Annotated in this window: 327 protein-coding genes, 1 tRNA gene, 5 pseudogenes and 1 riboswitch; of the genes and pseudogenes, 132 read left to right on the top strand and 201 right to left on the bottom strand. The window is 73.1% G+C overall.

Annotated features, from left to right (window positions below; genetic code table 11):
• Positions 1-47: 47 nt before the first annotated feature.
• The 6 genes from ACFVZH_RS05945 to ACFVZH_RS05970 all read right to left on the bottom strand — a co-directional run bounded on the left by ACFVZH_RS05945 (position 48) and on the right by ACFVZH_RS05970 (position 5,620).
• The gene (locus ACFVZH_RS05945; RefSeq protein WP_384893672.1) at positions 48-620 is read right to left on the bottom strand and encodes a GAF domain-containing protein; all 573 of its coding nucleotides are present in this window, start codon (positions 618-620) and stop codon (positions 48-50) included.
• Complete coding sequence (locus ACFVZH_RS05950) at positions 617-1,240, bottom strand: ATP/GTP-binding protein (RefSeq protein WP_384893674.1); 624 nt, start codon at positions 1,238-1,240, stop codon at positions 617-619. Before ACFVZH_RS05950 ends, ACFVZH_RS05945 begins: the two co-directional genes overlap by 4 nt.
• Entirely contained in the window at positions 1,218-1,589 is a 372-nt protein-coding gene (locus ACFVZH_RS05955; protein ID WP_384893676.1) for a DUF742 domain-containing protein, read from the bottom strand. The genes ACFVZH_RS05950 and ACFVZH_RS05955 overlap by 23 nt, the downstream gene beginning before the upstream one ends.
• A 2-nt stretch (positions 1,590-1,591) precedes the next feature.
• Positions 1,592-2,026 (bottom strand): roadblock/LC7 domain-containing protein, encoded by a 435-nt coding sequence (locus ACFVZH_RS05960; protein ID WP_384893678.1) that lies wholly within the window; start codon positions 2,024-2,026, stop codon positions 1,592-1,594.
• 7 nt (positions 2,027-2,033) lie between these two features.
• Positions 2,034-3,974 carry an ATP-binding protein gene (locus ACFVZH_RS05965; protein WP_384893680.1) on the bottom strand — a complete coding sequence of 647 codons (1,941 nt, stop codon included), beginning with the start codon at positions 3,972-3,974 and terminating at the stop codon, positions 2,034-2,036.
• A gap of 374 nt (positions 3,975-4,348) precedes the next feature.
• Complete coding sequence (locus tag ACFVZH_RS05970; RefSeq protein ID WP_384893682.1) at positions 4,349-5,620, bottom strand: MBL fold metallo-hydrolase; 1,272 nt, start codon at positions 5,618-5,620, stop codon at positions 4,349-4,351.
• Positions 5,621-5,751: 131 nt separating this feature from the next.
• Between ACFVZH_RS05970 and ACFVZH_RS05975 the strand changes: the two genes are divergently transcribed.
• Together ACFVZH_RS05975 and ACFVZH_RS05980 are read left to right on the top strand one after the other, a co-directional pair.
• Positions 5,752-6,930: a Glu/Leu/Phe/Val dehydrogenase dimerization domain-containing protein gene (locus ACFVZH_RS05975; protein WP_384893684.1), complete on the top strand. Its 1,179-nt coding sequence runs from the start codon at positions 5,752-5,754 to the stop codon at positions 6,928-6,930.
• Positions 6,931-6,997: 67 nt separating this feature from the next.
• Positions 6,998-7,630 carry a TetR/AcrR family transcriptional regulator gene (locus tag ACFVZH_RS05980; protein WP_384893686.1) on the top strand — a complete coding sequence of 211 codons (633 nt, stop codon included), beginning with the start codon at positions 6,998-7,000 and terminating at the stop codon, positions 7,628-7,630.
• A 299-nt stretch (positions 7,631-7,929) separates the two neighbouring features.
• Here ACFVZH_RS05980 and ACFVZH_RS05985 read toward each other — a convergent pair whose 3' ends face one another.
• From ACFVZH_RS05985 to ACFVZH_RS05995, 3 genes are all read right to left on the bottom strand, one after another.
• On the bottom strand, positions 7,930-8,700 hold the full coding sequence (locus ACFVZH_RS05985) for an SIMPL domain-containing protein (protein ID WP_384893688.1): 771 nt from the start codon (positions 8,698-8,700) through the stop codon (positions 7,930-7,932).
• A 196-nt stretch (positions 8,701-8,896) separates the two neighbouring features.
• Positions 8,897-9,943: a DUF6745 domain-containing protein gene (locus ACFVZH_RS05990; protein WP_384893690.1), complete on the bottom strand. Its 1,047-nt coding sequence runs from the start codon at positions 9,941-9,943 to the stop codon at positions 8,897-8,899.
• Between the two features lie 40 nt (positions 9,944-9,983).
• On the bottom strand, positions 9,984-10,310 hold the full coding sequence (locus ACFVZH_RS05995) for a hypothetical protein (RefSeq protein ID WP_384893693.1): 327 nt from the start codon (positions 10,308-10,310) through the stop codon (positions 9,984-9,986).
• A 208-nt stretch (positions 10,311-10,518) separates the two neighbouring features.
• Here ACFVZH_RS05995 and ACFVZH_RS06000 point away from each other — a divergent pair, with 208 nt between their 5' ends.
• The 5 genes from ACFVZH_RS06000 to ACFVZH_RS06020 are packed head-to-tail and all read left to right on the top strand — an operon-like array spanning position 10,519 to position 15,790.
• Complete coding sequence (locus tag ACFVZH_RS06000; RefSeq protein WP_384893695.1) at positions 10,519-11,478, top strand: STM4015 family protein; 960 nt, start codon at positions 10,519-10,521, stop codon at positions 11,476-11,478.
• A complete protein-coding gene (locus ACFVZH_RS06005) occupies positions 11,475-12,734 on the top strand; it encodes an STM4014 family protein (RefSeq protein ID WP_384893696.1) in 1,260 nt (419 codons plus the stop codon). The genes ACFVZH_RS06000 and ACFVZH_RS06005 overlap by 4 nt, the downstream gene beginning before the upstream one ends.
• Before the next feature lie 11 nt (positions 12,735-12,745).
• Positions 12,746-13,567: an STM4013/SEN3800 family hydrolase gene (locus ACFVZH_RS06010; protein WP_384894261.1), complete on the top strand. Its 822-nt coding sequence runs from the start codon at positions 12,746-12,748 to the stop codon at positions 13,565-13,567.
• Positions 13,564-14,901: an STM4012 family radical SAM protein gene (locus tag ACFVZH_RS06015; protein WP_384893698.1), complete on the top strand. Its 1,338-nt coding sequence runs from the start codon at positions 13,564-13,566 to the stop codon at positions 14,899-14,901. The genes ACFVZH_RS06010 and ACFVZH_RS06015 overlap by 4 nt, the downstream gene beginning before the upstream one ends.
• Positions 14,902-14,911: 10 nt before the next feature.
• Positions 14,912-15,790 (top strand): STM4011 family radical SAM protein, encoded by an 879-nt coding sequence (locus tag ACFVZH_RS06020; RefSeq protein WP_384893700.1) that lies wholly within the window; start codon positions 14,912-14,914, stop codon positions 15,788-15,790.
• On the opposite strand, the gene ACFVZH_RS06025 is transcribed toward ACFVZH_RS06020, so the two are convergent.
• Both ACFVZH_RS06025 and ACFVZH_RS06030 read right to left on the bottom strand, forming a co-directional pair.
• Positions 15,777-16,571, bottom strand: a complete 795-nt coding sequence (locus tag ACFVZH_RS06025; protein WP_384893702.1) for an SGNH/GDSL hydrolase family protein — start codon at positions 16,569-16,571, stop codon at positions 15,777-15,779. The genes ACFVZH_RS06020 and ACFVZH_RS06025 overlap by 14 nt on opposite strands.
• 151 nt (positions 16,572-16,722) lie before the next feature.
• On the bottom strand, positions 16,723-17,700 hold the full coding sequence (locus ACFVZH_RS06030) for a peptidoglycan DD-metalloendopeptidase family protein (protein ID WP_384893704.1): 978 nt from the start codon (positions 17,698-17,700) through the stop codon (positions 16,723-16,725).
• 4 nt (positions 17,701-17,704) lie between these two features.
• Positions 17,705-17,890: riboswitch (cyclic di-AMP (ydaO/yuaA leader) on the bottom strand.
• A 360-nt stretch (positions 17,891-18,250) separates the two neighbouring features.
• Here ACFVZH_RS06030 and ACFVZH_RS06035 point away from each other — a divergent pair.
• Positions 18,251-19,072, top strand: a complete 822-nt coding sequence (locus tag ACFVZH_RS06035; RefSeq protein ID WP_384893706.1) for a tyrosine-protein phosphatase — start codon at positions 18,251-18,253, stop codon at positions 19,070-19,072.
• 6 nt (positions 19,073-19,078) lie between these two features.
• On the opposite strand, the gene ACFVZH_RS06040 is transcribed toward ACFVZH_RS06035, so the two are convergent.
• From ACFVZH_RS06040 to ACFVZH_RS06125, 18 genes are all read right to left on the bottom strand, one after another.
• Positions 19,079-19,234 (bottom strand): DUF6126 family protein, encoded by a 156-nt coding sequence (locus tag ACFVZH_RS06040; RefSeq protein WP_167534180.1) that lies wholly within the window; start codon positions 19,232-19,234, stop codon positions 19,079-19,081.
• A 34-nt stretch (positions 19,235-19,268) separates the two neighbouring features.
• Positions 19,269-19,898: a helix-turn-helix domain-containing protein gene (locus tag ACFVZH_RS06045; protein ID WP_384893708.1), complete on the bottom strand. Its 630-nt coding sequence runs from the start codon at positions 19,896-19,898 to the stop codon at positions 19,269-19,271.
• Positions 19,899-19,972: 74 nt separating this feature from the next.
• Positions 19,973-21,358, bottom strand: coding sequence for an aspartate aminotransferase family protein (locus ACFVZH_RS06050; protein ID WP_384893710.1), 1,386 nt, complete (start codon positions 21,356-21,358; stop codon positions 19,973-19,975).
• Between the two features lie 13 nt (positions 21,359-21,371).
• Positions 21,372-22,394 (bottom strand): adenosyl-hopene transferase HpnH, encoded by a 1,023-nt coding sequence (hpnH, locus tag ACFVZH_RS06055; RefSeq protein WP_384893712.1) that lies wholly within the window; start codon positions 22,392-22,394, stop codon positions 21,372-21,374.
• A 7-nt stretch (positions 22,395-22,401) separates the two neighbouring features.
• A complete protein-coding gene (locus tag ACFVZH_RS06060; protein ID WP_384893714.1) occupies positions 22,402-23,073 on the bottom strand; it encodes a 1-hydroxy-2-methyl-2-butenyl 4-diphosphate reductase in 672 nt (223 codons plus the stop codon).
• Entirely contained in the window at positions 23,073-25,058 is a 1,986-nt protein-coding gene (gene shc / locus ACFVZH_RS06065; protein WP_384893716.1) for a squalene--hopene cyclase, read from the bottom strand. The genes ACFVZH_RS06060 and shc overlap by 1 nt, the downstream gene beginning before the upstream one ends.
• A 107-nt stretch (positions 25,059-25,165) precedes the next feature.
• The gene (locus ACFVZH_RS06070) at positions 25,166-26,266 is read right to left on the bottom strand and encodes a polyprenyl synthetase family protein (protein ID WP_384893718.1); all 1,101 of its coding nucleotides are present in this window, start codon (positions 26,264-26,266) and stop codon (positions 25,166-25,168) included.
• Positions 26,263-27,591 carry a hydroxysqualene dehydroxylase HpnE gene (gene hpnE, locus ACFVZH_RS06075; protein WP_384894263.1) on the bottom strand — a complete coding sequence of 443 codons (1,329 nt, stop codon included), beginning with the start codon at positions 27,589-27,591 and terminating at the stop codon, positions 26,263-26,265. The genes ACFVZH_RS06070 and hpnE overlap by 4 nt, the downstream gene beginning before the upstream one ends.
• Positions 27,592-27,907: 316 nt before the next feature.
• Entirely contained in the window at positions 27,908-28,858 is a 951-nt protein-coding gene (gene hpnD, locus ACFVZH_RS06080; RefSeq protein WP_384893720.1) for a presqualene diphosphate synthase HpnD, read from the bottom strand.
• On the bottom strand, positions 28,855-29,766 hold the full coding sequence (gene hpnC / locus ACFVZH_RS06085) for a squalene synthase HpnC (protein ID WP_384893722.1): 912 nt from the start codon (positions 29,764-29,766) through the stop codon (positions 28,855-28,857). The genes hpnD and hpnC overlap by 4 nt, the downstream gene beginning before the upstream one ends.
• A 313-nt stretch (positions 29,767-30,079) precedes the next feature.
• A complete protein-coding gene (locus ACFVZH_RS06090; RefSeq protein WP_384893724.1) occupies positions 30,080-30,727 on the bottom strand; it encodes a TetR/AcrR family transcriptional regulator in 648 nt (215 codons plus the stop codon).
• Between the two features lie 119 nt (positions 30,728-30,846).
• On the bottom strand, positions 30,847-31,632 hold the full coding sequence (locus tag ACFVZH_RS06095; protein WP_384893726.1) for an ABC transporter ATP-binding protein: 786 nt from the start codon (positions 31,630-31,632) through the stop codon (positions 30,847-30,849).
• Positions 31,625-32,554, bottom strand: a complete 930-nt coding sequence (locus tag ACFVZH_RS06100; RefSeq protein WP_384893728.1) for an ABC transporter permease — start codon at positions 32,552-32,554, stop codon at positions 31,625-31,627. Before ACFVZH_RS06100 ends, ACFVZH_RS06095 begins: the two co-directional genes overlap by 8 nt.
• A 50-nt stretch (positions 32,555-32,604) precedes the next feature.
• Entirely contained in the window at positions 32,605-33,489 is an 885-nt protein-coding gene (locus tag ACFVZH_RS06105) for a glycosyltransferase family 2 protein (RefSeq protein ID WP_384893730.1), read from the bottom strand.
• An 8-nt stretch (positions 33,490-33,497) separates the two neighbouring features.
• Complete coding sequence (locus tag ACFVZH_RS06110; RefSeq protein WP_384893732.1) at positions 33,498-34,277, bottom strand: CDP-alcohol phosphatidyltransferase family protein; 780 nt, start codon at positions 34,275-34,277, stop codon at positions 33,498-33,500.
• Positions 34,255-35,316: an iron-containing alcohol dehydrogenase family protein gene (locus ACFVZH_RS06115; protein ID WP_384893734.1), complete on the bottom strand. Its 1,062-nt coding sequence runs from the start codon at positions 35,314-35,316 to the stop codon at positions 34,255-34,257. Before ACFVZH_RS06115 ends, ACFVZH_RS06110 begins: the two co-directional genes overlap by 23 nt.
• Positions 35,304-36,041 carry a sugar phosphate nucleotidyltransferase gene (locus ACFVZH_RS06120; RefSeq protein WP_384893735.1) on the bottom strand — a complete coding sequence of 246 codons (738 nt, stop codon included), beginning with the start codon at positions 36,039-36,041 and terminating at the stop codon, positions 35,304-35,306. The genes ACFVZH_RS06115 and ACFVZH_RS06120 overlap by 13 nt, the downstream gene beginning before the upstream one ends.
• A complete protein-coding gene (locus tag ACFVZH_RS06125; RefSeq protein ID WP_384894265.1) occupies positions 36,038-37,852 on the bottom strand; it encodes a DUF5941 domain-containing protein in 1,815 nt (604 codons plus the stop codon). The genes ACFVZH_RS06120 and ACFVZH_RS06125 overlap by 4 nt, the downstream gene beginning before the upstream one ends.
• Positions 37,853-38,276: 424 nt before the next feature.
• Between ACFVZH_RS06125 and ACFVZH_RS06130 the strand changes: the two genes are divergently transcribed.
• The 3 genes from ACFVZH_RS06130 (at position 38,277) to idi (ending at position 41,451) form a co-directional block, all read left to right on the top strand.
• The gene (locus tag ACFVZH_RS06130) at positions 38,277-39,218 is read left to right on the top strand and encodes a cation diffusion facilitator family transporter (RefSeq protein ID WP_384893737.1); all 942 of its coding nucleotides are present in this window, start codon (positions 38,277-38,279) and stop codon (positions 39,216-39,218) included.
• A 198-nt stretch (positions 39,219-39,416) separates the two neighbouring features.
• A complete protein-coding gene (locus ACFVZH_RS06135; protein WP_384893739.1) occupies positions 39,417-40,679 on the top strand; it encodes a GNAT family N-acetyltransferase in 1,263 nt (420 codons plus the stop codon).
• Between the two features lie 151 nt (positions 40,680-40,830).
• On the top strand, positions 40,831-41,451 hold the full coding sequence (gene idi / locus ACFVZH_RS06140) for an isopentenyl-diphosphate Delta-isomerase (RefSeq protein ID WP_384893740.1): 621 nt from the start codon (positions 40,831-40,833) through the stop codon (positions 41,449-41,451).
• On the opposite strand, the gene ACFVZH_RS06145 is transcribed toward idi, so the two are convergent.
• Positions 41,417-41,935 (bottom strand): ATP-binding protein, encoded by a 519-nt coding sequence (locus ACFVZH_RS06145; protein ID WP_384894267.1) that lies wholly within the window; start codon positions 41,933-41,935, stop codon positions 41,417-41,419. The two genes, idi and ACFVZH_RS06145, sit on opposite strands and share 35 nt — an antisense overlap.
• 307 nt (positions 41,936-42,242) lie before the next feature.
• Between ACFVZH_RS06145 and ACFVZH_RS06150 the strand changes: the two genes are divergently transcribed.
• Complete coding sequence (locus ACFVZH_RS06150; RefSeq protein ID WP_384893742.1) at positions 42,243-42,986, top strand: enoyl-CoA hydratase/isomerase family protein; 744 nt, start codon at positions 42,243-42,245, stop codon at positions 42,984-42,986.
• Positions 42,987-42,989: 3 nt separating this feature from the next.
• On the opposite strand, the gene ACFVZH_RS06155 is transcribed toward ACFVZH_RS06150, so the two are convergent.
• Both ACFVZH_RS06155 and ACFVZH_RS06160 read right to left on the bottom strand, forming a co-directional pair.
• Entirely contained in the window at positions 42,990-43,628 is a 639-nt protein-coding gene (locus ACFVZH_RS06155) for a DJ-1/PfpI family protein (protein ID WP_384893744.1), read from the bottom strand.
• Positions 43,629-43,742: 114 nt separating this feature from the next.
• A complete protein-coding gene (locus tag ACFVZH_RS06160) occupies positions 43,743-44,714 on the bottom strand; it encodes a GlxA family transcriptional regulator (RefSeq protein ID WP_384893746.1) in 972 nt (323 codons plus the stop codon).
• Between the two features lie 125 nt (positions 44,715-44,839).
• Between ACFVZH_RS06160 and ACFVZH_RS06165 the strand changes: the two genes are divergently transcribed.
• Together ACFVZH_RS06165 and ACFVZH_RS06170 are read left to right on the top strand one after the other, a co-directional pair.
• The gene (locus ACFVZH_RS06165; protein WP_384893748.1) at positions 44,840-45,703 is read left to right on the top strand and encodes a hypothetical protein; all 864 of its coding nucleotides are present in this window, start codon (positions 44,840-44,842) and stop codon (positions 45,701-45,703) included.
• A 107-nt stretch (positions 45,704-45,810) separates the two neighbouring features.
• Positions 45,811-48,243 (top strand): Tex family protein, encoded by a 2,433-nt coding sequence (locus ACFVZH_RS06170; RefSeq protein ID WP_384893750.1) that lies wholly within the window; start codon positions 45,811-45,813, stop codon positions 48,241-48,243.
• 239 nt (positions 48,244-48,482) lie between these two features.
• Here the strand turns inward: ACFVZH_RS06170 and ACFVZH_RS06175 are convergent, their stop codons facing one another.
• The 4 genes from ACFVZH_RS06175 to ACFVZH_RS06190 are packed head-to-tail and all read right to left on the bottom strand — an operon-like array spanning position 48,483 to position 51,774.
• A complete protein-coding gene (locus tag ACFVZH_RS06175; protein WP_384893752.1) occupies positions 48,483-48,884 on the bottom strand; it encodes a hypothetical protein in 402 nt (133 codons plus the stop codon).
• The gene (locus ACFVZH_RS06180; protein ID WP_384893754.1) at positions 48,881-49,606 is read right to left on the bottom strand and encodes a 2-phosphosulfolactate phosphatase; all 726 of its coding nucleotides are present in this window, start codon (positions 49,604-49,606) and stop codon (positions 48,881-48,883) included. The genes ACFVZH_RS06175 and ACFVZH_RS06180 overlap by 4 nt, the downstream gene beginning before the upstream one ends.
• On the bottom strand, positions 49,606-51,243 hold the full coding sequence (locus ACFVZH_RS06185) for an ABC-F family ATP-binding cassette domain-containing protein (RefSeq protein WP_384893756.1): 1,638 nt from the start codon (positions 51,241-51,243) through the stop codon (positions 49,606-49,608). The genes ACFVZH_RS06180 and ACFVZH_RS06185 overlap by 1 nt, the downstream gene beginning before the upstream one ends.
• 33 nt (positions 51,244-51,276) lie before the next feature.
• Positions 51,277-51,774 carry a hypothetical protein gene (locus ACFVZH_RS06190; RefSeq protein ID WP_384893758.1) on the bottom strand — a complete coding sequence of 166 codons (498 nt, stop codon included), beginning with the start codon at positions 51,772-51,774 and terminating at the stop codon, positions 51,277-51,279.
• A gap of 70 nt (positions 51,775-51,844) precedes the next feature.
• Here ACFVZH_RS06190 and ACFVZH_RS06195 point away from each other — a divergent pair, with 70 nt between their 5' ends.
• Positions 51,845-52,810, top strand: coding sequence for an NAD(P)/FAD-dependent oxidoreductase (locus ACFVZH_RS06195; RefSeq protein ID WP_384893760.1), 966 nt, complete (start codon positions 51,845-51,847; stop codon positions 52,808-52,810).
• Between the two features lie 107 nt (positions 52,811-52,917).
• On the opposite strand, the gene ACFVZH_RS06200 is transcribed toward ACFVZH_RS06195, so the two are convergent.
• The 3 genes from ACFVZH_RS06200 to ACFVZH_RS06210 all read right to left on the bottom strand — a co-directional run bounded on the left by ACFVZH_RS06200 (position 52,918) and on the right by ACFVZH_RS06210 (position 56,709).
• A complete protein-coding gene (locus tag ACFVZH_RS06200; RefSeq protein ID WP_384893762.1) occupies positions 52,918-53,220 on the bottom strand; it encodes a hypothetical protein in 303 nt (100 codons plus the stop codon).
• A 118-nt stretch (positions 53,221-53,338) separates the two neighbouring features.
• Positions 53,339-54,652 carry a M14 family metallocarboxypeptidase gene (locus ACFVZH_RS06205; protein ID WP_384893764.1) on the bottom strand — a complete coding sequence of 438 codons (1,314 nt, stop codon included), beginning with the start codon at positions 54,650-54,652 and terminating at the stop codon, positions 53,339-53,341.
• Positions 54,649-56,709: a Xaa-Pro dipeptidyl-peptidase gene (locus tag ACFVZH_RS06210; protein WP_384894269.1), complete on the bottom strand. Its 2,061-nt coding sequence runs from the start codon at positions 56,707-56,709 to the stop codon at positions 54,649-54,651. Before ACFVZH_RS06210 ends, ACFVZH_RS06205 begins: the two co-directional genes overlap by 4 nt.
• Before the next feature lie 218 nt (positions 56,710-56,927).
• Between ACFVZH_RS06210 and ACFVZH_RS06215 the strand changes: the two genes are divergently transcribed.
• Complete coding sequence (locus tag ACFVZH_RS06215; protein WP_384893766.1) at positions 56,928-58,481, top strand: M1 family metallopeptidase; 1,554 nt, start codon at positions 56,928-56,930, stop codon at positions 58,479-58,481.
• A 25-nt stretch (positions 58,482-58,506) separates the two neighbouring features.
• Here the strand turns inward: ACFVZH_RS06215 and ACFVZH_RS06220 are convergent, their stop codons facing one another.
• Both ACFVZH_RS06220 and ACFVZH_RS06225 read right to left on the bottom strand, forming a co-directional pair.
• A complete protein-coding gene (locus tag ACFVZH_RS06220; protein WP_384893768.1) occupies positions 58,507-59,388 on the bottom strand; it encodes an oxygenase MpaB family protein in 882 nt (293 codons plus the stop codon).
• Between the two features lie 118 nt (positions 59,389-59,506).
• Positions 59,507-59,992: a hypothetical protein gene (locus ACFVZH_RS06225; RefSeq protein ID WP_384893770.1), complete on the bottom strand. Its 486-nt coding sequence runs from the start codon at positions 59,990-59,992 to the stop codon at positions 59,507-59,509.
• Positions 59,993-60,161: 169 nt separating this feature from the next.
• On the opposite strand from ACFVZH_RS06225, the gene sph reads away from it, so the two are divergent.
• Positions 60,162-61,151, top strand: a complete 990-nt coding sequence (gene sph, locus ACFVZH_RS06230) for a sphingomyelin phosphodiesterase (protein WP_384893772.1) — start codon at positions 60,162-60,164, stop codon at positions 61,149-61,151.
• Positions 61,152-61,159: 8 nt separating this feature from the next.
• On the opposite strand, the gene ACFVZH_RS06235 is transcribed toward sph, so the two are convergent.
• Both ACFVZH_RS06235 and ACFVZH_RS06240 read right to left on the bottom strand, forming a co-directional pair.
• Complete coding sequence (locus ACFVZH_RS06235) at positions 61,160-61,651, bottom strand: hypothetical protein (RefSeq protein WP_384893774.1); 492 nt, start codon at positions 61,649-61,651, stop codon at positions 61,160-61,162.
• Between the two features lie 91 nt (positions 61,652-61,742).
• Positions 61,743-62,225, bottom strand: a complete 483-nt coding sequence (locus tag ACFVZH_RS06240) for a macro domain-containing protein (RefSeq protein WP_384893776.1) — start codon at positions 62,223-62,225, stop codon at positions 61,743-61,745.
• 124 nt (positions 62,226-62,349) lie between these two features.
• Between ACFVZH_RS06240 and ACFVZH_RS06245 the strand changes: the two genes are divergently transcribed.
• Complete coding sequence (locus ACFVZH_RS06245; protein WP_384893778.1) at positions 62,350-63,087, top strand: MerR family transcriptional regulator; 738 nt, start codon at positions 62,350-62,352, stop codon at positions 63,085-63,087.
• Between the two features lie 71 nt (positions 63,088-63,158).
• On the opposite strand, the gene ACFVZH_RS06250 is transcribed toward ACFVZH_RS06245, so the two are convergent.
• Genes ACFVZH_RS06250 through ACFVZH_RS06265 form a run of 4 tightly spaced genes read right to left on the bottom strand, consistent with a single transcriptional unit; the run spans position 63,159 to position 68,929 of the window.
• Entirely contained in the window at positions 63,159-65,333 is a 2,175-nt protein-coding gene (locus tag ACFVZH_RS06250) for a 3-hydroxyacyl-CoA dehydrogenase NAD-binding domain-containing protein (RefSeq protein ID WP_384893780.1), read from the bottom strand.
• Positions 65,334-65,371: 38 nt separating this feature from the next.
• The gene (locus ACFVZH_RS06255) at positions 65,372-66,586 is read right to left on the bottom strand and encodes an acetyl-CoA C-acetyltransferase (protein ID WP_384893782.1); all 1,215 of its coding nucleotides are present in this window, start codon (positions 66,584-66,586) and stop codon (positions 65,372-65,374) included.
• Between the two features lie 46 nt (positions 66,587-66,632).
• Positions 66,633-67,775: an acyl-CoA dehydrogenase family protein gene (locus ACFVZH_RS06260; protein WP_384893784.1), complete on the bottom strand. Its 1,143-nt coding sequence runs from the start codon at positions 67,773-67,775 to the stop codon at positions 66,633-66,635.
• Positions 67,772-68,929 (bottom strand): CaiB/BaiF CoA transferase family protein, encoded by a 1,158-nt coding sequence (locus ACFVZH_RS06265; protein ID WP_384893786.1) that lies wholly within the window; start codon positions 68,927-68,929, stop codon positions 67,772-67,774. Before ACFVZH_RS06265 ends, ACFVZH_RS06260 begins: the two co-directional genes overlap by 4 nt.
• Positions 68,930-69,109: 180 nt before the next feature.
• Here ACFVZH_RS06265 and ACFVZH_RS06270 point away from each other — a divergent pair, with 180 nt between their 5' ends.
• Complete coding sequence (locus ACFVZH_RS06270; RefSeq protein ID WP_384893787.1) at positions 69,110-70,441, top strand: saccharopine dehydrogenase family protein; 1,332 nt, start codon at positions 69,110-69,112, stop codon at positions 70,439-70,441.
• A 76-nt stretch (positions 70,442-70,517) separates the two neighbouring features.
• Here the strand turns inward: ACFVZH_RS06270 and ACFVZH_RS06275 are convergent, their stop codons facing one another.
• The 3 genes from ACFVZH_RS06275 to ACFVZH_RS06285 all read right to left on the bottom strand — a co-directional run bounded on the left by ACFVZH_RS06275 (position 70,518) and on the right by ACFVZH_RS06285 (position 71,827).
• Positions 70,518-70,889, bottom strand: a complete 372-nt coding sequence (locus ACFVZH_RS06275; RefSeq protein ID WP_384893789.1) for a VOC family protein — start codon at positions 70,887-70,889, stop codon at positions 70,518-70,520.
• The gene (gene mmpA / locus ACFVZH_RS06280; protein WP_384893791.1) at positions 70,886-71,020 is read right to left on the bottom strand and encodes a morphogenic membrane protein MmpA; all 135 of its coding nucleotides are present in this window, start codon (positions 71,018-71,020) and stop codon (positions 70,886-70,888) included. Before mmpA ends, ACFVZH_RS06275 begins: the two co-directional genes overlap by 4 nt.
• A 111-nt stretch (positions 71,021-71,131) precedes the next feature.
• Positions 71,132-71,827 (bottom strand): endonuclease V, encoded by a 696-nt coding sequence (locus ACFVZH_RS06285; protein ID WP_384893794.1) that lies wholly within the window; start codon positions 71,825-71,827, stop codon positions 71,132-71,134.
• 94 nt (positions 71,828-71,921) lie between these two features.
• On the opposite strand from ACFVZH_RS06285, the gene ACFVZH_RS06290 reads away from it, so the two are divergent.
• Positions 71,922-72,224 (top strand): YciI family protein, encoded by a 303-nt coding sequence (locus tag ACFVZH_RS06290; RefSeq protein WP_384893796.1) that lies wholly within the window; start codon positions 71,922-71,924, stop codon positions 72,222-72,224.
• A gap of 22 nt (positions 72,225-72,246) precedes the next feature.
• Here the strand turns inward: ACFVZH_RS06290 and ACFVZH_RS06295 are convergent, their stop codons facing one another.
• A complete protein-coding gene (locus ACFVZH_RS06295) occupies positions 72,247-73,320 on the bottom strand; it encodes a WD40/YVTN/BNR-like repeat-containing protein (RefSeq protein ID WP_384894271.1) in 1,074 nt (357 codons plus the stop codon).
• 142 nt (positions 73,321-73,462) lie between these two features.
• On the opposite strand from ACFVZH_RS06295, the gene ACFVZH_RS06300 reads away from it, so the two are divergent.
• On the top strand, positions 73,463-73,918 hold the full coding sequence (locus tag ACFVZH_RS06300; protein ID WP_384894273.1) for a (4Fe-4S)-binding protein: 456 nt from the start codon (positions 73,463-73,465) through the stop codon (positions 73,916-73,918).
• Between the two features lie 143 nt (positions 73,919-74,061).
• Entirely contained in the window at positions 74,062-74,478 is a 417-nt protein-coding gene (locus ACFVZH_RS06305) for an SsgA family sporulation/cell division regulator (RefSeq protein WP_384893797.1), read from the top strand.
• A 76-nt stretch (positions 74,479-74,554) separates the two neighbouring features.
• Here ACFVZH_RS06305 and ACFVZH_RS06310 read toward each other — a convergent pair whose 3' ends face one another.
• Complete coding sequence (locus ACFVZH_RS06310; protein ID WP_384893799.1) at positions 74,555-75,280, bottom strand: hypothetical protein; 726 nt, start codon at positions 75,278-75,280, stop codon at positions 74,555-74,557.
• 429 nt (positions 75,281-75,709) lie between these two features.
• On the opposite strand from ACFVZH_RS06310, the gene ACFVZH_RS06315 reads away from it, so the two are divergent.
• Positions 75,710-77,353 carry an ABC-F family ATP-binding cassette domain-containing protein gene (locus ACFVZH_RS06315; protein WP_384893801.1) on the top strand — a complete coding sequence of 548 codons (1,644 nt, stop codon included), beginning with the start codon at positions 75,710-75,712 and terminating at the stop codon, positions 77,351-77,353.
• Here ACFVZH_RS06315 and ACFVZH_RS06320 read toward each other — a convergent pair.
• The gene (locus ACFVZH_RS06320; RefSeq protein ID WP_384893803.1) at positions 77,350-77,823 is read right to left on the bottom strand and encodes an ATP-binding protein; all 474 of its coding nucleotides are present in this window, start codon (positions 77,821-77,823) and stop codon (positions 77,350-77,352) included. The two genes, ACFVZH_RS06315 and ACFVZH_RS06320, sit on opposite strands and share 4 nt — an antisense overlap.
• A 178-nt stretch (positions 77,824-78,001) precedes the next feature.
• Between ACFVZH_RS06320 and ACFVZH_RS06325 the strand changes: the two genes are divergently transcribed.
• The 3 genes from ACFVZH_RS06325 to ACFVZH_RS06335 all read left to right on the top strand — a co-directional run bounded on the left by ACFVZH_RS06325 (position 78,002) and on the right by ACFVZH_RS06335 (position 80,415).
• Complete coding sequence (locus ACFVZH_RS06325) at positions 78,002-78,853, top strand: helix-turn-helix domain-containing protein (RefSeq protein WP_384893805.1); 852 nt, start codon at positions 78,002-78,004, stop codon at positions 78,851-78,853.
• A 9-nt stretch (positions 78,854-78,862) separates the two neighbouring features.
• Positions 78,863-79,099: a hypothetical protein gene (locus ACFVZH_RS06330; protein ID WP_384893807.1), complete on the top strand. Its 237-nt coding sequence runs from the start codon at positions 78,863-78,865 to the stop codon at positions 79,097-79,099.
• Positions 79,100-79,440: 341 nt separating this feature from the next.
• The gene (locus ACFVZH_RS06335) at positions 79,441-80,415 is read left to right on the top strand and encodes an acyl-ACP desaturase (protein ID WP_384893809.1); all 975 of its coding nucleotides are present in this window, start codon (positions 79,441-79,443) and stop codon (positions 80,413-80,415) included.
• 73 nt (positions 80,416-80,488) lie between these two features.
• On the opposite strand, the gene ACFVZH_RS06340 is transcribed toward ACFVZH_RS06335, so the two are convergent.
• The 7 genes from ACFVZH_RS06340 to ACFVZH_RS06370 all read right to left on the bottom strand — a co-directional run bounded on the left by ACFVZH_RS06340 (position 80,489) and on the right by ACFVZH_RS06370 (position 86,772).
• Positions 80,489-80,734 carry a WhiB family transcriptional regulator gene (locus ACFVZH_RS06340; protein ID WP_384893810.1) on the bottom strand — a complete coding sequence of 82 codons (246 nt, stop codon included), beginning with the start codon at positions 80,732-80,734 and terminating at the stop codon, positions 80,489-80,491.
• A gap of 125 nt (positions 80,735-80,859) precedes the next feature.
• The gene (locus ACFVZH_RS06345) at positions 80,860-81,963 is read right to left on the bottom strand and encodes an LLM class flavin-dependent oxidoreductase (protein WP_384893812.1); all 1,104 of its coding nucleotides are present in this window, start codon (positions 81,961-81,963) and stop codon (positions 80,860-80,862) included.
• A 4-nt stretch (positions 81,964-81,967) separates the two neighbouring features.
• Positions 81,968-82,831: an ABC transporter substrate-binding protein gene (locus tag ACFVZH_RS06350; protein WP_384893814.1), complete on the bottom strand. Its 864-nt coding sequence runs from the start codon at positions 82,829-82,831 to the stop codon at positions 81,968-81,970.
• Positions 82,828-83,601 (bottom strand): ABC transporter ATP-binding protein, encoded by a 774-nt coding sequence (locus tag ACFVZH_RS06355; protein ID WP_384893816.1) that lies wholly within the window; start codon positions 83,599-83,601, stop codon positions 82,828-82,830. Before ACFVZH_RS06355 ends, ACFVZH_RS06350 begins: the two co-directional genes overlap by 4 nt.
• Positions 83,598-84,524, bottom strand: coding sequence for an ABC transporter permease (locus ACFVZH_RS06360; protein ID WP_384893818.1), 927 nt, complete (start codon positions 84,522-84,524; stop codon positions 83,598-83,600). Before ACFVZH_RS06360 ends, ACFVZH_RS06355 begins: the two co-directional genes overlap by 4 nt.
• Positions 84,521-85,543 (bottom strand): ABC transporter substrate-binding protein, encoded by a 1,023-nt coding sequence (locus ACFVZH_RS06365; RefSeq protein ID WP_384893820.1) that lies wholly within the window; start codon positions 85,541-85,543, stop codon positions 84,521-84,523. Before ACFVZH_RS06365 ends, ACFVZH_RS06360 begins: the two co-directional genes overlap by 4 nt.
• A 185-nt stretch (positions 85,544-85,728) precedes the next feature.
• Positions 85,729-86,772 carry an ABC transporter substrate-binding protein gene (locus tag ACFVZH_RS06370; protein ID WP_384893822.1) on the bottom strand — a complete coding sequence of 348 codons (1,044 nt, stop codon included), beginning with the start codon at positions 86,770-86,772 and terminating at the stop codon, positions 85,729-85,731.
• Between the two features lie 697 nt (positions 86,773-87,469).
• On the opposite strand from ACFVZH_RS06370, the gene ACFVZH_RS06375 reads away from it, so the two are divergent.
• Both ACFVZH_RS06375 and ACFVZH_RS06380 read left to right on the top strand, forming a co-directional pair.
• A complete protein-coding gene (locus ACFVZH_RS06375) occupies positions 87,470-88,264 on the top strand; it encodes an IclR family transcriptional regulator (RefSeq protein WP_384893824.1) in 795 nt (264 codons plus the stop codon).
• A gap of 91 nt (positions 88,265-88,355) precedes the next feature.
• Positions 88,356-89,027 (top strand): TetR/AcrR family transcriptional regulator, encoded by a 672-nt coding sequence (locus ACFVZH_RS06380; RefSeq protein ID WP_384893826.1) that lies wholly within the window; start codon positions 88,356-88,358, stop codon positions 89,025-89,027.
• A 172-nt stretch (positions 89,028-89,199) separates the two neighbouring features.
• On the opposite strand, the gene ACFVZH_RS06385 is transcribed toward ACFVZH_RS06380, so the two are convergent.
• From ACFVZH_RS06385 to ACFVZH_RS06395, 3 genes are all read right to left on the bottom strand, one after another.
• A complete protein-coding gene (locus ACFVZH_RS06385) occupies positions 89,200-90,099 on the bottom strand; it encodes an alpha/beta fold hydrolase (RefSeq protein ID WP_384893828.1) in 900 nt (299 codons plus the stop codon).
• 189 nt (positions 90,100-90,288) lie between these two features.
• Entirely contained in the window at positions 90,289-90,603 is a 315-nt protein-coding gene (locus ACFVZH_RS06390) for a putative quinol monooxygenase (RefSeq protein WP_384893830.1), read from the bottom strand.
• 15 nt (positions 90,604-90,618) lie between these two features.
• On the bottom strand, positions 90,619-90,936 hold the full coding sequence (locus tag ACFVZH_RS06395) for a putative quinol monooxygenase (RefSeq protein ID WP_384893832.1): 318 nt from the start codon (positions 90,934-90,936) through the stop codon (positions 90,619-90,621).
• A gap of 208 nt (positions 90,937-91,144) precedes the next feature.
• Between ACFVZH_RS06395 and ACFVZH_RS06400 the strand changes: the two genes are divergently transcribed.
• A complete protein-coding gene (locus ACFVZH_RS06400; protein ID WP_384893834.1) occupies positions 91,145-91,978 on the top strand; it encodes a helix-turn-helix transcriptional regulator in 834 nt (277 codons plus the stop codon).
• Positions 91,979-92,001: 23 nt separating this feature from the next.
• On the opposite strand, the gene ligD is transcribed toward ACFVZH_RS06400, so the two are convergent.
• A complete protein-coding gene (gene ligD, locus ACFVZH_RS06405) occupies positions 92,002-93,156 on the bottom strand; it encodes a non-homologous end-joining DNA ligase (RefSeq protein ID WP_384893836.1) in 1,155 nt (384 codons plus the stop codon).
• A 52-nt stretch (positions 93,157-93,208) separates the two neighbouring features.
• Here ligD and ACFVZH_RS06410 point away from each other — a divergent pair, with 52 nt between their 5' ends.
• The 3 genes from ACFVZH_RS06410 to ACFVZH_RS06420 all read left to right on the top strand — a co-directional run bounded on the left by ACFVZH_RS06410 (position 93,209) and on the right by ACFVZH_RS06420 (position 97,224).
• On the top strand, positions 93,209-94,267 hold the full coding sequence (locus ACFVZH_RS06410) for an ATP-dependent DNA ligase (protein ID WP_384893838.1): 1,059 nt from the start codon (positions 93,209-93,211) through the stop codon (positions 94,265-94,267).
• 577 nt (positions 94,268-94,844) lie between these two features.
• Complete coding sequence (locus tag ACFVZH_RS06415) at positions 94,845-95,039, top strand: hypothetical protein (RefSeq protein ID WP_051034050.1); 195 nt, start codon at positions 94,845-94,847, stop codon at positions 95,037-95,039.
• Positions 95,040-95,124: 85 nt separating this feature from the next.
• Entirely contained in the window at positions 95,125-97,224 is a 2,100-nt protein-coding gene (locus tag ACFVZH_RS06420; RefSeq protein WP_384893839.1) for an MDR family MFS transporter, read from the top strand.
• 71 nt (positions 97,225-97,295) lie between these two features.
• Here the strand turns inward: ACFVZH_RS06420 and ACFVZH_RS06425 are convergent, their stop codons facing one another.
• Positions 97,296-97,739: a YchJ family protein gene (locus ACFVZH_RS06425; protein WP_384893841.1), complete on the bottom strand. Its 444-nt coding sequence runs from the start codon at positions 97,737-97,739 to the stop codon at positions 97,296-97,298.
• Between the two features lie 113 nt (positions 97,740-97,852).
• On the opposite strand from ACFVZH_RS06425, the gene ACFVZH_RS06430 reads away from it, so the two are divergent.
• Positions 97,853-99,196, top strand: coding sequence for a 6-phospho-beta-glucosidase (locus tag ACFVZH_RS06430; protein ID WP_384893843.1), 1,344 nt, complete (start codon positions 97,853-97,855; stop codon positions 99,194-99,196).
• A 69-nt stretch (positions 99,197-99,265) separates the two neighbouring features.
• Positions 99,266-101,158 carry a M64 family metallopeptidase gene (locus ACFVZH_RS06435; RefSeq protein WP_384893845.1) on the top strand — a complete coding sequence of 631 codons (1,893 nt, stop codon included), beginning with the start codon at positions 99,266-99,268 and terminating at the stop codon, positions 101,156-101,158.
• Between the two features lie 67 nt (positions 101,159-101,225).
• Here the strand turns inward: ACFVZH_RS06435 and ACFVZH_RS06440 are convergent, their stop codons facing one another.
• The 3 genes from ACFVZH_RS06440 to ACFVZH_RS06450 all read right to left on the bottom strand — a co-directional run bounded on the left by ACFVZH_RS06440 (position 101,226) and on the right by ACFVZH_RS06450 (position 103,219).
• The gene (locus ACFVZH_RS06440) at positions 101,226-102,032 is read right to left on the bottom strand and encodes an SAM-dependent methyltransferase (protein ID WP_384893847.1); all 807 of its coding nucleotides are present in this window, start codon (positions 102,030-102,032) and stop codon (positions 101,226-101,228) included.
• 74 nt (positions 102,033-102,106) lie between these two features.
• On the bottom strand, positions 102,107-102,343 hold the full coding sequence (locus ACFVZH_RS06445; protein ID WP_384893849.1) for a DUF397 domain-containing protein: 237 nt from the start codon (positions 102,341-102,343) through the stop codon (positions 102,107-102,109).
• A complete protein-coding gene (locus tag ACFVZH_RS06450; protein WP_384893851.1) occupies positions 102,344-103,219 on the bottom strand; it encodes a helix-turn-helix domain-containing protein in 876 nt (291 codons plus the stop codon).
• 272 nt (positions 103,220-103,491) lie between these two features.
• Between ACFVZH_RS06450 and ACFVZH_RS06455 the strand changes: the two genes are divergently transcribed.
• From ACFVZH_RS06455 to ACFVZH_RS06465, 3 genes are all read left to right on the top strand, one after another.
• Entirely contained in the window at positions 103,492-103,923 is a 432-nt protein-coding gene (locus tag ACFVZH_RS06455; protein WP_384893853.1) for an ATP-binding protein, read from the top strand.
• Positions 103,924-103,928: 5 nt separating this feature from the next.
• Positions 103,929-104,441 carry a hypothetical protein gene (locus tag ACFVZH_RS06460; RefSeq protein WP_384893855.1) on the top strand — a complete coding sequence of 171 codons (513 nt, stop codon included), beginning with the start codon at positions 103,929-103,931 and terminating at the stop codon, positions 104,439-104,441.
• Positions 104,442-104,546: 105 nt separating this feature from the next.
• Positions 104,547-105,263: a class I SAM-dependent methyltransferase gene (locus tag ACFVZH_RS06465; RefSeq protein WP_384893857.1), complete on the top strand. Its 717-nt coding sequence runs from the start codon at positions 104,547-104,549 to the stop codon at positions 105,261-105,263.
• A gap of 141 nt (positions 105,264-105,404) precedes the next feature.
• Here ACFVZH_RS06465 and ACFVZH_RS06470 read toward each other — a convergent pair whose 3' ends face one another.
• The 5 genes from ACFVZH_RS06470 to ACFVZH_RS06490 all read right to left on the bottom strand — a co-directional run bounded on the left by ACFVZH_RS06470 (position 105,405) and on the right by ACFVZH_RS06490 (position 108,983).
• On the bottom strand, positions 105,405-105,764 hold the full coding sequence (locus ACFVZH_RS06470) for a zinc ribbon domain-containing protein YjdM (protein WP_384893859.1): 360 nt from the start codon (positions 105,762-105,764) through the stop codon (positions 105,405-105,407).
• 104 nt (positions 105,765-105,868) lie between these two features.
• Positions 105,869-105,956 (bottom strand) — tRNA-Leu (locus tag ACFVZH_RS06475).
• Between the two features lie 383 nt (positions 105,957-106,339).
• The gene (locus ACFVZH_RS06480) at positions 106,340-107,122 is read right to left on the bottom strand and encodes a class F sortase (protein WP_384893861.1); all 783 of its coding nucleotides are present in this window, start codon (positions 107,120-107,122) and stop codon (positions 106,340-106,342) included.
• Positions 107,123-107,226: 104 nt separating this feature from the next.
• Positions 107,227-107,763, bottom strand: a complete 537-nt coding sequence (locus ACFVZH_RS06485) for a hypothetical protein (protein WP_384893863.1) — start codon at positions 107,761-107,763, stop codon at positions 107,227-107,229.
• A 263-nt stretch (positions 107,764-108,026) separates the two neighbouring features.
• On the bottom strand, positions 108,027-108,983 hold the full coding sequence (locus ACFVZH_RS06490) for a beta-ketoacyl-ACP synthase III (protein ID WP_384893865.1): 957 nt from the start codon (positions 108,981-108,983) through the stop codon (positions 108,027-108,029).
• Positions 108,984-109,231: 248 nt separating this feature from the next.
• Here ACFVZH_RS06490 and fdhD point away from each other — a divergent pair, with 248 nt between their 5' ends.
• On the top strand, positions 109,232-110,059 hold the full coding sequence (gene fdhD / locus ACFVZH_RS06495; protein WP_384893867.1) for a formate dehydrogenase accessory sulfurtransferase FdhD: 828 nt from the start codon (positions 109,232-109,234) through the stop codon (positions 110,057-110,059).
• Between the two features lie 151 nt (positions 110,060-110,210).
• Here fdhD and ACFVZH_RS06500 read toward each other — a convergent pair whose 3' ends face one another.
• The 3 genes from ACFVZH_RS06500 to ACFVZH_RS06510 all read right to left on the bottom strand — a co-directional run bounded on the left by ACFVZH_RS06500 (position 110,211) and on the right by ACFVZH_RS06510 (position 112,351).
• Positions 110,211-110,594: a (2Fe-2S) ferredoxin domain-containing protein gene (locus ACFVZH_RS06500; RefSeq protein ID WP_384893868.1), complete on the bottom strand. Its 384-nt coding sequence runs from the start codon at positions 110,592-110,594 to the stop codon at positions 110,211-110,213.
• Complete coding sequence (locus tag ACFVZH_RS06505) at positions 110,591-111,112, bottom strand: isochorismatase family protein (protein ID WP_384893870.1); 522 nt, start codon at positions 111,110-111,112, stop codon at positions 110,591-110,593. The genes ACFVZH_RS06500 and ACFVZH_RS06505 overlap by 4 nt, the downstream gene beginning before the upstream one ends.
• A 78-nt stretch (positions 111,113-111,190) precedes the next feature.
• Entirely contained in the window at positions 111,191-112,351 is a 1,161-nt protein-coding gene (locus ACFVZH_RS06510; protein WP_384893872.1) for a bile acid:sodium symporter family protein, read from the bottom strand.
• Between the two features lie 158 nt (positions 112,352-112,509).
• Between ACFVZH_RS06510 and ACFVZH_RS06515 the strand changes: the two genes are divergently transcribed.
• The 3 genes from ACFVZH_RS06515 (at position 112,510) to ACFVZH_RS06525 (ending at position 116,462) form a co-directional block, all read left to right on the top strand.
• Positions 112,510-113,376, top strand: coding sequence for a LysR substrate-binding domain-containing protein (locus tag ACFVZH_RS06515; protein ID WP_384893874.1), 867 nt, complete (start codon positions 112,510-112,512; stop codon positions 113,374-113,376).
• Positions 113,377-113,671: 295 nt separating this feature from the next.
• Positions 113,672-115,501, top strand: a complete 1,830-nt coding sequence (locus tag ACFVZH_RS06520) for an AMP-dependent synthetase/ligase (protein ID WP_384893876.1) — start codon at positions 113,672-113,674, stop codon at positions 115,499-115,501.
• Between the two features lie 166 nt (positions 115,502-115,667).
• Entirely contained in the window at positions 115,668-116,462 is a 795-nt protein-coding gene (locus ACFVZH_RS06525) for an aldo/keto reductase (protein WP_384894275.1), read from the top strand.
• A gap of 49 nt (positions 116,463-116,511) precedes the next feature.
• On the opposite strand, the gene ACFVZH_RS06530 is transcribed toward ACFVZH_RS06525, so the two are convergent.
• Complete coding sequence (locus ACFVZH_RS06530) at positions 116,512-117,786, bottom strand: SUKH-4 family immunity protein (RefSeq protein WP_384893878.1); 1,275 nt, start codon at positions 117,784-117,786, stop codon at positions 116,512-116,514.
• A gap of 130 nt (positions 117,787-117,916) precedes the next feature.
• Between ACFVZH_RS06530 and ACFVZH_RS06535 the strand changes: the two genes are divergently transcribed.
• On the top strand, positions 117,917-118,381 hold the full coding sequence (locus tag ACFVZH_RS06535) for an RICIN domain-containing protein (protein WP_384893880.1): 465 nt from the start codon (positions 117,917-117,919) through the stop codon (positions 118,379-118,381).
• A 24-nt stretch (positions 118,382-118,405) separates the two neighbouring features.
• Here ACFVZH_RS06535 and ACFVZH_RS06540 read toward each other — a convergent pair whose 3' ends face one another.
• Together ACFVZH_RS06540 and ACFVZH_RS06545 are read right to left on the bottom strand one after the other, a co-directional pair.
• Complete coding sequence (locus ACFVZH_RS06540) at positions 118,406-119,407, bottom strand: class I SAM-dependent methyltransferase (protein WP_384893882.1); 1,002 nt, start codon at positions 119,405-119,407, stop codon at positions 118,406-118,408.
• A 136-nt stretch (positions 119,408-119,543) separates the two neighbouring features.
• On the bottom strand, positions 119,544-120,479 hold the full coding sequence (locus ACFVZH_RS06545) for an AraC family transcriptional regulator (protein ID WP_384893884.1): 936 nt from the start codon (positions 120,477-120,479) through the stop codon (positions 119,544-119,546).
• A 121-nt stretch (positions 120,480-120,600) separates the two neighbouring features.
• Here ACFVZH_RS06545 and ACFVZH_RS06550 point away from each other — a divergent pair, with 121 nt between their 5' ends.
• Complete coding sequence (locus tag ACFVZH_RS06550; protein WP_384893886.1) at positions 120,601-121,464, top strand: NmrA family transcriptional regulator; 864 nt, start codon at positions 120,601-120,603, stop codon at positions 121,462-121,464.
• Between the two features lie 103 nt (positions 121,465-121,567).
• On the opposite strand, the gene ACFVZH_RS06555 is transcribed toward ACFVZH_RS06550, so the two are convergent.
• Both ACFVZH_RS06555 and ACFVZH_RS06560 read right to left on the bottom strand, forming a co-directional pair.
• On the bottom strand, positions 121,568-122,302 hold the full coding sequence (locus tag ACFVZH_RS06555) for a class I SAM-dependent methyltransferase (RefSeq protein ID WP_384894277.1): 735 nt from the start codon (positions 122,300-122,302) through the stop codon (positions 121,568-121,570).
• Positions 122,303-122,357: 55 nt separating this feature from the next.
• Positions 122,358-122,663: a 4a-hydroxytetrahydrobiopterin dehydratase gene (locus ACFVZH_RS06560; RefSeq protein WP_384893888.1), complete on the bottom strand. Its 306-nt coding sequence runs from the start codon at positions 122,661-122,663 to the stop codon at positions 122,358-122,360.
• 93 nt (positions 122,664-122,756) lie between these two features.
• Between ACFVZH_RS06560 and ACFVZH_RS06565 the strand changes: the two genes are divergently transcribed.
• Positions 122,757-123,563: a helix-turn-helix domain-containing protein gene (locus ACFVZH_RS06565; RefSeq protein WP_384893890.1), complete on the top strand. Its 807-nt coding sequence runs from the start codon at positions 122,757-122,759 to the stop codon at positions 123,561-123,563.
• Here ACFVZH_RS06565 and ACFVZH_RS06570 read toward each other — a convergent pair.
• Positions 123,553-123,969 (bottom strand): hypothetical protein, encoded by a 417-nt coding sequence (locus ACFVZH_RS06570; protein WP_384893892.1) that lies wholly within the window; start codon positions 123,967-123,969, stop codon positions 123,553-123,555. The two genes, ACFVZH_RS06565 and ACFVZH_RS06570, sit on opposite strands and share 11 nt — an antisense overlap.
• A gap of 259 nt (positions 123,970-124,228) precedes the next feature.
• Here ACFVZH_RS06570 and ACFVZH_RS06575 point away from each other — a divergent pair, with 259 nt between their 5' ends.
• Entirely contained in the window at positions 124,229-125,437 is a 1,209-nt protein-coding gene (locus ACFVZH_RS06575) for a low temperature requirement protein A (RefSeq protein WP_384893894.1), read from the top strand.
• A gap of 112 nt (positions 125,438-125,549) precedes the next feature.
• Here ACFVZH_RS06575 and ACFVZH_RS06580 read toward each other — a convergent pair whose 3' ends face one another.
• The 3 genes from ACFVZH_RS06580 to ACFVZH_RS06590 all read right to left on the bottom strand — a co-directional run bounded on the left by ACFVZH_RS06580 (position 125,550) and on the right by ACFVZH_RS06590 (position 129,479).
• Positions 125,550-125,702 carry a hypothetical protein gene (locus ACFVZH_RS06580; RefSeq protein ID WP_384893896.1) on the bottom strand — a complete coding sequence of 51 codons (153 nt, stop codon included), beginning with the start codon at positions 125,700-125,702 and terminating at the stop codon, positions 125,550-125,552.
• A gap of 1,083 nt (positions 125,703-126,785) precedes the next feature.
• The gene (locus tag ACFVZH_RS06585) at positions 126,786-128,954 is read right to left on the bottom strand and encodes a phage holin family protein (protein WP_384893898.1); all 2,169 of its coding nucleotides are present in this window, start codon (positions 128,952-128,954) and stop codon (positions 126,786-126,788) included.
• A 120-nt stretch (positions 128,955-129,074) separates the two neighbouring features.
• Entirely contained in the window at positions 129,075-129,479 is a 405-nt protein-coding gene (locus ACFVZH_RS06590) for a hypothetical protein (RefSeq protein ID WP_384893899.1), read from the bottom strand.
• A 136-nt stretch (positions 129,480-129,615) separates the two neighbouring features.
• Here ACFVZH_RS06590 and ACFVZH_RS06595 point away from each other — a divergent pair, with 136 nt between their 5' ends.
• Both ACFVZH_RS06595 and ACFVZH_RS06600 read left to right on the top strand, forming a co-directional pair.
• On the top strand, positions 129,616-130,395 hold the full coding sequence (locus ACFVZH_RS06595) for an MBL fold metallo-hydrolase (RefSeq protein WP_384893901.1): 780 nt from the start codon (positions 129,616-129,618) through the stop codon (positions 130,393-130,395).
• Between the two features lie 17 nt (positions 130,396-130,412).
• Positions 130,413-131,201 (top strand): DedA family protein, encoded by a 789-nt coding sequence (locus tag ACFVZH_RS06600; RefSeq protein WP_384894279.1) that lies wholly within the window; start codon positions 130,413-130,415, stop codon positions 131,199-131,201.
• Here ACFVZH_RS06600 and ACFVZH_RS06605 read toward each other — a convergent pair.
• The 3 genes from ACFVZH_RS06605 to ACFVZH_RS06615 form a co-directional block, all read right to left on the bottom strand.
• Positions 131,181-132,332, bottom strand: a complete 1,152-nt coding sequence (locus ACFVZH_RS06605) for an MBL fold metallo-hydrolase (protein WP_384893903.1) — start codon at positions 132,330-132,332, stop codon at positions 131,181-131,183. The genes ACFVZH_RS06600 and ACFVZH_RS06605 overlap by 21 nt on opposite strands.
• 70 nt (positions 132,333-132,402) lie before the next feature.
• Entirely contained in the window at positions 132,403-133,635 is a 1,233-nt protein-coding gene (locus tag ACFVZH_RS06610) for an aminotransferase class I/II-fold pyridoxal phosphate-dependent enzyme (RefSeq protein ID WP_384893905.1), read from the bottom strand.
• Between the two features lie 82 nt (positions 133,636-133,717).
• Positions 133,718-134,944: a sulfite oxidase gene (locus ACFVZH_RS06615; protein WP_384893907.1), complete on the bottom strand. Its 1,227-nt coding sequence runs from the start codon at positions 134,942-134,944 to the stop codon at positions 133,718-133,720.
• Positions 134,945-135,120: 176 nt separating this feature from the next.
• Here ACFVZH_RS06615 and ACFVZH_RS06620 point away from each other — a divergent pair, with 176 nt between their 5' ends.
• Both ACFVZH_RS06620 and ACFVZH_RS06625 read left to right on the top strand, forming a co-directional pair.
• The gene (locus tag ACFVZH_RS06620) at positions 135,121-135,639 is read left to right on the top strand and encodes a GNAT family N-acetyltransferase (protein ID WP_384893909.1); all 519 of its coding nucleotides are present in this window, start codon (positions 135,121-135,123) and stop codon (positions 135,637-135,639) included.
• Between the two features lie 90 nt (positions 135,640-135,729).
• Positions 135,730-136,566 carry a methyltransferase domain-containing protein gene (locus ACFVZH_RS06625; protein WP_384893911.1) on the top strand — a complete coding sequence of 279 codons (837 nt, stop codon included), beginning with the start codon at positions 135,730-135,732 and terminating at the stop codon, positions 136,564-136,566.
• A gap of 336 nt (positions 136,567-136,902) precedes the next feature.
• On the opposite strand, the gene ACFVZH_RS06630 is transcribed toward ACFVZH_RS06625, so the two are convergent.
• Entirely contained in the window at positions 136,903-139,080 is a 2,178-nt protein-coding gene (locus tag ACFVZH_RS06630) for a DUF5107 domain-containing protein (protein WP_384893913.1), read from the bottom strand.
• 179 nt (positions 139,081-139,259) lie between these two features.
• Here ACFVZH_RS06630 and ACFVZH_RS06635 point away from each other — a divergent pair, with 179 nt between their 5' ends.
• The gene (locus ACFVZH_RS06635; RefSeq protein WP_384893915.1) at positions 139,260-139,592 is read left to right on the top strand and encodes a DUF6204 family protein; all 333 of its coding nucleotides are present in this window, start codon (positions 139,260-139,262) and stop codon (positions 139,590-139,592) included.
• Between the two features lie 206 nt (positions 139,593-139,798).
• On the opposite strand, the pseudogene ACFVZH_RS06640 reads toward ACFVZH_RS06635, so the two are convergent.
• From ACFVZH_RS06640 to ACFVZH_RS06650, 3 genes and pseudogenes are all read right to left on the bottom strand, one after another.
• Positions 139,799-140,338: pseudogene (locus tag ACFVZH_RS06640) on the bottom strand (GNAT family N-acetyltransferase); the annotation flags it as partial.
• A 335-nt stretch (positions 140,339-140,673) separates the two neighbouring features.
• Positions 140,674-141,024: a hypothetical protein gene (locus ACFVZH_RS06645; RefSeq protein WP_384893917.1), complete on the bottom strand. Its 351-nt coding sequence runs from the start codon at positions 141,022-141,024 to the stop codon at positions 140,674-140,676.
• A complete protein-coding gene (locus tag ACFVZH_RS06650) occupies positions 141,021-141,269 on the bottom strand; it encodes a lipopolysaccharide assembly protein LapA domain-containing protein (RefSeq protein ID WP_384893919.1) in 249 nt (82 codons plus the stop codon). The genes ACFVZH_RS06645 and ACFVZH_RS06650 overlap by 4 nt, the downstream gene beginning before the upstream one ends.
• Before the next feature lie 190 nt (positions 141,270-141,459).
• Here ACFVZH_RS06650 and ACFVZH_RS06655 point away from each other — a divergent pair, with 190 nt between their 5' ends.
• Both ACFVZH_RS06655 and ACFVZH_RS06660 read left to right on the top strand, forming a co-directional pair.
• Positions 141,460-142,287, top strand: a complete 828-nt coding sequence (locus ACFVZH_RS06655) for a GntR family transcriptional regulator (protein ID WP_384893922.1) — start codon at positions 141,460-141,462, stop codon at positions 142,285-142,287.
• 207 nt (positions 142,288-142,494) lie between these two features.
• Positions 142,495-143,583, top strand: coding sequence for an adenosine deaminase (locus ACFVZH_RS06660; RefSeq protein ID WP_384893924.1), 1,089 nt, complete (start codon positions 142,495-142,497; stop codon positions 143,581-143,583).
• Positions 143,584-143,636: 53 nt separating this feature from the next.
• On the opposite strand, the gene ACFVZH_RS06665 is transcribed toward ACFVZH_RS06660, so the two are convergent.
• The 5 genes from ACFVZH_RS06665 to ACFVZH_RS06685 all read right to left on the bottom strand — a co-directional run bounded on the left by ACFVZH_RS06665 (position 143,637) and on the right by ACFVZH_RS06685 (position 150,669).
• Entirely contained in the window at positions 143,637-144,599 is a 963-nt protein-coding gene (locus ACFVZH_RS06665; protein ID WP_384893926.1) for an LD-carboxypeptidase, read from the bottom strand.
• Positions 144,596-146,599 (bottom strand): prolyl oligopeptidase family serine peptidase, encoded by a 2,004-nt coding sequence (locus tag ACFVZH_RS06670; protein WP_384893928.1) that lies wholly within the window; start codon positions 146,597-146,599, stop codon positions 144,596-144,598. Before ACFVZH_RS06670 ends, ACFVZH_RS06665 begins: the two co-directional genes overlap by 4 nt.
• Positions 146,600-146,634: 35 nt before the next feature.
• Complete coding sequence (locus ACFVZH_RS06675) at positions 146,635-147,969, bottom strand: M20/M25/M40 family metallo-hydrolase (protein WP_384893930.1); 1,335 nt, start codon at positions 147,967-147,969, stop codon at positions 146,635-146,637.
• Positions 147,962-148,795, bottom strand: coding sequence for a M55 family metallopeptidase (locus ACFVZH_RS06680; RefSeq protein WP_384893932.1), 834 nt, complete (start codon positions 148,793-148,795; stop codon positions 147,962-147,964). The genes ACFVZH_RS06675 and ACFVZH_RS06680 overlap by 8 nt, the downstream gene beginning before the upstream one ends.
• A 95-nt stretch (positions 148,796-148,890) precedes the next feature.
• A complete protein-coding gene (locus tag ACFVZH_RS06685) occupies positions 148,891-150,669 on the bottom strand; it encodes a hypothetical protein (RefSeq protein ID WP_384893934.1) in 1,779 nt (592 codons plus the stop codon).
• Positions 150,670-150,835: 166 nt separating this feature from the next.
• On the opposite strand from ACFVZH_RS06685, the gene ACFVZH_RS06690 reads away from it, so the two are divergent.
• Entirely contained in the window at positions 150,836-152,056 is a 1,221-nt protein-coding gene (locus ACFVZH_RS06690; RefSeq protein WP_384893936.1) for a hypothetical protein, read from the top strand.
• A gap of 92 nt (positions 152,057-152,148) precedes the next feature.
• Here the strand turns inward: ACFVZH_RS06690 and ACFVZH_RS06695 are convergent, their stop codons facing one another.
• Both ACFVZH_RS06695 and ACFVZH_RS06700 read right to left on the bottom strand, forming a co-directional pair.
• Positions 152,149-154,617, bottom strand: a complete 2,469-nt coding sequence (locus ACFVZH_RS06695; RefSeq protein ID WP_384893938.1) for an MFS transporter — start codon at positions 154,615-154,617, stop codon at positions 152,149-152,151.
• Between the two features lie 239 nt (positions 154,618-154,856).
• The gene (locus ACFVZH_RS06700; RefSeq protein WP_384883262.1) at positions 154,857-155,300 is read right to left on the bottom strand and encodes an SRPBCC family protein; all 444 of its coding nucleotides are present in this window, start codon (positions 155,298-155,300) and stop codon (positions 154,857-154,859) included.
• A gap of 301 nt (positions 155,301-155,601) precedes the next feature.
• On the opposite strand from ACFVZH_RS06700, the pseudogene ACFVZH_RS06705 reads away from it, so the two are divergent.
• The 3 genes and pseudogenes from ACFVZH_RS06705 to ACFVZH_RS06715 all read left to right on the top strand — a co-directional run.
• A pseudogene (locus ACFVZH_RS06705) lies at positions 155,602-155,781 on the top strand (radical SAM protein); the annotation flags it as partial.
• Between the two features lie 129 nt (positions 155,782-155,910).
• Positions 155,911-157,599 carry an alpha/beta hydrolase gene (locus ACFVZH_RS06710; RefSeq protein WP_384893939.1) on the top strand — a complete coding sequence of 563 codons (1,689 nt, stop codon included), beginning with the start codon at positions 155,911-155,913 and terminating at the stop codon, positions 157,597-157,599.
• Positions 157,600-157,679: 80 nt separating this feature from the next.
• On the top strand, positions 157,680-158,132 hold the full coding sequence (locus ACFVZH_RS06715; RefSeq protein WP_384893941.1) for a RidA family protein: 453 nt from the start codon (positions 157,680-157,682) through the stop codon (positions 158,130-158,132).
• A 96-nt stretch (positions 158,133-158,228) separates the two neighbouring features.
• Here the strand turns inward: ACFVZH_RS06715 and ACFVZH_RS06720 are convergent, their stop codons facing one another.
• The gene (locus ACFVZH_RS06720; RefSeq protein WP_384894281.1) at positions 158,229-158,798 is read right to left on the bottom strand and encodes a HEAT repeat domain-containing protein; all 570 of its coding nucleotides are present in this window, start codon (positions 158,796-158,798) and stop codon (positions 158,229-158,231) included.
• On the opposite strand from ACFVZH_RS06720, the gene ACFVZH_RS06725 reads away from it, so the two are divergent.
• From ACFVZH_RS06725 to pssA, 10 genes are all read left to right on the top strand, one after another.
• Positions 158,700-158,909 (top strand): hypothetical protein, encoded by a 210-nt coding sequence (locus ACFVZH_RS06725; RefSeq protein WP_384894296.1) that lies wholly within the window; start codon positions 158,700-158,702, stop codon positions 158,907-158,909. The two genes, ACFVZH_RS06720 and ACFVZH_RS06725, sit on opposite strands and share 99 nt — an antisense overlap.
• Positions 158,910-159,182: 273 nt before the next feature.
• Positions 159,183-160,964: a 3-hydroxyacyl-CoA dehydrogenase family protein gene (locus ACFVZH_RS06730; RefSeq protein WP_384893943.1), complete on the top strand. Its 1,782-nt coding sequence runs from the start codon at positions 159,183-159,185 to the stop codon at positions 160,962-160,964.
• A gap of 115 nt (positions 160,965-161,079) precedes the next feature.
• Positions 161,080-161,898 carry a TetR family transcriptional regulator gene (locus ACFVZH_RS06735; RefSeq protein ID WP_384893945.1) on the top strand — a complete coding sequence of 273 codons (819 nt, stop codon included), beginning with the start codon at positions 161,080-161,082 and terminating at the stop codon, positions 161,896-161,898.
• 429 nt (positions 161,899-162,327) lie between these two features.
• Positions 162,328-163,665, top strand: a complete 1,338-nt coding sequence (gene ccrA / locus ACFVZH_RS06740; protein WP_384893947.1) for a crotonyl-CoA carboxylase/reductase — start codon at positions 162,328-162,330, stop codon at positions 163,663-163,665.
• Between the two features lie 14 nt (positions 163,666-163,679).
• A complete protein-coding gene (locus ACFVZH_RS06745; RefSeq protein ID WP_384893949.1) occupies positions 163,680-165,716 on the top strand; it encodes a protein meaA in 2,037 nt (678 codons plus the stop codon).
• Positions 165,713-166,678: an HpcH/HpaI aldolase/citrate lyase family protein gene (locus ACFVZH_RS06750; RefSeq protein ID WP_384893951.1), complete on the top strand. Its 966-nt coding sequence runs from the start codon at positions 165,713-165,715 to the stop codon at positions 166,676-166,678. The genes ACFVZH_RS06745 and ACFVZH_RS06750 overlap by 4 nt, the downstream gene beginning before the upstream one ends.
• Before the next feature lie 5 nt (positions 166,679-166,683).
• Positions 166,684-167,208 (top strand): MaoC family dehydratase, encoded by a 525-nt coding sequence (locus ACFVZH_RS06755; RefSeq protein ID WP_384893953.1) that lies wholly within the window; start codon positions 166,684-166,686, stop codon positions 167,206-167,208.
• Between the two features lie 2 nt (positions 167,209-167,210).
• Complete coding sequence (locus tag ACFVZH_RS06760) at positions 167,211-168,416, top strand: acyl-CoA dehydrogenase family protein (protein WP_384893955.1); 1,206 nt, start codon at positions 167,211-167,213, stop codon at positions 168,414-168,416.
• A gap of 170 nt (positions 168,417-168,586) precedes the next feature.
• Positions 168,587-169,243 carry a phosphatidylserine decarboxylase gene (locus tag ACFVZH_RS06765; protein ID WP_384893957.1) on the top strand — a complete coding sequence of 219 codons (657 nt, stop codon included), beginning with the start codon at positions 168,587-168,589 and terminating at the stop codon, positions 169,241-169,243.
• The gene (gene pssA / locus ACFVZH_RS06770; protein WP_384894283.1) at positions 169,236-170,102 is read left to right on the top strand and encodes a CDP-diacylglycerol--serine O-phosphatidyltransferase; all 867 of its coding nucleotides are present in this window, start codon (positions 169,236-169,238) and stop codon (positions 170,100-170,102) included. Before ACFVZH_RS06765 ends, pssA begins: the two co-directional genes overlap by 8 nt.
• A 72-nt stretch (positions 170,103-170,174) precedes the next feature.
• Here pssA and ACFVZH_RS06775 read toward each other — a convergent pair whose 3' ends face one another.
• Positions 170,175-171,176, bottom strand: coding sequence for a GNAT family N-acetyltransferase (locus tag ACFVZH_RS06775; RefSeq protein WP_384893959.1), 1,002 nt, complete (start codon positions 171,174-171,176; stop codon positions 170,175-170,177).
• A gap of 59 nt (positions 171,177-171,235) precedes the next feature.
• Between ACFVZH_RS06775 and ACFVZH_RS06780 the strand changes: the two genes are divergently transcribed.
• Positions 171,236-172,072: an NAD-dependent epimerase/dehydratase family protein gene (locus tag ACFVZH_RS06780; protein WP_384893961.1), complete on the top strand. Its 837-nt coding sequence runs from the start codon at positions 171,236-171,238 to the stop codon at positions 172,070-172,072.
• On the opposite strand, the gene ACFVZH_RS06785 is transcribed toward ACFVZH_RS06780, so the two are convergent.
• The 5 genes and pseudogenes from ACFVZH_RS06785 to ACFVZH_RS06805 all read right to left on the bottom strand — a co-directional run bounded on the left by ACFVZH_RS06785 (position 172,060) and on the right by ACFVZH_RS06805 (position 176,955).
• Positions 172,060-173,325 (bottom strand): ABC transporter substrate-binding protein, encoded by a 1,266-nt coding sequence (locus ACFVZH_RS06785; protein ID WP_384893963.1) that lies wholly within the window; start codon positions 173,323-173,325, stop codon positions 172,060-172,062. The genes ACFVZH_RS06780 and ACFVZH_RS06785 overlap by 13 nt on opposite strands.
• A pseudogene (locus ACFVZH_RS06790) lies at positions 173,322-174,304 on the bottom strand (branched-chain amino acid ABC transporter permease). Before ACFVZH_RS06790 ends, ACFVZH_RS06785 begins: the two are co-directional and overlap by 4 nt.
• Positions 174,305-174,428: 124 nt before the next feature.
• Positions 174,429-175,319 carry a branched-chain amino acid ABC transporter permease gene (locus ACFVZH_RS06795; RefSeq protein ID WP_384893965.1) on the bottom strand — a complete coding sequence of 297 codons (891 nt, stop codon included), beginning with the start codon at positions 175,317-175,319 and terminating at the stop codon, positions 174,429-174,431.
• On the bottom strand, positions 175,316-176,140 hold the full coding sequence (locus ACFVZH_RS06800; protein WP_384893966.1) for an ABC transporter ATP-binding protein: 825 nt from the start codon (positions 176,138-176,140) through the stop codon (positions 175,316-175,318). The genes ACFVZH_RS06795 and ACFVZH_RS06800 overlap by 4 nt, the downstream gene beginning before the upstream one ends.
• Entirely contained in the window at positions 176,137-176,955 is an 819-nt protein-coding gene (locus tag ACFVZH_RS06805) for an ABC transporter ATP-binding protein (RefSeq protein WP_384893968.1), read from the bottom strand. Before ACFVZH_RS06805 ends, ACFVZH_RS06800 begins: the two co-directional genes overlap by 4 nt.
• A 196-nt stretch (positions 176,956-177,151) precedes the next feature.
• Between ACFVZH_RS06805 and ACFVZH_RS06810 the strand changes: the two genes are divergently transcribed.
• Complete coding sequence (locus ACFVZH_RS06810) at positions 177,152-178,351, top strand: PucR family transcriptional regulator (RefSeq protein ID WP_384893970.1); 1,200 nt, start codon at positions 177,152-177,154, stop codon at positions 178,349-178,351.
• A 552-nt stretch (positions 178,352-178,903) separates the two neighbouring features.
• On the opposite strand, the gene ACFVZH_RS06815 is transcribed toward ACFVZH_RS06810, so the two are convergent.
• Positions 178,904-180,055 (bottom strand): glycerate kinase, encoded by a 1,152-nt coding sequence (locus ACFVZH_RS06815; protein ID WP_384893972.1) that lies wholly within the window; start codon positions 180,053-180,055, stop codon positions 178,904-178,906.
• A 112-nt stretch (positions 180,056-180,167) separates the two neighbouring features.
• Between ACFVZH_RS06815 and ACFVZH_RS06820 the strand changes: the two genes are divergently transcribed.
• Both ACFVZH_RS06820 and ACFVZH_RS06825 read left to right on the top strand, forming a co-directional pair.
• Complete coding sequence (locus ACFVZH_RS06820; protein WP_384893974.1) at positions 180,168-180,545, top strand: hypothetical protein; 378 nt, start codon at positions 180,168-180,170, stop codon at positions 180,543-180,545.
• Complete coding sequence (locus ACFVZH_RS06825; RefSeq protein WP_384894285.1) at positions 180,476-181,474, top strand: ADP-ribosylglycohydrolase family protein; 999 nt, start codon at positions 180,476-180,478, stop codon at positions 181,472-181,474. The genes ACFVZH_RS06820 and ACFVZH_RS06825 overlap by 70 nt, the downstream gene beginning before the upstream one ends.
• A gap of 183 nt (positions 181,475-181,657) precedes the next feature.
• Here the strand turns inward: ACFVZH_RS06825 and ACFVZH_RS06830 are convergent, their stop codons facing one another.
• The 8 genes from ACFVZH_RS06830 to ACFVZH_RS06865 all read right to left on the bottom strand — a co-directional run bounded on the left by ACFVZH_RS06830 (position 181,658) and on the right by ACFVZH_RS06865 (position 188,259).
• On the bottom strand, positions 181,658-181,861 hold the full coding sequence (locus tag ACFVZH_RS06830) for a type II toxin-antitoxin system VapB family antitoxin (RefSeq protein WP_384893976.1): 204 nt from the start codon (positions 181,859-181,861) through the stop codon (positions 181,658-181,660).
• Between the two features lie 21 nt (positions 181,862-181,882).
• Positions 181,883-182,386 (bottom strand): methylated-DNA--[protein]-cysteine S-methyltransferase, encoded by a 504-nt coding sequence (locus ACFVZH_RS06835; RefSeq protein ID WP_384893978.1) that lies wholly within the window; start codon positions 182,384-182,386, stop codon positions 181,883-181,885.
• 6 nt (positions 182,387-182,392) lie between these two features.
• The gene (locus ACFVZH_RS06840; RefSeq protein ID WP_384893980.1) at positions 182,393-183,880 is read right to left on the bottom strand and encodes an AlkA N-terminal domain-containing protein; all 1,488 of its coding nucleotides are present in this window, start codon (positions 183,878-183,880) and stop codon (positions 182,393-182,395) included.
• Between the two features lie 99 nt (positions 183,881-183,979).
• Positions 183,980-184,720 (bottom strand): DUF4232 domain-containing protein, encoded by a 741-nt coding sequence (locus ACFVZH_RS06845; protein WP_384893982.1) that lies wholly within the window; start codon positions 184,718-184,720, stop codon positions 183,980-183,982.
• Between the two features lie 84 nt (positions 184,721-184,804).
• Complete coding sequence (locus tag ACFVZH_RS06850; protein WP_384893984.1) at positions 184,805-185,425, bottom strand: L-threonylcarbamoyladenylate synthase; 621 nt, start codon at positions 185,423-185,425, stop codon at positions 184,805-184,807.
• Between the two features lie 9 nt (positions 185,426-185,434).
• Positions 185,435-186,838, bottom strand: a complete 1,404-nt coding sequence (locus tag ACFVZH_RS06855) for a phytoene desaturase family protein (RefSeq protein WP_384894287.1) — start codon at positions 186,836-186,838, stop codon at positions 185,435-185,437.
• An 81-nt stretch (positions 186,839-186,919) separates the two neighbouring features.
• Positions 186,920-187,756 (bottom strand): inositol monophosphatase family protein, encoded by an 837-nt coding sequence (locus tag ACFVZH_RS06860; protein WP_384893986.1) that lies wholly within the window; start codon positions 187,754-187,756, stop codon positions 186,920-186,922.
• 86 nt (positions 187,757-187,842) lie between these two features.
• Positions 187,843-188,259 (bottom strand): VOC family protein, encoded by a 417-nt coding sequence (locus ACFVZH_RS06865; RefSeq protein WP_384893988.1) that lies wholly within the window; start codon positions 188,257-188,259, stop codon positions 187,843-187,845.
• A 231-nt stretch (positions 188,260-188,490) separates the two neighbouring features.
• Here ACFVZH_RS06865 and ACFVZH_RS06870 point away from each other — a divergent pair, with 231 nt between their 5' ends.
• The gene (locus tag ACFVZH_RS06870) at positions 188,491-189,300 is read left to right on the top strand and encodes a serine protease (RefSeq protein WP_384893989.1); all 810 of its coding nucleotides are present in this window, start codon (positions 188,491-188,493) and stop codon (positions 189,298-189,300) included.
• On the opposite strand, the gene ACFVZH_RS06875 is transcribed toward ACFVZH_RS06870, so the two are convergent.
• A complete protein-coding gene (locus tag ACFVZH_RS06875; protein ID WP_384893991.1) occupies positions 189,254-190,795 on the bottom strand; it encodes an NCS1 family nucleobase:cation symporter-1 in 1,542 nt (513 codons plus the stop codon). The two genes, ACFVZH_RS06870 and ACFVZH_RS06875, sit on opposite strands and share 47 nt — an antisense overlap.
• A gap of 118 nt (positions 190,796-190,913) precedes the next feature.
• Entirely contained in the window at positions 190,914-191,540 is a 627-nt protein-coding gene (locus ACFVZH_RS06880) for a hypothetical protein (protein WP_384893993.1), read from the bottom strand.
• Positions 191,541-192,059: 519 nt separating this feature from the next.
• Between ACFVZH_RS06880 and ACFVZH_RS06885 the strand changes: the two genes are divergently transcribed.
• Together ACFVZH_RS06885 and ACFVZH_RS06890 are read left to right on the top strand one after the other, a co-directional pair.
• Entirely contained in the window at positions 192,060-200,471 is an 8,412-nt protein-coding gene (locus ACFVZH_RS06885) for a DNRLRE domain-containing protein (RefSeq protein WP_384893995.1), read from the top strand.
• A gap of 13 nt (positions 200,472-200,484) precedes the next feature.
• Positions 200,485-201,006 (top strand): SMI1/KNR4 family protein, encoded by a 522-nt coding sequence (locus ACFVZH_RS06890; RefSeq protein ID WP_384893997.1) that lies wholly within the window; start codon positions 200,485-200,487, stop codon positions 201,004-201,006.
• Between the two features lie 59 nt (positions 201,007-201,065).
• Here the strand turns inward: ACFVZH_RS06890 and ACFVZH_RS06895 are convergent, their stop codons facing one another.
• Complete coding sequence (locus ACFVZH_RS06895) at positions 201,066-201,770, bottom strand: substrate-binding domain-containing protein (protein ID WP_384893999.1); 705 nt, start codon at positions 201,768-201,770, stop codon at positions 201,066-201,068.
• A 75-nt stretch (positions 201,771-201,845) separates the two neighbouring features.
• Between ACFVZH_RS06895 and ACFVZH_RS06900 the strand changes: the two genes are divergently transcribed.
• The 7 genes from ACFVZH_RS06900 (at position 201,846) to ACFVZH_RS06930 (ending at position 208,932) form a co-directional block, all read left to right on the top strand.
• Entirely contained in the window at positions 201,846-202,610 is a 765-nt protein-coding gene (locus ACFVZH_RS06900; RefSeq protein ID WP_384894001.1) for an IclR family transcriptional regulator, read from the top strand.
• Between the two features lie 104 nt (positions 202,611-202,714).
• Positions 202,715-203,929, top strand: a complete 1,215-nt coding sequence (locus tag ACFVZH_RS06905; RefSeq protein ID WP_384894003.1) for a 4-hydroxybenzoate 3-monooxygenase — start codon at positions 202,715-202,717, stop codon at positions 203,927-203,929.
• 24 nt (positions 203,930-203,953) lie between these two features.
• Positions 203,954-204,979, top strand: coding sequence for an amidohydrolase family protein (locus tag ACFVZH_RS06910; RefSeq protein WP_384894005.1), 1,026 nt, complete (start codon positions 203,954-203,956; stop codon positions 204,977-204,979).
• Positions 204,980-204,996: 17 nt separating this feature from the next.
• Positions 204,997-205,686 (top strand): 4-carboxy-4-hydroxy-2-oxoadipate aldolase/oxaloacetate decarboxylase, encoded by a 690-nt coding sequence (gene ligK / locus ACFVZH_RS06915; protein ID WP_384894007.1) that lies wholly within the window; start codon positions 204,997-204,999, stop codon positions 205,684-205,686.
• 2 nt (positions 205,687-205,688) lie between these two features.
• A complete protein-coding gene (locus tag ACFVZH_RS06920; protein WP_384894009.1) occupies positions 205,689-206,609 on the top strand; it encodes an amidohydrolase family protein in 921 nt (306 codons plus the stop codon).
• Positions 206,610-206,651: 42 nt separating this feature from the next.
• Positions 206,652-207,956 (top strand): protocatechuate 4,5-dioxygenase subunit alpha, encoded by a 1,305-nt coding sequence (gene ligA / locus ACFVZH_RS06925; RefSeq protein ID WP_384894011.1) that lies wholly within the window; start codon positions 206,652-206,654, stop codon positions 207,954-207,956.
• Between the two features lies 1 nt (position 207,957).
• Positions 207,958-208,932, top strand: a complete 975-nt coding sequence (locus ACFVZH_RS06930) for a Gfo/Idh/MocA family oxidoreductase (RefSeq protein WP_384894013.1) — start codon at positions 207,958-207,960, stop codon at positions 208,930-208,932.
• A 40-nt stretch (positions 208,933-208,972) separates the two neighbouring features.
• Here ACFVZH_RS06930 and ACFVZH_RS06935 read toward each other — a convergent pair whose 3' ends face one another.
• From ACFVZH_RS06935 to ACFVZH_RS06965, 7 genes are all read right to left on the bottom strand, one after another.
• Positions 208,973-209,989 (bottom strand): TIGR03842 family LLM class F420-dependent oxidoreductase, encoded by a 1,017-nt coding sequence (locus tag ACFVZH_RS06935; protein ID WP_384894015.1) that lies wholly within the window; start codon positions 209,987-209,989, stop codon positions 208,973-208,975.
• 10 nt (positions 209,990-209,999) lie between these two features.
• Complete coding sequence (hydA, locus tag ACFVZH_RS06940; RefSeq protein WP_384894017.1) at positions 210,000-211,403, bottom strand: dihydropyrimidinase; 1,404 nt, start codon at positions 211,401-211,403, stop codon at positions 210,000-210,002.
• 26 nt (positions 211,404-211,429) lie between these two features.
• Entirely contained in the window at positions 211,430-212,710 is a 1,281-nt protein-coding gene (locus tag ACFVZH_RS06945; RefSeq protein ID WP_384894018.1) for an aspartate aminotransferase family protein, read from the bottom strand.
• The gene (locus tag ACFVZH_RS06950) at positions 212,707-213,549 is read right to left on the bottom strand and encodes a nitrilase-related carbon-nitrogen hydrolase (RefSeq protein WP_384894020.1); all 843 of its coding nucleotides are present in this window, start codon (positions 213,547-213,549) and stop codon (positions 212,707-212,709) included. Before ACFVZH_RS06950 ends, ACFVZH_RS06945 begins: the two co-directional genes overlap by 4 nt.
• Positions 213,550-213,897: 348 nt before the next feature.
• On the bottom strand, positions 213,898-215,232 hold the full coding sequence (locus ACFVZH_RS06955; RefSeq protein ID WP_384894022.1) for a UL36 very large tegument protein: 1,335 nt from the start codon (positions 215,230-215,232) through the stop codon (positions 213,898-213,900).
• A gap of 109 nt (positions 215,233-215,341) precedes the next feature.
• Positions 215,342-215,722 (bottom strand): PPOX class F420-dependent oxidoreductase, encoded by a 381-nt coding sequence (locus tag ACFVZH_RS06960; RefSeq protein WP_384894024.1) that lies wholly within the window; start codon positions 215,720-215,722, stop codon positions 215,342-215,344.
• 85 nt (positions 215,723-215,807) lie between these two features.
• Complete coding sequence (locus ACFVZH_RS06965) at positions 215,808-216,059, bottom strand: helix-turn-helix domain-containing protein (RefSeq protein ID WP_384894026.1); 252 nt, start codon at positions 216,057-216,059, stop codon at positions 215,808-215,810.
• A gap of 32 nt (positions 216,060-216,091) precedes the next feature.
• Here ACFVZH_RS06965 and map point away from each other — a divergent pair, with 32 nt between their 5' ends.
• Entirely contained in the window at positions 216,092-216,859 is a 768-nt protein-coding gene (gene map, locus ACFVZH_RS06970) for a type I methionyl aminopeptidase (protein WP_384894028.1), read from the top strand.
• A 77-nt stretch (positions 216,860-216,936) separates the two neighbouring features.
• On the opposite strand, the gene ggt is transcribed toward map, so the two are convergent.
• Positions 216,937-218,754 carry a gamma-glutamyltransferase gene (gene ggt, locus ACFVZH_RS06975; RefSeq protein ID WP_384894030.1) on the bottom strand — a complete coding sequence of 606 codons (1,818 nt, stop codon included), beginning with the start codon at positions 218,752-218,754 and terminating at the stop codon, positions 216,937-216,939.
• Positions 218,755-218,858: 104 nt separating this feature from the next.
• Between ggt and ACFVZH_RS06980 the strand changes: the two genes are divergently transcribed.
• Positions 218,859-219,590 (top strand): hypothetical protein, encoded by a 732-nt coding sequence (locus ACFVZH_RS06980; protein ID WP_384894032.1) that lies wholly within the window; start codon positions 218,859-218,861, stop codon positions 219,588-219,590.
• Here ACFVZH_RS06980 and ACFVZH_RS06985 read toward each other — a convergent pair.
• Entirely contained in the window at positions 219,556-220,797 is a 1,242-nt protein-coding gene (locus ACFVZH_RS06985; protein WP_384894034.1) for a cytochrome P450, read from the bottom strand. The two genes, ACFVZH_RS06980 and ACFVZH_RS06985, sit on opposite strands and share 35 nt — an antisense overlap.
• A 132-nt stretch (positions 220,798-220,929) precedes the next feature.
• Here ACFVZH_RS06985 and ACFVZH_RS06990 point away from each other — a divergent pair, with 132 nt between their 5' ends.
• Both ACFVZH_RS06990 and ACFVZH_RS06995 read left to right on the top strand, forming a co-directional pair.
• Positions 220,930-222,186 carry a hypothetical protein gene (locus ACFVZH_RS06990; RefSeq protein ID WP_384894036.1) on the top strand — a complete coding sequence of 419 codons (1,257 nt, stop codon included), beginning with the start codon at positions 220,930-220,932 and terminating at the stop codon, positions 222,184-222,186.
• Between the two features lie 90 nt (positions 222,187-222,276).
• The gene (locus ACFVZH_RS06995; RefSeq protein WP_384894038.1) at positions 222,277-223,833 is read left to right on the top strand and encodes a CocE/NonD family hydrolase; all 1,557 of its coding nucleotides are present in this window, start codon (positions 222,277-222,279) and stop codon (positions 223,831-223,833) included.
• Positions 223,834-223,977: 144 nt separating this feature from the next.
• Here ACFVZH_RS06995 and ACFVZH_RS07000 read toward each other — a convergent pair whose 3' ends face one another.
• From ACFVZH_RS07000 to ACFVZH_RS07035, 8 genes are all read right to left on the bottom strand, one after another.
• Complete coding sequence (locus ACFVZH_RS07000; RefSeq protein ID WP_384894041.1) at positions 223,978-224,421, bottom strand: DUF6278 family protein; 444 nt, start codon at positions 224,419-224,421, stop codon at positions 223,978-223,980.
• A gap of 79 nt (positions 224,422-224,500) precedes the next feature.
• The gene (locus ACFVZH_RS07005; RefSeq protein ID WP_384894043.1) at positions 224,501-225,280 is read right to left on the bottom strand and encodes an exodeoxyribonuclease III; all 780 of its coding nucleotides are present in this window, start codon (positions 225,278-225,280) and stop codon (positions 224,501-224,503) included.
• A 72-nt stretch (positions 225,281-225,352) separates the two neighbouring features.
• A complete protein-coding gene (locus ACFVZH_RS07010) occupies positions 225,353-225,985 on the bottom strand; it encodes an MBL fold metallo-hydrolase (protein ID WP_384894045.1) in 633 nt (210 codons plus the stop codon).
• 9 nt (positions 225,986-225,994) lie between these two features.
• Complete coding sequence (locus tag ACFVZH_RS07015; protein ID WP_384894047.1) at positions 225,995-227,290, bottom strand: alpha/beta fold hydrolase; 1,296 nt, start codon at positions 227,288-227,290, stop codon at positions 225,995-225,997.
• Between the two features lie 59 nt (positions 227,291-227,349).
• Positions 227,350-231,513 (bottom strand): tetratricopeptide repeat protein, encoded by a 4,164-nt coding sequence (locus ACFVZH_RS07020; RefSeq protein WP_384894049.1) that lies wholly within the window; start codon positions 231,511-231,513, stop codon positions 227,350-227,352.
• A gap of 16 nt (positions 231,514-231,529) precedes the next feature.
• On the bottom strand, positions 231,530-232,534 hold the full coding sequence (locus tag ACFVZH_RS07025) for an AAA family ATPase (RefSeq protein WP_384894051.1): 1,005 nt from the start codon (positions 232,532-232,534) through the stop codon (positions 231,530-231,532).
• Positions 232,531-234,693, bottom strand: coding sequence for a trypsin-like peptidase domain-containing protein (locus tag ACFVZH_RS07030; protein WP_384894053.1), 2,163 nt, complete (start codon positions 234,691-234,693; stop codon positions 232,531-232,533). The genes ACFVZH_RS07025 and ACFVZH_RS07030 overlap by 4 nt, the downstream gene beginning before the upstream one ends.
• 1 nt (position 234,694) lies before the next feature.
• Positions 234,695-235,015, bottom strand: coding sequence for a trypco2 family protein (locus ACFVZH_RS07035; RefSeq protein WP_384894055.1), 321 nt, complete (start codon positions 235,013-235,015; stop codon positions 234,695-234,697).
• Positions 235,016-235,248: 233 nt separating this feature from the next.
• Here ACFVZH_RS07035 and ACFVZH_RS07040 point away from each other — a divergent pair, with 233 nt between their 5' ends.
• Positions 235,249-237,273 carry a DUF4139 domain-containing protein gene (locus tag ACFVZH_RS07040; protein WP_384894058.1) on the top strand — a complete coding sequence of 675 codons (2,025 nt, stop codon included), beginning with the start codon at positions 235,249-235,251 and terminating at the stop codon, positions 237,271-237,273.
• A 7-nt stretch (positions 237,274-237,280) separates the two neighbouring features.
• Positions 237,281-238,843, top strand: coding sequence for a mucoidy inhibitor MuiA family protein (locus tag ACFVZH_RS07045; protein ID WP_384894059.1), 1,563 nt, complete (start codon positions 237,281-237,283; stop codon positions 238,841-238,843).
• Positions 238,844-238,933: 90 nt separating this feature from the next.
• Here ACFVZH_RS07045 and ACFVZH_RS07050 read toward each other — a convergent pair whose 3' ends face one another.
• The 6 genes from ACFVZH_RS07050 to ACFVZH_RS07075 all read right to left on the bottom strand — a co-directional run bounded on the left by ACFVZH_RS07050 (position 238,934) and on the right by ACFVZH_RS07075 (position 244,472).
• Entirely contained in the window at positions 238,934-239,548 is a 615-nt protein-coding gene (locus ACFVZH_RS07050; RefSeq protein ID WP_384894061.1) for a hypothetical protein, read from the bottom strand.
• Complete coding sequence (locus ACFVZH_RS07055) at positions 239,545-240,720, bottom strand: ROK family glucokinase (protein ID WP_384894063.1); 1,176 nt, start codon at positions 240,718-240,720, stop codon at positions 239,545-239,547. The genes ACFVZH_RS07050 and ACFVZH_RS07055 overlap by 4 nt, the downstream gene beginning before the upstream one ends.
• 58 nt (positions 240,721-240,778) lie before the next feature.
• Positions 240,779-241,597 carry an ATP-binding cassette domain-containing protein gene (locus ACFVZH_RS07060; protein ID WP_384894065.1) on the bottom strand — a complete coding sequence of 273 codons (819 nt, stop codon included), beginning with the start codon at positions 241,595-241,597 and terminating at the stop codon, positions 240,779-240,781.
• A complete protein-coding gene (locus ACFVZH_RS07065; protein ID WP_384894067.1) occupies positions 241,594-242,649 on the bottom strand; it encodes an ABC transporter permease in 1,056 nt (351 codons plus the stop codon). The genes ACFVZH_RS07060 and ACFVZH_RS07065 overlap by 4 nt, the downstream gene beginning before the upstream one ends.
• Positions 242,646-243,665, bottom strand: coding sequence for a sugar ABC transporter substrate-binding protein (locus ACFVZH_RS07070; protein WP_384894069.1), 1,020 nt, complete (start codon positions 243,663-243,665; stop codon positions 242,646-242,648). The genes ACFVZH_RS07065 and ACFVZH_RS07070 overlap by 4 nt, the downstream gene beginning before the upstream one ends.
• A gap of 87 nt (positions 243,666-243,752) precedes the next feature.
• Complete coding sequence (locus ACFVZH_RS07075; protein ID WP_384894289.1) at positions 243,753-244,472, bottom strand: GntR family transcriptional regulator; 720 nt, start codon at positions 244,470-244,472, stop codon at positions 243,753-243,755.
• A 154-nt stretch (positions 244,473-244,626) separates the two neighbouring features.
• Here ACFVZH_RS07075 and ACFVZH_RS07080 point away from each other — a divergent pair, with 154 nt between their 5' ends.
• Entirely contained in the window at positions 244,627-245,622 is a 996-nt protein-coding gene (locus ACFVZH_RS07080; RefSeq protein ID WP_384894071.1) for a Gfo/Idh/MocA family oxidoreductase, read from the top strand.
• A gap of 67 nt (positions 245,623-245,689) precedes the next feature.
• On the opposite strand, the gene ACFVZH_RS07085 is transcribed toward ACFVZH_RS07080, so the two are convergent.
• Positions 245,690-246,868: a cytochrome P450 gene (locus tag ACFVZH_RS07085; protein ID WP_384894073.1), complete on the bottom strand. Its 1,179-nt coding sequence runs from the start codon at positions 246,866-246,868 to the stop codon at positions 245,690-245,692.
• 94 nt (positions 246,869-246,962) lie between these two features.
• Here ACFVZH_RS07085 and ACFVZH_RS07090 point away from each other — a divergent pair.
• A pseudogene (locus ACFVZH_RS07090) lies at positions 246,963-247,478 on the top strand (transposase); the annotation flags it as partial.
• 18 nt (positions 247,479-247,496) lie between these two features.
• On the opposite strand, the gene ACFVZH_RS07095 reads toward ACFVZH_RS07090, so the two are convergent.
• The gene (locus ACFVZH_RS07095) at positions 247,497-249,767 is read right to left on the bottom strand and encodes an MMPL family transporter (protein WP_384894075.1); all 2,271 of its coding nucleotides are present in this window, start codon (positions 249,765-249,767) and stop codon (positions 247,497-247,499) included.
• A 175-nt stretch (positions 249,768-249,942) separates the two neighbouring features.
• Here ACFVZH_RS07095 and ACFVZH_RS07100 point away from each other — a divergent pair, with 175 nt between their 5' ends.
• Complete coding sequence (locus tag ACFVZH_RS07100) at positions 249,943-251,115, top strand: sensor histidine kinase (protein WP_384894077.1); 1,173 nt, start codon at positions 249,943-249,945, stop codon at positions 251,113-251,115.
• The gene (locus ACFVZH_RS07105) at positions 251,090-251,752 is read left to right on the top strand and encodes a response regulator transcription factor (RefSeq protein WP_030832911.1); all 663 of its coding nucleotides are present in this window, start codon (positions 251,090-251,092) and stop codon (positions 251,750-251,752) included. The genes ACFVZH_RS07100 and ACFVZH_RS07105 overlap by 26 nt, the downstream gene beginning before the upstream one ends.
• Positions 251,753-251,998: 246 nt before the next feature.
• Here the strand turns inward: ACFVZH_RS07105 and ACFVZH_RS07110 are convergent, their stop codons facing one another.
• Both ACFVZH_RS07110 and ACFVZH_RS07115 read right to left on the bottom strand, forming a co-directional pair.
• Complete coding sequence (locus tag ACFVZH_RS07110) at positions 251,999-252,670, bottom strand: response regulator (RefSeq protein ID WP_384894079.1); 672 nt, start codon at positions 252,668-252,670, stop codon at positions 251,999-252,001.
• Positions 252,667-253,878, bottom strand: coding sequence for a sensor histidine kinase (locus ACFVZH_RS07115; protein ID WP_384894081.1), 1,212 nt, complete (start codon positions 253,876-253,878; stop codon positions 252,667-252,669). The genes ACFVZH_RS07110 and ACFVZH_RS07115 overlap by 4 nt, the downstream gene beginning before the upstream one ends.
• A gap of 145 nt (positions 253,879-254,023) precedes the next feature.
• Between ACFVZH_RS07115 and ACFVZH_RS07120 the strand changes: the two genes are divergently transcribed.
• Complete coding sequence (locus tag ACFVZH_RS07120) at positions 254,024-254,245, top strand: hypothetical protein (protein ID WP_384894083.1); 222 nt, start codon at positions 254,024-254,026, stop codon at positions 254,243-254,245.
• 63 nt (positions 254,246-254,308) lie between these two features.
• On the opposite strand, the gene ACFVZH_RS07125 is transcribed toward ACFVZH_RS07120, so the two are convergent.
• The 3 genes from ACFVZH_RS07125 to ACFVZH_RS07135 all read right to left on the bottom strand — a co-directional run bounded on the left by ACFVZH_RS07125 (position 254,309) and on the right by ACFVZH_RS07135 (position 256,344).
• Entirely contained in the window at positions 254,309-254,662 is a 354-nt protein-coding gene (locus ACFVZH_RS07125) for a hypothetical protein (RefSeq protein ID WP_384894085.1), read from the bottom strand.
• Between the two features lie 11 nt (positions 254,663-254,673).
• Positions 254,674-255,621 (bottom strand): DMT family transporter, encoded by a 948-nt coding sequence (locus tag ACFVZH_RS07130; RefSeq protein WP_384894087.1) that lies wholly within the window; start codon positions 255,619-255,621, stop codon positions 254,674-254,676.
• A gap of 114 nt (positions 255,622-255,735) precedes the next feature.
• Positions 255,736-256,344 (bottom strand): dihydrofolate reductase family protein, encoded by a 609-nt coding sequence (locus ACFVZH_RS07135; protein ID WP_384894088.1) that lies wholly within the window; start codon positions 256,342-256,344, stop codon positions 255,736-255,738.
• 170 nt (positions 256,345-256,514) lie between these two features.
• Here ACFVZH_RS07135 and ACFVZH_RS07140 point away from each other — a divergent pair, with 170 nt between their 5' ends.
• On the top strand, positions 256,515-257,255 hold the full coding sequence (locus ACFVZH_RS07140) for an SDR family NAD(P)-dependent oxidoreductase (RefSeq protein WP_384894090.1): 741 nt from the start codon (positions 256,515-256,517) through the stop codon (positions 257,253-257,255).
• Positions 257,256-257,426: 171 nt separating this feature from the next.
• Here the strand turns inward: ACFVZH_RS07140 and alc are convergent, their stop codons facing one another.
• Complete coding sequence (gene alc / locus ACFVZH_RS07145; protein ID WP_384894092.1) at positions 257,427-258,554, bottom strand: allantoicase; 1,128 nt, start codon at positions 258,552-258,554, stop codon at positions 257,427-257,429.
• Between the two features lie 3 nt (positions 258,555-258,557).
• Positions 258,558-259,892: an allantoinase AllB gene (gene allB, locus ACFVZH_RS07150; RefSeq protein WP_384894094.1), complete on the bottom strand. Its 1,335-nt coding sequence runs from the start codon at positions 259,890-259,892 to the stop codon at positions 258,558-258,560.
• 326 nt (positions 259,893-260,218) lie between these two features.
• On the opposite strand from allB, the gene ACFVZH_RS07155 reads away from it, so the two are divergent.
• Positions 260,219-261,028: an IclR family transcriptional regulator gene (locus tag ACFVZH_RS07155; RefSeq protein ID WP_384894095.1), complete on the top strand. Its 810-nt coding sequence runs from the start codon at positions 260,219-260,221 to the stop codon at positions 261,026-261,028.
• 43 nt (positions 261,029-261,071) lie between these two features.
• Positions 261,072-261,671 carry a hypothetical protein gene (locus ACFVZH_RS07160; protein ID WP_384894097.1) on the top strand — a complete coding sequence of 200 codons (600 nt, stop codon included), beginning with the start codon at positions 261,072-261,074 and terminating at the stop codon, positions 261,669-261,671.
• 9 nt (positions 261,672-261,680) lie between these two features.
• On the opposite strand, the gene ACFVZH_RS07165 is transcribed toward ACFVZH_RS07160, so the two are convergent.
• Positions 261,681-262,349, bottom strand: a complete 669-nt coding sequence (locus ACFVZH_RS07165; RefSeq protein WP_384894099.1) for a response regulator — start codon at positions 262,347-262,349, stop codon at positions 261,681-261,683.
• Positions 262,346-263,473, bottom strand: a complete 1,128-nt coding sequence (locus ACFVZH_RS07170; RefSeq protein ID WP_384894101.1) for a sensor histidine kinase — start codon at positions 263,471-263,473, stop codon at positions 262,346-262,348. Before ACFVZH_RS07170 ends, ACFVZH_RS07165 begins: the two co-directional genes overlap by 4 nt.
• Positions 263,474-263,686: 213 nt before the next feature.
• Here ACFVZH_RS07170 and ACFVZH_RS07175 point away from each other — a divergent pair, with 213 nt between their 5' ends.
• On the top strand, positions 263,687-264,094 hold the full coding sequence (locus ACFVZH_RS07175; RefSeq protein ID WP_384894103.1) for a DUF6223 family protein: 408 nt from the start codon (positions 263,687-263,689) through the stop codon (positions 264,092-264,094).
• 77 nt (positions 264,095-264,171) lie between these two features.
• Here the strand turns inward: ACFVZH_RS07175 and ACFVZH_RS07180 are convergent, their stop codons facing one another.
• Both ACFVZH_RS07180 and ACFVZH_RS07185 read right to left on the bottom strand, forming a co-directional pair.
• Positions 264,172-264,852: an ABC transporter ATP-binding protein gene (locus ACFVZH_RS07180; protein ID WP_384894105.1), complete on the bottom strand. Its 681-nt coding sequence runs from the start codon at positions 264,850-264,852 to the stop codon at positions 264,172-264,174.
• On the bottom strand, positions 264,849-265,928 hold the full coding sequence (locus ACFVZH_RS07185; RefSeq protein ID WP_384894106.1) for an ABC transporter permease: 1,080 nt from the start codon (positions 265,926-265,928) through the stop codon (positions 264,849-264,851). Before ACFVZH_RS07185 ends, ACFVZH_RS07180 begins: the two co-directional genes overlap by 4 nt.
• A gap of 112 nt (positions 265,929-266,040) precedes the next feature.
• Here ACFVZH_RS07185 and ACFVZH_RS07190 point away from each other — a divergent pair, with 112 nt between their 5' ends.
• Both ACFVZH_RS07190 and ACFVZH_RS07195 read left to right on the top strand, forming a co-directional pair.
• On the top strand, positions 266,041-267,270 hold the full coding sequence (locus ACFVZH_RS07190; protein ID WP_384894108.1) for a sensor histidine kinase: 1,230 nt from the start codon (positions 266,041-266,043) through the stop codon (positions 267,268-267,270).
• The gene (locus ACFVZH_RS07195) at positions 267,267-267,893 is read left to right on the top strand and encodes a response regulator (RefSeq protein ID WP_384894110.1); all 627 of its coding nucleotides are present in this window, start codon (positions 267,267-267,269) and stop codon (positions 267,891-267,893) included. The genes ACFVZH_RS07190 and ACFVZH_RS07195 overlap by 4 nt, the downstream gene beginning before the upstream one ends.
• A gap of 16 nt (positions 267,894-267,909) precedes the next feature.
• Here ACFVZH_RS07195 and ACFVZH_RS07200 read toward each other — a convergent pair whose 3' ends face one another.
• Both ACFVZH_RS07200 and ACFVZH_RS07205 read right to left on the bottom strand, forming a co-directional pair.
• Positions 267,910-268,443, bottom strand: a complete 534-nt coding sequence (locus ACFVZH_RS07200; RefSeq protein ID WP_384894112.1) for a GNAT family N-acetyltransferase — start codon at positions 268,441-268,443, stop codon at positions 267,910-267,912.
• A gap of 69 nt (positions 268,444-268,512) precedes the next feature.
• The gene (locus tag ACFVZH_RS07205) at positions 268,513-268,827 is read right to left on the bottom strand and encodes a DUF5955 family protein (protein WP_384894114.1); all 315 of its coding nucleotides are present in this window, start codon (positions 268,825-268,827) and stop codon (positions 268,513-268,515) included.
• 188 nt (positions 268,828-269,015) lie between these two features.
• Between ACFVZH_RS07205 and ACFVZH_RS07210 the strand changes: the two genes are divergently transcribed.
• The 3 genes from ACFVZH_RS07210 to ACFVZH_RS07220 all read left to right on the top strand — a co-directional run bounded on the left by ACFVZH_RS07210 (position 269,016) and on the right by ACFVZH_RS07220 (position 272,823).
• Positions 269,016-269,630 (top strand): NTP transferase domain-containing protein, encoded by a 615-nt coding sequence (locus ACFVZH_RS07210; RefSeq protein ID WP_384894116.1) that lies wholly within the window; start codon positions 269,016-269,018, stop codon positions 269,628-269,630.
• Positions 269,631-269,855: 225 nt separating this feature from the next.
• Complete coding sequence (gene aceB / locus ACFVZH_RS07215; protein WP_384894118.1) at positions 269,856-271,478, top strand: malate synthase A; 1,623 nt, start codon at positions 269,856-269,858, stop codon at positions 271,476-271,478.
• Between the two features lie 199 nt (positions 271,479-271,677).
• Entirely contained in the window at positions 271,678-272,823 is a 1,146-nt protein-coding gene (locus ACFVZH_RS07220; RefSeq protein WP_384894120.1) for a GDSL-type esterase/lipase family protein, read from the top strand.
• Positions 272,824-272,838: 15 nt separating this feature from the next.
• Here the strand turns inward: ACFVZH_RS07220 and ACFVZH_RS07225 are convergent, their stop codons facing one another.
• The 3 genes from ACFVZH_RS07225 to ACFVZH_RS07235 all read right to left on the bottom strand — a co-directional run bounded on the left by ACFVZH_RS07225 (position 272,839) and on the right by ACFVZH_RS07235 (position 276,998).
• Positions 272,839-274,662 carry a hypothetical protein gene (locus ACFVZH_RS07225; RefSeq protein ID WP_384894122.1) on the bottom strand — a complete coding sequence of 608 codons (1,824 nt, stop codon included), beginning with the start codon at positions 274,660-274,662 and terminating at the stop codon, positions 272,839-272,841.
• Positions 274,663-274,817: 155 nt separating this feature from the next.
• Positions 274,818-275,903, bottom strand: coding sequence for a hypothetical protein (locus ACFVZH_RS07230; protein WP_384894125.1), 1,086 nt, complete (start codon positions 275,901-275,903; stop codon positions 274,818-274,820).
• A gap of 123 nt (positions 275,904-276,026) precedes the next feature.
• On the bottom strand, positions 276,027-276,998 hold the full coding sequence (locus ACFVZH_RS07235) for a fibronectin type III domain-containing protein (RefSeq protein ID WP_384894127.1): 972 nt from the start codon (positions 276,996-276,998) through the stop codon (positions 276,027-276,029).
• Positions 276,999-277,140: 142 nt separating this feature from the next.
• Between ACFVZH_RS07235 and ACFVZH_RS07240 the strand changes: the two genes are divergently transcribed.
• The gene (locus tag ACFVZH_RS07240; RefSeq protein WP_384894129.1) at positions 277,141-277,791 is read left to right on the top strand and encodes a hypothetical protein; all 651 of its coding nucleotides are present in this window, start codon (positions 277,141-277,143) and stop codon (positions 277,789-277,791) included.
• Positions 277,792-277,975: 184 nt separating this feature from the next.
• Here the strand turns inward: ACFVZH_RS07240 and ACFVZH_RS07245 are convergent, their stop codons facing one another.
• The 9 genes from ACFVZH_RS07245 to ACFVZH_RS07285 all read right to left on the bottom strand — a co-directional run bounded on the left by ACFVZH_RS07245 (position 277,976) and on the right by ACFVZH_RS07285 (position 285,967).
• Entirely contained in the window at positions 277,976-278,623 is a 648-nt protein-coding gene (locus tag ACFVZH_RS07245; RefSeq protein ID WP_384894131.1) for an aspartate/glutamate racemase family protein, read from the bottom strand.
• A gap of 59 nt (positions 278,624-278,682) precedes the next feature.
• Positions 278,683-280,131, bottom strand: coding sequence for a nucleobase:cation symporter-2 family protein (locus ACFVZH_RS07250; RefSeq protein ID WP_384894133.1), 1,449 nt, complete (start codon positions 280,129-280,131; stop codon positions 278,683-278,685).
• A gap of 291 nt (positions 280,132-280,422) precedes the next feature.
• Complete coding sequence (locus ACFVZH_RS07255; protein WP_384894135.1) at positions 280,423-281,811, bottom strand: 8-oxoguanine deaminase; 1,389 nt, start codon at positions 281,809-281,811, stop codon at positions 280,423-280,425.
• A gap of 48 nt (positions 281,812-281,859) precedes the next feature.
• Positions 281,860-283,266, bottom strand: a complete 1,407-nt coding sequence (locus tag ACFVZH_RS07260; RefSeq protein WP_384894137.1) for a nucleobase:cation symporter-2 family protein — start codon at positions 283,264-283,266, stop codon at positions 281,860-281,862.
• Between the two features lie 71 nt (positions 283,267-283,337).
• Complete coding sequence (pucL, locus tag ACFVZH_RS07265; RefSeq protein WP_384894139.1) at positions 283,338-284,261, bottom strand: factor-independent urate hydroxylase; 924 nt, start codon at positions 284,259-284,261, stop codon at positions 283,338-283,340.
• Positions 284,262-284,266: 5 nt separating this feature from the next.
• The gene (uraH, locus tag ACFVZH_RS07270) at positions 284,267-284,656 is read right to left on the bottom strand and encodes a hydroxyisourate hydrolase (protein WP_366309385.1); all 390 of its coding nucleotides are present in this window, start codon (positions 284,654-284,656) and stop codon (positions 284,267-284,269) included.
• Positions 284,653-285,177, bottom strand: a complete 525-nt coding sequence (gene uraD, locus ACFVZH_RS07275; protein ID WP_384894141.1) for a 2-oxo-4-hydroxy-4-carboxy-5-ureidoimidazoline decarboxylase — start codon at positions 285,175-285,177, stop codon at positions 284,653-284,655. Before uraD ends, uraH begins: the two co-directional genes overlap by 4 nt.
• A 155-nt stretch (positions 285,178-285,332) precedes the next feature.
• Positions 285,333-285,671, bottom strand: coding sequence for a helix-turn-helix domain-containing protein (locus ACFVZH_RS07280; protein WP_384894291.1), 339 nt, complete (start codon positions 285,669-285,671; stop codon positions 285,333-285,335).
• Positions 285,672-285,715: 44 nt separating this feature from the next.
• Positions 285,716-285,967: a hypothetical protein gene (locus tag ACFVZH_RS07285; RefSeq protein ID WP_033204009.1), complete on the bottom strand. Its 252-nt coding sequence runs from the start codon at positions 285,965-285,967 to the stop codon at positions 285,716-285,718.
• A gap of 140 nt (positions 285,968-286,107) precedes the next feature.
• Between ACFVZH_RS07285 and ACFVZH_RS07290 the strand changes: the two genes are divergently transcribed.
• The 3 genes from ACFVZH_RS07290 (at position 286,108) to ACFVZH_RS07300 (ending at position 289,540) form a co-directional block, all read left to right on the top strand.
• The gene (locus ACFVZH_RS07290; RefSeq protein ID WP_384894143.1) at positions 286,108-286,959 is read left to right on the top strand and encodes a TIM barrel protein; all 852 of its coding nucleotides are present in this window, start codon (positions 286,108-286,110) and stop codon (positions 286,957-286,959) included.
• Between the two features lie 44 nt (positions 286,960-287,003).
• Entirely contained in the window at positions 287,004-287,894 is an 891-nt protein-coding gene (locus ACFVZH_RS07295; protein WP_384894144.1) for a 2-hydroxy-3-oxopropionate reductase, read from the top strand.
• A gap of 188 nt (positions 287,895-288,082) precedes the next feature.
• A complete protein-coding gene (locus ACFVZH_RS07300; RefSeq protein WP_384894146.1) occupies positions 288,083-289,540 on the top strand; it encodes a catalase in 1,458 nt (485 codons plus the stop codon).
• A 472-nt stretch (positions 289,541-290,012) separates the two neighbouring features.
• Here ACFVZH_RS07300 and ACFVZH_RS07305 read toward each other — a convergent pair whose 3' ends face one another.
• Positions 290,013-291,272, bottom strand: a complete 1,260-nt coding sequence (locus ACFVZH_RS07305; protein ID WP_384894148.1) for an MFS transporter — start codon at positions 291,270-291,272, stop codon at positions 290,013-290,015.
• 76 nt (positions 291,273-291,348) lie between these two features.
• Here ACFVZH_RS07305 and ACFVZH_RS07310 point away from each other — a divergent pair, with 76 nt between their 5' ends.
• Entirely contained in the window at positions 291,349-292,326 is a 978-nt protein-coding gene (locus tag ACFVZH_RS07310) for an ArsR family transcriptional regulator (RefSeq protein WP_384894150.1), read from the top strand.
• A 234-nt stretch (positions 292,327-292,560) separates the two neighbouring features.
• Here ACFVZH_RS07310 and gcl read toward each other — a convergent pair whose 3' ends face one another.
• The gene (gene gcl / locus ACFVZH_RS07315) at positions 292,561-294,348 is read right to left on the bottom strand and encodes a glyoxylate carboligase (protein ID WP_384894152.1); all 1,788 of its coding nucleotides are present in this window, start codon (positions 294,346-294,348) and stop codon (positions 292,561-292,563) included.
• 234 nt (positions 294,349-294,582) lie between these two features.
• On the opposite strand from gcl, the gene ACFVZH_RS07320 reads away from it, so the two are divergent.
• From ACFVZH_RS07320 to ACFVZH_RS07330, 3 genes are all read left to right on the top strand, one after another.
• Entirely contained in the window at positions 294,583-296,184 is a 1,602-nt protein-coding gene (locus ACFVZH_RS07320) for a hypothetical protein (RefSeq protein WP_384894154.1), read from the top strand.
• 150 nt (positions 296,185-296,334) lie between these two features.
• Complete coding sequence (locus ACFVZH_RS07325) at positions 296,335-297,132, top strand: TIGR04222 domain-containing membrane protein (RefSeq protein WP_384894156.1); 798 nt, start codon at positions 296,335-296,337, stop codon at positions 297,130-297,132.
• Between the two features lie 182 nt (positions 297,133-297,314).
• Positions 297,315-297,830: a GNAT family N-acetyltransferase gene (locus ACFVZH_RS07330; protein WP_384894158.1), complete on the top strand. Its 516-nt coding sequence runs from the start codon at positions 297,315-297,317 to the stop codon at positions 297,828-297,830.
• A 115-nt stretch (positions 297,831-297,945) separates the two neighbouring features.
• Here ACFVZH_RS07330 and ACFVZH_RS07335 read toward each other — a convergent pair whose 3' ends face one another.
• On the bottom strand, positions 297,946-299,559 hold the full coding sequence (locus tag ACFVZH_RS07335; RefSeq protein WP_384894160.1) for an AMP-binding protein: 1,614 nt from the start codon (positions 299,557-299,559) through the stop codon (positions 297,946-297,948).
• On the bottom strand, positions 299,556-301,241 hold the full coding sequence (locus ACFVZH_RS07340) for an AMP-binding protein (RefSeq protein WP_384894162.1): 1,686 nt from the start codon (positions 301,239-301,241) through the stop codon (positions 299,556-299,558). Before ACFVZH_RS07340 ends, ACFVZH_RS07335 begins: the two co-directional genes overlap by 4 nt.
• A 156-nt stretch (positions 301,242-301,397) precedes the next feature.
• Here ACFVZH_RS07340 and ACFVZH_RS07345 point away from each other — a divergent pair, with 156 nt between their 5' ends.
• A complete protein-coding gene (locus ACFVZH_RS07345; RefSeq protein ID WP_384894164.1) occupies positions 301,398-302,213 on the top strand; it encodes a response regulator transcription factor in 816 nt (271 codons plus the stop codon).
• A gap of 112 nt (positions 302,214-302,325) precedes the next feature.
• On the opposite strand, the gene ACFVZH_RS07350 is transcribed toward ACFVZH_RS07345, so the two are convergent.
• A complete protein-coding gene (locus tag ACFVZH_RS07350; protein ID WP_384894166.1) occupies positions 302,326-303,465 on the bottom strand; it encodes a winged helix DNA-binding domain-containing protein in 1,140 nt (379 codons plus the stop codon).
• 215 nt (positions 303,466-303,680) lie between these two features.
• Between ACFVZH_RS07350 and ACFVZH_RS07355 the strand changes: the two genes are divergently transcribed.
• Positions 303,681-304,787: a magnesium and cobalt transport protein CorA gene (locus tag ACFVZH_RS07355; RefSeq protein ID WP_384894168.1), complete on the top strand. Its 1,107-nt coding sequence runs from the start codon at positions 303,681-303,683 to the stop codon at positions 304,785-304,787.
• Positions 304,788-304,886: 99 nt separating this feature from the next.
• Here ACFVZH_RS07355 and ACFVZH_RS07360 read toward each other — a convergent pair whose 3' ends face one another.
• The 4 genes and pseudogenes from ACFVZH_RS07360 to ACFVZH_RS07375 form a co-directional block, all read right to left on the bottom strand.
• Complete coding sequence (locus tag ACFVZH_RS07360; RefSeq protein WP_384894170.1) at positions 304,887-305,225, bottom strand: MerR family transcriptional regulator; 339 nt, start codon at positions 305,223-305,225, stop codon at positions 304,887-304,889.
• A 229-nt stretch (positions 305,226-305,454) separates the two neighbouring features.
• Positions 305,455-305,685 (bottom strand): annotated as a pseudogene (locus tag ACFVZH_RS07365) (SCO5918 family protein); the annotation flags it as partial.
• Positions 305,686-305,734: 49 nt separating this feature from the next.
• Complete coding sequence (locus tag ACFVZH_RS07370) at positions 305,735-307,246, bottom strand: DEAD/DEAH box helicase (RefSeq protein WP_384894172.1); 1,512 nt, start codon at positions 307,244-307,246, stop codon at positions 305,735-305,737.
• A gap of 304 nt (positions 307,247-307,550) precedes the next feature.
• On the bottom strand, positions 307,551-307,754 hold the full coding sequence (locus ACFVZH_RS07375; protein WP_030939356.1) for a cold-shock protein: 204 nt from the start codon (positions 307,752-307,754) through the stop codon (positions 307,551-307,553).
• 453 nt (positions 307,755-308,207) lie between these two features.
• Here ACFVZH_RS07375 and ACFVZH_RS07380 point away from each other — a divergent pair, with 453 nt between their 5' ends.
• Complete coding sequence (locus ACFVZH_RS07380; RefSeq protein ID WP_384894174.1) at positions 308,208-309,038, top strand: glycoside hydrolase domain-containing protein; 831 nt, start codon at positions 308,208-308,210, stop codon at positions 309,036-309,038.
• A 10-nt stretch (positions 309,039-309,048) separates the two neighbouring features.
• On the opposite strand, the gene ACFVZH_RS07385 is transcribed toward ACFVZH_RS07380, so the two are convergent.
• Positions 309,049-309,969, bottom strand: coding sequence for a LysR family transcriptional regulator (locus ACFVZH_RS07385; protein ID WP_384894176.1), 921 nt, complete (start codon positions 309,967-309,969; stop codon positions 309,049-309,051).
• A gap of 143 nt (positions 309,970-310,112) precedes the next feature.
• On the opposite strand from ACFVZH_RS07385, the gene ACFVZH_RS07390 reads away from it, so the two are divergent.
• Positions 310,113-311,165, top strand: coding sequence for a YncE family protein (locus ACFVZH_RS07390; RefSeq protein WP_384894178.1), 1,053 nt, complete (start codon positions 310,113-310,115; stop codon positions 311,163-311,165).
• Positions 311,166-311,184: 19 nt separating this feature from the next.
• On the opposite strand, the gene ACFVZH_RS07395 is transcribed toward ACFVZH_RS07390, so the two are convergent.
• Positions 311,185-311,829, bottom strand: coding sequence for a dihydrofolate reductase family protein (locus ACFVZH_RS07395; RefSeq protein ID WP_384894180.1), 645 nt, complete (start codon positions 311,827-311,829; stop codon positions 311,185-311,187).
• 227 nt (positions 311,830-312,056) lie between these two features.
• On the bottom strand, positions 312,057-313,859 hold the full coding sequence (locus ACFVZH_RS07400; protein ID WP_384894182.1) for a S8 family serine peptidase: 1,803 nt from the start codon (positions 313,857-313,859) through the stop codon (positions 312,057-312,059).
• A 194-nt stretch (positions 313,860-314,053) separates the two neighbouring features.
• On the opposite strand from ACFVZH_RS07400, the gene ACFVZH_RS07405 reads away from it, so the two are divergent.
• On the top strand, positions 314,054-315,007 hold the full coding sequence (locus tag ACFVZH_RS07405; RefSeq protein WP_384894184.1) for a helix-turn-helix domain-containing protein: 954 nt from the start codon (positions 314,054-314,056) through the stop codon (positions 315,005-315,007).
• Positions 315,008-315,139: 132 nt separating this feature from the next.
• Positions 315,140-315,538: a molybdopterin-binding protein gene (locus tag ACFVZH_RS07410; RefSeq protein ID WP_384894186.1), complete on the top strand. Its 399-nt coding sequence runs from the start codon at positions 315,140-315,142 to the stop codon at positions 315,536-315,538.
• 12 nt (positions 315,539-315,550) lie between these two features.
• Here ACFVZH_RS07410 and ACFVZH_RS07415 read toward each other — a convergent pair whose 3' ends face one another.
• Positions 315,551-317,080, bottom strand: a complete 1,530-nt coding sequence (locus ACFVZH_RS07415) for a PucR family transcriptional regulator (RefSeq protein ID WP_384894188.1) — start codon at positions 317,078-317,080, stop codon at positions 315,551-315,553.
• 335 nt (positions 317,081-317,415) lie between these two features.
• On the opposite strand from ACFVZH_RS07415, the gene ACFVZH_RS07420 reads away from it, so the two are divergent.
• The 5 genes from ACFVZH_RS07420 (at position 317,416) to ACFVZH_RS07440 (ending at position 321,748) form a co-directional block, all read left to right on the top strand.
• Positions 317,416-317,913 (top strand): molybdopterin-dependent oxidoreductase, encoded by a 498-nt coding sequence (locus tag ACFVZH_RS07420; protein ID WP_384894190.1) that lies wholly within the window; start codon positions 317,416-317,418, stop codon positions 317,911-317,913.
• A 110-nt stretch (positions 317,914-318,023) separates the two neighbouring features.
• Positions 318,024-318,413 carry a molybdopterin-binding protein gene (locus ACFVZH_RS07425; protein WP_384894191.1) on the top strand — a complete coding sequence of 130 codons (390 nt, stop codon included), beginning with the start codon at positions 318,024-318,026 and terminating at the stop codon, positions 318,411-318,413.
• 91 nt (positions 318,414-318,504) lie between these two features.
• Entirely contained in the window at positions 318,505-319,326 is an 822-nt protein-coding gene (gene modA, locus ACFVZH_RS07430) for a molybdate ABC transporter substrate-binding protein (RefSeq protein WP_384894193.1), read from the top strand.
• Between the two features lie 159 nt (positions 319,327-319,485).
• Entirely contained in the window at positions 319,486-321,585 is a 2,100-nt protein-coding gene (locus ACFVZH_RS07435) for an ABC transporter permease (protein WP_384894195.1), read from the top strand.
• 40 nt (positions 321,586-321,625) lie between these two features.
• Positions 321,626-321,748 (top strand): hypothetical protein, encoded by a 123-nt coding sequence (locus ACFVZH_RS07440; RefSeq protein WP_384894197.1) that lies wholly within the window; start codon positions 321,626-321,628, stop codon positions 321,746-321,748.
• Positions 321,749-321,835: 87 nt separating this feature from the next.
• Here the strand turns inward: ACFVZH_RS07440 and ACFVZH_RS07445 are convergent, their stop codons facing one another.
• Positions 321,836-322,255 carry a molybdopterin-binding protein gene (locus ACFVZH_RS07445; protein ID WP_384894199.1) on the bottom strand — a complete coding sequence of 140 codons (420 nt, stop codon included), beginning with the start codon at positions 322,253-322,255 and terminating at the stop codon, positions 321,836-321,838.
• A 958-nt stretch (positions 322,256-323,213) separates the two neighbouring features.
• Here ACFVZH_RS07445 and ACFVZH_RS07450 point away from each other — a divergent pair.
• The 3 genes from ACFVZH_RS07450 (at position 323,214) to ACFVZH_RS07460 (ending at position 326,329) form a co-directional block, all read left to right on the top strand.
• Positions 323,214-324,680 carry a fibronectin type III domain-containing protein gene (locus ACFVZH_RS07450; protein ID WP_384894201.1) on the top strand — a complete coding sequence of 489 codons (1,467 nt, stop codon included), beginning with the start codon at positions 323,214-323,216 and terminating at the stop codon, positions 324,678-324,680.
• Positions 324,681-324,867: 187 nt separating this feature from the next.
• Positions 324,868-325,671, top strand: a complete 804-nt coding sequence (locus ACFVZH_RS07455; protein WP_384894203.1) for a thioesterase family protein — start codon at positions 324,868-324,870, stop codon at positions 325,669-325,671.
• 106 nt (positions 325,672-325,777) lie between these two features.
• Positions 325,778-326,329 carry a helix-turn-helix domain-containing protein gene (locus tag ACFVZH_RS07460; protein WP_384894204.1) on the top strand — a complete coding sequence of 184 codons (552 nt, stop codon included), beginning with the start codon at positions 325,778-325,780 and terminating at the stop codon, positions 326,327-326,329.
• A gap of 7 nt (positions 326,330-326,336) precedes the next feature.
• Here the strand turns inward: ACFVZH_RS07460 and ACFVZH_RS07465 are convergent, their stop codons facing one another.
• Together ACFVZH_RS07465 and ACFVZH_RS07470 are read right to left on the bottom strand one after the other, a co-directional pair.
• Positions 326,337-326,729 (bottom strand): VOC family protein, encoded by a 393-nt coding sequence (locus ACFVZH_RS07465; RefSeq protein WP_384894206.1) that lies wholly within the window; start codon positions 326,727-326,729, stop codon positions 326,337-326,339.
• A complete protein-coding gene (locus ACFVZH_RS07470) occupies positions 326,726-327,577 on the bottom strand; it encodes a DUF4239 domain-containing protein (protein WP_384894208.1) in 852 nt (283 codons plus the stop codon). The genes ACFVZH_RS07465 and ACFVZH_RS07470 overlap by 4 nt, the downstream gene beginning before the upstream one ends.
• 482 nt (positions 327,578-328,059) lie before the next feature.
• Between ACFVZH_RS07470 and ACFVZH_RS07475 the strand changes: the two genes are divergently transcribed.
• The 4 genes from ACFVZH_RS07475 to ACFVZH_RS07490 all read left to right on the top strand — a co-directional run bounded on the left by ACFVZH_RS07475 (position 328,060) and on the right by ACFVZH_RS07490 (position 336,920).
• Positions 328,060-332,418 carry a molybdopterin-dependent oxidoreductase gene (locus ACFVZH_RS07475; protein ID WP_384894209.1) on the top strand — a complete coding sequence of 1,453 codons (4,359 nt, stop codon included), beginning with the start codon at positions 328,060-328,062 and terminating at the stop codon, positions 332,416-332,418.
• A gap of 240 nt (positions 332,419-332,658) precedes the next feature.
• The gene (locus ACFVZH_RS07480) at positions 332,659-333,498 is read left to right on the top strand and encodes an FAD binding domain-containing protein (RefSeq protein WP_384894211.1); all 840 of its coding nucleotides are present in this window, start codon (positions 332,659-332,661) and stop codon (positions 333,496-333,498) included.
• Positions 333,495-336,275, top strand: coding sequence for a molybdopterin-dependent oxidoreductase (locus tag ACFVZH_RS07485; RefSeq protein WP_384894213.1), 2,781 nt, complete (start codon positions 333,495-333,497; stop codon positions 336,273-336,275). The genes ACFVZH_RS07480 and ACFVZH_RS07485 overlap by 4 nt, the downstream gene beginning before the upstream one ends.
• A 174-nt stretch (positions 336,276-336,449) precedes the next feature.
• Positions 336,450-336,920 carry a hypothetical protein gene (locus ACFVZH_RS07490; RefSeq protein WP_384894215.1) on the top strand — a complete coding sequence of 157 codons (471 nt, stop codon included), beginning with the start codon at positions 336,450-336,452 and terminating at the stop codon, positions 336,918-336,920.
• A 101-nt stretch (positions 336,921-337,021) separates the two neighbouring features.
• On the opposite strand, the gene ACFVZH_RS07495 is transcribed toward ACFVZH_RS07490, so the two are convergent.
• Positions 337,022-338,575 (bottom strand): MFS transporter, encoded by a 1,554-nt coding sequence (locus ACFVZH_RS07495; RefSeq protein ID WP_384894217.1) that lies wholly within the window; start codon positions 338,573-338,575, stop codon positions 337,022-337,024.
• Positions 338,576-338,734: 159 nt separating this feature from the next.
• On the opposite strand from ACFVZH_RS07495, the gene ACFVZH_RS07500 reads away from it, so the two are divergent.
• The gene (locus ACFVZH_RS07500; protein WP_384894219.1) at positions 338,735-339,460 is read left to right on the top strand and encodes a TetR/AcrR family transcriptional regulator C-terminal domain-containing protein; all 726 of its coding nucleotides are present in this window, start codon (positions 338,735-338,737) and stop codon (positions 339,458-339,460) included.
• Here the strand turns inward: ACFVZH_RS07500 and ACFVZH_RS07505 are convergent.
• The 6 genes from ACFVZH_RS07505 to ACFVZH_RS07530 all read right to left on the bottom strand — a co-directional run bounded on the left by ACFVZH_RS07505 (position 339,409) and on the right by ACFVZH_RS07530 (position 344,538).
• Positions 339,409-340,905, bottom strand: a complete 1,497-nt coding sequence (locus tag ACFVZH_RS07505; protein WP_384894221.1) for an MFS transporter — start codon at positions 340,903-340,905, stop codon at positions 339,409-339,411. The genes ACFVZH_RS07500 and ACFVZH_RS07505 overlap by 52 nt on opposite strands.
• Before the next feature lie 168 nt (positions 340,906-341,073).
• Positions 341,074-341,433, bottom strand: coding sequence for an ArsR/SmtB family transcription factor (locus tag ACFVZH_RS07510; protein WP_384894223.1), 360 nt, complete (start codon positions 341,431-341,433; stop codon positions 341,074-341,076).
• A 29-nt stretch (positions 341,434-341,462) separates the two neighbouring features.
• Complete coding sequence (locus ACFVZH_RS07515) at positions 341,463-341,645, bottom strand: cold-shock protein (RefSeq protein ID WP_384894225.1); 183 nt, start codon at positions 341,643-341,645, stop codon at positions 341,463-341,465.
• A gap of 238 nt (positions 341,646-341,883) precedes the next feature.
• The gene (locus ACFVZH_RS07520) at positions 341,884-342,477 is read right to left on the bottom strand and encodes a TetR family transcriptional regulator (protein WP_384894227.1); all 594 of its coding nucleotides are present in this window, start codon (positions 342,475-342,477) and stop codon (positions 341,884-341,886) included.
• Between the two features lie 269 nt (positions 342,478-342,746).
• A complete protein-coding gene (locus ACFVZH_RS07525) occupies positions 342,747-343,838 on the bottom strand; it encodes a LysR family transcriptional regulator (RefSeq protein WP_384894229.1) in 1,092 nt (363 codons plus the stop codon).
• Positions 343,839-343,989: 151 nt separating this feature from the next.
• Positions 343,990-344,538: a carboxymuconolactone decarboxylase family protein gene (locus tag ACFVZH_RS07530; RefSeq protein ID WP_384894231.1), complete on the bottom strand. Its 549-nt coding sequence runs from the start codon at positions 344,536-344,538 to the stop codon at positions 343,990-343,992.
• Between the two features lie 203 nt (positions 344,539-344,741).
• Between ACFVZH_RS07530 and ACFVZH_RS07535 the strand changes: the two genes are divergently transcribed.
• Entirely contained in the window at positions 344,742-345,320 is a 579-nt protein-coding gene (locus ACFVZH_RS07535) for a TetR/AcrR family transcriptional regulator (protein WP_384894233.1), read from the top strand.
• 134 nt (positions 345,321-345,454) lie between these two features.
• Here ACFVZH_RS07535 and ACFVZH_RS07540 read toward each other — a convergent pair whose 3' ends face one another.
• The 7 genes from ACFVZH_RS07540 to ACFVZH_RS07570 all read right to left on the bottom strand — a co-directional run bounded on the left by ACFVZH_RS07540 (position 345,455) and on the right by ACFVZH_RS07570 (position 354,997).
• On the bottom strand, positions 345,455-347,392 hold the full coding sequence (locus ACFVZH_RS07540; RefSeq protein ID WP_384894235.1) for an AMP-binding protein: 1,938 nt from the start codon (positions 347,390-347,392) through the stop codon (positions 345,455-345,457).
• Positions 347,389-350,817, bottom strand: coding sequence for an FAD/NAD(P)-binding protein (locus ACFVZH_RS07545; RefSeq protein ID WP_384894237.1), 3,429 nt, complete (start codon positions 350,815-350,817; stop codon positions 347,389-347,391). Before ACFVZH_RS07545 ends, ACFVZH_RS07540 begins: the two co-directional genes overlap by 4 nt.
• Positions 350,814-351,287, bottom strand: a complete 474-nt coding sequence (locus tag ACFVZH_RS07550) for a cobalamin B12-binding domain-containing protein (RefSeq protein WP_384894239.1) — start codon at positions 351,285-351,287, stop codon at positions 350,814-350,816. The genes ACFVZH_RS07545 and ACFVZH_RS07550 overlap by 4 nt, the downstream gene beginning before the upstream one ends.
• Positions 351,288-351,396: 109 nt before the next feature.
• Positions 351,397-351,822 (bottom strand): cupin domain-containing protein, encoded by a 426-nt coding sequence (locus tag ACFVZH_RS07555; RefSeq protein ID WP_384894241.1) that lies wholly within the window; start codon positions 351,820-351,822, stop codon positions 351,397-351,399.
• The gene (locus ACFVZH_RS07560; protein ID WP_384894243.1) at positions 351,815-352,720 is read right to left on the bottom strand and encodes a sulfurtransferase; all 906 of its coding nucleotides are present in this window, start codon (positions 352,718-352,720) and stop codon (positions 351,815-351,817) included. Before ACFVZH_RS07560 ends, ACFVZH_RS07555 begins: the two co-directional genes overlap by 8 nt.
• Positions 352,721-352,790: 70 nt before the next feature.
• Entirely contained in the window at positions 352,791-353,330 is a 540-nt protein-coding gene (locus ACFVZH_RS07565; protein WP_384894245.1) for an HPP family protein, read from the bottom strand.
• Between the two features lie 116 nt (positions 353,331-353,446).
• Positions 353,447-354,997 (bottom strand): vanadium-dependent haloperoxidase, encoded by a 1,551-nt coding sequence (locus ACFVZH_RS07570; RefSeq protein WP_384894247.1) that lies wholly within the window; start codon positions 354,995-354,997, stop codon positions 353,447-353,449.
• 523 nt (positions 354,998-355,520) lie between these two features.
• Between ACFVZH_RS07570 and ACFVZH_RS07575 the strand changes: the two genes are divergently transcribed.
• Positions 355,521-356,066 carry a hypothetical protein gene (locus ACFVZH_RS07575; RefSeq protein ID WP_384894249.1) on the top strand — a complete coding sequence of 182 codons (546 nt, stop codon included), beginning with the start codon at positions 355,521-355,523 and terminating at the stop codon, positions 356,064-356,066.
• A gap of 148 nt (positions 356,067-356,214) precedes the next feature.
• Entirely contained in the window at positions 356,215-356,847 is a 633-nt protein-coding gene (locus tag ACFVZH_RS07580) for a ScbR family autoregulator-binding transcription factor (RefSeq protein ID WP_384894251.1), read from the top strand.
• 37 nt (positions 356,848-356,884) lie between these two features.
• Here ACFVZH_RS07580 and ACFVZH_RS07585 read toward each other — a convergent pair whose 3' ends face one another.
• Genes ACFVZH_RS07585 through ACFVZH_RS07595 form a run of 3 tightly spaced genes read right to left on the bottom strand, consistent with a single transcriptional unit; the run spans position 356,885 to position 359,636 of the window.
• Positions 356,885-357,649, bottom strand: a complete 765-nt coding sequence (locus ACFVZH_RS07585; RefSeq protein WP_384894253.1) for an SDR family oxidoreductase — start codon at positions 357,647-357,649, stop codon at positions 356,885-356,887.
• A 42-nt stretch (positions 357,650-357,691) separates the two neighbouring features.
• Entirely contained in the window at positions 357,692-358,657 is a 966-nt protein-coding gene (locus tag ACFVZH_RS07590; protein ID WP_384894255.1) for an NAD-dependent epimerase/dehydratase family protein, read from the bottom strand.
• Positions 358,658-358,670: 13 nt separating this feature from the next.
• The gene (locus ACFVZH_RS07595) at positions 358,671-359,636 is read right to left on the bottom strand and encodes a ScbA/BarX family gamma-butyrolactone biosynthesis protein (RefSeq protein WP_384894257.1); all 966 of its coding nucleotides are present in this window, start codon (positions 359,634-359,636) and stop codon (positions 358,671-358,673) included.
• Positions 359,637-359,749: 113 nt separating this feature from the next.
• Between ACFVZH_RS07595 and ACFVZH_RS07600 the strand changes: the two genes are divergently transcribed.
• On the top strand, positions 359,750-360,409 hold the full coding sequence (locus ACFVZH_RS07600) for a ScbR family autoregulator-binding transcription factor (protein WP_384894259.1): 660 nt from the start codon (positions 359,750-359,752) through the stop codon (positions 360,407-360,409).
• A gap of 157 nt (positions 360,410-360,566) precedes the next feature.
• A partial coding sequence (locus tag ACFVZH_RS07605; RefSeq protein ID WP_384894294.1) for an acyl-CoA dehydrogenase family protein occupies positions 360,567-360,685 on the top strand: 119 nt, incomplete at its 3' end.

Raw genomic sequence — 360,685 nt, forward strand, 5'->3', positions numbered from 1 at the left:
GTGCGGCGATCGCCGCACCGGGGCTCCGGCGTCTCCCGCGGGGAGGGTCAGAACATGCTGTCCTCGCGGCGGTTGATCTGCTCCATCAGCTCGGCCGCCATCCCCTTGATCGTCTCGAGACCGGCGCGCCCCCACGGCCGGACGTCGGTGTCGACCACGCAGATGGTGCCCAGCGCGACGCCGGTACGGTCGATCAGCGGCGCCCCCATGTACGAGCGGATGCCGATCTCGTCCACGACCGGGTTCCCCGCGAAGCGCGGGTAGTCGCAGACGTCCTCCAGGACGAGGGCCTTGCGCCGGACCACGACGTGCGGGCAGTAGCCGTGGTCACGGGCCATGAAGCGGCCGACGCCGCCCCCGCCCGCGGCGGCCGCGCCGAGGTCGCTGCCCGAGTGGGTGCCCTCGGGGGTGTGCAGTCCGGCGAAGAACTGCCGGTTCTCGTCGATGAAGTTGACCATCGAGAACGGGGCACCGGTCACCTCCGCGAGCCGGTGGGCGAACTCGTCGAACGCCGGGTCCGGCCGCTCCCCGAGACCGAGTTCGCGCAGCCGCTGGACACGGGCCGGCGCCTCCTTGTCGATGGGGGTCAGCAGGAGGTGACCGGTCGGGTCGTAGGTCATGGCGTGGCTCCGTAGCTCGGCACGGTGTCCGGGATGTTGGTGAGGAGGTGCTGCACGAGGGTGAGCAGGGTGCGGATGCCGGAGCTGGAGATCCGGGCGTCGGTGAGGACGACCGGCACCTCCGGCCTGAGGTCGAGCGCGGCCCGTACCTCGTCCGGCTCGTAGCGGTAGGCGCCGTCGAACTCGTTGACCGCGACGACGAACCGGATGCCCCGCCGCTCGAAGAAGTCCACGGCGGAGAAGCACTCCTGAAGCCGGCGGGTGTCGGCGAGGACGACCGCACCGAGCGCGCCTTCGGAGAGCTCGTCCCACATGAACCAGAAGCGCTCCTGCCCCGGCGTGCCGAACAGGTAGAGCACATGGCGGTCGTCGAGGGTGATGCGGCCGAAGTCCATGGCGACGGTGGTCGTCGTCTTGGACTCCACGCCCTCCAGGCTGTCGGTGGCGGCGCTGACCGAGGTCAGCAGCTCCTCGGTGCTGAGCGGTTCGATCTCGCTGACCGCGCCCACGAGGGTCGTCTTGCCCACGCCGAATCCGCCCGCCACCAGGATCTTGAGTGCGGTGGGGAAGGGATCGGCCGTGGAGCCGTCGTGGCGCTCAGAGCCGTTGTCGTAGGCCATCGAGCACTGCCTCCAGCAAGGAACGGTCGGTTGGGTAGGCGTGGAAGCGGGGCGCTCGGGCGGTGATCGCCCCGCAGTCCACGAGGTCGGAGAGCAGGACCTTGGTCACCACGGCAGGGAGCCGTAAGTGCGCCGCGATCTCGGCCACCGAGGTGGGTCCGTCGCACAGTCCGAGGGCCAGGCTGTGCTCGGGCCCCATGTGCGTCTGCGGTGACGATCCGGTCGCCATCACCATCGACAGCAGGTCGAGCGCCGTGGTCGGCTGGGTCCGGCCACCGCTGACGGTGTACGGGCGGATCAGCCGGCCGGCGGCGTCGTCGAGCCAGGGCCCTTCCTGAGGGGTCGTCACGTTCACTGCCCGAGGCCACCGACCACGCCGGCGGCCTGCCGGGCGGGGGTGACCAGGTACGGCCGGACGCTCTTGACGAGCATCGCCATCTCGTATCCGAGGACGGCGGCGTCCGCCTCGCGTCCGGCCAGGACGGCCAGGCACGTGCCGGAGCCCGCGGTGGAGACGAACAGGAGGGTGGAGTCGAGCTCCACGACCACCTGACGGACCTCGCCGCCGTCGCCGAACCGGGCGCCCGCGCTGCGGCCGAGCGAGTACAGCCCGGAGGCGAGGGCCGCCATGTGGTCGGCGGCGTCGGGGTCGAGGCCGTGGACGGATTTCACGAGACCGTCGGAGGAGAGCAGAACGGCGTTGCGGGTGTACGGGACCCGCTGGACCAGTCCGCTCAGCAGCCAGTCGAGGTCCGAGGAATGGCCGGTCGGCACATTGCTCGCCATGGTGCATCTACTCCTTGTGCGCGTCGCCTGGACGCAGCGCTTCTTGGGGGGCGGGCTGGGACTCGGCGAGGCCGATTCCACGCTGGAACGCGGCCATCAGACCGGGGTCGTGCAGGGCGTGCTCCTCGGGCCTCCGGGCCACGGGCTCGTCGCGCAGCTGCGGGACGAGGTGCTCCTGGGCGCGCCGCTTGGGGAGCAGCGGGCGGCCGGTCTCCTCGGCACGGGGGGCCGGGGGGAGCGGTGAGACCAGGGAGGCGGGCGGGGCCGAGTGGTCGGCGCCGCCCGACGGTTCCGATATCACGGGGGCGTGATCGAAGTTCGCGTACACGTTCGACTGCACGCTCGTACGGGGGTACGTGAGTGCGCCGGACCCAGGGGCGGGCTCGTGGCGGGCGGCGGCCCGCTCCGCGAAGGGCGCGGACCGCGGTGCGGGGGCGGCGGGGGCCGTCCCGTGCGGCGCGGCGGGCTCGGATGCCGTGGCGTGGGCCGGGGAGGGCGCCGCCACCGGGCTCGGCATCGGGGCCGTGAGCGGGTTGTGGACCGGAGCCGTCAGCGGGTTCTGCGCGGGGACCGGGGCCGGGGCCGTCAGCGGCGCGGCGGACGGCGGCGCGGGCTGCGGCTGCATCTGCACCTGGCCGGGCGGGACCGCGGAGGATCCGGCGGTCGCGGCGGTCTGGCGCTCGTGCTGCGCGAGTCCCTCGGGGTCGGCGCCGAGAAGGCCCTGCGGGAGGACCAGGACCGCCTGGACACCGCCGTAGATGTTGGACTGCAGGCGGACGGCGATGCCGTGCCGCCGGGCCAGCGCCGAGACGACGAAGAGTCCGATGCGCCCGTCCTGGAGCAGGTGCGCGACATTCACCTGGTCGGGGTCGGCGAGCAGGGCGTTCATCTTGTTCTGCTCGGTGACGGGCATGCCGAGACCGCGGTCCTCGACCTCGATCGCGAGGCCGGCCGTGACGTACTGGGCGCGCAGCAGCACCGTGGTGTGCGGCGCGGAGAACAGCGTCGCGTTCTCGACGAGTTCGGCGAGGAGGTGGATGACGTCGGCCACGGCATGGCCCCGGAGCGTACCGTCGATCGGGGGGACCAGCTTCACCCGCGGGTACTGCTCGACCTCGGCGATGGAGGAGCGCAGCACCTCGGTCATGGTGACCGGGTTCGACCACTGGCGGCGCGAGATGGCGCCGCCGAGGACGGCGAGGTTCTCGGCGTGCCGGCGGATGCGCGTGGCCAGGTGGTCGACGTGGAACAGGCCCTTGAGCAGCTCCGGGTCCTCGACCTCGTTCTCCAGCTCGTCGAGGAGCTGGATCTCGCGGTGGACCAGGGACTGCAGGCGCCGGGCGAGGTTGACGAAGACCTCGACCTTCTGTTCGTTTCCGACGCTGCTGGAGAGTCGGGACGCCTGGACGACGGCGGCGACGGCGGCCTCGTGGGACCGGTTCAACTCCTGCGAGAGGAGGTCGAATTCGTCACCCGTGACGGCGCCGGTCGGCAGGGCGGGGCGGGGCGGGATGCCCTCTCCCTTGCGCAACTGTTCGACGACGGTGCGCAGTTCGCTCTGACCGCGGGCGCTGCTGCGGCGCAGGGCGTTGCAGCGGTCCAGGACCGCCTTGGCCGCCCGGTCGGCGCCGAGCGCGGCGGCCGTCACGGAGGCGACCGTGAGGGCGGCCGCGCCGGTGAGCGCGGCCCAGAGGCCGGGGGTGGGGCTGGCTCCGGTGGAGCGGATGGTGAAGAGGACGGCCGCCGCGCCGCCGAGTGCCACAGCGACGGCGGGGAGCACGGAGGTGCGCAGGAGTTGGGGGCGTATGCGGGCTTCCGTGGAAAGCGGCGCGGGGGGCTGTGCCGGCGCGGTGCTGCTGGTGCCGGAGGCGGAGCGGGCGCCTGACCGGCCGTGCCGCCCGCCCTCGCGTCGGTCGGACCGCGAGGCGGGTGCGCGAAGTTGAGACATGAGTGTCCTTGGTACGTGCCCGGGAATCGGCGTACTGCGGGAGTGTTCTACGGGGGTCTACGGGGGTCTACGGGGGTGTTCTACGTGGGGGGTGCGATGAGCCTACCGATGATCATCAACCACACACTGTAGTCGTCAACCGTTCATGTGCGGTGCGCAGTTGGCAAACTTACCCGTAGTCCGGCCCGGTCTGGTATCGCCCCCCACACGACAGGCCGAGAAGCATCGGCCGAAAAACGACGGTGGCGGCCCGGGGTGCCCGCTGAGCAGGAACGGAAGAGGGCGGAGGCGTTCCCACGCCTCCGCCCTCTGCGGAAATCGTTCCGTAACGGAATCCCCCGGAGGGGGTGAGGACCGTCAGGTCCGCCCGCTCGCTACGGCGTACGCGCCGCCTCCGGCGCGCCCCGCCCGCTGTCCGCTCCGGGGTCCCCGGGCGGCCGACCGGTCTCCGGAGCCGCGTGCGCGCCCTCGGCGCCCGCAACCGGACGGTGACCGTCGGTGAGAGCGGAACCTCCCCAGCCACCCTCGGGGACCCGGGCGACCGGACGCCACCAGGGCGTGTCGGGCAGCCGCTCGGCGCCGGGCTCGAAGGGCTCGCCGGGGATCGGCAGGGCGATCCGCTGGGCGGCCCCCGTCGCGGCCTCGACCGTGCCTTCGCCCGGCTCGGCCCACGGGTGCGGCGCCAGGTTGAAGGTGCCCCAGTGGATCGGCAGCATCACACCGCCGGGCCCGCCGCCCTGGAGGTCCAGGTGGGCCCGCATCCCCTCCTCGGGGGTCATGTGGATGTCGGTCCAGAACTCCGAGTACGCGCCGATCTGGATCATGGTCGCGTCGAAGGGGCCGTGGGCCGCGCCGATGTCCTTGAAGCCGGAGAAGTAGCCGGTGTCACCGCTGTGGAAGATCCGGTGGGCGGGCCCCGCCACCACCCAGGAGGCCCAGAGCGTCATCTGCCGGTTGCGCAGTCCGCGGCCGCAGAAGTGGCGGGCCGGGGTGGCCGTGAGCGTCAGCTCGCCGATCTGGGTGGACTCGTTCCAGTCCAGCTCGCGCAGGCGGGAGGCGGCCACGCCCCAGCGCTCCAGGTGCGCGCCGACGCCCAGCGGCACCGCGAAGACGGTGTCGGTGGTGGCGAGCGCCTTGATCGTCGGCAGGTCGAGGTGGTCGTAGTGGTCGTGCGAGATCACCACGACGTCGACCGGGCCCAGCGCGGCGAGCGGCAGCGGCACCGGGTGGAGCCGCTTGGGACCGGCGAAGGGGAAGGGCGAGCAGCGGTCGCCCCAGACGGGGTCGAAGAGGACCCGGTGGCCGTCGATCTCCGCGAGGACGCCGGAGTGCCCCATCCAGGTGAGGCGCAGCCCGGTGGCCGGGGGCTTGGCCAGGTCGGCCAGGGTGGTCGGATGGACGGGGATCGTGCCGGTGGGGGCGCGGCGCGTGCGTCCTTCCTTGTCGAAGTAGATCTTGGCGAACTCGACACCGGAGCCGGAGGGGCCGCGTCGGGCCGGTTCGGGGTTCTGGAAGATCCCGTCCGCGAAGTTCGGCGAACGGAGGATGCGGGCGAGGCGCGCTCCCGTGGGATCCGCGCCGAAGGACTCGGGGCGCAGCGCGCGCAGCCGGGCGCGCGGCGAGCGGTCGGAGCCGGTACCGGTCACAGGACCTCCTGATCTCTGGGGGTCGTTCCATTATGGGCGGCCCGCGCAGCGAACGGCCGGGACGGTCGTCCATACTGAATCGCTGTTCAGTAAGGCCGCCCGGCCGACCGTCCCTCCCGAGGAGCCTCCCGATGCGTACCGACCCCCTGCTTTCCGTCGGCTGGACCGACCACGTGACCGGCCGCCGGGGCCACCTGGTCGTCGACCGGCTGGTGCGCGGCGTGGCCAGCGGCGGCCTGCGGATGCGGGAGGGGTGCACGGCGGAGGAGGTGGCCGGGCTGGCCCGCGGGATGACGATGAAGGAAGCCCTGCACTACGACCCCACGGCCCGGTACGTGCCCCTGGGCGGCGCCAAGGGCGGCATCGACTGCGACCCCCGCTCCCCGGAGGCGTACGGCGTCCTGGTGCGCTACCTGCGCGCGATGCGGCCCTACGTGGAGCGGTTCTGGACCACCGGGGAGGACCTGGGGCTCACCCAGGAGCTGGTGGACCGCGCGGTGGCCGAGGTGGGCCTGGAGTCCTCGGTGCAGGCCGTGTACCCGCTCCTGGAGGACGAGGACGCGGCCCGGAAGCGGCTCGCCGACGCGTTCGCGATCGAGGTCGACGGCATCGGGCTCGACGAGCTGGTCGGCGGCCTCGGGGTGGCCGAGTCCGTGCTCGTGGCCCTGGACCGGGCCGGCCACGCGTACGCCGGGACCCGGGTGTCCCTCCAGGGCCTCGGGACCATGGGCGGGGCGACCGCCCGGTTCCTCGCGCGGGCCGGGCTGCGGGTGGTGGCCGTGGCCGACGTCCGGGGCACGATCGTGAACCCCGGCGGGCTCGACGTGGAGGCGCTCCTCGCCGCCCGCGACGCCCACGGCGCCGTCGACCGCTCCGCGCTGCGGCCCGGGGACCGGGAGGAGCCGGCGGACGCCTGGCTGTCGGCGGAGGCGGAGGTGCTCGTCCCCGCGGCCGTCTCGTACGCGATCGACGCCGGGAACCAGGCACGGATCACGGCCCGCTGGATCGCCGAGGCGGCCAACATGCCGGTCCTTCCGGAGGCGGAGGAGGCGCTGTCCGCCCGCGGGGTGACCGTACTGCCGGACGTGGTCGTGAACTCCTGCACCAACGCCTGGTGGTGGTGGACGCTCTTCGGCGACATCGAGGCCGACGCCGACCAGGCGTTCGACCGGGTGCGCGGGGCGATGCGGACACTGGTCGGCGGGATGCTGGACCGGGCGGCGACGGACGGCACGAGCCCGCGCGCCGCGGCGCACGCGCTGGTGGCGGAACGGCTGCCGGTGATCGCCGAACGCTACGGCTGGTACTGACCCGGCCACCGCCCGGCACCGAAGTTGATCATGCCCGTGTCATGTGCAGCTGTGTAGGCTGCACGGCGTGGCGAGAGTGCGGTTGAGCGTGGCGGAACGGCGGGACGAGCTGCTGCGGGCCGCGGTCGAACAGATCGAGGCGCGCGGTGTCGCGGCCGTCCGCGTCTCCGACGTCGCCACCGCGCTCGGCGTGAGCAACGCCCTGGTGCTCTACCACTTCTCCACCAAGGAGAAGCTGGTCGCCGCCGCCTTCGCCCACGCCGCCGAGGCTGACCTCGCCCACCTGCGCCGGCTGCTCGGCCGCCGCGCCACGGCTGTACGGCGGCTCCGGGCCGCGGTGCGCTGGTACGCCCCGACCGGCCAGGCCAAGGGCTGGCGGCTGTGGATCGAGGGCTGGGCCGCCTCGCTCCGCGACCCCGGTCTGCGCCGGGTCGCCGCCTCGCTCGACCAGGAGTGGAAGGCGGCGCTGACCCGCGTGATCGCGGAGGGGGTCGCCGCCGGCGAGTTCTCCTGCCCGGACCCGGCCGCCGCCGCCTGGCGCCTCACCGCCTTCCTCGACGGCCTCGCCGTCCAGACCACGGCCTACGCCGGATCCCTCTCCCGCACCGCCATGCTCCGCTGGGCGGACGCCGCCCTCGCCCGGGAACTCGGCCTGCCGGACGACCAGCCGGACCCGACCCCGGAACCCACGCCACGGTAAGTCCGCGACACCCGGCGCCCTGCCCGGTCCGACCTTGGCCCCCGCACTCTGGTGACCGACCGCCCCGGTACCTTGCCCGGCCCGACCCCGGCCCGCCGCCCGGACCCGCGTCCGTGATGCCGGCCCGGCAGGCGGACCGCCCCTCGGCGACCGGCCCGGGCCCCGGCCCCGCATCGCGGTGACCCGCCGTCCCGGCACCCTGCCCGGTCCGACCCCGACCCCGGCCCCGACCCGCCGACCGACCCCGGCCCGCCGACCGGACCCGCGCCACGGTGACCGGCTGCCCGGCAGTTCTCCTGTCAGACGAGCTCGAAGACCGCCGAGACCGTGACCTGCTCCTCGATCTCGCCGGGGGCCAGGGGCACGCTCGGCTCGTCCGCGGCGATGCCGGGCATCGCGCCGGCGCCGGGCCGCACGGACTCGCCCTCGCTCAGCGAGACCAGCCGGCCGAGCCGGTGGCCGCTGAGCCGCGCGTGCTGAGCGGCCTTGTCGTACGCGTCCTGGTAGGCGGCCTCGCGCGCCCTCACCCGCAGCGCCGAGGGGTCTGCGACGTCGAAGACGACACCGTTGATACGGCCCGAGTCGCCCGTGGCGTCGTTGACGGCGCCGACGACCTGACCGGTCTTGTCGATGTCGCGGACCTTCACCGAGAAGGACTGCCCGGCCTGGTACCCGGTGACCTTGCTCTCGCCCGCCGCGTTCTGGGTGTACACGGGGGACAGGGAGAGGCTGTCGGTACGGATGTCCCGGTCGGGGATCCCCTGCCGGTGCAGCACGTCGAGCAGGGCCTCGGCCCCCGTGCCCTGCGCCGCCATCGCCTCCTTCGCCGTCTTCCGGGTGGCCTCGACGCCGACGGAGAGGATCGCCAGATCCGGCGCCGAGGACGCGCGCCCCTGCCCGGTGACGGTGACCGTCGCGGGCGCGGGCTCCTGGGCGGCGACGGGCACGGCCGTCCGCGCGGGCGCCGCGGCCAGGGCGGGAGCCGCGGTGCCGACGAGGAGGCCGCCGAGTACGGCGGTGGCGGCGAGCAGACGGGCGGTGCGGGCGGCGCTGGGTCGGCGGATCGTCACGGGCGGTCCCTTCGGGAGTGGCTGCCGGTGCTCCGGCGGGCACATCCCAGCACCCGGCGGCGCCGCCTCCGCCACGCCACTCCTGACCGCCGTCTCCCTTCACCTCTCCGTACCAGCCGGGGCCGCCCCGGCGGGCCGTGCCAGGCGATGTCCTGCCGATCACGCAGCGAGCCCCACCTGGCCGACAAGACACCCCCTAGGTCTGCACGAGCGGCGCGTACGCCTCGGGGCGCAGTCCGAAGGTCCAGGCGACGCCCTCCCGGGCGGTGCGGGTCGTGGGCGGCACGCGGAGCCAGTAGGTGCGGTGGCTGCCGTCGGGCTCGGGCGTGGAGTTGACGACCTCGACCATCACCACGTCCTCGTCGTCGGCCAGGTCGATCCGCCAGAGGACACCGGTCTCGTCGCGGTGCTGGTGCCGGGCGTCCGAGGCGGTGAGGTAGCGGTCGTAGCCGTAGTACTCCAGCATCACGCGGCGCAGTTCGGCGTTCTCCTCGTCCCGTATCCGCTCGGGGGTGAGGTCCGCGAGGCCGGAGAGGAACGCGGCGGGCACGGACATGCCCCGCCACGCGTGCAGGGCGAAACCGTCGGGGAAGGCGAGCGCGGGCCCGTCCCCCCGGTCGAGCCGTCCGGCCTCGTCCCGGTGCAGCTCGACCGGGCGCTCGCAGACCACGGCGACGTCCTCGTACGGCCACCACCAGCCGGCGTGCGCGGCCACGGCGGCGAGACCCGCGAGGCGCTCGCCGTGCCCGTCGAAGGCGGCGAGCCAGGCGGCGTCGTGCTGGCCGAGCACCGCGTCGAGCAGCAGCAGCCGCACGCCGGCCGCGGTCGCGTCGGCCGCCGTGCCGTCGGGATCGCCGGACACCGCGACCGCTTCCGCCACGGCCTCCGCCACCGCGGCCCGTATCCGGTCGGCGAGGGCGCGGGTGGGATCCCACAGGGCCGCCCCGGTCCGCTGCCAGTGGTCGGCCCAGCCGGCGGGGCCCAGCACGTCGTGGACACGGCGCCGTTCCGCCGCCCACGGCCGGGTGCGCACCTCGTCCCGCACCGAACGGCCCTGGTCCGTCAGGCCCCGCAGGAGCGTGACGGCCGCGAGCGGCGAGTCGGCCCAGAGGACCCGGCGCGGCTCGGCGAGGCCCGCGGTGCGGTAGGCGAGCCGGAGGCCGGCCTCGGCGGCGGCGCGATCGGCCGGTCCGGTGGCCGCGGCGACGGCCCGCCACCTGTCCCGCACGGTGGTGTCGTTCATGTCGGTCTCCCCCACGTCCTTCGTTCCTCTCCGGCGGACGTCAGTCCGCGATGATCCGGTACGCGCCGGGCACGTACTCGCGCTGGCGCACCACCCGGTACCAGCCCTTGGGCAGCGGAATCGGGGCGTGCTCCTCGTGCACCACCCGGCCGCCCTCGGGAAGTTCGAGCAGGAACGGGCCGAACGGCCCCTGTTCCCGCACCAGCCGGCCGGGGCCGGGAACGGCGTGGGCGTGGCCGGTGACCTCGCCGAGGGCGAGGACCAGCCGGCCCCTGGCGTCCCTGGGCTCCCCCGCCGCGGTCCTCGCCCGCGCCGGAACGGCCGTCTCCTCGACGGGCGCGATGAGCACGTCTCCCTGCCGGTACATGGCTCTCCCCTCGCCGTCCGGCTCGGTCAGCCGAACACGGGAACGACGCTAGAGGGAGGCACTGACAACGGGCCCGCGGCGGCACCCGGGCGGGCCGGCGGCGGGCCCGGGCCGCACCGGGGCGACCCGGCCACGGGCGTTGTCGGTGGCACTTGGTAGAACTCTTTCCGTCAGCCGACCCCTCTCGTCCGTTGTCTGGAGCACCGTCATGACCGTTGGTCACCACCTGCAGGAATTCCACGGCCTGCCCGTGTTCGACTTCCCGGGCGCCGACGCGCGGGGCGAGCTCCCCGACGCCGACCGGGTCGCCTGGCGGATCTCCGCCCCGACGTACTCCGACCCCGGGGACGAGCTGTGGGAGCCGCAGTTCGAGCGGTTCCTGAAGACGGTCGACACCGGACGGGTGCGCGCGCTGGTCGTCGGCGGGTGGGACGAGGCGTACGAGAACTCGTCGGCCGACATCGTCACCGCGCTGATGGGCGCCAACAACCGGCTGACGGGCCTGGCGGCGGTGTTCCTCGGGGACATGACCGGCGAGGACTGCGAGATCTCGTGGATCGTCCAGTCCGACGTGACGCCGCTGCTCGCCGCCTATCCTGCGCTGCGCGAGTTCGGTGTGCGCGGGGGTTCGTCCCTGGCCTTCCCGTCGGTGCGGCACACGGGTCTGGAGACCCTGGTGGTGGAGACGGGCGGCCTCCGCGCCGAGGTGGTGCGCGGCATCGTGGGCAGTGACCTGCCCGCCCTGGAGAACCTGGAACTCTGGCTCGGCACCGACGAGTACGGCGGCGACAGCACCCCGGAGGACCTGGCGCCGCTGCTCGCCGGCACCGCCTTCCCCGCCCTGCGCCGGCTGGCCCTGCGCAACAGCGTCGTCCAGGACGCGGTGGCCGCCGCCGTGGCGGGCGCGCCCGTGGTCGCGCGGATCGAGCGGCTCGACCTCTCCATGGGCGTGCTCACCGACGAGGGGGCGGCGGCGCTCCTCGACGGGCAGCCGCTGACGCACCTCGCCCACCTGGACGTCTCCCACCACTACCTCTCCGAGGCCATGCGGGAGCGGGTCCGTGCCGCGCTCGTCCCGCACGGCGTGACCGTCGACCTCGGCGACGCCCAGGAGCCGGAGGACGACGGGGACGGCGAGGTCTACCGGTACGTCGCGGTCGCCGAATGACCGTCGGCCCGCGTCCCGTCGCCGCCGGCCCCCGCCCGGTGGTCGTCGGCCCGCGGCCGGTGGTCGTCGGTGATCCGGCGGGCCGCCGCGTCGCGTTCCTCCAGGACGCGCTGCGGGCCGCCGGGCTGCCCGGGGCGCGGGTGGTGTCCTGGCCCGAGGTGCTGAGCGGCGGGGCGCGGTTCGACGCCGGCGAGACCGTACGGCTGGACTCGCCCGGCGAGGACCCGGCGGCCGACCGGCTGCTGCGCGACGTCGACGATCCGGCCCGGGTCGAGGGCAGCGGCCTCTGGTACGCGCGGTTCACCGCGGCCGTGGCGGGCCTCGCCCGGACCGTCGCGGAGGCGGGGGCGGCCCTGGTCGACGACCCCGGCGAGCTCCCGGTCCTCTTCGACAAGCGGCTGAGCCACGACCGGCTGCGGTCCGCCGGGGTGCCGGTGCCCGGATCGCCGACGTCCGGTCCCTCCGCCCCCGCCGTGCGCGGCTGGGCGGATGTCCGGGCACTGACCGAGCGGCCGGGTCTGCGCCGGGTGTTCGTGAAGCTCGCGCACGGCTCCTCGGCCTCGGGGGTGCTCGCGGTGGAGACGAACGGCGCGGGCCGGTTCCAGGCGACCACCTCGGTGGAGCGGGGACCCGGCGGGCGGCTCTTCAACTCCCTGCGGGTACGGCGCTACACGAGCGAGCGCGAGATCGCCGCGATCGTGGACGCCCTGGCCCCCGACGGCCTGCACGTCGAGCGCTGGCTGCCGAAGGCCACCCAGGGCGGCCGGGCGGCCGACCTGCGGGTGGTGGTGGTCGACGGGCGGGCCACCCATGCCGTGCTCCGTACCAGCCGTTCCCCCATGACCAATCTGCATCTGGGCGGCGCCCGGGGCGATCTGACGGCCGCCCGGGCCGCGATCGCCGCCGCCGGGGGACGCTGGGAGGACGCGCTCGGCGTGTGCGAGCGGGCCGCCGCCGCCTTCCCCGGCACCCGTTGCGTGGGTGTCGATCTGCTGCCCGCGACCGGCTGGCGCCGCTTCGCCGTGGGCGAGGTCAACGCCTTCGGCGATCTGCTGCCCGGCCTCACGGGCCTGCCGGGCAGCCCCGCCGAGGGCCTCGACACGTACGCGGCGCAGGTCGCGGCCGTGTTCCCGGGCACCCACGCCACCGGGACGACCGGAACCCCCCGCACCACCGGCACCACCTGCACTACCGGCACCCCCGGAACCACATCGGCCTCCGGAACCCCCCGCACCACAGGAACGAGCACCACGTGAACCAGCCCGACATGAACGCGATCGTCGGCAGCCACGACCTGCTCCTGGTCACCCTCGACACACTCCGGTACGACGTGGCCGTCGAGCTGGTGGCCGAGGGCCGCCTCCCGAACCTGGCCCGCCATCTGCCCGGCGGCGGCTGGGAGCGCAGACACGCGCCCGGGAGCTTCACGTACGCCTCGCACCAGGCGATCTTCGCGGGGTTCCTGCCGACCCCGGCCTCCCCCGGACCGCACCCGCGCCTGTTCGCGGCCCGTTTCGCGGGGAGCGAGACGACCGCCGACGGCACCTTCGTGCACGACACCCCGGATCTGGTCTCGGCGCTCGCGGGCGAGGGCTACCGGACGGTCTGCGTCGGCGGGGTGGGCTTCTTCAACCGGCAGCCGCCGCTGGGCACGGTGCTGCCGGACCTCTTCCAGGAGAGCCACTGGGAGCCCTCCTTCGGGGTCGCCTCGCCGACCTCCTTCGAGTCTCAGGTCACGCGCGCCGAGGAAGTGGTGGCCGGGCTTCCCCCCGAGCGCCGGCTCTTCCTCTTCGTCAACGTCTCCGCGCTGCACCAGCCCAACTGGTTCCATCTGCCGGGGGCGACCCGCGAGGCGGGCGACTCCCGGGAGACGCACGCGGCCGCCCTGGAGTACGTCGACCGGCACATCGGACGCCTCTTCGCCGCGATGAGCAGCCGCCGCCCCTGCTTCGCGATCGTCTGCTCCGACCACGGCACCGCGTACGGCGAGGACGGCCACACCGGCCACCGGCTCGGCCACGAGGTCGTGTGGACCGTGCCGTACGCGCAGTTCGTCCTGCCGGGACCCGACCGGGAGGCCGCCGCGTGAGCACCCCCACCCCCCGCCCGTACGGCGGCTACGTCTACGCCTACCCGCACAAGACGGCCTACCGGGCGCTCCCCGGGCGGCCCGCCCTCCGCGGCCTCTGGGCGGACGAGCCGAAGGACGCGCTCTCCCTCTACGCGCACATACCGTTCTGCGAGGTCCGCTGCGGCTTCTGCAACCTCTTCACCCGGGTCGGCGCCCCGGACGAGCTGACGACCCGCTACCTCGACGCCCTCGACCGCCAGGCCACGGCCGTGCGCGAGGCCCTGGGCGACGACGGGCCGGTACGGTTCGCGACGGCCGCGTTCGGCGGCGGCACGCCCACCTTCCTCACCGCAGGCGAGCTGGAGCGGCTCTGCGACATCGCCGAGAAGCGGATGGGCGCGGACCTGCGGGCGGTCCCGCTCTCGGTGGAGACCTCGCCGTCGACCGCGACCGCCGACCGGCTCTCCCTCCTCGCCGAGCGGGGCGCGACCCGGCTCAGCATCGGCGTGCAGAGCTTCGTGGAGGCCGAGGCGCGGGCAGCCGTCCGGCCGCAGCGCCGCGCCGACGTGGAGGCGGCGCTCGGCCGGATCCGGGACACCGGCGTCCCCGTGCTGAACATCGACCTGATCTACGGGATCGACGGGCAGACGGAGCGGTCCTGGCAGGTCTCGCTGGACGCGGCCCTCGCCTGGCGGCCCGAGGAGCTGTACCTCTACCCGCTGTACGTGCGCCCGCTCACCGGTCTCGGCCGGATCCAGGATCCCGCGGCCGCCGACCGCGCGTGGGACGAGCAGCGGCTCCTCCTCTACCGGTACGGCCGGGACCATCTCCTCGCGCACGGCTACGAGCAGGTGTCGATGCGGATGTTCCGCCGCGCGGACGCCGCACCGCTCGGGCCCGACGACCACGCCTGCCAGACGGACGGCATGATCGGCCTGGGCTGCGGGGCCCGCTCGTACACCTCGGCGCTCCACTACTCCTTCGACTACGCCGTCGACATGCGGGAGATCCGCTCTCTCATCGACGCCTACACGGAGACCGAGGACTTCGCGCACGCCGAGGTGGGCCGCGCGATGGACGGGGACGAAGCCCGGCGGCGCCATCTGCTGCAGTCGCTGCTCCAGGCGCAGGGCATGCCGCTCGCCGGGTACGAGGAGCGGTTCGGCACCTCGCCGTTCGAGGACCTTCCCGCGGAGCTGGGCCGGTTCGAGGCGTTCGGCTGGCTGGACGGGGACGCCCCGGCGGGTCTCCTGAGGTTGTCGCCGGAGGGCCTCGCGCACTCCGACGGGCTCGGCCCCGAGCTCTTCTCCCCCGCCGTGCGCGCCGCGATGGCCGCGTACGAGGCGAAGTAGCGGGCCCGGCATGGACCTGACCGTGCTCTACCGGGGCCCGCTCTCCTCGTGCGACTTCGACTGCCCGTACTGCCCCTTCGCCAAGCGGCGGGACAGCCCCGAGCTGCTGCGCGCGGACCGGGCGGCGCTCGACCGGTTCACCGGGTGGGCCGCCGGTCAGGCCGGCGACCGGCTGCGGATCCTCTTCACGCCGTGGGGCGAGGGGCTGGTGCGCTCCTGGTACCGGCGGGCGCTGGTCGAGCTGTCCCGGCTGCCGCACGTCGAGCGGGTGGCGATCCAGACCAATCTGAGCTGCCGCACCGGCTGGCTGGCGGAGGCGGACCCGGAGCGCGTGGCGCTCTGGTGCACGTACCACCCGGGCCAGACGCCGTACGAGCGCTTCCTCGGGAAGTGTCTCGACCTCGCCGAGCGGGGCGTCCGGTTCAGCGTGGGCGTGGTCGGCCTTCCCGAGCACGGGGAGGACGCCCGCCGGCTGCGCGCCGCGCTGCCGCCGCACGTCTACCTCTGGGTGAACGCGGCCGAGGGACACACGTACACCGACGCGGAGGCGGCGCGGTGGACGGCGCTCGACCCGCTCTTCCCGTACAGCCGGCATCCGCACCGCTCGGCGGGGCTGCCCTGCCGCACCGGCGAGTCGGTGATCTCGGTGGACGGCGAGGGGACGGTGCGGCGCTGCCACTTCGTCAGGGCCGAGCTGGGGAACCTGTACGACGGCTCGTACCGCGCCGCCCTGCGTCCCCGTGCCTGCCCCCTCGCCGTCTGCGACTGCCACATCGGCTATGTCCACCTGGAGACGCTGCCGCTGTACGACGTGTTCGCCGGCGGGGTCCTGGAGCGGATCCCCGCCGGCCCGGCCACGCCGGTCCTCCCCGGACCTACAGGGGCATGAGGTCGGGGCGCTTGGCCTCTACGTGGTCGCCGGAGCTCTCGCCGCGCAGCCGTCGCCCGATCCACGGCACGAGGTACTCCTTCGCCCAGTGGATGTCGTCCCGGCGCACCTCGAGTGCGCCGCGCGGCGGGACCGGCGGCCAGGGCTGGTCCGGGTCGGCGGGCACCGGCAGGCCGAGGACCTGCGCGGCGCGCAGGGCGACACGGGTGTGGCCGTCCGGCGAGAGGTGCAGCCGGTCGTCGTCCCAGGCGCGCCGGTCCTGGACGGACTTCAGCGACCAGAGGTCGAGGACCGGGCAGCCGTAGCGGTCGGCGATGGCCCGGACGTGCCCGTTGTAGGTGGCGATCTTCCCCCGCAGGTGCTTGAGGAGGATCACGTCGCGGGTGTCGAAGCCGGTGGTCACCATGACGGTGCCGACGGCGGAGGTCAGTTCGGCGACGGCGCGCTCGAAGCGCTCGGCGACTTCGTCGGGGTCCGTGCCGGGGCGGATGATGTCGTTTCCGCCGGCGCAGAAGGTCACCAGGTCGGGGGCGAGTTCCTTCGCCCGGGGGACCTGTTCCGCCACGATCTGGTCGAGGAGGCGCCCGCGCACGGCCAGGTTGGCGTAGCGGAAGGCGTCGTGCTCCGGCAGCTGGTCGGCGAGCAGGACCGCGAAGCGGTCCGCCCAGCCGACGTACGTCCCGTCGGGCCCGGGGTCTCCGACGCCCTCGGTGAAGCTGTCACCGATCGCCGCGTACGACCCGAATGCGTTCTTGTCTCTTGATCTCGAATCGTCTGCCACGGGAGCACATCCTTCCCTTTGGGATGTGACCTACGCGACCGTAAGGAGGGGTTGACGGCGGGTGATATATGCCACCGATAAAGATTCTCCCAAGGCCGGAATACGGCGACGGCCCGGCACATACGTGCCGGGCCGTCGGAGTGCGTCCGCGTCAGACGGAGACGCCGTGCTGGCGCAGGTAGGCCAGCGGGTCGACGTCGGAGCCGTAGTTCGGGGTGGTGCGGATCTCGAAGTGCAGGTGCGGGCCGGTGGAGTTGCCCGTGGAGCCGGAGAGGCCGATCTGCTGGCCGCCGGAGACGGTCTGGCCGGACGAGACGGAGAGGGAGGAGAGGTGCGCGTACTGCGAGTAGTTGCCGTCGGCGTGCTGGATGACGACCTCGTTGCCGTAGGCGCCGCTCCAGCCGGCGGAGACGACCGTGCCGGCGCCGACGGCGCGGACGGTGGTGCCGGAGGAGGCGATGAAGTCGACACCGGTGTGGTAGCCGGAGGACCACATGGAGCCGGAGGCGTGGTACGGGGTGGAGAAGCCGCCGCCGGCGACGGGCGCGACCCAGCCGGAGGCCGAGGTGGAGGAACCGGACGACTGCGCCGTCTGGGACGACTCGGACGCGGAGTTCTCCGAGGTGGCGGCGACCGGGGCGGAGGAGCGCTCGCTGCTGCGGGAGGCGCGCTGGGTGTCGCCGTTCTTCTCCGAGCTCTTCGTGCTCTGGGTGCTCTTGGGGGCGGCGGCCTTGTGCGCGGCCGGCGCGGAGCCCTTGGCGCCGAGGGTGAGCTTCATGCCGGGCAGGATCAGCGAGGGGTTCTCGCCGACGACCTGGCGGTTGTCGGCGTACAGCTTCTGCCAGCCGCCCGCGAGGTGGTGGTCGGCGGCGATCTTCGACAGGTAGTCGCCCCGGACGACGGAGTACGTCTTCGGCGCGGCCTTGGCGGCGGCGGGCGCGGCCTGGACGGCGGCGGCCTTGACCTGGGCGGCGGCGGTGACGGCGGCCGGAGCGGACTGCTCGGCGGCGTGGGCCCCGGTCGCGCCGAGGAGCGGGAGGGCGACGACGGCGCCACCGGTGCCGGCGACGACGAATCCACGCGTGATGGGGTTGATCCTGGTACGGCGGTGCTTACCCTTCGCGGGCATGGCGAATTCCTCTCCGGCGCCTGCGAGGTGAGCTGTCGGGTTCGGGCGGGAGATGCCCGGCCGCATTCTCACGCGGCTTCACCCCAAGCCGTCCTGCATCGCGGGACCGGCGTAGTACCTGGGTCCCCCGCTCCTGCCACACATGGGTGAGTGAATTCCGGACGGTGGCAGGATTCGGCGGTCCGACCGGATTGACGGTGACGCTAGACGAGCGGGGTCGGCGCGAACAACCCACCGTTTTCCAAGGCCATTCCGCGGCACGTCATGCGGCTCGAATTCCGGTCACCCTGTGTGGATGACGGTCCCTCGATCTCCTTTTTCCGTACGGCAATTGCTCCGGGCCGTCGGCCACGATCCGTCACCTTTATGACGCTGCTCACGCGCCCTGCCCCATCTCGCCTGTAACCAGGGCGCGTTATACCTAACGCCTTAATTCGGACAGATCGCCCATTCCCGTCCGAGGGGGTGCGCCGCCCCCGCCCCGCCTGGATGATTGCCCCTGGAACCGATCTCGCGTCGGGCACCCGAACGACGACACCCAGGAGCATCCGTGACGCAGCAGCTTCCGCAGGTACCGCCCACCGAAGCGAACGAGCCCGAGCTGGCGGAGGTCCGCAACTTCCGGGACGTGGGCGGCCTGCCGACGACGGACGGGCGCGCCGTGCACCCCGGCCGCCTCTTCCGCAGCGGACACCTCGCCCACGCCACCGAGAGCGACGCCGCCTTCCTCGCCACGCTGGGACTGCACACCGTCTTCGACTTCCGCAACGAGGCCGACCGGCGGGTCGAGGGCGCGGACGTCGAGCTGCCCGGCGTACGGAACGTGAACATACCGCTGAACGACCCGGCCGACGGCAAGGAGTTCTGGAGGCTGGTGCGCGACGGCGAGATCGCGCAGCTGCGGGAGATCCTCGGCGACGGCAAGGCGGCCGCCAGGATGTCCGACTCGTACCGGAAGATGGTGGTCGAGCGGACCTCGGAGCACAGCCGGATCCTGCACTCCATGGCCGAGGAGAGCGTCCCCGCCCTGATGCACTGCGCGGCGGGCAAGGACCGTGCCGGGCTCGCCATCGCGATCACCCTGCTCGCCGTCGGGGTCGAGCGCGAGGCGATCGAGGCCGACTACGTGAAGTCGAACGACCCGCACCGCCGCTACAAGGTGCGCCGCAGCTCCACCGCCCCCGACGCGATGTCGCCCGAGGTGATGGAGCTGCTGAGCCCGCTCTTCGACGCGCGGGCGGAGTACCTGCGGGCCGCCTTCGAGACGATCGAGGCGACCTGGGGCACGGTGGAGACCTACCTCACGGAGGGCCTGAAGCTGGCCCCGGAGACCCGCGAGCGGCTGCGGGAGCGGCTGCTCACGGAGGCGTAGTCCCGCCTACTGGTTCTGCCCGCCCAGCATGAAGAGCAGGTAGAGGAACCCGGCGAAGAGGTGGCCGGCGATCAGATAGGCGAAGAGGCGCAGCACGAGACCCTTGGGGAACTTGCCCTCCCCGCGCTCCTCGCCGGTCACCGGTGCGGACTTCTCGGACATGTCGGTCCTTTCTTGTCGGACAGGATCAGGCGCGTCAGCGCAGGTGCGGGGTTCCGTCGCCGAGGCACAGCTCGGCCGCGGGGCTCTGCATCAGGGTGTGGACGAAGAGCAGCTCGGCCCCGCCGGGGGTGGCGGCGCCGATCCGGTGCGGGGTCAGCGAGTCGAAGTGCGCGCTGTCCCCGGGATCGAGGACGTGGACGGCCTCGCCGAGCGCGAGCCGCACCCGGCCCTCCAGGACGTGGATCCACTCCTCGCCGGCGTGGACGCGCACGATGTCGGCCCGGGTGGCATACGGCACGTGGACGCGCAGGCACTGGAGGGCGCGTCCGGCGCCGCCGGCCTGGCGATAGATCCAGCCGCCGGCCTCGACGGGCTCGGAGCGGTCGGCCCGGACGACGGGGTCGCGCTCGGGCGGCGCCTCGCCCAGGAGCTCGGAGACCGTCGTACCGTAGATACGGGCGAGGGCGAGCAGCATCGGCAGCGAAGGCTGTCGGTTCCCCGTCTCCAGTCGCGAGAGGTGGGCGGGCGAGAGGGCGGCCCGCTGGGCGGCGGCCTCCAGGGTGAGCCCCCGGCGGCGGCGCAGGGCCCGCAGCTGCGGGGCGACGTCGGGCAGGACGCCGGAGGCGGCGGGGTCCGGGGAGGTTTCCCCGGGGACGTGGTCCATGCCTCCATTCCGCCAGGATCGTGCCTCTGAGGCAAGTTTCTTGCCTCAGAGGCAAAACCCGGCGGGCGATCCGGTCAGCGCTGGGCGACCGCCTGCTTGACCAGGGTCTTCCCGAAGTCCCACATCAGTCCGCCACCGCCGTGGGCCTCGTCCATGACCGCCGTGAAGGCCGTGACGAACCGGTCCACGTCCGCCTCGTCGACGACCAGCGGCGGGATCAGCTTGATCACCTCCAGGTGGTCCCCGGAGACCTGGGTGAGGATCCGGTGCCGCTGGAGCAGCGGGACGACGACCATCTGGGCGAAGAGACCCTTGCGGGCCGCCTGGAGCATCGTCCAGCGGCCGCGCAGCCCCAGCGAGGACGGCCGGCCGAACTCGATCCCGATCATCAGCCCGCGCCCGCGGATCTCGTGCAGCAGCTCGTACCGGGGCACGAGCTCCTTCAGCCGGCCGGAGAGCAGGCCGCCGATCCGGCGGGCGTGCGCGACCGTCCCCTCGGTCTCCATGACCGAGAGGACGGCGAGGCCGGCCGCCATGGCCTGCGCGTTCGAACCGAAGCTCGCCGAGTGGACCAGGACCCGGTCCATCGACGAGTAGACCTTCTTGAAGATCCAGTCCTTGCCGAGGGTGGCGCCGACCGGCACGTAGCCGCCGGAGAGCGCCTTGGCGACGCAGACCAGGTCCGGCTCGACGCCCTCCTCGTGCTGGTAGGCGTAGAAGTCGCCGGTCCTGCCGAGGCCGGTCTGCACCTCGTCCGCGATGAGCAGGGCGCCGTGCCGGTGGAGCAGCTCCTGGGCGGCGCGCAGGAAGCCCGGCGGGGACTCGTGGACGCCCTTGCCCTGGATGGGCTCCACGACGAAGGCGGCCACGTCGCCCTTGCGCAGTTCCCGCTCCAGGGCGTCGAGGTCGCCGAGCGCGATCGCCGTGTCGGGCAGCAGCGGCGCGAAGCCGTCCCGGAAGCCGGCCTCGCCGTTGACGGAGAGGGAGCCGGTGGTGAGGCCGTGGAAGGCGTGGGAGCAGTAGACGACCCTGGGCCGCCCGGTGGCGTACCGGGCGAACTTGAGGGCGGTCTCCACGGCCTCCGTGCCGCTGTTGCCGAAGAAGACCCGGTCGAGGTGCGGGCTGTGGGCGAGCAGCCGTTCGGCGAGCAGCCCGGGGAGCGGCTGGCAGTCGAACCGGGTGAGGTCGGCGAGCTGGGCGTCCAGGACGTCGTGGAGGGCCTTGCGGACGACGGGGTGGTGCCGTCCGAGGCCCATCACGCCGAAGCCGGCGAGCATGTCGAGGTGGTCGACGCCGTCGGCGTCCCAGAAGTGGGCGCCCTCGGCCCGCTCGTACACCTTGTCGAAGCCGATGGTGTGGAGCATCCGCGGCAGCTGGTGGTTGAGGTACCTGGCGTGCAGCTCGTAGCGCTCGCCGCCGCGCTCGGCGAGCAGCGCCCGCAGGTCGAACTCCCCGCTCATCGCTCCCCCGTCCTCACCCGTTGTTCCCGGAGACGGTCTCCCTGATGGCGCGCAGGGACTCCTTGAGGGAGCCCATGGTGGCGAGGACGGCGGTGGGCTCGTATCCGCAGTGCGCCATGCAGTTGGCGCAGCGGGGGTCCTTTCCGCGGCCGTACTTGTCCCAGTCGGTGTCCTCGACGAGTTCGCGGTACGTGGGGACGTAACCGTCGCTCATCAGATAGCAGGGCCGCTGCCAGCCGAAGAGGGAGTAGTTCGGAATGGCCCAGGCGGTGCAGGGGAAGTCCGCCTTTCCTTCCAGGAAGTCGAGGAAGAGCGGCGAGTGGTTGAGCCGCCAGCGGCGCCGGTTTCCGCCGGCGAATGCCTTCTTGAAGAGTTCCCGGGTCTGTTCGACGCCGAGGAAGTGCTCCTGGTCGGGAGCCTTCTCGTACGCGTAGGCGGGCGAGATCATCATTTCGTCGACCTGGAGGTCGTCGTTGAGGAAATTGAGCACCTCGATGATGGTCTGCGGGGTGTCGGTGTTGAAGAAGGTCGAATTGGTGGTGACCCGGAAGCCGCGCCGCTTGGCCTCCTTGATGGCCGCGACCGCCTCGTCGAACACCCCTTCCTTGGCGACGGATTCGTCGTGCCGCTCGCGCAGGCCGTCGATGTGCACGGCGAAGGCGAAGTACGGGGAGGGCGTGAAGTCCGCCAGCTTCTTGCGCAGCAGCATCGCGTTGGTGCAGAGGAAGACGTACTTCCGCCTGGCCACCAACTGGCGCACGATCTCGTGGATCTGAGGATGCATCAGGGGCTCGCCGCCCGCGATGGACACCATCGGCGCCCCGGACTCCAGGACGGCCCCGACCGCCTGCGCGACCGGCATGCGCTGCTTGAGGACACCCGCCGGGTGCTGGATCTTCCCGCAGCCCTCGCACTTGAGGTTGCAGGCGTAGAGCGGCTCCAGCTCGACGATCAGCGGGAACTTGTCCCGCTTGCGGAGCTTCTGTTCGATGAGGTAGGTTCCGACCCGGATGGACTGACGGAGCGGCATGGCCATAACTCGCTCACCTCCTGGGGAGCAGCAAAGAACGGTGCCATTCGAAGAATGCGGGAAGGACGGCGCGAAGGACGCGGAAGGCCGATATTCCCCCGCGTACCGTGCCGATCCGGACCAGTTCATGTTCTGGAGCGTCCACGACCACCCGGACGGCCGCAACCGGGCGGGCGTCCGGACCGTCCCCGAGCCCGCCGACCGCCCGGGCGGTCCGCAGGGTCTCGGCGGACTCCATGTCGACGGCGATCGCCCCGCCGGCCCGCAGCGCGGTCCGCTCGGGGCCCCGCACCACATGGTCGGAGCCGGTGAGCGGCCCGGTGTGCACGGCCCGCCCGGGGACCGCCCTGGCGAGGGCCTTCACCAGCAGGTCGGTGCCGGTGCAGAGGGTGGTGCCGCCGGACCCGCGGGTCTCGTCGGCGACGATCAGGTCGCCCGGGTGCATGCCCGGGGCCAGCCCGGCGCAGAAGCCGGAGGCGATGACGGCGGCGTCCCGCCACCGCTCCTCGCCGAGCGTCCGGGAGACGGCCCGCCGGGCCCGGTCCGGCCCCATGCCGGTGCGCACCACGGTGACCGGGCCGGGGGCGCCGTCGCGGTCCCCGCTGCGCAGGGCGAACTGCTCGATGCCGAGCGCGCAGGCGATCAGCAGCGGCGGGGTGGCGCCGGAGCCCGGCTCGCGGCCCATCAGCGGTCCTTGTGGGGCGCGGGCTCCCCGTACACGTAGCGCCCGAGCGCGGTGAGGGGGAACACCTGGCGGTAGAGGTGGTAGTTGATGGAGAAGTCCCAGGGGAAGCCGGTGCCGGTGAAGTACGGCTCGTCCCAGGAGCCGTCCTCGCGCTGGGTCCCGGTGAGCCAGGCGACGCCCCGCCGGACGGCCTCGGACTCCCGCTCGCCCGCGGCCAGCAGGGCGATCAGCGCCCAGGCGGTCTGGGAGGCGGTGGAGGCACCGCGCCCGACCCATGCCTCGTCCTCGTACGAGCGGAGGTCCTCGCCCCAGCCGCCGTCCTCGTTCTGGACGGTCCCGAGCCAGCCGACGGCCCGGCGGACCGCCGGATGGGAGACGGGGAGCCCGGCCGCGGTCAGCGCGGGGAGCACCGACCCCGTCCCGTAGACGTGGTTGACGCCCCAGCGGCCGAACCAGGCGCCGTTCGGCTCCTGCGCGGCGAGCAGCCACTCGATGCCCCGGCGGGTACGGGGGTCCTGGACGCGGCCCTCGTACGCGAGCATCTCCACCACGTGGGCGGTGACGTCGGCGGACGGCGGGTCGATCACCTCGCCGAAGTCGCAGAAGGGCAGCTTGTTGGGGAACACACTGGTGTTGTCGGCGTCGAAGGCGCCCCAGCCGCCGTCGCGCGACTGCATGCCGAGCGTCCAGCGCGCGCCGCGGGCGATGGCCTCCTCGACCCGGGCGGGGTCGGGGTGGCGCACCCGGCGCAGCGCCAGGAGCACCTCGGCGGTGTCGTCGATGTCGGGGTAGTTGTCGTTGTGGAACTCGAACGCCCAGCCGCCCGGCGGGAGTCCGGGGCGGCGCACCGCCCAGTCCCCGGTCCGGGTGATCTCCTCGTCCAGCATCCAGTCGACGGCCTTCACCAGGGCCGGGTGGTCGGGGCGGAGTCCCGCGTCGGCGAGCGCGATGGTGGCGAGGCAGGTGTCCCAGACGGGTGACTGGCAGGCTTCGATCATGCGCGAGCCGTCCTCGCGCCGGACCGCGAACCGGTCGAGCGACTCCAGGCCCGCCCGCATGACGGGGTGCTTCAGGTCGTAGCCGAGCAGGTGGAGGGCGATGATCGAGTAGACGGCCGGCGGCTGGATGCCGCCCCAGCAGCCGTCGTTCTCCTGGCGCTCGACGATCCAGCGCGCGGCGACGTTCATGGCGGTGCCGCGCAGGGCGCGCGGCGCCAGCCGGTGGTAGACGTGCAGTGCCTTGTCGAGCCGCTGGAAGATCCCGTCCCAGCCGGTCGCGGGGGCGAGGGGCCGGGGCGGGTTCGGCCGGGCCGGGTCGGTGTGCAGCTCGTCGAGCGGGAAGGGCGCGGGGCGGACGGGGCGCTTCGCGGAGACGACGGTCAGCGGCACGATCGTCTGGCGGGCCCAGCAGCCGAAGTCGTAGATGTTGAGCGGGAACCACTTCGGCAGGAAGAGCAGTTCCGGGGGCAGCTCGGGCAGATCCTCCCAGCGCCACCAGCCGAAGAGGGCCAGCCAGATCCGGGTGAAGACCCGGGCGGCGGCGATCCCTCCCCTGGCGCGGACCCAGGCGGCGGCGCGGGCCATGTGCGGGGCTTCGGGCGGGTCTCCGGCGAGGCGCAGGGCCACATACGCCTCGACGGTGGCGGAGAGCTCGCCGGGTCCGCCGTAGAAGGTGGCCCAGGCGCCGTCCTCGCGCTGTTCGCGGCGGATGTGGAGGGCCGAGGCCGAGGTGGTGTCGGCGTCGAGGATGCCCAGGAACTGGCGGAGGAGGAGGTCCTCGGCGTCCATGGTGACGTTGGTCTCCAGGTCGCCCTTCCACCAGCCCTCCGGATCCTGCCGGGCGAGCAGGTGCTCGACGGCCCGTTCCGCGGCCCGTGCGGCGGTCCCGTCGAGGTCCGGCGCGTCGGCGCCGGTGTCGTGCGTGGTGCTGGCCGAGGCTGCCCGGGGGCCCACGGCCCCGGCGTTTCCGTCGGTCGTCGCTGTCATGGCTTCCCCTTTGCGCAGTCGGATCCTTCTGCTTCTACGGGTCTGCCGTCGGCCGGCGCCGGAGGGCACCGGCCGGCGACTGCGAGGTCATATCAGGGTGATGGTGATCATCTCTTCCGTACGACGACGAAGTCGGCCAGGGCGGTGAGCTGCGCCCGCACCTGGGCGGGCATGTCCACCTCGTCCAGGGCCGCGATCGCGACGGCGTGCTGGCGGCGGGCCTCCTGGGAGGTCCACTCGCGTCCTCCGGCCTCCTCGATGAGGGCGGCCCGGAAGGCGAACTCCTCCTCGGAGAAGGTGTCGAAGTCGTTGGACTTGGCGTCGGCGGCGAGCAGTTCGCCGAGCCGCTCCGACGCCTCGCCGCCGGCGGCGAGGGCGGCGACGACCGGGAGGGACTTCTTGCGCTGGCGCAGGTCGCTCCAGGTCTGCTTGCCGGTGGCCTCCGGGTCGCCCCAGATGCCGAGGAGGTCGTCCACGGCCTGGAAGGCGAGGCCCAGGTGGTAGCCGTACTCCTCCAGCTTGTCGGCGGTGCGGTCGTCGGCGCCGCCGAGGACGGCGCCGATGGAGACGGCGCAGGCGAGCAGGGCGCCCGTCTTGTTGCCCTCCATCTCCAGGCACTCCTCGACGGTGACCCGCTCGCGGTGCTCGTAGGAGATGTCCTGGGCCTGGCCGTCGATGAGCTTGCGGCTGGCGGTGGTGAGCCGGCGGGTCGCCCGCCCGGCCTCCACGGTGCCGATCTCCAGCAGGATCTCGTTGGCCAGGGCGAACAGCGCGTCGCCCACCAGGATGGCCTGCGCCGGGCCGTGCACCTTCCACACGGTGTCGCGGTGGCGGCGCTGCTCGTCGCCGTCCATCAGGTCGTCGTGGAGCAGCGAGAAGTTGTGGACGAGCTCCACGGCGACGGCGCCGGGGACCCCGACCTCGGGCGCGGCGCCCGCGGCCTCGGCCGAGAGCAGGGCGAGCGCCGGGCGGACGGCCTTGCCGCCGTCGCCGTCGGCGGGGTTGCCGTGGGCGTCGATCCAGCCGAAGTGGTAGGCGGCCACGGTGTCCATGGGCGACGCGAGGCGGTCGACGGCCGCCCGCAGTACGGGGGTGGACAGGGTCCGCCCCCGCTCCAGCAGTGCGGACACGTCCGCGGTGTCGACGGCCGGATTACCCGGCGGCACAGTCGGCACGGTCTCTCCTCTTGTTCCGGTACTCACACTCATGCCGCCTCCTGTAGCGGATGGTCATGGCGGCGGCCGAAAGCGGAGAGCGCGGCGCCCGCGGCGCTGAAACCACTGCGGACGGCACCCTCCATGGTCGCGGGCCAGCCGGTGGCGGTCCAGGCCCCGGCCAGAAACAGCCCCGGGGCCCTGGTGCGGGCGCCGGGGCGGAGCCGGCCGACGCCCGGGGTGGGGGCGAACGTGGCCGTCCGCTCCCTGGTGACGAAGAAGTCGCGGACCCCGGCGCCGCGGGCGGCCGGCAGCAGCCGCTCCAGTTCGGGCAGGTACTTCTCGCGCAGGGCGGCGACGGGCTCGTCGATCTCGTCCTGGGCGGCGGACTGGGAGACGGCGAGGTACTGGCCGCCGCCGGTGAGTCCGGAGGAGTCGGTGCGGTCGAAGACCCACTGCACCGGGGAGCCGAGAGCGGTGAAGAACGGCCGCTTCAGCACCTTGCGGTCGTAGACCACGTGCAGGTTGAGGATGGGCGCGGTGGCGATGTCGAGGAGCCGGTCGGGATCGTCGAGGGCGCCCTCGGGCAGCAGGGCGTGCGTCTCCTGCTGCGGTACGGCGAGGACGACCGCGTCCGCCGTGAGCGTCTCGCCGGGTACGGCGACGGTCCAACGCCCGTCGTCGGTGCGGGAGATCCGCTCGGCCTTGGTGCGGAGCAGGGTGCGGACGCCGAGGGCGTCGAGCTCCTTCGCGGCCCGGGTGTCGTGGAGTTCGCCGAGCGGCACGTGGGCCCAGCCGATGTCGGCGGCGCCGGGCTCGGAGAGGAGACCGGTCTTGAAGACCATCGCGGCGAGCCCCATGGACGCCTGCGGCGCGGGGGCGTTGAGGGTGGGGATGCCGACGAGGTCCCACAGGGCCTCGACGGTCCGCGGCGACTGTCCGTGCCGGCCGAGCCAGGTGGCGAAGTCGATGCCGTCGAGGGCCGGGTCGGCGGGGTCGAGCCTCTTCAGGGCGAGGGCGGCCCGGCCGACGGAGGCCCGCTCGGCGAGGGAGAGGTGCGGGTAGGTGGCGAGGCTGCGCGCGAGGTGCAGCGGCACGGGGAGGCTGTCGCGGCGGATCCGGCCGAGCCGGGGGCCGCGCGGGTGGCCGACGTCGAGGACGGGCACGTCGAGGCGGTCCTGGAGCGGCGCGAGCCGGGCGCCGTCGATCCGGTCGAGGAACCAGCGGTAGGCGGTGCAGCAGCGCAGGTAGACGTGCTGGCCGTTGTCGACGGTGAGGTCGCCCCGGCGGAAGGAGAAGGCGAGGCCGCCGAGGCGGGGCCGCCCTTCGAGCAGGGTGACGCGGACGCCCGCGTCGGCGAGCTGGAGCGCGGCGGTGATCCCGGCGAGCCCGCCACCGACGACGACGGCATGCCGCCGCCGGTCCCCGTCCGCGCCGGTGCCGGCCGGTGTGCCGGGCCGGCCGGTCCCGGGAGCCGGGTCGGTGTGCGCGGCCGGTGCGTCGGTGTCCGGCCGGGCGTCGCGCTGGGTCGGGTCGGTCGTCACACGGCCTCCGTTCGGGTCGTCGCGGTCCGGGTCCGCGGGGACCCGGTGGCCGGGGCCGTCGGCGGCAGGGCGGTCGCGGATGCAGCCGCCCCGTCCAGGGACGCCGGAACGGTCCCTCGGGTTGCCCGGCGGGCGGTGGCGTACGGTCGCATCAGGCACGCCTCCTGACGGTACGTCGGGCGATGGTGCGGGTGTCGAGGCCGGAGAGGCCGCGCACCGCGACGTACGCCTTCTCGCGGCCCGGCAGCGAGACGCGGCCGCGCAGCACGGCCTCGGGGTCGCGTTCGATCCGGTCGAGCAGGCGCCGGTAGATGCCGGCCATGGCGGCGACGCAGGCGCCGCTGCGCCGGTCGAGCAGGGGCAGCAGCCGGTAGCCCTCGGCGAACAGGGCGCGGGCGCGGCGCACTTCGAAGTGGACGAGCCCGGCGAAGTCGGAGCCGGGGGGCGGGGTGGGGCTGCCGAAGCCCTCTCCGCAGCCGAACTTGGCGAGGTCGTCGGCCGGCAGATAGGTGCGCCCGTTCCCGGCGTCCTCGCGCACGTCCCGGAGGATGTTGGTGAGCTGGAGGGCGAGGCCGAGGGTGTCGGCGTACTCGGGGGCCCGGTCGGCGCCCGGGGCGCCGGGCTGGGTGCCGAAGACGCCGAGGGAGATCCGCCCGATCGCCCCGGCGACGCACCGGCAGTAGATCTTGAGGTCGTCCCAGGTCTCGTACGTCGCGCCGCGCACGTCCATGAGGACGCCGTCGATGAGCTCGTCGAGGCCGCCGAGCGGGATCGGGAAGCGCCGGGCCGTGTCGGCGAGGGCGACCGCGACCGGGTCGGTGTCGTCCTCCTCGACCTCTCCCGCGCGGACCCGGTCGAGCAGGGTCCGGGTGGCTTCGAGCCGCTCCCGCTTGGCCTCGGTCGCGAGCGTGCCGTCGCCGATGTCGTCGACCCGCCGCGAGAAGGCGTACAGCGCGGACATCGCCTGGCGCTTCTCGGTCGGCAGCAGCCTGATCCCGTAGGCGAAGTTACGGGCCTGCTGCCCGGTGACCGCCTCGCAATAGCTGTAGGCGGCCAGTACCGGTGCGGACGGCTGGGGCTGTCCCTCCACGGTCGCGCTCACCCCTCTTTCCGCGCCTGGAGCAGAACCGCTCCCACCTGGCGCATCAGGCTCGGCTTGGTCGGCTTCGGCGGGCCGGTGAGCACGTCGAAGCCGGCGTCGGTGACGGCGTCGAGCGCCGCGAGTCCGCCGCCGGTGAATCCGGCGAGGAGGAGGCGCAGCCGCCCGTGGACGCTGCCGACGAGCGGGATGCCCGCGTGGAGCAGCTCGCGGGCCCGCTCGGCCTCGAAGGCGATCAGGGCGCGCACGGAGGCTCCGGCGGTGGGCCGCGCGAGGTCGTCCTCGGTGACGTGGAAGCGCTTGAGGTCCTCGGCGGGCAGGTAGATCCGGTCGTTGCCGAGGTCCTCCGCGACGTCCTGGAGGTGCTCGACGATCTGGAGCGCGGTGCAGATCTCGTCGGAGCGCCGGATCCGCTCGGGGGTGGCGGTGCCGGTGATCCCGAGGACGAGCCGGCCGACGGTGTTGGCGGAGAGCTCGCAGTACGCGAGGAGGTCGTCGTACGTCTCGTAGCGGCGGACCAGCTGGTCCTGGCGGTTGGCCTCGATCAGGCCGAGGAAGGGCTCGGGGGTGAGCCCGCACCGCCGGACGGTCGGCTGGAGCGCGCGGAGCAGGGGGTGACGGGGCGTGGAGTCGTAGACGCGGTGGAGGTCGGCCTCGAAGGCGTCGAGGAAGGCGAGCCGGTCCTCGGCCCGCTCGGGGTCGACGCCGAGGTGCCGGGCGTCGGCGCCGCCGGGGGCGAGGTCGCCGTCGCCGATGTCGTCGACGAGCCGGGCGAAGCCGTAGACGGCCATGAGGTCGTCGCGCCAGGCGCGGGGCAGGAAGAAGGGGGCCACGGGGAAGTTCTCGTCCGCGGCCTTGCCGAGTGTGGCGCGCGAGGAGGCGTCGGGGCGCGCCTGCCGGGTGTCCGTCACAGGTCACTGCCCGACGGAGGGACGGCGACACCCTCGTGGAGCTGGAGATTCTGCGTCATGGCCGTCACGTCTCCCGTTCTACACTGCCGATCCAATCCATCCTATTTCGGACACGCCGCCGACCCCTGCCCGTAGAGCCACCGCCCGGAGGCCCGATGGCGGTGGGGAATGGCCCTACTTGCCGCGAATCAGACCGGTCCAGCTTACGTTGTACGACGACCGTCGCCATTCCGGGGTGGCGGACACCCCGCACCTCACCCGTACGGGTCGTCAACCACCCCGCACCGCAAGGGAGTTCGGCCCGAAGCGGACCTCAGGGGACACGCGTGCCGGAGACGACCATGGCGAGGGCGGTCTCGACGACGGCGTTCCGGCGCTGGGCGGGAAGCCGGCGGAGCGGGCCGTCGAGCAGCAGGAGTGACAGTCCGTGCACGGCCGACCACGCGGCGGCACCGGCGGCCGGGCGGACCTCCCGCCGGGGGGCTCCGGCCCTGGCGAGCGCGTCGAGTGCCTCCCCGAACAGGGTGAACGCGCGGACCTCGGGCTCGGGGACCCGGCACTCCGGCATCGACACCTCCGCCCCGGTCTGGCGGGCCGCGCAGAACGCGGCCCGGTAGAGGCCCGGCTGGGCCATCGCGAAGGCGATGTACCCCCGGCAGAGCGCCGCCAGCCGGCGCTCGGCGGCCAGGGCGGGGTCGTCGGCGCCGGGCTCCCGGGCGGCGGCCCGCTCCATGGAGTCGGCAAGGGCCCGCTGCGCGTGGATCCTGACGGTCCGGAACAGCTCGCCCCGCCCGTCGAAGTGCCGGTAGGCGGCGGTGGGCGAGACGCCGACCCGGCGGGCCGCCTCGCGCAGGACGACCCGTTCGGGACCGCCCTCGACGGCGAGGTCGACGGCCGCGCAGATCAGCGCGTTGCGCAGATCGCCGTGGTGGTAGTTCTTTCCCCCCGAGATCGCTGCCATGGGCTCATCCTGCCCGATGTTGACCGCATGAACATTCCAGGTGGCGGCGCGACGCGCGGAAAACGGAAGAGCCCCCGCCGGGGTGCTCCGGCAGGGGCTCCGCGAAGACCTTCGGGGGCCTAGCGCGCGGTCTCGCGTTCGTACGCCTTGAGGACCTCGTCCGTGGGGCCGTCCATCAGGAGCTGCCCCTTCTCCAGCCAGAGCACCCGGTCACAGGTGTCCCGGATGGACTTGTTGCTGTGGCTCACCAGGAAGACCGTGCCGGCCTCCTTGCGGAGCTCGCGGATGCGCTCCTCGGAGCGGATCTGGAACTTGCGGTCACCGGTCGCCAGCGCCTCGTCGATGAGGAGGACGTCGTGGTTCTTGGCGGCCGCGATGGCGAAGCGGAGCCGGGCGCCCATGCCGGAGGAGTACGTGCGCATGGGCAGACTGATGAAGTCGCCCTTCTCGTTGATGCCGGAGAAGTCGACGATCCCGTCGTAGCGGGAGCGCACCTCCTCGCGGCTCATGCCCATCGCGAGGCCGCCCAGGATCACGTTGCGCTCGCCGGTGAGGTCGTTCATCAGGGCCGCGTTGACGCCCAGGAGCGAGGGCTGGCCGTCGGTGAAGACCTTGCCGCTCTCGGTGGGGAGCAGTCCGGCGATGGCGCGCAGCAGCGTGGACTTGCCGGAGCCGTTGGAGCCGATGAGGCCGATGGCCTCGCCCCGGTAGGCGGTGAAGGTGACGCCGCGGACCGCGTGGACCTTGCGGACGCCCCGGGTGACCTCGGCCTTGCCCTTGCCGAGGATCCGGCTGAGCGCCGCGGTGGCGCTGCCCCTGCCGCCGCCGCCGGCGTTGACCCGGTAGACGATGTGGACGTCGTCGCAGATGACGGTGGGAACGTGGGACTGGTTCGGTTCAGCCACGGCCGTACCTCTCCTCGGCCTTCCAGAAGTAGACGAAGCCGCCGATGCCGAAGACCAGGGCCCAGCCGAGGGCGGTGATCCAGACGTGCGAGGGCAGGTTCTCCGCGCCGTAGCCGTCGATGAGGGCGTAGCGGATGAGATCCATGTAGACGGCCGCCGGGTTGTACATGAGGACGTCGGCGATCCACGCGGGCTTGTCGGCCAGCATCGCGGAGATCGAGAACATGACGCCCGAGGCGTACATCCAGGTGCGCATGATGAACGGCATCAGCTGGGCGAGGTCGGGCGTCTTGGCGCCCATCCGCGCCACGATCATGGCCAGGCCGGTGTTGAACACGAACTGCAGGAACAGCGCCGGGACCAGCAGCAGCCAGCGGAGCGAGGGGTAGCTGCCGAAGGCGATCGCGACCGCCACGAGCACGATCATCGAGAACAGCAGCTGCTGGAGCTGCTGGAGCGAGAAGGAGATCGGCAGGGTGGCCCGGGGGAAGTGCAGGGCCCGGACGAGGCCCAGGTTGCCCGAGATCGCCCGGACGCCGGCCATGACCGAGCTCTGGGTGAAGGTGAACACGAAGATGCCGGTGACCAGGAACGGGATGTAGACGTCCTTGGTCATGCCGCGGCCCGCGCCCAGGATGAGCCCGAAGATCAGGTAGTAGACCAGGGCGTTGAGCAGCGGGGTCGCCACCTGCCACACCTGGCCCAGCTTCGCCTGGCTGTACTGGGCGGTCAGCTTGGCCGAGGAGAACGCCAGGATGAAGTGGCGCCGGCTCCACAGATCCCGGACGTACTCGAACAGTCCGGGCCGGGCGCCACTGACCGAGAGGCCGTACTTCGCGGCCAGCGCGGCCGAGGACAGGCCCTCGTCTACGGACGGAGGCGCGCTCGTCGCGACCGCCCCGCCCTGGTGTGTGTCACTCACAAGTCGAAACTTTCGTGTTCAAGATGCGCGGCACGTCGGGTACCACGATGTCAGACGACCGGGGGGCGACCCAGCCGGGTCAGCCGCCACACCGTACGCCACCTCATGGGACGACGTGGTCCGCAGGGGGTCGTCCAGCCTTCGCGGAATCCGCCGAACCATGCCTTCAGCGCGGGGAGCGAGGGCCGCCGGGCCAGGGTGAGCAGGAGCCAGACGCCGAGATAGACCGGCACCAGGGGCGCGGGCAGATTGCGACGTGCCAGCCACACTCGGTTGCGAGCCACGTTGAAGTGGTACGAAGCGTGACGGGAGGGGGCGGTGGTGGGGTGCAACAGCACCATGTCGGAACGGTAGTCGATCATCCAGTCGGCGTCGAGCGCCCGCCAGGCGAGGTCCGTCTCCTCGTGGGCGTAGAAGAACTCGTCCGGAAGACCGCCGACTTCGGCGAAGACCTTGGTGCGGACCGCGTTGGCGCCGCCGAGGAAGGTGGTCACCCGCGAGGAACGCATCGGATCGGCGGCGCGCAGCCTCGGCACGTGCCGCCGCTGCGTGAGCCCGGTCTCCGGATCCGCGATGCGGAAGCTGATGATGCCCAGGCGCGGGTCGGCGGTGAACGCCTGGCGGACCAGTTCGGCGGTGTCCGCGTGGGCGAGCAGCCCGTCGTCGTCGAGGAAGAGCAGGATGTCGACGTCGGTGCCACCGGGGCCGAACGCCTCGATGCCGACGTTCCGGCCGGCGGGGATGCCGACGTTCTCGGGCAGGTCGACGGTGCGGACCCGGTCGGGCACCCCGGTGACCGGGGTGCCCTGGCCGACGACGACGACCTCGACCGGGTCGCCCTCCTGCTTGGCGACCGAGTCGATCAGCGCGCGCAGGTCGTCGGGGCGGTTGCCCATCGTGATGACGACGGCACCCACCTTGAGCGGCGTACTCACGGCCGGCCTCACTTCAGCCTGCTGGAGACCATGATCGACACCAGGTGCAGCACGGTCTGGAGCAGGGCGATGCCGGCCAGCACGGCGACGCCGAGCCGGGTGAAGAAGAGGTCGCCCCGCACCTGGTCCGCGATCGCCAGGACGACGATGAGCAGCGACGCCTCGATGCCGAGGACGAGCCGGTGGAACTTCAGCGCCCCGGCGGCCCGGCGGGCCAGCGCCATGCCGGAGGAGCGCGGCTCGGACGCCGACTCCTTGACCGGCGGCAGCCCGCCCTGGTGACGGGCGACGCCGACGAGGTCGGTCTCGGCCTTGATCAGGATGGCGCCGAGCGCGGCGAGGGTCCCGAGGAACGCCCAGAGCCAGTCGATCCGGCCCGAGCCCCACGGGTCTGCGGCGCGCAGGCCGAAGCCGACCAGGACGGCCGCGTCGCACAGGTAGGCGCCGACCCGGTCCAGGTACACGCCGGCCAGCGAGAACTGCTTCTTCCAGCGGGCCACCTCGCCGTCGACGCAGTCGAGCAGCAGGTAGAGCTGGACCATGAGCGCGCCGAGCAGCGCCCCGGGGATCCCGGGCACCAGCAGGGCCGGTGCCGCGAGGACGCCCGCGACGGTCATCACGTACGTGAGCTGGTTCGGCGTGACCTTGGTGCCGACGAGCCGCCGGGTGATCCTGAGCGAGATCTCCCGCATGTACAGGCGGCCGCCCCAGTGCTCACCGCTCCGCCGGTCCTTCACGCCCGGGGGGTGGACGACCGGTCGGAGCTCAGCTACCGATGGCTTTTGCATAGTCGGCGTACGCGTCCCTGATCTCGTCGTCGGACAGGTCGAGGTGTTCGAGGATGGTGAAGCGGCCCGGCCGGGTCTGCGGGGCGAAGGACACCGCCTGGACGAACTCGTCCACGGTGAAGCCCATCTCCTCCGGCCGGACGGGCAGTCCGTGCCGGCGCAGGGTCTCGACCATCAGCGCGGAGGCGTCGGACGCACCACGCAGGTGCATCGCGAAGGCCGCGCCGAGGCCGCACTGCTCGCCGTGGCTCGCGGCGCGGGCCGGGAAGAGCAGGTCGAAGGCGTGGCTGATCTCGTGGCAGGCGCCCGAGGAGGGGCGGCTGTCGCCGCTGATCGACATGGCGATGCCGGACATCACCAGGCCCTCGGAGAGGGTGACGAGGAAGTCGTCGTCACCGACGCCGCCGGGGTGGCGGAGCACGGCCTCGCCGGCGCTGCGGGCCATGGCGGCGGCCAGGCCGTCGACGGGCTCGCCGGTCTCGCGGTGGGAGAGCTCCCAGTCCGCGATGGCGGAGAGGTTGGAGATCGCGTCGCCGATGCCGGAGCGGACGTAGCGGACCGGGGCGTCCCGGATCACGTCGAGGTCGATGACCAGCGCGATCGGGGTGGGGACGCCGTAGGAGCCGCGGCCGTTGTCGTTGTCCAGGGTGGAGATCGGCGAGCAGATGCCGTCGTGCGACAGGTTGGTGGCGATGGCCACCAGCGGCAGCCCGACCCGGGCCGCCGCGTACTTCGTCACGTCGATGATCTTGCCGCCGCCCAGGGCGACCACGGCGTCGTACCGCTTGCCGCGCATGGCGTCGGCGAGCTTCACGGCCTCGTCGATGGTGCCGCCCGAGACCGGGTACCAGTCGGCGCCCGGCAGCTCCGGGGCGAAGTGGTCACGCAGCTTGAGGCCCGAGCCGCCGCTGATGGCGACGGCGATCTTGCCGTTGCTGGAGATCCGCTGGTCCGCGAGGAGCGCGGACAGGTCGTCCAGCGCTCCCCTGCGGATGTCGACGACGACCGGCGAGGGGATCAGCCGGGTCAGTACTGGCACGCGATCTCACGGCCCTTCGCGAGGTCGTCGTGGTTGTCGATCTCGACCCACTTGACGTCGCCGATGGGGGCCACATCGACGGTGAAGCCTCGGTTGACCAGCTCCTGGTAGCCGTCCTCGTAGTAGAGGTCGGGGTCGCGCTCGAAGGTGACCTTGAGGGCGTCGGCGAGCTCCTCGGCGGCCTCGGGCTCGATCAGCGTGACGCCGATGTACTCGCCGGTGGCGGTGGCCGGGTCCATCAGCTTGGTGATGCGCTGGACGCCCTTGCCCTCGGCGGTGATGACCTTCATCTCCTCGTCGGCGAGGTTCTTCACCGCGTCGAGGGCGAGGATGATCTTCTGGCCGTTGCCGCGGGCCGCGAGCAGGGTCTTCTCGACCGAGACCGGGTGGACGGTGTCGCCGTTGGCGAGGATCACACCGCGCTTGAGGACGTCACGGGCGCACCACAGGGAGTAGGCGTTGTTCCACTCCTCGGCCTTGTCGTTGTCGACGAGGGTGATCGTGAGGCCGTACTTGGCCTCCAGGGCGTCCTTGCGGTCGTAGACGGCCTCCTTGCGGTAGCCGACGACGATCGCGACCTCGGTGAGGCCGATCTCGGCGAAGTTCTTCAGCGTGAGGTCGAGGATCGTGGTCTCGCCGTCGACGGGCACGAGGGCCTTCGGAAGGGTGTCGGTGTAGGGGCGCAGACGCCGTCCGGCACCGGCTGCGAGTACGAGGCCGATCATGCTGTTTCTCCTTCGTCGTGAACGGCGGGTGCTCCGGAGGAGACCCAGAAGCGGATGGACTCCACGAGCACCACGAGCGCGACGGCCGCCGCGAGAGCGGTCAGTGCCAGGGTGAAGTCGTCACCGCGGTCCGCCAGCAGGGCGGCGAGGACGGTCACCAGGAGCGTGCGCCCCTCGTGTCCGCCGGTGACGCGCACCAGCCACGCGGGCGGCGCGCCGGTGCCGCCGCGAATGCGGTACACCGTGTCGTAGTGATGGTAGGCGACCGCCGCGACCAGCCCGAACGCCGCCGGGAGGGCGTGCGCGGAGTCGGAGCGGGCGGCGAGCACGAGGACGGTGGTGTACTCGGCGGCGCGGAAGAGCGGCGGGACCAGCCAGTCGAGGGCGCCCTTGAGGGGGCGGGCGACGGCCGCTCCGGCGAAGACCACGTAGAAGACCGCGACGACCACGTCCTGGCGGTCGCCGAAGGGCCGGGCGAGGACCGTGGCCAGCAGCGCGCCGGTGGCGACGGCGGCGAGGACGACGCCGGGGAGGCCGCGCAGGCCGGTACGGGCGACGGCGCGGGCGGCGAACCCGGCGAGGGGGCCGGAGTCCGCGAGCTCCGCGAGGGCCTGGGCCGCCCGGTCCGTCCGCTTCGCCTTGCGGGTCAGCGAGCGCAGGACGCGGCCGGCCGTGGTGTAACAGGCACCGAACGCGCAGCCGATGATCAGCGCCCAGAAGACGATCCGGGGGGTGGTGACGGCGGTGAGGACCGCGATCATGGCCCAGCGCTCGCCGATCGGCAGGATGATCATGCGGCGGGCCCAGACGGTCCAGCCGAGGCTGTCGAGCCGGTCGGAGAGGGCCGCGGTGGGGCTGGTGTTGGCCGTGGCGTCGTGGTTGGCCTCGTTGAACGAGAAGTCCACGACATGGCGGCAGGTCATGAGGATCATCGCGCCGAGCGCGAGCGCCCAGACGTCGTCGCCGTTGCGGGCGGCGCCGAGCGCGAGGCCCGCGTAGAAGGCGTACTCCTTGGCCCGGTCGAAGGTGGCGTCGAGCCAGGCGCCCATCGTCGAGTACTTCAGCGCGTAGCGGGCGAGCTGCCCGTCGGTGCAGTCCAGGACGAAGGAGACGAGGAGGAGGACGCCGGCGGCGATGTATCCGCCGCGCTCGCCGGTCGCCGCGCAGCCCGCCGCGACCAGGGCGGTGAGCAGCGAGGCGGTGGTGACCTGGTTGGGGGTCAGTCCGCGGCGGGCGCACCAGCGGGCGATGTACCGGGAGTACGGGCTGATGAAGAAGGTGGTGAAGAAGCCGTCGTGCGCCTTGACCGCCGAGCGGAGGCGGACGGCCTCGTCGTCGACCGCGTCGACGGCGGCGCGCGCCTCGTGGCGGGCCTCGGCGTCGGCGGGCACGGTGGCGACGAGGGTGCCGAGCGCGGGCCGGTGCACGGCGACGCCGTCGGCGTCGAGGGCGTCGGCGAGCGTGCCGGTGAGGTCGTCGGTGAGCGTGCCCGTACCGGCGGCCGCGGGGGCGCCGGCGACGGCGGTCAGCGCGCGGACGAGCGCGGGGCGGGCCGCGCTCTGCGCGGTGAGTGCGCCGGGCGCCGCCGCGGCCGGGAAGCGGGGGTCGGTGAGGGCGAGGCGCAGCGCGTGCAGGTGGCCGACGAACCGGGGGTCGACGAGCGCGACGCGCTCACCCGTCGGGACGGTGGCCAGCAGGGCGCCGGTCTCCTCGGCGTCGGAGGCGATCCGGACGTCGAAGCCGAGCGACCGCAGATCTCCGTCGAGCGAGGATCCGGGTGCCGGCGGGCCGGTGAGGATGGCGGTCGACAGACGAACTCACTCCTTGGAGCTGACGGAGGGCCGGCGGGGCTCATGGCGGCCCCGGGCGCGGCCGTGCCGCCCGGCACCGGGCGGCGACACGTCGGCTGAGGCTATCGGATGAACAGAAGCGCGAGTTCACCGAGGCTTCGCGGGCAGGACTCCCCCGGGCCCTCCCGTGTCCGCACGGATACGCCGCTCCTGTCGTGATCATCATGGGCGATCGGCGGCCCGCCTCACAAACCACGGTCGGATCGCGCTCGGGAGCACCTCGGGGGGCACTTCGGGCCATGGCTGAACGGCCTCGAATATCCGCAGGTCAGAGCATATGACAACGGTGTTCAGTACCGTGTTGCACATACCCCCCACCCGTAGTTCACTTGCGAATCGGGAACCATCGGGCGCACGACGGACGACACGACCGGGAGGCCATGTCATGGGGGCTGGACACGACCACGGGCACAGCCACGGGGGCCCTCCCCCCACGGGCACCGCGGGGGCCGCGTACCGGAACCGGCTGCGGATCGCACTCGGCATCACGCTCTCCGTGATGGTGATCGAGATCATCGGCGGCGTGGTCGCCGACTCGCTCGCGCTGATCGCCGACGCGGCGCACATGGCGACGGACGCGGTCGGCCTCGCGATGGCGCTGCTCGCCATCCACTTCGCGAACCGTCCGCCGTCCGGCAACCGCACCTTCGGGTTCGCCCGGGCCGAGATCCTGGCGGCGCTGGCCAACTGTCTGCTGCTGCTCGTCGTCGGCGGCTACGTGCTGTACGAGGCGGTCCAGCGGTTCCTGGAACCGGCCGAGACCAAGGGCGGTCTGACGATCGCCTTCGCGGTGGTCGGCCTGGTGGCCAACATGATCTCGCTGTCGCTGCTCGTGCGGGGCCAGAAGGAGAGCCTCAACGTACGCGGGGCGTACCTGGAGGTCCTCGCGGACGCCCTGGGCTCGGTCACCGTGATCGTGGCGGCCGGGATCATCCTGGCCACGGGCTGGCAGTACGCCGACCCGATCGCCTCGATCGTGATCGGCCTCATGATCGTGCCGCGGACGCTCAAGCTGCTGCGCGAGACCCTCGACGTCCTCCTGGAGGCGGCTCCCAAGGGCGTCGACATGGCGGAGGTGCGGGCGCACATCCTGGCCCTGCCGGGGGTGGAGGACGTGCACGACCTGCACGCGTGGACGATCACCTCGGGGATGCCGGTGCTCTCCGCGCACGTGGTGGTGGACCAGGCGGCGCTGGACTCGGTCGGCCACGAGAAGATGCTGCACTCCCTCCAGGGATGCCTGGGGTCGCACTTCGACGTGGAGCACTGCACCTTCCAGCTGGAGCCGGTGGGGCACGCGGAGCACGAGGCGAAACTCTGCCTCTGAGCGGCCGCCTCCTGTTAGTCTTTTCGTACGAACACGTGTGGAGAGGAGCTGAGGTTGATGACCGTCGCGATGGAGGCTGCCCAGTGCGGCAGCGCCCGGTCCAGCTTCAGCTTCCGGGTCTCCGGCTGACCTGATCCCGGTACTCCCACCGGTCCGTCACGTCGTCGGCCGGGACCCTTTCACCAAGGGAATCCCACGTTGTCCGACAACGCTCTGCACGACTCCTTCTTCGCCTTGCACCACGGTCTGCCGCGGCAGGGCCCCGGCTCCGACACCACCACCCGTCGGCTCCTCGCGCTCACCGGACCGCTTCCGGAGCGTCCGCGCGTCCTCGACCTGGGCTGCGGCCCGGGCCGCAGCGCGCTGCTCCTGGCCGCCGAGGCGGGCGCCGAGGTGACCGCCGTCGACACCCACGAGCCGTTCCTCGCCGAGCTCCGCGCCGCCGCCGCGGCCCGCGGGCTCGACGGCTCGGTCCACACCGTGCGCGCCGACATGGGCGCGCTGCCGTTCCCGGACGGCTCCTTCGACCTGGTCTGGGCCGAGAGCTCGGTCTTCGTCCTCGGCTTCGACCGGGCGCTCGCCGAATGGCGCAGGCTCCTCGCACCGGGCGGCACGCTGGTCCTCACCGAGTGCGTCTGGACCACCGAGGAGCCGGGCCCGGTGGCCCGCGCCTTCTGGGAGGAGCACTACCGGCTCCGTACCGTCGTCGGGAACGCGGCGGCGGCGGTCGAGGCCGGCTACCACGTCCTGGGCACCGTCGCGCAGCCCGAGAGCGACTGGGACGAGTACTACGTCCCGCTCGCCGCCCACGCCGACGCGGCGGACACCGCCGTGCCCGGCATGGCGGAGGCGGTGGCGGGCGCGCGGGCCGAGATCGCGCTGCGGCGCGAGCACGGCTCCGACTACGGCTACGCCGGTTTCGCGCTGCGTCCGGCCGATCCGCGCTGGCGCACCCGGACGGAGACCGCCGGGGACGCGGCGGCGATCCGGCGGGTCGTGTCGACGGCCTTCGGTTCGGAGGCCGAGCCCTCCGCGACCGAGGCCGATCTCGTCGACGCGCTCCGCCGGGACCCCGACGCCTGGCTACCCGGCCTGTCGTTCGTGGCCGAGGCCCCGGACGGGACGGTCGCGGCGCACGCGCTGATCACCCGCTGCCGGGTGGGCGGTGCCCCCGCGGCGGCGCTCGCGCCGGTGTCGGTGGCTCCGGCGTACCAGCGGACGGGGGCCGGCCAGGCCGTCGTCCGGGCGGCGCTCGACGCGGCCCGGCTGCGGGGCGAGCCGCTCGTGCTCGTCCTGGGCCATCCGGAGTACTACCCCCGCTTCGGGTTCGTACGGGCGTCCGAGTACGGAATCAAGCCAGGTTTCGAGGCTCCGGACGAGACGATGATGGCGCTCGTCCTGGACGGCTCCGTGCCGGTTCCGGCGGGCACCCTCGTCTATCCGGCGGCTTTCGGGGTCTAGGCGCCTCCCGGGTCCTCCCGCTCCCGCCGCACCGGCTCCGCTCCGGTGCGGCGGGAGCGGCCACGTCCGGCCGTCGAAGTACGGACAAGCCGGTTTTGTACGGCAGACTGTGGGAGCCCCACCGGGCCGAGGACCGAAGCGAAGGATGGGTATGCCGACCACACCAGCCACCGCGGCTCAGATCTCGCCGGAGATCATGTCGAACGGCGTCCAGCCGTCCGGAGCCCCGGCGCCGATCATGCTCGAACTGGTCGACGAGGAGGGGAGGACCATCGGCACGGCGGAGAAGCTCGCCGCCCACCAGGCGCCGGGTCAGCTCCACCGCGCCTTCTCCGTCTTCCTCTTCGACGAGGAGGGGCGGCTGCTGCTCCAGCGCCGGGCGCTCGGCAAGTACCACTCCCCCGGTGTCTGGTCGAACACCTGCTGCGGGCACCCCTACCCGGGCGAGGCGCCGTTCGCGGCGGCGGCCCGGCGGACCTTCGAGGAGCTCGGCGTCTCGCCGACGCTGCTCGCCGAGGCCGGCACGGTCCGCTACAACCACCCCGACCCCGCGTCGGGCCTGGTGGAGCAGGAGTTCAACCACCTCTTCGTCGGTCTCGTGCAGGCCGAACCCCGGCCGGACCCGGAGGAGATCGAGGACACCGCCTTCGTGACCGCCGCCGAGCTGACCGAGCGTCACGCCGCCGCGCCGTTCTCCGCCTGGTTCATGACGGTGCTCGACGCGGCGCGTCCGGCCGTCAGGGAGCTGACGGGTCCGTCCGGGGGCTGGTGACCGCCGGCAGGGTGACGACTCCCGGCCCCGGTGCCATCGGGGCCAGGGGCAGCGCCGCCCAGATGATCTTGCCGCCGCCCGCGGTGTGCTCGACGTCGCAGGCACCGCCGGCCTCCTGGGCGATCTCCCGGACCAGCAGCAGCCCGCGGCCGCCGGTCTGCCCGTAGTCCGCCTCAAGGGCCTTGGGGCGGTACGGGTGGTTGTCCTCGACGGACACCCGGATCCACTCGGGGCCGATGGCCACCTCCACCGCTATCTCCGGGGACAGCAGCGCCGCGTGCCGCACGGCGTTGGTGACCAGCTCGGAGACGATCAGCAGCAGGCCGTCCATGATCTCCTCGTGGAGGGGGACGCCCTGACGGACCAGCAGGTCGCGTACGGCGTGCCGGGCCTGCGGGACGGAGACGTCGACCGCGGCCGCGGTGAAGCGCCAGACTCCTTCGAAGGACGGTTGCCGGGTGGGGACGCCTCCGTGGGTGTCCACGGTCCCGTTCCCACCCTCGTGCTCGATTCTCGCCACGGATCGAGTCTTGGCAATCCGCGCGGGCAGACCGACCTACTGACCAGAAGTCGACACTTATCGGCCATCTTCCGATCGGCCGAGTATGCCAAAGTCAGTTGTTCGACCGCTCTTGCACGCTTTCTGACGACTCCGGAGGCGTGCCGGTCCCCGGCACCGAGCCACGCCGTCGACCGGCCGGAAGAGCCCGGCGGCCGGGGAGAGCGGCGAGGCCGTCCGGTCGACCCCCTTCCTGATCGTACGTTCGGGTCCGGTCGGTAGCATCCGGCCCATGGAGCCGCAGCTGAAGGACACCGTCAGGGACGGCATCGCCACCGTCGTCATCGCCAACCCCGCCAAGCGCAACGCGATGAGCGCCGGCATGTGGCGCGCCCTGCCCGGTGTCCTGGAGCGGCTCGCCGCCGACCCGGCCGTCCGGGTGCTCGTCCTCACCGGCGAAGGCGACACCTTCTGCGCCGGCGCCGACATCTCGACGCTGCGGGAGCCCGGGGACGAGCAGCAGACGCTCGCGGTACGGGCCGAGGACGCCCTCGCCGCCTTCCCCAAGCCGACTCTGGCGGCGGTCCGGGGCTTCTGCGTCGGAGGCGGCAGCCAGCTCGCCGCCGCCTGTGACCTGCGGTTCGCCGAGGAGGGCAGCCGCTTCGGGATCACGCCCTCGAAGCTCGGCATCGTCTACTCGTCCTCGTCGACCCGCCGGCTCACCGCGCTCGTGGGCCCGTCGACCGCCAAGTACCTGCTGTTCTCCGGCGAACTGATCGACGCGGAACGGGCGCTGCGGACCGGCTTCGTGGACGAGCTCCACCCGGCGGGCGAACTGGACAAGCGGGTGGCCGATTTCGTACGGGTCCTCGCCTCGCGGTCCCTGCTCACCCAGACGGCGGCCAAGGAGTTCGCCGACGGACGCCTCGACCGGGACGCGCACTGGGCGGAGCAGGCGCGCGGCAGCGGCGACACCGCGGAGGGGGTCGCCGCCTTCCTGGAGCGCCGCCCGCCCCGCTTCACGTACGGGCTCTGAGGCTCAGCCCTCCCGCACCGGCACCTTCCCGCCGCGCCAGTGCGCGACGATCTCGGCCGGGGCCTTCTCCGGGGAGCCCGCGTCGTACGGCGGCTGCGGGTCGTACTCGGTGAGCAGCTGGATCGTCTGGGCGACCTCGTCGCCGGCGATCCGGCCGAGCAGGTGCAGCGCCATGTCGATGCCGGACGAGACGCCGGCGGCGGTGACGTACTTGCCGTCGAAGACGACCCGCTCGCCGGTGGGCTCGACTCCCTGGGCCCGCAGTTCGTCGAAGGCGAGCCAGTGCGTGGTCGCCCGGCGTCCTTCGAGCAGGCCGGCGGCGGCGAGGATCAGCGAGCCGGTGCAGACCGACGTGGTCCAGGTGCTGGTGGCGTCGGCGGTACGCAGCCAGTCCAGGATCTCCGGGTCGCCCATGGCCACCCGCGCGTCGGGCCCGCCGGGGACGAGGACGATGTCCGGGCGCGGCACCTCGGCGAGGGTCTTGTCGGCGACCAGGGCCAGGCTGCCCTGGTCGTTGCGGACCGGGCCGGCCTCCTTGGCCACGAAGACGGTGTCGGCTCCGGGGAGGCGGGCGAGGAGCTCGTAGGGCCCGACGGCGTCGAGGGTGGTGAAGCGCTCGTAGAGCAGGACGGCGATCTGCATGGTGATCCCTCTCGGTGGTGTGGTCGTTCGTCGTGGAGTCGTCCGCGGTGGAGTCGTCCGTCGTGAGTCGTCCGTGGTGGGGGCGGGTCGGGTGAGGCGGCGGAGGCCGACGGGTCAGCCGAGAACGGTGTGGAAACGGCGGCGGTACTCGGCCGGGCCGGTGCCCAGCGCCTTCAGGAAGGCGCGGCGCATGGCCTCGGGGGTGCCGTAGCCGGAGGCGCGGGCGACCTCCTCGACGCCGCGCGAGGTGTCCTCCAGGAGGCGGCGGGCGTGTTCGAGCCGGACCCGGTCGACATAGCGGCCCGGCGGCGTGCCGGTCTCCGCGTGGAACGCGCGGGCGAAGTGGCGGGGCGACAGCCGGGCGCGGGCGGCGAGCGCCCCGACGGAGAGGTCCGCGTCGGGATGCTCGGTGATCCAGTGCTGGAGGTCCCGCAGCGGCTCGCTGCGCGCGGTCTGGGCGGACAGCTGGGCGCTGAACTGGGCCTGGTTGCCGGGGCGGCGCAGGAAGACGACCAGGTGGCGGGCGACCGTCAGGGCCGTGTCCCGGCCGAGGTCCTCCTCGACGAGGGCGAGGGCCAGGTCGATGCCCGCCGTGACGCCGGCGGAGGTGGAGAGCCGGCCGTCCCGGACGAAGATCGGGTCCGGGTCGACGTCGACCTCCGGAAAGCAGCGGGCGAGGTGGTCGCAGGCGATCCAGTGGGTCGTGGCCCGGTGCCCGTCGAGGAGCCCGGCCTCGGCGAGCAGCAGCGCCCCGGTGCAGACGGAGACCAGACGTGCGGCGTGCGGGGCGTGGGCGCGCAGCCAGTCGATCAGGGCCGGATCGGGCGCCCGGGTGCCCTCGCCGCCGGGGACGACGAGGGTGTGCGGCGGGCCGTCGGCGACCGCCGCCTCGAGGGTGGTGTCGGGGAGCAGGCGCAGCCCGCTGTGCGTACGGACGGGGCCGCCGTCCAGGGAGGCCGTCCGGATCGGGTACGCGGCCGGGTCCCCCGCGGCGCGGCCGGCACCGGCGAACACCTCGACGGGGCCGGTGACGTCGAGGCTCTGCACGCCGTCGAAGAGGACGACGAGTACGGGTCGCTGCGTCATGCCTCCATCCTTCGCGGGACCCGCGGCGTCCGCAACGACGGGGAACCCACCTTTCCTGCCATCGGCCGGAGCGGGACGGGTACGGCCGTTCCCGTCGTACCGACCAGTCGGTAACGTTCGGGTGCATGACGACTGCACTGCCTCCGCGCGCCGGACGCCGCTGCCACAACGCCCTCAACCCGCTGCACTCCACGCTCTACTTCTCGCCCGACCTCGACCGCGAGTTCACCGCCCTCGGCTTCACCGACCAGAGCGCGATGCGGCTCGCCGCCCGGAGCGCCGCCCTCGGCGCCGTCGGCGCGGGCACGGTCGCCGCGACCTTCTACAACTACAACCACGAGCTGCTCGCCCGGCACCTGCCCGCCGTCTGGGAGACCGCCTCCCCCGCCGACGTCCTGGACGCGCGGCTGCGCACCGCGGACGCGACCCTGCGCCGGCTGCTCGGCGACGCCGCCACCTCCCCGGAGATGACCGAGGCCGCCGGGCTCGCGCTGCGCGCCACCGAGGCGTGCACCCGGCATGCCCGGCCGCTCTACTCGGCCCACGCGGACCTGCCGGTGCCCGAGGAGCCCCACCTCGCCTACTGGTACGCCGCCACCCTGCTGCGCGAGCACCGGGGCGACGGCCACCTCACGGCCCTGCTCTCCGCCGGTCTCGACCCCGTCGAGGCCCTCGCCTCGCACACCGCCACCGGCAAGGGCATGGCCCCGCGCTGGGTCCTCGGCTCGCGCGGCTGGCGGCGCGCCGACTGGGACGCGGCGGTGGAACGGCTGCGCGAGCGCGGGCTGCTGGACGCCGACGGCGAGCTGACCGAGGCCGGCACCGCCCTCCGCGCCGAGCTGGAGGAGCACACCGACCGGCTGGACTCGGCCCCGTACGAGCACCTCGGGGCGGCCGGTGTGGAGCGCCTGACCGAGCTGGGGCGCGGCTTCCTGTTCGCCGCGGCCGCCGCGGGCGCCTTCCCCGCGGACCTCACCGGCAAGGGGTGACGACAGGTCCGGCGAACCGCCGGGACGGGTCGGTTACCGCGTCCGGGTGACCGACCCGGCACAATGCACTCGCAAGCTTGAGGCACGAGAAGGCGAGTCGGGACACCGTGACGACGTCCATCGAAGCAAGGATCGCCGAGGAGCTCGGCGTACGCGAGCGACAGGTGAAGGCAGCCGTCGAGCTCCTCGACGGCGGTTCGACCGTGCCGTTCATCGCGCGCTACCGCAAGGAAGCGACCGAGACGCTCGACGACGCGCAGCTGCGCACCCTGGAGGAGCGACTGCGCTATCTGCGCGAACTGGAGGACCGCCGCTCGGCGATCCTCGAATCGGTACGCGAGCAGGGCAAGCTGACCGCGGAGGTCGAGGCCGACATCCGGGCCGCGGACACCAAGGCGCGCCTGGAGGACATCTACCTGCCCTTCAAGCCGAAGCGCCGGACGAAGGCCCAGATCGCCCGCGAGGCCGGCCTCGCGCCGCTCGCCGAGGGGCTGCTCGCCGACCCGTCCGTCGAGCCCGCGGCCGCCGCCGCGGCCTTCGTGGACGGGGACAAGGGCGTCGCGGACGCCGCCGCGGCCCTGGAGGGCGCGCGGTCGATCCTCGCCGAGAAGTTCTCCGAGGACGCCGACCTCATCGGCGAGCTGCGCGAGCGCATGTGGGGCCGCGGCCGACTGGTCGCCAAGGTCCGCGACGGCCGGGAGGAGGCGGGAGCCAAGTTCGCCGACTACTTCGACTTCGCCGAGCCGTTCACGGCGCTGCCCTCGCACCGGGTGCTCGCCATGCTGCGCGGCGAGAAGGAGGACGTGCTCAGCCTGGACCTGGAGCCGGAGGAGCCCACCGAGGGACCCTCCTCGTACGAGGGGATCGTCGCCGGCCGCTTCGGGGTCGCCGACCGGGGCCGCCCCGGTGACAAGTGGCTCCAGGACACGGTCCGCTGGTCCTGGCGGACCCGCATCCTCGTCCACCTCGGGATCGACCTGCGCCTGCGGCTGCGGACGGCGGCCGAGGACGAGGCGGTCCGGGTCTTCGCGGCGAACCTGCGCGACCTGCTGCTCGCCGCGCCGGCCGGCACCCGCACGACGCTCGGCCTCGACCCCGGTTTCCGTACCGGTGTGAAGGTCGCCGTCGTCGACGCGACCGGCAAGGTCGTGGCCACCGACACGATCTACCCGCACGTCCCCGCCAACAAGTGGGACCAGGCGCTCGACCGGCTCGCGCGGCTCGCCAAGGAGCACGCGGTCGAGCTGGTCGCGATCGGCAACGGCACGGCCTCTCGCGAGACCGACAAGCTGGCGGGTGAACTCCTGTCCAAGCACCCCGAGTTGAAGCTGACCAAGGTGATGGTCTCGGAGGCGGGCGCGTCGGTCTACTCGGCCTCCGCCTTCGCCTCGCAGGAACTCCCCGAGCTCGACGTGTCGTTGCGCGGCGCCGTCTCCATCGCGCGTCGCCTCCAGGACCCGCTGGCCGAGCTGGTGAAGATCGACCCGAAGTCCATCGGCGTCGGCCAGTACCAGCACGACCTGGCCGAGGGGAAGCTCTCCCGCTCGCTCGACGCCGTGGTCGAGGACTGCGTGAACGGCGTCGGCGTCGACGTCAACACCGCCTCCGCGCCGCTCCTTTCGCGGGTGTCCGGCATCAGCGCCGGTCTCGCCGAGAACATCGTCACCCACCGGGACGGCAACGGCCCGTTCCGCTCCCGCCGGGCGCTCAAGGACGTGGCCAGGCTCGGTCCGAAGGCGTACGAGCAGTGCGCCGGCTTCCTGCGCATCCGGGGCGGCGACGACCCGCTCGACTCCTCGTCGGTGCACCCCGAGGCGTACCCCGTCGTGCGCCGCATGGTGAAGGCGACCGGCGGCGAGGTCGCCGCGCTGATCGGTGACACCGGCACGCTGCGCTCGCTGCGCGCGGACGACTTCGTCGACGACACCTTCGGTCTGCCCACCGTCACCGACATCCTCCGCGAGCTGGAGAAGCCCGGACGCGACCCGCGGCCCGCGTTCAGGACGGCCACCTTCAAGGACGGCGTCGAGAAGATCGGCGACCTGGGCTCCGGGATGGTCCTGGAGGGTGTCGTCACCAACGTGGCGGCCTTCGGGGCGTTCGTGGACATCGGTGTGCACCAGGACGGCCTGGTCCACGTCTCCGCGATGTCGAAGACCTTCGTCAAGGACCCGCGCGACGTCGTGAAGCCCGGCGACGTCGTCAAGGTGAAGGTCCTGGACATCGACATCCCGCGCAAGCGGATCTCGCTCACCCTCCGCCTCGACGACGAGCCGGGCGCGGACGCGACCGGCGGCGCGCCCAAGCGCGAGCGGGGTGAGCGCGGTGACCGCGCCGAGCGGGGCGACCGTTCCGGCCGGCCGCCGCAGCAGCGCCAGGGCGGCGGCGGACGCCGTGCCGAACGCGGGGACCGTACCGAACGGGGCGGTGGCGGCGCCGCTCGGGACCGTTCCGCGGCTCCGGCCCCCTCCAACAGCGCGATGGCCGACGCCCTCCGCAAGGCGGGCCTGCTGGGCGAGGGCGGCGGCAAGCGCCGCTAGGACGGACGTACGGCCGGGGCGTCCAGGCGGACGCCCCGGCGGTACACGGGGAAGCGTGCGGCGCCAGGACGCCCCGGCGGTACGCGGAGGACACCCGGCCGGAGGCGCCAGGACGCCCGGCGCCGGGCGGAGCAGGCGCGGCCGGACGTACCAGAACGACGGCCGGGCGCCCTGGCACGCCCGGCGGTACGCGGGGAAGCGTGCGGCGGACGCTTCGGGGTGCGGCGGTGTTCCGGGTGTTACGGGAGGAAGCGCATGGCCCAGTCGGCGCGGTGGGCGACGGAGAGGTCGTCGTCGTCGGTGAGGGGCTGGAGCAGCTCGCGGGCCGCCTTGGGGTCCGCCTGGACGAGCTCGACGATCTCGGCGGCCAGGCCGTCCTGGTCGTCGCCGAGATCGACGGCCGAGGCGCGGATCAGGGTCGGCAGGGCCTCCGGGCCGCCGATGGCGGCGAGGACGCCGCCGAGGAGCTCACGGGCGTAGGCGTTCCGGTCCGCGAGGGCGCGGTCCAGCTCCGACTGCAGGCGCGGCAGGAGCCCGGCGTCGCCCGAGGCCGCGATCTCGTCGGCGAGGTCGATCGTCTCGTCGACGTCCGCGTCCAGATCGTCCAGCATCTCGGTCAGCCGGGTCAGTAGGTCGGTCATGCTGCTGCCTCCTGGAAAGCGCCGTCCACGAGAACGGGAACGGTCGTCGAGCTGTCGGTCTCGGCGGCCACGGCCACGTCCTGCGGATAGCCGTACTCGTACAGTTCACGGCCCGAGTCGCAGCCGTGCAAGGCGGCGACCGGGTCCTCCGTCGCCGACCACAGCGTCGCCGCCGCGGTCGCCTCCGGGGTCATGGTGTTCGTGCCCCCGAGGGCCGAGAGCACCGCTCCCGCGCCCAGCAGGTCCTCCAGCGCCGGGCGCAGCGAGCCGTCGGGCCACCGCTCGCCGGAGGCGACGACCGCCAGCGGGCGCTCCGCCGTGCCGTACCCGCGGTCCGTGAGCCAGCGGGCGACGGCGGTGCGGTTGCGCAGGGAGGCGGCGACGACGGTCGCGCCGCCGGCCTCGGCCGCGATCGTGGAGCCGTTCGGGGACGGCAGGACCAGCCGTGCGGGGACCGGGGCGGCCCGCAGGGCGGCCGGGGACAGCGACCAGGGGTGCTCGGGTGTCGCCTCGCGGCGGCCGACGGCGAGGGTCGCCCCGACACGGGCCGCGTAGGCGGCGGCCGAGGCGTCCCGCCACCGGTAGGGGTGGACGGCCGCGCCGGCCTCGACGGCGACACCGACGGCGGTGGTGAACGACAGCACGTCGACCACGACCACGCAGGCGGCCGCCGGGGCGAGGGCCCGCGCCTCGACGGGCCCCCAGCCGAACGCGACCGTCATCAGAGTTCGGTCACCTTGCCGTCGGCGACCTCGATGCGGCGGTTGGTACGGACGGCGTCGAGCATGCGCCGGTCGTGGGTGACGAGGAGCAGGGTGCCGGTGTACGAGTCGAGGGCCGACTCCAGCTGCTCGATGGCCGGCAGGTCGAGGTGGTTGGTCGGCTCGTCGAGGACGAGCAGGTTCACGCCCCGGCCCTGGAGGAGGGCGAGTGCGGCGCGGGTCCGCTCGCCCGGGGAGAGCGTGGTCGCCGGGCGCAGCACGTGCTCGGCCTTGAGGCCGAACTTGGCGAGCAGCGTCCGGACCTCGGCGGGCTCGGTGTCGGGCACGGCCGCGCAGAACGCCTCGAGGAGCTTCTCGGTGCCGTGGAACAGCTTGCGGGCCTGGTCGACCTCGCCGACGACGACGCCCGAGCCGAGGACGGTGTCCCCGGAGTCCAGCGGGAGACGGCCGAGCAGGGCGGCGAGCAGGGTCGACTTCCCGGCGCCGTTGGCACCGGTGACCGCGACCCGGTCCGCCCAGTCGATCTGGAGGGTCACGGGGCCGAAGGAGAAGTCGCCGCGGCGGACCTCCGCCTCGCGCAGGGTCGCCACGACCGAGCCGGAGCGCGGTGCGGAGGCGATCTCCATGCGCAGCTCCCACTCCTTGCGGGGCTCGTCGACGACGTCGAGACGTTCGATCATGCGCTGGGTCTGGCGGGCCTTGGCGGCCTGCTTCTCGCTGGCCTCGCTGCGGGCGTTGCGGCCGAGCTTGTCGCCGTCGGTGGCCTTGCGGCGGGCGTTCTTGACGCCCTTGTCCATCCAGGAGCGCTGCATGTGGCCGCGCGCCTCCAGGGCGGCCTTCTTGCCCGCGTACTCCTCGAAGTCCTCGCGCGCGTGGCGCCGGGCGGTGTCCCGCTCGTCGAGGTAGGCGTCGTAGCCGCCGCCGTACAGGGTGATCTGCTGCTGGGCCAGGTCGAGCTCGAGGACCTTGGTGACGGTGCGGGTGAGGAACTCGCGGTCGTGGCTGATGACGACCGTCCCCGCGCGCAGCCCCTTCACGAACGCCTCCAGGCGCTCCAGGCCGTCGAGGTCGAGGTCGTTGGTGGGCTCGTCGAGGAGGAAGACGTCGTAGCGCGAGAGGAGGAGCGAGGCGAGGCCGGCGCGGGCGGCCTGGCCGCCGGAGAGCGAGGTCATCGGCTGGTCGAGGCCGACGGTCAGACCGAGGGAGTCGGCGACCTCGTCGGCGCGCTCGTCGAGGTCCGCGCCGCCGAGGTTCAGCCAGCGCTCCAGGGTGACCGAGTACGCGTCGTCGGCGCCGGGCGTGCCGTCGACGAGGCCCTGGGTGGCCTCGTCCATGGCGGCCTGGGCGGCGGCGACGCCGGTACGCCGGGCGAGGAACTCGCGCACGGTCTCGCCGTCGCGCCGCTCCGGCTCCTGCGGGAGGTGCCCGACGGCCGCGGTGGGCGGCGAGAGCCGCAGCTCGCCCTCCTCCGGCGTGTCCAGCCCGGCGAGCAGCCGCAGCAGCGTCGACTTGCCGGCGCCGTTGACGCCGACGAGGCCGATGACGTCGCCGGGGGCGACGACCAGGTCGAGCCCGGCGAAGAGGGTGCGTTCGCCGTGGCCGGCGGCGAGGTCCTTGGCGACGAGGGTTGCAGTCATCAGGGGATGAATCTTACGGGGGCGTCCGCCCGGTCACGCCGCCCGAGGGGTCCGCACCGCCGCGGCCCCGTCCGCGAGGACGTCGGCCGGCCCGCCGGGCGCTTCCCCGAGCAGCCGGTGGAGGACCGCGCGGTACACGGCGCCGGGGAAGCGGTACGGGCCGACGCCGGGATAGACGTCCCGCTCCGGGTCGACGGCGGGGCCGGTCTGCCAGGCCAGGTCGCGCCAGACGACGTCCTCGCCGACCCTCTCGACGACGGCCGTGACGGCTCCGCAGCCGGGATCCTCGCAGCCGGGGCAGGAGTGGATCACCCGGCGGGTGCCGTCGGCGCGCAGGAGGCGGCGGGCGTCCGCGGCGCGGACGGTCGGCGGCAGGTCCGCCGCGAGCGGCGAGACGGCGTCGACGCCGTCGACCTCGTCGAGCCGGTGGAGCAGCGCCCGGCCGTCGACGAGGAAGTCGTGGCGCGGGGCGGGGTCACCGTCGGGACGGGCGGCGCCGACGAGGTCGAGGGAGGTGTACGGGACCGGCATACGTCGAGTATTTCCGCCTTCCGTGGCCGCCCCGTCCCGGAAATGTCCCGGTCCCGGTACGGTCCGGGCCATGGAGAGCGATGTGAACGACGTGATCGTGGTGGGCGGCGGCGTCATCGGTCTGACGACGGCGGTGACACTGGCCGAGCGCGGACTCCGGGTGCGGGTCTGGTCCCGGGACGACGTCACGGCGACGACCTCGGCCGTGGCGGGCGCCCTGTGGTGGCCGTACCGGATCGAGCCGGCCGTCGAGGCCGGTGCCTGGGCCCTCGCCTCCCTGCGCGTGTACGGGGAGCTGGCCGCCGATCCGGAACGGACGGGCGTGCGCTGGGTGCCGGGGATCCACGCGGACACGGACATGGACGGTCTCGGCCCCTGGGCGAGGCAGGTGCCGGGTCTGCGGCGGCTGTCCGCCGGCCAGGTTCCGGGGCCGTACGGCGCGGGCCTGGCGGCGCGGCTGCCGCTGATCGACATGCCGGTCCATCTGGCCTGGCTCCGGGACCGGTTCGAGGCCGCGGGCGGGCGCTTCGAGCGGCGCGCGGTCACCGGCTTCGACGAAGCGGCGGCACGGGCCCGGGTCGTCGTCGACTGCACCGGCTCCGCCGCGCGTGAACTCGTACCGGATGCCCGGCTGCGGCCGGTGCGGGGCCAGTTGGTCCTGGTCGAGAACCCGGGGATCGACGAGTGGTTCACGGCCGCCGACGCCGGGTCCAGCGAGACGACGTACTTCTTCCCGCAGCCGGGCCGGCTGGTGCTCGGCGGGACGGCCGAGGAGGGCGACGAGCGCCTCACCCCCGACCCCGCGACCGCCGCCGCGATCGTGGCCCGGTGCGCACGGGTCCGCCCGGAGATCGCGGGGGCCCGTGTCCTCGGCCACCGCGTCGGACTGCGCCCCGCGCGCGCGGGCGGCGTACGGATCGAGGCGGTACCGCTGCCCGGCGGCGGACGCCTGGTGCACCACTACGGGCACGGCGGCGCCGGGGTGACCGTCGCCTGGGGCTGCGCGGAGCGCGCGGCGGAGCTGGCCTGCGGCTGACGGGCGACGGAGCCGGCCCGGTCGGGGCGGCTCCGGCCGGCCGGGGCGGCGGGACAGCAGCACGGCGGTCGGCCTCCTCGGGGAGGGCGACCGCCGTGCGGGGCCCGCTACTTCCAGAGCGGCGGCTTGCTGTTCTCGTCGGCGTCGGCGCACTGGCGGGCGCGCCGGTCGAGGGCGTCGGCGTGGGCGAGGGCCTTGCGGGCCTCGGCGGTGGCGCCGAGGCGCTTGAGCTGGGCGGCGCGGGCGCGCTCCTTGTGGGCGTCGGCGCGGAGCTTGCCGATGTTGCAGGTGATGGTGCCGGCGGCCGCGGGTTCGGCGGTCGCGGTCTGCCCGAGCAGCACGCCCCCGGCGAGCAGCGTCGTGGCGAGCAGGGCCGTGAGGGCACGGCGTGCGGGCTTGATGTGGCGCATGGTGGTTCTCCAACTCCGGGGCCGTGGGGACCCGTTCGAGGCATGGTCAGTACCAGCAGGTAACTTTACCTCGGCAAACATCCGGATCACGCCACGGCCGCCCTGGGTCACCCGATCGTCAACACCCCTCCACAGGACTCCCACTGACGAGGCGATAGGTGGCGCGCGGGTCCAGGAGGAGTGGGACGAGGGCGCGTCCGGACTGCCTCAGCGGCACGAACACCCCTGTCCCGTCCGGGCGGACGGTGATCCCGTGCAGGTCGAGCTCGTCTCCCACCTCGGCGTACTGGGCGGCGTCCAGGCGGTAGCCGCACGGCGGATCGGCGAGGATCTCGGCGGGCTCGGCCGGGTCGTTGTCGGCTCCGCCGAGGTACACGGGGCCCCGGTCGGCGAAGCCGGTGAACCGGGCGGCGGCGGTCGCCGCGGTGAGCGGCCCCCGTCGCTCCTTCACGTAGGCGAAGGCGCCCTTGAGCGCGGCGTGCTGGGTGGAGACGCGCCGCCGGTGGTTGCGGGCCGTGTCGTGCTCCTCGGCGTCGTCGAGCGCGTCGACCCGGGTCTCGACGAGCAGTCCGACCGCGTGCTTGATCCCGGCCGTGTTGCGCAGGATCCGTTCCTGCCCGTCGCCCGCGACCTGTCTGACCGGTTCGCCGGTGACGGGGTCGGTCCAGACGCCGTAGATGCCGCTGCTGTACCCGGCGAGTCCGGCGGTGGGCCGGACATAGGACTCCGAGAGCGTCCGGGACTCGTCGTGGACCCGTGCGTCGGTGTCGAGGCTGCGGGGCCAGAGGGCGAGCAGGTCCTTGTCGTAGTACCGGGGGGTGGCGCCGTACTCGTGCAGGTCGTAGACGAGTTCGGGCCGCCGGTCGCGGATGACGGCGGCGAGGGCCCGCGCCTCGGCGGTCCGCAGCGCGATGTGGTCGCGGTTGATGTCGATGCCGGCCCCGTTGCCCCGGGTGTCGGCCTCCCGGCCGTCGGGGTTGGCCGTGGGGACGACGAGGAGGGTCGTACGGGCCAGGAGGTCACGGGTGTCCCGGTCCTCGGCGAACGCGAGGTCGCGCACCGTGCTCAGGCATGCCTCGCGGCCGGCGGGTTCGTCGCCGTGCTGGCTGCAGACGAGCAGCACCGTGGGACCGCCCCGGCCGGTGCCGAGGGTGAGGAGCCGGAGCGGACGGCCTTGTGCGGTGGTGCCGATCACGCGCAGCGACACGCGGTCGCTCGCCCGGTCGACGGCCGCGAGGAAGTCCCGCTCCTCGGCCTCGCCGGTCCAGCGGGCTCCCCGGCTCGTCTCGAAGCCGGTCCGCGGCGGCGCCGGGGCGGGCACGCCGTCCGCCGCCTTGGCGGGCACCGTCACGAGCGGCAGGCCGAGGGCGGCGGCCCCCGCCACGAGGGCGAGGGCGCGCCGCGAACTCCGGTACGCGCGACGGAGCCTCACCGGCCGGCTCCCGCCGCGGGCAGCCTGGGTCCGATGACGGCGGCCGGCGGCACGGAGCCGCTCAGGGACGGCACGGCGGCGGGCTGCGACGGCAGGGCCGGGGCCGCTCCCGTGGTGGCCCGAACGAACGCGCCCGGCCCGCCGACGAGAGGCAGCTTCGCCCAGGTGCGGGCGAGGTCCAGGGTGAGGGTGGGCGTCGTCGACGGCGGGTCGAGCAGGTCCCTGTCGGTGCCGCCGACGATCAGGGCGAGGCGGTGTCCGGCCGGGACGACGTGATCGGTGGCGGCGAGGTCCAGGGTGAGGGTGTACGCCCTGCCGGGGGTCAGCGGGCGTTCCCGGCCGGGGTCGGCCCAGGTGCCGAGGTCGGCCCAGCCGCGGCTGACGACCGTGAGTCCGACGTCCGCGGTACGGGCCGCGGTCTCCTTGAAGCAGGCGCTGTCACCGGGGGTGCTCGCGCCCCAGCAGGTGCGGTCCGCGAGGGTGGTGATGCCCTCGCCCGCCGCCCCATAGTCGCGGATCGTGTCCGGGCCGAGGTCGACGAGGACGGCGGACAGGTGCGCCGTGGAAGTGGTCGGGGTGGCGGTGACCGTCACCGTCGAGGATCCGGAGATCCGCAGGTCCCGGGAGAGCGGGCGGGTGACGAATCCGGCCTTCTCGGGGGTCGCGGAGTCGATCCGGGCCGCCCAGTCCAGCTCGCCGAGGCCCGGGTCGTCGGTGAAGGTCGCGGTGGAACCGGGGGCGGCGGGCGCGCGGCCGAGGATTCCGGGGCCGGCGGCGGTGCCGGGCGCGGGGCGCAGGGTGGTGGTCGTGGCGGCCCGCGGCGGCCACTGGCGGTCGGTGGTCCAGTGGTCGGGGGCGCGCTCGATGTCGGCGACCGGTTCGCGGTCGATGCCGTTGTCGTAGCCGAGCAGGTAGTGGTCGAACCAGCGGTGGAGGGTGCGGACCCAGTCGGCGCGCCGGAAGTCGAAGGGGTCGACGTGGCCGGTCTGCGAGAGCCAGATCTTCCGCTCGACGCCGTGCGCGGCGAGCGCGTCCCACCACTGGCCGAACTGGTTGGCGCGGACGTTGAGGTCCTGCAGGCCGTGGACGACGAAGACGCTGGCCTTCACCTTGCCGGCGTCCTTCACGTGGTCGCGCTCGCTCCAGGCCGGGGTCCGGTCGCCGCTGTACGGGGTGGCGGCGGCGATCCGCTCCTGCACGGCGCCGCAGCGGGCCTGCGCCTCGGGGCTGTTGACGTACTCGGAGAGCCAGCTCGGGTTGGCGTTGTAGAGCGGGGCGCCCTGGGAGTGGAAGTAGTCGTACCAGGAGGAGATGGCGCCGATCGGCACGATCGTCCGCAGCCCTTCGACCCCGGTGGCGGCGACGCCGTTGGCGATGGTGCCGTCCCAGCTCTTGCCGATCATGCCGACGTCGCCGGTGCTCCAGCCGGTGGCGCGGGCCGGGGCGGTGCCGGTGCGGGTCGTGTAGCCGCGGGCGCGGCCGTTGAGCCAGTCGACGACGGCCTTGGCGGACCGGACGTCGGAGCGGCCGCCGACGTCGTCGCAGCCGTCGGAGCGGCTGGTGCCCGCGAGGTCGACGGCGGCGAAGGCGTAGCCGCGCGGGACGAAGTAGTTGTCGTAGAAGAGCGGGAGCTGTACGGGGCGGCCGTCGGCGTCGTACGTCTTCTTCTGACCCTCGTTGCCGCGGCCGCAGCAGGCGTAGTACGGGCTGGCGTCCATGATGACCGGGATCTTCCGGCCGGCCGCGGCGGTCTCCCGGGGGCGGACGATGTCGACGGCGACCCGGTCGCCGCGGCCGTCGCCGTCGCCGTCGAGTCCGGTGTCGACCCAGACGGACTCGCGGACGGCGTCGACGTACGAGTAGACGGGCCGGGACTCGCGGCCGGAGGAGGCCGCGGGCGCGAGGGACCGCGTGGACGGTCCGGCGGGCGCGGCCGGTACGGCGGGGTCCGGCTGCGCGCCGGCCGGGGTGACCAGGGTCGCGAACAGGGCGGCCGTGGCCGCGGCGACGAGGGGTCCGTACGACAGTCGGGCTCCGCGGGTTCTCCGCTTTCGCATCGGCATGGGCCGGAACGTACCCCGGTCAACTCCCGCGCAAAAGAGTGCCGGAGGGAATCCAGCGGGATTCGGGTGGCGGAGGGTTCATGTCGGCCGAATGGCGATCGTGTGACAGGGGATCCACGAGGCGTGACGGTGCGTCGGGGCGCTGCCTAGGGTCGTCGGAAAGGACCGACGCCCACCCTCGCGTCGTACGTTTCTTACGACTTGGAGCACCCGTGCACCGCAGAATCATCGTTCCGAGCGCCCTCGCGGCCTCCCTGCTGCTGGCGATCCCGGCATCGGCGGCCGACTTCGTCCCCGGCGCCCCGGGCATCGGCGACTCCTACTACCCCGCCAGCGGCAACGGCGGTTACGACGTCTCCCATTACGACCTGCGGCTGAAGTACCAGCCCGCGACGGACCTGCTGGAGGGCACGGCGACGATCCTCGCCACCACGCAGCAGAACCTGTCCCGGTTCAACCTCGACCTCGGCCTGAAGGTCTCCGAGGTCCGGGTCAACGGCCGGCTCGCGAAGTTCACCGCCTCGGGCGACCACGAGCTGGAGGTCACCCCGGCCGCCCCGCTCGCGAAGAACACGCCGGTCACGGTGGTCGTCCGCTACGCGGGCAAGCCCTCCGAGTTCACGATCGACGGATGGTCGGCCTGGGCCCGGACGCCGGACGGCGCCGTCGCCGCGCAGGAGCCGGATTCGGCCGTCTGGTGGTTCCCGTCCAACGACCACCCGCGGGACAAGGCCACCTTCGACGTCTCCGTCTCGGTGCCGGACGGTCTCCAGGCCATCAGCAACGGCGTGCTGCAGTCGCAGTCCTCGCGGCTGGGCTGGACCCGCTACAACTGGCGCTCCAACAAGCCGCAGGCGACCTATCTCGCCACGCTGGCCGTCGGCAGGTTCGACATCACGACCGACCGGACGGCGAACGGGCTGCCGGTCCTCAACGCCTACAGCAAGGACCTCGGCGACAACGCGGGCGCGGCACGCGCCTCGGTCGAGCGCACCACCGAGGTCGCCGAGTGGCTGGAGTCGGTCTTCGGGCCGTACCCCTTCAACGCCCTCGGCGGTTACGTGCCGAACGTGACCAGCGGTTTCGCCCTGGAGACGCAGACCCGGCCGTTCTACAGCCCGCGGCAGTTCGCCAACGGCGCGAACGTGTCGGTGGTCGTCCACGAGCTGGCGCACCAGTGGTACGGCGACAGCGTGTCCGTCCGCGACTGGAAGGACATCTGGGTCAACGAGGGCTTCGCCCGCTACAGCCAGTGGCTCTGGTCGGAGAAGGAGGGCGAGGGCACGGCGCAGGAGCTGGCGGACTACGTGTACGCCGCGCGGCCGGCCGAGGACCCGTTCTGGACGGTCAAGCCGGGTGACCCCGGTGCGGAGAACCAGTTCCACGGCGCCGTCTACGACCGGGGCGCGCTCGCCCTCCAGGCGCTGCGCAACGAGATCGGCGACGAGGACTTCTTCGCGATCCTGAAGGGCTGGCCGCAGGAGTTCGCCTACGGCAACGCGCGGGTCGCCGACTTCGTGCGGTACGCGGAGCGCGTCTCCGGCAAGCCGCTGGCCGGACTCTTCGACACCTGGCTCTACCAGCCGTCGAAGCCGTCCGCGCCGACCGCGGCCGTGTCCGGTGCGACGGCCCGCTTGGCCGCGCCGTCCGCCGCCGCTGCGTCCGGCACGTCCGGGAAGGCCGGCCGGGCGGCGAAGCCCGCGCAGCCGAAGTCGTGGAAGAAGATCGCGGCGACGAACACGATCCACGAGCACGACGGCCGCTGAGCCGCGCCGTGCCCGGGGCCGTCCGTCAGCGCCGTGCGCTGCGGGCGGCCTCGCGTGCCTTCCGGGCCAGCGGCAGATAGCGGAGCCGCTCGGGCAGGACGGGAACCACGGCCCGGACGACCCGGGCGAGCCGGCGCAGGGTGCGTTCCTGCGCGTCCGTCCACTCCAGGCCGATGGCCTCCCTGGCGTCCGGCGGCATCATGCCGACGGTCAGGAAGGCGCGCAGCCGCAGGAAGGGGCGCCGCAGCACGGGCCACAGGAGCCGGAGGACGAAGCGCACCGGCAGCGGGCCCCGGTCCGGCGGGGGCAGCGGCAGGTCGGTGTCGAGCAGCTCCCGCACGACGGTGGTGGCCTCGATCTCCTCGGCGAGGACTTTCCGGTAGTAGGGCCAGAACGCCTCGACGGTCTGCGGCATGTCCCGGTCGTGGATGCCGAGGATCCGGCCGACCTGGAGCCACTCGGCGTACAGCTGCCGCTCCTGCGCCTCGGTGAGGGGGCGGACGAGGAGGCGGAGCCCGTGCCGGTAGACGGGGAAGCCGGTGGCGTGCACCCAGGAGTAGTAGGCCGGGGTGAGGGCGTGGTAGCGGCGGCCGTGCGCGTCGGTGCCCTGGATGGTCCGGTGCAGCTCCCGGAGCCGGCGGCCCTCCCGGGCGGCTTCCTCGCCGCCGTAGATCCACAGCTGGACCGAGCGCAGGGAGCGCTCGCCCCGGCCCCAGGGGTCGGTCCGGAAGACGGAGTGATCGTCGACACCGGCGCCGATCGCGGGGTGGGCGACCTGCAGGGCGAGGGCGGCGGGCAGCATCAGCAGCGCCCGGACGTCGCCGGCGACGGTCCACAGCACCCCGCCGACGGGCGGCGGCACCGGGTCGTCGGCCGGGGTCCGGTCGGGGCTCGTCCCACGCGGCATGGTCTTCTCCTCCACTGTTCCAGGCTGCCACCCTCTCCTACCCGGTGCCGCCCACGACGAAGGGGCCGCCGCCCGGGCTCTCACGGCCCGGGCGACGGCCCCTCTGCGATGGGTGCGGTCAGCCGCGGTCGGCGCCGACCGGCTCGCCGACGATACGGGCGGCGAGGGCGTGGGCCCAGGCGTCGACGTCCGCGGTGAGCTCGCGCTCGGCGGCGGCGCGCTCGGCGGCGATCTTCTCCACACCGGCGGCGACGATCACGTCACGCTCGGCGTTGCCCTCGGCGCGGGCGGCGGCGATGGCGGCCGAGCCCTCCTCGGTGGCCTTGGAGCGGATGCGGGCGGCCTCGTGGCGGGCCTCGGCGAGCTCCGCCTCGTACTGGGCGCGGATCTTGGCGGCCTCGGCACGGAGGTCGTCGGCGCGGTCGGTGCCGCCCTCGATGGCGTCGTCACGCTCGTCGAGCGTGCGCTTGATCTTCGGGAGGATGGCCTTCGCCATGATGAGGAAGGTGAGTCCGAACAACACCAGGCCGAGGATGAGCTCGGCCCAGACCGGGTTGAGCGGACCGAGGTCCATCTTGAAGACAGTGGAGTTCGCGAGGGTCATGCGCGCATTCTACCTGGTTCAAACAAGGACAATTCCGACACCGGACCGAGAGTTGGCGTGATCGTGCTTGCACGGCAAGATTCCCGGCACCCAAAGGCTACCGGAAGGTAACCACGGCTGATTGTATGTGCGCGCCAGTCCAACCCCCCACGTCCCCATGGGAGTTCACGTGTCGTTCGCCGCGTTCCGCCGCGCCCCCGGCGCCGCCCTGTCCCTCGCGCTCGCCGCGGCCACCCTGGCCGCCGCCGCCCCCGCCGCGACCGCGTCCTCCGCGACCGCCGCCGAGGCCCCGCGACTCAAGGTGCTCACCTACAACACCTTCCTCTTCTCCAAGACGCTCTACCCGAACTGGGGACAGGACCACCGGGCCAAGGCGATCCCCGCCGCCTCCTTCTTCCAGGGGCAGGACGTCGTCGTGCTCCAGGAGACCTTCGACAACTCCGCCTCCGACGCCCTCAAGGCCAACGCCGCCGCGCAGTACCCGCACCAGACCCCCGTCGTCGGCCGCAGCAAGAGCGGCTGGGACGCCACCGGCGGCGCCTACTCCACGACCACGCCCGAGGACGGCGGCGTGACGATCCTCAGCAAGTGGCCGATCGTCCGCAAGGAGCAGTACGTCTACAAGGACGCCTGCGGCGCCGACTGGTACTCGAACAAGGGCTTCGCCTACACCGTCCTGGACGTCGCCGACAGCCGGGTCCACGTCGTCGGCACCCACGCCCAGTCCACCGACCCGGGCTGCTCGGCGGGCGAGGCCGCGCAGATGCGCAGCCGCCAGTTCAAGGCCATCGACGCCTTCCTCGACGCGAAGAACATCCCTGCGAACGAGCAGGTGATCGTCGCCGGCGACATGAACGTCGACTCGCACACCCCCGAGTACGGCACCATGCTCGCCGACGCGGGCCTGGCGGGGGCCGACGCCCGCACCGGCCACCCGTACTCCTTCGACACCGAGCTGAACTCCATCGCCTCCGAGCGCTACCCGGACGACCCGCGCGAGGACCTCGACTACGTCCTCTACCGCGCCGGAAACGCCCGCCCCGCCGGCTGGACCAACCACGTGGTCCTGGAGCAGAGCGCCCCCTGGACGGTCTCCAGCTGGGGCACGCGCTACACGTACACCAACCTCAGCGACCACTACCCGGTCACCGGCTTCTGAGCCCCGGCTCAGACCCCGGTCCCGCCGAACACGCTGTAGAGCCAGGCACCGAGCACCGCGACGACGCAGAGCAGGACGAACCAGGAGCCCGGGCTCGTGTGCCGCTCCCTCCGGGGGCGGCGGCCGGGGCGGACGGCACCCGCCGCCCGCCCCGGCTTCTCCTTCCGGCCCCGCTTCCCCGCGCCGCCCGACCCCGGAGCCGGCTCGGCCGCCGCCGCGACGTCGGCCAGCAGCCGCCGGCAGACCGTCGCCAGCTCCGCCGTCCCCACCGTCAGGTCGACGACCACCTCCGTCCGCGCCGGCGCCGTCGTCCCCCCGTCCAGGATCCGGCCCGCCCTCAGCAGCGCCCGGTCCTTCCCCCCGGTCGGCGCCAGGCTGATCCACCGCCGGACGTGATCGCCCCTGATCACCACGCCACCGCCCCGCTCCCGGTACACGGTGTGCTCCCGCCACAACGTCCCGGCCAACTCCACGGCCGTCTCCCTGAGTTGCGCGTACATCCCTCTCCCCGTTCCCTTCCCCACCTTCGAACAGCCGCCGACTCTAGCCCCCGCCACCGGCCGCCCCCACCACCCCCCGCACCCCCGCCCCTTACGCGCCGAAGTCGTACACCGTGACCGGTATCCCCCGCTCCACCAGCCGCCGCACGATCAACGGCTCGACCCTCCCCCACGAACCCCCCGCCAGCCCGCACCCGATACGCGGCATGTGCACGGACGCCCCCAACGCGACCGCCTCCTCCGCGAGCAGCCCGAGGGCCGCGTCGATCGCCTCGTACCGCACGGGCGCGCCGGTACTGCGCGCCGTGCGTATCCCGCGCTGCCCCACCAGGTTGGCCACCCAGACGTACGGCTCGACCTTCACGAACTGGGCCGCGCCCAGGCCGAAGTCGTTCCGCGCGCGCTCGCGGTGCCACCGTCGGAACGCGGCCTCGGGCTCCGGCCAGCGGCGGGAGACCGCGAGGACGAAGCCCCGTCCCCAGCCCCCGAGGTCGTTGCAGACGTGCGCGATGATCTTGACGCCCTTGGCGTGCGGGGCGGTCGCGTCCCCCCGGACGTACGTGATCCCGTTCATGACGATCACGCTACGGGGTGCCACTGACAGTGTCGGTGGTCTTTTACAGGGGTGGTGAGACAGCAATACTGTTCAAGTGACCCGGACCGGCGGGTCGGTGGTTCGGGGAAGCGAGGCGGCTCGGATGGGCGTGGGGAGTGGTGGGGAGGGCGGGCCCAGCTACACGGTGGACGAGCTGGCGGCGCGGGCCGGGGTGACGGTGCGGACGGTGCGGTTCTACGGGACGCGGGGGCTGCTGCCGCCGCCGGTGATCGGGGCCCGGAGGGTCGGGCACTACGGGCCGGAGCATCTGTCGCGGCTGGCGTTGATCGAGGAGCTGCAGCGGCAGGGCATGACGCTGGCGGCGATCGAGAGGTACCTGGAGCAGTTGCCGCCGGACCTCAGCGCGCAGGATCTGGCGGTCCACCGGGCGCTCGTGGCCTCGTGGGCGCCCGAGTCGGCCGAGACGATCACGCGGCGGGAGCTGGAGCGGCGTGCCGGGCGGGAGCTGACCGGGCGGGACGTCGAGCGGCTGGCCGCGATGGGGGTGCTCGACCGGACGGACGACGCCGACACCTTCCGCCTCGACGGCTCGCTGCTGCGGCTCGGTGTGGAGCTGCTCGACGTGCCGATCGACCACGAGACGATCCTGGCCTCGCGGACCGTACTCCTGGAGCACGCGCGCGCTGCGGCGCAGGAGCTCTCCCGCCTCTTCCGGGACGAGGTGTGGAGCCCGTACCGGGAGAGCGGGGAGGACCCGGACCACCTGAGCGCGATGAAGTCGCTCTCGGCGCACATGCAGCCGATGGTGGTCCAGGCCCTCCTCACGGCCTTCCAGCGCTCGCTGAGCGAGGAGCTGAGGACGGCGTTCAGGAGCCCGTAGGACGGGCCGGGAGCCGGTGGGCTTGGAGCGACAGCCCGTGGGCCCACGGGCTGTCCGACGGTCGGGTTCGGTCAGGCGTCGGTGAAGACCTCGCCGCGTTCGGCCTTGGCGACCAGGAGGGCGGGCGGGGCGAAGCGCTCGCCGTAGGTCTCGGCCAGCTCGCGCGCGCGGGCTACGAAGCCGGGCAGGCCGCCCTCGTAGCCGTTGACGTACTGGAGGATGCCGCCCGTCCAGGCCGGGAAGCCGATGCCCATGATGGAGCCGATGTTGGCGTCGGCGACCGAGGTGAGGACGCCCTCCTCCAGGAGGCGGACGGTGTCGAGGGCCTCGGAGAACAGCATCCGCTCCTGCATGTCACGGAAGGGGATCTCGTACCCGGGCTTGGCGAAGTGCTCGCGCAGGCCCGTCCAGAGCTTGCCGCGCTTGCCGTCCTCGCCGTACTCGTAGAAGCCGGCGCCGCCGCTGCGGCCGGTGCGGCCGAACTCGTCGACCATCCGGTCGATGACGGCCTCGCCCGGGTGGGTGACCCAGGTGCCGCCGGCCTCCTCGATCGCGCGCCTGGTCTCGTTGCGGATCTTGCGCGGCAGGGTGAGGGTCAGCTCGTCCATGAGGGAGAGGACCTTCGCCGGGTACCCGGCCTGGGCGGCGGCCTGCTCGATCGACGCGGGCTCGATGCCCTCGCCGACCATCGCGACGCCCTCGTTGATGAAGTGGCCGATCACCCGGGAGGTGAAGAAGCCGCGCGAGTCGTTGACGACGATCGGGGTCTTGTTGATCTGCCGGACCAGGTCGAAGGCGCGGGCCAGTGCCTCGTCGCCGGTCCGCTCGCCCCTGATGATCTCGACGAGCGGCATCTTGTCGACCGGCGAGAAGAAGTGCAGGCCGATGAAGTCGCCCTGCCGCTCGACGCCCTCGGCGAGGACGGAGATCGGCAGGGTCGAGGTGTTGGAGCAGAGCAGCGCGTCGGGCGCGACGACGTGCTGGATCTCCTGGAAGACCTTGTGCTTGAGCGCGGTGTCCTCGAAGACCGCCTCGATGACCGCGTCGCAGTCGGCCAGGTCGGCCACGTCGCCGGTCGGGGTGATCCGGGCGAGGAGGGCGTCGGCCTTCTCCTGGGTGGTGCGGCCGCGGGAGACGGCCTTGGCGCAGAGCTTCTCGGAGTACGCCTTGCCCTTCGCGGCGGACTCGGCGGAGACGTCCTTCAGGACGACCTCGATGCCGGCGCGGGCGCAGGAGTAGGCGATGCCGGCGCCCATCATGCCGGCGCCGAGGACGGCGACCTTGCGGACGGGGCGCTTCGGCACGTCCTTCGGACGGCTCGCGCCCGAGTTCACCGCCTGGAGGTCGAAGAAGAACGCCTGGATCATGTTCTTCGCGGTCTGGCCGATGACCAGCTCGGTGAAGTAGCGGCTCTCGATGGTCAGCGCGGTCTCGAAGTCGACCTGGGAGCCCTCGACGGCGGCGGCCAGGATGGCGCGGGGCGCCGGGTAGGGCGCGCCGTTCAGCTGCTTGCGCAGGTTGGCCGGGAAGGCCGGGAGGTTGGCGGCGAACTTCGGGTTCGACGGGGTGCCGCCGGGGATCCGGTGGCCGGGCACGTCCCAGGGCTGGCGGGATTCGGGGTGCGCGTCGATGAAGGCGATGGCCTTGGCCATCATCTCCTCGGGGGTGGCGGCGACCTCGTGGACGAGGCCGTTGTCCAGGGCGCGCCGCGGGTTGTACTGGGTGCCCTGGAGCAGCACCTTGAGCAGGGCGTCGGTGATGCCCATGAGGCGCACGGTGCGGGCGACGCCGCCACCGCCCGGGAGGAGGCCGAGGGTGACCTCGGGGAGGCCGATCTTGGAACCGGGCGCGTCGAGGGCGACGCGGTGGTGGGAGGCGAGCGCGATCTCGTAGCCGCCGCCGAGGGCGGCGCCGTTGATCGCGGCGACGACGGGCTTGCCGAGGGTCTCGATGCGCCGCAGGGCGTTCTTGATCTCGATGGCGGAGTCGAAGATGTCCCGGGCGTGCTCGGGGCCCGCCTTGATCATGTCCTTGAGGTCGCCGCCGGCGAAGAAGGTCTTCTTCGCGGAGGTGTAGATGATGCCGCGGATGGAGTCCTTCTCGGCCTCCACGCGGTCGGCGATCGCCTTGACGGAGGCCCGGAACGCCTGGTTCATGGTGTTGGCGGACTGGTCGGGGTCGTCGAGGACGAGGGTGACGATCCCGGTCGCGTCCTGCTCCCAGCGGATGGTGGTGCTCTCGCTCATGGCTCTGCTTCTCCGTAAGAGGGGTTCGGACGGGACGGTCAGACGCGCTCGATGACGGTGGCGATGCCCATGCCGCCGCCCACGCAGAGGGTGGCGAGGCCGTAGCGCTTGTCCTGGCGCTCCAGCTCGTCGACGAGGGTGCCGAGGATCATCGCGCCGGTGGCGCCGAGCGGGTGGCCGAGCGCGATGGCGCCGCCGTTGACGTTGACCTTGTCCAGGGTGGTGCCCATGTCCTTGACGAAGCGCAGGACGACGGCGGCGAACGCCTCGTTGATCTCGATCAGGTCGATGTCGTCGATGGTGAGGCCGGCCTTGGCGAGGGCCTTGCGGGTGGCCGGGGCGGGGCCGGTGAGCATGATGGTCGGCTCGGATCCGGAGACGGCGGCCGAGACGATCCGGGCGCGCGGGGTCAGACCGTACCGCTCGCCGACCGCCTTGGAGCCGATGGCGACGAGGGAGGAGCCGTCGACGATGCCGGAGGAGTTGCCGGCGTGGTGGACGTGGTCGATCTCCTCGATCCAGTGGTACTTCTGCAGCGCGACCGCGTCGAAGCCGCCGAGCTCGCCGATGTCGGCGAAGGAGGGCTTGAGGCGGGCGAGGGAGTCGGCGGTGGTGCCGGGGCGCATGTGCTCGTCGTGGTCGAGGACGACGAGGCCGCTGCGGTCCACGACGGACACGACGGAGCGGTCGAAGCGCCCGTCCTTCCAGGCCGCGGCGGCGCGCTCCTGGGAGAGCTCGGCGTACTCGTCGACGTCGCGGCGGGTGAAGCCCTCGATGGTGGCGATGAGGTCGGCGCCGATGCCCTGGGGGACGAAGTTGGTCTCCAGGTTGGTCATCGGGTCGGCGAACCAGGCGCCGCCGTCGGAGGCCATCGGCACGCGGGACATCGACTCGACGCCGCCGGCGAGGACGAGGTCCTCCCAGCCGGAGCGGACCTTCATGGCGGCCATGTTGACCGCTTCGAGCCCGGAGGCGCAGAAGCGGTTCTCCTGGACTCCGGCGACGGTGTCGGGCAGGCCGGCGGCGATGGCCGCGATCCGGGCGATGTCGGAGCCCTGGTCGCCGACGGGGCCGACGACGCCGAGGACGATGTCGTCGATGGCGGCCGGGTCGAGCCCGGGGTTGCGGGTCTGGATCTCGCGGATGAGTCCGACGACCAGGTCGATGGGCTTGGTGCCGTGCAGGGAGCCATTTGCCTTGCCGCGTCCGCGCGGGGTGCGGATCGCGTCGTACACGTACGCTTCGGTGCTCACGGGAAGCCTTTCGCGATGAGGGTGGGAGAAGACGGGCGGCGGGAGGTCAGCCGAGGAGAGACCGGCCGATGATCTCCTTCATGATCTCGGTGGTGCCGCCGTAGATGGTCTGGATGCGGCCGTCGGTGTAGGCACGCGCGACCGGGAATTCGCTCATGTAGCCGTATCCGCCGTGCAGTTGGAGGCAGCGGTCGGCGACGCGCTTCTGGAGTTCGGTCGCCCACCACTTGGCCATGGAGGCGTGTACGGCGTCCAGCGCGCCGCTCGCGTGCTCCTCGATGCAGCGGTCGACGAAGGTCCGGGTGACGGCGCACTCGGTGGCCATCTCGGCGATCTCGAAGCGGATGTGCTGGAGCTTGGCGAGCGGGCGGCCGAACGCCTCGCGCTCCTTGACGTACCGGGTGGTGAGCTCCAGGAGGTGTTCGGCCCCGGCGATGCCGGCGACGGCGATGGCGAGGCGCTCCTGGGCGAGGTTGGTCATCAGGTGGATGAAGGCGCCGTTGAGCTCGCCGAGCAGGTTCTCCTTGGGGACGCGGACGTCGCGGAAGAACAGTTCGGCGGTGTCCTGCGACTTCTGGCCGATCTTGTCGAGGTTCCGGCCGCGCTCGAAGCCCTCCGCGCCGCGCTCGACGACGAGCAGGGAGAGGCCGTGCGCGCCGCCGTCCGGGGTGGTGCGGGCGACGACGACCACGAGGTCGGCGAGGATGCCGTTGGAGATGAAGGTCTTGGAGCCGTTGAGGATCCAGTGGTCGCCGTGGTCCCCGGCGGTCGTGCGGATGCCCTGGAGGTCGGAGCCGGCGCCGGGTTCCGTCATGGCGATGGCGGTGACGGTCTCGCCGGAGCAGAAGCCGGGCAGCCAGCGCCGCTTCTGCTCCTCGGTGCCGAGCGAGGTGAGGTACGGGCCGATGATGTCGTTGTGCAGGCCGATGGCGAGTCCGGGCGCCCCGGCGCGGGTGAACTCCTCGGCGAGGACGGCGCCGTAGCGGAAGTCGGGGTTGCCGCCGCCGCCGTACTCCTCGTCGACGGCGATGCCGAGCAGACCCTGCCGTCCGGCGGCGAGCCAGACCTCGCGGGAGACGATGCCGTCCTTCTCCCACTGCGCGTAGTGGGGCAGCACCTCCTTCTCCAGGAAGGTGCGGACGACCGCGCGGAATGCCTCGTGGTCGGCGGTGTAGAGCTGGCGCTTCATGCTTCGGTCTCCAGGGTCTGGGTCGGGCTCTCCAGCGCGGGTACGGACCAGTCGCGGGCGACCTCGGCGGTGTCGGCGCCGGGCAGGGCGGGGCCCGTGCGGAGGGTGCCGGGCGTGGCGGAGAAGCGGGGTGCGGGGGCGGGCTGGGCGATGCCGTCCCGCTCGGTGAAGGTGGCGCGGGCGGCGAGGTGCGGGTGGGCCGGGGCCTCGCGCAGGGAGAGGACGGGGGCCACGCAGGCGTCGCTGCCGTCGAAGACGGCCGTCCACTCCTCGCGGGTACGGCTCCGGAAGCGGTCGGCGACGGCCTTGCGCAGTTCGGGCCAGCGGGCGAGGTCGCGGCGGGCGGGGGCGGCCTCCTCGACGCCGAGGAGGCGGACGAACTCCGCGTAGAACCGCTCCTCCAGGGCGCCGACCGCCATGTGGCCGCCGTCGGAGGTCTCGTAGACACCGTAGAAGGGGCAGCCGCCGTCGAGCAGGTTCACGCCCCGGCGGTCCTGCCAGCCGCCGGCCGCGAGCATGCCGTGGATCATGGTGGTGAGGTGCGCGGTCCCGTCGACGATGGCGGCGTCGACGACCTGGCCCTCGCCGTGCGCGCGGGCGTGCTGGAGGGCGGCGAGGACGCCGATGACGAGGTAGAGGGAGCCGCCGGCGTAGTCGCCGACGAGGTTGGCGGGGATGGTGGGCGGGCCGTCCGGGTCGGGGCCGATCATGCCGAGGGCGCCGGTGAGGGCGATGTAGCCGATGTCGTGGCCGGCGGTGTGGGCCAGCGGGCCGTCCTGGCCCCAGCCGGTCATCCGGCCGTAGACGAGGCGCGGGTTGCGGGCGAGGCAGGGCTCGGGGCCGACGCCGAGGCGCTCGGCGACGCCGGGGCGGTAGCCCTCGACGAGGACGTCGGCGCGGGCGACGAGGTCGAGCACGGTCGCGGGGCCGTCCTCGGCCTTGAGGTCGACGAGGACGGAGCGCTTGTTGCGGTTGGTGAGGTCGCGGGCCGGGTCGATGCCGAGTCCGGGGCCGCCGGGGCGGTCGACGCGGACGACGTCGGCGCCGAGGTCCGCGAGGAGCATGGCGGCGAAGGGCCCGGGGCCGATGCCGGCGAGTTCGACCACGCGCACCCCGGTGAGCGGGCCGTTCCCGGCGGTGTGCGTCGTGGTCATCGAGCCCCCAGGAGTATGTGACACCAATGATGTAACACCGGAGATGCTAGGAACGTGTTCCACTCGGCACAAGCCCCCCGGCCGAGCAAGCGCTTGGAAATTGCCCGCCGCCGACTTCCGCTATCCTCCGCCGACGACAACCGCGCACGGCGGCGCGGTACGGCCGAGACGAGGGGCTGGATGGACACAGGAGCGGACAGGGGACGCGAGGCCGGATCGGGACCGGAACCGGAGCACGGAGCCGGGGCCGGGGCCGGCGGCTCCAGGGCGGGCAGCTCCGGGGCCGACGGCTCCGGGGACGGGTCCACGGGTTCGGCGGCCGGGGCGGCGGCGGAGGCCGGGGCGAGGCCGTACGACGTGGTCCTCTTCGGGGCGACCGGGTTCGTGGGCGAGCTCACCGCGGAGTACCTGGCCGAGCACGCCCCTGAGGAGTGCCGCTGGGCGCTCGCGGGCCGCAACCGGGCGGCGCTCGCCGCCCTGCGGGACCGGCTCGCCGCCCGCTGGCCGCGCTGCGCCGATCTGCCGCTCGTCGTCGCCGACGCCGACGACGCGGACTCCCTGCGCGACCTCGCCGAGTCGACCCGGGTCGTGGCGACCACCGTCGGCCCCTACGTCTGGTACGGCGACGGACTCGTCGCCGCCTGCGCGGAGGCCGGCACGGACTGTGTGGACCTCACCGGCGAGGCCGAGTTCGTCGACCTGACGTACGTCCGGCACGACGCGCGCGCCCGGGAGACCGGCGCGCGGATCGTGCACGCCTGCGGCTTCGACTCCGTCCCGCACGACCTGGGCGTGTACTTCACCGTCCAGCAGCTCCCCGAGGGCGTGCCGCTGCGCGTCGACGGCTTCGTCCGGGCCGGGGCCGCCTTCTCCGGCGGCACCTTCGCCTCCGCGCTCACCGCGCTGGGCCGCGGCCGGGAGATGCTGCGCGCCGCGCACGAACGACACCTGTACGAACCGCGGTTGGTGGGCCGCCGGGCCCGCGCGCCGCTGGGTGCACCGCGGTTCAGCACCGAGACGGGCACCTGGGCGCTGCCGCTGCCGACGCTCGACCCGCAGATCGTGGCGCGCTCGGCCGCCGGCCTGGAGCGGTACGGGCCGGACTTCCGCTACCGGCACTACGCCTCCGTGAAGACGCTGCCGATGGCCCTCGGCGGCACGGCCGCCGTCGGCGCGAGCGTCGCCGCCGCCCAACTGCCGTCCGTACGCGGATGGCTGATGGAGCGCTACTCGGCGGGCGAGGGCCCTTCGGCGGAGCGGCGTGCCCGCAGCTGGTTCTCGGTGCGGTTCGTCGGCGAAGGCGGCGGGCGACGGGTCTTCACCGAGGTGTCGGGCGGCGACCCGGGATACGACGAGACGGCGAAGATGCTCGCCGAGTCCGCCCTCTGCCTCGCCTTCGACCCCCTGCCGAAGACCGCGGGCCAGGTCACCACGGCGGTCGCGATGGGCGACGCGCTCACCGCCCGGCTGCGCTCGGCGGGCATCCGATTCCGGGTGGCCCACCGGGGCTAGCCGGCGGCCGGGCCCCGCGGACCGGCGCCATCGGGGCCGGCCGGGGGCTCGGCCCCGCGGACCGGCGGGGCCGGGCTCAGAGCCGTACGAGGCGGAAGGGGTGACCGGCCGGGTCCGCGTAGACCCGCCAGGCCGGGTCGGCGCCCCCTCCGCCGAGCGGCGTCGCCCCGAGCGCGACGACGGCCTCCTCGGCCGCGCCCAGGTCGTCGACCCGCACGTCGACGTGGAACTGCTGCTCGGGCGCGCCCCAGACCGGCGGGCGGTGGTCGGCCACACTCTGGAACGCGAGTACGGGCCCTCCGTCGCCGCGCAGCACCACACACCCGTCGCCCACAGCCCACCGGGGATCCGGCCCCTCCACCTCACCGCCGACCAACCGTCGGTAGAACGCGGCGAGTTCACCGGCATCCGGGCAGTCGAGCACGACACACCACGCCCGCCCGATCACGCCAGCACCCAGGCCGCGACGACGTAGAGCATGGCGCAGACCCAGGCCGACGCGAGCATCCCGGCCGCGGCGAGGACAAGGGCGAGACCACGCCCGGCGGAACGCGGCGGTACGGAAAGGGGTGTTGTCATCCCCCCACCCTGCCGGGCGGGGCAACGGGCCCGATATCCGTACAGGTACTCAGCCGTACAGGTACTCAGGCGGCACGTGGTGCCCTCCTTCCCTGCGCTCCGCGGTCGTGCTCAGGCGTCGGCGCGTGCCTGTTCGAGGGCGCGGCGGCAGAGGGAGTCGGCGTGGCGGGTGGTTTCGGGGAGGCGGTAGCGGGGGGCGAGGTGGAGGGTGTGGGCGCAGGCGGTGGGGAGGGAGATGCGGTGGCCGACGGAGACGAAGACGGGTTTGACGCCGCTTCGGGTGCGCAGGGCACGGCCGACCTCCTCGCCGTCGGCGAGGAGGGGGGTGGTGTCGCCGCGGGCGTCGCCGGGCTGGTCGTAGGTGAAGGTGAAGGGGTTCTTGGCGACGCCGACGGAGGGCCGTCCGGTGAGGACGCCGAGGTGGCTGGCGAGGCCGAAGCGGCGAGGGTGGGCGAGGCCGTAGCCGTCGCAGACGAGGAGGCCGGGGTCGGCGGTGAGGGCGTCGAGCGCGGCCAGGACGGTGGGGATCTCGCGGAAGGCGAGGAGCCCGGGGACGTACGGGAAGGAGACCCGGCCGACTGCCGTGGCCTCCTCCACCACGTCGAGGGTCCGCGCGTCGAGGACGACGGCCGCGGCGGCGACGAGGTCGCGCTCGTCGTCGTACGCCACGTCGAGTCCGGTGACATGCCCCTCGCCCACCGCGGGCCCCGCCTCGTCGAGGAGGAGCCGCCCGCGCAGCTCCCGCTGGACGGCCAGGGCGGCGGTCTCGTCGGCGGGCCAGCCCGCCGGAATCCCGATGATCGTCATAGTGCAGTCACCCTACGGGCCCGGCTCGGGGGCCCGGTTCCGAGGACCGGAACGCCCCGGCGGTGTCCGGCCGGGGCCCGGTAGCCTGACGATCATGTTCGTACTGGAATTGACCTACACCGCCCCCGTCGAGCGGGTCGACGCCCTCCTCGCCGCGCACGTCGAGTGGCTCGACGCGCGGTACGCCGAGGGCGTGTTCCTCGCCTCGGGCCGGAAGAACCCGCGGGACGGCGGGGTGATCCTGGCCGCCGGGGTCGACCGCGCGGAGATCGAGAGGATCGCGGCGGCCGACCCGTTCAGCGTCGAGGGCGTCTGCGCGTACCGGATCACGGAGTTCTACGCGACCAAGACGGCCGACGGCATCGCCGCGTACCGGGAGCAGCTGCCCGCCCAGTAGCCCCCGGTCCGGCGGAGCCGGGTCAGCGGCGGGTCAGGCGGGCGATCCTGCCCTTCTCGCCGGAGGCCCAGCAGGAGCCGTCGGCGGTGCAGTCCACCGTGTCGTACGAGCCGGTGTCGACGGTCCGCCAGGTGCGGCCGCCGTCGGTGGTCAGGTCCGTTCCGGTCGGGCCGACGGCGAGGGCGGCCGACTTGCCGTGCGGGAGCCAGGCGACGCCGGAGCGGTAGGCGGGCGGCGGCGCGGCCGAGGGGCGCCAGGTGCGGCCCGCGTCGGCGGTGACGGCGCCGGCCTGCGGGGACGGCTGGTCCTTGCGGTAGTCGCCGCCGACGGCGATGCCGTGCGTGCGGTCGCGGAAGGCGAGTCCGAAGACGCCCTTGGCGGGGTCGCCGGCCGGGATCGGCGTGGTGGTGGCGGTCCAGGTCAGCCCCCGGTCGGCGGAGTGCAGGACGCGGGCCGTGGCCCCGCCGCCCGTCGCGAGCCAGACGTCCCGGGGGCCGGCCGAGACCAGGCACTGGCCGCTCGCCGCGAATCCGGCCTCGCCGGGGAGCGCGTCCGGCATGCCGCCGGTCGGCAGTACCTGCCAGGAGCGGCCGCCGTCGCGGGTGGAGAGGATGCGGTACTTCCCGTCGACCGGGTCGCTCATGGCGAGTCCGTGGCGGCGGTCGAAGAAGGTCATGCAGTCGTAGAAGGCGTGCGGATCGGTGTTGCGGAAGGACTCGGTCCAGGTGGCGCCGCCGTCCTCGGTGCGCAGCACCCGCGACGCCTCGCCCTCGCCGATGGCCAGGACGACGGCCCGGCGGGCGTCGAACGCCTCCACGTCGCGGAACTCCAGCTCGCCCGCGCCGGCCGGCGAGACGTTGCGCCAGCTCCGGCCGCCGTCGGTGGTGCGCAGCACCGTTCCCCGGGAGCCGGCGGCCCAGGCGGTGGAGCGGTCGACCGCGGCGAGCCCGCGGAAGCGGGCGTCGGTGCCGGTCGGTGTCAGTTGCCAGCCGGCCGCGGCCGTGGGGGTCTCCCCGGCGCGCGCGGGTGCCGCGAGGGTGAGCGCGAGCGCCGCCCCGATCAGCCCCACCGACATCATTCGTCTCGTCTTCCCCATGGACGTCATGGCGCCGGAAGCTAGTGCCCCGGGCCGGTCCCCGTCCAGGGTGCGTCCCGCGCCGGGCGTTCCTAGGCTGGATCCCATGACCGACCGTACGGGCGAGGCGCCGGTGGCCCCGGGGGAGCCGGGGCGCGAAGAGATGCCGGGCACAGAGGCGGAGAATCCCAAGCTCAAGGAGTACGAGGGCGAGGGCATCACCGTCACGTTCGAGCCGCGCCGCTGTCTGCACGCGGCCGAGTGCGTCCACGGCCTGCCGCAGGTCTTCGACCTGTCCCGGCGCCCCTGGGTACTGCCCGACGCGGCCGAAACCGGTCTGGTCGAGCAGGTGATCCACCGTTGTCCCTCCGGGGCGCTCCAGTACCACCACCGTCCGGCGGAGGGCTCCGCCGAACCGCCCGAATCCCCCACCACCGTGCGCCGCACCCCGTCCGGGCAGCTGGTGCTCCGCGGCGACCTGCTCGTGACCGGGCCGCACGGGGACCGGCACGAGACGCGGGTGATGCTCTGCGGCTGCGGAGCCTCGGGGAACCAGCCGTACTGCGACCACTCCGGCCCGTGCGCCGAACCGGACGACGACGTCGCCGACGAGCGGTGATGCCGCCCCGCCGCCCGGCGGTGACACAGCTCACGTAGGACCGGAGTGCACGTTCCGGCCGTCCCGCTCGTCCTTCCTGGTGTCAGGTGCCCTGGTGTCGGGGAGACGCTCAGGATCCGAAGCCCGCGTGAGAGGAGACGGCCGTGCCCGCCGTCATCGAACAGTCCCTCCAGGCCCGTCTGGTCGCATCCGCTCCCCGTATGGAGACCGTGCCCGCCACCCTGCGCTACGACCGCGGGGACCCCTACGCCGTCAGCATGGCCTTCCCGCCGCCGGCGACGCTGGAGGGCGTCGAGGTGTCGTGGGCGTTCGCCCGCGACCTGCTCGTCCAGGGTGTCGAGCGGCCCGCCGGCGTCGGGGACGTACGCCTGCGCCCGTACGGGTACGACCGGACCGTCGTCGAGTTCCACGCCCCCGAGGGGGTCGCCATGGTCCATGTCCGAACCTCGGAGCTGCGCCGTTTCCTGGAGCGGTCGGAGCACCTGGTGCCGGCCGGGCGCGAGCACCAGTACCTGGACTGGGACCAGGATCTGGCGGAGCTGCTGCGCGAGCGCCCGTAACGGCGGCGCTCGGCGGCGGCCCGCGCGCGAGGCCGCTCCGGCCGGCGGTGTCGTCGGCGGGCCGAACCGATCGTCGTCAGTTCGTACTGATGCCGGGACCCCTGGCGAGCACCACGGCGGTGGTGTCGTCGCGATAGCCCTCCGAGTCCCCCCGTGCCGCCGCGACCAGCGCGTCGGCCAGGACCTGGGGCTCGGATCCGTGACTGCGGCACAGGGCCTCGACGGTGTTCAGGCCGACATGGTCGGGGACGCCGTCCGAGACGAGCAGGACCAGACCGACCTCTTCGGGGATCTCCACCTGCCGGCACGTCGCCGCCGACGCCTTGGCGAGGCCGAGCCTCGACCAGTTGTCGTGGTTCTCCGCGATCTCCACGGGAACCCCGCCGTTGACCCGCAGCCATTCACCCATCGTCTGGTCGGTACTCCACTGGGTGAGCGCGGTCCCGTCCCACCCGTACGCCCGGCAGTCGCCGATCCAGTGCACCACCGTGGGCACGCCCGGCCGCATGCAGGCGAAGACGGCGGAGGCGTGCGGGGGCTGCTCGTACGCCTTCGCCATCTGGCCGGCGGTCATCAGGGCGGCCAGCCCGTCCAGGGACATCCCCAGATGGGTGATGACGGCCGGAGCGATGCGCGCGTACCGGACGGTGTCCGCACGGTGCCCGGCGCCGTCCACGACCGCCGCGCACACCTCGTCGCCCCGCCGCTGGACGTCGACGCCGTCCGCGCACGGGGGGTTCGTGCCGGGACGCTGCGCCACTCCCACGCCCACGGCCCCGGTGTCCTTCACTGCCTGGTTCATCGGTCTCTTTCCTGGAGGGATGCCACTCGGCCGGAGTGGTTCCTCGGTGCCGCCGGCGGGCCGCCTCATCGGCCCGGTGGCGGGGTGCCCGACCCTAGCGGGATGCGTGCCCGGCGTGGCGACGACCGGCACCGGGTGGGCCCGGCCCCACCGGACCGGCTGTCTCCTTTCCATCGTTCGCCGTCCGCCCGGTCCCGTTTTAATCGTTTGCCGTCCGCCCGGTCCCGGTCGTAGCGTCGTTGACGGACCTGTTGTCACCTGATCGGAGAAGGACGTTGCTCGTCTGAGGTTGCGAGACACCGAGCCGCGCGTGCCCCCTGTGCCGCGTGTGCCGTTCTCGACCTCGGCGTACGAGCCGTTCGTTCCGACTGCCCGCGCCCCGGTGTCTCTCGCGTTGCCCCATTCCACGCTCGCGACCGGGAGGCCCCCATGGCGCATCACCCCACCTTCATCACCTGCTCCTCTCTCTCCTTCTCCTGGCCGGACGGCACCGAGGTCCTCGACGACTTCCGGCTCGCGGTCGGCCCCGGCCGCACCGGGCTCGTCGGCCTCAACGGCTCCGGCAAGTCCACGCTCCTGAAACTGATCGCCGGTGAGCTGAAGCCGGTCTCCGGCACGGTCCAGATCACCGGGGAGCTCGGCTACCTCCCGCAGAACCTGGTGCTCGACACCTCGCGGCGGGTGGACGAGATCCTCGGCATCGCCGAGAAGCGGACCGCCCTGCACGCCATCGAGGCGGGCGACCCCTCGGAGGAGCACTTCACCGCCCTCGCCGACGACTGGGACGTCGAGGAGCGGGCCCGGGCCACGCTCGACCAGCTCGGGCTGGACGGCGTCGGTCTCGACCGGACCGTCGGCGAGGTGTCGGGCGGCGAGTCCGTCCTGCTGCGCCTCGCCGCGCTGCTGCTCGCCCGGCCGGACGTCCTGCTGCTCGACGAGCCGACCAACAACCTGGACCGGCACGCCCGCGGCCGGCTGTACGAGGCCGTGCGGAACTGGTCCGGTGTCCTGGTCGTGGTGAGTCACGACCGTGAACTCCTGGAGCTCGTCGACCAGATCGCCGATCTGCGGGACGGCTCGGTCACCTGGTACGGCGGCACCTGGTCCGCGTACGAGACGGCGCTCGCCGCCGAACAGGAGGCGGCGGAGCGGATGGTACGGGTCGCCGAGGCGGACGTGCAGCGCCAGAAGCGCGAACTCTCCGACGCCCAGACGAAGCTGGCGCGGCGCAAGAGGTTCGGCCAGAAGAGCTACGAGAACAAGGTCGTCCCGAAGATCGTGGCGAACGGGCGCAGAAGCGATGCCCAGGTCGCCGCGGGCAAGCACCGCACGCTGCACACCGAGCGCCTCTCGGAGGCCCGGGAACGGCTCGACGCCGCGGTGGAGGCGGTGCGGGACGACGACGAGATCCGCGTCGAGCTGCCCCGCACCTCGGTGCCGCCGGGGCGCGAGGTGCTGCACCTGCGGGAGCTGGAGATGCGGTACGGGGCCCGGGTCGCGGGCGAGTTCGAACTGCGCGGTCCGGAGCGCATCGCGCTGGTCGGCCGCAACGGGGCCGGGAAGACGACGCTGCTCCGGACGATCGCCGGCGAGGTGGAGCCGCTGTCGGGCGAGGCGGAGGCACGGGTGCCGCTCCGCTTCCTGCCGCAGCGGCTCGACGTGCTCGACGACGGGCTGAGCGTGGTGGAGAACGTGGCCCGCTTCGCGCCCACGGCGACGGGGAACGCGATCAGGGCGAGGCTGGCACGGTTTCTGTTCCGGGGGGCGCGGGCGGACAGGCCCGTGGGCACCCTGTCCGGCGGGGAGCGGTTCCGGGCGACGCTCGCGGCGCTGCTCCTGGCGGAGCCGGCTCCGCAGCTGCTGATGCTGGACGAGCCGACGAACAACCTGGACATGGCGTCGGTGCGGAAGCTGACGGCGGCCCTCGACGCGTACGAAGGGGCGCTGATCGTGGCGAGCCACGACGTGACGTTTCTGGAGTCGCTGGGGATCACCCGGTGGCTGCTGCTCGACGGTGAGCTGCGGCCGACGACGGCGGAGGAGGTACGGGGGACGGTGGCCGCGGAGCGCTAGCGGTGGAGTAACGCCCAGGACTTGGTGCCGCCGCCGGGCGAGAGGACGGGGGTGAGCCCCCAGTCCCCGCCGTGTGCCTCGACCGCCGCTGCCAGCAGCCACATGCTGCGGCTGCGGCGGTCTCTGCATTCCTCGGCCGCGGCGGGCGCGGCATGGGCCGGATGCTGGTCGTAGAGCACGATCCGCAGCGCCTCGTACTGCCAGCGGACGCGCAGGATCATCTCCCGGTCGGGGGTGAACCGGTAGGCGGCGGCGACGAGTTCGGATGCGGCGAGGGCGGCGGTCTCGCAGAGGTCGGACAGGCCGTGCCGGGTCAGGAGCGTGGTGACGGATTCGCGCGCGAGTCCGGCGCAGTAGGCGCCTCCGGGAAGGAGTAACGAGTAGCTGAGGTTCTCGGTGGCGGGAGGTATGGGCCCGGCCGCGACGGCGGTCGGGAGGCAACGCAGGGCGCCCTTCATCGGGTTGCTCACATTTCCTGTGCATGGGGGGTACCTGCACACGGTCACCGTAGCCCCGTGTGAGACTTGCGCTACCGACCGTAGCCTACGAGCGGAGCACAGTGCTACTACTTGCAGGTACTCATGCCATTTCGGCCATATCGACGCCCCACCGTGCCGTCGTGGTCACGGACTGAAGGGAAGACGGACGGTGCCACCCAGGAGCAGCCCGACCGCACGACAACAGCGACTCGGGAGCGAACTGCGCAAACTGCGCGAACAGTCGGGCATGTCGGCCCAGCAGGCCGCCGCCCTCCTGGGCGTCGACCGCACCCGCATCCCGCACATCGAGGCCGGCCGCTTCGGCATCAGCGCCGAACGCGTCCGCACCCTCGCCTTCAACTACGGCTGCCCGGACACCGCACTCGTCGACCTGCTCGCCGCGATGGCCCAGGAGCGCGACCGGGGCTGGTGGGAGGGACACCGCGGACTACTGCCGCCCGCCCTCATCGACATCGCCGAACTCGAATTCCACGCGGCCGAGTTGAGCACCTCCGTCACCACCCACATCCCCGGCCTGCTGCAGACCGAGGAGCACGCCCGCGCCGTCTTCGACACGGCCGTCCCACCGCTGCCCGAACCCGACCTGGAAGCCCGGCTCGCACTGCGGCTGCGCCGGCAGGAGGTGCTGGACCGGGACCGGCCCGTGCGGTACGCGGCGGTGATCCACGAGGCGGCGCTGCGCATGCAGTTCGGCGGACCGAAGGTCACGCGGAACCAGCTGGAGCGCATACTGGCGCACACCGACCGGGACACCGTCTCCGTCCGCGTCATCCCCTTCGCGGCGGGGGGTTTCCCCGGGGCGGGCCAGTCGTTCACCTATGTGTCCGCGCCCGTGCCGCAGCTCGACACCGTGCAGCTCGACTCCTCCCACGGCTCACTCCTCCTCGACACCTACATGCAACTGCGTCGATACCGCGGCCTGTTGGACCGACTGCGCGGGCTCTCCCTGCCCGCGGAGGAATCCCGCGCGCTCATCCGCACCATCGCCCAGGATCTGTGAGAGGCCCCCATGAACGTCACCACCGAAGTCGTCCCCGCCACCCCCTCCCGCGGCGCCGCCGCGATCGACTGGAGCGATGCCTTCTGCAGCGAGGGCGCCAACTGCTTCCGGTTCGGACTCGACGACTCCGGCCGGGCCTACATCGGCTCGACGCTCCGCCCCGGCGAGTACGTCAGCGACTCGGTGGAGGCGCTGCGGGCGCTGATCTCCGCGGTGAAGGCCGGCGCGGCCGACCACCTGCTGTGAGCCGCGCGCCGTCCGCCGCGCGCCACGCCCGGCCCGCGGAGCGCCGCACGCCGTCTCGCCCTGCCGCGCCCGCCGCCCTCGCGCTCCCGGCCGCGCGCCGCCGTGAGCCGCTCTGAGCCGTCGAGCGCCTGCGCTGCGTAGTCGACCCGGTGGCCGGTGACCGGCCCACCCGACGTGACCTGCGTCTCCGGCACCCCACCCGAGCAGCGCACATAACGGAACGTAACCGGACATCGCCGGGACGGGCTTGGCCGACGCCTTACGGAGCCTTAACCTACGGTCTCGTAACCTACGAATCCGTAGGTACGCCCGTTTGCCCCTCTCCGTCCCCAGGAGTCCCCGTGACGCTCACCTCTCCCTCCCTCGGCAGCTCGGCAGGGTGGACCGACGCACGGCTGCTCTACGCACTGGAAGAGGTCGTGGAGACGGAGCTCAACCGGCACCTCAAGGTCACCAAGGACTGGATGCCGCACGAGTACGTGCCCTGGTCCGACGGCCGCAACTTCCCCGGCTTCTTCGAGGACGGCGAGGCATGGGACCCGGCGCAGTCCAAGGTGACGGACATCGGCAAGATCGCCCTCGTCGTCAACCTGCTCACCGAGGACAACCTCCCGAGCTACCACCACGAGATCGCCAGCCTCTTCGGCCGCGACGGCGCCTGGGGCACCTGGGTGCACCGCTGGACCGCCGAGGAAGGCCGGCACGGCATCGTGATGCGCGACTACCTCCTCGCCTCGCGCGCCGTCGACCCGGACAAGCTGGAGCAGTTCCGGATGTCGCACATGAGCGAGGGCTTCGAGTCCGACAACCGGCACTCGATGCTGCACTCCGTGGCGTACGTCGCCTTCCAGGAGCTCGCGACCCGCATCTCGCACCGCAACACCGGCCACCAGTCCGGCGACCCGGTCTGCGACCGCATGCTCGCCCGCATCGCCACCGACGAGAACCTGCACATGGTCTTCTACCGCAACCTGCTGGGCGCGGCCTTCGAGATGGCCCCCGACCTGACCATGCAGGCCGTGCGCGACGTCGTGGTCAACTTCCGCATGCCCGGACACGGCATGCCGGGCTTCGAGCGGGCGGCGGCGCAGATGGCGATCGGCGAGATCTACAACATGCGCATCCACCACGACGACGTCCTCCAGCCCGTCCTCCGCTTCCTCAAGGTCCTCCAGATCGACGGCCTCGGCCCCGACGGCCTGCGCGCCCAGGAGGAACTGGGTCTCTACATGAACGGTCTGGACAGCGAAGCCAGCAAGTTCGACGAGAAGCTCGCGGCCCGCAAGGCCCGTATGGCGGCCCGAGCCGCCGGCTGAGCCCACCCGCCGAGCCCCACGCCCGGGGCCGAGCGGCCGAGCACCACGCGGCGGGCCCCTGCCCGCCGCGTCCTCAGCCCCGCCCGCGCTTCAGCCGGAACCGCTCCTTCTCCGAGAGCCCGCCCCACACGCCGAAACGCTCGTCGTGCGTGAGCGCGTACTCCAGGCAGGCCACGCGCCCCTCACAGGCGCCGCACAGCTGCTTCGCCTCGCGGGTCGAGGACCCCGGCGCCGGAAAGAAGAACTCCGGGCCGGCCTGGGCGCACAGCGCGTTCTCCTGCCAGGTCATGTCGGGCTCCGGTGCGGTCAGTACGCTCATGTCGGTCTGCATGCCGTACACGCTGCCGCAGGGTCGTAAACGAGCCATCAACGTTCGATCAATGCGGCGCGCCGAAAGGGTTCGCACGCGGTCACCGGCTCCTCACCGAGCGCACTCCGAACCCCTCAGGGGGTGACGCCGAGGGCCGGGAGGACCGTCTCGGCGACCCGGTACGCCTCTTCGAGGAGGGGGTTGCCGGAGAGGATGAACGTGTCCACGCCGAGGTCCTGGTATTCCTTGAGGCGGTCGACCACCTGGGCCGTCGAGCCGACGACGGCTGTTCCGGGGCCGGGGCGGAAGAGGCTCATGCCGGGCCAGAGGTTGGGGTGGGTCTCCAGTTCGCGGGCGCGGGCGGGCACGCGGCCGCCGTGCTGGCGGAATTGGCGCTGCCAGCCGACGCCGTCCTCGCCGGTGCGTTCGCCGAGCTGTCGGGCGTAGGTGGCCTCGCTGGTGACGTCGAGGAGCCGGTCGGCCGCCGCCCATGCCTCGTCCTCGGTGTCGCGGACGATGAGGTGGAGGCGCAGGCCGATGCGGAGGGTGCGGCCGTGGGCGGCGGCACGTGCCCGGACGTGGTCGAGCTTCTCCTTCAGCAGCGCCGGGGGTTCGCCCCAGGTGAGGTAGACGTCGACGTGTTCGGCGGCCATCTCGATGCCGGGCGCGGACGAACCGCCGAACCACAGCGGGATGTGCGGTTCCTGCACGGGCCGCAGGTCCCGGAAGGAGGCGCCGGCGTCCTTGAGGTCGTAGAAGCGCCCCTTGTGGTCGAAGACCTCGCCCGCCGTGAGGCGCTTGACGATCGACCAGTACTCGGCGCTGAGCGCGTACCGCTCGTCGTGCTCGACGTGGAGGCCGTACTCGCGCAGGGCGTTCGTGGAGCCGTTGACGACGTTGAACCGGAGCCGCCCGCCGAAGAGGTTGTCGAAGCTCAGGGCCATCTTGGCGAGCAGGGTGGGCGCGATCAGACCGGGGTGGACGGCGAGAAGCGGCTTGAAGCGGGTGCTCGTGGCGGCCGCGAGCGCGGAGCCCAGCGGCCACACGTCGTAGAGGTCGGTGGCGAGCAGCGCGCCGGTGTAGCCGAGGCGCTCCACGGTGCCGGCGAGGTGGGTGAGGTAGCCGAGGTCGACGGGGCGGCGGCCCGCCGGCTCCCACGGGTAGGCGCCTTCGCGCGGGATGACGTACCAGAGGACTTCGGGTGCCGAGGTGGACGCCGGGGCGTTCTGCGGGGCCATGGGATCAGACCTTCCGGGGCAGGGCGTCGGCGACGGTGACCGCGCGGTCGACGAACCCGGTGCGGTGGAAGATGTCCGCCGCCTGCTGCTGCTCGGCGATGAACTCCTCGGTCACCGCCTCGATCGTCCACGGCAGGGCGCGCAGCGCGGTCTCCCAGTCGTCGGCGGTGCCGCCCTGGTCGGCCGCGGCGATCTCGGCGGCCTCGCGCGGGTGGGCGGCGGCCCAGTCGTCGGCCCGCCGGAGCGCCCGGGTGAGGGCCTCGACGAGCTCGGGCCGCTGCTCGGCCAGGTCGCGGCGGGTGAAGAAGACGGACCGGTCGGTGATGACGTCGCCGGTACGGATCAGGGTGCGCAGGCCGCCGGCGCGGCGGGCGGCGGCGAGTTCGGCGCCCTGCGCCACCCAGGCGGTGATCTCACCGGCGCGGAGCTTCGCCTCGCTGCCGGAGTCCCCTCGTGCGGGGGTGATGTCGGTGGCGTACGAGAGTCCCGCGTCGTCCAGCGCCTTGGCCACGAGGTGGGTCTGCCAGGAGCCGACGGCGAGGTGGACGGTGCCGTCCTTGAGGTCCGCGACGGTGCGGACCGGGCTGTCCTCGGGCACCAGGAGGGCGCCGTGGTCGGGGCGGGGCGCGGAGACGGCGGTGTAGACGATGTCGTGGCCGGCGGCCTGCGCGGTGACCGGCGGGGTGGAGCCCGTGCCGCCGAAGTCGATGGTGCCGTCGGCGAGGAAGGCGCCGGTGCGGACGCCGTCGGTGTACGGGTGCCAGGTCACGGTCTCGCCGAGGGCGGCGAGCTCCTCCTCCGCGTAGCCGAGACGGGACAGGTGGTAGAGGGACGGGTTGCTGCGGTGGACACCGATGACGACGGTCATGCGGACGCTCCTTCGATGGTGGCGGGGGCCGGGGTGGACGGGAGTGCTTCCTCGGGTGCGTGGACGCCGAGGTCGGCGAGGAGCCGGCGGCGCAGGGCGACGAACGCCGGGTCGCCGGGGTCGCGGGGCCGGGCGACGGTCACGGGTTCGTCGGTGACGAGCCGCCCGTCCCGCAGGACGGCGACCCGGTCGGCGAGGCGGACGGCCTCGTCGACGTCGTGCGTGACGAGCAGGACGGCGGGCCGGTGGATGCGGCGCAGCTCGCCCACCAGGTCCTGCATGCGGAGCCGGGTCAGGGCGTCGAGGGCGGCGAACGGCTCGTCGAGGAGGAGGAGTTCGGGTTCCCTGACAAGCGCTCTTGCCAGCGCGACGCGTTGGGCCTCGCCGCCGGAGAGGGTGGCGGGCCAGGCGTCGGCGTGACGTTCGAGCCCGACCTCGGCGAGGGCCCGGAGCCCGGTCGCGCGGGTCGCCGCCCCGCGCGGCAGGCCCACGGTCACATTGGCGAGCACCTTCTTGGAGGGGATGAGGCGGGGTTCCTGGAAGACGATCGTGCGGGCGGCCGGGACGAGGGCCTGCCCTCCGTCGGCGCCGTCGAGGGCGCCGAGGATGCGGAGCAGGGTGGTCTTGCCGCTGCCGCTCGCTCCGAGCAGGGCGAGGAACTCGCCGCGCGCCAGGGTGAGGTCGAGGCCGTCGAGGACGGGGCGGGTGCCGAAGACCCGGCGCAGCCCCCGCACCCGTACGGCCGTCCGCGTGTCGGTGGACTCGCTCATCGGGCTCCTCCCCCGGGGCCGGCCGTGCGCCAGGGCATGAGGACCCGCTCCAGGCCCCGGACGAGCACGTCGGCGGTGAGGCCGAGCAGTCCGTAGACCAGGATGCAGACGGCGAGGATGTCGGTGCGGGCGTAACTCTGGGCCTGGGACATCAGATAGCCGATGCCCTCGGTGGCGTTGATCTCCTCGGCCGCGATGAGCGCGATGACGCTCAGGGTCATCGAGAGCCGCAGTCCGGCGAGGAGCGAGGGCAGGGCGCCGGGCAGGACGACCTGGCGGACGATGGCGAGCCGGCCGAGCCCGAAGCTGCGCATGGCCTCGACGAGTTTGCGGTCGGTGTTGCGGACGCCGCCGGTGGTGGAGACGTACATCGGGAAGGTGGTGGCGACCGCGATGAGCAGGATCTTGGCGGTCTCGTTGATCCCGAACCAGACCATGAAGAGGGGGACGAGGGACAGGAACGGGATGGTCCGCAGGGTCTGCAGCGAGGAGTCGAGCAGTTCGTCGCCGAGCCTTGTGAAGCCGGTGGTGATGCCGAGGGTGAGCCCGGCCGCGAGTCCGATGACGAGTCCGACGCCGGAGCGGGTGAGGGAGGTGGCGAGCGCGTCCTGGAGCTGCCCGTTGCCCCACAACTCGCCAACGGCGTCGATTACTTGTGGAGGAGATGCCAGGACGTCGGGGGTGAGGAGGCCGGTGGCGGAGGAGACCCACCACAGGGCGAGGAGGACGACCGGGCCGAGGGCGCGGGCGATCACGGAGTACGTACGGGAGCGGGGGCGGCTCGCCGGCGGGCGCGGGGCGACGAGCCCGTCGGCGGGCGTGTCGGCGCGTGCGTCGGCGCGCACCTCCTCGGCGGGCGCGGTCCCTGGGGCGGCGGCGGGTGGCGATGCCGTGCCCGTGGCGGCGGCGGCGGTGGCCGTCATGACAGCTTCTCGATGTCGAGCAGATGGGCCGCGATGTCGACCTTGTTCGGTGTGACCTTCTGGTCGGCGTAGAACCGGGCCACGGTCTCGAAGCGCTTGACGTCCTCGGGGCCGATCGGGTCGACGGTGCCTCCCTTGCCGGTGAAGGCGATCTGGACGTCCTTGGCCCGGCCGTTGACGGCGGTGGGGCCGGCGTCGGTGAAGACGTTGAGGTAGGCGGCGGGGTCCCGCTTCTCCTTCGCGCTGTTGTCGTGGAGGTAGGTGTAGAGGGCCTTGACGACCTCGGGGTGCTGGTCGGCGAACTCCGAACGGACCGCGTTGAGGCTGTAGTTGTCGGAGCCGATGGCGGTGCCGTCGGCGACGAAGTGGGCCTTGCCCGCGCCGATCTCGGCGACGGCGTACGTCGACCAGACCGCCCAGGCGTCGACCTGCCCGGCGTTGAACACGGCGGCGGTCTGGTCGGGGCGCAGATAAACGCGCTCGACCTTGTCGGCGGGGACACCGGCCTTGGCGAGGGCCTTGAGGAGCAGGTACTCGCCGGTGCCGCCCTTGTTGACGGCGACCTTGCGGCCGACGAGGTCCTGGACGGAGGTGATGTCCGAGCCCTCGCGGACGAGGATCCCCTCGCCCACGGGGTCGGGGTCGGTGGCGGTGAAGAAGGCGAAGCCGGGGCTCTGCGCGAGGGAGGTGATCCCCGAGGTGATCGAGCCGGTCGCGATGTCGAGCTGGTCGGCGTTCATCGCCTGGGCCGCGGGGGCGAACGGGCCGGCGCTGCCGGTCCACGCCACCTTGGCACCGACGGCGGCGAGCGCCTTGTCCAGGCTGCCGTCCTTCTTCCCGCGGGCGAGGACGCCCGCGTTGCCGGGATCGGGGATACGGACGGTGACCGTGCCCTTCCCTCCCCCGGAACCACCGCTCCGGCCGGTGGCCGAGTCCGCGGCCGGGCTGCCTCCGCAGGCGGTGACGGTGGAGAGTGCGGCGAGGGCCGCCAGGGCGGCGAGCGGGGTGAGTGGGCGCATGGCGGTCGTCCTTCGAGGAGGGTGTCGGGCGGGCGGAGAGCTGCCGGGACGCGGTGGCGCCGGGCATCAGGCGCCGGGCATCGGGCGCCGGGCGCCGGGCGCCGGGCGTCAGGCGCCGGGCGTCCGGCGTCAGGCGTCCGGCGTCAGGCGTCAGGCGCCGGGCGTCCGGCGTCAGGCGTCCGGCGTCAGGGCCGGGCGGCGGAGAGGGAGGCGGTGGTGGGTGACGCGGTGGTGGGTGAGGCGGCGGCGATCTGTCGGGCGCGGCGCAGCGGCTCCGGGTCGGCCCAGGTGCGTACGTCCACGGCCTCGGGCAGGAAGCCGTGGGCGCGCAGGGCCTTCTCCTGCTGAGCGAGCAGGTCGAGCCGGGTTTCGGACAGGTCGGGGTGGAGGGTGCGGTGGGTGCCGGCCCGGTAGGCGCCGGCGACGCCCTCGGCGCCCGCGCCGGTCTCGGCGCCGAGGATGCGGGCGACCTCGGCGGGTTCGCCGGCGGCCCAGTCGGCGGCGCGCAGCAGGACGGCGAGGAAGCGGGCCACGAGGTCGGGGTGCCGGTCCAGGAGGTCCTGGTGCACGGTGAGGGGGCGCGGGGTGCCGTTGTTGACACGGTGCGCGGGGTCGGGGAGTTCGTCGAGACCGACGGCGACCTCGGCCCCGGCGCGGCGGGCCGCCTCGACGGCGAGGGCGCCCTTCACGTAGACGGCGTCGACCTCGCCCCGGCGCAGCGCGTCCAGCTCGGCGGCCCACTGGCCCTGGTGGCCGTCGGCGGGTACGTCGACGAGGACGGCGTCGCCGAGTCCGTACCCGGCCGAGGCGAGGGCGCCCTCGAAACCGCGCAGGGCCATCGCGCGCCAGAAGTCGATGGGGACGGAGTGGCGGGGTACGGCGAGACGGAGGCCGCGCAGGGCGGCCGCGCCGCGCACCGGGGAGCCCGGGGCGACGAGGATCGCCTGGTGTTCCTCGATCCAGGTGAGGCCGATCAGCCGGGTGCGCTCGCCGCGTGAACGGGCCCACAGCGCGGGCACGTTGCCGCCCTCGCGGAAGAGACCGGGCAGGGCGTGGGTGAAGTGGGCGGCGCGGTCGGCGCCGGGGTCGGCGTCCTGGAGCGAACGGACGGCGATGCCGTCCGCGGCGAACTCCTCGGCCAGCCAGCCGCGGTCGGCGGCGACACCGGTGGCGGTGGGGACGGGGCAGCGGGTGAACCAGAGCGTGTCGGGAACGCGGGCATGCGTCATGGAGGGTTTCCCGGGGTGTGTGGTGGGTTCGGGGGCACGGCGGCGGAGCGCGGCGCCGCCCTGCGGCCGGGGCGGTGGCCGACGGGCGGCGCGGCGCGTCCCGGAAGGGGTGGAAGGGGCGGATCGGACCGATGGCGCCACGACGGGTTGCTCCGTCACGGATGGCTCCGTGACGGGTTGCTCCGTCACGGGTGGCTCCGCGACGGGCTACTCCGTCACGGGTGGCGGTCCCGGCGTGGGAAGGGTGTCGGGGTCCGGCGGACGCCGGCGCGGCCTGGCCTCGGCGCCGAAAGGCACCGCAGGGTGGTGCGGCCTCAGCGCGGAAAGGCGGGGAGCGCCCTCAGTGCCGTGCGGTACCGGACCGCGCCGCGGCCGTGGACGGTGTCAGCGACAGCCGCCGCCGGCGACGCGCGCCAGGTCGATGTGACGGCGCCTGGTGAGCGCGAGCGGTGTGGGGGAGACGAGAGGCCTGCGTCGTACGGTGCGTCCTGCGTGCGTCACGGTCCTGCTCCCTCCGGCTCGGGGTTCCTGTGGTGCGTTGGCCGGAACCTTGCCATGGATCTCGGGCCGCCCACAACTCGCCTCCCACGATGTGGGATTGCTTATGAACGCAGTGTTTCCGACCTGGCCGGAGCCCTGATTCGGCTCCCGCCATGTGGGAGCGTGGGAGCCCGACGACCCACGGGGAGCGAACCCTATGACGACCGAGGCCGACATCGCCCGACCCCCGGCGGGCGCCCAGGCGGTCCGCCGCGCACTGGATGTGCTGCACTGTTTCCACGACAACGGGCCCGACCTGAGCGCCTCCGACCTCGCGCGCCGGCTCGGGCTCTCCACCTCCACGGCGCACCGGCTCGCACGGACGCTGCTCGGCGCGGGCTTCCTGGAGCAGGACGCCAGGACCGCCCGCTACCGGCTGGGGCCGGCGATGACGGAACTGGGCCGCCTCTCGTACCACCAGCGGGGGCTTCACCTGGCAGCGCCCGAGCTGTCCGACCTGGCCGAACGGACCGGCGCGACCGCCGACTTGGCGCTGCGCAGCGGGCCGCACGTCGTGATCGTGGCGGGCGGCTCGGTGACCCCGAAGGTGGGCCTGCGCCGGCCGCTGCACTCGACGGCCCTGGGCAAGGTCCTGCTCGCGTGGCCCCGGGCGGGCGAGGGCGGCCCGCGTTCACTGCCGCCGCTGTACGCGTTCACCGAGCGGACGATCGTCGAACCTCCGGCTTTGGCGGCCGAGTTGGCGCGCGTACGGGAGGCGGGGTACGCCCTCAACGACGGCGAGTCGGCGCTCGGCGTGCGGACGGTGGCCGTACCGGTCCTGGAGCGGACGGGGCACGCCCGTTTCGCCCTGGCCGTCCGCGCGACCCCGGAGCTGATCACCGACGCCCGCCTCGACTGGTACCTGGCCCAGGCGCGGTCCTGCGCCCGCGCCCTGGAGGTGCTCCTCCTCAGCCCGGCGGAGCGGCGGGACCCGGCGGAGCGGGCCGGCTAGCGGGACGACACGGCGGCGCGGCGGCGGGACGGCGGGACGGCGCGGCGGCGCACAGATTCCCGCACGGTCGTGCGTTCAGTACGATGGGGGGATGAGCGGCGACACCGGAAGCGGCACCGGGACCAAGACGGACGGGCGCGTCGAGCGCGGCAACCAGACCAGGCGCCTGGTGCTCGGTCGGACGATGGACATCGCCTCCGTCGAGGGGCTCGAAGGGCTGTCCCTGGGGCGGCTCGCCACCGAGCTCAAGCTCAGCAAGAGCGGTGTCTTCGCCCTCTTCGGCTCCAAGGAGGAGCTCCAGCTCGCCACGATCCGCGCCGCCGTCGCCGTCTTCACGCGCCAGGTCGTCACCCCCCTCGCCGACACCCCGCCGGGCGCCCGGCGGGTGCGCGACCTGTGCCGGAACTGGCTCGCGTACTCCTCGGGCCGGGTCTTCACCGGCGGCTGCTTCTTCTACGCGGTCGCGGCCGAGTTCGACGCCCGTACGGGCCCGGTCCACGACGCCGTCGCCCGGACCCGGGTCGACTGGAACACGTACATGGAGCAGTCCCTGGCGGAGGCGCGCGCCGCGGGCGACTTCACCGAGGACCTCGACGTCGAACAGCTGGCCTTCGAGGTGATCGCCCTCATGGAAGCCGCCAACGCGCTGTCCGTCCTCCACGGCGACACCTCCGCCTACGCCCGCGCCGAACACGGAATCACCGCCCGGCTCGGCGCCGTGGCCACCGACCAGGGCCGGGCCGCGCTCACCGATCCGGCCTGAGCGACGCCCCGGGACCGGGACTCGGCGGGCGACGCCGGCCCGGGGCGCCGCCTGCACCCGGCGCCTCGAAGAGGCCACCTCGATCAGCGTCGACGACCGGCACGGTGCCGCCGCGTTCCGGCCGCTCGCCGACCTGGCACGTCGATCGCGGCGGGCCTCGTGCCGGCTTCGGTCAGCCCGCTGCGACCCTGTCGTCGGGCGTCGTGACCGCCGGCTCCGTTGCGGCGTCGGCGGTGGCGAACTCCACGGCCGCGGCGACGACTTCGGGGTTCTTGAGGATGCGGCGGTGTCCGAGGCCCTTGGTCACGACGAGCTTGGCCCGGTCGCCGTGGGCGCGTGCGAGCAGGCGCGCCTGGGCGAGGGGCACCATGTCGTCGGTCTCGTCGTGGAACAGCAGGACGGGCGCGTCGAGTTCACCGGGGTTCCGGTCGGCGCCGAAGCGGTCCCAGATGCCGGGCTCGTCCGGGGCGAGCCGGCGTTCGACGTGGTCGCGCATGCACCGGATCACCCGCTCGTCCACTCCGAGGCCGGCCCGGAAGCCCGCGAGCAGCAGGTCGAAGGAACCGACGGCGCCGAGTCCCACGAAGCGGGCCGTACGGACGCCGTCCCGCAGCGCGAAGAGTGCGGCGAGGGCGCCGAAGGAGTGGGCGACGACGGCGTCGAAGTCGCCGTGCCGGGCGTGCAACTCCCTGATGATCTCGCGGTATTCGAGGATGTTGCTGGCTCGGCCGGGCGCCTCCCCGTGGCCGGGGGCGTCGAAGGCGACCGGGCTGTAGCCGCGGGCGATCAGCGCCTCGGCGAAGGCGGTGAGGCGCGAGGCGCGCGAGGACCAGCCGTGGACGAGGAGGACGGGCCGCCGGCCGTCTCCCCAGGCGTAGGTGACGACCTCCTTGCCCCGGACCCGGAGGCGTCCGGTGCGGGCGGTGGCGAACAGGTCCCGTTCCTCGGGCTTGAGCCTTGCGCGGCCGAGCGGACGCACGAAGAGGTGGAAGGCGAGACGGCCGGCCGGCCCGGGGGCGACGCGGGCGGCGGTGTTCAGGGTGGTGCGTACGAGCGGAGCCATCGGGTACATGCCGGTTCTCCTCGGTCGTCCTGGCTATGCAAAAATGCTAGCACGATCGTTCGTGTTGTTTTGGGGTCGGAGAAACGGCGGGGCGGTTCCGACCCGGATGCCCTTTGACAGCGAAGTGTGCTTCGGGGGCGACGGGCTCGCCGGCACCCCCGAAGTGCTTCCGCAGCCGGCACGCGGCTGGCCGTCGCGCTAGTCGGTCTCGGCGGCCTGCGGAGCGGCCGCCGGTGTCAGGTAGCGGATCGTGAACGGCTCGGCGAGCACCCGGTCGAGGACTTCCGCCACGTGTGCGAAGTGCGGCGTGGTGAAGTGCAGGTCGAGGGCCTCGCGGCCGGTCCATTCTTCGATGATGACCATTCTGGACGGCCGGTCGGGGTCGGCGTACGGCTCGTACGCCAGGCAGCCCTCTTCTGCGACGGAGGGTTCGATCATGGCCTCCAGCGCGGTCCGCAGGTCGTCCTCCCGGCCGGGCTTGGCCTCGAAGCCGGCGATCACGGTGAGTGTCATGGTGTGTGGCTCCTGTCAGGCGTTGTGGGAGGTGGCGGCGGGGTCTTCGACGCGGGTGCCCTTGATGAGCCAGACCGGCCCCTCGGCGAACTTCTCGATGATCGCGAAGAACTTCTCGAAGTGCTCGCCCTTGCAGTGCGCGTCGAAGGCCGCCTCGTCGTCGTACGCCTCGTTCAGGTAGAAGCGCTCCGGGTCGTCCGCGTCGGTGATCAGCTCGAAGCGTCGCGTACCGGGCTCGTCGCGGGCGGAGTTGCGGCCGTCCTCGAGCGCGGCGGCGATGAACGTCTCCCGGTGCTCGGCGGGGATGTCGAAGGAAACGGCGATGTGGTACACGGAGTTCTCATCTCTGGAGCCTGTGCAGCTCCTGGGGTTCGTGGTGCATCTGGAGTTGTTGTCATGCGGGCGTCCTCGGGAGGGTTTCCCTGTTCGCTGCCCGCTGTGTGCTCCATCCTGTTGCCGCGCCGCACGGCCACCCAGGGCTGCGCCTTTACCGGGAACCGGGCAACCTGGGTACTGCCAGAACCCCTTTAGGGTGTGTGGCATGGACGGCAGAGCTGAACTGGGAGCTTTTCTCCGCTCGCGCCGGGCGCGCATCAAGCCCGAGGACGCGGGCCTCTCCCGGTACGGCGAGCGCCGTCGGGTCCCCGGGCTGCGCCGCGAGGAGCTCGCCCAGCTGGCGGGCGTGAGTGTGGACTACTACGTGCGGTTCGAGCAGGGCCGCGGCGGGAACGTCTCGGATGCCGTGATCGACTCGGTGGCCACGGCCCTGGCCCTGACCGGGACCGAGCGGATCCACCTGTTCAACCTGGCCCGCGCCCTCGCCCCGCGCCCCGCCGCCGCACCGCAGCGCCAGCGACTGCGCCCCGGTCAGCAGGCCCTGCTCGACTCGATGACCGCGACGCCCGCCTACGTCGTCGGCAGACGCACCGACGTCATCGGCTTCAACGCCCTCTACGCCGAGCTCCTCGGCTCTTTGGCCAACGTGCCGCCCGCGCACCGCAACACGGCCTGGCTGGTCTTCCTCGACGACGAGGTGCGCGGCCGGTACGTCAACTGGGAGACCAAGGCCCGCAATGTCGTCGCCTACCTGCGCATGGATGCAGGGCGCCACCCCGGCGACCCGGCCCTGGCCGCTCTGGTCGAGGAACTCACCGACCGCAGCGAGGAATTCCGCCGGCTGTGGACCGATCACGAGGTCGCCGACCGCACCCACGGCGGCTATCACATGCGCCACCCCACCGCCGGTGATCTCACCCTGAACTACGAGAGCTTCCAGGCCGGCGACGATCCCGATCTCAGCCTGATCGCCTACAGCGCCGAGCCCGGCTCACCCTCCCACGCGGCCCTGCAGGCCCTCGCCTCTTCGACCGCGTAAGCCCCATGTGGACCTGGGCTTCGCTACGTTGAGCGTGCACCCTTTCCCCCGGCCTTCCCGTCGGCCTTTCCGGCGGTCTTTCCACCGGCCTTCCCGTCGGCCTCCCCCTCGGCCTTCGCCGCACCCTTCCCCTCGGCTTCCCCCTCGGCCTTCTCCCCCGCCGGCGCCTTCTTGGCCCGGCTCGGCTGCACCCGCTTCGGTTCGCCCGGCATCTTGGGGTACTCGGGCGGATACGGCAGGTCGCCGAGGCCGTGTTCCGCCTCGTCCCGCCGGGCCAGTTCAAGCAGCGACTCCAGGCTGAACCGCTCGTCGTCCATGTCCGCGTGGACGTCGCCGACCTCGGCGTACCGGGTCGGCATCGTCCTGATGTCGAAGTCCCCCGGCACGGCGTCGTCGACCTCCTCCCACCGCAGGGGCGCGGAGACCGGGGCGTGCGGGCGGGGGCGTACGGAGTAGGCGGAGGCGATGGTGCGGTCCCGGGCGGTCTGGTTGTAGTCGACGAAGATCCGTTCGCCGCGCTCCTCCTTCCACCACTTGATGGTGACCCGCTCCGGCATCCGTCGTTCCAGCTCGCGGCCGCAGGCGATGGCCGCCCTTCTGACCTGGGTGAACGTCCATTCGGGTGCGATCGGCACGAAGACGTGGAGGCCGCGCCCGCCGGAGGTCTTCGGCCAGCCGCGCAGCCCGTGCTCGTCGAGGACGGCGCGGAGCTCGTGGGCGGCGCGGACGGCGTCGGCGTAGTCCGTGCCGGGCTGCGGGTCGAGGTCGATGCGGAGTTCGTCGGGGCGGTCGGTGTCGTCCCGGCGTACCGGCCAGGGGTGGAAGGTGACGGCTCCGAGGTTGGCGGCCCAGACGACGGCCGCCGGCTCGGTCGGGCACATCTCGTCGGCCGACCGGCCGCTGGGGAAGGTGATGTGCGCCGTCGGGATCCAGTCCGGCATGTATGTGGGCGCGCGCTTCTGGAAGAAGGACTCGCCGGTCACCCCGTCGGGGTAGCGCTCCAGGGTGGTGGGGCGGTTCCGCAGGGCGCGGGTGACGCCTTCGCCGACGGCCAGGTAGTACTGGACCAGGTCCATCTTGGTGTAGCCGGGTTCGGGGAAGTAGACCTTGTCGGGGTTGGAGACCCGCACGGTCCGGTCGCCGACTTCCAGTTCCACCGCTGCCGCCTTGCCTGCCATGCGGGTCAGCCTAGGGCTCGCCGACAACTCCCGCATACCGGACAATCACCCCATGGATCTTCCGGTGATGCCGCCCGTGAAACCGATGCTCGCCAAGGCCGTGAAGCGGATCCCGCCCGGGATGCAGTACGAGGCGAAGTGGGACGGCTTCCGTGCGATCGTGCACCGGGACGGGCCGGAGCTCGTCATCGGCAGCCGTACGGGCAAGCCCCTCACCCGCTACTTCCCGGAGCTGGTCGAGGCGCTCGCGGACCGGCTGCCGCAGCGGTGCGTGATCGACGGCGAGATCGTGATCGAGCACGACGGGCACCTCGACTTCGACCGGCTCACCGAGCGGATCCACCCGGCGGCCTCCCGGGTCCGGATGCTCGCGGAGACCACTCCGGCCCGGTTCGTCGCCTTCGACCTGCTCGCCCTCGGCGAGGTGTCGCTGCTCGACGTCCCGCTGGGCGAGCGGCGGACGGCCCTGGAACGGATCCTCGACGGGGTCGACGCGCCGCTCCATCTGGCCCCGGCGACCCGGGACGCGGAGCTCGCCGCCCGCTGGTTCGAGCAGTACGAGGGCGCGGGCCTGGACGGGGTGATCGCCAAGCCGCTGGATCTGCCGTACCGGCCGGACGCCCGTCTCATGTACAAGATCAAGCACGAGCGGACCGCCGACGTGGTCGTGGCCGGCTACCGCTTCCACAAGAGCGGTCCGGTGGTCGGCTCGCTGCTGCTCGGCCTGTACGACGACGGAGGCGCGCTCCAGCACGTCGGTGTCTGCGCGGCGTTCACCGCGGTGCGGCGGGCCGAGCTGATCGAGGAGCTGGAACCGCTCCGGATGGACCCGCCGGACGGGCATCCCTGGGCGGCGTGGACCGAGGAGTCCGCGCACGAGGGGGCGCGGCTGCCCGGGGCGCCGAGCCGCTGGTCGGGCAAGAAGGACCTGTCGTGGGTGGCGCTGCGGCCGGAGCGGGTCTGCGAGGTCGGCTACGACCACATGGAGGACGACCGCTTCCGCCACACGGCCCAGTTCAAGCGGTGGCGTCCGGACCGGACGCCGGAGTCCTGCGGTTACGGGCAGCTGGAGGAGCCGGTCTCGTACGACCTTGCCGAGATCCTCACGTAGACCCCTCGCGCCCAGTTCGCCTCACGGGCCCTGTGGGGCCGCCCCGGACACGGGGGCCACCCCGGACACAGGGAGCCACCCCGGACGCCGGGGGCCACCCCAGGCGCAGTGGGCCACCCCGGACACAGGGAGCCACCCCAGGCACAGCAGGCCGCCCCAGGCACAGGACCGGCCCGACCGGAAGCCTCTGAACCGGGGAGTGAGATCCTTCACATTCACCGGGTGATCAAGCAGGCCCCACAGCCCTGCGACGGCAGTGTGTTCGACGAACATTCGAGCGATACACAGGGCCGGTGCACCAAGCCCGGCACGCCCGCGCACCCCCGCACCTGCGGGAACGCCCACGCCGCCGGGCGACGCCGCCGGGCGGTCGGCTCCCCCGGTCCCGCCGTGTTCGAGCGGGCGCCCAGTGCGCTGTTGCCCCGTCGCGACCGAGCCGTACCGGAACCTGTACCGCGATCCGGTACGTATTGGAGAGGAGAACCTTCCGCACTCTTCCCGGACCGACTAGGACTGACCCGTGATCACCTCGCCCTCGCCTCTCGTCCCCGTCCCGATCCCCGACCGTGTGGCCGCGATGATCGGCTCCTGCCTCCCGCTGCACGTCCTCCAGGCCGAGGTCGACGCGGACTGCGCGGCGCGCGAGGTGTACCGCTTCCGGGGACCGCTCTGCGCGGAGGACCGGGCGGACCGCGAGCACGCGCTCGCCGCACTGGCGCGTGCCAACAAGATCCTCGCCAAGCACCACCCGCAGCTCCCCGTCACCCCCTGACAGGGCTCGTCGGGGCGACGGTGCAGTACACCTGTTCGGCCGTCCCCCGCATGCACGCCCCTGGTGCCGGTGTGACGCTGCGAGAGTGACCACGACCAGCGACGCAGCGCCCGCGCCCTCGGCCGCCACCGAGCCACCCGTGCTCGACAGCCGCCGCCGCAACATCGTCTTCGGCACGATCATGCTGGGTGTCCTCCTGGCCGCCCTCGACCAGACGATCGTCGGCACCGCCCTGCCGACCATCGTCTCGGATCTGGGCGGCGCCGCCCATATGTCGTGGGTGGTCACCGCGTATCTGCTCGCCGAGACGGTCGCGACCGTCCTCGTCGGCAAGTTCGGCGACCTCTTCGGCCGCAAGGTGATCTTCCAGATCTCGGCGGTCGTCTTCATCACCGGCTCGTTCCTCTGCGGACTCGCCACCAACATGACGCTGCTGATCGTCTGGCGCGGCCTCCAGGGCATCGGCGCCGGCGGTCTGATGGTCACCTCGATGGCGCTCATCGCCGACGTGATCCCGCTGCGGGAACGGGGCAAGTACCAGGGCGCCATCGGGGCGGTGTTCGGCGTCTCCACCGTCATCGGCCCGCTCCTCGGCGGTCTGTTCACCGACCACCTGACCTGGCGCTGGGCGTTCTACGTGAACGTGCCCATCGCGATCCTCGTCGTCATCGCCGCCGCCCGCACCATCCCCTCGGTGCGTTCCGCGAGCCGCCCGGTCATCGACTACGCCGGCATCGCGCTGGTCGCCGTCGGCGCGAGCGCCCTGATCCTGGCGACCAGTTGGGGCGGCAACGAGTACGCCTGGACCTCCGGCGTCATCATCGGGCTGTTCGTCGGCGGATTCGTCGCGCTGGCCCTCTTCTGCTGGGTGGAGACCCGGGCGGCCGAACCCATGCTGCCCATGCGGCTGTTCTCGAACCCGGTCTTCACCGTCTGCTCCGTACTGAGCTTCGTGGTCGGCTTCGCCATGCTCGGCGCGATGACGTTCCTGCCGACCTACCTCCAGTACGTCGACGGGGACTCGGCGACCGTCTCGGGCATCCGCACCCTCCCCATGGTCATCGGTCTGCTGATCGCGTCGATCTTCAGCGGCAACGTCGTCAGCAAGACCGGTCACTACCGGATCTTCCCCATCGTCGGCTGTCTGGTGATGGGCCTCGGGCTCTACCTGCTCTCCCTCATGGAGCCCGAGACCAGCACCTGGCTCGCCTCGCTGTACATGTTCGTCCTCGGCGTCGGCATCGGCCTGTGCATGCAGGTCCTGACCATCGCCGTGCAGAACACCGTCGAGTACGCCGACCTCGGCACCGCCACCTCCGGGGTCACCTTCTTCCGCACGCTCGGCAGCTCGTTCGGCACCGCCGTCTTCGGCACGATCTACGTCAACTCCCTCAAGCCCAACCTGACGGCGGGGGTCGCCGAGGCCGCGGCCGTCGCCGAGAGCCTCGGGGTGGACCCGTCCGGCCTCGCGGAGGCGTCACAGAGCCCGGCCGGGGTGCACGGCCTGCCGCCGGAGATCGCCGAGCCGATCGTGCACGCCTACGCGGACACCCTCCACACCGTGTTCCTCTGGACCGTGCCGGTCGCGGCCGTCGGCTTCGTGGTGGCCCTCTTCCTCAAGCAGGTGCCCCTCCGCGACTCGGCGCGCGAGGCCGCCCCCGACATGGGCGAGGGCTTCGGCTCCCCCACCACGTCCGGCGACTCGGCGAAGCTCCTCGAACTGGCCGTCGGCCGGATCCTGCGCCGCACCGACCTGGACACCGTCCGGCGGATCGTCGCCACCTCCGACACCCGCCTCGACACGGCCGGCGCCTGGGCCGTGATGCAGGTCGAGCTGTTCACCCGGACCGTCGGACACGCCAGCCTCGGTCTGATCGCGGCGGGCCGGCGGGTCCCGCCGGAGGTGCTCCTGCCGGTCTTCGAGCGGATGGTCGAGGAGGGGTACCTCACCCGTGACGGGAACCTGCTCTCCCACACGGCGGCGGGCCGGCGAGAGGCCGACGTCATCACGCACGCCTGGGGCGACTGGCTCTCCGACACCATCGAGCAGGAGCGCGGCCGGCCCAGCGGGCCCGAGCTGCGGGTGGCGACGGACGCCATCGCCAAACGGATCGTCGCCGAGGACCTCGCCCACGGGATCCCGCGGGAGCGCACCGGCGAGCGGGCCGTGGCCGTCCGCGGCTGAGACCGGCCGACGGGGCGCCCGGGCTTCCCGGTGCTCCGCGACTCCCGGGCTCGCCTGCGCCCTTGCTCCCGCTACTCGATGAAGTCGCCGTCCACGTACACCCAGGCGCCCTCGTGGCGGGCGAAGCGGCTCCGCTCGTGCAGGGCCCCCTGCTCGCCGCCGTGTGCGTAGCGGGCCGTGAAGGTGACGGTGCCGTGCTGGTGGAAGGCGGTGCCCTCGGTGGTGCCCTCGATCTCCAGGCCGGACCAGCGCAGCCCCGGGTCGAAGTCGACGTCGTCCGGCCGGGTCTCCGGCGCCCAGGTGCGCAGCAGGTAGCCCTCGTCGCGGACGACGAAGGCGCAGTAGCGGGAGCGCATGAGGAGTTCGGCGGTGGGCGCCGTGCCGCCGGTCCCCGTGTGGAACCTTCCGCAGCATGCGCCGTACGCGGCGTCGAGGCCGCACGGGCAGGGGGAGGCCGCGGTCACGGCGGGCGCGGCGGCCGGGGCCGTACGGGGGCGGGTCTTGCGTCGGGACATGCCGTCATTCTCCCCCACCACGGGTGCGGGGCGGCGCCCGGCATCCGGACGCCCGCGTGGACACCCGTCGGCGATCCCGCTGCCCGGAGAGGGCGCGCGAGTAGCGTACGAGCATGAAACTGACGATTCTCGGAGGCGGCGGATTCCGGGTGCCGCTGGTGTACGGCGCCCTCCTCGGCGACCACGCCGAGGGGCGGGTCACCCGGGTGAGGCTCCACGACCTCGACGAGGCACGGCTCTCGGCGATCGCCCGTGTCCTCGCGGAGCAGGGTGCCGGGGTGCCGGACGCGCCCGTCGTGACGGCGACGACCGACCTGGACGAGGCGCTGCGCGGGGCCGACTTCGTGTTCTCCGCCATCCGGGTCGGCGGTCTGGAGGGCCGGGCGGCCGACGAGCGGATCGCCCTCGCCGAGGGCGTGCTCGGGCAGGAGACGGTGGGCGCGGGCGGGATCGCGTACGGGCTGCGGACCGTGCCGGTGGCGACGCACATCGCCCGGCGGGTCGCCGCACTCGCCCCGGACGCCTGGGTCATCAACTTCACCAACCCGGCGGGCCTGGTCACGGAGGCGATGTCGCGGATCCTCGGCGACCGGGTCGTCGGCATCTGCGACTCCCCGGTGGGCCTGGGCCGGCGGGTCGCCCGTGTCCTCGGCGCGCACCCCGACGAGGCGTGGATCGACTACGTGGGCCTCAACCACCTGGGCTGGCTGCGCGGTCTGCGGGTCGGCGGCCGGGACCTGCTGCCCGGGCTGCTCGCCGACGAGGCGGCGCTCGGCTCCTTCGAGGAGGGCAGGCTCTTCGGGCCCGAGTGGCTGCGCTCGCTCGGCGCGATCCCCAACGAGTACCTGCACTACTACTACTTCAACCGGGAGGCGGTGCACGCCTATCGGACGGCGGAGCGGACGCGCGGCGCCTATCTCCGTGACCAGCAGGCCGGTTTCTACCAGGAGACGGGCAAGCCGGACGCCTCGGCCCTGGACGCCTGGCACCGTACGCTCGCCGACCGCGAGGCGACCTACATGGCCGCCAACCGGGAGGCCGCCGGGACCGGGGACCGCGACGAGCAGGACCTGGAGTCCGGCGGTTACGAGAAGGTGGCGCTGGCGCTCATGCGGGCGATCGCGCGCGACGAGCGGGCCACCCTGATCCTCAACGTGCGCAACGGCTCGACGCTGGACGCGCTGGACGCGGACGCGGTGATCGAGGTGCCCTGCTCGGTCGACGCGAACGGCGCCCATCCGGTCTCGGTGGCCCCCCTGCCGTACCACGCCGCCGGTTTGGTGACCGCGGTGAAGGCGGTCGAGCGGGAGGTCCTCGCCGCGGCGGAGAGCGGCTCGCGGGCGACGGCGGTCAAGGCGTTCGCGCTGCATCCGCTGGTCGACTCGGTGGCGGTGGCCCGCCGGCTCGTGGACGGCTACCGGGCTGAGCACCCGGGTCTGGCGTACCTGCGGCACTGAAGCGTCGCGGAACCGTACGACCGACGAACATCTTTACGGCGCCGGGGGCGCGGCCTAGGCTCGCGCCCCATGACCTCACAGCGCAATGGAGCACGAAGAGGCCGCCTGGCACGGCTCGTCGCGGTCTGTCTGCTGGCCGCCGGACTCGTGGGAGCGGGACCGGCGGCCGCGGAGACCCCGACGACCGGTGACGGTCCCGTCGTCGTCCCCGTCCAGACGACCGGGCCCGCCGACCGGCGGTTCAACCTGGTGTTCATGGGCGACGGCTACACCGCCGCGGAGCTGCCCGCCTTCCGGGCCGACCTCGAACGGCACCTGAACACGCTGTGGAGCATCGAGCCCTTCGCCTCCTACCGCTCGTACGTCAACGTGTGGGCGGTGGAGGCCCCTTCGGCCGAGTCCGGTGTGGACTGCGACCCCGGACTGGCCGCCCCCGCCCGTGACACGGTGCTCGACATGGGCTTCTGGGGCGGCTGCAACCCGGACAGCGTGCAGCGGCTGCTCACCGTCGACAGCCGCAAGGCGGCGGCCCTGGCCGATCTCGTGCCGGGCACGACCCGCGCCAACCGGCAGATCGTCGCCCTCGCCCACAGCTCCACCTACGGTGGCGCGGGCGGCAGTTACGCCACCGCCTCCGGCGGCAACGCGCTCTCCTCCCTCATCACCCCGCACGAGATAGGCCATTCGCTCGGCGGCCTCCAGGACGAGTACGACTACTACGCGCGCGGTGTCCCGGGCGAGGCGTACTCCGGTCCCGAGCCGGGCTCCGTCCATCACACCCTCCTGACGGAGGAGCAGATGAGGGAGCAGCGGGCGAAGTGGTGGCGCTGGCTCGGCGAGGAGAGCGAGTCCGGCGGCGTCATCGGCCGCTTCGAGGGCGGCCTGTACAGCACGAAGGGCGTCTGGCGCCCGAGCCGGCACTCCCTGATGAAGACCCTCGGCTACGCCTTCGACCAGGTGGAACGCGAGGTGATGGTCAAGGCCATCTCGGCGAAGGTGAACCTGGTCCAGGACCACACGCCGAACGGCACGCCGATCGGCGCGGACCGGACCGTGTGGGTGGACACCCTGCACCCGGTGGGCGGTGAACTCGCCGTCACCTGGCGGCTGGACGGCCGGACGCTGCCCACCCGCGGTGCACGCGTCCTCGATCTGCGGAGCCTCGACGTCTCCCCCGGCGCGCACACGCTCACGGCGACGGTCACCGATCCGACGCCCTTCGTCCGCGATCCGGCGGTCCGCGCCTCGGCCGCGCTGACCCGTACGGTCGGCTGGACGGTGGACCCCTCGCTCACCACCCGGGCGGAGCCGGTGGAGGCCGCGTTCACCGGTCACACCCCCACCGGTCGGCCGGTCGGCGCCCGGGCGGTCGTCCACGCGGACACCACCCACCCGGGGGACCGCACGCCGGCCGTCCACTGGCGCCTCGACGGCCGCCCCGTCCGCCCGGTGAGCCGCAACGACCGTGACCTGGACCTGGGTTCGCTGCGCCTGTCCCCCGGTACGCACACGCTGACCGCACGCATCCCGGGCACCGGCGAGGCGCTGAGCTGGGCGGTGGACGCCCGCCCGGCGACGGCCGCGTACGAACTGTCCACGCCGCTGCGCACGGTACGGCGCCCGGGCCGCCCCGTGGAGTACGTCTACGACGGGCCGTTCACCCTGCGGCTGACCGCGCGGGACGACCAGGAGGGCGCCGTCGTCAGCCAGTTCCGGGTGGACGGCGACGGCTGGTACACGTACTACGGCTGGCCGACGGACGCCGGCGCGCCGTTCCGGTTCTCGCCGGGCGGCACCGTGATCGACGACCTCGTGTACGGGAAGCTGGGGCGGAGCCGCGCGGTGCCGTGGGACGACGCCACCCCGGACCTCGGCACCCACACGGTCGAGTACCGCACGATCGACGCGGCCGGCAACGTGGGCCGCGCGCAGCGCTTCCTGGTGACGCTGGTGCGGCCTTAGGACAACGGGAAGGGCCCGCGGACCGGGTGCGGTCCACGGGCCCTTCCGGTGCTCCGTACGGTTCGGGTCAGAGCTTGCGGGCCACGCCGGCCCACCCCGGGATCGGGTCGTCGCCCTGCACCGGGACGGGCTCGCCCAGCTCCGGGTGCCACTCCGCGGTGAGGGCGACACCGGGCTCGACGAACTCCATGCCCTCGAAGAACGCGGCCAGCTCGTCGCGCGAGCGGGGCCGCAGGGTCAGCCCGCGCGCCCGGTACATGGCACTCGCCTTCGCCGCGCCCTCGGGGTCGAAGTCCCCGGTGACGTGGGAGAGGACGAGGTAGCTGCCCGGCGCGAGCTTCTCGACGATCTTGGCGACCAGTTCGTACGCGCCGTCCTCGTCCCCGACGAAGTGCAGCAGGGCGAGCATCGACAGCGCGATCGGCTGGTCGAAATCAAGGACCTTTCCGGCCCTTTCGAGGATGACCTCGGGCTCGCGGGCGTCCGCCTGGATGTACTCGGTGGCCCCCTCCGGGGTCGAGCGCAGCAGGGCGGCCGCGTGCGCGAGCACGATCGGGTCGTTGTCGCAGTAGACGATGCGGGACTCCGGCGCGGCCTCCTGCGCGATCTGGTGCAGGTTGGGCTCGGTCGGGATGCCCGTGCCGACGTCCAGGTACTGCCGGACGCCGTGGGCGCTGAGCCAGCGGATGGCGCGGTGCATGAAGGCCCGGTTGACGCGGGCCATGTCCCGGCCCCGGGCGTCGACGGTGAGCAGCTGGCGTGCCATCGCCTCGTCGACCGGGTAGTTGTCCTTGCCGCCCAGGAACCAGTCGTACATCCGCGCCGGATGAGGCTTGCTGGTGTCGATCCGTACGGATGCGGGGTCCTGGGTCATCGGCTCTCCTGGTCGGGATGAACGGCTGGCACTACAGCAAGAGTTACGCGATGGTAGGGGTGGGACGGAAGGGTTCAGGTGAGCAGAAAGTCAGCCTGACCGGATTTGGCGCCCAGGATGAAAGCGGCGATCTCCCCGTGGGTGTAGATGAGCGCTGGTCCTTCAGGGTCTGCGGACTGTCGCACGGCGACTCTGCCGTCGGCCAGCTTCATGGCCTCGACGCAGTTGCCCCCGTTCCCGCCGCTCCAGGGCTTGTGCCAACCCTCGGCACCGAGCTCAGCGGCGGGCATGCCGTTGTATATGCGATCCATTCACAGCTCCTTGCGGAGATTCCGGAGAACCTCCTTCGTGCGTTGTGCAGTCGCGGCCTGAGCCGCCATGCGGTCCATGACCTCCAGGTGGGATGCCACCTCGGGACGCGCGTCGAGATAGACGGCGCCGGTCAGGTACTCGCTGTAGACCATGTCCGGCAGTTCGGGCATGGCGAAGCGGAAGAGGACGAACGGTCCGTAGGTGCCGGGATGGTGGCCGGACGCGAACTCCGCGATCTGCAGGGTGACGTTCGGCGACTCGGACGCTTCGAGCAGCCGGTCGAGCTGGTCGCGCATCACCTCGGGCCCGTCGCCGACCGGTCGGCGGAACACCGTCTCATCCATGATCACCCAGAACTTCGGGGCGTCCTCCCTGGTCAGCAGGGACTGACGCTCCATCCGTAGGGCTACATGACGCTCGGCGTCCTCGTCCTTGCCGGCATCGCTGCCGCCACCGACCGCCCCGCTGCGCAGAATGGCACGGGCGTACGCCTCGGTCTGGAGGAGACCGGGCACGAACTGGGGTTCGTACGCCCGGATGAGGCTCGCCGCCCCCTCCAGGCTCACGTACATGGAGAACCAGCCGGGCAGCACGTCATGGAACCGCTGCCACCAGCCGGGGAGGTTGGCCTCCTCCGCGAGGGCGACGAAGCCCTCGGCCTCGGAGTCCGTGATCCCGTACTCCTTCAGCAGGAGCTGGACGTACGGGATCTTCAGCGCGACCTCGGCGGTCTCCATCCGCCGGATGGTGGCCGGGGCCACCCGGAGAACCCTGGCGGCCTCTTCCCTTCTCAGGCCGGCCCGCTCCCGCAGATCCTGCAGGCGCCTGCCGAGAACGACCTGTCCCACCGTGGGGGCGGACCGCGGCTCGCTCACTCTCAGACCTCCCCGACGCACTGTTTCGACGAGTGTGCCACGAAGCCGCGCCAGTGAGAACAAGGCACTCTGCAATTTTCAGAGTGCCACTTGCCAAGTGTCCGGCGCAGGAGGACAGTGTTCCGGTGAAACCAGTACACGCTGCCGCCGTGCGCCATCGCGCCACGGCGACAGTGGCGTACGGCAGTCCTGCCCACTGTTGTGAGGAACCGGTCGTGGCTTCTGGTAACGCGCAGCCCTCAGGTCTCATGAGCCCGCGAGCCCCTCGGGTCATGGCCCAGCGCCCACAGCAGCACACCGATCCCGTCCGCCGCTTCGCCTTCGAGCTCCCGGCGCGCACCGCGTCCGTCGCACGCGCCCGCCGGCTCGCCGAGGAACGGCTCATCCTCTGGGGCTGCGGCCCCGACATCCGCGACACGGTCGCCCTCGTCGTCTCCGAACTCGTCACCAACGCCGTCGTGCACACCGCCAGCGACCGGGTCGTCTGCGAGCTCCGCGAGGACGAGGAGACCCTGCGCATAGCGGTCCGCGACGAGGGCGGCCCGGCCGGACCCCGAATACGCGACTGCGGCGAGGAGGAACGCGGCCGCGGACTCCTCATCGTCGACGCCCTCTGCACCGCCTGGGGCGCCGACCGCACCGGACACGGCACGGCACAGGTCGTCTGGGCGGAGCTCGCCCACGGCATGGGGGAACCATGCTGAGGTCGATGGCCTCCCGCATGCTCCCGCGGTCGGCCCGCAAGCCGCCGGAGAACCTCACCGTCCCGCGCCAGCGCGGCATCTCCGACCCCCGAGGACCGCAGCCCGGAGGAATCGGCTCGATCTCCCCCGGCTCCGGGACGCTCGACTCCGCGGAACTCCGCGCCACCCGTCTCGCCGTCCCCGTCGGCCTCCACACCGGTCTCGGCTGCGACGCCGTCGGCGTCCCCGCCCGCTTCGGCTTCAAGATCCTCTCCCGCCTCCCCGCCAAGGGCTGCGTCTACGCCGACTCCGACTGGTGGTGGTGGCTCGTCCCCGCCGGCTCCGACCTGGACCTCACCTGGCCGCTGCCCGCCTGCTACGCCCCGGACGCCGAGATCCCCGACCGCGCCCCCCGCCTCATCCACCACCCCGACGGCATCTCCCCCTACACCCCGCCGATCCCGCTGTACCTGCTGGTCTGCCAGCTGACGGGCATCGCCCCGGCCTGGCCGACGCCCCCGGTGGGCAGCGCGCTCTGACCCGCCTCCGCGTACCGGCCTCTCGTACCGGCCCGCGGAGTACCTCCTCGTACCGGTCCGCGGAGTACCGCGTGCGGCGGACCGTCACGGCATAGGGTCGGAACCATGTTCACCCCGCAGGGCCCCAGCCTCCGCGAGCTGACCGTCCAGGCCCTCTCCTCCGTCGAGCACGGCTACGACCTGCTCGCCGGCAAGTTCGACGCGACCCCGTTCCGCACCTCCGACCGCCTCCTGACGGCGGTGGCGCACACCCTGGAGACCCTCGGCCCCTTCGACTCGGGGCTCGACGTCTGCTGCGGCACCGGCGCCGGACTCGGCGTCCTGCGCTCCGTCTGCGCGGGCCGCGTCACGGGCGTCGACTTCAGTACGGGCATGCTGGCCCGGGCCCGCGCCGCCCACCCCACCGCCGACCTGGTCCGCGCCGACGCCCTGGCCCTGCCCTTCGCCCCCGCCTTCGACCTGGCGGTCAGCTTCGGCGCCTTCGGCCACTTCCTCCCGGCCGCCCAGCGCACCCTCTTCACCCAGGTCCACGCCTCCCTCCGGCCCGGCGGCACCTTCGCCTTCCCGCTCCCCGCCCCGCCCCCCGTCGGGTCCCGCCTCTACTGGACCCTGTGGGGCTTCGACGCCGCCATGCGCGTCCGGAACGCCGTCCGGCGTCCCCCCTTCGTCATGTACTACCGGACCTTCCGCCTCGCCGACGTCCGCACCCGCCTCGCGGACGCGGGCTTCGACGTCTCCCTCACCGCGATCGACACCCTCGGCCACCGACCGGACGGCAGCCCCCACTGCCGCCTCGTGGTGGCGCGCAAACGCGCCGCATGACCGGCGCCGGTCGGCAGCTTCGTCACCGCGCCCCGCCCCCGCCCCCTCCGGCGGCAGCGTCGTCTTCACTCGCGGTGTCCGCCTGTCCTCAGGCCGGCTCGCCGCCTGCAACTCCCTCTGAACCGGCGAGCCCGACGCCGGTCATGCCTTCTTGACCACGCTGGACTTCAGCTGCATCGCCCCGAACCCCTCGATGCGGCAGTCGATGTCATGACCGTCGACACCGTCGACCAGTCGGATGTTGCGCACCTTGGTGCCGGCCTTGATCCCGGAGGGATTCCCCTTCACCTTCAGGGCCTTCACGACCGTCACCGTGTCCCCGTCGCTGAGCACGTTGCCGACAGCGTCCTTGACGACCCGCTCCCCGCCCGCCTCCGCGTCCGCGTCACCCTCGGCGCCCGGCACCCACTCGTGGCCGCACTCCGGGCACACGACCAGGCTGTTCATCTCGTAGGTGTACTCGCTGGAGCACTGGGGACACGGGGGAAGGTTCTCGCTCATTTCCCCAGGATAAGGGCCTCCCGCCCCCGCCCTGGGTGCCCGCCGACCCGTCGGCGGGCATACGAAAAGTGCCGGTCGATTCGAGATCGACCGGCACTTTCGTGTGGTGTCCGAGGGGGGACTTGAACCCCCACGCCCGATAAAGGGCACTAGCACCTCAAGCTAGCGCGTCTGCCATTCCGCCACCCGGACTAGGTGTCTGTCGCTTTGCGGTTTCCCTCGCGGCGACAGATGTAACTCTACCAGGGGTTTGAGGTGCCGTTCACCAGCGTTTCCCGTGGTCAGTGGGGTGGAGGGAGGGGGCCGCGCGGGATTCCGGACGAATTGTCCGGCTGGGTTCACGTTCTGTCGTCGAGCGTGAGCGCAGCGTGGGGAGTGGAGAGGGGGAATGCCGTGAAGTGCCTGGTGGAGGGGGTGGGGGGCTGCGCGGGGCGGCCCGGCGAGGAGGGCTGCGGGCGGCCGCGGTGGGGTGTGGGAGCTCGACGCCCCCCGACGCCGGCTCCGTGGGGCCACCTTGGCGACGGTGGCGTGGTCCAGGCCAATGGGGCGGGGGGAGTCCGTCAGGTCGGGGGTGGTCAGCGGACGGTGACGAGGCGGGCGGAGACCACGACGTTGCCGGTGTAGCCGTCGGCCTCGGTGAAGGCGCCGCCGCAGGTGATGAGGCGTAGCTCGGGGTGGCCGGAGTCCGCGTAGACCCGGGCGGCGGGGAAGGCGGCCTTGGGGACGACCTCGACGCCGTAGACGGCGAAGACGGCGGTGCGGCCGTCGCGTCGGTCGATCTCGACGCGGTGTCCCTTGGCGAGGGCGCCGAGGTCGTAGAAGACGGCACGGCCGCCGGGGGTGTCGACGTGGCCGACGACGACGGCGGTGCCCCGCTCGCCGGGGGTGACCGCGCCGGTGAACCAGCCCGCGAGCCGGTTGCCCTCGGGGGGCGGGGCTTCGATCCAGCCGTCGGCGTCGAGTCCGACGTCGGTGACGGGCGCGTCGATGCGGACGGCGGGGACACGGACCCGGAGCGGGGTGGAGGGGGGCAGCGGGTCGGGGGCGGAGACGGGGGTGAGCGCGGAGGTGCCGGCGCGGGTGGCGCCGTCGGGGGCGGCCGCGGCGAGGGGCTGCGGTGGACCGTCGGCGCGGAGCTCGTCCGTACCGCCGCGTACGAGATGGACGCCGACGAGGAGGACGACGGCGATGACGCCCCAGGCGCCGTGGCGTCCGGCGCGGTGGTGTGCGGGGCCGTGGGACCGGGCCCGTTCGTCCGATCGGGCCTTCTCGCCTGACCACGCCTCTTCACCCCAGCGCGCTTTGTCACCCGGCCGTGCCGTTTCGTCCGACCGCGTCGTGGCGTCCGACCGCCCCACGTCCCGCCCTCCTCGGCAGCGTCCCGCAATGGTGGCGCCCCTCCGTCCCGGACCTCGTCATACCGGGGCGGAGGGGCCGTTTCAGGTCCCCCTGGTCCCGGCGGTCAGGCGCGGCGGCGGGTGAGGGCGACGGCGGCGCCGAGCGCGCCGGCGATGAGCAGGGCGCCGGTGACGACCTCGGTGGTGCCGAGTCCTTCGGAGCCGGTGGCGGAGGCGGTGCCGAAGCCGGCCTTCACGCCCTTGTGGGCGCCGGCGGGCAGGTCGGTGTCCTGTCCGTCCGGCTTCGGGCGGGGCTCGCCCTGGGCGATGGTGAGGGTGGTGGTGCCGCGCTCGCCCTTGCAGTCGAAGGTGATCTCGTACTGGGTGCCGGCCTTGGCGTCGACGTCCACGGTCGCGTTGCCCGAGCGGCCCTCGGTGAGGGTCACGGTGTCGAACACACCGGAGGTGACGGTCACGGACGGCACTTCGCAGCCGTCGGAGGTGAGGGTGACGGTGCCGCCCGGGGCGATCGTCGCGGGGGTGACGGAGAAGCCGAACGACGTGATGTTCCGGTCGACTTCGTCCGCCAGGGCGAGGGGCGCGACCGTGACCACGGCGACGGCGCTGAGCAGGGCGGCGGAAGCGGCACGTATCGCGCGCATGGACGGTCCTCCGGTTCACGCGAGGGTTCGGACGCGGAGCGATTCCGTGTCCGAGGCGAAACGACCCTCACCGTGATCGAAGCTAGGTCCGCCCCCGGCGCGCCGCCACCGGGCTCCGCCGAACGGAGCACGGGGCCGTGCGGGGCGCCAAGGCCGGGCGCGGAGGCCGCGCGTGGTGGCCGGGCTCGGAGGCCGCGCGCGGCACGGTCTCCCGGCGGCGCGCGGACCGGGCGGCCGCCGGGAGGCGGAGTGCCGGGGCCGCGTCAGGGGACGCGGACGACCTGACCCGCGTACGAGAGGTTGCCGCCGAAGCCGAAGAGCAGGACCGGGGCGCCGGAGGGGAGCTCGCCGCGCTCGACGAGCTTGGCGAGGGCGAGCGGGATGGAGGCGGCCGAGGTGTTGCCGGAGTCGACGACGTCGCGGGCGACGATGGCGTTGACGGCGCCGATCTTCGCGGCGAGCGGCTCGATGATCCGCAGATTGGCCTGGTGCAGGACCACGCCGGCGAGCTCCTCGGGGGCGATGCCGGAGCGTTCGCATGCCTTGCGGGCGAGCGCGGGCAGCTGCTGGGTGGCCCAGCGGTACACGGCCTGCCCCTCCTGGGCGAAGCGGGGCGGGGTGCCCTCGATGCGGACGGCGTGGCCCATCTCGGGGACCGAGCCCCACAGGACCGGCCCGATGCCGGGCTCGTCGCCCGCGTCCGCGTCCTCGACGGCCTCGACGATCGCGGCGCCCGCGCCGTCGCCGGTGAGGACGCAGGTGGTGCGGTCCGTCCAGTCGGTCACGGCGGTCATCTTGTCGGCACCGATCACCAGGACCCGGTGGGCGCCGCCGGCCCGTACCGCGTGGTCGGCGGTGGCCAGGGCGTGGGTGAAGCCGGCACAGACCACGTTGAGGTCCATGGTCGCGGGCGACGTCATGCCGAGGCGGGCGGCGACGCGCGCGGCCGTGTTCGGGGAGCGGTCGATCGCGGTGGAGGTGGCGACGAGGACGAGGTCGATGTCGTCGGGGGTGAGGCCGGCGGTGGCGAGGGCCTTGCCCGCCGCGTGCGCGGCGAGCTCGTCGACCGGCTCGTCGGGCCCGGCGACGTGCCGGGTGCGGATGCCGACCCGGCTGGTGATCCACGCGTCGTCGGTGTCGACGATCTCCGCGAGGTCGTGGTTGGTCAGCACCTTGGCGGGCTGGTAGTGCCCGAGCGCGGCGATGCGAGTGCCCGTCATGCCAGGGACCCCCTAGGTGGTTCGTTCGTACGGCAGGACCCCCCAGTCTTGCCAGCGACTGATGGGTAACCGATGACGTAAACCACCAAGATTCCCCCGTACTGCTTGGCCGACCGTGACAACGACCCAGGTGGGGACCGGCTCCCGAACGGCCGCGGGACCGGGTGTGGACCCGGTGCGGGTGGAGGAGAATGGCCCGGCCGGGGCCTTCCCGGCCGTCACTGCGGAGAGAATCGAGAACGGTCACGATGGGTCGGGTCACCGAGCGACGGCGTGTGCTGCGGATCCGTGGCGGTGCGGTCAACGCACGGCCCGACACCCTGGTGGCCGAGGAGCCGCTGGAGATACGCCTGAACGGGCGCCCGATCGCGATCACCATGCGCACCCCGGGGGACGACTTCGCGCTCGCCGCCGGGTTCCTGGTGAGCGAGGGGGTCCTCGCGGCCGCCTCGGACGTGCGGAACATCGTGTACTGCGCGGGGGCCACGGACGACGGCGGCAACACGTACAACGTCGTGGACGTCCAGCTGGCCCCGGGGGTGGCCGTCCCGGACATCAGCCTGGAGCGGAACGTCTACACGACCTCGTCGTGCGGCCTGTGCGGGAAGGCCAGCCTGGACGCCGTCCGCACGACGGCGCGCTTCCCGATCGCCGACACTCCCCCGGTGCGGCTCGCCCCCGAGCTGCTCTCCCGGCTGCCCGAGCGGCTGCGGGAGGCGCAGCGGGTCTTCGACACGACCGGCGGGCTGCACGCGGCGGCGCTGTTCACCGAGGACGGCGAGCTGCTCGACGTACGGGAGGACGTCGGCCGGCACAACGCCGTGGACAAGCTGGTCGGGCGGGCCCTGCGGGAGGGGCTGCTGCCGCTGGAGCGGGTGGTGCTGCTCGTGTCGGGGCGGGCCTCGTTCGAGCTGGCGCAGAAGGCCGTGATGGCCGGCATCCCGGTGCTCGCGGCCGTGTCCGCCCCGTCCTCGCTCGCCGTCGACCTGGCCGCCGAGACGGGCCTGACCCTGGTGGGCTTCCTGCGCGGGCCCAACATGAACGTGTACGCGGGAGAGCACCGGATCGCCGTGTGACGCGGCCTGGTACCGGCTGACCGCCATGTGACGCGACCCGGGACCGGCCTGACCGCCGTGTGACGCGGCCCGGGGCCGGACCCGACGACCGTGCGACGCGGCCCGGCCCCGGGCCGTGTCACCGTCCGGCGGGGCCGTGATCCGGCCGGGCTCAGTTCTTCGGCGGGTCGATCATCTGGAGGGCGAGGGTGGCCGGGGGCGGGGCGAGGCCCGGGCCGCCGGCCGCGGTCCAGCCGAGGATGTCGTCGAGGCAGTCCTCGTCCAGGGTGAAGCCGATCCATGCGGCCCGTCCGCCGCGCCGACGGCCCTCGGTGGAGGGCTGGACGACGACGATGTTGGCCTGGGCGCAGGGTCCGAGGCAGTCGCTGGTACGGACGACGAGCCGGCCACCGGAGGCCGCGGCGGCCGCGCGGAGGCGGGCGAGCTGGCCGGCGTGGTCGGTGCCGGGGTTCTTGCGGGCGTCGCCGCAGCAGCAGCCGCGGCAGACGACGAGCGAGCAGGGGCGGGCCCCGTACCGTATCGGGACCGGGGTCACTCCAAGCCGTCCAGCGTGATCGCGTCGACGGGGGCGACCGTGCCCAGGCGCGGGAAGTCGAGGTCGACGGAGGCGCGGTGCTCGTCGGCGGTGAGGGCCGACATCGCGTCCTCGGCGAAGACGAGGTCGTAGCCGAGGTCGCAGGCGGCGCGGGCGGTGGACTCGACGCCGAGGTTGGTGGCGATGCCGCCGAGGACCAGCGTGGTGGCGCCGAACCCGGAGAGCAGTTGGTGGAGCCCGGTGTCCTGGAAGCCGCCGATGGTCCGCTTGACGACGACGGACTCGCCGTCCCGGACCAGGTCGGCGACGAGCTCGCTGCCGGGCGGCTGGCTGTCGACGTTCGGCCGCTCGACCCGGATGTGGACGACGGGCGCGCCGGCGGCCCGGAACGTGTCGGCGAGGCGGGCGGACGCGGCGAGGACGTCGGTGCCGGGGCGGGGGGCGAGGGGCAGCGCGACGATGCGTTCCATCAGGTCCACGAGGACGAGCGCGGTGCGGCCGGGATCGAGTGCGGGCATGGGAGCACCGTAGCGGCCCCGATGATCATCGCGGGGCGGCCGGGGGTGTGATCCGGCCGACGGAGGGGGCGCACGGGGTCACCGGCCGGTCGCATCACCGGGGGCGGGTACGGGTTCGGGGGCGGCGGCCGGTGGAACGGCCGAGCCGGGAGCGGCGGGCTCGGAAGCCGCGGAAGCGGAAGCGGCGGCCTGAGGAGCCGCGGGCTCCCCGTCGTGTGAGCGGCGCTTCGCGATGACGGCGCAGACCATCAGCTGCATCTGGTGGAAGAGCATCAGCGGCAGCACGGCGAGCGAGGCGTGCGGGCCGAAGAGGACGCTGGCCATGGGGAGCCCGGCGGCCAGGCTCTTCTTCGAGCCGGCGAACTGGATGGCGATCCGGTCGGCCCGGTCGAAGCCGAGGAGGCGGGCTCCGTACCAGGTCAGGGAGAGCATCACGGCGAGGAGGACGGCCTCGGCGGCGAGCAGCAGGGCGAGCCGGGCGGGGGTCACGAGGGACCAGATGCCGGCGACCATGCCCTGGCTGAAGGCGGTGTAGACGACGAGGAGGATCGAACCGCGGTCGACGTACCCCAGGGCCTTCTTGTGGCGGACGAGGAAACCCCCGACCCAGCGGCGCAGGAGCCGGCCGGCGAGGAACGGCACGAGCAGCTGGAGCACGATCCTCAGGAGCGCGTCGGCGGAGAGGCCGCCCGCGCTGTTGCCGAGGAGGAGCGCCGCGAGCAGGGGGGTGAGGACGATGCCGGCGAGTGAGGAGAACGAGCCGGCGCAGATCGCGGCGGGCACGTTGCCCCGGGCGATCGAGGTGAAGGCGATGGACGACTGGATGGTGGACGGCACCAGGCAGAGGAAGAGGAACCCGCCGGCGAGCTGGGGGGTGAGCACGGTCGGAGCGAGGCCCTGCGCGGCGAGGCCGAGGAGGGGGAAGAGCAGGAAGGTGCAGCCGAGGACGGTGAGGTGGAGCCGCCAGTGCCTGAGGCCGTCGAGGGCCTCGCGGGTGGAGAGCCGGGCCCCGTAGAGGAAGAAGAGCAGGGCCACGGCGCCGGTCGACGCGCCCTCGGCGACGTCCGCCGCCGCGCCGGATGCGGGCAGGAGCGCGGCGAGGGCGACGGTGCCCAGCAGCGCCAGGACGTACCCGTCGACGGGCAGCCAGGACGGCAGGCGCGGGCCCGTGCGGGCGGTGCGGCCGGGGCCGACCGGGCCGGCGGGACCGGCGGTGCGGCGCGGGGTGGGGCGGGTCATGGTCTCCACTGCTCTGTGCGCTGCTGGGGTGGCGCGGTTCCGTGCGGGGCGCACTCTCATCCTGCTCCACGCCTCGGTGATCGGGAATCCCGGACAGCGCTCTGACTGTCATCGCCGTTCGTGATGAGCGACGGACCCGGCCGCGATAGCGTCGACCCGTGTACGAGCCCACCCAGCTGCGCACCTTCCTCGCCGTGGCCCAGACGCTGAGCTTCACGCGCGCCGCCGACCGGCTCGGGCTGCGCCAGTCGACCGTCAGCCAGCACGTGCGGCGCCTCGAGGAGGCGACGGGCCGGCCGCTGTTCACCCGGGACACGCACCGGGTGGAGCTGACGGAGGACGGCGAGGCGATGCTCGGGTTCGCCCGCACGATCCTCCAGGCACACGAGCGGGCGGCCGCGTTCTTCGGCGGGACCCGGCTGCGCGGGCGGCTGCGGTTCGGCGCGTCGGAGGACTTCGTGACGACCCGACTGCCGGAGATCCTGGAGTCGTTCCGGCGCGAGCACCCCGAGGTCGACCTGGAGCTGACGGTCGAGCTGTCGGGGACGCTCCAGGCCCGGCTCGCGGCGGGCCGGCTCGATCTGATCCTCGCCAAGCGGCGCGGGGAGGAGAGCGGGGGCCGGCTCGTCTGGGAGGACTCGCTCGTCTGGATCGGGGCGCCGGGGCTGCGGCTCGACCCCGACCGGCCGGTGCCGCTGATCCTCTACCCGCCGCCGGGGATCACCCGGGCGCGGGCCCTGGAGGCCCTGGAGGCGCAGGGCAGGGCGTGGCGGATCGCGTGCACGAGTTCCAGCCTCAGCGCGAACGTCGCGGCGGCGCGTGCCGGACTCGGGGTGATGGCGCACACGCGGGGCCTGGTGCCGCCGGGGCTCGTCCCCGTACCGGCCCGGGCCGGGCTGCCGGAGCTCGGCGAGGTCGGCTTCGTGCTGCGGTCGGGGCGCCGGGGCGGGGCGGTGCAGGAGGCGGCCGACGCCCTGGCGGAGGCGATCCTCGCGGGCGGCGACCGGCTGCACCGGCCTCGCTGACCGGTCGGTGCGGCGGGGTCGGGGGCGCCCCGGAGGCGGCGGCGCGGGGCCCGCGCGTGAGCGGCCGGTATGGATTCCGTGGAGATTCCCGCCGGGTGGACGTACCGCGCGGTCCGTAACGGCCCCGGAGTGCCCGTGACTTGGCCACCTCACCGGCCCTGACCTGTGAGAACGCGGAATGTCCCGGCTTGGTGAAGGCCCTCCCGCCGGGCAGGCGGGTGGGGTACCGTCACCCGCGCCGTACGGAGCGCGACAACGAGCTTTTCCAGCCATCGAGCCGCCGAGGAGCAGGTCAGTGCGCGAGTTCACCGTGCCGCCCGTCGAGGCGGCGCCTCAGGTCGGCGGTCTGGCGGACGCCGTGTTCGACCACGCGCTCGCCGAGCCCGGCCGGATCGCGTTCGGCCGGAAGGATCCCGGCCCGGACGGGCAGTGGCGGGACGTGACGGCCGCGCGGTTCCGGGACGAGGTCCTCGGGCTCGCGAAGGGGCTGATCGCGGAGGGTGTGCGGTTCGGCGACCGGGTCGCGATCATGGCCCGTACCCGCTACGAGTGGACGCTGTTCGACTTCGCGCTGTGGGCGGTGGGCGCGCAGCCCGTGCCGGTCTATCCCACCTCCTCGGCCGAGCAGGTCTTCTGGACGCTGTACGACTCCGAGGTCACGGCGTGCGTGGTGGAGCACGAGGACCACGCGATGACGATCGGCTCGGTGATCGACCGGCTGCCCCGGCTCCAGCGGCTGTGGCAGCTGGACGCGGGCGCGGTGGACGAGCTGACGGCGGCGGGCGCGGACATCGACGAGGAGGTCGTGCACCGGCACCGGCGGGCGGTCACCCCGGAGACGGTGGCGACGGTCATCTACACGTCGGGGACGACCGGCCGTCCGAAGGGCTGTGTGATCACCCACGCGAACCTCATGTTCGAGACGGACATGCTGGTGGGGCGCTGGGAGCCGGTGTTCCGGTCCCGGCCGGGGGACGAGGCGTCGACGCTGCTGTTCCTGCCGCTCGCGCACGTCTTCGGGCGGATGGTGGAGGTCGCTGCGGTCCGGAGCGGCGTGAAGCTGGGGCATCAGCCGGTGATGGCGGCCGCGGAGCTGCTGCCGGACCTGGTGGCGTTCCGGCCGAGCTTCGTGCTGGCCGTTCCGTACGTCTTCGAGAAGATCTTCCGCGCGGCCCGGCGCAAGGCGGAGAGAGAGGGGAAGACCGGCCCCTTCGACAAGGCCGTGGAGGTGGCCGTCGCGTACGCGGAGGCGGTGGAGCAGAAGGCGTTCGGGACGGGTCCCGGGCCGTCGGCGGCGCTGCGCGTCCAGCACCAGTTCTTCGAGAAGACGGTGTACGGGAAGGTCCGGGCAGCCCTCGGCGGGCGGCTCCGGCACGCGATGTCGGGCGGTTCGGCGATGGCCCGCCGGCAGGGGCTGTTCTTCGCGGGCGCGGGGGTCACGGTCTTCGAGGGGTACGGGCTGACCGAGTCGTCGGCGGCCGCCACCGCGAATCCGCCCGGGCGGACCAAGTACGGCACGGTCGGGCAGCCGGTCCCGGGGACGACGGTGCACATCGCGGAGGACGGCGAGGTGTGGCTGCACGGCGGTCAGGTCTTCTCGGGCTATCTCAACAATCCGGAGGCGACCGCCGCCGTCCTCAACGACGGCTGGCTGGCCACCGGGGACCTCGGCGCCCTCGACGCGGACGGCTATCTGACGATCACCGGGCGGAAGAAGGAGATCCTGGTGACCTCGGGAGGCAAGAGCGTGGCGCCCTCGGGTCTGGAGGAGCGGGTGCGGGCGCATCCGCTGATCGCCCAGTGCATCGTCGTCGGCAACGACCGGCCGTACGTCGCCGCCCTGGTCACCGTCGACCAGGAGGCGGTGGAGCACTGGCTCGCGATGCAGGGGCGGGCGCCGCTCGCGCCGACCGAGCTGGTCCGCGACCCGGCCCTGGAGACGGAGATCCGGCGGGGCGTGGTGGCGGCGAACACGCTGGTCTCGCAGGCCGAGTCGATCCGGACGTTCCGGATCCTCGCGCATCCCTTCAGCGAGGAGCACGGCCTGCTCACGCCCTCGCTGAAGCTGAAGCGGAAGGCGATCGAGCGGGCGTACGCGGCGGAGGTCGAGGCACTGTACGGCTGAGCCGCGCCCGCAGGAATGCGGAGCGGCCCGTGATCGTTGAACGGGGGAAGTGCCCGTACGGCCGGCAGGGGCGTACGGCCGTCACGACCCGAGACAACGTAAGGATCCACTCCACGTGAGCACGGACAGCAAGGTTCCCTCGATCACCCTCGCCGACGGCGTCCTGATGCCGCAGCTGGGCTACGGCGTGTGGCAGGTGCCGGACGACGAGGCGGCGACGGCCGTGGCGACCGCTCTGGAGGCCGGCTACCGCTCGATCGACACCGCCGCGATCTACCGGAACGAAGAGGGCACGGGCCGGGCCGTCGCCGCCTCCGGGATCCCCCGCGAGGAGCTCTTCGTCACCACCAAGCTGTGGAACAGCGAGCAGGGCTACGACTCGACCATGAGGGCCTTCGACGCCTCGCTCGACAAGCTGGGGCTCGACTACGTCGACCTGTACCTGATCCACTGGCCGGTGCCGGCGAAGGACGCGTACGTCGACACGTACCGCGCCTTCGAGAAGATCCACGCCGACGGACGGGCCAGGGCGATCGGCGTCTCGAACTTCCTGCCGGAGCACCTGGAGCGGCTGATCGGCGAGACGTCGGTCGTGCCCGCCGTCAACCAGATCGAGCTCCACCCGCAGCTGTCGCAGCAGGCGTCCCGCGAGGTGCACGCGCGGCTCGGCATCGCGACCGAGGCGTGGTCGCCGCTCGGCCAGGGCCGCGGGCTCCTGGAGGTCCCGGCGATCGTCGCGATCGCCCGCAAGCACGGCCGGACGCCGGCCCAGGTGGTGCTGCGCTGGCACCTCCAGCTGGGGAACGTGGTGATCCCGAAGTCGGTCACCCCCTCGCGGATCCGCGAGAACATCGACGTCTTCGACTTCGAGCTGGACGCCGAGGACCTGGCCGCGGTCGCCGCCCTCGACGAGAACCGCCGTCTCGGCCCCGACCCGGCCGAGTTCCACGTCGGCGCCTGAAGGAGACGGAGGGGGTGGGGGCGGCGCGCCGCCTCGGCGGTGCGGCGGCTCAGTAGCCGTGGACGCCCAGCTCGGTGACCGAGGCGAAGAGGTGCTCCCACACCTCGGCGCCGGGCGCGCCCTCGGCCAGCGCCTCGGCGTCCACCTCCGCCATCGCCCGGAGGAACGCCTTCACGCCGTCCTCCCCCTCGTACGGGTCCCAGCACGCGCCCATGTACCGGCGGACGCCTTCCAGGAACCGGACGAAGGCGTCCAGGTCGCGGACGAGCGGGAAGACGGCGTCGCCGCCGGGGCCGTGGCTGCCGTCCGGCTGGCGCAGGCCGACCGCGCCGGTCACGGGATGGAGGAAGACCTCCCCCGCGTCGCAGTAGCCGAGGTCGAACGAGCCGATGCTCAGCAGGCCCTCGGGGCCGGGTCCGAGGAGGGCGTCCGCCACGGCGAACGACGTGACGCCGGCCGCCCAGTGCCGGGGCAGGCCGGCCTCGGCGAGCAGGGTCCGGGTGGAGGCGTGGGTGAGGGCCGCGGGCTGCTCGTCGGCCGGGACCCGGACGACGCCGGCGGGCCCGAACACCCCGTCGAGGCGGGCCGCGGTGAGGGGGCCGGCGGTGTTCCTCGTACCGGGGCGGAACCACGGCCCGCCGTCCGGCGGTGTCCGGTCCGACGCGTCGGCGCCGCCCGTCGGCCAGTCGGCGAGGGCCGCGTCGTTCTGTTCGACGACGACGACACCGCGCGCGTCGTGGAAGACGTACCGGCCGCCGGCCAGCGGGACCGGCTCCTCCCAGCCGTCGGGAGCGTGCAGCGACCAGGACTCCTCGTCGGCGTCGAACAGCCAGGGCCCGTCGGGCTCCTCCTCGTCCAGGGGCTCGGCGGGGGCGGCGGCGGGGGCGGGGCGGACCTGTCCGGTGGCCGGGTCGAACCAGGTGTCCGGGCACCAGAGGGCCCAGACCTTGAGCAGCGGCGTCCCGTCGACCTCGCACATCTCGGCGGAGCGGTCGCCGCTGAGGTTGGGCTCGGCCTCGTAGGCGCCGACCGGCCGCCACCAGGACCACACCGTCCGCCACGGCAGCCCCGGTTCGGCGGCCGCCACCCGCTCCGCGTACGCGGGGTGACCGAGGACGGTCGCCGCGAAGTGCAGCCACGAAGCGAACTCGGCGGACGTCACGTGGGCGCCGCCGAAGACGGCTTCGGCCTGGGTGAACACCTCGCGGCCCACCCCGCCGTCGTCCTCCGGCAGGGCGTCGATGCGGGTGCGGAGCTCGGCGCGGTCGTGGCGCAGGACCCGAGCGGGGTCGTCGAGCAGGGAACGGAGATCGGAATCGGTCACCGGCCCCATGGTGTCAGGCCGGGCTCGCTGTCGTACCCGGGACGTAGAGTCGGTGACGGCCTCGCGGGGGCCACCCCGTGGCCCGTGCGCCGCGCGTCCAACTGACGGGTGAAATGAAGGAGTCGGTACGGTGAGCGGTGCTCCGGGACCCGTCGAGGAGGGCCTCTACCGGGTACGGAACGTGGCCAGCGGGCTGCTGCTGGAGGTGTACCAGGGGTCCAGCCGCAGCGGCGCGAACGTACAGCAGGGCACCGAGAACGGCAGCGCCGGACAGCACTGGCACATCACGCCCGTGCCGAACGGCGGCGGCCTCCACCATCTCGTCAACGCGGCGAGCGGGAAGCGGCTCGACGTCGCGAACGCGTCCACGGAGAACGGCGCCAACATCCAGCAGTGGAAGGCGAACAACTTCGGCGCGCAGGAGTGGATCATCGAGCAGGACCTCCAGTCGCCGGGGACGGTGGCCCTGGTGAGCTTCGTCAGCGGGCTGTTCCTGGAGGTCGCCGACGCGTCGCGGGAGGACGGCGGCAACGTGCGGCAGTGGGAGGACACCGACTCCCCGTTCCAGTGGTGGCGACTGGAGCCGGTGTCCTGACGTACGGCGCCGGGCGCCGCGCCGTCAGCCCTTGCGGGCGGTGTGGACCGTGCGGGCCGTCAGGTGGAACAGATCCGTGCGGTGGTGCAGGGACAGCGCGTCCGCCGGGTCGAGAAGCCGGTCGAGCGTCGCCTTGTCGTCCGCGTCGAGCCGGCCGGCGCAGCCCTCCCGCAGGCGTGTGTAGTGGGCCACGGCCAGCTCCCGGACGACCGGGGACACCGGCGCGGGGACGTCGGTGAGGAAGGTGCGGGTGCCGGCGGGGGTGAGTCCGGCGCCGGCGAGGAGCGCCCGCCAGTCGTCCGGCTCGTCCTTGGCGTCGGGGAGTTCGGCGCGCATCTCGCCGAACCAGTCCGCGTGAGCGGCGTCGAGCCTGGCCTCCAGGCCCGGCCGGCCGATCCCGATGTGCCACGGAAGATGACGGGTGGGCAGCCCGCCCTCGACGAGGACCATCAGGCCGCCGGGGTTGAGCAGTTCGGCGAACTGCGCGAGCGCGGCGCCCTGGTCGCCCATGTGGTGCATGGAGTTGCCCGCCCAGATGAGGTCGGCACGCCCCAACGAGCCGATCGCCTCGGGGAGTTCGGCGTGCACGGTGCTGACGCGCGCGCCGATTCTCCGGACCTCGGCGCGCGCCTGCGCGAGGGCGAGGAGCTCGGGTGATCCGTCGACGGCGACCGCCTCGGCGGCCGGGAACGCCTCGGCGAGCAGGCTGGTGACCACGCCCGGGCCGCTGCCGACGTCGAGGATCCGGCGTACCCCCGGCACCGCGGCGAGGGTGCCGAGCCAGGCGGCGGCGTCCGCGTAGGCCGGGCTCGCGATCTCGGCCTGCAGTTCCAGGAGCGAGGCCAGCTCGTTCCAGTCCAGGTGCGTGCCGTCGTGGTGGTGACCATGCCCGTGCCCGTGCCCTGCGGTGTGGCGGTGTCCGTCGGTGTGCGGGCTGCCGTCGGTGTGCGGGCCGGCGTCGGTGTGCCGGCCGCCGTCGCCCTCGCCGTGCGAAGGGCCGTGCTGGGATGCGCGATGCTGGGTCATGGCCCCAGCGTGCGACGAGGCGGACCGGAGCGCGAGAAATGTTGCCGGTACGGCAAACCGGTCCCGTGGCCGGTGGACCACGGGCCTCGCGCCTCCGGTCGCGGACCGCAGGTCCAGGGCCCCGACCCCGGTGCCGTCACTCCCGGGCGGTCCGGTGTTCCTGCGGGCTGATCCCCCGGACCCGCTTGAAGGCGGCGCTCAGGGCGAAGGCGCCGCTGTAGCCGACCCGCCGGGCGACGGCCTCCACCGTGGCGTCCGGCTCGCGCAGCAGGTCGGCGGCGAGCGCGATCCGCCAGCCGGTGAGGTACGCCATCGGCGGCTCGCCGACGAGGGTCGTGAAGCGGCGGGCGAGCGCGGCCCTGGACACGCCCGTCTTCGCGGCGAGCGAGGCGACGGTCCAGGGGTGGGCGGGGTCGTTCTGGAGCAGTCGGAGCGCCTGGCCGACGACCGGGTCGCCCATGGCCCGGTACCAGGCGGGGGCCTCGGCGCCGGGCCGGGCGAACCAGGCGCGGACGGCGGCGATCAGCAGCAGGTCGAGGACCCGGTCGAGGACGACGCTCTGGCCGGGCTCGTCACGGGAGATCTCCTCGTCGAGGAAGGGCATGAGGGGGCAGTTCCACACGTCCGCGGGCAGGTGCACCAGCGTCGGCAGGGCGTCGAGGAGCCGGCGCCCGACCTCGCCGTCCATCAGGTAGGTGCCGACGAGGACCGTGGTGCCGCCGTCGGGGGCGTTGCCCCAGGTGCGGACGCCGAGCCGCATGGACTGGGAGAGGGGCTCGCCGGTGAGGGTGGTGCAGGTGCCGTCGGGGCCGATCCGGGCACGGGGCGGGGCGTCGGGGGTGTCGGCGACGGTGTACGGCTCCGGGCCGCGCGCGATGGCGATGTCCCCGGGGCGCAGGAGGACGGGTTCCCCGGTGTCGGGGACGATCCACGCCTCGCCCTCGGTGACGCACATCAGGCAGATCGGGGCCTCGTCCTCGATCCGCACGGACCACGGCGGCTCCATGATCATGCGGAGGAGGAAGGCGCCCTTGGCGCGTGGCCCGTCGAGGAGTCCGGCGAGTGCGTCCATGGTCCGCAAGGGTAGAGCGTGCGGGCCCGTGAGACGGAGGCGTAGGTCCGTGAGACGGAGGCGTAGGTCCGTGAGACGGCGGAGCATGGGCGACGGCGCCCGTGGGCGGGAGTCTTGAGCCATGACGACGCACACGCAGAACACGCAGACCGCACCCACCGCCCCCGCCGCGACGGTCCTGGTGACCAGCGCCACCGGAAAGACCGGCCGGCGGGTGGCCGAACGGCTCGCGGCGCGCGGCGCGACGGTCCGCGCCGGGTCGCGCACCGGAGCGACGCCCTTCGACTGGGAGGCCCCGGAGACCTGGGCCCCCGCGCTGCGGGGCGCGGACGCCGCGTACGTGGCGTACTACCCCGACCTGGCGGCCCCGGGCGCGGTCGAGGCGATGGAGACCTTCGGCCGACTGGCCGTCGAGAACGGCGTAGGGCGGCTGACCCTCCTCTCCGGTCGCGGGGAGCCCGAGGCGGTCCAGGCGGAGGAGTCCCTGCGCGCGGCGGCCTCGGGAGCCGAACTGACCGTCGTACGCGCCTCGTTCTTCGCGCAGAACTTCTCCGAGGGGCTCCTCGCGGAGGGGGTCGCCGAAGGCGCGGTCGTCTTCCCCGCGGGAGACACGGCGGAACCGTTCATCGACGCGGACGACCTCGCCGACGTCGTCGTGGAGACCCTGACGGCGGACGGTCACGCCGGCCGGGTGCACGAGGTGACGGGCCCCCGGCCCGTGGCCTTCGCCGAGGTGGCGGCCGAGATCTCCCGCGCCTCGGGGCGCCCGGTGGCCTACCTGCCGGTCTCCGAGGCCGACTACGCCGCGATGCTCGCCGGTTTCGGCCTGTCGGCCCCGGAGGCGGAGTGGCTCGCCGCCCTGTTCGCGACGCTCCTCGACGGCCACAACGCCTCCGCGACGGACGGCGTGAAGCGGATCCTGGGCCGCGAGCCGCGCTCCTTCGCCGCGTTCGCTTCGGAGACCTGGGGCGGCCCGGCGGCCTGAGCACGCTCGGGGCGTGCCCCCGCGCCACGGTCCGGGAACGGTCGGGACGCGGCCTGTCGAGAGCAGGCTTCGGCCCGGCCGATCCTGGCCGCGGTACGGGAGTTCAGCCGCGCCGGACGAAGCGGGCGAGCCGGTAGCGCGGGTCGGCGCGGGGGCGGTCCTGGTCGGGGAGGGCCGCGAGGGAGGCGGCGAGGGCTTCGATGTCCGCCGCGTCCCCGCGGAACCAGGAGGCGTAGTAGCCGCCGCGCAGCTTACGGAGGGTGTCGCGCGGGGAACTGCCCTGGCCGTGGCCGGTGAAGTCGGCGCCGGGGGTGGGGGCGAGGCCGTGCAGGGCCGCGTGCGCGGTGATGTGGGCGGACGTGTCGGAGCCCACGTGGGCGGAGCGCCGCGGGCGGAGGATCGCGTCGATGTCGCTGCCGACGTCGTGGGCGGCGTCCTTGTCCACGGTGGCGATCAGGACGCCGCCGGGGCGCAGCACCCGGGCCGCCTCCGCGACGATCTCCGGCGCGAAGGGGACGAGATGGAGCAGCCAGACGGCGCTGACCGCGTCCACGGCGGCGTCGGGCAGCGGCAGTCGTCGCGCGTCGGCGCGCACGGTCCGGCCGGGGAGGCGTCCCTCGGCCACCCGCAGCATGGCGTGGGCGGCGTCGGCGCCGTACACGCTCAGGCCGGGCCTGACGAGCCGTTCGGTGACGAGGCCGGTTCCGCACGCGAGGTCGAGCAGGGTGCGGGCGCCGGGCGGCACGAGGGACAGGACGGCCTCCGCCGCGGCCCGGGCCCGGGGCACTCCGCCCCGGGTACGGTCGTAGTGCGCCGCCTCGGCCTCGTAGTCGAGCAGGGTGTTCGCCATGCCGGTGATCCTATGGGCGCTCCGGCGGGTGGCCGACGGGTGGTCAGTGGGCGCCGTGGCCGGGGGCGATCCCTTCGACGCGCTCGGCGAGTTCGAAGTCCTTCTCCGTGACGGCGCCGCCGGCGGAATGGGTGTTCACGGAGAGGGCGACGGAGTTGTAGCCGAGGGTGAGGTCGGAGTGGTGGTCGAGCTCCTGCTGGATCCGGGCCACGTGGACGACGAGGGCGGTCGCGGCGAAGTGGTCGGCGAGCCGGTACGTGCGGGAGAGGCGGTCGCCGTCGGCGGACCAGCCCGGAAGCTCCCGCAGTCGGTCCTCGATCTCCTTCTGCGACAGCGGCTGTGTGGGCACGGCGGTGCTCCCTCCGGTCGGGTGGTGCGGGGTGACGGACAGGGGCCCTGGGGGAAAGGTACCCGGGGTCCCCCTCTGGGATACCGTCTGGCCATGACGACTGTCGTGAGCGACACGGGTGTGGGGGCGTTGCTGCGCGGGTGGCGTGAGCAGCGGAGGCTGAGCCAGTTGGAGCTGGCGCTGCGTGCCGACTCGTCCGCGCGGCACATCTCGTTCGTGGAGACGGGCCGGTCCCGGCCGAGCGAGGAGATGGTCCTGAGGCTCGCCGAGCACCTGGACGTGCCGGTGCGGGAGCGGAACGCGCTGCTGCTCGCCGCCGGGTACGCCCCCCGGTACACGGAGTCGCCGCTCGACGCCCCGCGGCTGGAGACGCTGCGGGAGGGCATCGAGCGGCTGCTGGAGGGGTACGACCCGTTTCCCGCGCTCGTGGTCGACGGCTCGTACACGGTGGTGGCCGCCAACCGGGGCATCGGGCTGCTCCTGGAAGGGCTGCCGGAGCACCTGCTGACGCCGCCCCTGAACGCGATGCGGATCACCCTGCACCCCGAGGGTCTGGCCCCCCGGATCCTGAACCTGCGGGAGTGGCGAGGACACCTGCTCGCCCAGATGGAGCGTCAGATCGCCCTGGCGCGTTCGGAGTCGCTGCGTGCGCTGTACGAGGAGGTGGCGGCGTATCCGCTGCCGCCGGGCGCCGAGGCCGACGACTCCCCCGCGGAGGAGCCGTATCCGTACTTCGCGCTGCCGATGAGGATCGCGCACGACGGGCAGGTCCTGTCGTTCGTGTCGTCGATCTCGACGTTCAACACCCCGATGGACGTGACGGTCGCCGAGCTGGCCATCGAGACGTTCCTCCCGGCCGACCCGGCGACGGTCGCGTACCTCCGGTCGCTCAGCGCGTAGCGGCCCGCAGCGCCGCCCACTGGAGGCCGGCGAACCCGGCGACGGTGGCCGCCTGCATCGGCGTCCACAGCAGGCCCGCGGTGGTCGGCTCCAGCCAGGCGACCAGGGCGACGACGCTCAGCACGGCCCACAGCACGTTGGCGTCCACGACCGCCTTCACGGCGAGCGCCGACGGCTCCGGACGGCTCGCCAGCCAGGCCACCCCGGCGGCGAACGCCGTGAGGAACAACCCGAGTTCGAACAGCAGGCCCGCGTCCACCCCGAGCAGTTCCCCGAGGGGACCGGACGCGGCCAGGTACGCGATCCCGTTGGCCCCCGTCACGACGGCGTCGAGAGCGAGGAACCGACGCACCGCCGACTGGGGCCGGGTGGTGCGGGCGAGACCGGCGAGCAGAGCCTGGGACATGACGGATCACCCTCCAAGGGGGACGTTCGTGCTGGTCGTGGACCCGGAGCCCGGTCGGAGTGCGCCGCCCGGGTTCCGGTGTCCACGAGCATGCCGTCCACCGCCCGGGGGGTCGATTACCCCGGAGGTAAGGAAGTCCGGGGCGGGGCGTGATGCCTTACGTGGTGCCGGAGTTCGGACAGCGTGCCGCCGGCGGGCGGCCGTGGGTATTCTTCGCGCCGGGGTGGCCGGGACCGGTCCCCCGGAGGGGGAGACAGCGATGGCGTGGAACAGGGAACGGGCCCGGATGGTGGCCACCGCGGACGACCACAAGGTGACGCCCGCGGAACTCTTCTTCGACCTGGTGTTCGTGTACGCGATCACGCAGGTCACGGCCCTGATGGCGGCCGCGCCGTCGCCGGTGCGGATGGTCGGCGGCATGGTCGTGCTGGCGCTGCTCTGGTGGTGCTGGTGCTGCTTCGCGTGGCTCGGGAACGTCGTACGGGCCGACTCCGGCGCTGTGTTCGCCGTCCTCGTCACCGTGATGGCCACGGTCCTGATCGTGTCGCTCGCGGTGCCCCATGTCTTCGCGGACACGCCCGGCGGGCTGTCGGCGCCCCTGCTCTTCGTACTCTGCTACGGGACGGTCCGCATCCTCCACCTCACCTCGTACTGGATCTCCAGCCCGGGTGACCCCGGCCTGCGCGCCACCCTGCGGCGCACCGCCATGGTGTCGGTGGCACCGCCGCTGGTGCTGCTGCTCATCGGGAGCGCGTACAGCGGCCGCATCCAGCTCCTCCTGTGGCTGGGGGCCGTGGCCATCGACTACGGCGGCGTCTACGTCACCGGATCCTCCGGCTGGCGCGTCAACTCCCCCGGTCACTTCGCCGAACGCCACGGACTCATCGTCATCATCGCGCTCGGCGAGTCCATCGTGGCGATGGGCGTCGGCGTCTCCGACTTCCCCCTCACCTACGCCGTCCTCGGCGCCTCGGCCGCCGGACTGCTCCTCGCGGCCGGGCTGTGGCGGCTGTACTTCCGCCAGCTCGGCGAGGCGGCCGAACACCACCTCACGTCCCTCGACGGCGACGACCGCACCCGTTTCGCCCGCGACGTCTACACCTTCCTGCACCTTCCGCTGGTCGCCGGCGTCGTCCTGTGCGCGCTCGGGATGAAGAAGGTCCTCCAGCAGGTCGCCGACACCGGCCACTACGGTCTCGCCGAACCCCTGCACGGCGTCGTGGCCTGGTCGCTCACCGGCGGTGTCGGCATCTTCCTGCTCGGCGCCGCCGCCATCGTCCTGCGCACCTCGGGCCGCCGCCCCACCGCGCTCGCCGTCGGCGGCGTCTGCTGCCTCGCCGCCGGCCCGGTGGTCGCCCTGGTCCCCGCCCTCCTCGCCCTCACCGCCCTCGCCACCGCCGCGGCAGCCCTCGTCGGTCTGCACTCCCGCCGCACCGCGACACCCGTCGGGGCACCGGAACCGGCCTGAACCCGGCCCCTGCCCTGGCCCGGGTCGGCGCGCCGGACCGCCCGGCGGTCGACGAGTGCCGGACGCGGGGCCCGGCCCGACCCTGAACCCGGCCGGACGCGGGCCCGGTGGTTCAGCGGGGCGGGTTCTCGCGGGGTGCGCGCGACTCGGGGGCGGGAGCGGGTGCCGGGGCGGGCGGTTCGGCCGTGGAGCGGTCGGCGCGCTGGGCGCGCGACGCCTCCGCTCGCAGGAGGGCCTGAAGGACGGCATACGGGTCGACGGGCATGACGGAACTCCTCGCGGTGCGGGGGATGGTGACGTCGTTCGGCTGCGAAGGCACGTGCCTCTCAGCAGCGCATCACCACGCGCCGGAGGGCGTCACCGCGCGGAGCGGGGACGTCGGGAACGGGCGTCCCCCGGCACCCGCGGGCGCCATGCGGCCGGAGTCCGGTCCTGTCCGGGCGCAGCCCCCTGCGATGCCGACGCGTCCGGCCGGGGAGCCCGGCCTCGGTGGAGGCCAGATCGTGGGTCTCCCCGCCCGGGTCGGAGGCAGGAGAGGCAGGAGAGGCAGGAGAGGCAGGGGAGGCAGGGGAGCCTGGCGAGACGGGAGATCCCGGGGGAGCCGGGGAGCCCGGGGAAGCCGGGGAGCCCGGGGAAGCCGGGGAGCCCGGAGGGACCGAGGATGCCGGAGGGATCGGAGATCCCGGGAAAGCCGGAGATCCCAGAGGCACTGGGGAGTCGGGGAATGCCGGCGGAGCCGGAGGTCCCGGGGAGACCAGCGAGCCCCAAGAGACCGGCGAGACCGGCGGAGCCAGGAAAGCAGCGGAGGCGGAGGCTGTACGAAGCTCGGCGCCCCCGCCGGACAGGGCAGCCGCGGCCCCGGCGCCGAACAGCGCGGCGAGGACGAGGAGCAGCGCGATCCAGCGGTGCCGGGCCCGCTCCGGGCGCACCCGGCGCCCCGCCGGGGAGGCGGGTGCGGCGGTCGGTCCGGACGCGGGGCTCACGGAGATCCGTACTGCCCCGTCCGGGTGCCCGGGCGGCGGTCGGGACCCGAGTTCCGCCCGGGCGGCCTACAGCGGGGGCACCGGATTCACCGCCCCGGCGGTGGAGTGGGGGGACCGGCCCCGCAGGGGCCAGGGGCCCGGCGTCCGACCCCACCCGGGGGCCAGAGGCAGAGGGCCTGCGTCCCCACCCACCCGGGCCGCGCCCGGCATCCGACCCCGCCGGGGCCAGAGGCCCGGCGTCCGACCCCACCCGGGGCCAGGGGCCAGGAGTCCGGCGTCCGGCCCCACCGGCGGCCAGGGCCCGTTGTCCGTGGTCGTCGCGCGCGCCGTCGGTGGGCCGGGATCACCGTGGGCGGGACGAGGAGTCAGTGGTTGGTGTCCGGTACGACGGGGTCGTCGACGGGCAGAAGGGGTTCCGGTGCGCTCGCGGGTGGGGAGAGTTCCAGCGGCACCTGCGGGCCGGAGGACTCGCGGAGCCAGCGCCGCAGTACGTGGTGCACCCGCTCCGCGCCGACCAGTTCCTCCCCCGTGTCGACGGGCGGCGAGAGGTCCGGCGGGGACAGCAGGAAGGGGTGGGACTGCTCGCCGCCGAGCCCGCCGTGCGAGCCGATCTGCTCCTCGAAGGCGTGCACGGTGCCGGTCGCGGGGTCGTACATCGAGTTGACCATGATGTCGGCGACGTGCGGGAACCCGTCGGTGCGCCGTACCGCCGCCGCCGCGCCCCGTCCGAAGACGGCGAGCGGCCCTCCGTCCACGAGTTCGTCGACCGGCACCTCGACGCCGTCGCGGGCCAGCACCACGGAGCCGTGCTCGGCGCTCGCGACGAGCACGAAGCCGATGCCCGGATGGTTCGCGAGGGTGCGCAGGAGCGCCGGGTGGCGCCGTTCGATCTCCTCGCGGGTCATCCGGTGGGGCACGTCGGGGAAGGAGACCAGGCCGAGGTTGCCCGAGGCGAGGACCAGCGGTTCGGACGGCCGCGCGGGCAGCTCCCGCGCCGTCTCGACGGTCTCGTCCACCGGCCGGTGCAGGGCGCTGCGCAGGGCGTCGCGGGCCGCGTCCCGCGCCTCCGAACCTCCCCCGGACTCCGTCAGGGGGTGCCCCCAGCGGGTGCGCCGCACCCGGCGCGGCACGGGAAGCCCGCACCCGGCCCGTACGAGGTCCTTGAGCGTCAGCCCGTACGCCCCTTCGAAGGTCTCGCCGGGGCTCTGCCCGTGGTCGGAGAGGAGCACGATCCGGTACGGCCGCGGGGCGTGCTCGGCGACGGTGGCGATGAGCGCGATGGCGCGGTCGAGGCGGCGCAGGACCTGGTCGGTGTCGCGGCCGTGCGGGCCGGAGTGGTGCGCGACCTCGTCGTAGGCGACGAGGTCGGCGTAGACGGCGGTGCGTCCGGCCAGCATGTCGCCCATCACGGCGGAGACGACGACGTCCCGCTCGACGACGGTGGCGAAGGCGCGGACGAAGGGGTACGTGCCGCCGCGCGACACCCTCGGGGTCTCGCGGCGCAGCAGGGCCCGGGTCGACTGGTACATCTCGCGGACGCACTCGGTGACGAGCGATCCGGCGGTGCGGACGGCGTTGGCCGGATCGGAGAAGTACGCGAAGTAGCCGGCCCGGGAGCGGTTGCGCCTGCCGCGCCGGGCGGCCATCGACAGGACGAGCGCGAGCTGGTCGGCGCCGCCGCTGAAGAGGTTGCCGCGGGAGGCGCCGTCGACGGTGAGCAGTCCGGCGTCGCCGGTGCGGCGCACGGCGCGTCGCTGGAGTTCCACGGCACTGGCCGGACGGTTCGACACCATGAGCCGGCCGGTGTCCTTCTCGTACCAGCGGAAGGCGGGCACGTCCTCGTTGGAGCCGTGCAGGATGCCGAGCTGGCTGGCGCCGGTCTGGCTGGACCAGTCGGTCCGCCAGGGGGTGAGCCGGTGGCCGGTGTCCAGCCAGTCGGCGACGGTCGGCATGAGGCCGTCGGCGACGGCGCCGCGCAGCACGTGGTGGCCGACGCCGTCGAGCTGGAGGAAGACCGTCCCGGGGTCGGCTTCCGGCGGGTCGCCGGGGTCGCGCGGCCGGGTGCGGCCGGTGAGCCGGTAGAGCCGACGGCGGTAGGCGTCGTCGTCGCGGACGGCGAGGGCCGTGGAGGTGGCGGAGGCGACGGCGGACATGACGGCGGCGACCACGACGGCCGTCTCGGGGTCGGCGGCGCCTCGCCCGTCGGGGATCAGCCAGAGCGCGACGAGCAGCATCGAGCCGTTGAGGAAGAAGACGAGCAGGCCGAGGACGAGGGCCGGGACGAGCAGCAGGGCCCGGACGATCAGCGGCCACACCAGCGCGCCGAGCAGACCGAAGGCGCCCGCGGCGGTGGCGGCGGTGAGGGCCGTTCTCGTGAGGCTGTCGCCGTCGGCGGACTGGAGCTCGAAGTCGGGCAGCAGCCCGGCGAGGGCCAGCATCGTGAGGGTGGACACCGCCCAGACCGCGACCACCCGCGCCACTGTCCTGCCCGCGGACCGCCAGCGTTCGGCGCCACCCCATCGCCCGTCACCCACGCCCGCTTCACCTTTCGCCCGTTACCTGCCCCAAGCGTGGCACAACGCCCACGACGGGGCCGGTGAACGGGTGACGGCGGGCTGCCCGGGTGTGTCAGGTCCGCGTCGGCCGGCGGCGGGTCAGGAGCCGTCGTAGCCCGCGGTCGGCATGGAGAGCCGCCGGTGGACACCGGCCTTGGCCGCCGCGTCATAGGCCGGTTCGTCGGGGCGGACGGTCTCCACCCGCACCCCGCGCCGCTCGCACTCGGCGCGGAATTCGGGCACGGAGGTCAGCGCGCGGGCGAGGACCCGTTCGTTGGCGGCGACGAAGAGGTCGACCGCCCCCGCCTCCACGTCCGCCCACAGGGCCTCGTGGTCGGGCCGGATGCCGTAGAACAGCAGCCGGCGGGCGACCACGTACCCCATGTCGTCGGCCCAGCGCGCACAGATCGCGTGCTGGCCGCGCGTGTCGACAAGGAAGGGGTCGCTGTCCAGCTCTTCGAGCGGGGTGAGGCTGGCGATCGCCGCCACCCGAACGTCGTCCATGGACCGACCCTACTGGGGAACCGGACGGCCGAACATCCTCCGGAGCACGCTCCGGACATTTACCCTCGTTAACGGAGTTACGGAACGGCCGCGGACATCGGGCGCGGCGGCCGCGGCCCCGAGGACGGAAGGCGGCATGCCGGTGGAGGTCACCTGGTGGGGTCACGCGACCTGCACGGTCGAGGACTCCGGGGTCCGCTTCCTCACCGACCCGCTGTTCGCACGCCGGCTCGCCCATCTGCGCCGTCGGCGCGGCGCCCTGCCGCCGCCGGGGGCCGCCCGCGCCGAGGCGGTCCTCGTCTCGCACCTGCACGCCGACCATCTCCATCTGCCCTCGCTCGCCCTGCTCGCGCCCGGGACACGGATCCTCGTGCCGCGCGGGGCGCCCGCCGCCGTACCGGGACTGCGCAGGCTCGGCGCGAACGGGCTGCGGCTGACCGAGGTGGAGCCCGGTGACACGGTGACGGTGGAGGGCGTGACGGTACGGGCCGTTCCGGCGCTCCACGACGGGCGCCGGCTGCCGGTCGGGCCGCACCGCGCCCCCGCGCTGGGGTTCGTCGTCGAGGGCGAGGCACGGACGTACTTCGCCGGGGACACCGGCCTGTTCGACGGGATGGCGGACGCGGTGGGGCCGGTCGACGTGGCGCTGCTGCCGGTCGGTGGCTGGGGTCCGTACCTCGGGCACGGCCATCTCGACGCGGCGCGCGCGGCCGAGGCGCTCGCCGCGCTCTCCCCCGCGGCGGCGGTGCCGGTGCACTACGGCACGTACTGGCCGATCGGGCTCGACGGGGTCCGGCCGCACGAGTTCCACGCCCCGGGGGACGAGTTCGTGCGGCACGCGGCGCGGCTCGCGCCGAAGGTGGCGGTGCACCTGCTCGGCCACGGCGAGCGGGTGCGCCCGGAGGTCGCCCGGTGATCGGTGGGTTCACCGGCATGGTCACGGCGGTGCGGGAGCTGCCGCCGGAGTCGACGCAGCAGGCGGTCGGTTATCCGTCGCTGTTCCTGCTGGTGGCGCTCGGCGCGCTGGTGCCGATCGTGCCGACCGGTGCGATCGTCAGCTCGGCCGCGGTGGTCGCCTTCCACCAGACCTCGCCCGTGGCGCTGCTCCACGTCTTCCTGGTGTCCGCGAGCGCGGCGTTCCTCGGCGACACGGCGCTGTACTGGCTGGGGCAGCGCGGGATCCGCTCCCGCAACGGCTCGCGGTGGCTGGCCGCGCTGCGCGGCCGGGTCACCCCGGAGCGGCTCGCCCAGGCCCAGGAGCGGCTCGAGACCCATCAGGTGTCGGTGCTCGTGCTGTCCCGGCTGGTGCCGGCGGGCCGGATCCCGGTGATGCTGGCGTGCCTGCTCTCCGGGATGCCGCTGCGCCGGTTCGTCCGCGCCGATGCGGCGGCCTGCCTGGCCTGGGCGGCGACCTACCAGCTGATCGGGATCCTGGGCGGCTCGCTCTTCCCCGAGCCGTGGCAGGGGGTCGTGGCGGCGATCGGTCTCACCGTCCTGGTCAGCGCGGTCCCGGGGCTGTGGCGGCGGATCCGCGGTACGCGCCGGACCGAGGGCGGACGGGCCGAAGGCGAGCGGGCCGCGGGGGAACGGACCGAAGGCGAGCGGGCCGTGGGGGACGCCGCACCCGGGAACGGGGCACCGGAGCGCGAGGCGCCGGGGAACGGGATGCCGGGGAACAACGGGATGCCGGGGAACGGTGTGTCAGGGCACGAGCACCCGTGAGGCGCCGACCGGCAGGTCCCACAGTGCCTCGCGGGGCAGTCCGGCCTTCTCCCAGGCGGCCCGCACCCGGGTGAGGGGTTCGAGGACGGGCTCGGCGGAGAGGACGAAGGTGGCCCAGTGCATGGGGGCCATCCGCCGTGCCCCGAGGTCCTGGTGGGCCCGGACCGCCTCCTCCGGGTCGGTGTGGACGTCGCTGAGCCACCAGCGCGGGTCGTACGCCCCGATGGGGAGCAGCGCGAGGTCGATGGCGGGGTAGCGGCGGCCGATCTCGGCGAACCAGTGGCCGTAGCCGGTGTCCCCGGCGAAGTGGACGCGCCGGCCGGACCGGTCGGTCAGCACCCAGCCGCCCCACAGCGACCGGCAGGTGTCCAGGAGGGTGCGCTTGGACCAGTGGTGGGCGGGGACGAAGTCGAAGCGCACGCCGCCGAGTTCGGACGCCTCCCACCAGTCGAGCTCGGTGACGCGGTGGAAGCCTCGGCGCGCGAACCAGCGGCCGAGTCCGGCCGGGACGAAGACCGGGGTGTGCCGGGGCAGCCGTTTCAGGGTGGGGGCGTCGAGGTGGTCGAAGTGGTTGTGGCTGATGACGACGGCGTCCACGGGCGGCAGGTCCTCCCAGCGGACGCCCACCGGCGTGAGCCGGGCCGGGGTGCCGAAGATGCGCCGCGACCAGACGGGGTCGGTGAGCACGGTGAGCCCGCCGATGCGCACCACCCAACTCGCGTGCCCGGCCCAGGTGATGGAGAGCGTGTCCGGCCCGGCGGAGGGCAGCGGACCGGGTTCGAACGGCAGCAGGGGGATGTCCCGGAGCCCTTCGGCCCGGGGGCGCACGGCGCCCTCGCGGGCGAGCCGCGCCAGGGCCCGGACGCCGGGGAGCGGTGCGGTGAGCCGGTCGGCGAACGTGCGGGGCCAGTCGAGCCGGAGTCGGCCGACGGGCTGGAGCACGGGGGTGGGGGCGGGGGCCGTCGGGGGCGCGGCGACCCGGGCCGCGGCGGTGACGGGTGCGGGCCCCGTGGGCGGCGGGGCGGGCGGGGCGGGGGCCGTCGGGGGCGGGGCGGGCGCGGGAGCCGTGACGGGGTCGGGAGCGGACGGGGCCTGGGCGGCCCGGGCGGGGCGTGCCGTCCGTTCGGTCATCTGCGAGCTCCGTTCTGCGCGGCTCGTACGGGCGGGGCGGGGTGCCGTCGGGGGACGGGGGCGGGCGGGGTCACCGGAGTTCCTCCAGGGCCCCTCCGAACTCCGCCAGTTTCCGGGCGACATGGGGCAGCTCCAGGGGGTCCCGCGCGTCGAGGGTCTCGGCGCGCTCCTCCTCGGTGGCGCCCAGGAACACGACGGTGCCGAACCTGACGCGCAGGGCGCCGAGTTCGTCGCCGAAGCGGTGGCCGCCGGCGGTGGGCGCGCCGAGCCGCGCCGTGAGGTGGCTCTCCAGCTCCAGGGAGTCGGTCACGCCGCGGGCGGCGAGTCCGGACCGCAGCGGGCCGAGGTCGGCGTAGAGGTGGCGGCCGGCCTGCGGGGGCCGGGCGAGGGCCCCGGCGGAGAGGACGGCGCGGTGCGCGGCGGCGGCGAGCCGCCCGTGGACGGCGGCGGCGCGCCGGGCCCGTACGGTGACGTCCTCGGGTTCGTCGAGGGCGTGGGCGGCGGCGGGGGCCACGGGCCCCGGGACGACCGCTCCGAGGGCGGTGAGCACGTCGAGGACGCGGGCCCTGCGGTCGGTCCAGCGGTCGGCGCGGGACGGGTCGGTGGGCGGGAAGCGGGCGACGGCGCAGGGCCAGGCGGCCGGGGCGAGGGCGCCGCCGAGGTCGCTGAGGACGGTGACGTCGTCCGGGCACATCTCGGCGGGGCCGAGGAGCACGGTGTCGTGCGGGTGGTGGAGGGTGTCGCGCCAGGTCTCGTCGCTGATGATGTGCAGCCCTTCGGCGACGGCGGCCTCGCACGCCTCGCGGACGGTCTCGGGCGGGGCGACGGTGGCGGTGGGGTCGTCGGCGACGGAGAGGAGCAGGACCCGGGGGTCGCCGCCCTCGGCGCGGACCCGCCGCACGGTCTCCATCAGGGCGTACGGGTCGGGGACGCCGCCGCACTCGGCGGGGGTGGGCACGTGGTACGTCGGGCGGCCGAGGAGCCGGGCCTGCGGGGTCCACCAGGCGGGGCAGGGCCGGGGCAGCAGGACGTCGCCGCCGTGGGCGGCGAGCAGGGCCAGCAGCAGGGCGGGGGCGCCGGGGGCGGCCACCACGTCCTCGGGATGGGTGCGCAGGCCACGGCGCCACCAGTAGCCGGCGGCCGCCTCGCGCAGGACGGGTCCGCCGCCGGGCGGCTCGGGGGTGGTCCGTCCGGCGGCGGCGGCGAGGAGCCCGGCGAGCACGGGCAGGACGGGCAGACCGGTCTCGGGCGCGGGAGGGCCGTAGCGCACGGGGCCGCGGCCTTCCGGAGCCTTCTGCCGCATGTCCCGTACCTCCTGAGCGCACGGGGGCGCCGGGCAGGCACCCCCGTGCCCTTTATACGAAGGTTCGGGCGCTTCTGCCCCTTCAGGCGACGGTGACCGGGTGACGCACGACCGCGTTGAAGAGGTACCCCTGCGTGTTGTGGACGGCCCGGTCGGGCTGGGTGTTGCCGGCGGCGTCGGTGGTACGGGAGAGCAGGGTGGCGGGTCCGGTGGTGTGCGGGCGCCACGGCACGGTCCAGCGGACCCAGCCGCCGCGCCGCGGGGTGTCGAGGAGCCGGGCGTGACGCCAGTGCTCGCCGCCGTCGGTGGAGACCTCCACGCTCCGCACGGGCGCGAGGGCGGACCAGGCGCGTCCGGTGAGCCGGTGGACGCGGCCGGACTCCAGGGGGGCGCCGAAGGGCAGCTGGTAGGCGGACTTGAGGGTCTGGCGGCTGATCGGGGCGCTGCCGCCCTCGGGGTGCGCGGCGCCGAAGAGGCGGTACCAGTCGGTGGACCAGGGCGAGCTGAGCGGCCGGGTGGAGACCTCGATGTCGCCGAGCCATTTGATGGAGGCGATGCCGACCCAGGAGGGCACGACGAGCCGGACGGGGTAGCCGTGGTCGTACGGCAGCGGCTCGCCGTTCATCTCGTAGGCGAGGATCACGTCGTCGAGGGCCTTGGCGACCGGCAGCGGGCGGCGGACGCGGCCGTAGTCGACGCCGCCGGAGACGTAGGGGTCGTCGAGGCCGCGCGGCTGGAGGTCGACGGCGTCGCGGGCGACGCCGGCGCGGCGCAGCACGTCAGAGAGGCGGACGCCGCGCCAGTGGGCCGCGCCGACGGCGCCGAGGGTCCAGGCGGTGCCGGTGACCGGCTCGCCCTGCTGGCTCGTGTAGAGGCTGCGGCCGTTTCCGGCGCACTCGATCAGGGCCGTCCGGGTGACGGAGGGCAGATCGCGCAACTGGCCGTAGGTGAACGTGACGGGGCTCCGGCCGTGGAGTCCGTCGCCCCAGAGCGTCAGCCGCCAGTCGTCGGCGTCCAGGACGGGGGTCGAGGTGTGGTTGCGGACGAAGAAGCGGTCGGCGGGGGTGAGGAAGCCGGTGTCCGCGAAGCTGTCGAAGCGCGCCTCGGCGTTGGTGCCGCGAAGGGTGAAGTGTTCGGTCGGGAGCGCCTTGACGATCCCCGGCGCGGCGAGCGGCACGGCGGGGGCCGCGTGCGCGGGCGCGGCGGCGGCGAGCCCTCCGACGGCGGAGACCGCCGGGCCCGCTGCGAGCAGCTTCAGCAGGGAGCGGCGAGCGGGCGCGGGCGAGTACGGCACGGGACTCCTCGGCATGTGGGAGAGGCGAGCCACCGGGCGGCGGCGCGCCGATCCTAGGGGCGCGGACCGGGTCCGCACGGGCCGTTCACAGTGCTGCAATACATGGATTCGTCAGGTCGGTTCGCCGTCGGGCCGGGCGGGGCGCGGTAAATGCGCGGGCGGGTGCGCCGCCTTCGGGCCGAGAATGCGGCATGCCGATACGTGAAGCAGTGCCCGAGGACGCGGCGGCGATCGCCTCCGTGCACGTCAGCTCCTGGCGGGCCGCCTACCGCGACCTGCTCCCCCACGCCTGGCTCGACGCCCTGGATCCCGTGGAGCGGTCCGCCGTGTGGCGTGCGCGGCTGACGGCCGCTGACCGGCCCACGGTGCTGGTGAGCACGGGCACCGACGGGAGGCCGGTCGCCTTCTCCTGCTTCCGGGCGTGGCCGGGCGCGGACCTGGATCCCGGGACGACGGCGGAGCTGGCGGCGCTGTACGCCCTGCCGGAGGCGTGGGGTACGGGCGTCGGGCGGGCGCTCCTCGCGGCGTCCGTCGAGGCGCTCGCGGCGGCCGGGTTCGCCGAGGCGGCGCTGTGGGTGCTCGCGGGCAACGCCCGGGGGCGGAGGTTCTATGAGGCGGCGGGCTGGCGGCCGGACGGCGAGGTCGCCCGCGAGGAGACCGGCGGGGTGATGCTCGACGAACTGCGCTACCGGCGGGGCCTGTTCGACTGAACGGGTGTCCATATCTCAAGACGCGTATCTCAATATTCGGCGGCCGTGCGTACGGTGGAGGCACGCACCCACACCGAGGGAGTCGCTTCCATGACGCACGCCTCCGCACCGTCCACGGCCCACGAGACCGCCGTCTACACCCACGGCCACCACGAGTCGGTCCTGCGCTCGCACACCTGGCGGACCGCCGCCAACTCCGCGGCCTATCTGCTGCCGGAGCTGCGCGCGGGCCTGGACGTCCTGGACGTGGGCTGCGGGCCCGGCACCATCACCGCCGACCTGGCCGCCCTGGTGGCGCCGGGCCGGGTGACCGCGGTCGACGCGGCCGAGGACGTCCTGGCCAAGGCCCGCGCCGTCGCCGCCGAACGCGGCCTGGAGAACGTCGAGTTCGCCGTCGCGGACGTCCACGCCCTGGACTTCCCGGACGACTCCTTCGACGTCGTCCACGCCCACCAGGTACTGCAGCACGTCGGCGACCCGGTCCAGGCGCTGCGCGAGATGCGGCGGGTGTGCCGGCCCGGCGGCGTCGTCGCGGCCCGCGACAGCGACTACGGGGCCTTCGCCTGGTACCCCGAACGGCCCGCCCTGGACGGGTGGCTGGACCTGTACCACCGGGTCGCGCGCGCCAACGGCGGCGAACCGGACGCGGGACGTCGGCTGTTCGCCTGGGCACGGCGGGCCGGTTTCACCGACGTCACCACGACGGCCGGCACCTGGTGCTACGCCACTCCCGAGGAGCGGGCCTGGTGGAGCGGCCTGTGGGCGGACCGCACGACCGCCTCCGTCTACGCCGAACTGGCCGTGTCCGGCGGCCACACGACCGCCGATGAGCTGACGTCGATCGCGGAGGCGTGGCGGGAGTGGGGCACACAGGAGGACGCCTGGTTCATGGTCCCCCACGGCGAGATCCTGTGCCGGGTGTCCTGACGCCCGCGGCGGATCCCGGCGCGCCTCGGTCCCGGAAGAAGTCGTGGAAGCCCAGACAGTCCGGATCCTGGAACGGGCAGCCCGGATGCGGGGTGCGGTCCGGCTCCGGCGAGGCGGGCCCGGAGTCGGGGTCGGCGGAGCCGGCCGCCGCCGGCGGCATCTCGAACGCGTCGCACAGGCAGCCGCCGCAGGCGCCGGAGAACCGGGGCTCGGCATGGCGGAAACGCGGGTGTCCGCACCGGCACTCGGCCGTCGCCCAGGACGCCATCTCCGGACCCCCGCCCCTCCGTGACCCTCGCCGCGCGGCCCACGGTACCGCCGCCCGGCGGCCGCCCGTCAGCTCGGACGCATCCTGAACTCATAGACGTCCGGCAGGGGTTCGTCGGTGAGCTCCGCCCACAGCTCGCCGAGGACCTCGGCCCCCTCCCGCAGATCGGCGACCTCGAAGCCCGCGTCGAAGACGGCGCGGGCTTCGCCCGTCCTGCCCTCCGCAAGGAGGATCCGCGCCTCCAGGAGGCGGAACGCCCCTCTCTCCCTGATCTCCTCCGGCAGCCGCGCCCACACCTCCCCGGCCGTGCCGGGCCGCCCGGCGGCGAGCAGCGCGGCGATCGCCTCCCGCCCGAGAGCGGCGGCCACCGCGACACCTTCGGCGGCGCGCGAGGCGGGCCCGGCGCCGGTGGTGCGAGAGTCCGCGGGGCGGGCGTCCGTGGACCGGGCATTCCTGGACCGGGGGTCCGTGGACCGGGCGTCCGTGGATCCGGCGCCCTGGGGACGGAGTCCCGCGGGCCGGATGTCCGCGAGCCACGTCTCCGCATGGCCGGCGCCCGCGTGGCCGGCACCCGCCTGCCCGATGCCGGCGTCGCCGATGTCCTCCCGGCCCGCGCCCGCGTGGTCGGTGAACGCCTCCGTGAAGCGCTCGGCGGCCCGGGCCGGGTGGCCGTCCTCGCGGTCGGCGACGGCCAGGCAGTACAGCAGGGGCCAGCGCACCTCGGCCTCCCGCAGGCCGCGCTCCCAGCTGCGTACCGCCTGGGCGCGGTCGCCCGCGTGCCACTGGGCGATGCCGAGGTGGTACTCGGTGGACGGGTCGGCCGGGGCGGTCTCCAGCATGTCGCGCCAGGGGGCGGCGACCAGCGGCGGGCCCGGAGCGGCGCCCTTGGCCGGGGCCGGCAGGACACCGGTGCGCAGCAGTTCGCGCCAGGGCTCCTGGTCCGGCCCGATCGTCGACTCGGGGAACGGCGTGCCGGGCAACTCGAAGCGGCCGCGCAGCACTTCGAGGGCTCCCCAGCCCGAACCGGCCGCGAGGGGCGTCCCCGGGGCGGTGTCGGCGGCGGCTTCCCGCCAGGCGGTGTAGGCCGCGTCGACCGTGGCGCGGGGAAGCGATCCGGCGAGGACGCCTTCGACGTCGGCGCGGGCCGCTGTCCAGTCGTCGCCGAGCGCCGTTGCGGGGTCGGCGGCCAGCGGCCCGTACGCCTCCAGCCAGCTGAACTCCTCGCCGCCCGCGAGCTCCAGGTGCTCCAGCTGGGTACGGGCGAGCCCGGCCTGGATCTCGGCGTACCCGGGGGTGCCGGGCTCGGTCAGCCACTCCTGCCAGCGCCGGCCGCCGCGCTCGGTGCCCCACACGAAGAGCTTGCGGCCGCGCAGCGCGTCCGTGGAGGTCTGGACGAGGCCGGTGCCGTCGGCGTCGAGGGCGGCGATCCAGCGGCGCTGCCCCTCGGGCAGGTCGTAGAACCAGTCGGCGGCGTGGGCGCCGTTCAGCGGGTACGACCGGTCGGTGCCGTCCTCGCCGACCGGCACGGGCAGCCGGCTCAGGCCGCGCTCGTAGCCGTGGTGCCAGGCCGCGTCGGCGGGCGCGAGAACCCTGCGGTCCTCGGGTACGGCGGTGTTGGACCACCAGTAGACGGGGGCGGTGCGCTCGTGGGGATTGCGGACGCGGATGCCGGCGTAGAGGAAGTCGGAGCCGTCCGGGAGCCACAGGTCGACCTGGAAGGGAAGGTCGCGCAGCCGCTCCCACTCCCAGAGGCGGAGCATCGGAACGCCGTCGGGGGCGGGGACTATCGCCGCGTGGAGAGGCGAGCAGGACAGGGCGGTGTGGCCGGTGGCCCCGATGTTCCACTCGACACCACCTGAGTACCAGGCACCGTTGAGCGCGAAGGCCGCGGGCTGGAACACCGGGTTGCGGTAGAGGAGTTCACGGCCGGTGGGCTTGTGGTGCAGAGAGTGGATCCGGCCGCCGAGGCCGGGGAGCACGGTCACCCGGAGCCGGTCGTTCTCGATCACGATCGCGTCGAGTTCCGTGGCGGTGCGCTCCCGCCCGTAGCCGTCGCGCACCGGAGCGGGCAGCAGGCTGCGCAGGGGGTCGCGGCCGATGCCGCGGGCCATGTCGCGCGGGAGAGTGGCGAGAGTGGGCGCGTCGACCGCGTGCGTCCCGTCGTGGGGGCGCAGGGCGGGCAGCGGGTTGTCCGGGCCCAACGGGGCCGCGGGCAGCGTCAGTACGGCACGTCGTACGGTCGTCATTGCCCCATGGAACACGCCGGGGCCCGTCCTGACCAGGGGTTCTCCGCGTCAGGCTTCGGTAAAGGAGCGGCGGCGCGGAGGGCCCGGATATTCCCGGCGGCGCGGCGCCGGCCCCCGTACGGTGGAAGGTCGGCGCCGCCTCGGCGACCGAGGGAACAGCGGCACAGGGAGTACGAGGAATGGGCACGCAGCACACCTACCGGGTCATCGTGCGCGGTACGTTCGACGGCCTGTCGGAGGAGAGCCGGACGCGGCTGCTCGCCGAGGCGGACGCGCACGGGCTGACCGCGATGCAGTTCACGGACGAGGGCTCGCTCACCTACGACCGCACGCTGAAGCACTTCTCGTACCGCCTGGTCGTCGTCTCCGACGCGGCGGACGGCGACGAGATGGCGGGGGCGCTCGCGGAGGACCGCGTGGAAACGGCCCTCAAGGAGCTCGGCCACGGGTACCGGGGGCTGCGCTCGACCGTGACGGACCTCGACACGATGAAGATCAACTACAAGCGCTGAACCGGGCCGGAGGTATCCGGGGTATCCCGGGTGACCGGGGTGTCCGAAGTGGCAGGCTCCGGGGCGGCGGTCTGCGGGGCGGTGACCCCCGGGGCAGTGGCCTCCGGGGCGGTGATCTGCGGGTCAGCGGTCTGTGGGGCGGTGATCTGCGGTGCGCTGATCTGCGAGCCCGTCGCCTCCCGGGCCGCGGATTCCCGGGCGGCGGCCTCGGGGGCCGTGATCGCCCAGCGTTCGTGGTCGCGCCAGGCGCCGTCGACGAACAGCATCGCCGGGGAGAACCCCTCCAGACGGAAGCCCGCGCGGCGGACGAGCGCGCGGGAGGCGGCGTTGCCCGGCTGGATGTTCGCCTCCAGACGGTGCAGGTCCATCGGCCCGAAGGCGTACGGCAGGAGGACCGCGAGAGCCTCGGTGAGCAGCCCGCGACCGGCGGCGTGCGCGAAGGCGCCGTAGCCGAGGGCCCCGCTGAGGAAGGCGCCCCGGACGATGTTGTTGATGTTGACGAACCCGGCGATCCGGCCGCCGTCGCCCCGCTCGCACACCAGGAACCCCTCGCGCGCCGGGTCCCCCAGAAGCGCGCCCGCGTACGTCCCGTACCCCTCCGCCGTGCACGGCGGGAAGAGCCAGGGCCGGTGGAGCTCCCGGCTCTCCCGCGCGCGGGCGGTGAACTCCGCGGCGTCGTCGGGCGAGAAGGCACGCAGGCCCACCCGGGGGCCCACGGCGAGATACCGGCCGAGATCGTCGGACATGGGGCCAGGCTAGGCGCTGCCCGGTGCGGAGGCCACGGGTCCCGGCGGCGGGCCCAGTGGCACGGGGTCCCGGCACGGGGTCCCGAAGGCGGGCCCAGTGGCACTCAACTGCGGGCACGGCGCCGGATCAGCGGCGCCGGGGGCGGCGCGCGCTCAGCGGCGGGCCCGGCCGCAGGCCAGGCAGGCACTCGGCCGCGGGCACGGGCACGACGGCAGGCCCGGCAGGCACTCAGCGGCGGGCACAACGGCAGGCCCGGCAGGCACTCGGCCGCGGGCACGACGGCGGCCCCCGGCCGCGGGCGCGGCGGGCGCTCAACGCCGGGCGCGGCTGGCGCTCAGCGGCGGGCGGTCCGGACGCGCGGGGGGCAGCTCTCGCCCTTCCGGACGACCCCGATCATGACGGTGGTCCGGCGGTCGAGGCCCGTGCCCGTCGCCGGGTACTGGGTGCAGACCTGCCAGTTCGGGGGCCAGATCACCCGCCGGTCCCGCCCGCTCACGTCGTGGACGTCGAGCCGGGTCCGGCGGGGAAGGCGGGTGAAGACCCGCCACAGCCCGCGGTCGAGGAAGTCCGGCATCGGCCGGGCCCCCGTGTCGTCACCGGGGGCGGCGGCCTCCCCTGCCGAGGTGACCGCGACGGCCGCGAGCGCGAGGACCGCTCCCGCGCCGACGACGGCGGCCCGCCTCACTTCTGCCTCCGGGTGGCGGCGGCGTAGCCGCAGGCGGCGCCGAGGAGGGCGGTCGCGAGCAGGGCCACGTAGAGCGGCATGGTCACTTCGGGGATCAGCAGCCGGATCTTGACCTCGCCGGTGTTCTCGAAGATGAAGACCAGGGTGAGGATCGCGACCACCGCCATCGCGACCCGGCCCGGCGTGAGGGCTCCGGTGAACCGGGACGTGCCCCTGCCCGATGGTCGTGGCTCCTTGGCACTCATGCCCGGCCCCTCTCCTCCGTCGTGCCGTCGGTCGTACCCGGCCGACCGCCGTGGGACCAGAATGGGGCGAGCGGGGCCCGACCGTACGGGTGAGGAGAGCCGTACGGGTGACTTGTCAGACAGCTCGGGCCGACTACCGTGGGTACGGAACACCGGCGGAGACCCGGCCGGAACGAGGCGAGGAGGGGCCGTGGCGGTCAGCGGACAGCGGCGGCGGCCGGTCGTGGCGCTCTACGAGCGGATCGCGGACGCGGTCCACGACGGCACCTACCCGCCGGGCTCCACGCTCCCGTCCGAGCCGAAGCTCGCCACCGAGCTGGGCGTGAGCCGGCCCGCTCTGCGCGAGGCCCTGCTGCTGCTCCAGGAGGACGGTGTCCTGACCGTACGGCGAGGGGTCGGCCGGACGGTCAACGACCGGCCGCCCCGGCGCGGGTTCGAGCACGTCCAGCCGCTGGAGGAGCTGATCGGGGCGGGCACGCCGCTGCGCGTGCGGGCCCTGCTGCGCACCGTCGAGGAGCCGACCGACTTCACCACCCAGCACCTGCTCGCCCCCGCCCGTGCCGAGCTGCGCTTCTGGGAGTCCGTGCTGACCGGCGAGGGCACGGCGGCGGCCCTCAGCCACGAGTGGGCGGCGCCGGACGACCTGCTCGACCGGACCCACCCCGAGTTCGCCCGGGCCCTGCGGGCCACCGGGACGGATGCCCCCGCGGAGGCGGGCACGCGAGCCGGGGACGTGCGGGGCGGGGCGTCCGGCTCCGCGGCGGGCGCCGGACGCGGGGCCGCCGTCTCCATGCTCTCGGTCCTCGTCGGGGCCTCCCGCGACACGGCTCTGAGCGCGCACAGCGGCATCACGGCGACGCTGCTCGGACGGCGGCGCGGGGAGCAGCTCGGGCGTCCGGCGGACACGCCCGCCGTGCTGGTCACCCAGGTCGTACGGGTCGGCGAGACCCCGATCCTGGCCGCCAAGCACATGCTGCCGACGGGTGCGCCCGCCCTGCCGGTGCTCCAGTCCCACTGAGCCCGCCGATGCTCCAGTCGCACCGAGTCCTGCCGCCACTCCGGTCCCGTCGAGCCCCGACAGTTCTCCAGCCTCACTGAGCCCCACCGCCCCTCCGTCCCCCACGGCCGCCGGAGAGCGCGCGCCGAGGGGGCTGTCCGCGGGCGCCGAGGGGGTTGTCATGGCCGTCACAGCACGTGCCCCGGGCGTGGCGTACACTTCCCGGCCATGCACTTGTCTGACAACTCTGCCACGTCTGCCGCCGCCACCGTCTCCGAGTGGATACGCCAGGCCCCCAAGGCCGTCCTCCACGACCACCTCGACGGCGGGCTGCGCCCCGCGACCATCGTCGAACTCGCGCGGGAGTGCGGCTACACCGCGCTGCCGACCGAGGACCCGGCCGCGCTCGCGATGTGGTTCCGGGACGCCGCCGACTCCGGTTCGCTGGAGAAGTACCTGGAGACCTTCGCCCACACCTGCGCGGTGATGCAGACCCGCGAGGCGCTGACGCGCATCGCGGCCGAGCGCGCCGAGGACCTGGCGGCCGACGGCGTCGTGTACGCCGAGATCCGGTACGCCCCCGAGCAGCACCTGGAGGGCGGGCTGACCCTCGACGAGGTCGTCGTGGCGGTCAACGACGGCTTCCGCGAGGGCGAGCGCCGCGCCGGCGGCCGCATCACCGTCCGTACCCTGCTCACGGGCATGCGCCACACCGACCGCTCCCTGGAGATCGCGCACCTCACGGTCGCGCACCGGGACAACGGCGTGGCCGGCTTCGACATCGCCGGCGGCGAGATCGGCAACCCGCCGGCCCGCCACCTCCCCGCCTTCCAGCACCTGAAGCGGGAGAACTGCCACTTCACGATCCACGCGGGCGAGGTCGTCGGCGCGGAGTCGATCCACGAGGCCGTGCAGGTCTGCGGCAGCGAGCGGATCGGCCACGGCGTGCGCATCACGGACGACATCGCCGAGGACGGCACCCTGGGCCGGCTCGCCTCGTACGTCCGGGACAACCGCATCGCCCTGGAGGTCTGCCCGACCTCCAACCTCCAGACGGGCGCCGCGAAGGACTACGCCTCGCACCCGATCGACGAGCTGCGCCGCCTCGGTTTCCGGGTCACCCTGAACACCGACAACCGCCTGGTCTCCGGCACCACCATGAGCCAGGAGTTCCAGCACATGGCGGACGCCTTCGGCTACGGTCCCGAGGTCTTCGAGGAGTTCACGGTCGCCGCGCTGGAGGCCGCGTTCCTGCCGCTGCCGGAGCGGCGGCGGCTGATCGACGACGTCGTCCGCCCGGGGTACGCGGCGCTCTAGGCCGTCTCCTACGGATCCGGCCGCGTCCCGCCGGGGGTGTCCCGGTCCCGCGCTCAGCGCAGGGCCGGGACGTCCAGGGTGAGCGTGCCCGCCTCCGCGTCGAGCACCCCGGGTATGCCGAGCGGCATGGTCAGCGCGGTCGCGCTGTGGCCGAAGCCCAGCTCCTCCACGACGGGGACCCCGAGCCCGCCGAGCCGGTCGGCGAGCAGGGCCCGCACGGCCTCGTAGGGGCCGCACTCCTCCCAGGAGCCCAGGGCGATGCCGGCGACGCCGTCGAGCCAGCCGGAACGGAGGAGCTGGGTCAGGATGCGGTCGAGCCGGTACGGCTCCTCCCCCACGTCCTCCAGGAGCAGCAGCCCGCCGCGCGCCGAGGGGCGGCCGTGCGGGGTGCCGAGGTCGGCGGCGAGGAGGCTGACGCAGCCGCCGAGTGTGACGCCCCGGGCGCGCCCCGGCACCAGGCTCCGCGCCGTGTCCAGGCCGAGGGTGCGCACCGTCTCGGGCTCGAACAGCGTGGCCCGCAGGGATTCCTGGGTGGACGGGTCCGACAGGAACGTCCCCGCGGCGGCCATCGGACCGTGCAGGGTGGCGAAGCCCGCGCGGCCGGCGAACGCCTCGTGGAGGGCGGTCACGTCGCTGTAGCCGACGAACACCTTGGGCCCGGCCTCCCTGACCGCCCGCCAGTCGACGAGGTCGACCATCCGCTGCGCCCCGAAGCCGCCGCGGGCGCAGATCACGGCGGCGACCGAGGGGTCGCACCATGCCTCGGTCAGGTCGCGGGCCCGCGCCGTGTCCTCGCCCGCGAGGTATCCGAGCGCGGGATGGGTGTCCCGGACGTGCGGGGCGACCACGGGTTCCAGCCCCCAGCCGCGCAGGACGTCGAGCCCCGCCCGGAGCCGTTCCTCTGGGATGGGTCCGCTGGGGGCGACGACGGCTACCCGCGCCCCGGGCCGGAGCCGCTCGGCCCGGATCAGGGGCGCGACGGCGGCGGGCCGGGCCGGGGGGAACCGCGGGCTCACGTGCGGTACTCCAGGTCGGGCACGTCCGTCCGGCCGAGGCCGAAGACATGCACGTACAGGGCGAGTTCGGCCTCCAGTGCCCGGACCATCGTGTCGGCCCTGCGGAAGCCGTGCCCCTCGCCCTCGAAGGCCAGGTAGGCGTGCGGGACGCCCCTGCCGGCCGTGCGGGCGAGGAAGCGCTCGGCCTGCGCGGGCGGGCAGATGACGTCGTCGAGTCCCTGGAGCAGCAGGAAGGGGACCGTGACCCGGTCGACGTGCTCGATGGGCGAGCGCTCCTTGTAGCGGGCCGGCACCTGGTCGAGCGGTCCGATCAGTCCGTGGAGGTACTGGGACTCGAAGTCGTGGGTCTCGTCGGTCGCCCAGCCCCGCAGGTCGAGGATGGGGTAGATGATCGTGCCGCACGCGTACACGTCCGTGGCGGCCAGGGACGCCGCCGTCGTCCAGCCGCCGGCGCTGCCGCCCCGCACGGCGAGGCGGTCCGGGTCGGCCGTGCCCTCGGCGGCGAGCGCCGCCGCCACGGCGGCGCAGTCCTCGACGTCGACGACGCCCCACTGTTCGCGCAGCCGCTCCCGGTACTCCCGGCCGTAGCCGGTCGACCCGCCGTAGTTGACCTCGGCGACCCCGATGCCCCGGGAGGTGAAGTAGGCGATCTCCAGGTCGAGGACGAGCGGGGCGTGGCCGGTGGGACCGCCGTGCGCCCAGATCACATAGGGCGGCCGTTCGCCGGGTGGGCCGGTGAAGCCGGGATGGCGGGGCGGGTACACCTGCGCGTGGATCTCCCGTCCGCCGGGCCCGGTGAAGGTGCGGACGCGGGGCTCGGGGTAGTACGCGGGGTCGACGGCGTCCGTGTGCGCGGCGCCGACCACCCGGGTGCGGCCGGTGCGGGTGTCCAGCTCGACGAGCTCGTAGGAGGTACGCGGCCCGGCGGCGACGCCGACCACACGCGTGCCGTGCGCCGCGAGGGTCGAGGCCCACTCGGTCCAGGGGCCCGGGGCGTCGGCGAGGGTGCCGCTGCCGGGGTCGAGGATGCCGAGGGTGGTGGTGCCCCGGCCGTGGACGACGGCGATCAGCCCGTTCTCCAGGGGGGTGAACCAGCGGAGCCCGATCTTCCAGAGCGGGCCGCCGAACTCCTCGGGGCGGGGGCAGAGCGCGACGGGTTCGCCGAGCTCGCCGTCGGCCCCCCACTCCGCCCGGTAGAGGTTCCACCAGCCGGTGCGGTCGCTTGCCAGGAGCAGCCTTCCCGCCGGGTCCCAGTCGACCTGCGGGACCGACTCGGCGGTCCCGCCCGCGACGGTCCTGACGTTCCCGAGGGTGCCGTCGGGGGCGATCTCGGCGAGCCGGACCTCGGTGCCGTCCCAGGGCATCCGGGGGTGGTCCCAGGCGATCCAGGCGGCGTGCCGCCCGTCCGGCGAGACGCGCGGTCCGGTGACGAACCGGTGCCGCGTGTCGGAGAGTTCGCGTACGGCGGTGCGGTCCGCGGCGGCCGATCCGTCCAGCGGCACCGCGGCGAGCACCCGGCGTACGTCGGTCGGTGCCGGTCCGGTGAACTCCTCCAGGACGCACCACACCTCGCCGAGGTCCGGCCGGATCACCGGGTCCACCCAGCGCAGCCCGTCCCCGGTCGTCGAGACGGGGGTGAGGGGTCGCGGCTCCGAGCCGGGCGGGGCGTCGGGCTCGTACACGTACAGCCGCTGGTCGGGGAAGTGGGCGAAGACGAGGAGCGGTCCGCCCGCGGCCCGCCCCTCCGCCGCCCAGGGCTGCCCGCCGTACTCGATCACCCGGCTGCGGACGTTCCACGGCGCGGGCAGCACGCTCTCCTCGGTGCCGTCGGCGCGCCGCCGGACGAGCGCGCGCCGGCCGCCCTCGGCGGGGCGGGGCGCGGTCCACCACAGTTCGTCGCCGACGGCGCCGAGGTACTCGGGCCGCCCGTCGTGCGCGGCGGTGAGCGCCGCGTCGACGGGTGACGGCCAGCTGCCGTGCGCGGCCTCGGTCGGGTCCATCTCCACTCCCCCTGTCACAGGTCCGTCTCCTCCGCCTACGCGGACCGCAGATAGTGGTCGAGCACCCGGACACCGAAGTGCAGGGCGTCGACCGGGACGCGTTCGTCGACGCCGTGGAACAGCGCGCCGTAGTCGAGGTCCGGGGGGAGCCGGAGCGGCGAGAAGCCGTAGCCGGTGATCCCGAGCCGGGAGAACTGCTTCGCGTCGGTGCCGCCGGACATCGTGTACGGCACGACGTGCCCGGACGGGTCGAAGCGCTCGACGGCGGCCCGCAGTTTGGCGAAGGTCGGCGAGTCGACCGGCGCCTCCAGGGGCACCTCGCGGTGGTGGAACTCCCAGGTCACGTCCGGCCCGGTGAGCAGGTCCATGGTCGCGGCGAACTCCTCCTCGGTGCCCGGCAGCATCCGCCCGTCGATGTGGGCGACGGCCTGGCCGGGGATCACGTTCACCTTGTAGCCGGCGTGCAGCATCGTCGGGTTGGCGCTGTTGCGGACGGTCGGCTCGACGAGCGCCGCGGCGGGGCCGAGCTTGTCCAGGAGCAGGTCGACGTCGAGATCGGGCGCTTCGGTGTCGATGTCGATGCCGTACAGCGCGGCCAGTTCGGTGAGTGCGGCACGGACGGTCGCGGTGAGCCGCACGGGCCAGGTGTGCGCGCCGATCCGGGCGACGGCGGAGGCGAGGCGGGTGACCGCGTTCGCCGTGTTCACCTTGGAGCCGTGACCGGCCCGGCCGTGGGCGGTCAGCTTGAGCCAGGCGGTGCCGCGCTCCCCCGCCGCGATCGGGTAGAGGGTCGTGCCGGGCGTGGGGTGGAAGCTGAACGCGCCGGACTCGCTGATGCCCTCCGTGCAGCCCTCGAACAGGTCCGCGTGCCGGTCGGCGAGGAAGCCGGAGCCGTCCTCGGCGCTGGCCTCCTCGTCCGCGGTGTACGCCAGGACGATGTCGCGGCGCGGCCGGACGCCCTGGCGGGCCCAGGAGCGGACGGCGGCCAGGACCATCGCGTCCATGTTCTTCATGTCGACGGCGCCGCGCCCCCACACGAGGCCGTCGCGGACCTCGCCGGAGAACGGGTGCACGGACCATTCGGCGGGGTCGGCGGGGACGACGTCCAGGTGGCCGTGGACGAGGAGCGCCTCGGCCGAGGGCTCGGTGCCGGGAATGCGGGCCACCACGTTGGTGCGGCCGGGGGTCCGCTCCAGGAGGGTGGGTTCGATGCCGGCGGCGGCGAGCCGTTCGGCGACGTACTCGGCGGCGGGCCGCTCCCGGCAGTCGCCGCCGCCGCGGTTGGTGGTGTCGATGCGGATGAGCTCGGAGGTGAAGGTGACCACCTCGTCGAGCGCCGTCGCGTCCGGTCCCCGGACCTCCTCAGCCATACTGCTCCTCCACCGCGGCCGAGACGATGGTCGTGACCGCCTTGAACGTCCGAATTGCCTCGTACATCGTCGCGCTCGTATAGGAGACGCGCCGCTCGCCGCTCCGCGCCACGCCGGGAACCACCGTGGCGGCCGCGCCCAGATGCTCGGCGTCGAACTCCAGCTCCACGGTGAAGGGTCCGCCGCGGACCGGCTCGTGCCGGACGGCGAGCGCGGCGGCGGCCTTCGCCGCCTCCCGGATGTCGGCGGCTGTCCTGGCCGGGGGGCGGCACACCGCCGCGTACCGCGAGACGTGGTCCTTGACGGCGACCTTGGGCGCCTCGGGCGCGTACCCCAGGGCGTCCTCGCAGGTGAGGTCGTCCCCGGTGACGAGGACGACCGGCACGCCGTACTCGGCGACCACATGGGCGTTGAGCACGCCCTCGCTCGCCCGCTCGCCGTCGAGCCAGACACCCGTGATGGAGTTGGCGAGGTAGGTGTGGGCGAGGACGCCCTCGGCGCCGGCGCCCGTGTGGTAGCCGACGAAGGCGATGCCGTCGACATCCCCGTGTTGCACGCCCTCGACCATGGAGAGGGCCTTGTGGCGGCCGGTGAGCATCTCGGCGCGCTCGTCGAGCCGCTCCAGGAGCAGGTTCCGCATGGACGAGTGCGCTTCGTTGATGAGGACCTCGTCGGCGCCGCCGTCGAAGAAGCCGAGCACGGCGGCGTTCACGTCGGAGGTGAACATCGCGCGGCACCGCTCCCACTGGGGCGTGCCGGGCAGTACGTCGGCGGGCCAGGTCACACCGGTCGCGCCCTCCATGTCGGCGCTGATGAGGATCTTCATGTCTGGCACCGTACGCGCCGCCCGGCGGCCCTACCACCCCTGTGGATAACCTCCGTTGGAGTGGACCAATGACGCCCGCCGGACGGCGGTACGGCTCATCCGGACGGTTCCGGATACGTCCTGGGATCCTCCTCCGCCAGCCGGCGCAGCGCGGCGGCGGCCTGCTGCTCGGGCGGGGTGCCGTCGTCCGGGATCCGCCACAGGTACTGGCGGGCGGGCTGCTCCGTTTCGGGGGTGCCGTCGGCGGTCACGGGCGGCCCGTCGAAGGTGACCACGGTGGTGTCCGGTGCGGGGAAGTCGGTGGAGATCCATCCCCTCCCGAGCCCCCACCGGGCGAGCAGCTCGGGCCGCTCGCGCAGCCCCGCGCTGATCAGCCGGGCGGTCCGGCGGGCCGGCCAGGTCCAGCTCCGGTCCTGCTCGGCGCGGGCGACCTCGGTGTCGTACGCCTCGGCGTCGAAGCGGTGGGCGTCGGGCAACGGCGGGAGTCCCGGCGGTGCGCACGGCCGCTGCCAGCCGTCCCAGACGACGTGCGCGCCCTCGCGCCGCACGGTGACGTACAGGGCGCCGCAGCAGCCCTCGGTGCAGTACGCCTCGGCAAGCCGTACCTCCCGGGGTTCGGGACCGGCCCGCAGGACGCCGCTGTCGAGGAGCCGCTCGGGCGGGTCGCCCGGCCCGCGGCCGAAGGCGGCCGGGACGAGGGGGCGGCCGTTGACGAGGAAGCGGGTCTCGACGACGTCCGGGTCGCCGGGGTCGGCGACGGCCACCTCGATCCGCAGGCGGGGAGACCCCGAGGGCGCCGAGGGCGCGGCCTCGCGGAGCTGCCGTACCGTGCGGCGGATCCAGTCGGCCCTGCGGCGCCCTTCCCGGTCTGGAGGGGTGCCGGGCTCCCCGACGGCTGCCAGGAGCGTGGCGATCACCGCCCGGCGGCGGCCGGGCGGCCAGGGCAGGAGGTGGGCGGCGCCGCTGTGCAGGGCGACGGCGAGTGAGACCAGGAGGGCCCGGTGGTCGAGGAGCGGCGGCAGCTCGTGGGCGCGGGCGGCCACCGCTTCGCAGAGGTCCACGGCTTCGTCGTACGCGAGGATCTCGGATTCGTAGCCGCGGCCGCTGCACATGCGGGTGAGCAGGCGCAGCGCCGCCGCGAGGTGCCCGGAGTGGTCCGGCCGCCGCCGGAGGAGCTCCGACAGGCCGACGGCCTCGGCGATGCGGCGCGCCTGCTCGGGACCCGTCTCCCGGGGTGCGGTCGGCAGCTCCGGCAGCAGGTCGTGGGCGGCGGCCTCGTCACCGGCGGCCAGCGCGTCGACGAGTCCCCGCAGGGCCGCCGCCCGGGCCCGGTGGACCAGCCACACCACGGCGGCGGACTTCCGGTCCAGGGGTGTCAGTGTCTTCACGACGGCCATGGCGAGCCCGTCGAGGAGCCCGAGGACGCGCAGGTACGGCACGTCCTCGGGCTCTCCGAGCCGGCAGAGGAGTCCGAGCCCGGCGGCCACGGTGACGGTGGTCGTCCCCTCGCGGGTCAGACGACGGCCGAGGTCCCTGGCCCGGGCTTCGGCGACGGCTCCGCCGGGCGTCGGACGTTCGGCGACGGCGGCGAAGACGGTGCGGTCGGGGACGCCCGTCGAGGCGAGCGCGCGGGGGACCTCGGCGGCCGCACGCCCCGTGTCGGCGTCGGCGATCAGCGGGGCGAGGGCCTCGGTGACGGCCGTACAGGTCTCGCGATAGGTGCGGCGAACGTCTCGGGGCGCCGGTGCGCGGGCCGTCTCGGGCAGCGCGTACCCGCCCCTGGGCAGGGGCGCGTCGGGTTCGGCGGTCCGGAGGTCCCGGGCGTACGCGTACAGGGAGGGTGCGAGCGTCGGGCGCTCGTGGGAGGCGCTCAACGCGCGCGGTGGAGCTCGATTCCGTGAGTCATGGGGGCATGCTGCCCACCGGGGCGCAGGTCCCGCCAGCGATTTAACGCGGGTCCGAATAGGGCGAAACATCGTCAACGGGTGCGTATAGGCTGTCGGCCGCAGTTGTCGCACCCGACCTTCCGGAGAGCTCTCGGTGACCATCGCCTTCACCCCGTCCGAAACCGCGCCCGTCGAGTCCGTCGCGTCCCTCGCGTCCGGGTCGTTCGTGCCCGCCGAGCCCGCCGAGCCCGCCGACTCCGCCGACTCCGTCGTGCCCGTCATGGCGGAGGAGCCGGAGTTCTGGGAGCCGTCGGCGTCCGAGCCGCAGGCCGTACAGGACGGGGACGACGAGGCCGACACGGACGGCCACGCCGACGAGGAGCACGACCCCGTCGTCGTCCGTGACGCCCATGACTTCGGCGTGTACGCGCGGACCGGCGGCTGGGCCTTCGCGCTCAAGGTGGCCCGGAGCGTGCGGCCCGGCGGCCAGGCCGCCGAGGGGACGGCGCGGACGAAGGTCTCCGCGAAGGCGTTCGCCCGGCTGGCGGGGTGCTCGCCGGAGCGGGTCATGCGGTACTACAGGGCCTGGGACATGGCGGCGGACGACGGCCTGGTCCCGCAGTTCGAGGTCCTGGTGCCGGGCGCCGACATCGAGCTGCCGGAAGCGGACGTCTGGCTGTCGTACTACACCTCTCGCAACAGCGCGTCCTCGGTGCGCGGCCAGGCGATCACCGCCGCGGCCGAGGCGGAGGGCATCCGGCCGACGAAGGCCCTGGAGGTCGCCGAGAACCCGACGGCGCTTCGGGCCGCGATCCTCGCGGACCCGGGTACGGCGGAGGCCGCCCGCGGCGCGCTCCTCGACCGGATGAAGGAGGACCCGGCGCTCCAGACGGAGATGGCCCGGGCCATCGCGCGCACCGACGACCTGAAGAAGGCGGTGGCGAGCGAGGCGAAGGCGGCCGACCGCATCGGGTACGTGCGCCAGATCGTCGAGAACGGCCAGATCAAGACCCCTGCCGGGCAGACCGTGGAGGCGCCGGCCGAGCTGCGCGCCGAGGCCGAGCGGCACCTCTCGCTCCTCGACGAGCTCGACGACTCGGAGGAGGCGGGCGAGTGGGCCGGTGAGGCGTACGACGCGGTGAAGGGCCTGGTCGCCAAGGCGGTCGAGGAGGACCCGGCGCTGCGCGTCCAGGAGCGGCGGACGAAGTTCTACAACAGCCTGCAGAAGGCGACGAAGGTCTTCGAGGAGCTGACCCTGGACGAGGTGATGGAGGAGGACATCTACGAGGCCGACATGCTCCAGCGCCTCGAAGCCCTCCAGGAGGCGATCGGCACCTGCATCAGCGCGCTGCGCAAGGCGACGACCACCCCCTGAGGAACGCCTCCTGAGGAACGCCTCCCGAGGACGGCCTTCCGAGGACCGCTCCCGACGGGCCCCCACCGCCCCGGCCGCCGGCCGCGTGGGCCTCAGTCCTGGTGGCCGAGCTGGAGGTCGCGCTCGGTGCGGCCGCCGCCGGCCATCTGGAGGACGGTGGCGACGGGCGGGTACCCGGCGGCGATGACCGTGTACTCGCCGGAGGACAGGTCGACGAAGCGGAAGGCGCCGTCGGCACCGGTGGTGAGGGTGTCGACGACGTTGCCCGCGGCGTCGAGCAGGGTGACCCGGGCGTCCTCGACGGGTCGCCCGCCGCCGCCGCGCACCGTGCCGCGCAGCACCGCGCCGCCGGCCAGTTCGATGTCCTGGCGAGTCTCCCGGGAGGACTGGACGCTCACCGGGAGCGCGGCGGGGCGGAAGGCGGGGGCGCTGGCGGCGAGTGTGTACTCGCCCGCGACGAGCTCGCTGATGACGTACCCGCCCTCGCGTCCGCTGCGGGTCGAGGCGACGACCTCGCCGCGTACGTCGGTGAGGGTGACGGCCGCGTCCCGTACCGGCGTGCCGTCGGCCGTGACGACGCTGCCCGCGAGCCGCCCGGCGCCGCCGAGGACGACGTCGAGCTCGACCGGCCGGTCGCCGACGGTGACGGACACCGCCTGGGGCTGGTGTCCGCCGGCCGCCGCGATGAGGACGTACGCGCCGCCGCCGGGGACGCTCAGCGCGTACCGGCCGTCCTCGCCGCTCGCGCCGCGGCCGACCTGCCGCCCCTGGACGTCGATGAGGGTGAGGGCGGCGCGGGGCACCCGGCTGCCGTCGTGGTGCTGGACGGTGCCGCAGACCGGCACTCCGGAGTGCTGCGGGGCGGCGGGGACCGGGGCCGCCTGGTTCGGGGCGGCGTGGCGGGCGTGCGGGACGGCCTGGGCGGCGCCGAAGTCGTGGGCCTCGGTGGCCTCGGTGAGGGGGCTGTGGTGGGACACCAGCGGTTTCTCCTTGAGGAAGAAGGCGAGGACGAGGCCGAGCGCGAGGACCGGCACGAGGTAGAGGAAGATGCGCGGCATCGCGTCCGCGTACGCCTGGACGTACGCGTCGCGGAGCACGGGCGGCAGGGTGTGCACCGTCTGCGGGGTGAGGGACTCGGCGGGCGGCAGGGCCGCGCCGCCGCCGGAGAGGACGCCGGCGAGCCGGTCGCCCAGGGCGTCGTCGAGCCGGGAGGCGAAGAGGGTGCCGAAGACCGCGGCGCCGATGCTGCCGCCGATCTGCCGGAAGTAGTTGTGGGCGCTGGTGGCGGTGCCGAGGTCGGCGGGGCGTACGGAGTTCTGCACGGCGAGCACGAGTACCGGCATGACCAGGCCGATGCCGGTGCCGAGGACGGCCTGCCAGAGGCTGTGCTGGAGGCGCGGGGTGTCCGTGTCCATGCGGGAGAGCAGCCACATGCCGAGGACGGAGACGGCTCCGCCGACCACCGGATAGATCTTGTAGTGGCCGGTGCGGCTGATGAGCTGGCCGGAGACGACGGAGGCGATGACGATGCCGCCCATGAGCGGCAGCATCAGGAGGCCCGATTCGGTGGCGCTGGCGCCCTCGACCATCTGCAGGAAGCTGGGGAGGTAGCTGGCGGCACCGAAGAGCGCGATGCCGACGACGGCGCCGACGAGGGCGGTGACGGTGAAGACGGAGTCGCGGAAGAGCCGGAGCGGGATGAGGGGTTCGGGCGCGAAGTGCTCGACGACCAGGAACAGCAGGGTCGTTCCGGCGGCTCCGCAGGCCAGGGCGAGGACGACCCGGGAGTCCCAGGCGTACTCGGTGCCGCCCCAGCTGGTCAGCAGGACCAGGCAGGTGGAGGCGGCGGCGAGGAGCAGGGCGCCGAGGACGTCGAAGCGCGCGCGTGCCGTGGGTTTGGGCAGCTTGAGGACGGCGGCGACGACGGCGAGGGTGACCAGGCCGAACGGCACGTTGAAGTAGAAGCACCAGCGCCAGGAGACGTGGTCGGTGAAGAAGCCGCCGAGGAGGGGGCCGGCGACGGAGGCGAGGCCGAAGGCGGCGCCGATCAGGCCCATGTACCGGCCGCGCTCCCGGGCGGGGACGATGTCGGCGATGATCGCCTGGACGCCGATCATGAGCCCGCCCGCGCCGGCGCCCTGGAGGGCGCGGAAGGCGATGAGCTGGTCCATGGTCCGGGACCAGCCGGCCAGGCCGGAGCCGATGACGAAGACGACGATGGCGAAGAGGAAGACGCTCTTGCGGCCGAGGAGGTCGCCCAGCTTCCCGTAGACCGGCAGGCCGATGGTGGAGGTCAGCAGGTAGGCGGTGATCGCCCAGGACATCCGGTCCAGGCCCTGGAGTTCGCCGACGATCTTCGGCAGGGCCGTGGCGACGATCATCTGCTCCAGCGCGGCGAGGAGCAGCGCGAGCATGAGGCCGCAGAAGACGAGCCGGACGCGGCGGGGGTCGAGGGCGGCCGGGCCGGGGTCCGGGGGCGGTGCGAGGTCGGTGTGCGGGCCGTCCGCGGCGAGCGGTTCCGCGCCCTCCTCGACGTCCTTCACGATGGTGATCGCACCCACGGACCTGCTCCCCTCGTCACGGCGTCTGCGCCGCGCCATTCTTCGCATTGGGCGCGAAGAGGGAGCAAGTCGGGCGGTACGGGCGACAGGTGGCGCTCCGGGGCGCGAACGCCCCGGCGTTACGGCGCACTTGGGTCGCTCATCAGCGCGTTTACGAGAAGGCCCGCGCCCCCTCGGTGCGCGGGGGCTCCGGTGCGGGGGCGCGGGCGATCCACTCGAATCGGTGAACGCCCAGGGCGTTACTTCTCGACCTCGTCCGCCAGCTTGGCGAGGACGGCGTCGTAGATCCGGCCGAGGCCCTTGGGCGCGAAGGTCTTCTCGAAGAAGCCGCCGATGCCGCCGGCGCCGTTCCATACGGTGGTGACGACGGCGCGGGACTTGCCCTCGCCGGCGGGGGTCACGGTCCAGGTGGTGACCATGGAGGAGTTGCGGTCCTTCTCGACGAGCTGTCCGTCGGTGGGCTCACTGACCTCCAGGAGGCAGTCGCGGACGCGCTTGCTGGTGGCCTGGAGCTTCCAGTGGACCAGGGTGCCCTCGCCGTCGCCGCCCTCGCGCACCTCGTACTCGCTGAAGTGCTCGGGGAGCAGCTTCGCGCGCGTGCCGCTGTAGTCGGCCAGCGCGTCGAACACCGTCTCCGCGTCCGCGGCGATGATCCGTTCCGTGGTGGCCTCGACCTGCGCCATTGACTTCCTCCAGCTTGTGGTTCCTCGGGGGTGTGGGCCAAGCGAACCACGTGGGGTGCGGGGGGCGAAATCCGGGTTGCAACGATCAAGGGAACAGGTGTTCTATTCTGGGCGCACGGTCGAAGCCGCTACCGAGGAGGCGTCCATGCGCTGGGACAATCTGGGCGACACCCCGGGCAGCCCGGCCGCACCCGCCGACATCGCCCTGTTCGATGCGGACGCGGTCACCACCCGCACCTTCGACACCCCGGAGTTCCGCGGCATCACCTTCCACGAGGTGCGGGCCCGCTCGATCCTCAACCGGATGTACGCGGCCGGGGCCTACGCGCCGACCTGGTACCAGCGCCGGATCACCCGTCAGGTGCACGAGCTGGCGGCGGAGTTCGGCATCGGTCCCGCCCACCGGGGCGCGCCGCGCCGGATTCCCGTACCGGAGGACCCTGCCGTCGCGGCCGCTCCGGAACAGCTCACCCTGCTCTGACCACTCGGCTCCGCGTTTCCGCTCCGATCATCGGACCGGTCGCCTGACACGCCGTCGGATCCTCCTCTGTTCGGGTCAACTCTCGCCGAAACAGGTCCTTTCACGTCCCCGGCGGGACACAAAGGCCCTATGACCCCACGCGCAGGAATGCTGATCGCCGCTGGAGCGCTGGTCGCCGGGACGGTCACCGTCCTGCCCGCCGCTCCCGCGGGCGCCGGCGAACCGACCCCCCGCCCGCTGCCGCGACTCACCTGGACCGGCTGCGCCACCAAGACCTATCCGAAGCTCCAGTGCGCCACCCTGAAGGTGCCGCTGAACCACGACGACCCGGCCGGGCGGAGCATCACGCTCGCGCTCACCCGGGTCCCGCACACCGCGAGGACCTTCCAGGGCCCCCTGCTCGTGAATCCGGGCGGGCCCGGCGGCAGCGGGCGCGGCATGGCCGGGTACGTGGCGGCGTCGCTGCCCCCGAAGGTGGCCGCCGAGTACGACGTGATCGGCTTCGACCCGCGCGGGGTCGGCAAGAGCGAGCCCGCGCTCGACTGCAAGCCCGGCCACTTCGCGCCGGTCCGCGCCGACTCGGTGCCGACCGGGGCCGAGGCCGAGCGGGCGGGGGTCGCGCGGGCGCGGTCCTTCGCCGAGGCATGCGGCAGGAAGTACGCCGACGTGCTGCCGTACATCGACACCGTCAGCACCGCGCGGGACCTGGACGCCATCCGCGGCGCGCTCGGGGCCCCGCAGGTCAACTACCTCGGATACTCGTACGGCACCTACCTCGGCGCGGTGTACGCGCGGCTGTACCCGGACCGGGTGCGCCGGATGGCGCTGGACTCCGTCGTCAACCCGCACGGCGTCTGGTACGAGGACAACATCGCCCAGGACTACGCCTTCGACACCCGCCACAAGGACTTCATGGCCTGGGTGGCCCGCCAGGACGCGGTCTACAGGCTGGGCACCGACCCGGCGGCGGTCGAGGCGGCCTGGTACCGGATGCGGGACGCGCTGCGCGAGACCCCGGCGGGCGGGAAGGTCGGGCCGGGCGAGCTGGAGGACACCTTCCTGCCCGGCGGGTACTACGACGGCTACTGGCCCCGCCTGGCGAACGCCTTCTCCGCGTACGTCAACGACGGCGACCCGGCGCCGCTGAAGGAGGCGTACGAGCGGTACGGCGAGGCCGACGCGGCCGCGGACAACGGCTACTCGGTCTACACGAGCGTGCAGTGCCGGGACGCGGGGTGGCCCCGCGACTGGAACGTCTGGCGCAAGGACAACTGGGACGTGCACGCCAAGGCGCCCTTCTCGACCTGGAACAACGCCTGGTACAACGCACCCTGCGCGTTCTGGCCGGTGGAGCCGCTGACCCCGCCTGAGGTGAGCAACGACCAGGTCCCGCCGGTCCTCATCCTCCAGGCCACGGACGACGCGGCGACGCCGTACGAGGGCGGGGTCGCCCTGCACCGGCTCGTCCGCGGCTCCAGCCTGGTCGTCGAGGAGGGCGGCGGCAACCACGGGGTGACCCTCGGCGGCAACGACTGCCTCGACGACCACCTGGCCACCTATCTCGCCACCGGCAAGGTCCCGCGCGCCGAGGGCGACGCCGAGGTCGACGCGGTCTGCGCCGCGCTCCCGGAGCCGGAGCCCGAGCCCGTGGCCCCGGCCGCGAAGAAGAGCGAGAAGACCGACACGGCCGAGAAGGCCGAGGAGACCGACAAGAGCGACCAGAGCGACCGGAGCGAGAACAGCGGCAAGCGGGCCGGCGCCCAGCGGGCGGAGCCGGCCGGGGTCGCGCTGCACGGGTTCCTCGGCCACGTGCGCTGAGACGCCCGACCCCACGGCCGACAGTGCCCGCGACCCCCGGGTCGCGGGCACTGTCAGTGGCATGGGCGAGGATGTGGGACATGACGAGCCACCTCACTCACGTCCCCGCCCCCGACGGTCTCGCGCCCAGCCCCCAGTACAGCCACGTCGTCTGGGGCACCGGCCGGTTCGTCGCGATATCCGGGCAGTGCGCGTTCGACGCCGACGGCTCCGTGGTCGGCGAGGGCGATGCGGCGGCACAGGCCCGCCAGGTCTTCGCGAATCTGGACCGCTGCCTCGCGGCGGCCGGCGCCGGGTTCGGGGACGTGGTGAAGCTGACCTACTTCGTCACGGACGTGGCCCACCTCCCGGCGGTACGGGACGCGCGGGACGCCGCCTTCGCGGGGGCGCCGCTCCCGGCCAGCTCCGCGGTCCAGGTGTCGGCGCTGGTCCGGCCGGAACTGCTGGTGGAGATCGAGGCGTTCGCCCTCGTCCCGGAGCGGGCGGCGACGCCGTCCGGCGAAGCGGGGGCGGAGCTCCGTCCGCTCCGCTGACGGGCACGCTCCTCTTCCGCCCGCGGGGGGCCGGAGATCCGACGGCCGTGCCCGCCCGGTCGCGCTGTCCCCACGCCCCCGAGGAGCACCGTCCGGTCAGTCCACCGGGCCGAGCCGGGCCAGTGAGCGTTCGGCGGCGGCACCGAGCCTGGGGTGCGGGAGGGCGGCTTCCAGCGCGGGGCGGGCCATGGGGTCGCCGAGCGCGCCGAGACCCTCGACGCAGGCGAGTCCGACCCGCCAGTGGGGGTCGTCGGCCGGAAGTCGCCGTTCGAGGACGGTGATCAGCGCCGGCACGGACTCGGGCGCCCGGAGGGCGGCGAGCAGCCGGACCGGCAGGAGGGCGTAGGCGACGCGGAGTTCGTTGGTCGCGAGGGTGGCGGCGGCGCGCGCGGTGCGCGGGTCGCCGAGCCGGGTCAGGGCGTGGGCGGCGGTGACGCAGCGCTCGGGGTCCCGGTGGTTGAGGAGGAGGACGAGCGCCTCGAAGGCGCGGGGGTCGCCGGCGACCCCGAGCCCGTAGGCGGCGATCTCGCGGGCCCAGAGCGGCTGTCCGGGGGCGGTGAGCACGCGGTGCAGTTCCTCGGGATCACCGGTTTCCGCGAGGTGGCGGAATGCGTCCGGGACTTCTCCGGTGTCATTCTCGATCTCGTCACGCAATCGATCGATCATCGAGCAGAATTCCGGATCCTCGGCGTATTCCATGAAACCGAGCCTATCCGCGATCCAGATCACATCGCCGTCAACTTCCCGGGGCTGGCGCGCTCGTTACCGGCCGGTTAGTCTCAGGTGAGCGGGCCACCACCCGCACTTCGCACAACGGCCTGGTGACGCAGCCGTTGTGTTGTTCGTCGGTTCGGCAGTTTTCGACGTGACCCGGGACAGGGTCCGTCTCCCCTTTCACCGGGCACAGCCTTTTCCCGGGCGTTCTCGCGCTTTCTTCCTCGCGCGACTCGGCGGCACCCCTCGCGTGCGCACCGCACGCTCAGCCGCACCCGATCTCTCACATTCCACGCACTGCCCTCAGTCGTCACTCTTCCTCCCTGGAGTCCCCTGATGGACACCCCTCTCTCCACCATCGCCGTCGTCGGTCTCGGCACCATGGGCGCGGGTATCGCAGACGTTCTCGTCCGGGCCGGCCGCGAGGTCATCGGCATCGACATCAGCGACACGGCCGCCGCCCGGGCCGTCGCCGCCCTGGAGACCTCCACCGCCCGCGCGGTGGCCCGTGAGCGGATCACCGAGGAGGAGCGGCAGGACGCCCTGGCCCGCTTCCGTACCTTCTCCGACCTCCAGGCGGCCGCCGAGGCCGACCTCGTGATCGAGGTCGTGCCCGAGTCGTACGAGGCCAAGCAGGAGGTGTTCCGGGCCCTCGACGCGATCGTCCGCCCCGGCACGATCCTGGCCACGGGCACCAACGCGCTCTCGGTCACCCGGCTCGCCGCCGACTCGGCCCACCCCGAGCGGGTGCTGGGCCTGCACTTCTTCGCCCCGGTCCAGGCCATGAAGCTGGTCGAGGTGGTCTCCTCCGTCCTGACCGACCCGCGGGCCGTCGACGCCGTCACCCGGCTCGCCGAGGACCTCGGCAAGGAGCCGGTGGCGGTCGGCGACCGGGCGGGCTTCATCGCGGACGGGCTGCTCTTCGGCTACCTGAACCAGGCCGCCGCCATGTACGAGGCCAAGTACGCCTCCCGCGAGGACATCGACGCGGCGATGAAGCTGGGCTGCGGCCTGCCCATGGGGCCGCTGGCGCTGCTCGACCTGATCGGCGTGGACACGGCCCGTACGGTCCTGGAGGCCATGTACGCCTCCTCGCACGATCGCCTGCACGCCCCCGCCCCGATCCTCAAGCAGCTCAGCGAGGCCGGCCTGACCGGCCGCAAGGCGGGCCGCGGCTTCTACACGTACGAGGCTCCGGGCTCGGGCGAGGTGGTGGGCGACGCGCTGACCCCCTCTGCCTCCGCCGAGGCCGGCGCGGCCCGCGAGGTCCGCTCGGTCGGCGTCGCCGGCTCGGGCACGATGGCGTCCGGCATCGCCGAGGTCTTCGCCAAGGCGGGCTACGAGGTCGTCCTCGCCGCCCGCTCGCAGGAGAAGGCGGACACGGCCAAGGCCCGCATCGCGAAGTCGCTGGCCCGCTCCGTCGACAAGGGCCGGATGACGGGCGAGGCCCGTGACACCACGCTGGCCCTGATCACCGCGGCGGGCACGCTCGACGCCTTCGCCGAGGTCGACCTGGCCGTCGAGGCGGTCGCCGAGGACCTGGAGATCAAGCAGGAGCTGTTCGCGCGGCTCGACAAGATCTGCAAGCCGGGTGCGGTGCTCGCCACCACGACCTCCTCGCTGCCGGTCGTGGCCTGTGCCCGCGCCACCACGCGCCCGCAGGACGTCATCGGCATGCACTTCTTCAACCCGGCTCCGGCGATGAAGCTGGTCGAGATCGTCCGTACGGTCCTGACCGCCGACGACGTCCACGCCACGGTCCGCGAGGTCACCACGAAGATCCGCAAGCACCCGGTGGACTGCGGCGACCGGGCCGGGTTCATCGTGAACGCGCTGCTCTTCCCGTACCTGAACAACGCGATCAAGATGGTCCAGGACCACTACGCCACGCTGGACGACATCGACGCGGCGATGAAGCTCGGCGGCGGCTACCCGATGGGCCCGTTCGAGCTGCTCGACGTGGTCGGCCTGGACGTCTCGCTCGCGATCGAGCAGGTCCTGCACCGCGAGTTCCGCGACCCGGGCCTCGCCCCGGCTCCGCTCCTGGAGCACCTGGTGGCGGCGGGCTGCCTGGGCCGCAAGACGGGTCGCGGCTTCCGCGAATATGCCCGACGCTGAGCCCCGTCAGGCCGGCTGGGGCGGTCTGCTGAGCTCCCCGGGCACCGTCGGTGCCCCGGGGGGCTCCCCGCCCCCACCTGGGCACACTCCCACGGCGATGCAGTACGTTCGGACCATGCCCAAGGCCGCGAAGACACCCCGTGCCACGTCCACGTCCGACGCTCCGGAGAGCGCGGCGGGCACCCGCGCCGCCGCACAGCGGCTCAAGATGCGCCGGGAACTCGCCACGGCGGCGATGGAGCTCTTCGCCACCAAGGGATACGAGGCCACCACGGTCGACGAGATCGCGGCCACGGCCGGGGTCGCGCGGCGGACCTTCTTCCGTCACTTCCGCTCCAAGGAAGAGGCGATCTTCCCCGACCACGACGACACGCTGGTGCGGGCGGAGGCGGTCCTGAACGCCGCCCCGCCGCACGAGCACCCGCTCGACACGGTGTGCCGGGGCATCAAGGAAGTCATGAAGATGTACGCGGGGTCGCCCGCGGTCTCCGTGGAGCGCTACCGGCTCACCCGTGAGGTGCCGACGCTGCGGGAGCGCGAGATCGCCTCGGTGGCCCGCTACGAGCGGCTGTTCACCCGCTATCTGCTGGAGCACTTCGACGAGGGCGACCATCACGACGGCAACGACGACCCGCTGCTGGCGGAGGTCGCCGCGTCGGCGGTCGTCACCGCCCACAACCACGTGCTGCGCCGCTGGCTGCGCGCGGGCGGCCAGGGGGACGTGGAGGCGCAGCTCGACCATGCCTTCGCGATCGTCCGGGAGACCTTCGGCACGGGCATAGGCGCGGGCCGCCCGGCCCCTTCCCAGCAGGCCGAGGCGGCGCCGGCCGCCCGGGTCTCCGCGGCGGGTGACGTGGTGGTCGCCGTGGCCCGGACGGACGCCCCGCTCGACGAGGTCATGCGCACGATCCAGGAGGCGCTCAAGGGCGCCTGAGCACGTTCCACGAGGAGGGCCGCCCCCGGTTTCCGGGGGCGGCCCTCCTTGCGTTCGCCCAGTTCAGGGGCCATTTCGATCGATCATCGCTCATCCGTGACGGGCAGATTGCATCTGAGTGAAATTGTTGGCACGCAGTGCCTTGTCAGGTGACACGGCGTGCCATACGTTGATGTTGTCCGGGCGGCCGGCGCGCAGCGAACACACCTCGCGCACCGGCTGTCCCCACAAGCCTCCCCCACGCTCTTCGAGCAGGGGGGACCCCCGGCTCGTGCGCCCGGACGCCTGCGTCACAGGCACCCCGCGCTCCACCACACAGCGCCGCCACCGCACCACCGAGCCGAACCGACGGCACACCTCCACAGCAGCACCCACCGCCGTAACCCTCAGGCGTCCCTCCCTCAGGACGCTCACCGCCGGAGGCAACCCGTGAAGGAAATCCTGGACGCGATCCAGTCGCCGGACTCCACGTCCGCCGACTTCGCGAACATCAAGCTCCCCGAGTCGTACCGGGCCGTCACCATCCACAAGGACGAGACGGAGATGTTCGCCGGGCTCGCCAGCCGCGACAAGGACCCGCGCAAGTCGCTGCACCTCGACGAGGTGCCCCTGCCCGAGCTCGGCCCGGGCGAGGCCCTGGTCGCCGTCATGGCGAGCTCGGTCAACTACAACTCGGTCTGGACCTCGATCTTCGAGCCGGTCTCGACCTTCGGCTTCCTGGAGCGGTACGGACGCCTCTCCGACCTCACCAAGCGCCACGACCTGCCGTACCACATCATCGGCTCCGACCTGGCCGGCGTCGTGCTGCGCACGGGCCCGGGCGTCAACGCCTGGCGGCCCGGCGACGAGGTCGTCGCGCACTGCCTCTCGGTCGAGCTGGAGTCCTCGGACGGCCACAACGACACGATGCTCGACCCCGAGCAGCGCATCTGGGGCTTCGAGACCAACTTCGGCGGCCTGGCGGAGATCGCCCTGGTCAAGTCGAACCAGCTGATGCCGAAGCCGGACCACCTCAGCTGGGAGGAGGCCGCCGCCCCCGGCCTGGTGAACTCCACCGCCTACCGCCAGCTGGTCTCCCGCAACGGCGCCGGCATGAAGCAGGGCGACAACGTCCTCATCTGGGGCGCGAGCGGCGGCCTCGGCTCGTACGCCACCCAGTTCGCCCTCGCCGGCGGCGCCAACCCGATCTGTGTCGTCTCCTCCCCGGAGAAGGCCGACATCTGCCGGGCCATGGGCGCGGACGCGGTCATCGACCGCAACGCCGAGGGCTACAAGTTCTGGAAGAACGAGCACGAGCAGGACCCGCGCGAGTGGAAGCGGTTCGGCTCGAAGATCCGTGAGCTCACCGGCGGCGAGGACGTGGACATCGTCTTCGAGCACCCGGGCCGCGAGACCTTCGGCGCCTCGGTGTACGTCACCCGCAAGGGCGGCACGATCGTCACCTGCGCCTCCACCTCGGGCTACAACCACGAGTACGACAACCGCTACCTGTGGATGTCCCTCAAGCGGATCATCGGCTCGCACTTCGCCAATTACCGCGAGGCGTGGGAGGCCAACCGCCTGATCGCGAAGGGCAAGATCCACCCGACGCTCTCCAAGGTCTACTCCCTGGAGGAGACCGGCCAGGCCGCCTACGACGTCCACCGCAACCTCCACCAGGGCAAGGTCGGCGTGCTGGCCCTCGCCCCGCAGGAGGGCCTGGGCGTGCGCGACCCCGAGATGCGCGCCCAGCACATCGACGCCATCAACCGCTTCCGCAACATCTGAGCCCGGGACCATAGATGACTGAGCGCCAGAAGGACCGGCCGTGGCTCATGCGGACGTACGCCGGTCACTCCACCGCCGAGGCGTCCAACGAGCTGTACCGACGCAACCTCGCCAAGGGTCAGACCGGCCTCTCGGTCGCCTTCGACCTGCCGACGCAGACCGGCTACGACCCCGACCACATCCTCGCCCGCGGCGAGGTCGGCCGGGTCGGGGTCCCCGTCTCGCACCTCGGTGACATGCGCCGGCTGTTCCAGGACATCCCCCTGGAGCAGATGAACACCTCGATGACGATCAACGCCACGGCGATGTGGCTGCTGGCGCTCTATCAGGTGGCCGCCGAGGAGCAGGGTGCGGACATCACCAAGCTCCAGGGCACCACCCAGAACGACATCGTCAAGGAGTACCTGTCGCGCGGGACGCACGTCTTCCCGCCCGGCCCGTCGCTCCGGCTGACGACGGACATGATCTGCTACACGGTCAACAACATCCCGAAGTGGAACCCGATCAACATCTGCAGTTACCACCTGCAGGAGGCCGGGGCCACGCCGGTCCAGGAGATCTCGTACGCCATGTCCACCGCGATCGCCGTGCTCGACTCGGTGTTCGCGTCCGGCCAGATCCCCGAGGACCGCAAGGGCGATGTCGTCGCCCGCATCTCGTTCTTCGTGAACGCGGGCGTCCGCTTCGTCGAGGAGATGTGCAAGATGCGCGCCTTCGGCCGCATCTGGGACCGCATCACCCGCGAGCGGTACGGCATCGAGGACCCCAAGCAGCGCCGGTTCCGCTACGGCGTGCAGGTCAACTCGCTGGGTCTCACCGAGGCCCAGCCGGAGAACAACGTCCAGCGGATCGTCCTGGAGATGCTGGCCGTCACCCTCTCCAAGGACGCCCGCGCCCGGGCCGTCCAGCTCCCCGCCTGGAACGAGGCCCTCGGCCTCCCCCGGCCCTGGGACCAGCAGTGGTCGCTCCGTATCCAGCAGGTGCTCGCCCACGAGTCCGACCTCCTGGAGTACGAGGACATCTTCGCCGGCTCGCACGTCATCGAGGCCAAGGTCGACTCGCTCGTCGAGGAGTGCATGGCGGAGATCGGGCGGATCGAGGAGATGGGCGGCGCGATGGCGGCCGTCGAGTCCGGCTACCTCAAGTCGCAGCTGGTCTCCTCGCACGCCGAGCGGCGCGCCCGGATCGAGGCCGGCGACGACAAGATCGTCGGCGTCAACATCTTCCGGACGACCGAGGAGAACCCCCTCACGGCCGACCTGGACACCGCGATCATGACGGTCGACCCGGCGGTCGAGGCCCGGGTGGTCGGCTCGCTGAAGACGTGGCGGGACAACCGCTACCAGCCGCCGTTCAACCACCCGCGCCCCTGCAAGGCCCTCGAACGCCTCAAGGAGGCCGCCCAGGGCACCGGGAACCTCATGGAGGCCACCCTGGAGTGCGCGCGCGCCGGTGTCACGACCGGCGAGTGGACCGGGGCGCTGCGCGAGGTGTTCGGAGAGTTCCGGGCGCCCACCGGTGTCTCCTCCGCCCCCGTCGCGGTGACCGCCGAGTCGGGCACGCCGCTCGCCCTCGTACGGGAGAAGGTGGCGCGGACCGCCGAGGAGCTGAACTCCGGGCGGCTGCGGCTGCTCGTCGGGAAGCCCGGCCTGGACGGCCACTCCAACGGCGCCGAGCAGATCGCCGTACGCGCGCGTGACGCCGGTTTCGAGGTGGTCTACCAGGGCATCCGGCTGACCCCCGAGCAGATCGTCGACGCGGCCCTCGCCGAGGACGTGCACTGCGTGGGACTGTCGATCCTCTCCGGCTCCCACTCGGAGCTGGTCCCCGACGTCCTGGACCGCCTCCGCGACGCGGGCGCCACCGACATCCCCGTCATCGTCGGCGGGATCATCCCGAACGCCGACGCCGCAGAACTGAAGCGCGCGGGTGTCGCCGCCGTCTTCACACCGAAGGACTTCGGTATCACGGAGATCATCGGACGTATCGTCGACGAGATCCGCACAGCTCACAAGCTCAGCCCTTTTGAAAGCACGGAGGTCCCCGCATGACCAGCCCTGTGAACCGGCTCCGCCCCCGCCGCTCCTGCCTGGCGGTCCCCGGCTCCAACCCGCGCTTCCTGGAGAAGGCCCAGGGCCTCGCCGCCGACCAGGTCTTCCTCGACCTGGAGGACGCCTGCGCCCCGCTGGCCAAGCCGGACGCCCGCCACACCATCGTGAAGTTCCTGAACGAGGGCGACTGGACCGGCAAGACCCGCGTGGTCCGCGTCAACGACTGGACGACCCACTGGACGTACCGCGACGTCGTCACCGTCGTCGAGGGCGCCGGCCAGAACCTCGACTGCATCATGCTGCCGAAGGTCCAGGACGCCCAGCAGATCGTGGCGCTCGACCTCCTGCTGACCCAGATCGAGAAGACCATGGGCTTCGAGGTCGGCAAGATCGGCATCGAGGCGCAGATCGAGAACGCCCAGGGCCTCACCAACGTCAACGCGATCGCGCAGGCGTCCCAGCGCGTCGAGACGATCATCTTCGGCCCGGCCGACTTCATGGCCTCCATCAACATGAAGTCGCTGGTCGTCGGGGAGCAGCCGCCCGGTTACCCGGCGGACGCCTACCACCACATCCTGATGAGCATCCTGATGGCCGCCCGCGCCAACAACCTCCAGGCGATCGACGGCCCCTACCTGCAGATCCGCAACCAGGAGGGCTACAAGGCCGTGGCCCGGCGCGCCGCCGCCCTGGGCTTCGACGGCAAGTGGGTGCTCCACCCGGACCAGGTCGCCGCCGCGAACGAGATCTTCTCGCCGTCGCAGGAGGACTACGACCACGCCGAGCTGATCCTCGACGCGTACGACTACTACACGTCCGAGGCCGGCGGGAAGAAGGGCTCCGCGATGCTCGGCGACGAGATGATCGACGAGGCTTCCCGCAAGATGGCCCTGGTCATCTCCGGCAAGGGCCGCGCCGCCGGTATGCAGCGCACCACCAAGTTCGACATCCCGGAGGTCTGAGAGCCATGCAGTTCGGCCGTACCTACGAAGAGTTCGAAGTCGGTGCCGTCTACAAGCACTGGCCCGGAAAGACGGTCACCGAGTACGACGACCACCTCTTCTGTCTGCTGACGATGAACCACCATCCGCTGCACATGGATGTGAATTACGCCGAGAACACGACGGACTTCGGCAGGAACGTCGTCGTCGGCAACTACATCTACTCGCTGCTGCTCGGCATGTCCGTGCCGGACGTCTCCGGCAAGGCCATCGCCAACCTGGAGATCGAGTCGCTGCGGCACGTGGCGCCGACCTTCCACGGCGACACGATCTACGGCGAGACCACGGTCCTCGACAAGACCCCGTCGAGGTCGAAGAACGACCGCGGCATCGTCTACGTGGAGACCAAGGGCTACAAGCAGGACGGCACCCTCGTGTGCGTCTTCCGCCGCAAGGTGATGGTCCCCACCGAGACGTACATCAAGGAGCGCGGCGGCGAGCAGCCCGGCCGCCCCGAGCTCATCGAGCCCGCCAAGAAGACGGAGAAGTAGCCATGGCCCGACTCGCCCAGACCGCCGGGCTCACGGACGTCCAGCAGGAGATCCTCAAGACCGTCCGGGACTTCGTCGACAAGGAGATCATCCCGGTCGCCACCGAGCTGGAGCACCGCGACGAGTACCCCCAGCAGATCGTCGACGGGCTCAAGGAGCTCGGCCTCTTCGGTCTGATGATCCCCGAGGAGTACGGGGGTCTGGGCGAGTCGCTCCTCACCTACGCGCTGTGCGTGGAGGAGATCGCCCGTGGCTGGATGTCGGTCTCCGGCATCATCAACACGCACTTCATCGTGGCGTACATGCTCAAGCAGCACGGCACCCAGGAGCAGAAGGACTACTTCCTTCCGCGGATGGCGGCCGGCGAGACGCGCGGCGCGTTCTCGATGTCGGAGCCGGGCCTCGGCTCGGACGTCTCGGCCATCACGTCCAAGGCGGTGAAGGACGGCGACGAGTACGTCCTCAACGGCCAGAAGATGTGGCTGACCAACGGCGGGACGTCCACGCTGGTGGCCGTTCTCGTCCGGAGTGACGAAGGACACCCGGAGGGCACCGCCCCCCACAAGTCGATGACGACCTTCCTCGTCGAGAAGGAGTCCGGCTTCGGAGAGGTCCGCCCCGGCCTCACCATCCCGGGGAAGATCGACAAGATGGGTTACAAGGGCGTCGACACGACCGAACTCATCATGGACGGACTGCGCATTCCGGCCAATCGGGTGCTCGGCGGGGTCACCGGCCGAGGGTTTTACCAAATGATGGACGGCGTGGAGGTCGGCCGCGTGAACGTGGCGGCCCGTGGCTGCGGCGTCGCTCAGCGTGCTTTCGAACTGGGTGTCTCGTATGCCCAGCAACGTCACACTTTCGGCAAGCAGATCGCCCAGCACCAGGCGATTCAGTTCAAGCTCGCCGAGATGGCTACCAAGGTCGAGGCCGCTCATGCCATGATGGTGAATGCAGCACGCAAAAAGGACTCCGGGGAACGAAACGACCTCGAAGCAGGGATGGCGAAGTACCTCGCCTCCGAATACTGCAAGGAGGTCGTCGAGGATGCCTTCCGCATTCACGGTGGTTACGGGTTCTCGAAGGAGTACGAGATCGAGCGTCTCTACAGGGAGGCGCCGATGCTGCTCATCGGTGAAGGTACCGCCGAGATCCAGAAAATGATCATTGGTCGTCGGCTGCTCGAGGAGTACCGATTCCAGGGTTGATTGTGGCTTTTGAGTCGGTTCGGCCGCGAAGAAGATCACACCCTGTGTTCGTCTTCCGGCCGTCGACTCGGTTCCTGGCTTGCCCAGTTGCGCCCCGCAACCGATAGCATCGCCGGAAAGCCGCCGTCCCCCCGTTGCCAGCGCGGCATCATCCGCTACGAAGGTCATCCATGCCCCACAGCCAAACCTCTGCACACCGCGACAGCCTTGCCGGCGTACGCCTCGCGCGCGGAGCATCGCCGTGGCTCCTGCCGACCGTCGCCACCGCGGCGCTCAGTCTCGTGCGCGCGCGCAAGTCGAAGCGTGCCGCGGCCATCGCCGTGCCGACCACCGCTCTCGCGGCCGGCATGCTGTGGTTCTTCCGCGACCCCGAGCGCGAGATCGCTCAGGGCCGGGTCATCTCCCCCGCCGACGGTGTGGTGCAGAGCATCATGCCGTGGAAGGACGGACGCACCCGGGTCGCCATCTTCATGAGCCCCCTGAACGTGCACGTCAACCGCGCGCCGCTGGCCGGCACCGTGACGTCCGTGGAGCACATCCCCGGCGGGTTCGTCCCGGCGTTCAACAAGGAGAGCGAGAACAACGAGCGCGTTGTCTGGCACTTCGACACCGAGCTCGGTGACATCGAGATGGTCCAGATCGCGGGTGCCGTCGCACGGCGCATCGTCCCCTACATCCCGCAGGGCACGAAGGTCGAGCAGGGTGACCGGATCGGTCTGATCCGCTTCGGCTCGCGGGTCGACATCTACCTCCCCGAGGGTGTCGAGGTCGCCGTCGAGGTCGGACAGGCCACGACCGCGGGGGTGACTCGCATTGACCGTGATTGATCCCGACACACGGGCCGCCGACTGGGTCGCCGAAGCCGAGGCGGAGGCGGCCGAAGAGGCCGAGGAGATGCCGCTGTCGCTGAGGCTGTCCATAGCGGACGCCCTCACGCTCGGTAACGCCACGTGTGGCTTCATGGCGGTGTACTTCACCACCACGGGCATCCTGATCCCGCACCTCACCGGAAGCACCGAGACCGGTATGGCGCGCAACAGCGCCGCCACCGCGGTGATACTGATGCTGTGCGCGGCGATCTTCGACCTCTTCGACGGCATCGTGGCGCGCAAGCTCCGCAGCTCGCCGATGGGCGCCGAGCTCGACAACCTGTCGGACCTGATCAGCTTCGGTCTGGCCCCGGCCTACTTCGTACTCGTGTACGGCATGGTCGCGGACGACGCGCAGCAGAAGGTCTCGGCCGTGGCCGCGATCGTGGTGCTGCTCGCGGTGGTGCTCAGGCTCGCGAGATTCTCCTGCGTGACGATGAAGGACGGCATGTTCCAGGGCATGCCGAGCCCCTTCGGCGCGCTGACGGTGGTCTCGATCGTGCTGCTGGAGCTGCCGTTCATCCCGACGCTGCTCGCGATCATCGGGGTGGCCTGGCTGATGGTGAGCCGGGTCGAGTACCCGAAGCCGCGGGGCATCCTCGCGGTCGCGATGCTCAGCTGGATCGTCGGCGCGATGGCCATGCTGGCGGCCTGGGCGTTCGACGCTCCGGGCGGGGCGTTCCTGCTCCAGACCGGCTGCGCGCTCCAGGTCGTGCTGGGCGCCGTGATCCCCCTCTTCGCGACGGCCCGCCGGGTGAACACCTTCCGCGGCAACCGGCGTGAGAGCCGGGAGGCGCGGGCGGCACAGCTGCCGTAGCGGACGAAGCCGTACGACAAGGGCCCCGGGAGGCGATTCGCCTCCCGGGGCCCCTTGCGTGTGCCCGGCGGGCTAGCCGAGGCGCTTGTAGTAGAGCGTGGTGGGGCGCAGGACGCCCGCCGGGTCGGTGGCGAAGTCCGGGATCGTGCCGGCCGCCGTCCAGCCGGCGGCGCGGTAGAGGCGCTCGGCGGGGCTGTCGGTCCGGGTGTCCAGGACGAGCAGGGTGAGACCGGTGGCGGCGGCGTGGGCCTCGGCCGCGGCGAGCAGCCGCCGCCCGAGACCCCGGCCCCGTGCGGAGCGGTGGACGAGGAGCCGGGCGATCTCGCCGCGGTGCCGGCCGTTGGCCGTGGCGGTCCGGACGAGGGTGACGACGCCCGACGGGCGCCCGTCGGGGCCGTGGGCCACCCAGACGTCCCGGACGCCCTCGGCGGCCTCGTCGGCGACGCGGGACCACCAGGCGGCCGCCTCCGCGGGATCCAGGGGCGCCGGGAAACCGACGGAGGCGCCGTCGTCCACGGCGTCCACGAGGAGTTCGGCGAGACCGTCGGCGGCGTGGGCGCGGACCGCCTCGGGCGCCAGGCGCTCGACGGCGTCGAGCCGCTTCTCCAGACAGAGGAGGTCCGGCCGGTCGTCCCAGGGGGCGACGGTCGCGAAGCCGAGGGCGCGGTAGAGGGCGAGCGGCTCCTCCCGCCAGGACCAGACCGTGAGGCGCACGGTGGGCGCTCCGGACGCGGCGGCCCGGCGCAGGGCCTCGGCCATGAGCGCCCTCGCGAGGCCCTTCCGGCGGGCCCCGGGCGTCACCCAGAGCCGCTTGATCTCGGGTGCCCGGCCGTCGCGGGGTGCCTTGAGGACGACGCAGCCGGCCGGGGCGTCGGCGCCGGCCGGGGTGGCCAGCAGGACCGTGTCGGCGGCGAACGCGCCGGCCGGGTCCTCGGCCTCGGCCCGGTATACGGCCGGGAGCTCGGCGACCGCCGCCACCGCCGTCCCCTTCTCCGCCTGGTTGACCAGGTGGTAGTCGCCGAGCAGGTCGGCGAGGCGGGGATGCGCGCGGTTCTCCTCGATGCGTGGGTTCATGGGCCCGAGCTTCACATTCCCGTGTTTCCGGCAGGTGAAGATCTCTTACGCTGGGGCGCATGCGCGTACTGGTAGCGGGCGCCACGGGCGCCGTGGGCCGTCGGCTCGTCCCCCTCCTGGAGGCGGCGGGGCACGAGGTCGTGGGCATCTCCCGGCGCGGGCCGCGCCCGGTGGACGTGCTGGACGCCGGAGCCGTACGCCGGGCGGTGACCGAGGCCGCGCCCGACGCGGTGGTGCACCAGCTGACGGACCTGGGCGCCGCGGACGGCGCCGCGAACAACCGGGTACGCGTCGAGGGCACCCGGAACCTGGTCGACGCGGCGCGCGCGGCGGGCGTCGGCCGGATCGTCGCGCAGTCGATCAGCTGGGCTTACGCCCCCGGGGACGCGCCCGCCGACGAGTCCGTACCCCTCGACGGGACGGAGGAGGCGCCCCGGTCCCGGATCGTCGCCGGGGTGCGTGCCCTGGAGGCCGCGGTGGCCGAACTGCCGGAGGCCGTCGTCCTGCGGTACGGGATCCTCTACGGGCCCGGCACCTGGTACGCGCCGGACGGCGCGGTGGCCGCCGCGCTGGCCGGGGACCCGGAGGCCCGGTTCCTCGGCGGCACGGCGGCCGACGCGTCGGTGAGCTCCTTCGTGCACGTCGACGACGCCGCCGAAGCGGCCTTCCGGGCCCTGTGCTGGCCCTCGGGCGCGTACAACGTGGTGGACGACGAACCCGCCCCCGGTCACGACTGGCTGCCGGTACTGGCGGAGGCGCTGGGTGTCCCGGCCCCGGAGCGGACCGGCGGCCGGGCGCCCTGGGCCCGCGGCGCGGTGAACGCCCGGGCCCGCGCTCTGGGCTGGGCCCCGGCCCGCCCGACGTGGCGGGCCGGGTTCGCCGATCAGGGCGTGTAGCTCTTCGCCGCGTCCGAGACGAACGGCGGCCGGACCGTGCGCATGCCGCCCGGGACCGACTTGTCCGGCTGGATGATGACGGACTCGCGGGACGACGGCGCCTTCGGGTCGCCCAGGTCGTGCGTCATGCCGAAGCCGGCGTCGTGGGCGGTCATGGTCAGCAGGGCCTTGTCGACGCCCTCGCGCGTGAGGTCCTTGTCCGCGCACGCCTTCTTCAGGGCCTCGCCGAAGACGCTCGCGGCCGTCCAGCCGGCGACGATGCCGTTGTCGAGTCCGTCGCCCGGGTACGCGGCCTGGTAGTCGGCGACCAGCTTCTTCGCGGTCGGGGTGTCCGCGCCGATGGGCAGGCTCGGGGAGGCGAACCAGTACATCTTCTCCAGGGCGGGCCCGGCCTGGGTGCCGAGGAGCTGCGGGGCGAAGGCCGAGTTGTTGCCGACGACCGGCACCTTCAGGCCGGTGGCGGCGGCGACGCCGACGAGGGAGGCGGCCTGGCGGGGGCCCGCACTGATGACGACGCCCTTCACGCCCGCCTGCTTCAACGCCGCGACCTGCGCCGACATGTCGTTGTCGGTGGGCTTGATCTTCTGCTCGACGACGGTCAGGCCCGCCTTCCCCGCCGCGTACTTCGAGCCCTTGAGCGCGTTCTCGCCGTAGTCGCCCTCGAAGTAGACGTGGCCGAGCTTGTCCCCGGCCTTCAGGCCCTTCTCCTTGACCAGGAAGTCCACGGCGTTGATCGTCTCGACGTCGTACGTCGCACCCAGGACGCGGATGTACGGGGAGCCGAGCAGCGAGGCCGACCATGCCTGCGGCAGGACGAGGCCCTTGTCCTGGCCGTCGACGCGGGGCTTGACGGCGGCGACGAACGGGGAGCCGATGAACTGGGTGTAGCCGACGACCTTCGGCTCCAGCTCGGTGTAGGCGGCGAGCGCCTTCTGCGGGTCGTAGCCGTGGTCGCGGACCGTCAGCTCCAGCTGCCGGCCGCAGATCCCGCCGGCGGCGTTGACCTGCTTCACGTACAGCTGCTGGGCCTGGGTGACGCTCTTGCCGAGGGTCGCGTACACCCCGGTCATGTCGGTGAGCGCGCCGAGGGCGATCGTCTTGTCGGTGACGCCCTCGCCGGTCTTCACCCCGCCCGCGCCGGTCTGCTTGCCGTCGCCGGTCTTCGCCTTGGAACTGCATCCGGCGGCGGTGAGCGCGACCAGTGCGGCGAGCGCGGCGGCCAGGCCCCGCACGGCCTGTCGTCGGTGGTTCATCGTGCCTCCCCTGAGGGTTCGGTGGAAGAAGGTGGAGCGGGGGTGTGCGTGGGGTTCGGGGGTTTGCGCGCGGCGAGGCGGACCAGGCCGCCGGGCAGGAAGAGCACCACCGCGACGACGGCGGCGCCGTACAGGTAGCGCGCCGCCTCGCCCGGCGCGATCCCGCCCGTCCCGGGGGCGGAGACCAGCGGCAGCGCGTCGCTGTACCGGGTGAGGAGCTGCGGCAGGAGCGAGACGAAGACGGCTCCGGCCACCGCTCCGGCGACCGAGCCGAGGCCGCCGATGACGATCATGGCCAGGTATTCGAGGGAGAGCGCCATGCCGAAGTACTCCGGCACGGTGCGCTGGAAGACCAGGGCGAGCAGGACGCCGCCAGACCCGCGTACATCGACGACAGGACGAACACGGCGGCGCGGTAGCGGGCCACGGGGATGCCCATCACCCCGGCGGCGATCCGGTGGTCCCTGATCGCGTTCATGGCACGCCCGGGGCGGCCCGCGAGGACTCCGCGGGCGAAGAGGACCCCGCCGAGGAGCAGGACCAGACCCAGGTACCAGAGCTTCTCGACGGCGCCGAACGGCACCTGGGCGACGAGGAGTTCCGTGTCGTCGAAGGTGAGGCCGAAGAGGGAGAGCGGCGGGACGGCACGGCCGTTGTAGCCGCCGGTGACGTCGTGGGCGTTGAACAGCACGTGCTGCCCGATGAAGATCAGCGCGAGCGTCGCGATGCCCAGGTACGCGCCGCGCAGCCGCCCCGCGATGGGGCTGAACACCCCGCCGGCCAGACCCGCGAGGGCGACCGCGAGGACGGCGGCGAGCCAGCCGGGCAGACCGAGACCGGCCAGCCCGTCGGCACCGTCGCCCGCGAAGGCGCAGTAGCCGTAGGCGCCGACGGCGAGGAAGAAGGCGTGCCCCATGGAGAGCTGGCCGGTGGCGCCGGTCAGCAGGTTGATGCCGACGGCCCCCAGGGCCGCCGCCATCGCGAACAGCCCGGCCTGGAGCCAGAAGCGGTCCAGGTAGAACGGGAGCGCGGCGAGCAGCACACCGGCCGCGGACCAGCCGTACACCCGGGTACGGACGCGCAGGACGGGACGGGTGAGGGTCTCAGACACGGGCCAGCTCCTTCGTGCCGAAGAGTCCGGCCGGGCGGATCAGCAGCACCACGACCATCACCAGATACGGGGCGACGTCCCCGATCCCCCGGCCGAGGAACGCCAGATCGCCCTGGTAGCCGGTGGCGAGGGACTCGGTGATCCCCACCAGCAGACCGCCGACGAGAGCTCCCGTGGTGGAGTCGAGACCGCCGAGGATGGCGGCCGGGAACGCCTTCAGCGCGGCCAGCGAGGTGGCCCGCTCCAGGCCGGGGGTCGGGAAGACCGTGAGGAACAGGGCGGCGACGGCGGCGAGCGCACCGGCGACCGCCCAGGCGCCGAGCGAGACCCGGCCCAGCCGGATGCCCATCAGCGCGGCCGTCTCCTGGTTCTCGGCCGCGGCCCGCATCGCGACGCCCCAGGACGTGTACCGGAAGGCGAGCAGGAACGCCGTGATGAGCAGGGCCGCCGCGAGGAGCGCCGCGATCCGGGTCTCCGCGATCGTGACCGGTCCGACGGTGACGACGGCGTCCCCCCACGGATCGCCGAGGGCGAGGATGTCGGTGCCGATCCGCCGGGTCAGCTCGGTGGCCAGCAGGATGTCGACGCCGATGGTGACGATCGCCAGGACGCTGTGGTCGCCGCCCCGGTGCCGCCGCATCACGAAGAACTCGACGGCCGCGCCCACCACCGCCGCGCCCGCGATCCCGGCCACCAGCGCGGGCCAGAAGCCGATCGTGTCGTGCAGCACGGCGGTGACGTAACCGCCCGCGAGCAGCAGCGAGGCATGGGCGAAGTTGACGACCTCCGTGGCGCGGAAGATCACCACGAACCCGAGGGCGATGAGGGCGTAGATCGAGCCCAGTGAGACGCCGTTGATCAGGAATTCGGCGAAGGTGCTCACGCGGCGGCCTCCTCTCCGAGATAGGCGCGGACGACCGCCGGGTCGTTCTGCACGTCGGCGGGTGCCCCGTCGGCGATCCGGCGGCCGAAGTCGAGGACGGTGACGGAGTCGGCCAGCCGCATCACCAGACCCATGTCGTGCTCCACGAGGAGCACCGAGATGCCGAGGCTGTCGCGGACCCCCGCGATCACCGAGGCGGTACGGCGCCGCTCGTCGGCGGTCATGCCCGCGACCGGCTCGTCCAGGAGCAGCAGCTGCGGCTCCATGCACAGGGCACGGGCCAGCTCCGCCAGTTTCTGCTGCCCGTACGGCAAGGAGCCCGCGGGCCTCGCGAGCTGCTTCTCCAGTCCCACGAAGGCCGCGATCTCCCGGACCCTGGCCCGGTGCCGCGCCTCCTCCCGAGCCGCCGACGGCAGCCGCAGCCCCGCGGCCAGGAAGCCCGTGCGGGTGAGCCGGTGGCGGCCCAGCATCAGACTGTCCTCGACCGTGGCACGCGGCGGCAGCGCCAGGTTCTGGAAGATCCGCCCGACCCCGAGGTCCGCGATCCGGTGCGGCGCCAGCGCGGTCAGCTCGTGCGGGCCGAACCGCACGGAGCCCTCGGTGGCCCGGTACACACCGGAAAGCACGTTGAAACACGTCGACTTCCCTGCCCCGTTCGGACCGATCAGCGCGTGGACGGTCCCGGGCCGGACGGTGAACCCGACCCCGTCGAGAGCCGTGAGCCCGGCGAACCTGACCGTGACGTCCCGGACTGCCAGAACGGCGGGTGTCGAGCCCCCGGCGGGTGTCGGGTCCCCGGCGGGTATCGGGTTCCGTGTCATCGGGTTTCCTCCCAGCGGGACAGGACCGGGTGCGCGGCCCGCGCCTCGGCGGCGTCCGCGGCGGCGGTCTCGTCGACGACGCCCAGATAGCGGCGGCGGACCTCGTCGGAGGCGGCGAGCTCGGCGGCGGGGCCGGAGAGCGTGACCTCGCCGACCTCCAGGACGTACGCGAGAGAGGCGAGCCGCAGGGCCAGCGCCGCGTTCTGCTCGACGAGGAGCACGGCCGTGCCCTGCGCGTTGATCTCGCGGACGGCGTCGGCGATCCGGGCCGCCATCAGCGGGGCCAGGCCGAGAGAAGGCTCGTCCAGGAGCAGGAGCCCCGGCTCCGCCATGAGCGCGCGGCCGACGGCGAGCATCTGCTGCTCGCCGCCGGAAAGCAGCCCGGCCTGCTGACGGGCACGATCGGCCAGCACGGGGAACAACTCGTGCACACGCCGCAGCGCCGCCGCCTTCCCGGCGCGGCCGCCACGCCTGCCGAGCGCGCCCGCACGCAGGTTGTCCTCGACCGTCATGCGGGCGAAGACCTGGCGGCCCTCCGGCACCTGCGAGACGCCGGCCGCGACGACCCGGTCGGGCGTCAGCCCGTCGAGCGGGCGGCCGTCACGGCTCACCGACCCCGAGACCACGGCGCCGCCGTGGAAGCGCAACGTGCGCGAAACCGCCCGCAGCAGCGTGGACTTGCCGGCTCCGTTGCCTCCCAGGACCGTGACGACGGCGCCCGCCGGCACGGTCAGCGATACCCGCCGCAGCGCGTGCACAGGTCCGTATCCCGCCGTCAGGTCCGTCACCTGGAGGGCGGGTGCGGTACCTCCCATGGTTCCCCTTTCCCCGGCCGCCCTTGTTACTCGGCCGTTCAGTGGCGCTCACCCCAGCACCGCCCCGGACCGCGCGTCCACGTTCCGCGGCCGAAACGCTGCCGGTGACCAGCCGACGCGGCGACGGGCTGTGCATGCGCACAACGCTGCGCGTCAGGGCTGTGCGCGGGGGCCCGGAGCGGTGGATCCTCCCGGCATGGGACGGCGCAGACGGCGGACCGGCGACGACTGGAAGGTGCTCGCCCAGGCGTGCACGACGCTTCTGGAGCGGGTGCCGGAGCTGGTGGACGAACATCTACGGGAGCTCCACGCGTACGAGCCCGCCTACGGGCGGATCCTCCCGTACGACCAGCACTGGCAGGAGGCCCAGCAGGCGATGCGGATCGGGATCGAGATGATCTCGGCCCCCCGCGACTCGCCGCGGCGAGACCTGGAGCACGCGGACGAGATGGGCCGACGGCGGGCCGCGCAGGGCATGCCGCTGGAGCTCGTCGTCCACGCGTACCGGCACGCCGGGCACCTCGTGTGGGACGCCCTGATCGAGAGCGCGGGCGCCGACACGGCCCAGCTGGCCGCCCTGATGCAGTCCGCGACCACCGTCTGGTCGGCGGTGGACGCGCAGGCCGACACGGCGTCCGAGGCGTACCGGTCCGCCGAACTGGAACTGCGCCGCCGCACCGACGAACAGCTCCAGGCCCTCCTCGACGCGCTCCTCCAGGGCCAGCGCTCCCCCGAACTGGTCTCACGCGCCGCCGCGGGCCTCGACCTGCCGGAACAAGGACGGTACGCGGTCGTCGTCCTGCGCTACGACCGACGCGAGGAACGCGAACCGTTCCACCGGCAGGTCCAGGGCGAAGGCGTACGGTTCCTGTGGCGCATGGGCGCCGACTGCGAACTGGGCGTGGTGGCGCTCGCCGGGGACACCGGCCTCGACGCCCTCTCCGAACTCCTCGACGGCCGCTGCCCCGGACCCGGCGGCATCAGCCCCGTCGTCGTCGGCCTCACCGAACTCGGCCGCGCCCGGCGGCTCGCCGAACTGGCGCTCCGGACCTGCCCGCCCGGCAGCCGCGAGATCGTCCGCCTCGACCGCCGGATGGCGGCCGCGCTCGTCGTCTCCCAGCCCGAGATGGCCGGCCTCCTCGTCTCCGACGTCCTCGGCGGCCTCCTCGAACTCGATCCCGCCGACCGTGCCGTCCTCCTGGAGACGCTCGACGCGTGGCTCGACTGCGAGGGGTCCGCCGGGCGGGCGGCCGGCCGTCTCTACTGCCACCGCAACACGGTCTTCAACCGCCTCCGCCGCCTCGAACAGCTGACCTCCCGGTCCCTGTCCCGCCCCCGCGACCTCACCGAGATGACGCTCGCCCTCGACGCCTTCCGCCTCACGTCACCGGGATGACCCCGTCTTGGACCGCCCCCGCCCTGCACCACGCGGCCGCGCCCTGTGTGGGCCCGCGCCATGCGGCCGCGCCCCGCCCTGTGGCACCGCCGTGTGGGCCGCCGCCATGAGACCGCGCCTCCACCCCGCGGCACCCCCATGTGGGCCCGCCCCATGAGACCGCTCCCCGCCCCGTGGCACCGCCCTGTGGGCCCGCGCGCCTGCTGGCCGGGCCCTCGCCCCGTGTGGGCAATCGTCCCGCTGGGGCGGGACGGGTGGGCACACGGGACGGCGCCCTTGGCGGCGCCTCCGCCCCTTGCGCCTGGACCCGCACCGACAGCGTGACGCGCAACAGGTGCGGGTTCGGGCGCGGAAGCCTAGGCCCGGCAACGGGCACCGTTCCGTTGTGCCCACCCGTTCCGCCCCAGCGGAACAGTTGCCCACAACGTGGGGGGGGTGGCCCGGACCGGCCGCACCCGCAGCGGGGGTGGGGCCGGGGGGCCGCATTCGCGCGGCGGAGGGCCCGGCCGCGTTCGCGGGGGGCCTCGACGGGGCCCGGGCCGATCGGCGCGGCTAGGAGAGGAAGTCGTGGGCGATGGCGGCGGCGGTGGATTCGAGGAGGGGGCCGGCGTTGGCGATGCACTTGGCGGTGTCGGGCTCGAGGGCCGTGAGGGGGTAGGCGCGGCGGATGCCGGCGGCGCCGAGGGCCTCGGGCGGGAGGGCGAGGCGGCCGCAGACGGCGACGACTTCCTTGCCGGCGGCGCGCGCGGCGGCGGCGACGCCGGCGGGGGCCTTGCCGTGGAGGGTCTGCTCGTCGAGGGAGCCTTCGCCGGTGATGACGAGGGTGGCGCGTTCCAGGGCGGGGGCGAAGCCGAGGACTTCGAGCATGAGCTCGATGCCGGGTCGGAAGCTCGCGCCGAGGATGAGGGCGCCGTAGCCGATGCCGCCGGCGCCGCCGGCGCCGGGAGCGGCGGCGGCTTCGGCGGCCTTGGGGCCGATGGCCTTCTCCAGGACGGTGGCGAAGTGGGCGAGGGCCGCGTCGAGGGTGCGGACGTCGTCGGGGGTGGCGCCCTTCTGGGGGCCGTAGACGGCGGGGGCGCCCTTGGGTCCGGTGAGCGGGTTGTCGACGTCGCTCGCGAGGATGAGGTCGATGTCGGCGAGGCGGGGGTCGAGGCCGGTGAGGTCGGCGGTGGCCAGGTCGGCGAGGGGAGCGCCGCCGGGGCCGACGGGTTCGCCGGCCGCGTCGAGGAAACGGGCGCCGAGCGCGGCGAGCATGCCGGCGCCGCCGTCGGTGGTGGCGCTGCCGCCGACGCCGAAGACGACGGTGGTGGCGCCGGCGTCGAGGGCCGCGCGGAGTAGTTCGCCGGAGCCGTACGTGGTCGCGGTGAGCGGGGCGAAGACGCCGCGCGGGAGGAGCTGGAGGCCGGATGCCTCCGCCATCTCGACGACGGCGGTGGTGCCGCGCAGCGCGAACGCCGCGGTGACCTGTTCGCCGAGCGGTCCGGTCACGCGCACGTCGCGGCGGTCGAATCCGGCCGCGACGGCGGCCGCGACGGTGCCGTCGCCGCCGTCGGCGACGGGGAGCGTCTCCACGGTGAGTCCGGGGAGGACCCGTCGCAGTCCTGCTGTGACCCGCTCCGCGACCTGTACGGCCGTGAGCGAGCCCTTGAACTTGTCAGCCGCCACGAGCACGTGAGCGACCTGAGTTGCTGCTCCGTCCGTCACCTTGCATCCCTTGCTTTCGAACGTGCAGTCGCGCCGAGCCTGACCCTATCCGTACCGCCAGACGGCGTGCCACCCCCTGATGAGGCGATATTCCGCACCATAGTGGGGTCACATGAGTGCGGAACCGATCGAACGGGCCTCGCGTGAGCGGCACGATCCCGATGGCAAGGTCATCGGGATCGGGGTCGTGGCCGTGGTGGCGGTCGTCGGCTGGGCGGCGCTGGGCGAGGACTCCTTCGACGGCGCGTCGTCGGCGGCGCTGAAGTGGCTCCAGACGGCGAGGATCCTGGTGGCGCTGCCGTTCGTGGTGGTGATGCTGGTGCTGTGCTTCGCGCTGCTGAAGGAGTTGAGATGGGTCTCGCGCGTCGGGAGCTCGCGGACCGGATCCTGGGCGGCTGGACGGGCCGGATCGCGGGGAACATGCTCGGCAAGCCGGTGGAGCGGGGTGACCACTGGACCCGGGAGCACATCGACGCGTATCTGCGGCTGACGGGCGCGCTGCCGCTGACGGACTACCTGCCTCCGCCGCCGCCCGGCGCGACCGGGTTCGAGCTGCGGCCGGAGTGGCCGCGGTGTGTGCGGGGCGGGGTCGACGGCAGCTGCCGGGACGACGACGTGGACTGGTCGGTGCTCGGGCTGCACGTCCTGGAGACGCGCGGCTTCGGCTTCACGACGGAGCAGCTGGGCGAGGAGTGGCTGCTGCGGCTGCCGTACCTGCAGACGTTCACGGCCGAGCGGGTCGCCTACCGGAACCTCGCGAACGGGCTGCGGCCGCCGCTGACGGCCACGTACGAGAATCCGTACCAGGAGTGGATCGGCGCGCTGATCCGGGCCGACGTCTACGGCTGGACCTGTCCGGGCGATCCGGTCCGGGCGGCCTCGCTGGCCCGACGGGACGCGGTCCTGTCGCACACCGGGAACGGGGTGTACGGGGCGATGTGGGCGGCGGCCGTCGTCGCGGCGGCGTTCACGGCGCCGGATGTCCGGTCCGCACTGGAGGCGGGGCTCGAGCGGGTGCCGGCGAGCAGCCGGCTGGCCCGGACGGTCCGCGGGACGATCGCCCTGTACGAGTCGGGGCTGGGCTGGTCCGCCGCGCTCTCCGAGCTCGCGGAGCGCACGGCGGGGCTGGGCTGGATCCACACGGTCCCGAACGCGGCCGTGCTCACCGCCGGACTCCTCTACGGGGAGGGGGACTTCACCCGCACGATCGCCCTGACCGTACGCGGTGGCCTCGACACGGACTCGAACGGCGCCACGGCGGGTTCGGTGGCCGGGGTGATGTGCGGGGCCGCCGCGATTCCGCCGCAGTGGTCGGAGCCGCTGCGGGACCGGGTGCGCAGCGCGGTGTTCGGTTTCGACGGCGTCCGGATCAGCGAACTGGCGGAACGGACGCTGCGGTTGGCCGTGCCGGCCGTGTGACGGGCGGGGAGGCGGTCGGTTCGGCGGCGGGCTGCTTGGGATCCACCGGGTGGTGGAGGGAGGACATCGCCGCGGAGAAGAGCAGCAGGGCGCCGACGACCAGGACGAGGGACCCGACGAGTACCCAGAAGCATCCGCCGATCAGCAGGCGCGCGCGCCGGTCGGACGCCTCGGACACCGGGGTCAGCCCTGCTGGGGTTCGGGCGGGACGATCCGGCCGGTGCGGTGCGGCTCGTCCCGGCTGACGGCCCGGGCCTCGGTGCGGTGGCCGCGGGCGATGTAGTCGCGGACGACGGCCTCGACGGCGTCCTGGGGGCTGCCGATGCCTGCCAGGACCATGACTTCCACGACGAGTTCGGCGTCGAGCGCGATGTTCACCTTGGCCATGGCGGGAACCTAACACCTCGTTCAGAAAAGGGCGTCCGGTTCCGTCGCACCGGATTCGAAGGCGAGGAGACGCTGCTTGCGGTCGAGTCCGCCGCCGTAGCCGGTGAGCCCGCCGCCGGCGCCGATCACCCGGTGGCAGGGGACGATGATGCTGACGGGGTTCTTGCCGTTGGCCAGGCCGACGGCCCGGGAGGCGCCGGGGTTGCCCAGTTCCTCGGCGAGTTCGCCGTAGGTCCGGGTCTCCCCGTACGGGATGCGGAGCAGCCGGTCCCAGACCCGCAGCTGGAACGGGGTGCCGATCAGGTTCAACGGCAGCTCGAACGTGGTGAGTTCACCGGCGAAGTAGGCGTCGAGCTGGCGGACGGCCTCGTCGAAGGGGCGGGGGTCGGGCTCGCCGAAGGTGTCCTCGGGCGGGCGGTGGCGCTGGCCGGTCATGTGGACGCGGCTGAGGACGCCGTCGACGGCGACGAGCGTCAGCGGGTCGTACGGGCTGTCCACGACGGTGTGCCGGACGGTGGGGGCCATGGGGGTTCAGTGTCCTTCGCTGGGCAGGTGGTTGACGGGGTGGTCGTCGGTCGCCCAGAGGTACTGGACGGCGTAGGCACGCCACGGGCGCCAGTGCGCGGCGCGGTCGGTGAGCGCGGCGGGTGTGCCGGGCAGGCCGAGTCCCTCGGCGGCGCGGCGGACTCCGAGGTCGCCGGGGAGGAAGGCGTCGGGGTCGCCGAGGGCCCGCATGGCGATGATCTCGGTGGTCCAGGGTCCGAAGCCGGGCAGGGCCAGCAGCCGGGCGCGGGCCTCCTCCCGGTCCTCGGCGGGGCCGAGGCTGAGCGAGCCGTCGGCGAGGGCCCGGGCCAGGGTGAGGAGGGTGGTGCGGCGGCTGCGCGGCAGGGCGAGCGTCTCGGGGTCGAGGGCGGCGAGCGCCTCGGGGCCGGGGAAGAGGTGGGTGAGGCCGCCTTCGGGGTCGTCGACCGGGACCCCGTGCGCGGTGACGAGCCGGGCGGCGTGGGTGCGGGCGGCGGCGGTGGAGACCTGCTGGCCGAGGACGGCCCGTACGGCGAACTCGGCGGGGTCGACGCTGCCGGGTACCCGGCGGCCGGGCGCCGCGTCGACCAGCGGCGCGAGCAGCGGGTCGGCGCGCAGCCGCTCGTCGACGGCGACGGGGTCGGCGTCGAGGTCGAGGAGCCGTCGGCAGCGGCTGATCGCGTGGGCGAGGTCGCGGGGGTCGGTGAGGGAGAGCCGGCAGGCGATGTGGTCGGCGCGCGGGGAGAGGGCGACGATGCCGTGCCCGTACGGCAGGCTCAGCGTCCGGCGGTAGGCGCCGGCGCGCCATTCCTCGACGCCGGGGACGGCGGTCGCGGCGAGGTGGCCGAAGAGGTTGGAGGGTTCCAGCGGCGCGCGGAACGGCAGCCGGAGGCTGATCCCCCCGGGGGTGGCGGGTGAACCGGCCGGGGAGCGGCGGGCCGCCCGGGCGCGGAGTTCGCCGGGGGTGAGGGCGAAGACCTCGCGGATGGTGTCGTTGAAGGTGCGGATCGAGGAGAAGCCGGCGGCGAAGGCGGCCTCGCCCAGGGGCATGGGGGTGGTCTCGATGAGCACGCGGGCGGTCTGTGCGCGCTGGGCGCGGGCCAGGGCCAGGGGCCCGGCGCCCAGTTCCGCGAGCAGCTGGCGCTCGATCTGGCGGGTCGACCAGCCGAGGCGCCGGGCGAGCCCGGGTACGCCCTCCCGGTCGACGACGCCGTCCTGGATGAGCCGCATGGCGCGGGCGACGGCGTCGGCCCGGACGTTCCACGCGGGCGAGCCGGGGCTCGTGTCGGGCCGGCACCGCTTGCAGGCCCGGAAGCCGGCCCGCTGGCAGGAGGCCGCGCTGGGGTGGAACTCCATGTTCTCGGGCTTGGGCGGGACGACGGGGCAGCTGGGCCGGCAGTAGATCCGGGTGGTGCGGACGGCGGTGAAGAACACGCCGTCGAAGCGGGCGTCCTTCGAGTGGACGGCCCGCACGCAGCGCTCGGTGTCGGTGTGCATGGGTCCAGGATCGGGGACGGACGGCTCCCGGGCTGGCGAGAAAACGACATGGTCGTCCGCCCTCGCTCGGACCCGGGCGCCGGGGTCGGGGCGGCCGGGTCAGTTGCCGCCGACGGGGCCGACGTACGTGCCGGGGTGGGTGGCTCCGTCCTGGAGCAGCACCGAGGAGAAGTCCCAGGTCAGCGTGGTCGAGTGGGTCTCGCCGGGCGGGGTGACGACGATCCGCTTCGGGGTGAGCTCGACGCCGGAGCCCTCTTCGTACGACTGGTAGGTGAGGGTGAAGGTCGTCGTGGCCCCGGGCTTCAGGGTGACGGGTCGGGGCGTCTGGGACGTCTGGCGGGGCAGCGACCAGGTGGTGTCGCCGACGAGGTCGACGCCCGGGTAGCCCTTCAGGGTGCAGGGGGCGCCGCTCTTGTTGGTGAGCCGGACGACGACCGCGCCCTGTTCGCCGACGGCCTGGGCGCCGCTGCCGGGCGCGATCGCGAAGCCGAGTCCGGCGGTGCGGCAGGGCCGGGCCGCCGCCGGGGCGCCGGACTCGGTCGCCGTGCCGCCGGAGGCCGAACCGCCCGAGGAGGCCGAGGGGGACGAGCCGCCCGAGGAGGCCGTGCCGCCGGACGCCGTACCGCCCGAGGAGGACGAGCCGCCGGAGGCCGACGAGCCGTCCGACGACGGGCCGCCGGCGCCGTCCGAGGAGGAGGGTGCCGGGGCCGAGGTCGCGCCGGGGGTCGAGCCGCCGCTCGCCGAGCCCGAGGTCGTGCCGCCGGAGCAGCCCGTCAGGACGAGGCCGCACACGAGCGCGGCGGCGGACAGGGCGGATGTGCGAAGACGACGCCTGGACATGGTGGAACTCCCCCGTTGTGGTGCCTAGTCGGAACGGCACAGGATCACATGCCGGTACGCGGCCCGGCCCGTCGGCGCGCCGTCCTACTCGAACCGCGTGGTGTCTCCCGCCCCGCGGCGCACGATCTCGGGCTCGCCACTGGAGAAGTCGACGACAGTGGTCGGTTCGGTTCCGCATTCGCCGGAATCGAGGACGGCGTCGACCTGGTGGTCGAGCCGTTCCTTGATCTCCCAGCCCTGGGTCAGCGGCTCGGCCTCGTCGGGCAGCAGGAGGGTGCTGGACAGGAGCGGCTCGCCGAGTTCGGCGAGGAGGGCCTGGGTGACGACGTGGTCGGGGATGCGCACGCCGACCGTCTTCTTCTTCGGGTGGAGGAGCTGGCGCGGCACCTCCTTCGTCGCGGGCAGGATGAAGGTGTACGCCCCGGGGGTCGCCGCCTTGACCGCACGGAAGACGTCGTTGTCGATGTGCACGAGCTGGCCCAGCTGGGCGAAGTTCTGGCACATCAGGGTGAAGTGGTGCCGGTCGTCGAGATCGCGGATCGCCCGGATGCGGCTGATGCCGTCACGGCTGCCGAGCCGGCTGCCCAGTGCGTAGCAGGAGTCGGTGGGGTACGCGACGAGCGCCCCGTTCCGGATGCTGTCGGCCACCGCGGCGATCGTGCGGTGCTGGGGGTTGTCGGGGTGGACGTCGAAGTACTTGGCCATGGGGGCAGTCTATTTTCGCAGCCGCCGCCATACCGCCTTCGCCGCGTTGTGGCCGGACATGCCGTGGACGCCGGGGCCGGGCGGGGTGGCGGAGGAGCAGAGGAAGACCGCCGGATGCGGGGTGGCGTAGGGGCGCAGCGAGAGGGTGGGGCGCAGCAGGAGCTGGAGGCCGCGGGCGGCGCCGCAGGCGATGTCGCCGCCGACGTAGTTGGCGTTGCGGGCGGCGAGTTCGGGCGGTCCCGCGGTGGCGCGGGCCAGGACGCGGTCGCGGAAGCCGGGGGCGAAGCGCTCGATCTGGCGCTCGACCGCCTCGGTGAGGTCGCCCCGCCAGCCGTTGGGCACGTGGCCGTAGGCCCAGAAGACGTGCTTGCCCTCGGGGGCGCGCGAGGGGTCGACGAGGCTGGGCTGGGCGGTGATGAGGAAGGGGGCGTCGGGGGCGGTGCCGGAGGACGCCTCGCGCAGCGCGGTGTCGATCTCGCCGGCGGTGGGGCCGATCTGGACGGTGCCGGCCCGCCGGGGTTCCTCGGCGGTCCACGGCACGGGGCCGTCCAGGGCGTAGTCGATCTTGAAGACGCTCGCGCCGTACTTGTAGTGGTCGTAGTGGCCGCCGAAGCCGGCGATCCGGGCGAGGGCGGTGGGCGAGGTGTCGAAGACGTAGGCACGGGCCGGCGGCAGGTCGTCGAGGCGCTTGACCTCGAAGTCGGTGTGGACGGCGCCGCCGAGGTCCTTGAGGTAGGCGGTGAGGGCGTCGGAGATCGACTGCGAGCCGCCCCGGGGCATCGGCCAGCCGCCCGCGTGCGCGGCGAGCGCGAAGACGAGACCGACGGCTCCGGTGGCGAAGCCGCCGAGCGGGGCGATGACGTGGCCGACGAGTCCGGCGAAGAGCGCGCGGGCCTTCTCGTCCTGGAACCTTCGCATCAGCCAGGTGGAGGGCGGCAGTCCGGCGAGGCCGAAGCGGGCGAGGGTGACCGGGTCGCGGGGCAGCGCGGTGAGCGGCAGCTGCATGAAGTCCCGCGCCAGGGTGTCCCACTTGCCGACGAAGGGGGCGACGAGCCGGCGGTACGCCCCGGCGTCGCGCGGCCCGAAGGAGGCGGCGGTCTCGGCGACGGACCGGGCGAGGACGGCGGCGGTGCCGTCGTCCCAGGGGTGGGCCATGGGCAGTTCGGGGTGGAGCCACTCCAGGCCGTACCGGTCGAGCGGCATCGTCTTGAAGACCGGCGAGCCGGCTCCGAGGGGGTGTACGGCGGAGCAGGGGTCGTGCCGGAAGCCGGGGAGGGTCAGCTCCTCGGTCCTCGCGCCGCCGCCCACGGTCGGCTCGGCCTCGAACACGGCCACGGAGAAGCCGCGCCGGGCCAACTCCACGGCGGCGGTCAGTCCGTTGGGTCCCGCCCCCACGACGACGGCATCGAGCATCGACGTCTCGTTCGTCACCTTCGGACTCCTTCGTCAGCCGATGGCCAAGGCTCCCAGGATAGGCCGGTGGCCCGGCCGGGCTCACCGCCCCCCGAGGAGTCCGCGGATCCGCTCCGCGGTGGCCGCGTCCCGGGCCGCCGTGAACGGCAGCGCGTTGCCCCCGGTGATCCGGAACGGCTCCCCCGCGACCGTCGTGTCGGTGCCGCCGGCCTCGGTGACCAGGAGGAGCCCGGCCGCGTGGTCCCAGGCGTACTCCCAGTTGAAGGCGGTGGCGTCGAGGGCTCCGCGCGCCACGGCGAGGTACTCGAGTCCGGCCGAGCCGCAGGGGCGGGGGCGCACCCCCTCGGTACGGAGGCCGAGCAGGGCCCGCTTCTGGTCGGGGGTGGTGTAGTCGGGGTGCGAGGTGGCGACCTCCAGGACCGCGCCGGGGGCGGGCGAGCCGGAGCGCAGGGGCCGTCCACCGAGGGTGGCGCCCCGGCCGCGCACGGCGACGGCGAGCTCGTCCAGGGCGGGGGCGAAGGTCCAGGAGGCCAGTACCTCGCCGTGGTGGGCGAGCGCGACGAGGGTGCAGAAGGCGGGGTCGCCGTGGACGAACTGGCGGGTGCCGTCGACGGGGTCGACGATCCAGACCGGGGCGTCGCCGCGCAGCGCCTCGTAGACGGCGGGGTCGGCGTGGACGGCCTCCTCGCCGACGACGACGGAGCCGGGCAGGAGGGCGGTCAGGGAGGCGGTGAGATGGGCCTCGGCCTCCCGGTCCGCGACGGTGACCAGGTCGTGCGGCCCGTTCTTCTCGACGATCTCCTCGACGGCGAGCTGCCGGAAACGCGGCATGATCTCGGCGGCGGCCGCTTTGCGGACCGCCTCCTCCACCTCGCCCGTACCACCGTCGAGGACGTGCTCAAGGAAGTCTCCGATCATGTCTCCCAGCTAAGCACGCGGCGCTGACAACCGGTACGGCGCGCACGTCACCCGCCGTTCCCCCGGGGAACACCCGCCGGCCGGGTTCACCGCTCGGGGCAGAGGAACTCCAGACGGTTCTCGTGGCAGTCGGTGGTGTAGAAGCGCCGGTGGCCGGGGAAGTTGTCGTCCCAGGTCACCTTGGCCCCCAGCGCGGTCAGCCGCTCCGCCAGGCCGTCGAGGTCGGCGACCAGGATCCCGGGGTGTCCCTTGCGGGCCGGCCGGAAGTCCTCCTCGACGCCGAGGTGGATCTCCAGGGCGTCGAGGCGTACCCACAGGCCGCCGCGGGCCGCGAGCACCGGGGGCTTCTCGATCTCCGTCATGCCCAGCACGTCGACGTAGAACCGGCGGCACGCCTCCTCCTCGCCCGGCGGCAGGGAGAGCTGTACGTGGTGGAGCCCGAGCCCGAAGGCCGACGTCGCCTCCGCGGTGTCGTAGGGCAGTGCGCGCTGACGCTGACTCATGGGATCGGACCCTTTCATCCTCGGTACGGGGCCGTCGCCCGGCCCGGGTCACCGTACGTCCGCGGGGGCCGACGCCGCCCGGGGGCCCGGGTCGTCGTCAACGGTCCGTGACCCGGTACCGCCTTGATCGTTGACGACCCGATGGGCCGGGCCGGCCGCGTGGACGGGCAGAGGAAACGTCTCCGCATCCCGGACGGCCCGGGACGACGCGGTCGACGGTTCGGAGACTTCATGGGATGGGCGAGGAAGATCACGGCGGCGGTGGCGGGGGCGGTCGCGGCCGTCTGTCCGCTCGGGCCCGTGCCGGCGCACGGGATCGTGGGCGGGCAGGAGGCGCAGCCGCACCAGTACCCGTACATGGCGGGACTCGTGGACCTGGAGGAGCGGTGGGTGATGTGCGGCGGGGCGCTGATCACCGAGCGGTACGTGCTCACCGCGGCGCACTGCGTGACGGGCTCGTACAGCAGCACCACGCGCGTGGGCGTCCTCCTCGGCGACCACGACCTGACGTCGGAGGCGGACAGCCCGGACGCCGTGCTCGCGGCCCCCGCCCGCTTCTCCGTGCACCCGGGCTACGACCCCGGGACCCAGGTGAACGACATCGCGCTGATCCGGCTCGCGGAGCCGGTCGCGTACCGCCGGGCCGTGAGCCCCGTCGGGCTGCCCGTCTCCTTCCCTCCCACCGCGTTCGACCACACGCGGGTGGAGGCGCCGGGCTGGGGCACCACCTCGTTCGGCGGCCGCACCTCCGACGTCCTGCGGACCGTGGTCCTCGACACGATGAGCAACACGACGTGCGTGCACCGCGGGATGAGCCGGGTGACGTCCGCCCAGATCTGCACCTACGCCCCCGGGCGGGACACCTGTCAGTTCGACTCCGGCGGCCCGCTCGTCCACCGGGAGGGCGGCCGGCCGTACCTGGTCGCCCTGGTGTCGTACGGGAGGGGGTGCGCCACCGACGCCCCCGCGGTGAACACGCGCGTCGCGTCGTACCTCAGCTGGATCGAACGGACGGTCGGGAGGCTCCCCCACGCCTCATGAGGACGGTGTAGAGGAGGAGGGCGGCCGCGAGACCGACGGCCCAGCCGTAATCGGCGAGGGGCTTGAGGAACGGGATCAGGCCGTCCTCGGGGAACGGTCCGGTGCCGGGGGCCGAGTGGGAGCCGCCGACGGCCAGGACGCCACCGACCACGAAGGCGAGGACGGCCACCGGGTTCCAGCCGCCCCGGTACCAGTAGGGGCCGTCGGCGCGGTAGAGCCCCTCGAGGTCCAGGACCGTCCGGCGCACGAGCCAGTAGTCGGCGATGAGGATGCCGGCGACCGTGCCGAGGAGACCGCCGACCAGGCCGAGCCAGGTGAAGATGTACAGCTCGGGCGTGGCGGTGAGCTTCCACGGCATGATGACGACGCCGACGACCCCGGTGATCAGCGCGCCCGTACGGAAGTTCACCAGCTTCGGGGCCAGATGGGCGAGGTCGTACGCCGGGGACACGACGTTGGCGGCGATGTTCACCGACAGGGTGGCGACGAGGACCGTGACGAGGGCGAAGAGGAGCCCGAAGACGTTGTCGGTCTTGGCGGCGAGCGCCACCGGGTCCCAGACCGGTGCCCCGTAGACGGCCTGCGAGCCGGAGGTGACGAGCACCGAGAGCAGTGCGAACAGGGTCATGGTGGTGGGCAGGCCCAGGGTCTGCCCGAGGACCTGGGCGCGCTGCCCGGCGCCGAAGCGGGTGAAGTCGGGGATGTTCAGGCTGAGCGTGGCCCAGAAGGCGATCATGCCCATCAGCGCGGGGAAGAAGACGGGCCAGAAGTCGGCGCCCCAGCCGAGCCGGGAGGGCTGGTCGAGCAGCGGGCCGAGGCCGCCCGCCTTGACCGTGATCCAGACGAGGAGGGCGAGCGCGCCGACGATCACGAACGGCGCGGCCCAGTTCTCGAAGCGGCGCAGGGCGTCCATGCCCCGGTAGATGACGGCGAGTTCGAGGGCCCAGAAGAGGACGAAGCAGAGCCACAGGGTCCAGGGCCGGCCGCCGATCCGCGACGCCTCGGCCCAGGCGCCGCCGAAGACCTTGTCGAGCAGGACAAAGACGCCCTGGCCGCCGATCCAGGTCTGGATGCCGAACCAGGCGCAGGCGACCCCGGCGCGGACGAGGGCGGGCAGGTTGGCCCCGCGCAGTCCGAAGGAGGCGCGGGCGAGGACCGGGAAGGGGATGCCGTACTTGGGTCCCGCGTGGCCGGTGAGCAGCATCGGGAACAGGACGACGACGTTGGCGAGGGCGATGGTGAGGACGGCCTGCTTCCAGTCCATGCCGAGGGCGACCAGACCGGAGGCGAGCATCCAGGAGGGGATGTTGTGGGCCATGCCGACCCAGAGCGCCGCGAAGTTGTAGGTGGTCCAGCGGCGTTCGGCCACGGGGACGGGCAGCAGGTCGTCGTTGACGAAGCGGGGGTCGGCGGGGGTGGTGCCGGGCGCGAGCTCGGCACGGTCGTCGCGGACCTCCGCGACGTCGGGACTTCCGGAGGGTGCTGTTGCGGTCATGGACGGAACCCTTCGTTCGGGGACGGGAACGAGGCCGTGCGGGCGTGGGGTTCTTGACCGTGCGGAGTCTTGTCCCAGGGGACAGGGGCGTCAAGGGAGATGACGTCCCGTCAGCGGATCACGAGCCGTTCCCGGCGGCCGCGGTGGCGTCCGGTGCGGTGTCCGGTGCGTCCGGTGCGGTGCCCGCAGGGCCCTCAGGTGCGGCGGCGGTGGCGTCCCGGGCGGGGACCTCGCCCCCGCACGTCGTACGGCCGAAGGCGCCGGTCGCGGTGGCGCGCTGCACGTGGCGGCCGTGGACGGCGAGGGTGCAGCTCGCCGTGCCGCCCTTCTCCCCGAGAGTGACACGGACGGCAGGAGCGGCGCCGGCCGGGACGCTCACGGTCTTCCGCCACGGGAGCGGAGCGCCCGTGACCACGGCCGTCCCGTCGGCTCCGGGGCCGCGGTAGGAGATGTCGGCGGTGCCTTCGCCGAGCACCTCGTAGGTGACGTCGACGGGGGCCGCGGCGCCTGCCGGCGCGCCGTGCCGAGGCGCCGGACCGCCGTCTGGGCCGGAGGTGCCGTACGCGAGGGCGGCGGCGGCCGCGCCGCAGGCGAGCAGCAGTGCCGCCGCGACGGCGAGGCCACGGCGGCGGGGGCCGCGACGGCCCGCGGCGTCCCCGCCGGCGGCCGGGGAAATCCCTTCGCTTTCCGGCCCTTTGGGGTCTTCCGGCCCTGCCGGTTCTTCCGGTACTTCCTTCGTTGACATGGCCGCGCTTTCGGTCGACGGGAATTCGACCCGGGTTATACACCATCGGATTCCCTGAATGCCAGGCGGCCGACAAGTCCGGCATGGCATGTTCAAGCTCCGCATCCCGCCCCTTGAAATGCCCCAATTGCCGGGGCACTTGACGGGGTGTCGGTCCCGTGATGAACAATCCCCCCGCCATGATCCGCTCACCTCAGGCGAGGTCGCTTCCCACACACGGGAGGTGGCCTGTTTTGGCATGCCCCGAGGCGTTCAGGTCGAGGTCAGATCCACTGCGCCACGGAAGGAATTCGCGTGAGACTGAAATACGGGCGGGCGATAGCCTGCCTCGTGGTATCGGCTTTGGCCGGTACCGCACTGCCACAAGTCGCTTATGCGGCACCGGTTTCGGGTGAGAGTGACGAGGGTATCGTCGGCGCTCTCTCGGGCTGGTTCTCCGATGACGACGACAAGGCCGAACCGGCCACGCCGCAGGAGTGGCCGACCGGCGGGACTCCGGTCCTGCCGGACCGCGAGAAATTGCCGCCGGGCAAAGCGGCGGGGAAGGCGAAGCGCCTCGCGGAACTGACGCGCAGCCGCACGGAGAACGCCCGGTACTGGATGCTCTCCGACGGCCGGGTGCAGGCCGAGGTGTCGGCCGTGCCGACCGGCTACCGGGCGGGGACGTCCTGGAGGGACATCGACCCGACGGTCACCCGGAGCGGCGCCGAGGGCTACGCGTTCTCCAACACGACGAACGCCGCCGGCAGCTGGTTCGGCGCGGACGCCCGCCGGCTGCTCCGCTTCCAGGCCGGAACCGGGCCCGCGGTGACGCTGGGCCTGGAGGGCGCGGGCGCGCTCACCCCCGTCGCCGCGGGCAACACGGTCACCTACAAGGACGCGGTGGCCGGCGCGGACCTGTCCTACGAGGTCGGTCCGGGCCGGGTGAAGGAGAACATCGTCCTCGACCGGAAGCCCGCGGGCCCGGTCTCCTTCACCTTCACCCTGGACGCCGGCGGGCTGACGCCCCGGTCGGGCGCGGACGGCTCCGTCTCCTTCCACGGCGAGGGCGCCGATCCGGTCCTGGTGATTCCCGCGGCGTTCATGACGGACGCCCGGAAGGACGCCCGGGCCCCGTACGGTGCGGCGTACAGCGGGAACGTCCGCCAGGAGCTGACCCGGGCCGGCAAGGGCTGGAAGCTGACGGTCACGCCGGACGCGAAGTGGCTGGCCGCGCCCGAGCGGACGTACCCGGTCACGATCGACCCGACGATCTCGATCGCCCCGACGCCGACCACGGCGCAGGACGTGATGATCTCGTCGGACGGTCCGGCGACCAACTACGACGACAACTGGCGCCTGTCGGTCGGCAACACCAGCACCGGCGCGTCCCGCGCCCTGCTGCGGTTCCCGGTCGGCAGCGTCCCGGCCGGCACCAGGCTGGACTCGGCCGACCTGAAGCTGTACTTCGACCAGACGCACACCACCGGCGACACCGAGGTCCAGCTGGAGGCGCACCGCGCCACCCAGCCGTGGACCGAGGCCCAGGCCACCTGGAACAACGCCAACGCGATCACCGGTGAGCTGTCGGGCACGTCGGTCGTGGTCGACGACGGCGACGCCGGGAGGACGGCCGCGGTCGGCGCCTGGCCCGCCTCCGGGAACACCGCGTACACCCAGTACGCCGTCAACCAGGACTACCTGTACAACAAGGACGCGGCCGCCGGTGACACCTACACCTGGCAGCCGAGCCTTCCGGAGGACGGCACCTACCAGGTCGAGACGCACTACGTCCCCGCCTCGGACCGCGCCACGAACACGCCGTACACCGTCACGTACGACGGTGGGACGAAGGCGTACACGGTCGACCAGCAGGCCGGCACGGCCGGTGTCTGGAAGACCCTCGGCTCCCACCCGTTCAAGGCGGGCACCCTGGGCAAGGTCGTCCTCGGCGACGGTCCGGCGTCGACCGCGACCTCGGTGATCGCGGACGCGGTCCGGTTCACCAAGGGCGGCGTGGTCACCAAGCCGGCGGGCGAGCTGAACACCTGGCACACCTTCCCGGTGACCAGGACCGTCCAGTCCTGGATCGACGGCACCAACACCAACAACGGCTTCGTGATCAAGGCCGGCGACGAGAGCGCGAGCGGCCCCAAGGGCGGTCCGCGCTACGAGGGCAGCGAGTTCGGGTACGGCGGCGAGACGGCCAACTACCCGCGTCTGGTGCTGACCTTCGGCCGGCAGGGCGTCGACCTCGCCGCCCCGACCACGATCCACGACACGGGCGCGGAGCTGTCCTGGTCGGCCTACCAGGACCGGGACCCGATCGGCACCGGCGACGACCTCGTCGAGTACCAGGTCCACCGCTCGGTCGGCCAGACGTTCACGCCGTCGGCCGCGACGCTGGTCTCCCCCGTCGCGCCCGGCACGACGTCGTTCACGGACACCTCCGCCACGCCGACGAAGGCGGACGACCCCGACCCGTTCGGCCGCGCGTACTACTACATGGTCGCGGTCAAGACGAAGGACGGGCAGGTCGTCGCCGCCCCGACGCAGCTCGTACGGCTGCCGAAGGCGGGCCGCACGACCAAGGTGCTGACCGCGACCCAGGACACCACGCTGTCCTCGGCCCGCACGACGCTCACGCACGACACCATCGACGACGGCGGCCCGAAGAACTGGCTGAGCGTCGGCAACAACTCCGCGACCTACGGCGACACCCGCGCCCTGCTGAAGTTCCCGGCCCTCGGCATCCCCGCCACGGCCCGGGTGCTGGACGCCAACGTACGGCTGTGGAGCACGCAGACCGCCCAGGACACGACGGGCGCGGTCTACGAACTGCGGCCGCTGACCCGCGACTTCGACGAGGCCGCGGCGACCTGGGTGAAGGCCGACGCGACCGCGAACTGGACGACCCCGGGTGGCGACTTCGGCGCGGTGGCGGCCGACACCGGGGCGAAGACCAACGACCCGGCCCGTCACGACTGGAACGTGACCTCGCTCGCGCAGTCCTGGGTGACCACCCCGGCCTCCCAGCGGGGCGTGGTCCTCAGGATGGCGGACGAGGCCGCCGCGCAGGAGCGGACGCTGTTCCTGTCGTCCGAGGGCGCGGAGCCGCGGCTCCACCCGAGGATCGTCGTCTCGTACGTCGACTCCACCACCGAGTCGACCTACTACGCGCCGCAGACTCCCGCGCGCATGACCCCGAACACCGACTACACGGTCGACTTCACCCTCACCAACACCACCGCGGCCGCCTGGACATCGGCCGATCACGTCCTCACGTACAGGTGGGCCCTGCCGGACGGCACGGACGTCACCACCGGCGGCAACCAGGTGCGGACGGCGCTGCCGTCGAACGTCTCCCCCGGTGACAGCGTCTCGCTGCAGGCGCTCGTGAAGACGCCGGTCAACTCGGACAACGGCAACAAGCGCACCGACTACGTCCTGACCTGGGACGTCTACGACAAGACGGCCGGCACCTGGGCCTCGGGCACCGCGGGCATCCCCGGCCTGAAGCAGAACGTGGCGGTGGAGGACCCGACCTCCAACCAGCTCGGCATGGAGAAGTTCTACGTCTACACCGGCAAGAACACCGGTGCCGGCTCGAACGTCATGAACAACCTCGCGTCGGGCAACACCGTCTGGCAGTACAACGCGTTCACCAACCCCGGCCGCGGTGTCACCACCTTCGCCCGGTTCGCGTACAACAGCCTCGACACCTCCGACACCGTCTCCGGCCCCGGCTGGTCCTTCCAGGCCGCCGGACCGATCCGGCTCGGCGCGCCGCTGGAGTTCCACCCCAAGCCGCACCCGACCGAGATCAGGCTCCCGGACGGCGACGGCACCACGCATGTCTTCCGTGAGCAGCCCGACGGCTCCTGGAAGGCCCCGGCGGGCGTCCACTACAAGCTGTCGGCCAAGCCCGGTCTGGACTGCACCCCGCTCAAGGACCCGGTCCCCGACGCCTGGACGATGACCCGTCCCGACGGGACCCGGTTCGTCTTCGGCTGCGACGGCTACATGACGTCGATCGTCGAGAAGAACGGAAACACCCAGACGTACACCTACGAGGAACGGAAGTCGAACAACAAGCCGACCAAGTTCCTCCGGTACATCACCGACCCCGTCGGCCGCCAGTCGCTGACGGTCGACTACTACTCCAAGTCCGACGTCAACAACCCGAAGATCATCGACCACGTCAAGTCGATGACCGACATCTCGGGCCGCAAGGTCGCCTTCGAGTACTCCGACAAGGGCCTGCTCACCAAGCTCACCGACGGTGCCGGCGCCGCCCAGCCGAAGGTCTTCGGCTTCGAGTACGACGCCACCCAGGGCAACAAGAACGTCAAGCTCGTCGGGATCACCGACCCGCGAGGCAACGCCACGGCCCTGGCGTACAACTTCCCGCGGACCGGCGACGACCCGAAGTACCACTGGTGGACGAAGACGATCACCGACCGTCTCCAGGGCGCCACCGGCTTCACGTACGCGGTGGACACCGGCAACACCAAGTTCACCGACACGAAGGTCACCGACGCCGAGTCGCGTGCCGGCGACTACGTGACCGACGACTTCGGCCGCGCCGTGCAGACGACGAACGCCGTGTCGCAGACGATGAAGCTGGCGTGGGACGCCGACAACAACGTCACGTACATGGAGGAGAACAACGGCGCCAGGACCGCGTACTGCTACGACCAGAAGACGGGCAACCCGCTCTGGAAGCGCGACGCGGAGAACAACAAGGCGGGCGTGCCGGCCCAGAGCGAGTGCGCCCCGGGCGTCTACCCGGCGAACTCCACCCGGTACGCCTACCAGACCCGTGCCGACGGCTACGCGACCGACCTCTTCACCAAGACCTCGCCCGAGGGCCGGAAGTGGCAGTTCGGCTACGACACCTTCGGCAACCTGAAGACGGTCACCGACCCCAAGGGCGTCGCCACCCCGGCGGCGGGTGACTACACCACGTCGTACGAGTACGACGCCTACGGCCAGCTGACCCGGGCGACGGACGCCAACGGCAACGCGGACACGAACAGCGGCTTCGGGCCCGCGGGCTTCCCGACGACGATGACGGACGCGCTGAACAAGTCGGCGACGTTCGTCTACGACGAGCGCGGCCAGGTCACCGAGGTCACCGACACACTGGGCAAGAAGACCACGCAGACGTACGACGTCTACGGGCGCCCGCTGGTCAAGACCGAGCCCAAGGACCAGGCGACGGGCGACGTGATCACCGCCCCGGCCCCGGTGTACGACGCCAACGACAACGTCACCACGTCGACGGCACCCAACGGCGCGGTGTCCACCGCGGTGTACGACGCGGCCGACCAGACCACCTCGGCGACCGCGCCGAAGTACACCACGACGTCGGACGAGCGGCGGACGCTCTACACCTACGACAAGGTCGGCAACCTCAGGACGACGACCGAGCCGAAGGGGACGCTGACCACCGCCGACGCGACGGACTTCGTCACGACCAACAACTACAACGAGATCTACCAGCTCACCTCGGTCGTCAACGCGGACGGGAACAAGGTCAGTTACGCGTACGACGACGCCGGCAACACCACCAGGGTCGTCGACCCGAAGAAGAACGCCACCGCCGACCCCGCCGACTACAGCTCCCTGTCCGCCTACGACCTGAACCACCGGGTCACCGCGGCCACCGACGCCCTCGGCAAGACCACCCGGAAGACCTACGACAAGGACTCCCTGGTCGTCTCCACGACGGACGCCGAGAACAACACCACGCTCGTCACCTACGACGAGCGCGGCAAGCAGACCGAGGTCAGGGTCCCGCGCAGCGGCACCTCGCCGATCACCTACCGCACGACCCGGTACGAGTACGACCAGGTCGGCAACACCACCAAGGTGATCACCCCGCGTGCCGTCGAGGCGGGCACGACCACGGCGTTCACCGCCCGCACCGAGTACGACGCGCTGAACCGGCCCACCCGCCAGTACCAGCCGTACGACCCGGCGGACGCGCGCCACAACGACCCGAACGTCTACACCGAGACCGTGTACGACGCCGCGGGCCGGGTCGCGAGGACCTCGATGCCGCCCTCGGAGGGGCAGACGGTCCGCAACGACACCCGGTTCACCTATTTCGACAACGGCTGGACGAAGAGCTCCACGGACCCGTGGGACATCTCCGCCACCTACGACTACGACGACGTGGGCCGGCAGACGGCCAGGACCCTGACATCGGCGGGCGGCTCCTCCAACCGCACGATGACGTGGTCGTTCTACCCGGACGGCAAGCTCAAGGCCCGCTCCGACGACGGCGTGCCGGTCGGCAGGTCGGTGGCCCTGGTCGACAACTCCGACACCCAGCACGTCGCCGCCACGGGTACCTGGGCCACCGGGAACATCACCGGGCAGCAGGGCTACGACCACCGCACCCACGCGGCCGGTGCGGGCACCGACGCCTTCACGTGGACGCTCGACATCCCCCAGGACGGCACGTACACCGCGTACGTGCGGTACCCCAAGGTGACGGGTGCCGCCACGACCGCGAAGTACACGCTCGTCCACGGCACGACCACCGAACCGGCCGTCACCAAGGACCAGAACGCCGGCACCGGCACCTGGGTCGCTCTCGGCTCCTACGCCCTCAAGCGGGGCGAGGACACCCGGCTGAAGCTGGACCAGAACAGCGCCGGCATCGTGGTCGCGGACGGGGTCAAGCTCGTCCGTGACAACTCCGCGGAGACCGACACCGAGAAGCGGACCTTCGGCTACGCCTACGACGTCAACGGCAACATGACGTCGCTCGACGACACGTCCTCCGGGGCGAAGGTCGACGGCTACACCGTCACCTACACGGGCCTCAACCAGGTCCAGAAGGTGACCGAGTCGCTCGCCGGCGTGGAGAAGAAGGCGACGTCCTACACGTACGACGCCAACGGGCAGTCGGACACGGTCACCCACCCGAGCCAGTTCTCGCGGTACACGTACGACCTGCGGGACAAGGTCAAGACGGTGTCCGTCGGGAAGTCCGCGACGGACGGCGACCCCAAGGTCACCTCGTACACGTACACGGACCGCGCCCAGAAGCTGAGGGAGACCAAGGCCAACGGCAACACCGTCGACTACGCCTACTTCCTCGACGGCTCGCTGAAGACGACGACGGAGAAGAAGGCGGACGGCACCACGCTGGTCGCCTCCCACACCTACGCCTACGACGCCAACGGCAACAAGTCGCAGGACGTCGCGAGGAAGATGAACGCCGACAACCGCTCGGCGTACCTCGACTCCACGACCGACCTCGCGTACGACCCGGCCGACCGGCTCGTCACGTCGGTCAAGACGGGCAACGGCGCGGGCACCGAGACGTACGTCCACGACGACAACTCCAACGTCGTCAGCCAGACCGTCAAGGGTGCCTCGACCTCGTTCCAGTACGACCGGAACAGGCTGCTGACCGCGACGACGTCGGGCGTCACCGCCTCCTACACCTACGACCCGTTCGGCCGCCAGCAGTCGGTCGGTTCGGGCGGCAAGGTGATCGAGCGCAGCGTCTACGACGGCTTCGACCACATCGTGGAGTCCCAGAAGGCGGACGCCGGCGGCACGCTGAAGTCGACGACGTACGTCTTCGACCCGCTGGACCGCACCGCGTCGAAGACGGCGGACGGCAAGACGACCGACTTCGAGTACCTGGGCCTGTCCGGCGAGGTCCTCGACGAGAAGGTCGCCGGCGCGCTGACCAAGTCGTTCCAGTACAGCCCGTGGGGCGAGCGCCTGTCGCAGAGCAAGCACAACACGGACGGCTCGACCGAGGACGGCTACTACGGCTACAACAGCCACACCGACGTCGAGACCCTGACCGACAGGAACGGCGACACCAAGGCCACCTACGGCTACACCGCCTACGGCAACAACGACGCCACCGAGTTCACCGGCATCGACAAGCCCGAGGCCGGCCAGCCGGACAAGGAGGAGTACAACCCCTACCGCTTCAACGCCAAGCGCTGGGACGCCCAGTCCGGCACGTACGACATGGGCTTCCGCGACTACGACCCGGGGCTCAACCGCTTCACCACCCGGGACATGTACAACGGCGCCCTGTCCGACATGAGCCTGGGCGCGGACCCGTACACCAGCAACCGGTACGCCTTCAGCGGCGGCAACCCCACCAGCCTCGTCGAGCTGGACGGCCACTTCGTCTTCGCGATCCCGGCCATCTACTGGGCCGCCGCGGCACTCGGCGCGGCGCTGTACGCATCGACCCCGCAGGGCCAGCAGAACCTGGCGGACGCGTCGACGGCCCTCGGCAGCATGCTGATGCCGTCCGCCGACGACACGACCTCCAGCAACTCGTCCGACGAACCGCGTCCCGGTCCCACTCCCCAGCCGTCGCCGGGCCCGCAGCCCAGGCCCGCGCCGCGGACGACCGACACCAACAACCCGACGTGCAGCCCGATGCCGCTGATCGACGGCGGCCGGTACTACGGCGGGCTGGAGGAGTACACCGATCACACGGGCAGGAAGGGCTGCAGGGCGACCGGCGCCTACGCCTTCCTCACCAAGGACGACCGCAGGTCGCGCACCGGGGCGGGCGGTCTGCCCAGGTGCCCCGAATGCGAACCGTCCGTCGATCCGGAGGGAATGGAGGAAATCCGGGCAGGAGGCGGGGAGCCGCAAGCAGGCCACCTGATAGGTTACTGGGGCAAGGGCACCGGTCAGGATGTCCGAAACCTGGTCGCTTTGCACGGAAGTGCAAATAGAAGGATGGCCAGCAAGGTGGAACGCTTCGGCTGGAAGCACCTGACCGGGGACAACAAACTGTTCATGTCGGTCGTACCCATCTACGGTGACCCGCACTCGGCTGTTCCCACGATCGTCCAGGTGGGCATGACCGCGTACGGACCCGGGGGAGATGTCGTGGAGTCCTATTCGTGCACCGCGATCAATTCCCCCACCGGAATCGGCTCGACGTGCTAGAAGGGGGCCGATGATGGCAACGCTTTCCGAGATACGGGCCCTGTTGGGCGAATCCCGTTTCCATTGGTCGGATCCGGCACCGTGGATCTCACTGGAGCAGGAACTCGGTATCGAATTCCCTGCGGACTTCCGCGAGATCATCGACGCCTACGGCTCGATCGTGATCAACGGGCAGTTGTATCTGAAGCATCCCGCCGGCCACCTTCTGCACGATCTGGGGACGATGCTCAGAAGGGATCTCGACCTCTGGCGCGAAGAGGACATGGCGGAGTTCCTGCCGGGTCCGGCCGGATCGAACCCCGGCGACGTCCTGCCGGTGGCGACGGCCACGACGGGCGAGGCGGTCTTCCTCCGCGTTCCCGAGGAACCCGCGGCGCCGTGGCGCGTCGTGGTGCAGGAGATGGACAGTCCCTCGTGGACCCTCTACGAGATGACGTTCGGCGAATGGCTGCTGGCGTATCTCCGGGGCAGGGACGTGACGTTGTGCGCCCGCGACCGCGCGCCTGACGGACCGTCGTACGAGTTCCTTCCCTGAACCAGGGCCTGACCGACGGAGCCCCGCCCCTCAACGGGCGGGGCTCCTGTCGTCCGTCGTCACGAGCCGGACCCCCCGGCCGCCCGCATGCCCCTGGCGCGGGCGGTCCGCGCCGCCGTGCCGGAACCGAGCAGGGCAAGCACCTCACGCGCACGGTCCGGCCGCGCGGAGGAGGCCAGTACGCCCCCGCTGAACAGCGAATCGATCGCGGTGTCACCCGGCAGCGGGCCCACGACCACGACACCCGGCAGATCCATCAGCTCGCTGTGCTGCTGGAACGCCAGGTCGGCGCGGCCGGAGGCCAGCAGGCTGCCCGCGGGTACCCCCGGGGGCGCCTGCACGAGCCGGTCCCCGAGCACGTCGGCGAGTGCGAGACGGCCGATCAGCTCCGCGAGAGCCGTACCGCTGGGACCCGTGGAGCAGGCGATCCTGTCCGCGGCGAGCAGGGCGGCGCGCAGGTCCGACTCCGAGCCGAGCGCCGGAACCGGTACGCCCTCCGGCACGGCGGCGACGACCTGCGAGACCCACAGCGGTCGCGTCGTCCCCCCGAGGACGTGCCCTTCCCTCTCCAGCCCGGCCAGCGCGCCGGCGGCGAGGACGATCAGGTCGGCCTCGGCGCCCTCGCGCACGCGCCGCGCGATCTCGACCCCGCCGGCGGACTCGAAGCGCACGGGGAGCCCGTGGGCCAGCCGGATGTGCGCGGACAGCTCGGCCAGTACCGGCCGGGTCGCCATCGACGACAGCCCGGAGATCTCTTCTTCCACAGCGCCTCCTCGGTGTCCGGCAGATCGTACGGCGTGCGCCCGGGTGCCCCGACGCCCCTCTGCGAGACTGGCGGCGTGAGCACAACCCGGAGCACGGCCGCTGGAAAAGTCCTCGAGGTCCTCTCGGCCTTCGACCGCGAGCACTCTTCGCAGACACTGTCGGAGATCGCCCAGCGCACGGGCCTGGCCGTGAGCACCACGCACCGGGTGCTCACGGAGCTGGCGGCGTGGGGGGCCCTGGAGCGGGGCGAGGACGGGGCGTGGCACGTGGGGCTGCGGCTGTGGGAGATCGCCTCGGGCTGTCCCCGGACGCAGATCGTCCGCGACGCGGCGCTGCCGTTCATGCAGGACCTCTACGAGGTCACCCACGAGAACGTGCAGCTCGCGGTGCGGGAGGGCACCGAGCTCGTGTTCGTGGAGCGGATCGCGGGGCACCGGTCGGTGGAGCTGCTCACGATGGTCGGGAGCCGGTTCCCCCTCGTGTCCACCGGGATGGGCCGGGTGCTGCTGGCGCACGCGCCGCGGGACCTCCAGGAGGAGGTCCTGGAGTCGCCGCAGCGGGCGTGGACCCCGCACACCGTCACCGACCCGAAGACGCTGCGGACGCAGTTGGACCGCATCCGGCGCGAGCAGGTCTTCGTCAGCGACCGGCAGCTCTCGGAGAGCACGGTGGCGGTGTCCGCGCCGGTGCGGATCGGCCGGACCGGGCCGGTGAGCGCCGCGCTGGGGATCGTGCTGACGGCCCAGGGCGCGAGCCGGGCGCACGCGCTGCGCGAGCCGCTGCTGCGGGCGGCGTACGGAATCTCCGACGAGCTCGGCAGGCGCACCCGCACGGGGTGAGATCCGGACCCGTTTCCGCCTGACGGAAACGCCGCAGACCGGCCGCCGGACAGGCTGTCAACGTTCGAGCAGTTCGAAACGTTCACAGCTGCTTGGGAGATGCCATGGCCGACGCCCCCGTCGACTCCGTCGCCTCGGTCCCGGTCGCGGTCGTGGGTGCCGGGCCGGCGGGACTGATGCTGGCGCACCTGCTCGGCCGCGCCGGCGTCGAGACGGTCGTCGTCGACACCCGTACCCGGCACGAGATCGAGACGACCCAGCGGGCCGGCATCCTGGAGGCCGACAACGCCCGGGACCTGGTCGAGACCGGGGTCTCGGACCGGATCCTGCGCGAGGGGTACGAGCACGAGGGCGTCGAGCTGCGGTCGGCCGGGCGGCCGTACCGCGTCGACTTCAAGGAGCTCGTCGGCGCGTCCGTGTGGCTCTACCCGCAGACCGACGTCTTCACCGACCTCGCCGACGCCCGCGAACGCGACGGCGGTACGGTCCACTTCGGCATCCGCGACACCGAGGTCCTCGACGTCACGACCACCGCCCCCCGGGTCCGCTACACCGCGCCCGACGGGTCCCGCCACGAGATCCGGGCGCGGTACGTCGTCGGCGCCGACGGGTCCCGGAGCATGTGCCGCGACCTGGTGCCGGAGGACCGGCGGGTGCGGTACGGCAAGGAGTACCCCTTCGCGTGGTTCGGCATCCTCGCCGAGGCGCCGATGAGCGCGCCCGAGCTGGTCTACGCCCACTCCGCGCACGGATTCGCGCTGATCAGCCAGCGCACCGAGGCCGTGCAGCGCATGTACTTCCAGTGCTCCCCCGACGAGTCCGCCGACGCCTGGTCCGACGAACGCGTCTGGGAGACCCTCCAGGCGCGGGTGGCCGGCGAGGACGGCTTCCGGCTGACGGAGGGGCCGATCACCGAGAAGGCGGTGCTGCGGTTCCGCTCCTTCGTGCAGGAGCCGATGCGCTGGGGCTCGCTGGTCCTGGTCGGCGACGCCGCGCACACGGTGCCGCCGACCGGGGCCCGCGGACTGAACCTGGCGCTGCACGACGTGAAGGTCCTCGCCGACGTGCTGCCGAGGGCCCTCGGCGCCGAGGGCGACACCGCCCTGGACGACTACCAGCCGCGGGCCCTCCGGCGGATCTGGCGGGCGCAGCACTTCTCGTCCTGGATGACCCGACTGCTCCACACCGCGCCCGGCGCCTCGGCGTTCGATCTGCGGCGCCAGCTCGGCGAGCTCGACAACGTGGTGGGCACCCGCGCCGGACGCGCCTACCTGGCGGAGCAGTACACCGGCTGGCCCACCCGCGGCCACGACCACTGACCCGGACGATTGCGAGACCTTCCCATGATCATCGATTGTCACGGTCACTTCACCACCGCCCCGCCGCAGCTGGCCGCCTGGCGCGACCGGCAGATCGCGGCGGCCGCCGGCCGCGGCCCCGTCCCCGACCCCGACGAGCTGGTCATCGGCGACGACGACCTGCGTGCGGCGATCGAGTCCAACCAGCTGCGTCTGATGGACGAGCGCGGCAGCGACCTCACGATCTTCTCGCCGCGCGCCAGCTTCATGGCCCACCACATCGGCGACTTCGCCGTCTCCTCGGTGTGGGCCCGGATCTGCAACGACCTGGTCCACCGGGTCGCCACCCTCTACCCCGACCGGTTCGCGGTGGGCGCGATGCTGCCGCAATCCCCCGGCGTCGACCCCGCGACCTGCGTGCCCGAGCTGCGCCGCGCGGTCGAGGAGCTGGGCGCGGTCACGGTCAACCTCAACCCCGACCCGTCGGGCGGACGGTGGACCGCGCCGCCGCTGACCGACCGCGGCTGGTACCCGCTCTACGAGGCGATGGTCGCGTACGACATCCCCGCGATGATCCACGTCAGCACCTCGTGCAACCCGGCCTTCCACACCACCGGCGCGCACTACCTGAACGCCGACACCACGGCGTTCATGCAGCTCCTCCAGGGCGACCTGTTCACCGACTTCCCGACGCTGCGGTTCGTGATCCCGCACGGCGGCGGGGCCGTGCCGTACCACTGGGGCCGGTTCCGCGGTCTGGCGATGGCGCTGGGCGGGCCCGACCCGGAGACGCTGCTGGACAACGTCTTCTTCGACACCTGCGTCTACCACCAGCCCGGCGTCGACCTGCTGACCCGGGTGGTCCCCAGCCGGTCCGTCCTGTTCGCCAGCGAGATGATCGGCGCGGTCCGGGACGTGGACCCGCGCACCGGTCACCACTTCGACGACACGAAGCGGTACGTGGACGCCACCCCGCACCTGTCGGACGAGGAGCGTGCCGCCGTGTTCTCCGGCAACGCCCTGCGCGTCTACCCCCGACTCGCCGCCCGCCTCGCCGCGGCCGGCCGCTGACCCCAGGAGAAGTACGCATGGAACACACCGAGATCGGCGTCGTCCACACCAAGGTCGACCGGGCCGACCCCGAGGCCGTCGCCGCGCTGTCGGCGTACGGCGTCGCCACGATCCACGAGGCCATGGGACGGGTCGGGCTGATGCGCCCCTATCTGCGCCCGGTCTATCCGACGGCCCGGATGTGCGGCACGGCCGTGACCGTGCTGCTCCAGCCCGGCGACAACTGGATGCTCCATGTCGCGGCCGAGCAGGTCCGGGAGGGGGACGTCGTCGTCGCGGCCTGCACGACCGAGAGCGAGGACGGCTTCTTCGGCGAGCTGCTCGCCACCTCGCTGCGCGCCCGGGGCTGCACGGGGCTGGTCATCGACGGCGGTGTCCGTGACGTCGTCGACCTGGAGCGGATGGACTTCCCCGTCTTCTCCCGCGCGGTCAACGCCAAGGGCACGGTCAAGGCCACTCTCGGCTCCGTCAACGTGCCCGTGGTCTGCGGCAACGCCCTCGTGCGGCCCGGCGACGTGGTCGTCGCCGACGCCGACGGCATCGTCGTGGTGCCGCGCGAGCGGGCCGCCGAGGTGGCCGCCGCCTCGGCGGCGCGGGAGGCGAACGAGGAGGGCAAGCGGGCGCAGTTCCGGGCGGGCACGCTCGGCCTCGACCTCTACGGCATGCGCGGCCCGCTGGCCGAGCTCGGGCTGCGGTACGAGGACTGACGATGACGACGAGCTTCGAGAAGACCCCCGGCTGGCTGGACTGGTACGCCGAGCCGAGCCGGCCGCGGCTGCGGCTCCCCGCCGGCGCCGTCGACGCGCACTGCCACGTCTTCGGCCCGGGCGCCGAGTTCCCGTACGCGCCCGAGCGCAAGTACACGCCGTGCGACGCGTCCAAGGAGCGGCTCTTCGCCCTCCGCGACCACCTCGGCTTCGCCCGAAGCGTCGTGGTGCAGGCGACCTGTCACGGCGCCGACAACACCGCCATGGTGGACGCCCTGCGGGCCTCCGGCGGGCTGGCCCGGGGCGTGGCGACTTTGCGGCCCGACGTCACGGACGCGCAGGTGCGGGAGCTGCACGAGGCGGGCGTCCGCGGGGTGCGGTTCAACTTCGTCAGACGGCTGGTGGACGCGGCGCCTCGGCGGGACCTGTGGGACGTCGTCGAGCGGATCGCGCCGTACGGCTGGCACGTCGTCGTCTACTTCGAAGCGGCGGACCTCCCCGGCCTGCGGGACTTCCTCCTGTCGATCCCGGTCCCGCTGGTCGTCGACCACATGGGCCGGCCGGACGTCTCCGCGGACCCGGAGGGCCCCGCGTTCGAGGCGTTCCTGGACTTCCTGCGGGCCCGGCCCGACATCTGGTGCAAGGTGACGTGCCCGGAACGGCTGTCGGCCGGCGGTCCGCCGGCGCTCGACGGGGAACGGGCGGCCTACCGCGACGTCGTCCCCTTCGCGCGGCGCGTGGTCGAGGAGTTCCCCGACCGGGTGCTGTGGGGCACCGACTGGCCGCACCCCAATCTCACCGACCACATGCCCGACGACGGGCTGCTCGTCGACTTCGTGCCGCACATCGCGCCGACGCCGGAGCTCCGGCGCAAGCTGCTCGTCGACAACCCGATGCGCCTCTACTGGCCCGACGCCTCCTGACCCGCACCCGATTCCCGACCCGCCCTCGATGGGAGCCTCAGCATGTCGCTGGACAAGACCTACAAGCTGGTTCCGGGGACGACCGTCTTCGACTCGGAGCAGTCGGCCAAGGGATACCACCTCAACCAGTTCTGCATGTCGCTGATGACGGCGGAGAACCGCGCGAGCTACCTCGCCGACGAGCGCTCCTACCTGGACGCGTGGCCGCTGCGGGAGGAGCAGAGGCAGGCGCTGCTCGACCGCGACCTCAACGCGGCGATGCGCGAGGGCGGCAACATCTACTTCCTCGCCAAGTGGGGTGCCACGCTGGGGCTTTCGTTCCAGCAGATGGCGGGCTCGATGACCGGCATGACCGAGCAGGAGTACCGCGACATGATGGTCCGCGGCGGCCGCTCGGTCGAGGGGAACCGGATCGACCACGCCGTCCTCCAAGCGGCCCACGCCCCGGCGGCCCCGGCCCGGCACGCCGAGATCACCGGCGCGGTCTTCACCTCGCACGTGCCCGCGATCGGCGCGGCGCTGGACCACGGAAAGACCGAGGAGCCCTACTGGCGGCCGGTCTTCGAGGGATACGAGTACTCCAGGGAGTGGGAGCGGGAGAACGTCCCCGATGTGATCTTCCTGGTCTACAACGATCACGCCAGCGCCTTCGACCAGTCGATGGTCCCCACCTTCGTGCTCGGCACCGGCGCCTCCTACCCCACCGCCGACGAGGGGTACGGGCCCCGCCCCGTGCCCGGCATCGAGGGCGATCCCGACCTGGCCGCCCACATCGCGCACGCGCTGATCCGGGACGACTTCGACCTCACCCTCGTGAACGAGATGGCCGTCGACCACGGTCTGACGGTCCCGCTGTCGCTGATGTTCGGCGACGTCGGGAAGTGGCCGTGCAAGGTCATCCCGTTCCATGTCAACGTGGTGCAGTACCCGGTCCCCTCGGGCGCCCGCTGCTTCGCCCTCGGCCGGGCCCTGCGCAGGGCGATCGAGTCGTACGACCGGCCGCTCAAGGTGCAGGTGTGGGGCACCGGCGGCATGAGCCACCAGCTCCAGGGCCCGCGTGCCGGCCTGATCAACCGGGAGTGGGACAACGCCTTCCTGGACAGGCTGGTCGAGGACCCGGCCGGCCTCGCCGGGGTGCCGCACCTGGAGTACGTCGAGGAGGCCGGCTCGGAGGGCATCGAGCTGGTCATGTGGCTGATCGCCCGCGGCGCGATGAGCGACGTCGACGGCTCCGGCGAGGTCGAGGTCAAGCACCGCTTCTACCATGTGCCGGCGTCCAACACCGCCGTCGGCCACCTGATCCTGGAAAACCGCCCGCGGGTCGACGCACCCGCCGTGAAGGAGTGACATGACTGACGACCGGACCCTGCGGATCGCCCTGGTCGGCGGCGGCGCCTTCGGCGCCAAGCACGCGGCCGCGCTGAAGCGCATCGACGGCGTCGAGGTGACCGCCGTGGTGAGCAGCAGCCTCGAGAGCGCGCGGAAGTTCGCCGCGGAGCAGGGCGTGGGCCGCGCCGTCGCCTCCCTGGACGAGGTGCTGGCGATGGACGACGTCGACGCGGTCGTCCTCGCCACGCCCACCCCGATGCACGCGGCGCAGACGCTGGCCTGCCTCGAAGCGGGCAAGCACGTGCAGGTCGAGATCCCGCTCGCCGCCTCCCTGGAGGACGCCGAGGCGTGCCTGGCCGCGCAGGAGCGCACCGGGCTCGTCGCGATGGTCGGCCACACCCGCCGCTTCAACCCCAGCCACCAGTGGGTGCGGCAGCGGATCGCGGCCGGCGAGTTCGGCATCCAGCAGATGGACGTCCAGACGTACTTCTTCCGCCGGAAGAACCTCAACGCGCTGGGCCAGGCCCGCTCCTGGACCGACCACCTGCTGTGGCACCACGCCGCGCACACCGTCGACCTGTTCGCCTACCAGACGGGTTCGCCGATCGTGCAGGCCAACGCCCTGCAGGGCCCCATCCACCCCGAGCTCGGCATCGCGATGGACATGTCCGTCCAGCTGCGGGCGGCGAACGGCGCCCTCTGCACCCTGTCGCTGTCGTTCAACAACGACGGGCCGCTCGGCACGTTCTTCCGCTACATCGGCGACACCGGCACCTACATCGCCCGGTACGACGACCTGTTCACCGGGAAGGACGAGCCGATCGACGTGAGCGGGGTCGACGTGTCGATGGACGGCATCGAGCTCCAGGACCGCGAGTTCGTCGCCGCGATCCGCGAGGGCCGCGAGCCGAACTCCTCCATCGCCCAGGTACTGGCCTGCTACCGCACGCTGGCGTCCCTGGAGGAGCAGCTGAACGCCGTCGCGGGGCCGTGACCGGGGCGCGGGGCGGGTGCCCCGCGCCGGTCGGCCGGTATCAGGAGGCGACGACCGGGATGATGTCGCTGCCGTAGGCGTCGATGGTGCCTTCGCGGTTGTCGTGCATGTTGTAGACGGCGAACTGGTCGACGCCCAGCTCCTTGAGATGGCGGAGCTTGGCGATGTGGGCCTCGGCGGGGCCGAGGAGGCAGAAGCGGTCGACGATCTCGTCGGGGACGAAGTCGGTGGACGGGTTGTCGGCGCGGCCGTGGTGGCTGTAGTCGTAGCCGTGCCGGTCCTTGATGTACGCGGTGAGCTCCTCCGGGACCATCTCGGAGTGCTCGCCGTACTTGGCGACCAGGTCGGCGACGTGGTTGCCGACCATGCCGCCGAACCAGCGGCACTGCTCGCGGGCGTGGGCCAGGGCTTCGGGCGAGTCGTCGGCGGTGACGTAGGCGGGGGCGGCGACGCAGACGGTGAGGGCGTCGGGGTCCCGGCCGGCGTCGGTGGCGGCCTGCCGGACCGCCTTGACCATCCACTCGGTGAGGAACGGGTCGGCGAGCTGGAGGATGAAGCCGTCGGCCTTCTGTCCGGCGAGGGCGAGCGCCTTGGGACCGTACGCGGCCATCCACACGGGCAGTTTCCCGTCCTTCACCCACGGGAGGCGGATCGGGCTGCCGTCCACGTCGGCCTCGCGGCCCTCGGCGAGGTCGCGGATGACGTCGATGGCCTCACCGAGCCGGGCGAGGGTGTTGGGCCGGCGGCCGGCGACGCGCATGGCGGAGTCGCCGCGGCCGATGCCGCAGACGGTCCGGTTGCCGAACATGTCGTTGAGGGTCGCGAAGGTCGAGGCCGTCACCTCCCACGTCCGCGTTCCCGGGTTGGTCACCATCGGACCGACGTGGAGCTTGGTGGTGTGTTCGAGGATCCGGCTGTAGATGACGAAGGGTTCCTGCCAGAGCACGGCCGAGTCGAAGGTCCAGCCGTAGCGGAAGCCGTTGCGCTCCGCCCGGCGCATGAGCCCGACAACCTCCGAGGCGGGCGGGTCGGTCTGCAGGACGAGTCCGAAGTCCAACGTCGATCTCCTAGTTCAGGTACTGACAGGTGGAGCGGGGGGTGAAGGCGCCGTGTCCGGCGCGGCCGGTGAACTTCCGCTGGTCGATGACGAGTTCGCCGCGCGAGAGGACCGTCTCGACCTGGCCGGTGATCGTCTTCCCCTCGTACGCGGAGTAGTCGACGTTCATGTGGTGGGTGGCCGCGGAGATCGTCTGGCGGGCGTGCGGGTCGTAGATGACGATGTCCGCGTCGGCGCCGGGCGCGATCGTCCCCTTCTGCGGGTAGAGGCCGAACATCCGGGCCGGGGTGGCGCAGGCGATCTCGATCCAGCGGCGCCGGGAGATGTGCCCGTCCACGACGGCCTGGTGGAGGAGGTCCATGCGGTTCTCCACCCCGGGCAGGCCGTTGGGGATCTTGGAGAAGTCGCCGCGGCCGAGGTCCTTCTGGCCGGTGAAGCAGAAGGGGCAGTGGTCGGTGGAGACCACCTGGAGGTCGTTGGTGCGCAGTCCGCGCCAGAGTGCCGCCTGGTGCTCCTTCGGCCGCAGGGGCGTCGAGCAGACGTACTTGGCCCCCTCGAAGCCCGGCTCCGCGAGGTTGTCGGTGGAGAGGAAGAGGTACTGCGGGCAGGTCTCGCCGAAGACCGGGAGCCCCTTGTCGCGGGCGGCGGCGATCTCGGCGACGGCCTCCTCGGCGGAGACGTGGACGACGTAGAGCGGCGATCCGGCGACCCGGGAGAGCTGGATGGCCCGGTGGGTGGCCTCGGCCTCCAGGAGCGCCTTGCGGACCTCTCCGTGGTAGCGGGGGTCGGTCTCGCCGCGGGCGAGGGCCTGTTCGACGAGGACGTCGATCGCGATGCCGTTCTCGGCGTGCATCATGATCAGCCCGCCGTTGTCGGCGGAGCGCTGCATGGCGCGCAGGATCTGCCCGTCGTCGCTGTAGAAGACGCCCGGGTAGGCCATGAACAGCTTGAAGGAGGAGATGCCCTCCTGGACGAGCCGGTCCATCTCCTTGAGCGTGTGCTCGTTGACGTCGGAGAGGATCATGTGGAAGGCGTAGTCGATCGCGCAGTTGCCGTCGGCCTTGGCGTACCAGGTGTCGAGGCCCTCGCGCAGGCTCCGGCCGACGCTCTGGACGGCGAAGTCGACGATGGTGGTGGTGCCGCCCCAGGCGGCGGCGCGGGTGCCGGTCTCGAAGGTGTCGGAGGCGGAGGTGCCGCCGAAGGGCAGCTCCATGTGGGTGTGGGCGTCGACGCCGCCGGGCAGCACGTAGCGGTCGGTGGCGTCGACGGTCCGGTCGGCGGTCCAGCCGGCCGCCACGTCCGAGCCGTGGGCCGCGAGGGCGACGACGCGGCCGTCCTCGATCAGCACGTCGGCGTGGACCTCGTCGGCGGCGGTGACGACGAGACCGCCCCGGATCAGGGTTCGGGTGCTCACGGGACTCTCCCTGCTTGAGGGGGCGGTTACAGGGTTCCGAGCGCCTGTTCGAGGAGGGCGGCGCCCTCCTCGGCCTCGGAGACGGTGAGCGAGAGCGGCGGGGCGATGCGGAGGGTGCTGGTGTTGTGGCCGCCTCCCTTGCCGAGGAGCAGCCCGTTCTCCCGGGCGGCCTCCAGGACGGCGGCGGCCGCGTCCGGGTTCGCCCGCTCGGTGCCCGGCTCGGTGAGCTCGATGCCGATCATCAGGCCGCGGCCGCGGACCTCCCGGACCTCGGGCACCTTGGCGCAGGCGGCCCGGACGCGTTCGATGAGGAGACCGCCGACGCGCCGCGCGTTGCCCTGGAGGTCGTGTTCCAGGAGGTACGAGAGGTTGGCGAGCCCCGCGGCCATGGTGATCGGGGAACCGCCGAAGGTGGAGATGGAGTTGGCGTCGAGACAGTTCATGATCTCGGCGCGGGCGACGACTCCGCCGACGGACATGCCGTTGCCGATGCCCTTGGCGAAGGTGAGGATGTCGGGCGGCCCGGCCTGGCCGTGGGCCTGCCAGCCCCAGAAGTGCTCGCCGGTGCGGCCCCAGCCGGTCTGCACCTCGTCGGCGATCCAGAGGATGCCGTGCCGGTCGAGGACGCGGCGGAAGGCGGCGTACAGACCGTCGGGCGGGGAGGTGAAGCCGCCGACGCCCTGGATCGGTTCGGCGATGAGGGCGGCGACCTCGCGGGTGTGGCCGAGGAGGTCCTCGAGGTCGGCGACGCACGCCTCGATGAACCGGTCGTCGGTGAACTGGGCGTACGGCCCGCGGGTGCGGACGCCGCCGTGCACGTAGAGCGTCTGGAGCGGGGAGAGTCCGGTGGGCGACCAGGCGCGGTTGCCGGTGATGCCGACGGTCGAGAAGGACCGGCCGTGGTAGCTGTTCCGCATGGCCAGGATCTGGTTCGAACGGCGGTACACGGTGGCCAGCAGGAGGGCCGTGTCGTTGGCCTCGGTGCCGGAGGTGGTGAAGAAGACGCGGGCGTCGGGGATGCCGGAGAGGCCGGCGATCCGCTCGGCGAGTTCCACCATCGGACGGTTGAGGTAGAGCGTCGAGGAGTGGATGATGCGCCCGGCCTGCTCGGCGACGGCCTTGGTGACCTCGGGCAGCGCGTGGGCGGTCATGGTCGTGAGGATGCCGCCGAAGAAGTCGAGGTACCGGCGTCCGTCGGCGTCGAAGACGTGGCGGCCCTCGCCGTGGGTGATCTCGATGGGGTCGCGGTAGTAGAGCGCGACCCAGTCGGGGATGACGGCCTTGTGCCGGTCGAAGAGACTGCTCACGGCCGCACCAGCCCGTCGTACGCGTCGGGGCGGCGGTCCCGGTAGAAGGCCCACTGCTGGCGCACCTGCTCGATGAGTCCGAAGTCGAGGTCGCGGACGACGAGTTCCTCGCTCTTGTCGGAGGCCACGTCGCCGACGAACCGGCCGCGCGGGTCGACGAAGTAGCTGGTGCCGTAGAAGTCGTTGTCGCCGTACTCCTCGACGCCGACGCGGTTGATCGCGGCGACGAAGTACTCGTTGGCGACGGCCGCGGCGGGCTGCTCCAGCTGCCAGAGGTGGGAGGAGAGGCCGCGGTGGGTGGCCGAGGGGTTGTAGACCAACTGCGCCCCGTTGAGACCGAGTTGTCGCCAGCCTTCCGGGAAGTGGCGGTCGTAGCAGATGTACACCCCGACCTTCCCGACGGCGGTGTCGAAGACCGGCCAGCCGGCGTTGCCCGGGCGGAAGTAGTACTTCTCCCAGAAGCCCTTGACCTGCGGGATGTGGTGCTTGCGGTACTTGCCGAGGTAGGTGCCGTCGGCGTCGATGACGGCGGCGGTGTTGTAGTAGAAGCCCTCGCTCTCGACCTCGAAGACGGGGACCACGATCACCATCCCGGTCTCGCGGGCGAGGTCCCGCATCCGGGAGACGGTGGGGCCGTCGGGGACGGGCTCGGCCCAGCGATAGTGCTCGGGCTCCTGGACCTGGCAGAAGTAGGGGGCGTTGAACACCTCCTGGAAGCCGATCACCTTGGCACCCTGCCGGGCCGCCTCCCGGGCGTGTTCCTCGTGTTTGGCGATCATGGATTCGGTGTCGCCGGTCCAGGTCGCCTGGACGAGTGCGGCGCGTACGACGTCGGTCATGAGCTGCTCCTTCGGCACGGCGTCAGAGAGCCTCTACGCACGTAGACGCGGTGCGTAGGAGGAGAACGTAAGCCCCGTCACACCCCGGAGCAAGACCACCGCCGCGAAGCGGCCGGGTCGATCATGTTTCATACCCGAGTGGTCCACGTCGGACACGTACCGACACGTACGGACCCGTCCCGACCCGCGCGGAGACGCAGGACAGAAGGCCCCCCCACCAGGGCACGGCAGCCCCTTGTCGTACGTGTCCCCGGCGGCGAGCACCTCGCCGACGATCCGCCCGGGATACCGGAGGGCGCCCGCCGAGAACAGCCGGCCAGGCCCCGGGCCCGCGCCGGGCCCGGGGCGTCAGACCCCCGCGAGACCCGCCACCCGGAGGGCGTGCAGCAGGTCGCGCTCGCGGGCGGCGGACACGGCGCGGGCCGCGTCCAGCAGCTGGGGAACGAGGCCGCGGGGGTCGGCGCCCGCGAGACGCGCGGCGTCCTCGGGCGAACGGACGCGGACGAAGGCGGTGAGCAGGGCGTGCGCCTCACGGTGGTGGCCCTCGGCGCGCAGTGCGGCGCACGCCCCGGCGAGCTCCTCCACCGGCCGGGCCACGCCCTGCCGCAGGAGCTCCTCGCAGTCGGCCGCCCGGCCCGCGTCGGCCAGCGCGCCCGCGACGGCGGCGAGCCGGCCGGGCGGCAGCGAGGCCGCCTCCCAGAGCAGGGTGCTCCAGTCGGCGCCGAGACCGGCCCGGTGCAGCTCCGCCGCGAGGGCGGGGAGCCGGGCGGGCGGTCCGCCGAGGGCCTCGCACAGCAGGGCGTGCGCCTCGCCGCTGCGGCCCTGCGCGCGCAACCGCCGCAGCGCGTAGACCGCGTTGCCCGCCGCCCGCACGGCCCCGGGCGGATCCGCCGCGATCACCGGGGCCGCGCCGCCCGTCCCCTCGGCCGGTCCGGCGCCGCCGAACCGGGCCCCGCGCGGCGCCGCGCCCCCCGCAGGGAGCACGACGGCCGCCTGCTCCTCCTGCCCCTCGGTACTCTCCTCCAGCCAGGCGTACCGGGCCCCTCGGGGACGCCGCTTACCCCTGGGAGCGGGTGCGGGTGCGGGTGCCGGCCCAGGTGCGGGCGCGGGCCCGGCTCCCGACACGGGTGCGGCCGACCCGCCGTCCGGCCGCGTCCCCGGCTCGCGTCCCGGCTCGCGTCGCGGCTCTCCCAGGCGGGCGAGCCTGACCGTCAGCTCCCGGACGCGGGCCGCCGCCCGGGCGTGGTCGTCGCGGGTCCAGGCCAGGTCGTGCTCCAGGCGTGCGGTCTCGTCGGGTCCCGGCGCCGGGGCGGCACGGAGGCGTCCGCCGAGTTCACGCGCGCGGGATTCGGCGTACCGGCGTTCGCGTTCCATCACCTCCCGGCGTTCGGTGAGCGCGACCGCCCCGCCGGGCCGGCGGTCGTGGGCGGCGGCGGCCGTCGCGTACAGGGTGCGGCCCCGGGCGGCGAACGTGCCGTCGGCGGCTTCGCCGGCGTCCTGGAGGAGGGACTCGACGACGTCCCGGGGCAGGATCTCCGTACCGTCGAAGCAGGCGCGCATCCCCTCCGGGTCGCGGTCGGCGAAGACGCCGTACCAGCCGACGCCCGGCCGGAGGCGGGTGGCGAGTTCCGTCAGCCACCCCGTGAAGGAGCTGACTCCCACCGGGAGTTGATACACCGTCATGCGCTAAGCACCTGCCCCGCGGTCGACTGGAACCTTCCGGTCCGCGGGTATTGGACCGCAGTCGTGTTACGGGACGACTACGGACCGTTTTCGGTTGGGTGCGCGAGCGTCAGAACGTGACGACGATTCCGGTGTGCGGCCGCTTCCCGCGCCGGGCGATCATGGCGGGCACGTCGGTCAGCCAGAACTGCCAGGTGTACTTGCGCGAGAGCAGCCCCCGGATCCGGCGCAGCTCCTCCCCCGTCACGAGCCGCCCCTCGCCGTGCACGCGCTCGGCCCCCTCGCGGACGTTCCCCCGCACGTCGCAGACGGCGACGACCACCCGGGGGTCGTTCCGCAGCCGCTTGACCTTCCAGGAGTCGGTGCGGGTCCAGGCGTACAGCTCGGAGCCCTCCACCGCGTACCAGACGGGGGTGGCGACGGCGGTGCCGTCCTTCCGGAAGGTGGTCAGGCTGACATAGCGGCCGCGCCGCAGCTCTTCGGAGATCACGCCCGGATCCTAGGGCCTGTCGTCACCTTCCCGTCGTCGCCCGAAGGGCGGCCCGGCGGCGTCCGGTGCGTGCTCTCGGCGTGACTCAGAGGGGTACCGGGGCGCAGAGCGCCACGAGCTCGTCCATGGAGAGTTCGAGGACACCGGCGAGGGCGGCGACGGTGAAGAAGGCCGGGGTCGGGGCCCGGCCCGTCTCGATCTTGCGGAGGGTCTCGGCGGACAGTCCGGCGGCGGCGGCGATCTCGGCCATGGACCGCTCGCCGCGCGCCGCGCGCAGGAGGATGCCGAGGCGCTCGCCGCGCTCGCGCTCTTCTGGGGTCAGGGGTGTGCGCACCATGCCACCATTCTAATACCGGTATAGTAATTGGCATGGTGGAGATCAAGACGAACGCATCACTGGACGCCATGCGCGAGGCGGGACGGGTGGTCGCACGCGCCCTCGCGGCCGCGCGGGAGGCGGCGGCGCCGGGCGTCGCCCTGGCCGAGCTCGACCGGGCCGCGCGCGAGGTCCTGGCCGAGGCGGGGGCCGGTTCGCCCTTCCTCGGCTACCGCCCGGAGTGGGCTCCGGTGCCCTTCCCCGCGGTCGTGTGCCTCTCGGTCAACGACGCGATCGTGCACGGGATCCCGGGCTCGGCCCGGCTGGCCGACGGCGACCTCGTGTCCGTGGACTGCGGCGCGACGCTGAACGGCTGGGTCGGCGACGCGGCGGTCAGCTTCACGGTCGGCCGCGCCCGGCCGGAGGACACCCGCCTGATCGCCACGGCGGAGCGGGCCCTGGAGGCCGGCATCGCCGCGGCCGTCGTCGGCAACCGCATCGGCGACATCGCGCACGCCGTCGGCCGGGTCTGCCGCGACGCGGGGTACGGCATTCCCGACGGCTTCGGCGGCCACGGCATCGGCCGCACCATGCACGAGGACCCGGGCGTGCCCAACGAGGGACGCCCGGGCCGCGGCATGCGGCTCCGGCACGGCATGGCACTCGCGATCGAGCCGATGCTCATCGGCGGCGGCACCGACGACCACTACACGGCGGGCGACGGCTGGACGATCCGCACCCTGGACGGCTCACGTGCCGCCCACGCCGAGCACACGGTCGCGATCACGGACGCCGGGCCGCGGGTGCTGACCGCCCTGTAGCCCGCCGTCCACCCGGCCGGCCCAGGGCGCCCACCCGCTCCGGACGCCCTTCCGCTCCCGTCCGCCCGGCGCCCCGGTTACTCCCCGCCGCCCGCCGGCCGGACCACCATCGCCGAGCCGCCGCCCCGGCGGACCGTCTCCGCCGCGGCCAGCCAGCGGCCGTCCGGGAGGCGCTGGACGCCGGTCGCGGCGCCGATCTCCGGGTTCTGCCGGAATCCGTGGCCGATGCCCTCCAGCTCCGCCCGCAACGGGCTGTTCCACAGCGCGGGTTCGAGTTCGGTCGTCGTCTGGTTGCGCTGGCTCGCCCGGGGTGCGGCGATCGCGTCGACGAGCGGGAGGCCCCGGTCGACGACGCCGGTCAGCGTCTGGAGGACGGTGGTGATGATGGTCGCACCGCCCGGGGAGCCGAGGGCGAGGACGGGCCGGTCGTGACGGTCGAGGACGATCGTCGGGGAGATCGAGGAGCGCGGCCGCTTGCCCGGGCCGGGCAGGTTCGGGTCGTGCACGGCCGGGTTCGCCGGGGCGAAGGAGAAGTCGGTCAGCTCGTTGTTGAGCAGGAAGCCCCGGCCCGGCACGGTGATCCCGCTGCCGCCGGTGGACTCGATGGTCAGGGTGTAGGCGACGGTGTTGCCCCACTTGTCGGCCACGGTCAGATGGGTCGTGTTCTCGCCCTCGTACGTGGTCGGGGCGGCCGTCCCGCCGCTCGCGCACGGCACCGGGCTCGCGGGGTCGCCGGGCGGGAGCGGGCTGGTCAGGACGGCGTCGTCACGGATCAGGCAGGCGCGGGAGTCGGCGTACCGCTGGGAGAGCAGTCCGCGCGTGGGCACGGACTCGAAGGCCGGGTCGCCGACCCAGCGGCCCCGGTCGGCGAAGGCGATCCGGCTGGCCTCGATGTACCGGTGCAGGTATCCGGCGGGCGAGGCGGCGGCGAGGTCGGTGCCCTCCAGGATGTTGAGCGCCTCGCCGACGCTCGTACCGCCGGAGGAGGAGGGGGCCATGCCGTACACGTCGAGCCCCCGGTACGAGACCTTGGTGGGCTTGCGGAACTCCGTGCGGTACGCGGCGAGGTCACGCTCCGTCAGGTCGCCGGGGCGGACGGTCCGGGTGGCGCCGTCGCGGACCGGGGGCGTACGGACGGTGTTCACGATGTCCCGGGCCAGCGGCCCCCGGTAGAGGGCGCCGACGCCCTCGCGGCCGAGCTTTTCGTACGTGCGGGCGAGGTCGGGGTTCTTGAACGTGCTTCCGACCACGGGCAGTTGCCCGCCGGGCAGGAAGAGCGCGGAGGTCGCCGGGAAGTCACGGAAGCGGGCCTCGTTGGCCGCCGTCTGGGCGCGGAAGGTGCTGTCGACGGTGAAGCCGCCGCGGGCCAGGCGCTCGGCGGGCTCCAGGAGGGTGCCGAGCCGCTTGCTGCCCCAGGCGTCGAGCGCGGACTGCCAGGTCGCCGGGGTGCCGGGGGTGCCGACGCCGAGCCCGCTGGTCTGGCCCTCCTCGAACGGGATCGGCTTGCCGTTCTCCGTGAAGAGGCCCGCGTCGGCGGAGCGGGGCGCCGTCTCGCGTCCGTCGATGGTGTGCACGGTACGGCTCTTCGCGTCGTAGTACACGAAGTAGCCGCCGCCCCCGATGCCCGCCGAGTACGGCTCGGTGACGCCGAGCGCGGCCGCGACGGCGACGGCGGCGTCCACCGCGTTGCCGCCCTTGCGGAGCACCTCGACACCGGCCGCCGAGGCGTCGGCGTCGACGCTGGCGACGGCCCCGCCGTATCCGACGGCGACGGGTTCCTTGACGGGTGGCGGCGGCGCGCTCGGCGGGGACGGGGCCGGGGCGGCGGCACCCATCGAGAGCACCGTCGCCGCGACGGCGAGTGCGGAGACCTTCCCAGCGGCGGAGCGACGCATTCCTACCTCCAGTCAACAGCCGTCCGCGCAGCGTAACTTCCTCCGGCCCCTTCCGTCAGGACCGCCTCGAACAAGAGGCCGGTCGGCCGCTACCATGCCCGCCCATGAACGAAGACGTGCGGAACATCGTGCTCGGAGTCCTGGCGACCGGGGTCAGCGCCTCCTTGGGCTGGCTGTCCCGCACCTACCTGTGGCGCCGTCGGCTCCGCCGCAAGCGGGCGTTCTTCGGCCTGCCCGGCGGCTCGGAGTGCCTGCTGGTGGTGAACCGGGAGGCGGGCGGCGACAACGTCGTGCACCGCTTCGACGTGTTCGCGATGCTCGAACTGTCCGCCCTCATCAAGGACTGCGGGGCGCAGGCCCGCATCCTCGCGCACGACGCGTCCCACCAGGGCTTCGGCGACCGCACCGAGTTCTGTGTCGGCGGGCCGTACTCGAACCGCCGGATGGCCGCCCATCTGTCCACCCTGCTGCCCGGCGTGACCATGAACGTGGACGTCCAGCCGTCCGAGGACCGGGGGTCGATCACGGTCGGCACCGAGCGCTACCCGATGGACAAGGGAATCACCGAGTACGTGATCCTCGCCCGGCTCACCGCCGGCGAGGGGGGCCGGCCGGTCTTCCTCTTCTGCGGGCAGCGGGCCATCACCAACCAGGCGGCGACCCGCTACCTGGCGCGCCACCACGAGTCGCTGGCCCGCGCCCATCGCTCGGGCTCGTTCGTGCTGCTGCTCAAGGTGGTCAACACCCAGGCGTACGGCCCCGACGTGGTGGAACTCGTGGCCGACGTGACGCGGCTCGCCCTCACCGCTCCCGCGGCCGCACCGGCAGCGACTTGATCCCGTTGATGAAGTTCGAGACGAGACGCCGGGGCGGCCCGGCGAGTTCCAGCCCGCCGCACACTCCGCGCACCTCCTCGTGGAGGACGCGGAGCTGAAGCCGGGCGAAGTGGGCGCCGAGGCAGACGTGCGGGCCGTCGCCGAACGACACGTGCGGGTTCGGCGTCCGCCCCAGGTCGAGGCGGTGCGGGTCGACGAACACCCGCTCGTCGTGGTTGGCCGAGGCGTGGAACACCACGACCTTCTCCCCCGCTCGGATCTCCGTGCCCGCCAGCTCCGTGTCGCGGGACGCCGTGCGCCGGAAGGACAGCACGGGCGGGTGCACCCGGAGCAGTTCGTCGACCGCCGTGTCCACGCGGACCTCGCCGTCCCACAGCCTCCGCTGTTCGTCGGGGTGTTCGGCCAGCGCGAGGAGACCGCCGGGGGCGGCGCTGCGGACGGTGTCGTTTCCCGCGACGGTCAAAAGGAAGAAGAACATCTCCAGTTCCGCGTCGGCGAGTTCGGAGGTGGCGAGCGAGGTCATGACGTCGTCGGCCGGATGCGCGCGCTTGTACGCCGCGAGTTCCTGGGCGTACCCGAACATCTCGGCGAGCATGGCCGGCGAGCGGGGGTTCACCGGCCGGCCCTCCGCGTCGAGCACGGGCGGCTCGTCGGGGTCCTGGTAGGCGATGACCCGCTCGGTCCAGACGTGCAGCAGCCCCCGGTCGCTCGCCGGCACCCCGAGCAGGTCGGTGAGGTTGAGGAGCGCGTAGTCGTCGGTGACGGTCCGCACGAGGTCCACCTCGCCACCGTCCGCGAACGCGGCGCGCAGCAGCTCGCGGGCCCGGCCGCGCGCGGTGACGGTGAAGCGTTCGATCCGTCCGGGGGTGAAGGCCCGGCTGACCAGGCGTCGCAACCTCCCGTGCTCCGGCGGATCCTGATTGAGCATCATCCGCCGGATGAAGGGCAGGTCGGCGGGGTCGGGGTCGCGGATCTGGGTGGCGCCGAGGTGCGAGGAGTACGTCCCCGAGTCCTTGAGCACGCGCACGACGTCGGCGTGCCGGGTGACGGCGAGGAAGCCGGGCCCGGCCGGCCAGCCCAGGATCTCCGGCTCCTCCTGGCGGGCGACGGGGGCGCGGTCGCGGAGTTCGCGGAAGCGGTCGTGCGGGATCCCGGCCGCGTAGAGCCGGGGGTCGAAGACGTCCGGTGCGCCGCTCGCGTCCCCCACCGTGCCTCCCGCCAGAAGTCCCCAGGGGTCAAGACGTCACCATCATGACAGGTCAGGGGCGGTTTTCGTAGGACTGATCACACACTTGGGAAGCCTGGTCCGGCGCCTTGCCCGCCCCTCAGAATCTCCGTCATGAATCACTCCGAGAACGTCGATCACGATGCGGTGCTGCGGGCGCGGACGATGCTGCTCGGATCCGACCGGCCGAGCCTGGCGCAGGAGGTCGAGGCGTACCGGGTGCTGGCGCGGGTGAGCCCGGCGGCCTATCTCCCGAAGCTGGCCGCCGCTTTGGCCTCGTACGGTCATCAGGTGGGGCGCGCGGGCCACTCCGGGCGGGAGCTGGAACTGGGGGCCGAGGCGGTGGAGACCGCCCGGCTGATCGACGCCGACGAACCGAACAGGGCGTACGCGCTCTGCGATGCGCTGCGGTCCTACCAGCGCGCGCTGTTCACCGCCGGACGGCGGGCCGAGGGGCTGGCGGCGTGCGAGGAGATGGCCGAGGCCGGACGAATCGCCGTCGAACGCGGGCACGTGCGCTATCCCTTGTCCGGGCAGGGACGCCTGGCGAACATGCTCGCGGAGGAGGGCCGCCACGGGGAGGCGGCGGAGATCCTCGGGCGCGGCGCCGCCGCGGGGCGGCCTCCGGTCTCCTTCGATGACACGATCCAGTGGGCGGCGGAGCTGGCGGCGGCCGGGCGGCACGGGGAGGCGGCGGCCGCGCTGACGGGCCCCCTGGACCACACGCGGAGCGGAATCGAGGACGGATCCTGCACCGCGGCCCAGTTGGTGTGGGAGCTGACGCACCGCTCCGGGACGCTGGACGCCGCCGGACGCCCGGAGGAGGCCGAGGCCGACCGGCGGGAGGCCCTCGGGGTGCTCGGGCGCCTCGTGGAGTCGGGCGAGATCACGACCCGCAGCGCCGGCTCCTCCTGGGTGACCCTGCTCGCCCTGTCGTGCCGGGCGGTGGAGCCCGCGGCGTCCCGGGACGCGCCGCTGCCGCCCTTCGGCGCCGACTACCACCAGTGGTCGCCCGACACCCGGGGCGCCTACGTCGCCGGGATCCCCGCCCTGCGGGCGGAGGCGACGCGGCTCGCCGAGGCCGGTCGGCCGCGGGAGGCCCTGTCCGCACACCGCCGCCTGACCGCGCGGTCCTCCGTGCACTGGGATTCCGGGCCCCGCCACCCGGGGCTGGAGAAGGCGCTCGGCCCCCTCTTCGACGAGGGCGTCGCCCTCGCCCGTCGTCCGACCGCCGACCCGGGGGCCCTCGTCCGGGCCCTGACCGACCGGTCGATGTTCCTCGTCGCCGCCAGGCGGTACGAGGAAGCCCATGCGGATCTGACGGAGGCGAGGGTTCTCCTCGCCCCGAATCCAATCGTTACCCGTGCGTAACATACCGACCGGTTACCACGGGTAAGCCTGGCCGGTTACCGTCGGGTCACTTTCACTGCCCCCCATCAGTGCCCCAGTGAGGAGTGACCCGTGCGTACATCCCTGGTCCTCGCCGTCTCGGCCGCCCTCGTGGCCGGGACGGCGCTCGGGCTCGCGCCCGCCGCGCAGGCCGCGGAGGCGGAAGCCACCGCGCAGGGCGGAATCCGCTTCGTCGACATCGCCGGGGAGGGCGGCACCGTCCTGAAGGCGAACGTCGTCACCCCCGCCGGGAGCGGCGCCCATCCCCTGATCGTGCTCCCCACCAGCTGGGCGATGCCCCAGATCGAGTACCTGGCGCAGGCCAAGCAGCTCGCCGACTCCGGCTACGTCGTGGTGAGTTACAACTCGCGCGGCTTCTGGCAGTCCGGCGGCGAGATCGAGACCGCGGGGCCGAAGGACATCGCGGACGCGTCGAAGGTGATCGACTGGGCCCTGGCGAACACCCCCGCCGACCCCGCGCACATCGGCATGGCGGGGGTCAGCTACGGCGCCGGCATCAGCCTGCTCGCCGCCGCACACGACCCGCGGATCAAGGCCGTCGCCGCACTCAGCGGCTGGGCGGACCTGATCGAGTCCATCTACAGCGGACGCACCCAGCACCTCCAGGCCGCCGGGCTGCTCGGCGGCGCCGGCTTCCTCACCGGCCGCCCCGGGCCCGAACTCCAGGAGATCCTGGGCGACTTCCTCTCGTCGAACCTCGACAAGGAGGACGAGATGATCGCCTGGGGCCGGACCCGGTCCCCCGCCACCCACCTGGACCGGATCAACGCCAACGGCGCCGCGATCATGCTCGGCAACGCCTGGGGCGACACGATCTTCCCGCCCAACCAGTACGCGAGCTTCTACGAGAAGCTCACCGGCCCCAAGCGGCTGGAGTTCCGCCCCGGCGATCACGCCACCGCCGAGGCCACCGGCCTGTTCGGGCTGCCCAACGACACCTGGACCAGCGCCCACCGCTGGTTCGACCACTACCTCAAGGGCGCCGACAACGGCATCGACCGCGAGCAGCCCGTCCAGCTCAAGTCCCGCTCCACCGGCGGCTACGAAGGCTACGCCGACTGGAAGTCGGTGAACGCGAACCAGCGGAAGTTCGGCCTCGGCGGTACGCAGCGGGTCTGGGCGAACGTCGACTCCGGCGCCAACGGCGGCATCACCCTGCTCACCAACGCCCTGGACCAGTTCCTCCGCACCCCGCCCGTCGTCTCCGTCCCGCTGCTCCCCCGCGCCTTCGCCGGCGTCTGGCAGTCCGAGCGGTACGACACCCCGCAGCGGGTGCGCGGCACCGCGAAGGTGCACACGACGGTGACGTCCACCAAGGAGAGCGGCACCCTCGTCGCGTACCTCTACGACGTGGGTCCGCTCGGACTCGGCAAGCTCGTGAGCAACGCCCCGTACACCTTCCACGACCGGACCCCTGGGCAGCCGTTCGCCGTCGATCTGGAGCTGTTCTCCACGGCGTACGACGTACCGGCCGGACACCGGCTGGCCCTGGTGGTCGACACCGTCGACCCGCTCTACATCGAGCACAACCCGACCGGCGCGCAGCTGACCTTCACGTCCCCTGCGGCCGACCCGTCGTACGTATCGGTTCCGACGCGGCAGGAGTGATCGCCGGCAGCATCGCGCGGACGGCCTGCGGCACCAGGACGTAGGCCATGACCTGTGCCTTGCGCATGCCGTCACCAGGACGGGCATGGCACGGAAGAACTCGACGATCACCGTCGAGATCCACCGGCGGTGCGGGGTCCCGCGTCAGAACTCGGCGGCCTCGGCGTACACCTGGGAGAGCTCCGGCGAGCCCGTCATGGCCCAGTCCAGACCGGCCTCGACGACCTGGATCTCCCGGCCCGAGGCGAGCTGCACCACCGGGCCGCCGCCCGGCCACACCTGCCACCGCGCGCCCGGCACGTTCCGGACGATGACGGTGCCGAGGTACAGCCCGGCGTCGTTGCCGATCCAGGGCAGCTCCTCCGGATCGTTCCGCCAGCGCGGCGGCAGCTGGTCGAGCTCCTCAAGGGAGCGCGGGGTGTCGTCGAGCGCCACCCCGGCCGTCCCGACACGGGCACGCAGCAGCTCGCACTCGGAGAGCAGCTCGGCCACTCCCTCCGGGTCGCGGTCGAAGGCCGCGGCCAGGGGGGAGTCGGCCGGCTCGGGTTCATGTCGCTTGCGCCAGTTGTCCAGAAACGGGATGTTCATCCGAACAGCCTCGCACCGCCGCCTCCCGGTCGACCACCCGGCGCGCGGAAATGATCTCCACCGCCGGCCGGGAAACCGGTCAGACGTCGAGGTCGACGACGACCGGCGCGTGGTCCGAAGCGCCCTTGCCCTTGCGCTCCTCGCGGTCCACATAGCTGTCCGAGACCGCCTCGGCGAAGGACTTGTTGCCGTAGACCAGGTCGATGCGCATGCCCTTGTTCTTCGGGAAGCAGAGCTGGCGGTAGTCCCAGTACGTGAAGGGGTGGTCGTACTTGAGGGGGCGCGGGACCACATCGGTCAGGCCGGTCTCGCGCAGGCCCGCCAGCGCGGCCCGCTCGGGCTCCGTGACGTGCGTGGCGCCCTCGAAGAGCGACCGGTCCCAGACGTCGTCGTCCGTCGGGGCGATGTTGTAGTCGCCGAGGACGGCGAAGGGACGCCCGCCGGCCGCGTCGTCCGCGACGGCGCTCTTGAGCGCGTCGAGCCAGCGCAGCTTGTACGCGTAGTGATCGTGCTCCACCTCGCGGCCGTTCGGCACGTACACCGACCAGAGGCGGACCGGGCCGCAGGTCGCGGAGATCGCCCGGGGCTCCTCGGCCCCGTCGTACTCCGGACCGCCGGGCAGTCCGGTGACGACGTCGGCGAGGCCGACCCGGGAGACCAGGGCCACGCCGTTCCACCGGCCGGTGGCGTTGACCGCCGACTCGTACCCCAGGGCGCGGAGCTCCTCGGTGGGGAACTGCTCGGCGGAGCACTTGGTCTCCTGGATGCACAGCACGTCCGTGCCGGTGCTCTCCAGCCAGGCCAGGAGCCGGGGCAGCCGGGCGGTGATCGAATTGACGTTCCACGTGGCGATGCGCATGCCCGCAAGCCTACTGGCGGGGTGTGACAGTCGGCCGGTGCGGCGCCCTGGGCCCGCACCCCCGGGCCGTGCTCAGAGGTCCGCGTAGCCGCCCGGGGCAAGACGGAGGTGGTCGGTGCCGCCGAGCGCGCCGATCTGGCGGTCGTAGATGGGCCGGGCGAGGTCGGTGAGCAGCGCGTCGTGGATGTCGTACGCCCGGCGCGGCTTGACCTCGCGGACGTAGTCGATGACCTCGGAGATCTTGTTCCAGGGGGCCATGACGGGCAGCAGCAGCGTGTCCACGGGGTGGTCGGGCACGGTGAGCGCGTCGCCGGGGTGGAAGACGGAGCCGTCGACGAGGAATCCCACGTTCGTGATGCGCGGGATGTCCGGGTGGATCACCGCGTGCAGCTCGCCGTGCACCTGGACGTCGAACCCGGCCGCCGTGAAGGTGTCGCCGTGGCCGACGGTGTGGACGCGCCCCGGGAAGGCCGCCGAGAGTCGCTCGGCGACACTGCGGAGCGTCCAGATCTCGACGGCCGGATCCGCCTCCAGCGCGGCCCGCAGCCGGTCCTCGTCGAAGTGGTCCGGATGCTCGTGGGTGACGAGCAGGGCGTCCGCGCCGCGAACCGCGTCCTGCTCGGTGAACACTCCCGGGTCGAGGACGAGCGTCCGCCCGTCCTTCTCCAGCCGTACGCACGCGTGGGACTTCTTCGTCAGCTTCACGCCGCCAGGCTACGCCGGGGGCGTCGTCTCCTCCTCGATGACGCGGGTGACCACACGCAGCGCGGTCTCGGCGGCCGGCATTCCGCAGTACACGCCCGCGTGAAGGACGATCTCGCGGATCTCCCCGGCCGACAGACCGTTCCGGAGAGCGGCCCGCGTGTGATCGGCGAGCGCCTCCCGGTGCCCCCCTGCGAGGAGCGCGGTCAGGGTGACCACGCTGCGGGTCCGCCGGTCGAGCCCCTCCCTGCCCCACACCTCGCCCCAGGCATAGCGCGTGACGAGCTCCTGGAACGCGCCGTCGGGGTCCGCCGCGAGCGCCTGGTCCACATGGGCGTCGCCGAGGATCTCCCGGCGCAGCCCGAGCCCCTTCTCGTACGGGTCGGGCCGCCCGCCCGCCGCGGGCTCGGCCGCCGGCGCCGCCGGAACCGCCTCGGCCGCGGGCACCGGAACCGCGGGCATCGGCGGCACGGCCAGCGTCCCGCTCGCCTCCTGCGCCGTCCCCGCGAAGTGCTCCGCCAGCAGGTCCGTCACGGCCGCCGGCTGCTCGACGGGCGCCAGATGCGAAGCACCCGGCACCACCGCGAGACGCGCGTCGGCGATGCCCGCCACCAGGGTCCGCGCCTCGGCCGGACCGGTCACCTGGTCCTCGGATCCGACCAGCACCAGCGCCGGAACGCCGATGCTGCCCAGAGCCTCGCGCACGTCGAAGACGGCGAGCGCCTCGCACGCGGCGATGTAGCAGGCCGGATCCGTCGTCCGCACCATCTGCACGGCCCAGTCCACGATCGCCGGCTGCGCACCGGCGAACAACGGCGTGAACCACTGCTCGGGCGCCGCCCTGGCCATCGGCTCCAGACCGTTCGCCCGCACGATCACCCCACGCTGCCGGAACTCGTCCGCGGTCCCGAACCGCGGCGACGTCGCGACCAGCGCCAACGACGCCACCCGATGCGGTGCCCTCAACGCCAGGTCGAGACCGACCGCCCCACCCAGCGAACACCCCGCGTACCCGAACCGCTGCACCCCCAGCTCGTCCAGCGTCGCCAGCAGCCGGTCCCCCAGCTCCGCGACCGAGGTGAACGGCTGCGCCGGAGCCCCCCCGTGCCCCGGCAGATCGAACCGGACCACTCTCCACTCACGGGTCAGTTCGGGTATCTGCCGGTCCCACATATGCCACGTCGTCCCCAGCGAGGGCCCGATGACCAGGACCGGGGCATCGTCCCGCCCGTCAACGCGGTACTGCAGGGTGTTCGTCGGTGTCTCGCTCACCCGCAAGACCCTCTCATCTCTCACGGAGGCCCCCATAGCCGGGGCCCGGAGGAAGGCCGACCGCGCCGACCGTCACGTCCTCCACCGGACACCCCCTAGTCACGGGAATCCGGAAACTGCTCTTGATCTGCCGGGGCTTCCTCCTCCAGGGCGACGGCCTGTTCGGTCCGCCCCACCTCCCTGTAGGTGGAGGCGAGATTGGCCCGGGCGATGACGGTGTCGGGGTGCTCCGGACCCAGGACGCGCTCACTGTCGGCGAGGACTCGTTCGTGCAGGGCTACGGCCTCTTCGGCCCGCCCCACCTCCCTGTAGGAGAAGGCGAGGTTGACACGAGCGGTCACGGTATTGGGATGCTCGGGACCGAGGCGCCGCTCGCGGTCGGCAAGAACATGCTCCTCCAAGGGAACGGCCTCATCTACCCGCCCCGCCCGGTAGAAGGAAAAGGCAAGGGCGGCACGGGCGGCCACCGTGTCGGCGTGCTCCGGACCCAGCACCCGCTCGCAGTCGGCGAGGACGTGTTCCTCCAGGGCGATGGCATCGTCATCCCGCCCCACCGCCCCGTAGGAGAAGGCGAGGTCGGCGCGGGCCGCGAGGGTGTCGGGGTGCTCAGGGCCGAGAACCCGCGCGGAGTCGGCCAGCACCCGCTCCTCCAGGGCGATGGCCTCGTCAAGCCGCCCCGCCTGCCTGAAGGAAACGGCGAGGTCGCTACGAGCGGTCAGAACGTCGGGATGCTCCGGACCCTGGATGCGCTCGGAGTCGACCAGCACGCGCTCCTGCAGAGCGATGGCCTCGTCGAACCGCCTCACCTTCCCGTAGGACAAGGCGAGCGTGATCCGGGCGGTGAAGGTGTCCGCGTGCTCCGGACCCAGGACTCGCTCACGGTCGGCAAGCACGCGCTCTTCCAAGGCGATGGCCTCATCAAGCCGCCCCATCTGGTAGAGGGAGAAGGCGAGTGTGGCCCCGACGGCAAGGGTGTCGGGGTGTTCCCGGCCCAGCACCCGCTCGCGGGCCGCGAGAACCTGCTCCTGGAGAGCGATGGCCTCTTCGGTCCGCCCCGCCTGCCTGACGGAGAGGGCGAGGTCGGCACGAGCCTGGAGGGTGGCGGCGTGATCCGCACCCAGAACCCGCTCACGGTCGGCAAGAACACGCTCCTCCAAGGCGATGGCCTCATCGACCCGCTCCACTTGCCTGAAGGAGAAAGCAAGATCGGCACGACTGGCCAGCGTGTCGGGATGGTCCGGCCCCAGAACCAGCTCACGGTCGACGAGCACGCGCTCCTGAAGAGCGATCGCCTCATCGAAGCGCCCCGCCCTTCTGAAGGAAAGTGCAAGGCTGGCGCAGGCGGAGAAGGTGTCGGGATGGTCCGGTCCCAGCACCCGCTCGGAGTCGGCCAGGACCCGCTCCTCCAGGGCGATGGCCTCGTCGATCCGCTCCGCCTGGTAGAGGGAGAGGGCGAGGTCGGCACGACTCGTCAGGGTGTCGGGATGGTCCGGACCCAGAACCCGCTCGCGGTCGGCGAGCACGCGCTCCTGCAGAGCGAGCGCCTCATCAAGCCGCCCCGCCCGCCGGAGGGAAAAGGCGAGGTTGGTACGCGCGGAGAGGGTGTCATCGTGATCCCCTCCCAAGATCCGCTCACGGTCGACGAGGACCCGCTCCTCCAAGGCGATGGCCTCGTCGGTCCGCCCCGCCGTCCCGCAGGAGAAAGCGAAGTCGGCACGGGCCGTCAGAGTGTCGGGGTGCTCAGGGCCGAGAACCCGCTCGGAGTCGACGAGTACGCGCTCCTGCAGAGCGAGCGCCTCCTCAAGCCGCCCCGCCCGCTTGAGGAAGAAGGCGAGGTTGGTACGAGCGGAGCGGGTGTCGTCGTGATCCCCTCCCAAGACCCGCTCACGGTCGACGATCACTCGCTCCAGCAGCGCGATCGCCTCCTCAAGCCGCCCCACCTGCCTGAGGGAAAGGGCAAGGTCGGCACGAGCGGAGAGGGTGTCGGCATGCTCCGGACCCAAGACCCGCTCACGGTCGACGCTCACTCGCTCCAGCAGGGCGATCGTCTCGTCGAACCGCCCCGCCAACCCGTACGAGTAGGCGAGGGCGGCACGGGCTGCGACGGTGTCGGGGTGCTCCGGCCCCAGGGTCCGCTCACGGTCGGCGAGAACCTGCTCCTCCGGGAGGATGCCTTCGTCGCTTCGGCCCGCGTGCCCAGGGGCGACGGCCGGGGCCTCGGAGCGCTCAAGGTCCGGAATCCGTGTCTCGGACGGATCCGAGTCGGGAGCGGCCGACATGGGGGGAGTGATGGGATGCGTCGCCGGTTCGTGCGGATCCCGCTCCTCGACCGGGCGCCCCGGGTCCGGGGCGCCCTGGGGAACCGCGCCCTGGTCGGCCAGAGCGGCTCGGCGCAGGTCCAGTAGCTCTTCGTGCCGGAGTCCGAGTACGTCGGCCAGTGCTGCCAGCGTCCGAGGCGACGGCAGCGGCCCGTCGGGCTGAAATGCCGCGGCCACCGTCGTACGGCCCAGCCCTGCCCGGCGGGCGAGCTGGTCCTTGCTGAGCCGGGCGCGGGCGAGGCCGCTCTGGAGTCTTCCGCGCAGCTCGGCGAGGGGCTCGGCGTCGCGCTTGTCTCCGTCGGGGCCGGTGCGTTCGGAAAGGTGGCGGTCGTGGTGGGGGGCCTCCCACCGGTCCGCCGAGGGCGGGATGCCGAGCCGGGTGAGCAGTTGTGTCCGGATCCAGCCGAAGGAGCGTCCGGTGTCGTGGACGAAGGAGACGCCGTCCGGATGCCCGACCCAGGCGGGGAAGACGGAGGCTCGTCCCATGGCGGATTCGATGCGGCGCGTGACGGCCTCGGCGGTGTGCAGCAGTTCTGTCGGGGGGACCGCGCTCAGCAGGGCGCGCCGGGCGTCCGCGTCGAAGTCGAACCGGCGGAGGTGGGGCAGGCGTTCCGGCCCGTCGGGGTCGACCTCGTGCATGAGGCCGCCGAGGAAGACCTCTGTGAGGTGCCCTGGGTCCGTCGGGGGACCGAGGGCGGCCTGGACAAGGCGCATCACGGGGGGTGTGAGGGGGGCGACGGCGGCGACGTGGGCCGCGAGGCGGTATGCCTCGGTGGACGCGGCCTCCTTGAAGCGGAGGACCGACTCGGCGCCGGTTCCCCGGTGGTCGCCGTCGGGCCGCGCCGGACCGGAGCGCGTGGGGTCCGCCGGGCCGGCGGGGGTCCGCTCGTGGTCCCACAGCGGCAGGATCGCGGTGCCGCCGGGCGCGGCGATGAGCCGGGCCCAGTCGCCGACGGCCGCGGGGGTCGGTGCGAGGACGGGGACGGGGACGGAGTCGAAGGTGACGAGTTCCGGTGGCAGGTCGGGATCGGTGACGTGCCAGGCGCGTGTCGGCCCGCCGCGGGAGCGGGTGGTGACCTGCCAGGGCCGCGCCGTGATCCCGGTGCCGGCCCAGAGTCGGGCCGGCAGTGCGTGGACGATGGCGGTGGGTCCGGATCGGGCCCACCCGTCCATGACCCGCCGCATCCCGCCGTCCCGCCAGCCTTGGCCCACGCCGTCGCTGACGACGAGGACCAGGGTGTTGCCCGTCGGGTCGCAGAGGGCCTTCGGGGACTCGGGGCGGCTGCGTCGGCTGTACGGGCTGCTGCGCAGGGACGGTGTGCCGCCGCGGGTGTCCAGCCCGTACACCCGGACGTCCCGGAAGGATCCGGCGCGTTCCATCAGGGCTCGGATGTCCGCTGCGAGACGCTGCCACAGGACCATGGAGATGCCGTCGTCGACGACGAGGGCGAGGGTGAGCCAGCGGGTGCGCAGCGGGCGGGTGACGGTCTCGGGTACCCCCGTCTCGGCCATGGCGGTGACGGTGCGCGGCACGTCGAGGGCGTGGCGGCGCCGGTCGGGGAAGCGCTGTCTGAGCGGCCTGAGGGACTTCTCCAGCCGGAGTCGGCCGGGGCCGAGGGAGTGGTGGTCGGGGACACCGACCGGGTGGGCCGGGGACGGGACCACGGCCCCGTCACCGGCGGCGTGGCGCCCCTGGGCGGAGGCCAGCAGCGGGTGTTCCGACCGGGGCGGTCGTCGGGGTTCGGCGGACGGGGAGTCCGGGTCCGCCGTGTCCGGTTTCCCGGGGTGCGGCAGCGGCGCGTCGGGGCGGGCGGCCTCGCTCCGCTCCGCGGCTCGTGCCAGTGAACCGGCGCCCCGGGGCAGCCTTCCGGCCAGCCACAGGGCGTCGAGGAGCTCCTCGTGGGAGAGTTCCGCCCCGCTTTCGGCGAGGAGCTTCGTCACGCGTGAGATCACGGCGTCACACGGCTCCGCCGAGCCGGTGCAGGACGGCCCGGAGCAGGGGGCCCGCGTCGAGGTTGACGCCGCCCTTGCGGAGGAAGACGGCGTTGAGCAGCTGGTCGGTGGCGAGCTCGCCGGCGGCGCGGCGTTCGAGGAAGGTCTCCAGGAGCTCGTCCATCTGTTCCAGGGCCGCGTCCCCGAGATGGGCGGCGACGATCTCGCGGAGCCGTCGCTCGTCGGGTTCGGGGAGGTCAAGGCGGATGCAACGGCGCAGGAAGGCGGGCGGGAACTCGCGTTCGCCGTTGCTGGTGATGATCACGACGGGGAACTCGGCACAGCGGACATGGCCCCGCTCGACGGGGGCGGGCTTGTCGGGGTGGTCGGTCTGGACGTGCACGGGTGCGTGGTTCCTGGGAAGCCGGGCGAGCTCGGGGATGACGAACTCGCCCTCCTCGAAGACGGTCAGCAGGTCGTTGGGGAGGTCGACGTCGCCCTTGTCGAGTTCGTCGATGAGGAGGACGCGCGGGCGTTCCCGGTGTACGAGGGCGTTGCCGAGGGGGCCGAGCTGGATGTACTGGCCGATGTCGGGTTCCGCGCCGTCGGTGTCGCGCGGCAGGGTGGCCTCGCGCAGTCGGCCGACGGCGTCGTACTGGTAGAGGGCGTCCTGCAGGGTGGAGCGGCTGTTCACCGGCCACTGGAGGACGCGGCCGAGCCCGAGTTCGTGGGCGACGGCATGGGCCAGGGAGGACTTGCCGGTGCCGGGCTGCCCGGTCACGAGCAGCGGTCGGCGCAGGTGCAGCGCGGCGTTCACCACGTCGGCCTCGTCGGGGCCGATGAGGTAGGGCCGGGGGTAGGGGACCTTGGCGCCGGTCCTGGACTCGGGCCGGTCGAAGCGGCGCCACGGGGGTGCCTCGGGGAAGGCGACGTCGCGACGCTCGCCGTCCCCGCGGAAGAGGCGCCAGGCGTCTCCGTCGGGGGACGGCTCCTGGGAGCTCGTTCCGGTCGGATGCTCGAAGGTGGTCATGACGCGTGGTGTCCTCTCCAGGGGTCCCTCAGGTGGAGCAGCTCGGTCCTCGGACAGGAGCCCTCGGGTTCCCAGACGAGCGAGGGGCGGGCCCGTTGTTCCTCCGGGTGGGCGGCGGTGTGGCTCCGGAAGACGCGTACCCGCTCGGCGAGTCCGTCGAGCTCTCCGGAGGGCGCCAGCTCCCCGAGCCCGTCGGCGTCGTCGTAGCCGGCGGCGTCGCGGTCCCACAGCACGACCGGGACACCGAGGGCGAGGCAGACCTGGAGCCAGGATTGGCGCTGGTCCGCGGGTCCGTTGAGGACGACCCGGGCGGTGTCGCGGTGCTCGGTCCGGAGCAGGTGCATCAGTTTCCGCGTGTCGCCGCAGGCCGGGCCGGTGACGACCACGGCCGTCCGGCCCTTCTTCCACCGGCGTTCCTGGTCCTGGACCCGGTCGGCGGCGATCCGGTCGAACTCCGGGCAGCTGAGGGAGACCTGGTAGTCCGCTCCGATCGGCGAGGAGGGGAGGACGTCCTCGGGTGCTGCTGGCTCCCATTCGTCGACGGCCAGGTGGAGGCCGTGCCGGTCGACCTCGACGGTCACCCAGGGCACATGGTCGTGCTGGCCGGGTTCCTGCCGTGCGGCGCTGACCGCCTCGGCGAGGGCGCGCGCCGCCTCCTGCGGGGTCTTCGGCTCGGATGCCGGGCTCTTGAGGACCCGGTGGGAGCCGTCGGCGCGGACGAACAGGATCCGGCAGCTGTACCGGTCGCCTTCGGCGGCACTGTCGTGCTCCAGTTTCATGACGACCCGGGACACGAGCGCGTTCCGGCGATGCTCCGCCCACTGGGCGGCGTCCCTGCGCCGCTCCCCCAGGGCGTCGCCGTGGATGCCGATCCGTTCGGCTGTCCGCTTCGACCAGGCGCTGAGGCGGTGCTGTCGCTCGGCCGCCACGGAGGCCGCCACGTACTCCACGAGGCGGAGCAGTGCCGGGACGGGCGGGCAGCCCTCAGGGACGCTCTCTCCGTCCGGCAGTTCCTCCAGGGCCTCGATCGTCGGGCCGAGCTCGTCCTCCTCGATCCGGGGGCGGGCGAGGCCGTCGGGCAGCACGGCGTACGGCAGCGCGTCGCGGGCGGCTCCGTGCAGGAGTGCCGGTTGCTCCTGGCTGATCTCTCGCAGCAGGTCGAGGAGTTCGTCGAATTCGTCCGGCGAGAGGAGGGGGCCGCAGCCGAGCATCCTCGACCGGGCGAGGAAGGCGGTGAGGCGGGGACGGAGCTCCGTTCCCGCGGCGTGCGGGGCGAGGGCCTCGCCGAGTGCGGCGTGCGCGCGGGGATGCGCCCGGAGGAGGGCCACGAGATCGGCGGTGGTGGGCGTGTAGTCGTCGGTCGTGTAGCCGAGTTCGCCCGCCAGTTCCCGCGCGTGGGCGGCGCGGGCGGCCGGGTCCGCGAAGAGCGGGACGAGGAGCTTCTCCAGTTCACGTTCGGCGGGTGTGCGCTCGGCGCCGGGTTCGGCCCTCGGTGCCGGCACGCCGAGCGGGACGAGTGGGGAGGAGGCGCACCCGTGCTCGGCGAGGTGGTGACGGAAGCCGGCGTCCTGGACGAAGGCGTGCGCGGGGACGGCGAGCAGCCTCCTGGCGCCGTAGGCCGCGGGCTCCTGGACGACGACCCCGACGAGCGCGTCGCCGCAGAAGACGGCGGCGCCGGAGGCCCCGCCCCAGGCGTTCGTTCCGTCCGCACCGGGAACGGGGGCGGGCCCCTGGTCGAGGACGTAGTAGCGGCCGGAACCGGACAGGGGAGCCAGCGTCCCCGACAGGGTCTCGACCTCGCGTACGTCGACGACGGCGGCCTTCGGATAGCCGAGACCCTGGTACGGCAGCGGTACCCGTCCGGCGGGCCGGCCCCAGGTGATGCCGCCGGGCGTGTCCATGGGGTGGTCGATGCGCAGGAGTGCGACGTCGAGGTCCGGCGGGGTCCACAACAGCTCGGCGGCGGCGGTCTGCGTCGGGCCGTGCGCGAAGTGGCCGATCCTTGTCGAGATCCTCGGCCATGGATCGCCGGTCTCCCGGTTCACCAGGACATGACGGGCGGTCAGTACGAGCCGGGGGCCGATCAGATAGCCGGAGCCGGTGCTTAGAGGTCCGTCCTGGGTACCGCCGCGGATCAGTGCCAGTCTGGCCGGATCCACGTCACTCCCCGTCGTCCCACGATCCGGTCGGCCGCTCGTCGTTGACCTCGGGGCGGGCGCCGCCGGCGGCCTTGTCCGAGACGGACAGCCGGATCTTCAGCTTGTGGGTGCGGACGGTGGCCTGTTCGCCGCCGCCACCGACGGTGACGACGCCGAAGGAGAGTTTGCCGTCCCCCTTCAGGGACTGGCGCAGCTCCATGTGGAGTTCCAGCTCCGCCTCTTCCACGCCGAAGGCGAACTGCTGGCCGACGCCGTTCCTCTGGGCCTCGTAGAGCTCCTGCCGCAACTCCTCGATGGCCGCGGCCAGACCGATCGTCGACATCCCCGACAGCTCCCCCGCCTCGACCCTCGGACCATCCCGAGAACAGTAAGTCAGCGGTACGTTACAGCGATCGCAGGACGGCTCACACCTGTCCGGAGACAATCGGCCAACGGGAGCGGAAGGACGCCGCGCGCGGGCCGAGGGCGCCGTGATCGGAACCAGGCGCGGCACTTGGCCGCTCCTCCACCGAGCGTAGGCTTCGGCAGGCGTGACACGACGGGGGGACGGTGCACATGGCGGACGGGTCGGAGCAGCGGTGGGAGTCCGTGCTGGATTCGGTGGTGGTGTACGCGCGGGGGGCGCTGTGCCGCCGGTTGGCGCGGGGCGTGGTGCCGCCGGGTGGGCGGGTGCGGGTGCCGGGGCTGCCGCGGTCGCTGGATCCGGGTTCGCTGCGGGCGCGGGTGGTGGGCCCGGCCGGGGTGCGGGTCACCGAGGCGCGGGTCGAGGTCGAGGCGGAGCCGGTCGTCACGGGGGCGCCGGAGGGGCTCGCGCGTGAGGTCGAGCGGCTGCGGGACGCGTACGCGGCGGCGGAGGGCCGGCGGGACCGGCAACTGGGCCTCGTCAAGGAGGTCGAGGCGCTGCATCCGGTGGCGCCGGGCCGGAAGCGGGACGACCCGCACCGCCGGACGCCGGTCGACGCGTGGCTGGAACTCGCCGACTTCGTGGACGAGCGGCTGACGGGGCTGCACGCGCGCCTCGCCGGGCTGGAGGAGGCGCTGCGCGAGGCCGAGCACGCCCTGTCGGTCGCCGCCGACCGTCTCGACCGTGCCTCGACCGCCGCGCCGGCGGCGCATGTGCGGACCGAGGTCTGCGCGGCCCTGACCCTCGACGGCGCCGGTGACACGGCGGCGGAGGTGGAGGTCGAGCTGGAGTACGGGGTGCCCGGCGCCGTCTGGGTGCCGACCTACCGGCTGTCGCACCGCCAGGGCGACGGCAGCGGCCGGCTGCTGCTGCGGGCCTCGGTCGCCCAGCGGACCGACGAGGACTGGACCGGGGTGCGCATCGCCCTGTCCACCGCTGATCTCCGGCGCCGCACCGACCTGCCGCGGCTCCGTTCGATCCGGCTCGGACGCCGGCAGGCCGCCCCCGCGCCGTCCGGCTGGCGCGAGCCCCCGGCCGGGCTCGCGGACCTGTTCTCCGGGTACGACGCGGCGGGCCCCCGCCCGTTCAGGGCCTTCGCGCCGGGCGCCGCGGCCGGGGCCGCGGCCGACGTCGCCTACGTGGGCGCGCCCGGTCCCGTTCCGGCGCCGATGCCCCCGCCGGCGCCCGCCGTCCGTGCCCGGCGGGCCGCCCCGCCCGCGCCGCAGGCGCCCGGCGGCGCGTACGGCGCTCCGCCGGCGTTCGCGGGGCCGCCCCTGGCCGGACTCGCGCCCGGGGCTCCCGGCGCTGCCGTACCGCCGCCTCCGCCTCCGCCGCCGGGGCCGCCGCAGCCGAGCGGCGACGAGCTCGACTACGCGTCGCTGGTCCTCCGGGGCCCCGACGAGCAGGGCGGTCGCCGCGGCCGGCTGTTCCCCGACGCGCCCTCGGACCTGGTGGCGGCCGAGTACCGCCGCCGCGCCGAGGCGGTGGCCGACCTGCCGCTGCCCGGACAGGCCGTACGGCCCCGCGAGTCGGCGGGCTCCTTCGACCACCGCTTCGACGCCGTCGCGCGCGCCGACGTCCCCTCGGACGGCACCTGGCACACCGTCACCGTCGGCGAGATCGCGGTCGGCCTGCGCACCGAGTACCTCTGTGTCCCGTCCGTCGAGCAGACGGTGTACGCGACGCTGGTCCTCTCCAACGCCACCGACCAGGCGCTGCTCGCCGGACCGGTGGACGTCACCGTCGACGACGACTTCCTGCTGACGGCCGCGCTGCCCACGCTCGCCCCGGGCGGTGTCCGCCGGGTAGGGCTCGGGCCTGCCGAGGGCGTCCGGGTCACGCGCCGTACACACCTGAACGAGTCGACCGCCGGCCTGCGCAACAACACCACCGTGCTCGACCACCGCGTCCACGTGGAGCTGGCCAACCGCCTCGCGCGGCCCGTCACCGTCGAGGTCCACGAGCGGGTGCCGGTCACCTCGGAACCGGACGTCCGCATCGAGGAGCGGGCCGACTGGACGACACCCGAGGAAGGCCCGGGCCCCGACCGCCACGCGCCGGGCACCCGCGTCTGGCGGCTCGACCTGCCCGCCGGCGCCACCTCCGCCCTCGACGGCGGCTACGAGATCCGCATCCCGACCGGCAAGGCCCTGGTCGGCGGCAACCGCAGGAGCTGACACCGCCATGACCACGACACCCGAGCCGATCGCCCTCCCCGTCACCGCCGTGACCTGCCTGGAGGACCGCGCCCACATCGAGCGGACCACCGTCCTCGACCTGCCCGCCGGAGTCCGGCGGCTGCGTCTCGGCCCGGTCAGCGCGCTGGCCGTCGACCGGACCCTCCACGCCGAGCTGACCGCCGAGCACCCGGCGACCGTGCTCGACCTACGGATCGTCCGCGCCTGGACACCGCGCGCCCCGCGGCCGTCCACCACCGAGGACTCCGCCCTGAGCCTGCGCGTACACGCCCTCGAAGAGGAGCAGACGGAGCTGGGCCGGCAGGCCGACCGGCTGCGGGCCCGCCTCGGCCTGCTCGGCCGGCTCGCCGCCGATCTGCTGCGGGAGATCGGGGAGGGCACCGGCCACGGGGAGAGCGAGCGGCTCCGCTGGGCCGGCGAACTGGACCGGGTGGACGCCGAACGCGACACGTACGGCGAGCGGCTGCGCACCGTGCAGGCCCGGCTGTCCGCGCTGGAGACCGAACTCCTGGAGACCCAGGAGGCCCGCTACCTGTCCGAGGACGAACCCGCCGAGCTGGTCGGCCACGTCGAGCTGACCGTGGAGACCGCGGCGGCCGGGCCGGTGGGGCTGCGGGTGAGCCACCTCACCCCGTGCGCGCTGTGGCGGCCCGCCTACCGGGCCGTGCTCGACGGCGACTCGCTCACCGTGGAGACCGACGCGATGGTCTGGCAGCGCACGGGCGAGGACTGGTCGGACGCACGGCTGACCCTCTCGACGGCCCGCTCGGCGCTGGCGACCGATCCGCCGCACCTCGCCGAGGACCGGCTGACGCTGAAGGACCGCTCGGCGGCGGAACGCCGCACGGTCGACGTCGAGCTGCGCGAGGAGGACGTCGAAACCCTCGGTCCGGCCGCCGTACTCGGCCTCCCCGGCGTCGACGACGGCGGCGAGGCACGGGTCCTGAACGCCCCCGCGCCGGTCTCCGTGCCCGGCGACGGCCGCGCCCACCGGGTGCCGCTCTCCTCGTTCACCACGCCCGCGCGCGGCGAGTACGCCTGCTCCCCCGAGCTGTCCCCGCTGGTCACGCAGGTGGTCCGGTTCGACAACCTGTCCGGCCACGTCCTGCTCGCCGGGCCCGTCGACCTCGTCCGCGGCAGTGGCTTCACCGGGCGCGGCACGCTCGACTTCACCGCCGTCGGCGCCGCGGCCGAGCTGGCGTTCGGCAGCCGCGACGACTACCGCGTGGTCCGGCGGACCGAGGAGTCCCGCGACTCCGTCGGCCTCACCCAGCGCACCGTGGTCACCCGCACGGTCCGGCTCCACGTGTCCCGCTTCTCCGCCCCCGGGGAGGTCGGCGAACGCACGGTCGTCCTCCGCGAGCGGATCCCCGTCTCCGAGGTCTCCGCCGTGGAGGTGCGCCTCCACAAGGACGCCTGCTCCCCCACCCCCGACGCCGTCGACGCCGACGGCATCGCCCGCTGGGAGATCCCCCTCCCGCCCGGCGGCCGCCGCACGGTCACCCTCGTCTACGAACTCTCGGCCGGCTCCAAGGTCACCGGCCTCTGACCCCGGACCGGGCCCGTTCACGGGCCCGGCTGCCGGCCCGTGAACCTCACGACGTCCCGGGACGTCGCCTTCCGCACGAGGTGACGGGTGTCAGGGGCTCGTGGCGGAGACCGCGTAGACGCGGGGGAAGGCCGGGTCGGTGAGGTCGACGGTGATGTCGGTGTCGGGACGGGGTTCCTCGCGGGGGACGGTGGTGCCGGCCCAGGTGGTGCCGCCGGAGGTGCCGGCGGTGGTGCCGTCGGTCGCGCCGTCGGCGAAGGTCCAGCCGGCGATGTCGGCGTCGCGCTCGCCGACGGTGATGCGGCCCGAGGTGAGGCGCGAGCGGCTGGTCCCGGACTCGGCGAGGAAGGTGTCGAGGCCGGTGGCGGTCGTCGTGAACTGGACGTAGAGCCGGCTCGTCTTCCAGTTGCTGGTCTCGTAGTAGGCGACGTCCCAGGCCCCGCCGGGGATCGGCACCTCGAAGACCCGGCGCTTCATCAGCGAGGGCCAGTTGGCCTGGAGACCCGCCGCCGAGGACTCGCGCTCCTTGTCGCGGCCGCTGTCCCGGCTCTGGCCGGCGGAGATGACGAGGTAGCCGGCCGGGATGCCGACGAGCAGCACGATGGTGACGGCCGTCAGCCAGCGGCGGCGGATCATGTGCCGGCGGTCCTCGGGCAGCTTGGCCCGCGGGTCGCGCGGCGGGGTGGACTGGTGGGGCACGGTCATGAAGAGGGGTCCTCGGGGGTACGGGCGGCCCGGCCCGAGGTCCCGTTGCGCAGGACCTGGGCGTAGCGCTCGTACCGTTCGTACCGCTCGACGCGGCGCCGGTTGGCGCGGCGGAAGCGGCGGGCGACGAGCCGGGCGAGGTCGGCGGCCCCGACCATGCCCGCCTCGGGGCCGAGCTGGGCGCGGGTGATGCGGGCCTCGGGGCGGTAGCCGCGGCCGGTGAGGTGGCGGCGGAAGGATTCCCGGGCGGGGCCGATCAGGAGGTCGTCGGCGGCGGAGACGCCTCCGCCGATGACGAAGCAGGAGGGGTCGAGGGCGGCGGCGAGGTTGGCGATGCCGACGCCGAGCCACTGGCCGATGTCCTGGAGCAGTTCGACGCACATGGCGTCGCCCTCGCGGGCGAGCTCGGTGATGAGCGGCCCGCTGATCTCCGGGATGTTGCCCTTGACCCGGTCGATGATCTCGTACGCGACCGGGGAGTCGGCGGCGGCCAGCTCGCGGGCCTCGCGGACGAGCGCGTTGCCGGAGCTGTACTGCTCCCAGCAGCCGCGGTTGCCGCAGGGGCAGCGGTGTCCGCCGGGGACGACCTGCATATGGCCGAACTCGCCGGCGACACCGTACTTGCCCCGCTTGACCTGGCCGTCCTCCAGGATCGCGCCGCCGATGCCGGTGCCGAGGGTGATCATGACGAGGTGGTCCTCGCCGCGCCCGGCGCCGAAGCGCCACTCGGCCCAGGCGGCGGTGTTGGCGTCGTTGTCGACCATGACGGGGACGGCGAGGCGGCCCTGGAGGGCGTCGCGGAGGGGTTCGTTGCGCCAGGCGAGGTGGGGGGCGAAGAGGACCCTGGCCCGGTCGGCGTCGACCCAGCCGGCCGCGCCGATGCCGACGGCGTGCACGTCGTGCCGGTCGGACAGGTCGAGGACCAGTTCGACGATGGTGTCCTCGACGACCTTGGGGCTCTTGGACTTGTCCGGGGTCTCCGTGCGGAGCTTCTCCAGGATGTTGCCGTCGGCGTCGACGACCCCGGCCATCACCTTCGTACCGCCGATGTCGATGCCGACGGTCGGCACCCGGGGCGCGGTCAGGTGGGAGCGCCGCTCACGGGTCCCGACGGTCCGCAGGACGGTGCCCCGGGCCGAGCCCCGGTGGGTGAGGTCGCGGTAGGTACTCATCGGCTCCGATTCTGCCAGGTGGAGGGTGAGGGGGCCGTGAGGTCGGCCGCGGCGGCCGTCACGTCGCGGAGGGCCGCTCCAGTTCGTGGCGGAGGTCCTCCAGCTCGGTGCCGCCGGCCATCTGGCGGGTCAACTCGTCGAGTGTCACGGACGCCTTGGTGTGGCTGCCGGCCATGACGCCGCGCTTGAGGAGGACGAAGCGGTCGCCGACGAGGTAGGCGTGGTGCGGGTTGTGCGTGATGAGGACCACGCCGAGGCCCTGGTCACGGGCGGCGGCGACGTACTTCAGGACGACGCCGGACTGCTTGACGCCGAGCGCGGCGGTCGGCTCGTCGAGGACGAGGACCTTGGCGCCGAAGTGGACGGCGCGGGCGATGGCCACGCACTGGCGCTCGCCGCCGGAGAGGGTGCCGATGGGCTGGTCGACATCGCGCAGGTCGATGCCCATGCGGAGCAGCGCCTCGCGGGTGGTGCTCCGCATCAGGCCGACGTCGAGCCGCTTGAAGGGGCCGGAGCCCCTGGTGGGCTCGGAGCCGAGGAAGAAGTTCCGCCAGACGGGCATCAGGGGGACCACGGCGAGGTCCTGGTAGACGGTGGCGATGCCCCGGTCGAGGGCGTCGCGGGGGTTGGCGAGGGCGACCTCCTCGCCCTCGATGCGGAAGGTGCCGGCGTCGTGCCGGTGGAGGCCCGCGACGATCTTGATGAGGGTGGACTTGCCGGCGCCGTTGTCGCCGAGGACGCAGGTGATCTCGCCCGAGCGGACCTCCAGGGAGACCCCTTCGAGGGCGCGGATGTTGCCGTAGTACTTGCTGACGTCGGTCAGCTCGACGAGCGGAGCGGCGTCCGGGGCGGTGTGCGCCGTGGCGTCGGTCGTCACTTGGTGGCCTCCACGCGCTTGCGGATCCAGGCGTTCAGCAGGGTCGCCAGGAGGAGCATCGCTCCCAGGAAGAACTTGAACCAGTCCGGGTTCCACTCGGCGTACACGATGCCCTTGCTGGTCATGCCGAAGATGAGGGCGCCGACCGCCGAGCCGATGGCGGAGCCGTATCCGCCGGTGATCAGGCAGCCGCCGATGACGGCCGCGATGATGTAGATCAGCTCGTTGCCGACGCCTTCGCCGGACTGGACGACGTCGAAGGAGAAGAGCAGGTGCTGGCCGGAGATCCAGGCGCAGAAGGCCACGCCCATGTAGAGGCCGATCTTCGTGCGGTAGACGGGGACGCCGACCGCTCGGGCCGCGTCGGAGCCGCCGCCGACGGCGAAGATCCAGTTGCCGAAGCGGGTGCGGAGCAGGATCCAGGTGGCGAGGGCGACGAGGCCGAACCACCACAGGATGGTGACCTTGAACTCGACGCCGCCGATGGTCAGCTGCGAGGCGAAGAGCTTCCGGGCGGAGGAGAAGCCCTCCATGTCGGCGATGGTCTTGGTGGAGACGGTGCCGCTGATCAGCTTGGTGAGGCCCAGGTTCAGGCCGGTCAGCATGAGGAAGGTGCCGAGCGTGATGATGAAGCTGGGCAGCTTGGTACGGGTCAGCATGAAGCCGTTGAAGAGGCCGATCGCCAGGGTGGCGACCAGCGAGACGCCGACGCCGACCCAGACGTTCGCGGTCATCTGGTAGCTGAACATCGACGAGATCAGCGCCGAGCTGGTCACCATCACGCCGGCGGAGAGGTCGAACTCGCCGCCGATCATCAGCAGGGCGACGGGGACCGCCATGATGCCGATGGTGGAGGCGGCGTAGAGGACGGTGCCGAGGCTGGCGGGGCGCAGGAAGCTGTCGGCGACGACCGAGAAGAACACGAAGACGGCGATCGCGCCGACGACCGAGCCCAGCTCGGGGCGGGCGAGCAGCTTCTTCAGCGGGGTGGTGCGCAGGAGCCGTTCGTCGACGTGGTCGACACCGTCCGACGGCGGGGCGGTGGAGCTCATCGGGTGCCCCGCTCCGCGTAGCCGACGAGTGCGGCGGCGTCGTCCTCGGTGATGATCTGGGGGCCGGTGAGGACCGGCTTGCCGCCGCCGAGGACGTCGGCGTTGTAGCGGTGGAGCCAGAGCAGGTCGACGGCCTCGTAGCCCTGGAGGTAGGGCTGCTGGTCGACGGCGAAGCCGAGGGTGCCGGCCTGGAGCGCGGTCGCGACCTTGGCGTTCAGGTCGAAGGTGTCGACCTCCGCCGTACTCCCGGCGCTCTTCGCGGCCTGGACGGCGGCGTCGGCGAAGGGGGCGCCGAGGGTGACGACCGCGTCGATGTCCTTGTCGGACTGGAGCTTGGCCTCGATGGACGCCTTGACGTCGGGCATGTTGGTGCCGTCGACGTAGAGGTTGACGAGCTCGCCGCCGAAGGTCTTCTTCGCTCCGCCGCAGCGCTGCTCGTGGCCGACGTTGCCCTGCTCGTGCAGGATGCAGAGGGCCTTCTTCTTCCCGCGCCGGTCGAGCTCCTCGCCGACGGCCTCGCCGGCGACGGTCTCGTCCTGGCCGATGTGGGTGAGCGCGCCGTACGCCTTGGACTGCTCGGCTCCCGAGTTCACGGTGATCACCGGGATGCCGGCCTTGACGGCCTTCTCGACGGCGGCCTTCATGGCGTCGGGCTTGGCGAGCGTCACGATGAGACCGTCGACGCCCTTGGCGACGTACGAGTCGATCAGCTGCGCCTGCTCCTTGCCCTCGTCGCTGTGGGCGTAGAGGAAGTTGATGTTGTCCTTGACGGCGGCCTGCTTGGCGCCGTTCTGGACGATGTCCCAGAAGGTGTCGCCGTCGCCGGAGTGGGTCACCATGGCGAAGGTCCAGCGGGGGGTGTCGACGGCCGCCCGGCCCTGGGCCGCGGCGGCCTTGCGGGCGTCCTCCGCCCGCTTTCCGCCGGTGCTGCTGCACCCCGCGAGCGCCCCTGTGAGTGTGAGCGCGAGCACGGCGCCGATGACGGCGCGTACCCCTCCGGTCCGAAGCCTGGTCACGAGGCCGTGCCCTCCTTTGTGTCCTTCTGCGTGCATTGCAGTATCGGTCATGCGGGTAGCGGCGCTCGTCGGGGGGCCTGCCCGGGACTACGGACGGACCATCAGCTGGAACTCGAAGGAGTAGCGGGCGGCCCGGTAGAGGTGGGAGCCGTACTCGACGGCGCGGCCGGTGTCGTCGAAGGTGGTGCGCTCCATCGTGAGCAGCGGGGCCCCTTCCGGTTCGTCGAGGAGCGCGGCCTCGGCGGCGGTCGCGGCGCGGGCGCCGATCGACTGCCGGGCGCTGTGCAGGGTCACTGCGGCGGTCCGGAGCGTGCGGTAGAGGCCGGTGGTCTCCAGGAGCGCGGTGTCGACGGTGACGAGCCCGGCGGGGAGGTGGTTGCGCAGGTACGCCATGGGTTCGCCGTGTGCGGTGCGGAGCCGTTCCAGGTAGCGGACCTCGCTGCCGGCGGGGATGCCGAGGGCGGCGGCGACCGGTCCGGCGGCGGGTTCGAGCCGGTCGACGAGGACCCGGGTGGCGGGGCGCCGGCCGGCGGCGTCGAGGTCGTCGTAGAGGCTGCTGAGTTCCAGCGGCCGCCGGACCCTGCTGTGCAGGACCTGGGTGCCGACGCCGCGGCGGCGGACGAGGAGGCCCTTGTCGACGAGGGTCTGGATGGCCTGGCGGACGGTGGGGCGGGAGAGGCCGAGGCGGGTGGCGAGGTCGATCTCGTTGCCGAGGAGGGTGCCCGGGGTCAGCGTCCCGTTCTCCACGGCGCTCTCCAGCTGCTGGGCGAGCTGGAAGTAGAGCGGGACCGGGCTGGTGCGGTCCACGGAGAGCGGGGGCAGGGGGGATCCGGACTGCTTGGACACGGGGGGAGCGTAGCCCCGGTGTGCTGGTGACAGGAAGCGGATGACGGGAAGTCGTGACGTCCGGATGTCCTGACAAATCCTTGACAGCGGGGTCGGTCGCCTCCACGGTGGGGCCATGCGCATCGGACTCATCGGTACGGGACGAATCGGGAGCTTCCACGCGGGTGTGCTGGCGCGCCATCCGGAGGTCGGGGCGCTGGTCGTGGCGGACGCGGACGCGGCGCGGGCGGCCGGGGTGGCGGGCGCGCTCGGCGCGGAGGCGGCGCCGGACGTGGAGGCGCTGCTCGGGCATGCCCTGGACGCGGTGGTGATCGCGTCGGCGACGGCGGCGCACGCGGAGCTGATCGCCCGCGCCGCCGGGGCGGGTCTGCCGGTGTTCTGCGAGAAGCCGATCGCCCTGGACGTGCCGGGGACGGCGACGGCGCTCGCGGCGGTGGCCGCGGCGGGTACGGAGCTCCAGCTGGGCTTCATGCGCCGCTTCGACGCGGGGTACCGGGCGGCGCGCGAGGCGGTGCGGTCGGGGCGGCTCGGCCGGCTGCACACCGTGCGGGCGGTGACCTCCGACCCGGCGCCGCCGCCCGCCGCGTACCTGCCGCTCTCCGGCGGGCTCTTCCGGGACTGTCTGGTGCACGACTTCGACATCGTCCGCTGGGTGACCGGCCGGGAGGTCGTCGAGGTGTACGCGACGGGCTCGGACGCGGGCCCCGCGATGTTCCGCGAGGCGGGTGACGTGGACACGGCCGCGGCTCTCCTCACCCTGGACGACGGCACGCCCGTCACCGTGACCGGGACCCGCTGCAACGGCGCCGGGTACGACGTGCGGCTGGAGCTGGCGGGCGAGCGGGACCAGGTCGTCGTGGGCCTGGACGACCGCGCACCGCTCACCTCGGTGGAACCGCACGGCCCGGCCGCACCGGAGAAGCCCTGGCCGGGGTTCCTGGAGCGGTTCGGCCCCGCCTACGAGGCCGAACTCGACGCCTTCGTACGGCTGGTGCGCGGCGAGGCCGCCAACCCGTGCGACGGCCGGGAGGCCCTGGCGGCCCTCCGGATCGCCGAGGCGTGCGAGCGCTCCCGCCGGGAGCGGCGTCCGGTGCGGGTGGACACCCCCTGAGAGATGTCCTGCCCGGCCGACGGCGACGACATCGGCGACGCCGTCGGCCGGGAGGTGTGCGGGTGGCTCACCACCGGACCGGGAGGCCGCGGACGCCGCGCAGGAGGAGGCCGGGGAGCCACTCCCAGGGCGCGCCCTCGGGGTCGAGTGCGAGCCGGGGGAAGCGGTCCAGGAGGGTGCGGAGCGCGATCCTGCCCTCCAGGCGGGCGAGCGGGGCTCCCAGGCAGTAGTGGATGCCGTGGCCGAAGGCGAGGTGGCCCCGGGTGTCCCGGCGGATGTCGAAGCGGTCGGGGTCGGGGAACCGGGCGGGGTCGCGGTCGAGCGCGCCGATCCCGACGAGGACGCTCTCGCCGGCCGGGATCACCCTGCCGCCGATGGCGAACTCCTCCCGGGTGAAGCGGAAGGTGCCGGTCTCCACGGGCCCGTCGTAGCGCAGGGATTCCTCGATCGTGCCGTCGAGGAGGTCCGGGTCGGCGCGCAGGGCGGCGAGCTGCTCGGGGTGGGTGAGCAGGTTGCGGACGGTGTTCGAGATGAGGTTGACGGTGGTCTCGTGACCGGCGATGAGCAACAGGTAGGCCATGGCGCGGAGTTCGGGTCCGGAGAGCCGGTCGCCGTCCTCGGCGCGGGCGGTGATCAGGCCGGAGAGCAGGTCGTCGGCGGGCCCTGCGGCCCGCTTGTCCTCGATGAGTTCGTCGAGGTAGCCGCCGAAGCCCTCCAGGGCCGCCTGGATGCCTTCCTCGCCGGTCGGCACGACGAGTTCGTTCGACCAGTGGCGGAAGGTGTCGCGGTCCTCGGCGGGGACTCCGAGGAGTTCGCAGATGACGGTGATCGGCAGCGGGAACGCGTAGGCGTCGACGAGGTCGGCGCGGCCCGCCGGTTCCATCGCGTCGGCGAGTTCGTGGGTGAGCCGCTCGATGCGCGGCCGCAGACTCTCCACCCGGCGGCCGGTGAACTCCGCCGTGACCAGGCGGCGCAGCCGGGTGTGGTCGGGCGCGTCCGCCGCCAGGAGGTGGACGCCGATGATGTCCGCCTCCGGCGGCTTCACGCCGATGACGGACGGGGACTTGGCGAGACGCGGGTCGGCCAGTGCCGCGCGTCCCTCCTCGTGGCCGACGACCAGCCAGAACTGGAAGCCGTCCGGCATCCTCACCTCGTGGACGGGACCGGCTTCGCGGAGCTTCGCGTATAAGGGGTACGGGTTCGCGGTGAAGTCCGCGCCGCACTCACCCAGTTCGATGACGGACATCGACGAAGACTAGCCGACTAGGGCGCGTATCGAGCCGTGATCAATTTGCGGGATGTGCCTTCGCGGCACGGTCCGGTCCGATGGACGGTCTTACGTGACGCTAGTGCAACTGACCGATCCGGATGGGGAGTTCATCGAGCCGTACCTGCCGATCGGCGAGTACGGCCCGTACCCCGAGCGACTGCGGCAGCAGTTCGAGGGCGTGATCCGGCGGTTCAGGACGGGCGGGCAGTGGCGGGAGATGCCGACGGAGTTCGGCGCCTGGTCGACCGAAAGTGATCCCGCGCTGGAAGAACGACGACGCATCCGGCGTCGGCGGAAACTCCGGCTGAAGGCCGCCCTCCTCGGACGTTCCAGAGGCGGGCAGACCAGCAAGGTCCACTTCGCCGCCGACCGCAAGTGCCGCCCGCTGGCGTTCATCCTGACCACAGGTCAGGCAGCGGACAGCCCGCAGTTCATCCCCGTCCTGAAGAAGGTACGGGTACGCGGGCCCGTCGGCCGACCCCGCATCCGGCCGGACGCGGTCGCCGGGGACAAGGCGCACTCGTCCCGCGGAAACCGCGCCCACCTGCGCAAACGCCGTATCGAGGCGGTCATCCCGGAGAAGAAAGGGCGGGTAGGAGTTGAGTCAACGGTCAACCAGCCGTGGACGCGGGGCCTCACCCGTGGAATCCGCGTCGGTGTCGTCGGTGCCGACCGGGCCGCGGGGAAGCAGCCGGTCCAGCCACTTCGGCAGCCACCAGTTGGTCCGGCCGAGGAGCGTCATGGTCGCCGGTACCAGCACCATGCGTACGACCGTGGCGTCGATGAAGATCGCGGTGGCCAGGCCGAGCCCGAACATCTTGGTGGAGGGGTCCTCGGCGACGGCGAAGGACAGGAAGACCGCCACCATGATGAGGGCGGCCGAGGTGATGATCCGGGCGGTGCGCGAGACGCCCTCGACGATCGCCGTGCCGTTGTCGCCGGTGCGCAGGTACTCCTCGCGTACGCGGGAGAGGAGGAACACCTCGTAGTCCATCGACAGGCCGAACAGGATGGCGAAGAGGAACATCGGGATGAACGACACGATCGGAACCGTCGCCTCCAGCCCGATGAGTGCGCCTCCCCAGCCCCACTGGAAGACCGCGACCATGATGCCGTAGGCCGCGCCGATGCTCAGCAGGTTCAGCAGCACCGCCTTGAGCGGTACGAGTACCGAGCGGAAGACCAGCATCAGCAGCAGGAACGACATCGCCAGCACGGCGGCGACGAACACCGGCAGGCGTTCGCTGGTGCGTCGGCCCACATCGGACAGGCTCGCGGCGGCCCCGCCGACGTGCGCCCTGGCCGGGCCTTGTCCGATCGCCGCGGGCAGCACCTCGGCGCGCAGCCGGGCGAGGGTGTCGGCCGTGGCCTCGTCCTGAGGGCTGGAGGTCGGGAACACCACGAGGGTCGCGACGCCGGTGGCCCGGTCGATGCGCGCCGGTGCGACGGACGCGATCCCCGGATCCGCCGCGACCCCCGCGACGAGACGGTCCACCACTCCCGGATCACCGGCGGGGTCCGCGGCGATGACGAGGGGACCGTTGGTGCCCGGGCCGAACCCCTCGGCGACGAGGTCGTAGGCACGGCGCTCGGTACGGCTCTGCGGCAGTGAGCCGTCGTCGGGCAGGCCGACGCGCAGGCCGAGCACGGGCAGCGCCGCCGTCAGCAGCAGCGCCGCGGCGCCGACCGCGTACGGCACCGGGTGCCGGCCGACGTGCCCGAGCCAGCGCCGCCACCCGACGGCGGGGACGGCGCCCGCCGCCGCGTCCCGCCGTCGGCCGAGGCGGCCCGACCGCCCGGCCCGAAGTGCCCGGCCGATCCGGCCGGCCCGGCCCAGCCGCGGGCCCGCCGCGCCGAGGAAGGCCGGCAGCAGCGTCACCGACGCGAGCACCATCGTCAGGACGACGATCGAGACGGCAACCCCGCCCACCGTCATGAACGGCACGTTCGCGACCGCCAGGCCGAGGATCGACACGACGACGGTGCCGCCGGCGAAGACCACCGGCCGCCCCGCCGTTGCCACCGCTCGTCCGGCCGCCGCCTGCGGATCGAGCCCGCGCGCGAGGTACTCCCGGTGCCTGGCGAGCACGAACAGCGCGTAGTCGATGCCCACTCCGAGCCCGACCATGCTGCCCAGGACCGGTGCGAAGGTGGGGACCTCTGTCACCCCTGCCACTACCGTCATCGTGGCGACCCCGACGGTCAGTCCGAAGACCGCCATGCCGATCGGCAGCGCGGCGGCGACGAGCGAACCGAACGCCAGGAACAGGATCGCGGCCGCGGCGAGGAGGCCGATCAGCTCGCTCGCGCCGCCGTCGGGGTCGGAGAAGGCGTAGAAGAGGTTCCCGCCCATCTCGATGCGCAGGGGCAGCTCGGCGCGCAGCCGGTCGCCGAGATCGACGAGGGCGTCGAGGTCTTCGGCCGACAGTCGGCTCTGGTCGGGGTACTGCACCCGGACGACCGCGATCCGCCCGTCGGCCGAAACGAGGCCGCCGCGCACGGCGGTGTCCCCGCCCGCGTCGAGCGCCCCCGCCGGGTCGCTCGTGCCGAGCACGTGCGGCAGCCGCTTCACCTCGGTCTGCAGTCGCGTGAGAGCGGTGCGCGCGCCGTCGTCGTCGAAGAACGTCGCGCCGTCGTCGAGGGGGGTGACGACCACTTGGGCGGTCATCCCCTCCTGGCCGGTGCCGGCCCGCTCGATCAGTTGCGCGGCCCGTTGGGAGTCCAGTCCCGGAGCGGTCATCGAGTCCGCGGTCCGCCCGCCGAAGGCGACGGCAGCGAGGACGGCGAGCGTGGCGGCGATCAGCCATGCCGCGATCACCCGCCAGGGATGGCGGGCGGCGCTTGCGCCCAGGCGCAACAGGGCTTTCGAGAGCATCGGGTCCTCCAACCACCTCGTCGGCCGTCCTTGTACGGCCGCCGATGCCGAGGCTCGTCGCCACGGCGCTCCGCGGCATCGGCCCGCGGGCCGCGGATCCGTCGGCCCCGGGGCGGAGTGACGACCCGTCCTTTCGGCCGATGCGCGGCGCGCTGCGGTCCCTAGGCTGAGAACCGTGCTCCGAGACGACCTGCGAACCCTGTGGACCGAACCCCGGCCGCCCGACGCGCCCGCCCGGGTGTGGCGGGACTGGGCGCTGCTCACCGCGGGCCTTGCCGGTGTGGTGCTGGAGGCCACCCTGCGCGAGAACGTCGTGTGGCGGCCGGTGGCGTTGGTGTTCGCCGTATGGCTGTGCCTGCTGCCCCTGTGGCGCCGGACCCGCCCACTGGCGATGGTCACGCTGGCGTTCGGCTCGGTGATCGTGCTCCAGCTGGCCTCGCTCGTCGCCGCACCGCGCGAGCCCGTCGGCCTGAACACCGGCGCGGTCGTGCTCGTGCTGGTGTACGCGCTCCTCCGGTGGGGATCGGGACGCGAGATCGTGCTGGGCGGCGCGGTGATCCTCGCGGCCAGCACGCTGTGTTCCGTCACGGACGAGACCCCGGTCGTCGAGAACGTCGTGGGCTTCGCCTTCCTGCTGCTGCCCGGCGTGGTCGGGGCTGCCGTGCGGTTCCGGGTGACCGCTCGCGAGCGGCAGTTGGAGCAGGTGCGCTCCCGCGAGCGCGAGCAGCTCGCCCGGGAACTGCACGACACGGTGGCCCACCACGTGTCGGCCATGGTGATCATCGCCCAGGCGGGCCGGGTGCTCGCGGGCACCGACCCGTCCGCCGCCGTCGAGGCGCTGGAGGGGGTCGAGGAGGAAGGGGCGCGCACGCTGGAGGAAATGCGCGCCATGGTCGCCGCGCTGCGCGACCGCGGGGTCGGCGCCGAGCTGGCGCCCCCTGCCGGAGTCGCGGATCTGGAGCGCCTGGTGCGCACCCCGGGTGGTCGCCTCAGGGTCGACCTGGGGCTCGACGGCGAACTGGACGCGCTGCCCCCGGCCGTGGACGCGGCCGTCTACCGGATCGTGCAGGAGTCGGTGACCAACACGCTGCGCCATGCGGTCGACGCGACCGAGCTCGTCGTTCGGGTCGCCGCGGAACGGCACACGGTACGGGTGAGCGTGCGCGACAACGGCCGGCGCACCGGCCGGGGTCGCGACGGATACGGACTTACCGGACTGCGCGAGCGCGCGACCCTGCTCGGCGGCACACTACGAGTCGGCCCGGGTACCGACCGGGGCTGGCATGTCGAAGCCGAACTGCCGAGAGCGAGGAGCGAGAGCGGTGTCCATTCGCGTCCTCGTCGCTGACGACCAGACGATCATCCGCACCGGATTGCGGATCATGCTGAACGCCCAGCCCGGCATCGAGGTGGTCGGCGAGGCCGCCGACGGGCGGGAAGCGGTACGTCTGGCCCGCGAACTGCGCCCCGACGTCTGCCTGTTCGACATCCGCATGCCCGTACTCGACGGGCTCGAGGCCACCCGGTTGGTCGCCGGCCCGGGCGTCGCCGACCCGCTGGCCGTGGTCGTCATCACCACGTTCGACCTCGACGAGTACGTCTACGGCGCACTGCGTGCCGGCGCCCGCGGATTCCTCCTCAAGGACACGGGACCGGACCTTCTGGCCCAGGCCGTACGGTCGGCGTCCGGCGGTGAGGCGCTCATCGCGCCCAGCGTCACCGTCCGTCTGCTCCAGGCATTCGCGGACCTGCCCGCCGGCCGGCCCGTGGCCCAGCCGGTCTCCCCCGTCACCGCCCGCGAGGAGCAGGTGCTCCTCGCCGTCGCTCGCGGGCTGACCAACACCGAGATCGCCGACGCACTGCACATCAGCCTCAGCACGGTGAAAACGCATCTGGCCAGCCTGATGGCCAAACTCGGCGCCCGCAACCGGGTCGAGATCGCGATGTGGGCCTACGAAACGCGCCGTATCCTCCCCGGAACCTGAGCCGGGTGCCGGGCCATGTCCCATGAGTCCCCGCCCGGACATCAGTGCACCGGTCGGCTCACGTCGGCTCCACGTGCCTCACCCGCCCCAGAGCGTGACGTACCAGGAGGCCGGAACCGGGACGGTGAGACACCCGATACGACAAGACTCCCGACAGCTACCTCGCCGGTCTCCACCTGCACGCCTCGATGATCTGGATCAAGGACCTCACCAGGACCACCCGATGATCACGACTCGATACGCGCCCTAGTCCCCGTCGGCCCCGTCCAGAAGGCCCGCGTCGTGGACGAGGAGGGCGATCTGGACGCGGTTGTTGAGGTCGAGTTTGGCGAGGATGCGGGAGACGTGGGCCTTGACCGTCGGGACGCTCATGTACAGCTCGGCGGCGATCTCGGCGTTCGAGCGGCCGTGGCCGACGGCGACGGCCACCTCCCGTTCGCGCTCGGCGAGCCGGGTCAGGCGGTCGGCGGCGGTGGCGCTCCTGGGCTGTGCCGGGTGGCCGGCGACGTGGGTCATGAGCTGACGGGTGACGGCCGGGGAGAGGACGGGGTCGCCGGCGGCGACCCGGCGGACGGCGGCGACGATCTCGGCGGGCGGGGTGTCCTTGAGGACGAATCCGGCGGCGCCGGCCCGCAGGGCGCGCAGCACCTGTTCGTCGGCGTGGAAGGTGGTGAGGACGACGACCTCGGGGGCGCCGGGGTGGGCGCGGAGGCGCTCGGTGGCGGTGAGTCCGTCGACGTGGGGCATGCGGATGTCCATGAGGACGACGTCGGGGGCGAGCCGGGCGACGAGTCCGGGGACGTCGCCGCCGTCGGCGCCCTCGCCGACGATCTCCAGGCCGTCGGCGCCGCCGAGCATCAGGGTGAGGCCCGCGCGGACCAGGGGGTCGTCGTCGACGATGAGCAGCCGGATGGTCATGGGGGCCACGGTAGCCAGGCGTGCAGGGCGAACCCGCCGTCGGGGGCCGGGCCGTGGTCCATCCGGCCGCCGGCCAGGGTGGCGCGTTCGGTGAGGCCGATGAGGCCCTGGCCGGAACCGGGGACGTGCGGGACCGGTCCGGCCGGGGCGGGGTTGTGGATGTCGACGGTGAGGCCCTCGCCGGGCCGGCCGCGGACGGTGACCGTGACCACGGTCCCGGGCGCGTGCTTGCGGGCGTTGGTGAGGCCCTCCTGCGCGATGCGGTAGACCGTACGGCCGGTGGCGGCGGGCACGGCGGAGGGGTCGTCGACGGTGGTGTCGAGGACGACCTCGGCTCCGGCCTCGCGGGATTCGGCGACGAGCGCGTCGAGGGTGGCGAGGGTGGGCTGGGGCCGGTCGCCTTCGCCGTTCTCGCCGGGGGCGCGCAGGACGCCGATGATCTCGCGGAGGTCCTGGAGGGCCTCGTGGGCGCTGTCGCGGATGACTCCGGCGGCGCGGGCGACCTGCTCGGGCGGGGCGTCGGGCCGGAACTCCAGGGCCCCGGCGTGGACGCTGAGCAGGGTGAGCCGGTGGGCGAGGACGTCGTGCATCTCGCGCGCGATGGCCTCGCGGGCCAGCCGCTGGGCCTGGGCGGCCCGCAGTTCGGCCTCGGCCTCGGCACGGCGGGCGCGTTCCCTGAGGGCCTCGACGAGCTGACGCCGGGAGCGGACGAGCATGCCCCAGGCGGTGACGAGGAGGATGAGGACCGCGCCGAGGGCGATGGAGAGCCCGGCGTTGGTGGTGGGGTCGGGGCGGACGAAGACCTGGACGACGGAGGTGGCGACGGCGAGCGCGCCGATCCAGGCCACCTCGCGGAACGGACGGCGTACGGCGACGCTGAACAGGCTCGCGAGCAGGGCGCCGGCCGCGACCGGGGCCACGATGTTCACCAGTACGAGGGCGACGGCGAGCCCGACGGGCCACCTCCGGCGCCCCCACAGGGCGCAGCAGGCGGCGGCGCCGGCGAGCTGGTCGAGGAGGGTGACCGGTTCGCTGGTGTACTGCGCGCTGGCGTCGGCGGCGAGGAGGCCGACGAACGCGGCGAGGAGGAACAGCGAGGTGTCCACGACCCAGTCGCGGGCGGTTCGGCGGGGCCGCGCCGCCCCGCTCCCGCCCGGTTCGACCAGGTGGGAGGGGAGCAGCCAGCGCTGCCGGTCCGTACGAGTCATAGGGGAAATGTACGCAGCGGACGGGCGCGCACCGGGCATGAGCGGCCGGGTCGCTACCGAAGTCGCGCGGGTCGATACTTCGGTAGCGGTGGCCGTGGACCGGAGGCGGACGCGACCCCTCGCCCGCACCGGCCATGATCACGGCATGAAGAGATTCCTTGAGGTCGGCGGCTTCCTGCTCACGCTGTTCGGTGTCTGCGGGGTGATCCGGGAGCTCACGGACGGCTGGTTCCGGCTGCTGGGCCTGACCCGGTTCCTGACGGAGAACGTGTGGTTCCTGGAGGGCCGGGAGCTGTTCGCCGACATCGTGATCGCGGTGCTCGGCCTGGTCCTCATGATCGCGTCGGACCGGGTGCCGAAGTCCTGAACCGGGCCTCGCAACCGGGCCTGGCAACCGGGCCCCGGCAGCGGGACCCGGAGGGCGTACGGCTCAGCCGCTCACCGTGTCCTGCCGGGGCGCCTCGGCGAGGTGCTCGGCCATCCGGTGGGAGACGGAGCCGCTCGTGAAGAGGACGGCGCCGATGACGGCGAGCGGGACGGAGGCGCCGATGACGCCGACCAGTTCGGGCCAGTCGCGCGCCTCCTCGCACGCCTTGTCGTGCAGGTACTCACTGGTGAGGAGCGTGGGGCAGGTGTTGCTGCCGTCCGCGGGCTCGTAGGGGGTGAGGAGGAGGACGCCGAACCAGACCCAGAGCAGTCCGGCGACGGCGAGCAGGCCGACTCCCCAGCCCTGGGTGCGCCGGGCGCGGGCGCGGAACTCGTTGTCGAGAGCAAGTGAACGCATGATCGAAGAACTTACCCGCCGGCGGCTCGTCGGCCCCAACTGGTGCCCGCCAGAACGAGGATCGCGCCCACGAGACCGAGGACACCGGGGCGGTCGCCGGCGACGGCGATGCCCGCGGCGGCGGCCCAGAGGGGCTCCGTCCCGAGGAGGAGGCTGACCCGGGACGGAGAGGTGCGGCGGACCGCCCACATCTGCACGAAGAACGCGAAGAGCGTGCAGAAGACGGAGAGGAAGACGAGTCCGGCCCACTCGCGCGGCCCGAAGTCGAGGGCGACGGCCCACGGCGAGGCGCCGGTGCCCGGGAAGGCGGCGATGACGGCGAACACGGCGACCGCGGAGCCCAGTTGGACGGTGGTCAGGGAGAGCGAGTCGGCCGAACGGACCGCCTTGATCCGGGACATGGCCAGCACGTGGACCGTGCGGGCGAGGGCGGCGAGCAGCATCAGCAGGTCGCCGAGCGAGGGCGCGGTGAAGCCGCCGCCCTGGGTCAGCAGGACGACGCCGGCGACGGAGAGCCCGGCGGCGGCGAGGAAGCCGCGGGGCATGGGGGTCCCCGCGGCCCCGGCGGAGCCGGCGGAGACCCGGGTGACGGCCGCCTCGGCGATCGGGGTGAAGATCATGGTGAGGCTGATGATCAGGCCCGCGTTGGTGGCCGAGGTGTGCACGACACCGTACGTCTCCAGGAGGAAGATCCCGCTGAGGATCAGCCCGAGGGCCGCGGCGCCCCGCCACTGGGCCGCGGTGAGCGCCCGGAGCCTGCGCCACCCGGCGGCCACCAGGACGGGCAGGACCACCGCGAACCGCAGGACGAGCACCGCGACGACGGTGTGGGGGGTGGTGATGCCCTTGGCCGCGAGATAGCTGGCACCCCAGACGACGGCGACGAGCAGGACGGGCAGATCGGTGAGCCAGGCCCGGCGCGGGGCGCCGAGGGACACGGGGGCGGCGATCGAGGACATGGGGGCCGCTTCTCCAACTCTTGAGACCGGGGTGGAGACTTCGGCGGCTCACACGCGGAGCGATCACCGTACCGGGACGGGCCGGTGGCGGCTACACCTTTCCTTCCGCCGCGATCAGTAGCTGCCGTACGCGGGGCGGCCGGCCAGCTCGTACGTGTGGAGGGCGACGCCCGCGCCGGTGGTACGCGCTTCGGTGAGGCGGAAGGCGGTGGGGCGGACGCCGTCGGAGAAGAGCCGGCGGCCGGAGCCCAGGACCACGGGGAACACGTGCAGGTGGAGGGTGTCGATGAGGTCGTGGCCGAGGAGGGTCCGGGCGAGGCCCGCGCTGCCGTGCATCTGGATCTCGCCGTCGGTGCGCTCCTTGAGGGCGGCGACCTCCGCGACGACGTCACCGCGGAGCAGGGTGGTGCCCTCCCAGTCCGCGGAGGTGAGCGTGGTCGTGGCGACGTACTTGGGGAGGGCGTTGAGCTTGGAGGCGACGGGGTCGGCGGGGTCGGTCTGCCGGGGCCAGTAACCCGCGAAGATGTCGTACGTGCGGCGGCCGAGGAGGAAGGCGGTCGGTCGGGCGAAGATCTCGGTGATGCGCTGCCCGAAGTCCTCGTCGCCGAACGGCACGGACCAGCCGCCGTGCTCGAAACCGCCGCTGGGGTCCTCTCCGGGGCCTCCGGGTGCCTGGGTGACGCCGTCGAGGGTGAGGAACTGGGTGAGGCTGAGGGTGGCCATGGCGGATGCCCTTTCTGTTCTCCGGACCATCGTGTCTCACCTCTTCCGACTCCACCGCCCGGCAGAAGTCATCGGTGGCCGCGTCGGGGTCCGATTCCCGCCAGCGTCCGGCCGCCCCGCCGACTTTCATTGAACCCGCAACCACTTACTCGGCTCACGGAGGTTTCGGGATGTCCACGATGAACGGCACGGCGGTCCTGGTGACGGGCGGCAGCCGCGGGATCGGCGCGGCCACGGCCGTACGGCTCGCCCGGGAGGGCGCCGACGTGGCCTTCACCTACGTCCAGGACGAGGCACGGGCCAAGGAGGTCGCCGCACGGATCGAGGCGGCCGGCCGCAAGGCGTTCCCGCTGCGCGCCGACGCCGCCGACGCCGGCGACGCGGCCGGCGCGGTGGAATGGGCGGCGGACGCCCTGGGCCGGCTCGACGTCCTGGTGAACAACGTGGGCGCCGGCGTCCTCGGCCCGTTGGAGTCGCTGACCCTCGCGGACGTGGACCGGGTCCTCGCGGTCAACGTCCGGGCGGCCTTCCTCGCCTCGCAGTCGGCGGCCGCACGCATGCCGGAGGGCGGGAGGATCGTCACGATCGGCACCTGCATGACGCAGCGCGTGCCGGGCCCCGGCGGGACGCTGTACACGACGAGCAAGGCGGCCCTCGTCGGCCTCACCAAGGCGCTCGCCCGGGAGCTGGGCGCGCGCGGCATCACGGCCAACATCGTCCACCCCGGCCCCGTCGACACCGACATGAACCCGGCGGACGGACCGTACGCACCGGGCCAGGCTGCCATGACGGCCCTGGGCCGCTTCGGCACCCCTGACGAGGTGGCCGCGATGGTCGCCTTCCTCGCGGGGCCGGACGGGCGGTACGTGACCGGCGCCGAGTTCTCGGTGGACGGCGGGCACGCCGCGTGACCCCGCTGCGCGGCGAGTGAGCCGCCCAGGAGGGACGCGAGGGCGCGCCGGTGCTGTCGGGCCGGTGCGCCCTCGCGGGCCGGGCGGGGTGTCGTACCCGCCCGGTTCGGGGGAGCCTTGGGGTCTGCCGTCACATTCCCGTCGTCGCCCGTGGGGCAGACGGGAAGGTGACTACAGGCCCTGGCCGCCCAGCTCCTGGTGGCGGGCGGTCAGCCGCGCCGCGCCGGCCGCGGTGAGGGAGCCGAAGAGGCGGAGGCGGGAGATGCCGCCGTCCGGGTAGATGTCGATCCGGACGCGGGAGCCGACCGCCGGGGTGTCCAGGACGAAGCGGTGGTTGGTGTCGGGCTGGAGGCGGGTCCGGGGCAGGATCTCGGTCCAGTCCTCGGAGCCCTCGGCCGCGACCGAGAGCGCGGCCCAGCCGGCGCTGTTGCCCTTGAGGTACGCGGTGTCGATCTCGACCGCGCGGATCTCGGACTCGGCGACCAGCCGGTAGCGGATCCAGTCGTTGCCCTTGTCGCGGCGGCGGCGGGTCTCCCAGCCGTCGTCCATCTTGCGGGACCGGCCCGGCTGGATGGTGTTGGTGGCCGGCGAATAGAAGCGGTCGGAGGCGTCCTCGACCTGGCCGCCGTTCTCCAGGGCCGCGAGGTCGAAGGTGCCGAGCACGCCGAGCCACGCCGGGTCGGGGGCGACCTCGCCGTGGACGCGGAGCCGGGCGATGCCGCCGTCGGGGTGCTGGTTGACGCGCAGGTGGGTGAAGCGCTGCTCGACGTCGACCGCGAAGCCGTTGGCGGCGTGACCGCCGACGGCGGTGCGCGGGACGAGCGTCGTCCACTTCACGTCGTCGGCGAGGAGCTCCTCGGGCGAGGGCGAGCCGGCGACCGAGGCGGCCTCGACGGAGACGGCCTGCGGATAGTTGCCGCGGAAGTGGGCGGTGTCGACCACGATGCCGCGGACGACGCCGGGCGCGCCGAGCCGTACGAGGGCCCAGTCGTGGTCGTCCTCGGTGGGGTGCGGCTGCCGGGCCGAGATCCCTCGGCGGCGGCGGGTCTCCCAGCCGTCCATGATCTTGCCCTTGTGGCCGAAGTGCTCGGGGTCGAACTCGGCGGCCTCGGGCTTGAGCAGGTTCTCCCGCTCGGCGAAGAACTCGTCGTTGGCGGCGACGACACCCGCGCCCAGGCGGCGGTCGGCGAGGTCCGCGTACTGGGTGAAGGGGAAGTCGGCGGTGCGGTAGTCGGCGTACGGGTCGCCACCTCCGAAGGGGCTGGCGTCGCCGGTGAAGGAGGGTATGCCGGTGCTCACGGGTCAGTTGTTCCTTTCGAGGAGGCGGCCGGAGGGCTCGGCCAGGGTGCCGTGGTCGGCGATCCGCTCTCCGCGCAGCCAGGTGGCGGTGACGACGCCGCTGAGGGTCTTGCCCGCGTAGGCCGTGATCCGGTTGCGGTGCTGGAGATCGGCCGGGTCGACGGTGAAGGTGGCGTCGGGGGCGAGGACGGCGAAGTCGGCGTCGCGGCCGGCCTCGATCGCGCCCTTGCGGGTGAGCCCGGCGAGCCGGGCCGGGCCCTCGGACATCCAGCGGACGACGTCCTCCAGGGTGTGTCCGCGGCGGCGGGCCTCGGTCCAGATGGCGGGCAGGCCGAGCTGGAGGGAGGAGATGCCGCCCCAGGCGGAGGCGAAGTCCGGGGTCTTGAGGTCCGCGGTGGACGGGGAGTGGTCGGAGACGATGCAGTCGATCGTGCCGTCCGCGAGCCCCTGCCACAGCGCGTCCTGGTTCGACGCCTCGCGGATGGGCGGACAGCACTTGAACTCGGTGGCGCCGTCCGGGATCTCCTCGGCGGTGAGGGTGAGGAAGTGCGGGCAGGACTCCACGGTGATCTTGACGCCCTCGGCCTTGGCGGCGGCGATGAGCGGCAGCGCGTCGGAGGAGGAGAGGTGCAGGACGTGGACGCGGGCGTTCAGCCTGCGGGCCTGGTTGACCAGGTTCTCGATGGCCGTGTTCTCGGCGTCCCGGGGGCGCGAGGCGAGGAAGTCGGCGTACGCGCCGCCGGAGCGCTGGGGCGCGGCGGCGAGGTGGTGCGGGTCCTCGGCGTGCACGATCATCAGGCCGTCGAAGCCGGAGATCTCGGCGAGCGAGGTCGCCAGCTGCTCCTGGTCGAGCGACGGGAACTCGTCCACGCCGGAGGGCGACAGGAAGCACTTGAAGCCGAAGACGCCGGCGTCGTGGAGGGGGCGCAGGTCCTTGACGTTGTCGGGCAGCGCGCCGCCCCAGAAGCCGACGTCGATGTGGGCCTTGCGCCGGGCGACCTCCTGCTTGACCCGGAGGTTGTCCACGGTGGTGGTCGGGGGCAGCGAGTTCAGCGGCATGTCGAGCAGCGTGGTGATGCCGCCGGCGGCGGCCGCGCGGGTGGCGGTCCAGAAGCCCTCCCACTCGGTGCGGCCGGGGTCGTTCACGTGCACGTGGGTGTCGACGAGTCCGGGCAGGACGACGTCGTCGCCGACGTCCTCCAGCCGGGCCCCCGCGGGTACCTCGGCGTCGTACGGCAGCACGGCCGCGATCGTCCCTCCGGAGACGGCGATCGACGCCGGGCGCGTCCCCTCGGGGGTGATGACGCGTGTCGAGCGCAGGACCAGGTTGACGTCCACCCGTACCCCTTCTTCAAGTGCCTCGGCGAGAAATTCAACGAACTGTTGAAGGAGTCTTCACTTCCGGACGACATGTCGTCAAGGGCACACTTCCAGCATCGGCCGTCGGCGAACCCGCCTTGGACGTTTCCACAAAGTGGAATGGAAATTCCGTACAGTAGAACGTAGCTCCGCACATGCGGGGCGGACCCGGACCCCGCCGGGCCCTCGCCGACACCGGACAAACACCCCCTGACCGGCCCGTACACCGGCACCGAGACCAGGTGCCCCGGCCGGTGGCCCGGTAGGCTGCTGCCTTGCCCGCCTGCCTCGAAAGGACCGTTGACGTGCCGACGTCCAGCGCCAGCACCACCGACGCCGCCAAGCCCTCCGCCGCGAGCGGTGGCGTCCAGTCCCTTGAGCGTGCCTTCGACCTCCTGGAGCGGATGGCCGACGCCGGGGGCGAGGTCGGGCTGAGCGAGCTCTCCGCCAGCAGCGGACTGCCCCTCCCCACCATCCACCGCCTGATGCGCACCCTGGTCGCCTGCGGGTACGTACGCCAGCAGCCCAACCGGCGGTACGCACTCGGCCCCCGCCTCATCCGGCTCGGCGAGTCCTCCGCGCGCCTCCTCGGCACCTGGGCCCGCCCCTACCTCGCGCGGCTCGTCGAGGAGACCGGCGAGACCGCCAACATGGCACTGCTCGACGGCGACGAGATCGTGTACGTGGCGCAGGTGCCGTCCAAACACTCCATGCGCATGTTCACCGAGGTCGGCCGCCGGGTCCTCCCCCACTCCACCGGCGTCGGCAAGGCGCTCCTCGCGCACACCCCGGCGGACGAGGTGCGCGCCCTGCTCGCCCGTACCGGCATGCCGGCCGCCACCGAGAAGACGATCACCACCCCCGACGGCTTCCTCGACGCCCTCGTCGCGGTCCGCGAGAGCGGGTACGCCGTCGACGACAACGAGCAGGAGATAGGAGTCCGCTGCCTCGCGGTCTCCGTCCCCGACTCCCCCACCGCGGCGGCCATCTCCATCTCCGGCCCCGCCGGCCGGGTCACCGAGGCCGCCACGGAGAAGATCGTCCCGATCCTCCAGGAAGTCGCCCGCGAACTCTCGGCCGCCCTCGCCAACACCGCGGGCAACGGCCAGGGCTGAGCGCGCGCACCCCACGGCGGCGAGCACCACTACGCTCGTCGCCATGGGGGCGGACATCGACGGTGTGATCGAGGTACGCGAGCCCGGTCGCCCCTGGCGGATCGCGCTCGGCCTCCCGCAGTGCGCCCTCGCGCGCGACCGGCACGCCTGGGAGTGCCTCTTCGGCCACCCCGGCGGCCTCGACCTGGACCGGTCCCTGTTCGAACGGCGCGGAGCCCCGGACGACGCCTCGGACGGAGTCCCACGCGCCTGCGGGGAACTCCACCACGGCCACGCCTACGCCACCTGGGCCGAGATCGCGGCCGCCGACTGGGACCGGCCCCTGCGCGACGGCCCCGACGGGAACCGCGTCGGCGTCTGGCGCCCCGGCCCGGACGGCGCACTCGTCCTGACGGACGCGCCCTGGACGCCCGTCGAGGTCCTCGACCTCGCCGAGGAGATCTTCGGCGAGGACCTCATGCCACCGGAGTGGCCCGAGGGCGGCGAAGTCCACTGGAACGGCGCCGTCCACCGCCCCGTGACCCTCACCGCCCGCGTGTTCGCCCCGCCGGACGGCACCTGGGCCCCCGTATGGGCGGCGATGCGCGGCCTCGCGGCCGGCCACGGGGACGAGAACGTCCGCGTGACCGTCTGGTTCGGCTGACGACCCGCGTCAGGGCCCGGGGGTGCGCGGTGACACGAGGCCGGACTCGTAGGCGAGGACGACCAGTTGGGCGCGGTCGCGGGCGCGGAGTTTGGCCATGGCCCGGTTGACGTGGGTCTTCGCGGTCATCGGGCTGATCACCATGCGGTCGGCGATCTCGTCGTTGGACAGACCCCGCGCGACCAGGGCCACGGCCTCGCGCTCACGGTTGGTCAGCTCCTCCAGACCGGTGGCGGCGCCCGTCCCCGACGGCTCCGAGACGTACCGGTCGATGAGCCTGCGCGTGATCGACGGCGCGAGCAGGGCGTCGCCCCGCGCCGCGACCCGCACCGCGTGCAGGAAGTCCTCCGGCACGATGTCCTTGACCAGGAACCCGGCGGCGCCCGCGCGCAGCGCGTCGAAGACGTACTCGTCCAGGCCGTAGTTGGTCAGGACGACCACGTGCACCCCGGCCAGGGCCGGATCGGCGGCGACGCGGCGGGTCATCTCGACGCCGTCCATGACCGGCATCCTGATGTCGACCAGCACGATGTCGGGCAGATGCTCCCCGGCCAGCGCCAGGCCCGCCAGGCCGTCGCCGGCCTCCCCCACCACCTCGATGTCGTCCTCCAGATCGAGGAGCGCGCGGAATCCGCTGCGGATGAGCGACTGGTCGTCGACCAGCACGACCCGGATCACGTCCGCTCCAGCGGAAGACGGGCCCGGACGCTGAAGCCGCCCCCCTCGGTACGGGGCGCCGCGCTCAGCCGTCCGCCGAGGGCGGTGACCCGCTCGCGCATCCCGAGCAGCCCCGTGCCGGGCGTCGGCGCGGTGTCCGGCACGGCCGTCCCGTCGTCGTCGACCCGCACGGTCAGGGCGTCGGGACGGCATTCGATCCGCACCGAGGCCGTGGCCGCCTCCGCGTGCCGGGCGATGTTGGTGAGCGACTCCTGGACGATCCGGTAGACGGTCCGGTCCACCGCGACCGGCACGTCGTCCCGGCGGCCGTCGATCGTCAGCGTGGCGTCCAGACCGGTCAGCCGGGCCCGTGCCACCAGGCCCGGGACGTCGTCCAGGCCGCGGGGCGGGGCCGTGTCGTCGTCGCGCAGCGCCTCCAGGGTCGCCCGCAGCTCCCGGGTCGCCTCCCGCCCGGCCTCCTGGATCGCGAGCAGGGCCTCCGGCACCCGCTCGCCCCGCCGCCGGGCCACGTGGACCGCGACCTCCGACTGCACCTTGATGATCGAGATCTGGTGGGTGAGCGAGTCGTGCAGCTCGCGCGCGATGCGCAGCCGCTCCTCGTCCGCACGGCGTCGCGCCGTCTCCTCCCGGGTGCGCTCGGCATCCTCCGCCCGCCGCTCGGCCTGCCGCAGCGCCTCCCCCGCGGCGCCGGCCGCGACCAGCCAGGCCAGCTCCAGCGCGCCCCGCGCCCGCGCGAACGCCTCCCCCGTGTCGTGCAGTCCCGACGCCAGCGCCGCCGCCGGCAGGGCGGCCAGCACGGTCACGCTCACCAGGACCGTGACGGTGCGGTGTCCGGCCCGTACGGCCGCGTACACCGCGAACAGGTACGCCACGGCGGGTACGTCGAAACCGGCCGCCTGATACCCCGCCGCGCACACCCCCGTGACCACCAGCACGGGGACCGGGGCGCGGCGGCGGCCGGCCAGCGCCAGACCGCCGGCCGCGAGCAGCGCGTACCCCAGCAGACCGAACCCCGTGCCGGGGTGCCCCTCGGAGGCGCCGGTGAGCAGCAGTGCCCCCGCCACGCCGACGGCGATCACCCCGTCCACGACACAGGCCGGCACACCGAACCTTCCTCTGCTCATGCGCGCACCCTAGCCGCGGGCCGTCCACGGCCGGATCCCGCCAGGGGAGGAGCCCACCACTACCGCGGACGCGGTAGTGGGCCCGCTTCTGCCGCGTCCGCGGCAGCCGGGTGCGGCAGCGGCGGCAGCCGGAAATGACCGCGTCCGCCGGACGACGGGGGACGGTCCGGGAGGACAGGCTCGGTCCACGTCCCGTCGCAGAAGGAGCACCCCATGCCGATCCGGCACCTGATCGCCGCACCCGCGACCGCGCACCTCGCGGTCCAGCCGTTCGCCGCCGGAGTCCTCACCCTGAGCGCAGGGCGGCTCGGAGCCTCCCTCGGCACGCTCGTGGGGCTCGCCGGAGCCGTCGTCGGCGTGCGCGCCCTGCGCGCCGCCCGCCGGACCGGAACGGGCCCCGGCCCGGGCCGCACGCGGATCCGGGCCGTCGCGGCGCTCGTGGCGGGTGTTCTCGCCCTGGCCCTCGGCGGTCTGGTGGTCGCCACCTCCGACAGTGGCATCGGCACCGGCAACGGACGCGGGGGAGCCTATGTCGCCCTGCTGGTGGGCCTGATCAGCACGGTCCTCGGTGGACTCGCCGCGGCGCGCTCGCGGACCGGGGCGGCACGCCGGACCGCGTGACGGGCCGCGCCGACCGCGCCGGGCCTTCGCCTGGCGGGTCGGCGGGTCGGCGGGTCGGGGCGGCCCGGTTGCGGGGGTCAGGCGTCCACCGGCTCCGTCAGCCTGCCGTCCTGGACGGTCACCGTCTGATGCGTACGGGCCAGGTGTGTGCGGTCGTGGGTGACCAGGACGGTCGCGGTGCCCCGCTCGGCCGTCAGCGTGGCGAGCAGGTCCATGACGGCCGCCCCGCGCTCGTGGTCGAGGGCGCTGGTCGGCTCGTCGACCAGCAGGACGGACGGCTCGTTCATCAGCGCCCGGGCGATGTTCACCCGCTGGCGCTGGCCGCCGGAGAGCTGGTGGGGCCGCCGGTGGGCCTGGTCCGCGAGGCCCACCGCGTCGAGCAGGTCCCGGGCGCGGCCCCGTACCGTCTTCGGCGGAAGGCCCGACAGATGGGCCATCACCTGGAGCTGCTCCACGGCGCTCAGCGAGGGCAGCAGGTTGGGCTGCTGGAAGACGATCCCGATGTGCTCGCGCCGCAGCCGCGCCTTGGCGGCGGGAGTGAGGGCACCGGTGTCCGTACCGGCGACCACGACCCGGCCCTCGTCCGGGGTCACCAGCGTGGCCGCGACCGCGAGCAGGCTGGACTTGCCGGAGCCGGACGGGCCGACGACGGCCGTGAGCGTACCGGCGGGGACGGTGAGGGAGACGGCGTCGAGGGCGGTGAGCCGGCCGTCGCCGTCCGGGTAGGTGAGGGTGACGGCGTCGAGGACGAGGCTCATCGGGCGCTCCCGAGGGCGGTGAGGGGGTCGACGGCGGTGATCCGCCGGATGGAGAGGGCCGCGCCGAGGACGCCGAGGACGATGATCACGGCGGCCGGGCCGAGGACGGTGAGGGGTTCCAGGACGAACGGCACGTTCCCGCCGCTGACCAGGGCGCCGATGCCGACCGCGAGCACCGTGCCGAGCAGCGTGCCGGCGGTGAGCATGAGGACGGCCTGGCCGAGGGCGTCCTTGAGGAGGTACGGGGTGGACGCGCCGAGCGCCTTGAGCACGGCCACGTCGCCGCTGCGCTGGATGGTCCAGACGGTGAAGAACGCTCCTATGACGAGCGCGGAGATGGCGAACAGGAAGCCGCGCATCAGCTGGAGCGAGCCGTTCTCGGCCTGGTAGGACCCTATGGCGGTGAGGGCGCCGTCGATCGTCCGCGCCTCCGTCCCCGCGGCCTTGTCGCCGGCCGCCCAGTCCGTACCGCCGTCACCGGTCAGCGCGATGACGGTGGCCTGCTCCTGCGGGGTGGTCCCGCTGTGGCCGAACTTCTGCCAGTCGTCGAGCGAGGTCCACACCACCGGGGTGTGGCTGTAGGAGGCGTCGCCGGAGACCGCCGTGACGGTGACCTCCAGCGGGCCGAGGCGGACCGCGTCGCCGGCGTCCACGCCCAGCTCCTCCGCGGCCGACTCGGACAGGACCGCCTTCCCCGGGCCGACCGGCGCGGGGGCGAGCCCGGAGCCCGCCTCCGTGCCGAAGGCGGAGACCGCGGCGGTGCGGTCCCCGGCGGCGGCGTTGAGGGTACGGATGCCGAGGGGTTCGGCCTCCGTCACCCCGGGCCGCTCCGACCACCGGCTCCACTGCTCCTCCGTCACCGTCGAATTGGTGAAGGAGACCGACTGCCCCGACGGCGGCGCCGCGAAGGCCAGCCGGTCGGCGGGCAGGCCGGTGATCGCCGAGACGTTCTCTCGCGCGAGCCCGGCGGTCAGCCCGGACAGCAGCCCTACGAGCAGGGTGATCAGCACGATCACCGTGCCCATCAGGGTGAACCGCCCCTTGGCGAATCTCAGGTCTCTCCATGCCACGAACATGCTCACCAGAGTGGTCGGCCGGGTACCCCTCGGGCATCGCGCCACGGATGGCTCTGCAATCAAACTTTCGGTTGAGTCCGGATTGTCTCCCGCTGTCTACCCTGGAGGGATCATGGATCCCCGCTCCTCCCTCCACCCGGCCCGGTGGCCCCTCACCCCCGCCCTTCGCGCCCTGCGCCTCTGCCTGCACCTCCTCATGGCGGGCCTGCTCGTCCTGGCGGCGGTACGCGCGCACTCGGCCGCCGGCACGGCGATGGCGCTGGTCATGGGCGCGGTCTACGCCTCCGGCTCCTACCTGCCGTCCGTGCGGAGCTCACAGCGGGCCGCCGCCGTGTGGCTCGGAGCCCTGGGCCTGTCCTGGCTGGCGCTGCTCTGCCTCACCCCGGAAGCGCTCTGGCTGGCCTTCCCGCTCTACTTCCTCCAGCTGCACCTGCTGTCCGTGCGCTGGTCGCTGCCGGCCGTGGCGCTGACCGCCGTCGCGGCGATCCTCTCGTACGTGGGGCACGGCGCCGCGCTCAACCCGGGCGTCTTCATCGGCCCCCTGCTCGGCGCGGCCGTGGCCGTGGCGACCGTCCTCGGCTACCAGGCCCTGTACCGCGAGAGCGAGCGGCGCCGCCGGCTCATCGAGGAGCTGATCGCGACACGCGCCGAGCTCGCCGCGGCGGAACGGCACGCCGGCACCCTCGCCGAGCGGGAGCGGCTGGCCCGCGAGATCCACGACACCCTCGCGCAGGGCCTCTCCTCGATCCAGCTGCTGCTCCGCGCCGCCGAGCGCGCGCTGCCGCCGGACTCCCCCGCCGCCCCGCACATCGGCCAGGCCCGCGAGGCCGCCCAGGACAATCTCGCCGAGGCCCGCCGCTTCGTCCGCGCCCTCACTCCCCCGGACCTGGAGCACGGTTCCCTCGCGGCCGCCCTGGAGCGGCTGTGCGAGCCGGGACGCCCGGGACCGGGGGCGTACGCGCCGGAGGAAGGGGCCCCGGCCGTCGGGCCCCGGGTCCGTTTCACGATGAGCGGTACGCCGGTCGAGCTGCCGACGCCGTACGAGGTGGCGCTGCTGCGCATCGCCCAGTCGGCGCTCGCGAACACGGTGCGGCACGCGTCGGCCTCGCGGGCCGAGATCACCCTGTCGTTCATGGACGCCTCGGTGACACTGGACGTGGTCGACGACGGCCGGGGCTTCGACCCCGGCTCGGTACGCCCCTCGTCCGACGCCGGCTTCGGACTGCCGGCGATGCGCTCGCGGGCGGAGTCGCTGGGCGGCACGTTCACCGTCGAGTCCGCGCCCGGCCAGGGCACGGCCGTCGCCGTCTCCCTCCCTCTCCCGGCTGGAGTCTCCGCATGACCATCCGCCTTCTGCTCGCCGACGACCACCCGGTGGTACGGGCGGGCCTGCGCGCCGTCCTCGACACGGAACCCGACTTCACCGTGGTCGCCGAGGCCGCCACCGCCGAGCGGGCCGTGGAACTCGCCGCCGCCGGCGACGTGGACGTCGTCCTGATGGACCTCCAGTTCGGCACGGGCCTGCACGGCTCCGAGGCCACGGCGGCGATCACGGCCGTCCCCGGCGGGCCGAAGGTGCTGGTCCTCACCACCTACGACACCGACGCGGACATCCTCGCGGCGGTCGAGGCGGGCGCCTCCGGCTACCTCCTGAAGGACGCGCCGCCCGAGGAGCTGGCCGCGGCGGTCCGCACCGCGGCGGCCGGCCAGTCGGCCCTCGCCCCGGCCGTCGCCCACCGTCTGATGGACCGGATGCGCACCCCCGCCGAGGCCCTCACCAAACGCGAACTCGAAGTCCTCCAGCTCGTCGGCGAGGGCCTCTCCAACCAGCAGATCAGCAAGGCGCTCTTCCTCAGCCAGGCGACCGTGAAGTCCCACCTCGTCCACATCTTCGCGAAGCTCGGCGTGGACTCCCGTACCGCCGCGGTCGCGGCGGCCACGGCCCGCCGGCTCATCCGGCGCTAGGCGCTGGGCGCTGGGCCTAGCTGCTCGGCCGGATGCGGAACAGCACGTTGGGTCGCAGCGGGCCCTCGGGCACGGTGGGGTCGTCGAAGTCGTCCTCGGGGGCCCGGCTCATGCCGATCCGGCGCATCACGGCCTGGGAGCGAAGGTTGGCGGCCGTCGTCACGGCCAGGATCTCGGGAAGCTCCAGGGCCTCGAAGCCGTGCGCCAGGACGGCCAGCGCGGCCTCGGTGGCGTAGCCCTTCCCCCAGGCCGGCCGGGCCAGGCGCCAGCCGATCTCCACTCCCGTGAACGGCACCTCCTCGTCGACCTCGTCCAGGCCCGCGAAGCCGACGAACTCGCCGGTCTCCCGTACCTCGACCGCCCACCAGCCGTAGCCCCGCCGGTCGAACTCGGCCTGGAACCGTGCCACGGAAGCATCGCTCTGCTCCCGGGACAGCACGTCCCCCAAGTGCTCCCGGACCTCGGGATCGGCGTTCATCGCCGCCCACGGTTCCAGGTCGGAGTCACGCCATCGGCGGAGAAGAAGACGGTCGGTACGCAGTTCAGCCATGCCGCCCACCCAACGCGAGCCCCCCACCGGAGGCAATCGCTTTTTCCACCGGACGCCCCGGGCACGGCCTCAGGCGCTCGGCGGCGGCCCGAACAGCTCCACGGCCCGACGCACCCCGGCCAGCCCGTCGGCGAGCGCGCTGACCGAGCCCACGCAGCCCGCGACCAGCAGCAGCGACCGGCGCAGCCGCCGCACCTCGGGAGCGCCGCTCAGCGCCATCGCGTCCAGCGCGGCCAGCTCGTCCTCGGCGATCCCCCGGTCCGCGAACTCCACCCGGTGCGCGGCCAGTTCCCTCCGCAGCCGGGACACGGCGGACCGCAGTTCGACCACCCTGGGGTCCACACCCTCGCCGGTCACTCGCCTCTGCCCCACGCTTCGCAACATGGTTCTCCCCCTCGCACGACTCTGTGCGCAGAACTCCGTACGACGAACACTCCGAGCCGACCCGCCGGACAGCGGCCGGCCCCCGCGAGCCGCGGGCCAGTTAACTCCTTCGCCACCCCGGCGCGCCACCCTTGGTGGACGGAATTCAGGCGACCGTGTCATTTCGCGCCATGCGGTATGCAGGTTCCATGACTACAGCGGAAGATCGAAGGCCCGTCGTCGCAGGACTGCTGCTGGCCGCCGGGGGCGGGCGGAGGCTCGGGGGGAGGCCGAAGGCGCTGCTGGAGCACCGGGGGAGGCCGTTGGTCGAGCATGCGGTGGGGGTGCTGAGGGCGGCGGGGTGCGAGGTGGTGCATGTGGTGATCGGGGCGTCGGCAGGGGTGGTGCGGGAGCGGGCGGAGCTCGCGGGGTGTGTGGTGGTGGAGAACCCGGGGTGGGCGGAGGGGATGGGGTCGTCGCTGCGGGTGGGGCTGGCGTCGCTGGAGGCGGACGGGCGGGGGGTGGACGCGGCGCTGGTGCTGCTGGTCGACCAGCCGGGGATCGGGGCGGAGGCGGTGGCGCGGGTGCGGGCGGCGTACGGGTCGCGGGATTCGCTGGTGGCGGCCTCGTACGACGGGCAGCGGGGGCATCCGGTGCTGTTCGGCGCGGGGCACTGGGCGGGGATCGCCGCGGGGGCGGTGGGCGACCGGGGCGCGCGGGACTATCTGGCGGCGCACCGGGATGCGATCACGCCGGTGGACTGTTCGGATGTGGCCGAGCCCTACGACATCGACACGGAGGCGGATCTGGCGCACCTGGAGTGAAGGGGCCGGCACGGTGCGCCGTGTTGTGTCGATCCGGAGAATCTCGACATCAACAAACCATTGAACTTCCACCATGAGGAAACTAGTATCCACTGTTCAGAAGCGCTGTTTCCCGAAACGGCGCTCGCGGCCGTATCTCGGCGCCTGCGGCACTCCGTGCCGGACCGCGACGCCCGGCGGCCGCCTGGCACCGCCCGTGAAGTCCGCTGAAGGAAGTGACAGTTCATGTCCGCACCAGCGCCGTCCCCCCTGGCCGTCGTCGATGCCGAGCCCCTGCCGCGTCAGGAAGAGGTGCTCACCGAGGCCGCCCTGGCCTTCGTCGCCGAACTGCACCGGCGGTTCACCCCGCGCCGGGACGAGCTCCTCGCCCGCCGGGCGGAGCGCCGCGCCGAGATCGCCCGTACGTCCACGCTGGACTTCCTGCCGGAGACCGCCGCGATCCGCGCCGACGACTCCTGGAAGGTCGCGCCGGCTCCGGCGGCCCTGAACGACCGCCGTGTCGAGATCACCGGCCCGACCGACCGCAAGATGACGATCAACGCGCTCAACTCCGGCGCGAGGGTCTGGCTCGCCGACTTCGAGGACGCCTCGGCGCCGACCTGGGAGAACGTGATCCTCGGCCAGGTCAACCTGATCGACGCCTACTCCCGGAAGATCGACTTCACGGACCCCAGGTCGGGCAAGTCGTACGCCCTCAGGCCGGCCGGCGAGCTCGCCACGGTCGTGATGCGGCCGCGCGGCTGGCACCTGGAGGAGCGTCACCTCACGTTCGACGGAAGCCCGGTGCCCGGCGCGCTCGTCGACTTCGGGCTGTACTTCTTCCACAACGCCCAGCGCCTGATCGACCTCGGCAAGGGCCCGTACTTCTACCTGCCGAAGACGGAGTCGCACCTGGAGGCCCGCCTCTGGAACGACATCTTCGTCTTCGCCCAGGACTACGTCGGCATCCCGCAGGGCACCGTCCGCGCCACGGTCCTCATCGAGACCATCACGGCCGCGTACGAGATGGAGGAGATCCTCTACGAGCTCCGCGACCACGCCGCCGGCCTGAACGCCGGCCGCTGGGACTACCTCTTCTCCATCGTCAAGAACTTCCGTGACGGCGGAGCCAGGTTCGTCCTGCCGGACCGCAACGCGGTCACGATGACGGCCCCGTTCATGCGCGCGTACACCGAACTCCTCGTCCGTACCTGCCACAAGCGCGGCGCGCACGCGATCGGCGGCATGGCGGCGTTCATCCCGTCCCGCCGGGACGCCGAGGTCAACAAGGTCGCCTTCGAGAAGGTCAAGGCCGACAAGGACCGCGAGGCCGGCGACGGCTTCGACGGCTCCTGGGTCGCCCACCCCGACCTCGTCCCGATCGCGATGGCCTCCTTCGACGCCGTCCTCGGCGACAAGCCGAACCAGAAGGACCGCCTCCGCGAGGACGTCTCCGTCGCGGCGGGTGACCTGATCGCGATCGACTCGCTGGACGCGAAGCCCACCTACGGCGGTCTGGTGAGCGCCGTCCAGGTCGGCACCCGGTACATCGAGGCGTGGCTGCGCGGCCTCGGCGCCGTCGCCATCTTCAACCTGATGGAGGACGCGGCGACCGCCGAGATCTCCCGCTCCCAGATCTGGCAGTGGATCAACGCGGGCGTCGTCTTCGAGAACGGCGAGACGGCCACCCCCGAGCTGGCCCGCAAGGTCGCCGCCGAGGTGCTGGCCGAGATCCGCGCCGAGGTCGGCGAGGACGCCTTCGCGGCCGGCAAGTGGCAGCAGGCGCACGATCTGCTGCTGCACGTCTCCCTCGACGCGGACTACGCGGACTTCCTGACCCTGCCCGCGTACGAGCAGCTGGTCGGCTGACCGCAGCCCCTCCCCGCACAGGCCCCGCCCCCGGTGAACGCACAGCTCCGGGGGCGGGGCCCTGTCGTGTCACAGGCGACGTGACGGAACCGAGATATGCAGCTACCTAGCGGTAACAAGCCGGGACGTGTCAGATTCCGCCATGCCACCGGCGCCGATGGCTGTCCCCCACATCACTGCGTACCGCAGGAGCACAGCCATGCCTCCGTCCCCCCATCGTGCGCTGCGCGCACTCCTGGCACTGTGTACCGCCGCCGGGCTCGCCTCCGTCGCCGCCCCGTCCGCCCACGCCTCCCCCGGCACGGGCCCCACCGCCGTCGTCACCATGGGCGACAGCTACATCTCCGGTGAGGCCGGCCGCTGGCAGGGCAACAGCCTCACCAACTCCGGCAGCCGCAACGGCACCGACCGCGCCTGGACCGGCAGCGGGTACGACCCGTCCCGGGTGTACGGCGCCACCGCCGGCGGCTGCCACCGCTCCGACACCGCCGAGGTGAAGAGCGCCGGCCCGCTCGCGAGCAGCCTGATCAACCTCGCCTGCTCCGGGGCGACCACGAAGAACGTCATCCGCGCCTCCAAGGGCGGGCAGTCCTACAAGGGCGAGGCCCCGCAGGCCGACCAGCTGGCGGCCGTCGCCGCCACGCACGACGTGAAGCTGATCGCCCTGTCCATCGGCGGCAACGACCTCGGCTTCGCCGACATCATCACCACCTGCGCGACCGACTACATCGTCTGGTACTCGTACTGCCACGACGACCAGCAGGCCGAGGTCGACGCGAAGATCGACGGCGTGATGGCGGACGTCGGCGCGTCCGTCGACGAGATCCGGGCGGTGATGACCACCGCCGGATACGCCTCCTCCGACTACCGGATCGTCCTGCAGTCGTACCCCTCGCCCATTCCGCGCGCGGCCGACAACCGGTACGGCGAGAGCGGCTGGGCGCGCACCAACACCGGCGGCTGCCCCTTCTGGAACGCCGACTCCGACTGGGCGCGCGACTCCCTGGTCCCGCAGCTCGCCAACCGGCTGAAGGGCGTGGCCACGGCGAAGGGCGTGCAGTTCATGGACCTGCGGGACGCCCTGCAGGGGCGCGAGGTCTGCGCCAAGGCCAGCAAGCAGGTGACGGCGACGGTTCCCCCGTCGGCGGCGACGAGCGAGTGGGCGCGCTGGATCGACAGCCAGAGCACCCAGGGGCTCGTCCAGGAGTCGATGCACCCCAACGCCTACGGCCAGCAGGCCCTGGGCCGCTGCCTGGCACTGGTCCACGCCCGCCCGACCGGCAACCAGAGCTGCCGGAACACGACGGGGGCGGGGCCGTCGGGCATGTACCTCACGGCGGGGTAGCCCCGGCCGCGGGGCTCATGCCACGGTGATGCCGAGCGGGCCGAGGACCCGCTCGGCCTCATGGCGGTCCGCCGCCGCCATCGCCCGGACCAGGGCGGCGGAACCGCCGGGCCAGGCGGACGCGGCCTCGTCGAAGGCGGTGCGCCGGGACTCCAGCGGGCCCTTCTTGCCGGGCAGCGCGTCGAGGACGTGCAACGCCCGCGCGGAGGCCCGTACCTGGATGGCGTCCGCCGGCTCGTCCCTCTCGCGCAGGGCCCCGAGGGCGTAGGCGCCGACGACCGGGTCGCGGAGCGCGCCGCGCAGGGCGTCGGCCGGGGCGGCGGCGGTGTCCAGGACGGTGAAGAGGGCCCGTACGGCGGCCGCGTCGCCGGTCCCGGCGTGCACCGAGCCGAGGGCGGCGAGCAGCGCGGACCACGCCTCGGCGGTGTCCCCGCGCGCGTGGAGCCAGTCGGCCAGCACGCGCGCGGCGACGCACGCGGGCCAGCCCGCCGCGGCGGCGACCATGGCCGGCGCGGTCCAGGCGGCGGCCTGGGCGGCGTCGGGCGCGGCGATCCCGCGCACGCCGAGCAGATAGCGCACGACGCCCGCGCCGCGCGGGGTCAGCCCGAAGGCGTCGCCGGTGCGGAACACCAGGCCGGTGGCGGCCAGCCGGTCGACGGCCGCGGCCAGGTCCCGGGCGGGTGCTTCGAGCCGGGCCCGGTCGGCCTCGTCCAGGTCCGCCGCGCCGAGGAGCCGGACGAGCTCCGGCAGGGGCGGCGTCGCGTAGGCCCCGGGCGCCTCTGCGGGTACCTGTACGGGCAGGTCCTCCAGGTCCGGGTCGACGGCCCAGTCCTCGTACTCGGCGGCCTTGCGGGCGACGGACTCGGCGGAGCAGCCGCGCTGGTAGACCGCGTACAGCAGGTGCGGAGCCTCGCCCCCGTAGGGCTCGAACTCCTCCTCGGCCAGCTCCTCGACGGCGGCGATGAGCGCGTCGGCGTCCGCTTCGAAGGAGCCGGGACCGGAGGACCCGGGCCGGGAGCCGGTCTCGATGGCGGGCGGCGGGGGCACGGGCGCGGCGGCGTCCCCGTAGTAGTCGAGGTGCTCGTCGAGCAGGGCGTCGGCGAGGACGAGGTGGGGGAAGGCGTCGGGTCCCGGCGCGAACCGCGCGTACGGCCCGGCGAGCTGTTCGGCGAGCCCGGCGGCCGTCCAGCGGTCCTGGAGCGCGGCGGCCACCTGCGCGATCCCGGTCGCGACGGTGTGGTCGGTGAGCAGCGGCCCGGCGGGCGGGGGCTCCTCGGCGTCCCGTACGTACGCCCGGGCGAGCGCCTCCGCGAGCAGCACGTCCGCCAGGGCGGTCCGCCCCATGAGGTCGGCCCGGTGCACCCCGTCGGGGAGCGGCGCGCCGTCGAGCGCGGCGAGCCTGCGCCGTACGTCCTCGGGGTCGGCGAGATCGGTGCCGCAGCTCCGCAGCAGCGACGCGTACCAGCGGTGCCAGGTGAGGTTTCCCGGGTCGTTCATGGCCCGTTCGAAGTCGGGCCCGGTCTCGGCGACCACCGCGGCGACCCGCTCTCCGCGCCCGCCGTCGAACCGTGCCGCGAGGGCTCCCAGGACGGCCGGATAGGCCGCGAGTTCGCCGGGCGGCACGTACACGAACGTCGGCAGGTCCTCCACGAGCAGCTGCCTCACGAGACCGGGCGTCGGCTCGGGCACCCCCGTGCCCCGGTCGGCTCCCCGGAGGGCGAGCAGTCCCAGTACCGCCTCGGCGGCGCGGGTGAACACGGGGTCCCGGCGCTCGGGTGTTCCGTCGATGAGTTCGAGGAACCTGTCGAGCCCGGTGTTGGTGAGTACGGTCTCGGCCACAACTCCCAGGGTAGTTCCGGGCCGCTGGTTACGGGCGGCAAGGCGCACGGGGCAGGTGTGTCGGCGCGGCCCGCGGGCGGCGCGGGCCGGGGGTGTCGGCGTGGTTCACGGGTTGCGCGGGCCGGGGGTGTCGGCGCGGATCGTGGGCCCGCGGGTCAGGGGCATCGGCGCAGATCGCGGGCCACGTGGGTCAGGTGCTGGAGGTGGCCGGCGCAGATCCAGGCGTCCGGGTGTCCCGTGCCGGGCGGGCCGCCGCCGTCCGCGCACGCCTGGAGCCAGCGGTCCCCCGCGCTGTAGGCCGCGCCTCTGAAGTCGGGGGTGTCGACGATCTCCCGGGCGTGGGAGCGGACGGTGCGGTGGACGTCGGGTCCGTCGGCGCGGACCTCGCCCACGAGGAAGGTGCGGGTGGTGGTGTAGCGCAGCGCGCCGCGGAACGGGTCGGCTCCCGTGTCCGAGACGCGGTCGGCGCTCGCCGGGTCGTGCGCCCCGTAGTCGCCGTACACGGGCCGCGGACCGGCCCCGCCGGTGGTGTGGCGCAGCAGGTCGCGGAGGTCCCGATCGGCCCGTCCGGTCTCGGCGAGGGCGGCGCCGTACCCCTCGGGGTGGGTACGGGGGTAGGAGCCGGCGAGAAGGACGACGGAGCGCCAGGGATGGAGCGCGCCGAGGAGGTCCAGGGCGTGGAGCGCGCCGAGGTGGGCCCCGTGGTCGGCGTCGTCGACCGGGCCCAGGTCGAGGAGGAGGTCCAGGGGGCAGCGGGCGAACGCGATCCGGCGCAGGAGGCGGCCGACGCCTTCCGCCCACCGGTCGTCGAGGACCCCGGCCGGGCGCACCCGGATGCCGAGACCGCCGCCGCCGGCCGCGGCGGCCTCGGCGCAGGCCACCTGCTGCCACGCGGCACGCTCGGTGCCGGTCACCGGCCGCAGCGGGGGCGGGCCGGTGACGAAGGCGCGGGGCCCGCTCTCCACGTGGCAGGTGTCGACCCAGGCGGGGCGGCCGCGCTGCACGCGCGCGATCCCGGCCAGCGCGCGGTGCACGTGAACGCCGAGGGCGAGGGCGTCGGGGTCGGGCGGGTGGAGGGGCAGGCGGCCCGGGGTCCGCTCGGGGCCGACGCGGGGCGGCACGGTCCAGAGCGGCGCGACGGCCGCCCGGACGTCCGGCGCCAGCCCGCCGTACGCGGCGAGCGCGCTCCGCCGGGCGGGCAGCACGGGTACGTAGATCGGCTCGGTCCCCGGTTCGGTCATCGGCGCGCCCCCCACCAGCCCGTCGTGTCCCCTGGACGCAGGGTGGGGCGCGACGGTGCGCGGCGAAAGGGTGCGATTCCGGCCAAGCCGTGCCGGGCCGCGGGCCGTCGTGGTCGGTCTCGGTCAGCGCACCACGACCGTCCTCGGCGCGGAGAAGTCGCCCCAGGTGCCGTCCGGGAGTTGGGCGCGGAGGGTGACGGTGTAGCGGGTGCCCGGGGGGTCGGGGACCGGGAAGGTGTAGGTGGCGCGGTCGGGGGGTGGGGTGGTGCCCCAGATGATGGTGGTGGCGAAGTGCCCGTTGAGGTGGAGTTCGTGGTGGGTGACGGGTGCACCGGTGCGGGGCGGGGTCCAGGTGAGGGTGATCTCGCCCTTGGCGGCCGTCGCCGTGAGGCCGGTGGGGGCGGTGTTGGGGGGCGCGCCGGGCGCCGGGGCGGTGGTGAGGTCGGCGGGGGCGCTGTCCGGGGAGGAGTTCTCGGCGGCGTCGCGGGCGCGGACGGTGAACGCGTAGGCGGTGCCGGGGCGCAGGCCGGTGAGGCGGGCGGTGGTGGCGGTGCCGGGGACGGTGTGGATGCGGGTGTCGGCCTGGTAGACGTCGTACGCGGTGACGCGGGTGTCGTCGCGGGCGGGGGTCCAGCGCAGGGTGGCGGCGCGGCTGCCGTCGGGGGCGACGCGGAGCGCCGAGGGCGCGCTGGGGGGCGTGCGGTCCTCGGCGCGGGCGGGGAGGGTGGTCGCGGTGACGGGGGCGCTGGGGGCCGAGACGTTGCCGGCGGCGTCGCGGGCGCGGACCGTGAAGGTGTGGGGGGTGGCGGGGGCGAGGCCGATCACGTCGGTCATGAGGGTGGCGGCGGGGAGGTCCTTGACCTTGCGGCCCTCCCGGTAGACCGCGTAGCCGCTGACGGCGCGGTCGTCGGTGGCCGCGTTCCACATGACGTGGACGGTGCTCGCGCTGCCGGCGGTCGCGGTGACGCCGAGGGGAGCGGTGGGGGCGCGGATGTCGTCGGCCTCGGGCGCAGGGGCGGCGGAGCAGGCGGTGAGGGCGAGCGTCAGGCTGAGCGCGAGGGCAGTCAACAGGCTTGCGGCGAGCGGGCGTTGCACGGGCCGGCCTCCGTCCGTCGAAAAGGTCCAGACCTATATCGCACAGTCGGCACCGCCCCCGCAAGGCCCTCGCCACGGGGCGTTGTCAGTGGGGTGCGCTTCACTGTGATGGTCACGCTCCGTAATCACTTCTGGGGGAATCATGACGGACCGTACGACCTATGTGACCTTCGCCGGGGTACGCCGCCGAGGCTGGACCGACACGATGGTGCGGGACCTGCTCGGCACGCCCGACGTCCAGGGGCGCGACCCGCGCCGCTGGTCCCTCGCGCCCGTCCGGCTCTATCTGCTGGCCCGGGTGGAGACCGTGGAGCGGACCCCCGAGTTCGCCGAGACCTCGGTCCTCTCGCCGGCCCGCTCCGCCGCCGGGGCCTACGCGGAGCGGCGGCGCGCCGCCGTCCTCGCCGCGATCCGCGCCGAGCCCATCGACGTGCCCCGGCTGCCCGGCCCGGAACTGGAGCGGCGCGCCGTCCGCCACCGGCACGCCCTGACGGGCCGAAGTCCCGGAGCACGGCAGCCGTCGGGACCTCGGACCGGACCGCCGGGCGGAACCGCGCCCGCCGGTCCGCGCGGCGCTCCCGCCGGCTCCCTCGTGCGCTGGCAGGTGAGCTACCTGCGGCACGCCCTGTCACGGTACGAGGCCCTCCTCGACGGGCTCTACGGGGCAACCGGCCGGGGCGAGGCCGAGCGGCTCCTGAGGCGACGGCTGTACGAGGCGATCGCCGCCGCCTATCCGGCACTGGCCGACGAGTGCCGGCGACGGATCGCGGCGGAGATCGCGGTGGAGGGGTGAAGGGGCGGGCGGGGCCGGGGTGGTCGCGGCTGCGGGCGTGGGCGCCGGTCGGTGGGCGGTGGGCGGTGGGCGGTGGGCGGTGGGCGGTGGGCGGTGGGCGGGCGGGGCAGAGGCGGGCGCGGCCGGGCGTACGGCAAGGGGTCGGCGGGCGCGCCGGGCGGGGGTGGGCGTCGTTGCGGGGCCGTCAGGCCGTCAGCAGGCGGGTGATCGCACGGATGGCGGCCGGGATCGGGGCGATGACGGGGATCGCGCAGCGGCCGCGGAGTTCGTCGGCGGCCTCGCCGAGCGGGCCGCCGCCGATGACGACGGACCGGGCGCCGTCGCGTTCGGCGCAGGCGCGGACCGCGCGTTCGAGCCGGTCGAGGAGGAGAGCCGGGTCGGCGGAGAGGCGTTCGGGGGCGCCGGCGGTGAGCCGGAGTCCGGTGTACCGGTCCGCGAGGCCGAGCGCGGTGACGCGCTCGGTGATGGCGTCGGCGAGGAGCGGGGTGGTGGTGGCGATGCCGAACGGGAAGCCGTCGGCGGCGGCTTCCCTGAGGGCCGCCTCCCCCAGGCCCACCACGGGGAGTCCGGTGGCCTCGCGGAGCGCCTCGACGCCCGGGTCGCCGAAGGCGGCGACGAGGAGCGCGGCGCAGCCGCCGTCGGCGGCGGCGCGGCGGCCGGCGGCGAGGACCTCGGGGGCGGCGGCGCGCAGGGCGTCCGGGTCGGTGAGCATGCCGGGGCCGCGAGAGACGGTGACGCCCCGGACGGGGAGGGCGGGGCCGAGGCTCCGCCGGGCGATGGCGGTCATCATCGCGGTGGTGGCGGTGGAGGTGTTGGGGTTGATCAGCACCACGGCCCCGGGCCCCGCGGCGTGCGCGGGGACCGGGGCGTGCGGTGGGGCGAGGAGCGGGTTCAGTGGGCGTGCGCCGCCTTCGCCGTGCGGCTGCCGGAGATCTCGTCGCCCGGCTCCATGGGAGCGGTGACGTCGTCGTCGTCCTGCCGCCGGCCCAGGTGGTTGAAGACCACGTTGAGCAGGACGGCCGCGACGCAGCCGGTGGAGATGCCGGAGTCCAGGATGATCTGGGCGGTCTCCGGGAAGGCGTGGTAGAAGTCCGGCTTGGTGATCGGGATGATGCCGACGGCCAGCGAGACGGCCACGATCAGCACGTTGTTGTCCTTCTCCAGACCGGCCTTGACCAGGGTCTGGATGCCGCTGGCGGCGACCGAGCCGAAGAGGACGACGCCCGCGCCGCCGAGGACGGGCCGGGGCACGACGGAGATCAGCGAGGCGGCGACCGGGGAGAGGCCCATCAGGACCAGGAAACCGCCACCGCAGGCGACGACGAAGCGGCTGCGGATCCTGGTCATGGCGACCAGGCCGATGTTCTGGGCGAAGGCGCTGCACATGAAGCCGTTGAACAGCGGGCTGAGCGCCGAGCCGAGGGTGTCGGCGCGCAGTCCGGCCGCGATGGTCCTCTCGTCGGCGGGCCGGTCGACGATCTCGCCGAGCGCCAGCATGTCGGCGGTCGACTCGGTCATGGAGACCAGCATGACCACGCACATGGAGATGATCGCGGCGAGGGCGAACTGGGGGGCGCCGAAGTGGAACGGCGAGGGGAAGCCGACGATGTCCGCCTCGGTCACCGGGGCGAAGTCGGTGACGCCGAACGGGATGGCTATGAGGGTGCCGATGACGAGGCCGACGAGGACGGCGATCTGCTTGACGAAGCCGCGGGTGAAGCGGCGCAGCAGCAGGACCACGACGAGCGTGATGCCGGCGAGGGAGAGGTAGGTCGTCGAACCGTAGTCCTCGGCCCTGGGGTTGGGCCCCTGGGCCCAGCCGAAGGCGACCGGGAGGAGGGAGACGCCGATGAGGGTGATCACGGTGCCGGTGACGACCGGCGGGAAGAACCGCACGAGCCGGGAGAACCAGGGTGCGGCGAGGAAGCCGAGGAGTCCGGCGACGATGATCGCGCCGAAGATGACGGGGAGGGCGTCGGCCTTGTTCTCGGTGGTGTCGACGATCGCGAGCATCGGTGCGACGCCGGCGAAGGTGACGCCGTTGACGAACGGCAGCTTGGCGCCGATCTTCCAGACGCCGAGGGTCTGGAGGAAGGTGGCGAGGCCGGCGGTGAAGAGGCTCGCGCCGGTGAGGAAGGTGAGTTCGGTGCCGGAGAGGCCGACGGCCGCTCCGACGATCAGGGGCGGGGCGACGACGCCCGCGTACATGGCGGCGACGTGCTGGAGGCCGCTGGTGAGCATCTTGAGTGGGGGCAGCGTCTCGTCGACCGGATGCTTCTCGCGGTCTTCGGGGGCGGGGCCTGCGTCTGGTGCATTGCGAACCTGGGGCTTGGCGGCCACGGCGGTTCCTCCGGTCGGTTACACGTCGGCGGTGACGCGGGGTTCAGGGAGGTGGTGCGATGCGGTGCGAAGTGCAGGAGGTGCGGCTCGTTGCGGGGTGGGGCGGGGTGCGCGCGGAGAGGGCGGCGCGGGGACGGGTGCCCGGTGGGGGTGCGGGACACGTTTCACCGTCCCGGGGGTGCCGTACGTCTTCTGCGTACGGCACCGCCCGGTGCGGCTGCCGCGGACCCCGCTCGGGTCCGCGGCGACCGACCGAGGGCCGTCCCCCTCGGTCGGACTCCGTGGGGAGGATCAGCTCTGGGCCGTGATGCGGGCCAGGCGCTGGGCCTCCGCGCGCGCGTCGCGCGCGATCTGCTCCTCGTCGGCGAACAGCAGTCGGTTGTTCTCGACGATCTGCCGGCCGTTGACGAAGGAGGCGGTGACCGGGGCCGCGGCGCCGAAGACGACGGCGGTGACCGGGTCGGCGATCGAGGAGTGGCCGAGGCCGTCGATCTTCCAGAGGACGAAGTCGGCGAGCTTGCCGGCTTCGAGGGAGCCGATGTTGTCGGCGCGGCCGAGGACCTGCGCGCCGCCGTAGGTGCCGAGGCGCAGGGCCTGGCGGGCGTTGAGCGCGGCCTCGCGGTGGGCGCCGAGGCGGTTGATGAGGAGCGCGTTGCGCAGCTCGGTGTGGAGCTCGCCGGACTCGTTGGAGGCGGTGCCGTCGACACCGAGGCCGACCGGGACGCCCGCCTTGAGCATGTCCGGTACGCGGGCGATGCCGGCGGCGAGGCGCGCGTTGGAGGACGGGCAGTGGGCCACGCCCGTGCCGGTGCGGGCGAAGGCGGCGATGTCGGAGTCGTTCATGTGGACGCAGTGCGCCATCCACACGTCCTCGCCGAGGAAGCCGGTGGACTCGAAGTAGTCCGTCGGGCCCATGCCGAACAGCTCGTGGCAGAACTTCTCCTCCTCCACGGTCTCCGAGCCGTGGGTGTGCATGCGCACCCCGAGGCGGCGGGCCAGCTCGGCACCCTGCTTGAGCAGCTGGGTCGAGATGGAGAACGGGGAGCAGGGGGCGACGGCGACCTGGGTCATCGCGTCGAAGGAGGCGTCGTGGAACTTCCTGACCGTCTCCTCGGTCGCGGCGAGCGCGCCCTCGGTGGTCTCGACCGCGAAGTCCGGCGGCAGGAAGCCGTCCTTCTCGCTCATGTCCATCGAGCCGCGGGCGAGGGTGAAGCGGACGCCCATGTCGGAGGCGGCGCCGATGATGGCACCGGACAGGTCGCCGGAGTTCTTCGGGTAGACGTAGTGGTGGTCCATGGCCGTGGTGACACCGCCGCGGGCCATCATCGCCAGGGAGCCCTGCGCGGCGACGCGGACCATCGACTCGTCGATCCGGGACCAGGTCGGGTAGAGCGCGACCAGCCAGTTGAAGAGGTTGTGGTCGGTGGCCAGGCCCCGGGTGATCCACTGGTAGAAGTGGTGGTGGGTGTTGACCAGACCGGGCGTCACCAGGTGACCGGTGGCGTCGATCCGGCGGACCACGTTCTGCAGGCCCTCGGGCGCCTTGCCGGCGCCGATGGACTCGATCCGGTTGTCGGCGACGACGAGATGGCCGGAGGCGTACTCGGTGTCGTGCGCGTCGACGGTCGCGATCGCCGCGTTCTCGATGACGATGCGCTGGGCTGCCGAAGGTGCTGCCATGGCGGTGGTTCCTTCATTCCTCTGTGGTGGTGTGGGCACGGCAGGACCCTAGGAGGATTTGAGTGCCGGAGCGGTGTGACGGCTCCGGGTGCCGAGGTGGTGGAAGAACAGGTTGAGCAGGACCGCGACGAGCGCGCCCGCGCTGATGCCGGAGCCGAGCACGGTCTGCGCCCAGGCCGGGAAGCCGGCGTAGAAGGTGGGAGCGGCGAGCGGGATGATGCCCGCTCCGAGCGCGACGGCCACCAGGATGATGTTGGAGCTGTCGTCGAGTCCGGCTTCCGACAGGGTGCGGATGCCGCTGACCGCGATCGAGCCGAAGAGGACGATGCCGGCGCCGCCGAGGACGGGCATCGGGACCATGGAGACGACCGCGCCGAGGACCGGGAAGGCGCCGAGGACGATCAGGGCGCCGCCGGCGACGGCGACGACGTACCGGGAGCGGACCCGGGTGAGCGAGACGACGCCGACGTTCTGGGCGAAGGCCGAGGTCGGGAAGCCGCCGAAGACGGGTCCGAGCAGGGTGGCGATGCCGTCGGTGCGCAGGCCGCGGGTGATGGTCCGGCCGTCGCTGGGGCGTTCGCAGATCTCGCCGAGGGCGAGCATGCCGGCACTGGACTCGGTCATCAGGACCAGCATGACGATGCAGAGGGAGAGGATCGCGGCGGGCTGGAACTCGGGGGCGCCGAAGGCGAAGGGCGCGGGGAGGGCCGCGACGGGCGCCTCGCGCAGCGCGCTGAAGTCCGCCATGCCGAAGGGGATCGCGGCGAGGGTGCCGATGAACAGGCCGAGCAGCAGGGCGATCTGCTTGACGAAGCCCTTGCCGAAGCGCTGGAAGAGCAGGATGACGACGAGCGTGAAGCCGGCGAGGGCCAGGTACTTCATGGCGCCGAAGTCGGCCGCGGTCCGGTCGCCGCCCTGGGCCCAGCCGACGGGCACGGGCATCAGGGTGACCCCGATGAGGGTGATGACGACGCCGGTGACGAGCGGCGGGAAGAAGCGCAGGAGCTTGCCGAAGAAGGGTCCGACGGCGAGACAGAAGACTCCGGCGACCATCACCGCGCCGTAGATGGCGGGGAGTTGGTGTCCGGGGGCGCTGGTCTCGGCGATGGCGAGCATCGGGGCGATGCCGGCGGACGAGGCGGCGTTGACGAACGGGAGGCGGTTGCCGGCGAAGCGTCGGATGCCGAGGGTCTGCAGGATGGTGGCGCAGCCGGCGATGAGCAGGCTTGCCGCGATGAGCCGGGTCATTCCGGCGGCGTCCAGGCCGACCGCCTGGCCGATGATCAGCGGAGGGGTGACGACGCCCGCGTACATGGCGGCGATGTGCTGGAGTGCCGCAGGGACGAGCCGCGAGGCGGGGAGCTTTTCGTCCACCGGATGGACCTGGTGGGTGGTGTCCGACGGGGTGGAACACGGGCCTTCGGCGTGTGCCGGCCCCTGTGCGGGCTGTGCCATGAGATTCCCTCCGGTCTGGTGCGGTCCCCGCCCGACTGCGGGCGGGCGGGGACCGGTCACTCAGATGCCGCTTAGAGGTTGGTCATGTCGACCGGGATCTGCGCCGTGGCTCCGTCGCGGAGGACGGTGGCCTCGATGAGGCCGTACATGCGGTCGGCGGCGTAGTAGACCTCGTTGTCGTTCTTGAGGCCGAAGGGCTCGAGGTCGACCAGGAAGTGGTGCTTGTTCGGGAGCGAGAAGCGGACTTCGTCGATCTCCGAGCGGTGGTTGATGATGCGCGTGGCCATCTGGTAAAGCGTCTGCTGGAGGGAGTACGAGTACGTCTCCGAGAACGCCTCGAGCATGTGCTTCCTGGTCTGCTCGTAGGACCGCTCCCAGTTGGGCATGCGCTGGTCGTCGTCGGTCCAGTTGAAGCGCCAGCGGCCGGACACCTGGGTGGCCAGGATGCGGTCGTACGCCTCCTGGAGGGTGGTGTACTGGTCCTTGATGTAGCCCCAGAACTCCGAGTTGGTGGAGTTCATGACGACGAGGTCCTTGAGGCCGGAGATGACCTCCCACTTCTCGCCGTCGTAGGTGATCTGGGTGACGCGGGTCTCCTGGCCCTTGCGGACGAAGGAGTGGTTGACCTCGTCGGCGCCGATGAACTTGGAGTTGGCGTCCGAGGAGGCGATGCGCTCCCAGGAGTACTCCTCGATCCGGATGCGCGCCTGCTTGATCGGCTCCTGGCTCGTCACGAAGTGGCGGGCGAGGTGGATGCCGAACTGCTCGGCGGACTCGATGCCGTACTCCTTGGCGAACGCGAAGACGGTGTTCTTCGTCGTGTCGGTGGGGAGGCAGTGGGCGTTGGAGCCGGTGAGGTGGACGTCGTCGAGGTCGCCGGAGAGGGCGACGGAGACGTTCAGGTCCTTGATGTGGTGGGTGGCGCCGTCCCGCGTGATCTTGACGACGCGGTTCTCTGCTTTGCCGTACTGGTTCTGGCCGAGAATCGTGGGCATGTCTGCTAGCTCCCTCGGTAAACGGAGTAGCCGAACGGGTTGAGCAGCAGCGGTACGTGATAGTGCTCGCCCGGCGTGACGGCGAACGTGATCGCCACCTCCGGGAAGAACGCACCGCTGTCCCTTACGCGGGGGGCGTCCTGCTGCGCCTCGGCTTGCTTCTTTGCGAAGTACGTCTCGGTCTCGAAGTCGAGACGCACGTGGGTGGTTTCTTCCGGCAGCGCCGGCAGGTCCTTGCAGCGCCCGTCCGCGTCGGTGGCGGAGCCGCCGAGCGTGACCCATTCCGCGCCGGAGCCGCTGCGGGCCGCGAGCGTGATGGCGACGCCCTCGGCCGGGCGGCCGATGCTGGTGTCCAGGATGTGGGTGGACACCGAGGCGGTGGTGTCGGTGCTCATGCGGAGCTCTCTTCCTCGGAGGTCTCGACGAGACGGGTCAGCCGGATGCGGTTGATCTTGCCCAGTTCGGTGCGGACGATCTCCCGCTCCGCCTCGGGCGTGTTTCCGATCCGCTCGCGGACCGCGTCGCGCATCTGCTCGCCGGTCCTGCCGGTGGCGCAGATGAGGAAGACATGACCGAACTTGTCCTGGTAGGCCAGGTTGAGTTCGAGCATCTCGGCCTTGAGCTCCGCGGAGGCGCCGGCCATCCCGCTCTGCTCGCGGGAGGAGGTCGGGTCCCCTTCCTTCGGACGACCGATCGGCGGGTGGCCCGCCATCGCGTCGGCCAAGTCATCGGCGGTCAGTTCGGCCATGGCGGCGTCGCCGGCGAGGAAGAGGGCTTCGGCGGTGGCGTACGGGCGCTGGGCGAGGAGCTTGCTCCCCCACGCCGAACTGGAGCACACCTCGTGGAGCGAGGCGAGGGCCTCGCTGTCCGCCGAGGCGTTGAACCGGGTGAGGCCCGGTGTCGTACCTGAAGTCACGGGAAGCCTCCGTGGCTGTTTTTCGCTGTGCGTCGGACGGGCTGCGGATAGCTAACGCCCTCCGCAACACAACGTCAACACTTTGTTGAAAACTCGGCCACACAGAAGCCGTCGTCCCGACATCCGGACGACGGCTTCTGGCCACACATGATCAACTAGTCGCTCTTGGCGGCCTTTTCCCTGTTCAGGGCGGTCTCCCTGTTGAGGTAGTTGTACACGGTGAACCGGCTGACACCCAGTGCCCCGGCGACCGTCTCCACCCCATGGCGTACCGAGAAGGCGCCGCGCGCCTCCAGCAGGCGGACCGCCTCCTGCTTCGCCTTGCGGTCGAGTTCGGCCAGCGGCATCCCGTGCCGCCGCTCCATCGCCGCCAGGATGTGGTCCAGGGATTCGGACAGCTGCGGCAGCCGTACGGCGAGGACGTCCTCCCCCTCCCAGGCCAGCACGACGTCGTCGGCCTCCGCCTGCGCGGGGACCAGCAGCTCGGCGCCCATGGCGTCCACCAGGGGCTTCACGGCCGCGACCAAGGGGTGCTCGCTCACTTCTCGCCCTCCCCGATCACGTTGACCTGGAGCGAGACGCGGGTGGCGCCCGCCGCGAGCGACTTGCGCAGCAGCGAGTCGACCGCGGTGAGCACCGCGTCGGCGCCGCCTTCCGCCGTGTTGCCGAAGGGGCCGACGTCGACCGCGTCCAGTTCGGCCGACTGGATGACCTCACGGGCCACGACCGCGTGCGCCGGCGCCTCGTCGAGGTCGAACGGCTCGGTCGTGAACTCCACTCTCAAACGCACCATGACCCCAAACTACGGCCCCGATCCGGCCGACGGGAGCCCCGGACCTGCGGGGACCTCTTGACAAGTGAGGCAACCCCCTTGCAACATTCCGTCAGACAGAAACTTACTTCCGCGATACGGAAGGAGCGCCGCCCCTCATGGCCCGCTTCTCAGTAGGCGCAGGCACGGACCAGCGCTTCGATGTGAACCTGTCGATCCTCTTCACGGAACTCCCGCTCCTGGAGCGCCCCGCGGCCGCCGCCGCGGCCGGCTTCACCGCGGTCGAGCTGTGGTGGCCCTGGATCGACACCGCCACCCCCGAGCAGAGCGAGCTCGACGCCCTCGGGAAAGCCCTTGAGGACGCCGGCACCCAGCTGGTGGGCCTGAACTTCTACGCCGGGCAGCTCCCCGGCCCGGACCGCGGAGCACTCTCCGTACCCGGGGAAGAGTCGGACCGCTTCCGCGCCAACATCGAGGTGGCCGCCGACTTCGCCGCCTCGGTCGGCTGCAAGGCGCTCAACGCGCTCTACGGCAACCGCGTCGAGGGCGTCGACCCGCAGATCCAGGACACCCTCGCCCTGGAGAACCTGGTCCTGGCCGCCCGTGCGGCCGACCGGATCGGCGCGATCCTCCTCGTCGAGACCCTGAACAAGCCGGAGTCGCCGCTCTACCCCCTGGTGAGCGCCCCCTCCGCGATCGAGGTCGTCGACAAGGTCAACGCCGCCACCGGGCTGGGCAACGCCAAGTTCCTCCTCGACATCTACCACCTGTCGATGAACGGCGAGGACGTCGGCCAGGTCATCGCGGAGTACGCCGCCAAGACCGGCCACGTCCAGATCGCGGACAACCCGGGCCGCGGCGCGCCGGGCACCGGCGACCTGCCGCTCGAACAGCTCCTCGACCAGCTGAGGAAGGCCGGCTACGACGGCTGGATCGGCCTGGAGTACAAGGCCGCCGACGCCGCCGCGTCCTTCGAGTGGCTGCCCGCAGAGGCCCGCCCGGCTCGCTGACGCAGGCACCCTCCCCGTATCACCTTGTTTCGAGAGGCACCCTCATGAGCAACCTCCCCAAGATCGCCTGGATCGGTCTCGGCATCATGGGCTCCCCCATGTCCGAGAACCTGCTGAAGGCCGGCTACTCGGTCACCGGCTTCACCCTGGAGCAGGACAAGCTGGACCGGCTCGCCAAGGCCGGCGGCAGCGTCGCCGGCTCGATCGCCGAGGCCGTCAAGGACGCCGACGTCATCATCACGATGGTGCCCGCCTCCCCGCAGGTCGAGGCCATCTCCTACGGCCCCGAGGGCATCCTGGAGAACGCCCGGCAGGGCGCGCTGATCGTCGACATGTCGTCGATCACCCCGCAGACCTCGGTCGACCTCGCCAGGAACGCCGCCGCGAAGGGCATCCGCGTCATCGACGCCCCGGTGTCCGGCGGCGAGGCCGGCGCGATCGAGGCCGTGCTCTCAATCATGGTCGGCGGCGAGCAGGCGGACTTCGACGAGGCCCTGCCGATCCTGGAGGCCCTCGGCAAGACCATCGTGCTCTGCGGCCCGCACGGCTCCGGCCAGACGGTGAAGGCCGCCAACCAGCTGATCGTCGCGGTCAACATCCAGGCGTGCGCCGAGGCCGTCGTCTTCCTCGAGAAGTCCGGCGTGAACCTCCAGGCCGCCCTGGACGTCCTCAACGGCGGTCTGGCCGGCTCCACGGTCCTGACCCGCAAGAAGGACAACTTCCTGAACCGGGACTTCAAGCCCGGCTTCCGGATCGACCTGCACCACAAGGACATGGGCATCGTCACCGACGCCGCCCGCAACGTCGGCGCGGCCCTCCCGGTCGGCGGTGTCGTCGCCCAGCTCGTCGCCTCCCTGCGTGCGCAGGGTGACGGCGGCCTGGACCACTCGGCCCTGCTGCGCGCCGTGGAGCGCCTCTCCGGCCGGCAGGTCTGACCCACCCGCCCCGTCACAGGGGCCCCTGAATTCCGGTCGGCGGCGGCGCTGACACCTGTCCTGTCGCGCCCAAGGCGTCGCCGCCGACCGGAACACCACACTTCCTTTTCAACAAACTGTTGACGTTACGTTCGAGCCGAATTTACGCTCCTCGGACCGTCAGCAGAGCTCCCGTACGGAAGGTCACGATGTCGAAGCGCGTGCTTACGACCGAGTCCGGCGCCCCCGTCGCCGACAACCAGAACTCCGCCACCGCCGGCGTCGGTGGCCCGATCCTCCTCCAGGACCAGCACCTGCTGGAGAAGCTCGCGCGCTTCAACCGTGAGCGGATCCCGGAGCGCGTGGTGCACGCCCGCGGTTCCGGCGCGTACGGCTTCTTCGAGGTCACCGACGACGTCACCGGCTTCACGAAGGCCGCGTTCCTCTCCGGGGTCGGCAAGAAGACCGAGACGTTCATCCGGTTCTCCACCGTGGCCGACTCGCTCGGCGGCGCGGACGCGGTCCGCGACCCCCGCGGCTTCGCCCTGAAGTTCTACACCGAAGAGGGCAACTACGACCTCGTCGGCAACAACACCCCGGTGTTCTTCATCAAGGACCCGATCAAGTTCCCCGACTTCATCCACTCCCAGAAGCGCGACCCCTTCACGGGCAAGCAGGAGGCGGACAACGTCTGGGACTTCTGGGCGCACGCCCCCGAGGCCACCCACCAGATCACCTGGCTCATGGGCGACCGCGGCATCCCGGCCTCGTACCGTCACATGAACGGCTACGGCTCGCACACCTACCAGTGGACCAACGAGGCGGGCGAGGCGTTCTTCGTCAAGTACCACTTCAAGACGAACCAGGGCATCCGCAGCCTCGCCGCCGACCAGGCCGCCGAGCTCGTCGGCAAGGACGCGAACTCTCACCAGACCGACCTGCTCCAGGCGATCGAGCGCGGTGTGAACCCCTCGTGGACCCTGTACGTCCAGGTCATGCCGGCCGCCGAGGCCGCCGAGTACCGCTTCAACCCGTTCGACCTCACCAAGGTGTGGCCGCACAGCGACTACCCACTGCAGCGCGTGGGCCGTCTGGTCCTCGACCGCAACCCGGAGAACGTCTTCGCCGAGGTCGAGCAGGCCGCCTTCTCGCCGAACAACTTCGTCCCGGGCATCGGCCCCTCGCCGGACAAGATGCTCCAGGGCCGCCTCTTCGCCTACGCGGACGCCCACCGCTACCGCCTCGGTGTGAACCACACCCTGCTGCCGGTGAACGCCCCCAAGGCGACCACGGCCCAGAACTACGGCCGGGACGGCTTCATGGCCACCCGCAACGGTTCGCGCCACGAGAAGAACTACGAGCCCAACTCGTACCAGGGCCCGGCCCAGACCGACGCCGCGCTCTCCGCGCCGCTCGCGATCCACGGCTGGACCGGCACCCACGAGGCACCGCAGCACACCAAGGACGACGACTTCTTCCAGGCCGGTGAGCTCTACCGCCTGATGTCCGAGGACGAGAAGGGCCGTCTGGTCGCCAACATCGCCGGCGGTCTGTCCCAGGTGTCCCGTGAGGACGTCATCGAGAAGAACCTCGCGCACTTCGCCGCCGCCGACGCGGACTACGGCAAGCGCGTGGCGGAGGCGGTCCGCGCCCTGCGCGAGGACTGACCGCACCGCAGTAACCAGACTGCGTACGGCGCCTGACGGGAGGTCAGTGCCGTACGCGGTCCGGATCGCCGGCCCGGATGAGGGGTGGTCGGCGGACCGGACAAGCGTGAGGACCGCGGCGGCGCCGAGCCAGTGCGGTGGTAAGGGTGCCCGGCCCTCCTTCTTGACCTGAAAGAAGGAGACGGCCGGGGCGCCCGTCGGCACCGCCGCGGTCCCAACGCCCAGCCCCCTGACGGGGCCCACAGACTCCGCCCGGCGGCGCGAACGTCCTGTCGCGCCAGCCTCGTGCCGTCGGGCGGTCATCAAGCGGGAGAGCGTGGAACCAGGTTTACGGTCCCTGGTTCCACGCTCTTCTTCTGTGTGCGGGGCCGTGGAGCGCATCGTTTGTGCGGAGACTGCCGTCACGTCGGCGAGTGGGTGGCCACCACGCTGCGCTGGGGGCTGTCCGCCGGCAAGGACGAGGTGGAGGCGCTCAAGGCGTTCGCCGACGGCGCGTGCGAGGAGACCGTCGTGCTCCGCTCGCCGGCACCCCGCCAGGCGGCGTCCCGGCAGGCGCCCCGGGGTGCGCGCCGGGGCGCGTTCCCCGGTCGGCGCGCGCGAGGTGGAGGGTCACGGTGAGCGAGGCGACGGCGAGGATCACCATCGCCGTGCGTGGCGAGGTGTACTGGGCGAGCGTGCCGGCCAGGGCCGCGCTCACGCCCTGGAGCGCGAGCATGCCCGAGGCGTGCAGTCCCAGGGCGTGGCCGCCCAGATCCTCGGGCACCAGCTCCATCAGCCGTTCCTGGTGCAGCAGGCTCGCCCCGTACCCGACCGCGGACACGGTGACGGCGGCGACCGCGAGCGGCAGCCCGGGATCGACGGCGAAGAGCAGGAACGGGGCCGCCAGCAGCGCCTGGAGCGGGAAACGGATCCGGTCGCGCAGCCGCGCCGGTACGAAGCGGCCGACGGCGGTGTCCCCGGCGAGCATCCCGAGCGCGCCGCAGGCGAAGAGCAGCCCGGCGTTCCCGGGAGCGTACGGCACGAAGAGCGACTCGCAGCCGACGATCAGCCCGTTGGGCACCCAGAGGGCGAGGTAGCAGCGGCGCCGGGCGGGCGAGGACCACAGGAGCGCGTTGCTGCGCCGGGTCTCCGCGATCGAGGGCCGCCCGGCGGCGCGGGGCGGCCGGGGCGCGAGGCCGAGGCGGGCGCACAGGGCCGCGGCGAGGTGGAGCCCGGCGCCGACGAGGACCGCGCCGCGCGGGGAGATCAGGGCGACCAGGAGTCCGCCGGACGCGAAGCCGGCGATCTGGCAGACCCCGGAGGACATGTTCGTCACCGAGCGGCCCAGGAGGTACTCCCCGCGCGGGAGGATCTCGTTGAGGAGCCCGTACCGCACCCCGCCGCCCAGCGACGCCGCGAGCCCCTGGACGAGGAGGACCGCGAACACCGCCCAGGTGGGGAGCGCGGGGACCGCCAGGACCGTGGTGCACAGGGCGAAGAACAGGGCGATGCCGGCGAGCGCGGCACGCGGCGGGAGCCGGTCGGCCGCCGAGAGCAGCGTGGTCGCGCCGAGGAGCTGGGCGAGCGACGGGCCGAAGAGCGCGAGCGCGGAGAGGAACGGCGAGCCGGTCGCCTGGAACACCAGGGTGGCGAGGCCGAGCCCGGCCACCGTCTGGGCGGCGATCTGGGCGGAGCCGGTGAAGAAGAGCGGGGTGAACCCGGGGATACGGAAGAGCGCGCGGTAGCGGGACATGCGAGGAGCCTGGAAGACGCCCGGCACCGTCGGTACTGTTTCGCGCGGAGGCGAAACCACGGACTGAGGTGACGGCGTGGGCTGGTGGCGGATCGGCACGGACGCGCTCGCGGGCGGGCGGTTCGTCGTCTCACCGCTCGCCGAGGCCATCGCGGCGCTGAAGATCCTGCACGCGGCGACGGGGACGCACCCCGGCGAGCGGGCCTGGCTGGCCGACCGGCTCCCCGCCTACCGGGAGCGTCTCGCCGCCGACCCGCTCGACGCCCTGCTCGTCCGGGCCGCCCTCGGACGCACCTGGAACGCGGACTTCCTCACACCGACGCCACTGGGCGAGGGCGAACGGTCCTTCACGGAGGAGGTCGAGGCCGTGCGCGCCGTCGATCCGGCCGACGCCGTGGCGCAGTTGGCCGTCTCGCTCGGCCGTCCCGTACCTGAGCCGCTGCGCTCGGCCCGCGATCTGCCGGAACGGATGGCCGGGGTCCTGACGTGGGTGTGGCGGGAGACCGTTCTGCCGGACTGGCCGCGGCGGCGCCGGGTCCTCGAAGCCGATATGACGGCCCGGACGGCCCAGTTGAGCCGGGGCGGCTGGGCCGCCGCGCTCGACGAGCTGTGTCCGGGCAAGACGCGCTGGCTCGGCGAGGGCCGCCTCCAGATCAGCACCCGCGCGTACCCGCCGCGTTCGGTCGACGGCGGCCGTCTGCTGTTCGTCCCGGTGACCGCGAGCACCGGGTGGGTCTCCTGGGAGGGCACGGACCGCTTCGCCGTCGTGTACCCGTGCGCGGGCGTCCTGGCCGACGCGTCGGGGCCGGTCGTCCCGGAGGCACTCGGCGCGCTCCTCGGGACGGCACGCGCCGGCGTCCTCGTACGCCTCGAAACCCCCCGGTCCACCAGCCAGTTGGTGGCCCTCACCGGCCAGGGCCTCGGCTCCGTGGGCCGCCACCTCAAGGTGCTGCTCGATGCCGGTCTCGTACGCCGGGGGCGGGCCGGCCGCTCGGTGCTGTACGAGCGGACGGAGGCGGGTTCCGTGCTGGTACGGGCGCCGGGCGGGGACTGAGGGAGGCGCCGGGGCGGTGCCGGGTGGTGCCGGGCTGCCGGGTGGTGGCGGGTGGTGCCGGGCTGCCGGGTGGTGGCGGGTGGTGCCGGGCTGCCGGCCGGTGGCGGGTGGTGCCGGGCTGCCGGCCGGTGGCGGGTGGTGCCGGGCTGCCGGCCGGTGCCGGGTGGTTCCGGGCACGGGACGGCCCCCGTCCCGGTGCTCTTCGGGACGGGGGCCGTGGTGCGGCTTCCGCGATCAGACCGCGAGGGCCTTGATGGCGGTCGGCGCGTGGCCGGGCTCGGTCGCGAGCTCCTCGAACTCGGTGACGTCGCTCATGTCGACCGTCTTGCTCATCGCGATGTTGGTGATGCGCTCCAGGATGGCCTCGACGACGACCGGGACCTGGTGCTCGACGGCCAGCTTCTTGGCCTCCTCCAGCGCCTCGCCCAGCTTGTCCGGGTCGGTGACGCGGATGGCCTTGACGCCCAGACCCTCGGCGACCTTGACGTGGTCGACGCCGTAGACGCCGATCTCCGGGGTGTTGATGTTCTCGAACTCGAGGTTGACCTCGAAGTTGATCCCCAGACCGCCCTGCGCCTGACGGATCAGACCGAGGTAGGCGTTGTTCACGAGGACGTGGACGTAGGGGACCTTGTGCTGGGCGGCGACCGCCAGCTCCTCGATCATGAACTGGAAGTCGTAGTCGCCGGAGAGCGCGACGACCGGGGTCTCCGGGTCGGCCGTGGCGGCACCGATCGCGGCCGGGATGGTCCAGCCGAGCGGGCCGGCCTGGCCGCAGTTGATCCAGTGGCGCGGCTTGTAGACGTGCAGGAACTGCGCGGCCGCGATCTGGGAGAGGCCAATGGTGGTGACGTAGCGGGTGTCCGGACCGAAGGCCCGGTTCATCTCCTCGTAGACGCGCTGCGGCTTCATCGGGATGTTGTCGAAGTGCGTGCGACGCTGGAGGGTCGCCTTGCGCTCCTGCGCGGAGGCGGCCCAGGCGGAGAAGTCCGGCAGCGTGCCGGAAGCCTTCAGCTCCTTGGCGATCTCGACGAAGAGCCCGAGCGCGGCCTTGGCGTCGGAGGCGATGCCGTAGTCGGGGGCGAAGATCTTGCCGAGCTGGGTGGGCTCGATGTCGACGTGGACGAACTTCCGGCCCTTGGTGTACGCCTCCAGGTTGTAGCCCGTGTGGCGGTTGGCCCAGCGGTTGCCGATGCCGAGGACGAAGTCCGACTCCAGGAAGGTCGCGTTGCCGTAGCGGTGCGCGGTCTGGACGCCGACCATGCCGGCCGCGAGCTCGTGGTCGTCCGGGATGGTGCCCCAGCCCATCAGGGTGGAGATGACCGGGATGCCGGTCAGCTCGGCGAACTCGACGAGCAGGTCGGTGGCGTCGGCGTTGATGATGCCGCCGCCGGCGACGATCAGCGGGCGCTCCGACTCCAGGAGGAAGCTCAGCGCCTTCGCGGCCTGCGCGCGGGTGGCCCGCGGCTGGTAGACCGGCAGCGGCTCGTAGGTCTCCGGGTCGAACTCGATCTCGGTCAGCTGGACGTCGATCGGGAGGTCGATGAGGACCGGGCCGGGACGGCCGGAGCGCATCAGGTGGAACGCCTGCTGGAAGACGCCGGGGACCTGCGCGGCCTCCAGGACGGTCGTCGCGGCCTTGGTCACCGGCTTGGCGATGCTGGCGATGTCGACGGCCTGGAAGTCCTCCTTGTGGAGCTTCGAGACCGGGGCCTGGCCGGTGATGCAGAGGATCGGGATGGAGTCCGCGATCGCCGAGTACAGGCCGGTGATCATGTCGGTGCCGGCGGGGCCGGAAGTACCGATGCAGACACCGATGTTGCCGGCCTTGGCACGGGTGTAGCCCTCGGCCATGTGGGACGCGCCCTCGACGTGACGGGCGAGCGTGTGGCCGACACCGCCCACGTTCTTGAGCTCGCGGTAGAAGGGGTTGATCGCCGCGCCGGGGACGCCGAACGCCTGGGTGACGCCTTCGCGCTTGAGGATCTCAACGGCCGCTGCGGCGGCGGTCATACGAGGCATGGGAGTGCTCCTGCTTCGGCCGGTCGGATGCGGGCGCGCGTCGCGGCTGGGGAGCCCCTCGCGGCCTGTTTCCGTAATGCGGAAATACTGTTCTGCTATACGGAAGCAATGTAGGTGGGGCCACGGAGAACCGTCAAGAGAAGTCCGTCCGGCGGAATCACCGAAGTGGCCGAACACCCTCCCCCGGGGTGGCGGATGGGTGGACGATGGGGCGGAACGACAGGGGGTTGGGTTGTGGGCGATTCCGTACCGGTGCGCTGCCCGGAGTGCCTGCGCACGCAGGCGTACGCGGCGCCCGTCTTCCCCTGCGCGTGCGGCAGCCCCGTCGCACCCCCCGTGCTCGCGGGCGCGACGGCGGAACCCATCACCCACCGGAACTGGACCGACGAATGGGTCACCGTCCGCTGCGGCGCCTGCGGCCGCGAGGACGACTGGCCCCACCCCGAGCTCGGCTGCCCCTGCGGCACGGTCCTCCGCGTCCCGGTCCACCCGCTGACCGGAACCACACCTCCGGACACGGCCGCGCCTCCGGCCGGGGCCACGTCTCCGGCGGGGTCCTCGCAGCCGAGCGGGGCCGCGTCGCCGAGCGGGGCGGGCGCCGGCGTCGCTCCGGTGTCCCCGGTGCGGCTCGGTCCCGCCCCGGAACAAGCAGGCACCACGGGCGGCACGGGACCCGCCGCACCGCCTTCCGGTACGACCCCCGCGACCGGCCCGCACTTCGGCGGGTCGACGCCGGGCGCACCGGGCCGGGGCCAGGGAACGGCGGCTTCTGGGCGCGGCACCGGACCCACCCATGGCCCCGTCGCCGAGCACATGGAGTCGTGGCCGGAAACGGCACCCGACGACGGCGGTACGGGCGGAAGCCGGGCTACGGGACCGCACGGCGCCGCCTCGGACGGCATCGAAGCGGGCGGAATCGGCGGGATCGGCGGGATCGAGTCGGGCGGCAGGGGACCAGGCGGCCTCGCTGCGGGCGATGCGGGCTCCGGCGATGCCCCCGGCGACATGGGCCCCGGACATATGGGGTCCAGGGACATGGGCTCGGGTGACATGGACTCCCACGGCATGGGCTCGGCCGGGATCGACTTCGGCAGCGGTGGGGCCGGCGGCGGCCCCGGTGACGCGCCCGGGACGGCCCGGGCCCGGGCGGTCGAGCCCGGCTCGGACTGGTTCGGCAGCGGCCCCGCCGGAGGGAGCGGTACGGGTACGGGCGGGCGCGGCGCCGACGTACCCCACCCGGACGGTTCCCGTGCGGACGGGCAGGAGGCGGCGACCGAGGCGGCGGAGACGGGGCACGGGGCGGCCGGCCCCGGCGTCACGGCCCAGAGCCCCGCCGGGGTCCCGCCCCGGAGCGCCGCCGGCGTCCCGCCCCGGATCGGCGCGCATCGCTCGTTCGCCGAGCGGTATCCGTCGCACATTCCGCTGCCGCCGACGGCCCCGCGCCCGGCCCCGGTGCGAGGGACCTTCCGGCCGGTGACGATCCGGACCGCGCGGGACGCGGTGGCCGCGGCCGCCGAGTACCTGCGCTGGCTCGGATTCCGGGACGTCGTCCAGCCCGAGGAACGCCCGGCCTCCGGGGTGGACCTCCGGGCTCCCGGGCTCGTCGCCCAGGTCGACCCGAGCACCCGGCAGACCGGCCTGCGCGCGGTCGAGTGCCTCTGGCTCAACGGGCTGAGCACCTCGGCGGTGAGCGTGTTCTTCTCGCTCGCCGGCTACACCCCGGAGGCCCGTTCCCGCGCCGCCGAGATCGGCCTCCCGCTCTTCGTCCTCGACCTCACCGGCACCCCGCAGCCGGTGAACCTCGCCGCCGACGAACTGGCGGCGGGCGGAGCCTGACCACCAGCCGCGCCGTGGACCTCCGGCGCGGCGCAGGCCACCGGGCCGGGTCCGGATCGGGGTCCCCCACAACACCTCGGCATCCGAAACCGGCCATTCACGCGTGACGATCATGTTCTGCCGGGCACAACACCCTCGGGGGTGGGCGTCATGACGACGGGGATGTGGTGGTTCATCGGGGCGGCCTGGGGGGAACTCCTCCTCGCCGCCGCCCTGTTGCGAACCCGCAGCAGGGGAAGCGAAGCGACGGCCGGGGACGAGGTGCCGCCTCCGCAGGCCCTCGCGCTGCTGCGGGGCGGGCGGCGGGCGGCGGTCACCGTCGCGCTCGTGGCGCTGCACCAGCGCGGAGCGGTCGCCGCGGGCCGCAAACATACGATTCGGGCCAACGGCGGTCCGGGCCGGACCAGCGACCCCGTACAGCTCGGTGTGCACGGGGCGCTCCACCGGGCGTTCGCGCTGCGGACCCTCGCGCTGCGTCCCGAGGCGCGGCAGGCCGTGGACGCGCTGCGCGGCGAGCTCCGCGGGGCCGGTCTGCTGCGGCCGGCGGCACGGCAGTGGGGCGCCCGGGCGCTGCTCGGGTGTGTCCCCCTGACAGTGGTGGCGGGGGCCGCGACGGGGCTGTTCGCCCCCGGGGCACCCGGCGCCTCCGCCGCGAACATCGCCGTGGCTCTGGCCGTCGGCGTGCCGACGGTCCTCGCCGCGGTGGCCCTCCTGCGGCTGCCGCCGGCCACCCGGGCGGCGGGACGGCTGCTCGACGACCTCAGGGAGCGCCACCCGCTGCCGGCCCACCGGCGCGAGGTCACCGACGGGCGGCTCGTCCAGTTGTACGTGGCCCTGTACGGCGATCCGGCCCTCGCCCTGTTCCTGCCCCGCTTCTCCCGGGAGGGCGGCCTGCTCGACCGCCCCGACGAGGAACGCCCGACCGGGAACCCGTACGCGGGCCCGTGAACGGACACGCGCGCCGGACCGGACCGGGGACGCGGCCGCGTACGCCCGACCGGCCACGGGACCCGTACGCGGAACCGAACACGGCCCGAACAGCGGCGCCGGCAGGAGCCGGAACCGGCCGCTTCACGGCCCCGGATCCGGCGCGGACGGCCCTCCTCGGCGGCGTCGCGCCATACTGTCCTATGCGCATCAGAGCGGCCGCTCCGGCCGAACTCCCGCTGCTCCAGGACATCGAACGGGCGGCGGGCGAGCCGTTCCGTTCCCTCGGCATGGCGGCGATCGCCGACGACGACCCGCTGCCCCTGGACGTCCTGGAGACGTACCGCCACGCGGGCCGGGCGTGGGTGGCGGTGGACGCCGCCGACCGTCCGGTCGCGTACCTGCTCGCCGACACGGTGGACGGCTCGGCTCACATCGAGCAGGTGTCGGTGCACCCGGACGCCGCCCGCCGGGGCGTCGGCCGGGCGCTGATCGAGCATCTGGCGGCGGCCGCCAGGGGCCAGGGCCTGACGGCGCTGACCCTGACGACGTTCTCCGAGGTCCCGTGGAACGCCCCGTACTACACGCGGCTCGGCTTCCGCCCCCTCACCGCGGCCGACCCGGCCCTCACGGCGGGGCTCCTCGCCATCAGCCGCGCCGAGGCGGCCCACGGCCTCTCCGCCTGGCCCCGGATCTGCATGCGCCGCGACCTCCGCTGACGCCGGACGGAGCCGACCCCACGCGGCTCCGCGCCTCAGGCAGACCGGACCTCATGCAGACCGCCTCGGGCAGACCCGGCCCCAGGCGGAGCCGTGCGTCAGGCGGAGCCGTACGTCAGGCGGAGCCGTACCGCTCGCGCAGTTCCACCTTCCGTACCTTGCCGCTGACGGTCATGGGGAACTCGGCGAGGATCTCCACCCTGCGCGGGATCTTGTAGTGGGCGAGCCGGTCGCGGCAGAAGGCCGTGACGTCCTCCAGGGTCGGCGGGTCGGCGGGGTCGCGGGGGATGACGCAGGCCAGGATCTCCTCGCCGTAGCGCTCGTCGGGGATGCCGACGACCTGGACGTCGGCGATCTTGGCGTGCCCGTAGAGGTACTCCTCGATCTCGCGCGGGTACACGTTCTCGCCGCCCCGGATGATCATGTCCTTGATGCGGCCGACGATCCGGACGTATCCGTCGGCCCGCATCACGGCCAGGTCCCCGGTGTGCATCCAGCGGCCGGCGTCGATCGCCTCCGCGGTCTTCGCGGGCTCGTCCCAGTAGCCGAGCATCACGCTGTAGCCGCGGGTGCACAGCTCCCCCGCCGTGCCGCGTTCCACGGTCAGGCCGGTGGCCGGGTCGACGACCTTCACCTCGACGTGGGGCATGACCCGGCCGACGGTGCCGGTGCGGCGTTCCAGGTCGTCGTCGCGGCGGGTCTGGGTGGAGACGGGAGAGGTCTCGGTCATGCCGTAGCAGATCGACACCTCCGCCATGTTCATCTCGGCGACGACCCGTTTCATCACCTCGACCGGGCACGGCGAGCCGGCCATGATCCCGGTGCGGAGGCTGGAGAGGTCGTACGCCGCGAAGTCGGGCAGGTCGAGCTCGGCGATGAACATCGTCGGCACCCCGTAGAGGGAGGTGCAGCGCTCCTCCTGCACCGCCCTCAGGGTGGCGGCGGCGTCGAAGGAGGGGGCCGGGATCACGATGCAGGCGCCGTGCGAGGTGGCGGCCAGGTTCCCCATCACCATGCCGAAGCAGTGGTAGAAGGGCACCGGGACGCAGATCCGGTCCTGCTCGCTGTAGGCGATCATCTCCCCTACGAAATAACCGTTGTTGAGGATGTTGTGGTGGGAGAGCGTGGCCCCCTTCGGGAAGCCCGTGGTCCCCGAGGTGTACTGGATGTTGACGGGCTCGTCGCAGGAGAGGGGTTCCGGGCGCAGCTCGCCGGCGGTGCGGCCGAGAAGCGTGTCCCAGCTCGCGTCCCCGAAGTAGACCGCCTCCCGCAGCGCCGGGCACTCGGGGCGTACCTGGTCGACCATCGCCCGGTAGTCGCTCGTCTTGTGGGCGAGCGAGGCGAAGAGCAGGGTGATCCCCGCCTGGTTGAGTACGTACGCCAACTCATGGGCGCGGTATGCCGGGTTGATGTTCACCATCACGGCGCCGATGCGGGCGGTGGCGTACTGGACGAGCACCCACTCGGCACAGTTCACCGCCCAGATGCCGACCCGGTCGCCCTTCCGCACCCCGCTGCCGAGCAGCGCGCCCGCCAGCCGGTCGACGTCCGCGCCGAACTCCGCGTACGTCCAGCGGCGTCCGGTGGGCACGTCGACGAGCGCCTCCCGGTCCGGCCACGCGGCGACGGCCCGGTCGAGGTTGGCGCCGATGGTGTCGCCGAGGAGCCCGGTGGTGGACACCCCGTGGGCGTAGGCGAGTTCCGTACGGGTCTCCGCCCGGCCGCTCATCCGAGGTCCCCTTCCGCGTACTCCGTGCCGCCGCCCTCCGCGGTGAGCCGGCGCAGTTCCACGCGCCGGATCTTGCCGGAGACGGTCTTGGGCAGTTCGGCGAACTCGATGCGGCGGACGCGCTTGTACGGGGCGAGGACCGCACGCGAGTGGGCGAAGAGCGCCTTCGCCGTCTCCTCGTTCGGCTCCCAGCCGGCGGCGAGGACGACGTACGCCTTGGGGACGGCGAGCCGCAGCGGGTCGGGGGCGGGGACGACGGCGGCCTCCGCGACGGCCTCGTGCTCCAGGAGGGCGCTCTCCAGCTCGAAGGGGCTGATCTTGTAGTCGGATGCCTTGAAGACGTCGTCCGAGCGGCCGACGTAGAAGATGTACCCGTCCTCGTCGCGCGAGCCGATGTCGCCGGTGCGGTAGTAACCGTCCGCCATCGCCTCGGCCGTACGCTCCGGGTCGCCGTGGTATCCGGTCATCAGGCCCACCGGGTTGGTCGACAGGTCGAGGCAGATCTCGCCCTCCGCCACGTCCGGCCGGCCGCTCACCGGGTCGACGAGGGTGACCCGGAAGCCCGGGCTCGGGCGCCCCATGGAGCCTTCCTTGAGCCGCTGGCCGGGGCTGTTGGAGACCTGCACGGCGGTCTCGGTCTGGCCGAAGCCGTCCCGGATGGTGACGCCCCAGGCGCGCCGGACCGACTCGATGACCTCGGGGTTGAGCGGTTCGCCGGCGGCGACCACCTCGCGGGGCGGGGTCTTCAGCTGCCCGAGGTCGGCCTGGATCAGCATCCGCCAGACGGTCGGCGGGGCACAGAAGCTGGTGACGCCGTTCCGCTCCATCTCGTCCATCAGCCGGGCCGCGTCGAAACGCGTGTAGTTGTGGATGAAGACGGTCGCCTCCGCGTTCCACGGGGCGAACAGATTGGACCAGGCGTGCTTGGCCCAGCCCGGCGAGGAGATGTTGAGGTGCACGTCGCCGGGCTTGAGCCCGATCCAGTACATCGTCGAGAGGTGCCCGACCGGGTACGAGGTGTGGGTGTGCTCGACGAGCTTGGGGCGGGCGGTGGTGCCGGAGGTGAAGTACAGCATCAGCGTGTCGTCGGCGAGGGTGACGCCGTCGGGCTCGAAGTCGGCGGACTCGCGGGCCGCGTGTTCGTAGCCGAGCCAGCTCACCCCGTCGCCGCCGACCGCGATCCGGGTGTAGTCGCCGGGCACGTCGTCGAACTTCGCCGTGTCCTCGGCGCGCACGATCACATGGCGGGCGCGGCCCCGGTCGACGCGGTCGCGCAGATCGGCGGGGCCGAGGAGCGGGGTGGCGGGGATGACGACGGCGCGCAGCTTCATCGCGGCGAGCACGGTCTCCCACAGCTCGGTCTGGTTGCCGAGCATCACGATGATCCGGTCGCCCGCGCGCACGCCCTGGGCGCGCAGCCAGTTCGCGACCCGGTTCGAGCGGGCGGACATCTCGGCGAAGGACACCTTCGTCTCGGAGCCGTCCTCCTCGACGAGGTGCAGGGCGGTTCTGTCGTTGCCCGCGGCGATGACGTCGAACCATTCGAGCGCCCAGTTGAAACGGTCCGGCCGGGGCCATGTGAAGCCCTCGTAGGCAGTCCCGTAGTCGTCGCGATGCCGGAGCAGGAAGTCCCGGGCCTCCCGGAACGTCTCTGTCGCGCTGGTCGCGCTCGCTGCCGTCATGTGTCCTCCTCGTTGCGGGACCGGTCCCGGACATCGTGTAATCAGTGACCCAGGTCTCACTACCCCCGTTCGGGGGTGAACGCGCCGACCGGCGGGGTTCGTGTCGGTGTCAGGGGCGGGGCCGGGGTCGGAGTCGGGTCGACGAAGGAGAGCACGGTGCGCGAGCACGTCGAATCGGTGGAGCTGCGCGGCGCGCTCCAGCGGCTGCGCCGCGCCACCGGTCTTCCGGTGGCCTTCGGGGGCCTGCTGCACGAGGGCCGCGGGATGCGGATCGACGAGCTGAACGGGGCGGTGACACCGGCGCTGCACGGGCTCGCCATCTCCACCGGCTCCGGTCTCGGCGGCAAGTGCCTCGCCCTGTCCCGGCCGTGCGCGGTGACCGACTACCCCTCCGCCCAGCACATCACCCACGAGTACGACGGCCCGGTCTCGGCGGAGGGCCTCCGCTCGGTCATCGCCGTACCCGTCGTCGTCCGCCGCAAGGTGCGCGGTGTCCTGTACGGGGCGCTGCGCGACGCGATGCCGATCGGCGAGCGGGTCTTCGACGCGGCCGTGTCCGCCGCCCGCGACGTCGAACAGGCACTCGCCGTGCGCGACGAGGTCCGCCGGCTCCTCGCCCCACCCTCCCCCGGACCGTCCTGGGAGGAGGTACGGCAGGCATACGGCGAGCTCCGCGAGCTGGCGCCCCGCGTGACCGACCCCGAGCTGCGCGACCGGCTCCTCGCCGTCTGCGGCCGCCTCCAGACCGCCTCCGGCTCCTCCGCCCCGGTCCCCGGCGTGACCCTCACCCCCCGTGAGACCGACGTCCTCGCGGCCGTGGCCTCCGGCGCCACGAACGCGACGGCCGCCCGACGCCTCGGGCTGCGCCCCGAGACGGTCAAGGGCTACCTCCGCTCGGCGATGCGCAAGCTCGGCGCACACACCCGTATGGAGGCGGTGGTGGCGGCCCGGCGCGCGGGGGCGCTGCCGTGACCGGGGGCCCGGCCGGGACGGTCGAGGCAGCGGCAGCCAAGGCCGGGGCAGCCGAGACAGGGGCGATCGGGGGCCGGGGCGATCGAGAGCGGGGCGGCCAGGGTCGGCGCGGTCACAGCTCCGGGGTGCCGAATCCGATCTCGTACGGGACACCCTGCGGGGCCAGGACACCGAGGGTCCGCTCGGCCTCGGCGACGAGTTCGGCGCGCTGCCGCTCGGCGTCCCGGCCGGAACCGTGGGGCTCGAACGGCTCGATGGTCATCGTGACGCGCGCCTTGGTCTCGGCCAGGTGCCAGCGCCCCGCGACGAAGCCGTCGAGGAGGAAGACGCGGTATGCCTGGTTGCCCTTCCAGGTGCGGGAACGGTTCTCGGAGCTGACCACCCGACTGCGGTCGGCGTGCGACAGGAGAAGGTTGTCGAACTCGGGCAGGAACCGGGGCGGGGCGGGAGTGTCCTCGTCCGGGCGGGACGCGTCGGGCAGGTCGAACAGCTCGGTTCCGCGTTCGTCCTGGAACAGGGCCAGCCGGGGCCGCAGGCGCTCGAACGCCTCCCGCAGCCCGGTCAGCCCGGACCAGGTCTGCATGTCCCTGACCGAGGCCGGCCCGAAGGCGCCGAGGTACCGCAGCACCGTCTCGTCCACGTCGGCCGCCTCTCCCCCGTCCCGGCCGAACCACACGTCGGTGGTGGTGAGGGCGACCTGCCCGGGCCGACCCCAGAGACCGCGCGGCGTCACCTGGATCAGGGGCAGAAGGCAGCGGGCGGCGACGGAGAGCGACAGCGGATCGGCCCCGGGCCACTCCTTCAACAGCTCCTCGCGCAACTGCTTGGGCGTACGGGGCCGCTCCTCGACCAGCTCCCGGGAGAGCGCCGCCAGCCGGTCGAGGTCCACACCGTCGAGCCCCTTGCGCCCGACGAAGATGGCGAGCTCCCGGTCGATCGCCCCCGACTGCGCGAGCCCCCGCAGCGCGACGGCGTCCCGCGCGGTGTGGGTGTGCACCGTGGACCGCATGGTCACGATGCGGGCGACGGCACGCGACTCCATCAGCGAGGACAGGTCCTCGGGCCGGAACCCTTCGAGACGCGCGGCGAGCGCGTAGTACGGGGGCTTGGTGTTCTGCGCCTGCAGGCCGAGCAGATGCGATACGGCGTCCTCGGCGCCGAGCGACGCACGGCGCAGGAGCAGCTGGCGGTCGAGCGTGGCGCGGTTCAGAGCACGCGTACCGAGCACGGGGTGAGTCGTCTTCAGGGCCATACCAGGCACGCTACCGGCCCTTGCGGACAGATACGGTCCTCAAGGACGAGGAATGCCCCGGCACGCATGACTCCGGCCGCCCCGACACCCCGCACCCCGCACCCCGCACCCCGCACCCAAGGCGTCCAAGGCACGGCATGCGCCCGATCCGCCCGCCGTACGGCATACACCCCATGCGCCCCATATCCTGCGGGTGACCAAGGAGGTGTACGACGATGTCCGACCACCGCCCCCGAGCGGCATGGCGCCGCCACCCCGAGCCGCCGCCCGCGAGCGCGTCCGCGCAGCCGACGCCGGACACGCCCAGCGTGGTCCAGGTGGGCCTCTACCTGGACGGCCGCCGCGTCGCCTCCCCGGCCACCCTCGCGGAGACCTTCCGCCGCCTGCGCGAGGAGCCGGCCGGCATGGCCTGGATCGGGCTCCAGCGCCCCACCCACGAGGAACTCCACTTCCTTGCTGCCGAGTTCGACCTCCACGAACTCGCCGTCGAGGACGCCATGGAAGCCCACCAGCGCCCGAAGCTCGAACGCTACGGCGACACCCTGTTCGTCGTCCTGCGCGCCGCCCGCTACCTCGACGCCCAGGAGGAGGTCGACTTCGGCGAGCTCCACATCTTCGTCGGCCCCGACTTCCTCATCACCGTCCGGCACGGCGCCGCCCCCGACCTCTCCGCCGTCCGCCACCGCATGGAGGAGAACCCCGAGCTCCTCGCCCTGGGACCCGAAGCCGTCCTCTACGCCATCCTCGACACCGTCGTCGACGGCTACGCCCCCGTGGTCGCCGGCGTCCAGAACGACATCGACGAGATCGAGACCGAGGTCTTCGGCGGCGACCCCGCCGTCTCCCGCCGCATCTACGAACTCTCCCGCGAGATGGTCGAGTTCCAGCGCGCCACCCGCCCCCTCGTCGGCATGCTCCACTCCCTCATCGCCGGCTTCGCCAAATACGGCACCGACGAGGAACTCCAGCGCTACCTCCGCGACGTCGCCGACCACGTCACCCACACCAGCGAACGCGTCGACGGTTTCCGTCAGGCCCTCGCCGACATCCTCACCGTCAACGCCACCCTCGTCACCCAACAACAGAACGCCGAAATGCGCGCCCTCGCCGAAGCCGGCTTCGAACAGAACGAGGAAATCAAGAAGATCTCCGCCTGGGCCGCCATCCTGTTCGCACCCACCCTCGTGGGAACCATCTACGGCATGAACTTCGAGGACATGCCGGAGCTGAAATGGGCGGGCGGCTACCCTTTCGCCATCCTCCTGATGGCGGTGGTCTGCGTGAGCCTGTACGTCATCTTCAGGAAGCGCGACTGGCTGTAGGGCACGTATCGGGACATCGATCGACTCAGCCACTGCGAACGCCAGGAAAAGCGACCTGTCGGGCCCCGTGGCGGGACGGCGGGACGGTGGGGCGTCGGGTCAGTCGGACGTGTCGGGTGGGGTGCCCGCGGCGCGGCGGAATTCCTCGTTGAGGCGCTGGGCTTCTTCGAGCTGGTCCTCGAGGATGACGATGCGGCAGGCGGCCTCGACCTGCATGCCCTCGTCGACGAGTTCCCGGGCGCGGGCGGCGATGCGCAGCTGGTAGCGGGAATAGCGGCGGTGGCCGCCCTCCGAGCGGAGCGGGGTGATCAGGCGGGCCTCGCCGACGGCACGGAGGAAGCTGGGGGTGGCACCGATCAGCTCGGCGGCCCTGCCCATCGTGTAGGCGGGGTAGTCGTCGTCGTCCAGCCGGCCGCCGAGCGAGTCGTCCGCTGTCATCTGCACCTCTTCTCGGGAGCGCGTCGAGGGGCCCTCGTCCCGTACGGCACCGGGGCCCCGGAGGAAATTCAACACCATCTGTCGGCCATGGTGTGATTCCTTCCCCGCGTGCGCGTGGTCGCGCTCGCGATCGCCACGCACGGCGAAGGCCCCGACCGGCGTGTGCCGGTCGGGGCCTTTTCGGTGTCCTGCCGCCGCTTAGAGGGAGACGGGGCGCCCGAGCCTAGGAAAGGCCGCGGACGGTGAAGCCGAGCTGGGTCATGGCCCGGATGACCTCACCGGCGTTGAAGTCGCGGCGGTCCTGGCGGGTGATGACCTGTCCCACCTGCATGACGGGGTAGACGCGACGGCCGATGATCACCGATTCACCCACGACGGTTTCGGGCTTGACGCCCTTCATCGATTCCAGCACGCCGGCCTTGGTGAGGTCGAACGGGAACCGGGCAATGACGCAGCGCATGATGCCTCACTCCTGGGAAGAGGGGGGGAAGGACGGAAGAGGGGTTGGCCTAGGCCGCAGCGCCGAACCTACCCTGCCGCCCGCCTTCGCGGCGCGCCGCCTGCGAGGGGCGGCCTCGGCGGCCGCGCGAGGAGGCGCTGCGCTTGGGGCGCTCGCTCGCCGGCGCCGTGATGACGACGGGGATGCCGGACGGGGTCCGGGCGCCGGTGATGCGCTGCAGTTCGGCCTCACCGGAGCGGACCTGAGTGGTCTGCGGGGTGATGCCGGCGGTGGCCATGAGGCGGGCCATGTCGCGTCGCTGGTTGGGGGTGACGAGGGTGACGACGCTGCCGGACTCGCCCGCGCGGGCGGTGCGTCCGCCGCGGTGGAGGTAGTCCTTGTGGTCGGTGGGCGGGTCCACGTTGACCACGAGGTCCAGGTTGTCGACGTGAATGCCGCGGGCGGCGACGTTGGTGGCCACCAGCACGGTCACGTGCCCGGTCTTGAACTGGGCCAGGGTGCGGGTGCGCTGGGGCTGGGACTTGCCGCCGTGCAGGGCCGCGGCCCGTACGCCGCTGTTGAGGAGGTCCTGGGTCAGCCGGTCGACGGCGTGCTTGGTGTCCAGGAACATGATCACGCGGCCGTCGCGGGCGGCGATCTCCGTGGTCGTGGCGTGCTTGTCGGCGCCCTGCACGTGCAGCACGTGGTGCTCCATCGTGGTCACCGCGCCGGCCGAGGGGTCGACCGAGTGGACGACGGGGTCGTTCAGGTAGCGGCGCACGAGCAGGTCGACGTTGCGGTCGAGGGTCGCGGAGAACAGCATCCGCTGGCCGCCCGGGCGCACCTGGTCGAGCAGGGCGGTGACCTGCGGCATGAAGCCCATGTCGGCCATCTGGTCGGCCTCGTCGAGCACGGTGACGTCCACCTGGTCGAGCCGGCAGTCGCCGCGCTCGATGAGGTCCGCGAGGCGTCCGGGGGTCGCGACGACCACCTCGGTGCCACCGCGCAGCGCACTGGCCTGCTTGCCGATCGACATGCCGCCGACGACCGTGGTCAGCCGCAGCCTCAGGGAGCGGGCGTAGGGGGTGAGGGCATCCGTGACCTGCTGGGCGAGCTCGCGGGTGGGGACGAGTACCAGGGCCAGCGGATGGCGGGGCTCCGCCCGCCGTCCGGCGGTACGGGCGAGCAGCGCGAGGCCGAAGGCGAGGGTCTTGCCGGAGCCGGTGCGCCCGCGGCCGAGCGCGTCGCGGCCCGCGAGGGTGTTCGGCAGGGTCGCGGCCTGGATCGGGAACGGGACGCTCACGCCCTCCGCGCCGAGCGCGGCGAGCAGCGGGCCGGGCATGTCGAGCTCGGCGAACGCCTCCACGGCGGGCAGCGCGGGGGTGATCGTCCGCGGGAGGGCGAACTCGCCCTGCACGGCGGCGGGCCGGCGGCCGTAGCCGCCGGAACGGCCCTGGCCTCCCGAGCGGCCCTGCCCGCCGGAACGGGGCTGGCCGCCGGAACGGCTGGGGGCCGACGAGCCGAACCGGCTCCCGCCCGCGCGGGAGGCGGCGGAGCGATTGTTCGTGCGTGTACGGTTCATGCGGAACCTTCCTCGAATGCGGCGCATATCAAGGAATTCCCGCAGCGTCGAGCGCACGGAGAATTGCGAGAACGGGCCGGCTGGAACGTGGTGAAAGCGATGCCGGCCGGCGATGATTCGTGCGGGCTCAGGCGCTGGAACCGGGGACGCGGCTCGAAGGCGGGTGTCCCCCGGCGAGGCTCCTCGCGCGGAGGGGCGCGGAATCCTCGGATCGTCCCGCAGGCAAACCCACTGCGGGGAAAACACGTAGCTGGGGCCCGCACCCCGAGGGATGCGGGCCCCAGCTGCGAAGTACGCGTCAGCGTCAGGCGGGAACGATGTTCTCGGCCGTCGGGCCCTTCTGGCCCTGCGCGATGTCGAAGCTGACCTTCTGGCCTTCCTGCAGCTCGCGGAAGCCCTGGGCGGCGATGTTCGAGTAGTGGGCGAACACGTCAGGGCCGCCACCGTCCTGCTCGATGAAGCCGAAACCCTTTTCCGCGTTGAACCACTTCACGGTGCCAGTAGCCATGTCAAATCTCCTTTGGGGCAGTACAACATGATCCGCAACCTACGGACCACGTGTCGCCGCGATGATCGCCCCGCCGGACCATAAAGACCGGAAATACACAAGCGCCCGCACCGGACACGAGGTCCGATCTGGGTGCCTGAAGTTTTGGGAACCACAACTGCAACTGAGATAGACAGTAGCACGGCTCGGTGACCCGTGTCGTAAATATCGACTTTCTCTTTGCGGCCGTGAAAAACCCTCGGCGCGCGGCCCGCCAAATTCTCCTCTCGCGAGCACAGGTATTTGCCCGCCGTGGGCACAGCGTCTCCTCCGCCGCCGGGCAGGTCCCCGTGCCCTCGGCGGCCGGGCGAGGGGGACCGTCGACCGACGGCACGCGGCCGCCCGGGTCCCGGGGCCTGCGGATAGGGTGGGCGGGCTCCGGGGACACGGGGCCGGATTTCGTATGGGGTGGGAATGCCGAAGCACCGGCTGTCCAGAAAAGGCCGCTACATAGCCCTGGCGACGACGGGTGTGGCCGTCGCGGCCGCTGCCGGGGTCGCGGCGCAGACGTCGATGGCGGCGTCGGCGTGGCCGGCGCAGAAGACCTACACGGGCCGGGCGTTCGACGCCTGTACGGCGCCCTCGCTCACGGCGATGAAGGCGTGGAAGAAGGACGGCTACTACGGCGGCGTCGCGGTCTACGTCGGCGGCAGGAACCGCGGCTGTGCCCAGCCCAACCTGACCAAGTCGTGGGTGAAGTCGGTCGACACGCTCGGCTGGCGGGTGATCCCCCTGTACGTCGGAGCCCAGCCGCCCTGCCAGAAGAGCGGGAACAAGGAGCGGTTCACCGCGGCCACCGCGGCCTCGGTCGGGGCGAGCAACGCCAACGACGCGATCGCCAAGGCGTCGGCGCTCGGCATGAAGGCCGGCAGCCCGATCTACCTCAACATGGAGGCGTACGACACCGCCGACAAGGCGTGCAACGACGCGACCCTGAACTACGTGCGGTCCTTCACCAGGACCCTGCGCGCCAAGACCTACCGCGGCGGCCTCTACGGCTTCAGCAGCTCCGGCGCCAAGGCGATCGCCACCGCCAAGGACCGCACGGACCTGCCGGGCAACCTCTGGTACGCCCTGTGGAACGGCCAGGAGACCACCACCAAGGACTGGCCCTGGGACCCGAAGCTGTACACCGACCACAGCCGCGGGCACCAGTACAAGGCCAACAGCAGGGAGACCCGGGGCGGTTACACCATCAACGTCGACCGCAACGCCTGGGACGCGCCGGTCGCCATCGTCGGCTGATCCCGCCGGATCACCGGGGGCGGGCGGCCGCGGCCCCCGGTCCCGCCGGGGCCAGGACGGCCGCCGCCAGGTGTTCGCGGAACCAGCGGTGCGCCGGATCGGTCGAGTTGCGGGGGTGCCAGGCCATTCCGAGGTCCAGGGGCGCCAGGTCGAGCGGGATGGGGAAGGTCCGCAGGCCCATGGCCGCGGTGGTGTCGGGGAGCCAGTCGGCGAGGCTGAGTGCGACGAGGTCGGTGTCCCGGGCGAGCATCATCGCGCTGGTGTGGCTGGGCACGACGACCGCCGTCCGGCGCTGCAGGCCGAGTTCCGCCAGCGCGCTGTCGATGGGCCCGAGGCGCTTGCCGAGGCGGGAGATGCCGATGTGGTCGGCCGCGGCGAAACGGCGGGCGTCGATCCGCCGGTCGAAGAGGGGATGACCGCTGCGGGCGATGCCGACCAGCGGTGTCCGGGTGAGCTGCCGGGTCCGGATCTCCGGGTCCAGGTGGCCCAGGACGCCCAGTTCGACGTCGACCCGGCCCTGCCGCAGGCCGGGGCCGCCCTCCACCGCCTCCGGGAGGAAGACGACGTCCACCTGCGGGGCCTCCGCGTGGATCCGCTCGGTCAGGCTTCCGGCCAGTCCCACCAGCAGCAGGTCGGCGGCCTGCACCGTGAAGGTCCGCTGGAGGCGCTCGGCGTCGAAACCGGGGCCGGGCCGCAGGACGTTGTCACAGCCGAGCAGCAACGCGCCGACCTCCTCCCGGAGTTCGACGGCGCGCGGGGTCGGGACCATCCCCTGGCCCGCCCGGACCAGGAGCGGATCGCCGACGGCGCGGCGGAGCCGGGCCAGGGTACGGCTGACCGCCGCGGGCGAGGTGCCCAGGCGCTCCGCCGCGCGGGTCACGCTGTTCTCCTGGAGGAGGACGTCCAGGGCGCGCAGCAGGTTGAGATCCATCCATGCCTCCTGAGCTGCATTTTTACGCCTGAGTCAATGATTGCGTGCTCATCCTTGCATTGTGGCGGCGTCCCTCCGGCGCGGAGAGTGGGGATGCCCGCGAAGACGCGCGGCATCCCCTTCACCCCTTTCGAGGAGCCGCTGTGCAGCAGTCCCCCCGTGCCGGTCGGGAAGGCGACGTCCTGGCCGTCGTCAGTCAGAGCGGACCGACCGTCTCGTTCTTCGACGCCGCCTCCGACCGGTACCTCGGCGAGGTGCGCGTCCCGGCCGAGCCACACGAGTTGTGCTTCGACCCGACGCGGCGATTGCTGTGGTGCACCCTGACGTACCACTCGGGCTACTACCACGCGAACGGCGGCCGGCGCACCGAACTGGCCGTCATCGACCCGGACTCCCGCCGCATCGTCGAGGTCGTCGACCTCACCCCGGAACACGGGCCGCACGGACTGGCGTTGGACGTGGTGCGCGGTCGCCTCTACGTCAGCGTGGAGGGTTCGGACGACCGGCCCGGCGGTGTCGTGGTGATCGACACGGAGACCCGCCGGCCCCTGGGCAGGATCGACACGGACGCGCCGGGCCCGCACTGGTTCGCCATCGATCCGGCGGGGCGGACGGGTTACGCCACCAACAAGGAAGCGCCGTTCGTGTCGGTCGTCGACCTCGAACGGGGCACCCTCACCGCGAAGGTCGAGGTACCGGGCAGCGAGGGCCTCGCCGTCTCCGCCGACGGCACGCACGTCTTCGTCGCCGCGCCCTACGGCGACTTCTCCGCCACCGCCGAGGAGCGGCCGCCCAACGGAATCCGCGTCATCGACACCCGGACGGCGACCGTCGTCGACACCCTGCCCACCGGGGACATCGTCCTGCCGGTGCACCTGACCTCGACGGGCCGGCTGCTCGCGGGCGAAGTGCGCATGGCGCCCGACGAGGTCTCCCGGCTCGGGCGCCAGGTACCGGGCCGCCTCACCGTGTTCCGCGCGGACACCCGCGAGCGGACGGGCGACCTGGAGGTCGGCCTCTTCCCGCTGACCATCACGTCGTCCCCCGACGGCCGGCTCGCCTATGTGGCCTGCGTCGTCTCGTCCACCGTCGACGTCGTCGACCTGGACACCCTGGAGCGCCTGGCCCGGCTGGACGTCGCCAAGCTCGGCGAGCCGGGCGCGCACGGCCTCGCGTACCTCCCGCGCCCGGCCTGACCTCCGCCCTGGCCGTCCTTCAGGCGTCGTTTCCGACGCCGCGATCGGGTGCGGTCATGTCCCCCGTCGCGGGCACACCGTCGGCGAGGCCGTAGCGCAGGTACACGGTGCCCTTCGGGCCGGCTGCCGGGGGTGCGAGGAGCGTGACGTTGGTGGGCACGGCGCCACCGTCGAACACCTTCTTCCCGACACCCAGCACGATCGGGTGCAGCCAGAGGTCGAGGCGGTCGAAGAGCTTCTCGCGCAGGAGGGTCTGCACGAGGTCCAGGCTCCCGACGACCTTCACGTGCTCGTGGCGGTCACGGATCGCGCGCACCGCGCCGGGCAGGTCCGGGCCGAGCTGCGTGGACCCGGCCCACGAGAGGTCGGGCCTGCCGCGCGACGCCACGTACTTCGGGACGCGGTTGAAGAGCGTGGCGATCGCGTTGTCCTCGCCGCCCTCCTGGTGAGGCCAGTAGGCGGCGAAGATGTCGTACGTCCGCCGGCCGAGCAGGAGGGCGTCCGTCCCTTCGTACGCGGCGCCGATCTGCGCCCCCGCGACCTCGTCCAGCAGGGGCGCCTGCCAGCCGCCGAACGGGAACCCGACCGGGTCCTCGTCGGGGCCGCCGGGCGCCTGCCCGACGAGGTCGAGGGTCGCGAACAGCTCGATGTGGATGAGGCCCATGGCTCACTCCCGATGAGTCGGATGTCTCCGTCAAGGGATAGCCCTCCGGCCGCCCGCGGACTCACTGCCACGCCGCGGGCATCCCACCCCGACCGCCACCTGGGGCGCGTTCCCGGGCCACCCGTGAACCGTCCGGTACACGGGTGTGCGGGAAGCCCGGTACGGCCGGGGCCGTACCGGGCGGCCGGGAGGAGTGGGGGCCCCTCCCGGGGGACGTGCGGGGTGGGTCAGCCGAGCGAGCAGGTGGTGATCCAGGGCCCCTTCGTGCAGGTGACCGTGGTGGAGGCGGATCCGGTGCCGCCCTTGTCGTCGGTGACCGTGAGGGTCGCGCGGTAGGTGCCGGAGACCTGGGAAGGGTACTGGTGGCCGATGTCGGCTCCGGTGCCCGTCGTGCCGTCGCCGAAGTTCCAGCTGTAGGAGACGAGGGTGCCGTCGGGGTCGGAGGAGCCCTCGGCGCTCAGCTGGCAGTTCCCGTTGACCGTGCAGAATCCGCCCACCTTGGCGGTGGGCCTGTCGTTGTGGTTCGGCGCGAGCAGCCGGAAGGTGGTCTGGTTGCGTCCGGTCCGGCCGGACGAGTCGGTGACCGTCAGCTTCACGGTGTAGGTGCCGTAGGAGGCGTAGGTGTGCGTGGGCCTGACACCGGTGCCGGTGGCGCCGTCGCCGAAGTCCCAGGCGTAGCCGAGGCCGCTGCCGCTGGTGAGCGAGGCGTCGAAGGCGCAGGCGCGGGTCGCCCTGTCGCAGCCGGTGACGAAGGTGGCGTCCGGTGCGGCGGTCCCGCCCGCCGGGTACACCGCGGTGTCGGTCACCCCGAGCAGCGGTTCCCTGACCCCGTCGCCGGAGGTGTCGGTCCAGTTGGCGTTGCCGGTGGCGACGAGGCGGTCCCGTACGGCGAGGACTCCGGCCCGGTCCTTGGGCTTGGCGCTGCCGCGAGCGAGCCAGGCGGCGGCGCCGGCCACGTGCGGGGCGGCCTGGGAGGTGCCGCTGTAGTTGGAGTAGCCGCCGTCCTTGAACGCGGAGCGGATGCAGTCGCCTGGGGCGGCGATGTCGACGCCTCGTCCGAAGTTGCTGAAGTTCGACAGGGTGTCGTCCTTGTTGGTGTTCTTCGCGTTGCACCAGGCGAAGTCGCCGAGGCCGCCGGCCTTGCCGTCGGCGTCGCTCAGGGAGGACACGGTGATGGCGTCGGCGACGTTGGCGGGGCTCTGGTTGGCCACGTCACGCTTGTCGTTGCCCGCCGAGACGACCACGACGACGCCCTTGGCTATGGCCCGGCCGACGGCGTCGTTCACCGACTGGACGGTGCCGTCGAAGCCGAGACTCAGGTTCACGACCTCGATCTCGTCGGCGTGCGCCGTCACCCAGTCGATGCCGTTGACGATCTCCTCGGTGCTTCCGCTGCCCTTGCTGTTCAGCGACTTGACCGACCAGAGCCGCGCTCCCGGGGCGACACCGACATAGCCGATGCCGTTGTCGAGGCCGCCGACGATGCCGGCGACGTTGCTGCCGTGCCCGTTGTCGTCCATGCCCGCGTTCTCCACGCAGGCGGTGACGCCGACGCAGTTCACCCGTCGGACCACGTTGAGGTCCGGATGGGTGTAGTCGATGCCCGAGTCGATGACGGCGACGTCGACGTCGACGCGCTCGTCCCGACCGTCGCCGACCTTCAGCCCGGAGTTGGCGGTGGCGCCGATCCGGGCGGTGCCGTTGGGCGTCGCCTGCCCGTGGGCGTGGGCGACCGCGGACTTCTCGACGTACGCGACGTCCGGGTTGCCGCGGAGTGCGGCCACGGCCGTCGGGGTGAGTTCCGCGGAGAATCCGCTGAGCGCGTTGCGGTAGACGGAGCCGAGCCCGACGCCCGCGGCGGAGCGGGCGACGGAGACCGGGTCCGCGGTGGAGCCGTTCTTCAGGACGACGACGTACCGGCCTGCCTCGGCCGGCGCCACGTCGCCGGCGCTCTGGGCGGCTGCCGGAAAGGTGCCGAACACGGCGGCCGCGGCCATCGTGAGGCCCGCGGATATCGCGAACCGTCTCATGCTTCCTCCAGGTGGGGGTGGGGTGTTGGCCCAGACAGTAGGGGCGGGAACACGCCATCCGTATGCCGGTTTCCCGACAGTGCCGCTATTCCGACACCCCTGAGGAGAGGAGAGCGAGGGGTCTACGATGGCCCGCGGCCGACCGAGGCAGCGGCGTTCCGGCAGCCCGCGTGCCGGGGAACGAGAGGACGAACGTGCTGGAGGCACTGGGGATTTCGACCGAGGAGGAGGCGCTCTACCGCCTTCTGCTCCGGCGGCCCGAAACGACGCCGGCCGAACTGGCCGAACTCACCGCGACGGAACCCTCGCGGCTCCGCCGCCGGCTGAGGGAACTGGAGGTCAAGGGCCTGGTCACCAAGACCCCCACCAGGCCGGTCCGGTTCCGCCCGGCGTCCCCGGAACTCGCCGTCGAGGTCCTCGCACTGGCCATGACCCAGCGCGTCGACCGCGCGCGGCTCGCCGCCGCGGAGCTCACCGAGCTGTGGCGGGCCGGCCGGGACCGCGGCGAGGCGGCCGTGCAGATCGTCCAGGGCGACGAGGCGAACACCCTGCACTTCGAGCAGGTCCAGCAGGCGACCCGCGAGGAGGTGCTGATCCTCGACAAGCCGCCGTACGTGCAAGAAGGGGTCTCGCGCCAGGCGGAGGTACAGCTGGAGCTGATGGGGCGCGGCGTGCGGTACCGGACGGTGTACGACCGGACGGCCCTCGTCGAACAAGGGCAGATGGAGCTGGCCCAGCGGCTGAACCGGCACGGGGAGACCGCCCGGGTCGTCGACGCCCTGCCGATGAAGCTGCTGATCGCGGACCGCCGTATCGCACTGGTGCCCGTCGTCCTGGAAGGGGAGCGGCAGACGGTCGTCCTGCGGGAGTCCCCCCTGCTCGCCGGGCTGCTGGCGCTCTTCGACGCCCAATGGGACCGGGGAGCGCCGCTGTGGAGCCAGGGCGGCTCGGCGGACGGCATCGGCGACGACGACGTCCGGCTGCTCGCCTACGCCGCCGCGGGGTGGACCGACGAGATCATCGCCCGGAAGCTCGGGGTCAACAAGCGCACGGTGGAACGGCGGATGCGCCGGCTGATGGACGCCCTGGGGGCCCGTACGCGCTTCCAGGCCGGCCTCCAGGCCGCCCACCGGGGCCTGTTGGGCTGACCTCGCCCCGGCGCCGATGGCCGGCTCGGCCGGCGCGCTCAGTCGGCGCGGCGTCCCGGCGGTCGCGCTCGCCGCGTCCACCCTCGGCATCTCGGCTGCACCGAATGTGACGACAGGCCCTAGAGTGCGGGTGTGCCGTCGTACAGCATTGGGCAGGCCGCGCAGCTGCTCGGAGTGAGTTCGGAGACCGTTCGCCGGTGGGCGGACGGGGGAAAGCTGGGCATGGCGCGCGAAGGGTCCGGCAAGCGGACGATCGACGGAGCGGCGCTGGCCCGGTTCGCGGCGGAGCGCGGGGCGGGACTGCACGCCGTGCCGGAGGACGACGTGCCGACGTCCGTGCGGAACTCGTTCGTGGGGATCGTGACGGCGGTACGGGTCGACGACGTCGCCGCGCAGGTCGAGGTGCAGTCCGGTCCGCACCGTCTGGTCTCGCTGGTGACGCGCGAGGCCGTCGACGAGCTGGCCCTGGAGGTCGGCGTCACGGTCACGGCCCGGGTGAAGTCCACCAGCGTGCACATCGACGTTCCCTGACGCGCGCCCCGGTCAACGGCAGAGGAGGGCCGCCCGCAGGTCGAGCTTGTGGTCGAGGCGGGACAGGTCGCGGCCGGTGAGCGCCTCGACGCGGTCGATGCGGTAGTGGACGGTGTTCACGTGGAGGTGCAGGGCCTCGGCGGTCCTGGCCCAGGAGCAGTTGTGCGCGAGGAACACCTCCAGGGTCTCCAGGAGGGTCGCGTTCGAGCCGCGGCCGGCCCGCAGCAGCGGGCCGAGGACGGTGTCCCGGTAGACCTCCCGCACGTCGGCGGGGATGCCGGCGAGGAGCGTCCCGAGGTCGGTGAGATCCGCGAGCCGGGCCACCCGTGCCGCCTCCGGCGCCGTCGAGCGGGCGCCCGCGAGGGCGTAGCGGGCCTGCGCGAGGGCGTTCGGGAGGTCGGCGGCCTTGTGGACGGGGTCGCTGACGCCGGCGTGCAGTGCGGCGCCGGGCCGGCAGGCGTGGAGCAGCGGCCATGTCTCGCGGAGTCCCGCCGACACCTCTCCGCCCGCGTCCGCCTCATGGGCCAGCACGGCGACGGCCTCGCCCTCCACGAGTCCGGCCACGGCGTGTGTGACGGAGCGCCGGTGGCGCAGTGCCTCCGCGAGGGCCGCGACGGCGTCGCCCCGGTCGTCCTCGTTGCCCGAGACCGCGGCCACCACGGTGTAGGCGGCGGCGCCGGCGAGCCCGCACGAACGCAGGGCCTCCTCCAAGCCGTTCGCCTCCCCGTACGCCGCACCCATCCGGCTGACCAGCTCCTCGTGCGCCTGCCTGCGGGGCCCGGTCCGCCGGTCCTGTCGTCGGCGATGACGGCCGATCAGCTCACCGATCTCGTGCAGGATCCGCGGTGGCACCTGGCTGTCCTCCGGGAAGTGGAGGTACCAGCTGTCGAAGACGGTGTCGTCGGCCTCGATCCGTACGGTCGTGCCCTGGCGGCCGCGCAACGCCTCCGCCGCCCGCTGCGCCGGGAGTGCGGGCGCGGTCGCCGTCCGGGCGATCGTCCGGCCGCTGCCGGTGAGCAGATGGCAGGCGGGCGCGCCGAGGTGCGCGAACGAGAGGTCGAACAGCTCGGCCGTCGGCGCGTCGCGTTCCAGGGCGCGGTCGAGGTCGACGCGGACGTTCTCCGGTAGCGCGTAGTGGTCGGTGGGGCGGCGGCTGAGCTCGCCCCACTGGCGGAGGTAGACGGCTTCGGTGATCGCCCGGAAGCTGGTGTGCGCCGGCACGGCCAGCAAGGCGACGCGGTGCCTTCGGCAGGCTTCCGTGAGCTCCGCGGGCACCTCGCCGTGCGTCTGCTCCCCGGCGAGCAGCGCCACCGCGCCCGCCTCGCGCAGGGCCGACACGAAGCGGTCGGTCTTGGCCGGGTCGCCGTCGCGGCCCCACCACACGAGGCCGCTGAGCACGACCTCGCCCGGCTGCAGGAACCTGGCCGGATCCTCCAGGTCGGTCGCCGTCACGCCGCCGATGTCCTGGCCCAGCAGCGTCTCGTCTCCCCAGACCAGGGAGAGGTCGAGACGGTCGAGGCGGAGGAGGTGGTCGACCTGCATGCGGGACTCCTTGTGTGCTCGCGGACGAGGCCCGCACCTCATATTCGCGAAGTGAATGCGAGTGACGCCATCGTAGATGCGAAGTCCCTGCGGCGAAATACATCTCAGACGTTCCACCAGAGTCGGACTCCCCCGTACTGGAGGATCTCGGCGAGCCGCAGGTGGATGCCACAGCTGCGACCGTGCAGCACCTCTTCAGCTCCCGTATGCGTGGCCTGAGTCGAATACGGCTGGCAGGAATGGATTGTCGGCGCAGGCGGTCGGGTATCTCTCGCGCAGCCGCAGCAACGCCCACCGCCGGGCGGAAGCCAGAGCCGTGAGGGGACTGACCGACGATGAGCCGACCCAGCGCACCCGTCCACGATCCGCACACGGGCAGCGCCACCTTCACCCTCCGGGGCGAGGTCACGAACTCCGTCACCTTGAGCGTCGACGACCTGCGGCGGGACTGGACGGAGCACCGCACCGACGTCGTCTTCGACTGCGCGACGGCCGGACCCCAGCACCACACGTTCCATGGACCGCTGCTGCGCGAGGTCGTCGGCCGGACCCGGCCCGCCTTCGACCCCGCCCGCCGCAAGGAACGCTCCCGCTTCCTGCTCGCCGTGCAGGGCGGCGACGGCCATCACACGGTCCTGTCCTGGGCGGAGATCGACGCCGACTTCGGCGACGCCCCGGTACTCCTCGCCACCCGCATGGACGACCAGGAACTCGACGCGACCGGACCCCAGCTCGTCGTGCCCTCCGACCGCTGCGGCGCCCGCTACGTCGGCGCCGTCACCGACATCTGGATCGGGACCTGCCGCGCACCCGGCACCGCATCCACGGAGTGAGACACCCCCCGCCACCTCCTCGTACCTTTCTCCAAGCGATCTCTCATTCGCGATGGAGGGTCGTACGGGTTTGTTGCAGATGACAGCCGGAGCGCCCTACGGTGTCGCACATGCAGTCCTACACCATCGGGCAGGCCGCACGATTGCTGGGCGTCAGCCCCGACACCGCGCGGCGCTGGGCGGACGCGGGCCGGGTCGCGACGCATCGCGACGAGAGCGGCCGGCGCGTGATCGACGGGAAGTCGCTCGCGGCGTTCTCCGTCGAGCTCGCGCAGAGCGACGACGACGACGCGTCGTACACCTCGGCACGCAACGCGTTCCCGGGCATCGTCACCGCGATCAAGCTCGGCGACATCGCGGCCCAGGTGACCATCCAGGCCGGTCCGCACCGGCTTGTCTCCCTCCTCACCCGTGAGGCCGTGGAGGAACTGGGACTGGAAGTCGGCATGCAGGCCACCGCCCGCGTGAAGTCGACCAGCGTGCACATCGACCGCACCTGACCACCCCTCACGCAGTACCGAGATCCTCGGCCGTCGGCGCGGCCTGCCTCCCACCGCACCTTCCTTTCGTTCCCAAGGAGTCCAGACCCTCATGTCCTTCACCCTCACCAGACGCCGTGCCGCCGCCGTCACCCTCACCGCCGCCCTGCTCGTCCCGCTCTCGGCGTGTTCCGGCGACGACACCAAGCAGGACACCAAGCAGGACACCGGCGGCTCTCCCGCCTCCGGCTCCGCGAGCGCCGCGCCGCAGGCGAACCTGACCGTCCTCGCCGCGGCCTCCCTCACCAACGTGTTCAAGACCGCCGGGGCCGCCTACGAGAAGTCGCACCCGGGCACCAAGCTCACCTTCTCGTTCGCCGGCTCGCAGGAGCTCGTCGCCCAGGTCGCCCAGGGCTCGCCCGCCGACGTCCTCGTCACCGCCGACACCAAGAGCATGGACAAGGTCAAGGCCGACACCGGCACCCCGGCGATCATCGCCAGGAACCGGCTCGTCATCGCCACCGGCGAGGGCAACCCGCACAAGATCGACGCCCTCAAGGACCTCGCGGACACCGAGCTCAAGGTCGTGCTCGCCGCGCCCGAGGTCCCGGCCGGCAAGTACAGCAAGCAGATCCTCGACGCGCAGAAGATCACGGTGAAGCCGGTCTCCCAGGAGCCCAACGTGCGCGCCGTCCTCAGCAAGGTCGAGCTCGGCGAGGCCGACGCCGGCCTCGTCTACAAGACCGACGCCGACAGCGCCGAGGACAAGGTCGACGCCGTCGAGATCCCCGACGCCCAGAACGCCATCGCGAAGTACCCGGCCGCCACGATCAAGGACTCCAAGAACGCCGAGGCCGCGGCCGCGTTCGTCGCGTGGCTGTCCTCGCCCGAGGGGCAGAAGATCCTCCAGGACGCCGGCTTCCAGAAGCCGTAACGGCTCCGGGGTCGCACCCATCGTGAGGGGCTGTCCGGTTCGGGGGAACGGACAGCCCCTCCTCCTCATGTCTTCACCTCTTCGGGGTCATCGATGAAACGAGCAGACGCAGGCGAGTCCGGCGCGGGCACATCGGGCGCAGGCGCTCCGGGCGCTCGGATGTCCGGAACAGGCACTCCCGGCGCTCGCAGGTCCGGCGCGCGCACTTCCGGCGCTCGTCCGCCGCTGACGCTGATGCTGCCCGCGCTGCTGGCCGTGGCGTTCCTGACGCTGCCTCTGCTCGGGATCCTCGTACGGACCGAGTGGGGCGAGCTCGCCCGCCATCTGAGCTCCCCCGGCACGGTCCAGGCGCTGAAGCTGTCGCTCCTCGTCTCCTTCTGGGCCCTGGGGCTGTCGCTCCTGCTCGGCGTTCCCCTCGCGTGGCTCCTCGCCCGCGTCCCGTTCCCGGGGAAATCGCTGGTCCGCTCACTGGTCCTGCTGCCGATGGTGCTGCCGCCGACCGTCGGCGGTGTCGCGCTGCTGCTCGCCTTCGGCCGCCGGGGACTCCTCGGACCGTGGCTGGAGGACACGTTCGGCATCACCCTCCCGTTCCACACCTCGGGAGCCGTACTCGCCGCGACCTTCGTCGCCATGCCCTTCCTCGTCATCAGCCTCGAAGGCGCGCTCGGCGGACTGCGCCCCCGGTACGAGGAGACGGCCGCCTCCCTCGGGGCCTCCCCGGTCCGGGTCTTCTTCACCGTCACCCTGCCCATGGTCGCGCCCGGGGTCGTCGCGGGCGCGGCCCTCACCTGGGCGCGGGCCCTCGGCGAGTTCGGCGCGACCATCACCTTCGCCGGCAACCTGCCCGGCACCACCCAGACCCTGCCCCTCCACGTGTACCTGCTCCTCCAGGACGAACCGGAGGCGGCGACCTCCGTCTCGCTGCTGCTGCTCGCCATCGCCATGGCGGTGCTGATCGGCCTGCGCGGGCGCTGGACGGGCACCCCGATCGACCGTGAGCGGCGCACGGCGGCGCCGGCGGACGGGGACGGGGCCGGGGGGTCGGCCGGGGAGTCGGCCGGGGGGGCGCTGGCCGGGCGGCGGGCTGTGGGGAAGCCAGTAGTCGGGGAGCCGGTAGTCGGGGAGCCGAGTGCCAGGGAGCCGGGTGCCGGGAAGCCGGTGGTCGGGGAGTCGGTGGTCGGGAACCCCGCACCCGCCCTTCCCCGACCGGCCGCGCCCGGCGAACGCTGGTCCCTGCACGCCGATGTCACCGGCTTCACCCGTCTCACTCTGAGCGCCGAACCCGGCACCACCATCGCCGTCGTGGGACCGAACGGCGCCGGCAAGACCACCCTGCTCCGGGCCCTGCTCGGCCTGACTCCCCGGGCGCACGCCACGCTCCGGCTCGGCGACACCGACGTCACCGGCCTGCCCCCGCACCGCCGTCGGGTCGCCTGGGTCCCCCAGGACGGCGCCCTCTTCCCCCACATGACGGCCCTGGCCAACACGGCGTACGGCCTCCGCGTCCAAGGCGTCGCCCGGGGCGAGGCCCGCCGCGAGGCGCAGGGATGGCTCGACCGGCTGGGCGTCGGCCCTCTCGCGCACCGCCGCCCCGGCCAGCTGTCCGGCGGGCAGGCCCAGCGGGTCGCCCTCGCCCGGGCGCTCGCCGCCCGCCCCCGGCTCCTCGTCCTCGACGAGCCGCTCGCCGCGCTCGACCAGACCACCCGGGCACAGGTACGCCACACCCTGCGCACCCACCTCAGCGACTTCGGCGGCGTCTGCCTCATCGTCACGCACGATCCGGTCGAGGCCGTCTCCCTGGCCGACCGCGTCCTCGTCCTCCAGGACGGCCGCACCCTCCAGGACGACTCCCCCGCCGAGGTGACCCGCCATCCCCGGTCCCCCTGGGTCGCCCGGATGCTCGGCCGCAACGCCTGGCCCGGCACGGCCACCCCGGTCGGCCTCGCCCTCGACGGCGGCGGCACGCTGGTCGCCGCCGAACCGCCGCCGCCCGGCACTCCGGCGCTCGCGATCGTCGCGCCCGAGGCGGTGTCCCTCCACCGCGAGAAGCCCGCCGGCAGCCCCCGCAACGTCTGGCCCGGCACCGTACGCGAGATCACCGCGAGCGGCAGCCGGCTCAGGGTGCTCGTCACCTCCGACGAGGCGCCCGACCTCGTCGCCGAGATCACCCCCCAGGCCGCCGCCGAACTCGGCCTCGCCGACGGCGTGTCCGTCTGGACCAGCGTCAAGGCGACCGAGACGACCGTCGTGCGACTCTGAGCACCCCGACACCACCCGTTGCGGAGATCGTGAGAACGCCATGACGGAGAACGACAGCTCCACCGTGCGCGACTGGCTTCGGGGCATCGAGGTCTTCACCCGCCGGCTTCCCGAGTTCGCCACCGAGTCGGCTCCGGCCGAGCCTTCCAGCAGCATGGGATGACCCGGCCGACAGGCGACCGTGTCGACCACCATCCGAGCACCGCCGTCGGCCGGAGCGTGCCGCGGCCCTCGGGGGGAGCGGGGCCGATCAGACGGCGGAGAGGGAGATCTCCGTCGACTTGATCAGGGCGACGACGGAGGTACCGGCACGCAGACCGAGGTCCTCGACGGCGTCCTTGGTGATCGCGGCGGTCAGCTCCCCGCCCTCGACGGAGACCTTCACGGAACCCATCGCGCCACCGGTCGACACCTCGGTGACGGAACCCGCGAGCTGGTTGCGGATGGAGATGCCCTCGACGGGTCCGGTCGCGAGAGCGACCTCGGTCGCCTTCACCAGGGCCTTGACCGACGACCCCTCGGCCAGCCCCAGGTCCTTCACCGCGTCGGCCGTGATGGCGGCGGTGATGTTCTGGCCGCCGTCCAGGCGCACCTTCACCGACGCCATGGCCTCGCCCGCGGTGACGGCGGTGACGGTACCGGGCAGCTGGTTACGGATGGACAGGGTCATGGAACACGCGCCTCACATAGCCGAACGGACAATCGCCACTTCTGTGACCTGCACTACGACCGACGCTACCGGAGGGAGAAAACCCCTTCGCCCCTCCCCTCGCATCCACCAGCCGAATGGACGCCATCCCCTGGCGCATTCCAGGAAGGCACTTCCACCCCCTGAGCTGTACCTATGCCCCCCCCAGGCACATCATCCGCATATCCGAGGACCCCCCCCCACCCGAATTACAGATACCGACCCTCCCCATAAACCACTTCCACATTTGCCAGCCCCCTCCACAATGAGCGCCCCACATACGGCGTCGGCACCGGCATCGGCAGCGGAGAGCGAGCAGCCGGACGGATCAGGGGCCACGGCGGCGGCGACTCCCGCACCGCCTACCTCGCGGTCCCGTCTTCACCGATCCGCATCAGCGATGACGCATCCGGGCCCGCGCTTGCATGTGTGCCCCGAGAGGGGCCTGTTGCTTCTTGGATGATCCACCGTACTCAGCCTTCCCTCGCGCATCCCTTTCTGTGCCTGTCTCCCATCGCTCCCCCGAGGCCAACCCTGCTTGACTGGCGACACCGGCCCAGCACGGTTGAGTGGCTCTCGCCGCAGCGGGACAACCGGCCCAGAGGCCCCTGCGCACCGCACGCGGTGGTTCGATGCGCAGGGGCCCGCACGTGCGCATGGGGCCTGGTCGCGGACCACGGGGGTGTCCGAAAACCGGTGTCTCCGTATCGGCGGCGCGCGGGAGGTGATTCCGGGGCATGTCGCCGAGAGAGTGCAGGTGTCGGGGCCTGTCGGTTCGGGCGGCGCGAGGGGTGATCGCCGCAGCTGAGGGGCTGGAACTTTTCGTTTCTATGGCAAGGCGCGCCACATTGCGGTCCGAGGAAGTGGTGGAACGACATGTGGTTGGGGCCACATCGGCTCATCAGGATGTGCGCATCCCCACCCCCATTTGGAGATGCGAATGAAGATCAGGCAGCTTGTCGTGGCCGTGTTGGCGACGGTCGGGATCGCGGGAACGGCGGTCGGTGGCGCGACGGCGGCCGTGCCGGAGCCGACGCCGGGGTCGCTGCAGCAGTACAACATCGGCTCGGCGTACGTGAGCGGGCTTTCGTCCGGCGGGTTCATGGCCAACCAGATGCACGTCGCCTACTCCGACGTGTTCAAGGGGGCGGGCATCTTCTCGGCGGGGCCGTACGACTGCGCGCAGAACAACCTGAACACGGCCTTGTACGGGTGTATGGACACGCTCATGGCCCGCAAGACCCCGGCGCAGCTTGAGCAGCTGACGCGGGACCGGGCGGCGGCGGGGAAGGTCGACCCGGTCGCCAATCTGGCGGGGGACAAGGTCTGGCTGTTCCACGGCACCAACGACAGCACGGTCAAGGAGGCGGTGAACGACGATCTGGCCACGTACTACCGCGATCTCGGCGCGGACGTGGTGTACGACGACACGTCGCCCTCGGGTCACGCCTGGGTCAGCCCGCTCGGCCCCAACTCCTGCTCCACCACGGACTCGCCGTACATCAACAACTGTGGTGGCGATCCGGTGAAGGACATGCTGACCCACCTGTTCGGCAGTGTGGCACCGGCCGGTTCCTCGGCGCTGACCGGGAAGCTGGTCAAGTTCGACCAGAGCGCGTACACGCCCGGCGGGAGTCCCAGTGCGATCAGCATGGGCAACGAGGGCTTCGCGTACGTCCCGCAGAGCTGCCAGAGCGGTGCCTCCTGCAAGCTGATGGTCACCCTGCACGGCTGCTACCAGTACTACGGCCTGGTCGGCAACGCCCTCATGGACAAGGGCTACCTCAACGAGTACGCCGACACGAACGACATGATCGTGCTCTACCCGCAGACCACCACCATGTCCGGGAACCCGCGCGGCTGTTGGGACTGGTGGGGGTACAAGTCGGCCGACTACGCGCAGAAGAGCGGCCCGCAGATGACGGCCGTGATGAACATGGCCAAGGCGCTCGGCGCGGGCAGCACGAGCACCCCGGCGCTGCCCGCCCCGGCCGGGCTGGCCGTCAGCGGGACGACCGCCACCGGTGCTTCGCTGACGTGGAACGCCGTCTCCGGCGCCGCCTCGTACAACGTCTACCGCGACGGCACCAAGGTCAACACCACCCCGGTCACCACCACCACCTACACCGACACCGGACTCACCGCCGGCACGACCTACGGCTACACCGTCGCCGCCGTCGACACCTCCGGCACGGCCGGCACCAGATCCGCCCCGGTCAACGCCACCACCACCGGAACCTCGACGTGTGTGACGGCCACCAACTACGCCCACACCCAGGCCGGTCGGGCGCACCAGTCCGGCGGCTACGCCTACGCCAACGGCTCGGAGCAGAACCTCGGCCTGTGGAACCTGTTCGCCACCAGCACCATCAAGGAGACGTCCCCGGGCTACTGGGTCGTGTGCTGACCCACTGAGGGCAGGGCCTTGTCCGTGGTGTCCCACGGGCAGGGCCCTTTCGTGCGTCCGACCGGTGCGGCGGTGCGGGGTGAGCGGCTCGTCGCGGCAGGTCAGGGTGTTCCGTGATCGACGCGGTCCCTAGGATGGATGGCTGAGGCAACTATCTGCCGCAGGGCAGTCCGGGGAGAGGGATCACGTGAGTACAGGCAGCGCCGTCCGTGAGAGCTACTACGAGCGGACCGGAGAGAACCGGTACAAGCCCACGGGGCACGCGGGTGGGGCGTGGAGCACGGACGAGCAGCACTTCAGTCCGCTGGCCGGGCTCGTGGTGCACGCGATCGACGGGTTCCTGGAGGGGCGGACGGACGGGCTCGCGCCGGCGCGGATCAGTTACGACATCCTCGGCCGTATCGCCCTCGACGAGTGCGAGATCACGGTGGAGACCGTCCGTCCGGGCCGAACCATCGAGCTCCTCGAGGCCAGTGTGGTCATCGGCGGGCGGCCGGTGGTCCGCGCCCGGGCGTGGCTGCTGGCGTCCCTGGACTCCTCGGCCGTCGCGGACAGCCCGTGCGCGCCGGTGCCCGCGCCCGACGAGCTTCCCCCATGGGACATGGGGGCGAAGTGGGACGGGGGGTACGTCTCCTCCATCGAGGTGCGGCGGACTCCGCCGGTCCGCAAGGGCCGTACGACGGCGTGGCTGTCCTCGCGCGTCGACCTGGTCGGGGGCGAGGAGAGCAGTGCGCTCGCCTCGTACATCGCGCTCGTGGACACCGCGAACGGCATCGCCGTCCAGCAGGACCCCACGGCGTGGATGTTCCCGAACCTCGATCTGACGATCCACCTGCACCGGCAGCCGGAAGGCCCGTGGACCGGCCTCGACACCACCGTGTCCTTCGGCCCGACGGGCCAAGGTCTCACCAGCAGCGTGCTGCACGACCTCCGCGGGCCCGTGGGACAGGCCGAGCAGATCCTCACCGTCCGCCCCCAGCCGCGCCCCTAACCCGGGCCCCCTGGTCGTTGCGGGCTCGGTTCAGACGGTGACGTGCGACTGCTTCGCGTCGAGGTAGTGGACGGTGGTGTGGTCGGAGTGGGGGGCGAGGAGGACGGTGAGGGTCGCGGCGCTGAAGGAGGCGCCGAGGAACGGCCACCTGGACGAGCTCGGCCGGCGGGCGAAGGTCAGCAAGGGCGCCCTGGTCGGGCTGGAGAAGGCTCAGGGCAACCCCGACTTCGCCACCCTCGTCCGGCTGGCCGACACCCTGGGCGTCTCGGTGTCCGCGCTGATGGAGGGGCCTTCCGAGGGCCGGGTGCGGGTGGTCGCCGCGGACGCCGTGACGCCCCTGTGGACCGGGCCGCGGGGCAGCGAGGCCCGCCTGATGCCGACCACCTCCGGCGCGGCGCCCGTCGAGGTGTGGCGCTGGACGCTGGAGCCGGGCGAGGAGTATCCCAGCCACCCCCACCAGGCCGGAGTCGTCGAGACCGTGTCGGTCACCGCCGGCCGGATGACCCTCGTCGTCGACGGGACCGAGCACTCCGTGGAGGCCGGGCAGACGGCGACGTTCGACGGCGACGCCGCGCACGCCTATCGCGGCGCCGGCGCCGGGACCTGCCACCTGATCGTGACCGTCCACCTGCCGCCCGGCCCCATGTCCACCACCTGACGGGCCGCTACGCCGGCCGGCTCGCGAGCTGGATCAGGTTGCCGCAGGTGTCGTCGAAGACGGCCGTGGTGACGGGGCCCGTCGTCCGGGGCTCCTGGGTGAAGGAGACACCGAGCTCCCGCATGCGCGCGTACTCGGCCTCCACGTCGCCGACGGCGAACTGGGCGAGCGGGATGCCGTCCCGCACGAGCGTGTCGCGGTAGGTCCTCGCGGCCGGGTGGCGGGCGGGCTCCAGGAGGAGTTCGGTGCCGTCGGGCTCGTCGGGCGAGACGAGGGTCAGCCACCGGTCCTCCTCGCCCACCGGGACGTCGTGCTTCTTCACGAAGCCGAGGACCTCGGTGTAGAACCGCAGGGCCTTGGCCTGGTCGTCGACGAAGACGCTGGTCAGGTGGATCTTCACGGGGTGTTCTCCTCTGCTGGGACCGCGCTCGAGGGCTCGTTCGGGGTGACGTTCGGCGACTCGCTCCAGTACGGGGCCAGTGCCCCTTGACGGTACGGCTCCGGGCTGACACTCAGCTCGCCGGCGAACGGGCGGTCGAGGACGACGACGAGGAGGAGGCTGAAGCCGATGAGGCCGGCGACGCAGGCCACGAAGAGGAGCTGGATGCGCATGCGGCGCATGCCGTAGAGGAAGGTGAGGGGGACCAGGACCAGGGCGCCGCCGAAGGCCAGGACCTGGAGCAGGGGCGGCAGCTGCTGTTCGGCCATGGTCAGGCGGGCGCGGCGCTGGGCGGCGACGTCGTTGAGGTGCGCGACGGCCTCCTCGTAGAAGACCTCTTCGCGGGCGGTCTTCGGCTCGTACGACTGGAGGACGTCGAAGACGGCCTGGAGGCTGCCGGCGGTGGCGTTGTAGTCGGGCGCTCCCGCGCGCATCAGGGGCCACTGGTGGTTCACGACGCCGTGGACGTATCCGCTGAGGGCGCCGTCGAGCCGGGCCCTGACCGGGGCCGGGAAGGCGGCGGCGTCGCGGGCGATGAGCGCGACGTCGGTGGCCTCGGTGGCGACGACGGTCTGGGTGCTCTCCAGCTGGGTCCAGAGGGTGACGATGACGAACGCCAGGATGATCCCGTAGATCGCGCCGAACATGCCCAGGGTCACCCCGACCATGTCGTTGTGCTCGCCCTCGGCCAGCGACGGGTACCTGCGGCGCGCGAGCACGCTGCCGGCGACGGCGAGGACGACGGCCCCGCCGACGACGACCACGGCCAGGGTGAAGGTGCTGAAGTGGTTGAGCAGCCAGAGCGACATGTGCGCGGAGTCTAGGGATCCGGGGAGGGGCCGTGGCGCGTCCGGAGGCGGGGAGGTGTCGCGGAAAGGCGGTCCTCGCGGCGGGTGAGACGTGCCGCCGCCGTGCGCGGTACGGCGCGCCCCGCGCGCGCCCCTCGCGCACGGCTGCCCCCGAGCCGCCCCTCGAATCCACACCATCGAGTGAGCCCGGTCGGTGCGTCTTGACGCCTTCCGGCGTCCCCGCGCCGATGCGCCGGGTCAGGCCGCGAGCCCGGCCTGATCGGCAGGACACCCCCGAGGGCCCTGGTGGGCCTTGAGCGGTCCTCGTGTCGCTCACCGTAGTCTCCCGGCCGTCGTGCGGGGCGCGTAACGCCGGGCACCCGTGGGGTGTGACGGTCCGGAAACCCGCGGTTCGTACGGTCGTGGCCGTGGGAGACCTCCCACGGTCCGGCGTACCGGCGCAGGTCGGGACGGCGGATGGTTCCTGAGGGGGAGGAGTCCCGGTGGCGTCGTCGGACTCGCGGACCGAGGCTGTCCGGACGGTCTGCTCGTACTGCGGAGTCGGCTGCGGGATCGTCCTCGACGTGGCGCGCGACCCGGAGACGGGGCTGCGGCGGGCGGTGAGGTCCTCCGGTGACAAGGCGCACCCGACGAACTCCGGGCGGCTGTGCACGAAGGGCTCGACCAGCGCGGACATGATGGCGGCCGGCGGGCGGGCGCGGACCGCGCTCGTCCGGGCCGAGCGCGGCGGAGAGCTCGACGAGACGGACGTCGACGCCGCCGTGACGGCGGTGGCGGGCCGGCTGCGCGCGATCATGGACGAGCACGGGCCGGACGCGCTGTCGTTCTACGTCTCGGGGCAGATGTCGCTGGAGGCGCAGTACCTGGCGAACAAGCTGGCCAAGGGTTTCGTACGGACCCGGTACATCGAGTCGAACTCCCGGCTGTGCATGGCCTCGGCGGGCTCCGGTTACAAGCTGTCGCTGGGCGCGGACGGCCCGCCCGGCTCGTACCAGGACTTCGACCGGGCCGACGTGTTCTTCGTCATCGGCGCGAACATGGCGGACTGCCACCCGATCCTCTTCCTGCGCATGATGGACCGGGTCAAGGCGGGGGCGAAGCTGATCGTCGTCGATCCGCGCCGCAACGCCACGGCCGACAAGGCCGGCCTCTTCCTGCAGATACGGCCCGGCACCGACCTGGCCCTCCTCAACGGGCTGCTGCACCTGCTGGTCGCCGACGGCCACACCGACGAGGCGTTCATCGCCGAGTTCACGGAGGGCTGGGAGGGGATGCCCGGCTTCCTCGCCGACTATCCGCCCGCCCGGGTCGCCGAGATCACCGGGCTCGCCGAGGCCGACATCCGGCAGGCGGCGCGGTGGATCGGGGAGGCCGGCGACTGGACGAGCTGCTGGACCATGGGGCTCAACCAGTCCACCCACGGCACCTGGAACACCAACGCGCTGGTCAATCTGCACCTCGCCACCGGTGCGCTGTGCCGGCCGGGATCGGGGCCCTTCTCGCTGACGGGCCAGCCCAACGCCATGGGCGGGCGCGAGATGGGGTACATGGGGCCGGGGCTGCCCGGGCAGCGGTCGGTCCTCGTCGACGCCGACCGCGCCTTCGTCGAGGAGCTGTGGAACGTCCCCGAGGGGTCCGTCCGCACGGAGTTCGGCGGCGGCACGGTGGACATGTTCGAGCGGATGGCCGCCGGGGACATCAAGGCGTGCTGGATCATCTGCACCAACCCGGTGGCCTCGGTCGCGAACCGCAAGACGGTGATCGCCGCCCTGGAGGCCGCCGAACTGGTCGTCACCCAGGACGTGTTCGCGGAGACCGAGACCAACGCGTACGCGGACGTGGTGCTGCCGGCCACGCTGTGGGCCGAGTCCGACGGCGTCATGATCAACTCCGAACGGAACCTCACCCTCGTCCAGGGAGTCGTCGACCCGCCCGGACAGGCCCTGCCCGACTGGCGGTTCATCGCGCGCGTCGCGTGCGAGATGGGCTTCGCCGACGCCTTCACGTACACGAGCGCGGAGGAGGTCTTCGAGGAGCTCAAGCGGGCCTGGAACCCCCAGACCGGCTGGGACCTGCGCGGTGTGACGTACGAGCGGCTGCGCACCACGCCCGTCCAGTGGCCGGCCCCGACGAGCGACGGACCCGACCGCAACCCGATCCGTTACGTGAACGACGGCGTCAGCCAGTCGCTGCGGGAACGCGAGGACGGCAGCCGGCCCCGGCTGGCCTTCCCGACGCCGAGCGGGCGGGCCCGGTTCTTCGCCCGGCCCCACCTTCCGGCGGCCGAACTGCCCGACGACGACTACCCGTTCGTCCTCAACACCGGGCGCCTCCAGCACCAGTGGCACACCATGACGAAGACCGGGAAGGTGGCCAAGCTCGCGAAGCTCGACCCGGGCCCCTTCGTCGAGGTCCACCCGGAGGACGCGGCGGCGCTCGGCGTCACCGACGGCGACCACCTGGAGATATCCTCGCGCCGCGGCCGCGCCGTGCTCCCCGTCGTGGTGACCGACCGGGTCAGGCCGGGCGACTGCTTCGCGCCGTTCCACTGGAACGACCTGTTCGGCGAGTACCTCAGCATCAACGCCGTCACCAACGACGCCGTCGACCCGGTCTCCTTCCAGCCGGAGTTCAAGGCGTGTGCGGTCGCCCTCTGCCGGACGGCGGCCCCGGTGCCCCCGGCCCGCCGGGGCGACGACCCGGCGGTCCCGAAGACGCCCGCCTCCCCCTCCCCCTCCCCCGCTCCGGCCCCCGCCGACGGGGCGGGCGCGGCGAGCACGGCCGGGGCCCTGCTCGCCTCGCTGCTCGGCGTCGCCGACCTCGCCGCGCCGCCGTCGTTCACCGCGTCCGAGCGCCAGTACCTCGCGGGATACGTCTCCGGCCTGTCCGGTCTGCCGGGCCTGGCCACGGCGACCGCCGCGCCGCCCGGGGACCGGGTCCCGGTCCCGGTGCTGCCGTCCGGCGCCCCGCTCGACCCGGCCCGCGCGCTCTGGGTCGACGGGCTCCTCGCCGGCATGTTCTCCCGCACCGGCTCGTCCTCGCCGTTCACGCCGCCGGGCACGGGCGCCTCCCCGTCCACGGCCTCCCCGGCCGGCGCACCCGCCGGGGAGGGCGCCGTGCCCGCGCGCCGGCTGCTGATCCTCTGGGCGTCCCAGACGGGGAACGCCGAGGACTTCGCCGCCACCGTCGCCGGCTCCCTGTCCGGAGCGGGGCGCGTGCCGGAACTCCTGTCCATGACGGACGCCGACCTCGCCCAACTCGGCCCGCAGACGGATCTGCTGGTGGTCACCAGCACGTTCGGCGACGGCGACGCCCCCGACAACGGCGCCGCCTTCTGGCAGGCGCTCAGCGCACCGGACGCCCCGCCGCTGACGGGACTCCGCTTCTCCGTACTGGCCTTCGGCGACTCCAGTTACGACGACTTCTGCGGGCACGGCCGGCGCGTGGACGAGCGCCTCGCGGAACTCGGCGCGACCCGTCTGCACCCGCGTACCGACTGCGAGCCCGACCACGAGGAGAGCACCGGCGCGTGGCTGACGGGGGTCCTGGCCTCCCTGAGCGCGGCGGCGCCGCCCGGCCCCGCGGCCGCGTCGGCTCCGGCGACCTCGCCGGTACCGGTCGCGGGTCCCGGCCCCGCTCCGGCTTCGGCCCATGCCCGGACGTCGGCCCACGGCCAGGCTTCGGCCCCTGGCGCGGTCACCACCGCCGCCGGCCGCGGCATGTACTCCAAGGCGTCGCCGTTCGCGACGCTGCTCGTCGGGAACCGGCTGCTGAGCCTGCCGGGTTCGGGGAAGGAGGTGCGGCGGTTCTCGTTCGACACCCGGGGCGGCGAGCTCGCGTACGAGGCGGGCGACGCGCTCGGCGTGTGGCCGGTGAACGGTGCCGGGCTCGTCGGCGAATGGCTCGCGCTCACCGGACTCGATCCGGACGAGCCGGTCGCCGTCGGCGACATCGGCCCCGTGCCGCTCGCCGAGGCCCTGCGCACCCGCCTGGACATCAGCCGCATCACCCCGGACCTCCTCAGGTTCGTCGCCGACCGCACCGGCAGCCACGAGCTGAAGCGGCTTCTGCGCCCCGGCAACAAGGACGAGCTCGCCAAATGGAGCTGGGGGCTCCAGGCCGCCGACCTGATCGGCGCCTTCCCCGTCCGGGCGTCCGCGGGGGACTGGACCGGGGCGCTCAAGCGGCTGCAGCCGCGCCTGTACTCGATCTCCTCCAGCCCGCTCGCCCGCCCGGGCGAGGTCAGCCTCACCGTCTCCGTCGTCCGCTACACCAACGACCGCGGACGCGACCGCGGGGGCGTCTGCTCCACCTACCTCGCCGACGGCGCCGACGACGGCCCCGTCCAGGTCTTCGTGCAGCGCTCCCCCGCCTTCCGCCCGCCCGCCGACCCGGCGGCCCCCATGATCATGGTCGGTCCCGGAACCGGTGTGGCACCCTTCGTCGGCTTCCTCCAGGAGCGCAGGGCCCGCGGACACACGGGCCCGAACTGGCTCTTCTTCGGCGAACAGCGCGAGGCCACGGACTTCTACTACCGGCAGGAGCTCGAGGACCACCTGGCCGCCGGCCACCTCGACCGTCTCGACGCCGCCTTCTCCCGCGACCAGCGCAAGAAGGTCTACGTCCAGGACCGCATGCGCGAACACGGCGCCGTGCTCTGGTCCTGGCTCCGCGACGGCGCCCACTTCTACGTCTGCGGCGACGCCACCCGCATGGCGAAGGACGTCGACCAGACACTCCGCGACGTCGTCGCACGGCACGGCGGCATGAGCCCGGAGGACGCGACGGCCTACGTGAAACAGCTGTCCGCCGACAGGCGCTACGTCCGCGACGTGTACTGACGGCGCGACCGCCCGTGCGGCGCTCCGTGCGCCCGCGGGCGGTCCTCCTCTCGCCTCCGCACGGCGGACGCGGGTCGCGGCACCGTGGACGCCCGGCCGAGGGGCCGGAATTCCTCCTGGTCGATCCTCCAGTGCCCACCCCGGCGAGGTGGGGGTTTTCCGGCTTCCGGACCAGTCGTGCCGGTCGCCCCCTCCCGGCTTCACTGGCCTGAAAGCACGGGTCGGAAGGCATGGGGTGGCATGGATCTGAACACGGTCACGGACGTACGGGACGCGCGGCTGCGCGAGCCGTGGCGACCAGGGGACGCCTGGCTCGGCGGAGGGACCTACCTGTTCTCCGAGCCCCAGCCGCACCTGCGCCGACTGCGCGACCTGAGCCGGATGGGCTGGGAGCCGCTCACCCGCCGGCCGGACGGGTCGCTGGAGATCGCCGCGACCTGCACGATCGCCCAGCTCTCCCGTCATGCGCGGACCTTGGACGAGGCCGCGGCGCCGCTGTTCGAGCAGTGCTGCCGCGCGTTCCTCGCCTCGTTCAAGATCTGGAACATGGCGACCGTCGGCGGGAACCTGTGCAACGGGCTGCCGGCCGGCCCCATGATCTCGCTCACCGCCGCACTCGACGGCAGCTGCCTCCTCCAGGCGCAGGACGGCTCGCTGCGCCGGGTCGACGTCGTCGACTTCATCACCGGCGCCGGACGCAAGGACCTCGCGGAGGGCGAACTGCTCCGCTCGGTCACCCTGCCCGGCCGCGCCCTGCGGCGCCGTACGGCCTTCCGGCAGGCTTCGCTGTACGGACTCGGGCGCTCGGGCGCGCTGGTGACCGGGACGCTCGACCCGCTGGACGGTTCGACGGCGGTGACGATCACCGCGGCGACCGTACGCCCGTACCGCTTCTGGTTCCCGCTGCCGCCGGAACGCGATCAGCTCCGGCGGGCGATCGTGTCGGCCGTCGCCGACGACGGCTGGTTCGACGACATCCACGGACTGCCGGCCTGGCGCCGCCACATGGGGCTGCGCCTCGCCGAGGAGGTCCGCCGCGAACTCGCCACGTCCCACGGCTCCGAGGAAGGCGCCCGATGAGCTTCGAACTCCATGTCAACGGACGGCCCTTCGACACCACGCCGCGCGCCGGCCAGTGTCTGCGCACCTACCTCCGGGAGCGGGGGTGGTTCGGGGTGAAGAAGGGCTGTGACGCGGGAGACTGCGGCGCCTGCACCGTGCACGTCGACGGTGAGCCCGTGCACAGCTGCCTCTATCCGGCCGTACGGGCCGAGGGGCGCGCCGTCACCACGGTGGAGGGGCTGGCCTCGCCGGACGGCGAACTCCACCCCGTGCAGCAGAGGTTCCTCGACGCGCAGGGCTACCAGTGCGGCTTCTGCACCGCCGGTTTCCTGATGACGACGGCCGCGCTGGAGGCCGAGCGGGGCTCCGCGCACGACGACGGCAGGCTGGACGACCTTCCGCGTGCCTTCAAGGGCAACATCTGCCGCTGCACGGGCTACCGGGCGATCGAGGACGCCGTGCGGGGGGTGAAGCACACCGAACGTCCCTGCGCGGGACGGGCGGTGGGCCGCAACGTGAGCGCGCCGGCCGGGCCGCAGGTCGTGACCGGCACCGCCCGCTACACCTTCGACGTCGACGTCCCGGGCCTGCTGCACATGAAGCTGCTGCGGTCGCCGCACCCGCACGCCCGGATCGTCGCGATCGACACCGCGGCCGCGCTGAGGGTCCCGGGGGTGCACGCCGTCCTCACCCACGAGGACGCCCCCGCGACGCTGTACTCCACCGCCCGCCACGAGCATCCGACGGAGGACCCCGACGACACCCGCGTCCTGGACAGCGTCGTCCGGTACGTCGGGCAGCGGGTCGCGGCCGTCGTCGCCGACAGCGAGCGGGCGGCCGAGGAGGGGTGCCGCCGGATCGAGGTGACGTACGAGGAACTGCCGTACGTCGTCGACCCCGAGGAGGCGATGCGCCCGGGCGCGCCCGTCCTGCACGCCGGCAAGGGCCCTCGGGAGCGGATCGCCCGCGTCGAGAACAACGTGGCCGGTGAGGTGCACGGCGAGATCGGCGACGTCGAGCAGGGGTTCTCGGAGGCCGACGTCGTGTACGAGGAGACCTTCCGCACGCAGCGCGTGCAGCACGCCAGCCTCGAAACCCACGGCTGTGTCGCCTACTTCGAGCCGAAGGAGGACGGTACGGGCGAGCGGCTCACCGTACGCTCGTCCACCCAGACGCCGTTCCTGACCCGGCGGGCGCTGTGCGCCCTCCACGGTCTGCCCGAGGACGAGGTCCGGGTGGTGGCGGGCCGGGTCGGCGGCGGTTTCGGCGGCAAGCAGGAGATGCTGACCGAGGACGTCGTCACCCTCGCCGCCCTGAAGCTGCGGCGGCCCGTGAAACTGGAGTACACCCGCGCGGAGCAGTTCCACGGCGCCACGACCCGGCACCCGTTCACCATCGGGATCAAGGTGGGGGCGCGCGCGGACGGCACGCTCACCGCCGTCCGGATGCGGGTCGTGTCCGACACGGGCGCGTACGGCAACCACGGCCCGGCGGTGATGTTCCACAGCGTCGGGGAGTCGTTCGCCGTCTACCGCGCCCCGCACAAGAAGGTCGACGCCTACTCGGTCTACACGAACGTCGTGCCGGCGGGCGCCTTCCGGGGCTACGGGCTGGGGCAGGTCACCTTCGCCGTCGAGTCCGTGATGGACGAGCTGGCCCGTCTCCTCGGCATGGACCCGCTGGCCTTCCGGGAGCGGAACATCATCGGGCCGGGCGAGGCCATGCACAGCCCCATCGGCGAGGAGGAGGACCTCCACATCGCCTCCTACGGCCTCGACCAGTGCCTGTCCGTCGTACGGAAGGCGATCGCGGAGGACGCCGACGACGACGTGCCCGAGGGGTGGCTGGTCGGCCAGGGCGCCGGGATGGCGATGATCGCCACCGGACCGCCCGGCGGTCACCACGCCGACGCCCGCGTCTCCCTCCTCCCGGACGGGACGTACGACATCGCCGTCGGCACTGCCGAGTTCGGCAACGGCACCACCACCGTCCACCAGCAGATCACGGCCGGGGCGCTGCACACCACGCAGGACCGCCTGACGGTCCGGCAGTCCGACACCGACGTCGTCCGCCACGACACCGGCGCCTTCGGCTCGGCCGGAACCGTGGTCGCCGGCAAGGCGGTCCTGCTGGCGGCGACCTCCCTCGCGGAGCGGCTGCGCACCCTGGCGGCGCGCCACACGGGCGTGCCCCGCCACGCGTGCGTGCTCGGCGCCGAGGCCGTCGACTGCGGCGGGCGGCTCGTGACGCTGAAGGAGCTGTACGAGGCGGGGCACGCCCTCGGCGCGGCGGAGGAGCTCGCGGCGGACGGGCACTGGGGCGGCTCGCCGCGCTCGGTGGCCTTCAACGCCCAGTGGTTCAAGCTCGCCGTCGACCCGGGCACCGGGGAGATCCGCATCCTGCGCAGCGTCCACGCGGCCGACGCGGGCAAGGTGATGAACCCGATGCAGTGCCGGGGCCAGGTCGAGGGCGGGGTCGCCCAGGCCCTCGGCGCCACCCTCTTCGAGGACGTCCGCGTCGACGACCGCGGCGAGGTGACCACCGCCGCCCTCCGCCGCTACCGCCTTCCCCAGTACGCCGACGTCCCCCGCACCGAGGTGCACTTCACCGAGACGACCGACGCGATCGGCCCCCTGGGCGCCAAGTCCATGAGCGAGAGCCCCTTCAACCCCGTCGCCCCCGCCTTCGTCAACGCCCTCCGCGACGCCACCGGCATCCGCTTCACCCGGCTCCCCGTCACGCGCGACCGTGTCTGGCTCGCCCTCGACGCACACGCCCGGAAGTCCGGCGCGTGAACGACCCGCCGTGCCGCTCGGATCCGTGCCCGTGTCGGGGCCGGACGTCGGTGGCCGTATCCGGTCCGTGTGTCCGTGCCCCGCGTCCGCGCCACACGTCCGTTCGGGGGTTGAAGGCGCCGTCGGGTGTGTCGCGGGGTGCGGGGCCGGGGGGTGTCGCATAACTGTGAGCCCATGGCCAACGACTACCGGGATGCTCTGCCGTCCGCCCCGCACGACCGTCCGCACCCGCACAGCCGTCCCGCTCGTCCACCTGTGCTCCCCACCCTGCAGCCGACGGAGCGGTCAGGCCGCCAGGTGCCCCGGCCCGCGAGTGCGCGGCTGGTGGACCCGTATCTGCGGATCATCCTGAGCGCACTGGGTCCGCGGAAGGCGACGGCGTTCCTGACGGCGGCGCTCAAGGCGCATCAGGAGGAGCGCGCACGCGAAGGAACGATTCAGCTCGGGTTCTGCGCCTACCTCTCCGACCGGCTCGGCGAGTCGTGGGGGCGGACGCTGGCCGAGATCTCCGCGTGGGAGGCGATGCAGGCCGTCCGGCGGCTCGTCCGCGCCGACCCCGAGGCGGACCTCGGGCGACAGCTCGCCCACGGCCTCGCGCTCGCCCTCGCCGTGGCGTCCGGCCCGGCGCCGACGACGGCTCGCTGACGGAACCACGCCACCACGTCGTCACCGCGTCACCACGACCGCGCGTATCCACACGGAAGAGCCGGTGCCCCTGAGGGCACCGGCTCTTCCGTGCGAGGAGGTCAGGCGACGGACTCCGTCTTCTCCCCCGTCTGCGACTCCGACTCCGACCGCGACTCCGGCTCCGGCTCCGGCCCGTCGGTGGCGGGGGCGGGCTCGGTCGGCTTGGTGTCCCGCATGACGAGGGTGGCGAGGACGGCGGCCGCGAGGACGCCGATGGCGCTGATGGTGAAGGTGGTGGACATCGAGGAGGTGAAGGCGTCGCGGGCGGCGTCGACCAGGCGGGCGTCGCCCTGGGCGGCGGCGAGGGCGCCGCCGATGGACTGCTTGGCCTGCTCGGGGGCGTCGGCCGGCATCTCACGGGAGTAGGTGCTGGTGAGGAGCGAGCCGAGGATGGCGATGCCGAGCGCGGTGCCGGCCTGCTGGATGGTGTCGTTCAGGGCGGAGCCGACGCCCGCCTTCTCCTCGGGGATGGTGCTCATCAGCGCGCCGACGGCGGCCGGCATGGCGAGGCCGGCGCCGAGGCCCAGGAGGCCGAGGGCGACGGCCGGGACGGTGAAGCCGGAGTCGGCGTCGACCGTGGTGAGGAGGGCGAAGGAGGAGGCCATGACGAGCATGCCGACGAGGATCAGGATCCGGTTGCCGGTCTTCGCGGCGAGACCGGCGCCGGCGCCGTTGCCGATCAGCGCGGCGACGGCGAGCGGGACGAAGGCGAGGCCCGCCTTGACCGGCGAGTAGCCGAGGACGAACTGCAGGTACTGGGTGAGGACGAGGAGCAGGCCGCCGTTGCCGATCTGCACGAGGGTCAGCGAGAGCGAACCGCCGCTGAAGTTGCGGTGCTTGAAGAGGACCAGCGGGACCATCGGCTCGGGGGTGACGTTCTCCCAGACCACGAATCCGCCGAGGGTCACGACCGCGACGGCCAGGGTGACGAGCGAGCGGCCCTCGAAGGCGCCGTGCTGCGGGATCTCGATGATCCACCAGATCAGGGCGGTCATGCCGACGGCGGAGAGGATCGCGCCGAGCGGGTCGGGCTTCTGCCACGGACCCTTCGACTCGGGCATGAGGGTGAGAGCGGCGAGGACGGCGAGGACGACGATCGGGACGTTGATGAAGAAGATCGAGTGCCAGGAGAAGTGGTCGATCAGGACACCGCCGAGGACCGGGCTGCCGACCAGGCCGAGCATCGACACGGAACCCCAGGCCGCCATCGCCTTGGGACGCTCGTCCTCCTCGAAGACGGTGATGAGGATGGAGAGCGTCGAGGGCATGATCAGCGCGCCGCCGACACCCATCGTGACCCGGGCGGCGATGACCTCGCCGGGGCTGGTGCAGACCGTCGCGGCCAGGGACGCGGCACCGAAGAGCAGCAGGCCGATGATCATGATCTTCCGCCGGCCGAAGCGGTCGCCGAGGCTTCCCGAGGTGAGCAGGAGCCCCGCGAAGACCAGGATGTAGGAGTCCAGGATCCACTGGATGTCCTGGGCGCTCGCGCCGATGTCCTCGGTCATGGAGGGGACCGCGACGGTCAGCGCCATGCTGTCGACCACCAGGACCAGCGTGCTGAGGCACAGCACGACCAGGATCCACCAGCGGCGTGGGTTGCGGGTTTCCATCGGGAGTTCCCCCTCGGTTTCCGTTCGACTTCCTTCGATGCGAACACTGTACGCAGCTGCGCACAGTGTTCGCAACCCTGGAGAGCTGTACGCTGAATGCGCACGATGTACGCAGCGAAGGTCGTACGCACGGAACGCCGTACGCGGCGAAGGAGGACCATGGCCACCAAGGCGAAGCCCGTCCCGTCCGTATGGGCACGGGAGCAGTCCGCCCCCGACCAGCCCGCGCTCAGCCGGACCGCGATCGTCCGCGAGGCGATCGTCATGCTCGACGCCGACGGCATCGAGGCCCTCAGCATGCGCAAGCTCGGCGCCCGGCTGAACGCCGGCGCGACCTCCCTCTACCGCCATGTCGCGACCAAGGACGAGCTGATGGAGCTCGCGGTGGACGAGGTCGCCGCCGAGATCGCGGTCCCGGCACCCGGCGGGCCCTGGCGCGAGGCCGCGACCGAGGCCGCCGCCTCCTTCCGCGCGACGGCCCTGCGTCACCCCTGGCTCTCGTCCGTCCTCGGCCAGGCCGGACTCGCCTACCTCGGCCCCAACCTCATGGCGTACTCCGAGCGCCTGGCCGCCCTCTTCACGGCCGTCGGCTTCCCCGAGCCGAGCCGCGCGATCGACACCCTGCTGTCGTACGTCATCGGCATGAGCACCACCGAGGCCGCCTGGCTCACCACCGTCGCCCGCTCCGGGGACACCGAGGCCGGCTTCATCGCCCGCCTCATGCCCGCCGCCCAGCAGGCGGCGGCCGACCACGACCACCTCGCCGAGGCGTACGCCGACGCCGCCACCCACGCCACGGTCGACCCCGTCGCCATCCGGGACGAGAAGTTCGCCTACGGCCTGGACGTGGTCCTGGACGGCCTGGAGATGCGCCTCCCGCGCTGACCCGACGCCCGCGGGCCGGACGCCGCGAGCCGGGCGGGACCTTCCGGACACCCCCTGGGCCAGTGCCGGTGCAGTGCGTCGATGTGGAAGTCGTGCGCGTGCGGGCCGCCCGCTCCCGCCAGGTGCGGGTGGCCGACCGGGAGTTCGGGGTGGGTGTGCGGCAGCTCGACCGGGTCCGGGCGGGGCCACAGGCGTGCCGCGCCCACCGCCCCGAGCAGCGCGACGGCGGCGAGTACGGCCGCCGACGCGGCGGGGCCGGACCGCACGGCGAGCCAGCCGGCGAGCGGGTAGGTGACGAGCCAGCAGGCGTGCGACAGCGAGAAGCGGGCCGCGAAGGCGGCGGGCAGGTCACCGCCGGCGGCCGAACGGCGCACCACCCGGCCGCCGGGCGTGAGCACCGCCGAACCGGCCGCGCCGACGACAAGCCAGAGCCCGAGCAGCGCCGGCCAGGACCACCCACCCGGCGCGGCGGCGAGGCCCACGGCGAGCAGCCCGAGCGCCCCGGGCAGCACGAACGCGGCCCGCACCATCACCGCACGGTCGTCGGCCCGCCCCAGGACCCGCGGCAGCAGCAGGGCCACCGCCATCGAACCCGCCCCGTACGCGCCGAGGGCGAGCGGTACGTCGCCGGCGGAGCGGCCCAGGGTGTCCCGTACGAGCAGCACGGTGTCGACGAGCACCACCGCCCCGGCCGCCGCGACGGCCAGGTCGAGGGCGAGCAGGGCCCGCAGGCGCGGGGTGGCGAGCAGGAGCCGGGTCCCGAAGGCGACCTTGGCGTACGCACGCCGGGCCCGGCCGTCGGCCTCGGGGGGCGAGGCGGGCGCGGCGGGTGCGGGGGCGGCCGGGAGCGCGTCGGGCGCCGCCGGTCTCGCGGCCGGTGGCGGGAGGGTCGTCGAGCGGACGAGGAGCCCGGAGGCGAGGAAGCCGACGGCGGTGCCGGTGAAGAGCCAGGCGTACGGGACGACGGTGAGCAGCGCGGCGGCGAGCACCGGGCTGGCCAGGCTCTCCAGGTCGTAGGCGAGCCGGGAGAGGGAGAGGGCCTCGGTGTACGACCGCTCGTCCGGCAGGACCTGGGGCACGGTCGCCTGGAAGGCCGGGGTGAAGGCGGCGGAGGCGGCCTGGAGCAGCAGGATCAGGACGTAGACCTGCCACACCCGGGTGACGAAGGGCAGGGAGAGGGCGACGGTGGCCCGCGCCAGGTCCATCGAGACGAGCAGGGTCCGCCGGGGCACGCGGTCGGCGAATGCGGCGACGACCGGGGCGATCCCCACGTACGCGGCCATCTTGATCGCGAGGGCGGTGCCGAGGACGGCGGCGGCGTTCGCGCCGGCGAGGTCGTAGGCGAGGAGGCTCAGCGCCACGGTGGCGAGGCCGGTGCCGACCAGGGCGACGACCTGGGCGCCGAACAGGCGGCGGAAGGTGTGATCACGCAGCACGGACAGCATGGGCGCCCCCGGTCGGCCACGGCGGACGACGAACGACTGACGTCTCCACCGTAGCTGACATGTGCGCATGTGCGCACATGTTTACGCGGGACACGGGGCACGGACCACGGGAAGTCCGCCTCGCGCCGGCGTCGGCGGCCGCTCACCGCTACGGCCGCACTCCGACCCTCAGGAGTGCCAGGGCTCGCCGCTCACCTCGTGGTCGGCCCGGCTGATCGCCTCGACCACCAGACGTCTCAGATGCCCGTCCGGCATCGCGTACACGACCCGGCGTCCGTCCTTGCGCGACTGGACGAGCCCGCCGAGCCGCAGCTTCGCCAGATGCTGGCTCACCGCCGGCCGCGCCGCGCCGCACGCCTCCGTCAGGGCGGTCACATCGGCCTCGCCATGGGTGAGCAGCCACACCAGATGGAGCCGGGTCGGGTCCGAGAGCAGCGCGAACACCCCGGCCGCCGCCGAGAGTTCGCGCGGGCCCGGCGTCCGCTCATGGGGACGGGAGGCGGCCTCGGGATCCACTCGCTCAGACATGGGGCCATCGTAGGCAGCCCCCGGCGGCGTCAGATGCGCAGCTCCTTCGCCTCGAAACGGCCCTCGCCGAGGACCAGGACGAAGGTGACCTGCTGCCCCTCCGAGAGGGTCGTGTCACCGCCCTCGATGTCCTCGGCACTGAAGTACACCTGGTCCTCGGAGCCCACCGGGACGACGAAGCCGTACCCGCCGAGACGGTTGAAGGAATGCACGAACCCTTTGCTTCTGCCCTCCACGGCGGCCTCCCTGTCGTCACCGGTGATGCGCCTCACAGGACATGTACCCCGTACGCCCGCGCTTCGCCATCCGGATCCGGCACCCCCGGGTGGACAACAGACCTCCACCTTCTCGTACAATCTTCAACAGAGGCCCGGTGCCGGAGATCCCCCGTCTCCGGCACCGGGCCTCGCCGACTTCACGCGGAGCCCCCGCCCCACAGGCGTGCGCGGCTCAGACACCGCCCGGGTACGCGATCCTCGCCGTGATCCGGGCGATGCGCCGCGCCGACTCCTCGGGCGAGGCCACCGGCTGCACGATGTGGCTGACCGTGAGCCGCACGATCGCCTCGACGGCGAGTCCGCGCGACTCCTCGTCCACGTCGGGCCACGCCTCGATCGCGTACGCGTCGAGCATCGCCATCGCCGTGCCGAAGACCGGCTCGGGGCGGGTGGTCAGATAGGCGAGCAGGTCGTCCTCGCCGCCGCGCGCCGCGACCAGCACGCTCTTGACGAGGGGGTTGTCCACGGCCTGCTGGAGCGTGTAGCCCACCCCGGCGGAGGCAGCGGCCTCCAGGTCGCCCCGGTGCGCGTCGAGTTCACGCTGGATGCCGACCAGGAAGCCCTCCAGCTCGCGCTGGACCAGCGCGTTGCCGATGGCCTCCTTCGACCCGAACTCGTTGTAGAGGGTCTGGCGGCTGATTCCGGCGGCACGCGCGATGGAGGTCATACGCAGTCCGCCCCAGCCGTCGGCGGCGACGAGGCGGTGGGCGGCGTCGAGCACCTGCTCCCGCAGCAGGGACCGAACACTTTCGCGGAAACGTGTCATCGTGCCCCCACCTTATCCACCGGGAACCCCTGCCGAACCGCGGCCGGAACAGCGCCGACGCGGCACCGGGCAGGGAGGTGCCGCGGCGCGCCGTCGCTCCCGCAAGGACCCGGTCGGGGGTGGGGCCGGGGGAAGTCGACGGTGCGCCGCGACACCGGTCAGGGGGTGGTGGACGCGACACCGGTCAGGGTGGCGGTCGCGACACCGGCCGGGGGTGATGCGCCGCGACACCGGTCAGGGGCGGGGCGCGCGGCCTCCGGCGGAGGGGGTCAGGAGGCGATGCTCGGATCCGGGTCGAGAACGGCGGGGTCGCCGCCGAGCACGGAACCCTCGGCGCCGAGCGCACCCCCGCCGAGGACTTCGCCCTCCGCGCCGAGCACGCCGGGCTCACCGCCCAGGACGCCGGCCGCGGTCACACGACGCCGGTCGCCGGGGTGGACGGCGCAGGCGAGTGCGGTGGCCTGGCGGAGGGTCTCCGTCAGGTTCTGCCGGTCGAGGGCGGGGCGGGTGTCGTGGCGGCCGAGGAGGAGGGAGGCGTTCCAGCGCATCCGGGGCACGCCGGGGAGGAGGCGCAGCCCGTCGGCCTCCTGGGGGGAGGCGGCGAGGGCCGTGGGGAGCATGGCGCAGCCCAGGCCGGCCTGGGTGGCGGCACGCACGCCGGCCATGGAGCCGAGTTCGTGGATCTCGGGCGCGGTGTCGCTGCGCAGTCGGAGGAACTCGGGCAGCCAGCGCTGGGAGGGACAGTCGGGGTCGGCGATGACGACCTGGCGGCCGTGGCCGCCGCGCCGGTGGCCGATGCTCATGACGGGCACGAACTCGACTTCCTGGAGCCGTACTTCGGTGAGGTCGTCGGAGCGTTCGGGGTGCGACTGGTCGGCTAACAGGGTCGTCGGGTCCTCCGCGTCCACGACGGTGAGGACGAGGGCGCCGTCGATGGCGCCGGACCGGAAGGCGTCGTGGACCTCGGAGGTTCCCATGACCCGCAGGGCGAGCTGGACGCCGGAGAGCAGCCGCCGCCCGATGTGGGTGACCCGGGCGAGCTGCTGCCCGTAGGCCAGGGCGGGGACGATGCCGACGGTGAGGCGCGGCGGATTGGCCGCCGGCCTGCGCAGGGCCGTCTCCATCTCGCCGACGAGGGTGAGGATCTGGCGTGCGTAGTCACGCAGGACGGTGCCGGAGTGCGTGAGCCGCACGCCGTTGGGAAGCCGCTCGAAGACGGGCTCGCCCACCTGCCTCTCCAGGGCACGCATCTGTGCCGTGACGCTGGACTGCGAGTACCCGAGGCGTCGCGCCGCCTGGGTGAAGGACCCGGTGAGGGTCACCTCGCGGAAGGTCCGAAGGGTTCTTGCGTCGATGTCCACGTGAATTCCCCCCTGCCGCGCAGGCGGCAGTTCCTCGCACCAGGTGGTTGGTCGGCCACCCGCTTCGATCGCCCCAGTCGGTCTGTCACACAAGCCACAGGGGTGCCGGACGCTTCGTCGCGCCCGGCACCCCTGCTCGGCCGCGAAGACTCTACTCGGCGAGGTGCGCCGGGACCAACGGAAAGTCCAAGTCCGGCTGCGCAACGTGATTGAAGAAGTTCGAGAGCACGTTGAGGGCGACGTGGCCGACGACCTCCGCGATCTCGGCGTCGGTCACGCCGGCGGCGCGGGCGTCCGCCAGGTCCTCGTCGGTGACGCGGCCGGCGGAGGCCATGACGGCCCCGGTGAACCGGAGGACCTGGTCCATGTGCGGGTCGCCGGCGTCGGCGCCGTGGCGGGTGTCGAGCAGCTCCTGCTCGCTCAGGCCGACCTTGCCGCCGCGCAGGGTGTGCGCGGAGACGCAGTAGGTGCAGTCGTTGCGCTGCGCGATGTAGAGCGCGAGCTGCTCACGCTGCCGGGCGCCGAAGGCGCCGCCGACGAGGGCTTCGCGCATGGCGAGGTAACCGCGGAGCGCGGCGGGCCCGTTGGCGAGGGCCGCGTAGAGGTTGGGCAGCTTGCCGAGCTGCTTGAGGGTGCCTTCGAGCAGCTCGCGCTGCTCCTCGTTGGCGGTCTCGACGGTCAGTTGGGGCAGGCGGGGCATGGAGCTCTCCTTGAGCCGGACCAAGACGGAACTGATCGGTACCATCCAGACGGTACTGACCGGTTCCGTCTGACGCAACGGGAGGGATCGCCTCCGCCTTTCGGATTCGGATCACTGATCGAGGACGCGGCACGGGGATCGCCGATCCCGGGCGCAGATCGTTGATACGGCAACCTGTTCGGCACCGAGTGGTACCGTCTGGTATGGCCACGAACGCTAAAGAACGTCTCCTCAGCGCGGCGGAGCGTCTGTTCTACGAAGAGGGGATCCGGGCCGTCGGCATCGAGCGGATCCTGTCCGAGTCCGGAGTCGGCCGCGCCTCCTTCTACCGCCACTTCCCCAGCAAGGACGACGTGGTCGTCGAGGTGCTGCGGCGCCGCGACGCCATGTGGCGCGCCTGGCTCGACGGCCGGATCGCGGCCAGCGAGCGCTCCCCCGCGGAACTGCCCCTCGCGCTCTTCGACGGACTCGCCGAGCGCTTCGCCGCGGCCTCGTTCCGCGGCTGCGCCTTCATCAACACGATGGTCGAGACGGCCGACCCCGACAGCCCGGCCCACCACGTCGCCGCCGAGCACAAGGAGAAGGTCATCGCCGTCCTCGACCACCTCCTCACCGAGGGCGGCTACCGCGACACCGAGTCCCTGGCCCGCCAGCTCGCCCTCCTCGGCGACGGAGCCATCGTCACCGCCGTCCGCGAGGGCACGCCGGAGGCGGCCGTCCGGGCCAGGACCGTGGCGGAGGTCCTGCTGCGGACGGCGGACCGGGAACAGGTCAGCGCCTGACGGACCGGGCGCCGGACAGACCGGGCGTCGGCCCCGCGAGGGCAGGCGCCCGGAGGGGACCACCCTCGCGGGGCCGGCGCCCGGCAGAGACGACCCCCGCGGGGCCGGCGCCCGAGAAGGACGGCCCCGCGGGTTCAGCGCCCGGCGGGCCCGGGGCGGAGTTCGCCGCGGCGGACCTTGCCCGAGCGGGTGCGGGGCAGTCGCGGGACGACGTCGACCCCGCGCGGGACGAAGACCGGCGCGAGCCGCTCGGCGGCGAGGGCGAGCAGCTCGCCGCCGATCCGCCGGTGGCGGTCGGCAGGACTTTCGGCGGCCGTGACCGAGGCCGCCGCGGTCCCGGTTCCGGAAGGCGCGGGGACGGCGGTGACAGCTCCGGCGGGGGCAGCCCCCACAGGTACGGCTCCGGCGGGCGCGGCCCCCGCCGGTACGGCCCCCGTGGCCGCGGCCCTTGTGGTCGTGGCCCCCGCGGTCGCGGCCCGGTCCGTTTCGGCCGCGGGGACGGTCGCTCCGGGGACGGTCGCTCCGGGGACGGTCCCTCCGGTGGGCGTCGCGCCGGCCGTGCGGAGTTCCACCACGGCGTACGGCGCGAGGCCGCCGGCCGGGTCCGGGCAGGGGATCACGGCCGCGTCGGCCACGTCCGGGTGGGTGCGCAGGACGGCCTCGATCTCCATCGGGGAGACCCGGTGGCCGTGGGACTTGAAGACCTCGTCGTTCCGGCCGAGCAGCCGGATGGAACCGTCCGCGCACCGCTCGCCGCGGTCGCCCGTGCGGTACAGCCCGTCGGCGAAGGCCGCCGCCGTGCGTTCCGGCAGGCCGGCGTAGCCGAGCATGACACCGGGCGGGCGGTCCGCGAGGTCGACGCAGACCTCGCCCGCGTCGCCCGTCTCGCCGGTCGCGGGGTCCCGTAGGACGATCCGGTAGCCGGGGAGCGGGTGGCCGAGGGGGGCGATGGGCTCCGGGCCGCCGGGGGCGCGGCCGATGAGGGCGGTCGCCTCCGTCTGGCCGTAGCCGTCGCGGACCCGTACGCCCCAGGCGGTCTCGAACCGTCGCACGGTCTCGGCCGTGAGGGGCTCCCCGGCCGCCGTCGCCTCGCGCAGCCGGGGAGCGGCGGCGCCGCCGGTGACGTACGGCAGCATCGACCGCCAGGCGCTGGGCGGCGCGCAGAGGCTGGTGACGCCGTGGTCGGCGAGGACGCGGGGCAGAAGGGCCGGCGGGAGGCCGCCGTCCGGGGGCGCGAGGACGGTCGCCTCCGCCGCCCACGGCACGAAGAAGCTGGACCAGGAGTGCTTGGCCCAGCCGGGCGCGGAGAGGTTGAGGTGGCGGTCGCCGGGGCGCAGCCCGCTCCAGTACAGGCTGGAGAGGTGCCCGACGCCGTATCCGGCGTGGCTGTGCTCCACGAGCTTGGGCAGGGACGTCGTCCCGGAGGTGAAGTAGCAGAAGGACGGGTCGGCGGCACGGGTGGGCCGGTCCGGCACGTGGGGTCGCCGCCCGCGCGCGCGGGTGTCGGGGTACGGGACCCAGCCGGCCCGGTCGGCGCCCGGCGCCATCCGTACGCCCGGCACCGGCGACGCGTCGACGAGCGGTACGAGTTCGGGCGCGCAGACCACATGCCGCAGGGCGCCCCGGGTGATCCGGTCGGCGGCCTCGTCCCCGGTCAGGTCCTGGTAGCCGGGGACGACGACGGCGCCGGCCTTGATGCAGCCGAGGAGGGTCTCCCACAGTTCCGCCCGGGTGCCGAGCAGGACGAGGACGCGGTCGCCCCGCCCGACCCCGCACTCCTTGAGGGTCACGGCCAACTCGTCGGACCGCGCGGAGAGTTCGGCGAAGGTGAGACGGTCGACGACGGGGACCGCGCCGTCCGGCCCCGGCCGGCCGAGGATCTCCAGGGCCGGCCGGTGGTTGTCCTCGGCGATGACGTCGAACCAGTCGAGGGCCCAGTTGAAGTGCTCGGCGCGCGGCCACCGGAAGGCGGCGCGGGCCGCCTCCCGGTCGCCCCGCAGCCGCAGGAGGAGGTCCCGGGCGGCCCGGTACTCCTGGTGGGCGGGCGATCCCGTCGTACGGACGCCCGTCACCGCATCGCGCCTTCGAGCAGCACACCGCCGGGGCGCGGGACGTCGGCGGACGGGCCGCCGCCGGACGGCGCCGGACGGGTACGGGGACGGCCGGGCCCGCCACCGCCGCGGGCGTCCCGGCCCACGGTCTCCGCTCCCCCGAGCAGCGCCGCCGCGATGGCGTCGGCGTCCCGGGTGAAGGACCCCCACGGCCCGGGGCGGCCGCTGCCCACCTGGGTGAACCAGCGGGTGTGCTCGCTGGGGATGCCGAGGACGTGCGTGGTGGTGTCCACCGAGCCGTCGGCCCGCACCGGGTGGAACGGGGAGTCCGTGCAGTCGAGGCCGCCGGTGGCGAACTCGCCCGTCCCACCGGACGAGTTGGTGAAGGTGCGGATCTCGCCGTCCGTCATGAGGCCGCGGATCAGGGGGTCCCGGTCCGCCGCGAGGTCGGTGCCGGGCACCCGGGCGTCGACGACGGCGTCCAGTGCCACCCAGGAGTTCTCGACCTGCGGCGACTCGACCGAGAAGCGGCCCGCGACGGGGTCGGTCGCGAACCGGGCTCCGGGGCCCACGGGTTCGAGCACGCCGGCCGCGAGCAGGGCGAGGAACTGTTCCGAGCGCACCTGGGGCGGCCCCGTCGACACCATCGCCGCGACCGGGCCGAACTCGGCGAGGAACCGGCGGTGCGACTCCGGGGTGAGGCCGCCGAAGTCGACGACGGAGCGGATCGTCTGCCGGACGTCCCGCAGGACGTCGGCCGCCGCCTTCAGGGGGCCGTCGGCGTTCCCCTGGCGCGCCTCGGCCAGGTCGGTGCGCAGCCAGTCGGTGAGCACCTTGTGGAACTCGGCCGGGGAGCCGAAGTGGCGGCCGCCGAACGGCCGGGCGAGTGCGCCGAGGCCGGTGAGCGGCCGGGGGTCGACGCGGTGGGCGGCGGCGAGCCGCTGGAGGAGTCGGAGGTCGGGCCGCTCCGCGAGGGCCTCGGCACCGCGCTCGGTGAACTCGTCCGCCGCCTCGGCGCCGTGGGCCCTGCGGACCCTGGTGGCGAGGAGGACCAGGTTGACCTCGGCGAGCAGCCAGGGCAGGACGGACCGCTCGAAGTCGACCGGCGCCGCCGCGCGCAGGTCCGCCATCCGCTCGGCGGTGAACAGGCGGGCGCGGTAGCGGTGTCGGGGGGCCTTCTGGTTGGCGCCCCGGGTGAGCAGCGGCACTCCCCCGCGGGAACCCGCGAGGATGCGGGGCTCCTTGCCGCTGGGCAGGTAGAGGAGTCCCTCGCCGCCCTCGGTGAAGGTGCCGCCCCGGCCGAGGGTGAGCTCGGTGAGGATGTCGTAGAAGGTGAGTCCCATGCCGACGATGCCGACGCCGGCGCCCGCCGGGATCTCGGCGAGCGGCATCTCGCTCGCCGAGCCGCCGGCGATGTAGCGGACGGGACGGGCCGGCGTGCTGTGCTCCCGCGCGAACCGCTTCCAGGCGCGCTGGTCCGCGTCGGGCTCGTTGACGGGGTGGCCGGTGGCCAGGACCACCCGGTCGACGGTGAGGACGTCGCCGCGGTCGAGCCGCAGCCGGTGCGCGGCGCCGGGCCGGCCGTCCTCGCCCCGTGTGCGGTCGGCGCAGATCACCCGGGCCGGGACCCGGTGGACGGTGAGCGAGGGCGGCAGGGTCTCCTCGATCCGCCGCATGACGTAGGTCAGGTACCGGCCGTAGACGGCGCGCGGCGCGTACCCCTCGGGGGCGGCGTCCGCCGGGTCGTCCTGCGTCCACCACTCGCCCAGGGTGGGTCCGGCGCCGGGCCGGTGCGGACCGTCGTCGGCGGGCCCGGAGAACATGGTGACCTCCTGGGCGGGCGTGTTCATCAGGAACCAGGGCGACTGGTCCGTCCGCCAGATCCGACCGGCCCCCGCCTCGTACGGATCCACCGCGAACACCTCCACCGGCCGGCCGGGCGGCTCCTCGGCGCAGCGCGCGGCGAGCCGCTCCAGTACGGAGAGGCCGCGCGGGCCCATGCCGACGAACGCGATCCGCAGCGGGTCGGCGGGCGGCAGGGGGCCGCCGTGGCGTGCGGGTACCGCCACCGCCGACGGTGCGGGTGCCTGGGTCCGCGGCCGGGCCCGGCCTGCCGCCGGTGCCCGGTCCGCGCCGGGCCCGTCCGTGCCGGCCGCCCGGTCGTGCTCACGGGCGACCCGGTCGAGCATGCCGGAGAGCTGTCGCGAAGTCATCGGGGTGGTCCTCCTGCTGGTGGTGAGCAGCGGCAGCGCGCCCAGATCGGTCCACTGCAGGCGCCCGTCCGGTACGACGGTGGAGCGGACGGCGCCCCGGTTGTCCGGGTGCAGGCAGAACGGCACGTCGAGCAGGCCCCGGTCGAAGGACTTGAGCAGCGCGGTGCCGAGGTCGTCGGAGAGTCCGAGGACGGCCGTGACCAGGGCGCGGGCCTCGGCGAGCACCTCTTCGGTGTCGGCGTCGGCCGACGGCCCGCGGCCGCCCCGCGCCCCGGCGGCCCCGGCGGCCCGGGCGGCCGCGTCCGCGGCGACCCGCAGGGCGGTCAGGTTCTCGGCGACGGTCGGGATGCGGTGCGCCTCGGTCTCGGTCTTCACGATGAGGCGCTGCGCTCCGCCCCGTACGGCGAGTTCGGCGCTGCGGCGCAGCAGCAGCCGGGCGCCGGGCACGGTCCTGGGATAGACGCCCATGTACGTGTAGAGCACGATGTGGCGGTCCACGGCGGGCGGCAGGAACTCGTCGGCGAGCAGCCGCAGCGCGGTGAGGGCGCCGGTGTCCTGGGCGGGATGGGTCTGCTGGGCGTAGCTGAGGGAGACGCTGGTCGCTCCGTGGGCCACGAAGAACAGGCACTCCAGGACCGAGACGGCGACGAGCAGCGAGGGCGGGCAGAGCTGGCCGAGCAGGCAGCCGCCGAAGGATTCGAGGTGGGCGCGGCGGCCGTGCGCGCGGCTCTCCTCGGTCAGGAAGGCGACGGAGTCGCGCCAGGCGGCGACGGAATCGGCGAGCGGGGTACGGCCGTAGGGCAGGCAGTACGAGACGGGGCCGCCCTCGGAGGCGGCGAGGCCGGCGGCGGTCATCGTACGGAAGATGGCCATCGGGTCGGCGGAGCCGTGCCGGACCTGGACGGGCGTGGAGCGCCCGGCCGCGGCGGCGACGCGCGCGGTCGTGGCGGGGCCGTGGCTCACCAGCGGGAAGCCGTTGAGGGGCCGGCCGCCGCGCAGGGCGGCGGTGGCGGCGGCGTGGTCGCCGACGCGGGTGTAGCTGTCGATGGTGAGGGTGGCGACGGTGCGTTCGGGCAGGGCGGCGACGGCGGCGACTCCGGCGGCCATCTCCCGGGGCCCGACCATGCCCATCCGGGGCTGGACGACCAGTTCGCCGGCCTCGGCCGCGGCGCGGACGAAGGCGCCGAGGTCACCGGGGGCGTGCGGGGGCGGGGGCAGGGCGGACGTCGTCAAGCCGCGGCCCGCCCGGTACACGCGCCGCCGAGTCCGGCGAGCCGGCGCAGCAGCGCCGTGGGCGGGGTGCCGTCCGCGTACACCTCGTCGTATCCGGCGTCGAGGAGTTCGGTGGTCCGGGTGGCGGCGCCCTCCGGCGAGATCCCGAGGAGTCCGCCGATGACCATCGGGACGGAGCGGGTCCTGCGGTCGGCGCGCAGGGCACGGGCGGCGCGCAGCCCGTCCTGGTGGCCGTGGCCGTTGACGGAGGAGAGCACGACGAGGTCGGGGCTGGTCATCCGGGCGGTGTCGACGAGCAGCCGCTCGGGGACGCAGGGGCCCAGGTTGAGGACCGAGTGCCCGTGCTCCTCCAGGAAGAGCTGGAGGTGGACCAGGTTCCAGGTGTGCGCGTCGGAGGAACCGGTGGTGAGCAGGACCCGGCGGGAGGGCTCGGGACTGCGCGGGGACTGGGGCCGTGTGGGCGGTGTCATGGCGTCTCTCTCCGGAAGGCGTGCGGACGGGCGGGTGGTGGCGGTGGGCGGGTACGGAGCGAGGCCGCCGGGCCCTGGGGGCCCGGTGGCCTCGGGGTGTGCGGGTGGGTCAGGGGGCCGGGACGGCGGCGCCGACGCCGGTCGTGATCTCGCCGGCCTCCGGGGTGCGCGGGGCGGCGGGGCGGGCCCGGACGGCGAGGACGGTGCAGCCCTCGGCGCTGGACATCTGGTGCCGGGTGCCGGGCTCCTCGACGACGAGGTCGCCGCGGTGGAAGCGGCGCCCGTCGCTGTGGTCGAGGGTGCCGTCGAGGACGAGCATCAGCTCGTGGCCCAGGTGTTCGTGGAAGTCGCCGTGGGCGCCGGGCGGGAAGCGGAGCAGCAGGGAGGCGGAGTCCTCGTCCTCGGCGGGGTCGGGGCCCCAGAGGACGACGTACTCGACGCCGACGCGGCCGGGTTCTGCCCAGGGGACCCAGGGCAGGTCGGTCTGGTCGAAGCCGCTGCGGAGCACGTCGCGGAAGACGGTGACGTCAGGCACGGGCGGTGACCTCCGGGGTGCGCTGGGCGACGACGGACGGGATGTCGTCGGGGCCCCAGGGCCGGGGGCCGTTGACGATGGGGGCGCCGATGAGGGAGCCGAACTCGCGCCAGGCGCCGTCGTAGTTGCGGATGTCGGGCAGGCCGAGGAGTTCCCGCAGGACGAACCAGCTGTGGGCGGAGCGCCAGCCGACCCGGCAGTAGACGACGGTCGGGGCGTCGGTGCGGACGCCGGCGTAGGCGCGGGCCAGCTCGTCCTGGTCGCGGAAGGTGCCGTCGGGGCGGACGGCGGTGTGCCAGGGGATGTGGTCGGCGGAGAGGGCGTGGCCGCAGCGCACGCCGAGGTCCTCGGGCACGCCGGGCGGCGTGTTGCTCTGCCCGAGGTACTCCTCCAGGGAGCGCACGTCGAGGAGTTGGTGGCGGCCGATGTGGTCGAGCATGTCCTCGCGGCGCGCCCGGACCGTCTCGTCCACGGCGGGCACCGGGTAGTCGGCGCGCGGCCGCTCCGGGGCCTCGTGGGTGAGGGGGCCGCCGAGCGCCTCCCAGCGGAGCCGGCCGCCGTCGAGGATGCGGAGCCGCCGGTGGCCGTAGAGGGTGAACTGCCAGTATCCGGCGGCGGCCCACCAGTTGTTGTTGCCGCTGAGGAAGACGACGGTGTGGTCGGCGGATATGCCGTGCCGGCCGAGGAGTTCGGCGAACGCCTCGGGGCCGATGACGTCCCGCCGTACCGGGTCCTGGAGGTCGCCGGTCCAGTCCAGGCGGACGGAGCCGGGGACGCGGCCCAGCGTGCTGCCGCCTTCGGTGATCTCGACGAGGACCGTGTTCCCGTCGAGGGCCGCGGGGTCCCGCAGCCCTTCCATGACCTGCTCGCAGCTGACGAGCAGTCTGTCTCGTTGCATGGGCGCTCCGTTGAGGGTGGGTACGCGGAGGTGCGTGCGGACGGTGGGGGTCACGGCCGGGGCGGGCGGTTCACCACCAGTACGTCGGGTACTTGCCGATCGCGCCGAGGCGGGAGGCGATGACGCCCACGACGACGAGGAGGGCGCTGCCGACGGCGAGCAGGACGAGGAAGCGCACGGGCGCGGGGTCCTGGAGGACGGCGAGGACGGCGGTGGCGGCGGCGGGCGCGTGGACGGCCCGCAGCAGCAGCATGAGCCCGACGCTGAGGCCGGCGGCGACCGCGGCCACCCAGAGCGAGTGGCCGAGGACGGCGACGGCGAGGAGGCCGAGGACGCCGGAGCCGACCTGGCCGAGCATGACGCCCCGGGGCTGGGCCGGGGGCAGGGCGGGGGTACTGCACACGATCATCGCGGTGGCGGCCAGCGGCGCGATCATCAGCAGGTGACCGGTGGCCTCGCCGAGGGCCACCAGGATCAGCAGCGACACGACGGTGGCGGCGGTGCCGAGGACGGCGGGCCGGGCGCCGGGGAACGGCGGGGCGCCGCCCGCCCAGCGGCTGCGGGCGGGCGGGGCCGCCGCGCCCGAGGGGGTCTGGGTCTGGTTGCTCACGGGGGTTCTCTCCTTGGCGGGGGCGGTGTTCCACTCGACGGCCGGGGTGTCGCCGGAGGGCCGGCGGTCCACCGCCGGGGGCCGGCCGACAGTGCGGCTGGCCGGGGTGGGGCGGGTCAGCGGTGGGTGCCACCGAAGTAGCGCATGGCCTGCCGGTGCACGACCCTGCCGATGCGGTGGCCCATCTCGATGCCGGGCTCGTTGTCGAAGCTCCAGTGCATGCCGCCGTACACGCGGGAGATCCCGGCCTGGTGGGCGGCGTCGCTGAAGGTGGGCCAGTGCAGGACGACGTCGGTGCGCGGGGTGAGGCCGGGCTCGACGGTGGAGGCGCCCGCCTTGAAGCGGTACGAGTCGCCGAAGGAGTCCGAGCCGGTGAAGCGGCGCAGGAACTCGGCCGCGGCGCCGGAGAAGGTGCTGTGTCCGGAGACGGTCGCCGGGAACGGCGGGACCGCCACGTACGCCTGCCAGTCGACGCCGTCCATGGTGACGGTTCCCTGGCCGGGGCCGCCCCAGGCGCGGATCCGACGGCCGCGCCGGTCGTACGGGATGAGGGTGGACGGGCGCGCGAAGTCGTAGTCGCGCTTGACCGCCCAGGAGCCGATGGCGGCGTCGCACTCGGCCATGTTGAGGCCGAAGAAGAGCTGCGCGTCCTCGTCGACCCCGTGGCCGTCGCGGGCGGAGACGTACCGGCCCCACATCTGCTGGGCGCCGGGCGGGGTGACGTCGTCGTTGAGCCAGAACTCGGCGATCGCCTTCTGCTCGTCCGTCAGGTTCGCGCTGATGTCGAGGAGTTCCTCGATGGCCGCGGTCATCCGGACCGACGGGTACGCGGGCGGGGCGGGCACCGTGAACTGGTCGGGGCGGCTGAGCGCGAACGGCTGCATCACGGCGAACTGCGGGGTGAGGTAGCGCTGCGTCTTGCCGTTCACGACGAGCGGGGTCCAGTGGGCCGGCTCCGTGACCGTCGACGGGTCGAAGGCGCCCGCGGTCTGGGGGGTGTTGCGCGGCTGGTAGCCGGTGGTGTCCGAGTACGCCGGGGTGCCGAGCTGGTTGGCGCCGTCGGCGTGCCGGTAGTCGAGGACGGCCCGCGCGGTGCGCAGACCGATCCAGGCGGGGCTGTACGGACGGGGGTCGGTGAGCTCCGGGTCGTGGCCGAGGCTGCGCAGCATCGAGTCGATCGGGACCTTGTACTCGGGGTACAGGTCGAGCAGCGCGAGGTGCGCGGCGTAGCTGATGGCCTCGTTCTTGTTGTCGAGGGTGCGCTCGGCGCGGGGCCGGCGCAGGGAGCCGCCGAAGCGGGTGCCGACGGCACAGCGGTCGTAGCAGGCCCAGGCGTCGTAGACGGCGTTGTGGAGGATCGCGAGGGCGCGGGCGTTCACGGTGGCGGGGCCGAAGCGGTTGCCCGCGGCCTGGTAGCGGCCGAGGATCGCGTCCATCGCGGCCTGGTTCCAGCGGATGACGACGCTGGGGTCGGTCACGGCTCCCGGCGCGCGGCGGCCGGTGCGGGTCTCCGCCTCGAAGCTGGTGGGGACGGCCCACGCCGAGGTGCCGGGCAGGGCGAGTGCCCCGGCCGCGGCCGCGGTGGTGGTGAGCACCCGGCGCCGGGTGAGCGGTGTGCGGGCCGCGGTGGTCGTGGTGGAGGCGGGGGCGGCGGGTCGGTGGGACATCCGTGGATTCCTTCGCAGGGGCCGGGAGCGGACGGTCTCGGTCCGGGTCTGCTGTTCAAACACAAACTCGAACAGTCCTCAGGCTGGCGAGATTTGATCGCGTCCGGCAACGGCCTATCGACTTCTTCCATCGCGGGTATGCAAGGAAGCGATGGGCGTCGCGGGGGTCCCCGGAACGCGGTTAGCGTGAGTGCGGCCGTCCGACCCTCCCGCTCGATTTCGGCGCGATCCGAGCGGTCCACCGCCCGACTCGGGCCCGCCGCCCGTACGCCGGCCCACCGCCTGACTCCGGCCCCTTGCTCGACTCCGGCCCGCCACCCGCCACCCGGTTCCCGTTCCGGTTCCGGTTCCGGTTCCGGTTCCGGTTCCTCTGCGGGCGGTGGTCCGGGATCCGGCTCCGCCCACCGGGGTGTACGCCCTCACCGGAGCCCCCGGCCGCGTCCGGCCGGGCTCCCCCGGCCGGACCCCGGTCCCACCCGTCCCGCCCGGTTCCCGTGTCGACTCGTGTTGGAGATGCCCGCGCATGACCGTTTCCTCTCAGGCGGTGGCCCCCGCCGCCCCCGCCGCCCCCTCCGCGTCCGGACCCGCCACCTGCCCCGTGCTCCCCTCCGCCCCGCCGGTGTCCGGCGGACTCTTCGACCGGCTCGCCCCCCGGCTGCACCGGTACGGCCTGGGCCTGCTGCGGGCCGGCCTCGGCGGGGTGTTCGTGTGGTTCGGCGTCCTGAAGGTCATCGGCCTCAGCCCGGCGGCCGCCCTCGTCGTCGCCGTCCTGCCGTTCCCGGCGGGAGACTGGTTCGTCCCGGCGCTCGGCTGGGGGGAGGTGGCGCTCGGCGTCTGGCTGGTGTCGGGGCGCGCCCGCGCCGCGGCGCTGCCGGTGCTCGTCGCCCACCTCTGCGGCACCTTCGCGGTGCTCGTCCTCACCCCGCAGGTGGCGTTCGCGCACTCCAACCCGCTGCTGCTGACCCTGGTGGGCGAGTTCGTCGTCAAGAACGTGGTGCTCCTCGCGGGCGCGGTGGTGGTCATCACCCAGCCGCGCCCCCGGAACGCCGCGGCGCGGCACACCCTCTGACGCCGCTTCTCCCCGTTCACCGAAACATCCATGGCCGACGCGAAAAGCTCGTACAATACCAGGCAGTCGGTTTGGAGTTGTCGAGTGGTGGGGCGCCACGGGATTCAGGGCCGTACCGCTGAGACGCACGGTGCTACTGGAGCCATGGTTGACCAAACAGGAACGGGCCACGCGGACCCGCGACGCGCTGATCAAGTCGGCGGCCAGGGAGTTCGACCGGTGGGGCTATGACGTGGCCACCCTGTCCGCGATCAGCTCCGGTGCCGGTGTCAGCCCCGGGGCACTCCACTTCCACTTCGAGAACAAGGCCGCGGTCGCCGTCGCCGTCGAGTGCGAGGCGGCCGCCACCCTGCGGCGGGCCGCCCGGCTCGAGTACCGCCGCCCGTCGAACGCCCTGCAGAACCTCGCCGACACGGCCCACGCCCTGGCCCGGCTGCTCCGCGAGGACATCGTCGTCCGCGCGGGCTTCCGGCTCAGCTGCGGGAACGACCGCCGCACGGAGCTGAACCTGCGCCAGGAATGGCAGGGCTGCGTCCAGCAGCGGCTCGCCGAGGCGGCCGACGAAGGTCTCCTCGCCACCGACCACGGGCGCCTGCACGACCTCGCCCGGACCGTCGTGGCCGCCACCGTCGGCCTCGAAGCCCTCGGCCGGGACAACGCCGAGTGGCTCTCCCCCCGCACCGTCACCGGCCTGTGGCAGACCCTGCTCCCCCTCTTGGCCCGCCCTGCGGCACTCGCGTCCCTGGAACCCGCGGGCAGCACGGCCCCGGTCGGCGGCTGAGGCTCCGCGCACCGACACGAGGCGGGCGGTGGCGGCCTCAGAGGGCGCTGCCGCCCGTGGCGTCCACGTACTGGCCGGTGATCCAGCGCGCGTCGTCGGAGACGAGGAAACCGACGATGTCCGCGATGTCGGCGGGCGTGCCGATCCGGTTGAAGACCGAGTAGGCCGCGAGGGCGGCGCTCGCCTCCGGGGTGCTGCGGCGCCGGGCGTTCATGTCCGTCGCCACGAACCCGGGGGCCACGGCGTTGACCGTGATCCCCCGGGGCCCCAGCTCCTTGGCGAGGGCGAGGGTCATCGTGTCGACGGCGCCCTTCGTCATCGCGTAGGTGACGGAGTCGGGGAAGGCGATCCTCGTCGCCGCCGAGGAGATGTTGACGATCCGGCCCCCGTCGCGCAGCCGGTCGAGGCCGCGCTGGACGAGGAAGAGCGGGGCCTTGACGTTGATCGCGAACAGCCGGTCGAAGACCTCGGGGGTCAGCTGGTGGATACGGCCCGATCCGCTCGCCGCCGCGTTGTTGACGAGGATGTCGAACCCGGGCCCGGCGCCCTGCTCGGCGAGGCCGGCGTCCAGGGCGGCGTAGAACGTGTCGGCCATGTCCGGCGCTTCGAGTTCCGCGCGGAACGGGAAGGCCCGGCCGCCCCGCTCCTCGACGATCCGCACCGTCTCGCGGGCGGCCTCCTCGTTGCTGCCGTAGTGGACGGCCACCAGGGCGCCGTCCTTGGCGAGCCGTTCGGCGATGCCTCTTCCGATGCCGCGGCTCGCCCCGGTGACGATCGCGGTCCTGCCGGCAAGCGCGGACATGCCGGTCTCACCTTCCTTCTTCTGGTTGCTACGGGGGTGGGGTCAGGCGGGGCCGAGGATGCTCCGGTACCACGCCAGGTGGTCCCCGATCCCCTCGGTGAAGCCCGGTCCGGGGTCGCAGCCCAGCTCCCGCCAGGGGCGGTCGTCCTCGAACCAGTGGTCGTCGGCGAGCATGGCCAGATGGTGCTGCGCGAAGGACAGGTCGGCGAGCAGCGCCCGGGCCTCGGCGATGTCCACCGACGGCCCCCGCGCCGGGCCCGGCCGGCAGGCGAGGAGCGCTTCGCAGGGGGCGAGCAGTTCGGCCACCGGCACCGGCTCGGGATGGTCGACGTAGTACGGGCCGGGCCGCGTGCCCGGGGAGAGCGCCGCGCCGAGCAGGACCCCGGCCAGGCTGTCGACCCCGATCGCCGAGTGCAGCGAGTCCCCCGCGTCGAGCGGTCCCGGCAGCGCCGCGAGGAGCCGGACCAGGCCGGGCACCAGCTGCCGGTCTCCCGTGCCGTACACGAGGTGTGGCCGCAGGACGGTCCCGCCGGCGTCCATGACGTGCCGCTCGCCCGCCGCCCGGGTGCGGCTCGTCGCCGAGCCCGGGGCGAGCGGGAGGGTGCCGGGGGCGGCGGCGCGGAAGGGGCCGCGGCCGTGGACCGAGGCGGTGCTCAGGGAGACGATCCGGGAGACGCCGGCGTGCACGGCGGCGTCGACCAGGGCGCGGGTGCCCTCGTCGTTCACGGCGCGGGCGGTCTCCTCGTCGACGCCGATCGCCGAGGCGCAGTGGATCAGGATGTCGACGCCCTCGCAGGCCCGGCGGAGCGAGGCGTGGTCGCGGAGGTCGCCGACGGCGATCTCCGAAGCAGGTCGGCCGTCCTGGTTCCGCTCCGTCGCGTCCCCGTCCGCGAGCGGGCCGCGGGCCAGCAGTCTGAGGTGCCCGACGTCTGTCCGGGCCGCTGCCGTCGCCGCCACCCGGCCACCGATGAACCCGGTCGTGCCGGTGAGGAGAATGCGAGGCCCCATGGTCGCCGTCCGGTCAGCCCGCCAGGCGGCTGTCGAGGCCGCCGACGGCCACCGCCAGGTCCCGGGACGGGGAGGTGAGGGTACAGAGGAACACGGAGCGGCCGTCCTGTCGACCGTCGACCCGGACGGTGGTCACCGAGGGGTCGGAACTGGGCACGGTCTCGGCCTCGATCCAGCAGGGGCTGTCGAGTTCGGCGTAGCGCGAGAAGGAGGCGTCCATCGCGGTGGGCAGGAACGCGCGGCTCCCGGTCGTCAGCGTCGCCGCCTGCCGGGCCGCTTCGAGGAGCACCATCCCCGGTATGTGGTCGTTGGGCCGCCGGAAGAGGGTGGTGTGGCCGGTGTTGATCCGCAGCTGCCACTGGCCCGCCCTGGAGCCGGGGGCCAGGACGACGTCCTTGGCGTGCTCGCGGCCGACCAGCCGGGGGGCCACGCCGGGGATCAGGGGGACGGGTCTGCCGAGCGCGGCCATCCGCTCGCCGCGGATCCGTCGGTAGGCCAGGGCCGAGGTGCAGCGGGCCAGGGCGCCGCCGGTGGCGAGGTGCCGGCCGTCGCGGGTCAGGACGATGCTGACGCACAGGTCGCGGAGCCGGCCGCCGCGGCTGCTGAGGTCGGAGAAGACCAGGTCGACGGTGACGTCCGAGGAGAGGCCGTCGACGGCGAGGGCGTCGGGATCGGCGGTGTAGTGGAGTCCCCACATGACGAACTGGTCGTCCACGGGTACCCCCAGTTCCGCGTGAGCGACCAGCATGGTGGCCTGGCGTATCGTCTCGGCCACCAGCACGGGGTCGTGCCGGTCCCCTGCCACCGGAGAGAAGAAGGGATGTGCGGCAGGCCAGCGGGCGGACACGGAGAACCTGTTCTCCCGCAACTGCGTCCAGCCCGTGGGGATGATGTCCGCGGGGTCCGCACGGTGTACGAACTCCCCGGGGACGTGTGTCGTCACTCCTCGAAAGTTCTGATCCATGGATCCCCCTTGCATCCCCGCGCCCTAAGCGGTAGGTCCCGCCCGGCCTAGAGTACGTACAGCCCGGTTTTCTTTTCAACGCCTCACGTCACACGGTGAGCACGGACAGCGAGACAGCAGGAGGCGCCTTGGCACAGCAAGCGCGTGCGATCAAGACCCGACGGGCGATCCTGGAGGCGGCCGCGTCCGTCTTCGCGGAGCGCGGCTACGAACGCACCACCATCGGGGAAATCCTGGTGCGCGCCGGGGTGACCAAGGGGGCGCTCTACTTCCACTTTGCTTCCAAGGAAGACGTGGCGCTCGGCGTGCTCGACGCCCAGATGCTCGACGAGCCACTGCCCTCGCAGCCCATCAAGCTCCAGGAGCTCGCGGACCAGGCGTTCCTGCTCGCCCACCGGCTGCAGCACGACGCGCTCGTGCGCGCGAGCGTCTCGCTGGCCCTGGACAGCGGCGCCGTCAGCGTCGACCGGGCGGCGCCGTTCCAGGCGTGGATCGACCAGGTGTCGGAGATCCTGACGGTCGCGAAGGCGCAGGGGGAGATCCTCGTCCATGTGGACGTGACGGACACGGCGCAGCTCTTCTCGGGCGCGTACGCGGGAATCCAGACGATGTCCCAGATTCTGTGCGACCGCAACGACCTGGTCCACCGGGTCTCGGTACTGCTCCGCTACCTGCTGCCGAGCATCTGCACCCCGGCCCTGCTGACGGGCCTCGACATGACGGAGGACCGCGCCCGGCAGCTGGCCGCGGAGTACGACGCGCACCGGCTCCGTCACGAAGGCGAGTAGCCGCGGGTACACCTCCCCCGACAAAACCGACCGCCTGGTTCGCTATCCAGGAGAGCGCCCCGACACAGAACAGCGTCGGGGCGCTCTGGCATCATGGCACTGAGTGTGTTTTGCTGAGGGTACTCAGTGCCACAAGCGTCTAGGGGAGCTCCACATCATGGGCAAGGACTTCGACCTGTATCGGCCCTCCGAGGAGCACGAGATGCTCCGGGAGTCGGTCCGTGCTCTCGCGGAGGCGAAGATCGTTCCGTTCGCCGCGGCGGTGGACGAGGAGGG

The organism is Streptomyces sp. NPDC059534, from assembly GCF_042743475.1.
Classification (GTDB): Bacteria; Actinomycetota; Actinomycetes; order Streptomycetales; family Streptomycetaceae; genus Streptomyces.

Bases quoted from the DNA above. Each gene is read 5' to 3' on its own strand.
- ACFVZH_RS05945 (WP_384893672.1), bottom strand. From the start codon at position 620: ATGACCTACGACCCGACCGGTCACCTCCTGCTGACCCCCATCGACAAG.
- ACFVZH_RS05950 (WP_384893674.1), bottom strand. From the start codon at position 1,240: ATGGCCTACGACAACGGCTCTGAGCGCCACGACGGCTCCACGGCCGAT.
- ACFVZH_RS05960 (WP_384893678.1), bottom strand. From the start codon at position 2,026: ATGGCGAGCAATGTGCCGACCGGCCATTCCTCGGACCTCGACTGGCTG.
- ACFVZH_RS05965 (WP_384893680.1), bottom strand. From the start codon at position 3,974: ATGTCTCAACTTCGCGCACCCGCCTCGCGGTCCGACCGACGCGAGGGC.
- ACFVZH_RS05975 (WP_384893684.1), top strand. From the start codon at position 5,752: ATGCGTACCGACCCCCTGCTTTCCGTCGGCTGGACCGACCACGTGACC.
- ACFVZH_RS05990 (WP_384893690.1), bottom strand. From the start codon at position 9,943: ATGAACGACACCACCGTGCGGGACAGGTGGCGGGCCGTCGCCGCGGCC.
- ACFVZH_RS05995 (WP_384893693.1), bottom strand. From the start codon at position 10,310: ATGTACCGGCAGGGAGACGTGCTCATCGCGCCCGTCGAGGAGACGGCC.
- ACFVZH_RS06000 (WP_384893695.1), top strand. From the start codon at position 10,519: ATGACCGTTGGTCACCACCTGCAGGAATTCCACGGCCTGCCCGTGTTC.
- ACFVZH_RS06005 (WP_384893696.1), top strand. From the start codon at position 11,475: ATGACCGTCGGCCCGCGTCCCGTCGCCGCCGGCCCCCGCCCGGTGGTC.
- ACFVZH_RS06010 (WP_384894261.1), top strand. From the start codon at position 12,746: ATGAACGCGATCGTCGGCAGCCACGACCTGCTCCTGGTCACCCTCGAC.
- ACFVZH_RS06020 (WP_384893700.1), top strand. From the start codon at position 14,912: ATGGACCTGACCGTGCTCTACCGGGGCCCGCTCTCCTCGTGCGACTTC.
- ACFVZH_RS06030 (WP_384893704.1), bottom strand. From the start codon at position 17,700: ATGCCCGCGAAGGGTAAGCACCGCCGTACCAGGATCAACCCCATCACG.
- ACFVZH_RS06040 (WP_167534180.1), bottom strand. From the start codon at position 19,234: ATGTCCGAGAAGTCCGCACCGGTGACCGGCGAGGAGCGCGGGGAGGGC.
- ACFVZH_RS06045 (WP_384893708.1), bottom strand. From the start codon at position 19,898: ATGGACCACGTCCCCGGGGAAACCTCCCCGGACCCCGCCGCCTCCGGC.
- ACFVZH_RS06050 (WP_384893710.1), bottom strand. From the start codon at position 21,358: ATGAGCGGGGAGTTCGACCTGCGGGCGCTGCTCGCCGAGCGCGGCGGC.
- hpnH (WP_384893712.1), bottom strand. From the start codon at position 22,394: ATGGCCATGCCGCTCCGTCAGTCCATCCGGGTCGGAACCTACCTCATC.
- ACFVZH_RS06060 (WP_384893714.1), bottom strand. From the start codon at position 23,073: ATGGGCCGCGAGCCGGGCTCCGGCGCCACCCCGCCGCTGCTGATCGCC.
- shc (WP_384893716.1), bottom strand. From the start codon at position 25,058: ATGACAGCGACGACCGACGGAAACGCCGGGGCCGTGGGCCCCCGGGCA.
- ACFVZH_RS06070 (WP_384893718.1), bottom strand. From the start codon at position 26,266: ATGAGTGTGAGTACCGGAACAAGAGGAGAGACCGTGCCGACTGTGCCG.
- ACFVZH_RS06090 (WP_384893724.1), bottom strand. From the start codon at position 30,727: ATGGCAGCGATCTCGGGGGGAAAGAACTACCACCACGGCGATCTGCGC.
- ACFVZH_RS06110 (WP_384893732.1), bottom strand. From the start codon at position 34,277: ATGCAAAAGCCATCGGTAGCTGAGCTCCGACCGGTCGTCCACCCCCCG.
- ACFVZH_RS06120 (WP_384893735.1), bottom strand. From the start codon at position 36,041: ATGATCGGCCTCGTACTCGCAGCCGGTGCCGGACGGCGTCTGCGCCCC.
- ACFVZH_RS06130 (WP_384893737.1), top strand. From the start codon at position 38,277: ATGGGGGCTGGACACGACCACGGGCACAGCCACGGGGGCCCTCCCCCC.
- idi (WP_384893740.1), top strand. From the start codon at position 40,831: ATGCCGACCACACCAGCCACCGCGGCTCAGATCTCGCCGGAGATCATG.
- ACFVZH_RS06150 (WP_384893742.1), top strand. From the start codon at position 42,243: ATGGAGCCGCAGCTGAAGGACACCGTCAGGGACGGCATCGCCACCGTC.
- ACFVZH_RS06155 (WP_384893744.1), bottom strand. From the start codon at position 43,628: ATGCAGATCGCCGTCCTGCTCTACGAGCGCTTCACCACCCTCGACGCC.
- ACFVZH_RS06160 (WP_384893746.1), bottom strand. From the start codon at position 44,714: ATGACGCAGCGACCCGTACTCGTCGTCCTCTTCGACGGCGTGCAGAGC.
- ACFVZH_RS06165 (WP_384893748.1), top strand. From the start codon at position 44,840: ATGACGACTGCACTGCCTCCGCGCGCCGGACGCCGCTGCCACAACGCC.
- ACFVZH_RS06175 (WP_384893752.1), bottom strand. From the start codon at position 48,884: ATGACCGACCTACTGACCCGGCTGACCGAGATGCTGGACGATCTGGAC.
- ACFVZH_RS06180 (WP_384893754.1), bottom strand. From the start codon at position 49,606: ATGACGGTCGCGTTCGGCTGGGGGCCCGTCGAGGCGCGGGCCCTCGCC.
- ACFVZH_RS06185 (WP_384893756.1), bottom strand. From the start codon at position 51,243: ATGACTGCAACCCTCGTCGCCAAGGACCTCGCCGCCGGCCACGGCGAA.
- ACFVZH_RS06190 (WP_384893758.1), bottom strand. From the start codon at position 51,774: ATGCCGGTCCCGTACACCTCCCTCGACCTCGTCGGCGCCGCCCGTCCC.
- ACFVZH_RS06195 (WP_384893760.1), top strand. From the start codon at position 51,845: ATGGAGAGCGATGTGAACGACGTGATCGTGGTGGGCGGCGGCGTCATC.
- ACFVZH_RS06200 (WP_384893762.1), bottom strand. From the start codon at position 53,220: ATGCGCCACATCAAGCCCGCACGCCGTGCCCTCACGGCCCTGCTCGCC.
- ACFVZH_RS06210 (WP_384894269.1), bottom strand. From the start codon at position 56,709: ATGCGAAAGCGGAGAACCCGCGGAGCCCGACTGTCGTACGGACCCCTC.
- ACFVZH_RS06220 (WP_384893768.1), bottom strand. From the start codon at position 59,388: ATGCCGCGTGGGACGAGCCCCGACCGGACCCCGGCCGACGACCCGGTG.
- ACFVZH_RS06225 (WP_384893770.1), bottom strand. From the start codon at position 59,992: ATGACCCTCGCGAACTCCACTGTCTTCAAGATGGACCTCGGTCCGCTC.
- ACFVZH_RS06235 (WP_384893774.1), bottom strand. From the start codon at position 61,651: ATGTACGCGCAACTCAGGGAGACGGCCGTGGAGTTGGCCGGGACGTTG.
- ACFVZH_RS06240 (WP_384893776.1), bottom strand. From the start codon at position 62,225: ATGAACGGGATCACGTACGTCCGGGGGGACGCGACCGCCCCGCACGCC.
- ACFVZH_RS06245 (WP_384893778.1), top strand. From the start codon at position 62,350: ATGGGCGTGGGGAGTGGTGGGGAGGGCGGGCCCAGCTACACGGTGGAC.
- ACFVZH_RS06250 (WP_384893780.1), bottom strand. From the start codon at position 65,333: ATGAGCGAGAGCACCACCATCCGCTGGGAGCAGGACGCGACCGGGATC.
- ACFVZH_RS06260 (WP_384893784.1), bottom strand. From the start codon at position 67,775: ATGAAGCGCCAGCTCTACACCGCCGACCACGAGGCATTCCGCGCGGTC.
- ACFVZH_RS06265 (WP_384893786.1), bottom strand. From the start codon at position 68,929: ATGACCACGACGCACACCGCCGGGAACGGCCCGCTCACCGGGGTGCGC.
- ACFVZH_RS06270 (WP_384893787.1), top strand. From the start codon at position 69,110: ATGGACACAGGAGCGGACAGGGGACGCGAGGCCGGATCGGGACCGGAA.
- mmpA (WP_384893791.1), bottom strand. From the start codon at position 71,020: ATGACAACACCCCTTTCCGTACCGCCGCGTTCCGCCGGGCGTGGTCTC.
- ACFVZH_RS06285 (WP_384893794.1), bottom strand. From the start codon at position 71,827: ATGACGATCATCGGGATTCCGGCGGGCTGGCCCGCCGACGAGACCGCC.
- ACFVZH_RS06290 (WP_384893796.1), top strand. From the start codon at position 71,922: ATGTTCGTACTGGAATTGACCTACACCGCCCCCGTCGAGCGGGTCGAC.
- ACFVZH_RS06295 (WP_384894271.1), bottom strand. From the start codon at position 73,320: ATGGGGAAGACGAGACGAATGATGTCGGTGGGGCTGATCGGGGCGGCG.
- ACFVZH_RS06300 (WP_384894273.1), top strand. From the start codon at position 73,463: ATGCCGGGCACAGAGGCGGAGAATCCCAAGCTCAAGGAGTACGAGGGC.
- ACFVZH_RS06310 (WP_384893799.1), bottom strand. From the start codon at position 75,280: ATGAACCAGGCAGTGAAGGACACCGGGGCCGTGGGCGTGGGAGTGGCG.
- ACFVZH_RS06315 (WP_384893801.1), top strand. From the start codon at position 75,710: ATGGCGCATCACCCCACCTTCATCACCTGCTCCTCTCTCTCCTTCTCC.
- ACFVZH_RS06330 (WP_384893807.1), top strand. From the start codon at position 78,863: ATGAACGTCACCACCGAAGTCGTCCCCGCCACCCCCTCCCGCGGCGCC.
- ACFVZH_RS06340 (WP_384893810.1), bottom strand. From the start codon at position 80,734: ATGAGCGTACTGACCGCACCGGAGCCCGACATGACCTGGCAGGAGAAC.
- ACFVZH_RS06345 (WP_384893812.1), bottom strand. From the start codon at position 81,963: ATGGCCCCGCAGAACGCCCCGGCGTCCACCTCGGCACCCGAAGTCCTC.
- ACFVZH_RS06350 (WP_384893814.1), bottom strand. From the start codon at position 82,831: ATGACCGTCGTCATCGGTGTCCACCGCAGCAACCCGTCCCTCTACCAC.
- ACFVZH_RS06355 (WP_384893816.1), bottom strand. From the start codon at position 83,601: ATGAGCGAGTCCACCGACACGCGGACGGCCGTACGGGTGCGGGGGCTG.
- ACFVZH_RS06360 (WP_384893818.1), bottom strand. From the start codon at position 84,524: ATGACGGCCACCGCCGCCGCCGCCACGGGCACGGCATCGCCACCCGCC.
- ACFVZH_RS06365 (WP_384893820.1), bottom strand. From the start codon at position 85,543: ATGCGCCCACTCACCCCGCTCGCCGCCCTGGCGGCCCTCGCCGCACTC.
- ACFVZH_RS06370 (WP_384893822.1), bottom strand. From the start codon at position 86,772: ATGACGCATGCCCGCGTTCCCGACACGCTCTGGTTCACCCGCTGCCCC.
- ACFVZH_RS06375 (WP_384893824.1), top strand. From the start codon at position 87,470: ATGACGACCGAGGCCGACATCGCCCGACCCCCGGCGGGCGCCCAGGCG.
- ACFVZH_RS06380 (WP_384893826.1), top strand. From the start codon at position 88,356: ATGAGCGGCGACACCGGAAGCGGCACCGGGACCAAGACGGACGGGCGC.
- ACFVZH_RS06385 (WP_384893828.1), bottom strand. From the start codon at position 90,099: ATGTACCCGATGGCTCCGCTCGTACGCACCACCCTGAACACCGCCGCC.
- ACFVZH_RS06390 (WP_384893830.1), bottom strand. From the start codon at position 90,603: ATGACACTCACCGTGATCGCCGGCTTCGAGGCCAAGCCCGGCCGGGAG.
- ACFVZH_RS06400 (WP_384893834.1), top strand. From the start codon at position 91,145: ATGGACGGCAGAGCTGAACTGGGAGCTTTTCTCCGCTCGCGCCGGGCG.
- ligD (WP_384893836.1), bottom strand. From the start codon at position 93,156: ATGGCAGGCAAGGCGGCAGCGGTGGAACTGGAAGTCGGCGACCGGACC.
- ACFVZH_RS06410 (WP_384893838.1), top strand. From the start codon at position 93,209: ATGGATCTTCCGGTGATGCCGCCCGTGAAACCGATGCTCGCCAAGGCC.
- ACFVZH_RS06415 (WP_051034050.1), top strand. From the start codon at position 94,845: ATGATCGGCTCCTGCCTCCCGCTGCACGTCCTCCAGGCCGAGGTCGAC.
- ACFVZH_RS06425 (WP_384893841.1), bottom strand. From the start codon at position 97,739: ATGTCCCGACGCAAGACCCGCCCCCGTACGGCCCCGGCCGCCGCGCCC.
- ACFVZH_RS06430 (WP_384893843.1), top strand. From the start codon at position 97,853: ATGAAACTGACGATTCTCGGAGGCGGCGGATTCCGGGTGCCGCTGGTG.
- ACFVZH_RS06435 (WP_384893845.1), top strand. From the start codon at position 99,266: ATGACCTCACAGCGCAATGGAGCACGAAGAGGCCGCCTGGCACGGCTC.
- ACFVZH_RS06440 (WP_384893847.1), bottom strand. From the start codon at position 102,032: ATGACCCAGGACCCCGCATCCGTACGGATCGACACCAGCAAGCCTCAT.
- ACFVZH_RS06445 (WP_384893849.1), bottom strand. From the start codon at position 102,343: ATGGATCGCATATACAACGGCATGCCCGCCGCTGAGCTCGGTGCCGAG.
- ACFVZH_RS06455 (WP_384893853.1), top strand. From the start codon at position 103,492: ATGGCCCAGCGCCCACAGCAGCACACCGATCCCGTCCGCCGCTTCGCC.
- ACFVZH_RS06460 (WP_384893855.1), top strand. From the start codon at position 103,929: ATGGCCTCCCGCATGCTCCCGCGGTCGGCCCGCAAGCCGCCGGAGAAC.
- ACFVZH_RS06465 (WP_384893857.1), top strand. From the start codon at position 104,547: ATGTTCACCCCGCAGGGCCCCAGCCTCCGCGAGCTGACCGTCCAGGCC.
- ACFVZH_RS06470 (WP_384893859.1), bottom strand. From the start codon at position 105,764: ATGAGCGAGAACCTTCCCCCGTGTCCCCAGTGCTCCAGCGAGTACACC.
- ACFVZH_RS06485 (WP_384893863.1), bottom strand. From the start codon at position 107,763: ATGCGCGCGATACGTGCCGCTTCCGCCGCCCTGCTCAGCGCCGTCGCC.
- ACFVZH_RS06490 (WP_384893865.1), bottom strand. From the start codon at position 108,983: ATGACGGGCACTCGCATCGCCGCGCTCGGGCACTACCAGCCCGCCAAG.
- fdhD (WP_384893867.1), top strand. From the start codon at position 109,232: ATGGGTCGGGTCACCGAGCGACGGCGTGTGCTGCGGATCCGTGGCGGT.
- ACFVZH_RS06505 (WP_384893870.1), bottom strand. From the start codon at position 111,112: ATGCCCGCACTCGATCCCGGCCGCACCGCGCTCGTCCTCGTGGACCTG.
- ACFVZH_RS06510 (WP_384893872.1), bottom strand. From the start codon at position 112,351: ATGACCCGCCCCACCCCGCGCCGCACCGCCGGTCCCGCCGGCCCGGTC.
- ACFVZH_RS06525 (WP_384894275.1), top strand. From the start codon at position 115,668: ATGCCGCAGCTGGGCTACGGCGTGTGGCAGGTGCCGGACGACGAGGCG.
- ACFVZH_RS06540 (WP_384893882.1), bottom strand. From the start codon at position 119,407: ATGACCCAGCATCGCGCATCCCAGCACGGCCCTTCGCACGGCGAGGGC.
- ACFVZH_RS06545 (WP_384893884.1), bottom strand. From the start codon at position 120,479: ATGGACGCACTCGCCGGACTCCTCGACGGGCCACGCGCCAAGGGCGCC.
- ACFVZH_RS06550 (WP_384893886.1), top strand. From the start codon at position 120,601: ATGACGACGCACACGCAGAACACGCAGACCGCACCCACCGCCCCCGCC.
- ACFVZH_RS06565 (WP_384893890.1), top strand. From the start codon at position 122,757: ATGACGACTGTCGTGAGCGACACGGGTGTGGGGGCGTTGCTGCGCGGG.
- ACFVZH_RS06570 (WP_384893892.1), bottom strand. From the start codon at position 123,969: ATGTCCCAGGCTCTGCTCGCCGGTCTCGCCCGCACCACCCGGCCCCAG.
- ACFVZH_RS06575 (WP_384893894.1), top strand. From the start codon at position 124,229: ATGGCGTGGAACAGGGAACGGGCCCGGATGGTGGCCACCGCGGACGAC.
- ACFVZH_RS06580 (WP_384893896.1), bottom strand. From the start codon at position 125,702: ATGCCCGTCGACCCGTATGCCGTCCTTCAGGCCCTCCTGCGAGCGGAG.
- ACFVZH_RS06590 (WP_384893899.1), bottom strand. From the start codon at position 129,479: ATGGACGACGTTCGGGTGGCGGCGATCGCCAGCCTCACCCCGCTCGAA.
- ACFVZH_RS06595 (WP_384893901.1), top strand. From the start codon at position 129,616: ATGCCGGTGGAGGTCACCTGGTGGGGTCACGCGACCTGCACGGTCGAG.
- ACFVZH_RS06600 (WP_384894279.1), top strand. From the start codon at position 130,413: ATGGTCACGGCGGTGCGGGAGCTGCCGCCGGAGTCGACGCAGCAGGCG.
- ACFVZH_RS06605 (WP_384893903.1), bottom strand. From the start codon at position 132,332: ATGACCGAACGGACGGCACGCCCCGCCCGGGCCGCCCAGGCCCCGTCC.
- ACFVZH_RS06610 (WP_384893905.1), bottom strand. From the start codon at position 133,635: ATGCGGCAGAAGGCTCCGGAAGGCCGCGGCCCCGTGCGCTACGGCCCT.
- ACFVZH_RS06615 (WP_384893907.1), bottom strand. From the start codon at position 134,944: ATGCCGAGGAGTCCCGTGCCGTACTCGCCCGCGCCCGCTCGCCGCTCC.
- ACFVZH_RS06620 (WP_384893909.1), top strand. From the start codon at position 135,121: ATGCCGATACGTGAAGCAGTGCCCGAGGACGCGGCGGCGATCGCCTCC.
- ACFVZH_RS06625 (WP_384893911.1), top strand. From the start codon at position 135,730: ATGACGCACGCCTCCGCACCGTCCACGGCCCACGAGACCGCCGTCTAC.
- ACFVZH_RS06630 (WP_384893913.1), bottom strand. From the start codon at position 139,080: ATGACGACCGTACGACGTGCCGTACTGACGCTGCCCGCGGCCCCGTTG.
- ACFVZH_RS06635 (WP_384893915.1), top strand. From the start codon at position 139,260: ATGGGCACGCAGCACACCTACCGGGTCATCGTGCGCGGTACGTTCGAC.
- ACFVZH_RS06650 (WP_384893919.1), bottom strand. From the start codon at position 141,269: ATGAGTGCCAAGGAGCCACGACCATCGGGCAGGGGCACGTCCCGGTTC.
- ACFVZH_RS06660 (WP_384893924.1), top strand. From the start codon at position 142,495: ATGCACTTGTCTGACAACTCTGCCACGTCTGCCGCCGCCACCGTCTCC.
- ACFVZH_RS06670 (WP_384893928.1), bottom strand. From the start codon at position 146,599: ATGGACCCGACCGAGGCCGCGCACGGCAGCTGGCCGTCACCCGTCGAC.
- ACFVZH_RS06675 (WP_384893930.1), bottom strand. From the start codon at position 147,969: ATGGCTGAGGAGGTCCGGGGACCGGACGCGACGGCGCTCGACGAGGTG.
- ACFVZH_RS06680 (WP_384893932.1), bottom strand. From the start codon at position 148,795: ATGAAGATCCTCATCAGCGCCGACATGGAGGGCGCGACCGGTGTGACC.
- ACFVZH_RS06700 (WP_384883262.1), bottom strand. From the start codon at position 155,300: ATGGCGCAGGTCGAGGCCACCACGGAACGGATCATCGCCGCGGACGCG.
- ACFVZH_RS06710 (WP_384893939.1), top strand. From the start codon at position 155,911: ATGACCCCACGCGCAGGAATGCTGATCGCCGCTGGAGCGCTGGTCGCC.
- ACFVZH_RS06715 (WP_384893941.1), top strand. From the start codon at position 157,680: ATGACGAGCCACCTCACTCACGTCCCCGCCCCCGACGGTCTCGCGCCC.
- ACFVZH_RS06720 (WP_384894281.1), bottom strand. From the start codon at position 158,798: ATGATCGATCGATTGCGTGACGAGATCGAGAATGACACCGGAGAAGTC.
- ACFVZH_RS06730 (WP_384893943.1), top strand. From the start codon at position 159,183: ATGGACACCCCTCTCTCCACCATCGCCGTCGTCGGTCTCGGCACCATG.
- ACFVZH_RS06735 (WP_384893945.1), top strand. From the start codon at position 161,080: ATGCCCAAGGCCGCGAAGACACCCCGTGCCACGTCCACGTCCGACGCT.
- ACFVZH_RS06745 (WP_384893949.1), top strand. From the start codon at position 163,680: ATGACTGAGCGCCAGAAGGACCGGCCGTGGCTCATGCGGACGTACGCC.
- ACFVZH_RS06750 (WP_384893951.1), top strand. From the start codon at position 165,713: ATGACCAGCCCTGTGAACCGGCTCCGCCCCCGCCGCTCCTGCCTGGCG.
- ACFVZH_RS06755 (WP_384893953.1), top strand. From the start codon at position 166,684: ATGCAGTTCGGCCGTACCTACGAAGAGTTCGAAGTCGGTGCCGTCTAC.
- ACFVZH_RS06760 (WP_384893955.1), top strand. From the start codon at position 167,211: ATGGCCCGACTCGCCCAGACCGCCGGGCTCACGGACGTCCAGCAGGAG.
- ACFVZH_RS06765 (WP_384893957.1), top strand. From the start codon at position 168,587: ATGCCCCACAGCCAAACCTCTGCACACCGCGACAGCCTTGCCGGCGTA.
- ACFVZH_RS06775 (WP_384893959.1), bottom strand. From the start codon at position 171,176: ATGAACCCACGCATCGAGGAGAACCGCGCGCATCCCCGCCTCGCCGAC.
- ACFVZH_RS06780 (WP_384893961.1), top strand. From the start codon at position 171,236: ATGCGCGTACTGGTAGCGGGCGCCACGGGCGCCGTGGGCCGTCGGCTC.
- ACFVZH_RS06785 (WP_384893963.1), bottom strand. From the start codon at position 173,325: ATGAACCACCGACGACAGGCCGTGCGGGGCCTGGCCGCCGCGCTCGCC.
- ACFVZH_RS06800 (WP_384893966.1), bottom strand. From the start codon at position 176,140: ATGACACGGAACCCGATACCCGCCGGGGACCCGACACCCGCCGGGGGC.
- ACFVZH_RS06805 (WP_384893968.1), bottom strand. From the start codon at position 176,955: ATGGGAGGTACCGCACCCGCCCTCCAGGTGACGGACCTGACGGCGGGA.
- ACFVZH_RS06810 (WP_384893970.1), top strand. From the start codon at position 177,152: ATGGGACGGCGCAGACGGCGGACCGGCGACGACTGGAAGGTGCTCGCC.
- ACFVZH_RS06820 (WP_384893974.1), top strand. From the start codon at position 180,168: ATGAGTGCGGAACCGATCGAACGGGCCTCGCGTGAGCGGCACGATCCC.
- ACFVZH_RS06825 (WP_384894285.1), top strand. From the start codon at position 180,476: ATGCTCGGCAAGCCGGTGGAGCGGGGTGACCACTGGACCCGGGAGCAC.
- ACFVZH_RS06830 (WP_384893976.1), bottom strand. From the start codon at position 181,861: ATGGCCAAGGTGAACATCGCGCTCGACGCCGAACTCGTCGTGGAAGTC.
- ACFVZH_RS06835 (WP_384893978.1), bottom strand. From the start codon at position 182,386: ATGGCCCCCACCGTCCGGCACACCGTCGTGGACAGCCCGTACGACCCG.
- ACFVZH_RS06840 (WP_384893980.1), bottom strand. From the start codon at position 183,880: ATGCACACCGACACCGAGCGCTGCGTGCGGGCCGTCCACTCGAAGGAC.
- ACFVZH_RS06845 (WP_384893982.1), bottom strand. From the start codon at position 184,720: ATGTCCAGGCGTCGTCTTCGCACATCCGCCCTGTCCGCCGCCGCGCTC.
- ACFVZH_RS06850 (WP_384893984.1), bottom strand. From the start codon at position 185,425: ATGGCCAAGTACTTCGACGTCCACCCCGACAACCCCCAGCACCGCACG.
- ACFVZH_RS06855 (WP_384894287.1), bottom strand. From the start codon at position 186,838: ATGCTCGATGCCGTCGTCGTGGGGGCGGGACCCAACGGACTGACCGCC.
- ACFVZH_RS06860 (WP_384893986.1), bottom strand. From the start codon at position 187,756: ATGATCGGAGACTTCCTTGAGCACGTCCTCGACGGTGGTACGGGCGAG.
- ACFVZH_RS06865 (WP_384893988.1), bottom strand. From the start codon at position 188,259: ATGAGTCAGCGTCAGCGCGCACTGCCCTACGACACCGCGGAGGCGACG.
- ACFVZH_RS06870 (WP_384893989.1), top strand. From the start codon at position 188,491: ATGGGATGGGCGAGGAAGATCACGGCGGCGGTGGCGGGGGCGGTCGCG.
- ACFVZH_RS06875 (WP_384893991.1), bottom strand. From the start codon at position 190,795: ATGACCGCAACAGCACCCTCCGGAAGTCCCGACGTCGCGGAGGTCCGC.
- ACFVZH_RS06880 (WP_384893993.1), bottom strand. From the start codon at position 191,540: ATGTCAACGAAGGAAGTACCGGAAGAACCGGCAGGGCCGGAAGACCCC.
- ACFVZH_RS06890 (WP_384893997.1), top strand. From the start codon at position 200,485: ATGGCAACGCTTTCCGAGATACGGGCCCTGTTGGGCGAATCCCGTTTC.
- ACFVZH_RS06905 (WP_384894003.1), top strand. From the start codon at position 202,715: ATGGCCGACGCCCCCGTCGACTCCGTCGCCTCGGTCCCGGTCGCGGTC.
- ACFVZH_RS06910 (WP_384894005.1), top strand. From the start codon at position 203,954: ATGATCATCGATTGTCACGGTCACTTCACCACCGCCCCGCCGCAGCTG.
- ligK (WP_384894007.1), top strand. From the start codon at position 204,997: ATGGAACACACCGAGATCGGCGTCGTCCACACCAAGGTCGACCGGGCC.
- ACFVZH_RS06920 (WP_384894009.1), top strand. From the start codon at position 205,689: ATGACGACGAGCTTCGAGAAGACCCCCGGCTGGCTGGACTGGTACGCC.
- ligA (WP_384894011.1), top strand. From the start codon at position 206,652: ATGTCGCTGGACAAGACCTACAAGCTGGTTCCGGGGACGACCGTCTTC.
- ACFVZH_RS06930 (WP_384894013.1), top strand. From the start codon at position 207,958: ATGACTGACGACCGGACCCTGCGGATCGCCCTGGTCGGCGGCGGCGCC.
- ACFVZH_RS06950 (WP_384894020.1), bottom strand. From the start codon at position 213,549: ATGACCGACGTCGTACGCGCCGCACTCGTCCAGGCGACCTGGACCGGC.
- ACFVZH_RS06955 (WP_384894022.1), bottom strand. From the start codon at position 215,232: ATGACGGTGTATCAACTCCCGGTGGGAGTCAGCTCCTTCACGGGGTGG.
- ACFVZH_RS06965 (WP_384894026.1), bottom strand. From the start codon at position 216,059: ATGGTGCGCACACCCCTGACCCCAGAAGAGCGCGAGCGCGGCGAGCGC.
- map (WP_384894028.1), top strand. From the start codon at position 216,092: ATGGTGGAGATCAAGACGAACGCATCACTGGACGCCATGCGCGAGGCG.
- ggt (WP_384894030.1), bottom strand. From the start codon at position 218,754: ATGCGTCGCTCCGCCGCTGGGAAGGTCTCCGCACTCGCCGTCGCGGCG.
- ACFVZH_RS06980 (WP_384894032.1), top strand. From the start codon at position 218,859: ATGAACGAAGACGTGCGGAACATCGTGCTCGGAGTCCTGGCGACCGGG.
- ACFVZH_RS06990 (WP_384894036.1), top strand. From the start codon at position 220,930: ATGAATCACTCCGAGAACGTCGATCACGATGCGGTGCTGCGGGCGCGG.
- ACFVZH_RS07000 (WP_384894041.1), bottom strand. From the start codon at position 224,421: ATGAACATCCCGTTTCTGGACAACTGGCGCAAGCGACATGAACCCGAG.
- ACFVZH_RS07005 (WP_384894043.1), bottom strand. From the start codon at position 225,280: ATGCGCATCGCCACGTGGAACGTCAATTCGATCACCGCCCGGCTGCCC.
- ACFVZH_RS07015 (WP_384894047.1), bottom strand. From the start codon at position 227,290: ATGGGGGCCTCCGTGAGAGATGAGAGGGTCTTGCGGGTGAGCGAGACA.
- ACFVZH_RS07025 (WP_384894051.1), bottom strand. From the start codon at position 232,534: ATGACCACCTTCGAGCATCCGACCGGAACGAGCTCCCAGGAGCCGTCC.
- ACFVZH_RS07035 (WP_384894055.1), bottom strand. From the start codon at position 235,015: ATGTCGACGATCGGTCTGGCCGCGGCCATCGAGGAGTTGCGGCAGGAG.
- ACFVZH_RS07040 (WP_384894058.1), top strand. From the start codon at position 235,249: ATGGCGGACGGGTCGGAGCAGCGGTGGGAGTCCGTGCTGGATTCGGTG.
- ACFVZH_RS07045 (WP_384894059.1), top strand. From the start codon at position 237,281: ATGACCACGACACCCGAGCCGATCGCCCTCCCCGTCACCGCCGTGACC.
- ACFVZH_RS07050 (WP_384894061.1), bottom strand. From the start codon at position 239,548: ATGACCGTGCCCCACCAGTCCACCCCGCCGCGCGACCCGCGGGCCAAG.
- ACFVZH_RS07055 (WP_384894063.1), bottom strand. From the start codon at position 240,720: ATGAGTACCTACCGCGACCTCACCCACCGGGGCTCGGCCCGGGGCACC.
- ACFVZH_RS07065 (WP_384894067.1), bottom strand. From the start codon at position 242,649: ATGAGCTCCACCGCCCCGCCGTCGGACGGTGTCGACCACGTCGACGAA.
- ACFVZH_RS07080 (WP_384894071.1), top strand. From the start codon at position 244,627: ATGCGCATCGGACTCATCGGTACGGGACGAATCGGGAGCTTCCACGCG.
- ACFVZH_RS07085 (WP_384894073.1), bottom strand. From the start codon at position 246,868: ATGTCCGTCATCGAACTGGGTGAGTGCGGCGCGGACTTCACCGCGAAC.
- ACFVZH_RS07095 (WP_384894075.1), bottom strand. From the start codon at position 249,767: ATGCTCTCGAAAGCCCTGTTGCGCCTGGGCGCAAGCGCCGCCCGCCAT.
- ACFVZH_RS07110 (WP_384894079.1), bottom strand. From the start codon at position 252,670: ATGACCATCCGGCTGCTCATCGTCGACGACGACCCCCTGGTCCGCGCG.
- ACFVZH_RS07115 (WP_384894081.1), bottom strand. From the start codon at position 253,878: ATGACTCGTACGGACCGGCAGCGCTGGCTGCTCCCCTCCCACCTGGTC.
- ACFVZH_RS07120 (WP_384894083.1), top strand. From the start codon at position 254,024: ATGAAGAGATTCCTTGAGGTCGGCGGCTTCCTGCTCACGCTGTTCGGT.
- ACFVZH_RS07125 (WP_384894085.1), bottom strand. From the start codon at position 254,662: ATGCGTTCACTTGCTCTCGACAACGAGTTCCGCGCCCGCGCCCGGCGC.
- ACFVZH_RS07130 (WP_384894087.1), bottom strand. From the start codon at position 255,621: ATGTCCTCGATCGCCGCCCCCGTGTCCCTCGGCGCCCCGCGCCGGGCC.
- ACFVZH_RS07135 (WP_384894088.1), bottom strand. From the start codon at position 256,344: ATGGCCACCCTCAGCCTCACCCAGTTCCTCACCCTCGACGGCGTCACC.
- ACFVZH_RS07140 (WP_384894090.1), top strand. From the start codon at position 256,515: ATGTCCACGATGAACGGCACGGCGGTCCTGGTGACGGGCGGCAGCCGC.
- ACFVZH_RS07160 (WP_384894097.1), top strand. From the start codon at position 261,072: ATGGGGGCGGACATCGACGGTGTGATCGAGGTACGCGAGCCCGGTCGC.
- ACFVZH_RS07170 (WP_384894101.1), bottom strand. From the start codon at position 263,473: ATGAGCAGAGGAAGGTTCGGTGTGCCGGCCTGTGTCGTGGACGGGGTG.
- ACFVZH_RS07175 (WP_384894103.1), top strand. From the start codon at position 263,687: ATGCCGATCCGGCACCTGATCGCCGCACCCGCGACCGCGCACCTCGCG.
- ACFVZH_RS07180 (WP_384894105.1), bottom strand. From the start codon at position 264,852: ATGAGCCTCGTCCTCGACGCCGTCACCCTCACCTACCCGGACGGCGAC.
- ACFVZH_RS07185 (WP_384894106.1), bottom strand. From the start codon at position 265,928: ATGTTCGTGGCATGGAGAGACCTGAGATTCGCCAAGGGGCGGTTCACC.
- ACFVZH_RS07190 (WP_384894108.1), top strand. From the start codon at position 266,041: ATGGATCCCCGCTCCTCCCTCCACCCGGCCCGGTGGCCCCTCACCCCC.
- ACFVZH_RS07195 (WP_384894110.1), top strand. From the start codon at position 267,267: ATGACCATCCGCCTTCTGCTCGCCGACGACCACCCGGTGGTACGGGCG.
- ACFVZH_RS07200 (WP_384894112.1), bottom strand. From the start codon at position 268,443: ATGGCTGAACTGCGTACCGACCGTCTTCTTCTCCGCCGATGGCGTGAC.
- ACFVZH_RS07205 (WP_384894114.1), bottom strand. From the start codon at position 268,827: ATGTTGCGAAGCGTGGGGCAGAGGCGAGTGACCGGCGAGGGTGTGGAC.
- ACFVZH_RS07210 (WP_384894116.1), top strand. From the start codon at position 269,016: ATGACTACAGCGGAAGATCGAAGGCCCGTCGTCGCAGGACTGCTGCTG.
- aceB (WP_384894118.1), top strand. From the start codon at position 269,856: ATGTCCGCACCAGCGCCGTCCCCCCTGGCCGTCGTCGATGCCGAGCCC.
- ACFVZH_RS07220 (WP_384894120.1), top strand. From the start codon at position 271,678: ATGCCTCCGTCCCCCCATCGTGCGCTGCGCGCACTCCTGGCACTGTGT.
- ACFVZH_RS07230 (WP_384894125.1), bottom strand. From the start codon at position 275,903: ATGACCGAACCGGGGACCGAGCCGATCTACGTACCCGTGCTGCCCGCC.
- ACFVZH_RS07240 (WP_384894129.1), top strand. From the start codon at position 277,141: ATGACGGACCGTACGACCTATGTGACCTTCGCCGGGGTACGCCGCCGA.
- ACFVZH_RS07255 (WP_384894135.1), bottom strand. From the start codon at position 281,811: ATGGCAGCACCTTCGGCAGCCCAGCGCATCGTCATCGAGAACGCGGCG.
- ACFVZH_RS07260 (WP_384894137.1), bottom strand. From the start codon at position 283,266: ATGGCACAGCCCGCACAGGGGCCGGCACACGCCGAAGGCCCGTGTTCC.
- pucL (WP_384894139.1), bottom strand. From the start codon at position 284,261: ATGCCCACGATTCTCGGCCAGAACCAGTACGGCAAAGCAGAGAACCGC.
- uraH (WP_366309385.1), bottom strand. From the start codon at position 284,656: ATGAGCACCGACACCACCGCCTCGGTGTCCACCCACATCCTGGACACC.
- ACFVZH_RS07280 (WP_384894291.1), bottom strand. From the start codon at position 285,671: ATGGGCGCCGAGCTGCTGGTCCCCGCGCAGGCGGAGGCCGACGACGTC.
- ACFVZH_RS07290 (WP_384894143.1), top strand. From the start codon at position 286,108: ATGGCCCGCTTCTCAGTAGGCGCAGGCACGGACCAGCGCTTCGATGTG.
- ACFVZH_RS07295 (WP_384894144.1), top strand. From the start codon at position 287,004: ATGAGCAACCTCCCCAAGATCGCCTGGATCGGTCTCGGCATCATGGGC.
- ACFVZH_RS07300 (WP_384894146.1), top strand. From the start codon at position 288,083: ATGTCGAAGCGCGTGCTTACGACCGAGTCCGGCGCCCCCGTCGCCGAC.
- ACFVZH_RS07305 (WP_384894148.1), bottom strand. From the start codon at position 291,272: ATGTCCCGCTACCGCGCGCTCTTCCGTATCCCCGGGTTCACCCCGCTC.
- gcl (WP_384894152.1), bottom strand. From the start codon at position 294,348: ATGCCTCGTATGACCGCCGCCGCAGCGGCCGTTGAGATCCTCAAGCGC.
- ACFVZH_RS07325 (WP_384894156.1), top strand. From the start codon at position 296,335: ATGACGACGGGGATGTGGTGGTTCATCGGGGCGGCCTGGGGGGAACTC.
- ACFVZH_RS07330 (WP_384894158.1), top strand. From the start codon at position 297,315: ATGCGCATCAGAGCGGCCGCTCCGGCCGAACTCCCGCTGCTCCAGGAC.
- ACFVZH_RS07335 (WP_384894160.1), bottom strand. From the start codon at position 299,559: ATGAGCGGCCGGGCGGAGACCCGTACGGAACTCGCCTACGCCCACGGG.
- ACFVZH_RS07340 (WP_384894162.1), bottom strand. From the start codon at position 301,241: ATGACGGCAGCGAGCGCGACCAGCGCGACAGAGACGTTCCGGGAGGCC.
- ACFVZH_RS07350 (WP_384894166.1), bottom strand. From the start codon at position 303,465: ATGGCCCTGAAGACGACTCACCCCGTGCTCGGTACGCGTGCTCTGAAC.
- ACFVZH_RS07355 (WP_384894168.1), top strand. From the start codon at position 303,681: ATGTCCGACCACCGCCCCCGAGCGGCATGGCGCCGCCACCCCGAGCCG.
- ACFVZH_RS07360 (WP_384894170.1), bottom strand. From the start codon at position 305,225: ATGACAGCGGACGACTCGCTCGGCGGCCGGCTGGACGACGACGACTAC.
- ACFVZH_RS07370 (WP_384894172.1), bottom strand. From the start codon at position 307,246: ATGAACCGTACACGCACGAACAATCGCTCCGCCGCCTCCCGCGCGGGC.
- ACFVZH_RS07375 (WP_030939356.1), bottom strand. From the start codon at position 307,754: ATGGCTACTGGCACCGTGAAGTGGTTCAACGCGGAAAAGGGTTTCGGC.
- ACFVZH_RS07380 (WP_384894174.1), top strand. From the start codon at position 308,208: ATGCCGAAGCACCGGCTGTCCAGAAAAGGCCGCTACATAGCCCTGGCG.
- ACFVZH_RS07385 (WP_384894176.1), bottom strand. From the start codon at position 309,969: ATGGATCTCAACCTGCTGCGCGCCCTGGACGTCCTCCTCCAGGAGAAC.
- ACFVZH_RS07395 (WP_384894180.1), bottom strand. From the start codon at position 311,829: ATGGGCCTCATCCACATCGAGCTGTTCGCGACCCTCGACCTCGTCGGG.
- ACFVZH_RS07400 (WP_384894182.1), bottom strand. From the start codon at position 313,859: ATGAGACGGTTCGCGATATCCGCGGGCCTCACGATGGCCGCGGCCGCC.
- ACFVZH_RS07415 (WP_384894188.1), bottom strand. From the start codon at position 317,080: ATGCAGGTCGACCACCTCCTCCGCCTCGACCGTCTCGACCTCTCCCTG.
- ACFVZH_RS07420 (WP_384894190.1), top strand. From the start codon at position 317,416: ATGAGCCGACCCAGCGCACCCGTCCACGATCCGCACACGGGCAGCGCC.
- ACFVZH_RS07425 (WP_384894191.1), top strand. From the start codon at position 318,024: ATGCAGTCCTACACCATCGGGCAGGCCGCACGATTGCTGGGCGTCAGC.
- modA (WP_384894193.1), top strand. From the start codon at position 318,505: ATGTCCTTCACCCTCACCAGACGCCGTGCCGCCGCCGTCACCCTCACC.
- ACFVZH_RS07435 (WP_384894195.1), top strand. From the start codon at position 319,486: ATGTCCGGAACAGGCACTCCCGGCGCTCGCAGGTCCGGCGCGCGCACT.
- ACFVZH_RS07440 (WP_384894197.1), top strand. From the start codon at position 321,626: ATGACGGAGAACGACAGCTCCACCGTGCGCGACTGGCTTCGGGGCATC.
- ACFVZH_RS07445 (WP_384894199.1), bottom strand. From the start codon at position 322,255: ATGACCCTGTCCATCCGTAACCAGCTGCCCGGTACCGTCACCGCCGTC.
- ACFVZH_RS07450 (WP_384894201.1), top strand. From the start codon at position 323,214: ATGAAGATCAGGCAGCTTGTCGTGGCCGTGTTGGCGACGGTCGGGATC.
- ACFVZH_RS07470 (WP_384894208.1), bottom strand. From the start codon at position 327,577: ATGTCGCTCTGGCTGCTCAACCACTTCAGCACCTTCACCCTGGCCGTG.
- ACFVZH_RS07480 (WP_384894211.1), top strand. From the start codon at position 332,659: ATGGATCTGAACACGGTCACGGACGTACGGGACGCGCGGCTGCGCGAG.
- ACFVZH_RS07485 (WP_384894213.1), top strand. From the start codon at position 333,495: ATGAGCTTCGAACTCCATGTCAACGGACGGCCCTTCGACACCACGCCG.
- ACFVZH_RS07490 (WP_384894215.1), top strand. From the start codon at position 336,450: ATGGCCAACGACTACCGGGATGCTCTGCCGTCCGCCCCGCACGACCGT.
- ACFVZH_RS07495 (WP_384894217.1), bottom strand. From the start codon at position 338,575: ATGGAAACCCGCAACCCACGCCGCTGGTGGATCCTGGTCGTGCTGTGC.
- ACFVZH_RS07500 (WP_384894219.1), top strand. From the start codon at position 338,735: ATGGCCACCAAGGCGAAGCCCGTCCCGTCCGTATGGGCACGGGAGCAG.
- ACFVZH_RS07505 (WP_384894221.1), bottom strand. From the start codon at position 340,905: ATGCTGTCCGTGCTGCGTGATCACACCTTCCGCCGCCTGTTCGGCGCC.
- ACFVZH_RS07510 (WP_384894223.1), bottom strand. From the start codon at position 341,433: ATGTCTGAGCGAGTGGATCCCGAGGCCGCCTCCCGTCCCCATGAGCGG.
- ACFVZH_RS07520 (WP_384894227.1), bottom strand. From the start codon at position 342,477: ATGACACGTTTCCGCGAAAGTGTTCGGTCCCTGCTGCGGGAGCAGGTG.
- ACFVZH_RS07530 (WP_384894231.1), bottom strand. From the start codon at position 344,538: ATGCCCCGCCTGCCCCAACTGACCGTCGAGACCGCCAACGAGGAGCAG.
- ACFVZH_RS07535 (WP_384894233.1), top strand. From the start codon at position 344,742: ATGGCCACGAACGCTAAAGAACGTCTCCTCAGCGCGGCGGAGCGTCTG.
- ACFVZH_RS07550 (WP_384894239.1), bottom strand. From the start codon at position 351,287: ATGACACCGCCCACACGGCCCCAGTCCCCGCGCAGTCCCGAGCCCTCC.
- ACFVZH_RS07560 (WP_384894243.1), bottom strand. From the start codon at position 352,720: ATGCAACGAGACAGACTGCTCGTCAGCTGCGAGCAGGTCATGGAAGGG.
- ACFVZH_RS07570 (WP_384894247.1), bottom strand. From the start codon at position 354,997: ATGTCCCACCGACCCGCCGCCCCCGCCTCCACCACGACCACCGCGGCC.
- ACFVZH_RS07575 (WP_384894249.1), top strand. From the start codon at position 355,521: ATGACCGTTTCCTCTCAGGCGGTGGCCCCCGCCGCCCCCGCCGCCCCC.
- ACFVZH_RS07585 (WP_384894253.1), bottom strand. From the start codon at position 357,649: ATGTCCGCGCTTGCCGGCAGGACCGCGATCGTCACCGGGGCGAGCCGC.
- ACFVZH_RS07590 (WP_384894255.1), bottom strand. From the start codon at position 358,657: ATGGGGCCTCGCATTCTCCTCACCGGCACGACCGGGTTCATCGGTGGC.
- ACFVZH_RS07595 (WP_384894257.1), bottom strand. From the start codon at position 359,636: ATGCAAGGGGGATCCATGGATCAGAACTTTCGAGGAGTGACGACACAC.